Annotated in this window: 357 protein-coding genes, 17 tRNA genes, 4 pseudogenes and 3 riboswitches (1 of these 381 only partly in view); of the genes and pseudogenes, 173 read left to right on the top strand and 205 right to left on the bottom strand. The window is 57.4% G+C overall.

Annotation, left to right across the window (positions count from 1 at the left end; translation table 11 throughout):
* Positions 1-4: 4 nt before the first annotated feature.
* From IB213_RS09430 to folC, 11 genes are all read right to left on the bottom strand, one after another.
* Positions 5-81, bottom strand: a tRNA-Asp gene (locus tag IB213_RS09430).
* Between the two features lie 48 nt (positions 82-129).
* A tRNA-Glu gene (locus IB213_RS09425) sits at positions 130-205 on the bottom strand.
* A 78-nt stretch (positions 206-283) separates the two neighbouring features.
* A tRNA-Asp gene (locus IB213_RS09420) sits at positions 284-360 on the bottom strand.
* A 48-nt stretch (positions 361-408) separates the two neighbouring features.
* A tRNA-Glu gene (locus IB213_RS09415) sits at positions 409-484 on the bottom strand.
* Positions 485-521: 37 nt separating this feature from the next.
* A tRNA-Ala gene (locus IB213_RS09410) sits at positions 522-597 on the bottom strand.
* Positions 598-658: 61 nt separating this feature from the next.
* Positions 659-2065, bottom strand: a complete 1407-nt coding sequence (gltX, locus tag IB213_RS09405) for a glutamate--tRNA ligase (RefSeq protein ID WP_192406064.1) — start codon at positions 2063-2065, stop codon at positions 659-661.
* Entirely contained in the window at positions 2065-3276 is a 1212-nt protein-coding gene (locus IB213_RS09400; RefSeq protein ID WP_192406063.1) for an O-succinylhomoserine sulfhydrylase, read from the bottom strand. The genes gltX and IB213_RS09400 overlap by 1 nt, the downstream gene beginning before the upstream one ends.
* 196 nt (positions 3277-3472) lie before the next feature.
* Complete coding sequence (gene purF, locus IB213_RS09395) at positions 3473-4981, bottom strand: amidophosphoribosyltransferase (RefSeq protein ID WP_191723857.1); 1509 nt, start codon at positions 4979-4981, stop codon at positions 3473-3475.
* Between the two features lie 83 nt (positions 4982-5064).
* Entirely contained in the window at positions 5065-5556 is a 492-nt protein-coding gene (locus IB213_RS09390; protein ID WP_192406062.1) for a CvpA family protein, read from the bottom strand.
* Positions 5557-5600: 44 nt separating this feature from the next.
* Positions 5601-6440: an SPOR domain-containing protein gene (locus tag IB213_RS09385; protein ID WP_192406061.1), complete on the bottom strand. Its 840-nt coding sequence runs from the start codon at positions 6438-6440 to the stop codon at positions 5601-5603.
* Positions 6441-6463: 23 nt separating this feature from the next.
* Positions 6464-7789 carry a bifunctional tetrahydrofolate synthase/dihydrofolate synthase gene (folC, locus tag IB213_RS09380; RefSeq protein WP_191723854.1) on the bottom strand — a complete coding sequence of 442 codons (1326 nt, stop codon included), beginning with the start codon at positions 7787-7789 and terminating at the stop codon, positions 6464-6466.
* A 47-nt stretch (positions 7790-7836) separates the two neighbouring features.
* On the opposite strand from folC, the gene IB213_RS09375 reads away from it, so the two are divergent.
* From IB213_RS09375 to IB213_RS09325, 11 genes are all read left to right on the top strand, one after another.
* Positions 7837-8202 (top strand): ArsC family reductase, encoded by a 366-nt coding sequence (locus IB213_RS09375; RefSeq protein WP_191723853.1) that lies wholly within the window; start codon positions 7837-7839, stop codon positions 8200-8202.
* Positions 8203-8257: 55 nt separating this feature from the next.
* A complete protein-coding gene (locus IB213_RS09370) occupies positions 8258-8749 on the top strand; it encodes a glycine zipper 2TM domain-containing protein (protein WP_191723852.1) in 492 nt (163 codons plus the stop codon).
* 122 nt (positions 8750-8871) lie between these two features.
* Entirely contained in the window at positions 8872-9618 is a 747-nt protein-coding gene (locus IB213_RS09365; protein ID WP_225561029.1) for a glycine zipper 2TM domain-containing protein, read from the top strand.
* A gap of 118 nt (positions 9619-9736) precedes the next feature.
* Entirely contained in the window at positions 9737-10054 is a 318-nt protein-coding gene (locus tag IB213_RS09360) for a pyrimidine/purine nucleoside phosphorylase (RefSeq protein WP_191723850.1), read from the top strand.
* Positions 10055-10145: 91 nt separating this feature from the next.
* A complete protein-coding gene (gene argG / locus IB213_RS09355) occupies positions 10146-11483 on the top strand; it encodes an argininosuccinate synthase (protein WP_191723849.1) in 1338 nt (445 codons plus the stop codon).
* Positions 11484-11686: 203 nt separating this feature from the next.
* Positions 11687-12160 carry a hypothetical protein gene (locus IB213_RS09350; RefSeq protein WP_192406060.1) on the top strand — a complete coding sequence of 158 codons (474 nt, stop codon included), beginning with the start codon at positions 11687-11689 and terminating at the stop codon, positions 12158-12160.
* A gap of 175 nt (positions 12161-12335) precedes the next feature.
* Positions 12336-13100: a transporter substrate-binding domain-containing protein gene (locus IB213_RS09345; RefSeq protein ID WP_192406059.1), complete on the top strand. Its 765-nt coding sequence runs from the start codon at positions 12336-12338 to the stop codon at positions 13098-13100.
* 77 nt (positions 13101-13177) lie between these two features.
* The gene (locus IB213_RS09340) at positions 13178-13864 is read left to right on the top strand and encodes an ABC transporter permease (RefSeq protein ID WP_191723846.1); all 687 of its coding nucleotides are present in this window, start codon (positions 13178-13180) and stop codon (positions 13862-13864) included.
* On the top strand, positions 13861-14574 hold the full coding sequence (locus IB213_RS09335; RefSeq protein ID WP_192406058.1) for an ABC transporter permease: 714 nt from the start codon (positions 13861-13863) through the stop codon (positions 14572-14574). Before IB213_RS09340 ends, IB213_RS09335 begins: the two co-directional genes overlap by 4 nt.
* Positions 14575-14590: 16 nt before the next feature.
* Complete coding sequence (locus IB213_RS09330; RefSeq protein WP_191723844.1) at positions 14591-15367, top strand: ABC transporter ATP-binding protein; 777 nt, start codon at positions 14591-14593, stop codon at positions 15365-15367.
* A 137-nt stretch (positions 15368-15504) separates the two neighbouring features.
* Entirely contained in the window at positions 15505-15747 is a 243-nt protein-coding gene (locus IB213_RS09325; RefSeq protein ID WP_191723843.1) for a hypothetical protein, read from the top strand.
* Between the two features lie 111 nt (positions 15748-15858).
* On the opposite strand, the gene murB is transcribed toward IB213_RS09325, so the two are convergent.
* The gene (murB, locus tag IB213_RS09320; protein WP_192406057.1) at positions 15859-16938 is read right to left on the bottom strand and encodes a UDP-N-acetylmuramate dehydrogenase; all 1080 of its coding nucleotides are present in this window, start codon (positions 16936-16938) and stop codon (positions 15859-15861) included.
* 87 nt (positions 16939-17025) lie between these two features.
* Between murB and IB213_RS09315 the strand changes: the two genes are divergently transcribed.
* From IB213_RS09315 to IB213_RS09305, 3 genes are all read left to right on the top strand, one after another.
* On the top strand, positions 17026-17511 hold the full coding sequence (locus IB213_RS09315) for a YajQ family cyclic di-GMP-binding protein (protein WP_191723841.1): 486 nt from the start codon (positions 17026-17028) through the stop codon (positions 17509-17511).
* Between the two features lie 49 nt (positions 17512-17560).
* Positions 17561-18211: a TIGR02281 family clan AA aspartic protease gene (locus IB213_RS09310; RefSeq protein ID WP_191723840.1), complete on the top strand. Its 651-nt coding sequence runs from the start codon at positions 17561-17563 to the stop codon at positions 18209-18211.
* A gap of 90 nt (positions 18212-18301) precedes the next feature.
* Positions 18302-19258, top strand: a complete 957-nt coding sequence (locus tag IB213_RS09305) for an HD-GYP domain-containing protein (protein WP_225561028.1) — start codon at positions 18302-18304, stop codon at positions 19256-19258.
* A gap of 84 nt (positions 19259-19342) precedes the next feature.
* Here IB213_RS09305 and IB213_RS09300 read toward each other — a convergent pair whose 3' ends face one another.
* From IB213_RS09300 to IB213_RS09265, 8 genes and pseudogenes are all read right to left on the bottom strand, one after another.
* The gene (locus tag IB213_RS09300) at positions 19343-21073 is read right to left on the bottom strand and encodes a lysophospholipid acyltransferase family protein (protein WP_192406056.1); all 1731 of its coding nucleotides are present in this window, start codon (positions 21071-21073) and stop codon (positions 19343-19345) included.
* A 352-nt stretch (positions 21074-21425) separates the two neighbouring features.
* Entirely contained in the window at positions 21426-22136 is a 711-nt protein-coding gene (locus IB213_RS09295; protein WP_191723838.1) for a response regulator, read from the bottom strand.
* A 32-nt stretch (positions 22137-22168) separates the two neighbouring features.
* Positions 22169-24868, bottom strand: a complete 2700-nt coding sequence (locus IB213_RS09290; RefSeq protein ID WP_192406055.1) for a sensor histidine kinase KdpD — start codon at positions 24866-24868, stop codon at positions 22169-22171.
* 28 nt (positions 24869-24896) lie between these two features.
* Complete coding sequence (kdpB, locus tag IB213_RS09285; RefSeq protein WP_192406054.1) at positions 24897-26987, bottom strand: potassium-transporting ATPase subunit KdpB; 2091 nt, start codon at positions 26985-26987, stop codon at positions 24897-24899.
* A gap of 3 nt (positions 26988-26990) precedes the next feature.
* On the bottom strand, positions 26991-27713 hold the full coding sequence (gene kdpC, locus IB213_RS09280; protein WP_192406053.1) for a potassium-transporting ATPase subunit KdpC: 723 nt from the start codon (positions 27711-27713) through the stop codon (positions 26991-26993).
* Positions 27714-27768: 55 nt separating this feature from the next.
* Complete coding sequence (gene kdpA, locus IB213_RS09275; protein ID WP_192406052.1) at positions 27769-29475, bottom strand: potassium-transporting ATPase subunit KdpA; 1707 nt, start codon at positions 29473-29475, stop codon at positions 27769-27771.
* Between the two features lie 114 nt (positions 29476-29589).
* Positions 29590-29688: a K(+)-transporting ATPase subunit F gene (kdpF, locus tag IB213_RS09270; RefSeq protein WP_225214189.1), complete on the bottom strand. Its 99-nt coding sequence runs from the start codon at positions 29686-29688 to the stop codon at positions 29590-29592.
* 307 nt (positions 29689-29995) lie between these two features.
* Positions 29996-30709, bottom strand: a pseudogene (locus IB213_RS09265) (type 1 glutamine amidotransferase); the annotation flags it as partial.
* A 227-nt stretch (positions 30710-30936) separates the two neighbouring features.
* Between IB213_RS09265 and IB213_RS09260 the strand changes: the two are divergent.
* From IB213_RS09260 to IB213_RS09245, 4 genes are all read left to right on the top strand, one after another.
* A complete protein-coding gene (locus IB213_RS09260) occupies positions 30937-31887 on the top strand; it encodes a class I SAM-dependent methyltransferase (protein ID WP_192406050.1) in 951 nt (316 codons plus the stop codon).
* Between the two features lie 58 nt (positions 31888-31945).
* Complete coding sequence (locus tag IB213_RS09255) at positions 31946-32908, top strand: alpha/beta hydrolase (RefSeq protein ID WP_192406049.1); 963 nt, start codon at positions 31946-31948, stop codon at positions 32906-32908.
* 267 nt (positions 32909-33175) lie between these two features.
* Positions 33176-33763, top strand: coding sequence for a biotin transporter BioY (locus IB213_RS09250; protein WP_191723830.1), 588 nt, complete (start codon positions 33176-33178; stop codon positions 33761-33763).
* 152 nt (positions 33764-33915) lie between these two features.
* Positions 33916-34329 carry a hypothetical protein gene (locus IB213_RS09245; protein ID WP_192406048.1) on the top strand — a complete coding sequence of 138 codons (414 nt, stop codon included), beginning with the start codon at positions 33916-33918 and terminating at the stop codon, positions 34327-34329.
* Positions 34330-34515: 186 nt separating this feature from the next.
* On the opposite strand, the gene IB213_RS09240 is transcribed toward IB213_RS09245, so the two are convergent.
* The 10 genes from IB213_RS09240 to IB213_RS09195 form a co-directional block, all read right to left on the bottom strand.
* Positions 34516-35721, bottom strand: a complete 1206-nt coding sequence (locus IB213_RS09240; RefSeq protein ID WP_225214188.1) for a multidrug effflux MFS transporter — start codon at positions 35719-35721, stop codon at positions 34516-34518.
* Between the two features lie 3 nt (positions 35722-35724).
* Positions 35725-36930: an MFS transporter gene (locus IB213_RS09235; protein WP_192406047.1), complete on the bottom strand. Its 1206-nt coding sequence runs from the start codon at positions 36928-36930 to the stop codon at positions 35725-35727.
* A 15-nt stretch (positions 36931-36945) separates the two neighbouring features.
* Positions 36946-37476, bottom strand: coding sequence for a MarR family winged helix-turn-helix transcriptional regulator (locus IB213_RS09230; protein WP_191723827.1), 531 nt, complete (start codon positions 37474-37476; stop codon positions 36946-36948).
* 185 nt (positions 37477-37661) lie between these two features.
* Positions 37662-38615: a hypothetical protein gene (locus tag IB213_RS09225; RefSeq protein WP_192406046.1), complete on the bottom strand. Its 954-nt coding sequence runs from the start codon at positions 38613-38615 to the stop codon at positions 37662-37664.
* Positions 38616-38631: 16 nt separating this feature from the next.
* Complete coding sequence (locus tag IB213_RS09220; RefSeq protein ID WP_192406045.1) at positions 38632-40566, bottom strand: iron-containing redox enzyme family protein; 1935 nt, start codon at positions 40564-40566, stop codon at positions 38632-38634.
* 17 nt (positions 40567-40583) lie between these two features.
* Positions 40584-41519, bottom strand: coding sequence for a fatty acid desaturase (locus IB213_RS09215; protein WP_192406044.1), 936 nt, complete (start codon positions 41517-41519; stop codon positions 40584-40586).
* Positions 41520-42269: a sterol desaturase family protein gene (locus tag IB213_RS09210; RefSeq protein WP_192406043.1), complete on the bottom strand. Its 750-nt coding sequence runs from the start codon at positions 42267-42269 to the stop codon at positions 41520-41522.
* A gap of 287 nt (positions 42270-42556) precedes the next feature.
* Complete coding sequence (locus IB213_RS09205) at positions 42557-44392, bottom strand: acyl-CoA dehydrogenase (protein WP_192406042.1); 1836 nt, start codon at positions 44390-44392, stop codon at positions 42557-42559.
* Between the two features lie 251 nt (positions 44393-44643).
* A complete protein-coding gene (locus IB213_RS09200; protein ID WP_192406041.1) occupies positions 44644-45819 on the bottom strand; it encodes an acetyl-CoA C-acyltransferase in 1176 nt (391 codons plus the stop codon).
* Between the two features lie 44 nt (positions 45820-45863).
* Positions 45864-47978 carry a 3-hydroxyacyl-CoA dehydrogenase NAD-binding domain-containing protein gene (locus IB213_RS09195; protein ID WP_192406040.1) on the bottom strand — a complete coding sequence of 705 codons (2115 nt, stop codon included), beginning with the start codon at positions 47976-47978 and terminating at the stop codon, positions 45864-45866.
* 428 nt (positions 47979-48406) lie between these two features.
* Between IB213_RS09195 and IB213_RS09190 the strand changes: the two genes are divergently transcribed.
* The gene (locus tag IB213_RS09190) at positions 48407-49534 is read left to right on the top strand and encodes a high-affinity branched-chain amino acid ABC transporter substrate-binding protein (RefSeq protein WP_192406039.1); all 1128 of its coding nucleotides are present in this window, start codon (positions 48407-48409) and stop codon (positions 49532-49534) included.
* 165 nt (positions 49535-49699) lie between these two features.
* Here the strand turns inward: IB213_RS09190 and IB213_RS09185 are convergent, their stop codons facing one another.
* The 7 genes from IB213_RS09185 to IB213_RS09155 form a co-directional block, all read right to left on the bottom strand.
* Positions 49700-50395 (bottom strand): ABC transporter ATP-binding protein, encoded by a 696-nt coding sequence (locus IB213_RS09185; RefSeq protein ID WP_191723818.1) that lies wholly within the window; start codon positions 50393-50395, stop codon positions 49700-49702.
* A 12-nt stretch (positions 50396-50407) separates the two neighbouring features.
* Positions 50408-51190, bottom strand: coding sequence for an ABC transporter ATP-binding protein (locus IB213_RS09180; RefSeq protein WP_191723817.1), 783 nt, complete (start codon positions 51188-51190; stop codon positions 50408-50410).
* Positions 51190-52527 (bottom strand): branched-chain amino acid ABC transporter permease, encoded by a 1338-nt coding sequence (locus IB213_RS09175; RefSeq protein ID WP_192406103.1) that lies wholly within the window; start codon positions 52525-52527, stop codon positions 51190-51192. Before IB213_RS09175 ends, IB213_RS09180 begins: the two co-directional genes overlap by 1 nt.
* Positions 52528-52554: 27 nt before the next feature.
* Positions 52555-53508 carry a branched-chain amino acid ABC transporter permease gene (locus IB213_RS09170; RefSeq protein WP_192406038.1) on the bottom strand — a complete coding sequence of 318 codons (954 nt, stop codon included), beginning with the start codon at positions 53506-53508 and terminating at the stop codon, positions 52555-52557.
* Between the two features lie 52 nt (positions 53509-53560).
* Positions 53561-54799 carry a branched-chain amino acid ABC transporter substrate-binding protein gene (locus tag IB213_RS09165; protein ID WP_192406037.1) on the bottom strand — a complete coding sequence of 413 codons (1239 nt, stop codon included), beginning with the start codon at positions 54797-54799 and terminating at the stop codon, positions 53561-53563.
* A 242-nt stretch (positions 54800-55041) separates the two neighbouring features.
* Positions 55042-56277 (bottom strand): branched-chain amino acid ABC transporter substrate-binding protein, encoded by a 1236-nt coding sequence (locus IB213_RS09160; RefSeq protein WP_191723814.1) that lies wholly within the window; start codon positions 56275-56277, stop codon positions 55042-55044.
* A 275-nt stretch (positions 56278-56552) separates the two neighbouring features.
* On the bottom strand, positions 56553-58190 hold the full coding sequence (locus tag IB213_RS09155) for a 3-(methylthio)propionyl-CoA ligase (protein ID WP_192406036.1): 1638 nt from the start codon (positions 58188-58190) through the stop codon (positions 56553-56555).
* A 211-nt stretch (positions 58191-58401) separates the two neighbouring features.
* On the opposite strand from IB213_RS09155, the gene IB213_RS09150 reads away from it, so the two are divergent.
* The 5 genes from IB213_RS09150 to IB213_RS09130 all read left to right on the top strand — a co-directional run bounded on the left by IB213_RS09150 (position 58402) and on the right by IB213_RS09130 (position 62184).
* The gene (locus IB213_RS09150) at positions 58402-59892 is read left to right on the top strand and encodes a YdiU family protein (protein ID WP_192406035.1); all 1491 of its coding nucleotides are present in this window, start codon (positions 58402-58404) and stop codon (positions 59890-59892) included.
* Positions 59889-60383: a peptide-methionine (R)-S-oxide reductase MsrB gene (gene msrB, locus IB213_RS09145; protein WP_191723811.1), complete on the top strand. Its 495-nt coding sequence runs from the start codon at positions 59889-59891 to the stop codon at positions 60381-60383. Before IB213_RS09150 ends, msrB begins: the two co-directional genes overlap by 4 nt.
* A gap of 120 nt (positions 60384-60503) precedes the next feature.
* Positions 60504-61067, top strand: a complete 564-nt coding sequence (locus IB213_RS09140; protein ID WP_192406034.1) for a septation protein A — start codon at positions 60504-60506, stop codon at positions 61065-61067.
* Entirely contained in the window at positions 61060-61326 is a 267-nt protein-coding gene (locus IB213_RS09135; protein WP_191723809.1) for a BolA family transcriptional regulator, read from the top strand. The genes IB213_RS09140 and IB213_RS09135 overlap by 8 nt, the downstream gene beginning before the upstream one ends.
* Positions 61327-61398: 72 nt before the next feature.
* On the top strand, positions 61399-62184 hold the full coding sequence (locus IB213_RS09130) for a peptidylprolyl isomerase (protein WP_191723808.1): 786 nt from the start codon (positions 61399-61401) through the stop codon (positions 62182-62184).
* 68 nt (positions 62185-62252) lie between these two features.
* On the opposite strand, the gene IB213_RS09125 is transcribed toward IB213_RS09130, so the two are convergent.
* The 6 genes from IB213_RS09125 to IB213_RS09100 all read right to left on the bottom strand — a co-directional run bounded on the left by IB213_RS09125 (position 62253) and on the right by IB213_RS09100 (position 68875).
* A complete protein-coding gene (locus tag IB213_RS09125) occupies positions 62253-63527 on the bottom strand; it encodes an acyl-CoA dehydrogenase family protein (RefSeq protein ID WP_191723807.1) in 1275 nt (424 codons plus the stop codon).
* Positions 63528-63633: 106 nt separating this feature from the next.
* The gene (locus tag IB213_RS09120) at positions 63634-64725 is read right to left on the bottom strand and encodes a phosphotransferase family protein (protein WP_192406033.1); all 1092 of its coding nucleotides are present in this window, start codon (positions 64723-64725) and stop codon (positions 63634-63636) included.
* 6 nt (positions 64726-64731) lie between these two features.
* Positions 64732-65451 (bottom strand): Crp/Fnr family transcriptional regulator, encoded by a 720-nt coding sequence (locus IB213_RS09115; RefSeq protein ID WP_191723805.1) that lies wholly within the window; start codon positions 65449-65451, stop codon positions 64732-64734.
* Between the two features lie 457 nt (positions 65452-65908).
* Positions 65909-66187, bottom strand: a complete 279-nt coding sequence (locus IB213_RS09110; protein ID WP_191723803.1) for a hypothetical protein — start codon at positions 66185-66187, stop codon at positions 65909-65911.
* Between the two features lie 85 nt (positions 66188-66272).
* A complete protein-coding gene (locus tag IB213_RS09105) occupies positions 66273-68306 on the bottom strand; it encodes a TonB-dependent copper receptor (protein WP_192406032.1) in 2034 nt (677 codons plus the stop codon).
* 128 nt (positions 68307-68434) lie between these two features.
* Positions 68435-68875, bottom strand: a complete 441-nt coding sequence (locus IB213_RS09100) for a hypothetical protein (protein WP_191723801.1) — start codon at positions 68873-68875, stop codon at positions 68435-68437.
* A gap of 134 nt (positions 68876-69009) precedes the next feature.
* A riboswitch (TPP riboswitch) is annotated at positions 69010-69111 on the top strand.
* Between the two features lie 77 nt (positions 69112-69188).
* On the opposite strand from IB213_RS09100, the gene IB213_RS09095 reads away from it, so the two are divergent.
* On the top strand, positions 69189-70493 hold the full coding sequence (locus tag IB213_RS09095; RefSeq protein WP_191723800.1) for a cytosine permease: 1305 nt from the start codon (positions 69189-69191) through the stop codon (positions 70491-70493).
* 202 nt (positions 70494-70695) lie between these two features.
* Positions 70696-71181 carry an SH3 domain-containing protein gene (locus tag IB213_RS09090; RefSeq protein ID WP_287916154.1) on the top strand — a complete coding sequence of 162 codons (486 nt, stop codon included), beginning with the start codon at positions 70696-70698 and terminating at the stop codon, positions 71179-71181.
* An 88-nt stretch (positions 71182-71269) separates the two neighbouring features.
* Here IB213_RS09090 and thiD read toward each other — a convergent pair whose 3' ends face one another.
* Complete coding sequence (thiD, locus tag IB213_RS09085; protein ID WP_191723799.1) at positions 71270-72136, bottom strand: bifunctional hydroxymethylpyrimidine kinase/phosphomethylpyrimidine kinase; 867 nt, start codon at positions 72134-72136, stop codon at positions 71270-71272.
* A gap of 80 nt (positions 72137-72216) precedes the next feature.
* Positions 72217-72363, top strand: a riboswitch (TPP riboswitch).
* 65 nt (positions 72364-72428) lie between these two features.
* Between thiD and thiO the strand changes: the two genes are divergently transcribed.
* The 5 genes from thiO (at position 72429) to IB213_RS09060 (ending at position 76727) form a co-directional block, all read left to right on the top strand.
* A complete protein-coding gene (thiO, locus tag IB213_RS09080; protein WP_191723798.1) occupies positions 72429-73532 on the top strand; it encodes a glycine oxidase ThiO in 1104 nt (367 codons plus the stop codon).
* Positions 73533-73571: 39 nt separating this feature from the next.
* Positions 73572-73769, top strand: coding sequence for a sulfur carrier protein ThiS (gene thiS / locus IB213_RS09075; RefSeq protein WP_191723797.1), 198 nt, complete (start codon positions 73572-73574; stop codon positions 73767-73769).
* A gap of 82 nt (positions 73770-73851) precedes the next feature.
* On the top strand, positions 73852-74658 hold the full coding sequence (locus IB213_RS09070; RefSeq protein ID WP_191723796.1) for a thiazole synthase: 807 nt from the start codon (positions 73852-73854) through the stop codon (positions 74656-74658).
* A gap of 16 nt (positions 74659-74674) precedes the next feature.
* Positions 74675-75565 (top strand): thiamine phosphate synthase, encoded by an 891-nt coding sequence (gene thiE, locus IB213_RS09065; RefSeq protein ID WP_370551204.1) that lies wholly within the window; start codon positions 74675-74677, stop codon positions 75563-75565.
* A 142-nt stretch (positions 75566-75707) separates the two neighbouring features.
* On the top strand, positions 75708-76727 hold the full coding sequence (locus IB213_RS09060; RefSeq protein ID WP_191723794.1) for a porin: 1020 nt from the start codon (positions 75708-75710) through the stop codon (positions 76725-76727).
* 141 nt (positions 76728-76868) lie between these two features.
* Here IB213_RS09060 and IB213_RS09055 read toward each other — a convergent pair whose 3' ends face one another.
* The 5 genes from IB213_RS09055 to IB213_RS09035 all read right to left on the bottom strand — a co-directional run bounded on the left by IB213_RS09055 (position 76869) and on the right by IB213_RS09035 (position 81816).
* Positions 76869-77561, bottom strand: coding sequence for a hypothetical protein (locus tag IB213_RS09055; RefSeq protein ID WP_191723793.1), 693 nt, complete (start codon positions 77559-77561; stop codon positions 76869-76871).
* Entirely contained in the window at positions 77558-78550 is a 993-nt protein-coding gene (locus IB213_RS09050) for an MlaD family protein (RefSeq protein ID WP_370551198.1), read from the bottom strand. Before IB213_RS09050 ends, IB213_RS09055 begins: the two co-directional genes overlap by 4 nt.
* Positions 78551-78570: 20 nt before the next feature.
* Positions 78571-79371 (bottom strand): ABC transporter permease, encoded by an 801-nt coding sequence (locus IB213_RS09045; protein ID WP_192406030.1) that lies wholly within the window; start codon positions 79369-79371, stop codon positions 78571-78573.
* 187 nt (positions 79372-79558) lie between these two features.
* Entirely contained in the window at positions 79559-81418 is a 1860-nt protein-coding gene (ilvD, locus tag IB213_RS09040; RefSeq protein WP_192406029.1) for a dihydroxy-acid dehydratase, read from the bottom strand.
* 143 nt (positions 81419-81561) lie between these two features.
* A complete protein-coding gene (locus IB213_RS09035; RefSeq protein WP_191723790.1) occupies positions 81562-81816 on the bottom strand; it encodes a TIGR04438 family Trp-rich protein in 255 nt (84 codons plus the stop codon).
* Positions 81817-81923: 107 nt separating this feature from the next.
* Here IB213_RS09035 and IB213_RS09030 point away from each other — a divergent pair, with 107 nt between their 5' ends.
* On the top strand, positions 81924-82229 hold the full coding sequence (locus IB213_RS09030; RefSeq protein ID WP_191723789.1) for a c-type cytochrome: 306 nt from the start codon (positions 81924-81926) through the stop codon (positions 82227-82229).
* A 146-nt stretch (positions 82230-82375) separates the two neighbouring features.
* On the opposite strand, the gene IB213_RS09025 is transcribed toward IB213_RS09030, so the two are convergent.
* Entirely contained in the window at positions 82376-82900 is a 525-nt protein-coding gene (locus IB213_RS09025) for a LapA family protein (protein WP_225214187.1), read from the bottom strand.
* A 254-nt stretch (positions 82901-83154) separates the two neighbouring features.
* Positions 83155-85155 (bottom strand): acetate--CoA ligase, encoded by a 2001-nt coding sequence (acs, locus tag IB213_RS09020; RefSeq protein ID WP_191723788.1) that lies wholly within the window; start codon positions 85153-85155, stop codon positions 83155-83157.
* Between the two features lie 199 nt (positions 85156-85354).
* Here acs and IB213_RS09015 point away from each other — a divergent pair, with 199 nt between their 5' ends.
* Positions 85355-85981 (top strand): TIGR00645 family protein, encoded by a 627-nt coding sequence (locus IB213_RS09015; RefSeq protein WP_370551197.1) that lies wholly within the window; start codon positions 85355-85357, stop codon positions 85979-85981.
* A gap of 122 nt (positions 85982-86103) precedes the next feature.
* Here IB213_RS09015 and IB213_RS09010 read toward each other — a convergent pair whose 3' ends face one another.
* Positions 86104-86280, bottom strand: coding sequence for a hypothetical protein (locus IB213_RS09010; protein WP_192406028.1), 177 nt, complete (start codon positions 86278-86280; stop codon positions 86104-86106).
* Positions 86281-86509: 229 nt separating this feature from the next.
* On the opposite strand from IB213_RS09010, the gene proV reads away from it, so the two are divergent.
* From proV to IB213_RS08985, 5 genes are all read left to right on the top strand, one after another.
* Positions 86510-87847 carry a glycine betaine/L-proline ABC transporter ATP-binding protein ProV gene (gene proV / locus IB213_RS09005; RefSeq protein WP_192406027.1) on the top strand — a complete coding sequence of 446 codons (1338 nt, stop codon included), beginning with the start codon at positions 86510-86512 and terminating at the stop codon, positions 87845-87847.
* Positions 87844-88944, top strand: coding sequence for a glycine betaine/L-proline ABC transporter permease ProW (gene proW / locus IB213_RS09000; protein ID WP_192406026.1), 1101 nt, complete (start codon positions 87844-87846; stop codon positions 88942-88944). The genes proV and proW overlap by 4 nt, the downstream gene beginning before the upstream one ends.
* An 80-nt stretch (positions 88945-89024) precedes the next feature.
* Positions 89025-90041: a glycine betaine/L-proline ABC transporter substrate-binding protein ProX gene (gene proX / locus IB213_RS08995; RefSeq protein ID WP_191723784.1), complete on the top strand. Its 1017-nt coding sequence runs from the start codon at positions 89025-89027 to the stop codon at positions 90039-90041.
* A 142-nt stretch (positions 90042-90183) separates the two neighbouring features.
* Positions 90184-90876 carry a DUF3334 family protein gene (locus IB213_RS08990; protein ID WP_191723783.1) on the top strand — a complete coding sequence of 231 codons (693 nt, stop codon included), beginning with the start codon at positions 90184-90186 and terminating at the stop codon, positions 90874-90876.
* 199 nt (positions 90877-91075) lie between these two features.
* Positions 91076-93328 (top strand): bifunctional diguanylate cyclase/phosphodiesterase, encoded by a 2253-nt coding sequence (locus IB213_RS08985; protein WP_192406025.1) that lies wholly within the window; start codon positions 91076-91078, stop codon positions 93326-93328.
* 284 nt (positions 93329-93612) lie between these two features.
* Here IB213_RS08985 and IB213_RS08980 read toward each other — a convergent pair whose 3' ends face one another.
* From IB213_RS08980 to IB213_RS08910, 14 genes and pseudogenes are all read right to left on the bottom strand, one after another.
* Positions 93613-94239, bottom strand: coding sequence for a DUF6806 family protein (locus IB213_RS08980; protein WP_191723781.1), 627 nt, complete (start codon positions 94237-94239; stop codon positions 93613-93615).
* A gap of 481 nt (positions 94240-94720) precedes the next feature.
* A tRNA-Leu gene (locus IB213_RS08975) sits at positions 94721-94810 on the bottom strand.
* Between the two features lie 128 nt (positions 94811-94938).
* Positions 94939-95014 (bottom strand) — tRNA-Gly (locus IB213_RS08970).
* A 4-nt stretch (positions 95015-95018) separates the two neighbouring features.
* A tRNA-Cys gene (locus tag IB213_RS08965) sits at positions 95019-95092 on the bottom strand.
* A 27-nt stretch (positions 95093-95119) separates the two neighbouring features.
* Positions 95120-95195: transfer RNA gene (locus IB213_RS08960), tRNA-Gly, on the bottom strand.
* 59 nt (positions 95196-95254) lie between these two features.
* A tRNA-Gly gene (locus IB213_RS08955) sits at positions 95255-95330 on the bottom strand.
* A gap of 59 nt (positions 95331-95389) precedes the next feature.
* A tRNA-Gly gene (locus tag IB213_RS08950) sits at positions 95390-95465 on the bottom strand.
* A gap of 59 nt (positions 95466-95524) precedes the next feature.
* Positions 95525-95600, bottom strand: a tRNA-Gly gene (locus IB213_RS08945).
* A 108-nt stretch (positions 95601-95708) separates the two neighbouring features.
* Positions 95709-98153 carry an endopeptidase La gene (gene lon / locus IB213_RS08940; protein WP_191723779.1) on the bottom strand — a complete coding sequence of 815 codons (2445 nt, stop codon included), beginning with the start codon at positions 98151-98153 and terminating at the stop codon, positions 95709-95711.
* Between the two features lie 113 nt (positions 98154-98266).
* Positions 98267-99529 (bottom strand): ATP-dependent Clp protease ATP-binding subunit ClpX, encoded by a 1263-nt coding sequence (clpX, locus tag IB213_RS08935; protein ID WP_191723778.1) that lies wholly within the window; start codon positions 99527-99529, stop codon positions 98267-98269.
* Positions 99530-99635: 106 nt separating this feature from the next.
* Positions 99636-100244, bottom strand: coding sequence for an ATP-dependent Clp endopeptidase proteolytic subunit ClpP (clpP, locus tag IB213_RS08930; RefSeq protein ID WP_191724056.1), 609 nt, complete (start codon positions 100242-100244; stop codon positions 99636-99638).
* A 154-nt stretch (positions 100245-100398) separates the two neighbouring features.
* A complete protein-coding gene (gene tig / locus IB213_RS08925; protein ID WP_191723777.1) occupies positions 100399-101709 on the bottom strand; it encodes a trigger factor in 1311 nt (436 codons plus the stop codon).
* A gap of 549 nt (positions 101710-102258) precedes the next feature.
* Positions 102259-102896 (bottom strand): annotated as a pseudogene (locus IB213_RS18075) (IS5 family transposase); the annotation flags it as partial.
* Positions 102878-103396, bottom strand: a complete 519-nt coding sequence (locus IB213_RS08910; protein ID WP_225561027.1) for a GNAT family N-acetyltransferase — start codon at positions 103394-103396, stop codon at positions 102878-102880. The gene IB213_RS08910 and the pseudogene IB213_RS18075, both read right to left, overlap by 19 nt.
* 129 nt (positions 103397-103525) lie before the next feature.
* On the opposite strand from IB213_RS08910, the gene IB213_RS08905 reads away from it, so the two are divergent.
* Entirely contained in the window at positions 103526-103678 is a 153-nt protein-coding gene (locus tag IB213_RS08905) for a hypothetical protein (protein WP_192406023.1), read from the top strand.
* A gap of 57 nt (positions 103679-103735) precedes the next feature.
* Here IB213_RS08905 and IB213_RS08900 read toward each other — a convergent pair whose 3' ends face one another.
* Entirely contained in the window at positions 103736-103888 is a 153-nt protein-coding gene (locus IB213_RS08900) for a hypothetical protein (protein ID WP_192406022.1), read from the bottom strand.
* Between the two features lie 481 nt (positions 103889-104369).
* Here IB213_RS08900 and IB213_RS18385 point away from each other — a divergent pair, with 481 nt between their 5' ends.
* From IB213_RS18385 to IB213_RS08890, 3 genes are all read left to right on the top strand, one after another.
* Positions 104370-104576 carry a hypothetical protein gene (locus IB213_RS18385; protein WP_370551196.1) on the top strand — a complete coding sequence of 69 codons (207 nt, stop codon included), beginning with the start codon at positions 104370-104372 and terminating at the stop codon, positions 104574-104576.
* 111 nt (positions 104577-104687) lie between these two features.
* Positions 104688-105035 carry an RNA-binding protein gene (locus IB213_RS08895; protein WP_191723774.1) on the top strand — a complete coding sequence of 116 codons (348 nt, stop codon included), beginning with the start codon at positions 104688-104690 and terminating at the stop codon, positions 105033-105035.
* A gap of 184 nt (positions 105036-105219) precedes the next feature.
* Positions 105220-105696, top strand: coding sequence for a RidA family protein (locus IB213_RS08890; RefSeq protein WP_192406021.1), 477 nt, complete (start codon positions 105220-105222; stop codon positions 105694-105696).
* A 118-nt stretch (positions 105697-105814) separates the two neighbouring features.
* Here IB213_RS08890 and IB213_RS08885 read toward each other — a convergent pair whose 3' ends face one another.
* The 4 genes from IB213_RS08885 to IB213_RS08870 all read right to left on the bottom strand — a co-directional run bounded on the left by IB213_RS08885 (position 105815) and on the right by IB213_RS08870 (position 112676).
* Complete coding sequence (locus tag IB213_RS08885; protein ID WP_192406020.1) at positions 105815-107545, bottom strand: methyl-accepting chemotaxis protein; 1731 nt, start codon at positions 107543-107545, stop codon at positions 105815-105817.
* A gap of 635 nt (positions 107546-108180) precedes the next feature.
* Positions 108181-108267 (bottom strand) — tRNA-Leu (locus IB213_RS08880).
* Between the two features lie 99 nt (positions 108268-108366).
* A complete protein-coding gene (locus IB213_RS08875; protein WP_192406019.1) occupies positions 108367-111549 on the bottom strand; it encodes an efflux RND transporter permease subunit in 3183 nt (1060 codons plus the stop codon).
* A gap of 14 nt (positions 111550-111563) precedes the next feature.
* Complete coding sequence (locus tag IB213_RS08870; RefSeq protein WP_192406018.1) at positions 111564-112676, bottom strand: efflux RND transporter periplasmic adaptor subunit; 1113 nt, start codon at positions 112674-112676, stop codon at positions 111564-111566.
* A 74-nt stretch (positions 112677-112750) separates the two neighbouring features.
* Between IB213_RS08870 and hpnC the strand changes: the two genes are divergently transcribed.
* On the top strand, positions 112751-113614 hold the full coding sequence (gene hpnC, locus IB213_RS08865) for a squalene synthase HpnC (RefSeq protein ID WP_370551195.1): 864 nt from the start codon (positions 112751-112753) through the stop codon (positions 113612-113614).
* A gap of 64 nt (positions 113615-113678) precedes the next feature.
* Here the strand turns inward: hpnC and IB213_RS18300 are convergent, their stop codons facing one another.
* Positions 113679-115388: a methyl-accepting chemotaxis protein gene (locus tag IB213_RS18300; RefSeq protein WP_287915350.1), complete on the bottom strand. Its 1710-nt coding sequence runs from the start codon at positions 115386-115388 to the stop codon at positions 113679-113681.
* A gap of 157 nt (positions 115389-115545) precedes the next feature.
* Here IB213_RS18300 and hpnD point away from each other — a divergent pair, with 157 nt between their 5' ends.
* Both hpnD and hpnE read left to right on the top strand, forming a co-directional pair.
* The gene (gene hpnD, locus IB213_RS08855) at positions 115546-116385 is read left to right on the top strand and encodes a presqualene diphosphate synthase HpnD (protein WP_191723769.1); all 840 of its coding nucleotides are present in this window, start codon (positions 115546-115548) and stop codon (positions 116383-116385) included.
* Positions 116355-117719, top strand: coding sequence for a hydroxysqualene dehydroxylase HpnE (hpnE, locus tag IB213_RS08850; protein ID WP_370551194.1), 1365 nt, complete (start codon positions 116355-116357; stop codon positions 117717-117719). Before hpnD ends, hpnE begins: the two co-directional genes overlap by 31 nt.
* A 106-nt stretch (positions 117720-117825) precedes the next feature.
* On the opposite strand, the gene IB213_RS08845 is transcribed toward hpnE, so the two are convergent.
* The 3 genes from IB213_RS08845 to IB213_RS08835 are packed head-to-tail and all read right to left on the bottom strand — an operon-like array spanning position 117826 to position 119665.
* Entirely contained in the window at positions 117826-118041 is a 216-nt protein-coding gene (locus IB213_RS08845; RefSeq protein ID WP_191723767.1) for a DUF2788 domain-containing protein, read from the bottom strand.
* A gap of 38 nt (positions 118042-118079) precedes the next feature.
* On the bottom strand, positions 118080-118910 hold the full coding sequence (locus IB213_RS08840) for a DUF2189 domain-containing protein (protein ID WP_192406016.1): 831 nt from the start codon (positions 118908-118910) through the stop codon (positions 118080-118082).
* Positions 118911-118945: 35 nt separating this feature from the next.
* Positions 118946-119665, bottom strand: a complete 720-nt coding sequence (locus IB213_RS08835) for an HAD-IA family hydrolase (RefSeq protein WP_353738633.1) — start codon at positions 119663-119665, stop codon at positions 118946-118948.
* Between the two features lie 58 nt (positions 119666-119723).
* Here IB213_RS08835 and hemH point away from each other — a divergent pair, with 58 nt between their 5' ends.
* The 3 genes from hemH (at position 119724) to IB213_RS08820 (ending at position 122986) form a co-directional block, all read left to right on the top strand.
* Positions 119724-120785, top strand: a complete 1062-nt coding sequence (hemH, locus tag IB213_RS08830) for a ferrochelatase (RefSeq protein WP_192406015.1) — start codon at positions 119724-119726, stop codon at positions 120783-120785.
* Positions 120786-120897: 112 nt separating this feature from the next.
* Positions 120898-121413, top strand: a complete 516-nt coding sequence (locus IB213_RS08825) for a nucleoside deaminase (RefSeq protein WP_191723764.1) — start codon at positions 120898-120900, stop codon at positions 121411-121413.
* A 334-nt stretch (positions 121414-121747) separates the two neighbouring features.
* Complete coding sequence (locus IB213_RS08820; RefSeq protein WP_192406014.1) at positions 121748-122986, top strand: MFS transporter; 1239 nt, start codon at positions 121748-121750, stop codon at positions 122984-122986.
* Between the two features lie 180 nt (positions 122987-123166).
* Here the strand turns inward: IB213_RS08820 and IB213_RS08815 are convergent, their stop codons facing one another.
* From IB213_RS08815 to IB213_RS08805, 3 genes are read right to left on the bottom strand one after another with little or no spacing between them, the layout of a single operon-like run.
* On the bottom strand, positions 123167-124147 hold the full coding sequence (locus tag IB213_RS08815; protein ID WP_192406013.1) for a tripartite tricarboxylate transporter substrate binding protein: 981 nt from the start codon (positions 124145-124147) through the stop codon (positions 123167-123169).
* A 53-nt stretch (positions 124148-124200) separates the two neighbouring features.
* Entirely contained in the window at positions 124201-125202 is a 1002-nt protein-coding gene (locus IB213_RS08810; protein ID WP_192406012.1) for a hydroxymethylglutaryl-CoA lyase, read from the bottom strand.
* Complete coding sequence (locus tag IB213_RS08805) at positions 125199-126422, bottom strand: CaiB/BaiF CoA-transferase family protein (protein WP_192406011.1); 1224 nt, start codon at positions 126420-126422, stop codon at positions 125199-125201. Before IB213_RS08805 ends, IB213_RS08810 begins: the two co-directional genes overlap by 4 nt.
* Positions 126423-126631: 209 nt before the next feature.
* On the opposite strand from IB213_RS08805, the gene IB213_RS08800 reads away from it, so the two are divergent.
* From IB213_RS08800 to IB213_RS18295, 6 genes are all read left to right on the top strand, one after another.
* On the top strand, positions 126632-127561 hold the full coding sequence (locus IB213_RS08800; RefSeq protein WP_192406010.1) for a LysR family transcriptional regulator: 930 nt from the start codon (positions 126632-126634) through the stop codon (positions 127559-127561).
* A gap of 52 nt (positions 127562-127613) precedes the next feature.
* Entirely contained in the window at positions 127614-128465 is an 852-nt protein-coding gene (locus tag IB213_RS08795; RefSeq protein WP_191723758.1) for a PoNe immunity protein domain-containing protein, read from the top strand.
* Positions 128466-128670: 205 nt separating this feature from the next.
* Positions 128671-129618, top strand: coding sequence for a sulfurtransferase (locus IB213_RS08790; RefSeq protein WP_192406009.1), 948 nt, complete (start codon positions 128671-128673; stop codon positions 129616-129618).
* A 139-nt stretch (positions 129619-129757) separates the two neighbouring features.
* The gene (locus tag IB213_RS08785; protein ID WP_191723756.1) at positions 129758-130855 is read left to right on the top strand and encodes a YeeE/YedE thiosulfate transporter family protein; all 1098 of its coding nucleotides are present in this window, start codon (positions 129758-129760) and stop codon (positions 130853-130855) included.
* Positions 130856-130870: 15 nt separating this feature from the next.
* Positions 130871-131038, top strand: a complete 168-nt coding sequence (locus IB213_RS08780; protein ID WP_192406008.1) for a hypothetical protein — start codon at positions 130871-130873, stop codon at positions 131036-131038.
* Between the two features lie 387 nt (positions 131039-131425).
* Positions 131426-133081: a methyl-accepting chemotaxis protein gene (locus IB213_RS18295; RefSeq protein WP_304515604.1), complete on the top strand. Its 1656-nt coding sequence runs from the start codon at positions 131426-131428 to the stop codon at positions 133079-133081.
* Positions 133082-133290: 209 nt separating this feature from the next.
* Here the strand turns inward: IB213_RS18295 and IB213_RS08770 are convergent, their stop codons facing one another.
* Both IB213_RS08770 and IB213_RS08765 read right to left on the bottom strand, forming a co-directional pair.
* A complete protein-coding gene (locus IB213_RS08770) occupies positions 133291-134823 on the bottom strand; it encodes a tripartite tricarboxylate transporter permease (protein ID WP_192406007.1) in 1533 nt (510 codons plus the stop codon).
* On the bottom strand, positions 134814-135377 hold the full coding sequence (locus tag IB213_RS08765) for a tripartite tricarboxylate transporter TctB family protein (protein WP_192406006.1): 564 nt from the start codon (positions 135375-135377) through the stop codon (positions 134814-134816). Before IB213_RS08765 ends, IB213_RS08770 begins: the two co-directional genes overlap by 10 nt.
* A gap of 211 nt (positions 135378-135588) precedes the next feature.
* Here IB213_RS08765 and IB213_RS08760 point away from each other — a divergent pair, with 211 nt between their 5' ends.
* Both IB213_RS08760 and IB213_RS08755 read left to right on the top strand, forming a co-directional pair.
* Positions 135589-136023, top strand: a complete 435-nt coding sequence (locus tag IB213_RS08760; RefSeq protein WP_192406005.1) for an RNA-binding S4 domain-containing protein — start codon at positions 135589-135591, stop codon at positions 136021-136023.
* A 252-nt stretch (positions 136024-136275) separates the two neighbouring features.
* Positions 136276-136953 (top strand): DNA/RNA non-specific endonuclease, encoded by a 678-nt coding sequence (locus IB213_RS08755; RefSeq protein WP_370551203.1) that lies wholly within the window; start codon positions 136276-136278, stop codon positions 136951-136953.
* Positions 136954-137037: 84 nt separating this feature from the next.
* Here IB213_RS08755 and IB213_RS08750 read toward each other — a convergent pair whose 3' ends face one another.
* Positions 137038-137673 carry a LysE family translocator gene (locus IB213_RS08750; RefSeq protein WP_192406004.1) on the bottom strand — a complete coding sequence of 212 codons (636 nt, stop codon included), beginning with the start codon at positions 137671-137673 and terminating at the stop codon, positions 137038-137040.
* Positions 137674-137778: 105 nt separating this feature from the next.
* Between IB213_RS08750 and IB213_RS08745 the strand changes: the two genes are divergently transcribed.
* On the top strand, positions 137779-138237 hold the full coding sequence (locus IB213_RS08745; RefSeq protein ID WP_191723750.1) for an Lrp/AsnC family transcriptional regulator: 459 nt from the start codon (positions 137779-137781) through the stop codon (positions 138235-138237).
* A gap of 71 nt (positions 138238-138308) precedes the next feature.
* Here the strand turns inward: IB213_RS08745 and murI are convergent, their stop codons facing one another.
* A complete protein-coding gene (gene murI, locus IB213_RS08740; RefSeq protein WP_192406003.1) occupies positions 138309-139196 on the bottom strand; it encodes a glutamate racemase in 888 nt (295 codons plus the stop codon).
* A gap of 137 nt (positions 139197-139333) precedes the next feature.
* Positions 139334-140017 carry a c-type cytochrome gene (locus IB213_RS08735; protein ID WP_192406002.1) on the bottom strand — a complete coding sequence of 228 codons (684 nt, stop codon included), beginning with the start codon at positions 140015-140017 and terminating at the stop codon, positions 139334-139336.
* Positions 140018-140281: 264 nt separating this feature from the next.
* On the opposite strand from IB213_RS08735, the gene IB213_RS08730 reads away from it, so the two are divergent.
* Entirely contained in the window at positions 140282-141961 is a 1680-nt protein-coding gene (locus tag IB213_RS08730; protein ID WP_192406001.1) for a methyl-accepting chemotaxis protein, read from the top strand.
* A 252-nt stretch (positions 141962-142213) separates the two neighbouring features.
* Here IB213_RS08730 and IB213_RS08725 read toward each other — a convergent pair whose 3' ends face one another.
* From IB213_RS08725 to IB213_RS08715, 3 genes are read right to left on the bottom strand one after another with little or no spacing between them, the layout of a single operon-like run.
* A complete protein-coding gene (locus IB213_RS08725) occupies positions 142214-142888 on the bottom strand; it encodes an RraA family protein (protein WP_192406000.1) in 675 nt (224 codons plus the stop codon).
* A gap of 26 nt (positions 142889-142914) precedes the next feature.
* On the bottom strand, positions 142915-143901 hold the full coding sequence (locus IB213_RS08720) for a tripartite tricarboxylate transporter substrate binding protein (protein WP_192405999.1): 987 nt from the start codon (positions 143899-143901) through the stop codon (positions 142915-142917).
* Positions 143902-143938: 37 nt separating this feature from the next.
* Entirely contained in the window at positions 143939-144805 is an 867-nt protein-coding gene (locus IB213_RS08715) for an NAD(P)-dependent oxidoreductase (protein ID WP_192405998.1), read from the bottom strand.
* Positions 144806-145092: 287 nt separating this feature from the next.
* Here IB213_RS08715 and IB213_RS08710 point away from each other — a divergent pair, with 287 nt between their 5' ends.
* The gene (locus IB213_RS08710) at positions 145093-145737 is read left to right on the top strand and encodes a GntR family transcriptional regulator (RefSeq protein ID WP_192405997.1); all 645 of its coding nucleotides are present in this window, start codon (positions 145093-145095) and stop codon (positions 145735-145737) included.
* 490 nt (positions 145738-146227) lie between these two features.
* On the opposite strand, the gene IB213_RS08705 is transcribed toward IB213_RS08710, so the two are convergent.
* Positions 146228-147148: a LysR family transcriptional regulator gene (locus IB213_RS08705; protein WP_192406096.1), complete on the bottom strand. Its 921-nt coding sequence runs from the start codon at positions 147146-147148 to the stop codon at positions 146228-146230.
* A 108-nt stretch (positions 147149-147256) separates the two neighbouring features.
* Between IB213_RS08705 and IB213_RS08700 the strand changes: the two genes are divergently transcribed.
* The 3 genes from IB213_RS08700 (at position 147257) to IB213_RS08690 (ending at position 151945) form a co-directional block, all read left to right on the top strand.
* Positions 147257-148423, top strand: a complete 1167-nt coding sequence (locus tag IB213_RS08700; protein ID WP_192405996.1) for a mandelate racemase/muconate lactonizing enzyme family protein — start codon at positions 147257-147259, stop codon at positions 148421-148423.
* A 33-nt stretch (positions 148424-148456) separates the two neighbouring features.
* Positions 148457-149440, top strand: a complete 984-nt coding sequence (locus IB213_RS08695) for a tripartite tricarboxylate transporter substrate-binding protein (RefSeq protein WP_192405995.1) — start codon at positions 148457-148459, stop codon at positions 149438-149440.
* Positions 149441-149656: 216 nt separating this feature from the next.
* Positions 149657-151945 (top strand): NADP-dependent malic enzyme, encoded by a 2289-nt coding sequence (locus tag IB213_RS08690; protein ID WP_192405994.1) that lies wholly within the window; start codon positions 149657-149659, stop codon positions 151943-151945.
* A gap of 497 nt (positions 151946-152442) precedes the next feature.
* Here the strand turns inward: IB213_RS08690 and IB213_RS08685 are convergent, their stop codons facing one another.
* The 5 genes and pseudogenes from IB213_RS08685 to IB213_RS08670 form a co-directional block, all read right to left on the bottom strand.
* Positions 152443-153615, bottom strand: coding sequence for a hypothetical protein (locus IB213_RS08685; protein WP_225214182.1), 1173 nt, complete (start codon positions 153613-153615; stop codon positions 152443-152445).
* A 937-nt stretch (positions 153616-154552) separates the two neighbouring features.
* Positions 154553-155554, bottom strand: coding sequence for an NADP-dependent oxidoreductase (locus IB213_RS08680; protein WP_192405993.1), 1002 nt, complete (start codon positions 155552-155554; stop codon positions 154553-154555).
* 106 nt (positions 155555-155660) lie between these two features.
* Positions 155661-155771: pseudogene (locus tag IB213_RS18060) on the bottom strand (alpha/beta fold hydrolase); the annotation flags it as partial.
* Positions 155752-156552 (bottom strand): SDR family oxidoreductase, encoded by an 801-nt coding sequence (locus tag IB213_RS08675; RefSeq protein WP_192405992.1) that lies wholly within the window; start codon positions 156550-156552, stop codon positions 155752-155754. The pseudogene IB213_RS18060 and the gene IB213_RS08675, both read right to left, overlap by 20 nt.
* 107 nt (positions 156553-156659) lie before the next feature.
* On the bottom strand, positions 156660-157742 hold the full coding sequence (locus tag IB213_RS08670; RefSeq protein ID WP_192405991.1) for an alkene reductase: 1083 nt from the start codon (positions 157740-157742) through the stop codon (positions 156660-156662).
* A 132-nt stretch (positions 157743-157874) separates the two neighbouring features.
* On the opposite strand from IB213_RS08670, the gene IB213_RS08665 reads away from it, so the two are divergent.
* A complete protein-coding gene (locus IB213_RS08665) occupies positions 157875-158498 on the top strand; it encodes a TetR/AcrR family transcriptional regulator (protein WP_192405990.1) in 624 nt (207 codons plus the stop codon).
* A 10-nt stretch (positions 158499-158508) separates the two neighbouring features.
* Here IB213_RS08665 and IB213_RS08660 read toward each other — a convergent pair whose 3' ends face one another.
* The gene (locus IB213_RS08660; protein WP_370551202.1) at positions 158509-159642 is read right to left on the bottom strand and encodes a multidrug effflux MFS transporter; all 1134 of its coding nucleotides are present in this window, start codon (positions 159640-159642) and stop codon (positions 158509-158511) included.
* Positions 159643-159676: 34 nt separating this feature from the next.
* Positions 159677-160138 carry a MarR family winged helix-turn-helix transcriptional regulator gene (locus IB213_RS08655; protein ID WP_192405988.1) on the bottom strand — a complete coding sequence of 154 codons (462 nt, stop codon included), beginning with the start codon at positions 160136-160138 and terminating at the stop codon, positions 159677-159679.
* Positions 160139-160197: 59 nt separating this feature from the next.
* Between IB213_RS08655 and IB213_RS08650 the strand changes: the two genes are divergently transcribed.
* From IB213_RS08650 to IB213_RS08640, 3 genes are all read left to right on the top strand, one after another.
* The gene (locus IB213_RS08650) at positions 160198-160743 is read left to right on the top strand and encodes a PaaI family thioesterase (RefSeq protein ID WP_192405987.1); all 546 of its coding nucleotides are present in this window, start codon (positions 160198-160200) and stop codon (positions 160741-160743) included.
* A gap of 524 nt (positions 160744-161267) precedes the next feature.
* Positions 161268-162452 (top strand): 4-oxalomesaconate tautomerase, encoded by a 1185-nt coding sequence (locus IB213_RS08645; protein ID WP_370551193.1) that lies wholly within the window; start codon positions 161268-161270, stop codon positions 162450-162452.
* A 157-nt stretch (positions 162453-162609) separates the two neighbouring features.
* Positions 162610-163443: a tripartite tricarboxylate transporter substrate binding protein gene (locus tag IB213_RS08640; RefSeq protein ID WP_225561026.1), complete on the top strand. Its 834-nt coding sequence runs from the start codon at positions 162610-162612 to the stop codon at positions 163441-163443.
* A gap of 121 nt (positions 163444-163564) precedes the next feature.
* On the opposite strand, the gene IB213_RS08635 is transcribed toward IB213_RS08640, so the two are convergent.
* The 10 genes from IB213_RS08635 to IB213_RS08590 form a co-directional block, all read right to left on the bottom strand.
* On the bottom strand, positions 163565-164470 hold the full coding sequence (locus IB213_RS08635) for a LysR family transcriptional regulator (RefSeq protein WP_192405985.1): 906 nt from the start codon (positions 164468-164470) through the stop codon (positions 163565-163567).
* Positions 164471-164806: 336 nt separating this feature from the next.
* The gene (cls, locus tag IB213_RS08630; protein WP_192405984.1) at positions 164807-166291 is read right to left on the bottom strand and encodes a cardiolipin synthase; all 1485 of its coding nucleotides are present in this window, start codon (positions 166289-166291) and stop codon (positions 164807-164809) included.
* Between the two features lie 220 nt (positions 166292-166511).
* Positions 166512-167114, bottom strand: coding sequence for a DUF938 domain-containing protein (locus IB213_RS08625; protein WP_192405983.1), 603 nt, complete (start codon positions 167112-167114; stop codon positions 166512-166514).
* Positions 167115-167538: 424 nt separating this feature from the next.
* Positions 167539-168612: a TerB family tellurite resistance protein gene (locus tag IB213_RS08620; protein WP_191723732.1), complete on the bottom strand. Its 1074-nt coding sequence runs from the start codon at positions 168610-168612 to the stop codon at positions 167539-167541.
* A gap of 285 nt (positions 168613-168897) precedes the next feature.
* Positions 168898-169431 (bottom strand): DUF2199 domain-containing protein, encoded by a 534-nt coding sequence (locus IB213_RS08615; protein ID WP_192405982.1) that lies wholly within the window; start codon positions 169429-169431, stop codon positions 168898-168900.
* A 2-nt stretch (positions 169432-169433) separates the two neighbouring features.
* Positions 169434-169763, bottom strand: a complete 330-nt coding sequence (locus tag IB213_RS08610) for a putative quinol monooxygenase (RefSeq protein WP_192405981.1) — start codon at positions 169761-169763, stop codon at positions 169434-169436.
* A 178-nt stretch (positions 169764-169941) separates the two neighbouring features.
* On the bottom strand, positions 169942-170604 hold the full coding sequence (locus IB213_RS08605) for a hypothetical protein (protein WP_192405980.1): 663 nt from the start codon (positions 170602-170604) through the stop codon (positions 169942-169944).
* Positions 170605-170752: 148 nt separating this feature from the next.
* Positions 170753-171016: a helix-hairpin-helix domain-containing protein gene (locus tag IB213_RS08600; protein WP_192405979.1), complete on the bottom strand. Its 264-nt coding sequence runs from the start codon at positions 171014-171016 to the stop codon at positions 170753-170755.
* A gap of 104 nt (positions 171017-171120) precedes the next feature.
* Entirely contained in the window at positions 171121-171702 is a 582-nt protein-coding gene (locus IB213_RS08595; RefSeq protein ID WP_192405978.1) for a bifunctional 2-polyprenyl-6-hydroxyphenol methylase/3-demethylubiquinol 3-O-methyltransferase UbiG, read from the bottom strand.
* A 117-nt stretch (positions 171703-171819) separates the two neighbouring features.
* Positions 171820-172068: a hypothetical protein gene (locus IB213_RS08590; protein ID WP_192405977.1), complete on the bottom strand. Its 249-nt coding sequence runs from the start codon at positions 172066-172068 to the stop codon at positions 171820-171822.
* A gap of 202 nt (positions 172069-172270) precedes the next feature.
* Here IB213_RS08590 and IB213_RS08585 point away from each other — a divergent pair, with 202 nt between their 5' ends.
* A complete protein-coding gene (locus IB213_RS08585) occupies positions 172271-172591 on the top strand; it encodes a hypothetical protein (protein ID WP_192405976.1) in 321 nt (106 codons plus the stop codon).
* A gap of 219 nt (positions 172592-172810) precedes the next feature.
* Here IB213_RS08585 and IB213_RS08580 read toward each other — a convergent pair whose 3' ends face one another.
* The gene (locus IB213_RS08580) at positions 172811-173506 is read right to left on the bottom strand and encodes a DUF2325 domain-containing protein (RefSeq protein WP_192405975.1); all 696 of its coding nucleotides are present in this window, start codon (positions 173504-173506) and stop codon (positions 172811-172813) included.
* Between the two features lie 274 nt (positions 173507-173780).
* Positions 173781-175337 carry a fumarate hydratase gene (locus IB213_RS08575; protein WP_191723723.1) on the bottom strand — a complete coding sequence of 519 codons (1557 nt, stop codon included), beginning with the start codon at positions 175335-175337 and terminating at the stop codon, positions 173781-173783.
* Between the two features lie 267 nt (positions 175338-175604).
* Here IB213_RS08575 and fumC point away from each other — a divergent pair, with 267 nt between their 5' ends.
* Positions 175605-176996 carry a class II fumarate hydratase gene (gene fumC, locus IB213_RS08570; RefSeq protein WP_192405974.1) on the top strand — a complete coding sequence of 464 codons (1392 nt, stop codon included), beginning with the start codon at positions 175605-175607 and terminating at the stop codon, positions 176994-176996.
* Positions 176997-177104: 108 nt separating this feature from the next.
* Here the strand turns inward: fumC and IB213_RS08565 are convergent, their stop codons facing one another.
* The 23 genes from IB213_RS08565 to rpsB form a co-directional block, all read right to left on the bottom strand.
* On the bottom strand, positions 177105-177899 hold the full coding sequence (locus tag IB213_RS08565; protein WP_192405973.1) for a transporter substrate-binding domain-containing protein: 795 nt from the start codon (positions 177897-177899) through the stop codon (positions 177105-177107).
* Positions 177900-178191: 292 nt separating this feature from the next.
* The gene (locus IB213_RS08560) at positions 178192-179226 is read right to left on the bottom strand and encodes a tripartite tricarboxylate transporter substrate binding protein (protein ID WP_192405972.1); all 1035 of its coding nucleotides are present in this window, start codon (positions 179224-179226) and stop codon (positions 178192-178194) included.
* 116 nt (positions 179227-179342) lie between these two features.
* Positions 179343-180248: a TauD/TfdA family dioxygenase gene (locus IB213_RS08555; RefSeq protein ID WP_192405971.1), complete on the bottom strand. Its 906-nt coding sequence runs from the start codon at positions 180246-180248 to the stop codon at positions 179343-179345.
* A gap of 195 nt (positions 180249-180443) precedes the next feature.
* Positions 180444-180878, bottom strand: a complete 435-nt coding sequence (locus tag IB213_RS08550) for a hypothetical protein (protein WP_192405970.1) — start codon at positions 180876-180878, stop codon at positions 180444-180446.
* Between the two features lie 13 nt (positions 180879-180891).
* On the bottom strand, positions 180892-181368 hold the full coding sequence (gene greA, locus IB213_RS08545; protein ID WP_191723717.1) for a transcription elongation factor GreA: 477 nt from the start codon (positions 181366-181368) through the stop codon (positions 180892-180894).
* A gap of 216 nt (positions 181369-181584) precedes the next feature.
* Positions 181585-184833, bottom strand: a complete 3249-nt coding sequence (carB, locus tag IB213_RS08540) for a carbamoyl-phosphate synthase large subunit (protein WP_192405969.1) — start codon at positions 184831-184833, stop codon at positions 181585-181587.
* A complete protein-coding gene (gene carA / locus IB213_RS08535) occupies positions 184826-185998 on the bottom strand; it encodes a glutamine-hydrolyzing carbamoyl-phosphate synthase small subunit (protein ID WP_192405968.1) in 1173 nt (390 codons plus the stop codon). Before carA ends, carB begins: the two co-directional genes overlap by 8 nt.
* Before the next feature lie 185 nt (positions 185999-186183).
* Positions 186184-186954, bottom strand: a complete 771-nt coding sequence (locus tag IB213_RS08530; RefSeq protein ID WP_191723713.1) for an RNA methyltransferase — start codon at positions 186952-186954, stop codon at positions 186184-186186.
* Complete coding sequence (rnhB, locus tag IB213_RS08525; RefSeq protein ID WP_191723712.1) at positions 186951-187604, bottom strand: ribonuclease HII; 654 nt, start codon at positions 187602-187604, stop codon at positions 186951-186953. Before rnhB ends, IB213_RS08530 begins: the two co-directional genes overlap by 4 nt.
* Entirely contained in the window at positions 187576-188745 is a 1170-nt protein-coding gene (gene lpxB / locus IB213_RS08520; protein ID WP_225561025.1) for a lipid-A-disaccharide synthase, read from the bottom strand. The genes rnhB and lpxB overlap by 29 nt, the downstream gene beginning before the upstream one ends.
* A gap of 4 nt (positions 188746-188749) precedes the next feature.
* Positions 188750-189541: an acyl-ACP--UDP-N-acetylglucosamine O-acyltransferase gene (lpxA, locus tag IB213_RS08515; RefSeq protein WP_191723711.1), complete on the bottom strand. Its 792-nt coding sequence runs from the start codon at positions 189539-189541 to the stop codon at positions 188750-188752.
* Positions 189541-189996: a 3-hydroxyacyl-ACP dehydratase FabZ gene (gene fabZ, locus IB213_RS08510; protein ID WP_191724044.1), complete on the bottom strand. Its 456-nt coding sequence runs from the start codon at positions 189994-189996 to the stop codon at positions 189541-189543. Before fabZ ends, lpxA begins: the two co-directional genes overlap by 1 nt.
* Positions 189993-190994, bottom strand: coding sequence for a UDP-3-O-(3-hydroxymyristoyl)glucosamine N-acyltransferase (gene lpxD / locus IB213_RS08505; RefSeq protein ID WP_191723710.1), 1002 nt, complete (start codon positions 190992-190994; stop codon positions 189993-189995). The genes fabZ and lpxD overlap by 4 nt, the downstream gene beginning before the upstream one ends.
* A 19-nt stretch (positions 190995-191013) precedes the next feature.
* Positions 191014-191523 (bottom strand): OmpH family outer membrane protein, encoded by a 510-nt coding sequence (locus IB213_RS08500; RefSeq protein ID WP_191723709.1) that lies wholly within the window; start codon positions 191521-191523, stop codon positions 191014-191016.
* The gene (gene bamA / locus IB213_RS08495; protein WP_192405967.1) at positions 191523-193886 is read right to left on the bottom strand and encodes an outer membrane protein assembly factor BamA; all 2364 of its coding nucleotides are present in this window, start codon (positions 193884-193886) and stop codon (positions 191523-191525) included. Before bamA ends, IB213_RS08500 begins: the two co-directional genes overlap by 1 nt.
* 38 nt (positions 193887-193924) lie before the next feature.
* On the bottom strand, positions 193925-195286 hold the full coding sequence (gene rseP, locus IB213_RS08490; RefSeq protein WP_192405966.1) for an RIP metalloprotease RseP: 1362 nt from the start codon (positions 195284-195286) through the stop codon (positions 193925-193927).
* Between the two features lie 33 nt (positions 195287-195319).
* Entirely contained in the window at positions 195320-196498 is a 1179-nt protein-coding gene (ispC, locus tag IB213_RS08485; RefSeq protein ID WP_192405965.1) for a 1-deoxy-D-xylulose-5-phosphate reductoisomerase, read from the bottom strand.
* A complete protein-coding gene (locus IB213_RS08480; RefSeq protein ID WP_192405964.1) occupies positions 196498-197349 on the bottom strand; it encodes a CDP-archaeol synthase in 852 nt (283 codons plus the stop codon). Before IB213_RS08480 ends, ispC begins: the two co-directional genes overlap by 1 nt.
* 13 nt (positions 197350-197362) lie before the next feature.
* Complete coding sequence (gene uppS, locus IB213_RS08475) at positions 197363-198094, bottom strand: polyprenyl diphosphate synthase (protein ID WP_191723704.1); 732 nt, start codon at positions 198092-198094, stop codon at positions 197363-197365.
* Positions 198095-198118: 24 nt separating this feature from the next.
* Positions 198119-198679: a ribosome recycling factor gene (gene frr, locus IB213_RS08470; RefSeq protein WP_191723703.1), complete on the bottom strand. Its 561-nt coding sequence runs from the start codon at positions 198677-198679 to the stop codon at positions 198119-198121.
* 71 nt (positions 198680-198750) lie between these two features.
* A complete protein-coding gene (gene pyrH, locus IB213_RS08465; RefSeq protein ID WP_191723702.1) occupies positions 198751-199473 on the bottom strand; it encodes a UMP kinase in 723 nt (240 codons plus the stop codon).
* Between the two features lie 67 nt (positions 199474-199540).
* Positions 199541-200431, bottom strand: a complete 891-nt coding sequence (tsf, locus tag IB213_RS08460; RefSeq protein WP_191723701.1) for a translation elongation factor Ts — start codon at positions 200429-200431, stop codon at positions 199541-199543.
* Between the two features lie 104 nt (positions 200432-200535).
* The gene (gene rpsB / locus IB213_RS08455; RefSeq protein WP_191723700.1) at positions 200536-201288 is read right to left on the bottom strand and encodes a 30S ribosomal protein S2; all 753 of its coding nucleotides are present in this window, start codon (positions 201286-201288) and stop codon (positions 200536-200538) included.
* A gap of 304 nt (positions 201289-201592) precedes the next feature.
* On the opposite strand from rpsB, the gene IB213_RS08450 reads away from it, so the two are divergent.
* Positions 201593-202840, top strand: a complete 1248-nt coding sequence (locus IB213_RS08450; protein ID WP_192405963.1) for an FAD-binding oxidoreductase — start codon at positions 201593-201595, stop codon at positions 202838-202840.
* Positions 202841-203172: 332 nt separating this feature from the next.
* Here IB213_RS08450 and rnr read toward each other — a convergent pair whose 3' ends face one another.
* Entirely contained in the window at positions 203173-205482 is a 2310-nt protein-coding gene (rnr, locus tag IB213_RS08445; protein WP_192405962.1) for a ribonuclease R, read from the bottom strand.
* A 34-nt stretch (positions 205483-205516) separates the two neighbouring features.
* Between rnr and IB213_RS08440 the strand changes: the two genes are divergently transcribed.
* From IB213_RS08440 to IB213_RS08430, 3 genes are all read left to right on the top strand, one after another.
* A tRNA-Leu gene (locus IB213_RS08440) sits at positions 205517-205601 on the top strand.
* Between the two features lie 140 nt (positions 205602-205741).
* Positions 205742-205826: transfer RNA gene (locus IB213_RS08435), tRNA-Leu, on the top strand.
* Positions 205827-205916: 90 nt separating this feature from the next.
* Positions 205917-206001 (top strand) — tRNA-Leu (locus IB213_RS08430).
* Positions 206002-206141: 140 nt separating this feature from the next.
* Here IB213_RS08430 and IB213_RS08425 read toward each other — a convergent pair.
* Together IB213_RS08425 and IB213_RS08420 are read right to left on the bottom strand one after the other, a co-directional pair.
* On the bottom strand, positions 206142-208694 hold the full coding sequence (locus tag IB213_RS08425) for a DUF349 domain-containing protein (RefSeq protein ID WP_192405961.1): 2553 nt from the start codon (positions 208692-208694) through the stop codon (positions 206142-206144).
* A 151-nt stretch (positions 208695-208845) separates the two neighbouring features.
* Positions 208846-212529, bottom strand: a complete 3684-nt coding sequence (locus IB213_RS08420; protein ID WP_192405960.1) for a DUF748 domain-containing protein — start codon at positions 212527-212529, stop codon at positions 208846-208848.
* Positions 212530-213061: 532 nt separating this feature from the next.
* Between IB213_RS08420 and IB213_RS08415 the strand changes: the two genes are divergently transcribed.
* From IB213_RS08415 to nrdR, 3 genes are all read left to right on the top strand, one after another.
* Positions 213062-213910 carry a lytic transglycosylase domain-containing protein gene (locus IB213_RS08415; protein ID WP_191723695.1) on the top strand — a complete coding sequence of 283 codons (849 nt, stop codon included), beginning with the start codon at positions 213062-213064 and terminating at the stop codon, positions 213908-213910.
* A 106-nt stretch (positions 213911-214016) separates the two neighbouring features.
* Positions 214017-214174, top strand: a riboswitch (ZMP/ZTP riboswitch).
* 38 nt (positions 214175-214212) lie between these two features.
* Complete coding sequence (gene glyA, locus IB213_RS08410; RefSeq protein WP_192405959.1) at positions 214213-215457, top strand: serine hydroxymethyltransferase; 1245 nt, start codon at positions 214213-214215, stop codon at positions 215455-215457.
* Between the two features lie 12 nt (positions 215458-215469).
* Positions 215470-215919 carry a transcriptional regulator NrdR gene (gene nrdR / locus IB213_RS08405; protein ID WP_191722798.1) on the top strand — a complete coding sequence of 150 codons (450 nt, stop codon included), beginning with the start codon at positions 215470-215472 and terminating at the stop codon, positions 215917-215919.
* 157 nt (positions 215920-216076) lie between these two features.
* Here the strand turns inward: nrdR and aroC are convergent, their stop codons facing one another.
* Positions 216077-217177, bottom strand: coding sequence for a chorismate synthase (gene aroC / locus IB213_RS08400; RefSeq protein ID WP_191722799.1), 1101 nt, complete (start codon positions 217175-217177; stop codon positions 216077-216079).
* Between the two features lie 94 nt (positions 217178-217271).
* Here aroC and IB213_RS08395 point away from each other — a divergent pair, with 94 nt between their 5' ends.
* Positions 217272-219461 (top strand): EAL domain-containing protein, encoded by a 2190-nt coding sequence (locus IB213_RS08395; protein ID WP_191722800.1) that lies wholly within the window; start codon positions 217272-217274, stop codon positions 219459-219461.
* 99 nt (positions 219462-219560) lie between these two features.
* Here IB213_RS08395 and IB213_RS08390 read toward each other — a convergent pair whose 3' ends face one another.
* Positions 219561-220013 carry a CBS domain-containing protein gene (locus IB213_RS08390; protein WP_192405958.1) on the bottom strand — a complete coding sequence of 151 codons (453 nt, stop codon included), beginning with the start codon at positions 220011-220013 and terminating at the stop codon, positions 219561-219563.
* A gap of 335 nt (positions 220014-220348) precedes the next feature.
* Here IB213_RS08390 and IB213_RS08385 point away from each other — a divergent pair, with 335 nt between their 5' ends.
* The 3 genes from IB213_RS08385 to IB213_RS08375 are packed head-to-tail and all read left to right on the top strand — an operon-like array spanning position 220349 to position 222902.
* The gene (locus IB213_RS08385; protein WP_192405957.1) at positions 220349-221647 is read left to right on the top strand and encodes an O-acetylhomoserine aminocarboxypropyltransferase; all 1299 of its coding nucleotides are present in this window, start codon (positions 220349-220351) and stop codon (positions 221645-221647) included.
* Positions 221647-222069 carry a GNAT family acetyltransferase gene (locus IB213_RS08380; protein WP_192405956.1) on the top strand — a complete coding sequence of 141 codons (423 nt, stop codon included), beginning with the start codon at positions 221647-221649 and terminating at the stop codon, positions 222067-222069. The genes IB213_RS08385 and IB213_RS08380 overlap by 1 nt, the downstream gene beginning before the upstream one ends.
* 23 nt (positions 222070-222092) lie before the next feature.
* Positions 222093-222902, top strand: a complete 810-nt coding sequence (locus tag IB213_RS08375; RefSeq protein ID WP_192405955.1) for an alpha/beta fold hydrolase — start codon at positions 222093-222095, stop codon at positions 222900-222902.
* Here the strand turns inward: IB213_RS08375 and IB213_RS08370 are convergent.
* Entirely contained in the window at positions 222855-223103 is a 249-nt protein-coding gene (locus IB213_RS08370) for a hypothetical protein (protein WP_192405954.1), read from the bottom strand. The genes IB213_RS08375 and IB213_RS08370 overlap by 48 nt on opposite strands.
* 68 nt (positions 223104-223171) lie before the next feature.
* On the opposite strand from IB213_RS08370, the gene IB213_RS08365 reads away from it, so the two are divergent.
* Positions 223172-223504, top strand: coding sequence for a DUF962 domain-containing protein (locus tag IB213_RS08365; protein WP_192405953.1), 333 nt, complete (start codon positions 223172-223174; stop codon positions 223502-223504).
* Between the two features lie 314 nt (positions 223505-223818).
* Here the strand turns inward: IB213_RS08365 and IB213_RS08360 are convergent, their stop codons facing one another.
* Positions 223819-225657 (bottom strand): long-chain fatty acid--CoA ligase, encoded by a 1839-nt coding sequence (locus IB213_RS08360; RefSeq protein WP_192405952.1) that lies wholly within the window; start codon positions 225655-225657, stop codon positions 223819-223821.
* A 300-nt stretch (positions 225658-225957) separates the two neighbouring features.
* A complete protein-coding gene (locus IB213_RS08355) occupies positions 225958-227265 on the bottom strand; it encodes a YhjD/YihY/BrkB family envelope integrity protein (protein WP_192405951.1) in 1308 nt (435 codons plus the stop codon).
* A gap of 21 nt (positions 227266-227286) precedes the next feature.
* On the opposite strand from IB213_RS08355, the gene IB213_RS08350 reads away from it, so the two are divergent.
* Complete coding sequence (locus IB213_RS08350; RefSeq protein WP_191722808.1) at positions 227287-227685, top strand: DUF2069 domain-containing protein; 399 nt, start codon at positions 227287-227289, stop codon at positions 227683-227685.
* A 39-nt stretch (positions 227686-227724) separates the two neighbouring features.
* Positions 227725-229146, top strand: a complete 1422-nt coding sequence (locus tag IB213_RS08345; protein ID WP_191722809.1) for an FAD-binding oxidoreductase — start codon at positions 227725-227727, stop codon at positions 229144-229146.
* 75 nt (positions 229147-229221) lie between these two features.
* Here the strand turns inward: IB213_RS08345 and IB213_RS08340 are convergent, their stop codons facing one another.
* The gene (locus IB213_RS08340) at positions 229222-229866 is read right to left on the bottom strand and encodes a hypothetical protein (RefSeq protein WP_191722810.1); all 645 of its coding nucleotides are present in this window, start codon (positions 229864-229866) and stop codon (positions 229222-229224) included.
* 273 nt (positions 229867-230139) lie between these two features.
* On the opposite strand from IB213_RS08340, the gene IB213_RS08335 reads away from it, so the two are divergent.
* The 3 genes from IB213_RS08335 (at position 230140) to IB213_RS08325 (ending at position 232792) form a co-directional block, all read left to right on the top strand.
* Positions 230140-230964, top strand: a complete 825-nt coding sequence (locus IB213_RS08335; protein ID WP_191722811.1) for a thymidylate synthase — start codon at positions 230140-230142, stop codon at positions 230962-230964.
* Between the two features lie 130 nt (positions 230965-231094).
* Positions 231095-231586, top strand: a complete 492-nt coding sequence (locus IB213_RS08330) for a dihydrofolate reductase (RefSeq protein ID WP_192405950.1) — start codon at positions 231095-231097, stop codon at positions 231584-231586.
* A gap of 135 nt (positions 231587-231721) precedes the next feature.
* Complete coding sequence (locus IB213_RS08325) at positions 231722-232792, top strand: metallophosphoesterase (RefSeq protein ID WP_192406093.1); 1071 nt, start codon at positions 231722-231724, stop codon at positions 232790-232792.
* Between the two features lie 213 nt (positions 232793-233005).
* Here the strand turns inward: IB213_RS08325 and IB213_RS08320 are convergent, their stop codons facing one another.
* Together IB213_RS08320 and IB213_RS08315 are read right to left on the bottom strand one after the other, a co-directional pair.
* The gene (locus tag IB213_RS08320; RefSeq protein WP_192405949.1) at positions 233006-234556 is read right to left on the bottom strand and encodes a methyl-accepting chemotaxis protein; all 1551 of its coding nucleotides are present in this window, start codon (positions 234554-234556) and stop codon (positions 233006-233008) included.
* A gap of 234 nt (positions 234557-234790) precedes the next feature.
* On the bottom strand, positions 234791-235129 hold the full coding sequence (locus tag IB213_RS08315; RefSeq protein WP_191722814.1) for a cupin domain-containing protein: 339 nt from the start codon (positions 235127-235129) through the stop codon (positions 234791-234793).
* Positions 235130-235480: 351 nt separating this feature from the next.
* Between IB213_RS08315 and xth the strand changes: the two genes are divergently transcribed.
* The 3 genes from xth (at position 235481) to IB213_RS08300 (ending at position 238188) form a co-directional block, all read left to right on the top strand.
* A complete protein-coding gene (gene xth, locus IB213_RS08310; protein WP_192405948.1) occupies positions 235481-236257 on the top strand; it encodes an exodeoxyribonuclease III in 777 nt (258 codons plus the stop codon).
* Positions 236258-236340: 83 nt separating this feature from the next.
* On the top strand, positions 236341-237603 hold the full coding sequence (locus IB213_RS08305) for an MFS transporter (protein WP_370551192.1): 1263 nt from the start codon (positions 236341-236343) through the stop codon (positions 237601-237603).
* A gap of 102 nt (positions 237604-237705) precedes the next feature.
* Complete coding sequence (locus IB213_RS08300; protein WP_191722816.1) at positions 237706-238188, top strand: hypothetical protein; 483 nt, start codon at positions 237706-237708, stop codon at positions 238186-238188.
* Positions 238189-238255: 67 nt separating this feature from the next.
* Here IB213_RS08300 and IB213_RS08295 read toward each other — a convergent pair whose 3' ends face one another.
* Together IB213_RS08295 and rarD are read right to left on the bottom strand one after the other, a co-directional pair.
* A complete protein-coding gene (locus IB213_RS08295; protein WP_192405947.1) occupies positions 238256-239254 on the bottom strand; it encodes a diaminopimelate dehydrogenase in 999 nt (332 codons plus the stop codon).
* Between the two features lie 75 nt (positions 239255-239329).
* Positions 239330-240280, bottom strand: a complete 951-nt coding sequence (rarD, locus tag IB213_RS08290) for an EamA family transporter RarD (RefSeq protein ID WP_225561023.1) — start codon at positions 240278-240280, stop codon at positions 239330-239332.
* A 147-nt stretch (positions 240281-240427) separates the two neighbouring features.
* On the opposite strand from rarD, the gene IB213_RS08285 reads away from it, so the two are divergent.
* A complete protein-coding gene (locus IB213_RS08285) occupies positions 240428-241240 on the top strand; it encodes a pseudouridine synthase (RefSeq protein ID WP_192405946.1) in 813 nt (270 codons plus the stop codon).
* Positions 241241-241389: 149 nt separating this feature from the next.
* Here IB213_RS08285 and IB213_RS08280 read toward each other — a convergent pair whose 3' ends face one another.
* The gene (locus IB213_RS08280; RefSeq protein WP_191722820.1) at positions 241390-242385 is read right to left on the bottom strand and encodes a DHH family phosphoesterase; all 996 of its coding nucleotides are present in this window, start codon (positions 242383-242385) and stop codon (positions 241390-241392) included.
* Between the two features lie 141 nt (positions 242386-242526).
* Here IB213_RS08280 and IB213_RS08275 point away from each other — a divergent pair, with 141 nt between their 5' ends.
* From IB213_RS08275 to IB213_RS08265, 3 genes are all read left to right on the top strand, one after another.
* Entirely contained in the window at positions 242527-243027 is a 501-nt protein-coding gene (locus IB213_RS08275) for an MgtC/SapB family protein (RefSeq protein WP_191722821.1), read from the top strand.
* Positions 243028-243289: 262 nt separating this feature from the next.
* Positions 243290-244480 carry a M20 aminoacylase family protein gene (locus IB213_RS08270; RefSeq protein WP_191722822.1) on the top strand — a complete coding sequence of 397 codons (1191 nt, stop codon included), beginning with the start codon at positions 243290-243292 and terminating at the stop codon, positions 244478-244480.
* 60 nt (positions 244481-244540) lie between these two features.
* Positions 244541-245536: a tripartite tricarboxylate transporter substrate binding protein gene (locus IB213_RS08265; RefSeq protein WP_192405945.1), complete on the top strand. Its 996-nt coding sequence runs from the start codon at positions 244541-244543 to the stop codon at positions 245534-245536.
* Here IB213_RS08265 and IB213_RS08260 read toward each other — a convergent pair.
* Both IB213_RS08260 and ylqF read right to left on the bottom strand, forming a co-directional pair.
* A complete protein-coding gene (locus IB213_RS08260) occupies positions 245523-247808 on the bottom strand; it encodes a bifunctional diguanylate cyclase/phosphodiesterase (RefSeq protein WP_192405944.1) in 2286 nt (761 codons plus the stop codon). The genes IB213_RS08265 and IB213_RS08260 overlap by 14 nt on opposite strands.
* A 67-nt stretch (positions 247809-247875) precedes the next feature.
* Positions 247876-248823, bottom strand: coding sequence for a ribosome biogenesis GTPase YlqF (gene ylqF, locus IB213_RS08255; protein ID WP_192405943.1), 948 nt, complete (start codon positions 248821-248823; stop codon positions 247876-247878).
* Positions 248824-248905: 82 nt separating this feature from the next.
* On the opposite strand from ylqF, the gene IB213_RS08250 reads away from it, so the two are divergent.
* Entirely contained in the window at positions 248906-249136 is a 231-nt protein-coding gene (locus tag IB213_RS08250; protein ID WP_192405942.1) for a hypothetical protein, read from the top strand.
* Between the two features lie 54 nt (positions 249137-249190).
* Here IB213_RS08250 and IB213_RS08245 read toward each other — a convergent pair whose 3' ends face one another.
* The 3 genes from IB213_RS08245 to IB213_RS08235 form a co-directional block, all read right to left on the bottom strand.
* On the bottom strand, positions 249191-250795 hold the full coding sequence (locus IB213_RS08245; protein ID WP_192405941.1) for a methyl-accepting chemotaxis protein: 1605 nt from the start codon (positions 250793-250795) through the stop codon (positions 249191-249193).
* Between the two features lie 204 nt (positions 250796-250999).
* Complete coding sequence (gene gshA / locus IB213_RS08240; protein ID WP_192405940.1) at positions 251000-252553, bottom strand: glutamate--cysteine ligase; 1554 nt, start codon at positions 252551-252553, stop codon at positions 251000-251002.
* A 179-nt stretch (positions 252554-252732) separates the two neighbouring features.
* The gene (locus IB213_RS08235; protein WP_191722829.1) at positions 252733-253653 is read right to left on the bottom strand and encodes an SDR family NAD(P)-dependent oxidoreductase; all 921 of its coding nucleotides are present in this window, start codon (positions 253651-253653) and stop codon (positions 252733-252735) included.
* A gap of 602 nt (positions 253654-254255) precedes the next feature.
* On the opposite strand from IB213_RS08235, the gene IB213_RS08230 reads away from it, so the two are divergent.
* The 12 genes from IB213_RS08230 (at position 254256) to IB213_RS08175 (ending at position 264798) form a co-directional block, all read left to right on the top strand.
* On the top strand, positions 254256-254552 hold the full coding sequence (locus IB213_RS08230) for a 2Fe-2S iron-sulfur cluster-binding protein (RefSeq protein ID WP_191722830.1): 297 nt from the start codon (positions 254256-254258) through the stop codon (positions 254550-254552).
* Between the two features lie 213 nt (positions 254553-254765).
* The gene (ribBA, locus tag IB213_RS08225) at positions 254766-255887 is read left to right on the top strand and encodes a bifunctional 3,4-dihydroxy-2-butanone-4-phosphate synthase/GTP cyclohydrolase II (protein WP_191722831.1); all 1122 of its coding nucleotides are present in this window, start codon (positions 254766-254768) and stop codon (positions 255885-255887) included.
* A gap of 5 nt (positions 255888-255892) precedes the next feature.
* Positions 255893-256363 carry a 6,7-dimethyl-8-ribityllumazine synthase gene (gene ribH / locus IB213_RS08220; protein ID WP_191722832.1) on the top strand — a complete coding sequence of 157 codons (471 nt, stop codon included), beginning with the start codon at positions 255893-255895 and terminating at the stop codon, positions 256361-256363.
* Positions 256360-256899, top strand: a complete 540-nt coding sequence (gene nusB / locus IB213_RS08215) for a transcription antitermination factor NusB (protein WP_191722833.1) — start codon at positions 256360-256362, stop codon at positions 256897-256899. Before ribH ends, nusB begins: the two co-directional genes overlap by 4 nt.
* Positions 256900-256998: 99 nt before the next feature.
* Entirely contained in the window at positions 256999-258183 is a 1185-nt protein-coding gene (locus IB213_RS08210) for a pyridoxal phosphate-dependent aminotransferase (protein ID WP_191722834.1), read from the top strand.
* Between the two features lie 23 nt (positions 258184-258206).
* Entirely contained in the window at positions 258207-258620 is a 414-nt protein-coding gene (gene ybgC, locus IB213_RS08205) for a tol-pal system-associated acyl-CoA thioesterase (protein WP_191722835.1), read from the top strand.
* Positions 258617-259327: a protein TolQ gene (gene tolQ, locus IB213_RS08200; RefSeq protein WP_191722836.1), complete on the top strand. Its 711-nt coding sequence runs from the start codon at positions 258617-258619 to the stop codon at positions 259325-259327. Before ybgC ends, tolQ begins: the two co-directional genes overlap by 4 nt.
* Before the next feature lie 15 nt (positions 259328-259342).
* Positions 259343-259771 (top strand): biopolymer transporter ExbD, encoded by a 429-nt coding sequence (locus IB213_RS08195; protein WP_191722837.1) that lies wholly within the window; start codon positions 259343-259345, stop codon positions 259769-259771.
* A gap of 38 nt (positions 259772-259809) precedes the next feature.
* Positions 259810-260943: a cell envelope integrity protein TolA gene (gene tolA / locus IB213_RS08190; protein WP_192405939.1), complete on the top strand. Its 1134-nt coding sequence runs from the start codon at positions 259810-259812 to the stop codon at positions 260941-260943.
* Between the two features lie 183 nt (positions 260944-261126).
* Positions 261127-262503 (top strand): tRNA 5-hydroxyuridine modification protein YegQ, encoded by a 1377-nt coding sequence (gene yegQ / locus IB213_RS08185; RefSeq protein WP_225561022.1) that lies wholly within the window; start codon positions 261127-261129, stop codon positions 262501-262503.
* A gap of 213 nt (positions 262504-262716) precedes the next feature.
* Complete coding sequence (locus IB213_RS08180) at positions 262717-263586, top strand: plasmid replication/partition related protein (RefSeq protein ID WP_192405938.1); 870 nt, start codon at positions 262717-262719, stop codon at positions 263584-263586.
* Between the two features lie 105 nt (positions 263587-263691).
* Complete coding sequence (locus IB213_RS08175; protein ID WP_192405937.1) at positions 263692-264798, top strand: NADH:flavin oxidoreductase/NADH oxidase; 1107 nt, start codon at positions 263692-263694, stop codon at positions 264796-264798.
* Between the two features lie 111 nt (positions 264799-264909).
* On the opposite strand, the gene IB213_RS08170 is transcribed toward IB213_RS08175, so the two are convergent.
* The 4 genes from IB213_RS08170 to IB213_RS08155 form a co-directional block, all read right to left on the bottom strand.
* Entirely contained in the window at positions 264910-266025 is a 1116-nt protein-coding gene (locus IB213_RS08170) for a CaiB/BaiF CoA-transferase family protein (RefSeq protein ID WP_192406090.1), read from the bottom strand.
* An 81-nt stretch (positions 266026-266106) separates the two neighbouring features.
* Entirely contained in the window at positions 266107-267108 is a 1002-nt protein-coding gene (locus IB213_RS08165) for a tripartite tricarboxylate transporter substrate binding protein (RefSeq protein ID WP_192405936.1), read from the bottom strand.
* Positions 267109-267263: 155 nt separating this feature from the next.
* Positions 267264-268241 carry a tripartite tricarboxylate transporter substrate binding protein gene (locus tag IB213_RS08160; RefSeq protein WP_192405935.1) on the bottom strand — a complete coding sequence of 326 codons (978 nt, stop codon included), beginning with the start codon at positions 268239-268241 and terminating at the stop codon, positions 267264-267266.
* 129 nt (positions 268242-268370) lie between these two features.
* The gene (locus IB213_RS08155) at positions 268371-270071 is read right to left on the bottom strand and encodes an acyl-CoA dehydrogenase family protein (protein ID WP_225561021.1); all 1701 of its coding nucleotides are present in this window, start codon (positions 270069-270071) and stop codon (positions 268371-268373) included.
* A 140-nt stretch (positions 270072-270211) separates the two neighbouring features.
* Here IB213_RS08155 and IB213_RS08150 point away from each other — a divergent pair, with 140 nt between their 5' ends.
* Positions 270212-271141 (top strand): LysR substrate-binding domain-containing protein, encoded by a 930-nt coding sequence (locus tag IB213_RS08150; protein WP_192405933.1) that lies wholly within the window; start codon positions 270212-270214, stop codon positions 271139-271141.
* 70 nt (positions 271142-271211) lie between these two features.
* Positions 271212-272690: a PLP-dependent aminotransferase family protein gene (locus IB213_RS08145; RefSeq protein WP_192405932.1), complete on the top strand. Its 1479-nt coding sequence runs from the start codon at positions 271212-271214 to the stop codon at positions 272688-272690.
* A 3-nt stretch (positions 272691-272693) separates the two neighbouring features.
* Here IB213_RS08145 and ccoG read toward each other — a convergent pair whose 3' ends face one another.
* Positions 272694-274145, bottom strand: a complete 1452-nt coding sequence (gene ccoG / locus IB213_RS08140; RefSeq protein WP_192405931.1) for a cytochrome c oxidase accessory protein CcoG — start codon at positions 274143-274145, stop codon at positions 272694-272696.
* 366 nt (positions 274146-274511) lie between these two features.
* Here ccoG and IB213_RS08135 point away from each other — a divergent pair, with 366 nt between their 5' ends.
* Complete coding sequence (locus IB213_RS08135; RefSeq protein ID WP_192405930.1) at positions 274512-275105, top strand: DUF5610 domain-containing protein; 594 nt, start codon at positions 274512-274514, stop codon at positions 275103-275105.
* 80 nt (positions 275106-275185) lie between these two features.
* On the opposite strand, the gene IB213_RS08130 is transcribed toward IB213_RS08135, so the two are convergent.
* The 5 genes from IB213_RS08130 to IB213_RS08110 all read right to left on the bottom strand — a co-directional run bounded on the left by IB213_RS08130 (position 275186) and on the right by IB213_RS08110 (position 283706).
* Entirely contained in the window at positions 275186-278092 is a 2907-nt protein-coding gene (locus tag IB213_RS08130; RefSeq protein ID WP_192405929.1) for an aconitate hydratase, read from the bottom strand.
* Between the two features lie 145 nt (positions 278093-278237).
* Positions 278238-280829, bottom strand: coding sequence for a bifunctional aconitate hydratase 2/2-methylisocitrate dehydratase (gene acnB, locus IB213_RS08125; protein WP_191722849.1), 2592 nt, complete (start codon positions 280827-280829; stop codon positions 278238-278240).
* A gap of 65 nt (positions 280830-280894) precedes the next feature.
* The gene (locus IB213_RS08120) at positions 280895-281467 is read right to left on the bottom strand and encodes a hypothetical protein (protein ID WP_191722850.1); all 573 of its coding nucleotides are present in this window, start codon (positions 281465-281467) and stop codon (positions 280895-280897) included.
* 50 nt (positions 281468-281517) lie between these two features.
* The gene (locus tag IB213_RS08115) at positions 281518-282516 is read right to left on the bottom strand and encodes a CoA ester lyase (RefSeq protein ID WP_192405928.1); all 999 of its coding nucleotides are present in this window, start codon (positions 282514-282516) and stop codon (positions 281518-281520) included.
* 203 nt (positions 282517-282719) lie between these two features.
* Complete coding sequence (locus IB213_RS08110; protein WP_191722852.1) at positions 282720-283706, bottom strand: malate dehydrogenase; 987 nt, start codon at positions 283704-283706, stop codon at positions 282720-282722.
* Positions 283707-283932: 226 nt separating this feature from the next.
* Here IB213_RS08110 and IB213_RS08105 point away from each other — a divergent pair, with 226 nt between their 5' ends.
* The 9 genes from IB213_RS08105 to IB213_RS08065 all read left to right on the top strand — a co-directional run bounded on the left by IB213_RS08105 (position 283933) and on the right by IB213_RS08065 (position 291432).
* Entirely contained in the window at positions 283933-284727 is a 795-nt protein-coding gene (locus IB213_RS08105) for a GntR family transcriptional regulator (RefSeq protein WP_191722853.1), read from the top strand.
* Positions 284728-284860: 133 nt separating this feature from the next.
* Complete coding sequence (gene sdhC, locus IB213_RS08100) at positions 284861-285298, top strand: succinate dehydrogenase, cytochrome b556 subunit (RefSeq protein ID WP_191722854.1); 438 nt, start codon at positions 284861-284863, stop codon at positions 285296-285298.
* A 27-nt stretch (positions 285299-285325) separates the two neighbouring features.
* The gene (gene sdhD, locus IB213_RS08095; protein ID WP_191722855.1) at positions 285326-285691 is read left to right on the top strand and encodes a succinate dehydrogenase, hydrophobic membrane anchor protein; all 366 of its coding nucleotides are present in this window, start codon (positions 285326-285328) and stop codon (positions 285689-285691) included.
* Positions 285692-285731: 40 nt separating this feature from the next.
* Complete coding sequence (sdhA, locus tag IB213_RS08090; RefSeq protein ID WP_191722856.1) at positions 285732-287537, top strand: succinate dehydrogenase flavoprotein subunit; 1806 nt, start codon at positions 285732-285734, stop codon at positions 287535-287537.
* 27 nt (positions 287538-287564) lie between these two features.
* On the top strand, positions 287565-288269 hold the full coding sequence (locus tag IB213_RS08085) for a succinate dehydrogenase iron-sulfur subunit (protein WP_191722857.1): 705 nt from the start codon (positions 287565-287567) through the stop codon (positions 288267-288269).
* A gap of 3 nt (positions 288270-288272) precedes the next feature.
* Positions 288273-288548: a succinate dehydrogenase assembly factor 2 gene (locus tag IB213_RS08080; protein WP_191722858.1), complete on the top strand. Its 276-nt coding sequence runs from the start codon at positions 288273-288275 to the stop codon at positions 288546-288548.
* Between the two features lie 60 nt (positions 288549-288608).
* Positions 288609-289919: a citrate synthase gene (locus tag IB213_RS08075; RefSeq protein ID WP_191722859.1), complete on the top strand. Its 1311-nt coding sequence runs from the start codon at positions 288609-288611 to the stop codon at positions 289917-289919.
* Positions 289920-290267: 348 nt separating this feature from the next.
* Positions 290268-291074 carry a type I methionyl aminopeptidase gene (gene map / locus IB213_RS08070; protein WP_191722860.1) on the top strand — a complete coding sequence of 269 codons (807 nt, stop codon included), beginning with the start codon at positions 290268-290270 and terminating at the stop codon, positions 291072-291074.
* 25 nt (positions 291075-291099) lie between these two features.
* Entirely contained in the window at positions 291100-291432 is a 333-nt protein-coding gene (locus tag IB213_RS08065; RefSeq protein WP_191722861.1) for an SMR family transporter, read from the top strand.
* Between the two features lie 222 nt (positions 291433-291654).
* Here the strand turns inward: IB213_RS08065 and IB213_RS08060 are convergent, their stop codons facing one another.
* The 3 genes from IB213_RS08060 to IB213_RS08050 all read right to left on the bottom strand — a co-directional run bounded on the left by IB213_RS08060 (position 291655) and on the right by IB213_RS08050 (position 294144).
* On the bottom strand, positions 291655-292314 hold the full coding sequence (locus IB213_RS08060) for a nitroreductase (RefSeq protein WP_191722862.1): 660 nt from the start codon (positions 292312-292314) through the stop codon (positions 291655-291657).
* Between the two features lie 165 nt (positions 292315-292479).
* Positions 292480-293289 carry a serine O-acetyltransferase gene (gene cysE, locus IB213_RS08055; RefSeq protein WP_191722863.1) on the bottom strand — a complete coding sequence of 270 codons (810 nt, stop codon included), beginning with the start codon at positions 293287-293289 and terminating at the stop codon, positions 292480-292482.
* Between the two features lie 36 nt (positions 293290-293325).
* Positions 293326-294144, bottom strand: a complete 819-nt coding sequence (locus tag IB213_RS08050) for an RNA methyltransferase (protein ID WP_191722864.1) — start codon at positions 294142-294144, stop codon at positions 293326-293328.
* A gap of 200 nt (positions 294145-294344) precedes the next feature.
* On the opposite strand from IB213_RS08050, the gene IB213_RS08045 reads away from it, so the two are divergent.
* From IB213_RS08045 to IB213_RS08015, 7 genes are all read left to right on the top strand, one after another.
* A complete protein-coding gene (locus IB213_RS08045) occupies positions 294345-295232 on the top strand; it encodes an inositol monophosphatase family protein (protein ID WP_225214065.1) in 888 nt (295 codons plus the stop codon).
* Positions 295233-295372: 140 nt separating this feature from the next.
* Entirely contained in the window at positions 295373-296338 is a 966-nt protein-coding gene (locus IB213_RS08040) for a DnaJ C-terminal domain-containing protein (RefSeq protein WP_192405927.1), read from the top strand.
* Complete coding sequence (locus tag IB213_RS08035; RefSeq protein ID WP_192405926.1) at positions 296335-296652, top strand: chaperone modulator CbpM; 318 nt, start codon at positions 296335-296337, stop codon at positions 296650-296652. Before IB213_RS08040 ends, IB213_RS08035 begins: the two co-directional genes overlap by 4 nt.
* Positions 296653-296851: 199 nt before the next feature.
* The gene (gene mutS / locus IB213_RS08030) at positions 296852-299446 is read left to right on the top strand and encodes a DNA mismatch repair protein MutS (RefSeq protein WP_192406089.1); all 2595 of its coding nucleotides are present in this window, start codon (positions 296852-296854) and stop codon (positions 299444-299446) included.
* Positions 299447-299519: 73 nt separating this feature from the next.
* Positions 299520-300341: a proteasome-type protease gene (locus IB213_RS08025; protein WP_191722867.1), complete on the top strand. Its 822-nt coding sequence runs from the start codon at positions 299520-299522 to the stop codon at positions 300339-300341.
* Positions 300342-300377: 36 nt separating this feature from the next.
* The gene (locus tag IB213_RS08020) at positions 300378-301199 is read left to right on the top strand and encodes an alpha/beta fold hydrolase (RefSeq protein WP_192405925.1); all 822 of its coding nucleotides are present in this window, start codon (positions 300378-300380) and stop codon (positions 301197-301199) included.
* 113 nt (positions 301200-301312) lie between these two features.
* Complete coding sequence (locus IB213_RS08015; protein ID WP_192405924.1) at positions 301313-301681, top strand: hypothetical protein; 369 nt, start codon at positions 301313-301315, stop codon at positions 301679-301681.
* Positions 301682-301714: 33 nt separating this feature from the next.
* Here the strand turns inward: IB213_RS08015 and IB213_RS08010 are convergent.
* A tRNA-Gly gene (locus tag IB213_RS08010) sits at positions 301715-301788 on the bottom strand.
* A gap of 109 nt (positions 301789-301897) precedes the next feature.
* On the opposite strand from IB213_RS08010, the gene IB213_RS08005 reads away from it, so the two are divergent.
* The 4 genes from IB213_RS08005 (at position 301898) to nhaA (ending at position 306952) form a co-directional block, all read left to right on the top strand.
* Positions 301898-302413 (top strand): low molecular weight protein-tyrosine-phosphatase, encoded by a 516-nt coding sequence (locus IB213_RS08005; RefSeq protein ID WP_191722870.1) that lies wholly within the window; start codon positions 301898-301900, stop codon positions 302411-302413.
* Positions 302414-302856: 443 nt separating this feature from the next.
* Positions 302857-303468: a TRAP transporter small permease subunit gene (locus IB213_RS08000; RefSeq protein WP_191722871.1), complete on the top strand. Its 612-nt coding sequence runs from the start codon at positions 302857-302859 to the stop codon at positions 303466-303468.
* A 20-nt stretch (positions 303469-303488) separates the two neighbouring features.
* Positions 303489-305246, top strand: coding sequence for a TRAP transporter large permease subunit (locus tag IB213_RS07995; protein WP_191722872.1), 1758 nt, complete (start codon positions 303489-303491; stop codon positions 305244-305246).
* Between the two features lie 314 nt (positions 305247-305560).
* Entirely contained in the window at positions 305561-306952 is a 1392-nt protein-coding gene (nhaA, locus tag IB213_RS07990; RefSeq protein ID WP_370551190.1) for a Na+/H+ antiporter NhaA, read from the top strand.
* 76 nt (positions 306953-307028) lie between these two features.
* On the opposite strand, the gene IB213_RS07985 is transcribed toward nhaA, so the two are convergent.
* The 6 genes from IB213_RS07985 to IB213_RS07960 all read right to left on the bottom strand — a co-directional run bounded on the left by IB213_RS07985 (position 307029) and on the right by IB213_RS07960 (position 313886).
* A complete protein-coding gene (locus tag IB213_RS07985) occupies positions 307029-308234 on the bottom strand; it encodes an ABC transporter permease (RefSeq protein WP_191722873.1) in 1206 nt (401 codons plus the stop codon).
* Positions 308234-309010 carry an ABC transporter ATP-binding protein gene (locus IB213_RS07980; RefSeq protein ID WP_192405923.1) on the bottom strand — a complete coding sequence of 259 codons (777 nt, stop codon included), beginning with the start codon at positions 309008-309010 and terminating at the stop codon, positions 308234-308236. Before IB213_RS07980 ends, IB213_RS07985 begins: the two co-directional genes overlap by 1 nt.
* Positions 309007-310392, bottom strand: coding sequence for an efflux RND transporter periplasmic adaptor subunit (locus tag IB213_RS07975; protein ID WP_192405922.1), 1386 nt, complete (start codon positions 310390-310392; stop codon positions 309007-309009). Before IB213_RS07975 ends, IB213_RS07980 begins: the two co-directional genes overlap by 4 nt.
* A gap of 21 nt (positions 310393-310413) precedes the next feature.
* A complete protein-coding gene (locus IB213_RS07970; protein ID WP_370551201.1) occupies positions 310414-311808 on the bottom strand; it encodes an efflux transporter outer membrane subunit in 1395 nt (464 codons plus the stop codon).
* A gap of 251 nt (positions 311809-312059) precedes the next feature.
* Positions 312060-313121 carry a tRNA (adenosine(37)-N6)-threonylcarbamoyltransferase complex transferase subunit TsaD gene (tsaD, locus tag IB213_RS07965; protein WP_192405920.1) on the bottom strand — a complete coding sequence of 354 codons (1062 nt, stop codon included), beginning with the start codon at positions 313119-313121 and terminating at the stop codon, positions 312060-312062.
* 114 nt (positions 313122-313235) lie between these two features.
* Positions 313236-313886, bottom strand: a complete 651-nt coding sequence (locus tag IB213_RS07960) for a DUF937 domain-containing protein (RefSeq protein WP_192405919.1) — start codon at positions 313884-313886, stop codon at positions 313236-313238.
* A gap of 212 nt (positions 313887-314098) precedes the next feature.
* Here IB213_RS07960 and ybiB point away from each other — a divergent pair, with 212 nt between their 5' ends.
* Positions 314099-315049 (top strand): DNA-binding protein YbiB, encoded by a 951-nt coding sequence (gene ybiB, locus IB213_RS07955; protein ID WP_192405918.1) that lies wholly within the window; start codon positions 314099-314101, stop codon positions 315047-315049.
* A complete protein-coding gene (gene cobA / locus IB213_RS07950) occupies positions 315046-315846 on the top strand; it encodes a uroporphyrinogen-III C-methyltransferase (RefSeq protein ID WP_192405917.1) in 801 nt (266 codons plus the stop codon). The genes ybiB and cobA overlap by 4 nt, the downstream gene beginning before the upstream one ends.
* A gap of 156 nt (positions 315847-316002) precedes the next feature.
* Here the strand turns inward: cobA and IB213_RS07945 are convergent, their stop codons facing one another.
* The gene (locus IB213_RS07945) at positions 316003-317964 is read right to left on the bottom strand and encodes a PhoX family phosphatase (protein WP_192405916.1); all 1962 of its coding nucleotides are present in this window, start codon (positions 317962-317964) and stop codon (positions 316003-316005) included.
* Between the two features lie 144 nt (positions 317965-318108).
* On the bottom strand, positions 318109-318609 hold the full coding sequence (locus IB213_RS07940) for an acyl-CoA thioesterase (protein WP_191722882.1): 501 nt from the start codon (positions 318607-318609) through the stop codon (positions 318109-318111).
* Positions 318610-318757: 148 nt separating this feature from the next.
* Here IB213_RS07940 and IB213_RS07935 point away from each other — a divergent pair, with 148 nt between their 5' ends.
* From IB213_RS07935 to IB213_RS07925, 3 genes are all read left to right on the top strand, one after another.
* On the top strand, positions 318758-320035 hold the full coding sequence (locus IB213_RS07935) for an NAD(P)/FAD-dependent oxidoreductase (RefSeq protein WP_192405915.1): 1278 nt from the start codon (positions 318758-318760) through the stop codon (positions 320033-320035).
* Between the two features lie 188 nt (positions 320036-320223).
* Complete coding sequence (rpsU, locus tag IB213_RS07930; RefSeq protein WP_191722884.1) at positions 320224-320436, top strand: 30S ribosomal protein S21; 213 nt, start codon at positions 320224-320226, stop codon at positions 320434-320436.
* A 124-nt stretch (positions 320437-320560) separates the two neighbouring features.
* Entirely contained in the window at positions 320561-321007 is a 447-nt protein-coding gene (locus tag IB213_RS07925; protein ID WP_192405914.1) for a GatB/YqeY domain-containing protein, read from the top strand.
* A gap of 319 nt (positions 321008-321326) precedes the next feature.
* Here the strand turns inward: IB213_RS07925 and IB213_RS07920 are convergent, their stop codons facing one another.
* Positions 321327-322241 (bottom strand): LysR substrate-binding domain-containing protein, encoded by a 915-nt coding sequence (locus IB213_RS07920; protein WP_225561020.1) that lies wholly within the window; start codon positions 322239-322241, stop codon positions 321327-321329.
* Between the two features lie 185 nt (positions 322242-322426).
* Between IB213_RS07920 and IB213_RS07915 the strand changes: the two genes are divergently transcribed.
* On the top strand, positions 322427-323377 hold the full coding sequence (locus IB213_RS07915) for an MBL fold metallo-hydrolase (protein WP_192405912.1): 951 nt from the start codon (positions 322427-322429) through the stop codon (positions 323375-323377).
* A 164-nt stretch (positions 323378-323541) separates the two neighbouring features.
* Positions 323542-324630, top strand: a complete 1089-nt coding sequence (locus tag IB213_RS07910) for a tartrate dehydrogenase (RefSeq protein WP_225214067.1) — start codon at positions 323542-323544, stop codon at positions 324628-324630.
* Positions 324631-324720: 90 nt separating this feature from the next.
* On the opposite strand, the gene IB213_RS07905 is transcribed toward IB213_RS07910, so the two are convergent.
* From IB213_RS07905 to pmbA, 3 genes are all read right to left on the bottom strand, one after another.
* Complete coding sequence (locus IB213_RS07905) at positions 324721-326499, bottom strand: monovalent cation:proton antiporter-2 (CPA2) family protein (RefSeq protein WP_192405911.1); 1779 nt, start codon at positions 326497-326499, stop codon at positions 324721-324723.
* A gap of 119 nt (positions 326500-326618) precedes the next feature.
* Positions 326619-327539: an EamA family transporter gene (locus IB213_RS07900; protein WP_191722891.1), complete on the bottom strand. Its 921-nt coding sequence runs from the start codon at positions 327537-327539 to the stop codon at positions 326619-326621.
* A gap of 307 nt (positions 327540-327846) precedes the next feature.
* On the bottom strand, positions 327847-329256 hold the full coding sequence (gene pmbA / locus IB213_RS07895) for a metalloprotease PmbA (protein WP_192405910.1): 1410 nt from the start codon (positions 329254-329256) through the stop codon (positions 327847-327849).
* Between the two features lie 67 nt (positions 329257-329323).
* Between pmbA and yjgA the strand changes: the two genes are divergently transcribed.
* The 3 genes from yjgA to IB213_RS07880 all read left to right on the top strand — a co-directional run bounded on the left by yjgA (position 329324) and on the right by IB213_RS07880 (position 331912).
* Positions 329324-330025 carry a ribosome biogenesis factor YjgA gene (gene yjgA, locus IB213_RS07890; protein WP_192405909.1) on the top strand — a complete coding sequence of 234 codons (702 nt, stop codon included), beginning with the start codon at positions 329324-329326 and terminating at the stop codon, positions 330023-330025.
* Positions 330022-330615 (top strand): molybdopterin adenylyltransferase, encoded by a 594-nt coding sequence (gene mog / locus IB213_RS07885; protein ID WP_192405908.1) that lies wholly within the window; start codon positions 330022-330024, stop codon positions 330613-330615. Before yjgA ends, mog begins: the two co-directional genes overlap by 4 nt.
* A gap of 97 nt (positions 330616-330712) precedes the next feature.
* Positions 330713-331912 carry a multidrug effflux MFS transporter gene (locus IB213_RS07880; RefSeq protein WP_192405907.1) on the top strand — a complete coding sequence of 400 codons (1200 nt, stop codon included), beginning with the start codon at positions 330713-330715 and terminating at the stop codon, positions 331910-331912.
* 312 nt (positions 331913-332224) lie between these two features.
* On the opposite strand, the gene IB213_RS07875 is transcribed toward IB213_RS07880, so the two are convergent.
* From IB213_RS07875 to xseB, 5 genes are all read right to left on the bottom strand, one after another.
* Positions 332225-333304, bottom strand: a complete 1080-nt coding sequence (locus IB213_RS07875) for a TRAP transporter substrate-binding protein (protein ID WP_191722896.1) — start codon at positions 333302-333304, stop codon at positions 332225-332227.
* Between the two features lie 175 nt (positions 333305-333479).
* Positions 333480-334562 carry an ABC transporter substrate-binding protein gene (locus tag IB213_RS07870; protein WP_191722897.1) on the bottom strand — a complete coding sequence of 361 codons (1083 nt, stop codon included), beginning with the start codon at positions 334560-334562 and terminating at the stop codon, positions 333480-333482.
* A gap of 183 nt (positions 334563-334745) precedes the next feature.
* Positions 334746-336650: a 1-deoxy-D-xylulose-5-phosphate synthase gene (dxs, locus tag IB213_RS07865; protein ID WP_192405906.1), complete on the bottom strand. Its 1905-nt coding sequence runs from the start codon at positions 336648-336650 to the stop codon at positions 334746-334748.
* Between the two features lie 98 nt (positions 336651-336748).
* Complete coding sequence (locus IB213_RS07860; protein ID WP_192405905.1) at positions 336749-337684, bottom strand: polyprenyl synthetase family protein; 936 nt, start codon at positions 337682-337684, stop codon at positions 336749-336751.
* Between the two features lie 10 nt (positions 337685-337694).
* Positions 337695-337943: an exodeoxyribonuclease VII small subunit gene (xseB, locus tag IB213_RS07855; RefSeq protein WP_191722900.1), complete on the bottom strand. Its 249-nt coding sequence runs from the start codon at positions 337941-337943 to the stop codon at positions 337695-337697.
* A gap of 353 nt (positions 337944-338296) precedes the next feature.
* On the opposite strand from xseB, the gene IB213_RS07850 reads away from it, so the two are divergent.
* From IB213_RS07850 to rpoD, 6 genes are all read left to right on the top strand, one after another.
* Entirely contained in the window at positions 338297-339208 is a 912-nt protein-coding gene (locus tag IB213_RS07850; RefSeq protein ID WP_192405904.1) for a DMT family transporter, read from the top strand.
* 46 nt (positions 339209-339254) lie between these two features.
* Positions 339255-340157 carry a sulfurtransferase gene (locus IB213_RS07845; protein ID WP_192405903.1) on the top strand — a complete coding sequence of 301 codons (903 nt, stop codon included), beginning with the start codon at positions 339255-339257 and terminating at the stop codon, positions 340155-340157.
* A gap of 415 nt (positions 340158-340572) precedes the next feature.
* Positions 340573-340899, top strand: a complete 327-nt coding sequence (gene flhD, locus IB213_RS07840) for a flagellar transcriptional regulator FlhD (RefSeq protein WP_191722903.1) — start codon at positions 340573-340575, stop codon at positions 340897-340899.
* A 36-nt stretch (positions 340900-340935) separates the two neighbouring features.
* On the top strand, positions 340936-341481 hold the full coding sequence (gene flhC / locus IB213_RS07835) for a flagellar transcriptional regulator FlhC (RefSeq protein WP_191722904.1): 546 nt from the start codon (positions 340936-340938) through the stop codon (positions 341479-341481).
* A gap of 114 nt (positions 341482-341595) precedes the next feature.
* Positions 341596-343605 (top strand): DNA primase, encoded by a 2010-nt coding sequence (gene dnaG, locus IB213_RS07830; RefSeq protein WP_191722905.1) that lies wholly within the window; start codon positions 341596-341598, stop codon positions 343603-343605.
* Positions 343606-344041: 436 nt separating this feature from the next.
* Positions 344042-346516 carry an RNA polymerase sigma factor RpoD gene (gene rpoD / locus IB213_RS07825; RefSeq protein WP_191722906.1) on the top strand — a complete coding sequence of 825 codons (2475 nt, stop codon included), beginning with the start codon at positions 344042-344044 and terminating at the stop codon, positions 346514-346516.
* Positions 346517-346663: 147 nt separating this feature from the next.
* Here the strand turns inward: rpoD and IB213_RS07820 are convergent, their stop codons facing one another.
* Positions 346664-347893 (bottom strand): CaiB/BaiF CoA-transferase family protein, encoded by a 1230-nt coding sequence (locus IB213_RS07820; protein WP_192405902.1) that lies wholly within the window; start codon positions 347891-347893, stop codon positions 346664-346666.
* Positions 347894-348220: 327 nt separating this feature from the next.
* On the opposite strand from IB213_RS07820, the gene IB213_RS07815 reads away from it, so the two are divergent.
* The 3 genes and pseudogenes from IB213_RS07815 to IB213_RS18050 all read left to right on the top strand — a co-directional run bounded on the left by IB213_RS07815 (position 348221) and on the right by IB213_RS18050 (position 349320).
* Positions 348221-348526 (top strand): helix-turn-helix domain-containing protein, encoded by a 306-nt coding sequence (locus IB213_RS07815; protein WP_042415506.1) that lies wholly within the window; start codon positions 348221-348223, stop codon positions 348524-348526.
* A 101-nt stretch (positions 348527-348627) separates the two neighbouring features.
* Positions 348628-348972 (top strand): annotated as a pseudogene (locus IB213_RS18055) (FKBP-type peptidyl-prolyl cis-trans isomerase); the annotation flags it as partial.
* 27 nt (positions 348973-348999) lie between these two features.
* Positions 349000-349320 carry an FKBP-type peptidyl-prolyl cis-trans isomerase gene (locus IB213_RS18050; RefSeq protein WP_225214099.1) on the top strand — a complete coding sequence of 107 codons (321 nt, stop codon included), beginning with the start codon at positions 349000-349002 and terminating at the stop codon, positions 349318-349320.
* A gap of 82 nt (positions 349321-349402) precedes the next feature.
* Here the strand turns inward: IB213_RS18050 and IB213_RS07805 are convergent, their stop codons facing one another.
* The 4 genes from IB213_RS07805 to ppsA all read right to left on the bottom strand — a co-directional run bounded on the left by IB213_RS07805 (position 349403) and on the right by ppsA (position 354861).
* Positions 349403-349852: a hypothetical protein gene (locus IB213_RS07805; RefSeq protein WP_192405901.1), complete on the bottom strand. Its 450-nt coding sequence runs from the start codon at positions 349850-349852 to the stop codon at positions 349403-349405.
* A 178-nt stretch (positions 349853-350030) separates the two neighbouring features.
* A complete protein-coding gene (locus IB213_RS07800) occupies positions 350031-352121 on the bottom strand; it encodes a VC_2705 family sodium/solute symporter (protein ID WP_191722911.1) in 2091 nt (696 codons plus the stop codon).
* Complete coding sequence (locus IB213_RS07795) at positions 352099-352431, bottom strand: DUF4212 domain-containing protein (RefSeq protein WP_225214100.1); 333 nt, start codon at positions 352429-352431, stop codon at positions 352099-352101. The genes IB213_RS07800 and IB213_RS07795 overlap by 23 nt, the downstream gene beginning before the upstream one ends.
* 39 nt (positions 352432-352470) lie before the next feature.
* The gene (gene ppsA / locus IB213_RS07790; RefSeq protein ID WP_191722913.1) at positions 352471-354861 is read right to left on the bottom strand and encodes a phosphoenolpyruvate synthase; all 2391 of its coding nucleotides are present in this window, start codon (positions 354859-354861) and stop codon (positions 352471-352473) included.
* Between the two features lie 217 nt (positions 354862-355078).
* Here ppsA and IB213_RS07785 point away from each other — a divergent pair, with 217 nt between their 5' ends.
* Positions 355079-355912, top strand: coding sequence for a pyruvate, water dikinase regulatory protein (locus IB213_RS07785; protein ID WP_192405900.1), 834 nt, complete (start codon positions 355079-355081; stop codon positions 355910-355912).
* A 109-nt stretch (positions 355913-356021) separates the two neighbouring features.
* Here the strand turns inward: IB213_RS07785 and IB213_RS07780 are convergent, their stop codons facing one another.
* The 7 genes from IB213_RS07780 to IB213_RS07750 all read right to left on the bottom strand — a co-directional run bounded on the left by IB213_RS07780 (position 356022) and on the right by IB213_RS07750 (position 364250).
* Positions 356022-356843 carry a heme ABC transporter ATP-binding protein gene (locus tag IB213_RS07780; protein ID WP_192405899.1) on the bottom strand — a complete coding sequence of 274 codons (822 nt, stop codon included), beginning with the start codon at positions 356841-356843 and terminating at the stop codon, positions 356022-356024.
* A complete protein-coding gene (locus IB213_RS07775; protein ID WP_192405898.1) occupies positions 356840-357898 on the bottom strand; it encodes an iron ABC transporter permease in 1059 nt (352 codons plus the stop codon). The genes IB213_RS07780 and IB213_RS07775 overlap by 4 nt, the downstream gene beginning before the upstream one ends.
* Positions 357895-358776, bottom strand: coding sequence for a hemin ABC transporter substrate-binding protein (locus IB213_RS07770; RefSeq protein WP_370551200.1), 882 nt, complete (start codon positions 358774-358776; stop codon positions 357895-357897). Before IB213_RS07770 ends, IB213_RS07775 begins: the two co-directional genes overlap by 4 nt.
* A 7-nt stretch (positions 358777-358783) precedes the next feature.
* On the bottom strand, positions 358784-359866 hold the full coding sequence (locus tag IB213_RS07765) for a ChuX/HutX family heme-like substrate-binding protein (protein WP_192405896.1): 1083 nt from the start codon (positions 359864-359866) through the stop codon (positions 358784-358786).
* Positions 359867-359947: 81 nt separating this feature from the next.
* Positions 359948-362131 carry a TonB-dependent hemoglobin/transferrin/lactoferrin family receptor gene (locus IB213_RS07760; RefSeq protein WP_192405895.1) on the bottom strand — a complete coding sequence of 728 codons (2184 nt, stop codon included), beginning with the start codon at positions 362129-362131 and terminating at the stop codon, positions 359948-359950.
* Between the two features lie 157 nt (positions 362132-362288).
* Positions 362289-363488, bottom strand: coding sequence for a sugar transporter (locus IB213_RS07755; protein WP_192405894.1), 1200 nt, complete (start codon positions 363486-363488; stop codon positions 362289-362291).
* Positions 363489-363587: 99 nt separating this feature from the next.
* On the bottom strand, positions 363588-364250 hold the full coding sequence (locus tag IB213_RS07750; protein WP_192405893.1) for an NAD(P)-dependent oxidoreductase: 663 nt from the start codon (positions 364248-364250) through the stop codon (positions 363588-363590).
* Between the two features lie 110 nt (positions 364251-364360).
* On the opposite strand from IB213_RS07750, the gene IB213_RS07745 reads away from it, so the two are divergent.
* On the top strand, positions 364361-365272 hold the full coding sequence (locus IB213_RS07745) for a LysR family transcriptional regulator (RefSeq protein WP_192405892.1): 912 nt from the start codon (positions 364361-364363) through the stop codon (positions 365270-365272).
* Between the two features lie 58 nt (positions 365273-365330).
* Here IB213_RS07745 and ppk2 read toward each other — a convergent pair whose 3' ends face one another.
* Complete coding sequence (gene ppk2 / locus IB213_RS07740) at positions 365331-366494, bottom strand: polyphosphate kinase 2 (protein WP_192405891.1); 1164 nt, start codon at positions 366492-366494, stop codon at positions 365331-365333.
* Between the two features lie 194 nt (positions 366495-366688).
* On the opposite strand from ppk2, the gene IB213_RS07735 reads away from it, so the two are divergent.
* Entirely contained in the window at positions 366689-367201 is a 513-nt protein-coding gene (locus tag IB213_RS07735; protein ID WP_192405890.1) for a DUF4124 domain-containing protein, read from the top strand.
* 3 nt (positions 367202-367204) lie between these two features.
* Here the strand turns inward: IB213_RS07735 and IB213_RS07730 are convergent, their stop codons facing one another.
* Entirely contained in the window at positions 367205-368143 is a 939-nt protein-coding gene (locus IB213_RS07730) for an SDR family oxidoreductase (protein ID WP_192405889.1), read from the bottom strand.
* Between the two features lie 124 nt (positions 368144-368267).
* Here IB213_RS07730 and IB213_RS07725 point away from each other — a divergent pair, with 124 nt between their 5' ends.
* The 7 genes from IB213_RS07725 to IB213_RS07695 all read left to right on the top strand — a co-directional run bounded on the left by IB213_RS07725 (position 368268) and on the right by IB213_RS07695 (position 374068).
* Positions 368268-369305, top strand: a complete 1038-nt coding sequence (locus IB213_RS07725) for a CDP-6-deoxy-delta-3,4-glucoseen reductase (protein ID WP_191722926.1) — start codon at positions 368268-368270, stop codon at positions 369303-369305.
* Between the two features lie 223 nt (positions 369306-369528).
* Positions 369529-370500: a tripartite tricarboxylate transporter substrate binding protein gene (locus tag IB213_RS07720; protein ID WP_192405888.1), complete on the top strand. Its 972-nt coding sequence runs from the start codon at positions 369529-369531 to the stop codon at positions 370498-370500.
* A 230-nt stretch (positions 370501-370730) separates the two neighbouring features.
* The gene (locus tag IB213_RS07715) at positions 370731-371351 is read left to right on the top strand and encodes a plasmid pRiA4b ORF-3 family protein (RefSeq protein ID WP_192405887.1); all 621 of its coding nucleotides are present in this window, start codon (positions 370731-370733) and stop codon (positions 371349-371351) included.
* 327 nt (positions 371352-371678) lie between these two features.
* Positions 371679-372134: an azurin gene (gene azu, locus IB213_RS07710; RefSeq protein ID WP_191722929.1), complete on the top strand. Its 456-nt coding sequence runs from the start codon at positions 371679-371681 to the stop codon at positions 372132-372134.
* Between the two features lie 200 nt (positions 372135-372334).
* Positions 372335-372721, top strand: coding sequence for a nuclear transport factor 2 family protein (locus tag IB213_RS07705; RefSeq protein WP_191722930.1), 387 nt, complete (start codon positions 372335-372337; stop codon positions 372719-372721).
* Between the two features lie 143 nt (positions 372722-372864).
* A complete protein-coding gene (locus IB213_RS07700) occupies positions 372865-373218 on the top strand; it encodes a hypothetical protein (protein ID WP_192405886.1) in 354 nt (117 codons plus the stop codon).
* A 217-nt stretch (positions 373219-373435) separates the two neighbouring features.
* On the top strand, positions 373436-374068 hold the full coding sequence (locus IB213_RS07695; RefSeq protein WP_191722932.1) for a hemolysin III family protein: 633 nt from the start codon (positions 373436-373438) through the stop codon (positions 374066-374068).
* Between the two features lie 34 nt (positions 374069-374102).
* On the opposite strand, the gene IB213_RS07690 is transcribed toward IB213_RS07695, so the two are convergent.
* Positions 374103-374840: a hypothetical protein gene (locus IB213_RS07690; protein WP_192405885.1), complete on the bottom strand. Its 738-nt coding sequence runs from the start codon at positions 374838-374840 to the stop codon at positions 374103-374105.
* A 201-nt stretch (positions 374841-375041) separates the two neighbouring features.
* On the opposite strand from IB213_RS07690, the gene IB213_RS07685 reads away from it, so the two are divergent.
* From IB213_RS07685 to IB213_RS07670, 4 genes are all read left to right on the top strand, one after another.
* The gene (locus IB213_RS07685) at positions 375042-375683 is read left to right on the top strand and encodes an OmpA family protein (protein WP_370551189.1); all 642 of its coding nucleotides are present in this window, start codon (positions 375042-375044) and stop codon (positions 375681-375683) included.
* A gap of 286 nt (positions 375684-375969) precedes the next feature.
* Positions 375970-377157: a GGDEF domain-containing protein gene (locus IB213_RS07680; protein ID WP_192405884.1), complete on the top strand. Its 1188-nt coding sequence runs from the start codon at positions 375970-375972 to the stop codon at positions 377155-377157.
* A gap of 210 nt (positions 377158-377367) precedes the next feature.
* A complete protein-coding gene (locus tag IB213_RS07675; protein ID WP_191722935.1) occupies positions 377368-378120 on the top strand; it encodes an SDR family NAD(P)-dependent oxidoreductase in 753 nt (250 codons plus the stop codon).
* A 460-nt stretch (positions 378121-378580) separates the two neighbouring features.
* Positions 378581-379489, top strand: a complete 909-nt coding sequence (locus tag IB213_RS07670; RefSeq protein WP_192405883.1) for a hypothetical protein — start codon at positions 378581-378583, stop codon at positions 379487-379489.
* A gap of 26 nt (positions 379490-379515) precedes the next feature.
* On the opposite strand, the gene IB213_RS07665 is transcribed toward IB213_RS07670, so the two are convergent.
* Positions 379516-379896, bottom strand: a complete 381-nt coding sequence (locus tag IB213_RS07665) for a RidA family protein (RefSeq protein ID WP_191722937.1) — start codon at positions 379894-379896, stop codon at positions 379516-379518.
* Between the two features lie 262 nt (positions 379897-380158).
* Between IB213_RS07665 and IB213_RS07660 the strand changes: the two genes are divergently transcribed.
* Positions 380159-381124, top strand: coding sequence for an ornithine cyclodeaminase family protein (locus IB213_RS07660; protein ID WP_192405882.1), 966 nt, complete (start codon positions 380159-380161; stop codon positions 381122-381124).
* 977 nt (positions 381125-382101) lie between these two features.
* Here IB213_RS07660 and parC read toward each other — a convergent pair.
* From parC to IB213_RS07645, 3 genes are all read right to left on the bottom strand, one after another.
* Positions 382102-384486, bottom strand: coding sequence for a DNA topoisomerase IV subunit A (gene parC / locus IB213_RS07655; protein ID WP_192405881.1), 2385 nt, complete (start codon positions 384484-384486; stop codon positions 382102-382104).
* 80 nt (positions 384487-384566) lie between these two features.
* Positions 384567-385439 carry a lytic transglycosylase domain-containing protein gene (locus IB213_RS07650; RefSeq protein ID WP_192405880.1) on the bottom strand — a complete coding sequence of 291 codons (873 nt, stop codon included), beginning with the start codon at positions 385437-385439 and terminating at the stop codon, positions 384567-384569.
* A 127-nt stretch (positions 385440-385566) separates the two neighbouring features.
* On the bottom strand, positions 385567-387546 hold the full coding sequence (locus tag IB213_RS07645; RefSeq protein WP_191722941.1) for a DNA topoisomerase IV subunit B: 1980 nt from the start codon (positions 387544-387546) through the stop codon (positions 385567-385569).
* 210 nt (positions 387547-387756) lie between these two features.
* Here IB213_RS07645 and IB213_RS07640 point away from each other — a divergent pair, with 210 nt between their 5' ends.
* From IB213_RS07640 to bamC, 7 genes are all read left to right on the top strand, one after another.
* Positions 387757-388953 carry an MFS transporter gene (locus IB213_RS07640; RefSeq protein ID WP_192406086.1) on the top strand — a complete coding sequence of 399 codons (1197 nt, stop codon included), beginning with the start codon at positions 387757-387759 and terminating at the stop codon, positions 388951-388953.
* Positions 388954-388964: 11 nt separating this feature from the next.
* Positions 388965-389123, top strand: a complete 159-nt coding sequence (locus tag IB213_RS07635) for a hypothetical protein (protein WP_192405879.1) — start codon at positions 388965-388967, stop codon at positions 389121-389123.
* A gap of 40 nt (positions 389124-389163) precedes the next feature.
* Entirely contained in the window at positions 389164-389976 is an 813-nt protein-coding gene (locus IB213_RS07630) for an SDR family oxidoreductase (protein WP_192405878.1), read from the top strand.
* A gap of 64 nt (positions 389977-390040) precedes the next feature.
* Positions 390041-390583 (top strand): bifunctional 2-polyprenyl-6-hydroxyphenol methylase/3-demethylubiquinol 3-O-methyltransferase UbiG, encoded by a 543-nt coding sequence (locus tag IB213_RS07625; RefSeq protein WP_225561019.1) that lies wholly within the window; start codon positions 390041-390043, stop codon positions 390581-390583.
* A 74-nt stretch (positions 390584-390657) separates the two neighbouring features.
* Positions 390658-392838: a hypothetical protein gene (locus IB213_RS07620; RefSeq protein WP_192405876.1), complete on the top strand. Its 2181-nt coding sequence runs from the start codon at positions 390658-390660 to the stop codon at positions 392836-392838.
* A 225-nt stretch (positions 392839-393063) separates the two neighbouring features.
* Complete coding sequence (dapA, locus tag IB213_RS07615; RefSeq protein WP_191722946.1) at positions 393064-393960, top strand: 4-hydroxy-tetrahydrodipicolinate synthase; 897 nt, start codon at positions 393064-393066, stop codon at positions 393958-393960.
* A 53-nt stretch (positions 393961-394013) separates the two neighbouring features.
* Positions 394014-395120 carry an outer membrane protein assembly factor BamC gene (bamC, locus tag IB213_RS07610; protein ID WP_287914797.1) on the top strand — a complete coding sequence of 369 codons (1107 nt, stop codon included), beginning with the start codon at positions 394014-394016 and terminating at the stop codon, positions 395118-395120.
* A 231-nt stretch (positions 395121-395351) separates the two neighbouring features.
* On the opposite strand, the gene IB213_RS07605 is transcribed toward bamC, so the two are convergent.
* Together IB213_RS07605 and IB213_RS07600 are read right to left on the bottom strand one after the other, a co-directional pair.
* Positions 395352-395663 (bottom strand): hypothetical protein, encoded by a 312-nt coding sequence (locus tag IB213_RS07605; RefSeq protein ID WP_191722948.1) that lies wholly within the window; start codon positions 395661-395663, stop codon positions 395352-395354.
* A 184-nt stretch (positions 395664-395847) separates the two neighbouring features.
* On the bottom strand, positions 395848-396975 hold the full coding sequence (locus IB213_RS07600) for a cupin domain-containing protein (RefSeq protein ID WP_192405874.1): 1128 nt from the start codon (positions 396973-396975) through the stop codon (positions 395848-395850).
* A 254-nt stretch (positions 396976-397229) separates the two neighbouring features.
* On the opposite strand from IB213_RS07600, the gene IB213_RS07595 reads away from it, so the two are divergent.
* A complete protein-coding gene (locus IB213_RS07595; RefSeq protein WP_191723259.1) occupies positions 397230-397754 on the top strand; it encodes a peptidylprolyl isomerase in 525 nt (174 codons plus the stop codon).
* 172 nt (positions 397755-397926) lie between these two features.
* On the opposite strand, the gene IB213_RS07590 is transcribed toward IB213_RS07595, so the two are convergent.
* Together IB213_RS07590 and IB213_RS07585 are read right to left on the bottom strand one after the other, a co-directional pair.
* Positions 397927-399297, bottom strand: coding sequence for a ferric reductase-like transmembrane domain-containing protein (locus IB213_RS07590; RefSeq protein ID WP_192405873.1), 1371 nt, complete (start codon positions 399295-399297; stop codon positions 397927-397929).
* A 71-nt stretch (positions 399298-399368) separates the two neighbouring features.
* Positions 399369-399827 carry a PepSY domain-containing protein gene (locus IB213_RS07585; protein WP_225561017.1) on the bottom strand — a complete coding sequence of 153 codons (459 nt, stop codon included), beginning with the start codon at positions 399825-399827 and terminating at the stop codon, positions 399369-399371.
* Between the two features lie 55 nt (positions 399828-399882).
* On the opposite strand from IB213_RS07585, the gene IB213_RS07580 reads away from it, so the two are divergent.
* The 3 genes from IB213_RS07580 to IB213_RS07570 are packed head-to-tail and all read left to right on the top strand — an operon-like array spanning position 399883 to position 402355.
* Positions 399883-400248 carry a PepSY domain-containing protein gene (locus tag IB213_RS07580; RefSeq protein ID WP_225561016.1) on the top strand — a complete coding sequence of 122 codons (366 nt, stop codon included), beginning with the start codon at positions 399883-399885 and terminating at the stop codon, positions 400246-400248.
* Positions 400248-400919, top strand: coding sequence for a response regulator transcription factor (locus IB213_RS07575; protein WP_191722952.1), 672 nt, complete (start codon positions 400248-400250; stop codon positions 400917-400919). Before IB213_RS07580 ends, IB213_RS07575 begins: the two co-directional genes overlap by 1 nt.
* Entirely contained in the window at positions 400916-402355 is a 1440-nt protein-coding gene (locus tag IB213_RS07570) for a sensor histidine kinase (protein WP_370551188.1), read from the top strand. The genes IB213_RS07575 and IB213_RS07570 overlap by 4 nt, the downstream gene beginning before the upstream one ends.
* Before the next feature lie 167 nt (positions 402356-402522).
* On the opposite strand, the gene dut is transcribed toward IB213_RS07570, so the two are convergent.
* The 3 genes in view from dut to coaBC are tightly spaced (at most 35 nt apart) and all read right to left on the bottom strand, a layout consistent with a single transcriptional unit that may run on beyond the window.
* Positions 402523-402972 carry a dUTP diphosphatase gene (dut, locus tag IB213_RS07565; protein ID WP_192405872.1) on the bottom strand — a complete coding sequence of 150 codons (450 nt, stop codon included), beginning with the start codon at positions 402970-402972 and terminating at the stop codon, positions 402523-402525.
* 31 nt (positions 402973-403003) lie between these two features.
* Positions 403004-403540 carry a hypothetical protein gene (locus IB213_RS07560; protein ID WP_192405871.1) on the bottom strand — a complete coding sequence of 179 codons (537 nt, stop codon included), beginning with the start codon at positions 403538-403540 and terminating at the stop codon, positions 403004-403006.
* Positions 403541-403575: 35 nt separating this feature from the next.
* Positions 403576-403624, bottom strand: the 3' portion of a protein-coding gene (gene coaBC, locus IB213_RS07555; protein WP_192405870.1) for a bifunctional phosphopantothenoylcysteine decarboxylase/phosphopantothenate--cysteine ligase CoaBC. 1181 nt of this gene lie beyond the right edge of the window; only the last 49 of its 1230 coding nucleotides appear in the window; its start codon lies beyond the right edge, outside the window; it ends in the stop codon at positions 403576-403578.

The following is a 403624-nucleotide window of genomic DNA, read 5'->3' as shown; positions in this document are numbered from 1 at the left end:
AAACTGGCGGAGTGGACGGGACTCGAACCCGCGACCCCCGGCGTGACAGGCCGGTATTCTAACCAACTGAACTACCACTCCTGGCAGGAAGCTTTGCTAGCTACTTTGTAGCTTCAAGCGCCTCAAACTTGGCGACCCTACGGGGATTCGAACCCCGGTACCTACCGTGAAAGGGTAGTGTCCTAGGCCTCTAGACGATAGGGTCATAACCTAGAAATTGCTTCCGATTAAAAAAGCGCCCTTTAAATCAAAGGCGCTTGTTCAATCAAGCAATGCTCAAAACTGGCGGAGTGGACGGGACTCGAACCCGCGACCCCCGGCGTGACAGGCCGGTATTCTAACCAACTGAACTACCACTCCTGGCAGGAAGCTTTGTCAGCTACTTTGTAGCTTCAAGCGCCTCAAACTTGGCGACCCTACGGGGATTCGAACCCCGGTACCTACCGTGAAAGGGTAGTGTCCTAGGCCTCTAGACGATAGGGTCATAACCTAAGAACCGATTTCTCGTTTCTGATAAATCTTGGTGGAGGTAAACGGGATCGAACCGATGACCTCTTGCATGCCATGCAAGCGCTCTCCCAGCTGAGCTATACCCCCACTTGACAACACAACAATTTAGTTATTGTGCTGCACAGAGACTCGAATTATAGACAGGTTTTTAACGGTTTTTCAAACGCGCAAGAATTTTTTCACGTCCAAGTAATTCCAGCACCGCATCTACCGATGGCGTATGCGCTGTGCCTACGGTCAATACACGTACGGGCATGGCCAAAACGGGCATTTTCACGCCCTGCGCTTTCAGCACTTCTTTAATCGCGGCAGAAATTGCATCTTTATCCCACTGCACAGTTTCCATGGCTGCCGCAAATGCATCCAGTACTGGATTGGCAGCTTCGGTCAGGTGCTTGGCAAAGTCTTCCTCGTTACGCTCTACACCGTCGACATAGAACAGCTTGGCCCAGTTGGCCAGATCCACCAGGGTTTCGCAGCGGTCCTTGAAGAGTGCACAAATGCGCACAAAACGGTCATCCGCATCAATCAGGGGTTCAGCTACACCCGCCTTGATCAGGAAAGGCTTGACCTTGGCAGCCAAAGCCACGTCGTCCATAGCCTTCAAGTGCTGGGCATTGACCCAGCGCAGCTTGGCTTCATCAAACTGACCTGCACTGCGCCCCAGGTGGTCCAGATTGAACCACTCCAAAAATTGCTGGCGCGAGAAGATTTCGTCGTCACCGTGGCTCCATCCCAAGCGGGCCAGATAGTTCACCATGGCATCGGCCAAGTAGCCTTCATCACGGTACTGGGTGACGGCTTTGGCACCATTGCGCTTGGACATTTTTTCACCCTGCTCGTTGAGCACGGTGGGCAGGTGGGCAAACACGGGCACTGCGGCACCCAAAGCCTCAAAGATGTGAATCTGGCGAGGCGTGTTGTTCACATGGTCGTCACCGCGAATCACATGGGTGATCGTCATGTCCATATCGTCGACACAGACACAGAAGTTGTAGGTGGGTGTGCCGTCTGGGCGGGCGATCACCAAGTCATCGAGCTCCGAGTTCTGAAACTCGATGCGACCCTTGCACTTGTCTTCCCAGGCAACAATGCCGTCCTTGGGGGTCTTGAAGCGCAGCACGGGTTTGACGCCTTCAGGAATGGCAGGCAGCACCTTTCCTTCTTCAGGGCGCCATGTGCCGTCGTAGCGGGGCTTTTCCTTGTTGGCCATCTGCTTTTCGCGCAGCGCATCGAGCTCTTGCATGCTCATGTAGCAAGGGTAGACATAGCCTTTGGCCTGCAACTGAGCCAGCACTTGCTTGTAGCGATCCATACGCTGCATTTGAAAGAACGGACCCTCGTCGTGGGTCAGCTCCAGCCATTGCATGCCCTCGATGATCACATCCACAGAAGCCTGGGTCGAGCGCTCTACATCGGTATCTTCAATACGCAAGATGAAATCACCGCCATTGGCGCGCGCAAAAGCCCATGGATACAGAGCCGAACGGATATTGCCCAAGTGGATAAAACCAGTGGGCGAAGGTGCAAAGCGGGTGCGAATTTTTTGTGTCATTACAGTGTGTCCAGTCCGCGGGAAAGATCGGCCTTGATATCGTTCAAGTGCTCCAAACCCACGGAGATGCGAATAAGTCCCTGACCCAGGCCTGCAGCTTGACGCTGCGCTTCTGTCAGACGGCCATGCGAGGTGCTGGCGGGATGGGTGATGGTGGTTTTCACATCACCCAAGTTAGCCGTAATGCTACACACCTGCGTATGGTCGACCACGTGAAAGGCATTCTTTCGCAGGTTTTCCGGCGTATCGCCCACAACGTCAAAGGAAAGCACACCGCCCCCCAGGCCGTTTTGCTGGCGCATTGCCAGCTCGTACTGCGAATGGCTCTTCAGGCCGGGGTAGTACACGCGAGCCACTTTAGGGTGTGCCTCCAGCCATGCAGCCAGCTCCAGCGCTGCTGCGCTTTGCGCTTTAACGCGCAAGGCCAAGGTTTCCAAGCCTTTCATCACCGTCCAGGCATTGAAAGGCGCAGCATTCAGGCCACCGCTGCGCAGGAAAGTACCCATCACCTTATCAACCAGGGCGATAGAGCCGCATACAGCGCCAATCATGGTGCGGCCCTGCCCGTCCAGAAATTTGGTGCCAGAGTGCACAACAATGTCAGCGCCCAGTTTGGCTGGCTGCTGCAACACAGGTGTGGCAAAACTGTTGTCTACCGCCAGCAAGGCTCCATGGGCGTGCGCCAGCTCGGCCAAGGCGGCGATATCGCACAGATCGGTCAGAGGGTTGGTGGGCGTTTCCGCAAAGAACAGCCGCGTGTTGGGCTTGATGGCAGCCTTCCACTCGCTGATATCGGTTTGCGAGACAAATGTGGTCTCGACACCAAAGCGCGCCATCTCGGTGCCCAGCAATTTGATGGTGGAGCCAAACATGGACAGCGAGCAGATTACGTGATCGCCCGCCTTCAACATGGTCAGTGCGACCAGCAAAATGGCTGACATCCCCGTGCTGGTGGCCACCGCGCATTCTGTGCCTTCCATAGCCGCCAAGCGCCGCTCAAAGCTGGTTACGGTGGGGTTGCCAGTGCGGCTGTAGGTGTAGCCGTCTTCCTGCGCTGCAAAGCGGCGGGCAGACGTTTCACAGTCAGGCTGCACAAAACTGCTGGTCATGTACAGCGCCTCGCAGTGCTCACCCCACTGGCTGCGGGGCAACGCTTCGCGCACTGCCAGGGTTTCAGGATGCAGGCCTTGTGGAAGTGTTGAATCGGTCACGGCGGCTATTCCTTGTTATGTCTTTGCGTCTTGGTAGAGTGCAAACAACGATGTTGCACCACGAAAAAAGGAGCAACGCACGCAGAGTAGACAAGGAATTCAAAGCAAAACCACTTTGAAGTACTTATTCCACCTGCGCTAGCAGCTCCTTTTATTGTGCCTGCGGGCTTATGACGCCCGGTTGTGAGCTTAGAGCTTATTGCTCCTGAGCATTGGGCAACGACAGGCGGGAAGTGTCCTGCGACTCTTCTTGCGCACCAGCATTGCGCCCTTCATTCAGCGCAGCCACTTCGGCCTCAGAGATATCACCCGTGACATAAATACCGTCAAAGCATGAGGCCTCAAAGCCCTTGACTGCCGGATTGATCTTTCCCACGGCTTGCTTCATGGCATCCACATCTTGGTAGATCAGCGCGTCACAGCCGATGACCTGGCGAATTTCTTCCACGGTGCGGCCATGGGCCACCAGCTCAGTGCGGGTGGGCATATCAATCCCGTACACGTTGGGATGGCGCACCGGTGGGGCGGCTGATGCCAGATACACCTTGTTGGCGCCTGCATCGCGTGCCATTTGCACAATCTCTTTGGAGGTAGTGCCGCGCACGATGGAGTCGTCCACCAGCAGCACATTGCGGCCCTTGAACTCGCTGCCAATCGCGTTGAGCTTTTGACGCACGGACTTTTTGCGCGCCCCTTGGCCCGGCATGATGAAAGTGCGACCCACGTAGCGGTTTTTCACAAAACCTTCACGATAGGGAATACCCAGCAGCTGCGCCAGCTGCATGGCGCTGGGGCGACTGGATTCAGGGATGGGAATGATGGCGTCGATCTCTGCCGGGGGCACGGTGGAGATCACGCGCTTGGCCAGGGTTTCACCCATGTTCAAGCGTGCCTGGTAGACCGAAATGCCATCCATGGTGGAGTCAGGTCGTGCCAGGTACACGTACTCAAACACGCAGGGGTTCAGCACACTGTTTTCTGCACATTGCTCGGAATGCACCTGTCCATCGGTCGTGATGAACACCGCCTCACCCGGCGCCACGTCACGCTCCAGCGTATGCAAAGTACCTTCAAGCGCCACAGATTCAGAAGCCAGCACCCAGGTGCCGTCTGCACCTTTGCCCAGGCACAGGGGACGAATACCGTAGGGGTCGCGGAAAGCCAGCAAACCGTAACCCGCAATCAAGGCGATCACTGCGTAAGAGCCCTTGATGCGCTTGTGTACCGCACGCACAGCCTTGAACACGTCTTGCGTCGTCAGCGGCACGCCGCTGGTGCTGCGACCCAGTTCATGGGCCAGCACATTCAGCAGCACCTCAGAGTCACTCTCGGTGTTGGTGTGGCGGTGGTCGGTGCTGGCCAGCTCTTCGCGCAATTGCTTGGCGTTCGTCAGGTTGCCGTTGTGCACCATCACAATGCCAAACGGTGCGTTCACGTAGAAAGGCTGGGCCTCTTCTTCGCTCTCTGCATTGCCTGCCGTGGGGTAACGTACCTGGCCCAAGCCAATCGTGCCAGGCAATGCGCGCATATTACGGGTGCGAAACACATCCTTCACCATGCCCTTGGCTTTGTGCATGAAGAACTTGCGCTCTTGCTGGGTGACGATACCGGCTGCATCTTGGCCGCGGTGCTGAAGCAGCAGCAAGGCGTCATAGATCAGTTGATTCACTGGCGTGGTACTGACCACCCCGACGATTCCACACATAGTCGCGTTCCATCAATCTGCGGGATTGCTCCCGCGGTATTTGCTTGAAAGCCGTGCCCAAGTCAGGCACAGCATTTACTCTCTCACGTGGAAGGCAACAGCCTTCCCCATTCCACGGACAAGGCGGGCAAGATGCTTGCCACCGCCTCTGTCAACCATGGTGCTGCCAAGGATTGTGTCCACCAACCTTGCGCATGCAGAGGCGTTGACACCACCACCACAGCCAGCACCAAAATCAGAACCGCTGCGCGCAACAGGCCAAACACAGCGCCCAGCGTACGGTCCACCGGCCGCAAACCTGCCGCTTCAACCAATTTTTTGGCCAAGGCGCTGAGCAGTCCCCATACAAAAACGGACAGCACAAAGGTCAGCACAAATCCAATGCCGTACTGCACAGTGGCGTCAAAGCCATCTACAGGCAACAAGGCCGCGACATCTTCAGCAAACAGGCGGGCCACAAAAAAACCAGCCACCCAGCCCACCAAAGAGAACAGCTCAAAAATCAGGCCACGCCAAGCACCCAGCAGCAAGGACACCACCAAAATGCCCAGCAACACACCATCCAAAACAGCCATGTGCTTTCAATGCCCTATTTGTAGGAAGTTATTGTCAGCCAGGCTTACAAAGTCAGCACCGATGCCGGCAGACCCAGGCCCTTGATGCGTGCCGCCGCCTGATCCGCATCACCACGCTGCTCGTAAGGGCCCACACGCACACGTGTGCGCTTGCCGTCTTTGGTATCTACCGCCTGGGTGTACGTCTTCAGGCCTGATCGCTCCAGCTTGCTGCGCACTTCATTCGCTTTGGCCACATCGGCAAAGGCACCCACTTGCACAATAAAGCGTCCTTGCTTGCTGGCCTCTACCTTGGCAGGCGCTGCAGCGGCGGCAGGCACACTGCGCCCCTCCAGCAAAGCACGGGCACGCTCAGCCTCACTCACCGGCTTGGGGGCAGGCACAGGCTTGGGCTCAGGCAATACATCAGGCTTGGGCTCTGGTTTGGGTTCTGGCTTGGGCACCGCGACAGGTGTATGTACAGGCTCAGGCACCAAGCGGGGCGGCTCTGGCGGCTTAGGCACCGTCAAAGGAGCTGGCTCATTCACCACCAGCTCTTCACCATCACCCAGCGCACCATCTGCAATAGGTGGCAAGGCCGAAGCAGGCGCAGACCCTTTGGGTTCCGTTTGAGCCTGTGCACCCGACACGATCAAAGGAGCCACCTGATTGCGATCCGGGATTTCAATCGGCACATCGACCGGAATCGGGCGCGGCTGGGTATCAAACAAGATGGGGAAACCAATGACCCCCAACACCACCAGAACAGCGGCGCCAATCAGGCGATGGCGCGCACGGCGGCGCATGTCATCTACGCTCTCTGCCTGCGCAGTGCGAGAACGCCGTACAGGCGTTTGCTCGCGCTCCTCTTTCTGACCAGGCCAACGGAATTTGAAAAGTGCCATGAAGATGCGTCGCGTAGCGGACCTTATTCGCCCAAATGTTTGGCGTGCAGGCGAGGTGGCCCATCTTTCAAAACCTCACCTACCGTATAGAACGAGCCAAAGACTACGATTCTATCAGCCGGGTCTGCTGCGCGTACGGCAGCATCCAAAGCGGCTTGCGGATTGGCATGCAAGCTGATGGGTACTTCCCGGCGCGTACCGCCAGCCACCACTTGCAGTGCGTTCATTTTTTGCTGCAAATTGGCAGCAGTCTCTGCACGCTCCGTCGGCAGATCGGTGAAATACCAGCGGTCAATCAAGACCCCGACTTTCATCAGCATCGGTGCCAAGTCTTTGTCCGCCATGGCTCCAAAGACTGCATGTGTTGTGGGGTAGTAACCCATGGCATCCAGATTGGCGGTCAGAGCGGCCACCGAATGCGGGTTGTGTGCCACATCCAGTACCAGCGTTGGCTGCCCTGGAATAATCTGAAAGCGGCCCGGCAGCTCCACCATGGCCAAGCCCGTACGCACCGCTTGCGCTGTGACCGGCAACACAGGCCGCAGCGCTTCATAAGCGGCCAAAACCCCCGATGCATTCATCAACTGATTCGCACCACGCAAGGCGGGGTAAGACAAACCTGCATAGCGCCGGTCACGCCCAGCCCAACCCCACTGCTGCTTGTCCCCGTCATAGTTGAAGTCGCGGCCAAACAAACGCAAATCCGCACCAATCTCTGCCGCATGGTCAATCACGCTTTGCGGGGGAACGGGGTCACTGACCACCACCGGACGCCCGGCGCGCATGATGCCGGCCTTCTCACGGCCAATCGTCTCACGGTCATTACCCAAAATAGCAGCGTGATCAATATCTACGCTGGTGATGATGGCGCAGTCTGCATCCACAATGTTGGTTGCATCCAAGCGCCCACCCAGCCCCACTTCCAAGATGGCAACATCCAGCTTGGCCAGGCTGAGCATGCGCATGATGGCCAACGTAGTGAACTCAAAGTACGTCAGCAATACCTCATCACCTTGCAAGCGAGCAGCTTCGACCGCTTCAAAGTGCGGCAAGAAATCGTCGGCCTTGGCGATCTCGCCATGGATGCGGCAACGCTCTTCAAAGTGCACCAAATGGGGCGATGTATAGACACCGGGCTTGTAGCCAGATTGCAGGGCCACGGCCTCCAGCATGGCACAGGTTGACCCCTTGCCATTGGTGCCTGCCACGGTGATCACAGGACAGTCGAATTTCAACTGCATGCGCTGCGCAACTTCGCGCACACGCTCAAGCCCCATGGCAATGGTTTGTGGATGAATTTGCTCGCAGTGCGCAAGCCATTCAGAAAGTGTGGAGAAAGTACTGTGCATACAGGGCATGATTGTGGCGCACCCACGCATGCATCACCATCAACACCATGAGTACCAACAAGATTATTCGTGTTTACGGCATCCCAAACTGTGACACTGTGAAAAAAGCACGCACCTGGCTTACCGAGCAAGGTTTGGATTACGAGTTTCACGACTTCAAAAAGCAAGGCGTACCCGCCGACAAGCTGGCGCTATGGCTGCAGGCAGTAGGCTGGGACAAGCTCACCAACCGCCAAGGAACCACTTGGCGCAAGCTGGATCCCAGCGTTCAAGCCAGCGTGACGGATGCGACCAGCGCCGCCCTGCTACTGCAAGACCATTGCAGCGTCATCAAGCGCCCTGTGGTGGAATGGGCAGATGGGCGTATCACCGTAGGTTTCAAAGCAGATGTCTGGCAAGCAGCCTTGGGATGAGTCCGGCAAGCACACCACACCAACAAATTACCCATCGCGTTCAGGAGACAACCCAGTGACCCTCACATCGCTTCAACGCATTAGCCTTGCTGTCGCCAGTGTGTGCTTGGGATCCAGCCTGCCTTTGGCAGCATCGGCACAGCAAAACTATGCCCGCGTGCTCAGCGCCACGCCCATCTATGAACAAGTGGCCGTGCCGCACGAAGAGTGCATGGACTATGCCCAGCGCACACGCTGCAAGACCAGCACCATCTATGAAGAGCAGTTGGTCGGCTATGACGTGCTCTACGAATACAACGGTCAGCAACACGCGCAGCGCATGGCGCACAACCCGGGCAAACGCATTCCCATACAGGCAGCCACCCCGGGCCACCGCTATGGCAGCAATGACCGCCCCAGCGCCAACAGCGTCACGCCCGGGCAAAAATCTTATGGCTCTGTGGCCCCAGGTGCCCCAGTGGTGGAAAGCATCGAGTACCGCAACAACGATGCAGACATCCCCGTCAATATCGAGATACACCCGGGTCGCCCGCAGCCTCGACGCTGAGCGCACACACCCCTCTTCAAATGAGGCGGTTTTTTACCCGTACCAGTGACCGTGGTGAAGCGACACACCTAAACTTGCGTGTGTAATCACACCCCGATTGCCATCTGGTCAGGAGCTTTTAGATGGGTATCAAGCAATGGCTCACTATCACGAACACTATCGCTGTCACAGCAGGCCTGGCCTGCGCCAGCACCTTCGCCCAAGAGCAGGCGCGCGTACTTTCAGTCATCCCAGTGATGCAGCAAGTGGGTGTGCCACAACAGTTTTGTGAAGATGTGCAGGTTGATGGCGGGCAACGCACCAATGGCACCGGCGCCATCATTGGCGCCGTTGTAGGTGGTGTAGCAGGCAATGCCCTCGGGCGCAGCAGTGGCCGCTCTGCTGCGCGAGGTTATTACAGCCCCCGCGGCTATCACGGCTACGGCCACCATAACTACCGCCAAGGTTCTGACCGGGGCGTTGCAACCATTGTGGGGGCCATTGCAGGCGGCCTGATTGGCAACTTCATCGAAAGCAGCAACAGCCAGCCACGCTACGAAACCGTGCGTCGCTGCACCAATGAAACCGTGTACGAAAACCATACCATCGGCTACGACGTGGCCTATGAGTATGCAGGCCGACGCTACACCACACGGACCGGCAGTCACCCCGGAGCCTGGCTGCCAATTAACGTGCAGCCCCAAGCTGAAAACAGATATTCATCTTCGTACACCGCCAGTGCAAGGCATTTTTCAGGGCCCACCGGCATCTACCAGCCAGCACCGGCCCATATGGTTGTGACCAACAACATCGCCTACGCACAGCCGGGCAACCCGTATGCAGCAGCGTCCACTCACCCAGCCTCGCCTCCCTCTGGACACTGGCGCTAAGCATTCAGCAAGCCCCTGCCCAGGGGCTTTTTCTCGTGCGTTTTGCGAAACCCCAAGGATGGCGCAGGTAGCCTAAAATGGACAGCTTCGATCCAACACCAGCGACTGCGCGTTCACCATGACTACCGAGCATTTCTCCAGCGTCACTTTGACCACCAAGGCCAACGTCTACTTTGACGGCAAGTGCGTAAGCCACAGCTTCACCTTGGCCGATGGCACCAAGAAATCCGTCGGCGTGGTTTTGCCCGCTACATTGACGTTTGGTACTGCCGCTGCAGAAATCATGGAATGCGTGGGTGGTTCTTGCGAATACAAACTGGACGGCAGCGGCACATGGCAAACCTCTAGCGCTGGCGAAAGCTTTCACATTCCCGCGAACTCCAAGTTCGACATCCGCGTGACTGAGGCTTACCACTACATCTGCCATTACGCCTAAGCCTTTGGGCTGGAGCAAATAATTTCAAGCCTTTTATGCCTCTAGCGCTTACTTAGCAAGCGTTGAAAGCTATTAATTTAAAGAGAATCTGATGGAAACCATTCTGCAATCCGTACCCGTCGGCCAAAAAGTCGGCATCGCCTTCTCCGGTGGCCTGGACACCAGTGCCGCATTGCGCTGGATGAAGAACAAGGGCGCTCTGCCCTACGCTTACACCGCCAATCTGGGCCAGCCCGACGAAGCCGACTACGACGAAATTCCCCGCAAGGCGATGGAATACGGCGCAGAACAAGCCCGCCTGATCGACTGCCGCCCTCAACTGGCCAATGAAGGCCTTGCAGCCATCCAGTCCGGTGCCTTCCATATTTCTACCGGCGGCATCACCTACTTCAACACCACCCCACTGGGCCGCGCCGTGACCGGCACCATGCTGGTTGCAGCCATGAAGGAAGATGACGTCAACATCTGGGGCGATGGCTCGACCTTCAAAGGCAACGACATCGAGCGCTTTTACCGTTATGGCCTGCTGACCAACCCTGACCTGAAGATCTACAAGCCTTGGCTGGATCAAACTTTCATTGACGAGCTTGGTGGCCGCTCTGAAATGTCGGCGTTCATGACCAAGGAAGGTTTCGGCTACAAGATGTCGGCCGAAAAAGCCTACTCCACCGACTCCAACATGCTGGGCGCCACCCACGAGGCCAAGGATCTGGAGCAACTGAACTCCGGCATTCGCATCGTCAACCCCATCATGGGCGTGGCATTCTGGAAGCCAGAAGTTGAAGTGAAGGCCGAAGAAGTCTCCATCACCTTTGACGAAGGCCGCCCCGTAGCCATCAACGGCAACGCTGTGACCGACCTGGTTGAAGTGTTCATGGAGCTCAACCGCATCGGTGGCCGCCACGGCATCGGCATGAGCGATCAGATTGAAAACCGCATCATTGAAGCCAAGAGCCGCGGCATTTACGAAGCACCCGGCATGGCGCTGTTGCATATTGCTTACGAGCGCCTGGTGTCAGGCATTCACAACGAGGACACCATCGAGCAGTACCGCATCAATGGCCTCAAGCTTGGACGCCTGCTGTACCAAGGCCGCTGGTTTGATCCACAGGCCATCATGCTGCGCGAAGCTTCGCAGCGCTGGGTAGCACGCGCCGTCACCGGCACCGTGACACTGGAGCTGCGCCGTGGCAATGATTACTCCATCCTCAACACAGAATCGCCCAACCTGACTTACGCACCTGAGCGCCTGTCCATGGAGAAGGTAGAAGACGCACCGTTCAGCCCAGCTGACCGCATCGGTCAACTGACCATGCGCAATCTGGACTTGATCGACACCCGCGACAAACTGGCGATTTACTCCAAGGCAGGCCTGCTGAGTGTGAGCAGCGCCAGCGCCCTGCCTCAGCTGGGTAACGACAAGAAGTAATACTTGTCTTTGAGCGGTGCAACTGCTCGAGTGTTCAACATTAAAAGCCGCTGTATCTCAGCGGCTTTTTTTATGCAGGAGCAACGGCACAGCGGTGCCAGCGCCGTCTTGCACCACTACAGCGATGCAAGAGTTTTTCCTACCAAGCACTTCAAGATGAAAGTGAAAACTGCTTCATCACTGAAAACAAGGAGTTTGCAACAATGAATTCTGCAATCCACCCCTTCAAAGCTGGCAAATGGATGGCCGCATTGGTCTTAGCCACAGCTCTACCCACAGCTTTTGCGGCTGACAACAACAAAGCTGCCGGCCCTGCTGCCACTCCCACTCCGCAGCAACCCTTACCTAACCCTGCGGCAGAGCAAGCACTCAAAAAACACTTTCAAGCTATTTTTTCGGCACTTGAAGGCAAGACAGCGGTACCAGACGCCAAAAACTTCACCGAAGAATTCAACAAACAAGCCAGCTCCGATCAACTCAAACAAGTGTTTGCTCAAGTGCACCAGACCGTTGGCGACTGCCACATTGCGGGACAAATGCGCTCACCCATCTCCTACATCGGCAGCTACTTGCTGCAATGCGACAAAGCCTTTGTTCCCATGGACATCGCCGTAGAAGAACGTGCACCGTATCGCGTGCACAGTCTGCTCATACGCCCCAGCTACAACAAACCGTAATACCAGTCCAGCATTTTGTAACGACCGATCCTTTGTGTTTATCTCCACCACAAGGCTGTTCATATTGGTAAAAACGCAGTAAAAAAACATTCACTGACTCCTACAATGCAATCGCAACTTGGCATGCATCATGCGAATGCCAAGGCGTATATAACTACATTGAAGGAAGACTTGAATGACAAAGAAATTTGTAAGCTTGGCTTTATTGGCCGTTTGTGCAACAGCAGTACAAGCTGCTGATCTGAAGGTCGCAATTGACCCCACCTACGAACCCTTCACCTACAAAACTCCTGACGGCAAGCCCGCAGGCTTTGATGTAGACATTGCCAACGCCGTCTGTGCTGAAATCAAGCGCAACTGTGTATTTGTCGAACAAGTCTGGGACAGCATGATCCCTGGGCTGCAAGCGCGTAAATACGACGTGATCGTCAGTTCGCTATCGATCACCGACGAACGCAAGCGCGTCATTGACTTTTCCGACCGTTACTACAAGACACCCAGTGCCATTGTGGTGAAAAAGGGCACAGAGTACGCGGGCCCGGCCTCGCTCAAGGGCAAGCGTATTGGTGTACTCAAAGGCAGCACCCAAGAAAAATGGGCGCTGGGCGAGCTCAAACCCGCTGGCGTCAATGTCATTCCTTACGAAGCACAAGACCAGGTCTACCTGGACATCAACGCAGGCCGCTTGGACGGCACGGTGGCCGACAAGGTAGAAGTGCACGGCGGTTTCCTGCGCAAGCCTGAAGGCAAAGACTACGGCTATGTGGGCCAAGATCAGTACGAAACCAAGTACTACGGTGACGGTATTGGCATTGGCATGCGCAAGAACCAGAAAGATCTGAAAGAGCAGATCAACAAGGCGATCAAGACGATCCGCAGCAATGGCACCTACAGCACCATTGCCAAGAAGTACTTTGACTTTGACCCATACGGCAACTAAGCTTTAAGGCTGTCACTGCCCGCTGACCGGATTCTCCGGCTGCGGGCAGTCCTGTTTAGGAAAAGCGTCTGCTACGCATGAGCGATTACTACTTATCTATCCTGCAAGGGGCACTGCTGACTGTAGCTGTGTCCCTTGCTTCACTTGTTGTCTCTACGGTACTGGGACTGCTAGGCGCAACAGCCAAGCTGTCTGGTAAAAAACCACTCGTATGGATCTCTACCCTGTACACCACGGTGGTGCGCGGCATCCCTGAACTGGTGCTCATGCTGCTGATTTTTTATGGCGCAGCGATTGGTATTAATACCTTTTTTGAATCAATTGGTTCCGAATTCACGCTGGACCTCAACCCCTTTGTTGCGGGTGTTGGCACTCTCGGTTTTATTTATGGTGCCTACATGACAGAGACATTTCGTGGCGCCATTTTGTCGATCCCACGAGGGCAAATGGAAGCTGCATGGGCCTTCGGCATGGGCTCGACCCAGACCTTCATGCGTATCACCTTGCCGCAAATGGTGCGCTATGCACTGCCTGGTTTTACCAACAACTGGCTGGTGCTGATCAAGGCAACAGCGCTGGTCAGCCTGATTGGCCTGCATGACATGACCTATCTGGCCAAGCAAGCCAGCGCAGCAACGCGTGAGCCCTTTATCTTTTTGCTGTTTGCTGCGGCTTTGTACCTTGTGTTTACCAGTATTTCTCTGTGGGCACTCAAACGCCTGAATGCACGCTATAGCCTTGGTACAGAGAAGGTGCAGTTATGAGCTGGGACATCATCTTTCAACCTGAGCATCTGGCCATGTACGGCAACGGCTTGCTCACCACCTTGTGGTTGCTGATCTCCAGTTTGGCCATTGGCTGCATCTTGGCCTTGCTGGGGGCTATTGCCCTTACCAGTGGCAATCTTGTGCTCGAAAAAATTGTGGGAGCATTTACCTACTTCGTGCGTGGCACGCCCCTGCTGATTCAGGTTTACCTGATTTACTACGGCCTGGCACAGCTGGAATGGATTCAGACCCGCTGGGACGATGTCTGGCCGTGGACGCATTTTAAAGAACCATTTTTCTGCGCCTTCTTGGCTTTCACATTGAATACAGCAGGCTACACCGCAGAGATGCTGGCTGGAGCCATTCGTGAAACCAACCCTGGAGAGGTTGAAGCCGCACGCGCCATCGGTATGAGCCGCTGGCAAATCATGCTGCGCATCGTGCTACCCAGTGCTCTACGCCGTACCCTGCCACCGTATTGCAATGAGGCTGTCATGATGCTGCACTCAACCAGTTTGGCCAGTGTGGTGCCTGCTTTGACCGATGTCACAGCCGTTGCGAGCCGCATCTACTCGGACTACTACCTTCCTTTTGAGGCCTATCTGGCCGCTGCCGTTATTTATTTGTGCGTCACTTTTGCGCTGATTGGTTTTTTTGGATTGCTAGAAAAACGCTTTCTGGCCTATCTGGCACCTCGTACGCACTAACACCGCACACGCATCCATGACATCCACTGCATACAAACTTCAAGCCGAAGGTATCCACAAGAGCTATGGCAGCAACCATGTGCTCAAAGGCGTCACGCTGACCGCCAAGGCAGGTGACGTGATCAGCCTGATTGGCAGCTCTGGTTCCGGCAAATCAACATTGCTGCGCTGCATCAACCTGCTGGAAAAACCCCAGCAAGGCCGCATCGTAGTTGCAGGCCAGGAGCTGCAACTCAAACTTGGCCGCAAAGGCGAGCTGGAGCCTGTAAGTCCGAAACAATTGCAGCAATTGCGCACCAAGCTGTCCATGGTGTTTCAGCATTTCAACCTCTGGGCACACAAGACGGTTCTAGAAAACATCATCGAAGCGCCCATACATGTTTTGGGCCTGCCCAAAGAAGAGGCCATTGAACGTGCTCGTAAATACCTGCGCCTTGTGGGTCTTGAAAACAGGGAAGACACCTGGCCCAATCACATGAGTGGCGGTCAGCAACAACGCGTGGCGATCGCTCGCGCCCTCGCGGTTGAGCCTGAAGTCATGTTGTTTGACGAGCCCACCAGCGCTCTGGACCCTGAGCTGGTCGGTGAAGTACTGCGCGTGATGCAGGTCTTGGCCCAAGAAGGGCGCACCATGGTGGTCGTCACCCACGAAATAGGTTTTGCCCGTGAAGTCTCAAACCACGTGGTCTTTCTGCACCAAGGTTTGATCGAAGAACAAGGTCATCCACGCGAGGTGTTGAGCAATCCACAAAGCGAGCGTTTGGCCAAGTTTTTGTCGGGCAGCTTGAAGTAACTGAGTCACCCAAATTTCGCTTTGCTTGACCGCAGGCACACAAGCACTACGGAACTTTCTTTGACTTACCTCTCTCTATCTTTATGATGCATTACGCACTGCGTATGTATCAGACATATAAAGAAGGGAGAGACACCATGTCCAAAATCCAAACACAACCCTCGCACACCATCACGATTGACCGCTTCACGTTTGAGCCCAAGGCATTGCCTGAAGCTGATGGACGCTTTCACGCACAACTGACTGTCGATAGTGGCAACGGCGCGGGCCGCACTCAGCGTTTTTTCACATTCAAGCCTCTGTTCAAATCAGCAGATCGCGCTTTGGCGTATGCGGCCCAGCAAGCTGGTGAGTGGATGAAACAAAAATCGCTGGCCTGATGTATTTACAGGTCTCTTCGCAGCCAGTACTGGAATACTGGCTGTAAACAAAAAAGCGCTGCGAAATTCACAGCGCTTTTTTAATGCCTAGGCTCTCATGGCTCGTCTGACTTAGAGGACAACGGGTTCAGGTTCCAAGCGTATTCCAAAACGCTCATAAACGCTGGTCTGAATTGCACCTGCCAGAGTCATTACCTCGCCGCCTGTCACGCTGTTTTCACCCGTCCCCCGGTTCACCAGCACCAGTGCCTGCTTCTCATAAACACCGGCATTGCCTACCGTCTTGCCTTTCCAGCCACAGGCATCAATCATCCAGCCTGCAGCCAGCTTGATAGAGCCATTGGGCATCGCGTAATGCACAATTTTCGGCTCCCGCGCCAAGATGTCACGGCACTGATCGTCAGTAACGGTTGGGTTCTTAAAGAAACTGCCGGCATTACCGACCACTGCTGGATCGGGTAACTTGGCGCGGCGAATCGCCACCACCCAATCGAAGATTTGCTGCGCACTAGGATGTTCGACACCTTCGTCCGCTTGCTTACGCTGCAGATCCATGTATCCCAACTCAGGCTTCCAATGTTTGGGTAAAGCAAACCGCACCTTTGTAATCACCGCACGACCTGCCAGCCCCATGCCTTGTACCTTGGCCACTGGTGTACCCACGGGTGAGGCGGGTACATGTTTGAAGACAGAGTCTCGGTAGCCAAATGCGCACTGCGCTGCATCCAAAGTAAATGACTGACCACTGGCCAGGTCCACCGCATCTAATTCATAGAAACGGTCTTGCAGCTCAACGCCGTAGGCACCAATGTTCTGCACTGGCGCGGCCCCTACCGTGCCAGGGACCAAAGCCAGGTTTTCTAAGCCCGGGTAACCATGCTCAACGGTCCAAGCTACCAAATCATGCCAAAGCACGCCTGCTCCAGCCTCCACAATCCAATGGCTGTCTGTCTGTGCAATGGCTGCAATGCCAGCTATTTCCATTTTGAGCACCACTGCATCCATGACATCGCCTGTCAGCACAATGTTGCTACCGCCGCCAAGTACAAATACTTTACGGCCCCGGTAATGTGGACTGGCAACAAACTCTTGCACATCGGCTGCGCTATGAATACGCACCAAGGTGTCTGCACTGGCCACAATGCCGAAGGTATTGCAATCCTGCAGGGGGGTATTTTTCTCGACTAACATCCTTGAGATTGTCGCACTGCACTCAGACCTGTGTCTGCTTGATCTGCCAAGTGCCTTGTCCACCACCCTATTTAAGAAAGTAAAACCATGCCATCGTTTGACACTGTGCTGGAAGCCGATTTCGTTGAAGTGAAGAACGCGGTTGAAAATGCCTCCAAGGAAATTGCCACCCGCTTCGACTTCAAAGGCACCTCAGCCGCCGTAGAGCTCAAAGACAAAGAAATCACCATGTTTGGTGATGCCGAGTTTCAACTGACACAGGTGGAGGACTTGTTGCGCAACAAGCTCACCAAGCGCAATGTGGATGTCCGCTTTCTGGACATTCAAAAGTCGCAAAAAATTGGTGGCGACAAGGTCAAGCAAGTCATCAAGGTCAAAAATGGCATTGAGTCCGAAATTGCCAAACAACTGCAAAAATTGATGAAGGAAAGCAAGCTGAAAGTGCAAGCTGCCATTCAAGAAGACAAAGTACGCATCACTGGCGCCAAACGCGATGATTTGCAAGCAGCGATGGCGCTGATCCGCGAGAAAATGGCAGACCATCCGCTGTCTTTTAACAACTTCCGTGACTGAACGTGTCCGCTAGACTGTTACAACCTTAAACAGTCTTAACGAACACCCCATGCACCGCCATCTCCTGACCCCTACAGTTTTTGCCGCTGCAAGCTGCATACTGGCAGTCACCGCCAGCTACGCGCAATCAGTGGCGATGACGGGGGTGATGGGCAGCAAGGTGCTACTTATCGTCAATGGTGGCGCGCCCAAAGCGCTGAGTGTCAGCGAAAGCCATGAGGGTGTTCGCGTGGTGCAGGTGCAAGGCGATCGCGCCATTGTTGAGGTGCAGGGCAAGCGCCAGACCCTGCAGCTAGGCGACTCTCCTGTCAGCGTAGGCAAAGGTCTGCCAAGTGGGCGCAAAGTGGTTCTACGTGCGGACAGCCGTGGGCACTTTCGAGAAAACGGGTTTATCAATAACAAACCGATGGTCTACATGGTCGACACCGGGGCCAGCACTATTGGTATTGGTCAATCAGACGCTCAGCGCATGGGCATTGATTTCAAAAAAGGCCTGCCTGTGACCGTCCGCACCGCCAACGGTAATACCCAGGGATGGCGCATCAAGCTAGATACGGTACGTGTGGGCGACATTACCGTTTATGGGGTAGATGCCATCGTCAGCCCCCAACCCATGCCTTTTATACTGCTGGGCAACAGCTTTCTGGCGCAGCTGCACATGACTCGCCAAGGCAACGAGATGGTACTGGAGCAGCGTTAAATCGTGATCAGTACCCACCCGAGCAGTTTGGCGCATCTGTCTTTGCCAACCCATACAGAAGATGAAGCGCCATATCAAGATTTGCTGGGCATGTGGTCGGATCTTGAGGCTGCACTGAGCCTGCTACTCACCCGCCCCGCCCTGGTCCAGCAACTGCCTACCAAAGTGATGCAGCTCGATGCCTGGCTGCAAGAGCTTGTCGCTCACGACAGCGATAGCGCTCTGTATCTCATGTTCCAGCTGGCGGGCAGCTCAACTGTGGGCTACAGCGCTTCGCACGCCCTGGTCTGCACCACCCTGTGCCATATTTTGGCGGCAGACTTCCAGCTGTCACAGGCTGAACGCGACGCATTGGTCCATGCAGCCTTCACCATGAACATCGGCATGACTGCTTTGCAAGATCAATTGGCACTGCAGCGCGAGCGCCCCAGCGTGGCCCAGCAGGAAGCCATACGCATGCATCCTGCCGAAGGTCGGCACACGCTCCAAAAGCTAGGCGTACAGAACAAACTCTGGCTGGACGTGGTGGGACTGCACCACATCAACACGCCCGCCCAAGTACCGTTGATGCAGCAGCCTGCTGCAGAGCGTTTGGCACGCATACTGGCCACCTGTGACCGGTATGCCGCCATGATCAGCCCCCGGCGCAGCCGGGCTGGCCGTAGCGTGACTGAATCAGTGCAGGCTGTAACAGGCCCGCAATCCAAGCTGTACGAGCAAGCGGGCGATGCCTTGATCCGCAGTGTTGGCCTCTTTCCTCCTGGCGTGTACGTAGCACTTTCCACCGGTGAAACAGCCGTCGTTATCCGGCGCACCCCTCACATTGGATACCCTTTAGTTGCTACGCTGCTGGACACTCGAAAGATGCCGCTGCGGCAACCCGAATTAACCGCAACCAATGGACAGGATGTGCGCATCACCCATGCACTGTCACCTTTCGAAGTTAATCTGCAGGTCGACCACCGCACCATGGTTCGCCTGGGCATGTATGCCGCGCGCTTTAGCGATGGCTTGCATCAGCTGGTTTTTATACCTGGCGCACGCTGAACACGACCCAGCATACAAAGCGGCATATTCCATGCAGCTTTAAATTCAATAGCTACTTGCGCTGAACTGGTAAGCGCCAGAAGCCTAAATGGCTTCGCTTTCACTGGCTGCACAAGCCGGCATGTAGCGCTCACGTTTATGCGCTTTGAGTCTGTGCACATCCACCAGCACCAGTCCATCCACACAGTTCGAAAAATCCGGATCTACGCCAAAATCTAAAAAACGCACCCCACCGGGTTCAGCCACTTCAGCGTATTGCTTGTAGAGCGTTGGCACGCTGGAGCCCATGTGTGCCAGCAAATGCTTGAGGCGCACAAAGTCTGCAACACGATCGTCTCCGGTGAATTGGGCGCATACTTCCAGTCCATCCCCTGAGGGAACATACGGCCTGCGTGCATGGGCCAAACATGCCGCACCGTAGTGGGTGCGATAGTGGTAGATGAGCAAGTCACGTGCAGCCTGAGGCATGTCGCGGCTGAGTGAAACCGGACCGAACAGGTAGCGGCATTCGGGGTAATGCTGTACATAGGCACCAATTCCAAACCAGAGATAGTCCAGCGAACGCTTGCCCCAATAGCGTGGCTGTACAAAAGAGCGGCCCAGCTCCAGTCCTTGCTGCAAAAATGGCTGCATGCCCGGCGTAAATTCAAACAGGCTGTGCGTATACAAGCCCTCGGCTCCCTGCTGCGTCAGCACCTGGGCCGTGCGCGCCATACGGTAAGCACCGGCGATCTCCAGATCCTGAGGTTCCCACAAGATCAGATGATCGTAATAGGCATCAAAACGATCCAGATCTCGCCGGGTACCACTGCCCTCCCCAACTGCGCGAAAAGACAGCTCACGCAAGCGCCCTACTTCCCGCAGGATGGGTGAGTCCAGTCCACCGCTAAACAAATGAATGCGCTTACCGTCAGGCGTCTCCCCCAGCAACTTGCAAGCAGCAACCGCTTGAGCCAGGGAACTGCGATCCACAGGATGCGCAATCGCTGTCTCAACACGCAGCAGCGAAGGTTTGTCCTGCGCTACGCGGTACAGGTGCTTGCGCAGCAGCTTGGCAGCAGCATCAGGCTCCAAGGGCAATGCGCCATAGCTGGTATGCGGAATCGGATGCCCAATACGCAAGGCAATGCTTTTCTGGTGCTGGCCAAACATCTCTTTGACCAGCAGCAGGGTCGCCAGTGGCTTGTACAGCATGGATGCACCGTAAAACAGCGCGGAGTTACGTCCATCAATGTGGATTGGGACGATGGGCGCTTGTGTCTGCCCTGCCAAACGCAAAAAACCATTGTTCCAGCGCCCATCCCTCACGCCTTCCGGGTGCAGGCGCGATACTTCGCCCGCCGGAAACATGATCACCGCGCCGTCTCCCTGCAGGTGTTCAAGAATTGCCTTGAGCTGGCGCGCCCCGCTGCGCTCGCCCATCATGGTGACGGGCAGCAACAGGCGTTTCAGAGGCGCTACTTCAGCCAGCAAACCGTTGGCCACAATCTTCACATCACGCCGTATGCGCCCCACCAAATTGAGCAACGCCAGTCCATCCAAAGAGCCAATGGGGTGATTGGCAATGATGACTACGCGGCCCTGCGCAGGAATGCGCTCGCGTTCGTTATCCCGCACGGCATAGCTGAACGCAAAGTGTTCCAGTGCCTGCTCTACAAACTGGAATCCTTCAAGATGCGGGTATTGCTGGGCAAAGTTGCGAAAGCTCTGCTCGCGCAGCAAGCGTCGCAATACCCCACGCACCCCCTGACTGATGCGTGGATGACGCTGCAACTGCGGCAAATGCATGTCAACGATCTGATCGACTGAAATCATGGTGCTTCCTGGCGAGTGCTGAACACACCGTGATGCTGACTGTCTTGCATGACAGCGATGCGACATGCACATGACAAAACCATGACCATTCAAGCAGCCACTACCTTCGAGCAAGACAAGGCTGAAATACACCCGAACAATTTGAACAGCACCTTCAGTGCTGGGCTGCAGCCAGTCGCCAAACCAGTTAAGCCATGTACCGCTCTCCATCCTTGCTGAACAGCCGGTGCTGCACAGAGATGAAAAAATCATCTGTCCGGTTGCTTCTCCCAGGCCCCGCCGTTGCAACATGCACCCTTGGTTTTTCATAGACAACGGTTGCAATCACGATGGCCAAGCACTGGTTTGCCATTTATTTTTCTGGTTTCAAGTTCAGCCGATAGCCCACCTGCAACTCCGTCATGAGGTATTGCGGCTGTGCGGCGTTTTGTTCTATTTTTTGACGCAAATTTGCCATATGCACACGTAAGTAGTGAGGTCGATCCAGGTACTCTGGCCCCCAGACTTGCAGTAACAATTGCCGGTGAGTAAGTACCCTGCCCTGCCCCGCAATCAGGGCTGCAAGTAAACGAAACTCAATCGGTGTCAGATGCACATCCTCTTGCCCACGCCGTACCTCATGGGTGGCCAAATCCACAGTCACTGCACCAAACGCAATTTGCGTACTGGACACACCAGCTGTGCCCACGAGTTGGCGCCGCCGCAGCATGGCCCGCAGGCGAGCCAGAAGTTCAGGTACACCAAAGGGTTTGGACAGGTAGTCATCCGCACCGGCATCCAATGCAGCAACTTTCTCGCCTTCATGGTCCCGTGCTGACAAAACGAGAAGAGGTAATTGACTCCAGCGACGCAGTTCGGTGATCACGCTTTTTCCGTCTGCATCAGGTAGACCAAGATCCAGAACCACCGCATCAGGCTGCCTGGAAGCCGCTTCAATTAATCCACGCTTGGCGGTTTCGGCTTCAAAAACCTGCCAGCCTTCGTCCTCCAAGGCCAAGCGAACAAAACGACGAATGCTGGCATCGTCTTCAATCAGCAAAATTCGGGGAGTAGAACTGTTCATGGAGCGTAGGGTCGAAGAGCATTCACACAACTTCATGCATCAATGTCTGGTTGCTGGGTCAATGGCAACTTGATAAAAAACACTGAACCAGTCCCTGCTTCAGCGGTGGCAGCGCTCAAACTGCCGCCATGCGCCTGCACAATGCGCTGCGCCAAAGCCAGACCTAGCCCCATGCCAGATACTGCAGTTTCAGTCTGGCCACGGGTAAATGGTTCAAACAGTTGTGCTGTGTCCATATGCATGGGCAAACCGGGGCCAGCGTCGTGGATTGAAATGACACAGGCTGGCCCGTCGATCTTGGCGGCCAATGAAATCAACGTCCCGCTGGGGGTGTATTTGATCGCGTTATCGAGCAGGTTGACCAGTACACGCTCCATCAGCACAGCATCCACATGCAGCAACGGCAATGTGGCAGGAATATCAGTGTGCACGGGGTGATCGGTCAGACGCTGGCGCATCTGATGCAGGGCGCTTCCCACCAACTCATCCACCGGAAACCATTGCCTGTTCAGGTGCACACCACCTTGCTGCAACCGAGCCATCGCCAGAAGGTTATCAATCAACTGCTGCATGGACTGTGCCTGACTGAATATCTGGAGCAGCATGTCTTTGCTTGCCCCTGCTCTGGCATGGGGCAAGGCCGCTTGGGCTGCCCCCAAAATACTGGTCAAAGGGGTGCGCAAGTCATGTGAAACTGCCGCAAGCAGCGTGTTTCGCATGTGCTCGCCTTCCATGGCAACTTGCGTTTGCTGCGCTACCTCCACAAAGTGAACACGCTCCAGTGCCAGTGCAATCTGGCTGGCGCTGGCGTCAAGCAAGCGGCGCTCCTCCGGCACACGCAACCGATCCGGGGTGCGCAGTTGTAGCGCCAGCACACCACGTGCACGCACCGGAGCCATCAACGGCACATACAGCGCAGGCGCTGCGGCCAACGTGTCGGTACCATGCCCGGCCATCTTTCCATGCTCCATGCACCAGCGTCCTACGCTGATGTCAATCGAACCTTCGCTACCGCGGACGATATGCAGCTGCTCTTCACTGTCAGGCAGCAGCAAACCGGTTTGCGCACCAAATACTCCTGACATGGTGGACAACGCAATCGCAGAGACTTGATCTTGTGTCAGGGCACCTGAGAGATCCCGCGCAAGTCGTGCCAATGCCCCGGCCCTGCGTTCACGCTCTGCCGCCACACGCGCTTCGTGGCGCAACCGTGCCATCAATTGCCCACAAACCAGGGCTACCCCCAGCATCAGGCAAAAGGTGAAAACGTACTGGGTATCGTTGACGCTGAAGGAGTTGCGCGGCGGCACAAAGTAGAAATCAAACAGCAGCACCGACAGCAGTGCCGCCCATGCACCCGGCCCGCGCCCCCAGCGCAGCGCAGAGAGCACAACCACCAGCAAGAACAGCATGACCACATTGGCCGGGTCAAACACTTGAAGCAGCAGCTCCGCCAAACCAGTTGCCGAAAAACAGGCCAGCGTAACACCCAGATAACCTTTCCATGAGAAAAGGCTGCCAGTGCCTACAGGTAAACGCGGGGCGCCCTGATTTTTAAAACTGTTGACAGAAAGCACCAGTACATCCAGCCCAGGATTGAGCAGTGCAATCTGCTCTGGCAAGCTGGGGGACCTCCAAGGCAACCAGCGACGCAAGCGCTGCTGCACCCTTGCCAGCACCAGATGGCTGGCGTTGCGTTCTCGCGCATAGTCGACCAATGCCTGCGCCACATACGCGCCCGGGATGGTCGCCGTGTCTGCCCCCAACCGTGCTGCCAGCGCCAGCGTCTTCAGGACAGCCTCTTGTGCCGGGCGAGGACGGTGCTGACGCTCAGGTGCATCCACGTAGACCACCATCCACTCAGCTTCCAGTCGGCGCGACAGCCGTGCCACCTGACGCACCAGTGCATCGTCTCCTGCGCGCCCTCCAATGCAGACCAGCAACCGCTCACGTGCAGGCCAGACCTCATTGATTGCGCGCTCTCGGCGGTAATCACGCATGTCTTCGTCTACACGGTCGGCCGTTCGGCGCAAGGCCAGCTCGCGCAGTGCCAGCAAATTACCCAGTCGAAAGAAATTGCGCGAGGCACGCTCCGCCTGCTCCAGTGGGTACACCTTTCCGGCCTTGAGCCGCTTGAGCAGCTCTTCCGGTGGAATATCGACCACGATGACTTCATCAGCATCATCAAAGATATGGTCAGGCACGGTTTCGTGCACCTGTATCCCCACAATAGCGCTGACCACGTCGTTCAGACTCTCCAGATGTTGCACATTCAGTGTCGTCCACACATCAATGCCCGCATCCAGCAACTCCTGAACATCCTGCCAGCGCTTGGGGTGGCGCGAGCCAGCGACGTTGCTGTGGGCCAGCTCGTCAAGCAACAAGACACCAGGGCGATGCGCCAGCGCCGCATCCAAATCAAACTCGGTCAGTGTCTTACCCTGGTAAGACACTGACCGACGCGGCAGTTGCTTAAGCCCATGCAACTGCTGCACGGTTTCGGCACGATCATGTGTTTCCACCAAACCTACCAAAACATCCAGACCTGCCTGCCGCTCTCGCTGTGCCGCAGCCAGCATGGCGTAGGTCTTGCCGACGCCTGCGTTGGAGCCGAAGTAAATACGCAACTTACCGCGTTGCGCCTGCTGCTGCGCTGCCTGCAACTGGGCAACCAGCGCATCCGGATCGGGGCGTGCCGGTGCACAAAATGGGTGGTGGTGGTTTACCGGCATCGTGTTGTCATTGTCAGTGTTTCTGTAATCACACCAACCCCAGCAGTGTCAGCGACATATCAATGAGCTTGATCGCCACAAACGGCACGATCAATCCACCCAGCCCATAGATCAGCAAATTGCGGCGCAGCAGTGCAGCAGCCCCCACAGCACGATAAGACACACCACGCAAGGCCAATGGCACGAGGGCAATGATGATCAGCGCATTGAAAATCACCGCGCTCAAAATCGCCGAATCAGCACTGTGCAGCTGCATGACGTTCAATGAGGCCAGTTGCGGATAAGTGCCCACAAAAGCGGCAGGAATGATGGCGAAATACTTGGCCACATCGTTGGCCACACTGAAGGTGGTCAGCGCACCACGCGTCATCAGCATTTGTTTACCCGTCGCCACGACCTCAATCAGTTTGGTGGGATTGCTGTCCAAATCCACCATGTTGCCGGCCTCTTTGGCAGCCTGGGTACCGCTGTTCATGGCAACGGCCACATCGGCCTGCGCCAGTGCGGGGGCATCGTTGGTACCATCGCCCGTCATTGCCACCAGACGCCCGGCCGCCTGGTGCGAGCGGATCAGCTGCAGCTTGTCTTCAGGTCTGGCTTCAGCCAGATAATCATCCACACCTGCTTCGGCAGCAATAGCGGCTGCAGTCAGCGGATTGTCCCCCGTCACCATCACCGTTTGAATGCCCATGCGCCGCAGCTCAGCAAAGCGCTCTCGCATACCGGGTTTAACAATATCTTTGAGCTCAATCACACCCAGCACCCGAGGCCCATCAGCAACCACCAGCGGCGTGCTGCCCTTGCGCGAAACATTGTCAACCGATTGCTGCACAGCGGCAGGCAAGCTGCCACCCAGCGCTTGCACATGGCTGCGCACTGCATCGGCAGCACCTTTGCGCAAGCTGCGCAGGCCATGAGGTGCTGGCAAGTCCACACCACTCATGCGTGTCTGTGCGGTAAATGGCACAAATTCGGCCACTAACTCAGCAGCAATGCGGTCAGGCAGCCCATGGAGCTCTCTGGCCAAATTCACCACGCTACGCCCTTCCGGGGTTTCATCAGCCAGCGAAGCCAGCTGTGCCGCCTCAGCCAATTGCAGTGCAGTCACGCCTGGCGCCGGAAAAAACTCACTGGCCTGCCGATTACCCCAGGTGATGGTGCCCGTCTTGTCCAGCAACAGCACATCCACATCTCCTGCCGCTTCCACCGCACGGCCAGAAGTCGCAATCACATTGGCCTGCATCATGCGGCTCATTCCTGCCACACCGATTGCGGACAACAAGCCACCAATCGTGGTTGGGATCAGGCACACCAGCAATGCCACCAGCACAGCAATGCTGACTACCGAGCCACTACCAGCCTGTGATACAGCAAACGCCGAGAACGGCCACAGCGTAACAATGACCAGCAGGAACACCAGAGTCAGGCCTACCAGCAAAATCGACAGTGCCAGCTCATTGGGTGTTTTCTGGCGCTTGGCCGACTCGACCATGGAGATCATCCGGTCCAGAAACGACTCGCCAGGATTGACCGAAACCTGCACCACCAGCCAGTCTGACAGCACGCGCGTACCACCAGTGACGGAAGAAAAATCTCCCCCAGCCTCACGGATTACGGGTGCTGACTCACCGGTAATGGCGCTTTCATCCACCGATGCCACCCCTTCTATGACCGTGCCGTCCAGCGCAATCACATCGCCAGCTTCCACCAGCAATGTCACCCCCTTGCGCAACTCACTGGCACGTACAGGAATCCAGCTGCTGCCGTAGCTCGGTTGCTGCAGCACCTTGGCCATGGTGTCGCGCTTCATGCCGCGCAGGCTTTCCGCCTGAGCGCGGCTACGGCCTTCGGCCAAGGCCTCTGCGAAGTTGGCAAACAGCACGGTGAACCACAGCCAGAGGGCAATTGCCAGCGTAAAACCTAGGTTCTGGCTCTCCCGATCCATCAGACCTTGCATCCACAGCAAAGTTGTCAGCAAGGCACCAAGATAGACCACAAACATCACCGGGTTGGCCCACTGCGTGCGCGGTGAAAGCTTGCACACAGCCCCTCGCAAAGCAGCGCGCAGCAGCTTGCCATCAAACAGGCTTTTGCCTGCCGTCATATTCTTGTGATTCATGGCTTACTCCTTGGCTGCACCAGCAGAGACTGCGGGCTGGTGCAAAGCATCCAACGCCAGATTGAGCTGCAGTACATTGACCCGAGGCTCTCCCAACAGATAAAGGGTGCGCTGCTCAGTTGATTGACTGAGCAGTTGCTGTACCCGCTCATGCGTCAAGCTGCGCTCCCTGGCCACACGCGGCAATTGCAGCGCGGCATTGGCCAGTGAGATATGCGGATCAAGCCCCGATGCCGAAGCTGTCACAGCATCCACAGGAACGGCAGCCCCAGCGGCCATACCGTTGTCCATGCGGTACTGCGTCACACGCCTTGCAACGGTTTCAGCCAGATCCTGGTGAGTACTGCCCTGGTTACTCGCCCCGGATGCAGCGGCGTTGTAAGGCGATGCCATGCTGGCACCTTGCTGGGCAGGGTCCGGGCCAAGGGTAGCGCTGGGCCGACTGTGAAAGTAAGACGCAGCTTCAAACTGCTGGCCAATCAAAGCAGACCCTAGGATTTGTCCATCAAGCACGATCAGGCTGCCATTGGCAGCCTGTGGAAACAGGGCCTGCGCCACACCCGTGGTCAGAAGCGGGTAAGCAATGCCGGTCACCAGCATCACCACCACGGCAGCTCGTACGCTGCTGCCTACAAGCTGCCCCCAGGAGCTGGAGTTCGATGCCGTGGGCGTGGCCATGTCCACAGCAGCAGACACCGACGGGAAAAGAGAGGAAGAAGATTTCATAGCTTGCTCCTTGGTACGGGGCACATAAGCCCCGCCCCTTTGGTAAAAAGTTTCGTTATGCGTACAGCTGGCCCACCAGCATTTGCAGATGCTCAATCACCGGGCCTAGCGCCAAGGCGGGCAGGAAAGTAAGCCCGCCAACCACCAGTACTACAAAGACCAGCAGCCCCATGAACAGCGGCGTGGCAGTTGGGAAAGTACCTGGCCCAGCCGGCACCGTCGCCTTGGCGGCCATGCTGCCGGCTACAGCCAGCAAAGGCAGCAAGGTTAGAAAGCGCCCTGCGAGCATGGCCAGGCCAATCGTGGTGTTAAAGAAGGGGGTGTTGGCATTCAGCCCAGCAAAGGCAGAGCCGTTATTGGCTGCGGCTGAGGCATAGGCATACAAAATTTCCGAAAAACCATGCGGCCCACGGTTGTTCAGACTGGCACTTGCATCAGGCCACAGTGCAGCCAGCGCGGTGAACCCCAAGATGACCGCCGGATGGGCCAGCACCGAGAGCATGACCAGCTTGATCTCACGCACCTCGATCTTCTTGCCCAAAAACTCGGGCGTACGGCCAATCATCATTCCCGCCAAGAAAACCGTCAGGATCGCGTACTGGATCAGGTTGATCAGACCCACGCCATCACCACCAAATACGCAATTGAGCATCATGAGCGCAAGCGGTGTGATGCTGCCCAGCGGAGTCAGTGAATCGTGCATGGCGTTGACCGAGCCTGTGGTTGCAGCCGTAGTTGTCGTTACAAACAACGCTGTGTCAGCAATCCCGAAGCGCAGCTCCTTGCCTTCCATATTGCCACCCGACTGGGTGATACTCGCCTGCTGATCAGCCCCTGCTCGTGCCAGCAATTGACTGCCACCCTGCTCTGCCGTAAACACCAGACTCAGGAAGCCGACAAACAAGACCAGACAGGCACCAAAAAATACCCACCCCTGACGGCGCTGCAGCAGCATGGAGCCGAACGCGTAAGTCAATGAAGCAGGAATCAGCAACATCGACAAGATGTGCACCAGATTCGTCAACGGTGTGGGATTTTCAAACGGGTGCGCAGCATTCATACTGAAGAAGCCGCCCCCATTGGTGCCCAGGTGCTTGATGCTCTCCAGACTAGCCACCGGCCCCATCATCAGTTGCTGGCGTGCGCCTTCCACCGTGGTGGCCAAAGTCTGCGTATTCAACGTCTGGGGAATGCCTTGCCACACATAAAAAAGCGCGACAAGCAAGGACAACGGCAGCAACACGCGCCATAACACTCGCACATAGTCGACCCAGAAGTTGCCCATATTCAGACTGCTGGAGCGCGCCAGACCTCTGACAAAACCTCCGCAAACCGCAACACCCGTTGTAGCGCCCGCAAACATCAGAAAAGTAATGGCCGCCATTTGCGTGGCGTTGGTCAAGCTGCTTTCACCCGCATAGGCCTGCCAATTGGTATTGGTGATGAAAGAGGCTGCGGTATTGAATGCCAAATGCGGCGGTTGTGCGGCAATCTCCAGCGGGTTAAGCGGCAACCAGTCTTGCGTACGCAAGATCAGGTAACCCAGCAGCATCATCACTGCATTGGAAAGCAGCAGTGCCGCGCCATAGCGCTGCCAGCCCATTTGTTCTTGCGGGTTGATGCCCAAAGTGCCATAAGTCAAACGCTCTAGCCATGTGTGGTGGTCGCTGGTAAAACAGCGCGCCAACCATTGGCCCATAGGCACAGTCAGCACGGCCATGACCGCCAGCACTACGGCAAATTCCATCCAGGGTAACCACATGGTGTTCCCCTCTCAGATACGCGCCAAAGCGCGAGCAAAGCCCAGCAGGGCAACAAAACAGGTGACCGTGAGAATGACAAAAATCAGGTCTTGTAGTGCGTGCATGCTGGCTCCTTAGAATTTTTCAGGGCGCAGCAGCGCATAGCCTAAATAGGCGAACAACCCTAACGCCATTACTGCAGCGCAGGCTTCAATCCAGTGGCCGGTCATCATTTGATTTCTCCCGTTGCCAGCGGCCTCGATGCACCTTGCATGGAGGCATCATTTGCCAGCGATGAAAGAAATATAAAAATTCCCCCATCAACGCCGTATAGAGAATGGCGCGCTAGATATCAAGATGGCATCAAGCTTTCGAACTCGCAGAGCGGGCAAGGCGTGACCTTGATGCGTTGTTCAAAATAGCTTTCGTTTTCTCCGCCAGCGATGCCTGAAACTGCACTGCTTGACCTGAATGGGGCTGTGCATACACAGACAACTTGGGATCGGGCTGCACATCGGGTGGCACATCGGGCAGCCCACCGAGATAAACGTGCACGGGCCGATTCAGCTGCTGCGTCCACGCACCATAGACCTGCACGGCGGTGGCTCGAAGCGCAGAAATCCGCAAAGGCAATTGAGACAAAATTTGCGCCTCAGACTGCACGGCAGGACCATACGCCTGACACAGCTCTTCATGGCCTTCGTCACACCAGGCTTGCACGCTCTGCGCAGTCACCTCCAGGTGCCCCTGGAATGCCCAGTTGCGCCCGTGCAAAAAACCCTTGTTCAAGCAAAACGTGCCATACAGGCTGCGAATGGCACCAGAGGGAATCTCAAAAGTGTCGTAATGCCAGTTGAACTGGGTAATCTCGCGCGGCAACTGAAGCCGCTCCTGCGCTTGGCGCGTGACCCACACATTGCTCCACCCAATGTTGGGGCAAGGATTGCGCCGCACCCGTGCACCCATCGCTCTGGCAAGCATTTGCGCGCCAAAGCAGTGACCTAACACCGGTATATCGTGTGCCAAGGCATCTTGCAGCAGGCTGCACTCTTGCTCAATCCACTGCAGCGGCTCATTCGCGCAATGGTTGCTCCCCAGCACCACCACCCCTCTGTAGTCGCCCACATGCCACGACATGCAGCCTTTAACACAAGGCGTGATCAACTCGTAGGCAATACCTTGGGATGACAAATACTCTTCAAATACGCCGGGGCCTTGCGTAGCTTCGTGCTGAAGAATGGCAATAGGCTTCATACATGGATGTGCCTGATCGTCCAGGCCTGTAGTTTCGAAGCCTGCAATCTAGGAGCCTTGCCATCAAATCCGCGTTGAGATTGGCAGGTGCCGCATCAAGTCGGCGTGGTTAAGTGCAAATGGCCAGACAGTTCGCTGCCAGCGGCAAGCAGCCCGAACCGCCCCTCTCACCCATCAGGGCGTGGTGTCCCTCATACTCACGGCCTTTGAAGTTTTCTGTGACTGCCATGCAAGCCCTGCTCGACGCCATTGCCCAATTTGAGTTGCCAACCGATGCCCAGCGTATCTTCCACGGTCGGGGTGGGCGCTTTCCGGGGTGCGAGCACCTGGTGCTGGACGCATTCCCGCCTGTTTTGCTGCTGACCAGCTTTCAGCCTCTGGACGACGCCGTACTGACCACCATTGACCAAGCACTGCAAGCGCGCTGGGCACAGATTGGCCAAGGCAAGCCCCTGAACTGGGTATTTCAAACACGCCAAAGCGGCAACAAGGTAGAGACACGCTTGATGGCTGGCAGCGTGCCAGAGCCCCACACCGTGACCGAGGCTGGCCTTCAGTTTCGCGCCCATGTGCTGCGCGGGCAAAACCACGGTCTGTTTCTGGATATGGCCGAAGGCCGCCGCTGGGTGCATGAACATGTGGCGCAGCACCCTGAACACCGCCACGGCATCAAAGTACTGAACCTGTTTGCCTACACCTGTGCCTTCTCTGTTGCAGCACTGCATGCGGGCGCACGCCAGGTGCTGAATATGGACATGTCCCAGAGCGCGCTGGCGACGGGCCAGCAAAATCACCAGCTCAATGCACTCAACGGTGCCAGCTTTTTGGCACACGACATCTTTAGCAGCTGGGGCAAGATCACTCGAAGCGGGCCCTACCATTTGATCGTTATCGACCCTCCTAGCTATCAGAAGGGCAGTTTTATCGCCACCAAAGACTACGCCAAGCTCATGCGCCGCCTGCCTGACTTGCTGCGCCCCGGTGGCCATGTGCTGCTGTGCCTGAACGCACCAGAGCTGGGCACGGCATTTTTGAAAGAACAAATGGCAGAGATCGCTCCCACGCTGCAGTTTGTCGAGCGCGTCGCCAACCCCGCCGCGTTTGCTGACACAGATGAAGAGCGCAGCCTCAAAGTCTTGGTCTACCGTGCGCCCGGCACCGAAGCCATGGCACACTAAATTACTAGAAAAAAGCACCTTTAACGCATGTAAATAAAGCACTTACAGCTATCAAAATATGAACACTGCTTTGATTGACCCCGCCCTGGCATCGTGCCTGCAACGTTTTGTGCAACTGGATGCGAACACACCAACCCCGCATCTGGACTACGTGCAGCGACGCCGCTTGCTCAGCGAGCTGCAAGCCCGCACGCTGCGCACGCTGCCATTGCCCGGCATTAGCGTGCACAACCACTTCGTGGCTGAAGAAGGTCGTGAAATTGCCTTGCGCAGCTACATGCCCACCGCACAGGCCACGGGACAGACCTTGGTATGGCTGCACGGTGGCGGCTGGATGGTGGGCAGCCTGGATACCCACGACGATCTGTGTGAACACCTGGCCCACTACACAGGCCACACCGTGCTGAGCGTGCACTATCGCCGCACACCTGAAAACCTTTTTCCCGCCGCTGTGGATGATGCCCAGGCCGTGCTGCGCTGGCTCTATCAGATGCAGGGGGTGCTGCCTTTTGCCAGCCAGAAAGTGCTGCTGGGTGGTGACAGCGCAGGCGGCCATCTGGCTTTGGCAACTGCTGTGCGTGCCGTGCAAACACCGCAAGACGCGCATGCCCATATTCAAGCCCTGCTGCTGCTCTACCCCTGCATTCAACCAGCACAAGACAACGACAGCATGCGCCGCTTTGCCCAAGGGTTTGGGCTGACAGGCGCTGCCATGCAGCAGTACTGGGATGTCTTGGGTGGTGCAGACGAGGCCCTGCGCACCCCCAGCCTGTGCCTTGATGCCCTGCCCTTGCTGCCACCTACCGTCATCATGACGGCCAGCCACGATGTACTGCGCGATGAAGCCGAAGATTTCGCACACCAGTTGCAAGCCCTGCCCCAAGGCCCGCGCGTGTGTCTGCAGCGCGCCGAAGGCATGGTGCACGGCTTTGCACGCATCTTGGTCAGCAGCCCCGCTGCACGCCAGCATGTACAAACAGCGTGCAGCCTTCTGGAGCAAGTTCGCGCAACCTGCGCATAAACCACAGGCAACTTGCAAGCAGATCACAGCATTTAGCGCCCAGATGATGGCGTGTTGCACGCCGCCACCTCATTATGCTGCCAACAGCGGGCAAACCCAGTCTTTGGCAGTGATTTGTTGGCACAAATACCAGCCGTTACGCGCACTGGATTGCCCACAATTAAATGCAGATGAATTCAAATTCATGCTGCGTTAAGTGCAATTGGCGTGCATACAATGCCTGCACATTTCGCCATCAAGCGGGTGTTCAACTTTGACAAGCACGCCATGAACCACACTCTCACGCGCCGCAACACCGAATCAATAGCTCTGGTGGCTTTGTTTGCCGCACTGCTGGGGGTGATGGGCTTGATTCCCAAGATCGATTTACCACTGGGCGTGCACATCTCCATCCAGACACTGGGTGTCATGCTCGCAGGTTGCCTGCTGGGCCCATGGCGTGGCTTGCAAGCTATAGGTCTGTTCTTGGTGGCCGTGGCAGCAGGCCTGCCACTGCTGTCTGGAGGGCGAGGCGGTCTGGGCGTTTTCATGTCTCCCACTACCGGCTACCTGGTGGGCTGGACCGCTGCAGCCTTTGTGACCGGCTGGCTCATGTCCATCCTGCCCAAATCCACACCACTGCGCGCTGCAGGCAGTGCATTTGCGGCATCAGCCATTGGCTGCATTGCTGTGCTCTATCTGTTTGGGATTGCGGGCTTGGTATGGATTGCCAAGATTCCCCTCACACAAGCCATCTGGGCCAACGCCATTTTTGTACCCGGCGATCTGATCAAGTGTGCACTGACTGCTCTGGTGGTGCACAGCATTGCACGCGCTCTGCCTGAATGGCGGCTGGGTGGTGCAGTCAGTCGTTAAAGCATTTCATAGCAACGAATGCTTATTGGACAAGCACTACAGACTGAAAGAACTTGTAAAAAATCTTGTAACAAAGACGACAAATGCCTAATCTTGCGTCTGGTTTTTGCCCGGCCACAAGGGCAAGACATTGCTAGAAAGCTTGACTGGCTATGCGCTACACATTATCCGTTCTTACCGCAGCCTGCCTGCTGGCTTTAGGCCAGCCTGCCTGGGCTGAAACCACAGACCGCGATTTTTTACTGCGGGCCCGCAATGCAGCGTTGGCGCTGCCTGACACGGACCGTGCCAGCGCCAGACAGTTGCTCCAGCAACTGCAAGCCCGTATCTCCAGCGCCCCTGTCTCTCAGCGCCAGTTGCCCTTTCACCGCGTCTTTATCGCAGTGAATGGGGCGCTTCAAAAGCACTACACCACGTCGGTCAGGGCACACCTGCTGCCCCAGCCCTTGCTTGCAGCACACTGGATCAACCCGCCCGTTGAGCAACTAGCAGCCCACGCCGCTATGAATCTGGATACAGGCATGGTGCAACGCTGGCTGGCTCCGTGGCTGGATGTCGCTGCCTGAGACAACTGAATTTCAGTGTTATCAACGTTAAACGCAATATGTACGGGCTATAGCTGCTGTTAATTACGACCAATACAGACAGCAGCTTGGTCCATGGCATTCGAGCACCGGCGCACCACACTGCTCACAGCAAAAACTCCCTGTCTTTGCATGCGCGCATGGCAGCGCGCCCCGCCCACCGATCTCTTACACCAATGTGCTCTGCTGGCGCGTAGCCGCAAAGCGGTAGCTGCCCAAGGCCAGGCCCGTGATGCACATCTGGGTTACGGCACAGGCCACAGCAGGCACACTGCCGTAACCGACCAGTTGGGTACCGATGGCCCCCATGGCCATCTGCCCAAATCCATACAGGCCCGCTGCAGCGCCCACCAGACCAGGCGTGCACGACAAGGCACTCGACAAGGCTGCAGGGCTGGCCAGTCCTGCGCCAAAAGTCATCGTGATGGTGATCGCCAGCAGCCAAGGCGCAGTCAGCCACCCCATGAGCTGCACCAGCAGCAGCAACGTTGCCATCGCCAGCCCCAAGCCGGCCCCCGCATACAAGAAATACACGTTGGGCAGGCGCCCCGCCAAACGCCGCGTTGCCAGCGTACCCAGACTGGCCCCAACAATGGTACTGGCCGCAAACCAGCCCACATCGCTGATAGGCAGCCCCAACTGCTCATGCACGATGTAAGACGAGGTTGCCAGATACGGGTACAGCGCGGTGCTGGAACAGGCACCACCCAGCATGAATGCTACAAAACGCGGTTGCCCCAGCAAGCTGCGGTAGTCCAGCGCAATCGCTTTCACCGCCAGAGGACGGCGCAGCGCATGGGTCTCGGGCAGCAGCCGCCACGCACAGCCGAGCATGATGCAGCCCATGCCCACCAGAAACAGATAAATAGCACGCCAGCCAAAATGATCGGCCAGATAAGCGCCCACCACCGGAGCCAGACCGGGGCCCACCAAGGTCAGCAAGTTGAGCAAGGCCAGATCCTTGGTAACCCGATCAGGTGCCGAGGTGTCGCGCACTATGGCCCGGCCCAAGGTAATGCCTGCTGCACCTCCCAGGGCCTGCAGCAGCCTGGCCACTACCAGCCATTGCAAGCTGGGCGCGCACAGCGCCAAGACGCTGGCACTCAGATACAGCCCCAGGCCCACCAGCAGCGTGGGCCGTCGCCCCAAGGTATCCGACAGCGGGCCATACACCAACTGCCCCAGCGCCAAGCCCAGTACATACAACGTGATGGTTTGCTGCATGCCTGCAGGTGCAGCCCCCAGTGCAGCACCTGCAATTGGCAGTGCTGGCACAAAAATGTGCATGGCCATCGTGCCACTGAGCGTGACCAACACCAGCAACCACATGGGAGCCACAGGCCGCATGACGGCCGAGTTGTTGTCTTCACGCATGGCTTAAAGCCCTGCTGCGCGCATGCGGGGGTGGCGTTGAAAGAAGAAAGCCACTGTCAGCGCCAGCGCAATGACAAAAATACAAAACGTGCACACCGCCACATTCATGCCCCAGTGGTCGGCAATCCAGCCAATCGCCATCATGGGCAGCATGCTGCCGATGTAGCCAATCACCAGGTACGTGGACAGCAAACCCGAGCGGTTGTTGGGCTTGGCAATGCGGTTAACCATGCCCATGCCGGCCAGCATGCTCATACCGTGGCCCATGGCAGTCAGCGCCACACCCAAGGCAAACAAGATGGCCGAGCCGGCCCACAGGTTCACCATCAGCAAGGCATTGCTCAACGCCAAACCCAACAGACCGCCAAAGCCACACCAATGCGTGGGCAAGCGCCCCGCCATGATTTGCACACAGGCCGATGCCAGCAGGATCACGGCAATCGCTGTGCCACTGACAAACGGGCCATGCCAGGGCACCAGTTTGTCCAGAAACAGTGGCGACATCGAGGCATACAGACCAAACACACCAAATGCCATGAACGGCAATGCACTGGTCAGCACAAACGCTATGGAGTCCTTGGATTCAGGCCACGTCAACTTGGGCAAAGCATCGCGCCAATGCAAGCGCTGCGCGTTGTCAGGCAGCGTCGACTCTGGCAGCTCCAGCCGGGTCAGGGCAAACAGGCCCAGGCTACCCAAGAGCAGCGTTGGGATATAGGTGGTCACCAAGGGGTAGGCCACCCATTGACCCATGATGCCACCCACCAGTGGGCCTAGCCCAAAGCCCAGCGCCATCAAAAACCCCGTCACCATGGCCACGCGCTGCATCTGCCCAGCGCGAGACAGTTGCGACAACCCCAGCGTAGCGCTGGTCGTCAACATGCTGGAGGCCACGCCCACAATCATCCGCCCCACGATCAAGCTGCCCATGTTCCAGGCCACCATGCTGATGAACGTACCAATCAAGGCCAGCACCAGCCCGCACTGCATCACGCGGCGAAAACCGGCACGGTCGGGCATACGCCCCAGAAACAGCAGGCCGCACAGCGCACCGCCCATATAGAGCACGTAAATGAGCGAAATGTCGCTGGCCTGCAGGTGCCAAGCTTCTTTGTACAGCGCGTACAGCGGGCTGATAAGCGCAGTGCCCATCACACCCACAATCATGGCGAAACTCACCCAGACGAAGGGAGAACCTTTTAATTTCATCGAAACACCGTGTACTTAATTCTTGTTCTGGCTGGGGCTCATATCGCCAGGCTCTGCGCCGCAAGGCTGACTCGTTATGTGGTCAAAGCGCTGAGAAATCTTGAGCAACGATGCGCGAGTGATCTGCAGCTCTTCAGGGGTCAGCCCGGCCAAAATGGTTTGCTCAATTTGCAAGCTTTTTTGCAGGATGAGTGAAGCCACTCGCTGCCCTTGCTGCGTCAACTCAATGTATTTGGTGCGCCGATCGGTGGGGTCGCAAGACCAGTCCACAAGCGCCTCTGCACGCAGCTGCGACAGCACCCGCACCAGGGAGGATGTGTCCAGATACAGTGCCTCAGCCAAATCTTTCTGGCGCATGGGCACACCGCCAGCATGCAGCACCAGCAAAGGCATGCGGGTGGCATCTGACAGGCCCAAATCTTTGAAACTCAGATCCACCTGCCTGCGCCACTGGCGATAGACGCTTCCAATCAACAGGCCAAAACGCGATCGTGCCGAGACACGTTCAGAGGCCTCATCCGCAGACACCGCACAGTTAGTTTGCATGCAAAGTATTTTGGCAAATCTGGCCTTTTACCGTGTTCTGCGATGGAACAACCCCACATACGGCATGGGGGCCAATCGCACCAGATTCGCCCTGATTGTGCCGCCTCAGCACCGCCGCAAAACAGTATGGAGCGCACCCCAGTGCCCAAACCAACCGACAGAGGCATCACTGCGCCTTTTGCGTTTTATGCAGCGCTTGCGCCTCCATCCTTGCCAGCCACTGCGCGTGCCAGGTCGGCCTGCAGGCTGGCCATGGCCCGCGATGGCAGCGTCAGCTCTCCACTGGCCATGCGTGCCAGCAGGCAATGGAGCATTTCGGTCGACAGGCCATGCAATACCAGACGGTGACCTGCCCGCAAGGTCGAAAGCGGCACCAGCGGGTGTTTGTTATTGAGCATCACCAGATGCTCGGGTGAGCCCAAGATCTTGGCGCAATAAATGGCCAGGGTTTCATCCAGCTGCAAAGAATTACTGGCGCGCCAGAAGTCGTTGTCGGTCAGCAGCAGTTGGTAGACGGGGGTGTAGACCTCAATGGCACTTTGCAGATCCAGCCGGTTCAGCCAGCCTCTGGGCATGTCACTCAATGCCATCGCTGGCTCTGTAATCATCGAAAAATCAGGCTCTGGCACCGGACCAATGTCCTGCCCTGCGTTGCGCAAAGCCTTGTTGAGCCGGATGACGAAGTTAAACAGATTCAGGTCATGCTTGAGAAACAGTTCGTCCTTGATATCGTCCAGCGTGGTGGGTGCAATCGGGTAGGTGGCAACCTTTATCGGAGCATTCGCAGCCACAAAAGCCAGGATGTGCGAACCCAGGTGAAAGTGGCGCATGATCAACCAGTTGGCCTCGGGCGAGACAAAGGTTTTCATGCTGAACGCCAGCACTTTGTGCAGCAAGATTGAATGCGCCCAGCGCTTGGGCAGCAGCACTTTGAGCACCTGAATCAAGATGATGCTCAAGCGTGCCAAGGGCCGTAAAAAGGGCAGTAAATACTGGCGCGAACCACTGCTGCAGTCACGCAGCCATGCGGCTTTGACGGTATCTGGCAGCGGGGTGCTCTGGTCCAGGTACAGCGCCAGCCAGGGGCTGGGGTCGCGCTCATCCCAGGGCTGCTCCAGAAAATCATTGTGTTTCTTCATAGCCGCTCCTTGATGCTCAAGCCTGCGCAGTCAGCACATGCTGAAACTGCATCAGGTACATCGAAGCAGTATGGCGGGCAGTCTGGATGATGGCTGGCTGTGCCGTACCCGTGGTGTCCATCTCCAGCGTCATCTGCACCGCCATCAGCCAGCGCTCCAGATGGTGCTCATCGTTGGCACCGTGATATTCCAGAAAACGGAAGGCATCAGGTGGCAGCGGCAAGGCCTGACGCAACAAAGGCAGCAAGCTGGGCACAATGCGCTGGCCCGTGCCTTCAATGATGTAGATCGCCCCCAGCAAACCGATCGGATTGGGCGTGGCCGCCAAGCCGTGCAGGTAGGCATTCAGCGCTTCACCACCGGGGTTGCGCCGCAACTGGCTGATGTCGGCTTGCGTGCCCCCGGCTTTCAGATAGTCGCTGTGCAGCACTTTAAAGTCGTGCTGCTCGTCGTCGGCATGCAGATCAATCAGCGCCGCCAGTGCAGCGTAATCCCCGGTCAGCGAGGCTGCGCCTTCGCGCATCCACAGACTGCCTTCACGCACCTGTGGAATCCAGTGCTCCATCCAGCGCACATAGTCCGCGGTGTGCAACTGGCGGGTACGCATTCGCTGCAGCAGCGGCGTGCGCCAGACCTGAGAGCGGTAGTCTTGCCACACGCTGGCCAGCTCAGTCAACAAAGGAGCCAATGCTGCAGGCGCAGCGGCCGGGTCATGCGGCGGTGCAATGGCCGCCACATCAGGCAGTGCATCATTGGCAGGCGATACTGCCCTTGCTTTCTGAGCAAAAAAAGGCTTTTGCTCAGTTTCCACTGGCGCATCCTGCTCAACTTCCCAGAGCATGTAACCTGCCGTGAAACGCCCCGACTCAGGGATAAAACACAGCACCGTATCGCCAGCCTTCAAGCGAGCCGTCTCTTTGTCCAGAAACTCAGCCAGCATGATGAAAATGGACGCCGCACCAGTATTGCCACGCCATGCCAGATTGCTCCACCAGCGCTCTTTAGGAATACCCAGCTGCGCTTTCTCCAGCAACTCTTGCACCACAGGCATGAAGCGCTCAGAGGAGTAGTGGCACAGAAAGTGGTCAATCCCGCGCTCAGGCACCCAGCCCTTGTGGGCCAGATCGGCATATTCATGAATGCAGACGTCAAACAGATGCGGCAGCAATCGGATGTCTTGGCGCAACGCCAAAGCGCCGGCGGCTTCAGCATCAGCCCACGCGGGAAAGTCCAAGTGGCTTTTGGCCCGGTCTGGCGTCAGCCCCAGTTGCATGCACACTGGGTAGTCGCCCGCAAAACTGCGCAAATGCGTCCACCTGAGCTTCAGGCGCAAGCCGGGTGCCCGGGGCAGTGCCTGTGGCCCTCCCAGCAGCACTGCGCCCGCACCATCAGAAAGCATCCAGCGCAAAAAATGGGCATCGAAATCGGTGTCATAGCCTTGTGCGGCGAAACGCGAACGCTTGAACAGCCGCGAGGGCATTTCACTGGCCACAGCCAGGGACTGTGCATGCGCCCCGCTCTCAATGGCCAGCGCAGCCGCTTGCAGTGCACCCACACTGGCCGCACATACACCATGTACAGACAACGTTTCCATGGGTGGTGCCGCCATCTCGCCTTGAATCATGCTGGCAAATCCAGGCATCAGGGCATCGCCGCCCGATGAGCCGCTGGCCAAAAATCCCACCTCATCCAGCTTACGTCCCGCACCTTGCATGCACGCGTCAATCGCAGCAGCCGCCATCTGTGTATTGCTGAATACTGTCTGGCCCTGCGCATCCAGTGCGTAATGGCGCAACTGAATACCGTTTTCACCCAAGATGCGGCGCTTGATGCGTTCAGACAAGCGGTTCAGCGGTGCAACAAAAGCATCCATACCGGCGTTATCCACCGGAGAGCCCGGCAAGAACCAGCCGGCAGACTGCAGATAGACATTGGAATAAGCAACAGGCATAGGTAGTGTCGTTCTGGTTAACAGATATCTTGGGGCGGCAGCAAAGACTGGGTACGAGCCTTGGGCCACACGAGGCCCAGCACAAACACGCGCCCCATGTAGGCAAGTAGCCCCGCTTCGTTCAATGCAGGTGCCACACGGTGCTGGTAGTGCTCACGGTGCAGGCGCTGCAAATCCGACCAATGCGCCTGCGGGTGTTCATGGTGCGCTGTGTGCAGCCCAATATTGAACAGCAAGGGGTTGACCCAGCCCTGAAAATTGCGCGCGTAATTCAACGCGGCATGGGGGGACTGGCGCTGCGCCCGGCTCAAGGGGCGACCATCGGCATGGGCGTGCTGCAGATAGTTGGTGGCCAGCAGCCAGTGCAAACCATGCAGCTGCGGCACGATGACAAACAGCAAAGCTTTTTGCCAGTCCAGCACCAGAAAGAAAGCCCAGCTGCCCACCCACAGCACGTACTGCCCCATGCAATAACGAAATGCGCCCGGTGCGCTCAGGCGCAAACGCAGCAGCCAGCGCACAAACAGCGGGTACAGCACCCACGCCGCCTGCAAGGGGTGCACCAGGTAGCCCCAAAGGTTGTTGGTATCACCCCCAAATGCAGGCTGGTAGGTGCGTGCCAAATCTTGCGGGCCATGGCGAAAACGGTGGTGATTTCCCACATGCGCAGGCCAAAAAACAAAGGTGGGGTGGCCTTGCAGCACAGTCAGCACGTAGTCGGTTACCCGGTTGACCCAACGCCCGCGCCACATGCGCAAGTGCGTGTGGTTGTGGTGAATTACGCCAATGCCCAGTGTCAAAAACAGCAGTGCGGCATACAGCCACCAGACAAATCCGTTGTGCCATTGCCAAGCCACCAGCAGCGGCAGCGCTACCAGATATGCCAGAGACTGCACATCACGCCAATGGCGCAGGCCAGGCAAGCCTGCAAACGCATGCTGCATCAGTCCCATTCAGTGCGTACCACGGCTGCTGGATGCCGGTGCTGCCTCGGCCTGCGTGCGCATCCACCGATCCATGAACGCCAACGCAAAGCCATAGTTGCCTTTGGGCCGTGCGTGGTGCAAATAGTGGCGGCGGCTGGCAGCCAGCGGGTGGTTGTCAGACACACGCGGAAAGAAATCGTAGTTGGAGTGACCAACGAGATTGAGTAGCAGGCTGAGCACCGGCACTGCTGCCAAAGACCAGAAATAAAAATCGTGCACAAGCATGGGCAACAAGATGATGTTGCCCAGCATCAGCGCCTCTACCGGGTGAAAACTGTAGGTGGACCACGGTGTGGTCACGATGGAGCGATGGTGATCAGTATGAAAGCGCGCCAGCTGGCGGGTATGCAGCAAGCGGTGATTGATCCAGAAGTGCACATCGTTCCAGATCATCAGCACCACAATTTCCAGCGCCACACGCCCCGCGCTGGCACTGGGCGCCAGTTGCGCCCACCCCAGTTGCAACAGCCCCCAGGGCACCACCATGCCAATGCCAAACAGCAGCACCGAGTGCAGTGACTGGCGCCATTCACGCTGCAGTTGATCGGGCTTGAGAGGACGCGTATCCAGCACATGACCGACACCTTTGCGCGAGAGGCTGCGTGTCAAAGCCTGCATGCTTGCACCGCCCAGCAGGTACAGGCTGCCAAAAAAGACCAACCCCAGCAGCATGACCTGCCAGGCGCTCAATTGCGTGAACCACTCCCCCGCGCTCATGCGACGCTGCGCCCCCACACATCGCAGACATACGCACACACAGGGCAGCCAACGCTGTTGGCCGAATCCATAAACTTTTGCATGCGAGGGATGATAGCGAAGGCCGCCGCAAAGCACCCAGATGCTACGAAGTATTACTTAACAGGAGCCACCTTGGGCAGCAGTCCGTGCTTGAACTGCGCCAAAGCTGGCTCACGGGTGGCAAGGCGCATTCCCTCCATCACCCATGGATCGGTGCAGGATGAACCGGTCCATAAATCATTGCGCTACTTTGGTGATGGCAGCGCTTAAAAGGCTTCCACCGCCATCTGTGCACAAGTCATATCGCGTGCGTTCACCACGTTCAACCATGCAGTTATTTTTGGCAATTCATAGCGGTAAAAATAACTGATTGCATTGATCCGGCCTGCGTTAGCCGCTAAGGCTTGCGAAGCATCCTGCTCCAGCACCTTGCACGCCACATCCAGCCACACCCATGCCAGCACCGTGTGGCCAAAGGCTTGCATATAGGGCACGGCATTGGCCAGTGCTTCTTGCGGATTGCCTGTCAGCCATGCGGCCTGCGTAGCAGCGCTGACGTCTTGCAAGGCCTGGTTCAAGTCGTGCGCATACTGCGCAAGCTCGGGCCGGGCGGCTGCCTTCTTGATCGTGGCTTGCATGGTCTGAGCCAGCAGTTGCAAACCCGCACCGTCTTGCATGCGTACTTTGCGACCCAGCAAGTCAGCTGCCTGAATACCGTGCGTACCTTCATGAATCATGTTCAGGCGGTTGTCGCGCCAGTACTGCTCCACGGGGAAGTCGCGCGTATAGCCATAGCCACCATGAATCTGGATGGCCAGAGAGTTGGCCTCCAGGCAATTCTCACTGGGCCAGCTCTTGGCAATCGGCGTCAGCACCTCCAGCAAAAGCTTGGCGCGGGCCGCTTCCTCGGCAGCGCCGGTGCGTCCTTCGTCCACCAAACGGGCACAGTACATGTTCAGCGCCAGCGCGCCTTCGCAATACGCCTTTTGTGCCAGCAGCATGCGCTTGACGTCGGTGTGTTCAATGATGGCTACCTGGGCGCTGGCTGCGTCTTTGCCGCCCTCTGTCATGGGCCGGCCTTGCGGGCGGTTCTTGGCATATTCCAGGCTGGCGTAATAGCCTGCCAGGCCCAGCATGGTGGCAGCCATGCCAATGCCGATGCGCGCCTCGTTCATCATGTGGAACATGCATTTGAGGCCTTCGTGCGGCTTGCCCACCAAGTAGCCAATCGCCCCTGCACCGCCACGCACCGGGTATTTGCCTTCACCAAAATTGAGCAGCGTATTGGTGGTGCCGCGCCATCCCAGTTTGTGGTTCAGACCTGCCAGCGCCACATCGTTGCGCTCACCCGTCAGATTGCCGTCGGTATCCACCAGCTTTTTGGGCACGATGAACAGCGAGATACCTTTCACGCCCGCAATCAGTTTTCCGTCCGGCCCGGGAATCTTGGCCAGCACCAGGTGCACGATGTTTTCGGTCAGCTCATGATCGCCCGAGCTGATCCACATCTTGTTGCCCTTGAGGCGGTAGCGCGCCCCCAGTGCGTCGCTGTCAAAGTCGGCCCCATCGGGCTCAGCACGCGTGAGGATGTCGCTCAGACTGGAGCCAGCCTGTGGCTCAGACAAGGCCATGGTGCCTGCCCAGCGGCCATTGAATTCATTGTCGGCAAACACCTGTTGCTGCATGGGCGTGCCGTGCACGCGCAGCAAGTTGGCGTTGCCCACGGTCAGCAGGTTGGAGCCAATGCTGATGCTGGCGCAGCCAAAGAAACTGTTGGCCGCAGCCTCCACCACATAGGGCAGTTGCATGCCGCCTTTTTCATACGGCTGTGCGGCGCTGAGCATGCCACTGTCGGCAAAGGCTTTGCGGGCATCGTGCGTGCATTGTGGCTGGCTGACTTTCTCGCCATCAAACGTGGGCTCCTGCGTGTCTACCGTGCGATTGAAGGGAGCATATTTTTCGCGTGCAATGCGCTCGCAGGTGTCCATGACCGCATCGAACGTTTCGCGGCTGTGGTCGGCGTAGCGGTCACGGCTGGTCAGGTTTTCGGCTTGCAGCCAGTCGTACACCAGGAATTCAAGGGTAGATCGCAACTGAGACATAGTTTTAATAAAAATCAGGCTCTAACGCTTATGCAGCAAGCGCCAGCAGCTATGGTTATTTAAAATTCAAGGCGGTAAAAAAGCCGCCTCCTCGGCCATCAAGGTGCGGCGGCTCAGATTCCTGCGGCCCCAAGGCACGTCGTAGCGCCAGCCCATCGCAGATGGGTGGTGGAGACCAGGCGCCAAAGCGCAGTCAGCAGCAGCGCTACGACCGGCTTTGGCAACGGCGACTCCTGACGCCAGGCCGTGACTTACAGGACTTCAAACACACCGGCAGCGCCCATGCCCCCGCCAATGCACATGGTCACGCACACCAGCTTGCCGCCACGGCGCTTGCCTTCGATCAGTGCATGGCCTGTGAGGCGCTGGCCCGAGACACCATAGGGGTGGCCCAAGGCAATTGCGCCACCATTGACATTGAGCTTTTCGTTGGGAATGCCCAGCTTGTCGCGGCAGTAGATCACCTGTACGGCAAATGCTTCGTTGAGCTCCCACAGGTCAATGTCCTGCACCTTAAGACCCAGCTTTTTGAGCACCTTGGGAATGGCGAACACCGGGCCAATACCCATTTCATCGGGCTCGCAGCCAGCCACCGCAAAGCCCAGAAAGCGGCCAATGGGTTGCAGGCCCTTCTTGCTGGCGTAGTCTTCGTGCACCACCACACAGGCACCGGCACCGTCAGAGAACTGGCTGGCGTTGCCCGCCGTGATCAAGCCACCGGGCAAGGCGCTGCGCAGGCCGGAAATAGCCTCCACAGTCGTGCCTTCGCGGGTGCCCTCGTCTTTGCTGACGGTGACTTTCTTGGTGGTCAGGCCCATGACTTTGTCGGCGACACCCATGGTGACGGTGATGGGGGCAATTTCGGCATCAAACAGCCCGGCAGCTTGCGCTGCGCAGGCTTTTTGCTGGCTGGCTGCGCCGTACTCGTCCATGGCTTCGCGACCGATGTTGTAGCGCTTGGCCACTTGCTCGGCCGTTTGCAGCATGGACCAGTAGATCTCGGGCTTCATCTTGGTCAGCTCAGGGTCATGCGCCATATGCTGGTTCACTTCCTGCTGCACGCAGGAAATGCTTTCCAGGCCCCCGGCCACCAGCACCTCGTTTTCACCCGCAATGATGCGTTGCGAAGCCAGGGCAATGGCCTGCAGGCCCGAAGAGCAAAAGCGGTTGATGGTCATGCCCGACGTCGTCACAGGCAGGCCTGCACGCACGGCAATCAGGCGGGCAACGTTGCCACCCGTCGTGCCTTCGGGCAGCGACAGGCCCATCACCACGTCTTCCACATCGGCACCGTCAATGCCTGCACGCTGCACAGCGTGTTGCACGACGTGGCCACCCAGCGTGGGGCCATACGTCATATTGAACGAACCCTTCCAGCTCTTGGCCAGCGGGGTGCGCGCGGTAGAAACAATCACAGCGGATGTCATAACTTCAATCCTTTAACTCGTACAGTTCAAGCGGCACACACCGCTTACGCAAAGCGCTGGCCTTCAGCGGCCAGACGCGCCAGCAAAGGTGCGGGCTGCCAGAATTTGGCATCGTCGTGCGGGTTCTGAGCAAAGCGCTGCATGGCTTGCAGCACGTTGATCAGGCCCAGCTCGCTGGCGTAATGCATGGGGCCACCGCGGTAGATAGGAAAGCCGTATCCAGTCAGATACACCATGTCGATGTCACCGGACTTGCTGGCAATGCCGTCTTCCAGAATGTGAGCGCCTTCGTTGACCAGCGAGAACACCAGGCGCTGCACGATTTCTTCGTCTGAAATCTTGCGCGGCGTGATGCCGATGGCCTTGCGGTGCGCATCAATCATGTCCAGCACTTCCTGGCTGGGGATGGCATCGCGCTTGCCGGCCTGGTAGTCATACCAGCCTTTGCCGGTTTTCTGCCCAAAGCGGCCCAGCTCGCACAGGCGGTCAGCACTGGCGCTGTACTTCATGCCGGGTTTTTCGACTACGCGGCGCTTGCGGATGGCCCAGCCAATGTCGTTGCCCGCCAGGTCGCCCATGCGAAATGGCCCCATGGCAAAGCCAAATTTTTCTGCGGCTTTGTCCACTTGCTGGGGCGTGGCACCTTCATCCAGCAAAAAGCCAGCCTGGCGGCTGTACTGCTCAATCATGCGGTTGCCAATGAAACCATCGCATACGCCCGAGACCACGGCGGTCTTTTTGATCTTCTTGGCGATCTGCATGACGGTAGCCATCACGTCTTTGGCGGTGGCCTTGCCGCGCACCACTTCCAGCAGTTTCATGACGTTGGCAGGACTGAAGAAGTGCATGCCCACCACGTCTTGTGGGCGGCTGGTGAAAGCCGCAATCTTGTCCACGTCCAGCGTTGATGTGTTGGAGGCCAAAATGGCACCGGGCTTGGCCACTGCATCCAGTTGCTTGAACACGATCTCCTTAACGCCCAGCTCTTCAAACACGGCCTCAATGATCAGGTCACAGTCTTTGAGGTCGTCATAGCTCAGCGTGGTGCTCAGCAGCGCCATGCGCTGTGCGTACTTGTCTTCCTTGAGCTTGCCCTTCTTGACCTGCGCTTCGTAGTTCTTCTTGATGGTGGCCACGCCGCGCTCCAGCGCTTCTGCTTTGGTCTCCAAAATAGTGACCGGAATACCGGCATTCAGGAAGTTCATGCTGATGCCGCCACCCATGGTGCCCGCACCAATCACGCCCACCTTCTGGATGTTGCGCACGGGTGTATCGGCTGGAATATCGGCAATTTTGGTGGTGGCGCGCTCGGCCATGAACAGGTGGCGCAGTGCGCGCGACTCGGGCGTCCACATCAGGTTCACGAACAGCTCGCGCTCAAAGTCCAGACCATCCTGGAATTTTCGCTTGGTGGCCGCTTGCACCGCATCCACACACTTGAGTGGTGCGGGGTAATTCTTGGACATGCCCTTGACCATGTTGCGCACAAAGCCAAAGTAGGCATCGCCTTTGGGATGCTTGCACTGGAGGTCGCGCACCAGGGGCAGAGGCTCGTTGCCTGCCACGTGCCGCTCGCCTACTTCCTGTGCAAAGATCAAGACCTCTGCCGCCAGCGTCTGCGCGCTGCCCGAGAGTTTGTCAAACAGCTTTTGCCCCGGAATTTGCGCCAGCATGTCGCTCTGAATGGATTCACCACTGACGATCATGTTCAGCGCCGGCTCCACCCCAATCGCGCGTGGCAGCCTTTGTGTGCCACCCGCGCCGGGCAGCAGGCCCAGCTTGACTTCAGGCAAAGCAACAAGGGTGCCGGGTGCCGCCATGCGGTAGTGACAACCCAGGGCCAGCTCCAGCCCACCGCCCATGCACACGGAGTGAATGGCGGCCACAACGGGCTTGCTCGAATGCTCGAGCTGCGCAATCACAGTGTGCAAGTTGGGTTCTTGCAAAGCCGACTCTTTGCCAAATTCCTTGATGTCAGCGCCGCCCGAGAACGCCTTGCCTGCACCCGTGATCACGATGGCTTGCACCGCAGCATCTGCGTTGGCCTTGTTCAAGCCTTCAATCACGGCACGGCGGGTGGACAAACCCAGACCATTGACAGGCGGGTTGTTGAGCGTGATCACGGCCACTGCGCCGTGAACCTTGTATTCAGCCGTCATGGCTTGTCTCCTTCAGTTCTATGAAAAAAGAACGGGCGTTCTGCAATTCATTCTAGGAAGGGATGCCAGTGAGCGCTATCGCGTTTTGCCCTCGAATTGTCTCGATTGGGACATGCCTCAAAAGGCAAGTTCCGAACAGCGGAACTGTGCAGTCACACAGCGTTTGTTCTTTATCAGAAAAGACCGGGGTGCCACCCTGCTTTCTGACGCCATAAATCCGATCAACGGCATGCCATGTGCTCACGCGTGGCTCACTTCTTGCAGCAGCGTGTTTGCATCAACTGCACATGCCGTGCCTTGTGGGTGTGGCTGCAATAAAACGCTGGGGAAACCCATACCCATGCGCCCAAGCGCCGCCCCAACAATGTGCATTGCGCGTGCAGCGGGCACACGCAATCCCAAGCTATTTACGGAAGGCTCACTCCAATATGCAACGCAAAACATTCATCCGCCTGAGCACATCCTGGGCCGCCGCCACCTTGATGGGCGCAGCCTCCCTCAGCGCCCACGCGGCCGAACCCATTTTGATCGGTGTTCCGATCCCCATGACGGGCCCCAACACCCAGTACGGCGATGAAGTGAAAGCCGGTTTGCTGACCGCTATAGAAACCATGAACGCCGCAGGCGGCATGAATGGCCGCGAGTACAAGCCCGTGTTTGTGGACGATGCCTGCGAACCCAAGCAAGCCGTCCCCGCTGCCAACCGTGTGCTCAACTCCGGGGCCAAATTTGCGGTCGCCCACGTGTGCTCGGGCGTGACTATTCCGGCCTCGAAGATTTATGAAGAAGAAGGCATTGTGGCCATCACCCCCGGTGCCACAGCCCCGCAGGTGACCGACGGCCTCAAAGGCCACTACTTCTTTCGCACCATTGGCCGCGATGACCAGCAAGGGCCTTTCGCTGCCAAGTTCATTGCAGAAAAGTTCAAGCCCAAGGCTGTGGCCGTGCTGCACGACAAGCAAACCTACGGTGCCGGTGTGGCCCAGCACGTGAAAAACACGCTGGACAAGCTCAAAGCCCCCGTGGTGATGTATGACGGCCTGAACGCCGGTGACAGCGATTACTCCGCCGTCATCACCAAGCTCAAGAGCGCCAAGGTGGACGTGGTGTTCTTTGGTGGCTACCACCCAGAAATGGGCCTGCTGCTGCGCCAGGCCAAAGAGCAAGGTCTGAAGACACAGTTTGTAGGCGCAGAAGGTGCATTCAACCAGGGCCTGATTGAAATCGCCGGCCCGGCAGTGGAAGGCATGATGTTTACCTTCCCGGCTGACTTCAGCCAGCGCCCTGAGAACAAGGGCATTGTGGAGGCCTTCAAAAAGGCCAACCGCTCTGCCAACGGTGCCTACCAGATGCCTGCCTACGCAGCCCTGCAAGTGCTGGACAAGTCGATGAAGGCCGTGGGCGCCGATGCCAAGAAAGTGGCTGACTACATGCACGCCAACACCTTTGACACCGCCATTGGCAAGGTGGCCTTTGATGCCAAGGGCGATTTGAAGGACTTCGAGTTTGTGGTGTTCAAGCTGGCCAAAGATGGCAGCCGCACACAGGTGAAATGATTGAGTGTTTAACCCACCCACAAAAAGGGCACCTTGCGGTGCCTTTTTTTATATGCGCCATTACAGAGCACATTAGAAATAAGAGCTGCTATCGCTTACATACTGGTGTTTTCCAATAGTTTTAATACTGAAAACCAATGTACAAGCGCGCTGACAGCTATAGTTTCAAACCTCCAGCCATTCCTTGCGAATGTGCTGATTGCTGTTGAGCGACTGGGGTGTGCCGTCAAACACAATGGCCCCGTGGCCCATGACCAGTGCACGGTCCGAGATACGCATGGCAATGGTGAGCTTTTGCTCAATCAGCAGTACTGAGACGCCACGCTCCTTGATCTTTTTGAGGTACTCGCCCACCAGTTCCACAATTTTGGGCGCAAGGCCTTCGGTGGGCTCATCGATGATGATGAGATCGGGGTCACCCATCAGGGTGCGGCACAGGGTCAGCATTTGCTGCTCGCCCCCCGACATGACACCCGCCTCGGTGTGCTGGCGCTCCTTGAGGCGCGGAAACATGGCGTACATGTCATCAAAAGTCCAGCGGCTGCCTTTGCCGCGGCCTTTCTGGCCCAGCAGCAAGTTCTGGTGCACGGTCAGGTTCGGGAACACGTCGCGGCTTTCGGGCACATAACCCAGGCCCAGATGGGCAATCTCAAACGCCTTCTTGCCATCCAGACGCTGGGTTTTCCACTCGATATCACCTTCCCAGTCCACCAGCCCCATGATGGCCTTGGCTGTGGTGGAGCGGCCCGATCCATTGCGCCCCAGCAGGGCCACAATCTCACCGGGCTGCACCTCAAAATCTACACCGTGCAGCACATGACTTTTGCCGTAGTAGGCGTGCAAGTTATTAATCTTCAACATGGCACATTCCTCTCAATGCAAAGCCGCTTGCTCATCGGCCACCGCTGAGCCCAGATACGCCTCTTGCACGCGGGCATTGGCACGCACGTTTTCGGGCGTATCAAAGGCAATCACCTCGCCATAAACCACCACGGCAATCTTGTCGGCCAGCCCAAACACCACACCCATGTCGTGCTCTACCGTCAGCAAGGTTTTGCCTTCGGTCACTTCGCGGATGAGCTGGATAAAGCGCCGCGTTTCACTGTTGCTCATGCCCGCGGTGGGCTCGTCCAGCAAGATCACATCGGCACCGCCGGCAATGGTGATGCCGATCTCCAGCGCGCGCTGCTCGGCGTACGTCAGGTTCACGGCCAGCTCATCGCGTTTTTTCTGCAGCCCGATCTGCTCCATCAACTGCTTGGCGCGTTCATTGACCGCATCCATGCGCGACAGAAAACGCAAAAAGGTGTAGCGGTAACCCATGCTCCACAGCACCCCGCAGCGCAGGTTTTCAAACACGCTGAGCTTGGGAAAGATGTTGGTGATCTGAAAGCTGCGCGACAGGCCCAGACGGTTGATCTCGTACGGCTCTTTGCCGTTGATGGACTGGCCGTGCAGCAGTACATCGCCGCTGGTGGGGGCAAAGCGCCCGCTGATCAGGTTGAACAAGGTGCTCTTGCCAGCGCCATTGGGGCCGATGATGGCCACGCGCTCACCGGCCTGCACAGCCAGATTGGCACCACGGATGATTTCGGTCTTGCCAAAGCTTTTGCGCAGATCGCGCAGCTCCAGCGCATAAGGTGTTGCGGCGCTCATCAGACGGACTCCCTACGCTGGATGTCATGTTCAATTTCTTCCTGAATCTCTCCCCACTGGCGCATGTACTGCCTGCGCACCAGCTCAAACAGGCCCAGCCCTGTCAGAAAGATCAAACCAGCGCCCACCCAGCTGTCCACACTGTGCACATTGAGTGTGGTGCCCATGAAGCGCAGCTCACTGCCCAGCCCGCTGTTGAGCTGCAGGTGGTAGAGCATTTCCACCAGCGCAGCAAAGCCCACCACCATGGCCAGCCCCGTGCCCAGCAGCGCCAGATACGCACCAAAGATGCGGCCCAGCTTGCCGTATTTGGCAAGGCGCAGATTCATCATGATCAGGCCGGCAATGCCACCGGGCGCATACATCACCATGAACAGGAACACCAGCCCCAGGTACAGCATCCAGGCCTTGGTAATTTCAGACAGGAACACGGTGGCCAGCACCAGCAGCACGCCGCCGATGATGGGGCCAAAGAAAAAGGTGGCGCCCCCCAAAAAAGTGAACAGCAAATAGGTGCCCGAGCGGATGATGCTCACGCTGTCCATGGCAGTGACGATCTCAAAGTTGATGGCCGCCAGCCCCCCGCCAATACCGGCAAAAAAGCCGGCAATGATGAAGCCCATATAGCGCACACGCTGCGTGCTGTAACCCACAAAGGCCACGCGCTCGGGGTTGTCGCGCACTGCGTTGAGCATGCGGCCCAGCGGTGTGGCGGTGAAGGCAAACATCAGCGCCGTGCAGACAAAGCAGTAAAACGCGATCAGGTAGTACACCTGTATGCCCGGGCCAAAATCTGCGCCAAAAAATGTAGGGCCGTACACGCGGTCGGTGGTGATGCCGCCTTCGCCCCCGAAAAAGCCGGGGAACATCAGCGCCATCGAGGCCACCAGCTCGCCCACACCGAGCGTGATCATGGCGAAGGTTGTGCCTGATTTTCTGGTGGTCACCCAGCCCAGCAGCGCGGCAAAGAACATGCCGGCCAAGCCGCCCACAATCGGAATCAACCACACGGGAATGGGCAAATGCCCGCCAGCGGCGCGGTTCATGGCATGAATGGCAATGAACGAGCCCAGCCCCGTGTACACCGCATGCCCAAAGCTGAGCATGCCGCCCTGCCCCAGCAAGATGTTGTAGGACAGGCAAATGATGATGGAGTAACCCATCTGGCTGAGCATGGTCAGCGCCAGCGAGCTGGTAAACACATGGGGGGCCGCAATCAGCAGCAGCGCGAACACGCCCCAGACAAGGACACGCCCCACGTTCCAGGGCTTAAAACGGTAGTAGTCAGGCACATTCATGGCAGCTTGCCCGGCAACAGGCATGGTTTCGTTGCGCATTTGCGGATGCAATATGGCGGACATGGCTCAGTCCTCCCGCGTACCCATCAGGCCCTTGGGGCGGAAGATGAGCATGAGTACCAGGAACAGATACGGCAGGATGGGAGCCATCTGCGAAATCGTCAGGCTGAGCACGGGCCAGCCAAAGCTGTCGGGCGTCAGGTTCATGCCCATGCTGTTAAACAGCGAAGCCCAGGAGTAGTCCAGCGCCACCGCAAAGGTCTGCACAATGCCAATGAGCAGCGAGGCCAGAAACGCGCCGGCCAGCGAGCCCAGCCCCCCCACAACCACCACCACAAAGATGATGGAGCCCACCGACATGGCCATCGATGGCTCAGTCATGTAGGTGTTGCCGCCAATCACACCGGCCAGCCCGGCCAGTGCACAGCCACCGCCAAACACCAGCATGAAAACGCGCGGCACGTTGTGGCCCAGCGCCTCCACCATTTCAGGTTTTTTCAGGGCCGCCTGAATGACCAGCCCAATGCGTGTGCGGGTCAGCACCAGCCACACGGCCAGCAGCATGAGCAGCGCCATCAGCATGATGAACGAGCGCGATTTGGGGAACTGCGTGCCATACAGCGTAAACAGCGGCCCCTGCAGCGCGGCGGGCAAGGCGTAAGGCACGGCACTGCGGCCCCAGACCAGTTGCACCACTTCCAAAATCAGGTATGACAGGCCAAATGTCACCAGCAGCTCGGGCACGTGGCCGTACTTGTGCACTTTGCGCAGGCTGTAGCGCTCAAACGCAGCGCCCAGCACGCCCACCAGCAACGGTGCAATGAACAGCGCAGGCCAGAAACCGATGACCCCGGAGAGCATGTAGCCAAAGTAAGCGCCCAGCATGTAAAAGCTGGTGTGGGCGAAATTGAGAACGCCCATCATGCTGAAGATCAGCGTCAGCCCCGAGCTGAGCATGAACAGCAGCAGTCCATAGCTCACGCCGTTGAGCAGCGATATGGTGAAGAACTCAAGCGTCATCGAAAGGCCTTGGTTTCGGAGCGTTGGGGACAGAGAGCGGTTTGGATCCGACTCAGGACGGGCGCTTCATCTGGCACGAGGTGGGCGTGCTGGCCACATAGGGCTCGTAGTACTTCACCGGAGCGAAGGTGTAGCCCGTGTTCTCGGCGTCATAGGGGTTCTTGCCGCCGGCCTTTTCCCAGCGCGTGATGAACAGGCCCTGCTGCAGTTGGTGGTCGCTCTTGCGCATCTCCACTTCGCCATTGAAGCTCTTGACCTTGATGCCTTCCAGCGCCGCCGCCACCTTGACGGGATCGGTGCCGCCGGTCTTGGCAAACGCCGCATCCAGCAGCGTGAACACGTGGTAGATCGAGCTTTGCGTGAGGTCGTCGTTCATCTTTTTCTTGAACTCGGCCATCAGAGGCTGGATGGGGCCGCCCATGTTGTAGTGGCCGTAGCCCACGGTGTAAACCTTGCCGTCGGAGGCCGCGCCCATGGCCGTGGGCGAGCCCGAGCCGAAGGCGTAGTAGGTGTAGAACTTGACGTTGTTCAGGCCCGCGTCATTGGCGGCCTTGAGCAGCAGCGACAGGTCCGAGCCCCAGTTGCCCGTGATCACCGTGTCGGCGCCCGATTGCTTGATCTTGGCGATGTAGGGCGCAAAGTCGCGCACTTGTGCCAGCGGCGCGAAATCGTCACCCACCACCTGCACGTCGGGCCGCTTGGCCTTGAGCATTTCCTTGGCGTATTTGGAGACCTGCTGACCGTGCGAGTAGTTCTGGTTGATCAGGTAGACCTTCTTGACCTCGGGCACGTCCTTCATATAGGTCGTCAGCGCCTCCATCTTCATGGAGGTGTCGGCATCCAGGCGAAAATGCCAGTAGCTGCACTTGCTGTTGGTCAGGTCAGGGTCTACTGCGGCGTAGTTCAGGTAGACGACTTCCTTGCCCTTGTTGCGCGCGTTGTGCTTATCCAGCGCATCCATGATGGCCAGCGCCGGGCCCGAGCCATTGCCTTGCACCACGTAGCGCGCGCCCTGATCCATGGCCGAGCGCAGCACGGCCGTGGTTTCCTGCGGGCTGAGCTTGTTGTCCAGCGGGATGATCTCGAACCTCACGCCCGAGGCGTTCTTCCTGTTGAAGTCCTCGGCCATCAGCTGGAAAGTCTTGAGCTGGTTCGTGCCCACGGCGGCCATCAGACCTGACAACGGGTCGATCCAGCCGATCTTCACGGTCTCGCCCTTTTGCGCCCAGGCCCCCGACGCACAGACCAGCATGGCCGAGGCTGCCGCCACCGAATGCACGATCCACTTCATGACTCTGCCTCCTTTTTCCGCTTGATTCGGATATCTGTATTGGCACCAGACTAACGCCTGAATGACAACGCCTCCTCGGGGAATGCCTTAGAAACTATCGCGCATGCGACTTGACCGCAATCCTTGACACATTGACAACAAATAACCACCGATCAGACCGAAAAACCGTGTTTTGCCTGATTTCAGGCAAAAAAAAGGGGCACCTCGCGCCCCTTTGCGAAGTTCACTGGCCAGTTATGCCGTCATGAGGGTCGCTTCATCTGGCACGAGGTGGGCGTGCTGGCCACATAGGGCTCAAAGTACTTCACCTGCTTGAAGGTGTAGCCGGTGTTTTCCATGTCGATGGGGTTCTGTGCATCGGTTTTTTCCCAGCGGCTGATGTACAGGCCCTGCTGCAGCTGGTGGTCTTGCTTGCGCATTTCGACATCGCCGTTGAAGCTCTTGAACTTCATGCCCTCCATGGCAGCGGCCACCTTCACGGGATCGGTACTCTTGGCGCGCTGGAAAGCCTCCGTCAGGATGGCAAAGCCGTGGTAGACCGCACCGGTGTACATGTCATCGTTGAATTTGGCCTTGAAGCCCTTGATGACGTTGTTGATGGGCCCCGGCATGTTGGTGTACGAGTAACCCACCGAATACACACGGCCCGCAGCGCCTGCACCCATGGCCGTGGGCGAACCAGTGGCCACCGCGTAGTAGGTGTAGAACTTGACGTTGTTCAGCCCCGCATCGTTGGCCGCCTTGATCAGCAGCGACAGGTCAGAGCCCCAGTTGCCGGTAATAACGCTGTCAGCACCTGACTGCTTGATCTTTGCAATGTAGGGTGCGAAGTCACGCACCTGTGCCAAAGGTGCCATGTCGTCACCCACAATTTCAACGTCAGGGCGTTTGCGCTGCAGCATCTCCTTGGCGTACTTGCTGACCTGGTGGCCGTGCGCATAGTTCTGGTTGATCAGATAAACCTTTTTGACCTCGGGCACGTCTTTCAGGTACGAGGTCAGCGCCTCCATCTTCATGGAGGTGTCGGCATCCAGCCGGAAGTGCCAGTAGCTGCATTTGCTGTTGGTCAGGTCAGGGTCTACTGCGGCGTAGTTCAGGTACACCACTTCCTTGCCCTTGTTGCGGGCGTTGTGCTTTTCCAGCGCATCCATGATGGCCAGTGCCGGGCCAGAGCCATTGCCCTGCACCACGTAGCGCACGCCCTGATCCATGGCTGAGCGCAATGCGCTGGTGGTCTCCTGCGGGCTGAGTTTGTTGTCGATGGCGATGATTTCAAACTTCACGCCTGCCGGGTTGTTCTTGCTGAACTCTTCAGCCAGGTACTGCCAGCTTTTCATCTGGTTGGTGCCTAGCGCCGCCATCAGGCCGGACAGCGGGTCTAACCATGCGATCTTGACGGTCTCGCCTTGCTGGGCCATAGAGGCACCGGCACAACTGAGCAATACGGAAGCGGCCACGGTCTTCAACACAAACTGCATGCTTGTCTCCTGCGTTGTAGGAATAGATTGAGGGCTGGTAGGAACTCACCGAAACACCCAGCAAGCGTAGTCAGTACACCGAGAAAAACGCATGGTGGTTTCACTCTTGGGACTATCCCCCTCCGTAGGAACCTGCATAAAAAAAGAGCATCCAAGGCTTATCCACACTTACTTTTACATACATTCAGCATGCAAAACTAAGCAGGGCAAGCGCCAGTCGCTCATTTATTTAAAAGATCGTCAACAGCGGGGAGCAAACCCCGCTGTACCGCCAGCTACGCCGATGGCAGCTTGTAATCCTTGAGCTGATCCCGCAGCTTGGTCTTGAGCATCTTGCCCGTAGCACCCAGCGGAATGGCATCCAGAAACACCACGTCATCCGGGATTTGCCACTTGGCAGTCTTGCCTTCGTAAAAAGCCAGCAGCTCTTCGCGGCTCAATTCAGCACCGGGCTTTTTAGAGACCACCACTATCGGGCGCTCGTCCCACTTGGGATGCGGCATGCCTACGCAGGCCGCCATGGCCACTGCGGGGTGGCCCATCGCAATGTTTTCAATGTCGATCGAGCTGATCCACTCCCCGCCAGACTTGATCACGTCTTTGGTGCGGTCGGTGATTTGCATGAAACCGTCTTCATCGATGGTGGCCACGTCTCCGGTGGGGAACCAGCCCAAGCCCTGCTCGTCCATCACCAGCGGGCTGTCGCCCTTGAAGTAACGCTCAATGATCCACGGCCCGCGCACCAGCAGGTCTCCGTAGGTTTTTCCATCCCAGGGCTGCTCATTGCCCTCGGCATCCACAATCTTCATCTCCACGCCATAAATGGCGCGGCCTTGCTTTTGATTGATCTTGAACTGGTCTTCCTTGGACAGTTTCAAGTGCTTGTTCTTGAGCGTGCACAGCGTGCCCAGCGGGCTCATCTCGGTCATGCCCCAGGCGTGCAGCACCTTCACGTTCAAGCCCTCTTCAAACGCCGTAATCATGGCAGGCGGGCAGGCTGCGCCACCAATCACCGTGCGGCGCAATGTGCTAAAGCCCAGCTTGCTGGCCTGCACATGGCTCAACAGCATCTGCCAGACCGTGGGCACGCCCGCAGCGTAGGTGACCCCTTCCGCTTCCATCAATTCGTACAACGATTTGCCGTCCATCGCCGGGCCGGGGAACACCACCTTGGCCCCTGTCAGCGCTGCTGAATACGGAATGCCCCAGGCGTTGACGTGGAACATGGGCACCACGGGCAGCACCGCATCGCGCGCCGACAAGCCCATCACATCAGGCAGTGCAGCTGCATAGGCATGCAATACGGTCGAGCGGTGGCTGTACAGCGCCGCCTTGGGGTTGCCTGTAGTGCCGCTGGTGTAGCACATGCTGGAGGCGGTGTTTTCATCGAGCTGCGGCCAGCGGTAGTTTTTGCTCTGCCCGCCAATCCACGCCTCATAGCTGATCAGCCCCGCAATGCCGCTGTCCGCAGGCAGTTTGTCGGCATCACACAAGGCCACCCATTGGCGCACGGTGGGGCATTTGGCATGCACTGCCTGCACCAAAGGCAGGAAGGTCATGTCAAAGCACACCACCTGATCTTCCGCGTGGTTCACAATCCAGGCCACCTGCTCCGGATGCAGGCGCGGGTTGATGGTGTGCAGCACGCGGCCAGAGCCACTGACGCCAAAGTACATCTCCATATGCCGGTAGCCATTCCACGCAATCGATGCCACGCGGTCGCCATGGGCCAGCTTCAGGCCATCCAGCGCATTGGCCAGCTGCTTGGCACGCGCCCCCAGATCAGCATAGGTATAACGGTGAATATCGCCTTCTACACGGCGAGAGACGATCTGCGCATCATGGTGGTGCCGTGCTGCAAACTCAATCAACGACGAAATCAGTAACTGCTGGTTTTGCATCAATCCTTGCATGGATGTTGCTCCTTGGGTGTTCGAGTAAAGACCATGCGCTGCACCAGCACACAGGCTGGCAACACTTTAATCCTGCATCCTAAGCGCAGCCCCCACAGCGCCGATTGCGGGCTTTCCAGCATGCATGTGTCGCCAATGTGCCAGTTGGACGGCTTTTCACAGCCCATTTCCTGCACGCAACAAGGTTTCACAGCTTGGCCACAATGGCTGCATGCATTCATCCGATGGTTCTCGCGCCATAGCGTGGCAAGAAGGCTTTGGCCGCCTTGGCAGCGCTTTCCTTACCCACTTACAACCCACACCCTTGCCCAATGCGCAATGGGTGGCTCGCAGCCCTGAAGTTGCCAATCTCGCAGGCTTGTCTGATGGGTTTCTGTACACCGATGCAGCCCTGCAAGCCTTCACCGGCAACACCGTATTGCCCGGCAGCCAGCCCTATGCAAGCGTCTACAGCGGCCACCAGTTTGGCGTGTGGGCAGGCCAGCTGGGTGATGGCCGGGCCATTCATCTGGGTGAAACCGCTGCAGGCTGGGAGCTGCAACTCAAAGGCGCAGGGCGCACGCCCTATTCACGTGGCGGTGATGGCCGGGCAGTGCTGCGCTCGAGCATCCGCGAGTTTTTATGCAGTGAGGCCATGCACGCGCTCGGTATTCCCACCACACGCGCACTGTGCCTGACGGCGTCAGATGGCCCCGTCTACCGCGAAGAAGCCGAGACCGCCGCCGTGGTGACCCGCGCGGCACCCAGCTTTGTGCGCTTTGGCCATTTTGAACACTTTGCCGCACGCGACATGAAGCACGAGCTGCGTCAGCTGGCCGACTATGTGATTGACCGCTACTACCCCGCTTGCCGAAATGGCTGGCAAAGTGGCAGCGCCAGCACAGGCAACGCCTACGCAGCGCTGCTGTATGAGGTGGGTCAGCGCACCGCACAGATGGTGGCGCACTGGCAGGCCGTGGGCTTTTGCCATGGGGTCATGAACACCGACAACATGAGTATCTTGGGGCTCACGATTGACTACGGCCCCTTTCAGTTTCTGGATGCTTTTGACCCCAGCCACATCTGCAACCACAGTGACCATCAGGGCCGCTACGCATTCAACAAGCAGCCGCAAGTTGCCTACTGGAACCTGTTCTGTCTGGGTCAAGCCCTGCTGCCGCTGATTGAAGACGAAGACATCACTGTGCAGGCGCTGGAGGCCTACCGCCCCACGTTCAGCCACGCATTTCGCCGCCTGATGTGCCACAAGCTGGGCCTGCCATCGGCCGCCGACAGCCATGAGGCAGCGGTCACGCCCGTCATTGGGCAGTTGCTGGACATTCTGGCCGCCAGCCGGGTCGATCACACCATCTTCTGGCGCCGTCTGTCCCTGTCCGCCCAAGACAACGATTACGAGCGCGCACGCGAGCTGTTTTTAGATACCGCTGCGTTTGACCGCTGGTTGCTCACCTATCAAGAGCTGTCCGTCCAAACAGGCAAAGCGCCTGATGCCCATGCAATGCTCAGCACCAATCCGGCCTTTGTGCTGCGCAACCACGTCGGTGAATTGGCCATTCGGGCCGCACAGGCCGGTGATTTCAGCATGGTGCAATCATTGCAGCAGGTGCTAAGTCAGCCTTTTGTCGATCACCCAGCGCACAGCGCCTGGGCTGATTTCCCGCCCGACTGGGCCTCATCTATTGCGATCAGTTGCTCGTCATGACATTCCCCATCCAAAAGACCGACACCGAATGGTTTGAAGCATTGCAAGCGCAGGGTGCTGAACCAGTGGCCTACCAGGTCACACGCCACGCGGCGACAGAGCGCCCGTTCACGGGCAAGTACGAGCAGCACTGGGCCGATGGCAGCTATCACTGCGTCTGCTGTGGTGCGCAGCTGTTTCATTCCGACACCAAGTTTGATGCCGGTTGCGGCTGGCCCAGTTTTTACAAAGCCGTTCCCGGGGCAATCACCGAAATAGTAGATCGCAGCCACCACATGGTGCGCACTGAAACTGTGTGCAGCCAGTGCGGCGCACATTTGGGTCATGTGTTTGAAGACGGTCCCCAGCCAACGGGGCTTCGCTACTGCATGAATTCAGCCTCGCTGAACTTTCACGACCCAGCCTCACAGGGCAGCGCCTGCACCCCGCACGAAGACAGTCTGGACAGCGCCCACACCGACAGCGGTGACAGTGGTGATGGCAGCAATTGACCTTTGCATCGCTGAAAGCCTGCGCCTTGAAGGTTTTAGGGCCAGCATGTCTGCAGTGCTATGGCATGCTTGGCATCTTTTTCGCATGACCGCGGACTTCTCCCAGTCCGAATGCATTTCATGAAACTGCTGATCGACTTTTTCCCCATTATTTTGTTTTTCGTGGCCTTCAAGGTCTGGGGCATCTACGCCGCCACGGCCGTTGCCATCGTGGCCACCATCATCCAAATAGCCTATCTGCGCATCAAAACTGGCAAGGTAGAAACCATGCAGTGGCTCAGTCTGGGTGTGATTGTTTTGTTTGGTGGCGCTACGTTGCTGGCCCACGATGAAAACTTCATCAAATGGAAACCCACCGTGCTGTACTGGCTGATGGGTGGCGCATTGCTGGTCGGTCATCTGATCTTCAAGAAAAATTTCTTGAAGAGTCTGATGGGCGCGCAGCTGCAATTACCAGAGTCCGTATGGACCACGTTGAACTGGGCCTGGACCAGCTTCTTTGCGGTCATGGGCGTACTGAATCTGTGGGTGGCCTTTAACTTTGATACCGATGCCTGGGTCAACTTCAAGATGTTTGGCGGTATTGGCCTGATGCTGGTATTTGTCGTAGGCCAGGCCCTGTACTTGGGCCGCTACCTCAAGGAACCCGAGCAGACTTCGGCCAAGGAGCCGGGCAATGAGTGAAGGCATCACCGCCGCAGCCATTGAGCAAATGCTGCGAGACAAGCTTGCACCCACGCAACTGCAAGTGATTGACGAAAGCGCGGCGCACGCTGGCCATGCAGGGGCCAATGGCACTGGTTTTGGCACGCACTTTCGCGTCCGTATCGCTGCACCTGCTTTTGAAGGCAAAAGCCGTGTTGCACGTCACCGCGTTGTGTATGATTCCTTGCAACACTTTATCGACCAAGGATTGCACGCCCTGGCGATTGAAGTGCTGTAAGCAGACGATTAGCTAGACCTGCCAACGGTCGTTGGCGGGCACCAACCACTTATCTTTTTCTTGGATTTCCGCATGAAAAAACAGCTTTTGCCCAGCCTTTTGGCTGCCGCCGTGTTGGGCACTGTCGCCCTTTCGGCTTCTGCGCAAAACTTGGCCATCGTCAACGGCAAGGCCGTGCCCCTGGAGCGCGTGACTGTGCTCAAGCAGCAAATTGAGCGCTCTGGCCGCCAAGTGCCTCCTGAGATGGACGCCCAGATCAAGGAAGAAGTCATTGCCCGTGAAATCTTCATGCAAGAAGCATCCAAACGCGGTCTGGACGCCACACCGGAGTACAAGCAGCAAATGGATCTGGCCCGCCAGACCATCCTGATCCGCGACCTGTTCACCGACTACCAAAAGAAGAACCCGGTCACCGACGCCGAGATCAAGGCTGAATACGAAAAGTTCGTACAAGCCAACGCAGGCAAGGAATACCGCGCCAGCCACATCCTGGTGGAATCTGAAGACCGCGCCAAGGCCATCATTGCAGAAGTGAAGGCTGGCAAAAAGTTTGAAGACATCGCCAAGAAAGAATCCAAGGACCCAGGATCGGGAGCGCAAGGCGGTGATCTGGGCTGGGCCAGCCCTGCCAACTATGTGCCTGAGTTCACTGAAGCCATGGTCAAGCTGCAAAAGGGCGGCCTGTCTGATGCGCCCGTGAAGAGCCAGTTTGGCTGGCACGTCATTCGCGTGGACGACCTGCGCGATGCCCAGTTGCCTGGTCTGGAAGACATCAAGCCCCAGATCGCCGAGCAGCTGGAACAGCAAAAGATGATGCAGTTCCAAGAAGCGCTGCGCGCCAAGGCCAAGGTGCAATAAGCCACTGCGCCAGCACCCACAAAAAAAGCGACCCTCGGGTCGCTTTTTTTGTGGTCTGCACGGCCTGTTTATGCACCCCGTGTAATGGGCACCTGTGCGTCGCGTCCATAGGTGCCGTACTTGCCCAGCTCCCACTTTGCAATCGCGTTGCGGTGCACTTCATCCGGGCCATCTGCAAAGCGCAGCGTGCGCGATGTGGCGTAGGCGTGGGCCAGCGGGAAGTCCTGGCACAAGCCACCACCACCGTGCACCTGCATGGCCCAGTCGATCACATCGCAGGCCAGTTGCGGAGCAACCACCTTGATCATGGCGATCTCGGAACGTGCTACCTTGTTGCCCACGGTATCCATCATCCATGCCGCCTTGAGCGTCAGCAGACGGGCCATGTCAATGCGGCAACGCGCTTCAGCAATGCGCTCTTGCGTCACCGTCTGCTGGGCAATGGTCTTGCCAAACGCCACGCGGCTGGAAGCGCGCTTGCACATCAGCTCCAATGCACGCTCTGCCTGGCCAATCAAGCGCATGCAGTGGTGAATACGGCCAGGGCCAAGGCGGCCCTGGGCAATTTCAAAACCACGGCCTTCACCCAGCAGCACATTGCTGACAGGTACGCGCACATTCTCAAAGTACATCTCCATGTGACCGTGCGGCGCATCGTCAAATCCCAGCACGCTCAAGGGGCGCACTACACGCACACCCGGGGTATCGGCAGGAACCAGCACCATGCTTTGCTGTGAGTGCTTGGCGGCCTCTGGATCGGTCTTGCCCATGGTGATGTAGATTGCACAGCGCGGGTCACCCGCCCCCGAAATCCACCATTTGTGGCCATTGATGACGTATTCATCGCCCTGGCGCTCAATGCGTGTGCAGATGTTGGTGGCGTCGCTGGAGGCGACCTCAGGCTCGGTCATCGCAAAGGCAGAGCGAATCTCACCGCGCAGCAGTGGCTGCAGCCATTGGTCGCGGTGCTCCTGGGAGCCATATCGGGCGATGGTTTCCATGTTGCCGGTGTCAGGCGCCGAGCAGTTGAACACTTCGGATGCCCAGCCCACACGCCCCATGATCTCGGCCAGTGGCGCGTACTCCTGGTTGGTCAGCCCCGCCCCCTGAACACCAGCGATTTCAGCCGTGTCTTTGGGCAAAAACAGATTCCACAAGTCTTGCTCTTTGGCTTTTTCTTTCAGGCCTTCAATGACTTTCAGTGGTGTCCAGCGCTTGCCTGCCTGCGTATTGGCTTCCAGTTCATGGTGAAAGGTTTCTTCTGCAGGGTAGACGTGCTCTTCCATGAAACGCAGCAAGCGTGCCTGCAATTCCTTGGTCTTAGGGGAGTAATCAAAATCCATGGAGTGCTCCTTTTCGTTAACTAGCAAACATGGGCATGCACTGCCCCCCGGCAGCTACAGGCCGTCTAACACACAAGGGGGTAAGGGGGGTTGTGACCGGCGCTGTTCAAGCGCCGTGTTTCTGTGCGTACGACCATGCCAGCTGTGCCATCGGACGTGCCGTATCGCCTGCTGCCTTGGCCTGTGCGCTGGAAGCTGTTCCGGCCTCCACACGTTTGGCAATGCCCTGCAAGATGGCCGCAATGCGGAACATGTTGTAGGCCAGATAAAAGTTCCAGTCTGCCTTGAGCTGCTCAGGCGTTGCCAGACCTGTGCGCTCGCAGTAGCGACGCATATATTCCGCCTCGCTGGGAATGCCTAGCGCCTGAATATCCAAGCCACCGATGCCACGCCCCAGGCTGACAGGAATGTGCCAGGCCATGCAGTGGTAGCTAAAGTCTGCAAGGGGATGGCCCAGTGTGGACAACTCCCAGTCGAGCACGGCGATGACCTTGGCAGCATCAGGAGCAAACATGACGTTGTCCAGCCGGTAGTCACCATGCACGATGGAGACCTTGCGCTCGTCCCTGGCGCTATCGGGCATGTTCGCTGGCAGCCACGCCATCAACTGGTCCATCTCTTGGATGGGCTGCGTGACGGAGGCTGTGTACTGCTTGCTCCAGCGTCCAATTTGGCGTTCAAAATAATTGCCGGGCTTGCCGTAGTCAGCCAGACCCTGCTGGTGCACATCCACGGTGTGCAGCGCCGCTATCACGCGGTTCATCTCGTCGTAAATTTCACCGCGCTGCGCGTTGGTCATTGCGGGCAGAGACTGGTCCCACAGAATGCGCCCCTCTTTGAACTCCATGATGAAGAAGGCGCGGCCAATGATGGACTCGTCCTCACACAATGCGTACATGTGCGGCACAGGGACATCGGTACCCGCCAGGCCGCTCATGACCTTGAACTCACGCTCAATGGCGTGCGCAGACGGCAACAGCTTGGCTACCGGGCCGGGCTTGGAACGCATGACGTAGCTGCGCCCCGGTGTGATCAATTTGTAGGTAGGGTTGGACTGCCCCCCTTTGAACATCTCTACCGTCACTGGCCCCTCAAAGCCTGCAACGTGCTGCACCATCCATGTGCTCAGCACTTGGACATCAAATTCATGTGCCTCAGAGACGGGTTTGGTACCTACAAAATGGTCAAAGTTGCTCATACGTCTTTAAAGGTCAGTTTCCACGATGCGCAAAAGCCCATCGCGGTCGCGCACCACCAACCCACCCGGCTCGATCCGGATGATGTTCTCGCGCTCCATGCCCTTGAGCTCTTGGTTCACGCGCTGGCGTGATGCCCCGAGCAGTTGGGCCAACTCTTCCTGCGCCAGTTGCAGGCCGATACGAATTTCCTCGCCATTGGCAAGGCTGGGAATGCCATAGCTGCGAGCCAGATGCAGCAGTTGCTTGGCCAGACGTGCCCGCAGTGGCAACGTGTTCAAGTCTTCCACCAAACCATAGAGCTGCCGAATGCGGCGCGCCGCCAGCCACAGCATGGCTTCGTAAAACTCTGTGTGTGTTGCCAAAATGCGTTTGAAATCTGCCTTGGCCACGCACAGCAGCGTGGTGGAGCCGTGCGCATACCCGTCGTGGGTGCGTCGATCCCCGTCGAAAATGGAGGTATCCCCAAACCACAGCCCAGGTTCGACATAGGTCAGCGTAATTTGCTTGCCCGTGATCGATGTGGAACTGATGCGAACCGCCCCCCTGGCGCACGCAAACCATTCTTCCGGCGCTTCGCCGCGGGCGCAAATTAACGCACCATCTTTGAATCGTTTGACGTAAGCGCATCGCAGAATGTCGTGCCTGAGAGAAGGTGAAAGGGATGAAAACCAGCGACCTGAGTTGATCGCTTCACGTTCTTCGATAGTAAGAATCGGATCGTCCATAGCCTGTCGTTTCTGTGACTGAAAACCAGACCATTGTCGCGTCAGAGACCAGCACGTTTCGCGCTTGAGCAGACCTCACATGGCCAATTTGTCCAGAAAGTGACACTTTTCGCTTTACAAAGCCAAAACACAAAGGGTTAACCCTTAACTTATTGTCTTCAAAGGACTTCTTTCAATAAGCCTGCATTCGTGCTTAGCGCGAATATGTGGTTTTTTTATTCGAAATTTCCGCTGTGCGGAACATGGTTATCCCCGCCGATGAGCCGACAGGCATGCCCAACAGCGGCCCAGCATGCAAAAAACAGCACGAAGTAATTCGGACCACAGCCCATATCTACGCCACCAAGACTGCATGCGCCAGCGGCCATAAAAAAAGCATGGCAAGAAAACCTGCCATGCTTTTTGGGTGACTAACAGCGCTGACGACATCAGCGCCAAAAGCCATTCGGATGTTCAGCTACGCTTGCTTATCTGTGTGCACTGGCACCACTGGAATGCGCGCACCGTGAAGATCAATCACGCAGGACACATCACCGATCTGCACCGGGGTGCCGTGAAAGCTGGCTTCCCATCCGTCAGTGAGTTTGAAGTTCATCGTTTCATTGACCAGCGTTCGCTCACCCTTCAACAATTGCATATCACTCGCACTTAACTCAATGCGCTGTGGATACGCGTTGTTGTGGGTTTTCCAGTGCTCGCGCAAGATAGCGATCAGGGTGTCATAGAGATTGGGCATGGCACTAATTTTAAGGGACAGCACCCTTACCGCAGTGCGGCAAGGGTGTGCTTATGCCTTTACCTGGTCGCTGCGCTGAACTGCATCAGAACTGGAAATCTGCACGCACCCAGACAGTGCGGCCAGGTTCTTGCAAGCGAGCGAACCCGGGATAACCAAAGCCTGCATTGCCTGCCAAGTTCAAATGCTCTGCATAGTCTTTGTCAAACAAGTTATCAACACCCGCGAGCAACTTGAGGTGCGAATTCACGCGATAGCTCGCATTGATGGCCAAGGTGCCAAAACCAGAGCTGGCCCCCAGATCACGCCCCACAATGTTGCCCTCATCCAAGCTATACCGGTGCTGGCCCGGGACCAGACGCCACAGAGCACCGGCGGTCCATGCATCTTGGGCGTAATCCAGCCCTAAGCGCAGTTCGGCAGGTGGAATTTGAGGCAAGGGCCGGTGATCAGTACGGTTGTCCGACCAGGTTCCTGCCAATGTGGCCTGCCCTGTCCATGACGGCGTCAAGCGGTAGCTGCCGCCCAGCTCCAAGCCCGCAGTACGTGCATCTACATTACGCACACTGGAGGTCATGCCCGGGTAATTGAGCAAGATGTAGTCCTGCACCACGCCCATATAAGCAGACACCCAGGCCTGAGCCTTGTCACTTTTCCATTGCGCGCCCACATCCAGCTGGGTGGTTTTTTCGGGCTTGAGTGTTACGAATGCATTGCCTTTGCCCACCGCACTATTGCCCGGCGAGATCAGCTCCCAGTAATCAGGGAAGCGCTGAACATGGCCAACCCCTGCATAGACCGTTGTGCCATCCGCAGCCACGTGCTCCCAGCGCAGAAAGCCACTGGGCATGGCCGAGCTACTGCGTGTATCGACCTGTGCCGCGCCATAGCGCTGCGCCTTGGCTTGATCCAGACGCAAGCCCCCTACCCAGCGTGTCTGCACACTGGCCTGCCAGCCCAATTCTGCAAACCATCCCCAGTTAGAAAACTTGGCATCGCGCACACGCTCTTTTGTCTGGAAAGGCAGCAGTGGCGTTCCTGTGCGCTTGTCGTGCGGGCTGGTGTACATATCCATGCCTGTGGTCAGCTCCCATTGCGCCGCGGGTTGCACAGTGGCTGCGACGCGCCCTCCTGTTGTGATGCGGCGCACATTGCTGGCCATGCCACCCGCCATCATTCCTGACGCTGGGGGTGTTCGCAGCTTGAAGTTATCCATCACATGGTCTGCGTTGTGGTGGTAAAGCTGTGCCTCCACTTTGGATAGCCAGCTGTTGATTTGGCGCTTTTCAAAGCGCAGCCCCCAGCTTTCTCGACGAAACTGGGTGCCGTCCATACCGCGCGCACCATACCGCGCCTCACCATCTCCAGCGCCAGCGCTTAACTCCAGCAAAGTCTGGGCATCGGGGGTCCAGCCCAGCGCAACGTCCGTGTTCCATTTTTCATAGGCTGAAGGCACGCGACGCCCGGCACCATCTTGGTAATCCTGGCTGTGCGCGCGGTTGGCACTCATCCGAGCAAACATGCTGGCATTCCCCAGCTCCAGCTCCACACGCTGGTCATTGCGGCCATGGCTGGCACCTAGCACGCTGGCAGAACCACGCGCACCAGGCTCGGTAAATTCAGGTGGCAGGCGATCAAAACGCACCACCCCCGCCGATGCACCAGGCCCCCACAGCACGGTTTGCGGCCCTTTCACCAAGGTGAGCTGGTCATAGGTCTCTGGGGAGATGTACGAACTGGGCGCATCCATGCGCGAGGGACAAGCGCCCATCAACTGCGAGCCATTGGTCAATAGCGGCAGCCGTGAGCCAAACTGCCCCCGAAACACGGGGTCGCTGTTCGATCCACCACTTCGGATGGCAGAAAAACCAGGAATGCTCTTGAGGTAATCCGCCGCATCACTGGCAGGAATAGGTTGCCGCGGCTGTTTAGGGTCGGTGACCACCTGCGCGAAAGAGTGATCGTGAATCGCCGTCACAACGACTTCTGGCAGTCGCTCACCTTGCTCAACAGGCATTGCAGCCCGGCTGACAGAGGCCATTGAAAACACGGATGCACACGCCCAGACACACACGCCGGGGGTCAAAGGGCCACGCGGTGCCCAAAATTGTTTATTCATCTTGCAAAAATCCGCGCCCCTTCCCTGCTGCAAAAGTCACAAGCGTGCAGGCACGCCTGCCCTGCGTGCATGCGGGTCAAGGCAAATTTGAATGAGGGATCGGCGCATCCACAAGGAATGCGCCCGTTTCAAACGCGCGCGGAAACGGGAGGTCCACGGGGCGGCAATTGCGCCGCCACCTGCAAGGAGGGAGGGAAATGTGCCGGGCGCCGCCAGTTTTCCAGGTAGGCGGGCTCAGGGTATTGAGCCAGTTGCAATGACCACGCAGGCGGCGGACTCAGTGCAATACAGAGCAAACATTGCGGATCTTGGTGATCGCTGTGTGGATTGCTGCTGTGGTCTTGATCGACCTGTGCCCCCACCCAAAGCGGCATCTGAACCAGGGTGCTAGCCGCACCCTCTGCCTCTGAAATACAGAGGCTTTCGTGCATCGCAACAGCCAGCGAATCGCTGCTCGTCGCCAGCCCACGCACGCGCGCACCAGAAAGCAGCGCTACCAGCCATAGCGCTGTAAACACCATAAAAACGATGGTGTGCAATCGACGGTTGTGACGCAGCTGCTCTAGCATGGGCGCCCATTATCAAATATGCGCGACTGCGCGCACCGCAGATCAAATAGCAAAGACAGTGCAATCTGCGGCAGATTTGCGCCTGCGCAACTTCTCTGAACAACGTGGCACAATCGCCCCGCTGCTTTCCTGCAGCAACTCGCTAGGGGTGCCCTGTGTCGCAGACAGAGGGCTGAGAGAGTCCCTTTGAACCTGATTGAGATCATCCTCGCGCAGGGAAGCTGTTCAGCTGGCCTATGCACCCGCACGCTTTGAGCGCTGCCCGGGTGCTCGCCTGTCACGGCCCCTGCTTCGTTGGCATACGGAGCATTTAATGAGCCCCTCTTCTTCCACACCCGCTAACCAGGCGCTGTCACAGACTTTGCCGTCTGAACGGGTGTTTGCCTTGCGCGACCACGCGGCCCTGTGGTTCAGCCTGGGCGTTGGCTTGCTGGTCATGCAGGTTGGTGCCTATTTATTGCCGGCACTGTCTACCCAGCAAGCCGTATTGGCGATTGTTTTAGGCTCAGCTTTAGGTGCAGGCCTTTTGGGCTGGATGGCCAAAATTGCCTGCGATACAGGCTTGTCCAGCGCAGCACTGATGACGCATGTGTACGGTCGTCAATTTGCCAAACTGCCTATTTTGCTGAATCTGGTGCAGCTCATTGGCTGGGGCACATTTGAACTGGTGGTCATGCGCGATGCCAGCGTTGCCATTGCACGTCAGGCAGGTGGCATGGTGTCCACGTTCTGGCCTGTGGTGATGACACTGGTCTGGGGTGGCGTGATTGCGCTGCTGATCAGTGGCTCCATGCTCAAGCTGGTGCGCCAGCTGATCGCACGTGTGGCACTGCCACTGGTGATCGCTTCACTGCTATGGCTGACATGGCACTTTGTGGGCCTGGCAATGGAGCAAGGCTGGCACAGTCTGTGGCATCGTGAAGGCACGGGCGGCATGGGCTGGTTACCCGCCATGGATCTGGTCATTGCCATGCCTATTTCCTGGCTCCCCCTCGTGGCCGACTATGCACGCCACGGCCGCGATGGCCGTAGCGCCCTGCGCGGCACATGGCTGGGCTATGCCGCAGCCAATATGTGGTGCTACGGTCTGGGTGTCCTGGTGACACTGACGCTGCCTAGCGCCGACTTGGTCACCGCCTTGCTGCTGGCCCAGGGTGGATTGATTGCACTGACCTTGATCTTGATTGACGAAGTAGACAATGCATATGGCGACACCTACTCAGGGGCCATGGCCGCGCACAGCATCGTGCCGCGCTGGACTCTACGCCGCTGGGGCCTGGCTCTGACGCTGGTGTGCGTTCTGCTTGCACTGGTACTGCCCATGCACAGCATTGAGCCATTTTTATTGATGCTCAGCTCCGTGTTTGTGCCTTTGTTTGGTGTCATCCTGGGCCGTTTGGCATGGCAGTCAGCACCTCAGCGCCTGTCCCAAGCTGCCCAGTGGCTGCAAGATGCACACCATACCCATTGGCCTGCAGTGCTGCTGTGGCTGTCGGGCGTGGCGTTTTACCATCTCCTGCCCTCGATTGCAGCAGAAGCTGGCCGCTCAGTGCCAACATTGATTGTCTGCTTTGTCTTGGCGCGCTGGTTACCGCGCACACCAGCATCCCGCGTGTGATCAAGTGAGGGCAATTTGCAAGTTGTGTCTAGACGTTTCATCACTTAATATCGGCCGCAACGCGATGACGTCAGGATTTCGCTCTGCTTTTTGCGTGTCAAATCCAAAATCAGAAGCGCCATCCAAGGCATGATTCATGCCATTGCAGGCAACGCGTTATACGTAAGTGCCTCAACCATTGATTCACAGGAGTTATTACCGCGTGCTGCCTCAACTTGCCCTTCACCTGACCGGCCGCCTGCGCCGCGGCGGCATTGCTGCCCTGTTGCTGACAGGCGCTCTCGCCTCCGCCCCTACGTTGGCCCACGCACAAGAGTTTTTGAGCATCAAGGGCAAAACCGTCAACATCCGTGCAAAACCCAGCACGCAATCCGAAATTGCCTGGGAGCTGATCAACGGCTACCCCGTAGAAGTGATCGCCAAGCAAGACGATTGGGTCAAGGTCAAAGACTTTGAGGGGCCATTGGGCTGGGTGCACAAACCCCTGACATCGACCGAACCTCACTTTCTGGTGAAAGCCGACACCGTCAATCTGCGCTCGGGCCCTGGCACCAGCCACAGCGTGGTCACCAAGCTGAAGAAATACGACATTGTCAAAACCATTCAAAAGCAAGACGAATGGGCCAAAGTGCAAACGTCTGAAGGCCAGGAGGGGTGGATGCTGGAAAAACTGGGCTGGGGCTGGTAAGAGCTGCAATGTGGCAACTCTCCACCCAAAGAAAAACGGCGCTTTCAGCGCCGTTTTGTATTTTTAACGTGCCCGCCCTGAAGAACGCTTAGCTACGGAAGATGACTTGTGGCAGCGGCGCAAAGCCATGGTTCAGTGGCCCCTGCCCTTTGCCTGTGTGCACCTGCGCCCCGGAAGCAATGGCCCCGACAATGTAGGTGCGCGCACTTTCCACAGCAGCCACCAAATCAAAGCCCAGAGCCATGTGCGCAGCAATCGCCGATGACAGCGTACAACCCGTACCGTGTCCGTTGTGCGTGTGAATGCGCTGCGAGCCCAGCTCTTTGCGCAGGCCGCCAGCGCCTGCCAGCAAATCCATCACCCAGTCACCAGGCAAGTGACCACCTTTGAGCAACACATGGGGTGCGCCCATCTCCAGCAGGGCCTGGGCTGCAGATTCCATGTCACTGATGGCCGTAATCTTGCCGCCGATCAACCAGCCTGCCTCATCCAAATTGGGCGTAATCACGGTGGCCAGTGGAAACAGCTCGCGCACCAGCACATCTACGGTTTCGTCATGAATCAGCCTGTCGCCACTGGTGGCCACCATCACTGGGTCAAGCACTACATTGGTGATGCCATAGCTGCGGATCGCCTCGGCCACCACGTGCACCACTTCGGGGGCATGCAGCATGCCGATTTTGATGGCGTCGACACCAATATCCTGCATCACTGCGTCGATCTGGGCCTTGAGCATTTCCGGCGGAATGCCATGAATGCCTCGAACACCCAATGTGTTTTGCGCCGTGATGGCGGTAATGGCGGTCATGCCATAACAGCCCAAAGCGCTGAAAGTTTTAAGGTCGGCCTGAATGCCTGCGCCGCCACCACTGTCAGAGCCGGCGATAGAGAGCACACGGGGATAGCGCGGCAACTGGGTAGATGCACTGCTTGAAGGCAGGATTTGCGTAGTCATGCCAAAAATTATGACCCAAGCCAAGGCTTGTTCACATGCTGGCCTCGCAGTTGCCCCCCATATGATGTAATTGTCGCTTGCGGACGAAACAGGGGTGTCCTGCTGCGCCAAGCCTATCGCTTACGCGGCAAGCGACTGAGAAACACCCTGGGGCAATCGACATCACAGCATGTGCCCCGTCACCCGATCCAGATCATGCTGGCGTGGGGAGTTTCACCAGAGCGGCGGCCCGAGACGGCTGCAACGCCCGTTTTGTCCATGGCGATACCTAGCAACGGACGAAATACTGACCATGATCGCTCTCACCGCACCCTCTCACATTGCTATTTTGGGCGCAGGCCTGATGGGCCGTTTACTGGCTTTGGAGCTGGCGCGCGAAGGGCACCGCGTGGAAGTCTTTGAAGCCAAGGGGCCAGAGGCCGATGGTGCCGCTGCACGGGTGGCTGCCGCCATGCTGGCGCCTTTGGCTGAATCTGCGATCACCGAGCCTGGCGTAGTGCGCATGGGTCAGTACGGCCTGAACCGCTGGCCACAATTGATTGCCCAGCTGGACGATCACGTCTACTTCCAGCAAAACGGCACACTGGTGGTGTGGCACCGCCAAGATGCCGCCGATGCCAACCGCCTGTGCGGCCTGTTTGAGAAAAACCGCCGCATCAACCCCAGCCTGCCTGCACTGGAAACACTGACCAGCGACCGCTTGAATGAAGTAGAGCCAGCCTTGCAAGGCCGCTTTAACCAAGGCGTGTATCTGCCCGGCGAAGGCCAGCTGGACAATCGCCAGTTGCTGGCCACACTGGAAAAAACGCTGACCCGCCTGGGCGTCACCTTCCATTGGCATACCCCGCGCGAAACCACCGATTTCACCCCTGGCACCGCCCACCAGCCTGACCTTGTGATTGACTGCCGGGGCCTGGGTGCCCGCACTGAATGGCAGGACCTGCGCGGCATTCGCGGTGAAGTGGTGCGCGTGCACGCCCCCGAGGTGACACTGCAACGCCCCACGCGCTTGGTGCATCCGCGATACCCCCTGTACATCGCGCCCAAGGAAGATCACATCTTTGTCATTGGTGCTACCGAGATTGAATCAGACGACATGGGCCCGGCCAGCCTGCGCTCGGTCATGGAGCTGCTCAGCGCCCTCTACACCGTGCACTCCGGTTTTGCAGAAGCCCGTATTTTGGAAATTGCCACCCAGTGCCGCCCTACACTGCCTGACAATCTGCCTGCCGTGCGCTGGCTGGATGAGCGCATCTTGCAGGTCAACGGCCTGTACCGCCATGGCTACATGATCTCGCCAGCCATGCTGGACATCACGCTGCAAATCTTGCGCACCGGCAGCACCGAACTGGCGGCCAGTTTTGATGTGGCCGTGCATGACACGGCAGACGCTTAAATTTTGAAACGGGGGCCCGCGCCCCCTGCCTAAACGCCCATGAACATCACCATCAACCAGCAACCTGTGCAACTGCCTGCCAACGCCTCAGTGGCAGCCGCCATAGAGCACTGGCAAGCCAAGCCGCCGTTTGCGGTGGCCGTGAACACCAACTTTGTACCTAAATCACGCTATGCCATCCACCTGCTCGCCGAAGGTGACCGCATGGAAGTGATTGCTCCCGTCACCGGCGGCTAAACTGCTTGCCGCACATAATTTATACAGTCATATCAGCCTCTAGCACTTATCACAAAAGCGCTGGCAGCTCACAAATTCAGCCATGAGCAAATACACCGCCCCCGCAGACAGCTTGGTGCTGTACGGCCAGACCTTCCACAGCCGCCTGTTGCTTGGCACTTCACGCTATCCATCGCCCGCCGTGCTGGAAGCAGCGGTGGCCCGCGCCAAGCCTGCCATGGTGACGGCCTCGTTGCGCCGCCAGGGCAGCAATGCGGCCGAAACCGGTGCCAGCTTCTGGGAGCTGCTGCGCAAGCTGAATGTGCCCGTGCTGCCCAATACGGCAGGCTGCATGACCACACAGGAAGCCATCACCACCGCGCAGATGGCGCGTGAAGTGTTTGACACCCCCTGGATCAAGCTGGAGCTCATTGGCGATGACTACACCCTGCAACCCGATACGCTGAACCTGGTGGAAGCCGCATCCATCCTGATCAAGGAGGGTTTTCAGGTGCTGCCTTACTGCACCGAAGACTTGGTGCTGTGCCAGCGACTGGTAGACGTGGGCTGCCAGGCCGTCATGCCATGGGCCGCGCCCATTGGTACGGGCCGTGGTCCCGCCAACCCCTACGCCATGCAAATGCTGCGCGAGCGCCTGAAGGTGCCCCTGATTGTGGATGCCGGCCTGGGACGACCCAGCCACGCTTGCACCGTGATGGAGTGGGGTTTTGATGCCGTGCTGCTAAACACCGCTGTGGCCCTGTCTGAAGACCCCGTGCGCATGGCCGGTGCCTTTGCCGATGCCACACAAGCAGGCCGCGATGGCTATCTGGCTGGTGCCATGGCCGAGCAAACCGCAGCCCAGCCCAGCACCCCCGTTCTGGGCACACCGTTTTGGCACCATGACTGAGCAGCACATCCCTGGCATGGTTGCCGCCATCATTGCTGCCCACGCAAGCACCTTTGCACCAGAAGGCAACCGCTTGCCTGCGCAACCCACACCTGTGGCTACTAGCCAAGACCCCGTCTACCTGGCCGCACTGCAAGCGTGTAGTGCGCTGGGCTTTATCGCCATCGATGCGCAATGTCTGGCACAGGCATGGCAAAACCAGAGCCACCGCACAGGCCTGTTTGATGCGGCGCACTGGCCCGATGCGCCGCAAGACTTTGGCCTGGCCGGCGCTGACCCACAGCTCGCCTTCCCGCAATGCCCACGTGCCCTGGGCCTGTACGGCGTACTGCCCAGCGCCGAATGGGTAGGCCGCATGGCACGTGCCGGTGTACCCACAGTACAGCTGCGCTTTAAAAGTGACGACCAGAACGCCATTCGCAATGAAGTTGCAGCCGCCGTACAAGCAGTACAGGGCACCAAGGCCCTGCTGTTCATCAACGACCACTGGCAAGCCGCCATCGACGCAGGGGCCTACGGCATTCACGTTGGGCAGGAAGATCTGGATGCACTGCAAGGCGCGCAGCTAAACGCCATCCGCGCCAGCGGCCTGCGCCTGGGTGTCAGCACCCATGGCTACGCCGAAATGGTGCGTGCCCATGCCGTGCAGCCCAGCTATATCGCTTTGGGCGCGGTATTTCCCACCACCCTCAAAAAGATGGAAACCGCACCGCAAGGTGTGGCCCGCCTGCAAGCCTATGTGCGCTTGATGCAGCAATACCCGCTGGTGGCCATTGGCGGCATTGCAGCAGAGCAGTTTCCTGCCATTTTGGCCACAGGCGTCGGCTCTGTGGCCGTTGTGCGCGCCTTGGTCAACGCCCCCGAGCCTGAGGCTGCTGCCCACCATTTGCTGGCCTGCATGCGCTAAGCGATCACCGCCTTTTCCATAGATCACCCAATCTGGCACAGCTTGTGCTTTGTATACAAAAGCAGCACGCAGGATGCCCCCACGCACCTGAAGTGGGCAACTGGTGAGCAACGTTTTCAATTGATCTATGGAGGGAAATACCATGAAAAAATCTCTGATCGCTTTTGGTGCCGCCTTGGCATGCATGGGTGCTGCACAAGCGCAAAGCAATGTGCAGTTGACTGGCTTGGTCGATATGTATGTGGGCTCGATGAAGACCGCAGGCAAAGAGCGCACCAGCGAAGTCGGCTCTGGCGGCATGACCACCTCCTGGTGGGGCATGAACGGCACAGAAGACCTGGGCAATGGCCTGAAAGTAGGCTTTGCACTTGGCGCTTTCTTCCGCGCTGACACCGGCACCCCTGGCCGCTTTAATGGGGATGCGTTCTTTGCTCGCGATGCCAACGTGTCTTTGTCTGGCGGTTTTGGTACTTTGAAGCTGGGCCGCTCCATGGCCCCTAACTTCTTGCCAACCATCCTGTTCAATCCCTACGGTGACTCTTTCACCGTCTCTCCTTTGGTGCTGCACTCCGTAGGCAACAACGCTGCAGATACAGGCTGGAGCAACCAGATCACCTACAGCACACCCACATTTGCGGGCCTGCGCGCCAATCTGCAGTACCAGTTTGGTGAACAAGCCGACAAATCTGGCACCAACAACGTTGGCGCCAACGTGTTCTACAACCAAGGCCCCCTGGCTTTGACCGCCGTGTATGAGCAAGCCGACATCGGCAACCCCGGGCTGGCCAACTACAACGCCCTTGGTTATTCCAAAGACAAGTGGATGGTGGGTGCAGCTTATGACTTCAGCGTGGTCAAGCTGTACGCCACTTACGGCCAAGCCACGCAAGACTTCAGCACGGGTGCTGATGACATCAAAAAGAAAACCTATTCTCTGGGCCTGGATGTACCTGTGACCAAGGCTGGCACAGTCAAAGTGGCCATGGCACAAACCAAGACAGACTCTGTCTCCGGCAAGTGGACGACAGCCACCGTGGGCTACGATCACTTCCTGTCCAAGCGCACTGACGCCTATGCAGCTGCCATGTATGACAAGAACAGCGCACTGATCGACAACAAGTCCGGCACCAGCCTGGCAGTCGGTATCCGCCACCGTTTCTAAGCCCGTGCTCTACGTAAAAAAGCCCCGAGTTCGGGGCTTTTTTTGTGTCTCTTAACTTTATTTAATAGCTTTCAACACTTTCCACACAATGATTTCAGATACTTATCTATCTGAATCGCTTTATTCATCAGCGCTAACAGCTCACTTTTTCAGTGCATCCTTACGTTGCCCTTCCTGCAGCACCTGCAGGCGCAAATCCACTGCTTGCAATAGCGCTGCATCACCCGCTTCCTGCGCCCAGCGCCGCTCTACCAGCAGCCACGCCATGGCCGCCCTGCGCCAGCCTTGCTGTGAGGCCACATCCACCGCCAGTTGCACCTGCATGGGGGTAATGGCCCCGGCGCGCAGTGCCACACCGGCTGCCGTCAGTTGCGACAGTGCCTGCCCCGCAGGCAGGCCCGCAGCCACTGGTGCACCCCCCAACAACTGTGCAGCCATGGCTTGCTGTGCCTGCGGCAGCAACGGCACATCGGCAGCGGTGTGCGCTCCTTTCAGATAACGGGCGTAAGCCTGCTCCGCAGGTTCAGCGCCAGCGCCGTAGCGCTCGTAGCGTGGACAGTCCGTCAGCTCCAGCGCTGCAGTTTGCGCTGCGCATTCCAGCAAGGCCATGCGTGCCATCTGGCTGGGCAGGCCGGTGGCGGCCACTTCGTTAAAGGCTTTGCTCCACTCCACATCGGCCACGCGCGTCTGGCCCTTCAAATACGCCTGCACAGCGCGCTCTGAGGCAGATTGCGCCTCCAGCGCCCATTTCGGGGCTGGAGGTTTGCTGCCACATGCGGCCAGCCAGACACTGACCAAGCCCAGTGCAATGGGCCATCGCAAAGTATTTTTCATGGCAGCTTGACCTCGGCTTCTTTGGCAAACGGCCATTTGCGCTGCAAATCGGCCAGCATGTCTTCGATCTTGCGCAGATTGCTTTCCACCTCATTGCGCAGTTGCCCAATATCGCTGCTCGCATCGTTCACATTGGTGCTGATGGATTCGGCATTCACCAACACTGCATCGAGCCTCTTCAAGCTGCCACGCGTTTCTTTCAGCAATTGGTTGAGTGTCTCCACGGTGGCTCGCACTTGCGGCATGACGCCGTTGGCATCAAACACCTGCTGGTCTGCACGCTGCACCACATGGTCCATGCGCGCCAGCAACTGGTTGGTACGCTCCAGCATCTCCACCGTTTTTTGCGCATTCTCTGGGGTGCCCAGCAACACCTCCATCGCCCCGCTTTTGCCATTGAGTTTTTCGCCCAGCTGGCGTATTTGATCCATCGATTTGCCCAGGGCAGAGTCTTGCGCAGTCATCAGACTCAGGTTGTTGAGCAAGTCTTTGGCCATAGCCACAATCTGCGGAATCTCGGCAGTAGCATCGCCACGCAGCACCGGACGCTCTGCGCCATCGTGCAAGGGAGGGTCCTGCAATATCCCGCTATAGGCCTTGATGGTGGTGCCACCCACAATGCCTTTGACCAGGGTGAATACGCTCGACTCTCGCAGCCAATGGGCATCTTTGCGAGGCACGGCCACCACAATGCGCACGTTCCCATCGTTGGCCAGCTCCAGCTTGCTTACCCGGCCAATGGGAAAACCAGAGAACGTCATGTCCATGCCCACGGACACGCCTTCCGAATCATCCGAAGTCAGCACCAGAGTCTGAGTGGGCTCAAAAGCACCGCGTGCATACAGCAGGTACAGACCAGACCCCACGATCAACGCGATCGTGAACAGCAGCAACGCTGCCGCTTTGCGCTCCAAATGGGCCACGGGCCGCAGTGATGGCGTGGCTTCTGGCTGTGGTGCCGCAGAAGACTGCATTCGTGTATCAGACAAGATGCGCTTACCCTTCTCGTTCAGTAATAGTTACCCATGAGCGATGCCAGCTCAATCATTAACAGCACAGCAAACATGCGCGCCAGACCGCTGAGTTCTTCACCGGGCCGCATTTGACGATGCGTACGATGGGCATAAAGGCCCGTGGCTACCGGAATGATGGCAACGGCCCAGCTTGACAGCCACGTCTTGAGCACAAACACCAAAGTCACTGAGGGGTTAAACACGTGCCCAAACATGCGGGTATAGCCAGGCAAACCGGCCAGCGTAAATCCATAAACACCAATATACGCGGTGACCAGCGCCACCACGCACGACAGCGCCGCCAGTGTCACGCAGGCGTACAGGCCTGAAATCACCCGTGGCAATACCTCGAGGCGCATCAGTGCTTCGCCACGGCTTTGCCTGGCGCCCCACTCCCCAGACTGGCGTATCAACGCCAGCTCTGTCGCATTCGGAATGGTGCAGCGCATGGCCACAAACAAGGCGGCTGTCAGCGGAATCAGCTCCAGCACCAGCACCCGAATGACCATCTCCAGCGCATAACGCGACAGCCCATAGCTGATGGCCGTCACCACCACAATGCGGGTGATGACCAGGCAAATCAAGGCCGCCAAAATCGTAAAGCCCAGGAGAATGGACGCCGTATCCTTGTACATGCGCTGCAAAATGGGGCGCAAAGATTGCCATCGGTATGTCGAAGGTGAAAGCAGCAGCACCCATACCATGGCAGCCAGATAAAAGATGCGCCCCCACGCCAGTGCAATGTCGCGTGCCGCATGCCAGATGCGCAGGGATAAGGAGCGTTGGATGGAGCGCATGCTTGGCATCATAGGCAAAAAGCTTGTGGTTTTACCAGCGCAGCGCCCTTGCACCCCTGCGCGGCGATCTGGGTGGTGCGCACAGGCCTGCAGGCGGCACCGCGCCAATGACGACACCGCCGCCTTGCAGGCACGCATAAAAAAACCGCCCCAAAGGGCGGTTTGCATGCTGTGCAGGCCTACTCCATCAGTCACCCAGCTTGGACAAATCGCGCACCGCGCCCGTATCGGCCGAGGTCACCAGCAAGGCGTAGGCCTTGAGTGCCGCAGACACTTTACGTGGGCGGGGGTTCGCGGGCTTCCAGCCCTTGGCGTTTTGCACTTCGCGGCGTTTGGCCAATTCTTCATCACTGACCAGTACGTTGATGGAGCGGTTGGGAATGTCAATGCGGATGCGATCACCGTTTTTCACCAGGCCAATCGCGCCGCCAGCTGCTGCCTCGGGCGAGCAGTGGCCAATCGACAAGCCCGACGTGCCGCCCGAGAAACGGCCATCGGTCAGCAGCGCACAGGCCTTGCCCAGGCCCTTGGATTTGATGTAGCTGGTGGGATACAGCATCTCTTGCATGCCGGGACCGCCCTTGGGGCCTTCGTAACGCACGATCACGATGTCACCCGCCTTGACCTTGTCGGCCAGGATGTTGGCTACGGCCTCGTCTTGCGACTCGGTCACGTGGGCTGTGCCTTCGAACACCAAAATGGATTCATCCACACCGGCTGACTTCACCACGCAGCCGTCCACGGCAATATTGCCTGTCAGTACAGCCAGACCGCCTTCTTTGCTGAATGCGTGTTCGTATGAGCGGATGCAGCCTTCGGCACGGTCCAGATCCAGGCTGGGCCAGCGGGTGCTCTGGCTGAATGCGGTTTGTGTAGGAATGCCTGCGGGGCCCGCCAGGTAGAAATGCTTGACCGCCTCGTCCTGTGACACGGCAATGTCCCACTTGGCCAGTGCCTCGGCCATGCTGTCGCCGTAGACCGTGGGCACATCGGTGTGCAGCTTGCCAGCGCGCGCCAGCTCACCCAGGATGGCCATGATGCCGCCTGCGCGGTGCACATCTTCAATGTGATATTTCTGCGTATTGGGTGCCACCTTGCACAACTGGGGCACCACGCGCGAGAGACGGTCGATGTCGGCCATCGTGAAGTCGATCTCGGCCTCTTTGGCAATCGCCAGCAGGTGCAAGATGGTGTTGGTGGAGCCGCCCATGGCGATATCCAGCGTGATGGCATTTTCAAACGCCTTAAAGCCCACCGAGCGGGGCAGCACGCGGTCGTTGTCGTTCTCGTAGTAATCGCGGGCCAGCTCAACAATGCGACGCCCGGCAGTCAGGAACAGCTCTTCACGATCCGAGTGCGTCGCCACTACCGTGCCATTGCCCGGCAGGGACAGTCCCAGCGCCTCGGTCAGGCAGTTCATGGAGTTGGCTGTGAACATGCCTGAGCAAGAACCGCAGGTGGGGCAAGCGGAGCGCTCCACCTGCGCCACTTCTTCATCGGAGTAGCGGTCATCCGCGGCAATCACCATCGCATCCACCAAGTCCAGCTTCTTGAACTCGATCACGTTGGTGGTGGGATTGGCCAATTTGGTCTTGCCCGCTTCCATGGGGCCACCGGAGACAAAGATCACCGGGATGTTCAGGCGCATGGCGGCCATCAGCATGCCCGGAGTGATCTTGTCGCAGTTGGAGATGCACACCAGCGCGTCCGCGCAGTGTGCATTGACCATGTACTCCACAGAGTCAGCAATCAAATCACGGCTGGGCAGCGAATACAGCATGCCATCGTGGCCCATGGCAATGCCGTCGTCCACCGCAATGGTGTTGAATTCTTTGGCCACGCCGCCGGCTTTTTCAATCTCGCGCGCCACCAGCTGGCCCATATCCTTCAAGTGCACGTGGCCGGGCACAAACTGTGTGAAGGAGTTAGCAATGGCGATGATGGGCTTGTCAAAGTCGCCATCTTTCATGCCAGTGGCACGCCACAAGGCACGGGCACCGGCCATATTGCGGCCACCGGTGGAGGTTTTGGAACGGTAAACAGGCATGGTGGAGCTAATTGTTGGTTTGCAAAAATGTCTCAAGGCTCGCAAAAGCCAATTCAAACATTATGTCCCACCATGTTCACCCTGCGGGTACGTGACACCCCGCACACCAAGGCAAGCGGTCTCGCGATTGGCGAAAGCTGCCCTCAACGCTTGCGCCGGCCTGTCAGCAGTTCACGTTGTTTGTCGAGGCGCTCTTGCTTGCGCTTGTCCATCTTTTCCATGGCTTTGCGCTTGGTCAGGCCTGATTGATCGGCGTAAGTGAACCAGGCCATCGTCACCGCAAATCCACCTAGCACCCACCACCAGGACATGGCGGCAATGCCAGCCACATCCACCACCTCCAGATGCACCAGCGCCTTGAGTACGGCCAATACCACCGCAGCCATCAGCAACCACATAAGCTTGTCACCCTATTCACAGTTTGTTCACACAGAGACAAGCAGCGTTCACGCACCGCACCCTACAATGGCTGCCAACATCTCCCCCACTAGAGGAAAGTGTAACGATGAAACGTTTCATGATCACCTTTGCGCTGGCCCTGAGCGCAATCACACCAGCCATGGCCGACCAAGCCTTGGCATCTTCCAAGAACTGCATGGCTTGCCACGCAGTGGAGAAGAAACTGGTTGGCCCTTCATTCAAGGACGTTGCCAACAAATATGCGGGCCAAGGTGACGCCGTCAACAAGCTGGCTGCCAAAATCGTGAAAGGTGGCAGTGGCGTCTGGGGGCCCGTACCCATGCCTGCCAACAGCCAGGTCAGTGAAGCCGATGCCAAGAAACTGGCTGCCTGGGTGCTGTCGCTCAAGTAAGCCATATCTCGCTGCATCTAGGAAAAAAAGCCACCTTATGGTGGCTTTTTTCATAGCTGCTAGCGCTTACAGGCTGGTTGTTTCAGATATAAAACACTTCAAAACCAATACTGAGCAAGCGCTGTGCGCTCTTTTTTTAAAAAGCATCACAGCCTTGTATCACGCGGCGTCACATCCATAGGATCTGGTTTCACAACATCCACGCGGGCTGGCGCTGCATGCAGACTGGAGCGCAGTTGCTGCTCCAACTGCCCGACATAGGCGGCTGTCGAGTTATCACTCTCCAGGGCACGCGCTTGCAGATGCGCCTCCAGAGTGTCTATGCGATCGAGCAAGCGGCGCTCCTCTTCCTTGTGCAAATTTTCAATGGCGATACGCAGTTCAGTGAAGCGTGAAGCTTCAGCCTTGTCTGCCAGCTCACGCTGTGCTGCCATTTCCTTGGAGTGTGCACGCGCTTCCAGCAGCCAAGCTCCTTGCATGGCAATCACATAGGCAATGAACACAATCGCCATCAAGGCAGTCAGCGCGACAAGAATCAAGCCCAGCGGAGCCTGCACCGTGGTGATGCCCAGAGACATCGGCACTTCCTGCGCCAAATAAGGAAAGTTGAAAAAGGCGAGAACACCGATCACTGCGATGATCAGAACCAACAATGCAATACGCGACTTCATACCGGTTTCCTTTAGCTCTATTTGTATAGGTCAGAGTTTTACCCCAAGAGACACCATCCACAAGCCAGTGGCACGCGCATTCTCGCTCTGCATCATCTCCTACAACTGAAAATAAAAATGCCACCCTCAGGTGGCATTTGTAAACACAGGCAAGAGCTTGCGCTGACATCCAGCAGATCAGCGGCTATGCGCCTCTGCGCTGCCCATTTCAGCGGGCTGCATCGCTCACGCGCTGCAGCTGGGCTCCAGCCCAATCAATTGGTTTTCGACAATTGATCCAAGATGGCTGGATTTTCCAGGGTGCTGGTGTCCTGGGTAATGGCTTCACCCTTGGCAATCGAGCGCAACAGGCGACGCATGATCTTGCCGCTTCGTGTTTTGGGCAGGTTCTCACCAAAGCGAATGTCCTTGGGCTTGGCGATCGGGCCGATTTCTTTGGCCACCCAATTGCGCAACTCTGTGGCCAAGGCTTTGGCCTCTTCAGGGTCAGTGGGCATGGGACGCTTGAGCACCACGAATGCACAAATGGCTTCACCCGTCATATCATCCGGGCGTCCTACCACAGCAGCTTCCGCGACCAGGTCCGTCTTGGAGACCAGTGCAGACTCAATCTCCATCGTTCCCATGCGGTGGCCCGAGACATTGAGCACATCATCAATACGGCCCGTGATTCGAAAGTACCCACGGTCTTCGCTGCGCACCGCACCATCGCCTGCCAAGTAGGTTTTCCCACCCAGCTCTTCCGGGAAATAGCTCTTTTTGAAACGCTCAGGGTCACCCCAGATATTGCGAATCATGCTGGGCCATGGCCGCTTGACCACCAGCATGCCACCCGCGCCGTTGGGCAGGTCGTTGCCTGTTTCATCGACGATGGCTGCCGTAATGCCGGGCAAAGGAAGTGTGCAAGAACCAGGGACCAGCGGTGTTGCGCCTGGCAATGGCGTAATCATGTGACCACCGTTTTCGGTCTGCCAGAAGGTGTCCACAATCGGGCAACGCTCGCCTCCCACATTGCGGTAGTACCACATCCATGCTTCAGGATTGATCGGCTCCCCCACACTGCCCAGGATGCGTAAGCTGGAAAGATTCCAGTTCTTGGGGTGCACTTTTTCATCTGTCTCGGCCGCTTTGATCAGCGAGCGAATGGCTGTCGGAGCGGTGTAGAAAACGGTACAGCCATGGCGCTCAATCATTTGCCAGAAACGCCCAGCGTGCGGGAAGGTGGGTACGCCTTCAAACACAATTTGCGTGGCCCCAGCTGCCAGAGGGCCGTAAGCCACGTAGGTATGGCCCGTGATCCAGCCAATATCCGCCGTACACCAAAATACGTCCGTCGGCTGCATGTCAAATGTCCACTCTACCGTCTGCTTGGCCCACAGCATGTAGCCACCTGTGGAGTGCTGCACCCCCTTGGGTTTTCCTGTGGAGCCACTGGTGTAGAGAATGAACAGCGGGTGCTCGGCATCCACTGCCACCGGCGGGCAGTCTGTACTTTGCCCGTCCAATAATTGCGCAAATGTCATGTCACGCCCAGCCACCATATGGGTGGCTGTCGCTGTGCGCTCGAACACAAAAACGTGGCCTACGTGTTCGCACCCACCCATTTGCAAAGCGTCATCGACAATCGCTTTGAGCGGCAGCTCCTTGCCACCGCGCATTTGGTAGTTGGCCGTAATCACCGCCGATGCGCCCACGTCCACAATACGCTCTTGCACGGCCTTGGCCGAGAAACCGCCAAACACCACACTGTGCGTTGCACCAATGCGTGCGCATGCCTGCATGGCCACCACACCCTCAATCGTCATGGGCATGTAAATCAGGACACGGTCACCCTTTTTAATGCCCTGCGCCTTCAACCCATTGGCAAACTGCGCCACACGGTTGAGCAATTCGCGGTAGCTGACCTTCGTCACCTGACCATCATCTGCTTCAAAAATAATTGCGGTCTTGTGCTCAACCGCAGTCCCCATATGCTTGTCCAGGCAGTTGGCACTGGCATTGAGTTCACCATCTGCAAACCAGCGGTAAAAAGGCGCATTGCTTTCATCCAGAATCTGGGTGAAAGGCTTGCTCCACACCACATTTTCACGGGCCAGGCGCGCCCAATAAGCTTCGTAGTCTTTTTCCGCCTCCGCACACAGCGCCTCATACGCTGCCATGCCAGCCACACGGGCGGCTTTCTGGGTGGCCTCAGAAGGTGGAAACACACGGTTTTCAACCAACACAGATTCAATTGCAGAACTTGGTGCGCTCATGGATTTATCTCCTTACTCTTTTAGGGATAGTTTGCGCGCAAATGTCGGGTGCAGCACTTACATACCACTGACTCCATAGCGTACAAACTGGAGCAAAATTAAAGACTTAGCAAGGGTTAACACTAATTCGGGCCTCTACAATCGCTAGCCCGCGCCTTAAAACGCGGTCTCTCGCTCACTTCAACCGCTAATTCAATTTATGCCCTCTGTCGACCCGCATTCCGAGTCACCCGCACAGCCCATGTCCCGCTCACCCATGCGCCCACTGCCCAGTTTGATTTTTGCCAGCCGTTGGCTGCAGCTGCCCTTGTACCTGGGTCTGATTGCCGCTCAAGCCGTGTACGTCTGGCACTTCCTGGTCGAGCTTTGGCATTTGATTGAAGCGGCCTTTGGCAGCCAGACAGCGCTGCAAGCCCTCGTCACCAGCATTGGTTACAAGCCCGATGCGCCACTGACCGGGTTGAATGAAACAGTGATCATGCTGGTGGTCCTGGCCTTGATTGACGTGGTCATGATCTCCAACCTGCTGATCATGGTGATTGTGGGTGGCTACGAAACTTTCGTCAGTCGCCTCGGCCTGGACACCCATCCAGACCAGCCCGAATGGCTCGACCACGTCAATGCGTCTGTGTTGAAAGTCAAACTGGGCCTGTCCATCATCGGCATCAGCTCGATTCACTTGCTCAAAACCTTTATCAACGCAGGCAATTACGACGTCAAAGTATTGATGTGGCAAACCATCATTCATGTCGTGTTCCTGCTCAGTGCCCTGGCAATTGCCTACACCGACAAGTTAATTCACAGCCAGCACCCCACTGCGCACTAAAAAACTAACACCTTGAACGAAAAAACCGGCCCATGCGCCGGTTTTTTCGTTTTGCACTCTTTTGACAGCGCCTGACGACACAATGCCGACGGATGTCACACAAAGCCAATGCCACCCCACAATTAAGCATTGACAGCCATATACCCAATAGTTACAATGATCGACTCATTAACAACCTGCCATGCAGGTAATCCATGTTTTAACGGCATGGATTCATCCGGCATCAGCCCTGCGCTTGCAGAAAGCTGGTGCCACAGCGCTGGATTTCTGGCACTGATGCACGGATATGTTTGGATCATGTAACGCACATCCGTGCTTTGCCTCTGCCCTCTCTTGCGGCCCTTGCGCACACCACGCTGCCATTCGGGCCCAGTCTCACACCCTTCATTGCGGCCTTGTCAGGTATTTGGCAAAGCCGGTGCATCGGTTGGCATGACTTTCAGCTTCGCGTGTAGGCCGTTCAAGCTCTGCTTGTAACGCGGCTGCACTGTGTGTAACCCCCAAGAACAACTCAAGGGAGGACAACCAGTGGCCAAACAAATTCGCATCGAAAACGTCTTCAAGGTCTTTGGCGATCAGCCAAAGCAGGCCTTGGACCTGGTGCGCCAAGGGCTTTCCAAGCAACAAATCCTCGAACGCACCGGTCAATCCATCGGTGTATTCGATGCCAACTTCACCATCGAAGCCGGTGAAATTTTCGTCGTCATGGGCCTATCGGGCTCAGGCAAATCCACCCTTGTGCGCATGCTCAATCGCTTGATTGAGCCCACCAGCGGCCGCATCGTGGTGGATGGGCAAGATATCAACGAGCTCAGCGACAAAGACCTGCGCGCACTGAGGCGCAAAGACATCTCCATGGTGTTTCAGTCTTTCGCTCTCATGCCGCACATGACCGTGCAAGACAACACTGCCTTTGGTTTAGAGATGGCTGGCGTTGCCCCCGCCGCGCGCCAGCAAGCCGCACAAGAAGCCTTGGAGCAAGTGGGTCTGGCCGGCTGGGGACCCAGCTACCCTGACGAGCTTTCTGGAGGCATGCAGCAGCGCGTTGGCTTGGCACGCGCTTTGGCATCCGACCCCTCCATCTTGCTGATGGATGAAGCATTTTCTGCCCTGGATCCCATCATCCGCACCGAGATGCAGTCTGAACTGCTGCGCCTGCAGGAAACCAAACGCCGCACCATCGTGTTCATCTCTCACGATCTGGATGAAGCCATGCGCATTGGTGACCGCATTGCCATCATGAAAGACGGCCAAGTCATCCAAGTTGGCACCCCTGATGATATTTTGCGCAGTCCAGCCAACGACTATGTACGCAGCTTCATCAAAGGCGTGGATGCCGCCGCCGTATTCAAGGCCTCGGACATTGCACGCCAGGCACTGACCATCATCTCGGAGCACAACGACCGAGGCTGCCGTGCAGCGTTGCGTCTCATCGAAGACTCTGATCGCGACCACGCCTATGTCCTCAATGCACGCCAGCACCTGCAGGGCGTAGTGTCTGCCCAGTCATTGCGCGATGCCCTGCAGGGACATAAAGGCGCGCTGGGCTTGAAACATGCGTTTATCGAAGGCGTGCTGCCACTGGATGCAGCCACCCCCGTCGCTGATCTTTATGGCCCCATGGCCACGGCCCCCTGCCCCCTGCCTGTATTGGGAGAGAACCGCAAATTCCTGGGCGTCATCAGTCGCACGACCATGCTGCGCTTCTTGGACCGCGACACGCCTCCAGTCCCACCACCACAGCCAGTGCAGCCACCGGTCACGCTCAACCCCTTGTTTTCCACTGGTGACGCGGACTCGCCCACGATGCTGCAAGAGCATTCCGACAGCGCCGCAACGCCCACGCAACAAGGAGAAAAAGCATGAGTGAGGTGACGAACAGTACCGCCCCCTGGAACACCAGCAGCGCGCCCGAGGCCGTAGATCCATGGGCTGCAAGCACAACTGCAGAAACAGCCGCAGATCCATGGGCATCGCCCGCAGCCACCACACCGGATGCAGGTGCAGGTTCCGATTGGCTGGCAGCCAGCACCCCCTCTACGGATGCCCCACTGAGCCTGTGGGATCAACTGCGCACCGAAGGTCTGCCAATTGAAGCCTGGATCAACCAAAGCCTTGGCTGGGTGGTCGATAACTTCCGGCCTTTCTTCCAAAGCGTACGCGCTCCCATCGACGCCACCCTGTCAGGTGTTGAGCAGCTCATGCTGGCGCTGCCTTGGCCTGTACTGACCATACTGGTGGCGTTGGTTGCCTGGCAGTTTGCGGGCCGTGGCCTCGCCATTGGTACGGCATTGTCACTGCTGGCTGTCGCGGCACTGGGCATCTGGCCCGAAGCCATGGTGACCCTGTCATTGGTACTGACCTCGTTGGCGTTTTGTATTGTGATTGGGCTGCCGCTGGGCATTTTGATTGCCTCTAGCGACCGCACCCAGCGATGGACGCGCCCAGTGCTGGATGCCATGCAGACCACCCCAGCCTTTGTCTACCTGGTCCCTGTGGTGATGCTGTTTGGTATTGGCAATGTGCCCGGCGTGATCGTGACCATCATCTTTGCGCTGCCCCCGCTGGTGCGTCTGACCAACCTGGGTATTCGCCAAGTACGCCCCGATTTGATTGAAGCCAGCCGCGCCTATGGTGCCTCGCCTTGGCAGCTGCTGTGGAAAGTGCAATTGCCGCTGGCCATGCCCAACATCATGGCTGGCATCAACCAGGCACTGATGCTGTCGCTGTCCATGGTGGTGATCGCTTCCATGATCGCCGTAGGCGGTTTGGGACAAATGGTGCTGCGCGGCATTGGCCGTCTGGACATGGGCCTGGCCACCGTAGGTGGCTTGGGCATTGTGCTCTTGGCGATTGTGCTGGACCGCATCACCCAGGCCATGGGCCAGCCCCATCGCGGTGGAGAGCGCTGGTGGCACCGTGGTCCCTTGGGTTTGCTGCTCAAACCCCGCAAAACTTCTTAATTAACCAGTCAGTAGCTGTCGGCACTTACGGAGTAAGCGCCGCAGCCACATTCCATCCATTTTCAACAGGAGGACGAAAGATGACATCTATCACCCATGCCACCCGCACCCTGGCCGCCGTGGCCGCCAGCACCCTGGCTTTAACCTGTTTGAGCGCCAATGCCAACGAGACGCCGGGCAAAGGCATCAAAGTTCACCCTTTGAAAAGCTCGATTGCTGAAGAATCATTCCAGACACTTCTGGTCATGAAAGCGTTGGAGCAACTGGGCTACGACGTTCAGCCATTCAAAGAAGTGGAGTACCCCACCGCACACCTGGCCATCGGTAATGGTGACGCCACATTCATCGCAACACACTGGAACCCGCTGCACGCTGACTACTACAAGAATGCCGGTGGTGAGGCCAAGCTCTACCGCAAGGGTGTGTACTCGGACAACGCAGCCCAAGGCTATCTGATCGACAAAAAAACCGCCGACGCCCACAAGATCACCAACATTGCGCAGTTGCAAGATCCAAAAATTGCCAAGCTGTTTGATGCAGATGGTGACGGCAAGGCAGATTTGACTGGCTGCAACCCCGGCTGGGGCTGTGAAGCCATGATCGAGCACCACCTGGACGCCTACAAGCTGCGCGATACGGTCACTCACCAGCAAGGCACCTATTCAGCGCTGATTGCAGACACTATCACCCGCTACAAATCTGGAAAACCTGTTCTTTACTACACATGGACCCCCTACTGGGTCAGCAACGAACTCAAGCCGGGTAAAGATGTGGTGTGGCTGGAAGTGCCTTTTTCTTCAGCACCCGGTGAGCAAAAAGGTGTCGATACCAAACTGGCCAACGGAAAGAACTACGGTTTTGTTGTGAACAAGCAGCACATCCTGGCCAACAAGGCATGGACAGATGCGAACCCGGCTGCGGCCAAATTGTTTGAAGTGATGCAACTGTCCGTCTCCGACATCAATGCTCAAAATTACATGATGAGCCAGGGCCAAGGCAAACCTGCCGACATTGAGCGCCACACCAACAGCTGGATCAAAGCCCATCAGAAAACTTTCGATGGCTGGCTAGCCCAGGCTCGCGCTGCCGTGAAATAAAAAAAGGAGGCTTTAGCCTCCTTTTTTTGTGCCATTTGCCCGACACAGCGCAACTCCAATTCACTCAAGCAAGCAAGCAATTCGACGGCCTGCAGAAAGCACCCATAATCAACAACATTCTGTTTCATTGCACTAACTACCCATGAGTGACAAAGCCATCTCCACGGTTCAAGGTACTGACGAACTGCTTGTCAGCCTCTGCAACTCTGTCACCCGCGTGCTGAATGTCGCGACCACTTGCCAGATTCAGTACTCCGGCATGGTGCAGCGAATCAAAAAGACCTATCTCAAACCAGAAATCGGCTGCTTTGTACTGTTTGATGGCGGGTTTTCTGGGCTGGTCATCATCAACTTCTCTGCAGCGGCGGCTATGGAGCTGTATCGCAGCTATCTGCTGAACATGGGTATGTCAGAAAGCGACTTGGCCAGCTCACATACCTCTGACGAAGTCAGCAACGTAATGGGCGAGTTGATGAACCAAGTAGTGGGGGATTTCACTGGCAAAGTGCGCCGCGAGCTACAAACGCACATCACCCAGAATCAGCCCAAGATGTTGGTACTCAACAAGCAAGTACAACTGAGTGTGGATGCCAATCTCGACAATCCTGAAGCGCGTCGAGTGACCTTCTACACGGCAGCCAACAATATCTTTTACTTGGAGCTGGCCGTTGACAGCACCGAGTTCATCAAACTGCATGAGTTCGATGCGGATGAGGTTATCGACCCTGACGCCATCATTGCCCAGGCAGGTACATCTGGCGCACGCTCCACACCGTCCGCCTCGAGCACAAACGATACGGAAACAGAAGCACTGTTGAAATCACTAGGCATGTAAAAAGCACAAGCCTTTTTTATTCATCCTATTGAAGAGACTGAATCTTTGCATGTGCAATTGCATTTCCCGCCGTATTCGAACAGTAGGTGCCCACATAAAAGTAGCATTCACTCACTGGCAATAATTCGCACTGCACCATCAATCATCTAGCTCAAGACAACTAGCGCTTGGCCCTTTATTGCAAGTATTGCATCTGCCCATGTCCCTGACCCTTGGTTCGGTTGAACAAGACCCTGCACTTGTAACTGCCCACGTCGACCTTGAACGCCTGTCACGTGAACAGCAAGCGTTGCTTGATAGCGCAGGTGTGGGCATTGCATTCATCAAAAATCGGGTGGTCGTGCGCTGCAATCCACACTTTGCAAAGATTTTTGGCTTTAGCCATCGCGATCAAGTCGTAGGCATTCGCAGCGCCAGCCTGCACCCTTCCCGTGAAGAGTTCAAGGCACTGGGACGCTCCGCTTACCCAAGCATGATTCAGGGAAAGACATTCAAAACAGAGCGTCGACTGCGTCGCCACAGCGGCCACCTTTTCTGGGCCAGCCTGACAGGCCATCTCATCAATGCCAAGGCCCCGCATGAAGGGGCCATATGGATCGTGGATGACATTGATGAGCAGCGTCATCGCAAAGCATTGCTGTCTTCGGCGATCCGTGAAAAACAGCTGCTATTTGAAACCGCTGCAGTGGGTATTGCGTACTTTCGCCAAGGTGCCTTAACACGATGCAACCCGCACCTTGGCACTATGCTGGGCTACGAGCCTGAAACCTTACTCAACCTCACCAACGTACCCACATCATTGCTTGCGAACATATCGCCACTGAATGTGCTTTCGCAGATGAGTGCAAGCAGTTCCGGTAATTTTGAAGGCGAGCTGACCCTGGCCCACCAGCAAGGGCACCGCATCGAATGTGAAGCACGTAGCCGCTGGGTAGACCCGCTGGACCGTTCACAAGGAGAGGTCTGGATTTTGGTGGACATCACTGAGCGAAAGAACATTCAGGCCATGCTCACCAAAGCACAGGCCGAGCTAGAGCGCCAAGTCCATGAACGCACCAATGAACTCAGTGCGACGATCCAAACCTTGCACCAGGAAGTTGAGGATCGAAAACGTGTTCAGGAACGAATTCATTGGATGGCGCACTATGACCCACTCACGGGTCTTCCCAATCGAACGTTCATGGCAGATCGCAGCCAAGAAGCCATTACACAAGCGCGCAACAATGCCAGCCCTCTGGCCGTGATCTTTTTGGATTTAGACCGTTTTAAACACGTCAACGATTCCCTGGGCCACAAGGTAGGTGATGCTTTACTTCAGCAAATTGCCAAGCGACTGCGCGCGGTGGTCCGCGAGAAAGACACGGTGGCACGCCTGGGCGGAGATGAGTTTGTCTTGCTCTTACCCGGGGCCAATGCCCAAGGTGCTGCGCGTGTCGCCGGAAAGTTGCAAGAGGCGTCGTTACGGCCTTATCAAATTGGTCACCACGAGCTCAGCATGGCCCCTTCAATGGGTATTGCACTTTTCCCGCAAGACGGGGAAGACATTGACAGTTTGACCCAGTCGGCAGATGTGGCGATGTACCACGCAAAACTGGAAGGCCGCAACACTTACCGTTTCTTCACGCCCCAGATGCACGCCAAGTCAGTGCGTGCATTGCAGCTTGAAAATGCCATGCGGCGCGCTTTAGAACGCAACGAATTCACGCTGCATTATCAGCCGCAGATCTGTCTGCACACTGGAGAAATCCGCAGCGTAGAAGCGTTGCTGCGCTGGAATCAGCCCGAGCTTGGGTCTGTGTCACCAGGTGAATTCATTCCAGTCGCGGAAGACAGCGGCCAAATTTTGCAAATTGGTGAATGGGTGCTGCGCAAAGCTGTCGCACAACTGCAGACTTGGCATCAAGCAGGTTTTGGGCAGTTAAAAGTTGCAGTCAACCTATCGGCCATTCAGTTTCACCAGCCGCAGCTGCCCGAGTTAATCAGCCGCATCTTGCTGGAATCGGATATTCCACCTACAGCACTTGAATTGGAGCTGACAGAAGGCGTTGCCGTGCACGATCCCAAAGCAGCGACTCTGACCATGGACGCCCTGCGCAAAAGTGGCGTTTGGTTATCCATCGATGATTTCGGAACCGGTTACTCATCGCTCAGCCAGCTCAAGCGATTCCAAATTTACAAACTCAAAATTGATCAGTCTTTTGTACATGACCTCGACCATGACAGCAATGATCGGGCAATCGTCAGCGCAATCATTCGCATGGCTCAGGCTCTAGGTATACAAACGACTGCAGAAGGCGTGGAAACACAAGAGCAGCTGGACTTTTTACGTGAGCAAGGCTGCGATGAGGCACAAGGGTATCTATTCAGCAGACCTGTTCCCGCAGAGCAAATCAGTGAGTTACTCTGTGCCTACCAGCCATGGAGCCCGCCCCCATCGCCTACCTTCAGCTAGGAATGCATGCCACTTAAACGGAGAGTGCTGCGTAGATTCCCATTCTTGAGCAAAGGAAGGATGGCAGCGACAAAGCCAATGCAGCAAGAAAAAGCAGCCTCTAGATTTTCTGGGTACCGCTTTATTGCAGGGTTGAGCACAACAAACGACATGCAACACGTCATATGAAAGACATGTGCGACCTGTGCCCAAACAACACCTTTGCGACTGCAGCGGCATCCATTACACACGCCAACAAATAAAAAAACCGGCTATTTAGCCGGTCATGCATGAAGCGTTATCTGCTAGTGCAAATGGCGGGGCCGATGACCATTGCCACCACCTCGGGGACCACTGCCTCCACTGGGAGGTAACTTTCCAATCTCAAGAGAGCTCAGCAAGCTGTCAAAGCGCTGCATAAACAGCTTATCAATCTCGGAAACCACACCGGTCAGCTCCGAGGCCTCAAAGTGACGCTCCATCATTTGAATCACATCTTGAACCAGCATATCGCGCTGCACTTTCATGATGGCAGCAGGGTTGGGACCCACAAACAGCATGATGAAGTCATCACGTGCCTGGTCTGAACGCTCGCCCTCTTCTTCGTCAAATTCAGCATCGTAAAACGTCACTTCAATAGCGGCGCCTTCTTGTGCAAGCTCGTTGAGTCCCATGCAGACATCATCCAATGCCTGGCGGAAGTTCTCATCTCCAGATACTGTCCAGCACATTTGCAGCATCGACTCTTTGGCGTTGAACTGGATGCCTGGCTCTTCTTCATAAGCACTGGCAGCGCCAGCAGCCAGCGAGCGCGCGCCAGCATACGACCACAGCGGCTTAAGTGCATCTTGCAACTGCTCGAAGGTCACATCAGCGCGCAACAGCACTTGGCCGTGAACGTGAATTTCAAATGGAGCGTTGTAGCTAGACATTGTTTTCTTCAGTTAAAAACACACAATCAATGTGTGTGAGATTCCAGTTGATAGATTCTTGTACATTTTCGCATGCCACTTGCTCTTCTGCCCTTTTCTTGGATTGTCCGCCACACATTAGGTGACATTAAACCGGCGAAGACGCAGCAAAACAGTGAGCACAGCGCAACAACCAGACTTGGACAAACAAAGCCAAACACAATCCAGGCGCAGATGCGACAGCAAGCAAGTGGAAAACAGCCAAACTGCTGTACAGGAATGCCAACTCTGAGTTGTATGGATATTAAAACGCCCGACGCTGTGCAATCAGAGCGCGATGGGCAATGCCTTACAACTGCAATTTTTCTATCATCAAAATTTCTTTGGGCGCAGGCCACTTTAATGACGATGCAATCGCAGAGAGGTTTAAACAAAAAAACCCTAAGTCACTGATAACCTAGGGTTTACTGTTTTGAACAGAAGACTATAAATACAAAATACTTGGTGCCCCGGGCCGGAATCGAACCGGCACGCCTGTTTAATAGGCGGCAGATTTTAAGTCTGATGTGTCTACCAATTTCACCACCGGGGCTTCAACACCATTCAATGGTGTTGAATCTTTAAAGCATAACCGATGTTGGCAAACATAAAACGCATGTCTTATGAAGCGCCAGCAACGTTTCCTTATGAAAAAAGGAAGCCTTGGCTTCCTTTTACATTTGGAGCGGGAAATCGGGTTCGAACCGACGACCTCAACCTTGGCAAGGTTGCGCTCTACCAACTGAGCTATTCCCGCATTATGGAGGCGCGACCCGGAGTCGAACCGGGCTAGACGGATTTGCAATCCGTTGCATAACCGCTTTGCTATCGCGCCATCCTAAGGAGTTACTACCCCTCAAACTGGAGCGGGAAATCGGGTTCGAACCGACGACCTCAACCTTGGCAAGGTTGCGCTCTACCAACTGAGCTATTCCCGCTTGTGCTTCCAATCACTCAGAAGCTTGAAATTTGTCAACTGACAAACTCCAAATAATTTTGGAGCGGGAAATCGGGTTCGAACCGACGACCTCAACCTTGGCAAGGTTGCGCTCTACCAACTGAGCTATTCCCGCTTGTGCTTTCAATCTCTCAAAAGCTTGAAATTTATCGACTGACAAACTCCAAATAATTTTGGAGCGGGAAATCGGGTTCGAACCGACGACCTCAACCTTGGCAAGGTTGCGCTCTACCAACTGAGCTATTCCCGCTTGTGCTTTCGATCACTCAAAAGCTTGAAATTTATCGACTGACAAACTCCAAATAATTTTGGAGCGGGAAATCGGGTTCGAACCGACGACCTCAACCTTGGCAAGGTTGCGCTCTACCAACTGAGCTATTCCCGCGTATCCAACGAAGCCTTAAATTCTACAACAGAAATAAAGGATCGCTGCGATGAGACGAATTGTAGCGCACTTTTTTCACGCATCTGAAAAGCACGCTACAAATTTTCTTCAATGCTTGATTGCACGCGTTTTCTTGGCTGCTGCTTTGGTTGCTACGGTTTTTGGAGCAGCAACAGGAATAGATGCAACCGTGTCTTCATCCAAAGCGACGGGCATGCGCTCAAGAGCAATCCTCAAAACGTCATCAATCCACCGGACTGGAATGATTTCCAGGTCAGTCTTCACATTCGCCGGGATGTCCTGTAGATCCTTCAAGTTCTCCAATGGAATCAAGACAGTTTTGATGCCTCCTCGCAAGGCTGCGAGCAGCTTCTCTTTCAGACCACCGATTGCGGTCACTTCACCGCGCAATGTGATCTCGCCCGTCATAGCAACATCAGCGCGAACTGGTATTCCTGTCAAAGCCGAGACAAAGGCAGTTGTCATTGCCGCGCCTGCGCTAGGCCCATCTTTAGGGGTAGCGCCATCAGGGACATGCACGTGAATATCGCGCTTCTCGAAAGCGGCATCTTCAATGCCCAAAGCACGTGAGCGACTGCGCACGACAGTACGCGCCGCTTCCACCGACTCCTTCATCACATCACCCAAAGATCCGGTGCGCAGGATGTTGCCTTTTCCAGGCATCGTAGCCGCCTCGATAGTCAACAGATCACCACCGACCTCCGTCCAAGCAAGACCAACAACTTGCCCCACCTGGTTTTGCTGTTCAGCACGACCATAAGTGTATTTATGCACCCCCAGATACTCATCCAGATTTGCTGCACTGACGACAACCTTAGGCTTTAGCTTTTGCAGCTGAAGCCCCTTCACGACTTTACGGCAGATCTTGGACAGCTCACGCTCCAAAGAGCGCACACCCGCTTCACGCGTGTAGTAACGGACGATGTCACGAATGCAATCATCCTTGACCTCCAGCTCGCCCTCTTTCAAACCATTGTTCGTTATTTGCTTAGGTAGCAAATAGCGCTTGGCAATATTGAGTTTTTCATCTTCCGTATAACCGGCCAGACGGATCACTTCCATCCGATCCAGCAGCGCTGGTGGAATATTCATCGAGTTCGAGGTTGCCACAAACATGACATCACTCAAGTCGAAATCCACTTCCACGTAGTGATCACCGAAAGCACTGTTTTGCTCTGGATCTAAAACCTCCAGCAATGCGCTCGATGGATCCCCCCGAAAATCCATGCCCAGCTTATCAATTTCATCCAGCAAAAACAGCGGGTTACGCGTACCCACTTTTTCTAAGTTCTGAATGACTTTACCGGGCATAGCACCAATGTAGGTTCGGCGATGGCCACGAATTTCCGCTTCATCGCGCATGCCACCCAACGCCATCCGCACATATTTGCGCCCCGTAGCCTTGGCAATAGACTGTCCCAGCGAGGTTTTACCCACGCCTGGTGGGCCAACCAGACACAAAATTGGCGCCTTGACCTTATCAACACGCTGCTGTACAGCAAGGTATTCCAAGATACGGTCTTTGACTTTTTCAAGACCGAAATGGTCTGCATTCAGCACTTCTTCTGCGTTCGCCAAGTCATGCTTGATCTTGGTTTTCTTGCTCCAAGGCAAACCAGTCAGTACATCAATGTAATTACGTACAACAGTCGCCTCTGCAGACATGGGGGACATCAACTTGAGCTTTTTAAGCTCCGCTTCAGCCTTTTTACGAGCCTCGGCCGGCATTCTGGCTGCCTTGATCTTCTTTTCGATTTCTTCTAAATCAACGCCATCTTCACCCTCGCCGAGCTCCTTCTGAATAGCCTTGACTTGCTCATTCAAATAGAAATCCCGCTGGTTCTTCTCCATCTGGCGCTTCACACGACCGCGGATCTTCTTGTCGACATTCAAAATATCGACCTCCCGATCAAGCTGCTCAAACAGATTCTCCAGGCGCTCCTTCACTCCTGCCAAATTCAGTACGACCTGTTTGTGGTCAAGCTTTAATGGCAAATGTGCTGCGATGGTATCGGCCAAACGGCCTGCATCATCAATACCAGCAATTGACGTCAAAATCTCAGATGGAATCTTCTTGTTGAGCTTGACGTACTGATCAAACTGCTGAGACACCGCGCGGCGCAAAGCCTCGATCTCACTAGCCTCCTTCTCCGAAGGCGTATTGACCGAAATCTCCAGACAGCGCGCTACAAAGTGGGTTTCATGGTCGAGCACATCCAGCAACTTGGCACGTTGCTGGCCTTCCACCAATACTTTGACCGTGCCATCAGGCAGCTTCAGCATTTGCAAAATGGTGGAAATACTACCGACCTCGAACAAGTCGTCGGCTGAAGGCTCATCCTTAGATGCCGTTTTTTGCGCAACGAGCATGATCCGGCGATCTGCTTCCATCGCTAGCTCAAGAGCCTTTATGCTCTTTGCACGCCCCACAAACAGGGGAATCACCATATGAGGAAATACCACCACATCACGCAAAGGCAACAGCGGCAGTTCAATACTCTCATTGGGGGACAAATCAGTAGATCCTGACATGAAACTCCTTGGCCATCACAGCACGCATATGCCGTGATTCATCATCTTTACACCCAAGCTTCAGCTTGTAGAAAAACATGGCTCTACGTAATGCAAAGCCATGTCCAATCCGCTTAAGCCTTTTTAGCGGCCTCTCGATAGACCAGTAGAGGAGCCTTGCCCTCTACGATAGTGGCCTCTTCCACCACAACCTTTTCCACATTCTCAAGATTGGGCAGATCAAACATAGTGCTCAAGAGTGACTGTTCAAGAATTGAGCGCAGCCCACGAGCCCCTGTCTTACGGGCAATCGCCTTGCGCGCAATTGCTGACAAGGCTGATGGGCGCACCTCCAGCTCAACCCCTTCCATGGAGAGCAATTTACTGTATTGCTTCACCAAGGCATTTTTGGGCTCCGTCAGAATGCGAACCAATGCCTCTTCGCTCAACTCAGTCAGGGCAGTCACGACAGGCATGCGCCCAACCAGCTCAGGAATAAGGCCGAACTTGATCAAATCTTCAGGTTCGATATCTTGAAAAAGCTCGGTCAGAGAACGGTTCGCCTTGTTGCGAACTGCAGCACCAAAGCCAATGCCCGAAGCTTCTGTGCGATTTTCAATAACTTTTTCCAGGCCCTGGAAGGCACCGCCACAAATGAACAAGATATTGGTAGTGTCAACCTGCAGAAAATCTTGATTGGGGTGCTTGCGCCCGCCTTGTGGAGGAACGCTGGCCATCGTGCCTTCAATCAATTTCAGCAGTGCTTGCTGCACACCCTCGCCAGAGACATCGCGAGTAATGCTCGGGTTATCAGATTTGCGCGAAATCTTGTCAATTTCGTCAATGTACACAATGCCACGCTGCGCACGCTCTACGTTGTACTCACAGCTTTGCAGTAATTTCTGAACAATATTTTCTACGTCTTCGCCCACGTAACCAGCTTCAGTCAACGTAGTTGCGTCAGCCATCACAAAAGGCACATCCAGTTGACGTGCCAGAGTTTGAGCGAGCAATGTCTTGCCCGAGCCTGTTGGGCCAATCAGCAAAATATTGCTTTTCGACAACTCAACATCTTCCTTGCCGGCTTTATCTTTGTGATTGAGGCGTTTGTAATGGTTGTAAACCGCGACCGCTAGCGTACGCTTTGCCTGCTCCTGATCAATCACATAGTTATCTAGACTTGCTTTGATTTCCGCAGGCGTAGGAAGATCGCCACGGGCCTCACGTGCGCTGGCATCCGGAACCTCATCGCGAATGATTTCATTGCACAAATCAATGCATTCATCACAGATGAAGATGGATGGACCAGCAATCAACTTTTTGACCTCATGCTGGCTTTTGCCGCAGAAGGTGCAATAAAGATTTTTCTCGCTGGTTGTGCCTTTTTTCTCGGCCATGGGGGCTACGCCTTGTTTACGTCAATAAGAGAAGAGGATGATAGCAATGTAAAAACGGCGCTCACCGAAGGGGAAAGCGCCGCTTGCTGCTGATCAGCGCTATGTGTTACGCGCGTTTTTCAAGCACGCTATCAACCAGACCATAGTCTTTGGCTTCTTGCGCCGACAGGAAGTAATCACGCTCCGTATCGTGCTGAATTTTTTCCAGCGGCTGTCCTGTTTGCTCTGCCAACAGTTTATTCAGCCGCTCTCGTGTCTTCAGAATTTCACGTGCGTGAATTTCAATTTCAGTGGCCTGACCTCGAGCACCACCCAAAGGCTGGTGGATCATGACTTGTGAGTTAGGCAGCGCAAAACGCTTTCCCTTCGCACCAGCAGATAACAAGAACGCGCCCATGCTTGCAGCCATGCCACAGCACAAGGTCGATACATCGGGCTTGATGAAGTTCATGGTGTCAAAGATAGCCATCCCTGCCGTCACACTCCCGCCAGGAGAGTTGATATAAAAGGAAATGTCCTTTTCTGGGTTTTCACTTTCCAGAAACAACAATTGAGCCACTACAAGATTGGCAGTCTGATCATTGACTTCGCCAACCAAGAAAATTACGCGCTCCTTGAGCAAGCGGGAATAGATGTCATAAGACCGCTCACCGCGACCTGACTGCTCAACCACCATGGGTACCATACCCAAACCTTGCATGTCCAATGCGCTCATGTTTTCTCCAAACAAGGGAACAGAACAAATACTGTAACCAAGAAATGAAATGGGGCTTGTGCGGCAAAGCACAAGCCCCGGATCTAGAACTTTTTAAGCGATGTCCGCATGATCACTGCACAGCGATCAACGGCGCTTTGTTCAAGCCAAGCGATTAGGCTTGACCCATCAGTTCTTCGAACGACACAGCTTTGTCGCTTACCTTGGCCTTGCTCAAAACGAACTCAGTCACGTTGTTTTCAATCACAACAGCTTCCACTTCAGCCAGACGCTGACGGTCACCAAAGTACCAGCGAACCACTTCTTCAGGCTTCTCGTAGGAAGCAGCCAGCTCATCCACATGGGCCTTGAGCTGATCAGGAGTAGCTTCCAGCTTGTTGGCCTTCACCAGCTCTGCAACCACCAGACCCAGACGTACACGACGCTCTGCCTGTGGCAAGAAAATATCTTCAGGAATCTCAGCCTTGTCAGCATCTGGAATGCCACGCTGCTTCAAGTCAGCACGCGCACCCTCCATCAAGCGAGCCACCTCAGCCTGCACCGAAGCCTTAGGCAAATCCAGTTCAGCTACAGAGACCAAAGCATCCATCACAGCTTGCTTGTTGCGCGCCTGCAAGCGGAACTTCACTTCGCGCTCCAGATTTTTCTTGATATCTGCACGCAAGGCATCAACGCTGCCATCAGCAATACCCAGCGACTTTACCAATGCTTCATTCACCTCAGGCAAGCTTGCAGCTTCAACCTTCTTCAAGGTCACAAGGAAGTCAGCGGTTTTGCCAGCTACATCCTTGCCATGGTAGTCCTCAGGAAATGCCAAGGGGAAAGTCTTGGATTCACCAACCTTCATGCCACGGACTGCGTCTTCAAATTCCTTGAGCATTTGGCCTTCGCCAACCAGAAATTGGAAGTCTTCGGCCTTGCCACCAGCAAAAGTTTCGCCGTCAATCTTGCCTTCGAAATCTACGGTCACACGATCGCCATCCACTGCAGCTTCAGTTGCAGCGCGTTGCGCGAAAGTGCGGCGCTGTTTGCGCAGGATGTCCAAAGTTTTTTCAATAGCAGCGTCATCCACTTCTGCAGTCAGCTTCTCAACTTCAGCAGCGGTCAGATCACCGATCTTCACTTCCGGGAATACTTCGAAAACAGCTTCGAATTCTGCTTGACCTTCAGCGGCACCGTCCTTTTCGGAAATGCGAGGCTGACCAGCAACGCGCAGACCAGCTTCTTGCACGCTCTTGGCAAATTCTTCACCGACCTTGTCGTTCAGCACTTCGTACTGCACTGAGTAACCATAACGCTGAGCAACAACGTTCATGGGCACCTTACCGGGACGGAAACCGTCCATTTTCACAGTGCGCGCCACCTTCTTCAGACGATTTTCAACTTCAGTCTGGATTGCGGCAAGGGGCAGGCTCAGCGTAATTTTGCGCTCGAGCTTTTCTAGAGTTTCAACTGTAACGGCCATGGTGATTCCTAATTCTGGGGAAATAGTGGACTGTGCCGACTGCAGTTCACAGCCTGCACCGTATTCCGCATAGTCTCACTGGAATGTGGTGCGCGGGGCGCGGATCGAGCAGACAATAGATTCAACAAGTTATGCATTGTTTGCGGGATTCGCGCGGGACACTAAGTCACTTCCCAGCGCATTCTGAATCCAACATTATATCCAGCCAGAGACAGCCAAAACCGGCGCAACCTTACAAACAGCCAAGTTAGACCACCCAAGCCCCTGTACAGGGCCTCAGTTGCTGTCAAAACCCGTCGCCACCTGTTTTGCACTAACTGCCGTCAAAGGCTTGTGGAGCGTGTTTTTTCAACACCCCGTCACCACCATCAAAATCGACACAAGAACTGCGCGGGCGAAGCGGTGTTTCGAGCGCGCGCGGGAGGTGCGGCGGGGAAGACTTCGTGACAGCAATTGCTTACAGATCGCGCTTGCACACATACTGTGCTTACATTCGGTGCTGTTGCATAAGCCCTGTCTGAAGCGAGCGCCCCCAAACCCTAGCCGCGGCTATGCCACGGCTGCCGCCTGAGGACGCCTCAGTCACGCAATCTATTCAAAATAGCGGCCCGGATGTGCAACTTACTGACTTGGCGCTCAAAGGTGCGGGGCATCATGCGTTCACCAAGTCGCTTGATGCAGTTCATCTTGGTTTTCCTCCACCAAGCTTTGCCAGTGATAACCACTCCAGCGCTTGCAGATGCTTGGCCCTAATCGCTTGCAGGCGGCAATCGCTGCATGGAGCAATTAAAGACACTGCCTTTGCGGATGCGAGCATTCTTTCCAGGTGCAATGACTGGGGTCGCTCCGCGCCTCAACACCGCTTGCTGGACTGGCTGTGCTTCGTAAGCTCCATCGCCTGTCAGCCTCTCGAGGACTTCATCTTGCGGTAACTGCTGCTGCAGGTCAGGCAACACGGCAGCATTGCTGACATTGCTAAAAGTCATGCAGATGGTCCGAATCTGCAATGTCTGGGCATCAATGCCAATGCGCAGCTTGCGCTACTGGCGGCAACGTTCAGGCCCTTGTTTTTTGCACTTGCCTTCACCTGGGCATTTGATGCCTGTCGAATCCACCAGCAGGTGCGACCCACCTTGGCTGCGTGTGTGCGGCACCTGAACGTTCAGCCCTAATTGGCGTCTGCACTGCCGGGTGCATGCAGGCGATAACGCAAAAAACGAGTCCCCTCAATATCCAATGCGCCATCTGGCCGAAATCCCAGCTTGAAAATCCCTTTTATTCTGGTTCTTGAAGGCGGCAGCAAGATTGTGATGGAGCTCAGTCCAAGACTAGTAAATGCACGCTTGACTATCTCTTGATAGATAGCTTTACCACTTCCCCAAAATTTGGGGTCAAGTACCAAAGCGAGGTCGGCATCACCTTCCTCGTACTGCAAGCCACCCCAGCCAGCAAATTGCTGATCAATTTCAAACGCCCATGGCCCATAGCCGTATTGCTGCCACTGGGCATCTTTTTGCCGAGCCCATTCATTTGCTTTCGCCAGGTCGAAATTTGCACTTCCGAGCGGCATTTGCCGTAGCACATCCGGATTGTTGTTCAGCGAAACAATCTGAGCCGGCTCAACTTCAGTGAGTCGCTTAAATTTTAAAATCATGCCTGTATCTGGTTGTCTATCAATCAGACCCAAAGCGTATCAAAACGGTGGTTGCTGACCATGCATCTGAGCGTTAGCTAAGGCGCGACCTGCAACTGTCGCAATCCACAGCCAGAAGCGGTCATTCGCTTGCTGCAGCGGACTGGCGAGCAGATGGAGAGCATGGTGACCGTAATCAGCGAAAGCCATGCATGGCGTGCTGCAGCCAACGAACTGGGCAAAAGTTGGCAGGAGCGTGTGCAGGCGCTGGGTCATATCCCCTTGTTGGAGCGTGCTGTGCAAGGCCAATGGGCGGCGATGCTGGCCACGTTGTAACGACCCAGTGCAAACGCCAACCGTGCGCCCCCTGTGCGGGGGCGCACGGCGCACGTCTTATTTGTTTTTCAACTTGCCTTTGGGCAGCACCGAGGTGAGCGGGGCAATAGGGCGCATGGATTCCGGCGAGGTATTGACCAGCGGTGGCAAGCTGGTGTCCTTCTTCGGTTTTTTGACCATTTTGTTGTTAAGTTGCATGCCTTTGGCCATAGAAATCTCCTGTATGAAGCTTCCAATGTAACCGTGGCACGCTCAGGCCAGGCTGTCCGGCCCCAGAAGGCCTTCACTCCATAACCTTAGAACGTGTTTACGATCTCCTGGGTCACGGGCTGTCAGCCGCCGCCACAAAATGGTAGTTCTCGGTCAGGTGCAGTCAATCCATAAGCACAAGTTATCAAGGCTAAAGCAGCAGGCAGCCCAAGCACGGCCATCAAACCAAGAAAGCTAAAAACCAGAAACAATAAAAGTTGAATTTTTTATGCAAAAGACTTATAATAAAACTGTTGCCAGCAAACTTAAGTAGTTCCGCAGCAACGTCAGCATGAGGTGAACAAGTCCTCGTGCAAGAAATTTCCGCGAAGTTTGTCGCGCCGTTGGCTGTCGAGCAGCAGCCAATCGAGTTATTGAAAGCTCATGCAGGTCTTTGAGACCTGCTCTCTGATTGAACTAGATTCCACTCTCTCCTATTGCCATGGGCAAGTACTTCGTTACGCCCTCATCACTTAAGACCCATTGCGGTCGCTTTCAAGCTTCCTTCGCACTTCAGCGCACAAAGCAAAACAGCAGCTACTGCCGTGTTTTCCGCTTTGACAAAACATTTGCCTCGACCGAAGCAGCAAAAATCTATGCTGTGACCCAAGGCTGGCTGCAGACGTCCATGCAGCCCCCCACGTGCTGAGCCTTTAGCAAACGCTCAACTCCATCCGGTTGCTACGGACTAGCACTCCCCACAGCCATACTCAAACGATGCGTCAATTTTTGACGAATCATTAATAAAAAGGCTCCTTCCATGAGCACCAAAATCTACGTTGGCAATCTGCCTTACTCCGTGACCGATTCCAGCCTGAAAAGCAATTTTGCTGAATTCGGAAGTGTGACCTCCGCCAAAATCATGATCGATCGCGACAGCGGTCAATCTAAAGGGTTTGCGTTTGTAGAGATGGCCTCTGCCGATGCTTGTCAAGCCGCTATTACTGCGCTCAATGGAATGTCGGTTGATGGACGCTCGATCGTCGTCAACCTTGCAAAACCTCGCGAAGAAGGACGTGGCTCCGGCGGCAACCGCGAATTCCGCGCCAGCTCTCGTCCTAACGTTGGCTATGGCAATGATGGCTATGGCGGCGGTACTGGCTACTGATTTAACTACACACTCAAAAAACGCCCCACAATTGAGGGCGTTTTTTTGTGCCTGGAGATCGCCACTGGCAAGAAAGACTTATAGGCTGCTGGGTGACAATATTGGGCCAATTTGCGGTGATCTCGGGCTTGCCTGGGACCATACATCTCAAGTGCAGTGACTTCTGCGCAGGAGCAAACTATTCATGTCCCAATCGCGCGATTTCAATTTCGCAGCAGTAGAAGCCGCCCTTGCTTACAGCTTTGCAGGTGAGCTCAAGATTGGTGGAAACTATGTCTCCGTTGTCCGCCATGGCAATCAGGTGTTCATCAGTGGCCAGATCCCCCGCGTTGACAATGAAGTTGTCGTCACCGGAAGAGTTGGGGCAGAGGTATCTGTAGCAGAGGCGCAGCGTGCGGCAAAAGTATGCACCATGCGCGCACTGGCACTGCTACGGCAAGAGCTTGGCTCACTTGGCAGAGTTCAGCGTATTTTGCGAATCACAGTGTTTGTCCAATGTGCGCAGGATTTCACTCAGCAAAGCGAGGTTGCAGATGGTGCATCCGAAGTACTTTATGCCGTCCTTGGTGATGCAGGTGTTCACACGCGCACATCGGTAGGCGTCTACCAACTCCCCAAAAATGCAGCAGTAGAAATAGATTTGATCGCTGCAGTCACGTAGTTATTAGAAATCTGTCAGCAACTGCCGTGCAGCAGCAGACAGATTTTCACGGTCACATCCACTATTCAAGCGGCCAGCTTTGCTGGCTTCTTGGCTGGATCGTGCTGGGAGAACACTGTCAAAACGATCCCCAATCATCGTCATCCTTATTCGTCGATTGCTGAGCACCTGCCATCATTGCAGGGCGACGCAATGCTGGCACCCTATCTTTGATCACTGAGCCTTGAGGACGCTCTAGCGCAGGGGCTGGATTAGTTTTTCGAGCCTGTGCAACAAACGGAGTCATTTCAGCGCCAGCCGTGTGCTCAAACGCTGATAGCTTGAAGACTGCGACGGCCCCCACCAATGACTGGGCCTGATTGTTCAAACTGCTAGCTCCAGCCGCCATTTCCTCTACGAGAGCGGCATTTTGCTGAGTGGTTTGGTCCATCTGCGTGACTGCCTCGCTAATCTGGGCCATACCAGTGCTTTGCTCATGACTTGCTGCACTGATTTCTCCCATCAGATCGGTGACTCGGCGAATTGCAGTGACCACTTCGGTCATAGTTTTACCGGCCTTGTCGACAAGCTGCGAACCATGCTCAACACATTCAACGCTGGTATTAATCAATAACTTGATTTCTTTGGCAGCTTCCGCACTACGCTGAGCCAGGGCCCGTACTTCGCTGGCCACCACTGCAAAGCCTCGGCCTTGCTCGCCCGCACGGGCGGCTTCTACTGCCGCATTCAGAGCAAGAATATTTGTCTGAAAGGCAATGCTGTCGATCACACTGATGATGTCGGCAATTTTATTGCTGCTTGCATCAATGTTCTTCATGGTTTCAACCACTTCAGCGACTACTTCGCCACCTTGAGCGGCAACGGAAGAAGCGCTGATTGCCATCTGATTGGCCTGGCGCGCGTTGTCGGCATTCTGTTTTACTGTAGCGCCGAGCTGCTCCATGGAGGCCGCAGTTTGCTCCAGCGCACTCGCCTGCTCTTCTGTGCGGCTGGATAAGTCACTATTGCCCACTGCAATCTGAGCGCTGGATGCAGCAACGCCCTGAGCATCGCTGCGCACGGTGGTCACTGTTTTGACCAAACTTTGCTGCATGCGTTGCAAAGCGTTGAGCAACTGCCCCATTTCGTCTTTGGACTTCACTGTGATTTGCTCACTCAGGTCGCCACCTGCCACGCGATCTGCCACTGCGACTGCCTGGGCCAGCGGGCGGGTGATGGACCGGGTAATTGCAACAGCCAGGAAAATTGCAAGGGCCATTGCGACAACGCTGGTGATCAAAACATTGCGTGATAAGTCGCGAGCTGCTGCTTCTGCTTGCTGGCTTGCTCGCTCTGAATCTTTTGTCTGAAGATTCAGAATTTCTCGAATGACATTTTGATATTCAAGCTGTGTCGGCCGCAGTTTGGTTTCAAGCAAGACCAAGGCTTCATCTCTTTGATTTTTATCGAGAAGCTCAATAAATTCGTTGCCAAATTTATGAAATTCTGCTCGCCCCTGCTTTAACTTGTCGACCAATGCCGAACCTTGTTCAGAGACAGCATGCTTTTGCAGCATTTCGACTTCGGCAGAGACTTCGCTGCGAGATTTCTGAATAACGGCACGTGCAGATGCCTGAATTTTCTCTGCCGGAAACAGGCCTAAATTACGAAATTGAATCGCTTGTTCATTGGCACCATCCGTGATGTTGTTCAACGTTCTGATAACAGGAATTTGGCTCTGGGTAATTTCAGTGAGCACCGTACTTTGTGTAGACGACCCCCAAAGTGCCACTCCCCCCAACACCAGTAGCAGAGCCATCATGGCCATGAACGCCAGAGTCATTCGGACAGAGATTTTCAAACGATCCATTCATACTTCTCCTGTTATCAATACATTGCTTATTGCTACAGTTTTGTTTTTTAAAATGGAGTGAATTGCAACAAACTGTGTCTTTTATTAAAGCATTGAAATATTTATTTTTTGAAAAATTCGTCCCGTGGTTTTCCCTGTCATCAAACATCCATTAAGAAAATTAATAAATATTGATTTTTCAAATATTAAAATTAACCACCTTCTCATCAGTTTTGCGAAAAACTCCTACATACAATAAATCTGATTACCGATGAGTCGCGCTATCTTCAGAAGACTCTCAATAATATGTATTAAGCAGTTCATTGATATCTACATGGCCGCTGATACGAGCCGGTGTCATCACATACACGCGCTTACTCGGCAATGTCAAAATTGTGGCTCGCTTGGCGGGCCGTGGGGCTGTACGCCGTACACCTGTCCGCTCAACCTGTGTAAGTCATCTGTCCCTCAGCACAGCAAAATTGCGCGCGGGATTGGAGACGGGGTCAGCGCGAGAACGACATGCGGTTTTACACAGCCTTATGCCGAATAAGACAGGTAGACATCGGACAGGGTAGACAAGAAAAAAGCCCGTTCTCGCAGGGAGAAACGGGCTTATGCAGGACGAGCTTGGATCAAGCTGTTTTTATTCGTGGTGCGCGGGGCGGGACTCGAACCCGCACAGTGTTGCCACCGTCAGGACCTAAACCTGGTGCGTCTACCAATTTCGCCACCCGCGCGGTCTTGCTTAACTGCAGAGCTGGTGGATCACAAGTCTGAGTTATAGGTCAATAAAAGATTTTAACCGCGAAAATACACCTGACGCACGCTCCCTCACATCATTTTTCTGGCAAATACTCAACGCCAGGACGCTTCACACGGAAGCAGGCGGCATACATGGCAGGCAAAGCGAACAATGTCAGCACCGTAGCCACGACCAGCCCTCCCATGATGGCGACAGCCATGGGTCCCCAGAAAACACTGCGCGACAAAGGGATCATGGCCAGCACGGCGGCAGCTGCCGTCAACACAATCGGCCGAAAGCGCCGCACAGCAGCCTCCACAATGGCATCCCAGGTTGGAACACCACGCTGACGATCGGTTTCGATCTGATCGATCAAAATAACCGAATTGCGCTGAATCATCCCCATCAGCGCAATCACACCCAGCAGTGCTACAAAGCCAAAGGGCCGGTTGAGCAACAGCAAAGCTGCAGCAACACCTGCAATGCCCAGCGGCCCAGTCATGAACACCAGCAACGCCCGGCTAAAACTATGAAGCTGCAGCATGAGCAAGGTGAACACCAGAAACAGCATGACGGGAATGCCTGCTGCAATCGATGAGGCACCTTTTGCACTCTCTTCCACAGCACCAGCTACCACAATGCGATAGTCGCCCAGACCCTTCTCGCGCCACTGCGCCTGCAGCTTGTCCATGTCTGGCTTGAGCGCCTGCGTCAATGTCGCTCCTTGCATACCGTCACGCACATCACCCTGCACAGTAATGGCATAGCTGCGTGCATCTCTCCAAAGTACGCCTGGCTCCCAGCCCAAAACAGGCTGAGCAATTTGCGCCAGCGGGATGGATTTACCAGATGACGTGGGCAAATAGGCTGCTGCCAAGTCATCCATCGCATCACGCTCATTCAAGGGCTGGCGCAATACGATGTTGATGAGTTTGTCCCCTTCGCGGAACTGACCAATCGTGGCCCCCGTCAGCATGGTCTGCGTGGCTTGTGCAATCGATTGACTGCTCACCCCCAGGGCCCGCGCTTTTTCTTGATCGACTTGCAAACGCATGACTTTGACTGACTCATTCCAGTTGTCATTCACGCCACGCATATCAGGATGCTTGCGCATCACATCTTTGACTTGGTCAGCCAGCTGGCGCAACTGCGAAGCGTCTGCCCCGACTACGCGAAACTGCACCGGATAAGGCACCGGAGGGCCACTTGGCAGCAATTTTGCGCGTGCACGCACCTCAGGAAAGGCTTGCGCCAAGCTCGCTGGCAATGCCTTCATCAATTGATCGCGCTCTTTCAGACCCTGTGTCATCACAATAAATTGCGAGACATTGCTCTGTGGAAACACTTGATCCAAAGGCAAATAAAAACGTGGCACGCCGGAGCCGACCCAGACGGTGACATCCTTGACACCGCCTTGTGCCTGTAAATAAGTTTCCATGCGCTGCACAACCTGCTGGTTGCCGGCAAAGGACGTGCCTTCAGGAAACCACGCGTCTACCAAGATTTCAGGTCGATTGGAATCTGGAAAGAACTGCTGCTGCACCCGCGTCATACCAAACACCCCCAGCGCAAATACCACGGCAGTCGCTCCAATGGTCAGCCAGCGATGTTCCACACACCAGTAAACAGCAGCGCGAAAACGTTGATAGAAAGGGCTATCGAATACTTCATGGGGATCGTGCTCAACACCCTCCCGGACTTCTCGGGCCTTGGGTTCTTTCAGAAAAATACTGCCGAGATACGGAACAAAGTACACAGAGACCACCCAGCTAATGATCAGGGCGATCACAGTCACCGCAAAAATTGCAAAGGTGTATTCGCCGGTCATGGACTTGGCCATGCCAATGGGCAGAAAACCTGCGGCAGTAATCAAGGTGCCGGTCAACATCGGCATGGCCGTGATGTCATAAGCGAAGGTGGCAGAGCGCAGCTTGTCATAGCCCTCTTCCAGCTTGCGCACCATCATCTCGACAGCAATGATGGCGTCGTCCACCAGCAAACCCAGCGCAATGATGAGTGAACCCAGCGATATTTTGTGCAAACCAATGCCCCAGTACCACATGGCCAGAAAGGTGGCTGCGAGCACCAGGGGGATGGTCACCGCCACCACCAATCCGGGCCGAGGATCAATGTACCAACGCCGCCACCACACCGTTGCAGTTGTGCGTTTGTGCAAACCCAGGCTGATAAAACTCACGGCCAGCACCACCACCACGGCCTCGATCAGCACCTTGATGAACTCATTGACGGAATCCGTGACGGCCTTGGGCTGGTCTTGAATATTGACCAGGCTTACCCCTGCAGGCAGCGTCAACGCAATCTGCTCCACCGATGCATGCAGGGCTTTACCCAGCCCTACGATATCGCCACCCTTGCTCATTGAAATACCCAGAGCAATTACTTCTTGCCCGTTGTGGCGCACCTTCACGCCAGGGGGGTCTTCGTAACCTCGCTCAATATCCGCAATATCGCCAAGACGCAGTTGCACACCCGTAGCAGCGCGCACAGGCATGGAACGCACCTGCTCCACTGCATTGAACTGCCCAGCTACACGCACCTGAACCTGCTCCTGAGGCGTTTGCAGCACGCCTGAGCCTTCAATCGCATTTTGCTGATTCAGCTGTGCAATAACCTGGTTGATATCCAGCCCCATAGGGGCCAGGCGCTTTTGCGACAGCTCGACAAAAATGCGCTCATTCTGGACGCCAAACATCTCCACCTTGGCGACATCTTTGACTCGCAAAAGCTGCTGGCGCGCATCATCGGCAAAGGTTTTCAGCTCTGCATAGCTGTAACCATCGCCAGACAGACCATAAATGACGCCGAATACATCACCGAACTCGTCATTAAAAAATGGGCCCTGCACACCCTGCGGCAAGGTGTAGCGCATGTCGCCAATTTTTTTGCGTACGGTGTACCAAAGATCGGTCACATCCTGTGGTCGCGAGTTGTCTCGCAACTGAAAGATGACCTGAGACTCTCCCGGCTTGGAGTAGCTGCTGATCTTGTCTGCGTAGGGCACCTCCTGCAGGGTGCGCTCAATCTTGTCCGTCACCTGCTCTGCCACCAACTGGGCAGAAGCACCCGGCCAGTAGGTGCGAACTACCATGGCCCTGAAGGTGAAGGGAGGGTCTTCATCCTGACCCAGCTGAAAGTAAGCAGTGCCTCCCAGCAATAAGATTGCCACCAGCAAATAGCGTGTCAGGGGAATATGCTGCAGCGCCCAGCGCGAAAGATTAAAGCCTGTTTTTTCAGGCGCCTGGTTCGAAGAACTCATCTCTGACTCCAAGCTTAGCGCGCTGTTTCGGGGTAACGGGGCTGATAAACACTGACCTTCTGCCCCTCAGTTAGCACATGCGTGCCCGCCGCTACCAGTTGCATGCCCGGCTGCACGCCAGCAGTGATCAAGATCTCATTGCCGTCAACGCCTGCCACCTCTACTTTGCGTGCGTGCACCGTCGACGTGCTGGCGTCAAACTCCCACACTGTGAAAGAGCCGCCTTGATCGAGCACCGCTGTTGACGGCAATTTGATGGCATCGTCCGAAGCTTTTTCTGCCAGATGCATGCGCACATAGGCAGTCGCTCCCAGCGCTGGCTGGTCAGCGCCTTGCACCTTTACCTTGGCGGCATACGTGCGCGTTACAGGGTCTGCACTGGCACCTAGCTCTCGCACAGTGCCCTCCAGCAAACGGTCTTGTGACCAAATGCGCACCTGCACGATCTGCCCCAGCTTTATATGACTGCGGGCAGTTTCCGGCACGGCGACCACGACATCTCTAGCTCCATCCTGGGCCAGCTGCACCACCGGGGCCCCTGCCGCGACCACTTGCCCGGGTTCAGCCTGTACGCTCGTTATCACCCCCGCTGCGCTGGCAAGCAAACGCGTATAGCCACTTTGATTGCTCTGTGCAGATGCCTGTGCCTGCGCCTGCTCGAGCTGCGCTTGCGCTGATTGCAAATTTGCGCGGCGTCGATCCAGCTCTACCCCGCTGATAAAGCCCTGGTTCTTGAGCGCCGAAAAACGCTCCCAATCCGCTTTGGCCAAGTCACGCTGGGTTTTCGCTGCTGCAACCTGGGCCTGTGCAGCCTGGGCAGCCAACGCGTAATCTTGCCCATCCAGCTCCGCCAGCACTTGCCCCTTGCGCACCACATCACCCGCATTGACAAAGCGCTGCACGAGCTTGCCAGCCACCTGAAAACCAAGACGTGATTCGATTTGCGCACGCACTTCACCTGCGTACTCCACCTCTGTATTCAAGGCATGCGCACCAACTTCGATGAGTTTGACAGCACGAATGGGCTCGGGTGCTGGGGCCTGCCGTGAACACGCCGTCAGCAACCCTAAAACAACTGCACCAACAAAAAGGCCCTGAATGGGCCGCACAACAAAGAAGGAAGGCATGTGAAATGTGGTTACTGACTAATTGGTTAGCAATCTAAGGAAGGCCACGCCTGCTGTCAAGCGACAATGCTGCAGTGAATGCTCCAGACCCCACCCGCACCCAAGCAAGCCCGGTGACGCACTACGAGAACTTTCCCGTAGCGTCATGGCTGTGCCCGGCCCATCTGCGTCAGCCTGTCGCGGCCATCTACGCTTTTGCCCGGGCTGCTGATGACATCGCTGACGAAGGCACAGCGACCGCTGCACAGCGCCTGGCCGAGCTGCAGTCATACCGCGCACAGTTGCATGCCATTGCACAAGGGCAAGCGCCCCAGCCGCGATGGATGGCCATCTTTGGCCCTTTGCAATTGAATATTCAACTGCACCAGTTGCCCGTGGCGCTGCTGGATGATCTGCTCAGCGCCTTCATTCAAGACATTGAAAAAACGCGCGATGCAGCCACCTATGCCGACCGCGCAGAGCTGCTCGACTACTGCCGCCGCTCTGCCAACCCGGTTGGCCGGCTGCTGCTGCATTTGTACGGCGTGCACAACGAGCAGGCGCTGCAGCAAAGTGACGCCATCTGTACAGCGCTGCAGCTCATCAACTTTTGGCAAGACCTGAGCGAAGACATTCCACGCGGGCGCCACTACCTCACCGATGCAGACTGCGCGCAGCACGGAGTGAGCCGCCACGAACTTGCTTTGCTAGAAGTGACCCCGGGCATTGAAAAGCTCATAGCCTCCAACGTCTTATGGGCAAGGCAAAGCATGCAAAACGGTCTCAGCCTGGTTCACGGTCTGCCTGGTCGTATCGGCTGGGAGCTGCGCCTGGTAGTGCAAGGCGGGCTGTGCATTTTGGACAAGGTCCAAGCGCAGCGTGGTCACAACCTGCATGCACGTCGCACGCTGCGCAAAACAGATATGCCGCGCATGCTGTGGCGCGCACTCTGGATGTAGTCAAAAGTACTGCAGCCATAAAAAAACCGGCGCACAGGCCGGTTTTCTTGTTGCAGCAGGCTGCTTAAAAAACAGTCTCTTGCTGCGTCTGTGCGTGGGGCAATGCCGCCTTCGATGAATCTGTGGCCGTCACTTTCGCCGTACTGCCTGCCTTGGCCGCTGGGCTGTAGTTGCTCACATAAGCGCTAGTTGCAGTACCGGCCTCCAGCACAAACTGCGACGACATGCTGGCCATCTGCCGCGCTTGTTCTTGCAGTGAACTGGAGGCTGCGGAGGTCTCTTCCACCAACGCTGCGTTTTGCTGGGTGACATCATCCAGATTGGCAACGGCATCATTGATTTGCGCCAAGCCCTTGGATTGCTCGCGGCTGGCGTCCGCAATCTCGCCAACGATGTCTGACACGCGGGCAATGCTCTGGACGATGTCCTGCATGGTGCGGCCAGTACGGTGCACTTGCTCGCTACCTGTGCGTACCCGGTTGACGGAGTCGTTGATCAGGACCTTGATCTCCTTGGCCGCTTCAGCCGAGCGGCCAGCCAAAGAGCGCACCTCGCTGGCCACCACGGCAAAGCCACGGCCTTGCTCCCCGGCACGCGCGGCTTCTACCGCGGCATTCAAGGCCAAGATATTGGTCTGGAAAGCAATGCTGTCAATCACACCGATGATGGCCTCAATCTTCTTGGCCGAGGTGTTGATGTCTTCCATGGTGGACACCACCTCTGACACCATTTGCCCGCCCTTGGCGGCCACATCAGTGGCACCGCGTGCCAGTTCGCTGGCGCGAATGGCGCTGTCCGCGTTTTGCTGCACGGTGCTGGAAAGCTCTTCGGTGGCAGCTGCCGTTTGCTGCAGCGATGCAGCCTGCTGCTCCGTGCGCATCGACAAATCACCCGTACCCGCAGCCACCTGGGTTGACGCACCAGCAATGGCATCAGCACCGCTGCGCACTTTGGAGATGATGTCGTGCAGATGGCTGCGCATGTCTTCCATCTGTACCAGCAGTTCCGTGATTTCATCTTTGCCGCTGGAGGTGACACGCTGCGAAATATCTCCCGCTGCAATGGCCTGGGCCGTGTGGTGCGCTGATTTAAAGCCCTGACTCATTCGACGCAGCAAGGAAATCGACAGCACCGTCGCAGGCAGCCCCCCCAGCAGCACGCACAAGGCAAACACCAAAATACTGACGTGGTAGCGCGCATCAGCGGCTTGGTAAGCCTCGTCCGCTTGCGTTACCTGCAAGCCCTTGAACGCGCCAACCAGTGCCACCAGCATGTCGCCTTCTTCACGCCCCATGGCCAGGAAGCGCGACATCAGGTCGCTGCTGAAGTCACCCGCCTCCATGCTGCGCACCAGCTCGCTGAGCTTTGCGTTCCAATCGGTTTGCACGCGAATGGCTTCGGCGAACATGTCTTTCTCCATGCCAGGAGAAATCATCTTGTCCAGCTCTTTTTGCCACTCCATGCCTTGCTGCAGGCCATGCTTGACCAGATCCAGATGCAATGAAACGGGGTGGTCGTGCAAACTGGCCAGCGAGCTATCGGGCGCATGCTGAAACGACAAAAGCATCTGCATGCGCGATTGCAACACGCTCTCGTTGATCGAATCTGCCAGCAAAATGCGCTGGAGTGATTCATCGTGCAGGGCTCGCAGACTGTCACGCGAGCTCATCAACCCATGCCAACTCATGCCAATGACCACCGCCATGGATAAAAAGTAGCCACCAAAAACCAGCATGTAGCGCTGAGTTAACCGCAGGGAATTGAAGCTGGGCATCTCGTTCGATGTATCTAATTGCAACCTCTTGATCTTAGAGGCTGCCCCCCAAAAACAGCACACCAAAACAGTGCCGACGATTGATGCACATCAAGAGCACGCCGCTTCCACCGCATTTGCGGGACAGAACCCAAGGCATGGGACAATCCATCGCAATATGAATCCGGAAACTTACGTCCAAGAAAAAGCAGCTGCATCGGGCAGCAGCTTTTATTACGCTTTTCTATTTCTACCCGCCAACCGCAGAGCGGCCATTACCGCGTTCTATGCATTTTGCAGAGAGGTGGATGACGTGGTGGATGACGTGCAAGACCCGGGCGTAGCAGCGCAAAAGCTGGCGTGGTGGCAGCAAGAAGTGGCACAGGCCTTTGCAGGCAAGCCCACACACCCGGTCATGCTGGCGTTGATGCCTCACACCCAGCCATTTCAAATTGAGCAACGCCACCTGCAAGCCGTGATTGAAGGCTGCCAGATGGATCTGGACCAAACCCGCTATCTGGACTACCCCGGCCTGCAGCGCTACTGCCACCTGGTCGCCGGTGTGGTGGGAGAAGTGGCTGCGCGCATTTTTGGCCAGACCGATGAAGCCACCACCGCCTACGCCCACAAGCTGGGGCAAGCATTTCAGCTGACCAACATCATCCGTGATGTGGGTGAAGACGCCCTGCGCGGACGCATTTACCTGCCCATCAGCGATTTGCAGCAGTTTGATGTGAAGGCGCATGAAATCACCAAGCGCGAGTACTCCGATCGCTTCACGGCATTGATGCGCTTTCAGGCCCAGCGTGCGCACCAGCTGTACGAAGAAGCGTTCGCTCTGCTGCCCGCACAAGACCGGCGCACGCAAAAGCCCGGTCTGATGATGGCCAGCATCTACCGCACGCTGCTGCGCGAGATTGAGGCTGAAAACTTCCAGGTACTGCACCAGCGCATTGGCCTGACACCGCTGCGCAAGCTGTGGCTGGCGTGGAAGATGCAAGCGCTGGGCCGCATGTAGCAGTGACCAGCACAGCAACACCTCGGCGCATAGCCATCATTGGCGGTGGCTGGGCAGGCATGGCTGCAGCGGTACAACTGCAGCAGCAGGGCCAGCACGTTCACATCTTTGAAGCCAGCCGCATCTGGGGTGGCCGCGCACGCGCACTGACACTGCACGGCCCTGCGGGCCAAGCGTGGACCGTCGATAACGGCCAGCACATTCTGATTGGCGCCTACCAGGGGTGCCTGCAGATGCTGCAGACCGTGGGCGTGGATGCATCGGCAGCAATGCTGCGGCTGCCACTGGATTTGCGCTACATGGATGGCCAGGGGCTGCACCTGCCCCATTGCAGCCCGCCATGGGATGCCGCCATTGGCATTGCCCGCGCCAGAGGCTGGAGCTGGAGCGAAAAACTGGCGCTGGTGCGCACCGCCCACCGCTGGCAGCGCAACCGCTTTAACTGCGCCCCCGGGGCCACGGTGGCAGATATCTGCCACGGCTTGCCCGCGCGGTTGATGCAGGATTTTGTCGATCCCCTGTGCATCTCAGCCCTCAACCTGCCTGCCACACAGGCCAGTGGGCCCATCTTCTTGCGCGTGCTGCAAGATGGATTGTTCAGCGGACAGGGCGGCTCCAACCTGCTGATTCCGCGCACAGATCTGAGCAGCCTCTTTCCAGCCACAGCCGCCCAGTGGCTGCAAACGCGTGGCACGCAGGTGCACCTGGGGGCAAGAGCCCAGGCACTGGCCCATGACGCTGATACCGCGCAATGGCGGGTCAACGGGCAAGCGTTTGATGCGGTGGTGCTTGCCACCTCCTGCGCAGAAGCTGCACGGCTGGTAGAGCAAGCACAGCTGTCAGCAGCTTGGCAAGCCAGCGCAGCGCCGTGGGCGGCGGTGGCCCACGCCCTGCCGCACACAGCAATTGCCACGGTCTACGCTTTCAGCCATCAGCCTTTGCGCAATGGCAAGCTGCTGCCTGCGCCCATGGTGGCGCTACGCAGCCATGCCGGAGCACCCGCACAGTTTGCGTTTGACAAGGCCCAGCTGAACGGGCCGGCAGGTTTAATTGCGCTGGTGGTCAGTGCCAGCCATGGCGATAAAGACACGCTGCAAAACAAGGTGCTGGAGCAAGCCCGCACCCAGTTGCAGCTGCCTGATTTGCAGGCACTTCAAACGGTGATCGACAAACGCGCCACTTTTGCCTGCACGCCGCTGGTGCAGCGCCCTGCGCACCAGATACTGCCCGGCCTGTGGGCATGTGGTGACTATGTGGATGGCCCCTACCCGGCGACGCTGGAAGGAGCGGTGCGCAGTGGCATGCAGGTGGCACAAGATATTGCGCTCACCTGAATAAAATTTAAAAAAAGAGCTGCTAGCGCTTATCCACTGGTCATTTCAGATACTTATCTATCTGAAATGCTTTCAGACTAAGCGCTGACAGCTCTTTTTTTAATACTTACTTGTGCTCCAGATACCACTGGATAACGGCCTTGGCGATAAAACCAATAAAGCCGACGGACAAGCCCAGGAACAGCACAAAAGTGCCGAACTTGCCCGCTTTGGATTCCCACGCCAAATGCCCGATGATGAACAGCATGAAGACAATGAAGGCCCCAATGCCATAGGTCAGAAAAAATTCAGAGATTTGTTCTTCTGTAAAACCAAAAATCACAACACGTATCCTCGAAACCGCAAAGCGCTTGGTGTGCGCTAACTGACTGCCTCGCGCAGCGCAAAGTCTGATGCATCCACCAAATCACGGTAGGCATGCCAGCTGGCATGGCCCAGCATGGGGATCACCAGCACCAGACCCAGCAACAGCGACGCCAAGCCCAACAACGTAAACATCACAATCAGCGCCGCCCACAAAGCCATGGCAATGGGGTTTTGCAAAATCACAGACCAGCTAGTGAGCACGGCCTGCGACAAAGTCACTTTGCGATCCATCAATAAAGGCATAGAAATAACGCTGGATGCAAAGATGGGCGCGGCCAGAAAGCTGCCCAGTGCCAGCCACAGGTGAAACAGCGTGCCATCGGGTGCCAGCACCACGTACTGCATGAAGTCCATCGGCGTAGCAATACGCACCGGCGCCAGCAAGGTAATCAGTGAGGCAGAGACCAGCACCCAGCCCGTGGCCGAAATGGCCAGCAGCAGCCCGAACTGCACCAGACACCAGTAGTCATTGCCCAGCTTGCTTTGCCCTTGCTGCCAGTGCATCCACGTGCGTCGCACCAGGCGCCAGCTCACTGGCTCTTTACGCTCCAATGCGCGGCTGATTGCATACAAACTGGTCGCCACCACCGGGCCCACCACCAGAAAACCAGACAGCGCGCCCGCCATCAACCAAAAGCGATTGTGCCCCACCAGCAAGATGGCCGCCCCTAGCAGCGCCAGGAAAACGCCGTGTGACAAGCTAAGCAGCGGGGTGCGACAAATATCCCTCCAGCCCAGCGCCAGCCAGGTCAATGGCTGCATCCATCCGATGCGCAGCGCTACAGGCAGATCCAGGCTGGGTGCACGAGACAAGGTATTGGGCATGCGCGGACTCCTCTTTCCCCATGGGGAATAGTCACTCAGGCCGCCAGCAAGTCACATAAATCCAACAAGCTGCTGACCGTTGTGGGGGGGTGCTGTTCCTCTATGGGCCAATCTAAGCCGCTGCGATTGAGCCAAACAGCGTGCATACCCGCATCCCGTGCAGCGACTGCATCCAACTTGGCATCGTCTCCTACATGCAAGATGGCGGACAGCGGCAGCTCCAGTGATTGGGCCGCGCAGTGAAAGATGCGCACATCGGGCTTGGCAAAGCCCGTGCGCGTAACGTTAAAGCTGTCCTGAAAGAACTGCCCCAGCCCGATTTGCTCAATGTCAGAGTTGCCGTTGGTCACAGCCACCACGGGCCAGCGCGCCGCCAGACGCTCCAGGGCGGGCACGGCATCACCAAACAGCTCAACGCGCTGGCGCGCTGCAAAGAAAATTTCAAAGGCCGGCATAGCCAAATTTTCATCATCGCCTGCCTGGCGCAAAGCCTGGCGGATGGATGCCTGGCGCAAACCGCTCAGATCGTGGCGCAGGTCCGGGCGCTCTTGCTCGACTTGATTGCGGATGGCTCGCAATGCTTCTGGCGTGCTGAACAATTGCGCAGTCTGCGCAGCATGCTCTTTTAACCATAGCAACAAGACTTCTTCAGCGCGGCGAATGGTGGGCCAGATGGGCCACAGCGTATCGTCCAGATCAAGCGTAATGGCGCGAATTTTTGATGGGTCAAACATGGCCCAAGAATACTGGAGCACACAAGCACTGCATCCATGCCGGTCTTCAAAGGCCCAAGCTTTTGTCACAATGGTGCCCATGCTGTCACGCTTTGCCCCCGAACCCCAACTCCCCGCAGGCCAACCTGAACGCACCGCCATTTTGCTGTGCAATCTGGGTACGCCCGATGAGGCCACGCCTGCCGCCGTGCGCCGCTATCTGGCGCAGTTTCTGGCAGATGACCGCGTGGTGGAAATCCCCAAACTGGCCTGGTGGCCCATCTTGCACGGCATTATTTTGCGCACCCGCCCCAAAGCGTCGGCAGCCAAATACGCCACCGTGTGGAACCAAGGCGGCGCTACAGGCTCCCCCCTGCTGTACTTCACCGAGCGTCAGGCCAGCTTGCTGCGCGACTGGCTGGGGCAGGCCGGTGCCAACGTACTGGTGGCCCCTGCCATGCGCTACGGCAACCCTTCGATGGCATCGCAACTGGATGCCCTCAAAGCGCAAGGCGCCACCCGTATTCTGGTTTTGCCGCTGTACCCCCAGTACTCAGGCACCACCACTGCCAGCGTGTGCGATGCCGTGTATGACTGGGCCAAAACACAGCGCCACATTCCTGAGCTGCGCTTTGTGCAGCGCTACCACGACCACCCCGGCTACATCGACGCGCTGGCCCAGACCGTAGAGCAACACTGGCGTGAAAACGGCAGGGCACAAAAGCTGGTGCTCAGCTTTCACGGCGTGCCTGAGCGCACCTACCAGCAGGGCGACCCCTACCGCGACGAATGCCTGACCACGGGCCGCCTGCTGGCACAGCGGCTGAATCTAAGCGATGCGCAATATGTGCTCACCTTCCAGTCACGCTTTGGCAAGGCCAAGTGGCTGGAGCCGTACACCGAGCCCACCTTGGTGGAGATGGCCAAGCAGGGGCTGGAGAGCGTGGACATCATGTGCCCTGGCTTTACCAGCGACTGCATCGAGACCCTGGAAGAGATCAACATGGAGGCGCGCGAAGCCTTTGTGCACGCAGGCGGCAAGGACTACCGGTTCATTGCGTGCCTGAACGACCACAGCGCCTGGATCACTGCGCTGCGCGACATTGCACAGCAGCACATGCAAGGCTGGCCTGTCCAGCCACAGCCGCGCAATCAGACTTAATCAGGCTTAGTTTGGGCGCGCACCTGCGGGTTACCCAGCAGGTGCGCACACTAATTGCTTGCACATCGGTGCACAGGGCAAGCTTGACCCTTCACTTTCCAAAGTTCGACCGATGACTACCCCCCTCAATTTGCCGCCTCAAGGGCTGACGCCCACCCACGAACAGATCTGCCGCCATCTGCGCCACACCCAGCAAGTGGCTGAACGCGCCATCGCTTTGGGGCACCACCCGTTTGGTGCCATTTTGGTGGGCCCGGACCAGGAAACCGTGTTGATGGAGCAATGCAACATCGACACGGTGAACCACGCCGAATCGACCCTGGCGCGCATGGCTGCCACCAACTTCACGCCCGAGTATTTGTGGGGCTGCACGCTCTACACCAATGTTGAGCCTTGCTGCATGTGCGCAGGCACGGCCTACTGGGCCAATATTGGCCGCGTGGTGTTTGGCATGACCGAGCACGAGCTGCTGCACTGCACGGGCAGCCACGGAGAGAACCCCACCATGAGCGTGCCCTCGCGCTACGTGTTTGACCACTGCCAAAAGCCGGTGCAGCTGATTGGCCCCGTGCCAGAGATGGCCGCTGAAATCGCCCAATTGCAGCAGCGGTTCTGGGCATCACGCTAGAGGGCACTGCACCGGACTGCACCTATCAACGCCTGCAGGGTTCGCGCACGCGAATGGCATGAATGCACACTTTGCGCAGGTGCTGCTGCCATATACCGCCGAGCTGCACGGCTGTTACGCCAGCGCCAGCCAGGCAACAGCAGCCCTGCCTAGAATCACACTCCGAATCTGCGGCCTGCGTTTTCTACGCAGGTTTTTGGCACGCCCTGCACCCGGCGCTGCTGCACAACTTGGCTGGCTCTTTGGCCCCGAGGTCTTTGCACCTTGGGGGTTTTGCTTTTTGTAGAAACACCACTTGGTGAAGCTTCAAAAAACAACAAGGAAAACCACAGCCATGACCTCCCCCTCTTGCGCACACACGGGCCAGCTAACGGCCATCAACAGTTACAGCTGGAAAGCCCTGGCCGGCTCTGCCGTCGGCTACGCTATGGACGGCTTTGACCTGCTGATTTTGGGCTTCATGCTCAGCGCCATCTCGGCAGACCTGAACCTCACGCCCGGTCAGGCTGGCTCGCTGGTGACCTGGACGCTGATTGGCGCCGTGTTTGGCGGCATTGTGTTTGGCGCACTGTCAGACCGCTACGGCCGCATTCGCGTGCTGACCTGGACCATCATGCTGTTTGCCGTGTTCACAGGGCTGTGCGCTTTTGCCACTGGTTACTGGGATTTGCTAATCTACCGCACCATCGCCGGTATTGGTCTGGGCGGTGAATTTGGCATTGGCATGGCGCTGGCTGCAGAAGCCTGGCCAGCGCGCCACCGTGCGCGCGTGTCCTCGTATGTGGCGCTGGGCTGGCAAGTGGGTGTGCTGGCGGCAGCTTTGCTGACCCCGCTGCTGCTGCCTGTGATTGGCTGGCGCGGCATGTTTTTGGTGGGGGTGATTCCGGCCATTGTTGCCTGGGTGATTCGCAACCGCATCCACGAACCTGAGGTGTTTGTGCGCAAGCCAGCAGCCACCAAAAGCCAGCGTTTTGAAGCCTTCAAACTGCTCATCAAAGACAAGGCCACCACCAAGATCAGCCTGGGCATCATTGTGCTGACCTCGGTACAGAACTTTGGCTACTACGGCATCATGATCTGGATGCCCAGCTTTCTGTCCAAGCAACTGGGTTTCAGCCTGACCAAGTCTTCGATGTGGACCGCTGTGACCATCGTGGGCATGATGGCCGGCATCTGGATTTTTGGCCAACTGGCCGACCGCATTGGCCGCAAGCCCAGCTTCCTGATCTTCCAGCTGGGCGCAGTCATCATGGTGCTGACGTACTCGCAGCTGTCGGACCCCACCGCCATGCTGTGGGCTGGCGCGGTACTGGGCATGTTTGTCAACGGCATGATGGGCGGCTACGGCGCGGTGATGAGCGAGGCCTACCCCACCGAGGCACGCGCCACGGCGCAGAACGTGCTGTTTAACATTGGCCGCGGCGTGGGTGGCTTTGGCCCCGTTGTGGTGGGCGCAGTGGCCATGAGCTACGGCTTTCAGATGGCCATTGCCATGCTGGCGGCCATCTATGTGCTGGACATGATTGCCACGGCGTTCCTGATTCCGGAACTCAAGGGCAAAGAGCTGCAATAAACTGCGCCTGGAGCCAGCGGCCTGCGCTGGTTGCCAAAAAAAAGAGCTGCCATCGCTTGCTGAGCCTTGTTTTCAGATACTTTTATATCTAAGAACCAGGCTACATATGCGCTGGCAGCTATTTTTTTTAGATAAGCCGGTGCACCCAATTTTGCACCGGGTCACTATTTCATCTCAGGCTCAATCGGCCTTGATGTTGGCCTCTTTGACCACCTTGGCCCACATGGCGTAATCACGCTTGACCATGTCGCCCAGTGCCTTGCTGTCCATGAAGTCAGCCGTTGCACCCTGGTCCAGTGCCTTCTTCTGGAAAGAGGCATCGCTGAGCATGTTGCGCACATCGGTCTCCAGCTTGCGCACAATGTCTTTCGGTGTTTTGGCAGGTGCAAACAGCGCAAACCACGAGGTGGCATTCACGCCCGCAAAACCGGTCTCAGCAGTGGTGGGCACCTTGGGCAGGCTGGGCAGACGCTCTTTGCCCGTTACCGCCAGCACCTTGAGCTTGCCTGCCTGAATGTGGGCCATGAAGGGGGGCGCTGTACCAAAGGTCAGGTCCACCTGGCCGCCCAGCAAGTCCTGCAAGGCCGGGCCCGTGCCCTTGTAAGGCACATGCACCATTTGAATGCCTGCCGCCTGCTCCAGCTGAACGCCGGTGACGTGCTGCAGCGATCCGTTGCCCGAGGAGGCGTAGTTGAGCTTCATGGGGTTGGCCTTGGCATACGCCACCAGCTCCTGCATGGTGTTGGCGGGCAGGTCGCCGCGCACCACCACGATTTGTGGAGCCGACAGCACATTGGCCACGGGCACAAAGTCGGCCAGCTCCCAGCTGGACTTGCCCAGATGGGGCGAGATCACATGAAAGCCCGAGTACTGCATCAGCAGGTTGTAGCCATCGGCCTCGGCGCGCTTGACCTGTGCGGCTGCAATGTTGCCGTTGCCACCGCCCTTGTTTTCCACCACGATGGTCTGGCCCAGCACGGGGCCCAGTGCCTGCGCAGTCATGCGGGCGGCCAGATCGGTGGTGCCACCAGCGGCGGCGGGCACCACCATGTTGATGGGCTTGCTTGGGTAGCCGGCCTGCGCTGCTGCAGTGCCTGCAAAGCCCAGCGCCAGGCCTGCGGCCAAAGCCAGCTGGCCAAATTGTTTGCGGTTCATGGTCATGGTTGTCTCCTTGGTTTTGTTATCAGGCCTTGCTGGCCCTGTGGTGCAAAGCATCAGCCCTGTTGCTGTTGTGCCTGCATCCGCTCTTGCGCACGGGTGCGTACTTGCTCAAACGATGCGGGCCTGGGGTGCAACTGCTGCACAGGCCCGGCTTTCACAATCGCACTGGGTATGTCGTGCCCAATCAGCGCGGGCAAACTGGCCGCCACACGGGTCAAGGCCGTCAAATCCACGCCGGTGTCGTAGCCCATCAACTGCAGGGCATGCACCAGCTCTTCGGTGCAGGCATTGCCGCTGGCACCCGGTGCATAGGGGCAGCCGCCCAGCCCCCCGACCGAGGCATCAAACCGGTCTGCGCCTGCGGCAATGGCCGCCAGCGCATTGGGCAGCGCCATGGCGCGTGTGTCGTGAAAGTGCAGCGTCAGCGTGGTGCCGGGCCAGCGCGCCTTAAAGGCGGTAACCAGCGCGTGCACCTGCGTGGGGTGGGCCATGCCTGTGGTGTCGCACAGCGTGATGCCTTGCACACCCGCATCGACAAAACGCTGCACCCAGGCCAGCACTTCATCGGCAGGCACATCCCCTTCCATGGGGCAGCCAAAGCTGCACGACAGCGACACGTTGATGGCCACACCACCGCGCTGCGCCACAGCAATCACTTCTTGCAGCGCTGCAAACGACTGGGTGCGCAGCATGCGCAGGTTGCACAGGTTGTGGGTTTCGCTGACGGACATCACCAGATTGAGCTCATCAGCACCTGCCGCCATGGCGCGCTCTGCACCCTTGACGTTGGGCACCAGGCATGTCATCACCGTGCCGCTGGGGCGCTCAATGCCGCGCAGCACTTCTTGCGCATCGGCCAGCGCTGGAATGGCAGTGGGCGAGACAAAGGCCGTCACCTCCACCTTGGCCATGCCCGCTGCAGACAGCGCGTTGACCATGGCGATCTTGTCTGCCGTGGACACAAACACTTTTTCCATCTGCAGGCCATCGCGCGGGCCCACTTCCTGGATGTAAATGCGCCGCCCGCCGCCGTTCCATACATGCTGTGCATTCATTGGATGACTCCCTGTGTGCGCAACTGGGCAATTTGCTCGCTGCTTAAACCCATGTCTGCCAGCACAGCGTCGGTGTCATCACCCAGTCTGGGGGCGCTGGAGCGAATAGTGCCCGGCGTTGCCGACAGCTTGGGAACAATGCCCGGCACTTCCACGCTGTAGCCATCGCGTGTCTCCTGCGCCAAAATCATGTCGCGGGCGCGGTAGTGCGGGTCTTCGCAAATGTCTTTGGCGGTGTAAACGCGCCCGGCGGGCACACGTGCGGTGCCCAGCTGAGCCAGCACATCGTTGATGCTGCGCGGCTGCGTCCATGCGCCGATGGCGGCATCAATTTCCTGCACCCGCGCCACACGGCCTGCGTTGTTGGCCAGATCGGGGGCATTGCCCAGATCGTCACGGCCAATGGTCTGCATCAGCCGCTTGAAGATGCTGTCGCCATTGCCCGCCACCAGCACCCAGCCATCGGCGCAGGGGTAAGCGTTGGAAGGCGCAATGCCGGGCAAGGCACTGCCCGCCGCTTCACGCACCGCGCCAAAGGCGCTGTACTCGGGGATCAGGCTTTCCATGACGTTAAACACCGCCTCGTGCAGCGCCACGTCAATCACCTGTCCTTTGCCGCCATTGACCTTGCGGTGGTACAGCGCTGTGAGCACGCCAATCGTGCCGTGCAAGGCGGCCAGGGTGTCACCGATAGAGACACCTACGCGCACCGGCACGCGGCCCGGCTCCCCCGTCAGGTGGCGCAGGCCGCCCATGGCCTCACCCACTACGCCAAAACCGGGCAGGTCGCGGTAGGGGCCGGTCTGGCCGTAGCCAGAAATGCGCAAAATCACCAGACCGGGGTTCAGCGCATGCAGCTCCTCGGGCGACATGCCCCAGCCCTCCAGCGTGCCGGGGCGAAAGTTTTCAATCAGTACATCGGCTTCTTTGAGCAACTGCCGCGCCAGCTCTTGCCCCTGCGACTGGCGCAGGTCCAGCGCCACCGACTTTTTGTTGCGCGACTGCACCTGCCACCACACCGAGGTGCCTTCCTTGATCATGCGCCAGTTGCGCAGCGGATCGCCAGCGCCCGGCGCTTCAATCTTGATAACTTCGGCACCAAACTCACCCAGCGTCTTGCCTGCGAAAGGGCCAGCGATGAGCTGCCCCATCTCCACCACCCGTACACCGGCCAGCGCACCGGCTTGCAGCTGTGGCAACTTGTTCATTGTTTCTTGCATCTTGTCATTCCCTGTGGGCCCAGCTGAGGCGCAGCACGCAACCCCGGCTGAAGACGCATGATGCAAAAGAGTTTTCAGTCTTCAAAACGCTGTTTTGCGCAACTGCCATCGCATTTCGGCATAGCAGAAAGAAAACATAGTGAATACCCTTGTATTTCGAGCTATATAAACAAGAGCGCAATGCTGTTTAAGCAAAGCAAAATGCAGGCATGCGACTCGACCCCATCTCATTGCGCCTGTTTGTTGCTGTCATGGAAGAGCAGGCCATTGCCCGTGCTGCCGTGCGCGAGCACATTGCCACCTCTGCTGCCAGCCGCCGTTTAGCCGAGCTGGAAGCCCAGCTGCAGGTGCGCCTGTTTGAGCGCAGCAACCGCGGCATTGCACCCACGCCTGCGGCCTATACCTTGCTGGATCTGGCGCGCAATGTGCTGGGGGAGATGGATGGCATCACACGCCACATGCGCGAGTACGGCAGCGGCATGCGCGGGCATGTGCGCATGGTGGCCAACATCTCGGCCATCACCCAGTTTCTGCCTGCGCAGCTGCAAAGCTTTATGAGCCAGCACCCGGAGGTGCAGGTCAACCTTCTGGAAAAAGTCAGCAGCGAAATTGCCCTGGCCGTAGCGCAGAACACCGCAGACTTTGGCATCCTGAACGCGGGCAACTACGGCGGCGATCTGGCCTATGTGCCCTACCGCCAGGATGAGCTGATTTTGATTGCCCCCAGCGGTCACCCGCTCACCCACAGCACGCACGTCACCATGCAGCAAGCGCTGGCCTATGACTTTGTGGGCGCGCATGCGGGCAGCGCCATCAACGGCCTGCTCAACCGCAGCGCAGCACTGCTGGAGATGCCGCTGAAGCTGCGCATTCAGGTCACCAGCTACGACGCGCTGTGCCTGATGGTGGCCTCCGGTCTAGGCGTGGGCATCTTGCCGCGCCAAAGCGCAGCGCTCTATCAGGGCAGCCTGCCCATTCAAGCCATGACGCTGACAGAGCCCTGGGCGCACCGCCAGCTGGTGCTGTGCATGCGCGCATACAGCGCACTGCCCCCGGCTGCGCGCACGCTGGTCGATCACCTGACTCAGGCACCCGCCAGCCCCACTGAAAGCCCTGCGGCCACCGCCACGCAGTCGTAACGGCACCGCCCTCCGCTATGCTTGGCGCCACAGCCACCCTGAGGCCACCGCCATGCACGCTTACGCAGACCTTCCCCAACTGATTGCGCAATGTCAGCACCTGCATCTGTCCGCGCTGGAGCCCAGGCGCACGCTGCATCTGCCCAGCTGGCAAGAAGAGTGGGACGACAACATCGCCATGCTCACCAGCTTTGTGCAGGAAAGCCTGTACGGCATGCCCATGACCGACATCGATGCCGATGACCAGCAAGATGCCTGCCTGCAGTGGGAAAACGCTGCGCAAACGGCCTCCACACTGCTGCGCCTGGCACTGGATCGCGGTGTACCAGCCCATCTGCTGCGCCCCCTGTATCTGAGTGTGGTGTCTGTGTGGCGTGAATATGCGGCGGTGCTTGAGCAGGCGCGCCATGCAGGCAGTGCGCACACACCCCAGGCCATTCGTCCGGAGACTGCGGAGTACCAGTTCGCGCTGCAGCTGCTGGCCATGGCGGTGCTGCTGGATGAGGAAGGGGAAATCCCCGCCATTGTTGAGCACCTGCTGCACGGGCGCACCGACCGCCTGCTGGACTACCTGAGCGCAGCCGCCACAGGCTTGCTGGAAGCGTCGGACGAGTGCCTGCACCCCCAGCCCTTTGAAGGCTTGAGCGAGTTTTTTGACCAGTATGGCGACATCACGCCCGAGCCCTTGCTGCCCTATGTGGATCAGCACTACAGCCGGTTTTTTGCACTCACTGCCCAGGCTCAGAAAAATCACCCCCGCCTCAAAGGTGCTCAGGCCTGGGGCTGGTGGGCGCTGGAAGCAGGTGCACTGGTGGCCCTGTATGGGCTGGACGACAGCGCACTGCGTGAGCTGCCCCACTACCCGGCCGATCTGGTGGACTACGCAATGGGCGTGCGCGACTGACCACCCTGCGCTGAGGGTTGAGGGCCGGTGACTGTCGACTGGCGACTGCTGCACGCTGCATGCCCCCTCTGGATCGGGCAGATGCAAATAGCAGCAGGCTATATGCAAGCAAATAATTATTCGTTGTGGGCACATTCTTGACGCAGGACAATAGAGGCTTTGCCACAGCCGTGGTTACTGCACAGTCCTTGTACGGGTGCTCCTTATGAAAAACAGACAACTCCTTGCTCTGGCACTGACGCTGGGAACCAGCGGATGGGCTTTGGCTGCGCCTGCCCTGCTGACACCCGCCGAGCTTTCACCCTTGCTGCAAAACCCCGAAGTGCGCGTGATCGATATCCGTACGCCCAAGGAATTTGCCAGCAATCACATTCCCGGCTCGGTCAATGCACCCTACGGCCAATGGCGTGGCCCCGCCACCAACCCCGGCGAGCTGCCCGACCACGACAAGCTGGTGGCTCTGGTGCAGTCGCTGGGGCTGACCCCAAAGACCCACGCGGTCGTGGTCTCGCACGGCAAAGATGCCACCGACTTTGGTGCCATGGCCCGCGTGTACTGGACGCTGAAGTCACTGGGGCTGACCGAGCTGTCCATCGTCAACGGCGGCCTCAAGGCCTGGGAAGACGCCAAGCTGCCCTTCTCCACAGTAGCCATCCAGGTCGCCCCCAGCACCTACGCGCCCACCTTTGACGCCACATGGCTGTCCACGCGCCAAGACATCCAGCAAAACCTCAAGCTGAGCAACGCGGTGCTGGTGGACTCGCGCCCCGACGCGTTCTACCAAGGCAAGACCCAGGCGCCCGCCGCCAAAATGGCCGGCACGCTGCCCGGTGCAGTCCAGCTTGATTTCAACCAGTGGTTTGTGCCCAAGACCTCGCTGTTTGTCGATGTCGACAAAGCCAAGGCCATTGCCGCCCACATTCAGGTGCCAGAAGGCCAGAGCGCCGTGGCGTTTTGCAACACCGGCCACTGGGCGGCCACCGACTGGTTTGGCATGAGCGAAGTGGCGGGCATTCCCAACGTGAAGCTGTACGCAGGCTCGATGGTCGACTGGACGCAGCAGCCCGATGCACCGCAACTGCAAAACGCACCCGGACGGGGTGAGCAATTACTGCGCTCGACCAAGCAGTGGTGGGAACGCAAGTTCAACTAAAACAATTCAAAAAATTAAAAGTGAGCTACTAACGCATGCAAGCCGTGCATTTCAAATACAAATCACTTTGAAATGCATAACCTGTAAGCGCTAGCAGCTCATATTTTTAATACCTATTGATAAGAGAGGCTGTCTTCGAATGAAGCGATTACCTTTGGCCATCATCATGGCCGTTTTCTTTGGCTGGCTGCTGTGGTCTGTCTCCGTGCGCCAGGCCGCGTTGTTTGCCGTGGGTATTGGCCTGGGTGTGGTGCTGGCTGGCAAGCGCTTTGGCTTTACCACCGGCTGGCGCATGCTGGTGGAAGACAAGGACCCGTCGGGCGTGTTCGGCCAGCTGCTGCTGCTGGCACTGGCCGCCTGCCTGGCCATGCCACTGCTGGGCCACTTTCCGGAATTGACCGCCGCACTCGGCCCCCCCAGCGTGAGCCTGATTGTGGGAGCCTTCGTGTTTGGCCTGTGCATGCAGATTGCAGATGGCTGCGGCAGCGGCACGCTGTACAAGGCGGGACTGGGCATTCCAATGAACGCGGCCATCTTGCCCGTGTTTGCCATTGGCAGCTTTTTAGGCAGTGTGCACCTGGGCTGGTGGCTGGACCTGGGCCGCACCGCACCGGTGGGCCTGGTGACTGAATGGGGCTGGGACGTAGCCCTGGCCGCCACGCTGGCCGGGCTGGCGCTGGTGGCAGCAGGCGTGAGCTTTTACTGCAAGCGCGCCAACCTCCAAGCAGGCCGCCAGATCAAGCCATTGTTTGTGCGCAAGTGGGTCATTGGTGCCGTGCTGCTGGCCTTGCTGGCCACTGCCAACCTGGTGATTGCTGGCCAGCCCTGGGGCGTGGTCTACGGTTTTGGTCTGTGGGCTGCCAAGGTAGCCACGGCAACGGGCGCGGTGGACCTGTCCACCAACTGGTTCTGGACGCAGCCGGGCAACGCTGCACGCCTGACCGAAACCGTGCTGCTGGATGTAACCAGCATCACCAACATCGGTATCTTGGCCGGTGCACTGTGGGTGAGTGCCTCCACACCTGCCAGCGCCAAGCCTTTGAGTGGCAAGCAGTGGGCTGTCGCCCTGATCGCAGGCCTGGTGCTGGGCTACAGCTCACGCCTGGCATTTGGCTGCAACGTGGGCGCCATGTTCTCTGGCATTTCAACCGGCTCTATCCACGGCTGGATCTGGGTGCCGCTGGCCTTTGTGGGCACCATCTTTGGTCTGCGCATTCGCCGCCACTTTGGCTTTTAAGAAAGGGGGCACACCATGACACAAGCAACCGTGCTTCGCAGTGCATTCTGGGCGGTCCTGATCGCCTTTGTGGTCTGGGATTTCAACCACTCCAAGCCCGTCGATCTACGCTATGAAGCGCCGCTGATTGCCGCCGGATCTGGCGTGGCCGTACAAGGCGGCCACTGCTCCATGCCTGATTGAGCAGGCACTCACTGTGACGTCAAGGCCGCATGCTTGCGGCCTTTTTTATGCCTGCAAGGCCCGCTAGGGTGCACACACAAACTGGTCAGCTGCAGTGCACCAGCGCACAGGCCCACGTCCATCGCCAACCAAGATAGCTAGCATATCCATGCAGAAAACATAGGCCTTCTGTCGCTTAGAGCGTGCCATAGCCGGGCATTTGTTTACATATATGTGCAAGCCCCCACTAAATAGCCGTCACCAACTTGTAACAAGAACCCCAGCCCATTAACAATCTGCCACAATTTCATGCATAGAATTGGCAAGGATCATGTTCTTGCCAGTCATTCACCAGTGCACTGCAATGTGCGCAGCTTCTGAAGGACATGGGTTTTAGACATGCAAGTTATGAGAAATATCAGCATCCGGGCCAAGCTATGGCTGTTGGTCGCAGGACTGCTGACACTGACTGTTGCCATCACTGCGGCCTTGGTGCACCAGCTCAATGCCAGCAACGAGCGGCTGGCAGATATTTACACCAACCGTGTCGTGCCCACACAGCAGATCAAGCTGATCTCAGACGGCTACGGCATCAAGCTGGTGGAAATCACCAACAAGGTCTACAACCAGCAAATCCTGGCTGAATCGGGCAAGGAGCAACTGGCAGAAATCAAGAAAAATGCCCAGGAAGCCTGGCAGGCCTACCAGGCCAACGTGGAGACCAATACCGAAGACGAGAAGGTACTGGCACAGCGCGTGGGCACCTTGATTGACGCCATCACACCGCGCATTGATGATTTGCTGCGCTTGTTTGAGCAGCAGGACCACGACTCGCTGGGCTCGTTCATTGAATACCGCCTGTTCCCTAGCGTCAGCCCTTTGGCAGCTAACTTGCAACTGCTGTCCACCATGCAAGAGGAGCTGGCACTTGCCGCTTACGAAGAAGCGCAATCTGCCTTGTCCCGCGCCATGATGCTGGCGGCCATTGCTGTTGCCGTCCTGCTGGTGCTGGCACTGTTCGGTGCCAGCCTGCTCATCCGCATCATTACCCGCAGTCTGGACAGCGCCGTGCACGTGGCTGAGACGGTGGCCCAGGGTGATTTGAGCTCCACAATCGAGGTGAAATCCAACGATGAGCTGGGCCGCCTCATGCAAGCTTTAAAGAGCATGAACGGCAACCTGATCGGCATCGTGAACCGCATCCGTGACAGCAGCGAATCGATTGCCACAGGCGCTACCGAAATCTCTACCGGTAACAACGATTTGTCGCAGCGTACCGAAGAGCAAGCCAGCAACCTGCAGCAAACTGCAGCCAGCATGGAGCAACTGGCCTCCACCGTGCGTCACAACACAGAAAACGCCCAGCAAGCCACTGCCCTGGCACGCGATGCAGCGCAAACGGCCGCACAAGGCGGCCAGGCCATGGCGCAGGTAACGCAGACCATGGAGACCATCTCCACCAGTTCGCGCAAGATTTCCGACATCATTGGCGTCATTGACGGCATCGCTTTCCAGACCAACATCCTGGCGCTCAATGCAGCAGTGGAAGCCGCACGCGCCGGCGAACAAGGCCGCGGCTTTGCCGTAGTGGCGGGCGAAGTGCGTGCACTGGCTGGCCGCAGTGCAGATGCGGCCAAGGAAATCAAGCAACTGATTCAACAAAGCGTGAACCAGGTGAGCGAAGGCACACGCCTGGTCGATGCCACGGGCCAGACCATCAGCGAAGTGGTACGCCAGGTGCAAAGCGTCTCGACCCTGATTCAGGAAATCAGCAACGCCAGCCAGGAGCAAAGCCAGGGCGCAGGCCAGGTCAGCGACGCCATTGCGCAGCTGGACCAGGTCACCCAGCAAAACGCTGCACTGGTTGAAGAAAGTGCCGCCGCAGCCAGCAGCCTGAACCACCAGGCCGCGGAACTGAACCAGCTGGTTGCCACCTTCAAAACTGGCACAGGCACTTCTGCTCGCTTTGCGACCATTGCGCCCAAGCTGGCACCAGCGTCTGCTGCACCACGGACCTTGAAACAGCCACAGGCTGCGGCTGAAGAGCCCATGATGCTCAATTAAATTTCTCCGTCCTCCACAAAAAAGGCCTTGGCATGTACCAAGGCCTTTTTTGTCAGTGCACATGAACATCTGCTCAGGCTGAAGCGGCCACACGCTGCGCAAATGGAAGTCTTGCAGTCGCCCACATCCACAGACACAGACACGGACACAACCAGCACTACATCACGCGCCACCAAGCACCGGCGCACCGACGGTGGCACCAGCGGCTCTTAAAGCCCCTCCTCTTGCGCATAAGCACGTGCCTGTGCCATGCGGCGGTTGGCCCAGCCTTGCAAGGCTCTGGGCACAACCACCAGCAGCAACACGACAATCAGCAAGGCCAGCGACCACGGCCGCTGGACAAAAATAGCCAAGCTGCCATTGCCCACCGCCACGGCTTGCCGCAACTGCACTTCCGCCATCGGCCCCAGAGCCAGGCCGACCACCAAAGGCGTCAAAGGGAAATCAAAGCGCCGCATGGCCACACCCAGCAAGCCCAGTCCATACATGATGAACACGTCCCCCATGCTCTGGCGCATGCCATACACACCCGCCGTAGCCAGAACCAGCATGGCTGCATAGCGCTGCGGGCGGGGTATGCGCAGCAGCCACGTCCACATGCGTGCCATAGGCAGGTTCAGCACCAGCAGCATCAAATTGCCAATGAACAGCGACGCAATCAGCACCCACACCAGCGCGTGCCCGACAGCAAACCACTGGTGCCCCGGCATCACCCCGTAGTTCTGGAAAGCGCCCAGCATCACGGCGGTGGTGTTGCTGGTGGGAATACCCATGGTGAGCAGTGGAATCAATGCCGCCGTCACCGTAGCGTTGTTCGCAGCTTCTGGGCCGGCGACACCTTCAATTGCACCTTCTTTGCCAAATTCATTGCGGTACTGCTCGCGCACCATATAGCGCTCAGAGGCATAACTGACATAGGTGGGCATATCAATACCACCCACTGGCACACAGCCAAACGGCGTACCGATCACCGTACCACGCAGCCATGGTCGCCAGGATCGCTTCCAGTCCTGGGGCGACATGCGCACTCGACCCACCGTATTGAGCGTGCTGCGTACACGCCCTTCATACATGGCGGCATGCAGCACCTCGGCAACCACAAACAGGCCCACGGCCACCAGCACCATATCGATACCGTCATACAGCAAAGGCCAGCCTGCGGTCCAGCGCTCAGCTCCGCTGGTGGACTCAATGCCCACACACGCCAGCGCCAACCCGATGAACAAGGCTGTCATCCCGCGCAACGTGCTTTTATCAATTGCGGCACTGACGGCGCCCAGTGCCATCACCATCAGCATGAATGTTTCTGCAGGGCCAAGCTTTTGCGCCACCCCTGCCACCCACGGCGCCGCCCACACCACGAACACTGCCGCCAGCGTACCCGCAACAAAAGAGCCAATGGCAGCAGTGGCCAGCGCCACCCCGGCTCGCCCGTTCAACGCCATGCGGTTGCCTTCCATGGCCGTGACCATGCTGGCACTTTCCCCGGGCGTATTGAGCACGATCGACGCCGTAGAGCCGCCATACATTCCGCCGCCCGCAATGGCGATGAAGAAGATAAAAGCTTGCGTGATATCCACATGAAACGTCATGGGCAGCAGCACCGCAATGGCCACCGAAGGGCCAAAACCCGGCAGCACCCCCATGGCGGTACCCAGCACACAACCCGCCAATGCCCACAGGAGGTTTTCTGGCGTGGTAGCCACCGCCAGCCCTTGCCACAAAGCGTGTATCAATTCCATGCCAACCACCCTGCTGGCAAATCAATGCCCAAGACCTGTGTGAAAAGCGCATACACCACGCACGCAATCAGCGCCCCTGTGGCCAGGTCACCTGCCCAGCGTTGAACGCTGACACGCAATTGCGGTTGCGCAGCCAGCCGCAGCCCCTGCAATGCCAGCACATAACACAGCGTGGCAGCCACCACAAAGCCACTGCGAGCCATCAGCAAGCCACTGAGCAAAATGCCCGCACTCACCCACACCCACGGGGTCACTTGCACCCTGACATCACTGCTCAAGGCCGGCACATGGCGCCAGCCGCCATGGCGTGCCTCCCACACCAGCCATAGTCCGCACAGCAGCAACGCGCCCGCACACAAACCGGGCACCAGGCGCGCACCACCATCCATCGCATGCGGCTGCGATGGAATCTGCCAGGTGGCCCATGCCAGTAGCACAGCCACCAAAGCAATGGCCAAGCCCACACCGGTTTGCCATCGGGCAGCTATCAAATCGGCGTGTGCAGACAACGCAGACTCACCCTCCAGTGGCTGCGCTGCATCTTGTTCGGTCATATCAGACACCTTTTTTGGATTGCTTTACCAACTCAGTCAACGCCCAAGGCTGCCACCTGCCCAACGCAAAGGCTCTGCGCAGGATCAAGCTTGCTTGGCTGCCGCATCATCCCGTTCATCGGCGCATGCGCAGCCGGTACAAACCCGTATGACACAGCGCAAAGATGCACGACGAACGGCAGCGCACATCGCCTTCCCTGACAATAGTGGCATGACTGAAAATTCTTCCATGCGCTTAGACAAATGGCTGTGGGCTGCACGTTTTTACAAAACCCGCAGCCTGGCCGTGGAGCAAATCAGTAAAAACCGCGTCACCGTCAACGCAGCAGCGGCCAAGGCATCACGCGAGGTGCGTGTGGGTGACACCATCATGCTGCGCCAGGGCAATGTGCCCAAAACCGTCAAGGTGCTGGGGCTGAGCGCCATGCGCGGCCCTGCCCCTGTGGCCCAGCAGCTTTATGCAGAAACCCCCGAGAGCATGGCCGAACGCGAGCGCCTGGCCGAAGAACACCGGCTGGCCCCAGAGCCGGCCAGCACCATTGCCCTGCAGCACGATGGCCGCCCCACCAAGCGTGACCGCCGCGAGATTGAGCGCACGCGCCACCAGTGGAATGACCGCTGGAGCGCCAGCTGGGACGGCAAGTGATGCCTTGCTGCAATAGATAACCATTCGTCGGAACCTTTTGTCGAAAACTGTTTCAATCCCTTGCTATTGATTTGTGAACACCAGCCATAGAGGCTGCAAGGGATTTCAGTGATTTTTCAAAAGTTTTCAGCGCGCAGTGCACGCGCTGTTGTGGCATCCGCTCTGGGCGCTGTATTGCTCAGCGCCTGTTTAGGCAATACATCCCCTCCCCAGTCCACCACCAGCACCACGGCCCCAGCCAAGACGGCCCCGGTGCCTGCTGCGGCCGGCAGTCGTTTTCAAGACTGCCGTCAGTTCTTTGCGGCGGGTGTACCACCAGCGGTGCATGCCCAGCCCAAGCTGCGTGAGCTGTGCTTTGATGCCTTTGCCATTTTGCACAACGGCAGCACCCGCACCCCCCTGTTTGTGGCACAGCGCATGAACAAGGCCCTGGTTGCCGATGCCAACGAAAAACGCACCAACAAGTTTTACGCCGATGCGCGCCTGCCGCGTGCCGAGCGCGCTGAGCTGAGTGACTACAAAGGCTCTGGATACTCTCGCGGGCATATGGCCCCAGCTGCCGACATGCCCACAGCTCAGGCCATGGCGCAAAGCTTCTCGCTGGCCAATATGGTGCCCCAGTCCATCAAGCAAAACAGCGGCCCCTGGGCACACATTGAAAAAGACACCCGTCGTTACGCCAGCCGCGCCAAAGGTGATGTCTTCATCATTACAGGCCCCGTGTATGAACCACAGCCCGCCACCGTAGGTGGCAATCAGGTGGCTGTGCCCGCTTATTTGTACAAGCTGGTCTACGACGCCGAGACCAACCGCGCGTGGGCGCACTGGCAGGCCAATCGCGACGATGAGCGCATCAGCAAGCCCATCAGCTACAGCGAACTGGTTGAGCGCACGGGCATTGAGTTTTTGCCCGGCATCCAGCCTAAATAAGGCCGCAGGCCCCTGCAAAAAAAAGCGCTCCGTCAGAGCGCTTTTTTGATGCGGCTTTCATTACCCATCCCTGGCACCGCAGCCTTACCCGCCCTGCGTGCCATGCCAGGCACGCTCAGCAATCAGCATCATCGCAATACCGACCATCAGCACACCTGACAAGCGCGACACCCACAACGCAGCTACAGGGCGTGCCCCCAACACCCGCTGCGAGCCCAGACCGACGCCCATGTAAACCACGCAGCAGCTGGCTGCATGTACGCCCCCCAAGGCCACAATTTGCAGCGCCACCGACCAAGGTGCCGTTTGCTGCACAAACTGCGGCAGCAAAGCCAGCAGCAGTAACAGCAGCTTGGGGTTCAGGCCACTCACACAGGCACCCCTGGCCATCCAGCGCCATGGCGAGTCGTGGCCCTGGGCCGCAGCGACTGTGGCTGTAGAAGGCTTGCGCAGCATGGCCACACCCAGCCACAGCAAATACGCAGCACCCACAAGCGTCATCACCGTAAGCAGCGCGGGGTGCTGGGCTACCAAGGCGCCCACTCCCGCAGCTACGGCCACGGTCGCCAGCATGGCCCCGGCAGCCAGCCCCACAACGGCTGGAGCCACCTGTGTGCGCCCTCGCAAGCCTGCAGAAATGGCATACGCCCAGTCGGCACCTGGCGTGATCACCAGCAGAAAAGAAACCAGCCAAAAAGCAGCAATAACTGACACTGACACAAGATACTCACACAGCAATAGAAAGCAGCAAGGATATGAAGCTTCTTGCACAATGTGCTTTCAATAATTTCCTGTTTGATTTTCTAAATTAGAAGATTTCACCCCATGGATGCCTTAGACAGAAAAATTCTTGCACAGCTTGAAGGCGATGGCCGATTAACGGTCACAGAGCTGTCTGAGCGTGTCGGGCTCAGCCTCTCGCCTTGCCATCGGCGCGTGCGGGCACTAGAGGACTGCGGCGTCATCCGTGGCTATCGCGCACAGCTGGATGCACGCTCTCTGGGGCTGGAATTTGCCGCTCTGGTTTTTGTGACCCTTACTGGCAGCAAGGCTGTGGCTGAATTTGAGCAAGCGGTGGCGGCGCTGGACAATGTCATTCAGGCGCAGCGCCTGTTTGGCGAACCCGACTATTTACTGCACGTAGTGGTGCGCGACCTGTCGGCCTTTCAGCGCTTTTACGATGAACGCCTCACCACACTGCCAGGCATGCACCGCATGACTTCGACCCTGGTGATGAAAGACGTTGTGGCCAACCGGCCACTGACAGCAGCCATGGCGGGATAGAGATGCGAGTCAAAAGCGCTTCAAATGCCTGTGCATCAAGCGTTAAAGATCAACTTTTAAAAATCAACAGCCTAAACATCCACTGTCGTGCAGCAGCTGGCGGGCAAATCCAGCCAGCGCTGGGCCGCAGCCTGCAGCGATGCCACCTGCCCTGTCGTCATCAGCTGTATCTGCTCGGCACTCGCTATGGGCTGCAGCGGCAACTGTGACTGCAACTGCAACTGCGCAGGTTCAGCACGCAAGGCCATCGTCGTATCCAGCAAACGCCGGGTCTGCCGCGCTACCGCTGCGCCCGTATCAATCAGCAGCACCTCAGGCCCCAGCAAGGCGCGCAACTCGTCCTTGATAAAGATGTAGTGCGTGCAACCCAGCACCAGTGCATCCATCTCACCAGTTTTTAAACCGAATTGGCCTAAATCACTGATGTAGCGGGCGCTCAGCGCTTCAATTTCTGTCACTTCGCCTTCTGCTTTGGGTTGCTGCAAAGTGCTCCATTCAATGGCGCGCGCCAGACCGTCACAGGCTTGCACATGAAAGTGCACATGCTGGCCATATTCAGCCAGCAATTTTTTAAACCGGCGGCTTTCCACCGTGCCTCGCGTGGCAATTACCCCAACATGCTGGGTTTGGCTGGATGTGCTGGCGGGCTTGATCGCGGGCTCCACCCCGATCAATGGCAAATCTGGCATGAAGCTGCGCAAAGACTCCACCGCCGCTGCCGTGGCCGTGTTGCAGGCAATCACCAGCGCTTTGATGCCGTGTTTCGAGCGCAGGTGCTGCGCAATAGCGTGCGTGCGCGCCTGTACAAAATCGTCTCCGCGCTCGCCATACGGTGCATTCCCACTGTCTGCCAGATAGACAAAGTGCTCATGGGGCAGCTCGTGCCGCAAAGCCTGCAGCACGCTCAAGCCGCCAATACCGCTGTCAAAAACGCCAATGGGCGATGCCGCCAAAGTCATGGTGCAAAAAATGAAGGTGGGTATACAACAATCTGCCAAGTATGCGCCTGCCCGAGCACGCCTTGCCACAGCACCAGCAACAAACCCCTGCTGGCGCAAACCATGCAGGGGTTGTGAAACTTTTGCAAGGCAGCCGTTTAAGGCATGGTTTCCAGATAAGTTGCCACCGCTTGAATGTCCTGGTCAGACATGCCCTTGGTCACAAAAGCCATGTTGGCATTGGCACGCACGTCGCTGCTGTCGCGATAGCGTTTGAGCGTCAAATTGACGTAGCCATAGTGCTGGCCCGCAATGCGCGGCAATTGCTCATTGCCATGACCATCTGCCGCATGGCAGTTGATGCAGACCCGCTCGTAATACGCCCTGCCCTTTTGCAGCATGGCCGTATCTTTCGCTGCACGGGGTGGCAGTTTTTCTTTTTCGTAGAACAACACCATGCCCACCATTTCGTCGCGGTTCATGGCTTTCAAAATGCCTTCCATGAAGGTGTTTTTGCGCAGGCCCTGAGAAAACTGGCGAATCTGCTCGACCAGATACGCTGGATTTTGCCCATCCAGATAAGGCACTTCCAAAATCGCTGTCCCGTTCTGGTCTGCGTGGCAATTGGCACACACTGCGGCCACTTTGCGGCCAACGGCATAGAGCTTTTGCTCAACCTCAGGATTGGTTTTGGCTTCCAGCAAACGTGCCTGCAACTCGGCCTGGGTGATCTGCTTGCCTGGCTGCGCATACGCCGCAGGCCATAGCACAACAGACAGCATTGCTGCACCCACAACAGTTTGAAAGCAGGCATGCAGCGAGGCAGAAAAGCGCAAATTCATGAGTAAATCCGGGGCGTGCAGCAACATAGAACCAATTCATTATCTGCACATCGCCAGGTATTACCAGCCTCATCCGCTAGCTCTCCAAAGCTTGATCTAGCCGCTTGCCAAAGCCCGCAATCTTCGCCCTCAAACTGAGGCAAAGACCGCCAGCAATGCGCGTATGCCCCAATACGAAAGCATTCACATTTAGTTTCAACTACGGTTTCGCACGACCGTGCTTTTTAAAGCAATACACATCTACCCCGTTCAAGAGAGACCGCCATGAAGCACATCAGCGTCACAAAAAAGCTTTGGCTCGGCGTTGCCAGCATTGTGATTGGCGCGGTCATCATCATTGGCCATGCGGGCTACAACTCAGCTGCACACCAAAAGAAATTCAACCAGCAAGACAGCTTGCTGTCGCAGCGGCTGGACCAGGCCTCTCAATGGGGTGCGCTGTCGCAAGTCAACATCGTGCGCACACAGGCAGCTCTGGCAAGCAGCGATCCACAGGACGGCGCTGAGCTGGCCAGGCAAATCACGCAAACCGATCAGAACATTCAAGCGCTGCAACAGATGCTGCAAGCCAGCAGCGCCAGCAGCCAAGAGCAGACAGATTTGCAGCAACTGGCACAGTTGCGCCAAGCCATGCAAACGCAAAGCACACACGCCCAGTCATTCAAGGACCGTGGCCAAACCGATGAAGCACGCGAGGCCGCACGCAGCAGTTTCCGAGCAGCCGCTGATGCTTACACGCAGGCGCTGAACCAGTACGTACACCAGCAAGCCCAGAACCTTGCGCAGATGCGTGCAGACATGGGCGCTGCCCGCCAGGGGGTGGTTCGAACAGCGGCCATCAACATGGTGTTTTTGCTGCTGGGTATCGCGGTGGGAGCCTATCTGCTGATTGGTAATATCCGCCGCTCCATGCAAGAGGCCAATCACATTGCCGAACGTATTGCCGAGGGTGACTTGCGCCCCCGCTCCCACGAAGAGCGCCGTGATGAATTCGGACAGTTGCTGCAATCGCTGCAGCGCATGAGCCTGTCACTGTCGAGCATGATGAACGATGTGCGCCAAAGTGGTGATGCCATCAGCCTGGCCAGCAGCGAGATCGCTTCTGGCAATCAGGACCTGTCGCAGCGCACCGAGATCACTTCAAGTCATCTGCAGCAAGCCGCCGCCGCCATCATGCAGCTGACGCACACCTTGAAAGACACCGCCTCCAGCGCCCAGCAGGCAGCAGGTCTGGCCCAGCAAGCTTCGGGCATTGCGCAGCGCGGCGGTACGGTGGTCCATGAAGTGGTGGAGACCATGACCGACATCCACAGCCGCAGCCAGAAGATTGCCGACATCATTGGCGTGATCGATGGCATTGCTTTTCAGACCAATATCCTGGCCCTGAACGCTGCCGTAGAGGCCGCCCGCGCGGGCGAGCAAGGCCGTGGTTTTGCCGTAGTGGCTGCCGAAGTGCGCACCCTGGCACAGCGCAGCGCCCAGGCAGCCAAAGAAATCAAACAGCTGATTCAGGACTCGGTGAGCCGCATGGCCGATGGTGCACGCTTGGTCCAAGACGCAGGTACCACCATGACCGAGGTGGTGCAATCCATTCACCGCGTGACAGAAGTGATGCAGACCATCAACACCAATGCTGCCGAGCAGCGCGACGGGGTGGCCCAAGTCAACGAGGCCGTGGGCTCTCTGGACCAGATGACGCAGCAAAACGCAGCGCTGGTTGAGCAAAGCGCCGCTGCTGCGCACAGCCTGCGCGAGCAGTCCGAGCATTTGCGCGAGCTGGTCCAGCGCTTCAAGGTAGCTCCCAGCGCTGCAGAGACTGCGGCTCTAACGCACTCACTGGTGCCTGCCACCGCCCCACTCACTATGGCTCGCCCCATCAGCCATGAACACAAGATGGAAAGCATGCGTGAGCACCACCCAAAAATAGCTGCTCTGGTCGACTAAAACCCGGGCAACCCAAGGCCGGGCTTTGGCAATCTATGCCTGCTGCGCAGCGATTGCTGCCGTTCACCTAGAGAGTGACGCTTTCCGGTTACAGCGACATAGCCGTCATTCATTGGAAAAAAGCTCAAAATTCTGGCCGATTTAGTTCATGCTGGGCTTCTTCAGCATTCGGCAAGCTCCTATCGTTGCATCTCTATCCACTAACAAAAAGAGCCCTAACAGGGCTCTTTAAGCAACCGTCTTGATGAGAGGTTATCTTTCTATGTAGCAACCAATACGCTTCAAGGTGTCATCGACCCATTGGTGGTCATACGTCCCGTTAGCGATGGCTGCTATCATTTCTGCTTCGACTACTTGCTTATTTTGGGCGGCGACTAAGATGGCTTCCACCTGCTCAAAAGGTACGCACAAGATTCCGTCAGCGTCACCAATAACAAGATCACCAGGGTTGATCACCATGCCATCAATAGCGATCGGAACGTTGATCTCTCCCGGTCCGTCCTTGTAAGGACCTCGGTGTGTAGTACCGGCTGCAAACACCGGAAAATTGTCCTTGGCGATCACTTGGCTGTCGCGTATTGCACCATTGATAACGACGCCTCCATAACCCTTAAGTTTTGCTTCGCCTAGCATGATTTCACCAGTGATTGCATTGGTAAGGTCTCCGCCTGCATCTACAACGATCACATCACCTGGTTGGGCTATCTTCAGCGCCTTATGCAGCATCAGATTGTCACCAGGTCGAGACTTGATCGTCAAAGCAGGGCCTGCCATGGGGCTACCGTCATGCATTGCTCGAACGGTCGCTCCACCTGCAGTCATGCGTGACATGCAGTCGCTTACATTGGCCACAGGGATCTCCAAGAATTTTTTGGCGAGTTCTAAGCTAATGGCGCGCTTGCGTTTCAGGATTTGGCATCCAATCATAATTTTCTCCCGTAAGCTTTTTCTTATTAGTCCATGGACATGCTGGAGCTTTTGACGATCGGAGCCAGTACATTGCGGTCATGGGTGTAGCGTTTTTCCATATCAGCAGGCGAACCACTGACGAGTTGTGCACCGCTGTCCAAAATCTTCTTCTTTGTCTCAGGGTCGCTAATAGCTTTGTTTATTGCAGCATTGAGCTTATTGACGATCGCATCAGGGGTCTTAGAAGGCACCATCACACCCCAAACGCTCGCTAGTTCGACGCCCTTAACTCCTGATTCGTTGTATGTAGGCACACTTGGAATCATTTCGGAGCGTTCGCTGGTTGTTACCGCAATAGCGCGAACCTTGCCTGCCTGGATTTGGGAAATCAGCGTGGGGACTGACCCCATGTACATGTCTACGCGCCCACCCAGAAGATCAGGGAGTGCCTGTGCCATTCCTCGATACGGTACATGCGAGAACTGCACTCCCGCGCTCTTTTGCCAAGCTTCACTGATGACATGTGAAATGGTTCCGGTGCCAGGCGACGCGAATGTCAGTTTGCCTGGATTGGCGAGCGCTGCTTTATTGATATCTTCTAAGGTCTTGAAAGGGGAGTCCGTATTCACCACCAAGACAGCGGGTCCCGCCGCCACCAATGCCACTGCACGGAGATCCTTAATCGGGTCATATGTGAGCTTTTTGTACAGCAATGGGTTCAGCACCACGTTATCTGTTTGAGCCATCACCATCGTCAGGCCATCGGCGGGTGACTTGGCTGTCTGGTCCAAAGCAACATTGCCACCTGCACCTGGTTTGTTTTCGACAACAAAGTTCCAACCGTTATCAACGGTCAGCTTATGACTGAGCAAGCGGGTCATCGCATCAGTTCCACCACCTGCTGGGAAGGGCACTACGAATTTGATAGGACGTTGCGGATAGCCGTCCGTTTGTGCGATAGCAGAAAATGATGCCGTTGCACCGAGAGCGCAAAGTCCTGCAATCAATGTCAGTTGGTGGCTTCGTTTCATGGTTGTCTCCTGAAATATTTGGTTGATGAATAGACGACTATTTGTTGTCGTTCATGACGTTCTTGCTCAGCCACTCAAGGGCTTCATGCGCTGCTTTCCCGTCAAAACTAAGCATTGAATGCGCGGCTGCCGTTAAAGAAAACAGCTTCTCAACGCTTGGAGTGACCACGGGCTGGACATTTAAATTTTTCATTTGACGCTGTGCTTCAACGACTTCATTGCGTCGACGTGCTGAATGCGGGATGTGCGTCACTACCATTGACTCAAGTAGCTTGCGAAGCGGCGTCTCGTCCATGTCTTTGAGTACGTCGAACAGCTCTTCTGTTAAGTCCATTCGATGTGCTGTCACTAGGCATTCAACGGCGAGTGCTTCGACACCTTTGGTGTAGATACTCCTGAGCAATTTCAGAGCAGCGGCATCGCCTGGCCGCGCACCAACAATCGTCAAGCGTGCGCCAAGTGGGCGGTAGAGCTCAAACACCTCATTGGCCTTTTCACCAGCGATGAGCAGAGGTGTCTTTTGCAAACTGAGATTGACGGCTCCAGTGATCGCGACGTCCACGAAGTGGATGCCGTGTTCTGACGCTGCTGCAGCTGCGCAGTGCATATCTTCAGGATCTGCAGTAGTCATGTCGATGTACAGCGCATCCTTTTTCATATGAGGTAAAGCTGCCTTTGCTAGATCTAGAGCAACCGTTCCGAATACAGCACTAACTACCAAATCTGCTTGTCTAAGCCACTCACCGGGCTGCGTATGGACTTCGCCACCAGCCGTTGTGACTTGCTGTTTGAGCTCCTCGTGCGGCTGCAGATCGCACATGCCTACGAGTGTGTGTCCCTGTTCCAAGAAAGCCTGCATATAACAGGCTCCAACCATTCCGGCTCCAAGAAATGCTATCTTCATAAAAATACAAAAAAAGTACAATAAAAGAGAATTTATCCGTAAATAAAAAGAAAGTCATAGGTTTAAACCCTTTGAAAAGCAGTCTTGGTACTTAAATTGTTTTTGTTGGGTGATTTTTTATTTGAAGCGGGATCATCGTCTTGACGCGCGGCACCCTGGGTTGATGCGGAGAGGTCGTGGAAGCTTGTATGCGTTCCAATACGATGAGTAGGAGCGCAGCATCAACTCTGCAAAAACACAATTTCATCGCTGATGAATCAATCGGTTTTCACCTTACTTAAGATCACATGGCAAAAGGCACACGCAAGGCATACGAAGAACTCAAGCACAGGTTGGTAGCAGGCCACTATCAACCAGGTACACAGCTCAAAGAAGAGCCTTTGGCAGAGGAGTTCGGTATTAGTCGTACACCGATCCGTGCGGCCTTGAAGCAACTGGTGAGTGATGGACTGGCAACGGCTGAGATTGGCCGCGGTATACAAGTGGCTGCTTGGACGGATTGGGATGTGGAAGAGGTCTTTCAGCTGCGCCTGTTGCTGGAGCCTTATGCAGCCCAGCTTGCTGCTTTGAGATGTTCTCCAGAATTGTTGCTGCGCCTTGAGTCATGCAATGCAATGATGGCGAAGGCCATAGATTCCAACGCGTCAACTGTCGCTACGCAGGTGCAAAACGCAAACCGTGATTTTCACCATACGCTTTTGCAGGCGAGTGGCTCGCAGCGGGTCATCCATATGCTTGAGACAATGATTGACATGCCTGTTATCACAAGGTCATTTCAGCTGTATGAGCGCTCAGATATGGAGCAAAGCCTTGCGCACCACAGAGATCTAACTATTGCAGTTAAGGCCAAAGATGGAGAACTCGCCAGACAGGTGATGCAGCTTCATCTGCAGATGTCTCGGCATCGCTTCATGCGCCGGCGTAAGCCATAGAAAAAAGCAAGTGAACTGATCTGCTTTCAATCAAAACCGCTCGAGTGATTTCAGAGCCTTGAGACAACTATTCGTGCTCGATAAACTAAATTTCACACAAGGCGTCGGTCTGAGATTTTTGGCCTTAGCTGTTAAGGTGTTGAATCCTAAAGCGGCTTTCAATATCAACAGCTGCTATGCAACGGGTGCCGACGATGGATGTGGGCAAGCGTGTTCGCGTTGCGTGTCAGAAAGCTGCTGTTGAGCTTGGAGGCCGGGGCTGACTGACATCGACGTGTGGTCTCTGGGCTTCCACGGCTCAACATAAGCTATGCCATGACCGTTTTCCCGTCACCTGTACTGGCGGTAGAAGTACAGCCGACATGGCGACTAGATGCTGCGAAGTGGCATCTAGAACGTCTGCTGTCCACAACAACGACGGTGCCCTCACCCAAAGAGTCTGTTCGACCGCAGCCTCTTACCTGATGCGTCAACGATCGGGCAGTTGGGCTTACCGCTCCACTGGTTTGCCTACCACTGACTGCACTGCTGTATCCCACAGAGCCTCTGCAGCGCGCCCTAACTGCGCATGTGCTCGATAGACCCGGATTTCAAGATCGATATTCCACGCTTCAGTGGCCGCAGCAACCAACGTGCCTGATGCAAGATCATCGCTAATAAGGCTTTGAGGCAACCAAGCGATTCCTCGACCTTCGAGCGCCATCGTCCGTAGTACCGATGCCAGGTGGGCAGTGAAGACTGTTTGTGTTTGAAGTGCCCCTAGCGCATGGTCGATGGTTTTGTGAAGGATGTTGCCCAGCCCGGATTCCGCGCTGTAGGCCAAAAGAGGGGCTACCGTCCCGGGGCGCTCCAATTGGTGAAGGGCTTGGCCCTTTGGCCCCATGGCGGAAACGGGGTGCAAAACATCTATGCCCACGCAGATGGATGGGTAGCCTTGCATCTGCAGCTGACTTGGCGCTTGAGCGTGGGCGTGGCACAAAACGAACTGGACCTTGCTCTGAGCCAGAAGAGCCTCACACCGATGAAGCATGTCTGACTCCAATTGAAGAGTCCCCGCCATCGTATGCGCTTCAAAGCGACGCAACCAACCAGGTACGAAGGTCAGTGACAGAGCGTGCGTCGCAGCGAATCGCAAACTTTTTGAGTTCGCTTCGGCCACCGCACGCGCAGCCCCCGGCAGCCGCGCAATCTCGGCCAGTAACTCCGGTGCGACACCCTGAAACCACTGTCCGGCCTCAGTGAGCTTAACCGGCTGCGTGCTTCTGTCAAAAAGCTCCGTCCCCAACCACTCCTCTAGTGCTCGGACACGGCGACCAAATGCGGGCTGGGTCATATGACGATCTTCCGCGGCCCGAGAAAAATTCCCTACCGCGGCTAAGACCAAAAAATCTTCAAGCCATGAGATGTTCATTGCCAGTGCCTTGAAAGCATTAAAGAGTAGAAAAACAGCATTGGTCAATCAGTGCGCGGCTGCGGATCATACCGACTCAGACATTTGTTTCGTTACCCGGAGTCAAGCATGAAGATTGTTGAGATCAGAGAGAAAACCATTCCTATCAGTTCGCCCATCCGCAATGCGTACATCGACTTTAGCAAGATGACGCTGAGCCTGGTGGCGGTGATTACCGACGTGATTCGCGATGGCAAGCCGGTTGTGGGCTATGGCTTCAACTCCAATGGCCGCTATGGCCAGGGCAAGCTGATGCGTGAGCGCTTTATTCCTCGCGTGCTGGAAGCCAACCCGGATTCGCTGATCGATGCCAGTGGCAAAAACCTCGATCCGCACAAGATCTGGAACGCGATGTTCACCAACGAGAAGCCAGGAGGACACGGCGAACGCTCCGTGGCCATCGGCACCATCGATATGGCTGTGTGGGATGCCGTCGCCAAGATTGAAGGCAAGCCGCTCTTCCAATTGTTGGCCGACCGCTATGGCAATGGCACGCCAAACCGCAATATTTTTGTGTATGCCGCTGGCGGCTACTACTACCCGGGCCAGGACCATAACAAGCTGAAGGACGAGATGCGTAGCTACATTGATCGCGGCTATACCGTGGTCAAGAAGAAGATTGGTGGTGCGTCGATAGACGAAGATCTGCGCCGTATTGACTCCATTCTCAGCGTGTTGCAAGACGGCCAGAAGCTGTGCGTGGATGCCAACGGCCGCTTCGATCTGGACACCTCCATCCAGTACGCCAAGGCGCTCTCTCAGTACGACCTCTTCTGGTACGAAGAGCCAGGTGATCCGCTCGACTTTGAACTGCAGGCCACCTTGCGAAATTACTACAAGAACCCCATGGCCACCGGAGAAGATTTGTTCTCCATGCAGGACGCGCGCAACCTGATCCGTTATGGCGGCATGCGCCCTGATCGTGACTGGCTGCAGTTTGACTGCGCTCTGAGCTATGGCCTTGTTGAGTACCTGCGCACACTGGACATGCTCAAGGAGCACGGCTGGTCAGCCAGCCGCTGCATCCCACACGGTGGACACCAGATGTCGCTAAACATCGCCGCCGGCCTGGGCCTGGGAGGCAACGAGTCGTACCCAGACCTGTTCCAGCCGTTCGGGGGTTTCCCGGACGGCGTGAAGGTGGTCGACGGCCACGTGACCTTGCCCGACCTGCCCGGCATCGGCTTCGAAGGCAAAGCCGATTTGTTTGCACAAATGCAGGCTCTTTCCGCCTGACCTCAAAAAACCACAAATTAAGGAGACAAGGTCATGGATATTTTGAAACAAAAAGCGGCGATCGCTGTCATCGGTCTTATTGCCGCGAGCACCACGGCTTGGGCAGAATTTCCGGTCAAACCGATCACCCTCGTCGTCCCGTTCTCAGCCGGAGGCCCCAGCGACAAGATCGCGCGTGACTTGGCGGAGGCGATGCGCAAGCCCCTGGACCAGACAGTGGTCGTCGACAACACGGCAGGGGCCGGCGGTACCATCGGGGCGGCTCGGGTTGCACGCGCCACGCCAGACGGATACACCTTGCTGGTACACCACATCGGCATGTCCACCGCGCCGACCCTTTATAAGAAGCTGCCTTACAAGACACTGGAAGATTTCGAGTACCTGGGCCTCATCAATGAGGCGCCATCGATCCTGATCGGAAGGCCCGGCTTGACCGCCACCCACTTGGCGGAGCTGCGCACGTGGATCAGCGCCAACGATGGAAAGGTCAATCTCGCCAATGCCGGTGTGGGCTCGGCATCCCATCTGTGCAGTCTCGTCTTGCAGGCTACCCTCAAATCGAAAATGACCCTTGTGCCATATAAGGGCACTGCGCCTGCAATGACCGACCTGATGGGTGGTCAGGTCGATCTGATGTGCGAGCAGGCAATCAACGCAGTGCCGCAGATCGAGGCCAAAAAAGTCAAGGTGTACGGTGTCACCAGCCAGCAGCGGATGCCCCTTCCGGTGCTTACCCAGGTTCCCACGCTGGCGGAAGCTGGGCTGACGGGTTTCGAGATGTCGGTGTGGCACGGTGTCTACGCGCCTAAGGGTACGCCGCCGGCCGTCCTAGCCAAACTGAATGCAGCCATCCGGACCGCGCTCAAGGATCCCGAGCTCATCAAGCGAGAAGAAGCGCTGGGGGTGCGCGTCGTGACCGACTCCCGTCTGGAGCCTGCCGAACACAAGAAGTACGTTGAAAGTGAAATAAATCGCTGGTCCAAGATCATCCAGGATTCTGGCGTCACGGTGGATTGACTTTCAACAGCTGGCCCCTGTGTCGGATTGGCCAGGGGCTGGTTCACCAAACCAGAGCCCCTGTGCCTGGATGCCCTTATCAGGCACGACTGGCATTCTCGGGCCATGGCGTTGAGAGAAATCAACGCCAGTTCAGCCGCACCTGAGAAAGCCCCTTCCGCTGCGACAGCAGCCCCACGGCCCCACCAACTTCCCAAAGCAGAAACTCTGTTGACCATGACCGCCCCCACATCCAGCGATAAACGGCAGGCAGCCCTCGATTACCACGCGTTCCCCACATCTGGAAAGCTGGCAGTGATTTCGACTAAGCAAGTGGTCAACCAACACGATCTCTCGCTTGCCTATTCCCCGGGCGTAGCTGCACCCTGCGAGGAGATCGTGAAAGACCCGGCCAATGCCTTCAAGTACACCGCACGCGGGAACCTGGTGGCGGTCATCAGCAACGGAACTGCGGTCCTTGGCCTGGGGGATATCGGTGCCCTGGCGTCTAAGCCTGTCATGGAAGGCAAGGCGGTACTATTCAAGAACTTCGCCGGCGTCAACGTGTTCGATATCGAGATCAATGAGAAGGATCCACAGAAACTGGTAGAAGTGATCGCCGCTTTGGAGCCCACGTTTGGCGCGATCAACCTAGAAGACATCAAGGCACCAGATTGCTTTTATGTGGAGCGCGAGCTGCGCAAGCGCATGAAAATTCCGGTATTCCATGATGATCAGCATGGAACTGCTATCACTGTAGCGGCAGCACTGCTTAATGCGCTGAAGGTGGTGGAGAAGGACATTGCCGATGTGAAGCTGGTCGCATCCGGGGCCGGCGCAGCCGCGCTGGCCTGTCTCAATTTGCTCTTGAAGGTCGGTTTGCAGCGAGAAAACGTTTTTGTCACGGATCTGGCAGGGGTCGTGTATGAAGGCCGTACCGAGCTGATGGACGAAGACAAGCGCGCCTTTGCTCAGGAGACTGAAGCGCGCACTCTCAGCGGGGTGATCCAGGGCGCCGATGTGTTCTTGGGACTGTCCGCGGGCGGCGTTCTGAAATCGCCCATGGTGGCCAGTATGGCCGCCCGACCCGTGATCTTCGCGTTGGCTAATCCAACTCCTGAAATCATGCCTGAGATTGCCCGCGCGGTACGCCACGACGCAGTCATGGCGACGGGCCGTGCGGACTACCCGAACCAGGTGAACAACGTCTTGTGCTTCCCGTATATCTTCCGGGGTGCGCTCGATTGCGGTGCAACAACGATTACGGACGAAATGGAGATTGCAGCCGTCAAGGCCATCGCGGATCTCGCCCAAGCTGAACAGAGCGACCGGGTTGCGGCAGCGTACGCCGGAGAGAAACTAGCGTTCGGTCCCGAGTACCTGATTCCCAAGCCGTTTGATCCACGTCTGATGGCGCGTATAGCGCCAGCCGTAGCCCATGCCGCCCAGGAAAGTGGAGTGGCGCTGCGACCCATTAAGGATCTGGAGGCATACCGCAGCAGTTTGGAAAATTTTGCATACGCCTCGGGCGCAACGATGAAACCCATCTTTACCGCCGCCAAGGCCGCCGCCAAAAAGCGCGTAGCCTATGCCGAGGGAGAGGAAGAGCGCGTGTTGCGCGCCGCCCAGATCGTGGTGGACGAGAATATCGCCCGTCCCACGCTCATCGGCCGCCCTGCAGTGATTGCGGAGCGTATCGAAAAGTTCGGCCTGCGCCTGCAAGAAGGGCGTGACTACGACATCGTCAACGTCGAGCAGGACCACCGCTACAGGGAGTTCTGGCAGACCTACCACCGCATGACCGAGCGCAAGGGAGTCACCGCACCGATCGCCAAAATCGAAATGCGCCGCCGCCTGACCCTCATTGGCGCGATGCTGCTGCACAAGAGGGAGGTGGATGGCCTGATCACCGGCACCTGGGGTCAGACAGCACACCACTTGAAATACATCGACCAGGTGGTAGGCAAACGTGCCAACGTGAACACCTATGCCTGCATGAATGGCCTGCTGCTCCCTGATCGTCAGGTGTTCTTGGTGGACACCCACGTCAATTACGACCCCACGGCCGAGCAACTGACGGAAATCACCATGATGGCGGCCGAGGAGATGCTGCGCTTTGGCATCAAGCCCAAGGCGGTCCTGCTGTCGCACTCCAACTTTGGCTCCAGCGACCAGCCCAGTGCCGTGAAGATGCGCCAGACGCTGGCACTGCTACGTGTGCAGGCGCCGTGGCTAGAAGTGGACGGCGAAATGCATGGCGACGTGGCGCTGGACGGTAAGGCGCGCGCCACGCTCATGTCCCACAGTAGCCTCACGGGCGATGCCAACCTGCTGGTGCTGCCCAACATCGACGCGGCCAACATTTCCTACAACCTTCTCAAGACGGCAGCAGGTGGCAACATCGCCATTGGCCCAATGCTCCTGGGAGCTGCACAGCCGGTGCATATCCTCACAGCCAGCACGACTGTGCGACGTATTGTGAATATGACAGCACTCACCGTGGCCGATGCGAATGCAGATAGGTAGGCATCAGGACAATTGCAACTCCAGGTAGATACAGGCAATCTCTGCTAAGCAGTCAATGGCAGAAGAAGCTCAAGCTGCTGCGATGGGTCGGCATAGTGAGTTCGTAGCCCGTGAGAGCTGCCTTTGACCTGCATGGAGCCACGGACCTTGGTTGCCTTTATGAGAGTTCGGCGGAATGGCCGGACTTGACGGCGCAGCAGTCACTCGGGAAACGGAAAACCCAAGGACCGGCAAAGGTGGCACCGGTCATTGGTTCACCAAAACCGGATGACGGCAATCAGCCTGAAGCCGTCATATACAGGAAAACATGTGAGCACCACTTCTGGCTGTTATGCGCCTGACGGCAATCGACTCAAAGATAACTGCTGATCTGCTGAAGTAGTCACCTAACAGCAACCACTCGACGGCACAGTAAGCAACTTTCTGCGAGCACTTGCATCTGCGGAAGCTTTTAGCACAAGCGCTCAAATGCGTACAAAACGGCTTCATCCCATCTGTCAGGGCTTGTAGGGCATATTGCTGCGCCGATAGCCTTCTCCTGGCGAAGAAACCCGATAGTCATCACTCAGAGCAAAAACACATTGCAGGTAGTTGCTGGCATCTGCCCACTTAGCCCCATCGGAGTGAAGTTCAAACAGATTGCGAGTCACCTCCACGGCTTCTGGCCACCTGTCCTTTGCTACTGCTGTCATGGCTTCGCGGCTGTCGTCGTGGTCATGCAATGCACCATCTTGAGCGCCGTATGCGTGAAACTCCACGAGCTTTGCTGGTGTCGTGAACGACGAACCTTCACACTGCGCACCAATGGACTGTGGTTCGCGCTCGGCGTGGGCTGCTGCGAACGAATCCTGAACGGTGTGCAGTACCGAGCCAAACGCAATTTCACGAATCTGAGTAACTAGACCGCTGGCGTTATCTTGTCGCCCTAAGAGATACAGATCTACGACCTTCCACTCGGTGCAACCGAAGTGCTGCTTGATGGTCCGGTTGTCGATGTCCTTCAGGAAGGTTTGAGGCAAGATTTCCTTGGACGACACCTTCCATGCAAACTCCAGCCAGTCCAGTATCTGGCCTCTCGTATCGAAGGGGTGTATGTCAGACGCATTGGCCATGCCATGCAGGAACTGAAGGTCACCAAAGTGTGACCGCGTCATCAAGTTTCCTGGAACGCTGTTCGCCGTTCTGTTGCAGCCCGCGATGGTCTTGGTCTGTGCCTGACGCTCGGCATCCTTGAAAAGGCAATACCAGCAAGCTGGCTGGGTCGAAAACCTGATCGTCTGGTCTGCTCGGCAAACGTTCTTTTTCCCCATGTAGTCGCAGTTGCCCTGACCTTGCTCCAGACGAAACGGCGGCAAATCGTTCCACCGAACTCCATAGATCACATACGGAGAGGAAAATCCAACGTCACGACCACTGCAGTAAGTGTCAGTGGCAAGATCGGCTTGCTGCACATGACACCACTTGCCGAGATGGGTGATTTCCTCATGGACAGGAGTCTTGATCAAAACTCCCAGCGATCCTGCGATGCGAGCCAGCGTCGAATTTGTCTCGTTGGTCAAGCGTTCTTCGTGCTTGGTTCCGAGGGGGCCGATCTGAAATGCACCCACCCAAGTGCTCACCAGCAATAAGCATGCGATCACGCACCCTCTTGAAGCTTTCCAAAGCTGCATAGTTTCCCCTTCTCTTTGCGCGCATTCTCAGGAGCTAGCAGCAAGTAAGCAAGGGAGTAACTACCGCTGTCATTTGCGGTGCGTCAATTGGACGGTATTCAAATGCGCAGGTACTTCAGCGTTGAAGGCAACGGCCATGACGCCATTAATGGGGGCACAATCCAAATGCCCAAACCAACTCGCGACACTGCGCCCAACGACCTTTGGTTGAGGCAAGAAAAGCTGCCGTTGACGCACAATGAAAGCAGCATTTCCGAAAGCTGACCTTTGCGGAGGTCAGGAACTGGCCGAAGCAGGGTCCAGCTACTTGTGAGCGCAGCACCGCAAAGCTGACCTTCGGGGCTGCGCCTTGAGCGTCCGCAGTCAACGTGTGTGGGGCGTCATCAGTCGGCCAGAAGATATCGTCCGGCGCGTGGCCGCGAACGACAGGTCTTGGAAGAGAGCCATCATCGACTTATGGCTGATCGATGACGGCTGCTGCAGACACCCGCCTGTGCAAGGCGTTCTGCCTGAATTTCCGCTGTGCAAATTGCCACGTCAAGGCTCTCGCTGAGGTGCTGGTTGGCTACCTCCGAGGGGAAATTCAAAGGCTAGGGAGAATCGATCATGAAGAAATTTCTTCGATTTTGAATATCTAGCAGTCTGGTGCAGATTCTGCAAGGCTCGAGCAAACGTCGTTCGCGTCGAGTCCCCATCGTTTCTGTTCACTCATGAGGCCGACTCGATGGTTAACCTTCATTAAACGAAACAGTGTCAATCGACCTAGGTTCTTTCGTGGCATCGCGCAAAGCGTAATGTGGGTGTCGAGGTCTGGCAACACCAAGCAGCTATCGCCTGCTTCGATTACTTGCAAGCGGCTACCTTTAGCGAAAAACCTTCCCTCTACCTGTATGCCGCTCAGGACTTGCAGCATGGAGTGCATAGTTTTTATGCACTCCTATTGCATCCTCACTACGACTTTGCCTTTGGAGCGTCCTTGGGACAAGTACTCCAGCGCCTGCTTCGCTTGGTCGAACGGAAACACTTTGTCTACAACCGGATGGATATGACCGGCGTCAAGAAGTGCGCCTATTTCGTTCAACTGTTCACCGTCAGGTCGCACGAATAGAAACGAGTAATCCACGTCCTTCTTTGCTGCCATGCGGATAATTTTTCTGCTCATGAGACCAAAGATCAGTTCAAGCACGAAGCTGAGCTTGCGAGCTTGTGCAAATGCAGCATCCAGCGGACCAATCAGCGAAATAATCTTGCCGCCGGACTTGAGGATGCCAACAGACTTCTCCAATGCATTCCCGCGGATCGTCCCCAGTACCACGTTGTATCCTTGCAGCACCTGCTCAAACTCCTGCTTTTTGTAGTCAATCACATCGTCTGCGCCCAGACTCTTGACCAGCGCAACGTTGGCGGTACTTGTGGTCGTTCCTACATAGGCACCGAGGTGCTTGGCCAACTGAATCGCAAACGTGCCGATACCGCCTGAGCCTGCAGGGATAAATACTCTCTGGCCTGTCTGCACGTCGGCACGTTCTTTCAGCGCCTGCCAGGAAGTCAACCCAACCATCGGCACAGACGCCGCCTGCACGAAGTCGAGACTGGCAGGTTTGCGTGCAGCCAGATGTTGGGGAACTACTGCAAACTCGGCGAGTGATCCCGTGCCTTGATCGAAGATGCTGGCAAAGACCTCATCGCCTGGCTTGAAGCGGGTAACACTGCTCCCCACTGCGACCACCACTCCGGCCAGGTCGCTGCCCATGACTGCGGGAAGTTGGAACTTCAGCACGGGCTTGAACATTCCCGTCGTGATCATATTGTCGATAGGGTTTAAGCCTGCTGCATGCACCTCAACCAGCATTTCATCGGGTCGAAGCGTTGGGCGAGGCACCTCGGTGATGCCGATCTCTGGGGTCTTGCCGTAGCGCTTAAATGTGAGGGCTTTCATGATGCTCCTGCTTGTGTGTTGCGAAGGCGGCCATGCGCAAGTGCCTGGTGTCGCCTCATCGTCAGCGCCTGCTTTGTTGTGCCGCTCCGGAGCCGTTGTTCAGCTATTACTGTGCGAGGAAGGCAAGAGCCTTCGGCACAAAGGCCTCGTGATACTGGAATACCGCACCGTGACCCGCATCGGGATAAATGAGCAGCTCACTGTTGGGCAGGCGCTTGAGGTTGGTAGCGTTCAGCGGCATGCGCTTGACGGATTTCGGACATCAGTCCTTGTCGCGCCTGCTCCAGTTCGTCCCAACGCTCTGCGACATGCAGGGGCGGAATCGTCACCAGCTCCTTGCGATCGAAGCCGATGAGTGCGGCATCAACCAGTTCGTTGACATCCATCACCTCTGGCAGCGTGTTGATATCCATGCCGGCGCGGCTCCAGATCTCAGTACGGGTTGCAGCAGGCAGTACGGCTTGCACATAGATTCCCTTAGGCCCTAGTTCCAAATTCAGACCTTGTGAGAGAAACAGTACAAATGCCTTGGTCGCACCATAAATAGTCATGCCTAGCTCGGGAGCAAAGCCAACAACCGAGCCGATGTTGACGATGGAGCCTTTGCCTTCCTGAGCAAAGCGCGCAGCGACTGCTGCAGCGAGGCGCGTGGGCGCCGTGGTGTTGAGCATTACCAGACGGTCAATGCTCTGCGCGTTCTGTTGGATGAAGGATCCGGACTGGCCCATGCCAGCGTTGTTGATCAGAATCCCGATCGACGTGTCTTCGCGCAGACGCGTCTCGACCTCAGCCAGGTCTTCCTGTTGTGTAAGGTCGGCTTGAATCACGTCTATGGTGACCTTGGTCTCTTCGCGCAAGCGGGAGGCTAGGAGGTCCATGCGAGCTTTATCGCGGGCAACCATGACGAGGTTGTGGCCACGGCGGGCGAAGCGTTCAGCGTAGGTGGCCCCGATGCCAGACGACGCACCGGTGATCAAGGCTGTAGGCAGATTAGTCATAGTTTTAGATCCAGAAGTGGTTTGGAAAGATCAATGGGTAGACGCGCGATCCGGTGGTCTGTTGTCCATCGGGGAACAGAGCGGTCTCCTGTTGGATGCACTGGTGATCAGGCAGCGAGCGCGGGATAGTCGGTGTAGCCTGCGGCGCCACCGCCGTAGAGCGTGGCCATATCCATTTGAGCCAGAGACGCATCGGTCTTCAAGCGCTCGACCAAGTCTGGGTTGGCAATGAAGGCGTGACCAAAGGCGACCAAATCGAGCTTGCCTTCCTGCAGACGAGCTTCGGCCAACTTGCGGGTGTAGCCGTTGTTGGCGATGTAGGTTTGCTTGAAGCGAGCGCGCAGCGCGTCATAGTCAAAAGGAGCGACATCGCGGGGGCCACCTGTCGCGCCTTCCACGACATGCAGATAGACAATCCCGAGGGCACTGAGCTGCTCCGCGATGTAGTTGTACTGAGGCTGCGGCTCGCTGATAGAGATGCCATTGGCGGGGGAGACTGGAGAAATGCGCACACCGGTGCGCTCAGGTCCAATTTCCTGGGCAACGGCAGCGGTCACCTCTAGCAACAGTCGTGCACGGTTTTCCACTGAGCCGCCGTATGCGTCCGTGCGTTGGTTGGCTCCATCCTTGATGAATTGCTCCAGCAGGTAGCCGTTGGCACCATGCACCTCCACGCCATCGAAGCCGGCACTCATGGCATTAGCGGCAGCTTGACGGAAGCTCTCCACGATGCCAGGGATCTCATCTAAACCCAGAGCGCGGGGCTCAGATACTTCCGCAAAGCCATTGTTCACGAAGGTCTTGGTTTGTGCTCGGATGGCAGAGGGGGCTACAGGCGCTGCGCCATCCGGTTGCACCGACACATGGGACACGCGACCCACATGCCACAGTTGCACAAAGATCTTTCCGCCCTTGGCGTGCACCGCTTCGGTGACTTTGCGCCAGCCAGCGACCTGCTCGGCTGTGTAGAGACCGGGGGTGTCTTGGTAGCCCTGCGCATGTGCGGAGACCTGAGTCGCTTCCGAAATGATCAAGCCAGCGGAAGCGCGCTGTGCGTAGTAAGTGGCCGCAAGTTCATTAGGCACCAGGCCTGAACCGGCGCGGTTGCGGGTTAGCGGTCCCATCACAACGCGATTGGCAAGTACCAGGTCACCCAAGACATAGGGTTGAAAAAGCGTCTTCTCAGTCATTTTGCATCCACAGCAATGTTCTAGAAGACTCAATGATGATGATCGTAATCTAAAAAGTCAACACTTTAATTACGATCGTAATCAATATATAGTAGAAGCTCCGCATGCACACAGACACTCCACGGTAGAAAAATGAAGCTCACCAAAGCACAGGCTCAGGCAAACCGAGCACATGTCGTGAAAACGGCGTCAGCACTGTTTCGCGAGCGTGGATACGATGGCGTGGGCGTGGTCGACTTGATGGCGGCAGCGGGGTTCACTCAAGGCGGTTTCTACAAACAGTTCCGCTCTAAGACGGACTTGATGGCGGAATCTGCCGCTTGCGGGATAGAGCAGACTGCTGAGTTGACGAAAGGTATTGGCCTGTCGACTTTTGTGAACAGCTATCTGTCTCGTGAGCATCGTGACAATCGGTCGGCGGGCTGCACTATGGCCGCTCTGGGCTCCGACGCAGCGCGCCAGACGCAAGAGGTCAAGAGAACATTTGCTGCTGGCATTGAAAGTTTGCTGCAGGCCCTTGAGAAGGAATGTCCGACCTCGGAGCGAACAGGAAATAACGAGGCACGGGCCAAGTCCATCAATACCTTTGCGCATATCGTCGGAGCCCTGGTCATATCTCGGGCCTGTCCCGATGATTCACCACTTGCCGACGAAATCTTGGCGGTGTGCCGGGACAAGATCCTTGGCACGCTGGCGGAGCAACAAGGCGTACCGCCTCCCGCAGCGGCTCACGCTGCTCAATCTGATGTGGCCTGAGCTTTAACGTTCATCGCTTTACTGCGGCCCCAAACGTCACCAGCGCCATCAGCAAGCTGGTGGCGATGACAGCGCTGAATGCCAAATAGGGAGAAAGCGGCAGTGCAGAGGTAATTGCAATGGAGATAGCAGCACAGCCCATTTGCAGAAAACCCAGCAAAGCAGAGGCTGCCCCAGCGTTTTGCCCAAAGGGTTGCAGGGTCACGGCAGTTCCTAGGGGATTGATCAGGCCCATTCCAATCAAGAACACCGTCAACGCCGCCGAAAAGTAGTACACCTGCTCTGGGGCTGCCAGCAGGGTCGCACCAGCGGCAAAGGCAATGACAATGCCTGCACGGGCAGCGCGCAGTGTGCCAAAGCGGTGCGCAAGTCGAGGAGCGAGCAGGCCAGCTCCAAAGACAACAAAGACGGTCGACGCGAAAAAAAGTGCGAGTTGCAAAGGCGAAAAACCAAACCCTTCCATCAAGATCGCCGGCGCCATTGCAAAAAACAGATACAGCGAGCCCAAGACCAAGCTGACAGATACTGCAGGTGCAATGAAACGGCGGTCAGACAAGAGTGCTTTGTAGGTCGCGACGACAGCACTGAGCGCCAACGGGCGGCGTAAGTCACAGCTATGTGTCTCCCCAAGTCGCGACACATAGTGGATACCCAGCAAGATGGCGAGAACCCCGACAACGCCAAACGTTGCGCGCCAGCCCAAAAAGCTGTTGAAGACACCACCCAGTAGCGGAGAAAAGCCAGGTGCAGCTGCCATGGCGACCATGACCAGTGAAAGCGCACGCGCAAGCGTATCGCCTTCAAACAGGTCACGTGCAATGGCGCGAGATAGCACGGACGTCGCGCAAACGCCAAGGGCTTGAATCACTCGTCCGACGATGAGCTGAGGAAGGCTTGTGGCAAAGGCACATACCGCGCTACCGACCACAAACACGCACAAACCGCATACCACCAATGGTTTACGTCCAAAGCGATCTGACAAAGGCCCGACGAAAAGCTGACCCAACGCGAAAGCCACAAAGAAGGTGCTCAGAGTGGAACTAAGATCTTTGACAGATGTCCCAAGCTCGGCGCCCATGGAAGGGAAGGTCGGCAGGATGATGTTAGTGGCCAACGATCCCAGCGCTGCCAGTCCAGCGAGCATCACCAGCAATTCGCCTGAGAGGGATTGCGTGGATTCAGCCGGCTTTTGCATCATTGCCTTCCTCATCTCCGTCAAGGCATTCAATGCAGGAGTCGAGTAGGTCATGCAGCGCCGCCACACGCTCCGTGCCCAACTGCGCGTTCAAAGCAAGCTGTGCGGCTTTCCAAGCCTGTTGTGCTTGTGCTTGTTTGGACACGCCAGTTTCTGTTGTGGCGACTAGACGACTGCGCGCGTCGGCTCCAGCGCCAATCGTCAGCAATCCCATCGCCGACAGCGGCTGAAGATTGCGCGTCAATGTTGACGCGTCCATCTGCATGCACTTAGCCAGATCCACCGGCCGTATCGGCCCCAGTTTGACGACGTGGGAAAGCAGGGAATACTGCGTGATCTTCAAGCCCACCTCCGCAAAGAAATGGTCGTAGTGCCGCGTCACCATACGGCTGAGTTGGCGCAACTTCAGATTGGTGCACCCCTGGGGCTTGATGCTGTTCTTCATTTGATATATTGTAATTACAACTGTTGTAATTACAAGTTTTAAAAATGAAGGAGACTGAAATGTCTGTGGATCAAGTTATCGAAAGTTGGCGAGCGGATGAAGCTGCGGTGCGTGCTCATCTAAGAGCTGTGGATACGGGGCCGCACGGAAGTGTCACTGGTCGTTCTGGCATGGAAATGTTCGAGGCCATCTTTGCTGGCGAGCTTCCGCCAGCGCCTATAGGCGATACGCTCGACTTTGTTCCCATTCGCATGACGACTGGGGAGGCGGTGTTCCAGGGGAGCCCAAAGCGTCGTCACTACAACCCGCTCGGTACGGTGCACGGGGGCTGGTTTGCGACCTTGCTCGACTCTGCAGTGGGTTGTGCCATTCACACGACCTTGCCGGCGGGAAAAGCCTTCACCACCTTGGAGCTGAAAGTGAACATGGTGCGTGCGTTGACCGACGGTGTGCCGTTGGTGCGCGCGGAGGGCAAGGTGATCCACGCAGGCCGGCAGGTAGCCACAGCGGAGGGGCGCATCGTTGGACCCGATGGAAAGCTGTATGCCCACGCAACCACAACCTGCTTGATCTTTGATCAGCCCACTGGCGCGGAGCCATCATGAAGAATACCGACATTTTCGGCGTCCAGAACGAGCAACAGTAAACCTTGCATAGCGGTCATTGCCTGTCGAATCTCGAAGGTCCGCAAAGGGTCGATAGCACCACTTCTGCGCACGCCAAAGCTCTCACTCAGCCTTAGTAAGCTCCGGTTTTGGGGAGTAGTGCGGGCCAGCAACAAAGATTAAGTCCAATGACCGGCTTGGAAAGCAGCAGTCATTCGGTTTGCGGACTTGACCGACTGCAATCAGCCTTTAGCCGCTTGGTCAGCGGCAAGTCTGCAGCGATTCCGATGTTTCAGGGAATCTGCATGGACGACAGACTGGGCTGCGGCTAGCTTGGAAGAAGCCGTGCCTGAGCCACAACGCAATGGCGGACAAACCGCGGCTTCTGCCTCTCTCAGACAAGCCAATGGTCTGCTCTTCGGTCAATTGCTTCTTCAAGCTCAATTTCCTGTCATTGGAATTGAATTCCAAAGGCATGCGCTACTTAAATATAAACAGTCACCGGGCACGGCTGGTTTTTTGTGGTGAATCATTTCAACCCGGATCCACTCAACTGCACCACTCTCACTGTTGCAAAATTTTTAATAATAGATTTTTTTATTCAAATTTACATCAAATTCTTTTTAAAAGAAGATGAATGCATGAAAAAAAGCATTCCATGTACCTTAATGAGAAGTGGCACTTCCAGAGGACCATTCTTTCTAAAAGATTGGTTACCTGAGAAAGAGCAGCAGCGTGATGCTGTTTTGTTAAATATCATGGGGGCACCCCATGCTTTACAAATTAGCGGTTTGGGGGGAGGAAGCAGTTTAACCAACAAGGTGGCAATTGTTTCCAAATCAACACAACCCGATTGCGATGTTGATTATCTGTTTGCACAAGTTTCTATTGAATCCAATACTGTAGATACGAAGCCAAACTGCGGAAATATGCTGGCGGGCGTCGGGCCATTCGCAATTGAACAAGGCTTGGTTGTGCCCGAGGCTTCGCAAACATGCGTACGTGTCTACAACATTAACACGCGCTCAAAAACTGATTTACTTGTTTGCACACCACAGGGCAAAGTCGCATACGAAGGTGATGTTCTGATTGATGGTGTACTCGACCCCGCTGCGCCTATTCACCTTAATTTCAAGCAAATGCTGGGAAGCTCCACCGGACGACTATTCCCAACAGGGCTGCTCAAGCAGAAGATATTGGGAGTCGATGTCACCTGCATTGATGCTGCCCAGCTCATGGTGCTTATTGATAGCAAGCAAATGGGCTTGCAAGGCGATGAGACACCTTCCCAATTGCATGCGAATGCCGATGTTATGGCAAAAATTCGCGGTATCCGACTTGCGGCTGCGCAAGCTATGGGTTTAGGCGATGTTACACACACGGTATTACCAAAACCTGTATTAATCGGCAAAACCAATGACTGGAAAATCATTAACTCTCGTTACTTCACGCCACATGTGTGTCACAGCACCCATGCCGCTACAGGTGCAGTTGGAATTGCTATTGCCGCATTAATCAATGGCACGATTGTTTTTCATGAATCCACAAAAATCAAAGATAGAAACCATTTATTTATTGCTCACCCCAGTGGAAAAATAGAAGTTTGCGTTGATTACAATTCAAACCGACATGGTTTTGAAAAAATAACAAATGCAAGCCTGATAAGAACGGCAAAAAAAATATTTGAAGGCCAAGTTTTTGTGGGATAACCCGGTTATTAAAAGGAGACAAACCATGCCAACAAAGTTTTTAAAGAATATTTTGACAATTTCTGCATTGAGCTTACCTGCTTTGGTCTTGGCGCAATATCCAGAAAAGCCTATCACCATCGTAGTGCCCACCGCAGCTGGGGGAGGCAATGACGCCATGGCACGAATCATTTCGCAGCGCATGGGCGAAAAACTCAAGCAAAGCTTTATTGTGGAAAACAAGGCGGGGGGCAACGGCGCTATTGCTTCGGAATACGTAGCCAAGGCTAAACCCGATGGTCACACCATTTTGTTTGGCTACATTGCAACGCACGGCATGAACCCCGTATTGCAAAAGCTTCGCTATGACCCCATTAAAGATTTTGAACCCATCGGTTTGGTCTCTGAGTCCCCCACTCTTATGGTGACAACCAAGGGCTTCAAAATTGACAGCATGCAAAGCTTTATCGCTGAAAGCCAAAAGCATCCTGAGAAGTTCAACTACGCATCAGCGGGCAATGGCACTGCACCCCACTTTGCAGGTGAGTTATTCAAAGTCATGACAGATGCACAAATGCTGCAAATTCCCTATAAGGGCTCTGCACCTGCCATGACTGATACGGTGGGTGGGCAGACGCAAATCATGTTTCCCAGCCTGTTTTCTGCCTACCCCTATGTGGAATCCGGTCAAGTCAACGCTGTCGCTATCGCTGGCAAGCAACGCGTTGCAGTATTGCCCGAGGTACCTACTTTGGCCGAGCTGGGTGTGAAAGGTGTGGAAGTGGAGCAGTGGTATGCCCTTTTCGCGCCAGCCAGTACACCCGCCCACATAGTGCAAACGCTCAACACCACGCTGAATGAAGTACTACAAGAAAAAGAAGTCATGCAAAGGTTCGTTGCTCAGGGCGCTTATGTAAAAACAGGTACACCCGAAGACTTGAAGCAGCTCGTGATCGCCGAGTTAGAAAAATGGCGTGGCGTTGTCAACACTGCCAAGTTGCAAAGTCAGTAATACACCCATCAATTTTGAGACTGAGTATGGGTGCCCCGCAGAGGTCAACACCCATGCGTCACCATCCATGCGGCCACATCGCTGAGAGCCAACTTCCGGGAGAGCAACAGCTCTCCTTGTTTTATTCCACTGCGCTGGCCTGCAGGATGGCGTCATAAAAATCTTGCGCAGTCTCCTCCAGAGCCATGCCTTTACGCTTGATCAACCCAATATTGCGTGTAACTTTGGGTGCGACCAACGGCACAGAAGCCAATACTGGGTGATTCAATGCTGGCATGGCCAAACTAGGTACAGCCGCCACCCCTATTCCGGCCTCCACCATTCCCACCACCGTAGTCACATGTTTGGCTTCAAACTGCAGCGCCAGCGAAACCCCATGGCTGGCCAAGGCAATGTCTTGCAACACACGGTTGCCCGATGTCTTGCCCACACCGATGAGCGTCAAGCCTTCCAGCTCTTTCCAGTCAATACGTTTGCGCTGGGCTAAGGGGTGGTCTTGCCTACAAGCCAGCACAAACTGATCCGTCGCAATCGGCAGAAAGTCCAAGTCCAGCTCTTGGTTGCCAATGAAGTTAATGCCAAAGTCCACTTCACCTTTGGATACGGCAATCAGCACATCGTTGGCGCTGGCATCAAAAACATTGATTCGCACATTGCCGCGCGTACTGGTGAATGCGCTGATGTACTTTGGTAAAAAGTAATACGCCACCGACGGCACACAGGCGATGGTGATCGTGATAGTTCTTTGCTGTTGCAACGCACTGGATTTGGCAACAATGTGATCAAACCCATCAATCCACTGTGAGACCTCTCGGTAGAACTCACGTCCAGTGACGGTCAGCTCAATGTTGCGGGTATTGCGCTCAAATAATTTGACACCCAGCGAGTTTTCCAGGTTTTGGATTCTGCGCGTAAAAGCGGGCGCGCTGATATGCATCTTATCTGCAGCTAATTTAAAGTTCTTGGTCTCAACCGCTTTGAGAAACGACTCAATCTCTAGCAGTTTGAATTTTTTTCTAAGACCCATACTCACCCTAAATTCTGCATATTTGCAGTAGCTCATTCTAGGGCTGCGTCAGCCGCAAGCGGCTACGGGTTTGGCTCTACTCCAAGCTTCTGGTCAAGGTGAAAGAAGCAATGATCTGCAGTCAAAAGTGCTGAAATTATTTCAATTTCAGCTTCAGCGCGGAACTCAACACATGTTCAAACTTTGGGTAGAAATCAAAGTCAATCCGCATACGACACGCAAGACCTCTGCATCAACCGGCATTTTCCTGGGCGCCCCATCCATTGAACCAGATGGCATCAGAGACAAATGTGGGCTGCGTGACTCTTGATCGCCCCACCGCATCGAACTGCGCACTCACAGCACCGGGCTGAGCATGGCCAGCAGGTTGTTCCAGATGCGCTGCCTGCGGGGCCAGCCGTGCACTTGCTCTGCCGTTATCTGCAGGGATTGCGCAATGTACGCCGCCTGCCGTGCGCGAATGGCTTGCGTGGTGTCCGCATCCTGCAGCAGCACGTTGTTTTCAAAGTTCAAGTCAAAGCTGCGCAAATCCAGATTGGTCGATCCAATCAGGCTGACCTGCCCATCCACACACAGGGTCTTGGCGTGCAGCAGGCCCGGCTGGAACTCGTAGATCGTAATCCCCGCTTGCAACAATCGGTGGTAGTGGCTGCGGCTGGCTGCGCCCACAATGGCTGAGTCATTGCGTGCAGGCACGATGAGGGTGACTGGCACGCCACGCCAGGCTGCAGCGCACAGGGCATCAAGCACCGTGGCATCGGGGACGAAATATGGGGTGGAAAGCACCAGCTCTTGGCGGGCACTGGTGATCAGCGTGGCAAACAGTTGCGGGCAGGCACGGGCACGCTCGGATGGGCCTTCGGCAATGGCCAGCGCCACAAAACCCGGCGATGCCAGCGCCTGCGGCTGGCTTTGCGGCAGATATGGGGCATGTTCGGCCGTGGCGTACTGCTGCCAGTCACTGGCAAACACCAACTGCATTTGTGCCACAACCGGCCCTTGCATGCGAAGCATGATGTCCACCCACGGCCCATAAGCGGCCTTGGCTGCAAACACTTCGTCCACACAGTTCTGGCTGCCGCAATACGCAATGCGTCCATCAATCAGCGTGAACTTGCGGTGGTTGCGCAAATCCAGACGGCTGTTGAGCATGACCTGCAAAGGCCGGTTGATGGGCAGTGCCACGGCCAGTTGCACGCCTGCCGCGCGCAGGCTCTCCCACAGTACAGAGCCGACCAAGGGGCGAGAACCCAGCCCATCGACCATGGCCCTGCAAACCACGCCGCGAGCAGCGGCACGTATCAAGGCCTGCGCCACTTGCGTGCCCATCTGGTCATCGCGCCACAGGTAGTACAGCAGGTTGATTTCGTGCTGTGCGGCATCCAGATCCATCAACATGCGCCGCAGTGTCTCGCCGCCATCGGCCATCAGCTGTGCACTGTGGCCGGGCTGCGGCTGAAAACCGTTGACTGACGCTGCATAGCTGAATGCAGCCTGCCACTGCGGCGCAACGTGCGCAGCCATGCGCTCTGTGGCACCGGCCACAGCAGGGTGTGGCCGAGATTTCCCCACCAAAGAGGCTTGCTGCAAAACGTGCGCCTGCACTGCAAAATCTTGCACCTGCTGCAGGTGCCCGCGTCCCCTTCTGCGCAGTGCAACCTCGCCAAACAGGTAATACAGCACGCAACTGACATACGGCAGCAAAACCACCAAAGTGAGCCAGCCCATGCGCACGTCGGGCTGCAGGTCATTGCGCAACAAAATACGCAAGCCCAGGCAGACGATGAGCGCAACATGCAAGATGAGAAACAGCCAGGTCATGGGGCCAGCATATCGGCTCCATGAATAAACAGCGAACGTGCTGCCACCAACGCATCTACCGGCCAGAAGGTTATCAATCCTCTGGTGCTTGCCTGCGTTGCACAGGCAGCTATATTTTTCAGCTGCTTAGATAGGGGCTATTGCGGCAGAGGATCTTGCGGCAGGCACAGCTTCTGCAGCACATCCCGTACTTTTTGCCCCCGCACCAGATAGCGATGGCTTATGTTTTCTGAAACACCAGGCTGCGGTTATTGGCTGGCATAGGGTGGTCGTGCTGCAGGCTCCAGCCATGCTGCTGCGCCAGTTGCACCACGGCTTCAAAGTCACGAATGCCACTGGCCGCATCCCGCGCGCGCAGCCACGCATCAAATGCCTGATTGCTTGCGCTGGTGAACGTGCCGCCGTAGTTAAACGGTCCGTACACCACAAACACCCCACCTTGCGGGACATAAGCACCAGCCAAAGCAAACAATCGTTGCACCAGCGGCCACCCGACAATGTGCAAGGTGTTGCTGGTGAAAACGGCGTCAAAGACTCCTTGTGCCGTCTGCGGCCATGCGCTGGTTCGCACATCAAAATGCAGCGGCGTACGCAGATTGGGGGCTGGCAAATGCGCATGCCAGGCGGCAATACCGGCATGGTGCTCGGGCAGCTCACTGGTCTGCCACACCACATGCGGCAAGCGCGGTGCAAAGTACACCCCGTGCTGGCCAGTGCCACTGCCTACTTCCAGCACATGGCGGCTGTGGGCAAATGCGGTTTGCAGCACCTTCGCAATAGGTGCTTGGTTGTTCTCACAGGATTGGGCAAAGGGACGTGTCATGCGCGCCATCATGGCATGCATGCACTGAATGACACGGGCACACAGCCTGTACCTGTAGACCTTGTGTGCCAAGCACTGGCGGCCGCCTTGCATGGTGAGCAGCCCTTATCACCCAGCAAGTCGAGGGTGAGCGACCAAGTCAAAGCAAGTGCCTTGCAAGCACGTAGCAAGCACATAGCAAGGGCCACGTTAATCGCTTCAGGATTATTTAGATAGCTACTAACGCTTATAAACAAAGAACTTCAGATATAAAACCATCTGAAGTTCTTATTGGATAAGCGCTAACAGCTCTTATTTTTGCCTATTGCTTGCTGTGCTCAGCCAGCACAAGGCTAGCGGTGCGGCGCACCAAGGCTTGTGTGAACGGCCCCAGGCAATGCGTTGCTGGCCAGCCCAGCCGGCACTGCCCGGTGGCCCATGGGCATCAGCCGCCGCGCACCATCGACAAAATCTTGGCCGTATTCAGTCCACGCGCGGTTTCCTGCATCTGCGGCAGGTAGCGCGCCTGTAGCTGGCGGCCATCTTGCATGACATGCTGGTACGCGTCTTTGAGCATATCGGTGGACAAGGTGCGCCCGCCAGCGTAGTACTGGTTGGCTACATGGCCCAGCGCATACGTGCTGGCAAAGCTCATGCCGCTGCTGACGGCCTGTTTGCCCAGCCCGCCAAAAATGCCCTTGCCCGCCTTGCCCAGCAAGCCACCCAGCAGTTTGCGCCCGGCTTCTTCCAGGTACTGCGAGGTCAGGCCCACACCCAGCGCGGCCAGCAGGTCTTTGATGTGGCCACGGTCCAGCTCATAGCCGTAGCTCTGCCCGATCTGATAGACCAAGCGCATCTGAAGCGGAATGATGGCCAGTGTGGACAGGTTTTCGGGCAGTAGCTCAATGGCGCCATTCATGATGGACGCCTTCAAAATTTTGCTGTCCATCTCTGGCGCAGACAAGGTGCCGGGGCGACGCTGTGCAGCCGTGGAAGGCAAGGCATCGACCGCCGCAGGGTGCGGCACAGCAATGCCCTGAGGCAGCGCCGCTTCGGGCACAGCCACTTGCAGCGGTGCATCGGCCACCGCCTGGGCTTGCTGGTCAAAACTGGCATAAGCGCCCACTGCTGCGGCACCCGCAGTCACAGAAGCTGCGGCAGACCCACTCGCCTGTGCTGTGGTTTGCGATGCCCCACCCATGCCCCAGGCTTGGCGTACCTGCGCCAAAAAGGCTTCTTCCTTGGGGCTGGTATGGCCGTCGGCATCGCACACGCACACGGCCATTTCATAGGCAAGCTGGCGCGCTTCGGTGCCCGTCAAACGGGCCAGCACATCTTGCAGGCTCACGCGGCGCAGCAGCACATCCTGGTACAGGCCGGGCAAATTTACATGGCTGTCGCCAGCCAGCCCTTCGGCTACCTGGCGAATTTGCTCGCGTTCGCGGTCATGTTTTTCACCATCAGCGAACGAAGCCAGCAGACACAAAGTCAAGGTAGCGCGAATATCTTCAGTGGTCATGGTGTTCCTAGATTGGCACAAGGATTGGAGCCCGGCAAAGACGGCAGGCTCCATATCGTACGATTGCTATCAAAAAAAATAGCTTCTCGCGCGCATCTGGATTTAACTCTTGGCCCATTTTGTTGTGATTTTTGAAAGCCCAGCCACAGATGACGCCCTCTGCACATAAGGGCAGGCAGCGCTTATTTCAAGCCCGTAGACCCAGCGCGGGCACTGCTAGCCGCCACAGCACGCGCCCCCCATCGCCTGCCCTGTCACAACACACACCCGGCGAATGCGAACAAATCAGCCCCTGCTGCCATGCATGGCCTGCTCAGCCAGCGCCTGTGCGCGTGCAATGCTGATGCCTTCATGCTGGTCCATCACCAGCGCATCGCTGTCTGCGCCCTCGGCGTTGCGGTGCAGCACCACCAGCGGGCGTGTACCGTCGGCCTGAATATAGACATTGGCCGGGCGCGACTGCTCCCAGGGGTAGACGCCGATGTGGTTGCTCAGCCAGCCAAAGAAGCCATCGCCCTGCACTGCATGCTCGTAACTCTCCACATAACGCTCAAAGCTGCTGGCGCTGGCCGACACCCACACACCCCACAGAAAAGGCTCATCCACGCCATGGATGGGTACCTCCAGAATGGCGCGTACAAAGTACTGCCTCCCTTCGGGGTGCTGTATCACGCACAGGTCATCACTCAGTTCAGCGATGGAAGCCTGCTCAGCCTGCGTCAGCCGGCTATACGGCGCAGGAGCCGCAAAGCCAAAACTGGGAGACCCCTCGTGCACCTCGCCACAGCAGGTGCAGGTGAATGCAAAGATGGCAGCCATGGTTAAAGCACCGGCACGGCAGTGCAAGCGGACAAAGCTTCGGTGCCAGCGCAGGCATCCATCAGCAAGAACTGGCCTGGCTGGCTCTGGTAGCCGTTGATCTGTGGCACCAGCCGCTGAAAATGTTCGGTGGCGCAATGCATATCCAGCGCAGCACGGTCCGGCCAGGTTTCAATAAAGATGAAGTGGCCCGGGTCCTTGTGGTCCACAAACAGCTCATAAGACAGGCACAGCGGCTCTTGCCGGGTTTTGTCTACCAGCTCTCTGTACAGCGGCATCACGGTCTCAATGTGATCGGGGTGTATGAAATCCTGGGCAATGACTTTCAGCATGCAGTGCATCTCCTGTTCAAGCAGCAAATTGGTAAAAAACTGAAATCTCGACAGACCGCCGGCTCAATCACCCAATGCCCAAAGCCGTGTAAAACAGTGCAAAGCGACACTGCTCACACAACCATCAAGCCGGGGTGGCAAGCATGTCAACGCAGGCAGTGCTCACATGAAAAAAGCGTTACGCCGCCTCGTAAATGGCGCGCGCCACTTCCAGCTGGCCGTTTTGGATCAGGTAGAAAAACCCACGCTCCACATCCACCGCGCGCGGCTGACCATCCAGGTACTGCAGGCTGATCGCCTGGCACTCTGCGCACCAGCTGGCATAGGCCGCGCAATTGACTGCAGTGGGTGTGATGGCGCTGTGAAACCGCAGCGTATTGAGCGCCTTAGGGCCGCCTTCGCGGCGCATACGGGCAATCAGCAAATCCAGCACACCGCACTGCGCGGGGTTTAAAAATGCCGTGATCTTGGAGATAAATGAAATACCCGAAAACTGCGGCATGCCCAGCTTCTTGATGGCGTCCAGCCCCGGCACCTGCGCCTGCCGCACCAGCGCCTGAAACGCCTGCACCTGCTGGGCAGTGACGCCCTGCTTGAACTTCATCACCCGGTGCATTTGGTAGCCCGCATTGGCATTGCCCCAAAACACAATATTGGCCAAGCCGTTTTCTACCTCCTGTGCCACCGGCGACGTCAGCAGCGCGTGGATATAGCGCTCCACCTCGGGCATGCCCTGCACCACACACTCGGCCTGCTGTGCAAAATCGTAATACGTGGCCGGAAAGTTATAGGCAGCCATGGCAGCACGCAGTTGTGCCACCTGTTCAGAAGTCAGAGACATAAGCGAAAGAAAAAGCGATCAGATCAGCACGTGCAAAGTTGCACAGAGGGTGCAAAGTATGCCTTGCCCACCATGGCTGCAAGGCCTCGTTATCTGCAAAGCTTGCCTCTTTGGCATTCACACGCCGGCATGCCTGCACGCCGTGTTTTCAATCAGCGGGTGTCTGGACCGATTCAGCCTGGCGCGAGCGCCCCAAGGCAATCGCTGCCTGAATGGCGGCCCGCGCCTGGGGGCTGTTTTTCCAGCAGCTAGAGCCAACAATGGCCGATGCCTTGGCCACAATATCCAGCGCATTGGCCTTGCTCAACTGCGCCAGTGATTGAAACCCCATCTGCTCCAGACGTGCCACTACGGTGGGCCCAACCCCTTTGACGGCCAGCAAGGCCTTGCGTTCTTCGTGCGAAAACGGCATGCATTCCCTCTCTTGTGTGTAATTTCTCGCGTCTTTGATTTTCCGCACCAGGATTGGTTGCAGGCACAGGTACGAGCCAGCGCCCCCATCAACCTAGGTGTGCATCAGGTATCGCTGCGGCGCAAAACCACCTCCCACAGCGCCTTCTGGTGAATGTACTTTGTCGTGACCCTGTGTTCTTTGGACAGCACCTGCCACCCACGCTCAAACAGCTGATCGACACTGGCCTCATCAAAGAAACGCTTGGGCTGACCATCAACCAGGTAGTAGTTGGGCTCAATGACCGCATGCCCGCAAGCGCCAAAATGCTTGTCGTGCGTAGAGTTCAAGCGGCACAGAAAAATGCCCCCCGGCTGGAGCGTGCTGCGCACCCGGTCTACCAAGTCCAGCGTCTGCGCCCATGGAAAGTAGTGCAGCGTCAAGCTGGCAACAACACAGCCAGCGCTGCCCTCTGCCATCGGAAATGGGTCGCGGATATCGCAGCATTCCACCGTCGCTGCCGGGGCGCGCAGCCGTGTTGCGACAACACCGGTTAACGCCTTGTCAAAGGCCGTCACGGTCAAACCTGCACCAACCAGCGTGACGGTGTCATCCCCCATGCCGCACCCAATCTCCAGCACAGGCGCTGCGCCATTGCTTTCAAGGACCAAAGGAAGCCAGCGGTGAAGCCAAGGATCAGAAAACATGGTGTTTGTACCGCCTGTGAATCAAAAAAAACTACGCCCCAGCACTCAACGCTGTCAGCAGCCCTGCGCATTGCGCTGAACGCAATGTACGCATCGAAGAAGCTCGGGCCCGGCCAGTCACGCATCCAGCGCTTCCTTTTCAGCCTGCACTGCCCGCTTGAACTCACTGGCTTGTGCTGCAGATACCGACAACACAGCAGCCTCGCGAACGCGGTCATCCACCACGCCAGAGTTCTGCGCGAATGCACTCACGTCATGCAAGGGCGCAGGCACGCGTTGCAGACCCATCATGACCTGACCTTCTGACATTCCAAAGAAAGCACAAGCGTGCCACACGCTGACAGCCTCGCGCCAAAGATGGGTCACCCATTCTCCAGCTGCAGCTGCAGCTCCAGTCCCTGCGGTAACTGGCGACAAGCATCCAAGGCTTTTACCCCCTAATGCCACCGAACTGGCAAGTTGCGACAACAATCCCAACATCCGTGTACACCACGCAAGTGAACTTGCGTTCACCGCCAGCGTTGCAATCTGCATCGCTCCAGCTGCAAACACAACACTATTCATAGCCATGCAAAAACTGACAACATCGCAAAAGGCACAGTTGCCTTACACCTTGCTGCTCGACCCCGAAACCGGTCGCGCTGCCGCCTACAACAGCACCAACCAGCTCATCACAGAACGGGCCAGCAAAGAGCTGGTGGCCTTTGCCCTGGCCAATGCCCGCCAGGATTTACCTTTTGACGTGGCAGGCCACGCCGCCACGCCTACCCGTCGCCCTCCTCCTGCCTGGGCCACCGCAGAGGTGCAAGAACGCATGCGCCTGATCTGGATTCAGCGCCCTGCCAGCGATGCCCCCGCGCAAGAATGGCTGGAGATTCCTGCCAAATAATGGGCTTTGGCCCCACACTGCGCCATCAGTCTCAAGCCGCAAGACATGGCAATGTCTGGGGTATCCATCAAAAAACCGCCTTTCGGCGGTTTTTTGATGTTCACACTGCGTGATCACGCTTTGAGCAAAGCTTGCAGCCCAACAGCGCAGAGACACGCAGTCTGAAAAAAGAAAAGTCCTTGCGTGAATTCGCACGGCCCGCCCGACAAGGCATGCCCTTCAGGTTGGTGCGCCAGTGGTCTGGGTCGCGCTCACCGCGACTTCTTGCGGCACAGGCACAGAGGCTGACTCTGGCTGATGGATACGAACAATGCGCACCGCTTCTGGCTGCTCAACCACCACACAAGCCTTGCCTGTGCGCTTGCAGTGGTCTTGCACGCGCCAATAGGCACCATGGCTCAGGCAACCGGTCTGGCAGATCACCAGATCAGCAGCAATCAGGCTGGCTTCCAGCTGGGCGATGTCATCGGCGGCTTGCTCCAAGACGGCTGGGCCAGTCAGCCCATGCGCCTGCACAGCGCTGGTGGCCGTTGATGTAACTGCCGTGCCCATGCTGTGCATGACCACCGCATGCTGTGCGGCATCCCCCCACTTCCAGCGCAACCGTTCCTGCATCAGTGATTGCACCTGGGCGGTGAGATTTTTTACCTCCTGCAGCAAGCTGGTGCGGCGTGGCAGGTCAAGGATGCTGGCTTGCAGCTCGGCACGGTCCTCACGCGCCCAGGCCAGAGCAGATTGACTGGCAATCGCCTGACCGCGCTGGCGCATCAACTGGGCCTGCAAGTGCGCAATCTCGGCCGCTTGGCGAAGCAGCAGGTCACTGCAGTGCTCTTGCACTCGTGCATATTGGCACAGCAGCGTATGGTGCTCGGCAATCAGCTGTTCCAGATCGATATCGTGCGTAGTTGTGTGCATCGGAGCCCCAAGGTACTTGGTCAAGGCGCAATCGGCAGCCAGCCTTGTGCAAAGTGCGACGACACAGATCGACGCAGTGCTGCGCTGAAAGAAGTGACCATGTCCGAATGTCCCTAGCGCGCAGGCCCCAGGCAAGGGCAGCACCATCTTATATGAGAACAACTCTCATTTATAAAACAAGCACAGCAACCGTATGGACACTGGGCCTTCGGGCTGCGAGGTCATAAAAAAACCGCCCGGAGGCGGTTGAAGGGAAATACGCAACGCTCAGTGCTTACTTGGCACCCGCCACTTCAATACCCTTGAATTGGCCCGTCGCAATCTTTTCCTTCCAGACAGCGGGGCCTGTGATGTGTGCGCTGGTGCCGCCAGCATCCACAGCCACAGTCACGGGCATATCGACCACGTCGAATTCGTAGATGGCTTCCATGCCCAGGTCTTCAAAGCCCACCACCTTGGCGTGCTTGATGGCTTTGGAGACAAGGTAAGCTGCGCCGCCCACAGCCATCAGGTAAGCGCTTTTGTGCTTCTTGATGGCTTCGATGGCAACCGGGCCGCGCTCGGACTTGCCGATCATGGAGATCAGGCCAGTCTCGGCCAGCATCATCTCGGTGAACTTGTCCATGCGGGTAGCGGTGGTGGGGCCTGCTGGGCCAACAGCTTCGTCACGCACGGGGTCCACAGGACCGACGTAGTAAATCACGCGGTTGGTGAAATCCACAGGCAGTTTTTCACCCTTGGCCAGCATGTCCTGAATGCGCTTGTGGGCAGCGTCGCGGCCGGTCAGCATCTTGCCGTTGAGCAGCAAGGTGTCGCCGGGTTTCCAGCTGGCTACTTCCTCTTTGGTCAGCGTGTTCAGGTCGACTTTTTTGGACTTGTTGTAGTCAGGCGCCCAGTCAATCTTGGGCCATGCGTCCAGCGATGGTGGGTCCAGATACACGGGGCCGCTGCCGTCCATCACAAAGTGGGCATGGCGGGTGGCTGCGCAGTTGGGAATCATGGCCACGGGCTTGCTGGCTGCGTGCGTGGGGTACATGTTGATCTTGACGTCCAGCACGGTCGTCAAGCCACCCAGACCTTGGGCACCAATGCCCAGGGCGTTGATCTTCTCGAACAGCTCCAGGCGCAGCTTTTCCACGTCATCCAGCTGTGCACCGCTGGCAGCCTTTTGCTGCAGCTCGTACATGTCCAGGTCTTCCATCAGGCTTTCCTTGGCCAGCAGCACGGCTTTTTCCGCCGTGCCACCAATGCCAATGCCCAGCATGCCCGGCGGGCACCAGCCGGCACCCATTTCGGGGACAGTCTTGAGTACCCAGTCCACGATGGAATCGCTGGGGTTCATCATGATCATCTTGGACTTGTTCTCGGAGCCACCGCCCTTGGCAGCCACGGTCACGTCCACCTTGTCGCCGGGCACGATCTGCACGTTGATGACGGCGGGGGTGTTGTCCTTGGTGTTCTTGCGCTTGAAGTGGGGGTCTGCCACCACCGAGGCACGCAGCGTGTTGTCTGGGTGGTTGTAGCCACGGCGCACGCCTTCGTTGATGGCGTCTTCCAGGCCCATGGTGAAGCCGTCCCACTTCACGTCCATGCCCACCTTCAGGAAGACGTTGACGATGCCTGTGTCCTGACAGATGGGACGCTGGCCGGTCGCGCTCATCTTGGAGTTGGTCAGGATTTGCGCCATCGCATCCTTGGCCGCAGGGCTTTGCTCGCGTTCATAGGCGCGGGCCAGATGCTGGATGAAATCCGGCGTGTGGTAGTAGCTGATGTACTGGAGGGCACCTGCGATCGAGTCGATCAGGTCCTGCTGGCGGATGGAGGTCGTCATCGTGAAGCTTCTCTGGTTGTTATAGCGCCGCTTGCGCGCAAAAAATCTGGTCGATTATCGGCGCAACTGACTGGCTGCGTCAGCCAAAGACCGACAAGTCTTATAGAGGACTTGGGGCTTGTGTAACCGCCATGCCCGGCATTGAGAATGGCTCTCAAAGACTGCGCTAACATGGCTGCCTTCTTCCCCCATTCAGCGGCAAGAGAAGGCAGCCAGAACTTGCGTTCCAGCAACCCATGCCGCAGCACCCTTTCAGGAGCTTTGACCATGTCTGCCACCCGCCTCGAAAAAGACACCTTCGGCCCCATCGCCGTACCCGCCGATAAACTGTGGGGCGCGCAAACCCAGCGTTCGCTGCAAAACTTTGACATCAGCGGCGAGCAGCAGCCGCGCGAAATCATTGCCGCGCTGGCGCAGGTCAAGAAAGCCAGCGCCACGGTCAACTGTGCGCTGGGCCTGCTCAATGCCAAGACGGCCAGCGCCATCAACGCAGCCGCCGATGAAGTGCTGGCCGGTCAACACCCCGACGAATTTCCGCTGGTAGTCTGGCAAACCGGCTCGGGCACACAAACCAATATGAACGTCAATGAGGTGCTGGCCAACCGAGCCAGCGAGCTGCTGGGCGGTGAGCGCGGTGAAAGCCGCGTGGTGCACCCCAATGACGATGTGAACAAAAGCCAGTCCAGCAACGATGTGTACCCCACCGCCATGCACGTGGCGGCAGTCACGGCCATCGAAGCCCATCTGCTGCCCGCCATTGCCAAGCTGCGCGCCACCTTGCATGCCAAGAGTGAGGCTTTCGCCAACATCGTCAAAATTGGCCGCACGCACCTGCAAGACGCAACGCCACTGACGCTGGGCCAGGAAATTTCAGGCTGGGTGGCACAGCTGGACCACTGCGCCAAACACGTGCGCGCTGCCCTGCCCCATTTGCATGAACTGGCCTTGGGCGGCACCGCAGTAGGCACAGGTTTGAATGCCCCCAAGGGCTATGCTGAAGGCGTGGCGCAAGAGCTGGCCAAGCTGACGGGTTATGCGTTTGTGACCTCGCCCAACAAGTTCGAATCGCTGGCCTCGTGCGATGGCTTGGTACACGCCCACGGCGCGCTCAAAACGCTGGCCGCAAGCCTGATGAAGATTGCCAACGACGTGCGCTGGCTGGCCTCTGGCCCACGCAGTGGTCTGGGTGAAATTGCCATTCCAGAAAATGAGCCCGGCTCTTCCATCATGCCCGGCAAGGTCAACCCCACACAGTCTGAAGCCGTAACCATGCTGTGCGCCCAAGTCTTTGGCAATGACGTGGCCATCAACTTTGGCGGGGCATCAGGCAACTTTGAGCTGAATGTATTTCGCCCCATGGTGGCGCACAACTTCCTGCAAAGCGTGCGCCTGCTGGCCGATGGCATGGTGAGCTTCAACGACCACTGCGCCATGGGGATTGAGCCCAACATTGCACGCATTGAAGAGCTGGTCGGCCGCTCGCTGATGCTGGTAACGGCACTGAACCCGCACATTGGTTACGACAAGGCCGCTTTCATTGCCAAAAAAGCCCACAAGGAAGGCAGCAGCCTGCGCGATGCAGCCATTGCCAGCGGCCACGTGACGGCACAGCAATTTGATGCATGGGTGGTGGCCGAGCAGATGGTGGGCAACCTCTAAGGCCTTGCACCTGCTTTGCGCACACAGGCAAAAGGCACTCTGAAGAGTGCTTTTTTTACTGCATGCCATTCAGCCCGGCTGACAGGGCCTGCGCCTTACTCCGGCTGCTTACTCCGGCAGATTGCCCAGCGGGCGGCCCAGATACTTTTGTGAAATAGCGTTCAGCGAGCCATCGGCTTTGGCCGTGCGCAAAATGCTGTTGACCTGCTCCAGCAAGGCCTTGTTGTCTTTGGCTACCCCAATGAAACAGGGCACATCCGTCAGCAGCAGCTTGTATTGAGCATCCAGCTTGGGGTTGCGCTGCATGGTCAACCCCGCCACGGCGGCGCTGTGGGCCAGCACCTGGCTTTGACCGGTGACGAACGAGGCAATGGTCGCTGTATCGTCTTCAAAGCGCTTGATCTGTGCGCCTGCAGGGGCCAGTTTGGTCAGCGCATCATCTTGCAGCGAGCCACGCGTTACCGCCACACTTTTTCCAGCCAGATCACTGAACTGGGTAATCGCCAGCCCCTTGCTGGCATAGATGCCAGAAAAGAACGGTGCGTAAGAGATCGAAAAATCCACCACCTTCTCGCGTTCGGGGTTCTTGCCCATGGAGGAAATAATCAAATCCACCTTCCCGCTTTGCAGCGCAGGAATGCGGGCTGGTGAGGTGACCGTCACGATATTGAGCTTCACACCCATCTGCTTGGCGATCAGCTCAGCAGTTGCCACATCTGATCCCTGGGGTTTGAAGCTGGCATCGATATAGCCGTAAGGCGGATAGTCGGTCTGAATGCCTACATTGATGCTCTTGCGTACCTGAATATCGGCCAGCGATGCGGCGTGGGCAGTTGCCATGGCACTCAAGCCCAGAGCGGCAAAAGCGACCAATGCACTACGGCGAGACAGGGGGAAATACATAACAGGCTCCGGCAATTGAAACAAGTGCCCGGTGCGACATGCTGGTGCATGCCTTGCGGGCCCCAGCCCTCTTTATGCATAGACCGTGCCTGAGTGCTTCGCGGCATGCCAAGGCTGGCTGACGCCTCCGCTTCAGACCGCGCCGATGTCCACAAGCAAAAAACGCTTTTGCAGAGCTCAGCAGCTATGCCACATGCCTGCCGCACACCGCTGCCGCTGCCCCTGTGCCATCAGATGCCACCGACTTGCCATCTGCACCCGGCGGGTGAAGGCGACGCTGCCTGCGCCGTGTTCAAGTAGCTTTCAAAGCGTCACCCAGTTGCGCAACTACACGGCTCCAATGGCTGATTTCGCGTTCCATAAATTGTGCGTACTGACTTTGGCTGGCGCTGGCAGCAATATCCACAATCAAGCCTTGCAACTGCTGCACCACCTGGGGCTGGCGCAAGGCGGTGTTGAGGTGCGCATGCCATGCCTGGGCAATTTTCTCGGGCGTATGTGCCGACGCAAACAGGCCAAACCAGCCTTCGTTGCTCACATCCGGCAGTCCCGCCTCACGCAGCGTGGGCAATTGCGAGTAATAGCTGCTGCGCGTGGCCGATGCAACAGCCAGTGGAACCAGCTTTTTGCTGTCGATATAAGCGCCTACAGCCCCAGCGGTGGCGAACATGGCATCCACCCGCCCGCCTACCAGGTCCTGCAGCGCAAATGGACTACCGCGGTATGGCACGTGCAGGCCCTGTGCATGCAGCCGGTCGGCCAGCAAATGGCCCAGCAAGTGCGCGCCAGAGCCCAGACCTGTTGAGGCATAGCTGAGGCGGCCTTTTTGCTTCCACAATGCCAGCGCTTCTTGCAAGGTACTGGGGCCTGCTGCCGGCACCAAAAGCACCGACGCCGTATTGCCAATTTGCCCAATCGGCGTAAAGCCACTCACCGGATCGTAGGGCTTTGGGGTCTGCATCAGCGGCGAGAGCACGTTGGTGCCGATGTGCCCCAGCAAAAGCGTGTGCCCATCATTTTTGGCCACCGAAACGTACTTGGATCCAATGGTGCCGCCTGCGCCCGGCTTGTTCTCCACAATCACTTCGCGCCCCAGCTGGCTGCTGAAAGTCTGGGCAAGCACACGCGCAACGCCATCGGTGGCTCCCCCTGCGGGGCCCCCCACCACAATGGTGATGGGCTTTGTTGCAGTCAAAAAATCTTGAGGCAATGCGGTGTCGGCCACAGCATTGGCAGCCAGCCAGGGGGCCGATGCGCCCGCCGTTGCGGTCAGGGACCATTGCAGCCATTGGCGGCGGTTGACAGTAGAAATGAACGTACGGGACATGGTAAAGAGCCTGAGGTGAATATCGGGCTGCTGCGCCAAAGCAGGCGCAAGCAGCCACCACCAGCGGCAAGCCAGTGGATCAAGAAACGATGGAAGGTGCGCTGCGTGGGTGGCGGTTATTCGCTCACTTGCGTGCGCTGCATGTATCGGCGCGCACGGGGATCAAAGGCGTCGCGGCGGTGCAAAGTGACGCGGTTGTCCCAGGCCACCAGGTCACCCACCTGCCACGCTTGTGCCCAAGCAAACTGGCTCTGCGTTGCATGCGCCCACAGCGCGTTGAGCAGTGCCTCGCTCTCTGCAAGCGTCAGCCCTCGCACATAGGCACCACGGCGGCGGCCCAGATACAGACTGCGTTTGCCCGTTGCAGGATTCACTCGTGCCAAAGGGTGCACAGCGCCCACGGTTTCGCGGGGATCCGTGGTGTCTTTAAACCCCAGACGCAACTGGCCTGCGCTGTTGCGGCTGGCATCGTGCACGCAGTCGTATTGCAGCGCCTGGGCCTTCAGGTCGGGCGGCAGCGTGTCAAAAGCGGCATACATATTGGCAAAGTGGGTGTTGCCACCTTGCGCAGGCACCTCACGCGCCAGCAGCAATGCGGCCTTGGGCGGCACCGGCTGGTAAGTCATGTCGGCATGCCACACCGATTCACCATCTCCCAGCCCACCCAGTGGCTGCCCGTCTTGCACCACGTTGGAGATCACCACCAGCTCGCGCGGCAATGCCTGTGTGCTGGCATGCAGCGCCTGTGCGCTGATGGGCCGCTGATCCAGCGGACCGAAGTAGGCCGAAAAGCGAATATGGTCTTGCTCACTGAGCGACTGCTGTCCCCGAAAACGCAGCACCAAATGCTGGTTCCACGCTTGTTGCAAGGCATCGATCGTGGCTGGCTGCAGTGGCTGACGAAGATCGAGGCCCACGATGTCAGCGCCCAAGGCATGACCAGTGGGCTGTACATCAAAAGTCTGAGGCACCGTGGCACGGCGGGCATGAACCACTGCAGAGGCAAACGGGGATAGAGACATGGCAGGCGGCTTTCTTCGAAAGGAATGCACGCATGCTAAAAATACCGGACGCTTGCGTGAACGAAGCTTTTCGCGCTTGCTTATCTGTTTTTTGCTGCAGGCAAACCTTGCATGCCAAAACCTTGCATGCGCAGACCATGCGTAAAAAAACCGCTGCGGCTTGCGCCCAGCGGTTTTTTGTAGAAGTTCAGTGCATCAAGCCTGCGGGCGGTGCCTGCGCAGACTGCGCCATGTGCACCATGCACAGCACCAGTGCAACAGCATCAGTGCCAGCACCTGTGCCTGTTTGGCCAAAGAAGCCGATTTGGCCAGCCACTGCGGAAACACGCCATAGTTGAGCAGTACTGCAGAGATCACGCCACCCAATACATAAATAAGAATAGCGCCTTGCGCCCACTCCTCTTCGGTTTCAGAATGTTTTCGTCTTGAAAGCATGAGCAGGCCTACGCAAGCAGCTATAGAAACCCAAGTTTGAACACCACTGACCATCTGTAGATAGCCTGTGATGGTGTGCCAGCCCGGCACCGTTGCAATGATGAGGGGCACCGCCAGCACGCTCACGCTGGCCGTCAGCAACCAAAGGCCCGCCAGGGCCATGGGGACCTTCACGCAAGCAGTGCCTTGCGACATGTGCGACTGGGCGTTAAACGTACTTGACCGCAACAATCTCAAAACGGCGCTCGCCCCCTGGTGCCTGCACCACGGCCGTATCGCCTTCTTCCTTGCCAATCAAAGCGCGGGCAATGGGGCTGGAGATATTGACCAGGCCCAGTTTGATGTCAGCCTCGTCTTCACCCACGATCTGGTAGGTGACAGCGGCGCCGCTGTCCTCGTCTTCCAGCTCCACGGTGGCACCAAACACCACGCGGCCACCCGCGTCTACGGCAGTGGGGTCAATGATCTGGGCAGCAGACAGTTTTCCGTCGACTTCCATGATGCGACCTTCAATAAAGCCCTGGCGGTCTTTGGCGGCCTCGTATTCAGCGTTTTCGCTCAGGTCACCCTGTGCGCGTGCTTCGGCAATGGCCTGAATGATGGCGGGGCGCTCAACAGTCTTGAGCTGGTGCAGCTCAGCCTTGAGCTTTTCTGCACCGCGCTTGGTAATTGGAATGGTTGCCATGTCAGTTTCTCCACATACGGCTGGGCGTACACGTGCCCATTTGCACAGTCGCGCCACAGGGGCATGTCCAGAGCACCACAACAACGTGGCTGTATGGATGGGACGCCCCAAAAGCAAACCGCCGCGCAGTGAGCCACGCGGCGGTGTTCCTAGGTTTAAGGGTTGATTATGCCGTGTTTGACACGGCATGCCCTCCGTAAAACCCGCTGGTATGACTTATGCAGTCAACATTGCGTGTAACTCTTGTACAGAATACACATCCAGATTGCTGCGCATGGCCTTCATACCTTCAACGGCCGCTTCTGCACCGAAGATGGTTGTGAAAGTGGTCACACGTGCCAGCAGTGCGCTGGTGCGGATCTGGCGCGAGTCCGCAATGGCATTGCGGCGCTCTTCCACCGTGTTGATGACCATGGCGATATCGCCATTCTTGATCATGTCCACGATATGGGGGCGGCCCTCAGTGACCTTGTTGACGACTTGCACCGAGATGCCAGCCTCTTCCAGAGCCGCCGCGGTTCCGCGTGTTGCGCACAGGTTGTAGCCCATAGCTACCAGCTCTTTGGCCACGGCCACGGCACGCGCCTTGTCGTTGTTCTTCACCGACAGAAAGACCTTGCCTGTTTCTGGCAAATGCACGCCTGCGCCGAGCTGACTCTTCACGAAGGCTTCACCAAAGGTCTTGCCCACCCCCATGACTTCGCCAGTTGACTTCATCTCAGGGCCAAGAATGGTGTCCACGCCGGGGAACTTCACAAACGGGAACACCGCTTCCTTGACGCTGAAGTAAGGCGGAGTCACTTCCTTGGTCACACCTTGGCTGGCCAGAGTTTGGCCGGCCATGCAGCGCGCAGCCACCTTGGCCAGTTGCACGCCAGTGGCCTTCGAGACGAAAGGCACCGTACGCGAGGCGCGTGGGTTCACTTCCAGCACGTAGATCACGTCCTGGCCGTCCACTTCCTTGATGGCAAACTGCACGTTCATCAAGCCCACCACGCTCAGACCCTGGGCCATGGCAGCGGTTTGACGCTTGATTTCAGCCACAGTTTCGGCCTTCAGGTAGTAAGGCGGCAGCGAACAGGCGGAGTCACCAGAGTGCACGCCCGCTTGTTCAATGTGCTCCATCACGCCGCCGATGTACACGGCACCAGTATGGTCACGCACACAGTCCACATCGCACTCAATGGCGTTGGACAGGAAGTGGTCCAGCAGCACGGGTGAGTCGTTGGAAACCTTCACGGCTTCGCGCATGTAGCGCTCCAGATCACGCTGCTCGTGTACGATTTCCATCGCACGGCCACCGAGCACATAGCTGGGGCGCACCACCAAGGGGTAGCCCAGCGATGCTGCTTTTTCCAGTGCCTCAGGCTCTGTGCGGGCCGTGGCATTGGGCGGCTGACGCAGTCCCAGGTCGTTGAGCAACTTCTGGAAGCGCTCACGGTCTTCGGCAGCGTCAATCATGTCTGGCGTGGTGCCAATGATCTTCACGCCTTCGGCTTCCAGCCCCAGAGCCAGCTTCAAAGGTGTTTGTCCGCCGTACTGCACGATCACGCCTTCAGGCTGCTCGACAGCAACGATTTCCAGCACGTCTTCCAGCGTCAAAGGCTCAAAGTACAGACGATCGGAGGTGTCGTAGTCGGTAGAAACCGTTTCAGGGTTGCAGTTGACCATGATGGTTTCGTAACCGTCTTCGCGCATGGCCATGGCGGCATGCACGCAGCAGTAGTCAAACTCAATGCCTTGACCAATGCGGTTCGGGCCACCGCCCAGCACCATGATCTTTTTCTTGTTGGTTGGCGCAGCTTCGCACTCTTCGTCGTACGTGGAATACATGTACGCAGTGTTCGAGGCGAATTCAGCCGCACAAGTGTCCACACGCTTGTACACGGGGCGCACGTTCAGGGCCTTGCGCGCTTCGCGCACGGCCTTGTCGCTGGTGTGCAGCAGCTTGGCCAGACGGCGGTCCGAGAAGCCCTTTTGCTTCAAGGTACGCAACGTAGCAGCATCAATAGCAGCCAGCGCTTGCTCACCCTTTGCTTCAAACAGCTTGTCCAGATCCAGCTCGATCTTGATGATCTCTTCGATCTGCACCAGGAACCACTTGTCGATCTTGGTGATGTTGTGCACTTCATCCAGCGTCCAGCCCGCAGCGAAAGCATCGCCCACGTACCAGATACGGTCAGGACCGGGTTCACCCAGTTCTTTTTCCAAGATTTCGCGGTCTTGGGTTTTTTCGTTCATGCCATCCACGCCCACTTCCAGGCCACGCAGGGCCTTCTGGAAGGACTCTTGGAAAGTACGGCCCATTGCCATCACTTCGCCCACAGACTTCATCTGTGTCGTCAGGCGGTTGTCGGCGGTGGGGAACTTCTCGAATGCAAAACGTGGAATCTTGGTGACCACGTAGTCGATCGAAGGCTCAAACGACGCGGGGGTTGTGCCACCCGTGATGTCGTTCTTGAGTTCATCCAGCGTAAAGCCCACGGCCAGCTTGGCCGCGATCTTGGCAATCGGGAAACCTGTAGCCTTGGAAGCCAGCGCGGACGAGCGCGACACGCGAGGGTTCATCTCAATGACGATCATGCGACCGTCTTTGGGGTTCACCGAGAACTGCACGTTGGAGCCGCCAGTGTCCACACCAATTTCACGCAGCACTGCCAGCGAGGCATTGCGCATGATCTGGTATTCCTTGTCGGTCAGCGTCTGGGCTGGGGCCACGGTGATGGAGTCACCAGTGTGCACACCCATAGGGTCCAGATTTTCGATCGAGCAAACGATGATGCAGTTGTCAGCGGTGTCGCGCACCACTTCCATCTCGTACTCTTTCCAGCCCAGCAGCGACTCTTCAATCAGCAGCTCGTTGGTGGGCGATGCCTCCAGACCACGCTTGCAGATGGTTTCGAATTCCTCTGGGTTGTAGGCAATGCCGCCGCCAGTGCCACCCAGCGTGAAGCTGGGGCGGATGACGGTAGGGAAACCCATTTCTTTTTGCACAGCCCAGGCTTCGTCCATGGAGTGGGCGATGCCGGAACGGGCCGATCCCAGACCAATCTTGGTCATGGCGTCCTTGAACTTCAGGCGGTCTTCTGCCTTGTCAATGGCTTCGGGCTTGGCACCGATCAGCTCCACCTTGTACTTGTCCAGTACCCCATGTTTCCACAGGTCCAGCGCACAATTGAGCGCGGTCTGGCCCCCCATGGTCGGCAAAATGGCGTCGGGGCGCTCTTTGGCAATGATCTTCTCGACCGTCTGCCAGGTAATGGGCTCAATGTAGGTAACGTCCGCCGTGGCGGGGTCCGTCATGATCGTGGCGGGGTTGCTGTTGATCAAGATGACTTTGAAACCCTCTTCGCGCAATGCCTTGCAGGCTTGCACTCCAGAGTAGTCAAACTCGCAGGCCTGGCCAATCACAATGGGGCCAGCGCCAATGATCAGGATGCTTTTAAGGTCGGTGCGCTTAGGCATTTTTGTGGGTCTCCATCAGCGCAGTGAAGCGGTCGAACAAATAGGCAATGTCATGCGGGCCGGGCGAAGCCTCGGGGTGGCCCTGGAAGCAAAACGCAGGCACATCCGTGCGCTCCAAGCCTTGCAGCGTGCCGTCAAACAAACTGACGTGCGTGGCACGCAAGTTGTCGGGCAGCGTTTCCAGCTCTACAGCGAAACCGTGGTTCTGGCTGGTGATGCTGACGCGCCCTGTATCCAGGTCTTTGACGGGGTGGTTGGCGCCATGGTGGCTGTTTTGCATCTTGAAGGTTTTGGCACCCGAGGCCAGCGCCATGATCTGGTGACCCAGACAAATACCAAACAGCGGCATACCAGCGGCCATGATTTCTTGCACTGCGGCAATGGCATAGTCGCAAGGCGCTGGATCGCCAGGGCCATTGGACAGAAACACGCCATCGGGATTCAGCGCCAGCACCTCCTTGGCAGGCGTCTGAGCCGGCACCACCGTCAGTTTGCAACCGCGCTGTGCCAGCATGCGCAAAATGTTGCTCTTTACACCAAAGTCATAGGCCACAACGTGGAACTTGGGATTGTCTAGCTGGCCATAACCTTCACCCAGCTTCCACTCCGTTTCAGTCCATGCATACGACGCTGAGGTAGTCACAACCTTGGCCAGATCCAGGCCCTTCATGGCCGGTGCTGCTTTTGCTGCTGCCAGTGCAGCATCAATGTGCGCTTGGGTTACTGCCTCGCCAGCAGCCAAACCAACGATGGCACCGTTTTGTGCACCTTTTTCACGCAGCAGACGGGTCAGCTTGCGCGTGTCCACATTCGCAATCGCCACAGTGTTGTTGCGCACCAGATATTGCGACAGGGTTTCGCTCATGCGAAAGTTGCTGGCAAGCAAAGGCAGGTTCTTGATGATCAAACCTGCGGCATGGACTTTGTCAGCCTCAATGTCCTCGACATTGACACCGTAGTTGCCAATATGGGGATAGGTGAGTGTGACGATCTGCTGGCAATAGCTGGGATCCGTAAGGATTTCTTGATAACCCGTCATGGCAGTGTTGAACACCACTTCACCGACGGTAGTGCCTTGCGCACCAATCGAATTGCCAACAAAGACCGTGCCGTCTGCGAGCGCCAAGATGGCGGATGGGAAGCTTCCCTGAAGAGACAAAAGCACTGGATTCTCCGGTTTTAAGTACGGTTACGCCCAGCGCAGCCGGGACGTTGCGTCACGCGGCAATAAAGCTTGTCTGCAGAGGTGGCGAGGAAGCGGTCGCTAGGCGTAAGGAAATAATGCTGAAAAGCCTCCCATTATATCTACTTCGCCGCGCAATGTCGGTCAAACCCTAGCCCGGCACAGGCTCACTTGAGCGCTGACACAGCACTCGCGTGCAAGCAAATAGCGGCGGCAGCACCGACATTGAGGGACTCTTCTCCACCGGGCTGGGCAATACGCACCGACTGCACCGCCAGCGACTCAACCGCAGGACCTACGCCCTGCCCCTCATGTCCCATGGCCCAGGCACAGGGCCATGGCAAGGCAGATTCGTGGATCAAATCACCACGGTGCGAGCTGGTCACCAGCAAAGGCACGTTCAGCTGCTCCAGAGCGTCCGCCTCTACGGCCTCTACCAAGTGCAATGCAAAATGGGCTCCCATTCCCGCGCGCAGCACTTTCTGACTCCACAGCGCAGCAGTACCTTTCAGAGCAACCACCTGCTTAAAGCCAAAGGCTGAGGCAGAGCGCAAAATCGACCCCACATTGCCTGCATCCTGCACACGGTCCAGCACTACCGTAGGTACGCCTGACAGCACCTGCACATCTGCTACCCAAGGCAAGACATAGCCCATCCGTGCAGGCGACTCCAGCCCACTGATATCAGCAAACAAGGCATCATCCAGAACGACTATTTTGGGAGCCGCTTGCGCCCATTCACGGGGAGCCTCAGGCCAAAAAGACTTGGAAAAAACCGCCACCTTCGGCTGCAGACCTCGCGTGAGGGCTGCACGGCACAGGTGATCACCTTCAAGCCACACATAACCCAGCTTGCGGTACATACCGCTTTCACGCGAAAGACGCCGTAATTCTTTAACAAACGCGTTATCGCGCGAACTGATTTCTGTGATGCTCATACCGTAGCGGCAGCCACTTGGCCTGCTGAAAATCTATGAATAACATGCGTGACTGGCGCAAAGCTGCGGCGATGCTCCGGGGTCGCCCCTAAACTGTTGAGGGCGACCAAATGCGCAGCCGTTCCATAACCCTTGTGTGCAGCAAAACCGTATTGCGGATACATGCGGTCGAAATCTTCACACCAGCGATCGCGGTGTACTTTGGCCAGGATCGACGCCGCCGAGATGGCTTGAATCAACGAATCACCTTTGACAATGGCCTCCGCATGCATATCCAACAAAGGAATGCGATTACCGTCCACCTGCACCAGCGCAGGCTTCAAACGCAAGCCATTGACTGCACGCTGCATGGCAAGCATGGTGGCCTGCAGAATGTTCAGGCGATCAATCTCTTCCACAGAGGCTTGCGCTATGCAAAAACACAGAGCCTTGGCGCGAATCTCGTCAAACAGCTTTTCGCGGCGGTTCGCCGTGAGCTTTTTAGAGTCTGCCAAGCCCGCAATGGGATTGAGATCATCCAAGATGACTGCCGCAGCCACCACCGGACCTGCCAAAGGGCCACGCCCAGCTTCATCCACCCCAGCCACCAAACCCGGCGCATGCCAGGGCAACGTGCTCTGATCAGGAAGAAAGGACTTTTTGGATGGCATGGGCTGATAAGGTAGTGGTGTCTTTGTACAGCTCTTGGTGCAGAGCAGTAAATCGTTGTTCGACTGCGTGGATTTTGAGCCGCGCTTGATCGCTGTTATCCAGCCATTGCGCCACAGCATCAGCCAGTGCGCGCGGCGACGCCTGGTCTTGCAACAGCTCGGGAACCACAAATTCTGAACACAGAATATTAGGCAACCCCACCCATGGTTGCAATTGCTTGCGCTGCATCAGGCGGTAGCTCAAAGGGTGCATGTTGTATGAGACCACCATCGGACGCTTAAACAGCGCCGCCTCTAAAGTAGCAGTGCCACTGGCAATCAAGGTGCAATCACATGCGGCCAATACATCGTGCGACTGGCCTTGCACAATCTTGAGCCAGTCCGCAATACCAAGCTCATGCGACAAGGCCAGCAATTTCTCATACAGCGCCGGAACTGCTGGCAAAACGACTTGCAGCTCAGAAAACTCTTGCCTGAGTAAGGTAGCAGCCTGCATAAAAGGCTTGGCAATGTACTGCACTTCCGCCCTGCGACTGCCCGGCAACAAAGCCAGCACCGGATGATCATTACTCAACCCCAGCCGCCCACGAGCGGCCGCACGATCAGGCTTCATCGGAATCACCTGTGCCAGAGGGTGCCCGACATAGGTCGCGGCAATATCGTGCTTGGCCAGCAAATCCGGTTCAAATGGAAAAAGACACAGTACATGGTCGGCAGCCGAACGAATCTTTTGGACACGCTCGGGCCTCCAGGCCCAAATTGACGGGCATACGAAGTGGACCGTTTTGATGCCTGATGCCCGCAGGTCTTGCTCCAGCCCCAGATTGAAATCCGGAGCGTCAATCCCCACAAACACATCAGGACGATCCTGTAGTAGCTGCGTACGAAGTTGCTTGCGTATGGAAACAATGTCCCACAAACGCATCAGCACTTCAAAGCTGTAACCGTGGACAGCCAAACGCTCGCTAGGCCACAAAGCATTAAAGCCCCGCTGCTGCATGTGCGCGCCGCCAATACCAAAGGATTGAATCTGCGGCCATTGGCGCTGCATACCGTCCAAAAGCAAACCGGCGAGCAAGTCTCCTGACGTCTCGCCGGCCACCATAGCAACACGTGGTTGCGAAATATCGATCAAGGACATGGCTCTACCGTGCTATCCCCCGGGTGGACGAATCAAGAAACGACTGCATCAATGCGATATCTTGGCGGGCCTCTGGCATCTCTGGCACCAATGCTGCAATCGCTTGCTGCGCGGCTTCAAGCGAAAGCCCTTGACGGTACAACAGTCGATGCATTTGCTTTACCGCCTTTAACCGCTCTGGCGTAAAGCCGCGTCGGCGAAGCCCTTCAATATTGAAACCGCGAACCGCCAGTGGATTGCCTTCAATCAGCATAAATGGCGGCACATCTTGTGACACGCGGCTGGCAAAGCCCGCCATTGCATGCGCACCAATTTTCACAAATTGATGCACACCAGTCAGTCCTCCAAGAATCACCCAATCGCCTACGTGCACATGGCCGGCCAAGGTGGCGTTGTTTGCCAAAATGGTCTGATCGCCCACAACGCAATCATGAGCCACATGCACATAAGCCATGATCCAGTTGTCGTTGCCAACACGGGTCACACCACTGTCTTGGCTGGTACCTGTATTGAAGGTACAGAACTCACGAATGGTATTGCGATCACCAATCACCAATTGTGTGTGCTCACCCGCGTACTTTTTGTCCTGCGGCTGCGCACCCAGCGAAGCAAATTGGAAGATGTGGTTATCGACACCAATGGTGGTGTAGCCTTCAATTACGCAATGAGGACCAATGCGCGTCCCAGCACCAATAGAGACGTTGGGCCCAATGATGCTATACGGCCCGACAGTCACAGAAGGGTGCACTTGTGCACCCTCGTGAATGATGGCCATAGGATGAATATTGGCGTTCATCAAACCTGCTTTTCAGGACCCACGTAACGCATGGTGCACATCAGCTCTGCTTCGCATGCCACTTCGTCACCCACGCGCGCAACACCTTTGAATTTCCAAATGCCGCCACGTACACGGTCAATCGATGCCTCCAGAACCAGCTGATCCCCCGGCTCCACAGGTCTCTTGAAACGTGCCGCATCAATCCCTACAAAGTAGTAGATGTTATTTTCATCAGGCACCTGCCCCATGGCATCAAAAGCCAGCAAGCCTGCAGCTTGCGCCAATGCCTCAAGCATTAGCACGCCAGGCATCACGGGACGCCCGGGGAAATGGCCCTGGAAAAAGGGCTCATTAAACGTGACGTTTTTGATTGCGCGAATGCGCTTATTGCTCTCAAGCTCAACCACTCGATCTACCAATAAGAAAGGATAGCGATGCGGGAGTTGCTTGAGAATTGCGTGAATATCCATTATGAATTTCCGTTGTTGCTGTTTTGCGCGTAGAGCGCTTTCTCCAGCTTTTTGATGCGCTCACGGAGCGTATGCAATTGCTTTAAAGAAGCAGCGTTTTTTTCCCACTGCTCGTTCGTCTGCAGTGGAAAGATACCAGTGTATAGACCAGGCTGATGGATAGAACGCGTCACCATCGACGTGGGGGAGATGCTTGTGCCGTCAGCAATAGACAGATGGCCCAATATGTTTGCCGCACCGCCGATTGAACAATTTCGACCAATTTTCGCGCTACCAGCCACGCCTGTATTTCCAGCGATCACTGAATGCGCACCAACTTGCACATTGTGTGCAATTTGAACCAGATTATCGAGCTTGACACCATCTTCAATGATGGTGTCGTCCAGAGCACCCCGGTCAATACAGGTATTAGCACCGATTTCAACATCATTGCCAACCCTGACACAACCGAGCTGCTCAATTTTTATCCATTGCCCCGCATCATTGGCAAAGCCAAATCCATCAGCGCCAATCACCACCCCTGGATGCAGCAAGCAACGTTCACCAATCTGGCAGTCCTTGCTCAAAACCACATGGGAGCGCAACACTGAAGCGGCACCAATTTTGGCATTGGCCTCAACCACGCAATGGGGCCCAACATAAGCCGTAGGATCCACCATTGCGGTCTCGTGAACTACTGCAGATGGATGAACACCCGTCAGTCTTACTCCGTCTTGCTTTGCTTTCCAAAACTGCGTGAGCTTTGCAAAGTAAACATAGGGGTTCGCCGCAACAATACAAGCGCCACGAGCTTGCGCTGCAGAACGCATGCCCGGAGCTACAACGACACAGGCCGCCTTAGAGGCGGCCATTTGCGCTTCATACCTTGGGTTGCTCAGAAAGCTGATAGAGGTGCTATCCGCTGTTTCAAGCGGTGAAATACGAGAAATCTCAATTTCTCGTACTCCGCCTACTAGCTCTCCACCCAAGGCATCAAGGATTTGTCCTAGATGAACAATCACATTGACGCCCTGAGCTCGCTTACTTAGAAGCGCCGTTCAAAGCCTTGATCACCTTGTCAGTGATGTCATGCTTAGGATTCACATACACAGCTTCCTGCAAGATTACGTCGTACTTTTCGGCTTCCGCAACTTGCTGAACAACTCGGTTTGCTTGCTCCAAGACGCGTGCCAGTTCTTCGTTCTTACGCGCATTCAAGTCTTCTTGAAACTCGCGATTTTTACGCTGAAAGTCGCGATCTTGCTCAACCAGATCGCGTTGCTTGGCAACACGCTGACTCTCAGACAAAGTAGGCGCATTACGCTCAAACGACTCCGAGGCAGCCTTCAACGCTTTACCAACGGCAACCAGGTCACGCTCACGCTTGGAGAACTCCTGCTCCAACTTGCCTTGCGCTGCTTTGGCCGAATTTGCTTCACGGAAAATGCGGTCTGTATTTACAAAACCAGCTTTAAAGTCCTGCGCGTACGCAGTCAATGTCAAGCTAGCCAACAAGGCAGACACTGCCAATGTGCGATACATATTTTTCATCAGAAAGACGTTCCAATTTGAAATTGAAGCTTTTGCAGCTCATCACCATTTTTCTTGCGAATAGGGTTTGCCCATGCAAGACGCAGTGGTCCCAGCGGAGAAATCCAGCTCAAACCAATACCTGCAGACGCACGCAACTCGTTCGCACGAATAGGGTCATTTTCACCATAAATGCCACCCACATCTACAAAAGTAAACCATCTGAGCGTCTTGTCATTACCTGCGCCAGGAAACGGCGCAATCAATTCAAAGTTCATCACAGCTTTTTTAGCCCCCCCCAAATAGGAGTAGCTGCCTTCACTATACGTCTGCTCAATACCATTGACGCCTATGTACTTATTAGCACGAGGCCCCAGGCTACCTTGCTCAAAACCTCGCACAGAGCCCAGACCACCAGCATAAAAGTTCTTAAAGATGGGGTAAGGTTTACCGCCCAAGCCTTTACCCCACCCCAATTCTGCATTCATGGCGAATGTCATTGACTTGGTGATAGGCAAATATTGCTGGAATTGGTAATTGGCTTTTACATATTTCAGATCACCAGCCGCAGACCACTCCGCATTAAACCGCTGATACCGACCGGAGTTAGGTGCCAGCGCACTATCTCTGGAATCACGTCCCCAGCCCATTGTCAATGGTATAGCGGTGTTACTTTTATCAGAATAATCTCTATACTGAATTGGCATATACACGCCATTATCAATAGATGTCTGCTCGAAACCAACACCAAAATAGACTGTATCGATCTCAGTGAATGGAACACCGAAACGAACCGACGCACCCTTAGACACAATCTTGTATAAGTCTTCCGACTTCACAAGACTGTCATCAACATAAACATCGCCAGAATACGGGCGTGATGTTCGATAGTATGCATCAATGGTTCTTGAAATACCATCCTGTGTAAAGTAAGGATCTGTAGTACTTACAACCAATGTGCGATTGTATTTACTGGTATTAACATCTAAACCAAGATAATTACCAGAGCCAAACGCATTTTCCTGCTTAATACCGAAACTCAAAGAAACTTTTTCAGCGCTAGAAAATCCAGCCCCCAAAGTAACTGCACCCGTTGGCTTTTCCTTCACATGGACCACGAGGTCCACTTGATCCGGTGAACCAGGGACTTCCTGAGTATCAACATCCACTTCAGTAAAATACCCCAGTCGGTCTACTCGATCCCGAGATAATTTAATCTTATCTCCGTCATACCAAGACGATTCAAACTGACGGAACTCGCGGCGGATCACCTCATCACGCGTGCGATCATTGCCTGTCAACTGGATGCGACGCACATAGGCGCGACGCGAAGGTTCTGAGCGCAACACGAAAGCAACTCGGTTATTTTCCCGATCAATTTCCGGAACTGCTTCCACTCGTGCAAACGCGAAACCAAACTTGCTGAAGTGATCCGAAAATGCTTTGGTAGTTTCGGTAACTAAATCAGCGTTATATGGCTGTCCTGCACGAATTTTCACCAGGGACTTGAACTCATCTTCACGTTCCAGGTAGTTGCCTTCCAGGTTAACGCCAGAGACAACAAATTTTTCACCTTCGTGGATATTCACAACCAGTGAAATTTTTTGCTTGTCTGGAGAAATCGCAACCTGTGTGGAATCAATCCGGAAATCCAGATAACCACGCTGCAGATAGTACGAGCGCAGTGTTTCAAGATCAGCATTCAGCTTGCTGCGCGCATACCGATCGGACTTGGTGTACCAGCTCAACCAGCCACCAGTATCTTGGTCAAACTGCTTTTTCAACGTTGATTCGCTGAAAGCCTTGTTTCCAACGATACGAATATCATTGATTTTTGCAGCATCTCCCTCTGTGACAGAGAAAGTCAAATTTACACGGTTACGCTCAATAGGAGTTACTGTTGTAACAATCTCAGCGCCGTACAAGCTGCGATTGATATATTGACGTTTGAGTTCTTGCTCTGCGCGGTCTGCTAGCGCTTTATCAAAAGGACGCCCCTCGGCCAGTCCGACATCACGCATCGCTTTTTGCAAAGCTTCTTTGTCGAATTCTTTGGTACCAACAAAATCTACGCCCGCAATGGTGGGTCGCTCTTCAACGACCACAACCAAGACGTTGCCATTGGCTTCCAAGCGCACATCTTTAAATAATCCAAGAGCGAACAAAGCCCGGATCGCAGCCGCGCCCTTGTCGTCGTTGTAGTCATCGCCAACGCGCAACGGCATCGAAGCAAAGATCGTCCCTGCTTCTACGCGCTGCAAACCTTCGACACGAATGTCTTGAACCTTGAATGGCTCCAACGCCCAGGCAGCTTGGGCCGCACAGAGCAAGGCAGCTACAGCAGTCGCAGTGCGAACGCTAAATCGATTTTTTGTGAATTTCATTTGTGATGCAGGCGCAAACATCAAAGTTCGGCAATGACTTAGCCCCAGATGCGGCTGATATCGTTAAATAAAGCAATGGACATCATCACAAGCAAAAGGCCTATGCCCACCCGCTGAAGACGCTCGACCCACACGTCACTCACCGGATGCCCTGTGACACCTTCCCAAAGATAATACATCAGGTGCCCCCCATCCAACACAGGAAGTGGCAACAGATTGAGCACGCCAAGACTAACGCTGATCAGCGCCAAGAACAAGATGTACTGTACCAACCCCATACTGGCTGATTTTCCAGCGTAATCCGCAATTGTTAAGGGACCACTGAGATTGTCCAAAGATGCCTGGCCAGTCACCATCTTCGCCATCATTTGCAGACTCAGCAGCGATACCTCCCAGGTTTTAACAACCCCGGCAGTCAAGCCATCAACAAAATTTTTCTGGACAAGCACCAGCTCCGGCGCACCACCAATCATGGCACCAATGCGTGCTACCGAGCCCTCTGGGGTCTCCAGCAACTCAGGCTGCACCGCAATTTCCAATATTTTTCCTTGACGCTCAACCTGCCACTGCTGAGCCGGCGCACGCTGGTTGTCGTCGACTTGACGAATCATCGCCCTGAGCTGCGCACCATCTTTGACGCTGCGACCATCTACGCGCAGCACCAGATCACCCGCTTGCAATCCGGCTGTCTGCGCAGGCATTCCAAGTGTCAAATCACCAACCACAGCGGGCGTCCATGGCATGGTGATGCCGATCCGATCCAATGCAGCTTGATTGAGCTCAGCACCAGCAAGTAAAGACAGCCTCAGATCACCTTGACCTGTGGATCGAGCATCTTGAGTCAACCAAGAGAGCCTGACATCGTGCCCATCCAACGCAGCTTGTGTAATTTTCCAGCGCAAATCTTCGAAAGACTCTACGGCGGCTGGCTCAGCCCCCGCCACTTGCAGTGACTGCACCCACTCTCCCCCGCGCAACCCGGCCTGCTCAGCAAGCGTACCGACCTTCGGTGCTGAAACAATGGCTTGGGGTTGCGGCATGCCCACCCAATTCACCAGACTATATAAAACAATAGCAAGCAGTAGATTGGCCAAAGGGCCTGCAGCCACGATTGCAGCTCTTTTATGCAATGGCTGGCGATTAAAAGCGCGATGCAACTGCTCTGGTGGCACAGGGGCCTCACGCTCATCCAGCATGCGCACATAACCACCTATAGGAAGTGCAGCTATTACAAACTCAGTGTCTGCATTGCGTCCCCTCCATCTCAGAAGTGGCTTACCAATACCAATCGAAAAACGCAGCACCTTGACACCACAGGCAACTGCCACACGGTAATGCCCGTACTCATGAATAGCGATGAGCAATCCAAGTGCAACGATGAAAGCCACCAAAGTCAGCATGGAATCCTCACTCTCTACTGCAAATAACCTAAATCAAGCAACAAAGCGTTCAAGAACACTGGATGCAACACTGCGCGCTTCATCATTCAGGGCCAGCAGATCTCCCAGCGAGTGCGGGCGGGCGGGTTGTAACTTTTCTAGCGTCGCTAAATTCACCGCGTGAATTCGATCAAAACGCAACTGGTTCCCCAAGAAAGCCGCCACAGCAACCTCATTTGCAGCATTTAACACTGCTGTCGTACCTTCCGGAGCCTGCAATGCCTGCCAAGACAGATGTAAACCGGGAAAGCGATGCGCATCAGCTTCTTCAAATGTCAAACCAGCCAAACTGGTGAAATCCAGTCGTGCAACACCACTTTCAATGCGCTCTGGCCATGCAAGACCGCAGGCAATCGGTACACGCATGTCTGGCGTTCCAAGCTGCGCCAAAATTGAAGCATCTTTGAACTGCACCATCGAGTGAACGATTTGCTGCGGATGAATCACCACCTTGATCTTTTCAGGTGCTACATCAAACAGCCAGCGTGCCTCAATCACCTCCAAGGCCTTGTTCATCATGGTGGCTGAATCCACCGAGATCTTGCGGCCCATGGAAAAATTCGGGTGCTTGCACGCTTGCGCTGGTGTGATTTCAAACAGCGTCGCAGGATCACGCTGGCGAAAAGGCCCGCCTGAAGCCGTCAGCAGCAAACTATCGATGCGAGCTCCCCACGTACTGCGGTCTTCCGGCAAACATTGAAAAATGGCCGAATGCTCACTATCAATAGGCAGTAACGTGCAACCATTGGCATGCACTGTTTGCATGAACAGCGCACCGCCGACCACCAGCGCTTCTTTGTTGGCCAGGAGCAAGCGTTTACCCGCCTGGGCAGCAGCCAGGCACGGCGACAGACCGGACGCTCCGACAATGGCACCCATCACGGCATCCACATCAGGATGGGATGCTATTTGTTCAAGCGCATCTTGCGCCTGCAGCACCTGCGTTTGAAGCCCGTTGTTCTTCAAAAGATCAGCCAAGGCTTGTGCATGGGCGCCACTCGCCATCACCGCAAAACGAGGCTTAAATTCTGCGCACTGCGCCAGCATCGCATCTACCTGGGTCGCTGCACTGAGGGCGAAAATTTCATAGTCCTCAGAGTGCCGGCGCACGACATCCAGGGTATTCGTACCAATCGAGCCTGTTGAGCCCAGAACCGTCAAGCGTTGTTTCATCACTGCACCAAAGAAATCAGCATCATGGCCAAAGGCAAAGTGGGTAATAAAGCATCAATGCGATCCAGCACCCCACCATGGCCCGGTAAAAGTTGGCTGCTATCTTTAACACCGGCACTACGCTTGATCAAAGACTCCACCAAATCACCCACCACACTCATGGCTGCCATAAACAGCGCAGCCACAACCAGCATCCACCAGCCTTGCTGAAAGATACGACTATAAAAACTGGAAACACTGGCTTGCGCAACGCCATCTGCCCACACCCAGACAAAAGCCACGAGCAGAACCCCCAAGGCGCCCCCCCAGGCACCTTCCCAGCTTTTCCCCGGGCTGATGGCTGGCGCCAGCTTTACCTTGGTGAACTTCAGACCCAAGGCCCGGCCAAAAAAGTACGCAAAAATATCGGCAACCCAAACAAGTGCCAACACAGACAGCAAGAAATTTACGCCCATCAGGCGAGCCTGCACGATGGCAAGGCCTGCTGCCCATAACGCCAGAACGCCCACCGTCCAACGGACAAACAAAGGAATTTGCGCCCATCCAGCCACCCCGGCTTTGATCAAACCGACGCTACCCAGCACCCACGCGCCACCGACCACAAGCCATAGCACTGAATGTGATTGATGCACCCACCCAAGCTGCCAAGAGACCACCCCCAGTAGCAACGTGACAACGGCAGTGGCAATCGCCCCCCATTGACCCAAGTGGTTAAGACGCCCCCACTCCCATCCGCCCGCAGTCAGCATGAGCAGAACAAGCAAAGTAAACGGAAAAGTGTTCGAGTAAAACAATGCTGGCAACAAGATGGCCAGCAAAATCAAAGCTGTAATGACACGCTGCTTGAGCATGGGATGCCCCCCTTCAAACAGTCACCTTCTGCGCAGATGACCGTATTACTTGTTCTGACGTTTGACCGAATCTACGCTCGCGCCGCGAAAAATCGCCGATAGCTGCATCCAGCGTCGCAGCGTCAAAATCAGGCCACAGCACAGGGCTGAAATACAACTCCGAGTACGCTGCTTGCCATAGCAAAAAATTACTAATCCGGAACTCACCACCCGTACGAATCAACAAATCCGGATCTGGCACATGCGCCATTCCCATTGCAGCATTCAAACTATGTTCAGTGATCGCCTGGCCTTGCCCGGCAACACGTGCCGCAGCCTGCACGATATCTGCACGTCCGCCGTAGTTAAAGCAGACGTTGAGCACGAGGCGCTCATTGCCAGAAGTGTGCGCTTGAGCCTGTAAAAAGCCATCTTGAACTTTGTCAGACAACCCCATCCGATCGCCAACAAAGTGCAATTGCACCCCTTCTGCATGCAGGCCGGGAACCTCGCGTGCCAAAGCCCCAGCCAACAAACTCATGAGGCCAGAGACTTCATCCTCAGGACGGTTCCAATTCTCAGAAGAGAAAGCAAACACAGTCAGCACCCGCACGCCGCGTTCAATGCACAGCCGCACACAGCGGCGCAAAGATTCTACGCCCTGCTTGTGCCCCGCCAAACGCGGTAAAAACCGTTTTTTGGCCCATCGTCCGTTGCCATCCATGACGATGGCAATATGGCCGGGAATTACAGTGGTTTGGGTCATTGCTCTTCCCCGCACAGACAGCCGTTATACCGCCAAAATTTCTTGCTCTTTCGATGCCACCAAAGCGTCTACGTCTGCGATGTGCTTGTCCGTCAGCTTTTGGATTTCGGCTTCAGAACGCTTTTGGTCGTCTTCCGACGCTTCCTTGTCTTTCACCAAGCGCTTGACCGCCTCATTCGCATCACGACGCAGATTGCGCACAGCAATCTTGGAAGCTTCGCCTTCATTGCGCGCCAGCTTGGTCATTTCCTTGCGGCGTTCTTCGCTCATCGGGGGCATTGGCACACGTATCAGATCACCCAAGGATGCTGGATTCAAACCAAGATCGCTTTCACGAATGGCTTTCTCCACTTTGGCAGCCATGCTCTTTTCCCAAGGCTGAACACTCAGTGTCCGCGCATCCAGCAGCGAAACGTTTGCCACTTGCGACAACGGCACCATGGAGCCGTAGTAGTCCACTTGAATCACATCCAGCAGTTGAGGGCTAGGACGACCTGTGCGAATGCGCGACAGGTTGTTCTTCAACGCATCAATGGACTGGCCCATCTTTGTTTCTGCGTTCTTTTTGATCTCAGCAATCGTCATATCTATTACCTCTGAAAGCAAATGGCCTTCCATTGCTTACACAAGGAAGGCCCAATGTCGCGTTGAATCTATCAAGCGTGTACCAATGTACCCTCGTTTTCACCCATTACCACGCGCAACAGAGCGCCTGGCTTGATGATAGAGAATACGCGGATTGGCAATTTCTGGTCACGGCACAAAGCAAATGCCGTGGCGTCCATGATGCCCAAGTTTCGGCCAATTGCCTCATCAAAGGCCAACTGCTCATAGCGCGTAGCATTGGGATTTTTTGCAGGATCGTCCGTGTAAACGCCATCCACTTTGGTGGCTTTGAGCACCACTTCAGCACCAATTTCAGCGCCGCGCAATGCAGCTGCTGTATCGGTTGTGAAGAAGGGGTTACCAGTACCGGCAGCAAAAACCACCACCTTACCTTCTTCAAGGTACTGCAGTGCTTTAGGGCGAACATAGGGTTCAACCACCTGCTCGATCGCAATGGCCGACATGACACGGGCCGTCAGACCTTGCTTGTCCATGGCATCAGCCAAAGCCAGTGCATTCATCACGGTGGCCAGCATTCCCATGTAGTCAGCCGTCGCCCGATCCATGCCAGCCGAGCCACCAGCGACTCCGCGAAAGATATTGCCCCCGCCAATCACCACCGCAACCTGCACACCAATCTTGGAGACTTCAACAATCTCGGCAACCATGCGCTCGATAGTGGCGCGGTTGATGCCGAACTGATCGTCACCCATCAGTGCCTCACCAGACAACTTAAGCAAGATGCGCTTGTGGGCTGGTTTAACTTGTGTCATGGGTAACTCCGTTGTGGTGTGCAGTTTTTGAAAGAAATCGGTCGAGAGCAAAAAAGCCAGACGCTAATTAAGCGCCTTTAGCGGCAGCCATTTGGGCCGCTACTTCAGCTGCGAAGTCGTCTACCTTCTTCTCAATGCCTTCACCCACAACGTACAGCGTAAAGCTCTTCACGGTGGTGTTTGCAGCCTTGAGCATTTGAGACACGGTTTGCTTGCCGTCAGCGGCCTTCACAAACACTTGGTCAGCCAGAGAAACTTCCTTCAGATACTTCTGAACGGAACCTTCCACCATCTTGGCAACGATCTCAGCAGGCTTGCCAGATTCTGCGGCCTTGGCAGCAGCAACGGTACGCTCTTTTTCGATCAGGTCAGCAGGCACATCAGCGCTGGTCAAAGCAGCTGGCTTCATGGCAGCCACGTGCATAGCCACATCCTTGGCTGCAGCAGCGTCGCCGTCGAATTCGACGATCACGCCAATGCGCGAACCGTGCACGTAGGCGGCCAAATTGCCTTCCAGGCGCTTGAAGCGGCGGAAAGACATGTTTTCACCGATCTTGCCAATCAAACCCTTGCGCACATCTTCCAATGTGGGACCGAAACCGTCCTGCTCATAAGCCAGAGCACCCAAAGCTGCTACGTCAGCAGGATTGTGCTTGGCAACCAGCTCAGCGGCAGCAGCAGCCATGGTCAAGAAGCTGTCGTTCTTGGACACAAAGTCTGTTTCGCTGTTCACTTCAATCAAAGCACCTACGTTGCCGTCGATGAAGGAAGTCACCACACCTTCAGCGGTCACGCGCGAAGCAGCCTTACCAGCCTTGGTACCCAGCTTCACACGCAGCAACTCTTCAGCCTTGGCCATGTCGCCGTCAGCTTCTGTCAGTGCTTTCTTGCATTCCATCATGGGCGCATCGGTCTTAGCGCGCAGTTCAGCCACCATGCTTGCGGTAATTGCAGCCATTTTCTTCTCCGTATTCAGTTCAAATCGTTACAGGATTTCAGCTTAAAAAAAGGGGGCTACCTAGAGCCCCGCTTTTTTATCGCGACAAGTCGCGCAGCTAGAGCTTAGGCAGCGGAGTCTTCCACTTCCACAAACTCGTCAGAGCCTTCACCAGCAGCAACCTTAGCCACGTCATTCAGACGGGCTTCGCGGCCTTCAACAATAGCGTCAGCAATGGCGCGGGCATACAAAGCCACAGCCTTTGCGGAGTCATCGTTACCAGGAATCACGTAGTCAATGCCTTCGGGATTGTGGTTGGTATCCACTACACCGATCAATGGAATGCCCAGCTTCTTGGCTTCGGAAATAGCAATCTTGTGGAAGCCCACGTCGATCACGAAGATAGCATCAGGCAAAGCAGCCATATCCTGGATACCGCCGATGTCTTTTTCCAGCTTTTCCAGTTCACGAGCAAACATCAGCTGCTCTTTCTTGGACATGGATTCCAGACCAGCTTCTTGCTGAACCTTCATATCCTTCAGACGCTTGATGGAAGTCTTCACTGTCTTGAAGTTGGTCAGCATGCCGCCCAACCAGCGCTGATCCACGTAAGGCACGCCAGCGCGCTGGGCTTCAGCAGCAACCAGATCGCGGGCTTGACGCTTTGTACCAACCATCATGATGGAGCCGCCGTTAGAAGCCAGCTGCTTAGCAAACTTCTGCGCGTCCTGCAGCATAGGCAGGGACTTTTCCAGGTTGATGATGTGAATCTTGTTGCGGTGACCGAAGATGAACGGAGCCATCTTGGGGTTCCAGAAACGTGTTTGGTGACCAAAGTGGACACCGGCTTCCAGCATTTCGCGCATAGTAACGGACATAATTTTCTCCAAAGGTTGGGTCTTAAATGCAGCTCGATTTTGTTAACACGTTGGTTAACAGCACCTTGAGAGAGCTGATTTGCGATTTACTTTGCAACTGCACCCAGCACAACGCCGGACAACCAACTGCAAAGCCGAAAGATTTTAGCACAAGACAGGCGCCACTCTCGTGAAGGATTGAAAGCCTTCACACACAAGCTTGCAGCCAGCATCGCCAGCTTGTTGATATTTCTTTGCGAATTGGGTGATTGTCAGCTACGTTTGCGCGTCAAAATCACGACTTCCCGAATAGCGCCTACATGCCATGAATATTGCCATCGTGGGAGCCGGAATTACCGGCATCTCCACGGCCTTGGAATTTGCCCGAGACGGGCACCAAGTTACCGTCTACGAACAAATGAACGCCGCCGCCGAAGATGCCAGTTTTGCGCCTGGCGGCTGGCTGCTGCCTTGCGCCACCCAAAGCCTGGCCACGCCCGGCGCAGGAATGCCATTCAAGCAGCTCAAAAGCGGTGCCGGTCTGACCCAGGCATCCAGCATGATTGGCTCCCCTGTTTGGCGATGGGCGCGCCAGTGGAAGAAACACGAGAAGAACGCCAGCAAACACGGCAACAACGCACTATTGACTTCACTGTCGACCCTGAGTGCGTACAGTGCGAGCTTGCGCTGGCAAGACTGCGAGGACACTGACATCGCAGCAGAGAGAAAGTCCGGCACACTGATCATGCTGCGCACGCCACAAGAAGTGGCATTTTGGAATCAGCAACTGCCACTGCTTGAGGCACAAAATGTGGCGTGCAAAATGCTCCCCCCCCCACAGGCACAGGCACTAGAGCCTGGCCTGGGCCAAGAAATCACATGGCTCAACGCCGTGTATTTTCCGGATGGCGAATCCATCAATCCACGCCTTTGGGCACAATACCTTCGCCTGCAGGCCCAGGAAATGGGCGTGGCAATTCGCACGGGCATTCAGATTCAATCCATCAGCAAACAACCTGTTGGCGTCGAAATAACAGGCACGCTGCAACGCCACGATGTGGTCGTGATTTGTACTGGCACCAACCACCGTTTACTGCAAAACCTGCAACTGAATCTACCCATCATGCCCACCTGGGGCTACAGCGTGACAGCCCCGGTACGCGACGGGCTGCAAGCACCTCGCTCGGCCATCATGGATTGGGCTCAGCAAGCCACGATCAGTCGCGTGGGCCAACGCGTGCGCATTACAGCAGGTCTGGAATTGGGCAGCAGCGCAGAGGCACCCCAGCACACCCATACACTGCAACGCATGTACCGCCTGCTAAACGACTGGTTCCCTGGCGGCGCACAGCTATCGTCTCCCCAAGTGCAGGTCTGGCGCGGCAGCCGTGGCCACCTGCCTGATGGCCTACCCTTGACCGGCCCCAGCGGGCACCACGGCATCTGGCTCAACCTGGCGCATGGCAGCCACGGCGTCAGCCTTGCAGCGGGCTGCGCTCGCGCCATTGCCGACATGGTTGCAGACCGCGCCACGGCCATCGACATGCAAGCCTTTCACCCATTGCGCTTTTAAAAGCACCCACACGTCGGCACCCACAACCCACGCCCACCATCGGCCAGAGGTACGCACGGTTTCATTCACCGCATACATTGAGCGCGCGAATGAACACGATGACCGGGCACTCACGCCCCATACACAAGCAACAGAGCTTTATTACTTGAGCATTACCCCGCCAACTCAAGTCAATACATGATGGGGCAGCGAAACTTGGCATTCGCCGCCCCGCACTGAAGATATAAAAGAAATGAGCTGCTAACGCTTGACAGGCAAAGGTTTCAATATCAAAAGTATTTGAAACCAAGCAAACACAAGCGCTAACAGCTCACTTTATATTTCAATACAGTCTATCGACGCTTTCTCGACGATTTGCTCGCTGATTTGGTGTCGCCATTATTTTTACTGCGCAGCACACCAGAAGATGCGCCTGCGGCATCGGAGCGTGCAGGCGCAGCTTTACCACCAGAGCCACGTCGCGTCTCCTGCGCACGTGCACGGGGAGCAGGCTCAGCATAAGCTGCAGGCTGCGCGTCTGCATCGCGGTGTTCACGACGGGGATCGCGCTGACGCCCGCCCGCACTACGCGCTGGAGGCGCAGCCGACTCGTCTTGCACAATACGGAAGTCAATCCTGCGGCCGTCCAGATCCACACGACTGACTTGCACCTGCAAGCGCGTACCAATGGCGTAGCGAACACCACTGCGTTCACCACGAAGCTCTTGCCGCTGCTCATCAAACTTGAAGTAGTCGCCACCCAGCTCGGTGATGTGCACCAAACCTTCTACATACATGGCATCCAGCGTGACAAAAATACCAAAGCTGGTCACCGCAGTCACCGTGCCAGCAAACTCTTCGCCCAAGTAATCGCGCATGTACTTGCACTTGAGCCAGGCCTCCACGTCGCGACTGGCCTCATCCGCCCGGCGCTCGTTCGCACTGCAATGCAAGCCCGCAGCCTCCCAGCCCTGTATTTCAGCCTGCGCCACACGGCTGCGAGGCTTGATTTGCGGATCAGCCACACGACTGGCCAAACGCTTGGCCATCTTCTCTTGCGCTTCTCCCGGCGCAGGCAGCTTGGGCAGCTTGTATTTAGTTTCTTCCAGAATAGATTTGATGACACGGTGCACCAGCAAATCCGGGTAACGCCGAATAGGGCTGGTGAAGTGCGTGTACGCCTCAAACGCCAAACCAAAGTGCCCGCCGTTATCAGGCGTGTACATGGCTTGCATCATGGTGCGAAGCAGCATAGTGTGAATTTGCTGAGAATCGGGACGATCCTTGGTAGCAGCTGCAATCGCCTGAAACTCTGCCGGGCGCGGCGTATCACTGACCGACAGCGGAATACCCAAGGCTTTCAGGTATCCACGCAACAGCTCCAGCTTTTCGATGGAAGGCTTGTCATGCACCCGAAACAGTGCATTGCGGCCATTTTGCTCAATGAAATCTGCACTGCAAACGTTGGCCGCCAGCATGCACTCTTCAATCAAACGGTGTGCGTCATTGCGCGTGCGAGGAATGATTTTTTCGATGCGGCCATTGTCATCACAAACAATCTGCGTCTCCACCGTATCAAAGTCCACCGCACCACGCGCTTGCCGCGCCTCCAGCAAGGCGCGGAACACACCATGCAAATTCAGCAGATCTGGCACGCGCTCTGCCCGCTGCTGCGCCTCAGGGCCGCGGGTGTTCGACAAGATCGCGGCCACCTCGGTGTACGTAAAACGCGCATGACTGTGCATGACGCCCGGGTAAAACTGGTAGGCATGCACCTCACCTTTGGCCGTGATCAGCATGTCGCAGACCATGCACAAGCGGTCTACATCAGGATTCAAAGAACACAGGCCGTTGGACAGCTTCTCCGGCAGCATGGGAATCACTCGGCGCGGAAAATACACACTGGTTGCACGCTCATAGGCGTCAATATCAATTGCATTGCCGTTTTGCACATAGTGACTGACATCCGCAATCGCCACCAGCAAGCGCCAGCCCTTGCTGCGCCCGACCTTGGCAGGTTCGCAGTACACCGCATCATCAAAGTCACGGGCATCTTCACCATCGATGGTGCACAACGGCACATCACGCAGATCCACACGCCCCTTGCGATCTTTGGCCATCACCTTCTCAGGCAATGCCTTTGCAGCAGCCAGACATTCATCTGAAAAAATATGCGGCACACCGTACTTGCGCACCGCAATTTCAATCTCCATGCCGGGGTCATCCATTTCACCCAGCACTTCAACAATACGCCCGACAGGCTGACCAAACAAGGCCGGCGCCTCCGTCAGCTCCACCACAACCACCTGCCCGGTCTTGGCTTTGCCGATGGCGCTTTGCGGCACCAGCACATCCTGACCGTAACGCTTGTCTTCAGGAGCAACCAGCCACACGCCACTTTCTTGCAGCAAACGGCCAATCAACGTCTTGGTGGGGCGCTCAATAATCTCGACAACATGCCCCTCCGGGCGGCCACGCCTGTCTTGACGCACGATGTGTACGCGCACACGATCCTTGTGCAGCACAGCACGCATTTCATTGGCCGGAAGGAAAATATCGGCACCTGCATCGTCACGAATGACGAAGCCATGCCCATCTCGGTGCCCCTGCACAATTCCTTCAATCTCCTGGAGCGAAGCGCGTGCGTTGGTGCGAGGGTCCATTTTTTTGCTATACAATCTAAATCTTTCCTGAAAAGCCCAGGTGGCGGAATTGGTAGACGCACTAGTTTCAGGTACTAGCGGGTAATTCCGTGGAGGTTCGAGTCCTCTCCTGGGCACCAAGTTTAACGACAACTGCTTGCAGTGTTGGAAAACAAAAAGTTCATAAATTACCAAATGAACGCTTTGTTTGGAAGTAAACTTCTTCTTTCAGTGAAATATGAAATTTATTGTTCACCTTAACAGGTTTCAATAAAAATCAGCCCAGATGGCGGAATTGGTAGACGCACTAGTTTCAGGTACTAGCGAGTAACATCGTGGAGGTTCGAGTCCTCTTCTGGGCACCAAAATTTGCGATGTTTGCTTGTCAAGCAAACATCAACCAAGAGCAGATTGTTGAGTGCTACCTCACTTAATTTAAAAACAATCTGACTTTTGCCCAGGTGGCGGAATTGGTAGACGCACTAGTTTCAGGTACTAGCGGGTAATTCCGTGGAGGTTCGAGTCCTCTCCTGGGCACCAAACATTAAAAGCCGTTGCATGCAAATGCAACGGCTTTTTCCGTTCCACACCCATCTTGTCTTGCATGACGAAAAAAACCAGCCCCATCAAGGGGCTGGTTTTTAAAACTCGACAAGCAGCAAAGACTGCTTGCGGATTTGTTACTTGCGAAGCAAAGGCTTCAGTACATTTTGCAAGCGACGTGCATTCGCATCTGAATGTGCAGACGCCAACACCACCGCCACATCTTGCGCCCACGTCTGCTCTGGTGCAGGAGCATTGCGACGCGTCAGCAGTTGCAGCTGCAGCATGCGGCGTGCGGCAGCATGCTCTGCAGGTGTTGGGGTTTCGGACGCAATTTCCAAACGCAGCAATGCATCGGCCACATCAGAGGACTTGGCTGGAGCAGTCGCAGCTTGCGCCCAGGAATTACGCACTTGCGCAGTAATCTTACCGCCCAGCTCCTGCGCCGTAGGAAGCGCCTGTCCATCGCGCTGGCTCCAGGCATCCACCAGCTTGGTCAGCGCCTCTCCATGGGCTTGTGCAGCCAGCTTGCGCAATGCAAATTGCGCAGACTCTACGGCATCACGCTGAGCACGGAAAGCGACATCACCCAAGCGAGGACCCCGCTCTGGACGCTCCGATCGCTCTGCACGAGGTGCACGCGCATCCTTGCGAGCTGCAGGTCGTGCATCCCGTGCAGGAGCAGCAACATCCTTCTTCGCGCCCGGGCGATCATCCCCGCGCACAGCCACCACAGGTCGATCTGACTTCACCGCTTCGGCAACCACCTCGGCACTGCTAGGAGCTGACATGCCTTCAGACGACAGCTCTGCAGGCTGGCGGCGCACCACATGTTCCAGCGCATCCATGGCTGCACGAATTTGCTGCACATCACCCGATGCATTGGCGGCCTGCAGTGCCTTGGATGCCTCGACCACAGCACGATCGTGTTGCGACAAATCTTCCAAAGAAGGCGCACGGCTGCGCTCTGCACCCTTACGATTGAATGCATCGTCCAAAGGCTTGCGGAATGCATCCCACAGCTTTTGTTCATGCTTGCGATCCAAAGGCACGGCTTGCGCCTCTGCTTGCCAGCGCTGCTGCAGCTCCTTTACCGCATCAATGCGCAAAGAAGGGGCGTCAGCCAGGGCTTGCGCCTCAGCGATCATGGCGTGGCGGCGGTCCAGACTGGATTTTTGAGCAGCATGCAAAGGCGCTTCTGCCACATGCATTGCCTGCTTCCAGGCCGTCTGCAGCTCTGCAAATACCTTTTCACCCACATGCCCGCTATCGCGCCAGCGTTCGGCAAACTGACGCAAAGATCGCGCTACGCCCTTTAGATCCTGCGTATCAACCTGGGTCGCTGCCCAAGCCTTCACCTCTTCAATCAACGCCAGCCTGGAAGCCTTATGCTGGGAGGACTCGGCGCGCACACGCTCGAGCCACACCTCCACTTGCTTGTACGCAGCGTTACAGGCTTCATCAAACTTTTTCCACAGCGAGTGATTAGGGGCCGCACCTTGATCGGCCAGCTTCCACTGCTCACGCAATTGGCGCAAAGTTTCTTGCAACTTGCGACCACCCAAGGTTTGTCCATCTGGGCGATTAAGCAATGACTCTGCCTTCATCACCAGCTCTTCGCGCTGGCGATCCACATTTTTGGGCTGCCAACCTTGTGCGTCACCTGCAGCCAGCAATTGCTCATGCACTTGCAAAGCCAGTGTGTCATCAAGCCAGCGCCCCTGCTGCTTGAGTACTGCGCGCAGTGCGCTAACAGCCTCAGATTTTTTGTCTTCGGTTGCCTCAGTCAGCGCCTGCAAGGCAGATGTCACCATCTGGGTAGCAGCTTGCTGCTTTTGTGCAGTATCAGCCTTAGCCATTGCAGGCTTAGCTGCAGTCTTCACCGCAGCTGGTGCCACCAACTCGGAAGGCAAACCGCGTGCCACACGAATTTCATCAGCCCAGACAGGCACGGGGGGCAGCTCGGCCTGCTCACTCGCGGCTGCCGCCTGCGTCAGAGCCAGAGCCGACTGGTAGGCCTCCCACACAACCAAAAGCTGGGCGCGCGATGCATCCAGCTGAGGAGGGAAACGATCATTTACGCTGCTCCAGCTTGCATCATTGGTCAGCTCTGTCGCCTGGGCTTGCCAGTGGGCAACATCGCTGCGCAAACCCTCTTGAGCTGCTTCTGCATCACGCCATGGCTTAGTGGACAGTACTTCAATGCGCTGCGCCAGCAACACAGCCGCTTCGCGCTGTACCTGAACACGGTGCTGCAGATCTTCAATGGTTTTTACACGCTCGACCAATTGCTGCTTCAAGGCCGACAGAGGCTCACGGGACAAAGGAGCCCCCGCTTTGGCGGCATCGCGCTGCCACGCTACAGCCTCAGCCACATTCAACGTAGCCCCCGCCAGAAGGGCTTGTGCTTTTTCAGCCCACTCGACTGCAATCACTTCTTGATCTTTGGCACGACGGATGTCATCCATACGCTCACGCACCAAACGGGCAACGCTCTTGTCGCGAATGCTCAGCTCTTTAAAGACTTCTTGCAGTTGCTCGTCGGTGGGTTGCGCGGCCAACCAGTCACGGATGCGAGCAGCACGATCACCGGATGTGGCGGCTGAAAACGCGCCACCAGTCAGAGCATCCAGCGGATGTGCCTCAGCGTTCTTGGCAGGGGACGGATTCAGTTCAGGTGCATCAGACATGTTGCTGCGAAATAGAAATTAAGAGTCATAAATAGGAAAACAGCCCTTCATCCCATGGCATGAAGGGCCCAGATCATTGGGAGCTGCTTCACATGAAGCATGCTCTCTTGTTAGCACGTATTTTCGCCGCTATTTGAAAAGACCCCAAGTATCACTGGACAGAAATATTCAGCAACACGGATGGACCAGCAGGATTTTTCGTCTTTTCAGAAGCTCTACCCAAAAAGACTCTTTGCGCATCAACACCTTGCGCTAATAAATAGTCACGTACCGTCTGTGCGCGGCCAGCCGCCAAATCATCCCAAGCAGCAGCAGGAATAACCATATCTTTCAAAATTAATGCCTCCATCTCCTCGGCGGGCAAATCTTTGGTCAAACCCACCATATTACGAGGCCTGTCTTTCACGGTATTGCGATAGACCTGCTTTAAGGCCGCCAGCTTTTGCTTATCTGTGCGCGCGCGCCCTTCTGATGTGGTGCCGTCCCCATCCAGCAATCGATCTAATTGCGCACGCTTCCATCCCGGTGCTTCTGCCGTTGCGTCAGCTTGACCAATCAAAGTCAATTTGAGCTGCGGTTTACTGTTCATTGCCTTGGCTAGCTGCTGCAAGTTGGCTTGCGCCTGCTCGTCCAGGGTCGATCGCCCTGCCTCAAAAGTGATATCGCTTTTGTCATCCCCGGCTGCAAACGCGCCCGTCAGCAAACTGAACGGAGCCGTTATGGCCTTGCGAATAATGTTGCCGATGATTTTGAAAATCACCGGTGCCAGACGAAATTGCGGGTCGTTGAGCGAGCCAGTGACCGGCAAATTCAGATCAATGACCCCATTGCTGTCAGCCAGCAGGGCCACCGCCAAACGCACAGGCAAAGAAGCAGGAGCACCCTCCACAGGATCGGTGAACGTCAACTGCTTTAATACCAGTTGATTGGCAGCAGTCAATTGCCCATCCGGTTGCACCTGGTAGTGCACATCCATGTTGAGCTTGCCTTTTTCAATGCCGTGCCCCGCATATTTGATTGCATAGGGTGTCAATGGTGACAAATCCAATCCATCTACTTTGGCGCGCACATCTAAGGCCAAAGGCTGGGCCAGAGGATTGATTTGGCCTTCAATACTCAATTGAGCAGTGCCTTGTGCAATGCCATCCAGCTTCAACTGGGCCAACGCCACAGCCTCACCAGGCGCTGGAGGCTGGGAAGAAAATGCATCCAAACTGCCATTCAAAGATGTCAGATCGGCCGAGTAGTTGGGCTGAATGAAGTAATCAGAAAACTTGATCACCCCTCCACGCAGTGCAATAGGCCCCATATCAATACGAGGTGAAGTCACTGGCTGTGACACCTCATCAGAGTTCACAGACTTTTCTGTGGCCACAACAGCATCAACTGATTGGGGATCAGCCTTGGCCGAATCGTTTTTAACCAAATTTTGTAAATTCAATCGCCCTTCGGGCAAGACCACCACCCGAGCAAAAAAATCCTGCAAATCAGTGCTCCGCACTTGGATGTGCACAGGCTGCGCGGGCTGCATGTTGACGCGCACGCCCTGAACGCGCAGTTGCTTCCAGCGCAACAAGTCTTCCGCACCGAGCGCAGCCGACGCTTGCGGGCCCTGCACCGCTTGGGCTGCACGGGCATCACCGACCACGCTCTGCACATGCATATCCGTGACACGTCCTTGGCCTTGCAATTGCAGCTGCGGACCTTTGGATTGCTGGGCAAAGTGCACATCTCCATCAAAACTGGCCAGTGCACGCACCAAACGCACATTCAAGTACGGCGCCATATAGGGCTCAAAAGCTTGCAACGGCAACGCATTGATATGAACGCGCCCTTTGGTGAGCAAGGGATCTAACTGCAAGCTGCCCTCATAGGACATTGCGCCAGGCTTTCCCCAGCCGCCGCGGCGCGTGCGTTCAGCCATACGGGCAGACAGATAAGTCTGGGCAGTACCTTTGATGCTGTCCATGTTCTGCATGCGCAATTGCACATCTGACAGGTTGATGGCCAAAGGCATATCACCTAACGAGGCATCCGTAAGCTCAACCTGGCCTGCAGCCAGCTCCAAGTCTTGCACAAGCACCTGCCAAGGCTTGCCAGCAGGTGATGCAACCGTTTCTTTGCCCTTGGCCGGAGCACCCACCACAGGTTGCAGCCACTGCTCATACATCCAGCGGCCCTGAGCATTGCGCTGCACGCGCGCACGGGGGGCCTGCAATGCAATGTGTTCAACATTGACCTGCTGCAAGGCTGTGTCTAGCTGCAAATTTCGCAACTGCAGCCCTGTCCATGCTACGTCGGGTGAAGACACCTGACCGAGCGTCACCGACTCAATGGCCAGCACCGGCACCTTGGCATGAACCTGGCCTTGCTGCCAAGCCACACCAGCGGTTAACGATGCCAAGCCGCCGACTGGCAGTTTCAGCCATTGCCTGGCATAGGCTTGAACGGCCTGAGCATCGAACTTATCGACCACGATGGAGGCTTGCCCACGCTCCATACTGCCTGTACCCGAGCTATGCAGGCTCCCGCGTGCAATGCGGTCTTCCCCCTGCAGACGGGCCATCAGTGTCCACTGGGCATCATTTCCCATCGGCCACGCCAGGCTGTGTGCTTGCAATTGCAATTGATCTACACGCAAAGCGGCACCAGCTTGCCCCACATCATCGCGCCATTGCGCCCACCCATTTTCTACATTCAATCGATCAACAAACAGCTTCCAGCCTTCATCAATCGCTACGTTTTCTGCTGCTTTCTCTGCTGTTTTTTCAGCCCTTGCTCTCTCCACCGGAACTGCAGCCACAGCAGCAGGTGGCAAGAGACGGCCATCGGCACGCCGATGTAAATGTGCGAACGGTTGCTGCACTGTCACTGTCGCCACATGCACCTGCTGCTGCAGCGGGCGTGTGTCGCCCAGTTGCACCTTCAACTGAGACAACCCAGCCAAAGGTTGCCCCTCGCTGTCTTGCAACTTCAGGTTAGACAGTTGCAACGTGCTGCCTTGCAACTGCATTGTGGGCTGCTCAGTCTGCTCAAAAGCCACCAAAATCTCGGCATCCAGCTGCCCCTGCTGCAGCCGAACTGGTACGCTGGCTGGCACATAGGGTGCATAAGGCGATAAATCAAACTGCTTGATCTCCAGCTTGGCTTGCGTGCTCTGCGTCACATCAAAAGGTGTACTCACCGCCTGCGAGGCAACTTCACTGCCATTCAGGCGCATGGACAGCTGAGGCTGCACTTTCACTTCACGCTGCGAGGCCAGAGTACTAATAAAAGGCAGCTGCAATTGCAAGGCATCAATCGTGTGCTGCACACCTGCTACCTGGTCGTTGAGCTCTACCCGGCCATCCCTGATTTGAATGTTGTAGAGCGCAACACGCGCTGGCGCCGCACCGGGGTCTCTGGGTTCCGAATTTTTTTGAAGCGTTTCAAGGATGTCTGCGAAGTCCCATTGCCCTGATGCATCCCGGCTGACTTGCACCACAGGCTGATCCAGCTCGATAGCATCCAGCACCGGGGCCCAGCGCAACAGGCTCGACAGCGATGCATTGATATAAGTACGCTCAACCGAAAGTGCGGGGCCCTGTCCGGGCACTCCAGCCACCTGCAGGCCATGCACCGTGACTGCCAGTGACCATGGCGCCACATCCACACTGCGCACAGTCACTGCACGCCCTAGCGCATCCGAGGCTTTTTCTTGCACTTGCTGCGCAATCACGCCAGGCAGCCCTAACCACAGCCCCCCCATCACCACCAGCACTGCGCCAGCAACCAAACTTAGCGCGCGACCGCGGCCTGCACCCCAGCGCAATCCTTGGAATTTTGTATTAGCCATGTATGTATTACCTGTAAGTCGGCACTCCCGCCTGAGAACAATACCGCACGGCCTCTTCGATTGGCCACAAAGTCATAAAAATTGACACTGCTCTTGGCACCTACACGCATGAATGTCATCGCGAATACATGGCCATTCATCCAAGTTTTTCCCTATAAATTTCATAAATTAATTTAAATACCAAATCAGCGACACGTCGCTTTGATAGCAAGCAGCGCCCAACACATAGCTTTAACCCAAGGGTTTACAAGTAGTTACAGACAAAAAACACCTTGGATAGCGCCCTATTAATTACATTTAGATCTAAAAAACAAAATCATTAGTATTGACCAGTAATTTAGGCGGCTTTTAAAATCCGCCCACATTGAATCGCAAGATTGTTAAACGTCGTAGCTTGAATCCCTCCTCAGGGATGTTCATGCGTCTCTAGGCGCTGAGTTAGCGCATGAAACAGTAACGACTGGACTCAGGCTGGATGGTTAGGCACTCCTGTACGGACACCGCCACACCAGACCGCAAGAAAGGAAACGCCATGTCTAAGCCAGGAAACTGGGTGAATTCTGTGCGCGCAATTGCGTCAGATATCACCGAGGGTTTTCTTGAAATTACCCACAATAGCTTTGCACTGATCGGTCTGATCGTCGCATTTGCTTCTGTGGCTCTGTTCGCTCACCCGGATTTGCGTGCGCAAGGCGAAGCACAACTGCGCACATGGCTGCAAGACCGCCATGTCGCTGTCGTTGGCTTCACCCCAGCACCCGAAGCTGTTGAGCGCACCACTGCAGCCAATCCCAAAGAGTTGCCCAAGGATCAGTCCGCGGTGGCTTACTGGATCAGTAAAAAGTACCGTGTTGCAGCCGAACCTATTGCTGCCATCGTTGCTGAAGCCTACAAGCAAGGCGCGCAACAAAAGATTGATCCGACCCTGATCCTGGCCGTCATGGCCGTGGAGTCGAGCTTCAACCCATTCGCCCAAAGCTCTGTGGGAGCACAAGGCTTGATGCAGGTGATGACCCGCGTTCATACCGAAAAGTATGAAAATTTTGGCGGCACTCATGCAGCCTTTGATCCTGTCAGCAACCTGCGCGTAGGAGCATCCATCCTCAAGGAATACATACAGATCACAGGCTCTGTGGAAGGTGCGCTCAAATACTATGTTGGCGCCGCCAATATGCAAAACGACGGTGGCTATGCATCCAAGGTGCTGGCAGAGCACCGCCGTCTGCGGCAAGTTGCGGGTGCGTCCACTCCGACCACACAGGTCAAGCCAGCCTTGATCGCCAAGCGCCAGATCACACCTGCAGCGAACCTGGAAACAGAAGCGGTAGCTGCCAGCAGTGTGCAGGACAATACCCAGGTAGCTTTAAGTTCTAATCTCTGACCGTTTAAAAACGGTTGCGCCCTTAGCGCAAGCACATGCAAAGGCACATTAGCCCTGCAAGTGCTTGCGCTTCGTTGTTTCCGGGGGTTATCGCCTACGCTACACTTGCGGGGTACGCAACTGGCGATAGGTGCGGCCGGGTTTTACCGGCGCAGCACTGACGTGGAATCGATGCAAAGGACTTTTCACAAGCCCTGCGCCAACCACCGGGGAGCGTACCGCCCAGATGACCGGGCGTCTTAGCCGTTCGCCTGGGCAGCCCTTGTCTTCAAGGGAATTCAAGTTCACAGGACTGCCAAATCATGTTTCAACGCACCAATACTGTCGCGATCGTCGACCCCGAAGTTTTTGCCGCCATCGAGGCCGAAAACCACCGCCAGGAAGAGCACATTGAGCTGATCGCCAGCGAGAATTACTGCTCGCCCGCTGTCATGCAGGCCCAGGGCTCCCAGCTGACCAACAAGTACGCCGAAGGCTACCCCGGCAAGCGCTACTACGGCGGCTGCGAAAACGTGGACGTGGTCGAGCAACTGGCCATTGACCGCATCAAGGCCATCTTTGGCGCTGAAGCAGCCAACGTGCAGCCCAACTCTGGCTCGCAAGCCAACCAGGCCGTGCTGATGGCCTTTGCCAAGCCCGGTGACACCATCATGGGAATGAGCCTGGCCGAGGGTGGCCACCTGACGCATGGCATGCCGCTGAACATGTCCGGCAAGTGGTTCAACGTGATCTCCTACGGCCTGAACGCCCAGGAAGCCATCGACTACGACAAGATGGAAGCGCTGGCACGTGAGCACAAGCCCCGCATCATCATTGCTGGCGCTTCGGCCTATGCCCTGCGCATTGATTTTGAGCGCTTTGCCAAAATTGCCAAGGAAGTTGGCGCCATCTTCTGGGTGGACATGGCCCACTACGCTGGCCTGATTGCCGCCGGTGTGTACCCCAACCCCGTGCCTTACGCCGATGTGGTCACCACGACCACCCACAAGAGCCTGCGCGGCCCCCGTGGTGGCGTTATCTTGATGAAGGCCGAGCACGAAAAAGCCCTGAACAGCGCCATCTTCCCCGGCCTGCAGGGCGGCCCGCTGATGCATGTGATCGCAGGCAAGGCCGTGGCCTTCAAGGAAGCCCAGTCCCCCGAGTTCAAGGCTTACCAGGAGCAAGTCATCAAGAACGCCAAGGTGATGGCTGACACACTGACCGAGCGTGGTCTGCGCATCATCTCTGGCCGCACTGAAAGCCATGTGATGCTGGTGGACCTGCGTGCCAAGGGCATCACCGGCAAGGCTGCTGAAGCGGCTTTGGGTGCTGCGCACATCACCATCAATAAGAACTCCATCCCTAACGACCCTGAAAAGCCCATGGTCACCAGCGGTATCCGCGTGGGTACACCGGCCATGACTACCCGTGGTTTCAAGGAAGAAGAGACCCGCATTACCGCCAACTTGGTGGCTGATGTGCTGGAGAACCCCAGCGACGAAGCCAATCTGGCGCGTGTGCGTGAGCAAGTGGCTGCGCTGACCGCGCGCTTTCCTGTCTACAAGTAAGACCTTGCCACCATGAAGTGCCCTTTTTGCAGCCACCCGGACACCCAAGTCGTGGAAACCCGCGTGGCCGAAGAAGGGGCCTTCATCCGCCGCCGTCGGCAATGTCTGAGCTGCGCCAAGCGCTTTACCACCTACGAACGCCCTGATGTGAGCTTTCCCACCGTGGTCAAGAAAGATGGTCGCCGCATTGACTTCAGCCACGACAAGTTGCAAGCCTCATTCACACTGGCTTTGCGCAAGCGTCCTGTCGCGTCGCCCCAGGTGGATGACGCCATCGAACGCGTCAAAGAGCAATTGCTGACAGCTGGTGTCCGTGAGGTTCCCTCCTCGCGCATTGGCGAGCTGGTGATGCAAGAGCTGCGCAAGCTGGACAAGGTGGCATACATCCGCTTTGCCAGCGTGTACCGCAGCTTTGAAGACATCGACGACTTCAAGCATCTGGTCGATGAGGTTCGCACCTGAACACGACATCTGAGTCATCCCAAACAAAAGGCCGCATCTGCGGCCTTTTGTTTGGGTGATTTCTCAAAAAGAAGAGCTAACAGCGCTTATACAACAACGATCTACTTATTAAAATCACCTGAAACCGTTGATTTTTCAGCGCTACCAGCTATTTTTTTTAATCCTGTGCTGATGCGGGAATCGGCGCCAGCGGCAAGCTGACATCACCGCACTGTGCGCGGTTGCGCAAGGCGTGGTCCATGACTACCAGTGCCAGCAAGGCCTCGGCGATGGGCGCAGCACGAATGCCTACGCAGGGGTCATGACGACCTTTGGTAATCACCTCTGTACTGTGGCCCAGCGTATCGATCGACTCACGAGGGCTCAAAATAGAACTGGTGGGCTTGATGGCAATGCTCACCTCTAGATTCTGCCCCGTACTGATCCCGCCCAGCACACCACCAGCGTTGTTGGAGCGAAAGCCTTCAGGACTGAGCGAGTCACCATGAACGGTCCCCCGCTGTGCCACGCTGGCAAAGCCTGCTCCGATCTCGACGCCCTTGACAGCGTTCAGCCCCATCATGGCGTAGGCAATATCAGCATCGAGCTTGTCGTACAGCGGCTGGCCCAGCCCCACCGGCATACCTGTCGCCTGCACGTGGATGCGTGCACCGCAGCTGTCACCCGCCTTGCGCAGCGCATCCATATAGCTTTCAAGCTGCTGCACATCCGACACCGGGGCGAAAAATGGGTTGTGAGGGACATGGGACCAGTCTTCAAAACCAATCGGCAGCTCACCCAACTGCGTCATGCAGGCACGAAATTCCGTACCAAACTGGGATTTCAGCCATTTTTTGGCCACCGCACCTGCTGCCACGGTGGGTGCCGTCAAGCGGGCCGATGAACGCCCACCACCACGGGGATCACGGACGCCGTATTTGTACCAATAAGCGTAATCCGCATGCCCAGGACGAAAACTTTGAGCGATATTGGCGTAATCTTTGCTCCGCTGGTCGGTATTACGAATCAGCAAGCCAATCGGCGTGCCTGTGGTTACCCCCTCATACACGCCGGAGAGAATTTCCACTTGATCAGGTTCCTGCCGCTGCGTCACATGCCGGCTGGTGCCGGGGCGACGTCGGTCCAGATCCCACTGGATATCTTCAACCGATAACGGCATGCCCGGAGGACATCCATCAATAACGCAGCCAATGGCTGGCCCATGCGATTCACCAAAATTGGTGACCGTGAAAAGAGTTCCGAAAGTGTTGCCGCTCATAGTGCTGCGAATTATGCCCTTGTGATGCTTGAACATCTTGGCGGGGCTCTGACAGCTTGTTACTATTTGCGAAATTTTTCCAGAAAGCCGTTTGATGACACACTTGACACCGGCTCCTCAGACCTTGGACTGGTTGCAAGCGCTGCACAGCAGCGATAGCGCATGGCTGATCACTGACGATCACTTGAATGTGGTGCACGTCAATGACGGTTTTACCCGCCTTTTAGGCTACACCTTGCAGGACATGCAAGGCGTACGCCCGCTCCAAAAATTACTGGCGTCGTCTACTGACCTGGCGCCCCACATTCGCGAACAACTGGTGCACCGAGGTGCTTACAGCGGCGAACTATTACTCACACACAGAGATGGATCCCCGCTGTGGGTGGCTGCCAGCATCAATACGCTGGACCGCCAGTCCACCCCCATTGATCGCACCGCCGCACAAGTCATTGTCCTGACTGATATTGGCTTTACCAAACGTTTTGAGGCTTTTCAGCGGCAAGTTCTGGAAGATGTGGTGCAAGAAAAGCCCCTGCCTACGCTGATGCTCCACATGTGCCAGGCGCTAGAGGAGTTGCTGCCGCACGTACACGTCAGCATCTTGACGGTCGATGAGGATGACTTGCTGCACCCCTTAGCAGCCCCCAGCTTGCCCGATTCGCTGTCTGCACTCATTGAAGGCATGCGTATTGGTCCCAGCACCGGTGCCTGCGGCACCGCTGCTTTTTTGGGGCATGAGGTCATCAGCACAGACCTGAGTACAGACCCCAACTGGCAAGATATTGCCGCACCTTTCCTGGAGGCAGGCCTGCGTGCTTGCTGGTCTTGCCCCATCAAAAGCCATGACCACAAAGTTCTGGGCACATTTGCGCTGTACTTTGAATCCACTGGTGCGCCCAATGCACTGCACCAGCAAGTGGTCAAGGCTTGCCTGTACCTGAGCGCCATCGCAATGGAGCGTGATGCCAGCAAACACCGCATCCGCCAGCTGGCTTACTACGACACACTCACACTGCTGCCCAACCGCACCATGTTCAATGAGTGCGCCGAGCAGGTGCTGCACTCCATTCGCGGCCAGTCCGGCGTGTTGTTCTTCCTTGATCTGGATCGATTCAAGCTGTGGAACGACAGTCTGGGTCATGCAGCTGGCGATGCCCTGCTGTGCGAAATCGCCCTGCGCTTGGGCCAGTGCACCCGCCCTGATGACGTGGTGGGGCGTCTGTCCAGCGATGAGTTTGCAGTGCTCATGCCGCGCTGCCCTGCTGAGCAAATTCCTGAAGTTGCGCAACGAATGCTGGACGCCATTGCCGAGCCCTTCAGCATCAATGGCGTCATGACGATTCCCAGCGCCTGCATCGGCGTGTGCACCTACCCAGAAGACGGCACCGATATTGAAATGCTGCTGCGCCATGCCGACCAGGCCATGTACGCCGCCAAAAGCCAAGGCAGCCAGCTGTGGGAGCGCTATCAGCCAGAGATGGGAAAAATCAGTCAGGAGCGCGCAGACATGGAGCGTGAGCTGCGGCAGACATTGGCCGATGGAGGACTACAACTGCATTACCAGCCACAGGTTCTGAGCACGGCAGAGCACACGCTTTATGGCGTGGAAGCATTGGCACGCTGGCAGCACCCTGAATGGGGCTGGGTAGCACCGCCGCGCTTCATAGCGGCGGCTGAAGACGCCGGCCTGATCCATGCGCTGACCAGCTGGCTGATTGATGCGGCATGCACGCAACTGGCCACATGGCGTGCGCAAGGGATATCTGTTCCGCATATTGCCGTGAATTTATCAACCAATAACTTTCACGACCCTGAATTTGCACAGCGCGTATACAACAGCCTGCAAGAGCACGGACTGGCTTGCAATGATCTGATGCTGGAGATCACAGAAAGCGTGATGCTCGACAGCAGCCCTGCCACGCTCAACAACCTCAAGAATCTTCACGCCATGGGCATGCGCTTGTCCATGGATGACTTTGGCACCGGCTACTCCAGCCTGAGCTATTTGCATCGCCTGCCTATTTCAGAGCTCAAGCTGGACAAGAGCTTTGTGCACGATGTCACCACCAGCTCGGCAGCCAGCGCGCTGACGCGCTCTGTGCTCAATATTGCGACCAGCCTTGGCATGACGGTAGTGGCCGAAGGGGTTGAGACGCCCGAGCAAGCCGCATGGCTGACCGAGCAAGGTTGCCCAGTGCTGCAAGGCTATCTGTTTGCCAAACCCATGCCGGCTCAGGATTTACCGCCTTGGCTGCGCAAGGTCACCAACCACCAGTTGGCCTGACAAGCCAGCCTCAAGCCCTGACACCACACGGCTTGCGCCCATAAAAAAGGCTTCCATCACGGAAGCCTTTTTGCATGAGCCGTCGCCGCAGCGCCAAACTCAGGGATTGGGTGTTTCTTGCTGGGGCCAGTCACGGATATAGGCCTTGAGCAGTTTGTTTTCAAAATTCTGGCTGTCTACCACCGCCTTGGCCACGTCGTACAGGCTGACCACGCCCATCAGCATGCGCTTGTCCATCACAGGCATATAGCGTGCATGGCGGTCCAAAATCATGCGCCGTACTTCATCCAGTTCGGTTTCCATGGTGCAGGTCAGCGGGGCATCATCCATGGCAGAGCGCACACGGCTAGAGCCGAAACTGCCGCCGTTTTTCACCGTGGCCTGAATGACTTCGCGGAAGGTCAGCATGCCCACCACATCGCCGTGCTCCATCACGACCAGCGAGCCAATGTCTTTTTCCGCCATCAGAGCGACGGCATCGGCCAACGCATCATCGGCCTGCGCTACATACAAAGTGCTGCCCTTGAGGAGCAGGATGTCGCTCACTTTCATTCGGTATATCTCCAAAATCTGGCCACCGTCGCCAGATGCGGTGCCTTGTCCAGCAATATAGCCCACAACACAAGCGCTGCGGCCTTCCTGCGCGACAGGATCAGCATCTGCACGTGACGCAGTTAAAACAATAGCTGCAAACGTATATAAATCAAATCACTGCAATAGGAATCGCTTTTAAAAGCAATAAATACGAGCACTTATAGCTACTGTTTCGTGAGCACGCCCTTATTGTCACCGCCTATAGCCACCTGAATACGTCTCCAAAGTGCTGACTGCGGGCTGTATCTGTGCCAGCATGCTGACCCATTACAAAAACGCTGGAGATAGCACACATGCCCGGTTATAGCGACCCTGGTTTTGACACCCTGAGCCTGCACGCTGGTGCACAGCCTGACCCGGCAACGGGCGCACGCGCAGTCCCCATTCACTTGACGACCTCTTTTGTCTTCGAGTCCAGTGACCATGCTGCCAGTCTGTTTAACCTCGAGCGCCCCGGCCACGTCTACAGCCGCATCAGCAACCCGACCAACGCGGTGCTGGAGCAACGCGTCTCGGCGCTGGAAGGCGGTGTGGGCGCGATTGCCGTGGCCAGCGGCCAGGCGGCGCTGCACCTGTCGATTGCCACGCTGATGGGCGCAGGCAGCCACATCGTGGCCAGCACCGCGCTGTACGGCGGTAGCCAGAACCTGCTGCACTACACGCTGCGCCGCTTTGGCATTGAGACCACCTTTGTCAAACCCGGTGACATTGATGGCTGGAAAGCCGCTGTGCGCCCCAACACCAAGCTGTTCTTTGGTGAAACCGTAGGCAACCCGGGCCTGGATGTGCTGGACATTCCTACCATCAGTCAGATAGCCCACGATGCCGGCGTGCCACTGCTGGTGGACTCCACCCTCACCTCACCGTGGCTGATGCAGCCACTCCAACACGGTGCCGATATTGTTTACCACTCGGCCACCAAATTCCTGTCGGGCCACGGCACGGTGATTGGGGGCATTGTGGTGGATGGCGGCAGCTTTGACTGGGAAAAATCGGGCAAATTTCCTGAACTGACCGAACCCTACGAAGGCTTTCACAACATGGTGTTCAGCGAGGAAAGCACCACCGGAGCCTTCCTGCTGCGCGCCCGCCGCGAAGGCCTGCGCGACTTTGGTGCCTGCCTGAGCCCGCACAGCGCGTGGCTGATTTTGCAAGGCATTGAAACCCTGCCCCTGCGCATGGAGCGCCACATGAAGAACACCGAAAAAGTGGTGCAGTTTCTGGCCAGCCATCCACTGGTCAGCCGCGTCGGTCACCCCATGCTGCCGACGCATTCATCGCACACATTGGCGCAAAAACTGCTGCCCCGCGGAGCGGGCTCGGTGTTCAGCTTTGACATTGCAGGCAACCACAATCAGGGCAAGAAGTTCATTGAAACGCTGAAAGTGTTCAGCCACCTGGCCAACGTGGGCGATTGCCGCTCGCTGGTCATTCACCCGGCCAGCACCACGCATTTCCGCATGAGCGATGAGGCGCTGTCTCAGGCCGGCATCAACCAGGGCACGATCCGTCTGTCCATAGGACTGGAAGATGCCGACGACCTGATCGACGACCTCAAACGCGCCCTCAAGGCAGCGGAGAAAGCTGCCTGATGCAGATCCGCGCCTTCACGCCTGCAGACCAGGAGGCCGTGGTGCAGCTGTGGAAAGACTGCGATCTCGTGCGCCCGTGGAACGATCCCGCCAAAGACATTGCGCGCAAGCTCAGCGTGGCGCCCGAATTGTTTGTGGTGGGGCTGAATGCGCAAGGCCAGCTGATTGCCACCATCATGGCCGGCTACGAGGGCCACCGGGGCTGGATCAATTACCTGGCAGTGCACCCCTTGCACCAGCGCCAGGGCCATGCCCGCCAACTGGTTGACTGGGCCGAGCAGCAGCTCATGGCGCTGGGCTGCCCCAAACTCAACTTACAGGTACGCAGCGGCAACCATGCCGTGATCGCGTTTTACGAAAGCCTCGGCTACGCCAACGATGCATCCATCTGCATGGGTAAACGCTTGATTGCCGACATCTAAAAAAAGCCCAGGAAGAGACACACATGTATATCGACGTTCACCAAGCCCGCATCTACGCTTACACCGGTGGCAAAGCTTTTGACAGCAGCAAACCGACGGTCATCTTCATCCATGGCGTGCTGTGTGACCACAGCGTCTGGGCCCTGCAAAGTCGCTACATGGCCAACCATGGCTGGAATGTGCTGGCCATTGATCTGCCCGGTCACTGCAAAAGCACCGGCACAGCACCCGCAACGGTCGAAGCTGCTGCCACCTTCATGGGTGCACTGATGGATGCCATGGACTTGCAAAAAGCTGCTCTGGTGGGCCACAGCTGGGGCAGTTTGATTGCCATGCAGACTGCCGCTCAACTGCCCGGGCGCATCAGCCATCTGGCGCTGGTGGGCACTGCCTTTCCCATGAAAGTTGCCCCGGCACTGCTGGATTCGGCGCTGAACACGCCTGAAAAAGCCATTGCCATGGTCAACACTTTTTCACGCGCTACGCTCTCGCCCCCCAATGGTGCAGGCAGCTGGGTGTTTGGTGCGGGCATGGCACTGGGCCGGCGCGTGCTGGCCAGCAACAGCGAGACCAACTTGCTGTACGCAGGCTTTCTTGCCTGCGACAGCTATACCGGCGCAGAGGCGGCGATCGCCCAGGTGCAATGCCCCATCCTGTTTGCACTGGGCGAGCAAGACCAGATGACGCCAGCCAAGGCCGCCCAAGGCTTGATCGATACAGCCAAGCGCCACGCCAAGACCTGTCGCGTAGTCATGCTGCCCATGGGCCACAACCAGATGACGGAATCACCGGATGAAACTTTGTTTGCCCTGCATGATTTTTTGAAGGACTGACCCCTTCTGACCCACTTTGAAAGCCCGCAAGCTGCGGGCTTTTTTCATGGGTTTTTTCACCACCCATGTATGAACAAGCGCGCGACGTGATCTGGCAAAGCCTTGTGAAAACAGCGCCAGCTCGAACGGCATTGAAAGAAGACGGGCAGCCAGCCCAAAAACTGGACAAAGAGTTCCCAAATAAGGTTCTGCCGCTTGCATGCGCAGGTTTTCTGGTCAACCATGCCCCATGCACCGCACAAAGGTGCTCACCCTTGCAGGAGGTTGCAATGACCAGCGCAAACACGGCCAGTGTCGATCCCAAAACGTTCACCAGTTTTGCTTATTTTTACCCGTTCTACCTGAGCGAACACAGCAACCGCACCTGTCGCCGCTTGCACTTTGCGGGCAGCACGCTGGGGCTGATCTGTCTGGCGCTGGCCATCTGGCAAGGCCAGCCATGGTTCATAGCCTTGGGGCTGTTTCTGGGTTATGCCTTCGCCTGGATGGGTCACTTTGGCTTTGAAAAGAACAAGCCAGCCAGCTTTAAGCGCCCGCTTTACAGCTTCATGGGCGACTGGAAGATGTATGCCGACATCTGGGCTGGCCGCGTCAAGCTCTAAGCCTCAAGTTTGCGCTGCACTGGTCGAAACTGGGGGTATCCGGTTTCGCACCAAGTCTAGGTGGAAGCCTGCGGCCCCGGTTGCGCATGCACCGGGGCTTCGTTTTTTGCGCTGAAGTGCGTGCATCCGGAACCGTTGACTCCGCCCAGCAGTCGATTGCCAATTTGCGGTGGAGCAGTGCTTAAGGGTCTAAGAGCGACTAATGCAACCCAGTAAACCGCAGGTTTACGGCTGCGACGAGGCGCAAAACCGTAGGCAGAACAAAAGTACGACAAGGCCAAGCAACGACGCATCAAGGGTTGCGTTCGCGCACTCTAAACACTGCGACGGCTGCCGTACATACCGTCAACTTGCACGCTGTAGCGCTCCAATATCTGCTTGCGCTTGACCTTCATGGTGGGTGTGAGCAACTGGTTTTCTACGCTCCATGGCTCGGTGGTCAGCAGCAGTGCACGTGGTTGCGCGTAGCTGGGAAAATCCGTACTCAAGGCGTGCAGCCGCTGAAGAATAGTCTGCACCACCACAGGCTGGCGCAGGGTATCTGGGTTGCTGGCGTTCCAGCCATTGGCGGCCGCCAGCAGCTCCCAGTTTTCGGCATTGAGCACCGCAATCGCGCTCACATAGGGGCGGTGATCGCCCAGCACCATGATTTGTTCAATCAAGGGATCGGCCAGCAAAGACAGCTCCAGATCGGCAGGCGAGAGTTTCTCGCCCGTCGAAGTGACAATGATTTCCTTCAAGCGCCCCATCAAGCGAATACGCCCCTTGACCAGTTCTGCCTGGTCTCCGGTGCGCAGCCAGCCATCCTCCGTCAGCGCTGCTGCCGACTCTTGTGGCCGCTTCCAGTACCCTTTCATCACGATGGGACCACGCACCTGCAGCTCACGCTGAGCGCCAATGCGCACCTGCACACAAGGCAAAGGCTCACCGACGGTAGAAGGGTCATTGCTCTGCAGCGTCACGACGGAAATCACAGGGCTGGTTTCCGTCATGCCATAGCCTTGCAGCAGTGGCACATCCAGCGCCAGAAACACCTTGGCAGTGCTGTGCGCAATGGCTGCGCCCCCTGTAATAGCCATGCGAATGCTGCCACCGAACAAGCTGGCAATTTGCTGCGCAATCGCCGCGTGGGCAGCAGGCTTTGGTGCGTTGATCAACGACGCATCGTGCTTGTGCACATCCGTGATGCCTTGGCGTGCACAGAAATTAGCCCAGCCCCACTGCACAGCAGCTTCAAATGCCGTGCGCTCAGCCTCCCCGCCTGCCTGTACTTTCTCCAGCACCTTGGCATGGGCTCGCTCGTAAATGCGCGGCACGCACACCAACATGGTGGGCTTTTCAGTCTGCATGTCCTGCATCAGCAATGCCGCAGAGCGTGCGTACGACGTGCATGCCCCGCAAGCAACCGCCAGGTAATAGCCTACCGTGCGCTCAAAGGTGTGCGACAGCGGCAAGAACGACAGAAACCGGTCTTGTGCATTTGGCTGCAAGCGCTCGACAAAAGCACCGACATCCGCCACAACGTTGGCATGCGTCAACATCACGCCCTTGGGCTTTCCGGTAGTGCCTGAGGTGTAAACAATGGCCGCTACATCCTGCGCTGCCGGCAGTGCAGGGGCTGCGCCCATCGCCAAAGACGCTCCTGCCTGCAGCCATTGCACAAGAGGCACCACACGCGGCTGGCCTGGTACTGGGGCCACTTGGTCTTGCAGATCAGCGACCACCACCGTGTGCAGTGCATCCATTGCATAGCTGGTGGCGCGCAGACGCTCCCATTGGCTCAGGCTGGACAAGACCAGCAGGCTGACTTCAGCATCGTCAAAAATATAGGCAATGCTGGCCGGGTTGTCGGTGGTGTGCACCGGCACAGAGATGGCACCAATTTGCAGCGCCGCCTGGTCCACGCACATGGCATTCACACTGTTGGGCAGCCAAATGCCCACACGATCGCCGTGGCGCACCCCTGAGTGCTGCATGGCACCACGAAAGCCAGTAGCAGCGGCCCCTGCCTCCTGCCAGCTGTACTGCTTCCAGGGCTGGCCCTTGCCTGCAAATTCACGGTATGCAGGTAAAGACGGCGTAGTAGCTACACGTGCTTGCAGCGCGTGGGCCAAGGTCGGCTGCAGCCAGGGTTCAATAACAGATGCGCTCATGGCAGTGACGAAAAAGAAAATGCACCAAAGCGCAGCCTAGGGCCACGTTCTGGCAATGTTTGTAGGTAGATGTGAAATTTGCCCGCAGGCTGGTCCCATGGGGCATGGCTGGCCAGAGGCCTTACAAGCACCAGACTGGCTGGCAACCTATCTGCAAAACCGTGCAGCAGATCCAAACTGAGGCCTGGACATACCCAAAGCCAAATAGCGGCGGGGTATGGCCTCAAGCATCAGATGCTTCAAATACTGAAGCATTCAAAGCCTTTACAGCAAAGGTAAAAGCTATAAAACGCTGATACTTTAGTGTAAAGCGTCAGGGGCAGGCGCCACCTCGCCCGGGCCTTTGTGCACATCGCCGGTCATCACTGGCAAGGCCTCGCGCAGCAAACAGGTCTGCAGCCCTGCACTGCGCCACAAAGCAGCAGTGCTTTCTGTGTGAGTGAGCAGCATATGCTCCAGCAAGGGGGCCAGCGGCGTCTGATCTGGCTCAACCAGCAACACATAGCGTGGCTCACCTTCTTCCAGATACGCCGTTCCAGAATCTGGCATGGCCCCTACCCAGCGGATGGCAGTCAAGGCACTCAGCGCGGGCTCCAGCTGCAAACGGTCCACACGCAAGCGTTTGGCCAAAGCCATCGAGGGCATGCCGCGCTGATCCTGCATGCGCAAGGGCTCCAGCACGGCGACCGTTTCCAGCGCCAGCTCGAACTGCCAGCCAGGCTGACGCAGGTTGCGGCTGGTGCCAGCCAGCAAACTGGGCAAATACGCAGCCACCAGAGCACCCAGCAAAAAGATGACCCAGCAGGTGTAGATCCAGATCAGCAAAATAGGCAAGGTGGCAAAGGTGCCGTAGATGGCCGAATACGTGGGCACCGTAGACAGATACAGACCCAGCACCGTCTTGGCCAAGGCCATGCCTGCCGCCACAAAAAAACCACCTGCCCATGCATGTCGCCATTTGACGGGCGTGTTTGGCACAAAGTGGTAGAGCGCCGCCATCGCAGCCGACAGCAGCAAAAACTCCAGCGAGTTAAACCCTATCTGCACAGTCTCTGGCAACACCGCCACAAAGCCGCGCGAAGCCGACAGAACGTAGGAGGTGGTGGCAATGCTCAAGCCCATGAGCAAAGGGCCAAACGTAATCACAGCCCAGTAAATGAGCAGACGCTGCCCCAGTGGGCGCATGCGCTGCACACGCCAGATCTGGTTGAGCGTTTTGTCCATGGTCAAAATCAGGCTCACCACGGTCAGCAGCAAAAAGGCCAGACCGACAATACCGAGCTGGCTGGCCTTGCTGGCGAACTGCAGCAGGTAGCCCATGACCTGCTCGGCAATTTCGCTGGGAATCAGACTGTCTACCAGCCAGCGTTGCAGCGTTTCCTGCAAGCGGCCAAAGCTGGGGAAAGCCGTAAAAACAGACAGCAAGACCGTGAAAAATGGCACCAGTGCCAGCAAGGTGGTGAAAGTCAAACTGCTCGCTGTCAGACCCAGCTGGTCTTCACTGAAGCGGGTTTTGAGTGTGTGCAAGGTATTGCGCCATGGAAAAGACTTGAGCGTCTTCAACAAATGGCGCGTGCGCAGTCGCGTACGGTGTAAGGTCAGGGCCATGCCCCGTATGATGCCACCCCGATGAATGCCCCAACCCACAACCACCCCGGCAGCGACGTAGCTGCCACCCGCTGGCTCGCTGCAGGCAGCCTGCTGGGCCTGATTGTCTTGAGCCTCGCGTGGGAGCTGTGGCTGGCGCCGCTGCGCCCTGGTGGCTCCTGGCTGGTGCTCAAGGCGCTGCCCTTGTGCATTCCGCTGGCAGGGCTGCTCAAGCACCGCATGTACACCTACCGCTGGGTCAGCCTGGTGGTGTGGCTGTACTTCACCGAAGGCGTTGTACGCGCCTGGAGCGACAGCGCGCCGAGCAGCTACCTGGCGCTGATTGAAATTGCACTGTGCCTGCTGCTGTTTGTAGCCTGCGCCCTGCATGTGCGGTTGCGCCAAAAAGCGGCCAAAGCCGCCCTGACTGCACAAGCGTAAAGAAATCCACCATCACACAGACACGTTGAGGAAGCCAAGATGGACCAGCAATTGATCGCCACATTGCGTGGCATTGTGGGTGATGCCCACGTTCTGACCGACGGTGACTTGAGCGCCTATGAGCAAGACTGGCGCAAGCGCGTGCATGGCAAATCGCTGGCCGTTGTGCGCCCCGCCAGCACGCAAGAGGTGGCAGCGGTGGTCAAGGCCTGCGCCCAGGCCCATACGCCCATCATTGCCCAAGGTGGCAATACTGGCCTGTCTGTCGGCTCCACCCCCGACAGCTCTGGCCAGCAAGTGGTGCTGAGCCTGCTGCGCATGCAGGCACTGCGCCAGCTGGATGCAGACAACCTGACCGTCACGGTTGAAGCCGGCATGATTTTGCAAACCCTCCAGGACACAGCGGACAAAGCTGGCTTTCTGTTTCCCCTGTCGCTGGCGGCTGAAGGCAGTTGCACCATTGGTGGCAATCTGGGCACCAACGCAGGCGGCACGCAGGTGCTGCGCTACGGCAATGCGCGTGAGCTGTGTCTGGGCCTGGAGGTCGTCACCGCGCAAGGTGACATCTGGAATGGACTGACCGGGCTGCGCAAAGACAACACAGGCTACGACCTGCGCGATCTGTTTATTGGCAGTGAGGGTACGCTGGGCATCATCACGGCAGCCACCATGAAGCTGTTCCCGCAACCGGCTGCACAACTGACGGCCTTTGCCGCCGTTCCAAGCATGGAAGCTGCTGTGCGCCTGCTGGGTCTGGCGCACCAGCATCTGGCCGCTGGCCTGACCGGTTTTGAGGTGATGGGAAAGTTTGCGCTGTCGCTGGTCGTCAAGCACATGCCGCAGTTGCGTGTACCGTTTGCCGACATGGCTGAGGCGCCCTACTGCGTGCTGCTGGAAAACTCTGACAGCGAATCTGAATCCCACGCCCGCGCACGCTTTGAACACCTGCTGGAGCTGGCTTTTGAAGACGGCTGCGTGCTCGATGCCGTGGTGGCCGAGAGCATGGCGCAGGCGCACGACCTGTGGCACATCCGCGAAAGCATTCCACTGGCGCAGGCTGAAGAAGGGCTGAACATCAAGCACGACATCTCGGTGCAGGCTTCGCGCATTCCTGCGTTTGTTGAATACGCCGATGCCGTGCTGCTGCGCGAAATTCCGGGCGTGCGCTTAGTTAATTTCGGCCACCTGGGCGATGGCAATCTGCACTACAACGTGCAGGTGCCCGAAGGCCAGGATGGCAAGCAGTTTCTCAACGAAAAAGAAAATCTGGTCAACACCTTGGTGTACGACGCGGTGGCGAAATTTGATGGATCTTTCTCTGCCGAACACGGCGTAGGCGCGCTCAAAGCAGACAAGCTGGAGCACTACAAATCACCTGTTGCACTGGGCATGATGCGCGCCATCAAACAGGCGCTGGACCCACAGGCCATCATGAACCCGGGCTGTGTGCTGAAGGTCTGAATCAACATGGTTTGACAGCAAAAATGCCACGCTTGAGCGTGGCATTTTTTTATGCAGACCTGCTATCTGCAGGCTCTAGCCTTTGGACGAACTCTTTTGATTGTCTTGCATGGTCTGTACATCCTTGGGCCAGGGCACGGTGATGTGGTTGGGGTCTTGGTACTCGCTTACCTTGCCCTCATGCAGCATCCACACGCGTACCGCGTTCTTGCCAGCATCCACCACCACGGCGGCGGCTTCGGTGCCGCCCTCGTGCGGGCGGTTGCCCGTGATAAACCAGCGACCTGCATCTTCCGTTAAGGGGCTGACCGTGCGCAAGTTGGACAGCAAAGTACTGTATTCCTTGCCCAGCATCAGCTTGAGGCGGTCCGCCAATACGCCTTGCTCCAGAAAACTCATATTGCTGTCACTGGGGTAGGTGCCCACGTACTGCTTGAGCTCTGCCAGCGGTGAGGCACCTGCATCAGGTGCAGCATGGCTGGGCAGCGTTTGTGCTTTTTCTGCGCTGGCCGCCACCATGGCTGCATCGTCTCCCAGACCTTGCACTGCTCCATCCGTGGATGCGGGCACAGAGGTGGATGAGGCGGATGCAGAGCCAGGCGCTGCAGCGCCCGGCACACTCGCCGCTTTAGGGGTGGGGGGGGCAGGCTCGCAGGCTGCCAAAGCACCAGCAGCCACCAGCACAGCCACGGTATGCCACGGACTGAGCAATCGTTTCATAGATTTCCTCCAAACATGGGTACGTAAAAAGCAGGTAGAGAAACAGCGTACACCGCGCCAACCACATGGGGGCTTGCTGCTGTTTTTTCTCGACATCAATGCTTATAGTCTCAGCAAAAACCCTTGTGCTGTCTGTCCGTCAATGCCGCATATCCTTTGGGCCCATCTGATCGGGGGCACATGTCACAATGCCCCCATCGGCCGCCCGATGCCAATGCAAGCAACGCTTGTCTCGCTCAGGGCGGTTTTGTTTTTGTTTTGCAGATTCCGCCCATGACCACCACCACAGACCGCCCTGTCCGCTCGCAATACGAAGACTTTATGCGCCATGTGTATGAACATGGTGTGACCAAAGGTGACCGCACCGGCACCGGCACACGCAGTGTGTTTGGCCACCAGATGCGCTTTGACCTGAACGAAGGCTTCCCGCTGGTCACCACCAAAAAGGTGCACCTCAAATCCATCATTAATGAACTGCTGTGGTTCCTGCGCGGAGACAGCAACGTCAAGTGGCTGCAAGAGCGCGGCTGCACCATCTGGGACGAGTGGGCCGACAAGGAAACCGGCGACCTGGGCCCCGTGTACGGCGTGCAGTGGCGCAGCTGGCCCAAAGCCGATGGCACGCACATTGACCAGATCGCCGAGGTGGTCAAGCAGCTCAAAACCAACCCGGACAGCCGCCGCATCATTGTCAGCGCCTGGAATGTGGCCGATCTGGACCAGATGGCGCTCATGCCTTGCCATGCGTTTTTCCAGTTCTATGTGGCCGACGGCAAGCTCAGCTGCCAGTTGTACCAGCGCAGCGCCGATATTTTCCTGGGCGTGCCGTTCAACATTGCCAGCTACGCGCTGCTGACCCACATGCTGGCCCAGCAATGTGACCTGCAAGTGGGCGACTTCATCTGGACCGGTGGCGACTGCCATATCTACAACAACCACTTTGAACAGGTGCAAACGCAACTGTCGCGCCAGCCTTTTGCCTACCCAACGCTGCAGATCAAGCGCAAACCTGACTCGATCTTCGACTACGAATTTGAAGACTTTGAAGTGCTGGGCTACGAGCACCACCCTGCCATCAAGGCCCCTGTGGCGGTGTAAGCCTTACAGGCAGCACAAAATAAGAGCTGCTAGCGCATGTCTATCAAGCACTTCAGATATAAAAGTATCTAAAGTCTATGAATAACAAGCGCAGGCAGCTCTCTTTTTTATATATTCATTCGCAACGTCCATGGCCATCCACCTGATTTACGCCCGCGCCGCCAATGGTGTCATTGGTTTGAACAACACCATGCCCTGGCACCTGCCCGAGGATCTGGCGCACTTCAAGCAACTGACCAGCGGTAACCCCGTGGTCATGGGCCGCAAGACCTGGGATTCACTGCCCGAGCGCTTTCGCCCCCTGCCCGGGCGCACCAACATCGTCGTCACCCGCAGCAGCGACTGGCAGGCCGATGGCGTGCTACGCGCAGGCAGTCTGGAAGAAGCCCTGCACGTGGCCGCGCAACATGGCGACACTGTCTGGGTCATGGGTGGTGCACAAATTTACGCCCAAGCCCTACCTCTGGCTGACGCTGTGGAAGTCACCATCATTGACCAAGACTTTGATGGTGACGCCTACGCTCCACCACTGGGCCCAGAGTGGAAGGAAGTCTCGCGGCAAGACCTCGTCAGCGCCAAGGGCCTGCCCTTTAGCTTTGTGCGCTACGAGCGCAAGCGCTAACGGCGAACACTGCCGGCGTAAATAAAGCTGCGCTATCAGGGTGGTGACTGGTTGACGATATTGCTGCATTGCAACAATATGGAACGCCCGTGCGAATTTTTGAACGAGCGTTCTTTTGTGAAAGCCCCCGCCGCCATGAGCCTGATACAGCCCCTGCCCCCCGGCCCGCTAGACATCGTGGGAGACATCCACGGTGAGTTGCATGCCCTGCAGGCCTTGCTGCGCCACCTTGGCTATGACGAAACCGGGCGCCATCCGCAAGCACGCACCCTGGTCTTTGTGGGTGACTTTGTAGACCGTGGCCCCGACAGCCCGGGTGTGGTGGATTTGGTACAGCGCCTGGTGGAGGGCGGCTACGCCTGCGCCATTGCAGGCAACCACGAAATCAACCTGCTGCGCCACGACCCCAAAGACGGTGCAGGCTGGTTTTTTGAAGAGCGCATTGCCAGCGACACCGCCAAATACAGCCAATTTGCCCGTGCCACCAACATGCTGCAGCGGGCACGCATTGAAACCTTCCTCAACAGTCTGCCCCTGGGGCTGGAGCGCCACGACCTGCGCGTAATCCATGCTGCCTGGCATGCACCTGACATTGCCAAGGCCCGCCAGATGCCCCTGGGCACAGCCCGCGCGCAATACGACCACTGGGAAGCCAAGGCTGCACAAGTAGCCCGCGAGCAGCGTATTGCCGAGCACATGGCCGAAGAAAACGCCATCTGGCCGCACAGTCTGGAAGATGGCGAACGCTGCCCGCCCTTTCTGCAAGCCCATTGCGACAACGAGCTCAACAAAGCCCTGATCAACCCGCTCAAAGTGCTGACCTGTGGACTGGAGCGCCAAACGCCTGAGCCGTTTTTTGCCGGCAACAAATGGCGCTTCGTAGAGCGCGTGGCGTGGTGGAACAGCTATACCGAAGACACGCCCGTGGTCGTGGGGCATTACTGGCGCTCAACGCTGCCGGCCCAGACCACGCACGAAGGCCTCTTTCGCAATGTGGGCCCCTTTGCCTGGCATGGCGGGCGCGGCAATGTCTTTTGCGTGGACTACTCGGTCGGTGCCCGTGCACAGGCACGCACCTTCAACCGCCCCCATGCCCACATGAAACTGGCAGCGCTGCGCTGGCCTGAGCGCACACTGGTGTTTGATGACGGCAGCACCCACGCCACCAGCGCGTTCATGCAGTCTGCACAGGCCCAGCCGGCATAAAAAAAGCCACCTCACGGCAATGAGGTGGCTATCAATTTACAAGCGTTCTCGGGTATCCCCACCCGATGTGCCAACTATAGCAAACAATCACAAGTTTCAATAATTACTGAAATTAGAAAAACAAACATTTACAAGCGATAAAAAACCCGCCAAAGCAGCGGGTTGTGAATGGTGAAGACTGCCCAACAGCTAGCAAGCTGGTGGCAATTGCACTCAAGCGTGTTTCAGCCGGAATACGCTGACCATTTGCGAAAGATCACCTGTTTGCTGCTGCATGGATTGCGCAGCCGCTGTGGACTCTTCCACCAATGCCGCGTTTTGCTGGGTCACCATATCCATCTCGGCCACTGCGCGGTTGATCTGCTCAATGCCCGAAGTTTGCTCATGGCTGGCGGCCGTAATTTCGCCCATGATGTCGGTCACACGTTTGACGCTGTGCACGATCTCATCCATGGTCTGGCCTGCCTGACTGACCTGCAGGCTGCCTTCTTCTACCTTGTTCACCGATGTATTGATCAAGGCCTTGATCTCTTTGGCTGCATCGGCGCTGCGCTGGGCCAGCGTACGCACTTCACCGGCAACCACCGCAAAACCACGCCCTTGCTCGCCCGCACGGGCCGCTTCAACTGCTGCGTTCAATGCCAGGATATTGGTCTGAAAGGCAATGCCGTCAATGACGCCGATGATGTCGGCAATTTTCTTGGACGAATCCGTGATGGCGCTCATGGTCTGAACCACCTGCGAGACCACCTGCCCGCCACGAACGGCCACATCCGAAGCAGACAGTGCCAGCTGATTGGCCTGGCTGGCGTTGTCGGCGTTTTGCTTGACGGTGGATGTCAGCTCCTCCATCGATGCTGCCGTCTGCTGCAGCGAGCTGGCCTGCTCTTCCGTGCGCGAAGATAAATCGTGGTTGCCCGAAGCAATCTGGCTCGATGCCGTGGCAATACTGTCCGTGCCTTGCCGAACCTGCCCCACCAAGCGGCCCAGGCTGGCATTCATGTCGTGCAGTGCCTGCATCAGCTGGCCGGTTTCATCCGTGCCATGCACTGCAATATCAGCGCTCAAATCACCATCTGCAACACGGCGTGCCACAGTGACTGCGCTTCTCAGCGGCACCGTAATGCCCACCGTCAGGCGCCAGGCACACAGCACACCGATCGCCAGTGCCAGCGCGGCCAAAATTACAAAGAAGGTCTGGCTGGTTCGCTCAATCTGCGCCACTTGCGCAGCCTTGGCATCCAGACTGGTGCGCTGCAGGTTCAGCAGATCTGCCACCAGCTTCATATAGCCCTGAGCAGCAGGCACATACGCACTCATCAGCAGTGCTTCGGCTTCGCTGGCCATGCCCTCAGCCTTGAGCTGGCCGACCTTGTCGCGGCTGGTGAGGTACACCTTGCGGATGTCCTGAATCTTGTTCATGATGTCGCGCTCGGCAGGGTGCGAAATCAAAGGTTCAATTTTGGCCAGCAACTCACCGGTGCTCTTGGAGGTTGCCGCTGCATCACTGGCAAAAAATGGCACCAAGCTGGCGTCACTGCTTTTGGCAATCGCTGTCGTGCGCGCTACAGCCACGCTGATGTTGTTGTTCCAGTCGCTGATGAGCCTCTCCTTGGCCAGAGGCACCTGCATCATTTCTTGCGTCGCTTGCCCCACTGCACGCAGCTGCCACATGCCAATGGCCGTAATCACCACTGCAAACCCAAGCACCACGGCAAAGCCAAGGCCCAACCGTGTGCCAATATTCAAATTTGACAATTTCATTGTCTCAATCCATGTAAAAAAAGCTCGCGCACCCAGAGTGTGCGCAATGCCATCACATGGAGCGGACCGGGAGAGCGGGAATATAGAACCCAAGGTTGCAGCTGCCGCGAAACAGGTAACCAAAAGTAGGGCGAATTATCTGCGGATCCCGTCTTTTTTTTCTGCCGCACCCGATTACGCAGGTTTAAGCCCTGACGGCTGGCTGGCTATTTTTTAGCCACCGCGCGCTGCCCGTTAGTCGGCGGTACGCGCGAGCACCACAGTCAGCAAGACACAGGCATCCTCCAGCGCCATCAGGCTGTGTGGCTCCCCTCCACACAGATACAGAAGCTGCCCGGCACTTAATATTTGCGTTGCTGCCGGCATTTCAAACGCGACGCTGCCTTGCAGGCATTGCACCGTAATTTCGCCGGCCACTGCGTGTGTCGGCATGGAACGCCCTGCAGGCAGCACCAAGCGCATCACTTCTAATTGCGCCGTCTTGAATAAGGCAATGGACTGGGTATCTAGCGCATCTCTGCCCAAAACTTGCAGATTGACGACCTCTCCCGACAGCAGGTGGTGGATGGCCATAGTGCGTCCTTGCTCCAATGCGAATGTAGTCACATGCTGATCACGCCATGAAAATTCATGGGTCAGGTGCTGTTTTAACGGCAACCTGCCAAAGACACAAGCTGCGAAACCCAAGCCCCGTGCCCAATACGCAGCGTGCACAAAAGCTGGGCACTGGGAGGTGCTCAGACCGTATGCCGGCATCAAACCATGGTGCTGCCGTGCTGCCCCTATGAACGCTGGATCGATTCATTCATAAAGCCTTGCTTGTGCCCCATCTAATTGGCAGCGGCACAATTGCTGCTTGCCACGCATGGCCCCAAGCCCTGTATTGACCGATCTGCCATTGATTCAAAAGAGTTAAAACAAAGAATGCAAATTGCCACCTGGAACATCAACTCCCTGAACGTGCGCCTGCCCCAGTTGCTGGAGTGGTTGCAGACCCACCCCGTTGACGCCATTGGGCTGCAGGAGCTCAAGCTCACCGACGACAAATTTCCGTTCATGCAATTGCAGGACGCGGGCTACCAGGCCGTCTGCCATGGTCAGAAAACGTACAACGGCGTAGCCATCCTCAGCCGTCACCCCATGCGCGACGTTGTTCGCAACATTCCCGGTCTGGACGATGAGCAGGCCCGGGTGATTGCCGCAACGCTGGATACCCCACAGGGACAGGTGCGCCTGATCAACTGTTATTTTGTCAACGGTCAGGCCCCCGACTCTGACAAGTTCACCTACAAGCTGCGCTGGCTGACCGCGCTGGAGGCATTTGTCAAAGCCGAAATGGCGCAGCACCCCAAGCTGGTGCTGGTCGGTGATTTCAATGTCGCCCCGGAAGACAGAGACTCTTTTGACCCCGAAGGTCTGCGCGGCACCATCCACCACACGCCCGAAGAACGGGAGCACTTTCAGCGCCTGCTGCAGCTTGGCTTGACCGATGCTTTCCGCATGTTTGAGCAGCCCGAGAAAAGCTTCTCGTGGTGGGACTACCGCATGCTGGGCTTCCAGAAAAACCGGGGTCTGCGCATTGACCATATTCTGGTCAGCGATGCACTCAAGGCCACAACCACAGGCTGCGTGGTGGACCGTGCCCCCCGCAAAAACAAGCAACCCAGCGACCACGCACCCGTGGTTGTCACCTTGGGCTAAGTTTTCTTGTCAAGCCGCTGTCACAGCGGCTTTTTTTCGCGCGCCTGCATCACATCGCGCTGCTCATTCATCGGTTCTTTGCTGTGCCCAGTTTTCATCCTCTTAGCAATACGGCCTTGCGCCAGCCCGGTTTTCTCCCCTTTCTGACAGCCCGCATGCTCGGTGTTTTTGCCCAGCAGATGCAGGCGGTGGTCGTGGCTTGGCAGGTCTACGAAATCACGCGTGCCCCCATCTCTTTGGCCTATGTAGGTCTGGCGCAGTTTCTGCCCATGCTGCTGCTGCTGATTCCTGCCGGTGATCTGGCTGACCGCGTCAGCCGCAAACGCATATTGGCCATCAGCTGGAGCGTCGCCGCCCTGTGTGCAGCACTGCTGCTGTGGCTCAGTACGCTGGGTGAACATGGCGTCAGCGGTATTTACGCTGTGCTGGTGCTTTTTGGCTGCAGCCGTGCATTTACCGGCCCTGCCATGCAAAGCCTGCTGCCGCAGATCGTGCCACGTGAACACCTGGCCCAGGCTCTGGCCACCAACAGCATGCTGATGCGCACGGCAGCCATTGCAGCCCCTGTGCTGGGCGGCGTACTGTTTGGCCTGGGCGGGGGAGAGCTGACCTACGCCGTATGCGCGGTTGCACTGAGCCTGGCCGCCTTGCTGCTGTGGCGTGTACCCGTGCGGTATGCCGCGCCGCGCCAGGCACTGGAAGGCACGATGTGGCAACGGGCAGCCGATGGTTTTCGCTTTATCAGCAGCCGCCCCATTGTGCTGGGGACCATCTCGCTGGATCTGTTTGCCGTGCTGCTGGGTGGCGTGGTGGCCTTGCTGCCGGTGTACGCCAAAGAGGTACTGCACACCGGGCCAGAAGGTCTGGGGCTGCTGCGCTCTGCCATGGCAGGCGGCGAAGTCGCCATGGGCCTGTGGCTGAGCGCACGGCCCATTCAGCGCCACGTTGGCAAGGTCATGTTCGCGGCGGTCACGGTGTTTGGGCTGGCCAATCTGGTGTTTGCGCTGTCACACTGGTTCTGGCTGTCGATATCCATGCTGGCGCTGGCCGGTGCTGCAGACATGGTGAGCGTGTACATCCGTTCCGCTCTGGTTCAATTTTCCACGCCGGACAGCATGCGCGGGCGCGTGAATGCGGTGAACATGCTCTTCATCAGCTCGAGCAATGAGCTGGGAGAATTTCGCGCTGGAGCCATGGCTGCAGCCATGGGGGCCGTGCCTGCTGCCATTGCTGGCAGCCTGTGCACGCTGGGTGTGGTTGCCACCTGGATGCGGGTGTTCAAACCCCTGCGCGATGTGGACAGACTGGAAGATGCGAGTGCGCCTTCACTTTCCAAAAAAGTATAAAAAATATTCATGAAAACTGACGTTTGCCTTCATAGTCGAGCGCTTGGCATTTTTTGAAATGCTTTTTTCTGCCTGCATAGTGCCCGCTTACCTGTACCTGCCGTGATTCGTATTGCTTTCCTGATACCCCTGTGCGCAAGTTTGCTGGCCTGCAGCGATTTCCAAGAACGCCTGGAGGGCTACCCCAAAAATGACACGGTCATCAATCTGGACACGGCCACCTCCAACGAAATTGCAGATGCCTTAAGCCAGCTCTCGCGCATTGCCGTGGTGGGAGATGACTGGGAATTTTTTGATGCCAACGACATGTGCACCGTGCATGTCATTGACAAAAGTGCCGGGCAGAGCATTGCTCTGAATTTAAACGGCGCAAAGTTTGCACTGCACCGTGACGTGGACAAACTCAAGTACTACGCAATCATGAAACATGGCGAACAACCGGTGCTCGATGCCCATCAAGCACCGCTGCGCCTGTTTGAGACCGACACCTACCACGATGTTTTTTTTGCCGAAGGCTATCTGCAGGCACTGGCAAAAAAATGCCAGAAAAGCATCATGCAAGGCACGGCATCTACCCGCCATTGACGCCATAAAAAAAAGCCCGCAGCTCCATTGCTGCGGGCTTTTTCATTGAAGGCCAGCCAGCAGCGCGTTACAGCGCATCCTTGCGCAGCTGCTCAGGGCTTTTGGCCGACAGCCAGCCCGGAGCCACATCAAACACGGTCTTGGCGCCTGTCATTCCCCACTGGTGCATGCGGTGCACGGCACGGGCATAGGCAACCAGAACGCTGGAGGTGAACTCTGGGTTGCTCTCGAGCTGCAGGCGGTACTCAATCACCTGCTTGTTCTGCGCAGACGTGTTGCCACTGCGAATCACAAAACCGCCGTGGGGCATGGCGCTGTGGTTGTCCTTGAGTTCTTGCTGCGTGATGAAGTTGACCGTGGTGTCGTACTCATCAAAGTAATGGGGCATTTGCACAATGGTCTTGTGCACAGCTTGCGCATCGGCACCTTCGGCCAGCACCACGTAGCAATGGCGCTCGTGCTTTTGGCGCGTAGTCAACGCGGGGCGCACGCCGCTGCGCACGGCATCCACCGCCGCTTCAACAGGGATGGTGTATTGCACGCCACCAGCCACGCCAGGGATGCTGCGAATGGCATCAGAATGGCCTTGGCTCAAGCCCTTGCCCCAGAAGGTGTAAGTGGCGCCATCGGGCAACAGGGCTTCACCCATTACGCGATTGATAGAGAACATGCCGGGGTCCCAGCCGGCAGAAATCAAGGCGGTGGTCTTGCCCGCTTGAGCTGCAGCATCAACGGCCGCAAAGTGCTCTGGAATACGGGCATGGGTGTCAAAGCTGTCCACCATGCAGAACTTGGCTGCCAGCTCGGGGGACTGCACAGGCAAATCGTCCTTAGAGCCACCGCACAGCACCAGTACATCCACGCGGTCTGCATGCTGGTGCAGATCGGCTACGGAGAACACGGGTGTGCCCGCAAACAAAGGCTGGAGCTGGCCCGGATCGCGGCGGGTGTAGATACCAGCCACAACCATGTCCGGATTTTTGGCCACAGCGTTTTCCACGCCACGACCCAAATTGCCATAACCCACCACACCAATGCGGATGGGGTTAGCTGCAGTTTTTTCCATTGACAGATTTCCTTTCAGATCACCAATTCAGACCACCAACCTTGGTGGCAGGCCACAGACCTGCCACCGCTTTATTCATTGCGCACTGGCCACCGTTTTGGCAGAGCGGCGCATTTGCACCCCGCCTTCCAGCGCCAGCAGGCCCACACCAGCGCCAATCAGGGCATACATGAGCTCTTGCCCCGGCTGTATGCGTTCGCCCATCAGCAAGGCAGCTACCACCAGCAGCATGGGCTCCACATAAGAGAGCAACCCAAACAGCCCCAGTGGCAGCAAGCGGCTGGCGGCCATGTACAAAGCCAGCGCCACGGCACTCACCATGCCCAGCAGCGGCACCAGCCCGTGCAGCGCATCGGTGCCCAGCACAGCCTGCCAGCCAGTTAAACCGGCGGGCGCATCCACCAGTGCAAACCACAGACACACAGGCAGCAGCAAAGCCACATCCAGCCAATGGCCTGCCAACGTATTGGTTTTGAGCACACGGCGCAGCACAAAATAAGCGGGGTAACCAATCACCACCACCCAGGTAGACCACGCCAGCCCGCCCGCACGCCACAGCTCCCAGACCATGCCGCAGGCGGCCAGTGCCGTGGCAGCGGTTTGCCACACGCTCAGCCGCTCTTTAAACACCACACGCCCAGCAACCACCATGGCCAGCGGCAGCAAAAAATAGCCCAGTGACACCGGCAAAGCATGCCCATGCAAAGGCGCCCACATAAACAGCCACAGCTGCACTCCAGCCAGGGCCGACGACAGCAGCAGCAGCAAGGCAAACGACCAGCGCTGCGCCACACGCTGGCATAAAGCCCACACCGCAGCACCCTGGCCGCTGTACAGCAGCCAGGCCGTTGTAAAGGGAATGGTCATCAGCATCCGCCAGCCGAAGATTTGCTCCCCCGTGAGCGGCTGCAACAGCGGCGCCAGGTAGTAAATGCCACCAAAAATGCACGAAGCCACCACTGAAGCCACTACGCCCTGAAACATCCCCAACCCAACTTTCTTGCTGATGTTGATGCGCCCCGACAAGGTTGCACCAAAATGATGCAGCGCATGCACCAAGACCGTGATTCTCGGTGAATTTCAGCGCGGTGCGCGTGCATATTTGGACAGCACCCACCACGGCAGCAACCACCCCACTACACTTGCCCGCTTTGTGCCAGCCCCCTTTTTTTCATGACCGACACCCCCGAGCGCCCCTGCTACACCCATCCGCTGGAAATTCTCTGGCAGGACGAAGACATGGTGGTTGTCTACAAACCTGCGGGCTGGCTGGTACACCGCACGCCACTGGCGCGCCATGAGACGCGCTTTGTGCTGCAAAGCCTGCGCGATCAGATTGGCCAGCACGTCTGGCCCGTGCACCGTCTGGATCAGGGCACCTGCGGCGTTTTAGTGTTTGCGCTGAGCAAAGAAGCCTGCCAGAAACTGGCGGCCTGCTTTGCCGATCACACGGCCCAAAAGCACTACCTGGCTTTGGCACGCGGCTGGCTGCCCGATGAAGTGGATGTGGACTACGCCCTCAAACCCGACGACGCCCCCGAAGATGCCCCGGCCCAGTCAGCCCAAACCACGCTGCGCTGCCTGGCGCACCTGGAATGGCCCGAGGCATATGACCCGCGCCATGCCAGCACACGCATTTCGCTGATCGAGGCCTTGCCCAAAACGGGCCGCCGCCACCAGATACGCCGCCACCTCAAACACGAATCTCACCCCATCATTGGCGATGCAACACACGGCAAAGGCCCTCTGAACCGCTGGTGGGCCCAGCGCATTGGCCTGCACCGCCTGTGGCTGCACGCGCACGCGCTGTGCATACCGCACCCGCGCACGGGCGAAGTCATGCACTTTGGTGCCGACTGGCGCCAGCTGGCCCATGTGCCCGAAGTGCAGCAATGGCAACAACTGCTGCGCGTGAAGGGCTGGCAGGCCACAGCACGCGGTTTGCCCGAAACCTGCGGCATGCAGCTGCCCTTAGCAAACCCATAAAAAGAGAGCTGCTAACGCCCAATACAAAAGGACTTCAGATATAAAACTATCTGAAGTCCTTTATTGGTAAGCGCTAACAGCTCTCTTTTTCAAGACCTCACGCCTGCGCTGCAGGTGTCACGTCCATTGGCTGCGATGGCGCGCAGCCCTTACTTTCTGGGCTTGATCAGCTTGCCTTCTTCGTCAAACACCAGCAGCGGTGCAGGCACAAAGTCATACGTTGCCGCTGGATCGGCCTTGAGCTCACCTGTCAGCAAATCCAGCAAGCGCGCGTTGTCCATCTTGAAGCCGCACGCCTGCGCGTGACCGCCGCCGCCAAAACTTTCGGCCAGTGGAATGCAGTTGAACTCAGAGCGCGAACGCAAGCCCACCTTGGTGCCCTTGGGGTTGGCATGCCACATGAACGCAAAGCTGCCGCTTTGCTTGGACAGCAAGTCCCCCACCTGGCTGTGGAACATGCCGGGGCAGTTGACCATCAGGCCCTGAAAACCGTTGAACGTCATCACCTGCGCGCTCTCGGCAATGTCGGCGCACAGCTTCTGGTATTTTTCATCCATCGCACCACCACGCGCCATGAAGGCGGCTTCTTGCTCTGGCGTGAAAGCGGCAATCTCGGCCCAGCGTTCAAAGCTGCGCTCCTCCATGTCCAGCGCAGCCAGGAAGGGGGCACTTTCGGCAAACTCCCACTTCCAGATGTCACGGTCTTCGATGTACTTGATCAGGCCTGGCACGGGCTTTTCGGGGTGAAAAAACTCCCAGCCCAGCCGTGCACCCGACTTGTTCATGTCAAAGTGCACCACACCGCAGCGGCACTGGTAGCCCGTCAGTTTTTCTGCCGCACTCTTGTGGTGATCCAACACCACCAGCTTGCTGACCTTGGCTTCGATCTGCGCCATCAGTTCGGGTTCAAACGCAAAGTCCACCACGTAGACCGCCCGGCCATCCAGATCACCGAGGTCTTCGGGGGTTTGAATTTCACCATGGTCCAGCCCGCGAAATTCAGCCTTGTCCCCATAAAACAGCCAGGCAGCCAGCGCTGCGCCATAGCCGTCAGGGCAGCGACGGCCGTGGTAGAGGATCAAGGGGCGTACATCTTGCAGCGAAGGATGCACCAGCAGTTGCAGTGGGAGGATGGTGTTTTTCATGTTGCACGCATTGTCGCCGCGAGCCGCAGCCCGTGCACAGCGTCGGCTCTAGATGACACGCTTTTGCGGCGGATAAAAGCTACGCCACACCCGCCGGGCAGGCACGATCAGGCCTTGACATGTACTGGCAGGAGCAAACATATGAATGACTGGTGGCAACAGGTAGCGGCAACCGCCGTGGCAGAGTTCTCCGACATCCCCGACCCCGCGCAAGCAACGCGCATCGTCATGCGCCTGAGTCTTGCAGCCTTGCTCGGTGGCTTGCTGGGCTGGGAGCGCGAGGCCACCGGCAAAGCCGCCGGCGTGCGCACGCACATGCTGGTGTGCATGGGCTCGGCCATGTTTGTAATGATTGCCCTGCAAACCGGTGCACAGGCCAATGAGGCCAGCCGCGTCATGCAGGGCGTGATTGCCGGTGTGGGCTTTTTAGGGGCAGGCACCATCCTCAAAGACAGCACGCACGATGGCAGTACCACCCAGGTACGCGGGCTCACCACCGCTGCAGGCATCTGGCTGACGGCAGCCATTGGTGTGGCGGCGGGCATGGGTGAAGAAGCCACAGCCTTGCTCAGCGCCTTGCTGGCCTATGGAATTTTGCGGCTGGCACCACTGATTACCGAACGCAACAAGGGCGACCGTTAATGCCAGCACCCTACTGCAGCGCAGTCGATAGATGCAAGTTTGGAATGTTTCGATCTCCCCGGCGCATGCCTTTTACTGCTTTAAAAACAGCAACAAAACATTAACTATCAACCACTTAAGCGACTGCAACTTTTCAAAGCTCGCAAAAAATAACCCCCTCTTCACATTCCGTGCCAGCAGACAGCCTTTAGGCCACGGCCCATAATGGATTCACTACTGTTTCAGTGGCAGGCTCGTTGTACGGTGCCTGCTGCCAAGTCTGATGAATAACGTCAACGACATCACCCCCTATTTGGGACAACTGCTCAAGTTCCGGCATGACATGCACGCCAATCCTGAGCTGCGCTATGAAGAGCACCGCACCGCCGACAAAGTGGCTGCCTACCTGCAAGCGCTGGGCCTGAGCGTGCACCGCGGGCTGGGTAAAACTGGCGTAGTTGCCAGCATTTATGGCCAGGGCCGCTCCAAAGACAATCCTGGCCGCGCCATCGGTATCCGTGCCGACATGGATGCGCTGCCCGTCGCCGAAAGCACCGGTGCAGCCTACGCCAGCTGCGTGCCCGGCAAGATGCACGCCTGCGGCCACGATGGCCACACCACCATGCTGCTCGGGGCCGCCACGCTGATGGCCCAGAACCCTGCGTTTGACGGCACGGTGCACCTGATTTTTCAACCTGCAGAAGAAGGCGGTGCAGGCGCCAAGGCCATGATGGATGACGGCCTGTTCAAACTGTTCCCATGCGATGCCGTGTTTGCATTGCACAACTGGCCATCCATGCCCCAAGGCCAGATGGCCGTGCGCGTGGGCCCCATCATGGCATCCACCATGCGTTTTGAAATTCGCGTCAGAGGCAAGGGCGGCCATGCCGCCATGCCGCACAAAACGCTGGATCCAATCCCCGTGGCCTGCGCCATCGTCAATCAGCTGCAAACCCTGGTTTCACGCGGGGTCGATCCACTGGACTGCGCCGTGCTGACCATTGGCAAGATTGAAGCGGGCACGGTGGAAAACATCATCCCCGATGAAGCCGCCATTTACGGCACAGTGCGCACGCTGAAAAAGTCGACCCAGGAATACATGACCGAGGGTTTGAAGCGCATCTCCAGCCATGTCGCAGCCGCCCACCTGTGTGAGGCCACCTACATCCACAAACCCGGCTACCCCAACACCACCAACACCGCTGACGAAGCCCGCTTCATGGGTGAAGTGATGGCCGAGATGGTGGGCAAGGACAATGCCTTCCCCGACATTGACCCCGCCATGACTGCCGAAGACTTTGGCTTCATGCTGGAAGAAGTACCGGGCGCATATGGATGGATTGGCAATGGTCGCAATGGTCAGCCAGGCGTTGGCTTGCACAACCCCGGCTACGACTTTAACGACGACAATATCGAACTGGGTTCGCGCTTCTGGGACAGACTGGCACGCCGCTGGTTTGAACAACCGCGCTGAGCCAGCGCCAGACAAAAACAAACCGCGCGCATGCGCGGTTTTTTATTGGGAACCGACACCATGCAAACCACCAGCCCCTACGCTCTCAACCGTCGCAATTTGTTACTGGCCGGTGCGGGCCTTGCCAGCGCCACGCTCCCCAGCATGGGCAGCGCCAGCCCTGCATGGCCCAGCAAGCCTGTTCGCCTGATCGTGCCCTACCCTGCTGGTGGCGTGAACGATGTGGTGGCACGCATGTTTGGTGATGCCCTGACCCCTGTTTTGGGACAGCCTGTGGTGGTTGAAAACAAGCCCGGCGCAGGCGGCACCCTGGGCATGGCTGAGCTGGCCAAGTCCAATGACCAGCACAGTTTTGCCTTCGCCGCCATCAGCCCGCTGACGCTGAACCCGTATTTGATGAAGGTGGCCTATGACCCCCTCAATGACATTCAAGCCGTGGCCAGCGTGATGTACGCCCCGGTGTATGTCATGGCGACCACGGCATTCAAGGGCAAAAACATGGCCGACGTACTGGCGCAAGCCAAGACCAGCAAGGGTGTGAGCGTGGCCACCTCAGGCTACGGCACCTTGGCACACATCATGGTGGAGCAGTTGATTCGGGCCACAGGCGGCCATTTTGTGCATGTGCCCTACAAGGGCGGCAGCCAGCTCATCACCGATGCGGCAGGCGCGCAATTTGACTTGCTGCTTGCCAATCCCTATGCCCCTATCAATGCCTTGATTGAACAAGGCAAATTGCGCGTGCTGGCCACCACAGGACCGCAGCGCATGGCCAGCTTCAAGCACATACCCACGCTGGGAGAGCTGGGTTTTAACAAAGCCAACCAGACCTCACTGTTTGGCTTTTACGCCCCCAAGAACACCGACATGGCGGTCGTGCAGCGCTTTAACACCGAGGTCAATCGAATTTTGCTGGGCAAGGACATGCACCAGCGCCTTGGCAAGCTGGACAACATTCCCACAGCCTCAACGCCCGAAGCTTTTGGCACCGTCATCCGCAAGGACTACGCCCTCAATGGCATGGTGATTGAGCAAGCGGGCATCAAAGCTCAGTGAGCAGCGCGTCCGACAGCTTGTCTGTGTCCTGCAGCCACTGCTCGGCAGGTATGGGCCTGCTGAACAAATAGCCCTGGCACAAAATGGAGGGCTCCCAGGCTTGCAGTACATGGGTCTGGGCCAGCTCCTCCACCCCCTCTGCCACCACGCGCAGACTCTGGCTTTTGGCCACCATTAAACAGGCCTGCACCAGCGCGCCGCTGGCCGCATCGGGCTGCATGTCGCGAATGAACGACTGGTCCATCTTGATCTCCTGGATAGGCAGCCGCATCAAGTAAGACAGCGACGAATACCCGGTGCCAAAATCATCAATGGCAAACTGCACGCCCAAGGCGCGCAATGCCACCATTTTCCGGATGATGGCCTCTATATCCGTCAAAAGCAGACTTTCCGTGAACTCCAGTGTCAAGCGGGTGGCATCCACTCCCGTTCTCTGAAGCAGCGCCGTGAGCTTGGAGACAAAATCCGGCTCCTGAAACTGCAGCGCGCTCACGTTCGCAGACAGCGTATAGCCGCCCGCCTTCACACGGGGGTGCGTGAGCAGCAGACACACCTGCTCCAGTACCCAGTCGCCCAGGGGAATGATGAGCCCAGACTCTTCGGCAATAGGAATGAATTCTGCGGGCGAGATCAGCCCCTCTTGTGGATGTTGCCAGCGCACCAGCGCCTCCATGCCTGCCACCTTCCCGAACATGTCCACCTGGTGCTGCACAAAGAGACGCAAATGCCCATGTTCCAAGGCCTCGTGCAAGCCCTTTTCTACCTGCAGATGGCGGTGCGCAGTCTCTGCCAATGCCTCTGAGTAGGCATGGATTTTCCCCGCACCCTGATTTTTGGCCTGACTCAGCGCCACGCTGCAGCGGCGCATGATGTGCTCGGTCGCATCGACCTTCAACCCCGGCTCTACGAACGGGAACACCGTAAAACCGATCCCGCAGCTGATGGGTACGCGCTCGACACCCTCGTGATGAATATCCAGAAAGTCCAGCGCCAAAAGCAAGTCTGAGGCCAGCGCATAGGCCTGCAGGCGCGACTCCTGCCTGCTGCTGCCGGCGTTCTCGATCACCACCGCAAACTGGTCGGCGGTGGTGCGTGCCACAAAAGCGGTTTCGGGCACCAAGGTGCGCAACCGCAGCGCAAGGGCTTGCAGCAGTGCATCCGACCACGCCGAGCCACGTGCATCATTGAATTTCTTGAATCGGTCTAAATCGACCACCAGCATGGCATGCCATATGGACGGCGATATGCTGTTGGCCCGCCTGCCAACACGCGACTGCAGCAACAGTTTTTCCAGAAGCCTTGCCAGGGCATAGCGGTTAGGCAGCTGCGTCAGGCCATCAAAATTTTGCAGAAATGCAATGTATTCCTCAGCCTGCAGGCGGTCGGTAACGTCTTGCTTGATCTCTACAAAGCTGCTGAGCTGGTCATCTTCATACACAGGAGAAATGCTGACACTTTCGGTGACGGTGCTGCCATCCTTGCGCTGGTTGTGCAATGTGCCACGCCACACACCACCGCTGTGCACGGTCTCACGCATGCTGCGGTGCTCATCAGCGCTCAGGCCGTTGACAGACACCTCCAGTGAAGGCCTGCCGATGACCTCCTCACTGCTGTACCCATACTGGGTGGCAAACGATTTATTGGCGTAGCGCACACGTCCATCCAGCCCCACGATCAGCACGCTGTCCGGGCTCTGGTCCACCGCCTGATACAGCAGCGCCACCTGGCGTTTGTGCTGGCTGAGTTCTTCCAGAGATTTTTGCTGTTTGTGCAATTGCCGCTCATAGCGACGCCGCTCTATATAGATGACCCACAGAAAAAACCCGATGGTGTAGCTCATCCCCAGAAACTGGAGCCATTTTAATTTTTCATGCAGCACCAGCGCGACGACCAGTCCGATGGCCGCCAGCGACATCCCCAGCGCCGCCCGCGTTCCCAGAACCCAGCCGCAAAACACGACCATGACCACAAGGTTCAGGAAAAGGGTGGTCTGCTCGGCCTTCGAATTCCATGACAAAGCCGCGACCACCGCAATCATTGCCCACGCCAGCCACCATGCGGCACTGCGCCACGATCGCAGCCAGCCCAATCCCCACGCAATCCAGGCAATGGGGGCCGTTGCCATTGCGATATACCAGTGCAGCTCTCTGGTCTCCAAGCTTGCAGCAACGCCCCAGCCCAAAGCCCAATACAAAATACTGCCGCCAAAAACAGCGTAGCGCGCTTCAGCTTCTGGTACGCCGCGCGAAGGAGCAAAAAATGAGGAGGGCATGGTGTGTGAAAAAGTCGTGCTAAAGCATTCACCCCGCCCCGCCACCTCTGTGTAGGTGGATTGCGCGTTATTTGCGCAGCTTGCGGCCTGTTTTACGTGTCAGGGCCAATGCATCCTTTTTGGCCTGGCGCTCGGCATCAGCAATCACGGCCACGGCGGCCCACTGCTCAAACTCTTGGGGCGTCTCCAGCGTGATACGTCCCAGAATGTGGGTGCGGTAGTCGGTAATCACAATTTCAGCCGCTTTTTGCGTGTTGACGCGTCCACCGCTCATCACACAGCCGCGCTTGCGTCCGATGGCTTCCAGCAGCTCGTCATCGTGCATGGCCTGTATTTTCTCAGCGCCCAGACCCAGCTTGAAACGGTCTTCCAGATTTTGGGGATAACGTCTTTGCAAAATAAGCAGCAACTCCAGTGCCACCAGCTCTTCGTCGTAGGCATTGCGTCCCACAGATCCAGAAGCTGCCAGATTAAAACCACTTTGTTCAATGGAAATGCGGGGCCACAGCATGCCCGGCGTGTCCCAGAGATAAAAGTCGTGGTCCAGAACAATGCGCTGCTCGTCCTTGGTCACACCTGCCTCATCGGCAGCTTTGGCCTGTTTCTTGCCACTCATGGTGTTGATCAGCGTTGATTTACCCACGTTGGGCACGCCACAGATCAGCACTCGCATGGGCTTGGCCATCCCCCCGCGGTTGGGTGCCAGCTGGCGGCAGGTGTCCACCAGGCGGCGCGCTGGTGCCACCTCTTCTGCATCCATGGCAATGGCCAGGGTATCGGGCTGGGCGTTGTACCAATCCAGCCATGCCTGCGTCTGTACGGGGTCTGCCACATCCTGCTTGTTGAGCAATTTCATGCGCGGCTTGTGGCCCGTCAGCTCCTGCAGCAGCGGGTTAAAGCTGGAACCCGGAATGCGCGCATCCAGCACCTCAATGACCACGTCAATGTCTTTGACGCGCTCTTCGATGAGCTTGCGCGTGAGATGCATGTGACCGGGAAACCATTGGATTGCCATGAGTTTGCTTTCTTGTTTTGCAGTAGGTGTGTGGGGCAGCAAGGATAATCGCAAGCTGTTATCTCGTCACAACGGTCCGCCCATGCCCTCGCAACACTCCAAACCTTCCCGCTCTCCTTTGAACAATGACATGCTGGTGCGTGGCGTGATCTTGGTGCTGATTGGCCTTGTCCTGATCATTGCCCCCCACTTCATGTCCAGCAGCTCTGTGCGCGAGCTGTTCGTGCACGCACAGATACCGGCATGGTTTGCCTTGGTGCTGGGTGCTGCATTCATGGGGCAATACGCACTGCGCCGCCACAAGCAAAAATAACACCCCTCAAAAACTCGAAAAAAAGCGGCTTTGCCGCATTGATCAACAGGCGTTTCAAGCTATCAATGCTTGCTTGTTCTGTAGCTTGAAAACGGCCACCTGCTCGGCCAAATGCCCCGCCTGTGCATGCAAGCTGGCTGCCGACTGACTGCTGGCCTGCACCAGGCGTGCGTTGTCCTGGGTCATACCGTCCAGCGCCACCATGGTCTGATGCAGTTGCGCCATGCCCTGGCTTTGTTCCTGGGCCTTGTGGGTAATGCTGCCCACCAAGCTGCTGACATCCTGCACATCCTGCACGATGCGGTGCATGCGCTGGCCTGCATCTTGTGCCAGTCCTGCCCCCGATTCCATTTGCTCCAGTGAGCTGGTAATCAAAGTCTTGATCTGGCGCGCCGCCTCGGCGCTGCGCAGCGCCAGAGCCCGCACCTCGGCCGCCACCACGGCAAAACCGCGTCCTTGCTCACCAGCGCGTGCAGCTTCTACGGCAGCGTTGAGCGCCAGAATATTGGTCTGAAAGGCAATGCCATCGATCACTCCCGTGATGGCGGCAATCTCCGTGCTTTGGGCCCGCAAACTGTCCATGCTGCTCACCACCATCTGCACCACCGCCCCCCCGTCACTGGCTGACTGCGCCGCCGATGCTGACAGCTGATGGGCCTTGCCCGCATTGGCCACCGAATCGGCCAGTTGCTGGCTGATTTGCTCAATCCCCGTCACAGCCAGCTGCAACTGGGCATCGGTGTACTGGGTACGCTGGGCAAGCTCTGAGTTGCCTTGCGCCAGATAGCTGGCGGTTTGCGTGACATGCCCCACACCGCTGCGCACCTGCGCCACAACCCCGTTCAACTGCGCGCACATCCGGTCAAAGGCGCGCAGCAAGCTGCCCATTTCGTCTTTACGGCTGTCTGCGGCCTGCTCCGTCAGGTCACCCTGCGCAATGGCCTGCGCCAGCTCCACCGCCTGCGCCAATGGCTGGGTGATAGAGCGCGTGATGGCGACAGAAATCCATACACCCACCACCAGCAACACGGCATACACCAGCAAAGCCCACAACTGGGCCTGCTGACGCACTTGGGCGGCAGTGGCCTGCGCGCCCTGTCGCATTTGCTGCAACTGCTGCAGCCATTCGGTCTGAGTCAGCAGGTAAGCCTGGGCAGCAGGCTGCATGCCCTCTTTCACCAGGCGTTCCGCCTCCCACGACATACCCAGATCACGGGCGCGAAACGTTTCTTCGTAACTTTTATCCAAAGCAGCCGCTTGTGCGTGCAGTTGCTCGCCCAAAGCACCCGTCAGGTCCATGGACTGCGACAGCACCCGCGCCTGAGTCAGATAGCTCTTGGCTTTCGCGGCAAAGGCGCTGATCACGTCCTCTTCAGAAGAAAGCACGCTGGCCAGGGCCGTCTCCACCCCTTTTTCAGTGAGCGCCTGCCACTGCTGGGCGTGTGCAATGCCTTCATCTTGCACCTGCAAACTGGTGGCAGCGTTGTGTTCGACTTTTTGCAGATAGGCAATCAAAGCCCCTGCCACCAGCACGCCACACAGCAGCAGCCCGCCAAACACTACGGCAATCTTGGTTGCTACAGGCCAGTTGCGCAGCAAGCCACGCTGGGCCGTAGGTTGCGATAACTCGCCTGCGTCCATGGCGTCAACCACAGACACAGAAACAAGAGAAGGGGCAGCAAGCGACATAGTGGCAAACATCTCCAGACAGATTGCTTGCCAATTTAGCGTTACAAAATGTCAACACTGTGACATTCCATTAAGGCGAACGCTTTTCAAGAAATAGAGCACCTATCGCTTACCAAAGCTAGCTTTCAGATAATTAACTATCTAAAAACAAGCTGTGGCAAGCGCTTAAAGCTCTTATTTTTTATAAACCTGAATGCAGCAGCCCAAAACTGCGGGGTCCATATAGCGCTGGCGCCATTCTTCAAACGTACCCGTATCTGCAGCTTCAATGTCTTTTTGCGCTTGCACCGAGGCGTGCGCCATGTGCTCGAAGTGCGCTTGCTGCTGCTCGGTCCAAGGCAGGCTCAGCACGCTCTCGCGCGCCCACATGGACTGCATCAGGCCAAACTGCTCAAAGCTGTTGCCATGCAGGCGGTGCATTTGCTCAAGCACCCGTGCCGAGGGCGTGTTGTGCGGCTGAGCCACCAGCGCCTGGGCCTGGGCCAGAGCTTCGCTGTAGCTGCTTGTCTGGTGCGTCGCATCCAGCGCCGCAGCCAGCGGAGCGCACTGGGTCAGTACATCGCTGGCCCAGTCCACCAGCGACACCGATTGCGCGCCGCGCTGCAACTGCAGCCCCGGCTCGCGGCCACGCTCGGCCACCATGTGCTGGTTGTGTTTGAGCTGCTCAATTTCTTCGGGCGAATCGGGTGGGCTGTCGCTGAGCAAGCAGTGCAGCAAAAACACATCCAGCATGCGCATGGTGCTGGCATTGATGCCCACGGGCTCGAACGGATCCAGATCCATCAAGCGCACTTCCACATATTCCACGCCTCGCTCACGCAGCGCGTGCAGTGGTCGCTCGCCCCGCTGCGTAGTGCGCTTGGGGCGAATGGTGCCGTAGAACTCGTTTTCTATCTGCAGCAAGCTGGTGCCCAGCTGGTTGTAGTCACCACCGGGGTTGCGAATGCCCAGTTGCTCGTAAGCTGGGTAAGGCTGCGTCAGCGCCTTGTGCAGAGAGTTGGCGTAGCCTTCCAGGCCGTTGTAGCTGACGTTGATGGACGACTGCGCATCACTTTGGTAGCCCAGACGCCCCATGCGCAGCGACGTGGCATAAGGCAGATACAGCGCTTTTTTGGCATCGCCCAGCGGCTGCAACTGGTGGTCACGTCCTTCGACAAAGCAGGGACTAAGTGCAGGCGATGCGCCAAACAGGTACAGCAGCACAAAAGCGTTGCGGCGGAAATTGCGAATCAGCGCAAAGTACTCTTCGCTGCTCACGCCTGGCAGCGACCAGTTGTAGTGAATGCCCGAGATGGTCTGCATGCGACGGCCATACCGGTGACCCAGCCCCATGCGATACACGCTTTTGGAGCGGCCGGAATGCGACGAGCCATAACGGCCCAGCGGAATGGTCTCGTCAGTGGGCAAATAGCACGGCATGCTGGATGCCCACATCGTCTCGTCACCCACCAGCGCCATGCTGCGCAAGGTGTACTGGTGCACCTGCTGCAGCTCCTGCAGACACTCTTGCACGCCCTTGCGGGCACCGGTAATCAGCTCCAGCTGCGACTCGCTGTAATCGGTGGTGATGTGGGGGTGTGTCAGCGCCGAGCCCAAAGCAGCTGGGTGCGGGGTCAGCGCCAAATGACCCGAGGGCAATACGCGCAAACCTTCTTTTTCAATACCGCGGCGAATGCCGGCAAGGCGCTCGGCAGCGGGCAGGGCAAACGGTTTGTGCGTTGGTTTCATTCTTGTCGGGTGTAACGGTCAAAAACGGGGTCGACCTTAGCATGCCACCCCTGCGAGCAAAGATGATAGAGACATGCCTGCGGCCTTGACGTTGTGTGGCGACATAACCATTTCAGGCCCGGGAAACCTGAGGAAGGTGATTGCGCACTGACTTTCTAACAGCTACACGCCGCTGCCTATCAGACAGTGACTGATCGCGCCGCCATCGCCTTGCCCACCTCAAGCTGGCCCTGCGCTGACCCGCTTTGGGGCACCTTTTCATTGGAGCGGTCCAGCACTGCACCCAGCTGCTCGGCCAGTTGTTCTGCCGCGTCAGCACCGGTGCCCACATACACGCCTTGCGTCAGTGTGATATGCGCCGCTTCAAACCCACCGGCACCCGCACACAAGATGGTACGGGTGGGCGCTGAAGCATGGGCCAGCACCAGCATGGCTGGCACCACTGCTGCAGGCTTGAGCGCTGCCAGCACGGCTTCAGGCATCAAGCCTTCGGTCATGCGCGTGGCCGCCGTGGGAGCCAGAGCGTTCACATGGATGTTGTGCTTGGCGCCTTCAATCGACAAGGTTTGCATCAGGCCCACCTGCGCCATCTTGGCCGCGCCGTAATTGCTTTGCCCGAAATTGCCATACAGGCCAGACGACGAGGTGGTCATCACAATACGGCCATAGTTTTGTGCCTGCATGTGAGGCCACACCGCTTTGCAGCAATTGGCAGCCCCCATGAGGTGCACTTCCACCACCAGGCGAAAGTCGTCCATCTCCATCTTGGCAAAACTCTTGTCGCGCAAGATGCCCGCGTTGTTCACCAAAATATCGATACGCCCCCATGCATCCATGGCCTGCTGCACCATGGCCTGCACCCCCGCAAAGTCGGTGACCGATGCACCGTTGGCGATGGCCTCACCGCCCAGCGCCTTGATTTCGTTGACAACCGCTTGCGCCGCTGAAACGGACCCACCCAGCCCGTCCAGACTGCCCCCCAGATCATTGACCAGTACCTTGGCCCCGCGTTGCGCCAGTGCCAGTGCGTGCTCACGCCCCAAGCCACCGCCTGCCCCCGTCACAATCGCAACCTGCCCCTCAAACGTCAATGCCTGCATGGATATCTCTCCTCTTTGCTGTGATTCATTACGTGATAGCCAGCCACTTTAAGCATGCTCGTTCATCCCCCATTTCACCCAAGTGACTCAACGACCAACGGCTTATCCACGGATAAACGGCACAAGCATGTGGACAAGCCAAGAAGGCTTGTCGACAACTGCGCTAAGCCCTTGTTTTACAAAAGCCTCCACCAACTGCCTGTTTTTTAATCACACACCCAGGTCACACATGTACTTTCACCCGAAAATCCTGAACAATCCTGTGGATAACCAATCTCAAAGCACCAGACAACACACTTAACTCATTGTTTTAAATCAAAATAAATCACACTGAGTAAAAAATAGACAGTGGATACCTTCCATAAAAAACGTCATTTATCCAAGTTGGTGCATCTTCTAAACCGCCAGTTGCCCCCAAATTGACTGAACAACTATGTGGATAAGCCCGGACAAAACCCGCCACCCCCGCACAAGTGCTTGATCTACAAAGCACACAAGTGCGCTGCTTATTTTTTAAGCACATTCACTTAACTGCCACAGGCAGCTTGCGCAGCGACAATTGGCGGTTGACCATTCAGCCATCCCACCCTCGGGATAACCCCATGAACCACCCTCTTACCCCTGAACTTTTTACCGCCAAGCTCGAACCCAGCGGACAGCAGTGCGATGCCTGGGCAGACCAGACCTTGCTGGACTCCATGGAAATGGGCGGCCTGAACTGGCCCAGCTCATGCCGCAATGGCACTTGCAGAACCTGCCTGGGAACACTCACAACCGGCAGCGTGCATTACAAAATAGAGTGGCCCGGGCTGACGGCGCAAGAAAAAGCCGAGGGCTGTGTACTGCCTTGCGTGGCCTACCCCAACGGGGATGTCTGCCTGCAAGACCCCGAGAACTAGAGCCCAGTCGCGCCCCTTGCATGCCAAGAGCGCTACAAAGCACTAAAATACCGACTTTCGACAGGACCGCGCACCATCCGGCGCCGGCCTACCAGCGGCGAAGACCGCGCGCAATGTTCTTTGGAAAGCATGCCCCCATAGGCATGCTGGGCGGGTGCCCACACAAAGGCGTGCTGCCGGCAACCCGACAGGTCATCCAAGGAACAAGACTCCATGAACTCACCACTCATCCCCGTGCAGATTTCGCCGGTGGAAGACATCGTTGCAGACATGCGCGCTGGTCGCATGGTCATTTTGGTTGATGAAGAGGACCGTGAAAACGAAGGCGATCTGGTCCTGGCCTCTGACCACGTCACACCTGAAGCCATCAATTTCATGGCCAAATTTGGCCGTGGCCTGATCTGCCTGACGCTGACCCGCGAACGCTGCGAATACCTGAAACTGCCTCCCATGGCCGCCCGCAATGGCACGGTGTACAGCACAGCGTTCACCGTTTCCATTGAGGCCGCTGAAGGCGTGACTACGGGCATTTCTGCCGCTGACCGCGCACGCACCGTGCAGGCCGCGGTGGCCCAGAACGCCCAGCCCACCGACCTGGTGCAGCCTGGCCATATTTTCCCGCTGCAAGCCGTAGACGGTGGCGTGCTGATGCGCGCCGGGCACACCGAAGCCGGCTGCGACCTGGCCGCCATGGCCGGCTGCTCCCCCTCCTCCGTGATCTGTGAAGTCATGAAGGACGATGGCACCATGGCCCGCCTGCCTGATCTGCAGCTGTTTGCTGCAGAGCACGGGCTGAAGATCGGCACCATTGCTGATCTGATCCAGTACCGCAGCCGCACCGAGTCGCTGCTGCAAAAGGTCGGCACGCGTCAGATGCACACCAACTGGGGCGAGTTCACTGCCCACCTTTTCCAGGACAAGCCCAGTCAGTCTGTGCACATGGCCCTGGTCAAAGGCAGCTGGAGCCAGACCGATGAAGTGGCCGTGCGCGTGCATGAACCGCTGTCAGTGCTGGATGCGCTGGAAGTCAACCGATCCATGCACTCATGGGGTCTGGACACCAGCCTTCAATACCTGAATGCCCAAGGACAAGGCGTTGCCGTGCTGCTCAACTGCGGTGAAAGCGCCGGGCAATTGCTGGCGCAATTTGAAGGCAGCGCCCGCTCTGCCCAGGCACCCGAGCGCGGCCGCATGGACCTGCGCTCCTACGGCATTGGCGCACAGATTCTGCGTGAATGCGGTGTTCACAAAATGAAACTGCTGGGCCAGCCCCGCCGCATGCCCAGCATGGCCGGCTATGGACTGGAAATTACTGGCTACATCACCAAGGAATAACACACATGCTGCACGCTGAAAAAGGCGCAACACAACCACTCAACGGCCAGACACTGCGCATTGGCATTGTTCAGGCCCGCTGGAATGAAGGCATCACCAATGCCCTGGCCGATGCATGCCGCAAAGAGCTGCTGGCCACGGGCGTACAGCCCGATGCCATCCACCATGTCATGGTTGCCGGTGCACTGGAAGTGCCTGTGGCCCTACAAGCCATGGCAGAGCGCGGCGGCTACGATGCACTGATTGCACTGGGCTGCATCATTCGTGGGGAGACATACCACTTTGAACTGGTGGCCAACGAATCGGGCGCAGGCGTCACACGCCTGAGCCTGGACTACAAGCTGCCGATTGCCAACGCAATCATTACCACCGAAAACCTGGAGCAAGCCATTGCCCGCCAGACCGAAAAGGGTCTGGATGCCGCACGTGTGGCTGTGGAAATGGCCTGCTTGCTCCGCACACTGAAACAAGCATGAGCGACGAACACGCACCCACATCCGCTGACAACAGCCCCACGCCCCGCCAGCCTCGCAAGGGGCTGACCAGCACCGGCGTACGCAAGGCATCGTCCAAATCTGCACGCAGCCGCTCGCGCGAGTTTGCACTGCAAGCGCTTTACCAGCACCTGGTTGGCCGCAACAGCGCCACCTCGATCGACATGTTCACGCGTGATCTGGCAGGCTTTCACAAGAGCGATGCGGCGCACTACGATGCACTGCTGCATGGCTGCATTGAAATGGAAGCTGATCTGAACGCATTGATCGCACCCAAGCTCGATCGCAAGATCGAAGAGCTCTCGCCCATTGAGCATGCATGCCTGTGGATTGGCGCTTACGAGCTGATGCACTGCATGGACGTGCCATGGCGCGTTGTTCTCAACGAAGTGATTGAGCTGGCCAAAGAGTTTGGCGGCACTGACGGTCACAAATACGTCAACGGCATCATGAATGCACTGGCACCAGAGTTGCGTGCCGACGAGGTCAACGCAGACAAGGCTGGCAAAAAGGCCTAAGCCAGCCACACAATCAGGCAGCGCCCAACGGGCCGCTGCCTTTTTTCATGGCTCTGTTTTGTTTTCCATCTTTCACAGCGCTTTGCGCTTTGCTTGCCCATGCAGTTTTCTACGCGCGCCGAAAAGATCACCCCCTTTTACGTGATGGAAGTGGCCAAAGCGGCCCAGCAACTGGCCAAAGAAGTCGCCAGCGGCCCTGAGCCCATGATCTTCCTGAACATTGGCGAGCCCGACTTCACGGCACCGGCGCAGGTGCAAGCAGCTGCCCAGCACAGCATTGCCAGCGGGCAAACCCAGTACACCAACGCCCTGGGTCTGGAGCCTTTGCGTGAAGCCATCAGCGCCTGGTACCTCAGCCGCTTTGGCATCACCGTGCCCGCCCGGCGCATCGTGATTACGGCGGGTGCATCGGCAGCTCTGCAACTGGCATGCCTGGCATTGATCGATGCGGGAGATGAAATCCTCATGCCCGATCCCAGCTACCCCTGCAACCGCCACTTTGTGAGCGCCGCAGAAGGTGTGGCCAAGCTGATTCCCACCGGCGCTGCCGAGCGCTACCAGCTGAGCGCTGCACAGGTTGCTGCACATTGGGGTGACAAAACCCGTGGCGTGCTGCTGGCATCGCCCTCCAACCCCACGGGCACCTCGATTGAGCCGCAGGAGTTGCGCCGCATTCACGAAGTGGTTCAGGCCAAGGGCGGTGTCACCATCGTGGATGAAATTTATCTGGGCCTGTCCTACGAGGAGGCCTTTGGTCACAGTGCGCTGGCCATCAGCGATGACATCATCTCCATCAACAGCTTCAGCAAGTATTTCAACATGACGGGCTGGCGCCTGGGCTGGATGGTTGTCCCCGATGCCATGGTGCCTGTGATCGAGCGCATGGCGCAAAACCTGTTCATCTGCGCCTCCACCATCTCGCAGCACGCTGCGCTGGCCTGCTTTACCCCCCAGAGCATGGCCATCTTTGAAGAGCGCCGTGCCCAATTCAAAGCCCGGCGCGACTATTTCTTGCCCGCCTTGCGTGAACTGGGCTTTGGCATTGATGTCATGCCTGACGGCGCTTTTTACGCCTGGGCCGACTGCACCGCACTGTGCAAAAAGTTAGGCGTAGACAATAGCTGGGACTTTGCCTACGCGCTGATGGACAAAGCCCACCTGGCCATTACCCCCGGGCGCGACTTTGGCACCGCTGACACCGCCCGTTACGTGCGTTTTTCCACCGCCAACTCCATGCAGCAGCTGCAAGAGGCCGTGCGCCGCATGCGCAAGCTGTTTGCCTGACCCCGACAACGAAGGGAACTTTTATGGTTTTCTCCTTTCCCATTCGCGTGTACTGGGAAGACACCGATGCTGGCGGCATCGTCTTCTACGCCAACTACCTCAAATTCTTTGAGCGTGCGCGCACAGAGTGGCTGCGCAATCTGGGCGTAGAGCAGCAAAAGCTGCGCGACGAAGCCGGCGGCATATTTGTGGTGACACAGGCGCAGCTCAATTACCTGCAACCTGCGCGTCTGGATGACGTGATCGAAGTGACAGCTGTGCTGCAATCAGCAGGCCGAGCCTCCATCACCATTGCCCAGCAGGCTTTTTTGAAGCCGGTGTCATCCAACGAGGCACCGCAACTGTTATGTGAAGGCAGTATTCGCGTTGGCTGGGTCGATTCGACCACCATGCGCCCTGCCCGAATTCCGAACTCCATTGTGGAAAAACTCTCATGAACGCAGCCCAAGACATGTCCATCTTCAGCCTCATCTTGCAGGCCAGCTGGGTGGTACAACTGGTCATGCTGATTTTGGTCGTTGCCTCGGTCGCAAGCTGGGCCACCATTTTCCGCAAGTCTCAGGCCCTCAAGCAGGTGCGCCAGCTCAATGAATCCTTTGAGCAAGATTTCTGGTCGGGACAAAGCCTCAATGACCTGTACAACAGCGCCACACAGAACGCCAAGCTCGGCGGTCCGATGGAGCGCATTTTTGCCAGCGGCATGCGCGAGTACAAAAAACTGCGCGAACGCCGCATCAACGACAGCGGCACCCTGATGGACGGCACACGCCGCGCCATGCGCGCCAGCTTTCAGCGCGAGATGGACGAGGTCGAGTCCGGCCTGTCTTTTCTGGGCACCGTCGGCTCTGTCTCGCCTTATGTGGGCTTGTTCGGTACGGTGTGGGGCGTGATGCACGCTTTCACCGGCTTTGCCAACATGGAGCAGATCACGCTGGCCACGGTGGCCCCCGGCATTGCCGAGGCACTGGTGGCCACCGCCATGGGCCTGTTTGCAGCGATTCCAGCGGTCACCGCTTACAACCGCTACGCCAACAGCATTGACCGCATTGCCAACGGGCAAGAGACCTTCATGGAAGAGTTCACCAACATCTTGCAGCGCAACGTCAGCAGCCCTTCGGCCAGCACCACGGCCTCAGGCTATTGAGCGCAGGAGCACACCATGCCCGCAGTCAGCTCCCGAGGTCGCGGTGGTCGCCGCACCGTCAATGAAATCAATATGGTGCCCTTCATCGACGTGATGCTGGTGCTGCTCATCATCTTCATGGTGACAGCCCCCATGCTCACGCCCGGCAATATTGATGTGCCCACGGCAGGCAAGTCCTCCAAACCGCCGTCCAAGAGCATTGCCTACGTGCTGCTGGACAAAGATGGCACCCATACCTTCAAGGCCGGCAACAACTCACAGCAAGTGGCCCTGGGCGAATTGCAGGGTCTGGCCCGCTCGTGGAAAGATGCCAACCCCGAGCAGGCTGCGGTGCAGATTCTTGCTGACAAATCACTGCCCTACGAAGTCGTGGTGCAAGCCATGGCCGAGCTGCAAGCGGCTGAAGTGCGCGTGGCTCTGGGCGTGAAGTCCGCCGCCAAATAAACCTTTTTATCCTCTGATTCGAGCGCCTGATTGTTTCCATGTCCTCTCGCCTAGACCACGACCCCTTTGCCCCACCCCGCCAGCCCAAGCGTCTGCGCAACTGGGTGCTGGCATTGCTGGCACATGCCGTTTTGGTGGGCGCATTCATGTGGAAAGTCAGCCCCCCCGCATCGACTGAGCAAGCCGCCGTCGAGGCCGAGCTGTGGTCAGACACCTTTGTGCAGGCAGCTCCCCTGGCATCTGTGGCTCCGCCGCCGCCTGTGCCGCAACCTACGCCTGCACCGCCGCCCGAGCCTGAGCCAGAACCCATTCCTCAGCCCCCTGCACCACCTCCAGCGCCCCCCCAGCCCACGCAGCAAGAGCTGCAGGCGCAGCGTGATGCAGACATTGCCTTGCAGGAACGCAAAAAGCACGAAGCTGAGCAAAAGCAGCGAGAGCTAGAGGCACAAAAGGCCAAGGACAAGGCCGAACGCGAAAAAGCTGAAAAAGCCAAACTTGAAAAAGACAAGGCGGATCAGGCACGCAAGGACAAGATCGAGCAAGACAGACGCGACAAGCTGGAACAGCAAAAGCGCGACAAGGCCGAGCAAGAGAAAAAAGACCGCCAGGAAAAAGACAAGCGCGAAAAAGCCGAGAAAGACAAAGCCGCCAAAGACAAGGCAGAGAAAGAAAAGGCCGAGAAGGCCGAAAAAGCCAAGCAAGAAGCGGAAAAGAAAGCTGCTGACGACAAGCGCAAGAAAGAACAAGCCGCCAAAGATGCCAAGGCCGCCAAGGAGCTGGAGCGGATGCGCCAGGAAAACCTCAAAGCCATGGCCGGTCTGGCAGGCTCTGGGGGCACGGGCTCTGCTGAAAAGAGCAGCGGCCCCAACGGTGGCAAGGGCACAGGCGGCGGTACCGCCGGGCACTCTGCGGGCTACGGAGCCAAGGTGGCGGCCAAGGTCAAGCCCAACATCGTCTACCCTGACATGGTCAGCGGCAACCCGCGCGCTGAAGTGCGCGTGCGCGCAGCCCCCGATGGCACCATCACTGGCGTGCAGCTGGTGCAGTCCAGCGGCAACAAAGCCTGGGATGACGCCGTGGTGCGCGCCCTGCACAAGACAGACACACTGCCACGCGACACCAATGGCAAAGTGCCTTCAGAGCTGCTGATTGGTTTCCGTCCACAGGATTAATACTTTGTATAGCATCTAGCGCTTACCACACAAGGACTTCAGATAGAAAAGTATCTGAAGTCCTTATGCATTAAGCGTAAGCAGCTATTTTTATTTCAGCAAACTCGTTGCACCACATGGCCTGCAGGTTCATGTCCGCTGGGCCGTGACGAACTGACGCCAATCAAGGAAAATAAGCCCCCTATGAAAGCCCCTGAACTGCTGCTTCCCGCCGGCTCGCTTGAAAAAATGCGCGCCGCCTATGACTTTGGTGCCGACGCTGTCTACGCTGGCCAGCCGCGCTACTCGCTGCGCGCGCGCAACAACGAGTTCCGCATGGAACAGATTGCCCAAGGCATTCAAGAAGCCCATGCCCGTGGCAAGAAATTCTTTCTGACATCCAACGTCATTGCGCACAACGACAAGATTCGCACCTACCTGCGCGACATCGAGCCCATCATGGAGCTCAAGCCAGACGCGCTGATCATGGCCGACCCCGGCCTGATCATGATGGTCAAGGAAAAGTGGCCCGAGGCGGTGATCCACCTGTCCGTGCAGGCCAACACCACCAACTACGCCACCGTCAAGTTCTGGCAGAAGATGGGCGTGGAGCGCATCATTCTCTCGCGCGAGCTGAGCCTCGATGAGATCGAAAAGATCCGCCAGGAATGCCCCGACATGGAGCTGGAAGTGTTCGTGCACGGCGCGCTGTGCATTGCCTACTCGGGCCGCTGCCTGCTGTCGGGCTACTTCAACCGCCGCGACCCCAACCAGGGCACCTGCACCAACGCCTGCCGCTGGGACTACAAGACGCACGACGCCAATGTGGACCCCAACACTGGCGAGGCGCTGGGCCAGACCATGGAAAAGGGCTTCAACTTCGAAGACGCCAAAAACGACGCAGACAACCAGTTCACCAGCACCTGCGGTGACGGCAACCGCCACCCCAAGGCCGATGCCATCTACCTGCTGGAAGAAAAAGGCCGCCCCGGCGAGATGATGCCCATCATGGAAGATGAGCACGGCACCTACATCATGAACTCCAAGGACCTGCGCGCTATTGAGCACGTAGAGCGCCTGGCCAAGATTGGTGTCGATTCACTGAAAATTGAAGGCCGCACCAAGAGCCTGTACTACGTGGCCCGTACCGCGCAAACCTACCGCCGCGCCATCGATGACGCCGTGGCTGGCCGCCCCTTCAACCCCCACCTCATTACCGAGCTGGAAGGTCTGGCCAACCGCGGTTACACCGGCGGCCTGCTGGAGCGCCGCCCCGCCAACGACTACCAGAACTACGAGACCGGCACCTCGGTGCTGCAACGCAGCCACTACGTGGGCAAGGTGCACGGCTACGAAAACGGCATGGCCGAAGTCGAAACCATGAACCGCTTCTCGGTGGGCGATACGCTGGAAATCATTCACCCCACCGGCAACCGCACCGTCAAGCTCGAGCAGATGTTCAACCTGGAAGGCCAGGCCGTTCAAGTGGCATCAGGCAACCCGGTGCGCGTACGCATTCCGGTGCAAGGCCCTGTGGAAGGCGCTCTGATTTCGCGCCTGCTGCAGCCTACCGAAGCTTGATAAGAAATAACTGATAGCTGCCAGCGCTCTATTCACAACACTTTCAGATAGTTTTCTATTTGAAAACCAATGACAGCAAGCGCTAGCAGCTCTTATTTTTAAAGACACCACATGGTCTTTGCACACAAGGCACCTTCGGGTGCCTTTTGACTTGGATCTTTGACATTCGCGTCCAGCGGGCTACAGTCCATGGGCCGCAAAAATTGGAATTTCATGAGCACCGAAGAGATTGTTGTTCTGCCTGAACTCAAGGCCTATATCGACCCCCTGACCCCCGACGAACATGAAGCCCTGGAGCGCAGCATTTTGGATGAAGGCTGCCGCGACGCACTGGTGCTGTGGGGCAATATTTTGGTGGACGGGCACAACCGCTACGGCATCTGCCAAAAGCATGGCCTGCCGTTCAAAACCATCCAGAACGAACGCTTTCAGAACATGGAAGACATCCACCTGTGGATGATTGACCAGCATCTGGGCCGCCGCTCGGTGTCCGACTTTCAGCGCGGTGTACTGGCCCTGCGCAAGCGCGAAATCATTACCGAGCGCCGCGCCGCTGCAGCTGCTGCCGTGAACGCCGCCAAGGCCGAATCTGCCAATGCACAAGCCCCGTGGGAAGGCGATGTCGACCCCGCCGTAGCCCAGGCTCTGGCCAGCAGCCCCAAGGTGCCCGATGACGCGCTGGACACCCGCGAAGCCCTGGCCCGCGCTGCACGCCTGTCGGCCAGCCAGGTCAAGATGATTGAAACCATCCAGCAAAAAGCAGCCCCCGAAGTGGTGGCTGCGGTCAAGGCCGGTGAGCTGTCTTTGAACGCGGCTGCCGTGGTCTCTACACTGCCCGTCGAAGAGCAGCAAGCCATGGCCGCCGAAGGCGCAGATGGCCTCAAGCAAGGGGCCAAGCGCGTGCGCGATGCCAAGAAAAAGCCCAAGGCAGAAAAGGTGGTGCCAGAAGATGACAGCGCAGATGCCGCCCCTGTGGCTTCTGCCGAGGAGCTGCAAGCGCGCGTGACCGAGCTGGAAGCCGAAAACGAACGCCTGCGCATGCAGGTCAAGACGCTGCAGGAGCTGCTGGCCGAGCAGGGCTAAGCGCCCAGACGGCTGCCCTTGCAGCGGGGTCACCGACGTGCTCGGTGGCCCCTTTTTTTTGTGCCATGCTGAGCGCTTGTCTGGCTTTCCCCTCAACACCCCACCATGCCTGCACTGTTTTCTCCCATTCGCCTGGGCAATCTGGAGCTGACCAACCGCATCATCGTTCCGCCCATGTGCATGTACTCTGCCCAAGACGGCTGCGCCACCAGCTGGCACCAGATGCACTACGGCAACCTGGCCCAGTGCGGCGCGGGACTGCTGATTTTGGAAGCCACTGCGGTCGAGGCGCGCGGTCGCATCAGCCCCTACGATCTGGGCCTGTGGGGCGATGCCCAGGCCGCAGCCCTGCAGCCTGTGCTGGCCCATATCCGCAGCTACAGCCCCATGCCGGTATGCATTCAGCTGGCCCACGCAGGCCGCAAGGCCAGCAGCCTGCAGCCCTGGGAAGGCGGTGGAGCCATGCCTGCTGACCATCCCGGCGCATGGCGCACCATCAGTGCCAGCGCCCAGGGCTATCTGCCCACCGACCCCGCCCCAGCCAGCGCCACACTGCAAGATATTGCAGACATCAAGCAAGCGTTTGTTGATGCCGCCCTGCGCAGCCACCAGCTGGGTCTGGATGCCATTGAGCTGCATGCCGCCCATGGTTATTTGCTGCATCAGTTCCTCTCCCCGCTGTCCAACCTGCGCACCGATGCCTATGGCGGCAGCCTGGACAACCGCATGCGCCTGACGCTGGAAGTTTTTGACGCCATGCAGGCGGCGGTGCCTGAGGGTTTTCCGATCGGTGCGCGCATCTCGGCCACGGACTGGGTCGACGGGGGCTGGGATGTGGAGCAAAGCAAGGCGCTGGCGCATGCCCTGTCGCAGCGCGGCTGTGCATTCCTTCACGTCTCCAGCGCTGCCTTGCACCCGGCGCAGCAGATACCGATTGGGCCTGGCTACCAGGTGCCGCTGGCCGCTGCACTGCGCGAAAGCCTGGGCGGCAGCATGCCTGTGATTGCCGTGGGCCTGATTACCCAGGCACAGCAGGCCCAGGCCATTTTGGATGCGGGCCACGCCGATGCCATTGGCGTAGCCCGTGCCATGCTGTACAACCCACGCTGGCCGTGGGAAGCCGCACGCCAGCTGGGTGCCCGTGTACATGCCGCACCGCAGTACCTGCGCTGCCAGCCGCATGGGGCCAAGGATTTGTTTGACGCCCCTTAAGCGCCGCATCGCATGAAAAAAAAAGGAGTCCAAGGACTCCTTTTTTTGATTCACCCACAGCGCGCAGCCTTCTTACAGCATTCAGGCGCTTTTCAACGCTGCCCTTGCCCTTCAGTCTGGCAAAAATGCATCCCCCCGCGCCAGCGGCGGCACGCGATAAGTCGCCGGTGTGCGGCTGAGTTTGACTGGGGAGCCCAGCCCCCGGTAGCCGCCAGGCATCTGCACCACCATTTCTCTGTGCAAGGTATGCGGGTGCTGCAGCGCGTCATCGACCGATTGCACGGGTGCTGCAGGCACCCCCAGAGCCATCAAATCAGTCGCCAGTTGCGCACCGTCAAAGGCAGCCAGATACTCCTCCAGCAAAGGCTTGAGCGTGTCTCGGTGCACCGAGCGCTGGCCTGCGCTGGCAAAGCGCACATCCTGAGCCAGATGCTGGCACCCGATATGCCCGCACAGCAGTTGAAACTGGCGGTCATTGCCCACTGCAAAAAACACGGGGATCGAGCCGGTATGCAGCACGTCATAGGGATAGATGTTGGGATGTGCGTTGCCGGTGCGCTGCGGTGGTTTGCCATCCATGAACCAGTTGGGCGCATGGGGGTGCAGCAGGGCAATGGCACTGTCGTACAGCGCCGCATCCACCAATTGCCCCAAACCGCTGCGCTGGCGCTCTTGCAGCGCCAGCAGCACACCAATCACAGCGTTCATTCCTGTGACCATATCCACCACTGGCAACCCTACCCGCAAGGGCTCTCCCCCAGCTTCACCATTGACGCTCATGATGCCGCTCATGGCCTGAATGGCTGCGTCATAACCGGGCCATGCGCCCAACGGTCCATCGGCGCCAAACCCGCTGACGCGGCACCAGATCAACCGTGGAAAGCGCGACTGCATCTGCTGCCAGCCTATGCCCCACTTTTCCAGGGTACCGATCTTGAAGTTCTCCACCACCACATCGGCCTGCTCCATCAGCGCCAGCACTCTGGCTTGGCCTTCAGGCTGGCTCAGGTCCAGAAACTGCGTGCGCTTGTTGCGATTCAGTCCACGGTAGTACGAAGAAACCCCGTCCTGAAACGGTGGCCCCCAGGCTCGCGTGTCGTCGCCTTGGGGAGGCTCTACTTTCAGCACATCAGCGCCATGGTCACCCAGCATCTGTCCGCACAGTGGTCCCCCCAGAATGCGTGAAAGATCCAGCACCTTCAGGCCCTGCAAAGCACCCGTTGGCATGCCTGCAGGTGCGGCACAAGTTGTTGGCGAGGGTGCTGTCATACAAGCGTTGCTCATCAAAAAATCTCCATCTCTGTCACATCAGTCCAGCACGGCACCTGAGGCGAGCACCACGGCTTTCCACTTGGCCACTTCTTCGGGAATAAAACGCCCCAGCCCTTCGGCAGTCAGATCTGGTGCGGGCTCCAGGCCCTGGCTGGCGAAGGTGGTGCGCACCTTCTCACTGACCAAAGCCTTGCGGAAAGCTTGGTTCAAGATGGCAATACGCTGGGCAGGCGTGCCCGCTGGTGCTACCACGCCAAAAAACACACTCACGTCGTAGCCGGGCAAGCCTTGCTCGGCAATCGTGGGGACACCTGGCATCGCCTGAGAGCGCTTTTCAGTGGCCACGCCAATGATCTTGAGCTTGCCACTTTGCACATAGGGCATGGCCGTCAAGATGTCAGTAAAGCTCATGTCTACCTGACCTGCCAGCAAGTCATTGAGCGCTGGCCCTGTGCCTTTGTAGGGCACGTGCTGCAGCGAGGTCTGGGCTTTTTGGTTAAACAGCACCCCGGCCAGATGCGAAGAGGCCCCGTTGCCAGAAGAGGCGTAGTTCAAACTGCCGGGCTTGGCCTTGTCCAGCGCAATCAGCTCTTGCACGGAATTGGCTTTGACACTGGGGTGCACCGCCAGCACGTTGGGCAGATATCCCACGCGAATCACCGGCGCAAAGCTTGTGACAGGGTCGTAGCCAATCTTGCTGTACAGACTCTTGTTGATGGCCAAGGGGCCAGATGTTCCAAACATGATGGTGTAGCCGTCCGGTTTGGCACGCGCCAGCGCCTCAGCCCCGATGTTGCCGCCCGCTCCAGCGCGGTTTTCCACAATCACGCTTTGACCCAGCGCCTGCGTCAACGCTACACCCAGAGTGCGCGCCATGGCATCCGTGGGACCGCCCGGCGGGAATGGCACCACAAACGTCACAGGCCTGGAAGGAAAGGGCTCAGCCGCTGCGATCAGCGGAAAGCTGGCACCCAGCGCAGCCACAGCCGAAGCTGCGACCACTACCGTGCGTGATATTTTTTTCAAATGTATTGCCATGTTGTGTCTCCTTGCAGTACTGGTGCATGCAGGCCTGTGCATACGGGCCTGTGCATGCGGGCATGTGCATGTAGCCGCAAACGGCATGCACCAGTTTTTTTATTTATGGCCACCAGACACTTAACCAGTCAGCGTTTGGTGCTTTTTTTCTTCAGTTACTGAAGCAGCCCGTTGTCTCGCATCCATGCCATGCGCGCTTTCTCGCGGGCAAACGCTGCATTGGCATACGCCTGGTAGTCAGCAGGAGCCTTGTAGTTGGGTTCTTGATTGAGCTGCTGCAGCACCCGCATGCCCGCTGGTGACAGCAACGCCTGGTGAAACGCTGTGCTGATCTGCAAAACGCGTGCTGCATCCATGCCTTTGGGGCCTGCTACGCCATAGGGCGAATCGATGTAATGCGGAATACCTGCTTCCTGCAACGTCTGCAATTGCGGAAAGCGCCGAATGCGCTGCGCCGTCAGCATGACCAGATAGCGCATTTTTTTCGCTTCGATATGCGGCACTGCCACACCCGACAACGGTGCTGCGTCGATATGCCCGCCCAAAATTGCGGTGGTCACGTCCGCATCACCTTTGTAAGTGACCACGTTGGCTTTCACGCCCGCAGCCGCCAGCGCCTCTTCCATCACGATCCGGGGAGTACCCATGGCACCCGTTGCACCAATGTTGAGGACGCCTGGGCGCTTCTTGGCGTCTTCCATCAAGTCTGCCCACGTTTTCCACGGTGCATCGTCCCGCACAGCCAGTCCAAAGCTGTAGTCTGAAAGCAGGGCGATGTAGCTGAAGCTGCTGGTCGGGTCAAACGGCACCTTGTTGATATAAGGTTCGCGATAGACCGATGCAGGCAGCACCCCCAGCGTGTAGCCATCCGGAGCTGCACGCGTCAGCGCGGCAGCAGCCGTTACGCCATTCGCACCGGGGCGACTGTCCAGCACAATGGGCTGCCCCAAAATCTTTCCGGCCTCTTCGGCCACCACGCGCAGATGCTGATCGGTCGGGCCGCCCGGGGCATAGGGCTGAATCAAGGTGATGGGCTTTTGCGGAAAGCCAGAGTGACTGGTTTGCGCCCAGCTGGATGTCCACGATGTGGCAGCCAGTGCTCCCAAGCTTTGCAAAAATATGCGCTTATCCATGGTTTGTCTCCTAGGAAATAGACCCTGCCTCTGTATCGGGGCTTAGGGGCCGAAAGCGGCGCTGGCTGAGCCAGTCACCGCCCAATGCAGGCACGGACATCTCCCCCCGTGCCACGCAACAGTTGCACCTCAAGCCCAATCGGCAGGCACGGCGCTCACACTCAATGGGTCACGTGGCAATACACGGTGCAGCAGCACCAACTGCGCCCAGCGCATGCGCTGCAAACATTGGGTGTGTGATGCCTCCCACGCCATGGCAATCGCGGTAAAGCAGTGGTAGAGGGCCGAGGCTGCCGCGCGTGCCAGGTGTTCGCCTTGTGCGCCAGCATCGGTGGCGCTTTGCACCAATGCGCAGGCACGCTTCATGGCTTGCTCTAGCGCGGCCTTGAATGCGGGTGCTGCCTGGGTTTGCGCCAGCAGCTGCGCCGCATGGGCTTGAAGCACAGGCAAAGAGCCTTCACGGCGTGTGGCCCGCAAGACATCCAGCGCCACAATGTTGCTGGTGCCTTCCCAGATGCTGCCCAAATGCGCATCGCGCACCAGCCGTGGGTCGCTCCACTCTTCGATATAGCCACAGCCACCGCGCACTTCCATGGCATCGCCCGTGACCATGCGGGCATCGCGACAGGCGCGGAACTTGATCATGGGCGTCAGGATGCGCAGCAAGGCATAGCCGCCCTCTTCGCCCGCGTCAGAGCGCTGCAGCGCCTGCGCCGTCTGCAGCACCATGGTGCGGGCTTGCTCGGCACGAATGCGCAGCTTGTCCAGCTGGCGCTGCATCAATGGCATGTCCTGCAGGGCTTTACCAAAAGCATGGCGCTCCTGGGCAATGAATTCCGCTTCCGCCACCGCGCGTCGCATCAAGCCAGCAGCGCGCACACCATTGGACAGGCGTGAGTTGTTGACCATATCGGCCATTTGCACAAAGCCGCGCCCTTGCTCCCCCACCAGATAGGCGACTGCGCCTTCCATGCGAATCTCGCCACTGGCCATGGAGCGTGTGCCCAGCTTTTCTTTCAGGCGGACGATGTGGTAGTGGTTGGTGCTGCCATCGTCCAGCTGGCGCGGCAGCAAGAACAAAGAGATGCCTTTCATGCCTGCAGGCGCGCCTTCTACCCGTGCCAGCACCATGGCGAAAGCGGCATCCGGGTTGGAGCAAAACCACTTATCCCCTGTCAGGCTCCAGCTGCCATCTGCATTGGGCCGCGCCAGGGTCTGGGTGTTGGAAATATCAGAGCCCGCAGCCTGTTCAGTCATGAACATGGCCCCTTGTGCCATGTCTTCAAAATCTGTGGCCGTGAGCTGACTCCAGTATTTCTCCACCAGCTCTGGCGTGCCAAATTTGCGCAAGGTGCGGGTCAGCGAATCCGTCATCGACAGCGGGCAACACAGACCAAACTCTGCCTGCACAAACAGATAGGTCAGCGCGTACTTGGCCAGGGGTGGCAACTTGCCCTCCCAGCCCAGAGCGCCGCTGCGGTGCGACATGGTGGCCAGCGCAAACTCACCATAGGCCACGCGTTCCATCTCGACATACGCCGGGTGCTTGTGAATGCGCTGTGCATCCTGGCCAGTGCGGCTTCGGTGCTCCAGGGTGGGCGGGTTTTTATCGGCGATCAGCGCCAGCTCATCGAGCCGGCCACCAGCCAGGTGCCCCATGCGCTGCAGATAGGGTTGCAGGTGGGCATGCACCTGCTCGGGCAGATACAGCCTGAGCAAGGGCTCCAACTGCAAGTCTGTGCTGTACAGGTTGCTGCCGTGGCGATCCGGCACGGGGTGGTCCGCAGCAGCAGCGGTGCGTTGAACGTCCATCGGTGGGCGCATATTCATCATCACTCCATCTAGGCTTGCTTGCCTGGTTATGACATGCGTCAAATGATGCAAACAGAACCTATTCGAGTCGAATATTATTGATGTATAGATCAATATCTAAATCGAATAGATACCTCTTTGCCACACAAGGACCGTCGATGGAATTTCGCCTGCTGCAGTATTTCGTAGTGCTCGCTGAAGAACTGCACTTCAGCCGCGCTGCACAGCGCCTGCATATCTCCCAGCCCCCGCTGAGCGTCGCCATCAAGCAGCTGGAGGGGCAGCTCAGCGCCCAGCTGTTCGAACGCAGCAGCAAGGAAGTGAGGCTGACTGCTGCAGGCCAGCATTTACTGGTACAGGCCCGCGACATTCTGGACCGCAGCCGACGCGCTGCGCTGGACACGCGTGCCGTAGCGCAAGGCATGGCCGGCTGTCTGCGGCTGGGCTTTGTAGGCTCCAGCATGTACCGCGGCTTGCCAGAAGCCCTGGCACAGCTGCAAGCCCAGCACCCACAGGTGCGCGTGGATCTGCACGAGCTCAACAGTGCAGCCCAGGTCACCGCCTTGCAGCAGGGGAAAATAGATTTGGGCTTGATGCATACCCTGGCTGCACCTGCCGGCCTGCACACTCAGATGTTGCTGCGCGAGCCATTCATGGCGTGCCTGCCCGCACAGCACCCTCTGGCAACGCAAGCACGACTGAGCGTATCCAGCCTGGCCAAAGAGCGGTTGGTGCTGTTTTCTGGTGCGGTCTCGCCCGAGTACTTTCGCAGCATTCACAGCCTGTGCCTGCGCGCAGGCTTTGACCCGGAGCTGCGCCATGAAGTGCACCACTGGCTGTCCGTGCTCTCTTTAGTGAGCAACAGGCAAGGCGTCTCTATCGTGCCGGCCTGCTTGCAGCGCGCAGGCATACCGGGCCTGGTATTTCGCTCCCTGCGCGACAACACAGTACATTCAGAAATGCAGGCCATGTGGCGCTCGGGGCTCGAGCATCCACTGGTAACGGCGCTGCTCGAACATCTCAAACACCAAATTGAACAGTCTGCAACTCGCACGCAAGCAGACGCCCCGGCTGCACGCATCCCATGATGCGCGCAGCCAGTAGCGCTACATACTCTTGTGTGCCGCACACGCAATGCACCTCTCCAACGCAACTGCCATGTCTGAAGCCATCTTGTCTGCCTCTGCATACCGCTACCAATCTCTGGCTGCCGAAATCGAAGAGCGCATTCACGCCGGAGTGCTGCTGCCTGGCGATAAGCTGCCTTCGGTGCGCAACTGCTGCACGGCACGCAATGTCAGCCCATCGACGGTGTTTCAGGCCTACTACCTGCTAGAAGCGCGGGGGCTGATTCGCGCCCGCGAGCGATCGGGCTACTACGTTGCCCATGGCGCACACCAGGCACCGCCCGAGCCAGAAATTGGCCTGCACACTTCGCCCAGCTCCCTGACAGTGGATGTCACCGAGCGTGTATTTGCTTTATTGCAAGCCAGCTTTCAGCCCGGAACCGTGGCTTTCGGCAGCGCTTTTCCGGCCGCTCAGCACTTTCCGCTAGCCAAGCTGGCGCGTGCCATGGCCCACAATGCACGTCATTTTGTGGCGCACACCATGCTCGATGATCTGAGCACCGGGCACAGCGGGCTGCGCCGGCATATTGCGCGCCGCTACCTGGCCGATGGCCTGCCGCTGCATGCCGACGATCTGGTCATCACCAACGGTGCTCTGGAGGCGCTGAACCTTTGCCTCTCCACGGTGACACGCCCCGGCGGCACCGTGGTGGTTGAATCGCCCAGCTTCTATGGCGCACTGCAAGCGCTGGAGCGCCTGGGCCTGAACGTGATTGAAGTGCCCACCCATCCACGCGATGGCATTGATCTGCAAGCACTGCAAGCCGCCATCACGCAGCACCAGCCGCAGGCGATCTGGCTGATGCCCAACTTTCACAACCCGCTGGGTTGCCTGATGCCAGAGGCGAACAAGCGCCAGCTGGTCGATCTCATTACCTGCCACCGCATCCCGCTGATTGAAGACGACGTGTATGGCGAGCTGTACTTTGCCGCTCGCCGGCCACTGCCCGCCAAGGCCTATGACCGCGAAGGCTGGGTGCTGCACTGCAGCTCATTTTCAAAATGTCTGGCACCGGGCTGGCGCATTGGCTGGGTGGCCGCGGGCCGTTTTTCGCAGGCTGTGGCTCGGCAAAAACTTACCACCTCTATCAGCACCAATGCGCCGAGCCAGGCTGCCTTGGCACAGTACCTTGAAGGAGTGGGCTACGACAAGCACCTGCGCCAGCTGCGCCACACGCTGGCCACGCAGCGCGACTGCATGACGCAAGCCATTGCACAGCACTTTCCGGCAGGTACCCGCGCAACGCGCCCAGAAGGTGGCTACTTTATGTGGGTGGAGCTGCCCGAAGGCTGCGATGCGCTGGCGTTGCACCAGCGGGCTTTGGCCGCAGGCATCAGCGTGGCACCAGGGCCGGTGTTCTCGGCCTCGCGCGCATTTGGCCGCTGCCTGCGGCTGAACTATGGCCTGCTGTGGGACGCACGCACCGAGCAAGCGCTGCAAATGCTAGGCCAGTGGTGCTGCGAAATGACCCGTGCAGGCGCACAGGGCATCGCGCCCTGTGGCTCCTGAGCTTTAACGAGGCATCAAGAACGTGGTTTTGGCCAGTACCTGAATGCGCGCATCCGACTCGGCCTGCACTTCGATAAAGACCGTGTGTGAACCGGGTGAAGCCGCCCCATACGGCACCTGCAAACGCACAACCACCCAGCGGTCTTGCGCGCTGGCCAGCTGCACATGCGTTTCAGATGCCACCCGAATGCCGTCAATCCCCGAAGCGCTGAGCACATAGGTTTGCTCCGTTTCCGTGGCATTGCCAATTTGCACTCGGTAAATGTTTTCAATCTGCCCACCGGCCACGATGCGTGAAAGCGTCCCTCGGTCACGCACCACGTCCACCTTCAGGGGCACGCGCACATACAGACTGGCCACCATGGCCACGGTAATAGCGATCAAGCCCGCTCCATACAGCAGCACGCGAGGGCGGAACACACGGCGCAACATCTGCGACTGGCTCCAGCGCTGGGCTATCCCGTTTTCCGTGGTCAAACGAATCAGCCCCCGTGGATAGTGCACCTTGTCCATCACGCTGTTGCACGCGTCAATACACAGGCCACAGCCAATGCACTCGTACTGCAGGCCATTGCGAATATCAATGCCCACCGGACACACCTGCACACACAGCTTGCAGTCAATACAGTCCCCCATCCCCTGGGCCTTGTAATCTGCATCTTTATGGCGTGGCCCACGATTTTCACCACGCGCCGCGTCGTAAGTCACCACCAGCGTGTCTTTGTCAAACATGGCACTTTGAAAACGTGCATACGGACACATGTACTTGCACACTTGCTCGCGCAAAAAGCCTGCATTGCCGTAGGTGGCCAGTGCGTAGAACAAAATCCAGAAAATTTGCCATGCGCCTTGCAACGCCATCACCTGAACGGCCAGCTCCCGAATCGGCACAAAGTAGCCAACAAAGGTAAAGCCTGTCCACAGTGACACCAGCACCCAGAGCAATTGTTTGCCGCCACGTCTGGCAACTTTCTCCAGCGACCAGCCACTGCCGTCCAGGCGCAGCCGTGCGCTGCGGTCGCCCTCCAGGCGCTGCTCAATCCACATGAAAATTTCGGTGTACACCGACTGCGGGCAGCTAAAGCCACACCACAAACGCCCGGCCACCGCAGTGAACAGGAACAGCGCAAGGGCACTGATGATCAGCAGCGCCGTCAGGTAGATAAAGTCTTGCGGGTACAGCAGCCAGCCAAAGATGTAAAAACGCCGCTGCTCCAGGTCAAACAGCAGCGCCTGGCGGCCATGCACCTGCAGCCAGGGCGTGACGTAAAAGAACAGCTGGGTGATCCACACCAGCGCCCAGCGCCAGTTGGCAAATACGCCTTGAATGGAGCGAGGCTGAATTTTTTTACGGGCCTCGTAAAACGGCGTACCCACAGGTTCAGCATGGATTGGAATTGTTTTGCGCGACGACTGAGGTGCGCTGTCGGGGGCTTTGTTTTTTTCGGTGGTCATGGGCTGTGGTCCGTTGCGCTACTGCCCGCCCACGCGGGCTCGGGCTCGCGTTCCATGGGGCAATTTGCAACAACGACTGTGCGTGAGTTGGCAACTTGCGCCAAGGAGCAGATGGCGCACAAAAGACCATATCAGATGACGAAACTGCACTTTCGATGGGATCAGTTGATTTAAAACAATAGCTGTTAACGCTCTGTTTGCATTGCTTTGATAATCAAATCTATTTAAGGTGACGAGATAGCAAGCGCTTACAGCTATTGTTTTTCTGAGCACACAGAGGGTCCCGACCGACGGCACTTCATTTCGACGCCCGACAGCCGAAAACGATGCAAGCCTCACTCCCTCTGACTGGCAAGAAAGCACCCCATGATTTCTGCACCGCAAGCCACTAACGCACCTGTTGCCGCCGACCCTGCCTACACAGGCACCAAGTCATCGCAGGCACTGGAGGAAGCACAAAAAACCGCAGCTGCCAGCAGCCAGGGGCAGCAAAACTTGCGCAATTCGCGAATTTTGCAAGCCTCACTGCAAGTGAGCATCCAAGCTGGCAACGACAGTCTGGCTTTGCTGTATCGCACCGCAGTGGATGAAATCGACAACGTACTGGCCCCCGAGCTGGGGCCCAATGCCATCCAGAACGCCATGTCGCAAGACAACAGCGCGCAGGCTACTGCCGGGCGCATCGTTGGTCTGTCTACCGCCATGTTTAATGCCTACGCTGCGCGCTATCCAGACAAAGACATGGAAGTGGTCGCGCAAGATTTTGTGAACGTGGTGCGCGGCGGCTTTGAGCAAGGCTACAAAGAGGCAGAAGATATATTGAACTCTCTGGGAGTACTGAGCGCAGGCAGCCCCGTGGCCGAAGGCATCAGTCAAACCTTTGCGCTGGTGCAAAAAGGGTATGACGACTGGCTGGCCAGCAAGCTGGCATCACTGCGCAGTGATGAGGCACAAGCCTGAGCCCGCTTCAGCGCCAATACCCCCCAAAGACACAACCCGCTTTTTTGCCGGTGGAGTCTTTGGGAAGTGATAGCTCCTGATTATTTGACCAGCAACTGGCGCAGTACATACGGCAAGATGCCGCCGTGCTGGTAGTAATCGACCTCAATCGGGGTATCAATGCGCAAGGTCACAGTGACCGTGTGCTGGCTGCCATCCGTGCGGGTGATACGCATCTGCGCATCGCTTTGTGGCGTAAGTTCTGGCACCGGAATAATGTCGATGACTTCATCACCGGTCAGCCCCAGTGACTGCCAGCTATCGCCCGCCTTGAACTGCAGTGGCAACACCCCCATACCGACCAAATTGGAGCGATGAATCCGTTCAAAACTGCGTGCCACCACGGCTTTGATACCCAGTAGCTGGGTACCCTTGGCCGCCCAGTCCCGGCTGGAGCCTGTGCCATATTCTTCGCCAGCCAGCACCACCGTGGCACGCCCAGCTGCCTGGTATTGCATCGCCGCGTCATAGATGGACATTTTGCTGACCTTGCCAGCATCACTGCGGTGCAGCGTCAAGCCGCCTTCTTCCTGCGAACCATCGGACTGCGGTGGAATCATCAGGTTCTTGATACGCACATTGGCAAAAGTGCCACGCATCATCACCTCGTGGTTACCACGCCGCGAACCATAGCTGTTGAAGTCGGCCTTTTGTACGCCATGCGCCAGCAGCCACTGCCCGGCAGGTGAAGATTCCTTGATCGCACCTGCCGGAGAAATATGGTCGGTGGTGATGGAGTCTCCAAACAGCGCCATGATGCGAGCCCCCTGCACAGCATGGGTACTGGGGGATGTTTTCGCATCCGTCTGGGGCAGTGCCAGCGTGAAGTTGTGAAAAAACGGCGGCTCAGCAATATAGGTGCTCGTGGGCCATGTGTAGGTGGCCCCTGCCACACCTTTGATTTTTTCCCACAGTTTCCCCGGCTCGGTTTTGACTTTCTCGTAATTGGCGCGAAAGGCTTTGCCGTTCATGGCGAACTTCATCAGGGCTTGAATTTCTTCGCTGCTCGGCCAGATATCACCCAGGTACACATCTTTGCCACCCTTGCCCTGCCCCACAGGTTCGGTCATCAAATCTTTGAGCACGGTACCTGCAATCGCATAGGCCACAACCAAAGGTGGGCTGGCCAAGAAATTGGCTTTGATGTTGGGGTGAATCCGCGCTTCAAAATTACGGTTGCCCGAAAGAACTGCCGCGCATACCAGGTTGTTGCGTGCAATGGCCTCGTTGAGCTCCGGCGTCAGATCGCCTGAGTTGCCAATACAGGTGGTGCAGCCGTAGCCCACCAGGGCAAAGCCTAATTTTTCCAGATACGGCAGCAGCCCTGCTTCGGTCAAATACTCCGTCACCACCCGGGAGCCGGGTGCCAGCGAGGTCTTGATGTGCGGCTGCACCTTCAACCCTGCTTGGACCGCTTTTTTAGCCAGCAGGCCAGCCGCCAGCAACACGCTGGGGTTGGAGGTATTGGTGCAACTGGTAATGGCTGCAATCAGTACATCGCCATTGCCAACGCGCAAGACCTGCTCACCCTGCGGCACGTCGCACACGGAAACTGCAGGTGCATGCTTGTGTGAACTTTCAAGCGCAGGGCGGTTACTCACCATCTCCACCACCGAGCGTGAAGCGCCAGGCTTGGGCCCGGGTGCATCCACCGCTTGCTCGCCTTCTCCACAGCCCACACGGAAACGCTGTGTCAACTGGTCATGCGGCTGGTTAAAACCATTGTCTGCAGGCCCGGCACTGAACAGCTCGCTGAATTTGTGTGCCACATCCCCAATTTCGATACGGTCTTGCGGACGCTTTGGGCCCGCCAGACTGGGCGCTACGGACCCCAGATCCAGCCGCACCACGCGTGAGTAGTCGATATCACCCGCCTTGGGCACGCCAAACAAGCCTTGGGCACGGAAGTACGCCTCAAAGGCCTCGATCTCCGAGGAAGTGCGGCCTGTTCCCCGGAAGTAATCCAGTGTTTTGTCATCCACGGGAAAGAACCCCATCGTGGCCCCATATTCAGGGGCCATATTGCCAATGGTGGCGCGATCAGGCAGCGACAGGCTGGCCGTGCCCTCACCGAAGAATTCAACAAACTGCCCCACCACCTTTTCTTTGCGCAGAATTTCCGTCACGGTCAGCACCAGGTCGGTAGCCATCACTCCCTCGCGCAAACGCCCTGTCAACTCAAAGCCCACCACGTCGGGCGTAAGAAAGTAAACAGGCTGCCCCAGCATGGCCGCTTCCGCTTCGATACCGCCCACCCCCCAGCCCACCACGCCAATGCCATTGATCATGGTGGTGTGGCTGTCAGTGCCGACCAGCGTATCTGGATAGTAGAGCGCCCTGCCTTTGCTGTCTTTGCCCGCTTTGGCTTTGTGTACGCCACGTGCAAGATATTCCAGGTTGACCTGGTGAACGATGCCAAAACCTGGTGGCACCACGCCAAAAGTGTCAAAGGCCTGCATGCCCCACTTCATGAACTGGTAGCGCTCCTGGTTGCGCTGAAATTCCAGCTTCATATTCAGATCCAGTGCCTGCTTGGTGCCAAAGTAATCCACCATGATGGAGTGATCGACCACCAGATCGACTGGCACCAGTGGCTCAATGGCCTTGGGTTGTTTGCCCAGCGCTGCAGCCACGCTGCGCATCGCGGCCAAGTCCGCCAGCAAAGGCACTCCCGTGAAATCTTGCAACACCACGCGCGAGACAACAAACGGCACCTCTTCGGTACGCGGTGCATCAGGACGCCAGTGAGCCAGCTGCTCCACGTGCAAAGGCAGTACCTTCTTGCCATCACAATTGCGCAGCACCGACTCCAGCACAATGCGCAGCGACACCGGCAGGCGTCCCACATTCGCATACCGCTGGGCCAAGGCTGGCAGCGAGAAGAACCGTCCCTCTGTTCCTGACGCAGTCTGGAACGTCTTTTCGGTAAAAGCAAAAGCATGTTTCATCTGGGGATCTCCGACTTAAGAAGAAGCTTGTCGTACCCATTTTGCACCGTCACTTTGCAGACGCCTATCGGACAAGACGATCACTTCCTGCACGTCCATAAAAAAACCCGCCGAAGCGGGTTTTAAGAGAGGTCGACCTCGATGCTCAGGCGGTCACGCTTTTGGCAACGTCCGCATACTCATCGATCTGGTCAAAGTTCATGTAACGGTACACCGACGCCTTGTCCGCATCGATCACGCCCATCTCCTTGAGGTACTCGTCCTTGGAAGGCAAGTAGCCCAGACGCGATGCAATCGCAGCCAGCTCAGCCGAGCCCAGGAACACATTGGTGTTCTTGCCCAAACGATTGGGGAAGTTGCGGGTAGAGGTGGAGATGACGGTTGCACCTTCGCGCACCTGGGCCTGGTTACCCATGCACAGCGAGCAGCCAGGCATTTCAGTGCGCGCACCAGCCGTGCCAAATGCAGCGTAGTGACCTTCCTTGATCAGCTCGTTTTGGTCCATCTTGGTCGGAGGGGCCACCCACAGCTTGACTGGAATGTCACGCTGACCGCCAAGCAATTTGGCCGCAGCACGGAAGTGACCAATATTGGTCATGCAAGAGCCGATGAAAGCTTCGTCGATCTTGGTGCCAGCCACTTCAGACAGGAACTTGGCGTCATCCGGATCGTTAGGGCAGCAAACAATAGGCTCCTTGATGTCAGCCAGATCAATCTCGATCACGGCAGCGTACTCGGCATCCTTGTCCGCTTCCAGCAGATCAGGCTGGGCCAGCCACGCCTGCACCTTCTCGATACGGCGCTGCAAGGTCTTGGCATCCTGGTAACCGTCAGCGATCATGTTCTTCATCAGAACGATGTTCGAAGTCAGGTATTCCTTGATGGGCTCTGGGTTCAACTTGATGGTGCAACCGGCAGCGGAACGTTCAGCCGACGCATCCGACAGCTCAAACGCTTGTTCCACTTTCAGGTCTGGCAAGCCTTCGATTTCAAGGATACGGCCCGAGAACGCATTGATCTTGCCGGCCTTGGCCACAGTCAGCAGGCCCTGCTTGATCCCGTACAGCGGGATTGCATGGACCAAGTCACGCAAAGTCACGCCAGGCTGCAATTCACCCTTGAAGCGCACCAGAATCGATTCAGGCATGTCCAGTGGCATCACACCAGTCGCAGCACCGAACGCCACCAGGCCTGAGCCAGCGGGGAACGAGATACCGATAGGGAAACGGGTGTGCGAGTCGCCGCCGGTACCGACGGTATCAGGCAGCAGCAGGCGGTTGAGCCAGCTGTGGATCACGCCATCACCAGGACGCAGGGCCACGCCACCACGGTTGGAAATAAACGCGGGCAGCTCGCGGTGGGTCTTCACGTCCACAGGCTTGGGGTAAGCCGCTGTGTGGCAAAACGATTGCATGACCAAGTCGGCCGAGAAGCCCAGGCAGGCCAAGTCTTTCAGCTCGTCGCGGGTCATCGGGCCTGTGGTGTCCTGCGAACCCACAGTCGTCATACGTGGCTCGCAGTAGGTACCGGGGCGCACGCCCTGGCCTTCTGGCAGACCCACGGCACGGCCCACCATTTTTTGAGCCAGCGTAAAGCCAGCCTTGGTTGCAGCGGGTGCTGTCGGCAAGCGGAATGCGGTCGATGCAGGCAAACCCAGAAATTCACGGGCTTTGGCTGTCAGCGAGCGGCCAATGATCAGGTTGATACGGCCGCCGGCGCGCACTTCGTCAAACAGCACGTCGCTCTTGAGCTGAAACTGGGCAACGGTTTCGCCATTCTTGGTGATCTTGCCTTCGTAGGGCAGCACGTCGATGACGTCGCCCATTTCCAGCTTTGAAACATCGACTTCGATAGGCAGCGAGCCCGAATCTTCCTGCGTATTAAAGAAGATAGGAGCAATCTTGCCACCCAGAGTCACGCCACCGAAGCGCTTGTTGGGCACAAAAGGAATGTCCTGGCCCGTAGCCCAGACGATAGAGTTGGTCGCGGACTTGCGCGAAGAGCCAGTGCCCACCACGTCGCCCACATAAGCGACCAGGTGACCCTTTTTCTTCAGGTCATCAATGAACTGCATGGGGCCGCGCTTGCCGTCTTCTTCAGGCTTGAACGCCGCGTCAGGGCGCGTGTTCTTGAGCATGGCCAGGTAGTGCAACGGAATGTCTGGACGGCTCCAGGCATCTGGTGCAGGCGACAGATCGTCGGTATTGGTTTCACCGGGCACCTTGAACACGGTAACGGTGATCTTCTTGTCGACTTCAGGGCGCGAGGTGAACCACTCGGCATTCGCCCAGCTTTGCATCACTTCCTTGGCCTTGGCATTGCCAGCCTTGGCCTTGTCTGCCACGTCGTTAAAGAAGTCAAACATCAGCAATGTCTTCTTCAGCGCTTCAGCAGCCACGCCGCAAACTTCCGCGTCGTCCAGCAGCTCAATCAGAGGGTGGACGTTGTAGCCGCCCACCATGGTGCCCAGCAATTCGGTAGCCTTGGACTTGGAGATGAGACCTACTTGGATGTCACCGTGTGCCACGGCCGCCAGAAAAGAAGCCTTGACCTTGGCCGCATCGTCCACACCTGGAGGCACGCGATGGGTCAGCAAATCCAGCAGGAATGCATCTTCACCAGCTGGCGGGTTCTTGATCAGCTCGATCAATTCGGCAGTTTGCTTGGCATCCAGTGGCAGTGGGGGGATGCCCAATGCGGCACGTTCGGCCACATGGTCACGGTAAGCTTTCAACATGGTTCTCTCTCCATTAGTTTTCTAAGAGTGGGGCAGCGTTTCTTCAGCGCTTTTGCTCCGGACAATTACTTTCCGGGGGCATCCAGCAAACCTTGAGGGGGGTTTTTCTTAATAGCTTCTGCCACCTGAAGCTGTTCAGGACTCATGCATTCATCAGCCAGGCGCTTGCCCTGCTTTTGATTCATGAGCATCGATTTATTGGCAATCTGCAACCAGACTGCACCGGCTTTCGCATCTTCCAAACGCACGACGCCAGTGCTTGTTCCGACAGGGGACATGTGAAAGTTAAAACCTGAGCCACTCACCAGGAAGTGGCCCGGGTTCTTGTCGTCCTTGGACACGCTCACATGCTGGCCCAGCTCACAAGCGATACGGCCCGTGTGCACGCGGTCAGCCAGGACCATTTCATCCGCATTCAGCACCCGGGGGGCCAGTACTACGGCGGTAGCCGCAGCAGCGGTGCCTGCGCCAGCCACTGCTGCAGCCTTGCGCGGCGTTGCTGTCTTCTTGACAGTAGTGACTTTTTTCGTAGTCGTCGTAGCTTTAGTTGCTGCGGGTTTGGTGGTGGATGCCTGAGCAGTCGTCACCAAGGCCAGTGCAGGAGCAATTAGCAAAAAGGAGGCAATCAGTTGTTTCATGCGGACTCCAGCGGTCTCAAAAAGTTGATCGTTAAACAAAAACAGCATCTTCATGCTGCATTCCCATCAAACCATTGTCGTGCGTGTTGCGGCAAAGCCATCGCCGTCAGGAATGCGCGCTCTAGCAACTGCCAGTAATAACGGTAACTGGCACGGTCATGCAGCACGCCGTTATAACTAATTGGGGCCCAGTCCTGCGCAGCTGCAGCCACCAAAATATCTGCAGCTTCTTGCACCTCGCTCGTGGCTGGCGCAAAAGCATTCAAGATAGGACGAATCTGCGCCGGATGAATGCTCCACATGCGGGTGTAGCCCAGCTCTGTACTGGCTTTGCTTGCAGCCACTTGCAGCGCTGGGGCATCACGAAACTCTGTGACCACACAGTGAGAAGGCACTTTGCCGTACGCATGGCAGGCTGCAGCGATCTCCAGCTTGGCGCGCACTACCATTGGATGAACGAACTGCCCCTGCACACCCATGGCGGCTCCGGGAATGGCTCCCGCATGCGCGGAGACAAAGTCCATCAGACCGAACGACAGACTTTGTACACGTGCATGGGCCGCGATCTCAAAAGCTTGATGCACCGCAGCAGGCGACTCAATCAAGGCATGCAAGGGAATGTGCGCCCCTGATGCGCGTTCCAGTGCACGCTCTGCCCGCAGGATGTCGTCCACGCTATCAACCTTGGGCAGCATGATATGGCTGAGCTTGTGGCCGGCCTCTTGGACGATGGTTGCAATGTCTTCTTCAAAAGCAGGGTGGTCCACCGCATGCACGCGTGCTGCCACACGGCAGCCGGCCTGAGAATTTTTGGCCAGACTGGCCACCAGCCTTGCATGGGCTTTTTCATTGCCAACCGCTGCACCATCTTCACAGTCCAGAGTCACGTCAAATACACAGGCCCCGAATTCCTGCAGCATCTGAGCCTGCAGCTCGAGGCTTTTGCGCATGCGCACTTCTACACCGCTGTAATGATCACAGACGGGCAGCATATTGGCCGCTGCTTGAGCGCCCAACAAAATTTCGCGGGGATGGGTAGCAGTACGCATGAATAGCAATCGTGAACTGAGCGCACTCAGAGTGCGCAGCCAGTCGACGCAATGGACCAGACAACGCCTCAAAGAAACATCTTTTGCTCAACCAGCATCTCTTTGCCATGCATGTTGTGCAGAAGATTTCTCTAGAGATGCACTCTGCAGCGCTCAGGCACTGCAGAGTGCACAAATCCGCAAGGGATTTCAGTGCAAATGCTTTACAGCAGGTGCTTCACACCATCTTGCTCGCCTTGCAGCTCAGCCAGGGTTTTGTTGATGCACTCTTGCGAGAAAGCATCAATTTCCAGACCTTCAACAATTTTGTACTCGCCATTGGCAGTAGTCACCGGGAAACCGAAAACCATGCCAGCAGGAATACCGTATTCGCCATTGGATGGCACACCCATCGTGACCCACTCGCCATTGGAGCCCAGGGCCCAGTCACGCATGTGATCGATTGCAGCGTTGGCAGCCGAGGCGGCCGAGGACAGACCACGTGCATTGATGATGGCTGCACCACGCTTGCCGACGGTAGGCAGGAACACGTTGGCGTTCCAGTCCTGGTCGTTGATGGTTTCCTTGACGGACTTGCCATTGACTGTTGCAAAGCGGTAATCGGCGTACATGGTGGGCGAGTGATTGCCCCACACGGTCAGGCTCTTGATATCACCAACCTTGAAGCCAGCCTTGGCAGCCAGTTGCGATGCAGCGCGGTTATGGTCCAGTCGCAGCATGGCAGTGAAGTTCTTCGCTGGCAGATCAGGTGCCGACTTCATGGCGATGTAGGCGTTGGTGTTGGCGGGGTTACCGACAACCAGCACCTTCACGTTGCGCGAGGCCACGGCGTTCAGCGCCTTGCCCTGGGCCGTAAAGATCTGTGCATTGGCAGCCAGCAAGTCTGCACGCTCCATGCCGGGGCCGCGAGGACGCGCGCCAACCAGCAATGCGTAGTCAGTATCCTTAAAGGCTTGCAGTGGATCGCTGTGTGCTTCAATACCTGCCAGCAAAGGGAAGGCGCAGTCTTCCAGCTCCATAATCACGCCCTTCAGAGCGTTCTGTGCCTTTTCGTCAGGAATTTCGAGCAGTTGCAGAATAACGGGCTGGTCTTTGCCAAGCATTTCGCCGGATGCGATGCGAAACAACAGGGCGTAACCGATTTGACCTGCGGCGCCAGTGACGGCAACTCGGACGGGCTTCTTGCTCATGGTGAAAACTCCAGATTTTCGGAAAAAAACAGTTGTCGGTGCACTGTCGCTCCAGCATCTGTAACCAGTAGCCCGTGCTCCGTAAACAGTCCACAAGTGTACTCTTGATTTTGTCTGCCAGTCAATTTGTCTTATGTCTTATATAAGATATGATCACCCCCGAGTTCAAACAGCACGCACGGGCTCAAAATTTGCATCCGGTGGCCTTGAACTTTCGAACATCCTTATGTCCTCATCGCAACCTTCTTCTCCTGACAGCGCTTTTGGTTCTTCCACCAATGCAACCGTAGCGCTCACGCCAGCTTTCAGTCCGCTGTACCAGCAAATCAAAGGATTGATTCTTCAAAGCCTGCAAGCTGGCGAATGGCGTCCGGGAGAGTTGATTCCCAGCGAAATGGAGCTGGCTGCACGCTTCAAAGTCAGCCAAGGCACTGTGCGCAAAGCCATTGACGAATTAGCCGCTGAAAATTTAGTCATGCGCCGTCAAGGCAAAGGCACTTTTGTAGCCACCCATTCCGCACAGCAAGTCCAGTATCGTTTTCTGAAACTGCACCCCGATGTCGGAGACCTTGAAGGCGAAGGCCGCGCTCACCGCACGATTTTGGAATGCAAACGCCTGCGGGCACCTGCAGAAATTGCACGCCTTTTGGCGTTGCGCAGTGGAGACACCGTGGTGCAGGTGCGCCGCGTTCTGGCGTTCAGCGGTATTCCGACTATTTTGGAAGACATTTGGCTGCCCGGTCATGCGTTCAAAGGACTGACAGCCGAACAGATGGCCACTTACAAAGGCCCCACCTACGCCATGTTTGAAGCAGATTTTGGCGTGCGCATGGTGCGTGCCGATGAAAAGCTGCGCGCCGTATTACCCGATGAAGCCCAGGCTGAGTTACTTAACGTGTCTACACTCACCCCTTTACTGAGTGTGGAGCGACTTGCCTATACGTACAACGATATTCCCATGGAGTTACGACGCGGAATCTACAGAACAGACACGCATCACTATAAGAACGCCCTGAACTAACTTCATAGTTCTCAAGGCGATAGAAGGAAACAATCGCGCAGGCACAGCCCGACGACTGTGCGAGTGCAATAGAATTTTGGATCTTTTGCACCGCGCGATTACCACGCAGTTACATCCACGAAAGTCCCCCGCCATGACAGAGCTTGCAAAAAAGAAGCGGCCAGAGTTCCGCAATATCCACGCATTACAAGACTTACCGTCCTATCGCTTACCCCCGGCCGGTATCGTTTCGATCTTGCACCGCATCAGCGGTGTGATCATGTTCTTGCTGCTGCCCTTCATCCTCTGGATGTTCGACGCCTCGCTGTCGTCGGAATTCTCGTTTGCCAAATTCAAGGCAGTTTTCAATGAAGGCTGTGGCTTTGTGCCCGGCTGGTTCATCAAGCTGATCGCCTTGGCCATCATCTGGGCTTACCTGCACCACCTGATCGCAGGCCTGCGTCACTTGTTCATGGATATGAACCACGCAGCAGTCACCAAAGAATTTGGTCACTCATCTGCACTGACCGTTCTCGCTCTGAGCATTGGCCTGACCGTTGTGTTGGGTGCCAAGTTGTTCGGCCTGTACTGATCCGTCCAAGCACGATAAGGAAACATCATGTCCGTGAATTACGGTTCTAAGCGCACTGTAGTTGGTGCCCACTATGGCATTCGTGACTGGCTGGTCCAGCGCGTGACCGCTGCTTTGATGGTGCTGTTCACCATCGTTGTTCTGGCTCAACTGGTCTTCGCCCAAGGCGAACTGGGCTACGAACTGTGGGCAGGCATTTTTGCTGCTCAGTGGATGAAATTCATCACCTTCGGCGTAATCATTGCCTTGATCTGGCACGTCTGGGTAGGTGTACGTGACGTCTGGATGGACTACGTCAAACATGCAGGCCTGCGCTTAGTGCTGCAGGTTTTCACCATTGTCTGGCTGGTCGGCTGTGCTGGCTGGGGTTTCCAGGTCCTGTGGCGTCTGTGACTGGCAATAGACCACACCCCTCCACGATTGAAGGTTAAGAATGAGCTACTCCAAAGCAAATATCACCAAGCGCAAGTTTGACGTTGTCATCGTCGGCGCTGGCGGCTCCGGTCTGCGTGCCGCTCTGGAATTGTCCCGCGCTGGTTTGAGCGTGGCCTCCCTGTCCAAAGTTTTCCCCACACGCTCGCACACAGTGGCAGCCCAAGGCGGCGTATCGGCATCGCTGGGCAATATGTCGGAAGACAACTGGCACTACCACTTCTACGACACGATCAAGGGCTCTGACTGGCTGGGCGACCAGGACGCCATCGAGTTCATGTGCCGCGAAGCGCCGAACGTCGTGATCGAGCTGGAACACTTCGGCATGCCGTTTGACCGCAACCCAGACGGCACCATCTACCAGCGCCCATTCGGCGGCCACACCGCCAACTACGGCGAAAAGCCTGTGCAGCGTGCTTGCGCAGCGGCTGACCGCACTGGTCACGCCATGCTGCACACGCTGTACCAGCAAAACGTGGCATCCAAGACCAACTTCTTCGTGGAGTGGATGGCCCTGGACCTGATCCGCAACACCCAGGGTGATGTGGTCGGTGTCACAGCGCTGGAGCTGGAAACTGGCGACCTGTACGAGCTGCACGCCAAGGCTGTGCTGCTGGCTACCGGCGGTGCTGGCCGTATTTTCCAGGCCTCGACCAACGCCTTCATCAACACCGGCGACGGCCTGGGTATGGCTGCGCGCGCAGGCATTCCTTTGCAGGACATGGAGTTCTGGCAGTTCCACCCCACAGGCGTAGCCGGTGCAGGCGTATTGCTGACCGAAGGCTGCCGTGGCGAAGGCGCCATTTTGCTCAACAGCGAAGGCGAGCGCTTCATGGAGCGTTACGCACCTACCTTGAAGGACCTGGCACCGCGCGACTTCGTGTCGCGCTCGATGGACCAGGAAATCAAGGAAGGCCGAGGCTGCGGTCCTAACAAGGACTACATCCTGATGAAGCTGGACCACCTGGGTGCCGAGACCATCCGCAAGCGTCTGCCTTCGGTGGAAGAAATTGGCCACAACTTCGCCAACGTGGACATCACCAAGGAACCTATCCCTGTGGTGCCCACCATCCACTACCAGATGGGCGGCATCCCTACCAACATCCATGGTCAGGTGGTGACACACGACGGCGTGCAAAACCGTGTGGTCAATGGCCTGTACGCTGTGGGCGAATGCTCTTGCGTATCCGTACACGGCGCTAACCGCCTGGGCACGAACTCGCTGCTGGACTTGCTGGTCTTCGGCAAGGCTGCAGGCAAGCACATCGTGGAATTTACGCGCAGCTTCGGCGACAACCTGCCGGTTCCTGCGGATGGTTCCGATCGCACGCTGGCGCGTCTGAACCAGCTCGACGAGTCCAAGGAAGGCACATACGCCCAGGACATCGCTGGCGAAATCCGCTCGTCGATGCAGACACACGCTGGCGTGTTCCGCACGCAAAAGAGCATGGACGAAGGCGTCACCAAGATCAACGCCATCCGCGAACGCGTGGGTTCCGTGACCTTGAAGGACAAGTCCAAGGTCTGGAACACCGCCCGCATGGAAGCGCTGGAAGTGGACAACCTGATCGAAGTGGCGCAAGCCACCATGACCTCGGCCGCTGCCCGCAAGGAATGCCGTGGTGCACACACTGTGTACGACTACGAGCACCCAGCCGACCACGCCGAGTTCCCGCTGGGCCGTAACGACAAGGAATGGCTCAAGCACACCCTGTGGGACAGCGCCACCAACAGCCTGTCGTACAAGCCTGTGAACCTCAAGCCCCTGACTGTGGACAGCGTGCCACCCAAGGTTCGCACGTTCTAATCCAGCAGCCCACGAGAGAACACAAAAATGAAGCGTACATTCAAACTCTACCGCTACGATCCCGATAAAGACGCCAAGCCCTACATGCAAACCGTTGAGGTTGAGCTGGACGGCCATGAGCGCATGTTGCTGGACGCCCTGGTCAAGCTCAAGGAGCAAGACCCCACCATCTCGTTCCGCCGCTCGTGCCGCGAAGGCGTGTGTGGTTCTGACGCCATGAACATCAATGGCAAGAACGGTCTGGCTTGCCTGACGAACATGAACACCCTCAAGGGTGACATCGTCTTGAAGCCTCTGCCGGGCCTGCCGGTCATCCGCGACATGATCGTGGACATGACGCAGTTCTTCAAGCAGTACCACTCCATCAAGCCGTACCTGCAAAGCGACATCTATACGACGACCAGCAAGGAACGCCTGCAGTCGCCCGAAGAGCGTGAAGAGCTCAACGGCCTGTACGAGTGCATCTTGTGCGCCAGCTGCTCAACCAGCTGCCCCTCGTTCTGGTGGAACCCTGACAAGTTCGTGGGCCCTGCAGGCCTGTTGCAGGCTTACCGCTTTATTGCGGACAGCCGCGACACCGCCACCGCAGAGCGTCTGGACAACCTGGAAGATCCTTACCGCCTCTTCCGTTGCCACACCATCATGAACTGCGTGGACGTGTGCCCCAAGCACCTGAACCCCACCAAGGCCATTGGCAAGATCAAGGAGCTGATGGTGCGTCGCGCCATCTAGTCCATGGACGCTATGGACGCAATCCTCGAAGAACGGGAACGCGACTTGCTGCGGTGGCGTAGCCGCCGTGGCTTGGTCGAGAACGACCTGTACATCGAACAATTCTTCGCCGCCTATGGCGATCAGCTGACGCGGAGACACGCAGCTGGTTTGTCTGCCCTGATGGACCTGGCAGACAACGATCTCATGGACCTCTTCATGCGCCGCAAGGAGCCGGAAGGGGACCTGGACACCCCTGAAGTTAGAGAAGTGCTACAGATGGTGCGCAAGCCCGTCTGATTGGCACAACTTGCAAAAAAGGCCGGACAAGATCTGGCCAACCAGAGAAGGAAGTTGGAAATGAAACTCGCGGACAACAAAGCAACCCTGTCTTTCAGCAATGGCGCGCCCAGCGTTGAACTGCCGGTCTACCAAGGCAATGTCGGCCCGGATGTGATTGACATCCGTAAGCTGTACGGCCAGTCGGGCATGTTTACGTATGACCCGGGCTTCCTTTCCACGGCGGCATGCCAGTCCAGCATCACCTACATTGACGGTGACAAGGGCGAGCTGCTGTACCGCGGCTACCCCATCGAACAGCTGGCCAAGAACTGCAATTTCCTGGAAACCTGCTACCTGCTGCTGTACGGTGAGCTGCCCAACGAAACCCAGAAGGCTGACTTTGAAAACCGTGTGACCCAGCACACCATGGTCAACGAGCAAATGCAGTTCTTCCTGCGTGGCTTCCGCCGTGATGCACACCCCATGGCTGTGCTGACTGGCCTGGTGGGCGGCATGTCGGCCTTCTATCACGACAGCACTGACATCACCAATCCTGAGCACCGTGAAATCGCCGCGATCCGTCTGATCGCCAAGATGCCTACGCTGGTCTCCATGGCTTACAAGTACGGTGTTGGTGCACCTTACATGTACCCCAAGAACGACCTGTCGTACGCTGGCAACTTCATGCGCATGATGTTTGGCAACCCTTGCGAAGAGTACAAGGTCAATCCCGTGGTGGAACGTGCGCTGGACCGCATTTTCATTCTGCACGCTGACCACGAACAAAACGCGTCCACCTCCACCGTGCGCCTGTGCGGTTCGTCGGGCACGAACCCGTTCGCAGCCATCTCCGCTGGTGTCGCTTGCCTGTGGGGCCCTGCCCACGGTGGTGCCAACGAAGCCTGCCTGAACATGCTCGAGCAGATCCAGGCCAACGGCGGCATCGCCAAGGTTGGTGAGTTCATGGAACAGGTCAAGGACAAGAACAGCGGCGTCAAGCTGATGGGCTTTGGCCACCGCGTGTACAAGAACTACGACCCCCGCGCCAAGCTGATGCAGGAAACCTGCAACGAAATCCTGGCCGAACTGGGTCTGGAAAAAGACCCACTGTTCGCGCTGGCCAAGCAAGTGGAAAAGATTGCACTGGAAGACGACTACTTCGTCTCGCGCAAGCTGTACCCCAACGTGGACTTCTACTCCGGCATCGTGCAACGCGCCATCGGCATTCCAGTGAACCTGTTCACCGGCATCTTCGCCCTGGCCCGCACCGTGGGCTGGATTGCCCAGCTGAACGAGCAAATGGCTGACCCCGAGTACAAGATCGGTCGTCCTCGCCAGCTGTTCACAGGCTCGGTCGCTCGCGACGTCAAGCCCCTGAACCAGCGTTAATGGCTGTCGCTGCCTTGAAGGCAGCCCGCTTGAACGCCAAAAAGCCCGCATGCTGCAAAACGTGCGGGCTTTTTTTATGCGACCACGTACAGGCCATGCATGCGCGCCATTGACGCACGCCGCTGGTCGCGCATGCCTAGTTATATATTTAATAGCTTACAACGCATGTATATCAATGGTTTCAGATATAAATGAATCTGAAACACTTATAAACACAGCGTTAATAGCTCATTTTTTATAAAAGCACCAGCAAGTTGCCTTCCAAGCAAGGGCTACGACAAACTCTGCCCGAACCGCTACAGTGTGGGCATTGCTCTTTCTTGTCCCTTGCGACACCCCACCGACACCATGGCCAAACGACCCTTACGCCGCCTGCCCCCCCTTCACGACAAGCTCGACATTGCCAAATCCCGCGAAGCAGGCCAGCTGGCCGCACGCGTGCTGTCCATGCTCACTCCCCACGTTCAAGCGGGAGTGAGCACCGAGCACCTGGACAAGCTGTGCCACGACTTCATCGTCGATGAACTCAAGTGCATTCCCGCCAACATTGGCTACCACGGCTTTCCCAAAACCGTGTGCACATCGGTCAATGAGGTGGTCTGCCACGGCATTCCAGCCGCCAAGGAAATCCTCAAAGACGGTGACATCGTCAACGTAGACGTGGCACTGATCAAAGACGGCTGGTTTGGTGACACCTCGCGCATGTACACCGTGGGCAACGTACCGGCCAAGGCCAAAAAGCTGGTCGACACCACCTATGAAGCCATGGTGGCTGGCATTCGTGCCGTCAAGCCCGGTGCCACACTGGGCGACGTGGGCCATGCCATTCAGACCGTGGCCCACCGCGATGGGTTCTCTGTGGTGCGTGACTACTGCGGCCACGGCATCGGCCAGATTTACCACGACGAGCCACAGGTGCTGCACTACGGCTACCCCGGCCAGGGCATGACACTGCAAGAAGGCATGATCTTCACCATCGAGCCCATGCTCAACATGGGCAAGCACGACACCAAAGAGCTCGACGATGGCTGGACCGTCATCACCAAAGACAAAAGCCTGTCTGCCCAGTGGGAGCACATGGTTGTTGTCACCGCCACAGGCTACGAGGTGCTGACCACATGGCCCGATGGCACCGGCACCTACCCCGCACCCTAAACCTTTGAGCCAAGCCGCAGCACATATGAGCAGCTACTGGTTTCTGGGCATCGCCATCGTCGCTGAGGTGATGGCCACATCCTTTCTCAAAAGCGCCGAAGGCTTTACCCGCCTGTGGCCCAGCGTGATCGTGATCGTGGGCTACGCCATTGCATTCCTGTGCCTGTCTTTGACACTGCGCACTATCCCCACCGGGATTGCGTATGCCATCTGGTCGGGCGCAGGGATTGTGCTGGTATCAGCGATTGCCTGGATCTTCATGGGCCAGAAGCTGGATGCTGCGGCCATCGCCGGCATGGCGCTCATCATTGCCGGGGTGCTGGTGATCAACCTGTTCTCCAAGAGCGTCGGCCACTGACAAGCGCTCATGCTGCCCTGGGAACGTTGTTGCCTGTGCCCTGCCATCAACGGCGCATTGCCTGCCGTTTCAGGCTTTTTGTCCAGGGTACATCTACGTCGGCTCAGGCAACACTTTTGAACCAAACTGCTCTGCAGCTCACAAAAAAGCGCTTCCTCAGAAGCGCTTTTTCTTTTTTATGGCGCGAAGCACTTGGTGCTGGCAGTGGCCGTCACAGCGCGCTTAAAAGCCTTTGAGCTGGCCCCACTCCTCGAACTCTGCGCGTGTGGCACGCATCGTATTGATGGGAGCCGTCTTGTCTTCGTAGCCCAGCGCAATACCAAAGGTGACCAGATAGCCTTCTGGCACTTCAATGTGCTGCTTGACCACCGCGTCGTAACGGCGCCAAAAGCCTTGGGCGCAGGTAGCCAGCCCTTCCTCTGTGGCTCGCAGCATGAAAGATTGCAAATAGATGCCCAAATCCATCCACTGCACAGGGCCCATGCGCTCTTCCGTCAGCATCAGCAAGCCAACGGGCGCACCAAAGAACTGCGCATTCTTGGCCAACTGGCGCAAACGGCCTTCTTTGTCTTCGCGCGGAATGCCGATGCTCTTGTACAGATCTTCGCCATTGGCAAAACGGCGCGTACGGTAGGGCTCCCACAGATTGGAAGGGTAGGACTGGTGGGCAGGGTTTTCTTCCCCCATCGTCTTGGAAACATCATTGAGCATGGCTTGCAGCGACTCACCCGTCAGCGCAGCCACGCGCCAGGGCTGCATATTGCCACCCGAAGCCGCCATGGCCGCATCCTGCATCAGTTGCTGCACCAGCGCTGCGCTAGGCACTTGGGAGGTAAAGGCACGCACGGAACGGCGTTCACGCAAGGCTTGGGACACATCCATGACAAATCAATCCTGTATGTAAAGGGTCAACAAATAAGGCAACTGCTGCAAGCGTACAAGACAGCTGCACACGCCAGCGCCACATTGGCGACGTTTTAAGGGTTGGCCCGTAGAAAAACAAAGAGGCCTTGACGGCCTCTTCACTGCATGCGGTTGCGCCAGCGGCTACTTACCCAGAATCTGATCGATCTTGGATTTCTCGAAGTGGCCGCCCCGCTCGCTCTCGCAAGGTACGCAGTCGGCCTTGAGCTGGGCCGACAGTTTTTCGACCGCCGTCCACAGTTGCTGCAGTTGCTGCTCATGCGTGGCAGCACCTTCAGCCAGGCCCTTCATGGCCTGGCTGACGGGGTCGTCCTCTTGAGTTACGCCATACGCCGTGAAAGCCTGCTGCGGCGCTTTTTGCGGTTTGGCGCTCGATGTCTGCTCACCCATCTCCGTCACATCGGCGCTTTCGCCCTTTTTGGAAGGAATGATGCGCGCAGGAATACCCACCGCTGTTGCCCCCGCAGGCACAGGCTTGATGACTACGGCGTTGGAGCCAATCTTGGCATCATCACCCACCTCAAAGCCGCCCAGCACCTTGGCACCCGCTGAGACCACCACGTTCTTGCCCAGCGTCGGATGGCGCTTGCTGCCTTTGTACAGCGAGGTGCCGCCCAGCGTAACGCCGTGGTAAATCGTGCAGCCATCACCCACCACAGCGGTTTCGCCAATCACAACGCCCATGCCGTGATCGATGAAGACGCGCTCACCAATCACCGCACCGGGGTGAATTTCAATGCCTGTCAGCCACCGGCCAATGTGCGAGGTAAAACGCCCTAGCCACTTGAGGTTGTGCGTCCAGCACCAGTGCGCAGGAATGTGCCACCAGATGGCGTGCAGACCGGGGTAACAGGTGATGACCTCCCAGGTGCTGCGCGCCGCAGGATCGCGGTCAAGAATGCACTGAATGTCAGAACGCAGTCGGGAAAGCATCAGAGGCCGTCACTTGTTACAAAAGGGCTGCACAGTTTAGTGCTTTGGCGGCTGGCTTTGCAGCATGGCTTTGGCGACACCGCGCAGGATGTGGATTTCCTCCGGGGTCAGTTGCGCACGGTTAAACATTTGGTTCAAGCGGGGCATCAATTTTTTGGGTGCGGCAGGGTCCAGAAAGCCGATGTGCGCCAAAGCCTGCTCCCAGTGCCCCAGCATGCCCGCTACCTGCTGCATGTCGGCACGCTCTGCGGCCGGTGCGTGTTCCACCACCGGGAACCCGCCCAAGGCCTGGCGCCACTCATAGGCCAGCAGCTGGATCGCACCGCCCAGGTTCAGCGAGCCAAACTGGGGATTGGAAGGAATCGACAGCGCCACGTTGCAGCGGTATACGTCTTCGTTGGCCATGCCAAAACGCTCGCAGCCAAATAGCAGGCCAATGCCGGTTTCACCGAAAGCGCCGCTGGCAGCAGTTGCACCAGCGGCTGCATCCGTTGCATCGGTTGCATCCGTCTCTAGCACTGGTGGCATCTTCGCTATCAGTTCACCCCTTACCAGCATCTCAAAGTGCTCGCGCGGGGCACGCGTGGGTGGCCCGAAGTCGCGTGGAGTCATGGCTGTGGCGCACAAATGGCTCAGGCCGTCTACGGCTTCGTCCACAGTCTCCACAATGCGCGCATTGTTGAGCACATCCAGGGCGCCGCTGGCACGCTGGATGGTTTCTTCCTTGCGCAGCACATTGGCCCAGCGCGGGCGCACCAGCACCAGCTCATCAAAGCCCATGGTTTTCATGGCGCGGGCAGCAGCACCCACGTTGCCAGCATGGCTGGTCTCAATCAGAATAAAACGGGTTTTCATTGGAGCTTCGGCCCGCATTGCACATGCAGGCAGCAAAAAACGGGCAAGACGGTTAGAATTTGCGCCCTATTGTCGCTGTCCGCATCGCCGGACGTGCACGAACCCGTTCATCATCCGCGTTCAGCGGTGCACCATCCCAGGTTGTGAGAGTCAAGATTTGAAATTTGGGGGTGGTCCACTGGGCGCCAACTTCACAATTTATGTCGTCTTCCTCCCTGCACCCCATGCTCAACGTGGCCATCAAGGCTGCACGCGCCGCTGGCGCCCTCATCAACCGCGCTGCGCTGGACGTTGAATCAGTTCGCGTTGCCCAAAAGCAAGTCAATGACTTTGTTACCGAAGTTGACAAAGCTGCTGAGCGTGCGGTGATTGAAACCCTGCTGGGTGCATACCCTGACCACGGTATCTTGGGCGAGGAAACCGGCACCGAGTTCGGCAACAAGAACTCGGACTTCGTCTGGATCATCGATCCTCTGGACGGCACCACCAACTTTATCCACGGTTTCCCCGTGTACTGCGTGAGCATCGCCTTGTCTTTCAAGGGCAAGATCGAGCACGCGGTGGTGTATGACCCCACCCGCAACGATCTGTTCACCGCCACCCGTGGCCGTGGCGCATTCCTCAACGAGCGCCGTATCCGCGTGTCCAAGCGCACCCAGCTGAAGGATTGCCTGGTTTCCACCGGCTTTCCCTTCCGTCCTGGCGACAACTTCCGTGCTTACATGCGCATGTTCGCGGAAATCACCCAGCGCACGGCAGGTGTGCGCCGCCCCGGCGCTGCAGCGCTGGATCTGGCCTACGTGGCAGCAGGCTTTACCGACGGTTTCTTTGAATCCGGTCTGAGCATCTGGGACGTAGCTGCCGGTAGTTTGCTGATCACCGAAGCCGGTGGTCTGGTTGGTAATTTCACAGGCGAAGCCGACTTCCTGGAGCAGGCCGAATGCTTGGCGGGCAACCCCCGCGCTTATGGCCAGCTGGTCGGCATTCTGGGCAAATACAGCAAATTTGCAGGCGTGCAAGACAAGATGGATGTCGATGCAGGCATCGCCGCCGACAAGAAAGACGAAGCGGCGTCCAGCAACGACTAAATCGTCGCTTTACAGAACTGCCCAACCGCAAGCGCGCAAGCCTTGCGGTTTTTTTGTGCCTGTCTGACATGCGCCACTGACCTACTGACAAGCCTGAGCATCTGCGTCACTATCCAGGCACATGTGAGCAGGAGGTTCCGGTGGAATACAAGGACTACTACAAGATCCTCGGCGTTGCCAAAGACGCCAGCGCGGATGAAATCAAAAAAGCCTATCGCAAGATGGCGCGCAAATACCACCCAGACATCAGCAAAGAGCCTGATGCTGCACTGCGCATGGCCGAAGTCAATGAAGCCAACGCCGTACTGTCAGATGCAGAAAAACGCAAAGCCTATGACCAGCTGGGCGATGCCAGCCAGTTTGCCCACAGCGGTGCCGGGCACGCCTCAGGCTTTCAGGCACCGCCCGGCTGGGATGGGCAGGACTTTCACTTTCACCACAGCAGTACAGATGCCGATAACGCCGACTACAGCAGCTTTTTTGAAGAGCTGTTTGGTCGTGGGCAGCGCGCACGCCGCAGTGGGCCGCCACCGGATATGCGAGGGCAGGACCAGCACTCATCCATTGAACTGGAAGTACCCGACAGCTACAGCGGCGGCATGCGCGTATTGCGCCTGCGTGGTGTGCGCCTGGATGCACAGGGCCACGCCGTAGAAGACGAGCGTGAACTGCAAGTGACCATTCCCAAAGGGGTATACGAGGGCCAGATGATTCGCCTGGCCGGGCAAGGTGCGCCCGGCTACGGCAAAGGACAGGCCGGTGATTTGCTGCTGGAGGTGCGCTTCAAGGACGACAAACGCTGGCACACCCAGGGCAAAGATGTGTATCAGCAACTGCCTTTAGCACCTTGGGAGGCCGCTCTGGGTGGCCCGGTTGAGTTCAAGACCTTGGCGGGCACGCTGGAGATCAATATCCCGCCTGGCTCACAGGCAGGGCGCAAACTGCGCGTCAAAGGCAAGGGGTTGCCCAGCCGCACCCCAGGAGACTTGTACTTGGTCATACAAATCATCGTCCCTCCCGTGTTTGACGACAACCAGCGCAAAGCCTACGAATCACTGTCCAAAGCCTTTGCAGGGCGCAACCCTCGTACAGGAGATGCCGCATGAGCACCCCCTTTTACACTCCACCCGATGTACTGGATGCCCAGGCCCTGACGCTGGAGCAACTGGCCCATGCCTGCCGTATGCAGCCGCAATGGGTGGTCGAGCGCGTAACCACCGGCGTATTGCAGTACGACATTGGCGATGACGCCATGCCACAAGAAGCCCCCCCCACCTGGCGCTTTAGCACCCACACCGTGCTGCGCGCCCGCCGCATTGCACAGCTGGAACGCACGTTTGATGCAGACCCGCAATTGGCAGCCATGACCGCCGATTTGATGGAAGAAGTGCGGCAGTTACGCCGTCGCCTCAAAGGCTGATCAACATCTGCTTGACCCAACCTGTGCCGCATCCCGGATAATTCCTGCCTGTTTCTGGCGGCCGCTTTGCCGCGACCGTCCACATCAAGGAATTTGAGTTTTGTCCACATCTGACGTTTCCACGCCCCACCAGAACAACAACGGCGTGCAGACCCCCTCTTCTTCGCCTCTGACCGCCCCGATTGAAGGGCACACGCCCATGATGGCGCAGTACGTGCGCATCAAGGCGGAGTACCCCGACACACTGGTGCTCTACCGCATGGGCGATTTTTATGAAGTCTTCTGGGGTGATGCTGAAAAGGCTGCACGCCTGCTCGACATCACGCTGACCACGCGCGGCCAGTCAGCCGGCTTTCCCGTAGCGATGGCTGGCGTCCCTTTCCACGCGCTGGAAGGTTACTTGGCGCGCCTGATCAAAATGGGCGAATCCGTTGCGATCTGCGAACAAGTCGGTGAAGTCGGTGCCAGCAAAGGGCCGGTGGAGCGCAAAGTGGTGCGCGTGGTGACTCCCGGCACTTTGACCGATGCCGAACTGCTGAGCGACAAACAAGAGGCCATGCTGGTGTCGCTGCACACATCAGGCCGCCAGCGCTGTGGCCTGGCGTGGATGAGCGTGACACAAGGGCGCATTCATTTGGCCGAATGCGGCCAGGACGAATTGGGCGAATGGCTGGCACGCATTGCCCCCAGTGAAGTGATTTACAGCGCAGGTGTGACCGAGCGTTTTGAGCAAGGGCTCTTTGCCCTCAAGCACAGCGGCACTATCTCCTGCCCGCTCAGCCCGCGCCCTGACTGGCAATTTGATACGGGCTTGGGGGAGCGAAAACTGCTGGAGCTGCTGGGCGCAGCCAGCCTGAAGGCCTGGGAGGCCGAAGCACTGCCCCTGGCCCATGCCGCCAGCGCCGCACTGCTGAGCTATGCCGAGCACACGCAAGGGCGCAACCTCACGCACATTCACAGCCTGCAGGTGCAGCGCGATGACCAGCTGATTAACCTGCCGCCCACCACACGCCGCAATCTGGAGCTGGTCAAGACACTGCGTGGCGAAGACAGCCCGACACTGTTTTCACTGCTGGACACCTGCATGACCGGCATGGGCAGCCGCTTGCTCAAAACGTGGCTGCTGGAGCCGCAGCGCGAGCGCGCCGAACCGATTGCCCGCTTGAACGCCACCGAGGTACTGCGCGGCAACGATGCTCTGGGCGGCTCCATGCCTTGGCAGGCACTGCGCGCAGAGCTCAAAGGCGTCAGCGATGTAGAGCGCATCACTGCCCGCACCGCACTGCGTCAGGTCCGCCCGCGTGAGCTGGTGGCTTTGGGCAAGACACTGCAAAAAGCACAGTTGCTCGCGCAGACCCAGCCATCGCCCTCGGCCTATTTGAACCAGATTTTTCAGGACCTGGTGCCACCAGCCGACTGTGCCGATTTGCTGGCACGCGCCATCATGGATGAGCCCTCCGCGCTCGTGCGCGATGGCGGCGTGATTGCCACCGGCTTTGATGCCGAGCTCGATGAGCTGCGCAGCATTCAGAACAACTGCGATGAATTCTTGCTGGAGCTGGAAGCCAAAGAAAAACTGATCACCAACATTCCGAACCTGCGTGTCCAGTTCAACAAGGTGCATGGCTTTTACATTGAAATCACCAACAGCTACAAAGATGTAGTGCCAGCGCGCTACCAGCGCCGCCAGACACTGAAAAACGCGGAACGCTACATCACCCCAGAGCTCAAGGCCTTTGAAGACAAAGCCCTGAGCGCCCAGGAGCGAGCCCTGCAGCGTGAAAAGATGCTGTTTGAACGCATCCTGGACCAGCTGCAGCCCCATGTACCCCATCTGACCCGCGTGGCACAGGCCATTGCGGCACTTGACGTGCTGTGCACGCTGGCCGAACGCTCACTCACGCTGAACTGGAGCAAGCCCACATTCAGCAGCGTTCCCTGCATTGAGATTGAGGGTGGCCGCCACCCGGTGGTGGAAGCGCGCATGGCTGAAACATCCAGCGGCAGCTTTATTGCCAATCACACACGCATGAATGTGAACACACGCATGCAAGTGATTACCGGGCCGAACATGGGCGGCAAGTCAACCTATATGCGCCAGGTGGCCCTGATTGTGCTGCTGGCCAGCATGGGCAGCTACGTGCCTGCTGCAGCCTGCCATCTGGGGCCGATTGACGCCATTCACACCCGCATTGGCGCCGCTGACGATTTGGCCAACGCCCAGTCCACCTTCATGATGGAGATGACTGAGGCTGCGCAAATTTTGCACGCCGCCACCCCACACAGCCTGGTGCTGATGGATGAAATTGGCCGGGGCACCAGCACCTTTGACGGCCTGGCGCTGGCCAGCGGCATTGCCACGCAGCTGCATGACAAAACCAAGGCTTTCACGCTGTTTGCCACCCACTACTTTGAACTGACAGAATTGCCTGCCAAGGCCAAGGCGGCGGTGAATGTGCACGTGGGTGCGGTGGAATCGGGCAACGATATTGTGTTCCTGCACGAAATTCAGCCCGGCCCGGCCAGCCGCAGCTATGGCGTGCAAGTGGCCAAGCTGGCGGGCATGCCCGCTGCCGTGCTCAACCACGCGCGCCATACGCTACAAGCGCTGGAAGCGCGCGATGAGGCTGGTCAGGATCAGGTTGACCTGTTTGCCGCCCCCCCCATGCCCGAGTCGGCGCTGCAAGCGACCCCTGTGGAAGACGCGCTGGCGCAGATCAACCCCGACGCACTCAGCCCCCGTGAAGCGCTGGAAGCTCTGTATCTGCTCAAAAAGCTGACCCAGCGTACTTAAACATTCGGTCATACTTTCTGCGGCCCACAGGAATACACTTGCTTGCTGAAAGCCGCTCTCTGCCTGAAATTTCATGACTTACTGCATCGCCATCAAGCTCAACGCCGGTCTCGTCTTCCTGTCGGATTCGCGCACCAATGCCGGTCTCGACCAGATCAACTCTTTCCGCAAGATGATGATCTACGAGAAGCAGGACGACCGCTTTATGGCACTGCTGTCGGCAGGCAATCTGTCCATCTCGCAGTCAGTGCGCGAGCTGTTGCAGACCATGACGATTCGCGACGACGCCACAGGCGAGGTGCTGACCATCTGGAATGCCAAGAGCATGTTTGACGCCACGCGTGTGCTGGGAGCTGCCGTGCGCCATGTGTATGACAGAGACGGCATGGCCCTCAAACGCGCAGGCGTGGACTTCAATGTCTCCATGCTGTTTGGCGGGCAAATCCGGGGCGAAGGCATGCGCCTGTTCCAGGTCTACTCGGCAGGCAACTTCATTGAAGCTACGGCAGAAACGCCGTATTTCCAGATTGGGGAGGCCAAGTACGGCAAACCCGTGCTGGACCGCGTGCTCACCCCGGATCTGCCACTGGATGAAGCCGCCAAATGCGCGCTGGTATCCATGGACAGCACGCTCAAGTCCAACCTTTCTGTGGGCCTGCCGCTGGACCTGGCGGTGTATGACATCGACAGCTTGCGCTGCGACAAGCTGGTGTGCATTGACGAAGACAACCCCTACTTCCAAATGCTGCGCGGCAACTGGGGCAAGCGCCTGCGTGAAGTGTTTGACAGCATTGAGGACCCGCAGTGGTTCGGCGGCAACAGCACCGTCCCACTGGTGATGGACAAACCCAGCCCCATCAAGAAAATCACCACTCCTGAAGAAAAACTGATCTAGTGCGCGGCAAGGTCTGCGTGCACCACCGAGCAACGCATGCAACCCTTGATCTTCTCGCACGCCAACAGCTTTCCTGCTGGCACTTACCGCCTCTTGTTTGCACTGCTGCGCGAGCGCGGTTTTGACGTACATGCGCTGGACCGCTTTGGCCACGACGCACGCTACCCCGTCACCAGCAACTGGCCACACCTGGTGCAGCAACTGGCCGACTTTGCCACCCCTTTGGTTCAGCGCTGGGGCCAGCCCGCGCTCATGGTGGGCCACTCACTGGGGGGCTTTGTCAGTGTCATGACGGCTGCGCAGCACCCGCATCTGGCGCGCGGGGTGCTCATGCTGGACTCGCCACTCATCAGTGGCTGGCGCGCCACTTCGCTGGAAGTTGCCAAGCGCACCCAGCTGGTGGGCAATGTGTCACCCGGAAAAATCAGCCGCAAGCGCCGCAACATCTGGCCCAGCCGCGCAGAGGCTTTGACCCTGTTCCAGAGCAAAAAAGCCTTTGCACGCTGGCATCCCCAAGTACTGCAAGACTATGTTGACCATGGGCTGGATGCCAACGCAGACGGCCACGTCACCCTGCACTTCAGCCGCGAAGAAGAAACCGCCATCTACAACAACCTGCCCCACAACCTCAATGCCTTGCTGCGCCGCCACCCACTGCGCTGCCCTGTGGCCTTCATTAGCGGCATGTATTCCAAAGAAATGAAACAGGTGGGCATGGACATGACGCTGCGTATCACCCACGGGCGCACCATGCTGGTCGATGGCGGCCACCTTTTCCCCATGGAGCAACCGCATGTCACCGCTGCAGCCATTGAAGCGAGCTTGCTCAATCTGGATGTTGCTGCTGCAAAACTTTAAAAAAAGAAGCGACAAGCGCTTGTAAAACCTTGACTTTGATGTGTTTTATATCTGAAAACCAATTAATTCAAGCACTGATAGCTATTCTTTTATAAGAACTCAGAAAGAATGCAATGGCCTTGGATTACCTAGATTTTGAATACAGCGAAGACGAAGACAGCAATGGCACCTGGGACGCCATGGCCAGCGTGGCCGATCACCGCTGGGATGCTTTGCTTGCCGAAGTGTGCAACGTATTGCGCTGGGCCAGCCAGGAGTTCCGTGACCGCCGTGGCCCACTCGATGAGGGTGGAGACTGGGACTACGACCTCAGCGCCCAGGACGACGACAATGGCCGCGCACTGAAGATTCGCTGGTCAGCCAGCACCGCAGGCATTGATGCCGAAGCGCCGCAGCCAGGCAGCTACACCACCTTGACGCTGACCCTCACCGGCAATGCGGCCTTTGGCGATGCATTGCGCCAAAAGTTTGAACTGGAATAAACAGAAATAAAAATGCCACGACCGGGCAAAAGATGGAGCGGGTGATGGGAATCGAACCCACGCTATTTGCTTGGGAAGCAAAAGTTCTACCATTGAACTACACCCGCTTATGACGCTGTCTGCGTGAACACGCAGGGCACCAACCGGGTGTCAATTTATCACAGCCACGGCCCCCGCAATAGCGGCCTCCGTGTGGTTACACCAGAAATTTGAGCAATGACAAGCACCCCTTCACCCGCTCCCTACGCAGTTTTGATGGTTTGCATGGGCAATATTTGCCGCAGCCCTAGCGCGCACGGCGTGCTGCGAGAGATGGTCAAAGCGCGCGGCTGGAGTGATTGGTTCACCGTCGATTCCTGCGGCACCCATGCCTATCACGTGGGTGAAGAGCCTGACCGCCGCAGCCAAAAACATGCGCTGCTGCGTGGCTATGACCTGAGCGACCTGCGTGCACGCCAGCTCACGCGCGAAGACTTTGAGCGCCATGACCTGGTGCTGGTGATGGACCACGAGAACATGGCCCGCGCACAGGCACTGTGCCCGCCTGCGCAGCGCCACAAACTGCACCGGCTCACCGAGTTTTGCCGAGAGATGCGCAGCGCCGTCGTGCCAGACCCTTATTACGGTGGTGATCAAGGCTTTGAGCACGTTCTCAATCTGATTGAGGACGCCTGCCTGGGCGTACTGGCTCACGTGCAAAAAGAGCACATCAAAGAGAACCTGAACGGTTAAAACGCGGCTTGCGGGCCCAGCAACTGCTTGGAATGAACCTGTGGCTGGCGCATGAAGGGCTGTGCAACGCGGCCAAAAAGCCACATCTTTCGCCAATGACGTCGAATAACACGCCCCCTGGCACCCGGCTGCGCACGGCATGCACGGCACAGCGCAGCCACGCAAACTCACGCGCGTTTTCTGGCGCTTTATGCTGCTTTCATGCGCAGACACCGTGGATACAGCAGCCTGCACGCATCGCCAACACCTAGTAAAAACCCTGCATTTGCCGCAAAAACAGCACTAAAAGTTCTTGTTTGCTGCGAACCGTCAAAAAGCCGTCAGCAAGCACAGAAGGTGCTCCGTAAAATCGCGCGACTGTGCATTTCTACAAGTCTGCAGGGCAGGCGTGGCCACACGCCTAGTCTGTACCTGCGGCACATATCGCGCTTTTTGGAGACACCATGCAAGCACTCTTACGGCTCTCTCGGGGGATCGACTGGCTCAACGCCCAAGTCGGTAAATACGTTATCTGGCTCATTCTTGCAGCCACCATCGTCAGCAGCCTTAACGCTGTAGTGCGCAAAGTGTTCCACACCAGCTCCAATGCGTTCCTGGAAGTGCAGTGGTACTTCTTTGCTGCATCGTTTTTGCTGGCTGCTGGCTATACGCTGCTAGAGAAAGAGCACGTCAAGGTCGATGTGCTCAACGCCAAACTCAAACTGCGCACCCGAGTGTGGATTGATGTGATTGGCTTTGCCTTCTTTCTCACGCCCATGTGCGCACTGGTTGTCTACTACGGCACGCCCTTCTTTTTGCAGGCCCTCAATTCCGGCGAAATGTCCAGCAACGCAGGTGGCCTGATCCGCTGGCCTGTGTATCTGATGATGCCCCTGGGCTTTGGCCTGCTGCTGCTGCAAGGCATCTCCGAGCTGATCAAGCGCATCGCTTTCCTGCAGGGACTGATTGACGACCCCATGGTCAAGATCGTGGCCAAAACACCTGAAGAAGAGTTGGCTGAAGCCATCCTCAAAGCCGAAGAAGAAGCGGCCCGCAACGGCGTCAACCGCGCCTGAGCGATAAGGGAGACATAGCTATGGAATTTCTTGCAAACAATATGGCCCCGATCATGTTCGCGGGCCTCATCTGCTTTTTGCTGCTGGGCTTTCCCGTGGCATTCAGCCTGGGTGCCTGCGGTCTGTTTTTTGCCGTCATCGGTATTGAGCTGAACGTCTTGCCCGAAGCGCTGATGCAGGCGCTACCGCTGCGCATCTACGGCATCATGCAAAACGAGACGATGCTGGCCATTCCGTTCTTTACGCTCATGGGGCTGATCCTAGAGCGAAGCGGCATGGCAGAAGACTTGCTTGACACCGTAGGTCAGCTGTTTGGCCCCATCCGCGGTGGTGTGGCCATTGCCGTGATTTTGGTGGGTGCCATGCTGGCAGCTACCACCGGTGTGGTGGCCGCGTCGGTGATCTCGATGGGCCTGATCTCGCTGCCCATCATGCTGCGCTACGGTTATGACCGCCGCATTGCCTCGGGCGTGATTGCCGCCTCGGGCACACTGGCACAGATCATTCCGCCGTCACTGGTGCTGATCATCTTGGCCGACCAGCTGGGCCGCAGCGTGGGTGACCTGTACAAGGGCGCGTTCATCCCCGGCTTCATGCTGGTGGGTTTTTACATGATCTTCATTTTCCTGTTGGCTTTCTTTAAGCCAAACATGGTGCCTGCGCTGCCTCCGGAAGCGCGCAGCCTGAAGGAAAAAGACGGCTCCAGCGGACTGACATCGTTGCTGGTGCTCACCGTGCTGTGCGTGGGCGTGTCCATTTATGCTGCGCAGAACATGGAAACCATCCACACCTGGTTCACCGGTGAAGTGGTAGACAAAGTCGCCAAGGACGAAACCATCGTGTTCTCGATGTGCTTTGGTGTGGCGCTGGCTTTTGTAGCGGCATCCATCAACCGCGTAACGGGCATGGGCCTGCTGTCGCATGTGGCTGAAAAAGTCACGTTTGTACTGATCCCGCCGCTGCTGCTGATTTTCCTGGTACTGGGCACCATCTTTTTGGGCATTGCAACACCTACAGAAGGTGGTGCGATGGGTGCACTGGGTGCCATCATTTTGGCGCTCAGCCGCAAGCGTCTGAACTACCAATTGCTGCGCCAGGCGCTGGTGGGCACCACCAAGCTGTCGTGCTTTGTGATGTTCATTTTGATCGGTGCCACCATTTTTGGTCTAACGTTCCAGGGTGTCGATGGCCCGCTGTGGGTAGAACACCTGCTGGCCGATCTGCCTGGCGGCCAAGTGGGCTTCCTGATCATCGTGAACATCATGGTGTTCGTGCTGGCGTTCTTCCTGGACTTCTTTGAGCTGTCCTTCATCGTGGTGCCTTTGCTGGCCCCCGTGGCTGACAAGCTGGGCATTGATCTGGTGTGGTTTGGTGTACTGCTTGCAGTGAACATGCAGACTTCCTTCATGCATCCGCCCTTTGGTTTTGCGCTGTTCTTCCTGCGCTCGGTCGCGCCAGACAAGGAATACACCGACAAGCTCACCAAAAAGCGTGTGGCACCTGTGACCACCGAGCAAATTTACATGGGAGCCATTCCGTTCCTGTGCATTCAGCTGATGATGGTGGGCCTGATCATTGCCTTCCCCGGCATTGTCTCCAGCGGCATGGACGAAAAGGTGGATTACGACCTGGACGCCATCCGTGAGCAGATGGAGTCATCGATGCCCGCACCGATCGACTTTGACAATCCGTATATGGAACAAAACGGCAGCAACCCCGGCAGTGAATCGCCAGCAGACGATCCACTCAAGGCCATGCAAGAGGCCATCGGCAAATAAACACGCCCCCTCAAACAAGCCCCTGAGCGCCGCAAGGCCCGGGGGCTTTTTTTTGAACTTTTACGATAAAAATATAGCTGCCAGCGTATGCTGACACTTGTTTATCAAGTCAAAAGTATCTAAAAACCAGCTAATTCAAGCGCTGATAGCTCCTGTTTTCAAAAAAGACCTTCTGAACTCCTGCCTTTGTGACCAGGTGCTTCAAACCAGTTCTGTACACTAGCCACCGGGTGCCCGCTGCATACGGCAGTGATGGCAGGTGAATTTTCAGGTGCAGGTCGGGCCGCTTGCATACCTCTAGCGAAAGTCCGTCTGTGCACACCCATGACCCCCAGGGCCAGGCCCCTCTGCACCCGCAATTTCCTGCGCCCAGCGCGCACATTCCTGCGCTTCAAACAGCCTCCAGCCGCATTGCTGCGCGTTTTGCACACTTGCTGCACATCGAATCGATGAGTGGCATCGTGTTGATGCTGGCCGCTGCCATCGCCTTAGGCTGGGCCAACTCGCCATGGGCCGGCAGCTACTTCGCCACATGGCACGCTCCGCTGGCTTTGACCCTGGGCCCCTGGAGCTGGAGCACGGATTTGCATTTCTTCGTCAACGACGTGCTCATGACCATTTTCTTTTTGGTCGTGGGCATGGAGATTCGACGTGAAATGCACAACGGTGCCCTTGCCAATCTGCGTCAGGCCAGCCTGCCGGTGATGGCGGCCATTGGCGGCGTGGCCGTACCTGCCTTGATCTATGTGGCTTTTGCCGGCCAAGACAAATTGCTGCTCAACGGCTGGGCCATTCCAACAGCAACAGACATTGCCTTTGCCGTCGGTGTACTGGCACTGCTGGGCAAATCCATTCCCGGCCCTTTGCGCATCTTTTTGCTGGCGCTGGCAATCATTGATGACATCGCAGCCGTACTCATCATTGCGTTCTTTTACTCTGGCGGGCTGGACTACAGCGGCTTTGCCGTGGCTTTTGCAGGTTTGGCACTGGTGGTGCTGTTCAACCGCATGGGCATTGCCTCGGCCTGGGCCTATGCGCTGCCCGGTGCCGTGCTCTGGCTGGGCTTGCTGCAAACCGGCGCCCACCCGACACTGGCTGGCGTGGTGCTGGGCTTGATGACACCTGTGGCCATGCGCCCTGCGCAGCGTCACCATCTGGAAGTGGCGCAGCAGGCACTTACGCGCATCCGCCTGCAGGCGCAGCAGGGCCAGTTTGAAGCCGATGTGATGCACCAGGAGCTGCGCATTGCCTCTGCAGCCCAGCGCGACCTGCTGGCCCCGGTCTTTCGTCTGCCCATGATGCTGCACCCCTGGGTGGCCTTTGGTGTCATGCCCGTCTTTGCGCTGGCCAATGCAGGCGTGCAATTTGGCGGTGTCGATTTGTCAGCAGCAGGCCCGCAGACTGTCGCCTTGGGCATTCTGGTGGCGCTGGTCATCGGCAAACCTGTGGGGGTGTTTCTGGCCACATTTTTGGCTGTCAAAACAGGGCTGTGCAGTTTGCCGCAAGGCGTGAACTGGGCAGGGGTTGTGCTGGTTGGCTTGCTGGCAGGCATCGGTTTCACCATGGCCATTTTTGTGGGCGGACTGGCTTTCTCTGATGCGGCGCTGCTGGGCGCAGCCAAGATGGGTATCCTGGGTGCCTCGGCCACAGCAGCCGTACTGGGTTTGATCTACGGCTTCATGGTGCGCCATAAACTGGCGCGCTGATCACTGCCATTGCTACACAAAAAAGCCGGCGTGCCTTGCAGTCTCCGGCTTTTTTTGTTGCCATTAACTGTGTGCTTTATTCATGGCGCAGAGCTTCAATCGGGTCTAGCTGCGCAGCCCGGCGCGCTGGAAAGTAGCCAAACACCACACCGATTGCGGCAGAAAACACAAACGACAGCGCATTCACCATCGGGTTAAAGATGAAAGGCACCTGCATTACCTGCGCCAGCCCCACAGAAGCCACCGCAGCAATCGCAATCCCAATCAAGCCCCCCAGCGCAGCCAGCACCACCGCTTCAATCAGAAACTGCAGCAGTACCTCACGCTCCAGCGCACCAATCGCCAGGCGCAAGCCAATCTCCCGGGTACGCTCTGTCACGCTGACCAGCATGATGTTCATGATGCCAATACCGCCTACCAGCAAGCTCACTGCTGCCACCGCCCCCAGCAAGGTGGTCATGACCTTGGTGGTGCCCGCCATGGTGTCAGCCAGTTGCTTGGTGTCCAGCACATTGAAGTTGTCTTCATCGCTAGGGGCCAGCTTGCGCAGCTCACGCAGCAAGTCGCGCAGGCTGGTTTTGACGCGTTCAGGGTCGCTGTCATCGGCCATGGAAACCAGCAAGGTGCTGACACGGGTGTTGCCCGTGACACGGCGCTGCAAGGTCTTCAAGGGAATCAAGACCTGGTCGTCCTGATCGTTGCCAAAAGCGCCCTGGCCTTTGGATTCCAGCACGCCGATGATGGTGCAGGAAAAAGCCTTGACGCGCAGCGCACGCCCCAGAACGTCAGCCGTGCCCTGGAACAGCTCGCGGTGCAAGGTCGAACCAATCACGCACACCGAAGCGCCTGCACGCAGCTCCTCATCGGTGAACGCACGGCCTTGTGACAGCTTCCAGTTGCCCGTTTTAAACCACTCGTTGTTGCTCCCAATCACAGTGGACGACCAGTTGCGTCCATCCGCCACCAGCGTCACGCTGGATCGCGCTTCAGGGGCAACGGCGGCAATACCGCCAATTTGCTGCTCAATCGCCAGCGCATCCGTATCTTTGAAAGCTGGTGCCGGTGCTGCGCCGGGCCCCATGCGCATGCCTGCACGAATCTGCAGCAAGTTGGTACCCAGGCCTTGAATCTGCGTCTGCACCGCCACGGTCGCACCATTGCCCAAAGTGACCATGGTGATCACCGCGCTGACCCCGATCACAATGCCCAAAATGGTCAGAAAAGAGCGCAGCAGGTTGCGACGAATGGAGCGCAGCGCCAGCAAGATGGTGTTGCCAAACATCAGGCGTCCTCCCCATTCACAGCTTCGGCAGAAGCTGTCTTTTGTCGCAGCATCATCGGTTCATTGCGCATATCGGTATCTAGCAAACCATCCTTGAAGCGCACAATGCGCCGCGCGTAAGCGGCCATTTCTGGCTCGTGCGTCACCATCAGCACCGTGATGCCTTGCTCATGGTTGAGCTTCCACAGCAGCTCCATGATTTCTTCACTGCGCTGCGTATCCAGATTACCGGTAGGTTCGTCGGCCAGCAGCACCACAGGGTTGCTCACGATGGCCCGTGCAATCGCCACACGCTGCTGCTGACCACCCGAGAGTTCAGATGGCGTATGGTGTTCCCAGCCCTTCAAGCCGACGGCATCCAGTGCCCTGGCGGCGGCGGTATGGCGCTGCGTTGCGGTTTCCCCGCGATAAAGCAGCGGCAGCTCCACATTTTCCTGCGCCGTAGTGCGCGGCAGCAGGTGAAAGCCCTGAAACACAAAGCCAAAGTAGCGGCGGCGCAGGCGGGCGCGCTCATCACGGTCCAAGTCTTCGACATGCACACCCTTGAACAGGTATTCGCCAGACGTGGGTCTGTCCAGACACCCCAGCGTGTTCATGGCGGTGGACTTGCCCGAGCCACTGGGGCCCATGATGGCCACAAAGTCGCCCTGATCAATGTCCAGATCAAAACCCTTGAGTGCCTTGAACGCCAATCCGCCTTCACCGTACACCTTGACGATGTTGCGAAGCCTGATCAGCGGCATGCCACCGCTGTCTTGCGTTGGCGCTTGTGTCATCGCGCTGCTCCATTGCGCTGGTCGGTGATAACCTGCACGCCTTCAGCCAGTTTGTCACTTTCCACTTCAGTGATTCGACCGTCGCTGATACCCGTTTTCACTTGCACAGCAACTGGCGCACCACCCTCTAGCACCCAGACATAGCGCGTCTGCCCCACACCCAGGGCCTGGCTGCCACCAACGCCACGGCTCGATCGCATCCGCTGAGGCATCAGCTGCCCCATGATGCCGCCACCGCTGGCACCCGGTGCTGCACCCGGGCCACCCTGACCTTGTGCGCGTGGACCACGCTCGCCTGCAGCCCCCGCAGGCGCGCCAGGAACAGCAGGAGCCTGCATACCTACCGGGGTAAAGCGCAAGGCAGCATTCGGCACCAGGATCACATCCTTGCGTTCGCTTGAGCGGATGGTGGAAGAGGCTGTCATGCCAGGGCGCAGCGACAAGTCTTCGTTGTGCACTTCCAGCCGCGCCAGGTATGTCACTACGTTGTCAGTCTTGGTAGAGCCATAGTCCACACGAGTGACCTTGGCTGGATAAGTGCGCGATGGATGCGCACTCACCGTGAAACTGGCGCGCTGGCCGGCTTGAACCTGCCCAATATCAGCCTCATCCACAGACACTTCCAGACGCAGCTTCTTCAAGTCTTCAGCCACAGTAAACAAAGTCACCGCTTGCAAGGAAGCCGCCACCGCGTTACCTGGATCTACCGTGCGCGTGAGAATCACGCCATCAATCGGGGACTTGATAGACGCTTTGGACAAATTGGTTTCGTCCGTTTTCAGCGCCGCCCGGGCATCATCTACGGAAGCACGCGCAGCAGCTTCATCCGCAATCGAGCGCTCCACCGTGGCTTGCCCTGCATCCATCTCTGCAGCCGAGGGCACTTTCCCCCCGGAGATACGGTGCACTTCCTGCAACCGTGCAAAGTTGGAGCGCGATTCTTTGAGCGTTGCCTGCGACTGCTGCAAACGGGCTTGCGCTGACATCACCGAAGCTTTGGAACGATTGAGCTGCGCTTGCAGTTTGTCGGTATCCAGCTCCACCAGCACCTGGCCTTTTTTGACGGCATCATTCACATCCACCAGTACGTTGCGTACCGTCCCCGACAGCTCAGAGCCGACATTCACTGTGCGCGTGGGCTGCAGCGTGCCATTGGCCAGCACGGTCAAGGAAAGATCTCCACGCTTGACCGCTTCCGTCACATACACCGGCTTGGCATTGGCCTTTTGCTGCTGCTGCCAGTACAGGTAAGCGCCTGCAGCGCCGGCCAAAGCCACGACACCGATCCACAAAGTGGGGCTTTGCCACCAGCGGCGTGTCAATCCATCACCTAAAAGTTCTTGCACGTCTTGGGATGTGCTTGCGGATTTTTTCTTGCTCATTGTTGATTCCGTTGATTCTTTTCAGGGCTGAGTCGATGCTGAGTTCAATACTTGGCCATCTATTGCCAGCGGCTGCCAGCCGCCGCCCAGCGCCTTGTAAAGGCGTACGTAGTCGGTGCTGATAGCCGCTTGCGCAGTCGCCACACTGTCTTGTGAAGTCAGCAAGGTGCGCTGGGTATCCAGCACTGTCTGAAAGTCCACCAGACCACTGCTGTATCGCTGATTGGCCAGCAGTTGCGCATTGCTCGCAGCTTCTTGTGCTACCTGCAATTGCACAACGCGCTCTTTGTCGCCTTGCAACTGCACCAGCGCGTCCTCCACCTCCTGCAGTGCCGTCAGCACCGTGGCGCGGTAATTGATGCGCGCAATCTCTACAGCCGCCTGACGCTCCTGCACACGCGCACTGTTGGCACCGCCATCAAACAAAGTTTGTGACAGGCTGGCCGCAATGCTGGTTGCAAGCGTGGCACCACTGGTTCCCAGCGCAGCAAATGTTGCAGCACTCAAACCCAAAGAGCCTGACAAGCGCAGGCTCGGGAAATTTGCACGCTCCTGGGCTGACAAGTTGGCCAGCGCAGCAATCACTTTTTGCTCCTGCACCCGCACGTCAGGGCGCTGGCGCAGCGTGTCCGCAGGCAATGTCATGGCCAGATTTTCAGGGGCTACCGGCAAAGGCTTGGACTCGCGCAATGCCAACTCAAGCGCGGCTGGTACCTGACCCGTCAAGATGGCAAGGGCATGACCTGTTTGCGTCAGCGATGCATGCAAAGATGGAATCTGCGCAGCCGTTTGCGCCGTGGATGACCGTGCCTGCTCGGAATCCAGCGAAGTCGCCAGCCCCGCCTGCACGCGCCACTGCGTGATTTGCTGGTTCTCGCGCTGAATACCCAGGTTGTCTTGCGCAATGCGCAGACGGTTTTGCAGACTGCGCAATTGAATGTAGTTTTGGGCGACTTCAGCCGCCAGCGCGACATGCGCACCTTCCAGCGTGGCCAAGGCGGCTGCGACGTTCGCTTCACCTGCTTTCACCGCATTGGCTTGCATACCCCAAAGATCGGGCTCCCAGCTGGCATCAATACCAGCACTGAAACTATTGCTTGCAGAGCTGGGCTCCCGCTTGCTGCGGTTTCCGCCAGTGCTGGCGCTGGCACTTGGCAATCGATTCGCCTCACTCAGGCTGAGTTGAGCACGGGCTTGCCGTAAAGATGCCTGTGCAGTCTGCACGCTGGGGTTCGCCTGCAATGCCTGCTCAATCAACTTGCTCATTTGCACGTCGCCAAAGCGTTGCCACCAGCGGCTCAAGTCCTCAGGGCTTGAAGATGGCAGCGGCGCTGCAGTGCTGTGCCACTGCTCGGGCACAGCAACTGATTGACTTTGCCCTGCAAACTGTGACGTGTGGCTACAACCGGTAGCCATCACCGCACAGGCCAATGCCAAAGGCAGTGCCCACGTGCGCGGTGGCCGGCTGAGAGAAAAGAGGGTGTATTTTTTCTGCATGCTGAGAAAGCAATAAAGCGTAATGGCTTGTTTCTAACCGCGATTGTGCAGAGGCTATGTACGGCCACAGCAAAAGCCTCGTGAAGCTTTGGTAAAGCAAGCCTCAAAGTGCCGCGAATCCTCCAAAAAAAAGCCCTCATCAGAGGGCTCGTTCGGTTGCATGGCGCCATTTAGTCAGCGTTGTCTGTAGGCTCTGCGATGGCATCAAGCGGCCAGCGGGGCTTCACATCGAACGCATAGGTCTTACTGGGTTGCTGTTGACCCGCCTGCATGCGCATGGCCGCAGCCATGGCAATCATGGCGCCATTGTCCGTGCACAAATGCAGCTCCGGATAGTGCACACGAATTTTGCGTTTGGCGCACTCTGCATTCAACTGTTCACGCAACAGCTTGTTGGCACCCACCCCACCGGCCACCACTACACGGCTCATGCCGGTTTGCTTGAGCGCATTGATGGTTTTTTTAACCAGTACATCCACAATGGCGGCCTGGGTGCTGGCAGCCAAATCGGCCTTGCGCGCCTCCAGCTCATCGCCCAGTTTCTTGGCCTGTGTCAGCACAGCGGTTTTCAAGCCAGCAAACGAAAAATCCAAATCGCCACTGTGCAGCAAGGGGCGTGGAAGCTTGAAGGCTTGCGGGTCACCACTTTCAGCCAGCTTGGACAAAATAGGGCCACCTGGGTATGGCAGCCCCATCACCTTGGCCGATTTGTCAAAAGCTTCTCCCGCTGCATCGTCAATCGTTTCACCCAGAATTTCGTAGCTGCCCACCCCATCCACACGCATCAGCTGTGAATGTCCACCCGAGACCAGCAACGCAATAAAGGGAAACTGAGGCGGGTCTTCACTCAAAAATGGAGAGAGCAAGTGCCCTTCCAGGTGATGTACGCCCAGCACGGGTTTGTCCAGCGCGGCGGCTAAAGCACAGGCTACCCCTGCCCCTACCAGTAAAGCGCCGGCCAAACCGGGACCCCGCGTGAACGCCACCACATCAATGTCTTGCAGGGTTTTACCTGCATCTTCCAGGACCTGCTTGGTCAGCGGCAGCACCCGGCGAATATGGTCTCGACTGGCCAGCTCAGGCACAACACCGCCATACGCCCGATGCATATCAATTTGGCTGTGCAATGCATGCGAGAGCAAAGTGGGCACGCCACTGTCTTGCGGCATATGGACCAAAGCCACACCCGTTTCATCGCACGAAGATTCAATACCCAAGATCAGCTGACTCATAACCTGCAAGTGTAGAACTGCCGCCCATTCAAAGCACGGTCCTGCGATCAATGGCCTTGTGCTGCAGGCAAGAAAAAAGCACCCGTAGGTGCCTTTTCTGAAGCCATACGCAGTTCAACGGCGGCCGCTCAAGAAGCTGCCCCCCAGCTTGAACAGATCGCCCACATCCAGCTTGCCATCGCCATTTTGGTCCAGCAAGCTGCCCAGCAAATCACCACCCAGACCGCCTTGCTGCTGCACTTGCTGGCGCTCTTGCTCCAAGGTTTGTCCCAAGCTGCTTGCATCCATGCCGCCAGCCTTGACACGATTGGCAAGGAATGCCATCACGATGGGGGCCAGCATCGCCAGCAGCTGACCAGCGTTATTGCCTAAACCAGTGGCTTGCCCCAATCCACTTTCAGCAGTTTGGCGCTTGCTACCAAAAATATGCCCCAGGATGGCCGCGCCATCACCCAAAGGATTGCTGCCGGCGCTGGAGGCAGGCGACTGTCCTCCTCCCAGCATGGACCCTAGCAAGCCACCCAGATCCCCCAGGCCCTGGGGCATGGCGCTGCCGTGGTCACGCTGCAAAGCACCGAACAAATCAGCAGCGCCTTGGGGTTTGGCGGCGTTATTGCCCAATGCGCCCAACAACAGGGGCAGCGCCGTCTCGACCGCCGATTGCATTTGCTGGCTGTTGGCTCCCAGTTGCTGTGCCATTTGCTGCATGGGTGCACCTTGCAACTGAGCCATCAAGTCAGACACCAAAGATTGCTGCTGGTTCATTACTTACTCCTAGATTTGGTCTTGCAACACACAATATGCTGCGCAGTATGCGGTGGTCTGCAGCCCTTGCTGAGCCCTGGTCCGCAAATCGAGCCAATGCCTGACATTGCCAAGGTTGGACAGAAGCATTGCACTGACAAGCTCGTCATTTTCATATAACCAATAGATATAAAAACTCATTCAGAATGTCAAAAATACTTTTATAGATACCCATGAGCACCATCCAGCAATATCTCAAGGAAATCGGGCGCGGCAAAGACGGCGCACGCGCACTTTCTCGCGCACAAGCCTGCGAGCTTTTGGGCTGGGTGCTGGATGGACAGGCGCAGCCACTGCAAGTTGGTGCGTTTTGCCTGGCTATGCGTATCAAGGGCGAAACAGCGCAAGAGATGGCCGGTTTCATGGATGCAGTGCACGCACGCCTGCCACGCAGCGCTGCAGGCGCCTCACCAGTGATCGTGCTTCCTAGCTACAACGGCGCGCGGCGCCTCCCCGTGCTCACGCCTTTGCTGGCATTGCTGCTGGTACGCGAAGGTTTGCCCGTGCTTTTGCACGGCAGCACCACAGAAGGTAGCCGCGTGACGGCAGCACAAGTGCTGGAGCAGTTAAATCACACGCCTGTCACAACGCTGACCACACCCCAGCCCGGTGAACTGATCAGCATACATACACGTGCTTTGCTGCCTGGCTTGGCCGATTTGCTGGATGCCCGCGCCACCATCGGCTTGCGCAACCCTGCACACAGCTTGGTCAAACACATGAATCCACTGGCTACCAGTGGCACTACCAGCTTGGTCGTGGGCTGCTACACGCATCCGGAGTACAGCATCAGCATGGAGCAAACCCACGCAGAGGCTGGCAGCCATGCTTTGCTGCTGCGCGGCATGGAAGGAGAGCCAGTTGCCGACCCCCGCCGCCAGCCCATGATGCGCGGCATCTTGCATGGCAAAACCTTGCTGACACTGAGCAACGAAGGCGGCTCTGTACCTGCAGCACCGCAGCTGCCATCTGGTCTGGATGCAGCAGCTACCGCAGCCTATACGCGGGAAGTACTGAATGGTGAGCGGCCAGTGCCTGCGCCGATTGCCACCCAGGTGCAAGTCATTGTTGACCTGCACCGCCAACTGACGGCCCATGCGGCCACTGCAGGAGCGCAAGCATGAACGCCAGCGCACACTCCAAACATGGTTCCTGCACCCTGGTGGGTGCAGGCCCGGGCGACCCAGAACTGCTGACCATCAAGGCATGCAAAGCCATTCAATCGGCCACCGTGCTGCTGGTGGATGACTTGGTCTCGCAAGAGATTGTTGACTTTGCCTCCCCCCAGGCTCGCATCATTTATGTTGGCAAGCGTGGTGGCTGCAAGAGCACGCCTCAGGCTTTCATTGAAAAGCTGATGGAAACCGAAGTGCGCCAGGGCGAGCACGTTGTGCGCCTCAAGGGGGGCGATCCTTTCATCTTTGGCCGTGGTGGTGAAGAGGTGGAGCACCTGCGCGCAGCAGGCATTGAGGTGCAGGTCATCAATGGCATCACTGCTGGTCTGGCTGGTCTGACCAGTCTGGGTGCGCCGCTGACTCACCGCGCGCATGCCCATGGCGTCGTTTTTATTACCGGCCACGCCAAACCCGGTGACACGGGCACCGACTGGCGCTCTCTGGCGGCTACCGCGCAAGCAGCCAAGCTGACGGTCGTGATTTACATGGGCGTCAGCTCTGTAGAACACATCACGGCTGAGCTGCAAGCAGGCGGGCTACCCGCCAGCATGCCTGCCGCCATCATTCAGCATGCCAGCTTGCCCCATCAGCGCCACGCCATCACCACCTTGCACGAGCTGGCTACAACGCTGCACACAGAAAATCTGGCCAGCCCCAGCGTCCTGGTGATTGGCGATGTGGTGCAAGGCGTCGCCGCCTGGGCACAGCAAATGCCCATGCCTGACACAAGGCAGGCAATCTGCTAAATCTGCTAAATACAGAGCTGCTAACGCTTTACACACAAGCGCCTTAGGCATGCTTAACTAAAAAAACAAGGACTGCAACGTCCACCACCGTTGCAGTCCTTGCCATATGCCTGTGATAAGCAGGCACATGTTCTAGAACACCGTCTTAGCTGCCACTTAGGTGCCAATTACGCCGCCGTCATCTTTGGTGATGACCACTGTGGCCGAGCGTGGAATGCTGTTGCCACCACCGGGCCAGTGGCTGTCGCCCTCTTCGCCCGGATGCTGAATGTTGATGAACATGGTCTTGTGGTCTGGAGTGAACGTAATGCCTGTGACCTCAGCCTCCTTGGGGCCGACAAAGAAACGGCGAATCTCTTTGGTCACCGGGTCTGCGCACAGCATCTGGTTATTACCCTGACCGGCGTAGTCCCCCTGGTTGCTGTACTTGCCATCGGTCTGAATCCACAGGCGGCCATCGGCATCAAAAGCCAGACCATCAGGGCTGTTGAAGGTGTTGTCTGCTGTGATGTTGGCTGAGCCAGCACGCAAGTCTTTGGGGGCAGTGTGCACAGTGGGGTTACCTGCAAGTACAAAAATATCCCATTCAAACGTGGTCGCAGCTGCATCGCCACCAGCTTCACGCCAGCGCACAATCTGGCCGTATACATTCTTTGCGCGCGGGTTGGCCTCGTCTGCCACAGTGCGGCTGGTGTTGTTGGTCAGCGTGACGTATACCTCACCTGTCTTTGGGTGCACGCTCACCCACTCTGGGCGGTCCATCTTGGTGGCACCTACCACGTCACCGGCCATGCGCGCATGCACCAGCACCGCAGCCTGATTGCCAAAACTGCTATCGGCCTGCAGCTTGGGATTGGCCTGCTTGTCCAGCAGCAGCCACTGGCCCGTACCCGCAAAATCGCCCACAGCCTTGCCCGCATCAAAACGCGCCACGTACAGCTTGCCCTTGTCCAGCAACTGGCTGTTGTCACCACCCTTGGTGTACTTGCCATCCGAGACAAATTTATAGATGTAGTCGTTGACCTGATCGTCTCCCATGTAGACCACAGCGCGGCCATCCTTGCTCAGGGCAAAGGCGGCATTCTCGTGCTTGAAACGGCCTAGCGCAGTGCGTTTTTGTGCAATGCTGCCGGGGTTGAAAGGATCGATCTCCACAATCCAGCCAAAGCGGTTGGATTCGTTGGGCTCCTTGGCATAGTCAAAGCGTGCCTCGTGCTTTTCCCACTGAAAGGTGCTGCCCTTGGCCGACAGGCCATAGCGCTTTTGGGCGGCGTTACGGCGGTCTTCAGCACCGCTGGTGCCAAAGTAGTTGTTGAAGTTCTCTTCACACGTCAGGTAAGTGCCCCAAGGTGTAAAGCCATTGCCACAATTGTTGAACGTACCTTGTGCACGGCGGCCCGAAGGATCGCCCTTGGTTTGCAGCAAGGCATCGCCTGCGGCCGGGCCCGTCATTTCCATGGCCGAAAACGCAGTGATACGGCGGTGGTAAGCGCTGCCTTTGACCAAGTCCCACTGGCCTTTGGCATTTTTTTGAATGTGGATGACCGACACACCATGCGCATTCATGGACTTGTGCACGTTGTCTTTGCTCCACGTCTTGCGCACATCGCCGCCCTTGCTGCCAAACAGCCAGACATAGGCACCCGTTTTTTCATCCACGGTGCAGTACTCATGGTTCATCACCAGCAGGCCTTCATGGTTCTTGCCATCCAGCGCAAAGAAGTGAATGCCGTCGTGGTTGTCGCCCACCTGAAGGGCCTGAACAGCTGCGTCTTCGCTGCCGTCACCCTTGAAATTGGGAGCACCATCGATCAACGCCGTGCCCCAAGGGGCCAGAACGCTGGCGGTGTAGCCGGGTGCAATCTGCAGGCTGTCGCTGGTCGAAATGGGAATGGCTTTGAAACCCATCAAAGGTTTGCCGCTGCTATGGCTGGCGGATGTGGCACAGCCGGCCAGACCACCGCCTAAGCCCAGAAACATGGCGGCCGTAAGGCCCGTGCCACTGCGCAAGAAACCCCGGCGCGACACAGCACGGTCAACAACAGTCTGAAATTCAGGGTTGGCGCTCAGGTTGGTAGAAATGTCTTCGCTGTCAATGTGGGCAGCTGGGCTGTTCATGCGTGGCGTTCCTTGAAGGTAGAGGTGTGGCAATGCCTCGCATTCTTGGAAAAACTTGTGACAACGCCATGAACAAAACGTGTCAGATCGATGACGCCCATCGCGCGCAGCAGCCCGCACCTTGGGCTGCTCATGGGAAAAGAATCAGTGACTGATGGGCTGAGAGGCGGGATTGCGCGTTTGCGCAAAGCGCTGGGCCACTTCCTTGCGCATTTCTTTGCGAATCAGCGCAGCGTGCCAGCGGCGTTTTTGATCGTCAGACTCGGGCTGCAGTGGCGGCACCGATACAGGTTTGCGATCATCATCGACAGACACCATGGTGAAAAAGCAGCTATTCACATGCCGCACCACCTGACCACGGATGTCTTCCGCAATCACCTTGATGCCAATTTCCATGGACGAAGTGCCGGTGTAGTTCACACTCGCCAGGAACGTCACCAGCTCCCCCACGTGAATGGGTTGTAAAAACATCACCTGATCCACGCTCAGCGTGACGCAATAGCGCCCTGCATAACGGCTGGCGCAGGCGTATGCCACTTCGTCCAATTTTTTGAGAATGGCGCCCCCGTGCACATTGCCGGAAAAGTTGGCCATATCGGGGGTCATCAGCACGGTCATGCTGAGCTGGTGGGCAGGCAAATTCATGGAGGGCAATTGTAGGAATCGACAGCCCAATAAGCACGATGCGTGCCGGGCAACCCGCAGCTACCACGGGGCTTGGCCCCTTGACTACACTGCCGTCACAGCCCGCGTGTACTGCGGGCTGCTGTTTTTTCAGCCGCCACTTTGCCCTATGACCGAAAACACCATCGCTTCCTCGTCCTCTTCCTATGACGCTGTCATCATCGGTGCAGGGGCTGCAGGCCTGTTTTGCGCAGCGCAGGCCGGGCAACAGGGGCTCAAGGTGCTCTTGATCGATCATGCCGAAAAAGTGGCTGAAAAAATCCGCATCTCTGGTGGAGGTCGCTGCAATTTCACCAACCGCGATCTGGATGTTCGCGCCCCGCACAAGCACTACGTGGGCCAGAACCCGCAGTTTTGCCGCTCGGCCCTGTCGCGTTACACGCCCGCAGACTTTATTGCACTGCTCGACAAACACGGCATTGCATACGAAGAAAAACACAAGGGGCAGCTGTTTGCGCAGCGTTCTGCAGAAGACATCATCCGCATGCTGCTGGCCGAATGTGCAGCCGGTGGCGTAGAGCACTGGCAGCCCTGCAGTGTGAAAAAAGTTACGTTTTCAGCCCTTAGCACTGATACAGGCAGCGCGGGCAGCTATGCCATTCAAACCGACCGTGGCACTGTCACGGCCCCACGTCTGGTGATTGCCACGGGGGGCCTGTCCATCCCAAAAATTGGGGCCACCGACTTTGGCTATCGCATTGCCCAGCAGTTCAAACTGCCACTGATTGAACGCCGTGCAGGCCTGGTGCCACTGACATTTGATGGCGATGCGTGGAAACCGTATGCACAACTGGCAGGTTTGGCACTGCCCGTTGAAATCAGCACTGGCAGTAAAAAAGAGCGAATGAGCTTTCTTGAAGACCTGCTGTTCACCCACCGGGGTCTGTCAGGCCCGGCTGTGCTGCAAATTTCAAGCTACTGGAAAGACAACACACCGCTGCACATCAACCTGCTGCCCGGCACCGACATGACCGAAGTGCTGCAACAAGCCAAAGCCCGCTCCCGCAAGCTGGTGGCCAACGAACTGGCTGCCCACATGCCAACCCGCCTGGCCGACGCCTGGACCAGCCAGCAGCCCGAGCTGCAGCGCCCCATCAATGAAGCCAGTGACAAAGCGCTGACCAGACTGGCCGAGCAGTTGTCGCGCTGGGAAATCACCCCCAATGGTTCCGAGGGCTATAAAAAAGCCGAAGTCACTCTGGGGGGCGTGGATACCAAAGCGTTATCACAGCAGACCATGGAGGCCAAAAACCAGCCCGGCCTGTATTGCATTGGCGAGGTGGTGGACATCACCGGCTGGCTGGGTGGTTACAACTTCCAATGGGCTTGGGCCAGTGCATTTGCCTGCGCACAAGCCATGGCGCAGCAGCCTGCACAAGCGCAGTAAAGGCCCCTGGCTGGGGCATTGCGCGCACCAAGCCCGGAACCCTTTGCAAAATCCGCTACAATGCTCGACTTTGCTGGCAATACCCCGTCGGCCATACTAGTTAATAGAGACGGGGAACAACCGCTGCACATGGCTCTTAGGCCCGATCTCCCAAGAACCCGCTGTCAGCACAGATATCTGGAAATTGAATGACTACCATCCGCGTCAAAGAAAACGAACCCTATGAAGTTGCCCTGCGCCGCTTCAAGCGCACTATCGAAAAGCTGGGCCTGCTGACAGACCTGCGCGCTCGTGAATTTTACGAAAAGCCTACAGCTGAACGTAAGCGCAAGAAGGCTGCTGCCGTCAAGCGTCACTACAAGCGCGTGCGCAGCATGCAACTGCCTAAGAAGATGTATTAATCTTCCAAGGTTAGGATTCGTCGGCCCTTAAAAGCCGCAAACCCGCGCTAGGGACGCCAAGCGCGGGTTTTTTGTTTTCTGGCCACTGCAATCGTGCAGTGACCTTCCACTGAAGGAGTTCGCCATGAGCCTCAAGGCCCAAATTACTGAAGACATGAAGACCGCCATGCGCGCCAAAGACAGCGCACGCCTGGGCACGATTCGCCTGCTGCAAGCAGCGATCAAACAAAAGGAGGTGGACGAGCGCGTCGAGCTCGATGACGCAGCCGTGATTGCCATCGTCGACAAACTGATCAAGCAGCGCAAAGACTCCATCACCGCGTTTGAAACTGCCAGCCGCTCAGATCTGGCTGACATCGAAAAAGCCGAGATGGAAGTGCTCAAGGCCTACCTGCCCGAGCGCATGTCTGAAGCGGAAGTGACCGCCGCCGTTCAGGCTATCGTGGCCGAAGTCGGTGCAACCGGCCCTGGCGACATGGGCAAAGTGATGGGCGCGGTAAAGTCCAAGCTCTCGGGTAAAGCCGACATGGGACTGGTGTCTGCCGCCGTCAAGGCCGCACTGAGCAAATAAGGTCTGCGGATTGCCCAAAGGAGCGCCTGCATGGCGCTCTTTTTTTGTGTACGCCACAGACGTGATGAGGGCCAATCGCTCTTGGCAATGGCGACCTGACTGCGCCACGCCTCATTGCAAGCTGGCGCAATTTGCACAAACGCCCCCTGTACTGGCACGCCAAGTGGCTGGCAGCGCCCCATGCATGAGCCACATTGAACACATACGCGCCCGAGCGGTGCAATCTGGTACTGGGCATGCCCAGACATCGCTGCATGCCCCCCTCTACGCCCCCGGCAAGAAAAACAGGCATCAAGTAGCAGGCATCAAGCAGCAGGCATCAGGATTCACGGGGCGCAGGCGCCACTCCGCGGCTCTCAAAGTGGGCATGCAAAAACTCCACCGCCACGCGCACCTTGGTTGACCGGTTAAGGCGTGTGGGGTAAACGGCCCAGATATTGGCTTCCTGACTCCAACCAGGCATCACCTGTACCAGTCGTCCACTCTCGAGCTGCGGCTGCACATCCCAGACCGAGCGCAAAATAATCCCGTGCCCATCCATCGCCCACTGCGTCGCCATCTCGCCGTTATTGGTCTGTAGTTGCCCCGTCACCTTCACCGAGCGGTCTTGTGCACCTGCGCGCAGCCGCCAGACGCCGAATGGGTGATCGCGTTCCTTGATAACCAGGCAGTTGTGAGCTGGCAGCTCATCCGGATTGCCTGGCACTCCCCTGCTCGCCAGATAGCTGGGCGCCGCACACAGCACACGGTGGTTACTGGCAAGCCGCCGTGCGATCAAATGCGGCGCAATATCATCGCCCACGCGCACATCCAGGTCAAAGCCTTCTGCGGCTACATCTACCAGCCTGTCAAATACTTCCAGCCGCACCTGTAAAGCGGGATAACGCAACGCCAGTTGTGAAAACACAGGGGCCACTACGCTGCGCCCAAAGCCAAAACTGCTGCTGACACGCAGCAGGCCACGCGGTTCTCGTGGCGTGATTTGGGCTTCTTGCAGCAGGTGTTCCATGTCATCCAGAATGCGCAGCGCCCAATGAAAGATGCGCTCACCCTCTTGCGTCACCGCCACGCGGCGCGTTGTACGGTGCAGCAGCTTGACGCCCAAGTCGGTCTCCAGCAAACGCATGCGTTTGCTGACATAGGCGGGCGATGCCTCCAGGGCCGCAGCCGCAGCCGCAAAGCTGGATTTGCGCACCACAGTGATGAATACGCGCAAATCATCGGGAGATGGCATTTTGTGCACGATATGTAGGCAATCAAGGCTTAAACGCTGCATTGTATGCAGCTGCGCACGCACACATCCCCACAAGCGGCCGGTGTAACTTGCTAGATCCTCGCCTTGAACACCAAAATGCCCTGCAGCGCGCTGCCTGCGCTGCATATCACCGGCCATCTTCTCGCTCGCAAAGGATGAACCTCATGGATATTTCTCGTCGCGACTGTCTAGTCTGGGGCACAGGACTGGCGTCCACCGCTGTGCTGGGCGCATGCACCACATCTGCACCAGCTGCCAATACCATTGGAGCCGGCTATTACCACCATCAGGTGGGCAAGGCCCGGGTCACCGCTGTGAGCGACGGGGTGACCCGGCGGGCACTCGATGCAGGCTTTGTCAAGAATGCGCCGCTAGATCAGGTACAGGCTGCATTGCAGGCAGCTGGCCTGCCTACCACCCACATTGATGTGCCCTACACATGCTTTGTGGTGGATCTGGACGGCAAACGCTACTTGCTGGATACGGGCTTTGCAGACAATGGTGCACCCGGTACAGGCTTGCTGCACACACACATGCGCGCTGCAGGCATGGAGCCAGCAAGCTTGGACGCCATCGTCATCAGCCACATGCATGGCGACCACATTAACGGCTTGCGCCGTAAAGATGGCAGTTTGGTTTACCCCAAAACACCTGTGTGGATTCCTCAGCCTGAAATGGCATTTTGGATGGATGACGCCCGCATGCAGCAGACACCCGAAACGGCTCGCGGAGGATTCATGACGGTGCGCCGGGTGTTCAAAGACTACCCCCCCGAGCTGATCAAGCTGTTTGTTCCAGGCTCCAACATCGCCCCTGGTCTTGAAACAGTGCCTGCCTTTGGGCACTCGCCGGGGCATACGGCCATTGCCATACGCTCTGGCAGCGATCGTTTCACTTTTATTGGCGATGTGGCGCATTACCCTGCACTGTTTGTTCGACACCCGGACTGGCAGGTGCAGTTCGATATGAACCCGCAGCAGGCCCGCACCACACGGCATGCTTTGCTGGCCCGCCTGGCGCAAGATCGCAGCTTGGTTGGTGGCTACCACTTTCCACTGCCCTCGATTGGCCACATTCAACAGACAGGCGATGGCTATAACTGGATGCCTAAATAATCACCACTGCAAAGCCCGCAGCCCCGTGCCGCCTCTTGGCAGCACGGGGTTTTTTCATACCGCTTTAAACACATATCGTAAAGAATCAAACCACAGAAAGCACCTTGAACACATGTGCAGCATGTGAACAATCGACCCATCTGAAATTGTGAGAAAGATGTGTGATGTCTACAGTCAAGAACATTGCAGTGATCGCCGGTGACGGTATTGGCAAAGAGGTCATGCCTGAAGGGCTGCGTGCACTCCAAGCTGCAGCCCGGCGTTTTAACCTGCCGCTGGAGTTTCACCACTTCGATTGGGCGCATTGCGACTACTACGCCGAGCATGGCCAGATGATGCCCGAGGACTGGAAAGCGCAGCTCTCGGGTATGGACGCCATTTTCTTTGGCGCCGTGGGCTGGCCTGCCACTGTGCCTGACCACATCTCGCTGTGGGGCTCGCTGCTCAAATTCCGCCGCGAGTTTGATCAGTACATCAACCTGCGCCCCGTGCGCCTGTTTGAAGGCGTGCCCTGCCCGCTGGCCGGCCGCAAGCCCGGCGACATTGACTACTACGTGGTGCGTGAGAACACCGAGGGTGAATACACGGCGCTGGGCGGCATCATGTTTGAAGGAACGGAGCGCGAAATCTGCATTCAGGAGTCGGTTTATTCCCGCAAGGGCGCAGACCGCCTGCTGAAATACGCATTCGATCTGGCACAAAGCCGCAGCAAAAAGCATGTGACGCTGGCCACCAAGAGCAATGGCATTGCCATCAGCATGCCCTGGTGGGACAACCGTGCCGACGAAGTCGCCAAGGGCTACCCCGAAATCACGCTGGACAAACAGCACATCGACATCCTGACCGCACGCTTTGTGCTGCAGCCCGGCCGCTTTGATGTGGTGGCCGCCACCAACCTGTTTGGCGACATTCTGTCTGATCTGGGCCCCGCCACCACAGGCACGATTGGCCTGGCGCCTTCTGCCAACCTGAACCCTGAGCGCACGTTCCCCAGCCTGTTCGAGCCGGTGCACGGCTCAGCGCCCGATATCTACGGCAAGAACATTGCCAACCCGATTGCCATGGTCTGGTCGGGCGCATTGATGCTAGATTTCCTGGGCCACAGCCAAGGCCAATGGCGCGCTGCACACGATGCCATCGTCAAGGCGATTGAAGACACCCTCAAGAGTGGCGCACTCACTCCAGATCTGGGCGGCACAGCCAGCACCACGCAGTTGGGCGAGGCCATCGCTGCGCAGATTGCCAAGGTATAAACACAGCGCCATCACTCCCCCCAAAAAAGCTGCCAGCACATAAAAATATGCGCTGGCAGCTTTTTTTCCACCTGAAACTCTGGAGCGCATTCACTGCGCAGGTTTGTCGTGTTGAGGTGGAGGAATGTGCTCTATATTGCCCAGCACCAGTGCACGCCCGGCAAACAGGCCACCGGCCGTCTCCAGCGCAAAGCGCTCGGCGTCACGGCGACGCACCTCGTCCATCACGCCGCTGGCCTCGTCATCATCGACACCAATGGCCTGCAGCGTCAGTCGCCCCATCTGCATGGCGGATTCAAAAGTCTCACGCACCACGTGGTCTGCGTCGCTGCGCACCAGCTCCAGCGCATGCTCGCGGTCAAAGGCTCGTGAGATCAGTTGCACGCGCGGGCATTCACGGCGAACGTTCTGCACAATGCGCGAAGCCGCCTGCTTGTCGTCAACGCAGACCAGTATGGCCTGCGCATGGTGGGCCCCGGCAGCACGCAGGATATCGGGCCGGGCGCCATCGCCGTAGTACACCTTGAAGCCATACAGCGCCGCAGCACGGATGGTATCTGGGTCGTTATCGATGATGGACAGCTGCACACCCCGGGCCAGTGGACCTTGGCTGGCAATCTGCCCCACGCGGCCAAAACCGATCACCAGCACCGTACCGCGCAAATCCTCTGGAGCCTCTACACCGTCCAGCTGCAACGCATCACCACGTGCCCAGCGCTTGTGCATGCTGACCACCAGCGGTGTCAGGGCCATGGACAGCACCACGATGGCTGTCATATTGGCGTGCACCTCGGCGCTGATCACCTGCAGCTTGAGCGCTTCAGAAAACAGGACAAAGGCGAACTCTCCGCCCTGTGCCATCAAAATGGCGCGGTCCAGGGCCACACGATGCGGGCTGCGCGTCAGCCGGGCCACCAGGTAAATGCATGCTGCCTTGGTAGTCATCAACGCCAGCACACCGGCCACAATCAGCGGCCAGTGCTGGCCCACCACCTGCAGGTTAAGGGCCATGCCCACACCCAGAAAAAACAGGCCCAGCAGCAGGCCGCGAAACGGCTCGATGTCAGCCTCTAGCTGATGGCGGAAACTGGACTCCGACAGCAGCACTCCGGCTACAAACGCCCCCATGGCCATGGACAGCCCACCCAGTTCCATCAGCAGGGCCGCCCCCAGAACCACCAGCAAGGCTGCAGCGGTCATTACCTCGCGTGCTTTGGACTTGGCCAGCAGCCGGAACATCGGGTTGAGCAGCCACAGGCCAGCCCCCACCAGCGCAGCCAGTGACAGCAATGCCAAGCCGGCCCGCTGCAACAATGGAACCACTGCGTTGTCAGAGGCTTGCGCAGGTGCCAAAAAGGCCACGATAGCCAGCAATGGGACGATCAGCAGGTCTTCAAACAGCAAGATCGAAACCATGCGCTGCCCATGGGGCGCATGAATGTCTCCGCGCTCTGCCAGCACCTGCATGACGATGGCGGTGGATGTCAGTACAAAGCCTGCGCCGCTCACAAATGCCACCTGCCAGGAAAAGCCGAACGCCATGCCCACCGCTGTAAGCAGCAGTGCGCACAGCCCCACCTGCATGCTGCCAAGACCAAAAATCTGCCCGCGCAGACCCCACAGGTGCGACGGCTTCATCTCCAGGCCGATGACAAACAAGAACATCACCACGCCCAGCTCGGCCACATGAATGATGGTCTGTGCATCTGTTACCAGCGCCATGCCGAAGGGGCCGATGGCCAGCCCTGCAGCCAGGTAGCCCAATACCGCGCCCAGCCCCAGGCGCTTGAACAGTGGCACGCCGATGACAGCAGCCCCCAGCAAAGTGACGATCCCGACCAATTGGCTTGCGTTGCCATCTGCGGCCATAAGCAGTTCCTTGTGCGTCGTTCAAGGGCTCTGGCACCCATCAGCGCCAAAGTGAATGCAGCTATTAGCCCATCAGCCGCTGGAGCAGGCTTGCCTGGCCCAGCGGGATTCCACCGTACTCAGTGCCTGCGCGCCCAGCGCCCGCCGAACTGGTTCACGGCCATGCCTAGCAGCACACCCAGTGTGCCCAGCCACTGCATACCTGTGGGTGATTCCCCCAGCAGCAGCATGGCTGAAAGCAGGCCAATTACCGGCACCAGCAAGGACAGTGGCGCCACCGTGCTGGCGGCATAGCGCTGCAGCAGGCGTGTCCACAAGCCATAGCCCAGCAAGGTTGACAGAAAGGCCAGATAGGCAATCACGGCCAGCTCGCGCCAGCCGATACCTTGCAACTGCTGCACCATCAAGTCCGGGCCATCGACCCAGTAAGACAGCAGCAGCAGCGGCACGATGGGAACCACACTGGTCCAGACGATGAAGGACACCGGCTCGTACGCGCCTTGCTTGGCGGCTACACGCGTCAGCAGGTTGGAGGAGGCCCACATGCTGGCCGCACCCACCGTCAGAACAAAGCCTGCCAGCGTCATATCTGCGGCACTGTCACCATGGGCGGTGCCAATAAAGATCAGCCCCCCAATCGCAATGCACAAACCCACCCACTGCCAGCGCTGAGGTTTTTCACCCAGCAAGACGGCCGCCATCAGCATGGTGATGAATGCCTGCGTCTGCAGTACTACCGAGGCCATGCCTGCGGGCATTCCCATCTTCATGCCAGTGAACAGCAGCCCGAACTGGCCCACCCCCTGCACCAGCCCATACGCAACCAGCAGGCTCCAGGACAAGCTGGCAGGCCGGCGCACAAACAGCAAAAATGGCAGCGAGGCGGCCACAAAACGCAAGGCGCACAGCAGCAGCGGCGACAGCGTAGCCAAGCCCCACTTCATCACCACAAAATTCACGCCCCACACAACGATGACGATGATGGCGCTGAACCAGTCGGCCCGGGACATGCCGGCGGAGGAAGAGGTGACGGTGCTCATGAAATGCAGAAAAACAGAAATAGTGAGGATCAAGTATCACCGCACTTGGTTGCTATCTACCCCACCAGACTACCTAGGTAACCCATGGAATGTCTCAGCTAAGACAGCCGCACTGCTGTTGCCCGCTATAGCCTGGTCAAAGGCGATCGAGTGCACGCTTGCTCCGGACAGCCCTGCTCAAAAACTGTCGTACCGCTCCTGTCCTGTCGATAGCCCATAAGACAGTTTTTCGAAAAATTTTCAAAGGCACCAACTAAAAAAGCAGCCGCACGGCTGCTTTTTTGGATGAACAGGCTCAATGAAAAAATCAGCTGCCAGCCACTTTCATGCGGTTGATCAGCACAGAGCCTACCGTCTTGGCGCCGTAGTTGTAGGCATCAGCACCGATGGCCTCGATGCCCATGTACATGTCTTTGAGATTGCCGGCAATGGTGATCTCTTGCACAGGAAAAGCGATCTCGCCGCTCTCAACCCAAAAGCCAGATGCACCGCGCGAGTAGTCGCCCGTCACATAGTTCACGCCCTGGCCCATCAGCTCCACCACAAACAAGCCGGTTCCCAGTTTTTTGAGCATGGCAGTCAGATCGTCGCCACGGCGGGTCAGGCGCGATGACATGGTCAGGTTATGGGAGCCACCAGCGTTACCGGTGGTCTTCATGCCCAGCTTGCGGGCCGAGTAGCTCGACAGAAAGTAGCCCTCTACACGGCCATTTTCCAGCACCATGCGGCGCTGTACACGCACGCCTTCGTCGTCAAACGGCGAGCTGCCCTTGCCGCGCAGAATGAAAGGGTCTTCTTCAATGCTGATGTGCTCAGGGAAGACTTGCTTGCCCAGCGAATCGAGCAGGAAGCTGCTCTTGCGGTACAGCGTGCCGCCACTGACCGCCTGCACAAAACCACCCAGCAGGCCTGCGGCCACGGGCGATTCAAACAATACAGGGCACTCGGTAGTTGCAATCTTGCGGCTGCCCAGGCGGCTCAATGCACGCTGCGCTGCGTAGCGGCCAATTTCTTCGGGGGAAGCCAGCTCGACCGCATCGCGCATGGAGCTGTACCAGAAGTCGCGCTGCATCTCACCATTCTTGCCGGGCATGGAGGCAATGGGCGCCACCGACACGCTGTGGCGCGAGCTGGCATAGCCACCGCGAAAGCCGCGCGTATGGGCACTGAAGAAATGGCTTTGCTGGGCCGAGACGCTGGCGCCTTCACTGTTGGTGATGCGCTTGTGCGTGTTCATTGCCGCAGCTTCACACTGCATGGCAATCTGCGCAGCTTCTTCGCTGCTCACACTCCAGGGGTGCAGCAAGTCCAGATCTTTGTGCGTGGACGGCGGGGCAATGTCATCGGCATCGGGCAAGCCAGCGGTCGGGTCCTCTGCCGTAAAGCGCGCAATGTCATATGCAGCCTGTACCGTTTGCTGGATGGCGGCTTGCGAAAAATCCGACGTGCTGGCATTGCCGCGGCGCTGGCCCAGGTACACCGTCACGCCCAGCGACTTGTCGCGGTTGCGTTCTACGGTCTCCAGCTCGCCCTTGCGCACGCTCACGCTCAGGCCACAGCCCTCTGAGGCATCGGCTCCGGCATCGGTTGCACCCAGCTTCTTGGCGTGTGCCAAAGCTTGGTCCACCAGACCCTCAAAAAAGGAACGGCTGTAGCTGAAGCCGGAATCAGCCTGCGTAGTTGCAGTGCTTGTGGCGCGTGTGCGGGGTTTGTTCATAGCGGCGGATATGATACCCAGCACTGCAGCCCCTATGCGCTGCCACCCTAATTTCCCCTGATAAGACATGTCACGCAAACCCAAAAAAGGCTATTACGTGAAAGGCGTGTTCGTTGCAGAAGGCAGCGATCGCGATCTGGAGCTGAAGGCCGAACTCAAAGGCACGTGGGATTCCACCCGTACCGACCGCAAGATTGAAAGCGACGCCCTGCAAGACCTGGGCGAAGCCCTGCTGGGCCTGCGCCCCAAGCTGCTGGAGCGCCTGCAACTGCCTGAAAAGCTGATGGACGCGTTTGCCGAGCAAAAGCGCCTGACCAACTTTGAAGCCAAGCGCCGCCAGATGCAGTTCATCGGCAAGCTGATGCGCAAGCTGGAAGACAGCCAGGTGGAGGCGGCCAAGGCTGCACTGGAAGAGCAGCGCACTGGTGTGAGCCTGGAGCAAGCCAACATCTTGGTGGCCGAGCAGTGGCGCGATCGCCTGATCATCAACGACGAGCCCTTGACCATCTGGCTGGAGCAGTTCCCCCAGACCGACGTGCAGCAGCTGCGCACCTTGATGCGCCAGGTACGCAAGGACGAAGCCACCGCCAAGGTCAAGGCCGCTGAAGCCGAGACCAAGGGCCACATTCTGCCCCCGGCCAAAAAGGGCAGCGCCTACCGCGATCTGTTCAAAGTTCTGCTCTCGCACATCAACGGCACGGCCAACCGCCCCGCCGACGACGTATTCGTGGATGACGACAGCGAGGACGATGCCGAGGACGCGCAATGAGTGTGCATGACGCCGTCAAGATCGGCATCGTTTCCATCAGCGACCGTGCCAGCTGCGGCGTCTATGAAGACAAGGGGCTGCCTGCCTTGCAGGACTGGCTCACACGTGCGCTGCACAACCCCGTCACGTTCGAAGCGCGTTTGATTGCCGACGAACAAGCCACCATCAGCCAGACGCTGGTGGAGCTGGTGGATGCCGGTTGCAGTCTGGTGCTGACCACTGGCGGCACGGGCCCGGCCCTGCGCGATGTCACCCCCGAGGCCACACTGGCCGTGGCCGACAAGGAAATGCCGGGTTTTGGTGAGCAAATGCGCCAGATCAGCCTGAAGTTTGTGCCCACGGCCATTTTGTCGCGCCAAGTGGCGGTCATTCGCGGGCAAAGCCTGATCATCAATCTGCCAGGCCAGCCCAAGGCGATTGCCGAGACACTGGAAGGCTTGAAAGATGCCAGCGGCCAGCAAATCGTCAATGGCATCTTTGCCGCTGTGCCCTACTGCATTGATCTGATTGGCGGGCCTTATCTGGAAACGCAGGACGCAGTGTGCAAGGCCTTTCGCCCCAAAAATGCCATCCGTGCGCCCAGGGTGTAAAACGTCTCATATCTTTGCAAGGCACATGCACCCCATGTGCCTTTTTTCATTCGGCTGAAGCGAGGTATCGCCACCTGACGCCGCATTTCAGGACTTCATGAAAAGCAATATTTCCCTGACCTTGATTCTGGCACTGTGCACCATGATGGGCGCACTGGGCATTGACACCTATCTGCCCTCTTTTCACGCCATTGCCCAAGAGTTTGATGTCGGCCCTACGGCTGTGCAGCAAACCCTGAGCGTATATGTACTGGCCATGGCCATCACCATGCTGTTTTACGGCACGCTCAGCGACACCTTTGGCCGCCGCCGTGTGCTGCTGTTGTCTGCAGCCGGCTATGCACTGACCTCTTTTGCCGCGGCCTTTGTCACCAGCATTGAGGGCATGGTAGCCGTGCGCTTTGCTCAGGGAGCGATGGCAGGCTCTGGCATGGTGATTGCCCGCGCGGTGGTGCAAGACCGTTTTCAAGGTGCCGATGCCCAGCGCATGATGAGCATGGTCATGTTCTGCTTTGGCCTGGCACCAGCCATTGCGCCAGTGTTTGGTGGCTGGCTGCAAGCCCATGGCGGCTGGCGCTCCACGTTTTTCTTTCTGGCCGGTTTTGGGGTTTTACTGGCCCTGCTGTGCTGGCGCGCACTGCCAGAAACCTTGCCGCCCGCCAAGCGCATGCCTTTGAAGATGAGCGTGATTGCAGCCAACTACCTCAGTGCACTGCGCAATGGGCAGTTTCGCCTCATGGTGCTGGGCATGGGTCTGATGGCTGCGGGCACCGCCATCTACATCAGCTCGGCCGCTGAATTCATCATGGGCATTCTCAAGATGAGCGAAACCTCATTTGGCTGGCTGTTCATTCCAATGATTGGCGGCTCCATGGTGGGTTCTGCCATTTCAGGGGTGCTGGCCAAACGCATTGCCCAGCGCATACAGCTGCGCATTGGCTATGGCTGTATGGCACTGGGCTGCAGCGCCAACGTGCTCTACCACGCTCTGACGGACATGCCCGTGGTGCCCTGGGCCGTACTGCCCATTGCCTGCTACACGCTGGGTATTTCGCTGCTGACGCCGATTTTGTCGCTGCAAGTCATGGGCATGTTCCCTCACATGCGCGGCCTGGCGTCCTCGCTGCAGGGTTTCACGCAAATGGGAATTTTTGCCATCATGGCGGGGGCCGTGGTGCCCCAGCTGTTTCACAGCGGTCTGGCACTGGCGCTGGGCCAGATGGCCACCGTCGTGCTGGGTATGCTGATCTGGTGGTGGTCCACACATTACACGCCACTCAGGGCGGAGAAAAAATAATAAGAGCTATCAGCGCTTAGCAGTCAACAACTTCAGATAACTTTCATACTGAAACGCTTATGTATAAAGCGCTAACAGCTATGTTTTTATTATTCACTCTGCACTCACCACTGCACCCCCCAGTCAGTCACTTTGCCAGTCACGCCAAGGCTAGCGCTCAAGCCAAGCTGCAACGCCACAGCTATGACGCTGGCTTGGCTTGAGCCACAAGCAATGATGCATTCACGGCGGTTTGAATAGCTCACAGGGCCTTTCAGGCCATAAAAAAAGGCAGTCGCAAGACTGCCTTTTTGCTGCCTGAACCCAGGGGCTTCACAGCTTCTGGGTGGACATGAAGTTGTCGAAGCGGCCTTCGGCAAAACGGAACCACAGCACCTGATCGCGCTGGAAGTTGCGATAGTCGGTGTAGACCTTTTTCCAGTCCGGATTGCTTTTGTCCAGACCCGCATAGACCTCCATCGATGCTTTGAACGATGCATCCATCACTTGCTGAGGGAAAGGCAGCACCTTGGCACCCGCAGCAACCAGCTGTTTCAAAGCGGCAGGGTTGCGCGCGTCGTAGCGGCCCTGGCAGGTAACGTGTGCCTCGTGTGCAGCCGCCTTCACAATGGCTTTGTACTCATTGCTCAGGCTATTGAAAGCCTTGTCGTTGATGTAGAAAGACAGGTTCAGCGAGCCTTCCCACCAGCCTGGGTAGTAGTAGAAAGGCGCCACCTTGTTCAGACCCAGCTTCAGATCGTCGTAAGGACCAATCCACTCTGCGGCATCGATCGTGCCTTTTTCCAGCGACTGGTAAATTTCACCCGCAGGAATGTTCTGGGGTACAGCGCCCATCTTCTCCAGCACCTTGCCCGCAAAACCACCCACACGGAATTTCAGGCCCTTGATGTCTTCGGTGGTCTTTACTTCCTTGCGGAACCAGCCACCCATCTGCGCACCCGTGTTCCCCCCCAGCATGGGAACAATGTTGTATTTGGCGTAGAACTCGGTCATCAGCTTGGTGCCGTTGCCGTCCACCATCCATGCGGTCAGTTGGCGTGAGTTCATGCCAAATGGAATGGCTCCGCCAATGGCAAACACTTCATTTTTGCCAAAGAAGTAGTAAGGCGCTGTGTGGGCCATTTCCACGGTGCCGCTTTGCACGCCATCGACCACATTGAAAGCGGGCATCAGCTCGCCAGCCTGGTGCACCGACACGTCGAACTTACCACCCGTCATCGACTTGACCGCGTTGGCAAACACGTCAGCAGAGCCGTAAATGGTGTCCAGCGACTTGGGAAAGCTGGAGGCGATGCGCCAGCGAAGTGCAGGTTGTGCATGCACCGCCGGGGCTGCAGCAGCAGCCAGAACACCGGCGATACCGGCATTTTTAAGCATGGAACGACGATCCATTGGGGGTCTCCTTAGGGGTTTAAAAACTAACCTCTCCCTCCTGCCCCGCTTCGATGGCGGCTTGCAGGCACAAAAAAGCCGGTGCGCTGAGCGTTCACTGCTACACACCGGCCTTATCTGACGCTGTGCAAACATGGGGGTACATGTCCGCACAATGACTCCATTGACTTACAACTTACAGCTTGACTGAGCTCATGTACTGGTTGAAGCGCAGTTCAGAGAAACGCTCCCACAGCAGCTGGTCACGCTGGAAAGCACGCATGTCCTGGTGGATCTTCTTGAACTCTGGCGACTTGGCTTCGTGCTCGGCAAAAACTTCCATCGAAGCCTTGAACCCGGCATCCATCACATCTTTAGGGAATGCCTTCAGCTGGGTCTTGTCGGCCACCAGCTTCTTGAGTGCTACGGGGTTAAAGGCGTCGTACTTGGCCGTCATGTCGCGCGCGGCCACACGGGTCGCTGCATCCACAATGGCTTTGTTTTCTGCCGACAGTGCCGCGTAGGCCTTGGCATTGACGAAAAACTCCAGCTCTGCGCCACCTTCCCACCAGCCTGGGTAGTAATAGAAAGGCGCAACCTTGTTGAAGCCCAGCTTCTGGTCGTCGTGCGGGCCAACGAACTCGGTGGAGTCGAGCGTGCCTTTTTCCAGTGCCTGGTACACATCGCCAGCAGGCATGTTTTGCGAGACCACGCCCAGCTTGGCCATGGCTTCACCAAACAAGCCGCCGCCCAGACGCATCTTCAGGCCTTTGAGGTCAGCCACAGACTTGATCTCTTTGCGGTACCAGCCACCCATCTGGGTGCCGGTGTTGCCAGCGCTGTAGCTCTTGATGTTGTAGTTGGCGCAGAATGCGTCAAACAATTTACGGCCGTTGCCGTGTTCCATCCATGCATCCATCTGGCGTGCAGTCAGCCCAAAAGGAACCGCGCAGCCAAATGCGAAGATGGAGTTTTTGCCCGTGAAGTAGTAAGGCGCGGTCTGCGCCATTTCAACAGTACTGTTTTCCAGCGCATCGACCACGCCAAAAGCGGGCATCAGCTCGCCTGCGGCGTGCAGTGACACTTCAAACTTGCCGCCAGAAAGCGCCTTGACGGTTTGCGAAAATTTTTCGGCACTACCAAAAATGGTATCGAGGGATTTTGGAAAGCTCGAAGCCAGACGCCAACGCACGGCAGCTTGCGCATGAACTGCGGGTGCCACTGCAGCAGCCAGTACACCAGCAATGCCAGCATTTTTGATCAGGGAACGACGGTCCATTTTTTCTCCTTAAATATTCACACGCGGCGACCACCAGGTCAGCCTTGCCCCTCTGGAATAACACCCAGAGAGATTTGTAAAATTTTAGGAATGGAAGATGTAAAAACCGTCGGGGGTTTACCCCTGAAACCCGGCCGCCTTCAGCGAAATGTCAGACAGCCTTGTGGCTGCCTGAACCTCTGATCACTGCGATGGGTTCAAAAAACGCTGTCGAATGGAGCGTTCAATGCCTGCAGCATCCAAGCCCTCCAGAGCCATCAGCTTGGCGGGGTCTCCATGCTCAATAAACTTGTCTGGCAAACCCAGGTGCAGCACGGGCAATGTGATGGCCGCTTGGGACAGCGCTTCAGAAACCGCTGAACCCGCACCACCGGCGATGCAGCCATCTTCTACCGTCACGAATGCATCATGTGTGGCTGCCAATTCGCGCACCAGTGCTGCATCAAGCGGCTTGGCCCAGCGCATATTGGCAACTGTGGCATCCACAGCCTCGCCCACTTGCAGCGCGGGGTACAGCAAAGTGCCAAACGACAAGATCGCAATACGTGGCTTGGTGTTGCCGTTTTTGCCAGCACGCAGAGCCGTACTCTGGCGGCGCACTTCACCCTTGCCAAAAGGCAGGCTGGACAAATCTTGCAACGGCTCTACACCCACGCCTGCACCTCGGGGGTAGCGCACGCACACAGGGTGATCTTGCTCATGGGCGGTCGTCAGCAACTGGCGGCACTCACGCTCATCTGCAGGTGTGGCCATGCTCATATTGGGAATGCAGCGCACAAAAGCGATGTCATACGCACCGGCGTGCGTTGCACCGTCTGCACCCACCAGCCCTGCACGGTCCAGTGCAAAAACCATGGGCAGGTTTTGCAGCGCAACGTCGTGAATCAACTGGTCATAGGCGCGCTGCAAAAAGGTGGAATAAATTGCCACCACAGGCTTGACGCCTTCACAAGCCATGCCAGCGGCAAAGGTTACGGCATGCTGCTCAGCAATACCGACGTCGTAGTAGCGATCTGGAAAACGCTTTTCAAACTCCACCATGCCCGAGCCTTCGCGCATGGCCGGTGTAATCGCCACCAGGCGCTTGTCCTGCACGGCCATGTCACACAGCCACTGGCCAAACACTTGTGTAAAGGTGGGTTTGCTTGGTGCGCTCGATTTCACGATACCAACAGCAGGGTCAAACTTTCCTGGGCCGTGGTATGTCACCGGATCAACTTCGGCCAGCTTGTAGCCATGGCCCTTTTTGGTCACCACATGCAAAAACTGCGGGCCTTCCAGGCTGCGGATGTTTTCCAGTGTGGGGATGAGCGAATCCAGGTCATGCCCATCAATCGGGCCGATGTAGTTAAAGCCAAAGTTCTCGAACATGGTGGCAGGCACCACCATGCCCTTTGCATGTTGCTCCAGGCGCTTGGCCAGCTCCAGCAAAGGCGGCACTTGCTTGAGTACGTTCTTGCCCACATTGCGGGCAGTTGCATAAAACTGACCACTCATGAGCTGTGCCAGATAACGATTGAGTGCGCCCACAGGGGGGCTGATGCTCATATCGTTGTCATTCAAGATGACAAGCAAATTGCCATCGAGCACGCCCGCATTGTTCATGGCCTCAAACGCCATACCTGCGGTCATTGCGCCATCGCCAATCACAGCAATCGCGCGGCGTTCTTCACCTTTGCGCTTGGCCGCCATCGCCATGCCCAGTGCGGCGGAAATACTGGTCGATGAATGCCCCGCGCCAAAGGCATCGTGCTCACTCTCAGTGCGCAGCGGAAAGCCGGAGATACCGCCCAGCTGGCGCAGCGTTGCCATGCGCTCACGCCGGCCTGTGAGAATTTTGTGGGGGTAGGTCTGGTGTCCCACATCCCAGACCACACGGTCATAGGGTGTGTTGAAGACGTGGTGCAAAGCCACGGTCAGCTCCACCGTTCCCAAATTGGAACTCAGGTGACCGCCAGTCTTGGACACGCTGTCCAGCACGTAAGCACGCAATTGTTCAGACAGCGCTTTGAGGTCGCTGCGCGACAGGTTACGCAGATCCGAAGGGGCATTGACTTTGTGCAGCAAAGGGTAAGCGTTCGTGGTCATCAGCAAATTATGGAAAGCGGGTTGGCAGTTGTGAACAGTGTGTATTCACAACTGCCAACCAAGCAATAGGAAAAATTCGACAGTCTTGCAAGCATTCATCAATGCGAGCGCGACACCACCATGTGTGCTAATGCAGACAAGGCACGAACATCGGGCAGATCACTGTCATCCAATGCCTGCAATGCTTGCTGCAACAAAACATTGGCATAGCTGCGGGCGCCATCCAGGCCCATCAAAGAGACGAACGTGGGCTTGTCATTGGCCGCATCCTTGCCCGGAGTTTTCCCCAGAGTGGCGGCATCGGCAATCACATCCAGTACATCGTCCACCACCTGGAATGCAACACCCAACGCTGTGGCATAGCGGCTCAGTGCCTGCTGCACGGGCGGTGTCACTGCGGCACAGGCCACGCCCATGGCGACGCTGGCCTCCAGCAAAGCCCCTGTTTTCAGGCTGTGCATACGACGCAGCTGCTGCTCATCCAAGGCCTTTCCAACGCTGGCCAGGTCAATGGCTTGCCCACCGGCCATGCCCTGTGCACCCGCAGCTTGCGCCAAAACGCGACAAAGCTTGGCTTGAATGGCGGCTGGCACCATGTCATCCGCTGGGGTGAGCAGCTCGAAAGCCAGCGCTTGCAAGGCATCGCCAGCCAGCAGCGCACGCGCCTCACCAAACTGCACATGCACGGTCGGCTTGCCACGGCGCAGCACATCGTTGTCCATGCAGGGCATATCGTCATGCACCAGAGAATACGCATGAATCAGCTCAACCGCACAACCAGCGCGCATGGCGGCCTCGGGCAAGCCCTGTACAGCCTGTGCAGCCGCCAGTACCAGCAAAGGCCGAAGACGCTTGCCGCCATCCAATACGGCATACCGCATGGCCTCACCCAGATCAGCTGGTGCATTCACACCTACCCACAATGACAGCGACTGCTCGGTGCGTTGTAATTGCTCCTGCATCCATGCATTGAAATCAAACTGGGGGGCAGAAGGCGCGGAAGTATTCGGTGTCATCAAAATCTGAGATTCCATGTCGACCCACTTAATCCTGCGACCATTGCTTGATCTGCCCTTCATCCAGCGCACGAATTTGCGCTTCCACAGTGTCTAGCTGCTGACGACAGAACTCCAACAGGAAAGAGGCACGTCGGTAGCCATTCATCATGTCGGTCAATGGCAACTGGCCAGACTCCATCGCCACAGCCAGCTCCTCCAACTCTGCCAAAGCCAGCTCGTAGCTCTCTGGGGGTTGGGAAATGTCGGAGACGGCTTTGGTTTTGGCCTTAGGCATGCGAGTGCTCGTGGGGGTTGGGGAATCGATGATTTTAGGCTGTGCTGACCACCCGCTTGCTTAAGCGGCCTTGACTTAACCAGGCGTTACCTAATTTAGGGGCATATGCGCCCATTCATTGCAATGCATACCCAGCGCCGCTGCATCAGGCAATGCACACCCGGGACACATAAAAGAAGGCATTCAGCATTCCCATGGCGGGTATCGCCAGACAATAGGAGCAAGCCACGCTTGGCAACATGCTTGTTTGCTACGCTCTAGAGAGCTGTCAATGGCCGGTGAATGCGGGCTGCAAGCTCTTTTGTTTTGAAATACAAAAAAACCAGATAACAAAGTCAATCAGGGACAAAACCATGCAAGTGTTATGGATGGTGGTAGGCGCATTCTTGTTTGCCACCATGGGTATGTGCATCAAATATGCAGCCCCTTACTTCAATACCGCGGAAATCGTTTTCTATCGCGGCCTGATTGGCATGCTGGTGCTGTGGCTGCTGAGTGCATCGCAAGGCGTATCGCTGAAAACCGCACATCCATGGATGCATACCTGGCGCAGCTTGGTAGGCGTCACTGCCATGGGCTGCTGGTTTTATGCCATTACGCAAATGCCTCTGGCCAGCGCCATGACGCTCAATTACATGAGCAGTATCTGGATTGCGGTTTTCTTGCTGGCAGGCGCGCTGTGGTCGCTGCACCCCAAGAGCGGCAAACCCCGGCAAGCTCTCAACATCCCCCTGATTGCCACTATCTTGATTGGCTTTGCAGGTGTTGTGCTCATGCTGCAGCCCAGCTTTGCACAAGAAGAAAGTGCAGCTGCCTTCATCGGGCTGGCCTCAGGGCTGCTGTCGGCACTGGCATATATGCAGGTGGTTTCGCTCTCGCGCATTGGAGAGCCCGAATCGCGCACCGTCTTTTTCTTTGGTCTCGGCTGTACGCTGGTGGGGCTGATCGCCAGCTGCGTGACTGGTTTTTCTCAATGGCCGGGCTGGGAGGCCGCCTGGTGGCTCATTCCCATTGGCCTGCTTGCTGCAGGCGGCCAGTTGTGCATGACACGCTCTTACGCCAGCGCCAAAACTGCGCGAGGCACGCTGGTGGTGGCCAATCTGCAGTACTCGGGCATTGTGTTTGCGGGTCTGTACAGCCTCTTTCTGTTCAACGACCGTCTGGGATGGGAAGGCTGGCTGGGCATGACCTTGATTGTGGTGAGCGGGATTGCTGCCACCATCTTTCGCGCACGCGGCGCTGCAGCTGCCCCTGCCAAACCCTAGGTCACTGGTTCACAATGCAAGGAGATTGAACTCTCCTTGCATGGCCATGACTTACACCACCCTGATTTCTCCCGCGCAGCTGCAAGCACTCCAGTCCAGTGGACAGCCTTACATGGTGTTTGACTGCAGCTTTGATCTGGGCAACCCCTCTGCAGGTCGCCAGCAATATGCGCAAAGCCACATTGCAGGGGCCGTCTACGCCGACCTGGATCAGCACTTGAGTGCCCGCCACGGAGCCCCAAGCAAAGACGGTGTCGTGCTTACCGCGCAGACAGATCAACCAGCATCCGGAGGCCGTCACCCACTGCCCAGCCGAGAGCGCTTTGCACAATGGCTGTCTTCGGTCGGTTTTCGCAATGACATGCAAGCCGTGGTCTATGACCGCCAGGGCTGCAACTTTTGCGGTCGTCTGTGGTGGATGCTCAAGTGGGCTGGCCACGATGCCGTGGCAGTACTGGACGGCGGACTGCAAGCCTGGATGGCCTTCAATGGAGCTACCAGCGAGGGCGAAGAGGCGTCGCACTTCCAGTCGAACTTCGAATTGCACGACAGCTTGCGCCAGCTGGTCACAGTGTCGCAAGTCGAGGCACGCTTACAACAAGCAGATGCCCAGACCATTATTGATGCCCGCGCTCCCGCTCGTTACCGTGGTGAAGTGGAGCCGCTGGACCCTGTGGCAGGCCATATTCCCGGGGCGCTGAATCGTCCGTTCACCGAAAACATTGCCTTGGATGGACGATTCAAACCCCCAGCATTGCTGCGTGCAGAATTTGAAGCGCTCTTGCAAAACCGCAACCCATCCACCGTGGTGCACCAGTGCGGCAGCGGTGTCAGTGCCTTGCCTAACCTCATCGCCATGGAGGTTGCGGGTTTTGCACCTACACAGCTTTTTGCAGGCAGCTGGAGTGAATGGTGCAGCAACCCTGAACGGCCGGCCATCAAAAGTTAACGATCTTTTCCGCTGAGAACAAAGGGGGTTTTGCACCTTTTTCAGGAGCATTAAGCGCCCTGATTTAAGGCATCATGCAGACCATGCACTGAAGAAGTGGCCTGTGCTGAACAAGCCGGGATAAGGCGGGTTTTTCACCCCTTTGACCGGCTGTTCAAATCGTTACAAAACGGTTACATTTAAAACCATGCAAGCAATGCAACGTTGCTTTTGTAGGTAAAAGCCTTACATGGTGTTAGAGGCTGCCAGACAAAACTGCGCGTGCGCACAGACAACACGCACCGGCGCACCCCGACTCAACTTTCTGCATCGTCCGCCCCACAATCCATTCCATCAGATCGCCGCTTGTACTCCAAGCCACAGCGACACCCCACGAGCTAACGCTCGATTTAGGACACTGGAAAGGACGAGAACCATGAATGACGAACAACTGCTTGCTGAGATCCGTGAAGCCAATCTGACATACCTGATGCTGGCACAGACACTGATCCGCAAAGACAAGGCCGAAGCCGTTTTCCGCCTGGGTCTGAGCGAAGAAGCATGCGACATTCTGGGCACCCTTTCCGCAGCCCAGGTGCTCAAGATTGCCTCCCGCAACACCATGCTGTGCAGCTTCCGTGTTGACGATGAACTGGTCTGGAACCTACTGACCAACCACAGCAGCAACAAGATCGGCAACGAAGCCACCAACACCCTGCACGCCAACATCCTGATGGCCAGCCGCGTCTCCGAAGTGCTTTAAGCCCTTGTCGACTTAAGAATTCCCACGGAGTACACCATGGCCACCGCAGCAACCAAAAGCGTTCTGAACGAATCCAAGCAAATCGAACGAGCAGCCATGCTCATTCAAATGGGCGCACGCATGCAAGTGCTGGAGTCAGAGACCACGCTGTCTTACGAACGCTTGATTCGCCTGTACAAAGAAATCGCAGGCAAGTCTCCTTCCAAGGGCCAATTGCCCTTCTCGACCGACTGGTTCCTGACCTGGCAAGAAAACATTCACAGCTCACTGTTTCTGAACATCTATGAATACCTGTCCAAGGGTGTAGATGCAGATGCCGTAGAAGTGCTGACCAAGGCTTACCGCCTGTACACCGAACAGATCACGGCCTCCCAGCTGGACTGCCTGCTGTCTTTCACCCGCGCCTGGCGCCTGGTGAAATTCGTAGACGCCAACATGCTCACCCGCACCAAGTGCAGCAAATGCAGCGGCATGTTTGTCTCGGAGCTCTATGAAAACGCACGCCACTTTGAATGCGGCCTGTGCACCCCACCCGCCCGTGCTGGCAAGAGCAAAAATGCCGGCGCACTGATGCTGCATTAAGCTGCCTCCAACTTTCACGTCCTATTCATAGCCCGCTAGGTTTCTAGCGGGCTTTTTTGCATCCGAACACACCGCGTCAAAGCCGGACTTCAGAAAGCGAAGAAAATAACCACCGTGTCCATTCCTCAATCCTTCATCCAAGAGCTTCTCGCCCGCATTGACGTTGTTGATGTGGTGGGCCGTTACGTCCCCCTGAAAAAGGGCGGCGCCAACTTCATGGGCCTGTGCCCATTCCATGGCGAAAAGTCTCCATCCTTCAGCGTCAGCCCTACCAAGCAGTTCTATCACTGCTTTGGTTGCGGAAAAAACGGCAATGCCATCAGCTTCCTGATGGAGCACACCGGCATGGGCTTTATTGAAGCGGTGAATGATCTGGCAGGCCAGGTCGGCATGGTGGTGCCGCAAGAAGACATCAGCCCCCAGGAGCGCGAGCGCCAAGCCGCCGCCAAAGTCAAGCAGGCCACACTCAACGATGTGCTCGAGCGCGCTGGCAACGCCTACCGCAGCCAGCTCAAGGAACACGCCCACGCGGTGCAATACCTCAAGCAACGCGGCGTCTCTGGCAGCATCTCCAGCAAATATGGCTTGGGTTACGCCCCACCGGGCTGGCGCAATCTGGCCAGTGTCTTCCCCGAATACGACGATCCGCAACTGCAAGAAAGCGGCCTGGTCATCGTGGGCGAAGACGAAGACAAGCGCTACGACCGCTTTCGCGATCGCATCATGTTCCCCATCCGCGATGTCAAAGGCATGTGCATCGGCTTTGGCGGACGTGTACTGGGCGATGAAAAGCCCAAATACCTGAACTCCCCTGAAACCCCGCTGTTCCACAAGGGCCGTGAGCTGTATGGCCTGTTTGAAGCACGCGATGCGCTGCGCAGCATGGGCTACGTGCTGGTCACCGAAGGCTATATGGACGTTGTGGCACTGGCGCAATTGGGCTTTCCCAACGCCGTGGCCACACTGGGCACCGCCTGCACGAATGACCACGTGCAAAAACTGTTTCGCTTCACCGAATCCGTGGTCTTCAGCTTTGACGGCGACAGCGCAGGCCGACGCGCCGCGCACAAGGCACTGGAAGCCGCCCTGCCCCATGCCACAGACACGCGCAGCATCAAATTTCTGTTCCTCCCATCCGAGCACGACCCCGACAGCTTCATCCGTGAACACGGCAGCGATGCCTTTGCGCGCCACGTCGCCAACGCGCTGCCGCTCAACGATTTCTTGATTGAATCGGCCAGCGTGGAATGTGACCTGGGCCAGGCCCAGGGCCGCGCCAAGCTCTCCAGCCAGGCGCGTCCGCTGTGGAACCTGCTGCCCGATGGCGCATTCAAGCGCCTGGTGCTGGGCGAGCTGGCCGACAAAATTCAGATCGACACGCGCGAGCTGTCAGAGCTGTGGACGCAGGCCGAAGCGCAAGAAAAACGCTACCAGCGCGGCGCCAGCAAGCCTGCACCCAGCTACGACGCAGCGCCGCCCGCATCCTCCATGCCGCCCGACTGGGTCAGCGAATATGCCCCCAGCAATCACAGCGCACCTTACGGCGAACGCTGGCAAGGCAACTCTTCTGGGCGCGGAGAATGGAAAAGCGATTGGAAAAGTGACTGGAAAGGCAAAGGCAAATTTGGTCGCAAAGAGCAGCGTCCGCCCATGCCCGGCGGACCGCGCGTTGCACCCTCCACCGCACCTGACCAAGCCACGCGCCTGCTGTTGTCACAAATGGCGTTCATGGAACGCCTGGACAACGACGACCTGGACACACTCGTGCACCAGCCAGCGCCGCATGGGCCACTGTTTGCGTGGATTGAAAGCCAATTTCAAGAAAACGGCCCCCAAGCCTGGGCTGTGCTGAAAGAGCGCATCGCCAGTACAGAGCACGCGCACTTTGCGCTGCAGCTCATGAACGGCCCCCACGGCCACCCCGAAGGTGAAAAAGAAGAGCAATTTCAAGAGTTGCGCAACATTCTGGGTCCCATGATGGCTGAGCGCATCGGCACCTTGGCCACCGAAGCGCTCAAAACCTATATGGCCAACCCCAGCGATACCGCAGCCAAAGTGCGCTACCAAAGCCTGATTGAGCGACGCAACCGCTTGCTGGCAGCACCCACATCCAGCGGAAATTAAAAAATATGAGCATCTATCGCTTACCAGCAAAGCATTTCAGATATAAAACCATCTGAAACTCTTTACACACAAGCGATAGAAGCTCTTATTTTTAAATAATCAGCGTCCACAGGCTTATCTGGCAAGGCTTTGCGGGTCGTTTGAAAATATTTACTAAAAAAACGCATTTACCTCTTGCAATTTCTGGCAAACGCTATAATTGATTAATTCTTGGCAAGAGCGACAGCAGCACCTCCGGCCCGGGCACCGTGATGGAATCACGTGTTTAGCAGCAATTGCTAGCCCAATATCCGCAAGGACTGCACTCCAAATGATCGCCCATACATCTTGCCAATGGAGCTTATTCGCTCCTGCATGCCTTTGGCATGCTTTTGCGCCGGGCTAGGTGGCGCTTGCGTTTTCCCCTTTGTGTGTTCGCTTTTGACCGAGAGGTTTTATGCCCGTTTCAAAGTCCGCGAAGTCCAAGCAGGCGCCCGACGCTACCGCGAAGCCCAAAACTTCCAAAACCACGGCTGTTGCCAGCGCTAAAGCGCCCGCGCCCAAAGCTGCTGCAGCAGCAGCCGTGAAGAAGCCGTCTGCCACGACATCCAAGGCAGCCGCTTCCAAGAAAGATTCCGATATGGCGACCCTGTCCCAAGCCGAACTCAAAGCCATGGCCGATGCGCTACTGGCTGATGCTGCTCCCAAGCGTGCCCGCAAGAAAGCGGACGCTGACGAAGCACCTGCCGCCAAAAAGCCCGCTGCCAAAAAGGCGGCTGCGTCTAAAGATGCTGAGCCCAAAGCTGCTGTAGCCAAAAAAGCTCCTGCAAAGGCGGCCAAGGTCACTGAAGAAGCAAAGACCCCTGCCAAACGTGGCCGCAAGCCCAAGGCCAAGGAAGAGTCTGGCGACGACGAAGACATGGGCGACTTTGATGCCGACCTGGAAATCGAAGCCGACGCTGAACCTGAAGCCGAGACAGCTGCTTCAGACACGGCAACCCCTGAAAAGGTCAAGCCCCTGCGCATGAAGATCAGCAAGGCCAAAGAGCGCGCCTTGATGAAGGAATTTGGTCTGGACGAAACCGTTCTGACCGAAGACGAGCTGAACACCCGCCGTCAGCGCCTGAAGATGCTGATCAAGCTGGGCAAGACACGCGGATACCTGACCCACGCTGAAATCAACGACCACCTGCCCGATAAGCTGGTGGACGCTGAAACGCTGGAAGTCGTGGTCTCCATGTTGAACGACATGGGTGTTGCGGTGTACGAGCAAACGCCCGACGCCGAAACCCTGCTGCTCAACAACACCGGCCAGTCAGCCACCACCGAAGAAGAAGCGGAAGAAGAAGCCGAAGCCGCTTTGTCCACCGTGGATTCTGAATTTGGCCGCACCACCGACCCTGTTCGCATGTACATGCGCGAAATGGGTACGGTTGAGCTGCTGACGCGCGAAGGCGAAATCGAAATTGCCAAGCGCATTGAAGGCGGCTTGATGGCCATGATGGAAGCGATCTCTGCATCGCCAGCCACCATTGCTGAAGTGCTAGGCATGGCCGCTGACATTCGCGAAGGCAAGGTGGTTATTTCGACCATCGTTGACGGCTTTGTGAATGCCAACGAAAACGATGACTACGTGGCCGAAGAAGACTTCGACGAATACGACGAAGAAGACGACGACGACGGCAAGGGTGGCTCCAAGGCATTGACCAAGAAGCTGGAAGAGCTCAAGAACGAAGCCCTTTCGCGCTTTGACAAGATTGCCGAGAACTTCGAGAAGCTGCGCAAGGCCTACGACAAGGATGGCTGGGGTTCGCCCACCTATAACAAGGTGCAAAAACTCATCACTGAAGAGCTGATGACCATCCGCTTCACCGCCAAGACGATTGAAAAGCTGTGTGATCTGGTGCGTGCGCAAGTGGACGATGTGCGCAAGAAGGAACGCGAGCTGCGCAAGATCATCGTGGACAAGTGCCGCATGCCACAGGAAACCTTTATCAAGGAATTCCCACCGAACCTGCTCAATCTCAAGTGGGTGGAAGAGCATGCCAATGCTGGCAAGCCATGGAGCAATGTGCTCAGCCGCAATATTCCACCAGTGCAAGAGCTGCAGCAAAACCTGATCGACCTTCAGTCGCGCGTGGTCGTGCCCTTGGAAGAGCTAAAGGGCATTAACAAGCGCATGAACGAAGGCGAACGCAACAGCCGTTTTGCCAAGAAGGAAATGATCGAGGCCAATTTGCGCCTGGTGATCTCGATTGCGAAAAAGTACACCAACCGTGGTCTGCAGTTCCTGGACTTGATTCAGGAAGGCAACATCGGCTTGATGAAGGCCGTGGACAAGTTTGAATACCGCCGCGGCTACAAGTTCTCGACCTACGCCACATGGTGGATCCGCCAGGCCATTACCCGCTCGATTGCGGACCAGGCCCGCACGATCCGTATCCCTGTGCACATGATCGAGACCATCAACAAGATGAACCGCATTTCGCGCCAGCACTTGCAAGAGTTTGGTTTCGAGCCCGATGCCTCCATCTTGGCCGAGAAGATGGAAATTCCAGAGGACAAGATCCGCAAGATCATGAAGATCGCCAAGGAGCCCATCTCGATGGAAACTCCGATTGGCGATGACGACGACAGCCATCTGGGCGACTTCATCGAAGACCAGGCCAACACGGCCCCTATCGAAGCCGCCATGCAAGCCGGCCTGCGCGATGTGGTCAAGGACATCCTGGATGGCCTGACCCCCCGTGAAGCCAAGGTGCTGCGCATGCGTTTCGGTATCGAAATGTCTACCGACCACACACTGGAAGAAGTGGGCAAGCAGTTTGACGTAACGCGCGAGCGCATCCGTCAAATAGAAGCCAAGGCGCTGCGCAAGCTCAAGCACCCCAGCCGCTCGGACAAGCTGCGCAGCTTTATCGATTCGCTGTAAGGCTTGCCACCTGCCTGCCAAGGCAGGTCAGTGCAGCTACAAAAAAAGGAGACCCAGCGGTCTCCTTTTTTTATTTGTCTTTCCAAAACTCCTGAAATTCAATCCCTGCCAGCGCTTTTGGCATCAGCGTCAAAAAGCACTTTCATTTCAGGCAATCGCATTCGATTGCAGCAGTGCATCAATCTCTTGCTGCGTATAGCCCAAAGACTGCAACAGCACTTGCGTATGCTCTCCTGGCTTGGGCGGATTGCTGCGCACACCCAAACGCTCTCCATCCATGCGAATGGGTAGCAGCGTGGTCTTGGCCGTCTGGCCCGCCAGATCACCATCGCTCAGCACGACATCCGCCAAGCCCCCCGTCGCCAGCAAATGTGGGTCATCCAGCAGTTGTTCAGGCCGCGAAATAGGCGCAAATGGCAGCTGGTGCGCTTCAAACACTTGCGCCAGATGCGCTGCGCTCAGGCCCTCAAGGCGGCGGCGCAGCTGTGGCATCAGCGTGGCGCGTGCCCGCACACGGTCATTATTGGTTTGCAGCGATGGGTCTGCTGCCATATCTTCAAAACCCAAGGCGGTACAGAAAGTACGCCACTGAGCATCGCTGACGGCCGCCAGGAAAATCTGCTCGCCGTCTTTGACACTGAACACGTCGTACAGGCCCCAGGACGAAATGCGCTCCGGCATCGGTGCCGCTGGCTGCCCCGTGACTGCGTATTGCATCATGTGCTGGCCCACCAAGAACACATTGTTTTCAAACAACGCCGAATCAATCTCCTGCCCTTTGCCAGTTTGCGCACGCTGCATCAAGGCTGCCAAGGCACCAATAGCCCCAAACATGCCCCCCATGATGTCGTTGACACTGGAGCCTGCGCGCAAGGGGTCTCCGGGCCGACCCGTCATGTACGCCAGCCCACCCATCATCTGCACCACCTCATCCAGCGCAGTGCGGTGTTCATAAGGTCCGGGCAGAAAACCAGTGTGGTTCACATAGATCATGCCGGGATTCAACTTCGACAGCGTGGCGTAATCCAGCCCATACTTTTTCATCACTCCAGGCTTGAAGTTCTGCAGCACCACGTCAGCGGTGGATGCCAGGCGAATAGCAGCCTGCAGCCCTTGAGGCTGGCGCAGATCAATCGCAACGCTTTTCTTGTTGCGGTTGAACATGGGGAAAAAACCCGCACCTGCCCCCAAGAGGTTGCGCGTCAAGTCGCCCGCCAGGGGCTCCACCTTGATGACCTCAGCCCCTAAATCGGCCAGAACCATGCCACAAGCAGGTCCCATCACCATATGGCTGAATTCCACGACACGAATGCCTTGCAACGGTAGTGATTTAGAGGGGCTGGAAACGGGAATATCGGAAACAACGGGGTCGGTCATGGTGGCAAAAAGCATCAAACAGCGGCACTGGCACGCGATCAGGGTTTCCCCTGTCAATCCACAATTTTAGAAAGCTACGCTGTAGCCGCCACCCATGCATTCGCTAGTCCGGCCATCCCCGAAGATGAGTGCCCAGCCTTTAGAACGTGGCTGCGCAGCAACAAAAGCATGTTATTTGACGATTTTCCGGCTTTACAGCCTAGCGATTCTTAGCGACGAGCTACTAAACTTGTAGCAGACAAGATTCAAAGCTATAGTCCAACCAACTTGGTTCGGTGCCTAATGCGGCCCGCTCCATCCCCCATCTCAGCGCAAGGAGAAGCGTCCATGAGCTCTAAGGAAAACGCCGCTATCAATCAGTTGCTCGAAAAACTCGAGCGCCGCTACGCACTGCGCGTACTGTGGGCACTGCGTGATGGCCACCCCCAGACCTTCCGTTTGTTGCAAGACAGCGTGGGCGGTATCACTCCCAATACTTTGAACACCCGCATCAAAGAGTTGCGTGAAGAGGGTTTGATGGAGCACGGCAATGACGGCTACACCGTCACCGCATCGGGACAGGATTTGCTCAAGCGCCTTAGCGATCTACAGGCTTTTGCCACACGCTGGGCAGCCGCCCGCGCGAAGAAGTAATCTAGGCACCAGCCTCGTGGCAGCACCTTTGCTGCCACCCACTCAAACAGGCACTCACAGTGCCTGTTTTTATTTGAGAACTCTGAACAAGGAACCCTCCCATGGCACTGACCACCACTGCCTCTGGCCTGCAATACGAAGATACCGTTGTCGGTGAAGGCGCCGAAGCCATCAGCGGCGCTGATGTAAAGGTGCACTACACAGGCTGGCTCTTTCAAGACGGCCAGCAAGGCGCCAAGTTTGACTCCAGCAAGGACCGCCGCGAGCCTTTTGAGTTTTCGCTGGACGAAGGCATGGTGATTCGCGGCTGGGATGAGGGCGTGCAAGGCATGAAGGTCGGTGGCAAGCGCACCTTGATCATCCCAGCACAACTGGGCTATGGCGCTCAAGGCGCAGGCGGTGTGATCCCTCCTCACGCCACGCTGAAATTTGAAGTGGAACTGCTGTCCACCAAAGCAGCCCCCGTTTTGCAGATGGAAGACACCGTGGTCGGTGAAGGTGCTGAAGCCACACGCGGCAAGCGCGTCACTGTGCACTACACCGGCTGGCTGTACAAAGATGGCCAGCAAGGTGCCAAGTTCGACTCCAGCAAGGACCGCAACGACCCCTTCGTGTTCACCTTGGGCGCCGGCATGGTCATCAAGGGCTGGGACCAAGGCGTGCAAGGCATGAAGGTTGGCGGCAAGCGCACGCTGATCATTCCTTCAGAGCTGGGCTACGGTGCCCGCGGCGCTGGCGGTGTGATTCCCCCCAACGCTACGCTCAAGTTTGATGTGGAGTTGCTGGCCGTCTAAGCCCCAGCGATCCATCATTGCCAAGTAAAAGCGGCCTGTCTGAGACAGGCCGCTTTTGTTTTTTCTTGCATTGCACTCAAACTCAAGCAAACAGCGCCTGCTCCAGAGATGCATAGGCTTGCTGCCCAACCGCTTCTTTGATTTTGGGCGCCACTGCCGCCAGTGCTTCATAACCGGTTGCACCTTCCACCGATAAATTAAGACGGAAACCCGACAAGCCCAGCCTGCCCGTCAAGGCCACTGCCAACGGATAGGCATCGCGGTAGCGCTCCTGAGGGGTGCGCAGCTTGGCCAATGCCACTGGTGCCAGCTCGGCTGGCAAGGGCTGCATGGCAGCGAGCAGGCCCGCTTGCTGCAGGGCATCAATATCTTGCAAAGTCACGCCCAGCCCCTGCGTGGCCTTGAGGACATCTTGCACCGTACGCTGCCCATCAAACAGCAAGTATGCCGAACGTAACTTCCCCGCCAACTGCGCGCTGCGTGCCTTAAAAGCTTGCTGACCTTGCTCCGTCTTGATCAAAAGCGCGTTCATGTGCTCGTCCCTTTGCTTGTTTGAAATCAAGCATCGCATACATCATGTGCAGCCAGCATTGGGGCAATCCATGTTGGGAAGGAATCCGTCAGACTATTATCTATAGCATTCAACGCTTTATCAGCAATGATTTCAGATAGTTTTATATTTGAAACACAAGTGGATAAAGCGATAACAGCTACTTCTTTTGATATGAATGGGCTGTCAGCATACTCACTGATACCGTCACGATCACACCCAGAAACACGCCAAATACGCCGGCCGAAATAGGCTGCAGCCCCCACCACAGACCATCTGCCAGCAACATGCTGGGCACCCACTGCTGAACCAGTTTTGCGTGTGAAAGCATGTAGTAAAGGGTGATACCCAGCCCTGCCAGCATGCCAAAGACGGCGCCACAGCGCGTCACACCGCGCCAAAAAATTCCCAGGACCATCGCCGGTACAAATGCAGAAGCTGCCAGAGAAAATGAAGCTGCCACCATCGGCAAAATGTCTGAAGGCCGCTGTCCGGCCACCCAGGCGGCCAGCAAGGCCACGGCCATCAATACAAATTTCGACAAAATCACCCGCTGCTCTGGTGACGTCCTTCCAGAGCGTTTCTGGAAATTCAGGTCACGCACCAGCGCGTTGCTGATGGTGAGCAGCAAGCCATCCGCCGTAGACAGCGCCGCAGCCAGCCCCCCGGCAGCCACCAAGCCCGCAATCACATAGGGCAGCCCACCAATTTCAGGCGTGGCCAGCATGATGAGGTCGGCGCCCAGACGCAGCTCGCCAAACTGCAAAATCCCGTCGTGGTTCACATCTTCCACAGACAGCAGCGACGCATCCACCCGCGCCCACTGGGCAATCCAGCTGGGCAGTTCATCAAAGCGCACACCCACCAAATTGTTCATCACCTCCAGCTTGATGAGGGCCGCCAGGGCCGGTGCCGACAAGTACAGCACGCCAATAAAGAACAGCGTCCATGCCACCGAAGTGCGCGCGCCCGAAACCGAGGGCACGGTGTAGTAGCGCGTGAGCAGATGCGGCAAGCCTGCAGTGCCCAGCATCAGGCAAAACATCAGTGCCAAGAAATTATTACGTTCATCATTGAACTGCTTTTGCTCTTGCTCCGTGCCATCAGGATTGCCCCCAAACGGCTGGCTGTGGCGTGGCAAACCCGACAGCGGCTGGGCACGCTCCCGGTACTCCTGCAGTTGCTGGCGCCACTGCTGTTCAGCCGTCTGTGCATTGCGCGGCAAATTGGCATATTCACGGCTGGTTGCCACGATTTGCCCCACATCGCTGTTGACCGAGCGCAGGTAGCGGATGCGTTCATGCAACACCAGCCGCTCACGCTCCAGGGCCAGAGGTACATCCTGCAGCTTGGCCTCCAGCATATCGGCGCGGTCGCTGTACGCTTGCTGCACAGCCAGTTCTTCGGGTGATACCAGCAGCCGCTCTTCCAGCTCCGCAATTTTTTGCAGCTGTCCTGCATAGGCCACAGCCGCCACCGGGTTGCCCAGCTGCTTGTACGCGAGCCACGACACCGGAATCAAAAATGCCAGCAGAATCACTACGTACTGCGCCACCTGTGTCCAGGTCACCGCACGCATGCCACCTAAAAAAGAGCACAACAGTACCCCGCCCAGCCCCAGCATGATGCCAATTTCAAACTGCACCCCCGTCAGGCGAGATGCGATCAGGCCAACGCCATAAATTTGTGCCACTACATAGGTAAATGAGCACACGATCGAAGCCAGGGCGGCAATGATGCGCGGCCAGTGCCCGCCAAAACGCTGCTGAAAAAAATCTGGCAGGGTGTAGAGATTCATCGCCCGCAAATGCGGTGCAACCAGCATGGCCACCAGACAGAATCCCCCGGTCCACCCCAGTAGATAGGCCAGCCCTCCGGGCTGCCCGCTGGAGCCGCCAAACCCTTGCAGATACAAAGCCCCGGACAAACTGATGAATGAGGCGGCGCTCATCCAGTCTGCAGCGGCGGCCATGCCGTTGTACATGGGAGGAATACGGCGTCCCGCGACGTAATACTCATCGGCATCGCTGGTGCGCCCCCACACCCCGATGGCGGCATACACCATGACCGGTATAAACAGAAAAATAGGGCCGATCCAATGGCGCGAGAGTCCTTGCCGCTCAGCCCAGTACATCAGCAGCAAAAATGCAATCACGCACAGGCAATACAGGCCTACCAGCCGGTGAACACGCCACAAATAGGCACGAGCGCGAGAAGAAGAGGCGTTGCTAGCGCCGGTCAGAATGGACATGGGGAGTGTGTGTGGCGATCAAATCTTCCTGGCTGTTTTGTGCACCCGTGCGCTCAAAAGCATCCATCACCACACAGTAAACCAGCACGATCAGCATGAACATCAGGACTGCCCCTTGGGCGGCCATCCAGTAGCCCAGCTGCCAGCCTTGCGCCCATGCCTGCAAGTCCCGTGCAAAAAAGCACACACCAAAAGAAAACACCACCCAGACCGCCAGCAAAACTGCCTTGAGCCACAGGTGGTGTGTGTCGTGCAAGTCGGGTGGCATCTGCCCCCCGCTTACAGAGGTTGACTGAGGCCCGTCATGCATATCGTGTTCAGACAGCTGCATCACAGGCCTTTCACTGGTTTAGCCAGCCAGATTTTGCCAGGTGTCGATCACGGTGTCGGGATTGAGCGAAATCGACACAATGCCCTTGTCTGCCAGCCACTTGGCGAAGTCAGGGTGGTCCGAAGGGCCCTGTCCGCAGATACCCACGTACTTGCCCTTGGCCAGACAAGCGTCAATCGCCAGCTCCAGCATCTTCTTGACCGCAGGATCGCGCTCATCAAAGTCTTGCGCCAGCAATTCCAGACCCGAGTCACGATCCAGGCCCAGCGTCAGCTGCGTCAAGTCGTTGGAGCCGATCGAGAAGCCGTCGAAGAACTCCAGGAACTCATTGGCCAAAATGGCGTTGGAAGGCACTTCGCACATCATGATCAGCTTGAGCTCGTTCTCACCGCGCTTGAGGCCGTTTTCGCCCAGCATGGTGGTGACGCGCTCAGCCTGCTTCAAGGTACGCACGAAAGGAATCATGATCTGCACATTGGTCAGACCCATGTCTTCACGCACGCGGCGCAGGGCTTCGCATTCCATCTTGAAGGCCTCGCCGAAGTCTTCAGAGATGTAACGTGCTGCACCACGGAAACCCAGCATCGGGTTCTCTTCCTCGGGCTCATAGCGGCTGCCACCGATCAGCTTGCGGTATTCGTTGGACTTGAAGTCCGACATGCGCACGATCACCGGCTTGGGCCAGAACGCTGCAGCAATGGTGGCCACACCTTCAGCAACCTTGTCTACATAGAACGCACGCGGAGAAGCGTGGCCTCGTGCCACCGATTCCACGGCCTTCTTCAGGTCAGGATCCACCGCTGGGTAGTCCAAAATAGCCTTGGGGTGCACACCAATGTTGTTATTGATGATGAACTCCAGACGAGCCAGCCCCACGCCCTGGTTGGGCAACTGTGCAAAGTCAAAGGCCAGCTGGGGGTTGCCCACGTTCATCATGATCTTGGTGCTGATCTCAGGCATTTCGCCGCGCACCACTTCAGTCACTTCGGTTTCGATCAAACCGTCATAGATCTTGCCGGTATCGCCTTCAGAGCAAGACACGGTCACCAAGGTGCCGTCCTTCAAGCGGGCAGTGGCATCACCACAGCCCACAACAGCAGGAATCCCCAGTTCACGCGCAATGATCGCCGCGTGGCAGGTACGGCCACCGCGGTTGGTCACGATGGCGGCAGCACGCTTCATCACGGGCTCCCAGTTGGGGTCCGTCATATCGGTCACCAGCACGTCGCCAGCCTGTACCTGGTCCATCTGCGCAATGTCAGACACCAGACGCACGCGGCCAGTACCAATCTTTTGACCAATGGCGCGGCCTTCGGCCAGCACATTGCCTGTGCCCTTGAGTTTGTAACGCAACTCAGCCTGACCCTTGGCCTGGCTTTTCACGGTTTCAGGGCGGGCTTGCAGGATGTAAAGATGACCGTCGGTGCCGTCTTTGCCCCACTCAATGTCCATGGGACGGCCATAGTGCTCTTCAATGACCAGCGCGTACTTGGCCAGTTCTTGCACGTCAGCATCGGTCAGCGAATAACGGTTGCGCAGCTCGGGAGCTACGTCCGTGGTCTTGACCAGCTTGCCCGAGGCGGCTTTTTCTTCCGGTGTAGAGAACACCATCTGAATCAGCTTGGAGCCCAGGTTGCGGCGGATCAGCGCGTTATTGCCAGCCTTGAGCATGGGCTTGTGCACGTAGAACTCATCGGGGTTCACGGCACCTTGCACCACGGTTTCGCCCAGGCCATAGCTGGAAGTGATGAACACCACGTCTTCAAAGCCAGATTCGGTGTCGATGGTGAACATCACGCCAGCTGCGCCCAGGTCAGAGCGCACCATGCGCTGCACACCTGCAGACAGGGCGACCACATCGTGTTCAAAGCCCTTGTGCACGCGGTACGAGATGGCGCGGTCGTTGTACAGCGAGGCAAACACTTCCTTCATCTTGTGCAGCACATCTTCAATGCCCACCACGTTCAGGAAAGTTTCTTGCTGACCGGCAAACGAGGCATCGGGCAAGTCTTCTGCAGTGGCTGAAGAGCGCACCGCAAACGAAGCCGCTTCATTGCCACCGTGCAGTGTGATGAAAGCGGCGCGGATAGCGGCTTCCAGATCTGCAGGGAAAGGCTGGGCTTCCACCAGCGCACGGATTTCTGCACCCACCTGAGCCAGTGCACGCACGTCCTCAACATCCAGTGCTGCCAGCTTGGCCGAGATTTTGTCAGCCAGCCCTTCAAAAGCCAGAAACTGGCGGAAGGCATGGGCGGTGGTGGCAAAGCCCGTAGGCACACGCACGCCCTGTGGCAGTTGGGAAATCATCTCGCCGAGGGAGGCGTTTTTACCGCCAACAACCTCAACGTCGCTCATGCGCAAGTTTTCGAAAGGAACGACCAAAGCGGCCGCTTCAAATCGGTTAGACATGGGAAGGCTCCAAAGTTAAAAACCGGACGCTCCAGCAGCCTGCCCAACAAGCACGCTCACTGGTGATCTCACATGTTTTCGACGACAACTTGGATGTTCTGGTTGTCGGTCATCGATCAGCATGCGAGCGAAATTGGGAATAATGGGCGCTATTGTAGGCCCGGTCGGAGTTTTTCACCGTAACACCGGGGTTTGATTTAAATGGAATTGCTTACCCATGCACACGCGCACCGTATTCGTTATTTCTGATGGCACCGGGATCACCGCCGAGACTTTTGGTACGGCTTTGATGACCCAGTTTGACATCAAGCCACGCATCGTGCGCATTCCCTTTGTAGATACGGTAGACAAGGCCCATCAGGCGGTGCGCCAGATCAACCACACAGGCGAAGTGGAAGGCAAAAAGCCGATTGTCTTTAGCACTTTGGTCAATCAGGAAGTGGTGGCAGTGATTGCCGATCACTGCAAAGGCTTGCTGATGGACATGTTTGGCACCTTTGTACAGCCGCTGGAAGAAGAGCTGGGCATGAAAAGCCAGCACCGTGTGGGCCGCTTCAGCGATATCAGCCAGAGCAAGGAATATCTGGACCGCATGGAGGCCATTAACTACACGCTGGCCCACGATGACGGTCAGACCAACCATGACCTGACGGGCGCAGACGTGGTGCTGGTTGGTGTGAGCCGCTCGGGCAAGACCCCCACCAGCCTGTATCTGGCCATGCAATTTGGTCTTAAAGTAGCCAATTACCCGCTGATTCCTGAAGACTTTGAGCGCAAAAAGCTGCCTCCAGCGCTGGAGCCCATCAAGAAAAAGCTGTTTGGCCTGACGATTGACCCCGTCCGGCTGTCTACCATACGCAACGAGCGCCGTCCCAACTCACGCTATGCCAGTCTGGAAAACTGTCGCAGCGAAGTGCATGAAGCCGAAGCCATGATGCGCCGCGCAGGTGTCAGCTGGCTGTCCACCACCACCAAATCCATCGAAGAGATTTCGACCACCATCTTGCAAGAGGTGCTGCCCCACCGCCTGGGCATGGGCATGCACGGCTGAGCACAAGCCTCGATACATCGCTGTTGAGCAAGCAGCTTTTCGTTCAAAAAAACCGCCAAATTAGCTTCTACCCCTTACTGCGTAAAGGTTAGAAGCTTTTTTTTCGCGTTCATGCCGCCGCTGCAGGCGCTGCGCCAAACACATACTGCTGCACGCCATCTTGCATGTGCAGCAACTCTCCACGCACCCCCCACACTTGCTCAATGCACTGAGGTGTCAGCACATCCTGGCACCGCCCCATGATGACGGCCTGCCCGCCCCCCGGTACCACCACCACATCGTGGGCATAACGCAGTGCCAGATTCAGGTCATGCAGCACGGCCACCACCCCAAAGCCCTGGTCGGCACGCTGGCGCAGCAACTGCATGCAGGCATGCTGGTGCTGCAAATCCAAAGCCGCCGTGGGCTCATCGAGCAGCAGCCAGCGTGCGCTGCCGTCGGGCAAAGGGTGCCACGCCTGAGCCAGCGCCCTTGCCAGATGCACTCTGGCACGCTCGCCGCCTGACAAGGTAGCCACCTCCCGGTCTGCCAGATGCATCACACCCGTGGCTTGCATGGCGCACTGCACGACGTGTGCTTCGTCCGCTTTGGGGTGATGGCGGTGCGGGTAGCGCCCCATCTCCACCACCTCCTGGCTGGTAAAGCTGAATGCCACCTGCGTGTCTTGCGCCATGAACGCCATGTGCTGGGCCAAAACGGCTGCCGGCCATTGCTGCAGCGCACGCCCTTTGAATACAACACGGCCTGCCGAGGGCTTACGCAATCCCACCAAGATGGACATCAGGCTGCTTTTACCAGCCCCGTTAGGCCCCAAGATGGCAGTAAAACGCCCAGACTGCACGCTGGCATGCACCTGTGCCAGGGTATCGCCCTGCGCATGTGCAGTGACTTGCAGGTGCTCGCAGCACAAACTGTTCACGGCATCGGTCATAACTTGTTCCTGAACTGGCGCAGCATCAGCAAAAACAGGGGGACGCCAATAAAAGCCGTCAGCACACCCAATGGCATTTCTGCCGGCTGCACGACCGTGCGCGCCACCGCATCAGCCACCAGCACCAAGCTGGCCCCCAGCAAGGCAGAGCCTGGCAATACCAAGCGATGATCCGGCCCTGCCACCAGGCGCACCCAATGCGGTGCCACCAACCCAATAAAACCAATCACGCCGGTGGCAGATGTGACCGATCCCACTGCCAGCGCAGTCACCACAATGGCATAGCGTTTGGTGCGCTCCACGGGCACCCCCAGCAACTGCGCCTGCGCTTCACCCAGAGCAATGGCGTTGAGCGGGCGGGCCAGTGCCATGGCCGCCACGGTACACAGCGCAACCACACAGCCCACCAGCCAGACAGTCGCCCAGCGCGCATGGCCCAAGCTGCCCATCAGCCACAGCTGCACGTTGCGCAATTGCTCGTCATTGGAGATATAGCTCAGGAACCCCAGGCCAGCACCTGCCAGCGCATTCACGGCAATGCCTGCCAGCAGCATCAACCCCACACGCGTGCCGCCAGACGATTGCGCCAGCCCATAAATCAGCAGCGTTACCGCCCCCCCTCCGATGAACGCGCTGACGGCCAGCGTCCAGCTTCCGAGGGTGAATCCCAAAGAGGCAAACCACAGCGGTCCCAGCACAATGGCGCAAGCTGCTGCCAGCGCTGCACCACCACTGACCCCGATCAAACCGGGGTCAGCCAGAGGATTGCGGAACATGCCCTGCATCAGCGCCCCCGCCAGACCCAGACCTGCACCTGCCACCAGCCCAAGCAGGAGACGTGGCAGGCGAATGTTCATGAAGACCAGATGCTCGGTGCTGGACGTGCTGCCCCCCAGTAGCCCATTGCACAGCACAGAGAGCAACTGAGAGGGAGCAATCGCGTAAGCGCCCTGTGTGCTCCCCAGAATCAATGCCAGCAACGTCACTACAACCCCACCGCCAATGACCACCTGAGGATGCAGGCGGCCACTGGGCAAGCGCCAGAGCGATGTCATGCCGTGACTTTCAGCATCTGGCTGTGCAGCTGAGACACCGCTTCAGGCAGACGGGGTCCAAATCCAAGCAGCTGGCTCGCCTCCATCATCACCAGTGCCTTGCGGGCAAAGGCCGGGGTCAACGCCAGTTCTGGCCTGCGCCAAAAAGCATCCACACCACCCAAGGCTTCAATGCCCTGGGTGCTGTTGACCAGCACATCTGGTGCAGCGGCAGCCATGGCCTCCGCCGTCAGTGGCCGGTAGCCCTCAAACTGCTGCACCACATTCTGGGCACCCGCCAAGCTCAGCAAGGCGTGGGCAGCAGTGCCCCGGCCAGCCACCAACGGGGCACCACTGTGCGACAGGATGAACAAAGCCTTGGGTTTGCGCTGAGCCTGTGCCACGGTGCTTTGCACCTGTGCCCACTGCGCTTTCAACTGCGTGACCAATGTTTGGGCCTGCCCCTCACGCCCAGTAATACGGCCCACGGTTTGCACCTTGCGCAACACTTCTGCAAAGCTATGGTCTGCAGCAATCAATTCCACACGCACCCCAGCCGCCCTGACTTGCTCCAGCACAATGGCCGGCCCTGCCTCGGCGGCCCCGACGATGGCATCGGGTCGCAGTGAAAGCAGCCCCTCTGCAGACAATTGCCGCAGATATCCCACCTTGGGCGTGCGGTTCGCAGCTTCCGGGTACAGGCTGGTGGTATCGGTTGCCACCAGCAAAGACTGAGCGCCCAAAGCGTAGACAACTTCAGTGACAGCACCACCCACGGTAATCAGGCGCTGCACCGGACGCTGGGCAGACTGTGCCCAGCGTGCGGGCAACGACAGAGCGCTACCTGCACCAGCTGCCAGTGCCAGCCACTGGCGACGAGAGAGTTCTGCAGCCATCACTGTCTCCTCAGGCGCGTGGCAAGTTTTCGGCCAGATCACGCCATGCTGTCAGCTCTGGCTCGCCCGGGTGGCGCACGCCAAAGAACATGGCCACCACATCACCACTGGCATCAAACAGCTCGACCGAAGTCACAATGCCGTCCGATGTCGGCTTGCGCACCAGCCAGGCACTGGTGATCAGGTCGCGGCGCAGATGCAGGCTAAAGCCAGGATCCAGCACATTGATCCAGTCAGCGCCGCCCGCAGACTGCATGGGCCTGACCTGCTTGACAGGCCCGGAATGAATCTGGATGCACCCCTTGCTGCCCACAAACACCATGATGGGCAATGCTGTTGCTGCGGACTGCTCCAGCAGGGGTGTCACGGCATTCAGATGCAATGCCTCGCTGTACAGCCCCTGCGTCAACCGGAAACTTTGCTGGCGCTCACAGCCAAATTTTTTGAGCATGCCAAAGAAGTCGTGCGTGTCCTGCATGGCAGCCCATGCCGTGCGCAGGCCTTCGGCGTCCATGCTGCTGTCGTCAGCAACCGCCGCCGGGGCGGCGGCTGGCACGAACTGGTAATCCGCCCGCGCATCCGCAAAGCGGGTGACTACGGCCTCCAGTGCCTGCAGGTTGGTGGCCTCGCGTGCATAAATTTTATGTACCGCCACACCGTGCTTGTTAAAAAACTGCAGGCTGAGCATCACCTTGCCATCACGCCCAGTCTCGGTCACGTAAAAACCAGCATGCCACTGGAAAAAGAAAATACGCAGATCAATGTCATCGTTGTTGCACAGAGCAACCTGGCCTTCGCGGCTGAAGCCTTTGTAGACCCCATCTTTTTCGTGCACTACCAATTCATTGCGGGTCAGTGCCATCAAGTCGCCACAAGGCTCCAGCGCCAACAAAATTTCAAACCACTCTGGCTTGAGCGCCTGGGCTTTCAGCGGCTGCTCATGCTGGCCCACATGGGCGGCTATCACAGCGCCTTCGCTCAAGCCGATGGCTTGGGCTGCATCTTTGGCGCGCAAGCCGTTGGCACGTGCCTGAACAAAAGCACAACGGATGGCTGCGTGATCAGCCAAAGAAGAATCAATCATGGCGTTCATTGCGTAGCTCCTGATTAGAAAATAAAGCAAACAAAAAGCGCTCGCACTCAGTGGCTGAGAGCGAGCGCTTGGGCACACACCTTAGAAATCCAGCACCATCGAGACGCGCACGTTGCGCCCTGGCTGGCTGTAGGCATCAATCGCAGCGCGCTCAGCCGCAGCTGTCACACCCCGCACATCCGACCAGTTCCAGTATTTTTTGTCGGTCAGGTTGTACAGCCCCACATTCAGGCGCAAGTCTTTGCGCAGCGCCACCTGTGCGGTCCAGTCCAGCACGGTGTAGGAAGGGCTCAGGAACAGGCTGCGCGAGCCTGTGGGTAAATCGCTCTTCTTTTTGCCTGCACTGTGGCTGGCAGCCAGCTCCCAGCGCCAGTTGGCTGCCTGCTGGCCCACGCCCAGCTTCAACTGGTGCGGGGCAATGCTTTCCAGGCCGCTGCCATCCTCGCCCGTACCCTTGGTGTAGCCATAGCCGCCATGCACCTGCCACACACCGCCCCAGGACTGGCCCAGCTGGGCCTTGCCTTTGAGCTCAAACCCTTTGATGGTGGCTTTGGCCTGATTGCGCGATTGCTGCAGGGTCACGGCCGGATTGCTGGGCAGCGTGCCGGCATCGGCGTAGCGCTCGATGAAGTTGCGATAGCGACCATAGAAAGCCGAGGCCTCCCACTGGAAGAGGCCCTCTGCATCGCGCAGGCCCAGCTCAAAGTTGTTGCTGGTCTCAGCCTTCAGATTGGGATTGGGCAGGATGTAGTAGCCATAAAACGGCGTGATGTTGCCGAAGTAATTGTTCATCTCCCCTGACGACGGAGCACGGAAGCCACGCTGGTAATTGGCAAAGGCCTGCACCCCGCCCCCCAGCTTCAATTGCGTACCCAGCTGAGGCAGCCACGCGCTGAAACGCTTGCTGGCCAGCGTGGCACCAGATGCTCCGGTGTTGATGCTGCCAGCATCCGGGTCTATCTTGACTGACTCATAGCGCAGGCCTGGCTTGACCATCCAGTCATCCCATTCGATGCGATCCTCTACAAAAACACCCCATCGTGTCGTGCGGCTGTCCGGGCCTTTGGGCACCGAAGTCGTCACACCCGCATCTGTTGACAGACTGCTGGTTTCGTTGTCCATGCGCGCCATATCCATGCCGTACTGCAGGTGGTGCATGCCCAGCGTCTTATAGGCCTGTACCCCCGCTTGCAGCATGCTCTCGTCGTAGGCATGGTCGCGCACGCGCATGCGGTTGGCGGTGGTGGTATCCAGCGCAAGCAGTTGCCGGTTGCTGCTGTCCTGCCAGGCCAGATAGGTGCGTAGCGCATCGGCGGCTGGAGCGTTCAGCGCAAAATCCGAGCGCAAAGAAACACGCGTGCGGCGGCTGTCTGTGGACTCAGTGTGCGACCGGGTCGTGCCGTTGTTGAAGTCGTGCAGGTTGTTGATATCGGTGTCCTGGCGGCGGTGCTCCACCGTGAACACATGGGTCTGACTGCCATCGGGCTTGAACACCAGCTTGGCCAGCGCCGAGCTGCGCTGGTTGTCTTCTGGGTTGGCCTTGGTACGGGTCAGCCCAGTGCCCCCTACCTTGCCCATGGTTCTGACTTCGTCACTCCAGTCGCCATTGAGTGCAACCAGCCACTGCAACTGCTCTGAAGCCTTGCCCGCCAGCGCCAGCCCCAGCGTACGCCCCTGGTTTTCGCTGCGCCAGCCCAGCAGGGCGCGGCCTGCAAAATCTTTGCTGCCACCCAGCAAGTCATAGGGAGACAAGGTGCGCATATTCACCACGCCTGCAATGCCGCCTGCTGGAAAACTGACATCGCTGGCGCCTTTATGCACCTCAATGCCAGCCAGCGTCAGCGGGTCGACATAGTCGCGCCCAAAGCTGTGGCTGTTCATGAAACTATCGGATTCGGGCTGAGGAATGCCGTCCACCAGGGTCTGCACACGGTTGCCGCCCAGACCACGGATTTCAAATCCTGTGTTGCCTTCACGCCCTGCCGTGCCACCGATGCCCGAGCCGCGGCGCGCCGCACGAGGCACCTCCACATTGATCATGTCGCGAACTGCGTCGCGAATATCCAGGATTTGTTTGCGCTCAATGTCCTCTTTGGTTACCACCTCCGTGGCGTAAGGGACAAGGGCAGGATCCAGTGCTTCCTGTGCCTCTTGCACCGTCACCGACGGCAAGACGGGATCAGCAGCATGGGCAGTAAACGACCACAGACAAGCCAACATGGCAGCCGCAGCCACAGGGCGCACCCCCACAGACATTCGTTGCATAACGCGTTCTCGGATAAAAAGTTCGTGACATGGCTGGCGAACCTGGACCAAGAACGGTCTGGGGATAGCTTGCAGGATTGAAAATTATATGAGAATAGTTATCATTTGATAAGCATCAACATGTAAACCTCATTCCTGGTGCGCAATTTTCCTTGTGCTATTGCGTGGCACCTGCCCCGGCAGCCCTGCCCCAGCGCCGCTGGGCAAAAGCACACCACACACACGCGGCGCTGGCCAATGCGCCGCCTACCCAGCCGATGTGCTGCATGCCCGCATGCAGACTCACCTGGCTACCCAGCAGCGCACCGGCCCCAATGCCGATATTGAAGATGCCGGAAAACAGTGACATGCCGACGTCTGTGGCGTCATGCGCCTGCGCCAGCACCTTGGCCTGCAGGGCCAGCACCATGCACATCATGGCGCTGCCCCAGACCAGGCACATTGCATACAGCGACATTTCATGCTGGCTGACTGGCAGCAGCAGCAGCAAGCTGGCAGCCATGGCCGCAATCGATACCAGCAAGAACCCTTTGGGGAAACGCGCGCCATACACACTGAACAAGACACTGCCAACAATGCCCATGCCGCCAAACAGCAGCAGCACCACGGTGGTCACATGCGCACTCAAGCCTGCCACCACCTGCACAAAAGGCTCGATATAGCTGTAGACGGTGAACTGCGCCGTCACCACCAAAATCAGCAAGGCATAAATGGCCATCAGCGCAGGGCGGCGCAGCAGCACCGGAATGCTGGAAGCAGAGCCTGAATTTTCACTGGGCAGCAAAGGCAGCAGTCTGGACAGCACCAGCATGACCACGACGGCCAGAGCGCCAATGGCCCAAAACGTTGTGCGCCAGCCCAGCCAGTCGCCCACCACGCGCCCCAGGGGAATGCCCATCACCATGGCCAGCGTCGTGCCCGTGGCCAGCATGCTCAGCGCCTGCGCTTTCTTGCCCGCCGGGGCTATGCGTACCGCCAAAGCCGCCGTGATGGACCAGAACACCGCGTGTGACAGTGCCACGCCAATGCGGCTGGCCATCAGCATCTCAAAACTGCTCACCATGCCCGAAGCTACATGGCTGACGATGAACAGCGCAAACACGCCCATGAGCAGCCTGCGTCGCTCTATCTTGCGCGTCAGCAGCATCATCGGCAGCGAGGCCAGTGCCACCACCCAGGCATAGATGGTCAGCATCAGCCCCACGTGCTCGGTTGGCATGCCAAAGCTGGCACCAATGTCGCTGAGCATGCCCACAGGCACAAACTCGCTGGTGTTAAAAATAAAGGCACCCATGGTCAGCGCACTGACGCTCAGCCACGCACGAAAATTAGAAGAAGCAGTATTGGAAGCAGCCATACCCGAACAAAAAAAGAGCACAGCCTGGTGACTGTGCCCCTGTATTGTTGCCGCGTCTCTCAAAGGGCTGCAGCTGCGCTGCACTTGCCCCTTTAGCTGTCAGTACGCAACTGTGAAACGCTGGCGCACGTGCAACTGGCGCTCCAGCGCATCGACCAGCGCTACCGCCAAGTCCTGGACAGAAATATCACCCAGTTGCCCATCCTCCTGCATCAACGGAGCATCACTGCCAGTACGGTACTGTCCGGTGCGACCACGCGCCTGGGCTGCAGAGCCTGCGTGAAAGCCCGCCGCTGGGCTGAGCAGCGTCCAGTCCAGAGTGTCTTCTTTTTGCAATTGCGTGAGCATGTCGCGCGCGGCAGAAGCGCCCGGGTAGATGGCTGCAGGAAATTCGGGGGTATCCACCAACTGCACACCTGGTGCCACATACAGACTGCCCGCACCACCTACCACCAGATAGCGCTTTACACCTGCCGCTTTCACCCCCTGCACGATGGCCGCTGAGCCACGCATAAAATCGTCGTAAATATTGGGATTGTTCCAGCCCGCGTTGTAGGCGCTGAGCACGGCCTGCGTGCCACGCACCGCTTGCTGCACGGCGGCTGCGTTCATTACGTCGGCCTGCACCACCTGCACACCCGCCTGTGCGGGCAGCTTGGCTGGATCGCGCACCAGCGCCACCACTTCATGACCGCGTTGCACCAGCTCCTGCAAAACAGCAGCACCTACAAAACCTGTCGCTCCAATCAACGCTACTTTCATGTCGAAACTCCTTGTATGGGGAAGTAATTGCTGAAGCTTAAGACGCAATACTGGCAAAAAATCACGCAGTTTTCACCAACACTTTGAAGCTGCACTTCACAATAGAGCGCATGGACGATCTCAAACGCATGGCAGTTTTTGCCACCGTCGTGCAGCACGGCTCCATGACTGCTGCAGCACGCAGCCTGGGCATGAGCCCTTCTGCCGTGAGCCAGCACATCCGCCAGCTGGAGCGTGAAGGCGGCGTCACGCTGCTGCACCGCTCTACCCGGCAGATTTCCCTGACCGATGCAGGCCAGCGCTTTTATGTGCAGTGCGCCACGCTCAGTGCTGCCGCCGAACGCGCACGCGCCGAACTGGCCGCCGAGCAGCAAGTTCCCAGTGGCGAGCTGCGTCTGGCTGCGCCCGTGGGCTTTGCCCACCATACCGCCCCGGCGCTGGGAGCCTGGCTGGCGCGTTTTCCGCAACTGCGGCTGCGCTTGCTGCTGGACGATGTGCCCATCGATCTGATTCAGGCGCGTGTCGATCTGGCCCTGCGCTTTGGCCCGCAGGCCGACTCCAACTGGGTGGCTCGCAAACTGGCCAGCACACCCAACTGGCTGTGCGCTGCCCCTGCATGGATACATGCACGCGGTGGAGTCCCTCAGCACCCCGCACACCTGGCGCAAGACACCTGGCTGACGCTGAGCCACCGCGACCAACACCAGCTTGCACTGATCTGGCAGCATCTACCCAGCGGTGAGCGCTTTACCGTACAAGCCATGCCCCGTGCCTTGAGCAACCACCAAACGGCCGTGCAAGCCCTGTGCGAAGCAGGCCTGGGCGTAGCGGTGCTCTCGGCCATGGATGTCACCGAGAGCGTGCAAAGTGGCCGCCTAGTACAACTGCTGCCAGAGTGGGACATGGGCCTGCTGGACATCTGGGCCGTCACCCCGCAGCGCGATGCGCAACCTGCCAAGGTGCGGCAGGCCATTGAAGAGCTGCAGGCCTACTTTGCCACCCTGCATGGCGTGAACCCATAAAAAAAGCAGCCCGCCATGGTGCTGCTTTTTAAATTTAATAGCTACTAGCTCTTATTTTTTATTCTTCACTGGATTTTTCAGACTTTGCTTCAGGCTTTTCGCCACGTTCGTAAATGGCCGATGCACGGCCCACAATCAGCGAATCGAGCCGGCCCACCTTGTCCATGTCGCGGTTCTTGTAGGGCAGCTTGTTGAGCACATAGCGAATGGCATTCAGGCGTGCGCGCTTTTTGCAGTCGCTCTTGACCACCGTCCACGGTGCATCGGCCGTGTCGGTTTCAAAGAACATGGCTTCTTTGGCGCGGGTGTAGTCCTCCCACTTGTCCAGTGACGCCTGGTCAATGGGCGACAGCTTCCATTGCTTGAGCGGATGCGACTCGCGCTCCTTGAAGCGGCGGCGCTGCTCTTTGCGGCTGACGCTGAACCAGAACTTCACCACATGCACTCCGCTGCTGACCAGCATGCGCTCAAACTGCGGTGCATCCTGCATGAACTGCTTGTACTGCGCGTCGGTGCAAAAACCCATCACGCGCTCCACACCAGCGCGGTTGTACCAGCTGCGGTCAAACAGCACGATCTCGCCGGCCGTGGGCAGGTGCTGCACATAGCGCTGAAAGTACCACTGCCCCTGCTCGGTGGGAGACGGTTTTTCCAGCGCCACCACGCGCGCGCCACGGGGATTCAAGTGCTCCATGAAACGCTTGATGGTGCCGCCCTTGCCTGCCGCATCACGGCCTTCAAAAATGATGAGCACGCGCTGGCCCGACTCTTTCACCCAGGCTTGCAGCTTGAGCAGCTCCACCTGCAGGCGGAACTTGTCCTTTTCATAGACCGAGCGGCGCAGCAAGTTGGCATAGGGGTAGCCGCCGTCCTTCCAGTCCTTGCTCAACTCTTCATCGGGATTGGCTTTGGCCGTGGCCTCGTTGCCCCCCAGCCGGTTGAGCGCCTTGCGCAGGGCCTTCTGGTCTTCGGGGTCTGAACCCTCGATCAAGGCACGCAGCGACTTGGCGCGCTCTTTGTCACTGCCCGGCTGGTCCAGCACACTCAGCACCGCCGCTACACGGCTTTTCTGCGCAGCCTGTGTAGCCTGACCTGCTACAAACTTTTCAATGGATTTTTCATCCTTGCCCATTGCAACATCGCCTGCGCTGGCCTTGCGTGTGCCATGGCCGGCACTACGGGCGCTCTTTTTGGTATTGCTGGGGGTGGGCTTATCAGCCATGCACGAAAACTCCTTGCCGCACACGCCATCCAGGGTGCACAGACTAAAAAAACGTCACTAGGAAACACATAAAGATACCATTGCGCGACAAGCGGGCAGTGCAAGCACCTGACAAGCAATGCGGCCCTTTGCACTTGACCTGCACTGCTTTTTCCGTTGAAAGTTGCTCCACCGATCTAGATAAGCCTGCAGTCATGACCACTTGTCGCCACTTCTTCGCTGCGCTGATCACATGCCTGTACACCGCAGGCATCGCCCATGCCCAGGTCATACGCTGTGTGGATGCCAGCGGACACGTTACCTATACCGATGGCACGTGCCCCAACAGCAAGCAAGTGCAAGAAATCTTGCCGCCCCTGACCGCACAGGAGCAGGCTGAGCACGAAGCCCAGTACCAGCAAGCGCTGGAACGCAAACGCGCCGCCCAGCAACTGCAGGCCGAGCGCGAGGTGGCCCAGCAAAAAGCCGATGCCCAACGCGCTGCCGCACTGGCAGCCCAGCGCCCAGTGCCACCCGTGATCGTGCAGGTGCCCCCCAGCGACCCCATCACCACCTATGTGCCGCTGTACCCGCCCCGCCCACCGCACATCCGTCCGCCGCACATCCGCCCTCCACCCCCCATACGCCCCCAGCCCGACACTGGCAGCTACAACTGCAATGTGTTTCGCTGCTATGACGGCAAAGGCAATACCTGGAGCCGCCCCTGATCTTCAGGCCACTAGGCCCTGCAGCACCGTGGGGTAGCGCAGGCGCACACGCAGCTCCTGCTTGATACGCGCATTGCGCATGCGGCGTGACTCGCCCATGAAACTGAGCATGGTGGGCGCCAGCATCTGCTGCGCTGCATCCCGCGTCACACGCGGTGGTCGGGGCATGCCATACAGGTCGGCAGCCAGATCGAAATACTCGCCCATGCGCATCTGCGTGTCATCACTGGCGTGATAGACCCGTTGCGGTTTGCCACGCCACATGGCGGCAATGGCAATGCGCGCCAGATCATCAGCGTGAATGTGGTTGGTATACACATCGTCTTGTGCATTCAAGACTGGCAAGCCTTTGAGCAATCGCCCGCGGGGCGTGCCCCCCTCCCGGTCGGGCGCGTAAATACCGGGAATACGCAGCACCTGCACCCGCAGACCACTGTGCTGGCCAAAGTGCAGCAAGCGCTGCTCGGCATCGACACGCCGGCGTGCACGATCGGTTGTGGGGTTCAGCGTGCGCGTTTCATCCACCCATGCCCCGTCGCAATTGCCGTAAACACCCGTGGTAGAGCCATATACCAGCGCCTTGGGCAAGCGCCCCTGGCGCAGTACACGTACCACATGCGCACTGCGCGTATCAAAGGCCCCCTGCCCCGGCGGAGGTGCCATGTGAATGACGCGATCCGCCAGCCCGCGCAAACGGCGCAGGCTGGGCAGATCATCCAGATTCCCGACCAGCGGCGTTATGCCCAGCTGGCGCAACGCCGCTGCTTTCTCGGGCGACGACGTCAACGCCAGCACCTTGGGGCCATGCTGGCGCTTCTGCGCCGCCACCGGCTGCAGCGCCTGTGCAATACGCTGGCCCACATCCCCACAGCCAATGATGAGCACACGCGTTCGGCGAAACCTTGCTGGCAAAGCACCGCGCGGGATTTGGATTGAAGGCAAAATCGGGTATCCCCATTGAATACTGTTGTGCAACGGGCCACTTTGTGCAGCCCATTGCCTGTGCTGCGCCACGCCTGCCCTGCAGGTCAGCGCACATTGAGAAACCGCCAAGGATAGCTAGAAGATGACCGCCCCCGCATTCCAGATCACCGTTGAACCCAGTGGTCGCCAGTTTTCCGCCAGCAGCAGCGAGACCATTTTGGCTGCAGCCATCACTGCCGGCGTTGGCCTGCCCTACGGCTGCAAAGACGGAGCCTGCGGCTCATGCAAATGCAAGAAACTCAGCGGAGAAGTCACGCACGAGAGCCACTCAGACAAGGCTTTGACACCCGCTGAGCTGGAGGCTGGCTTTATTTTGACCTGCCGCGCAACAGCACACACCGATGTGGTGCTGGAGTCGCGCCAAGTCACCGACGCCCACGCTTTCCCCATCAAAAAAATGCCAGTGCGCGTGGCCGCTTTCGAAAAGCTCTCGCACGACGTCATGCGCGTTCAGCTGCAATTGCCCGCCAACACCGTGTTCCAGTATTTTGCGGGCCAGTACATTGAATTTATCTTGCGCGACGGAACACGCCGCGCCTACTCCATCGCCACAGCGCCCCATGTGCAGGAAACGGCTCCCGGTATTGAACTGCACATCCGCCACATGCCCGGCGGGGTGTTCACCGACCATGTGTTCGGTGCGATGAAGGAAAAGGAAATTTTGCGCACTGAGGGCCCTTTTGGCAGCTTCTTCCTGCGCGAAGACTCCGACAAGCCCATGGTGTTCCTGGCCTCTGGCACCGGCTTTGCCCCCATCCAGGGTTTGCTGACACACATGCAGCACAAGGGCATTACCCGTTCTGTCAGCCTGTACTGGGGCGGTCGCCGTCCAGAAGATCTGTACCAGGATGCATGGGTCAAGCAACTGGCTGCGCTCATGCCCAATCTGCGCTACGTGCCTGTCGTGTCAGATGCTCAGCCCACCGACAACTGGACAGGCCGCAGTGGCTATGTGCACCAGGCGGTGCTGGATGACTTTGCTGATCTATCGGGCCATGAGGTCTACGCCTGCGGCGCTCCCGTCATGGTGGATTCGGCCCGTACCAGCTACACCAGCCAGCGCGCTCTGCCAGAAGAAGCGTTCTTTGCCGACGCATTCACCAGCGCAGCAGACAAGTAAACGCGGCACTGCCCGCACAAGGCCGCCTTGCGCGGCCTTTTTTACGGCTGCTTACAAAGCCCTGTACTGGACAAAAAAATCTCTTGGGTGTACCACGCACAAAAAATGCGCACTCGCAACAGACACGCCGCATTCTTCAACGAAAAAAGCGAATCACGCTGCAAATACCTCGAACTCAGCGCATACCCAAGTCCATCCAGACGAATCTTGCACAATACTTGCCATGAACCGTCGAAACATCTTGCTGTCCTCCGTTGTCTGTGCCGTGGCACTGGCATCTCCCTTGGCTCAAGCTGCTGAGCAGCCCATCCGCCTGATCGTGCCTTATGCACCTGGCGGCCCGCTGGATGTCACATCCCGCATACTGGCTGAGCGCGTGCGCGATAGCCTGGGCACCGTGATTGTGGAGAACAAGCCCGGAGCGGGCGGCAACATTGGAGTAGATGCCATTGCCAAGGCGGCTCCAGATGGCAAGACCATCGGACTGGCCGCTGTAGCCACCCACGCCGTCAATCCATGGCTGTACAAGAAGCTGCCTTTCGATGCTGATAAGGACTTTGCGTCCATCACACAGATGGTGCGCGTCCCCAACGTGCTGGTGCTCAATACGCAAAAGGCCAAAGAGCTGAACATCAACTCGGTCGCAGACCTGGTTGCCTACGGCAAGGCCCACCCCGGCAAGCTCAGCTATGGCAGCGGCGGCAATGGCAGTGCGGGTCATCTGGCTGGTGAAATGCTGCAGCAGGGTCTGGGCTTTACAGCCGTACATATCCCTTACCGCGGTGCAAGCCCAGCCCAGCTGGCGCTGCTGGCCGGTGAGGTTGATTTCAACATCGACAACCTGGCTGCTGCATCCAGCAACATTCAATCGGGCAAGCTCAAGGCTCTGGCCGTCACCACGCCCGACGAAAGCAAGCTGCTGCCCGGCGTGCCTCCACTGTCCAAGAACATCAAGGGCTTTGCCATTGATACATGGTGGGGCCTGGTCGCACCAGCGGGCACACCTGCCGATGTACTGGAAAAACTCAACAAGGCATTCACTGACGCCCTCAAGGACCCCGAAACGCAAAAACGTTTTGCCTCTTTGATGGCCGAACCCGTGCCCACTACGCCCAAAGAGTTCCAGGCATTCATGGCTGCAGAACGCAACAAATACGGCCCTGTGGTCAAGGCCTCAGGCGCCAGCGTTGATTGATATCACGGCATGCCGCATGCTGTTTTAAAAGGCACCTTCGGGTGCCTTTTTCATGTGCAAGCACAAATCGCCGTCGCTTTCAGGCTGCCCGCCAATCCCCTGCACACAGACAGTCAGTACTTACCCGCAGCCGCTACGTGCAAAGAACAGCTGCGCTACAAACAAGTGGCCATGCATTGAGATAACTGCGCTTGACGCAGGTTTGTGATTGACCCCGGGAGGAGACCACCATGCCCAAAATCCGCTGCAGCTACCAGCTTCACATCCAGTTGAGCGAAAGCAAGCCCGCCATCTGGCGCCGCCTAGTCGTGGCAGACAGCACCAGCCTTGCCCAATTGCATCGCACCATTCAGGCAGCCATGGGCTGGCAAAACCGCCACGGCTACGCTTTTGAAATTGCGGGACAGCGCTACGGCCAGCCCAATGCCGACTTGCCCGAAGACCCCACCATGGATGCACGCCGCTACACCCTGAGCCAGCTGCTGCAAGGCCAGGCCCTGGCAGTGCGCTACCTGTATGACTTGAACGCAGGCTGGCAACTGCGCATCAAACTGGAGGCCTGCACCCCCATTGGCAGCCCTGAAGCCTTGCACAGCCTGCCCATTTGCCTGGGCGGGCGCAACGCATGTCCACCAGAAAACTGGAGCGGCGGCATGTCCGCATTTACAGATTTTGTGCAGGCTATTCAAGACAAACAGCACCCGGGCCACCATGCAGCATTGCGCCTGCATCCAACTGATTTCGATGCCAAGCTTTTTGATCTGCCAGCAGCACAAGCCCGCATTCACGCCTTGCAGTTACTGCGGCCAAGCACATCGGCAGCAGTTAAGCCAGAAACCGCATTTCTATAGAGACTTTTCAAAATAAAGAGCAGCTAGCGCAGGCGGTTAAAGGCTTTCGAAGGTCAATGACTTCAAAGGTGCCAAAAACAAAGCGCCATCTGCTCTTTTTTCAATCATTTCAAACGGTTATCCAGCGCAATTGCACATGTTTTATTGATCCGCGTCATGCCTGAATACAAAATGCTCTCCGTTAGCTCGGAGAAAGTTTGAATTTCACAAAAGTCTGAAAGTTCAGGATCACAATATCGGCCAACTGGACAGTTAGACCCGTTCTAAGGTTCGTGACTGCCGAGCAACTCTCTCTTCACAACGATTTGTTTCGTAAGGATTTGCGCTATGAAAAAAACTCTGATGACGCTCGCCCTGCTGGCTGCTGGTGGCATTGCTGCTCCAGCTATGGCTGCTGACTGCGCTATTACCGTTGAAGGTAATGACCAAATGCAATTCAGTGTGAAGAACATTGAAGTGCCCAAGTCCTGCAAGAACTACACCGTTACCCTCAAGCACGTGGGCAAGATGCCCAAGTCCTCGATGGGCCACAACCTGGTACTGACCACCGCAGCTGACGCCACCGCAGCTGCTGCAGATGGCATGAAGGCAGGCGCAGCTGCTGACTATGTCAAGGCTGGCGACACCCGCGTCATCGCACACACCAAGGTCATTGGTGGTGGTGAATCGACCCAGGTTGTGATAGATGTGGCCAAGCTCAAGGCTGGCACTGACTACACCTACTTTTGCTCTTTCCCTGGTCACTCCTTCATCATGAAGGGTGCGCTGAAGCTGGGCGCTTAATCCACGCTGACCGCCGGTGCATGCGCCGGCATCTCTTCAAAAAGCCCCGGGCATTGCGCCCCGGGGCTTTTTTGTTGCCTGCCTGGCTCCAAGACTTCTGTGTTCGATAAACACCTGTGACCTGCGCACATGCAATCTCTCGACAGCTCACCGCTAGCATGCGGCAGCGATCACCCAACAACACACCGAGGAGCCAGCGCATGGACCACACAGCACACCAGACCCCACACCCCGAAGAAGGCGCCGTTCGCCAGCCTCTGGAGATGTACATGCGCGGCCATGCAGAAGACAACGCAGAGCACATGCGCGCTGCCTTCCTGCCCACTGCCCGCCTGGAAAGCGTGCGCGAAGGTCCTCTGACGTCCTGGGATCTGGACTTTTACTGCCTGCGTTTTACCAATACACCCGCACCCGACGAGTCCACGCGCCGCCGCAGCATTGACTGGCTGGACATCACCGGCACCTCGGCCATGGCAAAAGTTACGCTGGTCCATGGCAGCGTCACCTTCACAGACTATTTTGTGCTGCTCAAAACAGAACAGGGCTGGAAGATAGCAAACAAAGCATTTCACGCACAACCGCAATAAGCGGCCTCTTTTGATACCCCCAAGCCCAGCCATGCTGGGCTTGCTTGTTTGGGAGTAAAAATTACTGGCCATGTCTGCTTAAAGTCTTTTCAGCACAGCGCACAATGCCCTCTTTTTCATAGCACTCAAAAACGCTCCAGACCATGACTCAGCAAAGCATTGCAACCTCGTTTTTCACCATCGGCGAATTCCATGCTCTGAGTGGTGACGAGATCACACGCACCGCCCATATCGATGTGCCAGCCGAGTGCCTGCAGGTTGCGGCCACCTTGCAATCGGCACGCCAATGGCTCAATGAGCAGCACGCAGGCATCGATATGGAATGCGCTGCCGAGCTGCCTTTGCGCGGTTATTTCTCGTTCCAAAGTGAACAATCCACGCAAGGCTTTCACGTAGAAAGTGCGCAGTTGATTGCCATGGATGAAGGCTTTGTTGTCCGCGCCAGTCTGGACAACGGCGTGTGCGTAGAAAGCGACTGGCTTGCCATTGCGTTGTAAAAATTCATAAGGCTAACGCTCTAGCGCACACCAGAAATCGTTAAAAGCTATATTTTTTAAACCACGCACCAGCACTTCACACCACAGCACAGCCCGCAGACATGCGGGCTTTTTAATGTCTGCCCCTTGTTGCTGCACGCTCATTCGCTGCGCTCTGACACGTTTGCTTGCTTTGTTCTGGCTTGCAAGCGGGTGTAGATCGCCCAATATGGGAGCCATGTACTACGGTGAACGCTTTAACGCCTGGACGCATCTGGTTGGCGCCCTGTTTGCGCTGACGGGCGCGACATGGCTGATCGTGGTCACCAGCCTGCGCGCCGACGCACAGGCCATCACCAGCGTCAGCATCTATGGCGTGGCCATGGTGTTGCTGTATGCCACCTCAACCCTCTATCACAGCGTGCGCGGCCCGGCCAAACGCATCCTGCAAAAGTTCGACCACCTGAGCATCTATCTGATGATTGCAGGCAGTTACACGCCGTTTTGCCTGATCAGCCTGCGCGGTGCATGGGGCTGGAGCTTGTTTGGTGTCGTCTGGGGCCTGGCCCTAGTGGGCATGCTGCAAGAGATCAAGCCCCGCAATGAGGCACGTGTGCTTTCGCTCATCATTTATGCGGTGATGGGCTGGGTGGTGGTGGTGGCTACAGGGCCGCTGCTTGAGGCACTGGGCACTGCTGGCTTTATCTGGCTGGCTGCAGGCGGCCTGCTCTATAGCGTAGGTATCGTGTTCTTTGTGCTGGATGGCCGTGTGCGCCATTTTCACGGCATCTGGCATCTGTTTGTGATTGCAGGCAGCTTGCTGCATTACGTCACCATCATGCGCTACGTCTTGCCCAGCGCTGTGGTTTGATGAAGGCTTCCCCGACGTCCCACCAGCCCTGCGCTCACAGCAGGTCTTGCTGAACAGGCAAGGTCTGGGGACTCTCTTCAGGCGCATCTGTGGTGTTAGTCAATGGCGGTGGAGCCAGCACTTCATCCCATGTCACGCCCGCCAGAGGCTCCCAGTGCGCAACCATGATCCAGCGCAGTATTTGCGGCGCACTGGCCAGCTCTTCACCCAGAGCATCCAGGGCCTGACAAAGATAGCGAATGCTGCTGCGATCCAAGGCCGCAACGGGCTCTTCAATGAGCGTCAGGCGTGCACCGCTGGCCAAGGCAGCAGCGATGCCCAGCTTGCGCAGGCACCCGGTAGACAAATGCCACAGGGGTTTGGACAAATGCTCTTGCAGGCCAAAGCCCTGGCAATGGCGGCTCCAGGCGGCCTCGCTCCAGGTGGGCCAACGCTGCGCGACTTCTTGCACCCATTGCTGGGCAGACATTTCACGCTCGTGCATTGCCGCACGTGGATGGTGCCAGTACACCTGCGCCACGTAGGCCGCACTGTCTGCCTGACTGCACAGACCCGCACACTGCACACGACCACGCCCCGCAACAGCATGCCCGGCCAGCACCGCCAGCCATTGCTGCGCTTCTTCGCCAGATTCATCGACCACCACGCAGATGCCAGGCTGCAACTGCTCGCTCCAACCTTTGGCTGGAAACTGGATGCCTTGTGGCCACAAATCGGCCCAGACCATCAGTGGTTTGTGCAACTCCTCGCGTTCATGTATGGCATTGGGCACAGGCCACCTTTTCCTTTCTTGTAACCAGCTTCATCACACCAGGGCTGACATCCCAGCCAGCAACTGTCAGCAGCGGCCTGCACAAGGCAAGCACATTCAGTGCCTGCTCGCGCACGGGGTAAGTCGGCAAATCAGACTTTGTTTGCCGGGGGTGACCATAAACCGCTATACATTTTGCATGTTTGTTACAGGGAGAGAACATTGCAAATCAAAACTACGGCCGTCTTGACACTCACCGCTGCTCTGGCTTTGACTGGCTGCGAAACCATGACCGAAACCCAGCGCAACACAGCCCTTGGCGTGGGCGTAGGTGCTTTGGCAGGAGCAGGCATTGCCAAAGCCACAGGGGGAAAAGCCGGTAAAGGGGCTTTGATTGGTGCAGCAGTAGGCGGCGTGGGCACCTATGTCTGGTCGGCCAGCATGGAGCGTCAGCGTCAGGAATTAGAAGCTGCAACCCGTGGCACGGGTGTGACAGTGTCGCGTACCAGCGACAACCAGCTCAAGCTGGCCATACCGTCGGACATTTCGTTTGACAGCAACAGCGCCTACATCAAGAGCCAGTTTCGCCCCGTGCTTGACAGCTTTGTAACCAGTCTGCGTCGCAACCCTAACACCCACGTCATCATCGTGGGACACACCGACAGCACGGGTGGTGCGCACATCAATGACCCCCTGTCGCTGAGCCGCGCCAACGCCACACGCGACTACATCTTCAGCCAAGTGCGTGGCCCGCGCATCCAGACCGACGGCCGTGGCGCACGTGAACCTGTTGCCTCCAACGACAGCGCCTGGGGCCGCGCTAAAAACCGTCGCGTTGAAGTGTTTGTGGCCGCCGCACAGTAAAAATAAAGCAGCACCTTCAATAACAGAAACGCAATCCACGCCTGGATCACAAGCGCTGGCTGCGTTTCTGTCGTGCCCTGCCTCAGTGTCAGGGCCGCCATGCAGACAGTGGCCTGCGTGTTCACCTACACAGGGTTGAGGACTTCTACCACTCGATGCCAATTGACACATTTGGTAATGACTTCTATCTTTTTGCAAGCGTCCCAATGTGCCGCTTTGCAGCCACGGTCGTAACGTCAGCGCAGCACCCTTGTCTTGCCGACGTCTTCAGCGAACGGAGGGGCACATGCCCGACCTCACGACCATCGCTTTAATGATTGCCCTGTCGTCTGGCTCCTCGGCGATCAGCGTGATATTGACCGGCCGCACCCACTGGCGCGAGGGCAGCCTGCTCATGGCCATGACGATGACGTGCTACGGCCTGTCCTATGTGTGCATCAGCTTCATGGCATCGCCCAACCCCACGCAGTGGTTCATGGCGGCCTACGCAGTGTTTGCATGCGGGCAAAGCTGCTGGCTCGCCACCATCTATCGCTTCTACCAAATCCGCCCGCCTTGGTGGCTGCTGCTGTGCCTGCCTCTTTGGGCATTGCTGCTGTTTACGCTAGCCATCAACCAGCCTGAACTGCGCGTGCGCCTGGTCAGCGGGCTGTTTCTTTGCAGCGAGATCTGGGGGCTGCTGGTGCTGGCACGCCGCCGCAGCGAGCCTTTGAACAAAGGCAGCGTCGTTTTGGTCGTGGGCGTGCTGATGTTCTGTAGCGCCATGCTGCTAAGGGTGTTTCTGCCCAACGCTTCACTCACGCTGCGCGACCCGGCCTCATCCAGTACGCACCTGCTCCTTTCATTCACCATTTTGTTCATCGCCATGCACCTGAAATCGACCGGTTTCTTGCTGCTTTGCTCAGGCCGCCAGCACAACCGGTTGCAGTACATGGCCAATATGGACGTACTGACCGAGTTGCCCAACCGCAGAGCCTTGATGCAATCGCTGGAAATAATGTGCGGACAGGCGCAGCTGTACCAGACCCCTTTCAGTCTGCTGATGATTGATGTGGACCATTTCAAGCGCGTCAACGATGCATGCGGCCATCAGGAGGGAGACAGGGTACTGACTCAGATCGCCCATTTGCTGCAAACCCATGTACGCCCCCACGACATTGTCGGGCGCTATGGAGGAGAAGAATTTGTCATTGCCTGCCCCAACACCGACACGCTGAACGCCAGCTTGCTGGCTGACCGGATGTGCCATGCGGTGCGCAGCGCAGTAGCCGCTCACCACGCACAGGAAACATGGCCCGTGACCATCAGTGTTGGGCTGCATGTGTGCTATCCCGCAGAGGCTCAGACGCTGGATCACGCCTTGCTGTGTGCCGATCAGGCCCTGTACCAGGCCAAAACCAACGGGCGCAACCGGGTCTGGCAGCAAGACTCCACGCGTGCTACGCCCGCAGCCACGGCGTCCGTTGACGCATAAGACCACACGCACCGAAACCATGGCTCCAGCCACCCGGGATGGTCCAAGCGGGACTGGAAAACTTTCTCAGGTACTGCGCTGCACTGAACAAGCCCCTGCCCCAGCACGGTGGTAGCAATTGCGCATCAAGACGCCTGCGTACTTGCCCAAATACACAGCCTCTGGAGACAATGCCCCATTTCCCCGGTATTGAAGAGAAAGAACCACATCATGATCGTTTTAATCACTGGCGCATCGGCGGGTTTCGGTGCGGCCATGGCGCGCAGTTTTGTACAGGCAGGTCACCACGTCATTGCCACTGCTCGCCGCAAAGACAAGCTGGCGGCTCTGGCTGCCGAACTGGGTGAGCGCCTGCTGCCTGTGGAGCTGGATGTGACAGATCGCGCAGCAGTTCAGGCGTTGCCCTCCCAGCTGCCTGCCGCCTTTGCTGAAGTGGACGTACTCATCAACAACGCCGGCCTTGCTCTGGGTCTGGAGCCAGCACAGCGTGCCGATCTGGACCAGTGGCAAACCATGATCGACACCAACTGCACCGGTCTGGTCACCATGAGCCGCACCTTCCTGCCAGGCATGGTGGAGCGCAAGCGCGGTCATGTCATCAATTTGGGGTCGGTGGCTGGCAACTGGCCTTATGCGGGCGGCAACGTCTATGGCGCTACCAAGGCCTTCGTGCAGCAGTTCAGCCGCAACCTGCGTGCCGACCTCAGTGGTACCGCCGTGCGTGTGACCAATGTTGAGCCGGGCATGTGCGGCGGCACCGAGTTTTCCAATGTGCGTTTTGGCGATGCAGAAAAAGCTGCCAAAGTCTACGAAGGCGTGCAATTTCTCACCCCCGAAGACATCGCTTCCACCGTGCTGTGGATTGCCCAAAGCCCCAAGCACATGAACATCAACGCCATCGAAATCATGCCTGTACAGCAAAGCTTTGCCGGCCTGTCCGTGCACCGCCAGTCGGTCTGGTAAATGCCCGTTGCGCAGTGACTCAGCCCACTGCGCAAAGCCGTGTTACCCATGGTCTATCCCCCTGCGCCTTGCCCGCAAGCGCGGGGGTGGGGGCACTTGACGCACAGCCAACCTCGCACGCAGCCAACCTCGCACACAGCCAAGTCTGCACCCCAACCAAAATTGCAAGACCATTGATCACTAAATCACCAATCTAGCGGCTCTTTCCTACAAGAAGCTGCGCTAGACATACTGACCGCATCCTCAGCCACTGCGGCACAGGCCGCCATGTGATTGTTTCGCTACCCATCAGCGCGCATGTTTTTGCGCGTCGTTCCATGCGTTATCTGTCAGAGAGGCTTGCAACATGTCACCCTGCCACCATGCTCTCCAATGGTTTTGTGTATGGATTGCCGCGTTGCTACTGAGCGCTCCCTTCGCTTTGGCGGCCACCCCGCCAACTGCTGTCCCATGGAAAATAGTGGCCTCTCCCTTCCCGCTTGCGCAGGTCTACATTGATTCTTTACGCAGCCAACTGCAAGAACAGCTGCAAGCCCCGGTGCAATTGCAGTTTGATGACCCTAGCGAAGGGCTGGTGCCCCCGAAGCCCGGCAGCGATCCCAAGCTGGCACAGCGCGCCATCTGGCTGGTCTCTGAAGGCAATAGCAGCCTGACCGGCAACCCCGCACAAAACCCCAGGCATCTGGCTAACTTTGAGCCACTGGTCATCTTCATGGAGATACCGTGGTGCCTGTTTGCCCTCAAAACCTCGCCCGCACATGAGCAAAAAGATCTGCTCGCCTGGCTGTCCAGCCTGGGGCGGCCCGCTCAGATTGGCGTAGGGGCTTACAGCGGCAGCCCCATCATGTGGGTGCATGCACTGGCCAGCAGGGCTAAAAACAAAAGAAAAACAACAGATCAGCGGCCATTACAGGTGCAGGCCCGCCCGTTTCAGGGTGCTGAAATGCTCACGCCCATGCTGGAGAAAAGCGTCGATCTGGCCATTTCGCGCTGCTCACACATGCGCAAAATTGGCAACGATGTGGCCGTGGTGGCCAAATCGCACAACGAAACCATTCGCTACGTGCCAACTGTGCCCACCTTTACCGAACTGGGCCTGCCACCGCTGGGCCGCGGCTGGCATGGTGCGTTTGTGCCACGCAACATGGCGCAAGCCGACAAGCAAAAGCTGATTGCAGCTTTTGAAACCATCACCATGTCGGCAGAAACCCAGAAAGCCATCCTCGACATATGGCAAATCCCGTTGCGCATAGATCACGCAACATCGCAGCGCTACATCCACCACTATATTCAGACATGGCAAGCCATCTTTGAGCTCATGGAGCGCAATACACAGGAAGAGACTACTGCGGCAAAAACCAGCAAATAGCCCGCAAACACCGTGTTGACCCCCATCTAATTCGCGGTGATCAGCGCACCAGTCACGATGACTTCAATCAGGTACTTGGGGTTGATGGCCGGGCCAATCACCGTCGCACGCGGTGGCGTGTGTCCGGGCACTACCCACGCATCCCACACCTCGTTCATCACCACAATGTCAGCCGCACTGCGAATAAAGATCTGGCACGACAGGATGTGCGCCTTGCTGCTGCCTGCGGCGCTCAGCAGCCGCTCCACATGGCCCAGCACCTCCTGCGTTTGCGTGCGCATGTCGCCGTCTGGGTTGTTCTCAGGAATCTGCCCGGCCAGATAAACCGTACCGTTGTGGATAGCCACTTCCGACAGGCGCTTGCCCACATGGTGACGGGTGATGGAGTCAGAGGTCGAGATGGTCATAAATCAATGCACCGGAGCAAGTGCTGAAAGCTTTTGGCGAACAGTCCAAGCGTAAAGCGCTTAGGCTGGCATTTTTTAATTGTGAGTGTTTTTGCCCTGTAACGCTTGTGCAGTCAGCGCATACAGCTACTTTTTATGCAGGGATGAACGACCTTGCGCAGCACTTCGCCCCAAGTACGCAGGGACAACGCCCATTCCTCTCGTGCAGCCGGGCTCCTACCATTTATCCATCTCCCATTTGACTTGCCCCCTCAGAGCCTGCATGCAGATCATCTCCCAGCCCAGCACCGAACAACACCTTCCCTTCTCCACCCTTTTGCCCGCCTTGGAGCGCATGTTCATTGACGGTTGCCAGGTACCGCTGCGCCACAACCACGCCATCCCCGGCAACACGGACGATGACAACGGCATCATGCTGCTGATGCCAGCCTGGCAAACCGGCCAGCATCTGGGCGTCAAAACCGTCTCGATCTTCCCCGGCAACCACCGCAAGGGCTTGCCCGGACTGCACTCGGTCTACATCTTGTACGACGCCAGCACGGGCCAGCCCCTTGCCGTGCTGGATGGTGACACCATCACCTCGCGCCGCACTGCTGCCGCGTCAGCGCTGGCTGCCCGCTGGCTCAGCCGCCCTGATGCCAAAAAGCTGCTGGTGGTGGGCACCGGCCGCGTCGCAAGTCTGCTGCCTCACGCCTACCGCTGCGTGCGCGAGCTGCAAACGGTGGAGGTCTGGAACCGCAACCCCGAAAGCGCCCAGGCCCTGGTTGAACGCCTGAACGCCCAAGGTATTGCCGCAAAGCACGCTCCTGACCTGGAAGCCGCCGTGCGCCGTGCCGACATCGTCAGTTGCGCCACGCTGGCCACTGCCCCACTCATTCGCGGTGAATGGCTGCAGCCCGGCACGCACCTGGACTTGATCGGCAGCTTCACCCCCGCCATGCGCGAGAGCGACGGCGACTGTCTGCGCAAAGCCAGCGTGTTTGTAGACACCACTGAAGCCCTGCTCAAAGCGGGCGACCTGCTAGGCGCCATCGACGAAGGCGCATGGGCCAAAGAGCAACTGACTGCCACGCTGGAGCAACTGTGCCGTGGCCAGCACGCAGGCCGCCGCAGCGCGCAGGAAATTACGCTTTTCAAATCAGTAGGCAGCGCGCTGGAGGATTTGGCTGCTGCGTCGCTGGCATATGGTGCATGGGAAGGGGCGGCTGCTGTGAATGGGCAGGGGTAACTGGATGGCAGAGCTGCGCCATACAAGTGCTTATGTTTTCTGTTTATATGGGTTTTGGCTATTAGCGCTTATGGGGTGCCCGTTGGTAGCTATTTATTTTTTATGCTGCACTGGCTTTGAGGGCAGGGGTCGGTTTGTCGCACCGACGGGCGAGTCGCTTTCTTGTTCGCGACAAGAAAGTGACCAAAGAAGCGCGTCTGCCGACGGCTTCCGGCGGAACTCGCTACGCGCTGGCAGCGCTGCGCTCAGACAGCCGCCGGAAGTTTGAGGGACTTCCTTTGCTCAACATCCACGGGCACGCCAGTCCTTCGGCTGGCGTGCATTGCCAGCATTGCGCCTCTTGATGCGGGGAAGTAGGTGGCACTGCCGTGTTTACGTCTTTGAATGATTCATAGTGTTTTCGGCTGGCAGCTCTTATGGAGTTTGCGTTAGTAGCTATTCATTTTTTAGGCTGCACTGGTTTTAAGGGCAGAGGTCGGTTTGTCGCACCGACGGGTGAGTAACTTTCTGGCTTCGTCCAGAAAGTCACCAAAGATACGACTCTGCCGAGGGCTGTCCGGCGGAACTCGCTACGCGCTGGCAGCGCTGCGCTCAGACAGCCGCTGGAAGTTTGGGGGACTTCTTTTTCTGAACAGCCACGGGCACACCAGTCCTTCGGCTGGCATGCATTGCCAGCATTAGGCCTCTTGATGCAGGTAAGTAGGTGGCACTGCCGTGTTTACTGCCTTGAATTATTCATAGGGTTTTGGGCTCAAAGCGCTTATGCGGAAAGCGTTGTTAGCTATTTATTTTCAAACTGCGCTGACTTTGAAGGCATAGGTCGGCTTGTCGCACCGGCCTATGCAAACAACACCACAAAGATCAAAAACATGAAGCACAAATTAAAAAGGCTGCTAACTCCAACTAAAGAGTTAACAGCCTTTTCAGCCTCTAGCGCTTACCCAGCAAGCGCCAAAAGCTATCAAACCCTCAAAGCATCACTCCACGCGGAACACACCATTGGGCTTAAACGTCCACCCCGTCGTCTTCCCCTTGGACGCCCGTTTACCCAAAGCAGCATTCAAAGACCGAATCTCCAGCCATTCTTCCTTGACCTTGCCACCGCGCCCCACACCCGTGATGCGTACCGAGCGGGTATAGGCCGCAGCGCCTGCCAGCGCATCGCCCTCGTCAATCTTCATCAGTTGCAGGCCACGCCCACCGGACATGAGCTTGAGCTCTGACAAGGCATAGCTCAAAACATTGCCACTGGTGCTCACGCACGCCACGTGCGTAGCTTCAGGCAGATCCACGCTGCCGTTGGTGCCACCAATCACCGATGGTGCGCACAGGGTTTCGCCGTCTTGGATGGTGACAAAAGCCTTGCCCGCCTTGTTGCGGGCGCACATGGATTCCAGCTTGGCAATAAAGCCGTAGCCGCCGCTGCCACTCATCAGCAGTTGCGCGGTCAGGGGGCCAGCAAAGTAGCTGGCAATGGTGGTGCCGGGCTCCAGATCAATCAGGGTGTTGATGGGCTGACCATCACCACGGCCACCGGGCAGGCTGGCCACGGCCACGCTGTACACACGGCCGTTGTTGCCAAAGACGATGAGCTGATCGACCGTGCGGCACTCGAACGTGCCCCACAGCGCGTCACCGGCCTTGAAGCTGAAGCTGCCCGCCTCATGGCCGTGGCCCTTGTGGGTGCGCACCCAGCCCTTGTCAGAGACGATGACGGTGACGGGTTCGTCCGGCACCTTGATCTCGGCGGTGACTTTCTTTTCTTCCTGGATGAGCGTGCGGCGCTCGTCGGCAAAGGTCTTGGCGTCGGCTTCAATCTCTTTGACCATCAGGCGCTGCAGGCTCTTGGGGTTGGCCAGAATGTCTTGCAGCTTGCCTTCTTCTTCGCGCAGCTCTTTGAGTTCTTTCTCGATCTTGATGGCTTCCAGCCGCGCCAGTTGGCGCAGGCGGATTTCCAAAATGTCTTCGGCCTGCCGGTCTGAAAGGTCAAAGCGCTCAATCAGCGCGACCTTGGGCTCGTCGCTGCCCCGGATGATGGCAATCACCTCGTCGATATTGAGCAGAACGATCTGGCGGCCTTCCAGAATGTGGATGCGGGCCTGCACCTTCTCCAGACGGTGCTGCGAGCGGCGGGTGATGGTGCTCTGGCGGAAATCAATCCACTCTTCCAGCATGCGGCGCAGCGACTTTTGCACGGGTTTGCCGTCCAGACCGATCATGGTCAGGTTGATGCTGGCGCTGGTCTCCAGGCTGGTGTGGGCCAGCAAGGCGGTGATCAGGTCTTGCTGTGGCGTTTTGCCGGTCTTGGGCTCTATCACCAGGCGCACGGCGGCGTCTTTGCTGGACTCGTCGCGCACGCCGTCCAGCACCGAGAGGATGGTGGCCTTGAGCTGCTGCTGGTCCTGCGTAAGCGCTTTCTTGCCGGTCTTGACCTTGGGGTTGGAGAGTTCTTCGATCTCTTCCAGAATTTTTTGCGACGACACACCGGGCGGCAGCTCGTTGACCACCATTTGCCACTGGCCGCGCGCCAGCTCTTCAATGCTCCAGCGGGCGCGCACCTTCAGGCTGCCGCGGCCCGTGGTGTAGGCGTTGCGAATGTCTTGCGCGCTGCTGATGATTTGGCCGCCGCCGGGGTAGTCGGGGCCGGTGATCAGGGTGTACAGCTCGTCATCGCTCAGCGTGGGTTTTTTGACCAGCGCCACGCAGGCATCGGCCACTTCGCGCAGGTTGTGGCTGGGGATTTCGGTGGCCAGACCCACGGCAATGCCGCTGGCGCCGTTGAGCAGCGAAAACGGCAATCGGGCGGGCAACTGCTGTGGCTCTTGCGTGCTGCCGTCGTAATTGGGCACAAAGTTGACCGTGCCTTCGTCAATCTCATCGAGCAGCAGCGTGGTGATTTTGGACAGCCGCGCTTCGGTGTAACGCATGGCGGCTGCGCCGTCGCCGTCGCGGCTACCGAAGTTGCCTTGCCCATCCACCAGCGGGTAGCGCTGCGAAAAATCTTGCGCCATGCGCACCAGCGCATCGTAGGCTGACTGGTCACCGTGGGGGTGAAAACGACCCAGCACATCACCCACCACACGGGCTGATTTGACGGGTTTGGGGGCGGTGTTGTTGTTGGGGCCGCTAAAGCTCAGGCCCATGCGGTCCATGGCGTACAGAATGCGGCGCTGCACGGGTTTCATGCCGTCGGCCACATCGGGCAGGGCGCGGCCCTTGACCACGCTCAGTGCGTATTCCAGATAGGCACGCTGGGCGTACTGGCCCAGCTCCAGGGCGTCCCCTGACGCCTGGGTGGCTAAATCCAACAAAGGGGCTGCGGGCTGCTGGGCAGGTACTTCGACTTCGGGTTGATCGCTCATGGTTTCTTAGTTTTTGACAGCAGTGGCGGGCGTCTCCTCCAACGCGTACGCCCTGCTGGATTGTTGCGCGGCAGGCGATGTCAGTTGTTCACATCATCAGCGGCCGGAATGGTCATGCGAAAACGGTTGCTGTCCGTAGGGCTGCGTGTCAGTTGTGCACTGCCCCCATACAGGCCCATACCGTTGTTGGCAATCAAATTGGGTTGCAGGCTAGCGTACAAGGTCATCACCGTTTTGACGTAGTTCTGGGTTTCTTTGTAAGGCGGAATTTTGTTGCCATAGCGCTGCACCGCGCCTTCACCCGCGTTGTAGGCGGCCACAACCAGGTCGGTACGCCCCGGAAATAGACCCTGCAGGTAGCGCACATAACGTGCACTGACAGGCACGTTGATGGCCGGGTCCTTGAGCTTTTGCACGATGGAGCGCTGCTTGTCGCCCTCCACCCCAAAGCGGGCTGCCGTATCTGGAATCACCTGCATCAGGCCAATCGCACCCTTGGGCGATACCGCCGTGGCGTTAAAGCCCGACTCTGCCGTGGCAATGGCCTTGAGCAGTTGCTCATCAACACCCAATTTCGAGGCCGCCGCACGGATGTGCTTGGCGTGGAGTTTGTAGCCACTGCTATTGGCAAAGTACCGGGTGGCGGCGCTACGATCTTTTTCGGAGGCTTCTGCTAGCCGGTAGGCTGCAGCGCGTATATCGACAAACAGGGGGCCATCGCCGGGCTCCAGGTCATTCATTGAAAAGCGGTGATAGCGCTCGTCCACGCGTTCATTGGCGTAGTGCAAAACACCGTTGTCCTCGACGAAAAACCAGGTATCAGCATGGGCCAGTGACACGCTGAACAACCCCACAGCTGCACTCACGGCGCGCAACCAGTTGCTGTGCAGGCACGCTGACGCAGACTGGGGGCCATTGCGCTTGGCTATAGGAGACTGAATCGTGTTAGTCATCACTCACATTTAACACGGGGCTGGCGATGTCTCCAAGCCCCATGCGTTAAAACCGCGTGGGGATGTCGCCCATCGCGCCCCTGTGCTGAAGATGCCGTCAGACGAGTGCGCATGCACATGGCAGACGTTAAATATCCACCTCGACCGCATCACCGTGCAGCTCCATCAACTCTCGGCGGGCAGCCGCTTCTCCTTTACCCATAAGCTGGCCAAAGATGTGGGCCGATGCCTCAGCGTTCAGACTTTGAACCTGCACCGGCAGCAGACGCCGGGTGTCGGGGTTGAGCGTGGTTTCCCACAATTGCTCAGCGTTCATCTCGCCCAGACCCTTAAAGCGGCTGATCTGACATTTCTCGCGCGGAACGCCTTCTTTGGCGGCCTTGTCGAGAATGGCGTGCAGCTCGCCATCATCCAGCGCATACACCTTGGTCGCTGGTTTTTTGCCACGCGCAGGCACATCCACCCGGAACAAGGGAGGCAGCGCAATGTGAACGTGGCCCGCTTCGATCAGCTTGGGGAAATGCTTGAAGAACAAGGTCAGCAGCAGCACCTGAATGTGCGAGCCGTCCACATCGGCATCACTCAAGATGCAAATCTTGCCGTAACGCAGGCCAGACAGATCTGGCGTGTCATTCGGGCCGTGGGGGTCCACGCCGATGGCCACTGAAATGTCATGAATTTCGTTGTTGGCAAACAGGCGGTCGCGATCCACCTCCCAGGTGTTGAGCACCTTGCCGCGCAAAGGCAGCACGGCCTGCGTCGCTTTGTTGCGCCCCATTTTGGCGGAGCCACCGGCAGAGTCACCCTCCACCAGAAACACTTCGTTGTCGGCCAGATCACGGCTTTCGCAGTCGGTCAGCTTGCCGGGCAGCACGGCCACGCCAGAGCCTTTGCGCTTTTCAATCTTCTGACCAGCCTTCTGGCGAATTTGCGCAGCCTTGATGGCCAGTTCGGCCAGCTTCTTGCCATGTTCCACATTGGCGTTGAGCCACAGCTCCATGGCGGGCTTCACAAAACCCGAAACCAGGCGCACGGCATCACGGCTGTTGAGCTTTTCTTTGACCTGGCCCTGAAACTGCGGATCAAGCACCTTGGCGCTCAAGACAAAGCTGGCACGCGCAAATACGTCGTCCGGCATGAGCTTGACGCCCTTGGGCAGCAGCGCATGCAGCTCGATAAAGCCTTTGACGGCCTGAAACAAGCCATCGCGCAGGCCGCTTTCGTGCGTACCACCCGCCGTGGTGGGAATCAGGTTGACGTAGCTCTCGCGCACGGGGGCACCCAGCTCCGTAAAGGCCAGGCACCAAGCGGCACCCTCACCTTCGCTGAACGTATCGCTGTGCTTGTCAGCAAAGCCTTCGCCTTCAAGCAGCGGAATGACGGGGTCAGCCACCAGCGTTTGCGAAAGGTAGTCTTTAAGACCGCCCTTGTACTGCCACTGCTGAACGTCTTTGTTCTTTTCGTTGGTCAGTGTCACGCTGACACCGGGCATGAGCACGGCTTTGGAGCGCAGCAGGTGCACCAGCTCGCCCATGGGCAAGTGGGGGCTGTCAAAGTATTTGGCATCTGGCCAAGCGCGAACGGTGGTGCCCTGCTTGCGGTCACCACTGGCCATGGGGCGTACGCTCAAAGGCTCGATCACATCGCCGCCCGAGAAAGTCAGACTGGCGACTTTCCCATCGCGAAACACGGTCACTTCCAGCCGCGTGGACAGCGCATTGGTCACCGAGACCCCCACGCCATGCAAGCCACCAGAAAAGCTGTATGCCCCTCCGTTGCCCTTGTCGAACTTGCCACCCGCATGCAGGCGGGTAAAGACCAGTTCGACCACAGGGGCACCCTCTTCAGGATGCAGGCCAAAAGGAATGCCACGGCCATCGTCTTCCACACTGACGGAGCCGTCGGTGTGCAAGGTGAGTTTGATTTTTTTGCCGAATCCGGCCAAAGCCTCGTCGGCGGCGTTGTCAATCACCTCTTGCAGGATGTGCAAGGGGTTGTCGGTACGGGTGTACATGCCGGGACGCTGCTTGACGGGCTCCAGGCCCTTGAGCACGCGGATTGAGCCTTCCGAATAAGCGGATGCAGGAGTAGAGGGTTTAGCTGCCATGGGGGCGGATTGTAATTCCGGCCACAGCTCAGTGCTGGATAAATTCACAGTAACCAAGACTAGACTCCGTGTAGCGAAGGCGGCATCGTGCCATCCGAAGGCTGGAATATGCAATCCATATCGCACATGTTGCAGCTTTTACCGACGCATTTCGCTACATTGTTTGGCATGCAAAACAACACACAACAATCATCCACCCAGCAATTGCCCATGCTGCAAGTGCTGCTGTGCGGGGGCATGGTCGTCACACTGGCCATGGGCATACGCCATGGTTTTGGGCTGTGGTTGCTGCCCATCACCCAGGACATGGGCTGGACGCGAGAGAGTTTTTCGCTGGCCATTGCGATTCAGAACCTGTCGTGGGGCATTTTTGGCATCTTCGTGGGCATGATTGCCGATCGGATTGGTGCCTTCAAGGTGCTCATTTGCGGCTCCGTCCTGTATGCACTGGGGCTGATTGGCATGGCCCTGTCGCCCAGCACCCTGATGTTTGCACTGACGACCGGCGTGGTTATTGGCGCAGCACAGGCAGGCACGACGTATGCGGTGATTTATGGCGTGCTGGGGCGGCAAATTCCTGCAGCACGGCGCAGCTGGGCCATGGGGGTTACGGCTGCAGCCGGATCATTTGGTCAGTTTTTCATGGTGCCAATGGAAGGCACGCTGATTGCGCAGTTTGGCTGGAGCAATGCGCTGCTGATTCTGGCTGCCATGGCACTCATTATTTGCGTGCTTGCGTTTGGCCTGCGCGAACCGGGCTTCACGGGGGGCGCTGCACCCAAGCGCGAACAGACCATTGGACATGCCCTGAAAGAGGCATGGACCAACCCCAGCTTTGTGCTGCTGCTGGCGGGCTACTTTGTCTGCGGCTTTCAGGTGATGTTCATTGGCGTACACATGCCCAGCTACCTCAAAGACTTTGGCATGGCTCCCCACGTGGCCAGCATTGGTCTGGCGCTGGTAGGACTGTTCAACATTTTTGGCACCTATCTGGCAGGCAATCTGGGGCAAAAATACCCCATGCACAAGCGCTATGTGCTGTCGGGCATTTACGGCATGCGCTCGGTAATCACCGTGCTTTTCTTGCTGATGCCGCTGACCGAATGGTCGGTATACATCTTCACTGCTGCCATGGGCTTTCTGTGGCTGTCCACCGTGCCGCTGACCAATGCCACGATTGCACAAATCTTTGGCGTGCAGCATCTGTCCATGCTGGGGGGCTTTGTATTTTTCAGCCACCAGATTGGCAGCTTCATGGGCGTATGGCTGGGTGGCTATCTGTATGACATGAACGGCAATTACGACATGGTGTGGTATCTGTCGATTGCCTTGGGCATCTTTGCTGCGCTGGTCAATCTGCCGGTGCGTGAAGCCGCTTTGGTGCGCCAGCCGACGGCAACAGCGTAATATTGACCACCATGCACACCCACACCACACCCACCCCGCCTGCACTGCCTTTGTGGCTGCGGGCGCTGATCTGGGCGGGGGTTCTAGCGATCTTGCTGGCGGTGTTTGCCCTGTACACACGCCCAGAATTCATGCTCACACTGGCAGATCAGGTTTGGGCCTGCTTCTAAGCTGAGGAAACACTCCCGGCGGCATGGCCGGGAGACTGCTTTGCCTCGCATCATCATCACAGGCGCTTCGGACGGCATTGGCGCTGAAATGGCACGCCAGCTGGCGCACACCCACCATGAACAATTGCAACTGGTACTGGCGGCCCGCGACGCTGCCAAGCTGCAAGCCGTCGCATTAGAGTGCCGGGCCGCCAAAGCCCAGGTACTGGTGGTACGCACCGACGTAGCAGACCAAGCGCAGTGCCGCGCGTTGATTGCACAAACGGTGCAGGCCTTTGGCGGGATTGACTGTCTGATCAACAACGCAGGCATCTCTGCCCACGCCATGCTGGCTGATGTGAGCGCAGAGCATTTGCAATGGTACGAACAGCTGATGCGCGTGAACCTGTGGGGCAGTGTGTGGTGCACGCATGCTGCGTTGCCGCATTTGCAGGCTTCGCGCGGGCGCATCGTGGCGGTGTCTTCACTGGCAGGGCTGGTGGGTGTGCCGGGGCGTACTGCCTACAGTGCCAGCAAATTTGCCATGGTGGGATTTTTTGAAGCCCTGAGGGCCGAGCTCAAACCCAGCGGCGTGAGCGTCACGCTGGCCTACCCAGGCGTGGTGGACACGCGCATCCGTTACCACGGCTACAACGCCCAAGGACAGGCCGCAGGTGTGAGCGGCCTCAAAGAAGACAACGCCATGCCTGTGTCAGAGTGCGCGCATCTGATCATCCGCGCCATGCACGCCCGCCAGCGTGAAGTGGTGATGACCACCAAAGGCAAGCTGGGCCGGTGGATCAAACTGATAGCGCCGGGCTGGGTAGAAAACATGGCCCTGGCAGCCGTAAAACAAGACAGTCGCCCGCATTAAAACCCTGCACTGCAGCGCATATAGTGGGCTGCATATGTTTTGTCCTTCTCCTTTGCCCCTCAGTATGGTTGCCACGGCCGCTGCACCTTCCGAATGGATTCAACGCTTTAGTCACGTCATTCCCCCTGCTTCGCAGGTGCTCGATGTGGCCTGTGGCAGGGGCCGCCACGCGGCGTTTCTGGCTGAACTGGGCCATCAGCTGACAGGGGTTGATCGTGATGCACAGGCCTTGGCGCACTTGCCCGCCAGCGTACGCGCCCTGCACGCCGATATAGAAAATGCCCCATGGCCCTTGCCCGAGCAGCAATTTGATGCGGTGGTTGTCACCCACTATCTGTGGCGCCCCTTGTGGCCCCAGATTCTGGGCAGCGTGCGCGATGGCGGCGTACTGATCTACGAAACCTTTGCGCAGGGCAATGCCGCTTTCGGCAAACCGTCGCGCCCTGACTTCTTGCTCGCGCCCGGTGAATTGCTGCAGGTCTGCAATGGCTGGCAGGTAGTGGCCTACGAGCATGGCCTGCGCAGCCAGCCTGACCGTGTGGTGCAGCGCATCGTGGCCATCAAGCCCGGTGCTGCGCACAGCGCACCCGTGCCGCTTACGGCCTGAAGACTGACGCCCCTACCTCAAGCCGTCGCCGCTGCGCGCAGGGCACTACCGCCTTTTAGTTTTTCTGCAATTTCATGCCTGCTTACGCCCTGCTGCTTGCCCACGATGAATTCCCCAGTTCCACCACCCATTGGCCTGTCGAGCCCGGTGGCGTTTGCGATGGCTGGGCCGAATGGTTCGACACCACGCCCCTGCTGTTTAGCGTACTCATGGGCGACGCCCAACAGTTGCCAAAACAGGTGCCCTGCAGTGCCTACGAAGATAAAGATGCGCTGTCTGCACTGGTGGCGCCCATGGCACAGGTCAAGGCGCGCTGGCAATGGCTCAAGGCCTGCATGGAGCCGCTGCCCAGCCACTGGTCGGCATCGATGTGCGCGCAGTGGCAAGCCATGGACAGCACCATCACCACCAGCCAGCGCCAATGGCTGCTGCTCGATAGCGCCATGCTGTGCCCGCATGATTTTGACGAACCAGAGTTCGCCCACTTTCTGCATGCTCAGCGCGATGTGTGCCGGCAATGGGATGGACACACACCTGTTTTGCCACAAGCACTTCAAATTTTGAAGCAAGACCCGCACGCACAACTGGGCTGGTGGAGCCCTGCAGTCATTGCCCGCACCGCAGCGATTGAGCAAGACGATGAACAAGACTGGCCCGCTTGGCTGGTCGAGCATTACACGCTGAGCCACTTTGGTGCCTGGGATGAGCAGACGCAGACCTATTGCGTCGTGCCCAAGCGCCACCCCAGCACGGGACTGCCGCCCCACAGCGAAGATGAGCGCATGAGTTTGCCCGTGGGCATGGTCACGCCCTATGGTCGCTGGCTACAGCACCCGGATGACGGTGCGCATCTGGTGTTTCCGTCCCACGGCTACATCAGCGTATGGCAGCCCGAAAGTGTGCCGGGTGCAGGGGCTGTATCGGGTCTGAAAGATTTCAATGGCTTGTGGGTACTACCACCTACTGCGGGCTATCTGAACGCCATGGCCCTCACCCCGCACGTGATGCAATGCAAGTCACCACAAGCGCCTGACGCCTACGATCTTTACAGCCTGCCCGGCTTGGTGCCGCTGCACACAGCCGTTACCGACGCCAGTTACAGCGCTGACAACGATGGTGTGATGCGCATCAGCTGCCAAGCAGCCGATGGCAACACCACCATGCAGGTCCTCAATCCACAGGGCCAGCCGCTTTTTGACAGCACGTATGCGCACATCGGGGAGTTCAACCTTAAGACTGGCTTGGCCGTGGCCTGGCGCCGCATCGCACCCTCCGATGACAAAGACCAGACAAACAGCCGCTTTGGTGAAGGTGTGGTGCACCTCTGCGGCAAAGAAATCATGGCCTGCACTTACGAGCGGATTGAACGCGGCTTTAACGATTCGCCCCCCAAAGTTTTGCCTGGCAGCAAGCTGCTGGCCTTTACGCACCAGGGCCAGCCCCACATCTACAACACCCAGGGCAAGCTGCTGAGCAGCCCCGACATCTGGTGCTCGCACCTGCACCGCAAGCTGCAAAAAAATGCGCTGATGGCGTTCATGGGTGAACGCCCCGGGGCACAAATGGGCATGTTTTCCATCAAAGACTTCAGCTTCACGCCCACGGGTGAAACATGGCAAGACTATGACGACGCATTGCAAGGCGTGATCCAGCGCCTCAGGCAAGCACCTTTGCCCGCAACCACCGAAACCATCACACGTGCAGCGCTGATCAAGGCACAAGACGCCGACTGGATGCAGCGCATGGCGACCATCGTGTGTCTGGGCCAGCCCACTGCCAGCGCACAACTGCTGCAAGACTGGCGCGACTGCGTGGCGCACCCAGATGCTCAAGTTCTCAGCGGGGAATCAGAAGACGAAGAGGCTGCGGCACCGGGCGAGCAAGACATCGAGTTGCCTGATGGCGACAACTTTTACACCTTGCACTGGTTGCACCTGCAGGCGATTGCCGCGCAGTTTGCGCATATCGACTGGAAAGACACCGACGCCCTGCGCAGCAGCACCTGGCTGTCAGGCGCGCACGACTGGCACTGGGATAAAGACCTTCAAGGCGATGCCATCAGCGATGGCTTTGCCAGCCTGGCCCAGCATCTGGCGCCCCAGGGCCTGGCATTGCTGCACTTGCCCTGCAGCGACGACGCCTGGCGCTATGGCGTCGTGCGCAGCCAAGATGCGCCTGAATTGATCACGATGCTGGGGCAAGCGGCGCGGCATGCCTGGGTAGAAACCACCAGCGAGCCATGGACCGAAGACTGACCTTCATCACTAAAAAAAGAGCAGCTAGCGCCCATGGTCTGGAACTTTCAAAGTCTTAACTACCCCAATGACATATAAATCAAGCGCTAGTAGCTCTTTTTTTACAAGCATCTGACCCGTATACCGTCAAATGTGTGCCTGCTTTAGGGTCTCCCTGCACAAAACGCATGCGGCGCACGCAGGCGCAGTCGTTAGAATGTCCTTTTCCCGATTTCTCTCGCGGTCATGACCACACCTACAGTCGCCCTGAAGGGCAGCATCGTTGCCCTAGTCACCCCCATGTATGAGGACGGTAGCGTCGACTACCCCAGCCTGCGCAAACTGATCGACTGGCACATCGCCGAAGGCACGAACTGCATCGGCGTAGTGGGCACCACGGGCGAATCCCCCACCGTGAACGTGCAAGAGCACTGCGAGATTATTCGTGTGTCTGTGGAACAGGCCGCAGGCCGCGTGCCAGTGATGGCCGGCTGTGGTGCCAATAGCACCCACGAGGCGATCGAACTGGCCAAGTTTGCCAAGAGCGTAGGTGCCGACAGCCAGCTGCAGGTGGTGCCCTACTACAACAAGCCCACGCAAGAAGGCCAGTACCAGCACTTCAAGACCATTGCCGAAGCCGTGGGCGACCTGCCCATGATGCTCTACAACGTTCCCGGACGCTCCGTTGCTGATATGCAGCACGACACCGTCCTGCGTCTGGCCCAGATCGACAGCATCTTTGGTATCAAGGAAGCCACCGGCAACATCGAACGTGCTCAGTGGCTGATCCGCGATGTGCCCCAGGGTTTTGGCGTGTACTCTGGTGATGACCCCACCGCCGTTGCGCTGATGCTGTGTGGTGGCCACGGCAACGTGTCCGTCACCGCCAACGTGGCACCCCGCTTGATGAGCGAGCTGTGCGCTGCTGCGCTGGCTGGCAACGTCCAGCGCGCCATGCAAATCCAGTTCCAGCTGATGCCCCTGCACAAACAACTGTTTGTAGAAGCCAATCCAATTCCCGTGAAATGGGCAGTCTCGCGCATGGGCCACTGTGGCGGCACTTTGCGCTTGCCCATGACAGCGTTGTCTGCCAGCAATCAGCCTGTGGTAGAAACCGCGCTGCGCAATGCTGGCTTGATTTAATCCAGAACTGTTTTTTCCGTTTTTTGCACCATCCGAGGAAATTCCGCGTGAAAGTGACCCAATACACCACCCGTTTGAGCCTGATCGGCTTGGCTGTTGCACTGTCTGCTTGCTCTGTCATTGAAGAAAGCAAGATCGACTACAAGAGCGCCAAGAAGGCCAGCACGCTGGAAGTACCTCCAGATCTGACGCAGCTGACCAAAGACACCCGCTACAGCGCTGCGCCTGACCGTTCTGTGTCGGCCGTTGCACTGCAGGCGGGCCAGGCACAAGTGCCCACCATTGAACGCGCAGCGCCTTTGCAAGTCGGTGACGTGCAAATCATGCGTGACGGCGACAAGCGCTGGCTGGTGGTAGACCGCCCGGCAGACCAGCTGTGGGAGCCCACCCGCGAGTTCTGGCTGGACCACGGCTTTAACCTGTCGCAAGAAAAAGCCGATCTGGGCATCATCGAAACCGACTGGGCCGAAAACCGCGCCAAGCTGCCGCAGGACATCATCCGTTCCACACTGGGCAAGGTGTTTGACTCGCTGTACTCCACCAGCGAGCGCGATCGTTTCCGCACCCGTCTGGAGCGACGTACCGATGGCAAGACCGAGATCTACATCACGCACCGCGGCATGGAAGAGGTCTACAGCAACAGCAACAAAGACTCCACCATCTGGCAACCCCGCGCTGCAGACCCTGAGCTGGAAACTGAATTCCTGCGCCGTCTGATGATCAAGCTGGGCACGACTGAAGAGCAGTCACGTGCTCTGGTCGCAGCCGACAAGACCACTGCTGCATCTTCCGCAGCAGCTTCGGCACAAATCACTACTGTCAACGGTCAGCCTGCTGTGCAGCTGGATGAGCCTTTTGACCGTGCATGGCGCCGCGTGGGTGTGGCGCTGGACCGCACCGGCTTTACCGTTGAAGACCGCGACCGCTCCAAGGGCGTGTACTTTGTGCGCTACGTAGCGCCCAATGCCAACATGGAGACCAAGAAGGGCTGGTTCAGCGGCTGGTTCAGCAGCAAGCCTGAGAACAAGCCTGGTCAGTACCAGATTGCAGTACGCAGTGAAGGCAACAAAACCCAGGTCACCGTGCTGGATGACAAGGGACAGCCAGAAAAACAGGCAGCCCAACGCATCGTGCGCGTGATTGCTGACGACTTGAAGTAATTCACCTCAGCGTCAAGCTACAAAAAAACCGCTCGCCGCAAGGTGGAGCGGTTTTTTTTTGTGCTGCACAAGGATGCACAGCCTTAAGCGCCAAAGCTCAAAGCTCAAAGCTCAAAGCTCAAAGGTCATGGCCCCTTAAGGATCAGGCAAAGAAAAACCCGCTGTGCATGCACACAGCGGGTTTTAAGCATTTTCAACCCCTGCGCTGGGCAGAGGTTGCTGCTGGGCCAATTACTTGGCAGCTTCGATAGCAGACTTGGCAGCTTCAGCAGCCTTGTCAGCTTCAGCCTTAGCAGCTTCAACAGCCTTGTCAGCTTCAGCCTTGGCAGCGTCCACAGCGTTTTCAACTTGTGTTTGAGCAGCGTCAGCAGCTTGCTCAATCTTTTCCACAGCAGGAGCTTCAGCAGCAGGAGCCACTTCAGCAGCAGGAGCTGGAGCTTCTACAGCAGGTGCTGCGGGAGCAACAGGAGCTTCTTCCTTTTTGCCGCAAGCGACCAAAGCAGCAGAAGCAATCACGGTAGCCAAGATCAGAGCTTTTTTCATATCAATACCTCGAAGGGTGAAAAATGGGTTGAGGCTGCGCATTAGTTGATGCAGCGATTCCTACCTCCCGCAACACCGCCACACTGCATTCAATGGACGCTGATTGCGGGATTCCTTTGTCTAACGGGGCAGTTACAAATTTGGTTTACAGGGTTTCGCGACTAAATTTGTAACAAAAAGACAATTACTTGGCCACGCTGTCTGCCCAGCCCGCATCGACCCAGGAAGAAAGCAGCTCCAGCGCGTCATCACTCAATTGCTGCACCTCGCGGTGCGAGAGCTGGCGCTCATCGGCCAGCTTTTGCATCAGCTTGGCATCCTTGCCAGCAGCCAGATAGCTCTCGCCGTTGATAAAGATGTGCTTTTCGTCATACAGCATGCGGGTGCGGCGATTCAGACGCACACCCTCGAGCAGCGCAAAGTCTTGGGCAGGCTCAAACCAGACGTTCTGCTTGGGGTCGCTCATGTACTCGCCCAGCGCACGCTCCAGCGCCAAAGGCTCTGCCAGAGCCTTGGCCAGTGCTTGCCGCGCAAACTCATACATCTGCACAGGAATTTCGCCAGGATTGCTCACCGCTGCCTGCTTGGGGTCCTTGTAGACCACATCTTTAGGGCATTCATCGGGCGCATCGGACATGCGCAGGAAAATCTCGCGCGCCATCTCATCTTGCTTGGGCGAGCGAAAGCCAATCGAGTACGTCATGCACTCGCCTTGCGCAATGCCGTCATGCGCCCACTTGGGTGGCAGGTACAGCATGTCGCCGGGCTCCAGCACAAACTCTTCTTCAGGCTCGAAGTTGGTCAAGATCTTCAGCGGCACGCCTTGCTGCAGCGTGAAGTCTTTCTGACGACCAATGCGCCAGCGGCGCTTGCCGTGGGCTTGCAGCAAAAACACGTCGTAGTTATCAAAGTGCGGGCCTACGCCACCTTGGTCGGTGGCGAAGCTGATCATCAGATCGTCCATGCGCGCATCGGGAACAAAGCGGAACTGCTGCAGCAGCTCATGCGCTTGTTCATTGTGCAAATCAACACCTTGCACCAGCGCTGTCCAGCCTGGATTGCTCAAGGAAGGCAGCGAGCGGCGTGAGAAGGGGCCATGCGACAGCTTCCACTCACCACCACCCAGCTGTTCAATCAGGCGTGCCTCCACGCCTTCTTCACCCGCCATAGCCAGCAGCTGGGCGCGGTTCAAAAATGGCTTGAAGCCCGGGATGGCCTGGCGAATCAAGAGGGGTTTCTTGTGCCAGTAGGTGCGCATGAATTTCTCGGGCGAGATGCCGCCCAGCAGCGTCAGAGGAGCTTTGGTGTCCATATGCTTTGTCTGTTGTGGGGCACAGGCCAACACCCGGTGCCAACATAAAGAAATCGCCAGCAGCTCTGGCGATGAATGGTGCTATTTTCCTATGGAGCGCAGCCGCACTGTTTGCGCCGACGCAATGCCAGTGCTTGAATCAGGCCGATGCTATCGCCATGCACTACATGCGGCTGGCGGTGCGCCAGTACAATTTGGGGCTTTTTTGGCAGCCTGCGCCACTGCTGGCTGACCACTCATCACAAGGTATGGATATGGAAATCACCGAACAATGCGTGGTCGCACTGACCTGGACCCTCAAAGACACTCTGGGCGATGAACTGGATGTGCTGGAAGAGCCGGTGGACTTCCTGGTTGGCGGCGACGACCTGCTCAAGCGGATTGAAGAAGCGCTGCAAGGCCACGTGGTGGGCGATACGCTGCAACTGCACCTGGAACCTGAGGATGCATTTGGCGACTACATCGACAAATTGATTTTTCTGGAACCCCGCAAGCTGTTCCCCGCCGAACTGGAAGAAGGCATGACCTTTGAAGGCAGTGCCCTGCCCCAAGGCTGCAACCCCGAAGCCCCCAAGGACGCGCTGTACACCGTGACCGACATCTACCCGGAACACGTGGTGCTGGACGGCAATCACCCGCTGGCGGGCATCGCCTTGCGCATCGAGATCAAGGTTGAAGCCGTGCGCGAAGCCACGGAAGATGAAATTGGCCGCGGCAGTGCGGGTACTGGATTTTTCCGCATTCAGCCCCAGGCACCTGGCAGCAACCTGCTGCATTAAATACAGGCTGCGCACACCGGCGCAGACCACGCCAAGCCAAGCCCACCTGAAGGTGGGCTTTTTTGATGCCACGGCACCCGCACCACACCTGTAAAGCCCAGCCGATTGCGCGCGGGCACCGGCATTGGCAATAGCCGTGCAGCACGCGCAATCCACGCCAGGTCATCAGCACTCAGCGCATCTGAAACGCCTCTTGATGGACGTGCCAGCCACGCTGCTGGCGCGCCTGCCGGTGTATGACCTGCCCGAGTCCTGCGGGGCCGCACACCCAGATATCCAGCGCTGCGCCATGCTCCAGCAGATGTGCCGGCCGCAGATACTGGCCTTGCGCCGCGTCATGCACCTGCAGTGTCACGGCGGGCTGTGCGCTGGCGCACAGAGACTGCAGCCGCGCCAGCAGCGGGTCTTGCGCCGCGTTGCGCGTGCAATAGTGCAAATGGGCTGGCTGCAGGTTTTCCGGTTTGATCACACCTTTCTGGCGTGCCTCCAGCAGCGCTAAAAAAGGCGTGATGCCTACCCCGCCAGCCACCCATACCTGTGTACGGGCACAGGCGCCCTGTCCATCAAATTGACCATACGGACCTTCAATACGCACCTGCTGCCCCGGCTGCAAAGCCGCATGCAGAGCACGCGTGTAATCGCCCAAAGGTTTGATGACCAGCCGCAGCAGCGCTCGTCCATCCGGGGCTGCTCCACAACTGCCGGGCGCGCTGGCAATGGTGAACGGGTGCGGACCCTCCAGCCCGTCAAAACTGGCAAACACAAACTGACCTGGATGGTGCCCTTTCCAGCTCGCAGGCATGGCACACAGCACCTCCAGCGGGTCCTGCCCAGCTTCGGCTCCCAGAAGCTGTACAGCGTGCACCTGCGCCTTATGGCTGTTCCCCCCTTTACCGATGCGCCCAGCCAGCGACCACAGCGCAGCCGCAGTGCCCAGCGTCAGCAGCACGGCCATCAAGGCCCCCATAGGGAGCTGCCACAACGACAGCGGCATCAAAGCCAAAGAGTGAAATGCCAGCAGCACATACAACACAGGCATCACGCGGTGCACACGCCGCCAGGGCTTGTAAGGCAGCAGCCGCTGCCACAGCGTCAGTATGACCAGCACCAGCAGTGCGTAAAACGCCCATTCACCGAAATCTTTGGCAACTCCACGCCAATCCACGGCCCAGCTCAAAACGGCATCCCGCGCTGGCCGTGCGGCAGTCCCCCAGATATCTTTGATCCAGCCACTGGACTCCTTGGCGCCCCAGTGCAGTACAGCCGCCACGGCTGCCGCAATACCTGCCCACTTATGCAGGCGATAGACCTGATCCATTCCTCCCAGCGGGCGCTCCATCCACGGACGGCGCAGCGACAGCACCATGACCAGTGACATCATGCCAATGCTCCAGACACCACTGAGGTACAGCGCGTGCTGGCGCAACTGCCACCACAATGCAGGCTCCGTGCTGCTGGTCACCTCTGCAAAAGGGCCCGCCACAGCCACCCATGCAAGGGTCAGCAGCAGCCCCCAGATTCCCAACGCGACAGGCACTCGCATACATCCTCCTTATTGCTTTTGTACGAAACAGCAGCGCCAGCCCTGAACTGGCTGGCCCTGCTTCCTGGGGGTCAATGCTTGATGCGGTTGCGCAGCACTGCGCCCGTATTGCCGTCTATTTCAAGCTTCACACGCGCACCCTGGGCATTGCGGGCCTTGACCTCATAGCGGCCATCCGACCACTCAATCTCACGCAGATCCCGATAGCCTGCTGCCTCAAGGCGGTCATAGACATCCCGGATCGTCAACTGCGGCACCTGCACTGCATGCGCTGTGGCAGCGGACATGGACGTTGGCGGGGTAGCCACCGGTGCGCTGGGCGCCGTAGACTGGGCCATAGCGCCTGTAGCCAGGCCAGCCAGCAATGACGCTGCTGCCATACGGCGAACCCAGCGTGATGTCAGAGGTTGGTACATTTTCATGGTGATGAGCTCCTTGCTGATGGTGTTGATGACCAGCACCGCGCTGGTCTGAATGCATTGTTCAAAACCCTCGGTGAACCCAAGCTGAAGCGAATGTTCATGTTCCATTCATCTGCATCCCGGTATAAAACAACGATGTCTACCTCTTTCAGGAGCCTGTGCCATGGCTGCTCAACGCGCACTTTCAAGGACTCGCACCCGCCTGCTGGCTATGCTGGGCAGCCTCACGCTGGGCAGTGCCCTGTGGGCTGGCGCTGTGCTGGGGTTGCCTGCCGCGCACTCTGATGAAAGCGACCATGAGCTGGCGCGTCAGGCATTGCAGCAGGGCAAGGTGCTGCCACTGCGCACCGTGCTGGACCAGGTGGAGCGTCAGTACCAGGGCCAGGTCGTCAAGGTGGAGTTTGAACACGAGGATGGCCGCTTCATCTACGAAATGCGCCTGCTGCAGGCCAATGGCCAGCTGACCAAGCTCAAGATCGACGCCGTAGACGGACGCATCCTTAAAGCACGTCGCAAAGGACAGGACTGATGCGCATCCTCGTAGTTGAAGACGAACCCACTTTGCAGGCCCAGCTGATGCAGGCGATTGAAGCTGCAGGGCACACCGTAGAAACTGCCGCCGACGGCGCCACTGCGCGCTATCTGGGGGAAGTTGAAGATTTTGACGCCGTGGTACTCGACCTGGGCCTGCCAGTGGTCGATGGGCTGAGCGTGCTGCGCCACTGGCGTGCGCAGGGGCGCCAGATGCCTGTACTGATTTTGACGGCGCGCAGCGCCTGGCACGAAAAAGTCTCAGGCATGGACGCCGGTGCCGATGACTATCTGGCCAAGCCTTTTCACATGGAAGAGCTGCTGGCCCGGCTGCGTGCATTGCTGCGAAGGCTGTCCCCGCACAGCAGTGCACTGTGGCAATGCGGCAGTATCGTGCTGGACACACGTCAGGCCACCGCCTCAGTCGATGGCTTGCCACTGGCACTGACCAGCCACGAGTTCAAGATCTTGTCCCTGCTCATGCAGCGCGCCGGAGAAGTGCTCTCGCGCACCGAGCTGTCCGAGCACCTGTACCCGCACGACAGCGAGCGAGACTCCAACACCATCGAGGTCTTTGTGGGCCGCCTGCGCAAGAAACTGCCCCCCGGCAGCATTGAAACTGTACGCGGGCTGGGCTACCGCCTGCACCCCGCTGGAGGAGTGCAGTGAGACTGCCCACCTCTTTGTCCCTGCGCCACGGCTCTCTGCGCAGGCGGCTGCTGCTGGGCACCTTCGTCTGGATTGCCGTAGCCATTGTGGTGGCAGGCTGGGGGCTGCGAGGTTTGTTTCAGGAACACGTCAACCAGCAACTGCAAGATCAGCTGGTGGGACAGCTGAATCAGCTCAGCGCAGCCGTCAACTTCGATACCAGCAACCGGCTGGAGGTTCAGCCCCTGACTGGCGACGCACGCTGGAACACCCCGCTGTCCGGCCTGTACTGGCAAGTGGATGTGCTGACCTCAGACGGCCCAGCCCAGCTGGGCGCAGTGCGCTCACGCTCACTGTGGGACCAGGTCTTGCCACTGCCTGCAGATACCGCCTTTCCCGGCACCTCACGCAGCGGTTACGCCGTGCTGCATCTGCAAGATCCGCAGCACCATGAGCTGCTGGCTGTCAGCCGCCCGGTGCAATTGCCCGAGGCCCAAGCCCCCTTGCTGCGTCTGACTGTGGCCGCCGACCAGGCATTGGTGGCCGAGCCCATACAGCGCTTTACCACCATGCTGCTGGCCGCGCTGGGCAGCTTGGCAGCAGGCTTGCTGCTGGCCGTAGCGGTGCAACTGCAGCTGGCACTGCGCCCGCTGGATGTGTTGCGCCAGCGCCTGACTGCCGTGCGCACCGGCGCAGCCACGCAACTGGACGGCCAGTTTCCCGATGAGCTGCAACCCCTCATCAACGAGTTCAACCACGTACTGGGGGCCAACGCCGACATCGTGCAGCGCGCCCGCACCCAGGCTGGCAATCTGGCCCATGCCGTGCACACCCCGCTGAGCATTCTGGGCAACGCTGCCGCACAGGAAAACAGCCCGCTTGCGCAACTGGTGCAAGAACAAGTGGCCACCGCCCAGCGCCAGGTGGACTACCACCTGGCCCGTGCGCGAGCAGCCGCTGCCATTCGCGCCACAGGTTTGCGCACACCCGTGCAAGGCCCTGTGCAAGCCCTGCTTCGCACCATGCAGCGGTTGCATGCGGCACGCGATGTGCAATTTGAACAAACGGGCAACGCCAGCGATCTGGCTTTTCGCGGTGAAGCACAAGACCTGTTCGAAATGCTGGGCAACCTGCTGGACAACGCCGGCAAATGGGCGCGCAGCCGCGTGCAGCTGCATGTTGAGCGCGACGGTGTGCAACTGTGCTTTACCGTGGATGACGATGGCCCCGGTATCCCTGCCGACCAGCGCCAGCAGATTTTTGCGCGCGGCCAGCGGCTCGATGAGCAGCGCCCTGGCGCAGGGCTGGGCCTGGACATCGTGCGCGAACTGGCGCATACCTACAGCGGAACGGTTTCGGCAGATGCCTCGCCGCTGGGCGGGCTGCGCATGCGGCTGTGCCTGCCCGCTGCACTGGACGATACTGTGCAAGAGGCGAATGCACCAAAGCCCACGTGATTTTAAAAGTGAGCTGTCAGCGCTTTATACACAAGCACTTGCGCATCAGACAATGCTGAAATCCTTTACCCATAAGCGCTACCAGCTATAAAAACAACAGCCTGCGGCACCATGCAGATGCGGCAGGCTGTGTGCTGTCACGCATGGAGCGTGACTAAAGTGCCAAATTACTGCTTGCCCGTCGATCCGTAGCCGCCTTCGCCGCGCTCAGAAGCTGCTTCAAACTCATCGACCAGATTGAACGATGGCTGCACCACCGGCACGATCACCAGCTGGGCCAGGCGGTCCATAGGCTGCAGCGTGAAAGCTGTGGGCGAACGGTTCCACGCACTCACCATCAACTGTCCCTGGTAGTCAGAGTCAATCAGGCCCACCAGGTTACCCAGCACGATGCCGTGCTTGTGGCCCATGCCCGAGCGGGGCAGGATCATGGCGGCATAGCCGGGGTCTTTGAGGTACATGGCCATGCCGGTGGGAATCAGCTGCCACTGGCCGGGCTCCAACGTCACTGGCGTGTCAATGCAGGCGCGCAAATCCAGCCCTGCGCTGCCTGGGGTGGCGTAGGCGGGCATGTTCTGGCGCAGGCGCGCATCCAAAATTTTGATATCTACTTGCATGGGCAGCGATGGTAATGGGCAAATGAACGCTTCAGGATTTGCCTGAACGGGAAGCCGTGCGCACAGCACTGATCACGCTGTACACCACCCACGCCAAAAGCACAAAAGGCGTCAGGCTGGGTGCCACAATACTGGTCAGCACAAAGCCTGCAAAGACGGCCAGCAGCTTAAAGCCTTTGACTTTGCCAAATGGCTTTTTCTCAGCCGCAGGCTGCTGCGTACCCGATGTTTTTTTCTGCGCCTGCTGCTGCAGCTTCGCCGCTTGTGCCTGGGCTTTGCGCTTGAAGCGATCTACCGCGCTGTCCACACTGCCAGGTTGGGCCATCGGCTGATTCACGATGCTGCTCTTGTCGTGCCCCCGGCCCCAGGTACTGTCTGACACGCGCGCCTTGTCGCTCACGTTCTTGAGGCGCTGGGTTTCCTGCTCCTGCGCAGTCCATGCCATCAGCTCGTCCACATAACGCGCATAGTCGCCATTGGGTGGGCCGCTGAAGTCTTTGTAATTGGGCTTGCGTGCCGAAAACAAGCGCGATTTGTTGGGTGTGTGATTCGCCGGTGCAAAAGCCATCCCTGCCCTCTTTTCTTTCTAGATATTGGTGTCGTTCACGCTTTGGTTTGCGCACCGGGCAAACGGCGGGCCAGCTCGGCCACC

It is taken from the genome of Comamonas sp. CMM02 (genome assembly GCF_014851485.1).
Lineage (GTDB): Bacteria > Pseudomonadota > Gammaproteobacteria > Burkholderiales > Burkholderiaceae_C > Comamonas > Comamonas avium.
Note: the sequence above shows the minus strand (reverse complement) of the source record. Positions and strands in the feature narration are given on the sequence as shown.

Coding starts and splice junctions, on each gene's coding strand:
- gltX (WP_192406064.1), bottom strand. CDS start 2,065: ATGACACAAAAAATTCGCACCCGCTTTGCACCTTCGCCCACTGGTTTT.
- purF (WP_191723857.1), bottom strand. CDS start 4,981: ATGTGTGGAATCGTCGGGGTGGTCAGTACCACGCCAGTGAATCAACTG.
- IB213_RS09390 (WP_192406062.1), bottom strand. CDS start 5,556: ATGGCTGTTTTGGATGGTGTGTTGCTGGGCATTTTGGTGGTGTCCTTG.
- IB213_RS09385 (WP_192406061.1), bottom strand. CDS start 6,440: ATGGCACTTTTCAAATTCCGTTGGCCTGGTCAGAAAGAGGAGCGCGAG.
- folC (WP_191723854.1), bottom strand. CDS start 7,789: ATGCACAGTACTTTCTCCACACTTTCTGAATGGCTTGCGCACTGCGAG.
- IB213_RS09375 (WP_191723853.1), top strand. CDS start 7,837: ATGAGTACCAACAAGATTATTCGTGTTTACGGCATCCCAAACTGTGAC.
- IB213_RS09365 (WP_225561029.1), top strand. CDS start 8,872: ATGGGTATCAAGCAATGGCTCACTATCACGAACACTATCGCTGTCACA.
- IB213_RS09360 (WP_191723850.1), top strand. CDS start 9,737: ATGACTACCGAGCATTTCTCCAGCGTCACTTTGACCACCAAGGCCAAC.
- argG (WP_191723849.1), top strand. CDS start 10,146: ATGGAAACCATTCTGCAATCCGTACCCGTCGGCCAAAAAGTCGGCATC.
- IB213_RS09350 (WP_192406060.1), top strand. CDS start 11,687: ATGAATTCTGCAATCCACCCCTTCAAAGCTGGCAAATGGATGGCCGCA.
- IB213_RS09345 (WP_192406059.1), top strand. CDS start 12,336: ATGACAAAGAAATTTGTAAGCTTGGCTTTATTGGCCGTTTGTGCAACA.
- IB213_RS09340 (WP_191723846.1), top strand. CDS start 13,178: ATGAGCGATTACTACTTATCTATCCTGCAAGGGGCACTGCTGACTGTA.
- IB213_RS09335 (WP_192406058.1), top strand. CDS start 13,861: ATGAGCTGGGACATCATCTTTCAACCTGAGCATCTGGCCATGTACGGC.
- IB213_RS09330 (WP_191723844.1), top strand. CDS start 14,591: ATGACATCCACTGCATACAAACTTCAAGCCGAAGGTATCCACAAGAGC.
- IB213_RS09325 (WP_191723843.1), top strand. CDS start 15,505: ATGTCCAAAATCCAAACACAACCCTCGCACACCATCACGATTGACCGC.
- murB (WP_192406057.1), bottom strand. CDS start 16,938: ATGTTAGTCGAGAAAAATACCCCCCTGCAGGATTGCAATACCTTCGGC.
- IB213_RS09315 (WP_191723841.1), top strand. CDS start 17,026: ATGCCATCGTTTGACACTGTGCTGGAAGCCGATTTCGTTGAAGTGAAG.
- IB213_RS09310 (WP_191723840.1), top strand. CDS start 17,561: ATGCACCGCCATCTCCTGACCCCTACAGTTTTTGCCGCTGCAAGCTGC.
- IB213_RS09305 (WP_225561028.1), top strand. CDS start 18,302: ATGTGGTCGGATCTTGAGGCTGCACTGAGCCTGCTACTCACCCGCCCC.
- IB213_RS09300 (WP_192406056.1), bottom strand. CDS start 21,073: ATGATTTCAGTCGATCAGATCGTTGACATGCATTTGCCGCAGTTGCAG.
- IB213_RS09295 (WP_191723838.1), bottom strand. CDS start 22,136: ATGAACAGTTCTACTCCCCGAATTTTGCTGATTGAAGACGATGCCAGC.
- IB213_RS09290 (WP_192406055.1), bottom strand. CDS start 24,868: ATGCCGGTAAACCACCACCACCCATTTTGTGCACCGGCACGCCCCGAT.
- kdpB (WP_192406054.1), bottom strand. CDS start 26,987: ATGAATCACAAGAATATGACGGCAGGCAAAAGCCTGTTTGATGGCAAG.
- kdpC (WP_192406053.1), bottom strand. CDS start 27,713: ATGAAATCTTCTTCCTCTCTTTTCCCGTCGGTGTCTGCTGCTGTGGAC.
- kdpA (WP_192406052.1), bottom strand. CDS start 29,475: ATGTGGTTACCCTGGATGGAATTTGCCGTAGTGCTGGCGGTCATGGCC.
- kdpF (WP_225214189.1), bottom strand. CDS start 29,688: ATGATGACCGGCCACTGGATTGAAGCCTGCGCTGCAGTAATGGCGTTA.
- IB213_RS09260 (WP_192406050.1), top strand. CDS start 30,937: ATGCAAGCCCTGCTCGACGCCATTGCCCAATTTGAGTTGCCAACCGAT.
- IB213_RS09255 (WP_192406049.1), top strand. CDS start 31,946: ATGAACACTGCTTTGATTGACCCCGCCCTGGCATCGTGCCTGCAACGT.
- IB213_RS09250 (WP_191723830.1), top strand. CDS start 33,176: ATGAACCACACTCTCACGCGCCGCAACACCGAATCAATAGCTCTGGTG.
- IB213_RS09245 (WP_192406048.1), top strand. CDS start 33,916: ATGCGCTACACATTATCCGTTCTTACCGCAGCCTGCCTGCTGGCTTTA.
- IB213_RS09240 (WP_225214188.1), bottom strand. CDS start 35,721: ATGCGTGAAGACAACAACTCGGCCGTCATGCGGCCTGTGGCTCCCATG.
- IB213_RS09235 (WP_192406047.1), bottom strand. CDS start 36,930: ATGAAATTAAAAGGTTCTCCCTTCGTCTGGGTGAGTTTCGCCATGATT.
- IB213_RS09230 (WP_191723827.1), bottom strand. CDS start 37,476: ATGCAAACTAACTGTGCGGTGTCTGCGGATGAGGCCTCTGAACGTGTC.
- IB213_RS09225 (WP_192406046.1), bottom strand. CDS start 38,615: ATGAAGAAACACAATGATTTTCTGGAGCAGCCCTGGGATGAGCGCGAC.
- IB213_RS09220 (WP_192406045.1), bottom strand. CDS start 40,566: ATGCCTGTTGCTTATTCCAATGTCTATCTGCAGTCTGCCGGCTGGTTC.
- IB213_RS09215 (WP_192406044.1), bottom strand. CDS start 41,519: ATGGGACTGATGCAGCATGCGTTTGCAGGCTTGCCTGGCCTGCGCCAT.
- IB213_RS09210 (WP_192406043.1), bottom strand. CDS start 42,269: ATGAGCGCGGGGGAGTGGTTCACGCAATTGAGCGCCTGGCAGGTCATG.
- IB213_RS09205 (WP_192406042.1), bottom strand. CDS start 44,392: ATGTCTCAGTTGCGATCTACCCTTGAATTCCTGGTGTACGACTGGCTG.
- IB213_RS09200 (WP_192406041.1), bottom strand. CDS start 45,819: ATGACATCCGCTGTGATTGTTTCTACCGCGCGCACCCCGCTGGCCAAG.
- IB213_RS09195 (WP_192406040.1), bottom strand. CDS start 47,978: ATGACGGCTGAATACAAGGTTCACGGCGCAGTGGCCGTGATCACGCTC.
- IB213_RS09190 (WP_192406039.1), top strand. CDS start 48,407: ATGCAACGCAAAACATTCATCCGCCTGAGCACATCCTGGGCCGCCGCC.
- IB213_RS09185 (WP_191723818.1), bottom strand. CDS start 50,395: ATGTTGAAGATTAATAACTTGCACGCCTACTACGGCAAAAGTCATGTG.
- IB213_RS09180 (WP_191723817.1), bottom strand. CDS start 51,190: ATGAGCGCCGCAACACCTTATGCGCTGGAGCTGCGCGATCTGCGCAAA.
- IB213_RS09175 (WP_192406103.1), bottom strand. CDS start 52,527: ATGCGCAACGAAACCATGCCTGTTGCCGGGCAAGCTGCCATGAATGTG.
- IB213_RS09170 (WP_192406038.1), bottom strand. CDS start 53,508: ATGACGCTTGAGTTCTTCACCATATCGCTGCTCAACGGCGTGAGCTAT.
- IB213_RS09165 (WP_192406037.1), bottom strand. CDS start 54,799: ATGAAGTGGATCGTGCATTCGGTGGCGGCAGCCTCGGCCATGCTGGTC.
- IB213_RS09160 (WP_191723814.1), bottom strand. CDS start 56,277: ATGCAGTTTGTGTTGAAGACCGTGGCCGCTTCCGTATTGCTCAGTTGT.
- IB213_RS09155 (WP_192406036.1), bottom strand. CDS start 58,190: ATGCAAGGATTGATGCAAAACCAGCAGTTACTGATTTCGTCGTTGATT.
- IB213_RS09150 (WP_192406035.1), top strand. CDS start 58,402: ATGCATTCATCCGATGGTTCTCGCGCCATAGCGTGGCAAGAAGGCTTT.
- msrB (WP_191723811.1), top strand. CDS start 59,889: ATGACATTCCCCATCCAAAAGACCGACACCGAATGGTTTGAAGCATTG.
- IB213_RS09140 (WP_192406034.1), top strand. CDS start 60,504: ATGAAACTGCTGATCGACTTTTTCCCCATTATTTTGTTTTTCGTGGCC.
- IB213_RS09135 (WP_191723809.1), top strand. CDS start 61,060: ATGAGTGAAGGCATCACCGCCGCAGCCATTGAGCAAATGCTGCGAGAC.
- IB213_RS09130 (WP_191723808.1), top strand. CDS start 61,399: ATGAAAAAACAGCTTTTGCCCAGCCTTTTGGCTGCCGCCGTGTTGGGC.
- IB213_RS09125 (WP_191723807.1), bottom strand. CDS start 63,527: ATGGATTTTGATTACTCCCCTAAGACCAAGGAATTGCAGGCACGCTTG.
- IB213_RS09120 (WP_192406033.1), bottom strand. CDS start 64,725: ATGAGCAACTTTGACCATTTTGTAGGTACCAAACCCGTCTCTGAGGCA.
- IB213_RS09115 (WP_191723805.1), bottom strand. CDS start 65,451: ATGGACGATCCGATTCTTACTATCGAAGAACGTGAAGCGATCAACTCA.
- IB213_RS09110 (WP_191723803.1), bottom strand. CDS start 66,187: ATGCCCAATCTCTATGACACCCTGATCGCTATCTTGCGCGAGCACTGG.
- IB213_RS09105 (WP_192406032.1), bottom strand. CDS start 68,306: ATGAATAAACAATTTTGGGCACCGCGTGGCCCTTTGACCCCCGGCGTG.
- IB213_RS09100 (WP_191723801.1), bottom strand. CDS start 68,875: ATGCTAGAGCAGCTGCGTCACAACCGTCGATTGCACACCATCGTTTTT.
- IB213_RS09095 (WP_191723800.1), top strand. CDS start 69,189: ATGAGCCCCTCTTCTTCCACACCCGCTAACCAGGCGCTGTCACAGACT.
- thiD (WP_191723799.1), bottom strand. CDS start 72,136: ATGACTACGCAAATCCTGCCTTCAAGCAGTGCATCTACCCAGTTGCCG.
- thiO (WP_191723798.1), top strand. CDS start 72,429: ATGATCGCTCTCACCGCACCCTCTCACATTGCTATTTTGGGCGCAGGC.
- thiS (WP_191723797.1), top strand. CDS start 73,572: ATGAACATCACCATCAACCAGCAACCTGTGCAACTGCCTGCCAACGCC.
- IB213_RS09070 (WP_191723796.1), top strand. CDS start 73,852: ATGAGCAAATACACCGCCCCCGCAGACAGCTTGGTGCTGTACGGCCAG.
- thiE (WP_370551204.1), top strand. CDS start 74,675: ATGGTTGCCGCCATCATTGCTGCCCACGCAAGCACCTTTGCACCAGAA.
- IB213_RS09060 (WP_191723794.1), top strand. CDS start 75,708: ATGAAAAAATCTCTGATCGCTTTTGGTGCCGCCTTGGCATGCATGGGT.
- IB213_RS09055 (WP_191723793.1), bottom strand. CDS start 77,561: ATGAAAAATACTTTGCGATGGCCCATTGCACTGGGCTTGGTCAGTGTC.
- IB213_RS09045 (WP_192406030.1), bottom strand. CDS start 79,371: ATGCGCTCCATCCAACGCTCCTTATCCCTGCGCATCTGGCATGCGGCA.
- ilvD (WP_192406029.1), bottom strand. CDS start 81,418: ATGCCTGTTTACCGTTCCAAAACCTCCACCGGTGGCCGCAATATGGCC.
- IB213_RS09035 (WP_191723790.1), bottom strand. CDS start 81,816: ATGTGGTTGCTGATGGCTGCGGTGGTATTGGCCGTACTCAAGGCGCTG.
- IB213_RS09030 (WP_191723789.1), top strand. CDS start 81,924: ATGAAACGTTTCATGATCACCTTTGCGCTGGCCCTGAGCGCAATCACA.
- IB213_RS09025 (WP_225214187.1), bottom strand. CDS start 82,900: ATGAAGTCGCGTATTGCATTGTTGGTTCTGATCATCGCAGTGATCGGT.
- acs (WP_191723788.1), bottom strand. CDS start 85,155: ATGAGCGCACCAAGTTCTGCAATTGAATCTGTGTTGGTTGAAAACCGT.
- IB213_RS09015 (WP_370551197.1), top strand. CDS start 85,355: ATGCCCTCTGTCGACCCGCATTCCGAGTCACCCGCACAGCCCATGTCC.
- IB213_RS09010 (WP_192406028.1), bottom strand. CDS start 86,280: ATGATCCAAACATATCCGTGCATCAGTGCCAGAAATCCAGCGCTGTGG.
- proW (WP_192406026.1), top strand. CDS start 87,844: ATGAGTGAGGTGACGAACAGTACCGCCCCCTGGAACACCAGCAGCGCG.
- proX (WP_191723784.1), top strand. CDS start 89,025: ATGACATCTATCACCCATGCCACCCGCACCCTGGCCGCCGTGGCCGCC.
- IB213_RS08990 (WP_191723783.1), top strand. CDS start 90,184: ATGAGTGACAAAGCCATCTCCACGGTTCAAGGTACTGACGAACTGCTT.
- IB213_RS08985 (WP_192406025.1), top strand. CDS start 91,076: ATGTCCCTGACCCTTGGTTCGGTTGAACAAGACCCTGCACTTGTAACT.
- IB213_RS08980 (WP_191723781.1), bottom strand. CDS start 94,239: ATGTCTAGCTACAACGCTCCATTTGAAATTCACGTTCACGGCCAAGTG.
- lon (WP_191723779.1), bottom strand. CDS start 98,153: ATGTCAGGATCTACTGATTTGTCCCCCAATGAGAGTATTGAACTGCCG.
- clpX (WP_191723778.1), bottom strand. CDS start 99,529: ATGGCCGAGAAAAAAGGCACAACCAGCGAGAAAAATCTTTATTGCACC.
- clpP (WP_191724056.1), bottom strand. CDS start 100,244: ATGAGCGCATTGGACATGCAAGGTTTGGGTATGGTACCCATGGTGGTT.
- tig (WP_191723777.1), bottom strand. CDS start 101,709: ATGGCCGTTACAGTTGAAACTCTAGAAAAGCTCGAGCGCAAAATTACG.
- IB213_RS08905 (WP_192406023.1), top strand. CDS start 103,526: ATGGTGACCGTAATCAGCGAAAGCCATGCATGGCGTGCTGCAGCCAAC.
- IB213_RS08900 (WP_192406022.1), bottom strand. CDS start 103,888: ATGGCCAAAGGCATGCAACTTAACAACAAAATGGTCAAAAAACCGAAG.
- IB213_RS18385 (WP_370551196.1), top strand. CDS start 104,370: ATGGGCAAGTACTTCGTTACGCCCTCATCACTTAAGACCCATTGCGGT.
- IB213_RS08895 (WP_191723774.1), top strand. CDS start 104,688: ATGAGCACCAAAATCTACGTTGGCAATCTGCCTTACTCCGTGACCGAT.
- IB213_RS08890 (WP_192406021.1), top strand. CDS start 105,220: ATGTCCCAATCGCGCGATTTCAATTTCGCAGCAGTAGAAGCCGCCCTT.
- IB213_RS08885 (WP_192406020.1), bottom strand. CDS start 107,545: ATGGATCGTTTGAAAATCTCTGTCCGAATGACTCTGGCGTTCATGGCC.
- IB213_RS08875 (WP_192406019.1), bottom strand. CDS start 111,549: ATGAGTTCTTCGAACCAGGCGCCTGAAAAAACAGGCTTTAATCTTTCG.
- IB213_RS08870 (WP_192406018.1), bottom strand. CDS start 112,676: ATGCCTTCCTTCTTTGTTGTGCGGCCCATTCAGGGCCTTTTTGTTGGT.
- IB213_RS18300 (WP_287915350.1), bottom strand. CDS start 115,388: ATGCCCAGCTTCAATTCCCTGCGGTTAACTCAGCGCTACATGCTGGTT.
- hpnD (WP_191723769.1), top strand. CDS start 115,546: ATGAATCCGGAAACTTACGTCCAAGAAAAAGCAGCTGCATCGGGCAGC.
- IB213_RS08840 (WP_192406016.1), bottom strand. CDS start 118,910: ATGCCCAATACCTTGTCTCGTGCACCCAGCCTGGATCTGCCTGTAGCG.
- hemH (WP_192406015.1), top strand. CDS start 119,724: ATGCTGTCACGCTTTGCCCCCGAACCCCAACTCCCCGCAGGCCAACCT.
- IB213_RS08825 (WP_191723764.1), top strand. CDS start 120,898: ATGACTACCCCCCTCAATTTGCCGCCTCAAGGGCTGACGCCCACCCAC.
- IB213_RS08820 (WP_192406014.1), top strand. CDS start 121,748: ATGACCTCCCCCTCTTGCGCACACACGGGCCAGCTAACGGCCATCAAC.
- IB213_RS08815 (WP_192406013.1), bottom strand. CDS start 124,147: ATGACCATGAACCGCAAACAATTTGGCCAGCTGGCTTTGGCCGCAGGC.
- IB213_RS08810 (WP_192406012.1), bottom strand. CDS start 125,202: ATGAATGCACAGCATGTATGGAACGGCGGCGGGCGGCGCATTTACATC.
- IB213_RS08805 (WP_192406011.1), bottom strand. CDS start 126,422: ATGCAAGAAACAATGAACAAGTTGCCACAGCTGCAAGCCGGTGCGCTG.
- IB213_RS08800 (WP_192406010.1), top strand. CDS start 126,632: ATGCGACTCGACCCCATCTCATTGCGCCTGTTTGTTGCTGTCATGGAA.
- IB213_RS08795 (WP_191723758.1), top strand. CDS start 127,614: ATGCACGCTTACGCAGACCTTCCCCAACTGATTGCGCAATGTCAGCAC.
- IB213_RS08790 (WP_192406009.1), top strand. CDS start 128,671: ATGAAAAACAGACAACTCCTTGCTCTGGCACTGACGCTGGGAACCAGC.
- IB213_RS08785 (WP_191723756.1), top strand. CDS start 129,758: ATGAAGCGATTACCTTTGGCCATCATCATGGCCGTTTTCTTTGGCTGG.
- IB213_RS08780 (WP_192406008.1), top strand. CDS start 130,871: ATGACACAAGCAACCGTGCTTCGCAGTGCATTCTGGGCGGTCCTGATC.
- IB213_RS18295 (WP_304515604.1), top strand. CDS start 131,426: ATGAGAAATATCAGCATCCGGGCCAAGCTATGGCTGTTGGTCGCAGGA.
- IB213_RS08770 (WP_192406007.1), bottom strand. CDS start 134,823: ATGGAATTGATACACGCTTTGTGGCAAGGGCTGGCGGTGGCTACCACG.
- IB213_RS08765 (WP_192406006.1), bottom strand. CDS start 135,377: ATGACCGAACAAGATGCAGCGCAGCCACTGGAGGGTGAGTCTGCGTTG.
- IB213_RS08760 (WP_192406005.1), top strand. CDS start 135,589: ATGACTGAAAATTCTTCCATGCGCTTAGACAAATGGCTGTGGGCTGCA.
- IB213_RS08745 (WP_191723750.1), top strand. CDS start 137,779: ATGGATGCCTTAGACAGAAAAATTCTTGCACAGCTTGAAGGCGATGGC.
- murI (WP_192406003.1), bottom strand. CDS start 139,196: ATGACTTTGGCGGCATCGCCCATTGGCGTTTTTGACAGCGGTATTGGC.
- IB213_RS08735 (WP_192406002.1), bottom strand. CDS start 140,017: ATGAATTTGCGCTTTTCTGCCTCGCTGCATGCCTGCTTTCAAACTGTT.
- IB213_RS08730 (WP_192406001.1), top strand. CDS start 140,282: ATGAAGCACATCAGCGTCACAAAAAAGCTTTGGCTCGGCGTTGCCAGC.
- IB213_RS08725 (WP_192406000.1), bottom strand. CDS start 142,888: ATGATTGGATGCCAAATCCTGAAACGCAAGCGCGCCATTAGCTTAGAA.
- IB213_RS08720 (WP_192405999.1), bottom strand. CDS start 143,901: ATGAAACGAAGCCACCAACTGACATTGATTGCAGGACTTTGCGCTCTC.
- IB213_RS08715 (WP_192405998.1), bottom strand. CDS start 144,805: ATGAAGATAGCATTTCTTGGAGCCGGAATGGTTGGAGCCTGTTATATG.
- IB213_RS08710 (WP_192405997.1), top strand. CDS start 145,093: ATGGCAAAAGGCACACGCAAGGCATACGAAGAACTCAAGCACAGGTTG.
- IB213_RS08705 (WP_192406096.1), bottom strand. CDS start 147,148: ATGAACATCTCATGGCTTGAAGATTTTTTGGTCTTAGCCGCGGTAGGG.
- IB213_RS08700 (WP_192405996.1), top strand. CDS start 147,257: ATGAAGATTGTTGAGATCAGAGAGAAAACCATTCCTATCAGTTCGCCC.
- IB213_RS08695 (WP_192405995.1), top strand. CDS start 148,457: ATGGATATTTTGAAACAAAAAGCGGCGATCGCTGTCATCGGTCTTATT.
- IB213_RS08690 (WP_192405994.1), top strand. CDS start 149,657: ATGACCGCCCCCACATCCAGCGATAAACGGCAGGCAGCCCTCGATTAC.
- IB213_RS08685 (WP_225214182.1), bottom strand. CDS start 153,615: ATGCAGCTTTGGAAAGCTTCAAGAGGGTGCGTGATCGCATGCTTATTG.
- IB213_RS08680 (WP_192405993.1), bottom strand. CDS start 155,554: ATGAAAGCCCTCACATTTAAGCGCTACGGCAAGACCCCAGAGATCGGC.
- IB213_RS08675 (WP_192405992.1), bottom strand. CDS start 156,552: ATGACTAATCTGCCTACAGCCTTGATCACCGGTGCGTCGTCTGGCATC.
- IB213_RS08670 (WP_192405991.1), bottom strand. CDS start 157,742: ATGACTGAGAAGACGCTTTTTCAACCCTATGTCTTGGGTGACCTGGTA.
- IB213_RS08665 (WP_192405990.1), top strand. CDS start 157,875: ATGAAGCTCACCAAAGCACAGGCTCAGGCAAACCGAGCACATGTCGTG.
- IB213_RS08660 (WP_370551202.1), bottom strand. CDS start 159,642: ATGCTCGCTGGACTGGCAGCGCTGGGATCGTTGGCCACTAACATCATC.
- IB213_RS08655 (WP_192405988.1), bottom strand. CDS start 160,138: ATGAAGAACAGCATCAAGCCCCAGGGGTGCACCAATCTGAAGTTGCGC.
- IB213_RS08650 (WP_192405987.1), top strand. CDS start 160,198: ATGTCTGTGGATCAAGTTATCGAAAGTTGGCGAGCGGATGAAGCTGCG.
- IB213_RS08640 (WP_225561026.1), top strand. CDS start 162,610: ATGGCACGAATCATTTCGCAGCGCATGGGCGAAAAACTCAAGCAAAGC.
- IB213_RS08635 (WP_192405985.1), bottom strand. CDS start 164,470: ATGGGTCTTAGAAAAAAATTCAAACTGCTAGAGATTGAGTCGTTTCTC.
- cls (WP_192405984.1), bottom strand. CDS start 166,291: ATGACCTGGCTGTTTCTCATCTTGCATGTTGCGCTCATCGTCTGCCTG.
- IB213_RS08625 (WP_192405983.1), bottom strand. CDS start 167,114: ATGACACGTCCCTTTGCCCAATCCTGTGAGAACAACCAAGCACCTATT.
- IB213_RS08620 (WP_191723732.1), bottom strand. CDS start 168,612: ATGACCACTGAAGATATTCGCGCTACCTTGACTTTGTGTCTGCTGGCT.
- IB213_RS08615 (WP_192405982.1), bottom strand. CDS start 169,431: ATGGCTGCCATCTTTGCATTCACCTGCACCTGCTGTGGCGAGGTGCAC.
- IB213_RS08610 (WP_192405981.1), bottom strand. CDS start 169,763: ATGCTGAAAGTCATTGCCCAGGATTTCATACACCCCGATCACATTGAG.
- IB213_RS08605 (WP_192405980.1), bottom strand. CDS start 170,604: ATGTCTCTGACTTCTGAACAGGTGGCACAACTGCGTGCTGCCATGGCT.
- IB213_RS08600 (WP_192405979.1), bottom strand. CDS start 171,016: ATGCCGTTTTCGCACGAAGAACGCAAGGCCTTGCTGGCCGTCAAAGGG.
- IB213_RS08595 (WP_192405978.1), bottom strand. CDS start 171,702: ATGTTTTCTGATCCTTGGCTTCACCGCTGGCTTCCTTTGGTCCTTGAA.
- IB213_RS08585 (WP_192405976.1), top strand. CDS start 172,271: ATGCAAAAACTGACAACATCGCAAAAGGCACAGTTGCCTTACACCTTG.
- IB213_RS08580 (WP_192405975.1), bottom strand. CDS start 173,506: ATGCACACAACTACGCACGATATCGATCTGGAACAGCTGATTGCCGAG.
- IB213_RS08575 (WP_191723723.1), bottom strand. CDS start 175,337: ATGACGACCTCCATCCGCCAGCAGGACCTGATCGACTCGATCGCAGGT.
- fumC (WP_192405974.1), top strand. CDS start 175,605: ATGTCTGCCACCCGCCTCGAAAAAGACACCTTCGGCCCCATCGCCGTA.
- IB213_RS08565 (WP_192405973.1), bottom strand. CDS start 177,899: ATGTATTTCCCCCTGTCTCGCCGTAGTGCATTGGTCGCTTTTGCCGCT.
- IB213_RS08560 (WP_192405972.1), bottom strand. CDS start 179,226: ATGTCCCGTACGTTCATTTCTACTGTCAACCGCCGCCAATGGCTGCAA.
- IB213_RS08555 (WP_192405971.1), bottom strand. CDS start 180,248: ATGTCTCTATCCCCGTTTGCCTCTGCAGTGGTTCATGCCCGCCGTGCC.
- IB213_RS08550 (WP_192405970.1), bottom strand. CDS start 180,878: ATGTCGCAAGGCACTGCTTGCGTGAAGGTCCCCATGGCCCTGGCGGGC.
- greA (WP_191723717.1), bottom strand. CDS start 181,368: ATGGCAACCATTCCAATTACCAAGCGCGGTGCAGAAAAGCTCAAGGCT.
- carB (WP_192405969.1), bottom strand. CDS start 184,833: ATGCCTAAGCGCACCGACCTTAAAAGCATCCTGATCATTGGCGCTGGC.
- IB213_RS08530 (WP_191723713.1), bottom strand. CDS start 186,954: ATGAGCATCACAGAAATCAGTTCGCGCGATAACGCGTTTGTTAAAGAA.
- rnhB (WP_191723712.1), bottom strand. CDS start 187,604: ATGCCATCCAAAAAGTCCTTTCTTCCTGATCAGAGCACGTTGCCCTGG.
- lpxB (WP_225561025.1), bottom strand. CDS start 188,745: ATGTCCTTGATCGATATTTCGCAACCACGTGTTGCTATGGTGGCCGGC.
- lpxA (WP_191723711.1), bottom strand. CDS start 189,541: ATGAACGCCAATATTCATCCTATGGCCATCATTCACGAGGGTGCACAA.
- IB213_RS08500 (WP_191723709.1), bottom strand. CDS start 191,523: ATGAAAAATATGTATCGCACATTGGCAGTGTCTGCCTTGTTGGCTAGC.
- bamA (WP_192405967.1), bottom strand. CDS start 193,886: ATGAAATTCACAAAAAATCGATTTAGCGTTCGCACTGCGACTGCTGTA.
- rseP (WP_192405966.1), bottom strand. CDS start 195,286: ATGCTGACTTTGGTGGCTTTCATCGTTGCACTTGGATTGCTCATCGCT.
- ispC (WP_192405965.1), bottom strand. CDS start 196,498: ATGAAACAACGCTTGACGGTTCTGGGCTCAACAGGCTCGATTGGTACG.
- IB213_RS08480 (WP_192405964.1), bottom strand. CDS start 197,349: ATGCTCAAGCAGCGTGTCATTACAGCTTTGATTTTGCTGGCCATCTTG.
- uppS (WP_191723704.1), bottom strand. CDS start 198,094: ATGACCCAAACCACTGTAATTCCCGGCCATATTGCCATCGTCATGGAT.
- frr (WP_191723703.1), bottom strand. CDS start 198,679: ATGACGATTGCTGAGATCAAAAAGAACGCAGAAACAAAGATGGGCCAG.
- pyrH (WP_191723702.1), bottom strand. CDS start 199,473: ATGACACAAGTTAAACCAGCCCACAAGCGCATCTTGCTTAAGTTGTCT.
- tsf (WP_191723701.1), bottom strand. CDS start 200,431: ATGGCTGCAATTACCGCAAGCATGGTGGCTGAACTGCGCGCTAAGACC.
- rpsB (WP_191723700.1), bottom strand. CDS start 201,288: ATGTCCGTTACTATGCGCGAAATGCTGGAAGCCGGTGTCCACTTTGGT.
- IB213_RS08450 (WP_192405963.1), top strand. CDS start 201,593: ATGAATATTGCCATCGTGGGAGCCGGAATTACCGGCATCTCCACGGCC.
- rnr (WP_192405962.1), bottom strand. CDS start 205,482: ATGGACCCTCGCACCAACGCACGCGCTTCGCTCCAGGAGATTGAAGGA.
- IB213_RS08425 (WP_192405961.1), bottom strand. CDS start 208,694: ATGTCTGATGCACCTGAACTGAATCCGTCCCCTGCCAAGAACGCTGAG.
- IB213_RS08420 (WP_192405960.1), bottom strand. CDS start 212,529: ATGGCTAATACAAAATTCCAAGGATTGCGCTGGGGTGCAGGCCGCGGT.
- IB213_RS08415 (WP_191723695.1), top strand. CDS start 213,062: ATGTCTAAGCCAGGAAACTGGGTGAATTCTGTGCGCGCAATTGCGTCA.
- glyA (WP_192405959.1), top strand. CDS start 214,213: ATGTTTCAACGCACCAATACTGTCGCGATCGTCGACCCCGAAGTTTTT.
- nrdR (WP_191722798.1), top strand. CDS start 215,470: ATGAAGTGCCCTTTTTGCAGCCACCCGGACACCCAAGTCGTGGAAACC.
- aroC (WP_191722799.1), bottom strand. CDS start 217,177: ATGAGCGGCAACACTTTCGGAACTCTTTTCACGGTCACCAATTTTGGT.
- IB213_RS08395 (WP_191722800.1), top strand. CDS start 217,272: ATGACACACTTGACACCGGCTCCTCAGACCTTGGACTGGTTGCAAGCG.
- IB213_RS08390 (WP_192405958.1), bottom strand. CDS start 220,013: ATGAAAGTGAGCGACATCCTGCTCCTCAAGGGCAGCACTTTGTATGTA.
- IB213_RS08385 (WP_192405957.1), top strand. CDS start 220,349: ATGCCCGGTTATAGCGACCCTGGTTTTGACACCCTGAGCCTGCACGCT.
- IB213_RS08380 (WP_192405956.1), top strand. CDS start 221,647: ATGCAGATCCGCGCCTTCACGCCTGCAGACCAGGAGGCCGTGGTGCAG.
- IB213_RS08375 (WP_192405955.1), top strand. CDS start 222,093: ATGTATATCGACGTTCACCAAGCCCGCATCTACGCTTACACCGGTGGC.
- IB213_RS08370 (WP_192405954.1), bottom strand. CDS start 223,103: ATGCAAGCGGCAGAACCTTATTTGGGAACTCTTTGTCCAGTTTTTGGG.
- IB213_RS08365 (WP_192405953.1), top strand. CDS start 223,172: ATGACCAGCGCAAACACGGCCAGTGTCGATCCCAAAACGTTCACCAGT.
- IB213_RS08360 (WP_192405952.1), bottom strand. CDS start 225,657: ATGAGCGCATCTGTTATTGAACCCTGGCTGCAGCCGACCTTGGCCCAC.
- IB213_RS08355 (WP_192405951.1), bottom strand. CDS start 227,265: ATGGCCCTGACCTTACACCGTACGCGACTGCGCACGCGCCATTTGTTG.
- IB213_RS08350 (WP_191722808.1), top strand. CDS start 227,287: ATGAATGCCCCAACCCACAACCACCCCGGCAGCGACGTAGCTGCCACC.
- IB213_RS08345 (WP_191722809.1), top strand. CDS start 227,725: ATGGACCAGCAATTGATCGCCACATTGCGTGGCATTGTGGGTGATGCC.
- IB213_RS08340 (WP_191722810.1), bottom strand. CDS start 229,866: ATGAAACGATTGCTCAGTCCGTGGCATACCGTGGCTGTGCTGGTGGCT.
- IB213_RS08335 (WP_191722811.1), top strand. CDS start 230,140: ATGACCACCACCACAGACCGCCCTGTCCGCTCGCAATACGAAGACTTT.
- IB213_RS08330 (WP_192405950.1), top strand. CDS start 231,095: ATGGCCATCCACCTGATTTACGCCCGCGCCGCCAATGGTGTCATTGGT.
- IB213_RS08325 (WP_192406093.1), top strand. CDS start 231,722: ATGAGCCTGATACAGCCCCTGCCCCCCGGCCCGCTAGACATCGTGGGA.
- IB213_RS08320 (WP_192405949.1), bottom strand. CDS start 234,556: ATGAAATTGTCAAATTTGAATATTGGCACACGGTTGGGCCTTGGCTTT.
- IB213_RS08315 (WP_191722814.1), bottom strand. CDS start 235,129: ATGGCCATCCACCACCTGCTGTCGGGAGAGGTCGTCAATCTGCAAGTT.
- xth (WP_192405948.1), top strand. CDS start 235,481: ATGCAAATTGCCACCTGGAACATCAACTCCCTGAACGTGCGCCTGCCC.
- IB213_RS08295 (WP_192405947.1), bottom strand. CDS start 239,254: ATGGAAAAAACTGCAGCTAACCCCATCCGCATTGGTGTGGTGGGTTAT.
- IB213_RS08285 (WP_192405946.1), top strand. CDS start 240,428: ATGACCGACACCCCCGAGCGCCCCTGCTACACCCATCCGCTGGAAATT.
- IB213_RS08280 (WP_191722820.1), bottom strand. CDS start 242,385: ATGAAAAACACCATCCTCCCACTGCAACTGCTGGTGCATCCTTCGCTG.
- IB213_RS08275 (WP_191722821.1), top strand. CDS start 242,527: ATGAATGACTGGTGGCAACAGGTAGCGGCAACCGCCGTGGCAGAGTTC.
- IB213_RS08270 (WP_191722822.1), top strand. CDS start 243,290: ATGAATAACGTCAACGACATCACCCCCTATTTGGGACAACTGCTCAAG.
- IB213_RS08265 (WP_192405945.1), top strand. CDS start 244,541: ATGCAAACCACCAGCCCCTACGCTCTCAACCGTCGCAATTTGTTACTG.
- IB213_RS08260 (WP_192405944.1), bottom strand. CDS start 247,808: ATGCCCTCCTCATTTTTTGCTCCTTCGCGCGGCGTACCAGAAGCTGAA.
- ylqF (WP_192405943.1), bottom strand. CDS start 248,823: ATGGCAATCCAATGGTTTCCCGGTCACATGCATCTCACGCGCAAGCTC.
- IB213_RS08250 (WP_192405942.1), top strand. CDS start 248,906: ATGCCCTCGCAACACTCCAAACCTTCCCGCTCTCCTTTGAACAATGAC.
- gshA (WP_192405940.1), bottom strand. CDS start 252,553: ATGAAACCAACGCACAAACCGTTTGCCCTGCCCGCTGCCGAGCGCCTT.
- IB213_RS08235 (WP_191722829.1), bottom strand. CDS start 253,653: ATGCAGGCATTGACGTTTGAGGGGCAGGTTGCGATTGTGACGGGGGCA.
- IB213_RS08230 (WP_191722830.1), top strand. CDS start 254,256: ATGAACCACCCTCTTACCCCTGAACTTTTTACCGCCAAGCTCGAACCC.
- ribBA (WP_191722831.1), top strand. CDS start 254,766: ATGAACTCACCACTCATCCCCGTGCAGATTTCGCCGGTGGAAGACATC.
- ribH (WP_191722832.1), top strand. CDS start 255,893: ATGCTGCACGCTGAAAAAGGCGCAACACAACCACTCAACGGCCAGACA.
- nusB (WP_191722833.1), top strand. CDS start 256,360: ATGAGCGACGAACACGCACCCACATCCGCTGACAACAGCCCCACGCCC.
- IB213_RS08210 (WP_191722834.1), top strand. CDS start 256,999: ATGCAGTTTTCTACGCGCGCCGAAAAGATCACCCCCTTTTACGTGATG.
- ybgC (WP_191722835.1), top strand. CDS start 258,207: ATGGTTTTCTCCTTTCCCATTCGCGTGTACTGGGAAGACACCGATGCT.
- tolQ (WP_191722836.1), top strand. CDS start 258,617: ATGAACGCAGCCCAAGACATGTCCATCTTCAGCCTCATCTTGCAGGCC.
- IB213_RS08195 (WP_191722837.1), top strand. CDS start 259,343: ATGCCCGCAGTCAGCTCCCGAGGTCGCGGTGGTCGCCGCACCGTCAAT.
- tolA (WP_192405939.1), top strand. CDS start 259,810: ATGTCCTCTCGCCTAGACCACGACCCCTTTGCCCCACCCCGCCAGCCC.
- yegQ (WP_225561022.1), top strand. CDS start 261,127: ATGAAAGCCCCTGAACTGCTGCTTCCCGCCGGCTCGCTTGAAAAAATG.
- IB213_RS08180 (WP_192405938.1), top strand. CDS start 262,717: ATGAGCACCGAAGAGATTGTTGTTCTGCCTGAACTCAAGGCCTATATC.
- IB213_RS08175 (WP_192405937.1), top strand. CDS start 263,692: ATGCCTGCACTGTTTTCTCCCATTCGCCTGGGCAATCTGGAGCTGACC.
- IB213_RS08170 (WP_192406090.1), bottom strand. CDS start 266,025: ATGCCAACGGGTGCTTTGCAGGGCCTGAAGGTGCTGGATCTTTCACGC.
- IB213_RS08165 (WP_192405936.1), bottom strand. CDS start 267,108: ATGGCAATACATTTGAAAAAAATATCACGCACGGTAGTGGTCGCAGCT.
- IB213_RS08160 (WP_192405935.1), bottom strand. CDS start 268,241: ATGGATAAGCGCATATTTTTGCAAAGCTTGGGAGCACTGGCTGCCACA.
- IB213_RS08155 (WP_225561021.1), bottom strand. CDS start 270,071: ATGAATATGCGCCCACCGATGGACGTTCAACGCACCGCTGCTGCTGCG.
- IB213_RS08150 (WP_192405933.1), top strand. CDS start 270,212: ATGGAATTTCGCCTGCTGCAGTATTTCGTAGTGCTCGCTGAAGAACTG.
- IB213_RS08145 (WP_192405932.1), top strand. CDS start 271,212: ATGTCTGAAGCCATCTTGTCTGCCTCTGCATACCGCTACCAATCTCTG.
- ccoG (WP_192405931.1), bottom strand. CDS start 274,145: ATGACCACCGAAAAAAACAAAGCCCCCGACAGCGCACCTCAGTCGTCG.
- IB213_RS08135 (WP_192405930.1), top strand. CDS start 274,512: ATGATTTCTGCACCGCAAGCCACTAACGCACCTGTTGCCGCCGACCCT.
- IB213_RS08130 (WP_192405929.1), bottom strand. CDS start 278,092: ATGAAACATGCTTTTGCTTTTACCGAAAAGACGTTCCAGACTGCGTCA.
- acnB (WP_191722849.1), bottom strand. CDS start 280,829: ATGTTGAAAGCTTACCGTGACCATGTGGCCGAACGTGCCGCATTGGGC.
- IB213_RS08120 (WP_191722850.1), bottom strand. CDS start 281,467: ATGAAACAACTGATTGCCTCCTTTTTGCTAATTGCTCCTGCACTGGCC.
- IB213_RS08115 (WP_192405928.1), bottom strand. CDS start 282,516: ATGCGTACTGCTACCCATCCCCGCGAAATTTTGTTGGGCGCTCAAGCA.
- IB213_RS08110 (WP_191722852.1), bottom strand. CDS start 283,706: ATGAGCAAGAAGCCCGTCCGAGTTGCCGTCACTGGCGCCGCAGGTCAA.
- IB213_RS08105 (WP_191722853.1), top strand. CDS start 283,933: ATGTCCTCATCGCAACCTTCTTCTCCTGACAGCGCTTTTGGTTCTTCC.
- sdhC (WP_191722854.1), top strand. CDS start 284,861: ATGACAGAGCTTGCAAAAAAGAAGCGGCCAGAGTTCCGCAATATCCAC.
- sdhD (WP_191722855.1), top strand. CDS start 285,326: ATGTCCGTGAATTACGGTTCTAAGCGCACTGTAGTTGGTGCCCACTAT.
- sdhA (WP_191722856.1), top strand. CDS start 285,732: ATGAGCTACTCCAAAGCAAATATCACCAAGCGCAAGTTTGACGTTGTC.
- IB213_RS08085 (WP_191722857.1), top strand. CDS start 287,565: ATGAAGCGTACATTCAAACTCTACCGCTACGATCCCGATAAAGACGCC.
- IB213_RS08080 (WP_191722858.1), top strand. CDS start 288,273: ATGGACGCTATGGACGCAATCCTCGAAGAACGGGAACGCGACTTGCTG.
- IB213_RS08075 (WP_191722859.1), top strand. CDS start 288,609: ATGAAACTCGCGGACAACAAAGCAACCCTGTCTTTCAGCAATGGCGCG.
- map (WP_191722860.1), top strand. CDS start 290,268: ATGGCCAAACGACCCTTACGCCGCCTGCCCCCCCTTCACGACAAGCTC.
- IB213_RS08065 (WP_191722861.1), top strand. CDS start 291,100: ATGAGCAGCTACTGGTTTCTGGGCATCGCCATCGTCGCTGAGGTGATG.
- IB213_RS08060 (WP_191722862.1), bottom strand. CDS start 292,314: ATGGATGTGTCCCAAGCCTTGCGTGAACGCCGTTCCGTGCGTGCCTTT.
- cysE (WP_191722863.1), bottom strand. CDS start 293,289: ATGCTTTCCCGACTGCGTTCTGACATTCAGTGCATTCTTGACCGCGAT.
- IB213_RS08050 (WP_191722864.1), bottom strand. CDS start 294,144: ATGAAAACCCGTTTTATTCTGATTGAGACCAGCCATGCTGGCAACGTG.
- IB213_RS08045 (WP_225214065.1), top strand. CDS start 294,345: ATGTCGTCTTCCTCCCTGCACCCCATGCTCAACGTGGCCATCAAGGCT.
- IB213_RS08035 (WP_192405926.1), top strand. CDS start 296,335: ATGAGCACCCCCTTTTACACTCCACCCGATGTACTGGATGCCCAGGCC.
- mutS (WP_192406089.1), top strand. CDS start 296,852: ATGATGGCGCAGTACGTGCGCATCAAGGCGGAGTACCCCGACACACTG.
- IB213_RS08025 (WP_191722867.1), top strand. CDS start 299,520: ATGACTTACTGCATCGCCATCAAGCTCAACGCCGGTCTCGTCTTCCTG.
- IB213_RS08020 (WP_192405925.1), top strand. CDS start 300,378: ATGCAACCCTTGATCTTCTCGCACGCCAACAGCTTTCCTGCTGGCACT.
- IB213_RS08015 (WP_192405924.1), top strand. CDS start 301,313: ATGGCCTTGGATTACCTAGATTTTGAATACAGCGAAGACGAAGACAGC.
- IB213_RS08005 (WP_191722870.1), top strand. CDS start 301,898: ATGACAAGCACCCCTTCACCCGCTCCCTACGCAGTTTTGATGGTTTGC.
- IB213_RS08000 (WP_191722871.1), top strand. CDS start 302,857: ATGCAAGCACTCTTACGGCTCTCTCGGGGGATCGACTGGCTCAACGCC.
- IB213_RS07995 (WP_191722872.1), top strand. CDS start 303,489: ATGGAATTTCTTGCAAACAATATGGCCCCGATCATGTTCGCGGGCCTC.
- IB213_RS07985 (WP_191722873.1), bottom strand. CDS start 308,234: ATGTTTGGCAACACCATCTTGCTGGCGCTGCGCTCCATTCGTCGCAAC.
- IB213_RS07980 (WP_192405923.1), bottom strand. CDS start 309,010: ATGACACAAGCGCCAACGCAAGACAGCGGTGGCATGCCGCTGATCAGG.
- IB213_RS07975 (WP_192405922.1), bottom strand. CDS start 310,392: ATGAGCAAGAAAAAATCCGCAAGCACATCCCAAGACGTGCAAGAACTT.
- IB213_RS07970 (WP_370551201.1), bottom strand. CDS start 311,808: ATGGCTACCGGTTGTAGCCACACGTCACAGTTTGCAGGGCAAAGTCAA.
- tsaD (WP_192405920.1), bottom strand. CDS start 313,121: ATGAGTCAGCTGATCTTGGGTATTGAATCTTCGTGCGATGAAACGGGT.
- IB213_RS07960 (WP_192405919.1), bottom strand. CDS start 313,886: ATGAACCAGCAGCAATCTTTGGTGTCTGACTTGATGGCTCAGTTGCAA.
- ybiB (WP_192405918.1), top strand. CDS start 314,099: ATGAGCACCATCCAGCAATATCTCAAGGAAATCGGGCGCGGCAAAGAC.
- cobA (WP_192405917.1), top strand. CDS start 315,046: ATGAACGCCAGCGCACACTCCAAACATGGTTCCTGCACCCTGGTGGGT.
- IB213_RS07945 (WP_192405916.1), bottom strand. CDS start 317,964: ATGAACAGCCCAGCTGCCCACATTGACAGCGAAGACATTTCTACCAAC.
- IB213_RS07940 (WP_191722882.1), bottom strand. CDS start 318,609: ATGAATTTGCCTGCCCACCAGCTCAGCATGACCGTGCTGATGACCCCC.
- IB213_RS07935 (WP_192405915.1), top strand. CDS start 318,758: ATGACCGAAAACACCATCGCTTCCTCGTCCTCTTCCTATGACGCTGTC.
- rpsU (WP_191722884.1), top strand. CDS start 320,224: ATGACTACCATCCGCGTCAAAGAAAACGAACCCTATGAAGTTGCCCTG.
- IB213_RS07925 (WP_192405914.1), top strand. CDS start 320,561: ATGAGCCTCAAGGCCCAAATTACTGAAGACATGAAGACCGCCATGCGC.
- IB213_RS07920 (WP_225561020.1), bottom strand. CDS start 322,241: ATGCCATCTCCCGATGATTTGCGCGTATTCATCACTGTGGTGCGCAAA.
- IB213_RS07915 (WP_192405912.1), top strand. CDS start 322,427: ATGGATATTTCTCGTCGCGACTGTCTAGTCTGGGGCACAGGACTGGCG.
- IB213_RS07910 (WP_225214067.1), top strand. CDS start 323,542: ATGTCTACAGTCAAGAACATTGCAGTGATCGCCGGTGACGGTATTGGC.
- IB213_RS07905 (WP_192405911.1), bottom strand. CDS start 326,499: ATGGCCGCAGATGGCAACGCAAGCCAATTGGTCGGGATCGTCACTTTG.
- IB213_RS07900 (WP_191722891.1), bottom strand. CDS start 327,539: ATGAGCACCGTCACCTCTTCCTCCGCCGGCATGTCCCGGGCCGACTGG.
- pmbA (WP_192405910.1), bottom strand. CDS start 329,256: ATGAACAAACCCCGCACACGCGCCACAAGCACTGCAACTACGCAGGCT.
- yjgA (WP_192405909.1), top strand. CDS start 329,324: ATGTCACGCAAACCCAAAAAAGGCTATTACGTGAAAGGCGTGTTCGTT.
- mog (WP_192405908.1), top strand. CDS start 330,022: ATGAGTGTGCATGACGCCGTCAAGATCGGCATCGTTTCCATCAGCGAC.
- IB213_RS07880 (WP_192405907.1), top strand. CDS start 330,713: ATGAAAAGCAATATTTCCCTGACCTTGATTCTGGCACTGTGCACCATG.
- IB213_RS07875 (WP_191722896.1), bottom strand. CDS start 333,304: ATGGATCGTCGTTCCATGCTTAAAAATGCCGGTATCGCCGGTGTTCTG.
- IB213_RS07870 (WP_191722897.1), bottom strand. CDS start 334,562: ATGGACCGTCGTTCCCTGATCAAAAATGCTGGCATTGCTGGTGTACTG.
- dxs (WP_192405906.1), bottom strand. CDS start 336,650: ATGACCACGAACGCTTACCCTTTGCTGCACAAAGTCAATGCCCCTTCG.
- IB213_RS07860 (WP_192405905.1), bottom strand. CDS start 337,684: ATGGAATCTCAGATTTTGATGACACCGAATACTTCCGCGCCTTCTGCC.
- xseB (WP_191722900.1), bottom strand. CDS start 337,943: ATGCCTAAGGCCAAAACCAAAGCCGTCTCCGACATTTCCCAACCCCCA.
- IB213_RS07850 (WP_192405904.1), top strand. CDS start 338,297: ATGCAAGTGTTATGGATGGTGGTAGGCGCATTCTTGTTTGCCACCATG.
- IB213_RS07845 (WP_192405903.1), top strand. CDS start 339,255: ATGACTTACACCACCCTGATTTCTCCCGCGCAGCTGCAAGCACTCCAG.
- flhD (WP_191722903.1), top strand. CDS start 340,573: ATGAATGACGAACAACTGCTTGCTGAGATCCGTGAAGCCAATCTGACA.
- flhC (WP_191722904.1), top strand. CDS start 340,936: ATGGCCACCGCAGCAACCAAAAGCGTTCTGAACGAATCCAAGCAAATC.
- rpoD (WP_191722906.1), top strand. CDS start 344,042: ATGCCCGTTTCAAAGTCCGCGAAGTCCAAGCAGGCGCCCGACGCTACC.
- IB213_RS07820 (WP_192405902.1), bottom strand. CDS start 347,893: ATGACCGACCCCGTTGTTTCCGATATTCCCGTTTCCAGCCCCTCTAAA.
- IB213_RS07815 (WP_042415506.1), top strand. CDS start 348,221: ATGAGCTCTAAGGAAAACGCCGCTATCAATCAGTTGCTCGAAAAACTC.
- IB213_RS18050 (WP_225214099.1), top strand. CDS start 349,000: ATGGAAGACACCGTGGTCGGTGAAGGTGCTGAAGCCACACGCGGCAAG.
- IB213_RS07805 (WP_192405901.1), bottom strand. CDS start 349,852: ATGAACGCGCTTTTGATCAAGACGGAGCAAGGTCAGCAAGCTTTTAAG.
- IB213_RS07800 (WP_191722911.1), bottom strand. CDS start 352,121: ATGTCCATTCTGACCGGCGCTAGCAACGCCTCTTCTTCTCGCGCTCGT.
- IB213_RS07795 (WP_225214100.1), bottom strand. CDS start 352,431: ATGCATGACGGGCCTCAGTCAACCTCTGTAAGCGGGGGGCAGATGCCA.
- ppsA (WP_191722913.1), bottom strand. CDS start 354,861: ATGTCTAACCGATTTGAAGCGGCCGCTTTGGTCGTTCCTTTCGAAAAC.
- IB213_RS07785 (WP_192405900.1), top strand. CDS start 355,079: ATGCACACGCGCACCGTATTCGTTATTTCTGATGGCACCGGGATCACC.
- IB213_RS07780 (WP_192405899.1), bottom strand. CDS start 356,843: ATGACCGATGCCGTGAACAGTTTGTGCTGCGAGCACCTGCAAGTCACT.
- IB213_RS07775 (WP_192405898.1), bottom strand. CDS start 357,898: ATGACATCGCTCTGGCGCTTGCCCAGTGGCCGCCTGCATCCTCAGGTG.
- IB213_RS07765 (WP_192405896.1), bottom strand. CDS start 359,866: ATGAACGCCATGATTGATTCTTCTTTGGCTGATCACGCAGCCATCCGT.
- IB213_RS07760 (WP_192405895.1), bottom strand. CDS start 362,131: ATGCAACGAATGTCTGTGGGGGTGCGCCCTGTGGCTGCGGCTGCCATG.
- IB213_RS07755 (WP_192405894.1), bottom strand. CDS start 363,488: ATGGCTGCTTCCAATACTGCTTCTTCTAATTTTCGTGCGTGGCTGAGC.
- IB213_RS07750 (WP_192405893.1), bottom strand. CDS start 364,250: ATGAAAGTAGCGTTGATTGGAGCGACAGGTTTTGTAGGTGCTGCTGTT.
- IB213_RS07745 (WP_192405892.1), top strand. CDS start 364,361: ATGGACGATCTCAAACGCATGGCAGTTTTTGCCACCGTCGTGCAGCAC.
- ppk2 (WP_192405891.1), bottom strand. CDS start 366,494: ATGGCTGATAAGCCCACCCCCAGCAATACCAAAAAGAGCGCCCGTAGT.
- IB213_RS07735 (WP_192405890.1), top strand. CDS start 366,689: ATGACCACTTGTCGCCACTTCTTCGCTGCGCTGATCACATGCCTGTAC.
- IB213_RS07725 (WP_191722926.1), top strand. CDS start 368,268: ATGACCGCCCCCGCATTCCAGATCACCGTTGAACCCAGTGGTCGCCAG.
- IB213_RS07720 (WP_192405888.1), top strand. CDS start 369,529: ATGAACCGTCGAAACATCTTGCTGTCCTCCGTTGTCTGTGCCGTGGCA.
- IB213_RS07715 (WP_192405887.1), top strand. CDS start 370,731: ATGCCCAAAATCCGCTGCAGCTACCAGCTTCACATCCAGTTGAGCGAA.
- azu (WP_191722929.1), top strand. CDS start 371,679: ATGAAAAAAACTCTGATGACGCTCGCCCTGCTGGCTGCTGGTGGCATT.
- IB213_RS07705 (WP_191722930.1), top strand. CDS start 372,335: ATGGACCACACAGCACACCAGACCCCACACCCCGAAGAAGGCGCCGTT.
- IB213_RS07700 (WP_192405886.1), top strand. CDS start 372,865: ATGACTCAGCAAAGCATTGCAACCTCGTTTTTCACCATCGGCGAATTC.
- IB213_RS07695 (WP_191722932.1), top strand. CDS start 373,436: ATGTACTACGGTGAACGCTTTAACGCCTGGACGCATCTGGTTGGCGCC.
- IB213_RS07680 (WP_192405884.1), top strand. CDS start 375,970: ATGCCCGACCTCACGACCATCGCTTTAATGATTGCCCTGTCGTCTGGC.
- IB213_RS07675 (WP_191722935.1), top strand. CDS start 377,368: ATGATCGTTTTAATCACTGGCGCATCGGCGGGTTTCGGTGCGGCCATG.
- IB213_RS07665 (WP_191722937.1), bottom strand. CDS start 379,896: ATGACCATCTCGACCTCTGACTCCATCACCCGTCACCATGTGGGCAAG.
- IB213_RS07660 (WP_192405882.1), top strand. CDS start 380,159: ATGCAGATCATCTCCCAGCCCAGCACCGAACAACACCTTCCCTTCTCC.
- parC (WP_192405881.1), bottom strand. CDS start 384,486: ATGAGCGATCAACCCGAAGTCGAAGTACCTGCCCAGCAGCCCGCAGCC.
- IB213_RS07650 (WP_192405880.1), bottom strand. CDS start 385,439: ATGACTAACACGATTCAGTCTCCTATAGCCAAGCGCAATGGCCCCCAG.
- IB213_RS07645 (WP_191722941.1), bottom strand. CDS start 387,546: ATGGCAGCTAAACCCTCTACTCCTGCATCCGCTTATTCGGAAGGCTCA.
- IB213_RS07640 (WP_192406086.1), top strand. CDS start 387,757: ATGCTGCAAGTGCTGCTGTGCGGGGGCATGGTCGTCACACTGGCCATG.
- IB213_RS07635 (WP_192405879.1), top strand. CDS start 388,965: ATGCACACCCACACCACACCCACCCCGCCTGCACTGCCTTTGTGGCTG.
- IB213_RS07625 (WP_225561019.1), top strand. CDS start 390,041: ATGGTTGCCACGGCCGCTGCACCTTCCGAATGGATTCAACGCTTTAGT.
- IB213_RS07620 (WP_192405876.1), top strand. CDS start 390,658: ATGCCTGCTTACGCCCTGCTGCTTGCCCACGATGAATTCCCCAGTTCC.
- dapA (WP_191722946.1), top strand. CDS start 393,064: ATGACCACACCTACAGTCGCCCTGAAGGGCAGCATCGTTGCCCTAGTC.
- IB213_RS07605 (WP_191722948.1), bottom strand. CDS start 395,663: ATGAAAAAAGCTCTGATCTTGGCTACCGTGATTGCTTCTGCTGCTTTG.
- IB213_RS07600 (WP_192405874.1), bottom strand. CDS start 396,975: ATGGACACCAAAGCTCCTCTGACGCTGCTGGGCGGCATCTCGCCCGAG.
- IB213_RS07595 (WP_191723259.1), top strand. CDS start 397,230: ATGGAAATCACCGAACAATGCGTGGTCGCACTGACCTGGACCCTCAAA.
- IB213_RS07590 (WP_192405873.1), bottom strand. CDS start 399,297: ATGCGAGTGCCTGTCGCGTTGGGAATCTGGGGGCTGCTGCTGACCCTT.
- IB213_RS07585 (WP_225561017.1), bottom strand. CDS start 399,827: ATGGAACATGAACATTCGCTTCAGCTTGGGTTCACCGAGGGTTTTGAA.
- IB213_RS07580 (WP_225561016.1), top strand. CDS start 399,883: ATGGCTGCTCAACGCGCACTTTCAAGGACTCGCACCCGCCTGCTGGCT.
- IB213_RS07575 (WP_191722952.1), top strand. CDS start 400,248: ATGCGCATCCTCGTAGTTGAAGACGAACCCACTTTGCAGGCCCAGCTG.
- dut (WP_192405872.1), bottom strand. CDS start 402,972: ATGCAAGTAGATATCAAAATTTTGGATGCGCGCCTGCGCCAGAACATG.
- IB213_RS07560 (WP_192405871.1), bottom strand. CDS start 403,540: ATGGCTTTTGCACCGGCGAATCACACACCCAACAAATCGCGCTTGTTT.